Here is a 461373-nt window from a genome sequence, read left to right as displayed (position 1 = left end):
CGGGGCAGACCACCGGTCCCGGCCCCGGGCACGCTTCCCTCGTCGGCACCGCGCACGCGGTTGTCTACCGCGCCATGGCCGACCGCCTGCTGGAGGTCCTGGACGACCCCCGCCGTATCGCCCCCGCCGACCGGGCGGAGTTCTTCCGGGAAGCCGCCCGCAGCCTGCGCCGGCACCGGCCGCCCGGGTATGCCGCCCCGCCAGGCCCGGAGGGCGTACGCCTGCGTACGGCCGTGGCCGGTTCGTACGGCGCCTACCGGGCGCTGGAGCTCGGCGCCAAGGCGGCGCGCACGCTGGGCGGCCGTAAGAACACCGCCGCGCGCAAGGCGTACGCCCAGTACTACCGGACACAGCTGAGGCGGCCGGTTGACGAGAACCTCGTCGTCTATGGGGCGTACTGGAACCGCGGCGTCTCCTGCAATCCGGCCGCCGTCTACCGCAAGGCGCGCGAACTCGCGCCGCACCTGCACGGCGTATGGGTCGTCAATCGCAAGGACCGGGAGGCCGTCCCGGAAGGCGTCGACTGCGTCGAGGTCAACTCGCGGCGCTACTGGGAGGTCCTGGCCCGCGCCAAGTACCTGGTCAACAATGCCAACTTCACCGGCGAGGTGATCAAGCGTCCCGAACAGGTGTACCTCCAGACCCACCACGGCACCCCCCTCAAGCACATGGGCATGGACCTCCGCGCCCACCCCGCCGCCGGCAAAAGCATCAGCTTCACCCGGCTCCTCGGCCACGCCGACCAATGGGACTTCAGCGTCTCCGCCAACCAGCACTCCACCGAGATCTGGGAGCGTGTCTACCCCAGCGACTACGAGACCCTCCCGGCCGGCTACCCGCGCAACGACGCCTTTTTCGCCGCGACCGCCGACGACGTCCGGCGGCTCCGCGCCGCGCTCGGCATCCAGCCCGGCAGCATCGCGATCCTCTACGCCCCCACCCACCGCGACTACCAGCGCGACTTCGTCCCACCACTGGACCTGGCGCGGCTGGCCCGCGAACTCGGCCCCGGCCATGTCATCCTGCTGCGCGCCCACTACTTCTACGGGGCCGCACGCACCGCCGGGCTCCCCGAGGGCGTCCTTGACGTCTCCGCACATCCCTCGGTCGAGGAGCTGTGCCTCGCCTCGGACGCCCTCCTCACCGACTACTCATCGCTGATGTTCGACTACGCCAACCTGGACCGCCCCATCCTCGTCCACGCCGCAGACTGGGACACCTACCGTGCCGCCCGAGGCGTGTACTTCGACCTCACCGCAGAGCCCCCCGGCCTCGTCCTGGAGGACGAGGCCGGTATCGCCGCCGCCTTCCGCTCCGGCGCCTGGGACGCCCCCGCCCCCACCGCGCTCCGGGCTGCCTTCCGCTCCCGCTTCTGCCCCTACGACGACGGCCGCGCCGCCGAGCGGATCGTCCGCCGGGTGCTCCTCGGCGAGCCCGGCCTCCTCCCCGTCCTCCCGCTGCCCGAACGCACGGTCGCGCCGTCGCCGCGCCAGGTGGCTCCGGCCGGTTCGCCACCGCCGGACCACGCCGTCTCCGTCCTGCCGGACGCGGCGGAATAGGGTTGCCCGGCGCCGTGAACCGGTGCCTTCAGGGGGCTGCGGCCTGCCCCGCTGGACGCGGCGGGGTGCGGAGGTGCCCGGCACCGTGGGGCTTGATGGGAGCTGCCCGACTGCGCTTGCTCAGTGCATCGCCGGGCACTGCATCCCGCCGCGACCGGCGTCAGCCGAAGCGGGGCGGCTCGGCGGTGGTCAACCGGCAGTAACCCGGCGCGGCGCCTACCGCCTGCAGGCGGTAGGCGCCGGGACGTCGGGGCCGGCGGCAGCCAGTAGGAGGGCGTGCGTGGGGGCGGGGGCGGGGTGGCGGGATTCAAGGGGGACGAGGGGGACGAGGGCGGGGAGGGGGGAGTGCTGGCCGAGGAAGAGGTGGCGGACGACGCGTTCGGCGGCGTGCCCGTCGTCGAGGGCGCAGAAGCGGGAGCGGAAAGCGGCGCGGAGTTCGGTGGAGCGGGGGCCGCGCCAGGCATCGGTGGCGAGGATGTCGATGAGCTCGTCCTGGGTGCGGGCCACGAGCCCCGGGGGTTCGGCGGGGAGGTCGAAGTAGACGCCACGGGCGGCGCGGTAGGCGGTCCAGTCCTCGGCGTGGATGACGATGGGCCGGTCGAGGTTGGCGTAGTCGAACATGACCGACGAGTAGTCCGTGAGCAGGACGTCCGAGGCGAGGCAGAGCTCCTCCACCGACGGGTGGGCGCAGACGTCGATGACGGACTCGGGCAGCGCCGCCTTGGCGTTGTGCAGATAGTGCGCGCGCACCAGAATCACATACCCGGGGCCCAGCTCACGGGCCAGCCGCTCCAGGTCCACGGGCGGGACGAAGCCGCGCTGGTAGTCGCGGTGGGTCGGGGCGTAGAGGACGGCGGTGGCGCCGTCGGGGATACCGAGCCGGGTGCGGATGCGGAGCACGTCGTCGGCGTCGGCGGTCTGGAAGATGTCGTTGCGCGGGTAGCCGTATTCGAGGCTGGTGAAGCCGGCGGGGTAGGCGCGCTCCCAGACCAGGGTGGAGTGGCGGTTGGCGGAGAGGCTGTAGTCCCAGCGGTCGACGTGGCCGAGCAGGCGGCGGAAGTCCATGTCAAGGGCGGCCGCCGGGTGGTCCTGGAGATCCAGGCCCATGTGCTTGAGGGGGGTGCCGTGGTGGGTGTGGAGATTGGTCTGGCCGGGCCGTTTGCGATAGCGGTGCGGGAAGTTCACGTTGTTGACGAGGTACGTGGCCCGGGCCAGCGCCGTCCAGTAGGCCGACGAGCCCGGGTGCAGCCGCCGGACACCGGACGGCAGGGTGTGCGCGTACTTGGGCGTGGTGATCCAGGCGGTGCGGATGTGCGGGGCGAATTTCCGGACGGCGGCCTCGATGGCGGCCGGATTGCAGGCGTAGCCGCGCTCCCAGTAGGCGGCGAAGACCGCGAGGTTCGGGTCGAGCCGCCGGTGCCGCTGGACGCGGTAGTGGAGCTGGAGCACACCGGCGCGGAGCCTGACATACGCCCGGCGGCCGCACCGCCGCAGCCGGGTGCGGGTCCGCAGGACACGGTCGAGGGCGTCGAAGGTGCGGCGGACTCCGAGCCCGAGCAGCAGATAGCGCAGCCGGGTGCGGCGCGACCCCGTGACGGCTGCGGCTGCGCCGGCGGGCCGGTAGCGGCGGTAGTACGCCCGGCTGCGCCGGAAGAACTCGGCGCGGGTCCGGCGCGGCAGCCGGCCGGGGGTCCGGTAGATGGTGGTGAAGTGGTCGAGCATCCGGCGGAAGATCACCGGCCGCCAGGAGGCGGGCACCGACGGGCCGTCGAGGAAGGCGAAGACCCGGTCGTACTGCTCGAAGACGTCGAAGTGCTTCCGGCTGGTGGTCCCCAGGATGTTGCCCTGGCGGCGCTGCCGGTAGTGCACACAGACCCGGTCCAGCACCGTGAGGGAGCGGGCGGCGATCAGCGTCGGATAGGTCCAGGGGGTGTCTTCGTAGTAGCCGGGCGGGAAGCTGAAGCCGCGCTGCTCGATGAAATCCCGGCGGTAGGCCTTGTTCCAGACGACCTGCAGCAGTCTCAGCAGATCGGGGCGGTCGGCGAGGGTGAAGACCTGCGGGTCGTGCTGGACGAGCAGATCGGCGCGCCGATTGCGGACGGTACGGCCGTTCCAGTGGGCGCGGTCGTAGTCGTAGATGAGGATGTCCGGCTCGGCCGTCTCCTTCAGCCGGTCGGCGATGGCCTGCAGCGAGCCGGGGGCGAGGGTGTCGTCGCTGTCGAGGAACAGCACGTAGTCGCCGGTGGCGCGGGCCATCCCGGCGTTCCGGGCGCGCCCGAGGCCGACGTTCTCCGGCAGGTGGACAGCGCTGACCCGGCTGTCGCGGTCGGCGAACTCGTCGAGGATCTCGCCGCTGCTGTCGGGTGAGCAGTCGTTGACGGCGATCAGTTCGAAGTCGGAGAAGGACTGGGCGAGGACCGACTCCATGCATTCGTACAGGTAGGCCTGCACTTTGTAGGCGGGCACGATGATGCTGAACCGGGGCAAGGCACATCCAGAGGTCGGCGCGGACGGACGCGTGTCATGTCATGTCTCGCGGGCGCGTGACCGGTTATCGGATGAGCTGCTACGTACGCGGCCTGTGCCCGTTATATCCGGGCAACGGCGTGAACGGCCATCTGGTTACGGTGTGGAAGCCGCAGGCCCTTTCCCGCCTACAAAATGAGTCGCCAACGGAGCGGCTGCGCGAGGCTCCGTCGGAGCCGGTCAGCATCGACCGCATCGCACAGATGGCTCGCGAGGCGCGCGCCACCGTGTATGTGGTCTTCGGCTCGCGCGCGGGGCTGTTCGAGGCGGTAGGCGCGGATCTCCTGCAGCGCGGCGGGTTCGAACGCATACTCCAAGCGGCGGCCCACCCGGATGCGTGCGAGGGCCTGCGTGACGAGATCCGGGGCATCGTCGAGATGTACGCGTCCCATCGGGACGTGCTCCGAGTGCTGTCCTCGATGGCACTGCTCGACGCCGCCGCCGTTGGCGGGGCGATCCAGCGGATGGAGCAAGGCCGGTCCAGCGGAATGGCCCACCGTGTGCAGCGAGTGGCCGATCAGGGCATGTTGCGTCCGGACGTCACCGCCGACCAGGCCGCCGACCTGCTCTGGCTGCTGACGAGCTTCGACAGTTTCGACCTGCTGTACACCGGCCGAGCTCTGTCCGTCGACAGGGTCGCCAAGACGCTGATGATGACCGCCGAGCGCAGCCTCTGCCGGTGAGGCAGTGCCGCCCCGGTGCCCAGTGGCCTAAGGCTTGTCACCTACGTGCCCGCGCCCGGCGGAAACCCGGCCGGCCATCGACCCCGGGCCGGCGATAACGGCGTCACTTCACCGCGCCGGCCATCACCCCCGAGACGAACTGTCGTTGGAACGCGAAGAAGACGGCCAGCGGGATCACCATCGAGACGAACGCGCCCGGCGCGAGCACATCGATGTTGTTGCCGAACTGTCGGACCTGTTGTTGCAGGGCAACCGTGATCGGCTGGGAGTCGGCGTTGGCGAAGATCAGGGCCACCAGCATGTCGTTCCACACCCACAGGAACTGGAAGATGCCGAGCGAGGCGATCGCCGGGCCGCCCAGCGGCATGATGACGGTCGCGAACAGCCGTAGCTCGCCCGCGCCGTCGAGACGCGCGGCCTCCAGCAGCTCGCGGGGGATCTCGGCGAAGAAGTTCCGGAGAAGGAAGATCGCGAACGGCAGGCCGAAGGCCGTGTGGAAGAGCACGACACCTGTGATGTCGCCGAAGATCCCGATCTTGCCGAAGAGCCTCGCCACCGGGATCAGCGCGACCTGGATCGGCACCACCAGCAGGCCGACGACGACCAGGAACCACCAGTCGCGGCCCCGGAAGTCCATCCAGGCGAAGGCGTATCCGGCGAGCGAGCCGATGACAACCACCAGAACCGTGGTCGGCACGGTGATCAGCACGGTGTTGAACAGGGAGCTGGTCACCGCGTTATTGCCCAGCAGCTCCCGGTAGTTGGTGAAGGTCAGCTGCGAGGGCGCGCTGAAGACCTTCCACCAGCCGCTGGCCGCGATGTCCGTCGGACTGCGCAGCGAGGAGAACAGCAGGCCGATGGTCGGCACCAGCCAGAACAGCGCGACCAGCAGGAGGAAGACGCGCAGCGCCCCGCCCGCGGCCCGCCCCGCGAGCCGGGTGGCCAAGGACTCCCGGGGCTTGGTGGCCGGGGCGCCGGAGATGCCGGCCGGTTCGGCGGTGGCGCTCGGTGTCAGCGAGGTCATCGTGCCCTCCCGTTGGTCGCGCCGCCCGCGGCAGCGCTGGTGGCGGCAGCGCCGCGCCGGGCGTCGGCGATGGCTCTGGGCGGCCGGGTGCCGGGCAGCCGGGGCACGTTCGAACCGCCTCGGCGGCGAGTACGCGTCATCGGCGGCGCTCCCTTCGCATGCGGCGGATGTTGAAGACCAGGACCGGGAGTACGAGCAGCAGCAGGAGCACGCCGATCGCGCTGCCGACGCCCTGGTCGTTGTTGCCGCCGAAGGACGACAGATACATCTGCAGGGCAAGGACGTTGGCGTCCGACATGGACGGGCCGAGCGCGATGATGTACACGAGATCGAAGATCTTCAGTACGTTGATCATCAGCGTGACGAGCACGACCGCCAGCACGGGTGCCAGCAGCGGCACCGTGACCTTCCGGAACACCTGCCACTCGTTCGCGCCGTCCACCCGCGCCGCTTCGAGGAGTTCGCGCGGCAGCCCCGCCAGCCCGGCCGCGATCAGCACCATCGCGAAGCCGGCCCACATCCAGACGTACGCGCCGATGATGGCCGGGGTGACGAGGCTCGGGCCGAGCCAGTCGATGCCGCCGTACTGTTCCGCGAAGTTCGAGGCGGGCAGCCGCAGCCGGGCGCCGTCGGCTACGGCGGGGAGGGCGAAGGTGCCGTCGGCGGCGGACTTCGCGCTGGCGACGACCCTGCCGTTCTTGACGGCCTCGACCTTCACCCCCTTCAGCGCCTTCTCACCCGGATCGACCACCCCGGTCCGACCGCCCCCGCCCGGCTTGAAGTCCAGCCATACGGTGCCGGTCACCCCAGGGCCGGCGGGCGCGGCCCTGGCGTCCTGGGTGCCCGCCGGCAGCTTGGTCGCCGGGATGCCGATCAGCGGCAGGCCGGCCGCGACGCCCGCCCGGACGCTGGACTTGGCGGTGTACGACCCGCCGGCCGTCGCCGCCAGATCCCCGCCGGGCCGGGGGCGGGCGCCCGGGTAGGCCGATGCCTTGGCGAAGGTGTCATGGACGCCCACGATGACGGCGTTGGCGACACCGCGGCCCGGGTCGTGCTCGTAGACCAGCCGGAAGATGATTCCGGCCGCCAGCATCGAGATCGCCATCGGCATGAAGACGATCAGCTTGAACGCGGTACCCCAGCGGACCCGCTCGGTGAGCACCGCAAAGATCAGCCCGAGGGCGGTGGCCACCGCCGGGGCCACCGCCACCCAGATGGCGTTGTTCTTCACGGCGGTCAGGGTGCTGCGGTCGGTGAACACCGAGCCGTAGTTCTTCAGGCCCACGAAGCCCGAGCCGGCGGCGTCGTACAGGCTGCGCCAGATCGTGAACCCGATCGGGTACACCACGAGCGCGCCCAGCAGGGCCAGCGCGGGCAGCAGGAAGAGCGCGGCCACCCAGGGACGGGTCCGCGTCAGCGTCGAGGCCATCGCGGCCTCAGCTGCCCGCGTACGCCTTGGCGGCGTCCGCTTCGAGCTGGGACTGGGCGCCGGTGATGTCCTTCGGGTTCTTCAGGAAGTCCTGGAGATCCTTCCACTCGCCCTGGCCGTCGGTGCCGCCGAATGCCGCCGGGGCCTGGTCCGACATGTCGAAGCGGAAGTTGTCGCCCGCGGCGACCAACGCCTGCGCGATGTTCCGGGACACCTCGTCCGGATAGGCCGACAGGTCCAGCGACTTGTTCGGGGAGAGATAGCCGCCGGAGGACGCCCACACCTTCGCGGCGTCGGTGGAGGCCAGGAAGGTGAGCAGCGCCTGCGAGGCCTTGCTGTCCTTCAACGCCACGGCCACATCGCCGCCGCTGACGACCGGCGCCTTGCCGCTGCCGACGGCTGGGAAGGGGAAGACCTTCGCGTCGGTGCCGACCTTCGCCTTGGTGTTGGCCGAGATGACGGCGGCCACGAAGTCGCCCTCGTAGACCATCGCGGCGCCCGGGGGGTTGCCGGTGAAAGTCTGGGTGATCGACTTGGGGAACTCCGTCTGCAGCGCGCCGCTCTGGCCGCCGGCGATCAGGTTCTTGTTGCCGAACAGCTGGCCGAGGGTGGTGAGCGCCGCCTTGACCGAGGGGTCGGTCCACTTGATCTTGTGCTGGGCGAGCTGGTCGTACTTGGCCGGCCCGGCTTGACTGAGGTAGACGTTCTCGAACCAGTCAGTGAGGGTCCAGCCGTTCGCGCCGCCGATCGACACCGGCGGCGTACCGGACTCGAAGACGGTCTCCGCCGTCTTCAGGAACTCGGCCCAGGTCTTGGGCTCCGACACTGCCGCGGTAGCGAAGGCAGCGGTGTTGTACCAGATCAGCGATTTGTTGGCAGCCTTCGCATAGACCCCGTACTGCTTGCCCTGGTACGCCCCGAGGTCCTTCCAGCCGGTGGAGTAGTTCTTGTCCAGCTGCGCCTGGGCCGCCGTGCCGAGCGGTTTCAGCCAGCCTTTCGCCGCGAACTGGTGCAACACCCCGACCTGGGGGAGGAACGCGACGTCCGGTGGCGCGCCGCCCTCGATCTTCGTGCCGAGGAAGGTGGAGATGTTGTCGCCGGTCGGCACGAAGGTGACGCTCGCGCCGGTGCGCTTGCCGAACTCGTCCAGCACCTTCTGGAAGTTCTTCTGCTCGGGGCCGGTCCACACGGCCGCCACTTCCAGCTTCTGGCCCTTCAGGCTGGGCAGCGACACCGACCCGGAGCCCTGGCTCGCGCTTGCCTTGTCCCCGCCGCTGTTCTTGCTTCCGCCGCCGCACGCCGTCGCGGTAAGTGCGAGCGTGGCCGCCGCTGTGGCGGCGAGCGCCGCCCGGGCGGTGCGGTGCTGCATGCGCTTGCTGGATGTACGCATATATGTGCCATCCCCTCAGCGCGGATCCGCGCCCATGGCGAGGCCGCCGTGGCAGCTCCGCGCCGGGCGTCCCGTCCCCGCGTCATCCGCTGTTCCGTCGACAAGGTCTACGCCTTGGGCGCGACCTGCCGCAATACCGCGTGCGGGCCGGGGCGGTGGATTGTGACCGGGATGTGACTCCACGTCAATGGCCTTGACCAGGCGGTCCTTTACGTGCTTGTCAGGCCGGGGAGGCCGTCGACCGGGCGAGGCGGCCGGAGGCGGTGCGGATGTACAGCTCGACGGTTCCGCCGGAGGACGCGGCCGTCGCGGCGGCGGCCGAGGAGGCGACAGGGGCGACCGTGGCGACGGACCAGGTGGCGGCGCCGGTGGCCGGGGCCACGGCCTGTGCGAGGCCGCCGTCGGCGGCGGGGGTGAAGGCGTAGAGCTGGTGGCCGACGAGGACCGGCTCCGGGCGGCCGGTGGCGTCGAGGCCGTTCACAAGCTGGGCGGGCCGCCAGGCACCGTTGACGTAGGGGAGCCGGAGGACGGCGCCGTCGGCCTTGCGGACGACGAAGGCGTCGAGGGAGCCGTGGGAACGGGAGAGCAGGCCGGGGGCGGAGGTGATGCGCCCGGCGGTGGGGACGAGGGCCCAGGCGTTCCAGCGGCCGTCCACGAGGGAGGCCGTGACGAGGTCGCTGCTGGTGCGGCCGACGAGGTCGATGCGGCCGGGCTCGGAGGAGGCGGCGGCCGGGGCGGAGGAGAAGTGGGTGCGCTCGTCGACCTGGTACCAGCTGCCCCACTGGCCGGCGGTCATGGTGCGGCGGTAGAGGAGGTGGTCGGTGCCGAGGGCGAAGATGTCCAGCCGGCCGGCACGGGAGGAGACCACAGCGGGGTCGTCAGCGGTGCTTATACCGATGAGGCGCTGCCAGTTGCCGTAGCCGGCCGTGCGGGTGTGGGTGATGTACCAGATGTTCTTGTCGGCGCCGCGCGCGAAGACATACGTGGTGCCGGAGACGGTGATCGCGCGCGGGCCGCCGGTGAGCCCGACGGCCGCGGCGGGGGCGGTCTTGAAGGCCGACCAGTGCGGCAGGGGCACCGGGGACTCGACGGCGCCCTGCGGCGAGGCCGCCCCCGCGGTGGGGGCGGTCGGGGTGGGCGAGGAGGCGGTGGAGGCGGTGGAGTTGTCGGGCTGAGGGTCTTGCTGGGTGGCCCCGCCGTTGTCACTGCCCGAGGTGACCGCCCAGGCGCCGAGCCCGGTGGCGACCAGCGCGGCGGCCGCGGCGGCGCCCAGCTTGACGCGGCGGCGTCTGACGGTGTCGGGCACGGCGCGGTGCTTGGGCCCCCGCCCCCCGCCGCCGGCCGGACGGGGCGAGGAGAGCTCCTCGGCGGTGGGGAGCTTCATGCTCGTGTGCGTGTCACGGGTGGAGTCGGGCGCGGCGCCGCGCACCAGGGGTACGGCGCCACGGCGGCCGACGGGCTCATATGATTCCGCGCCGCCCGTGTTGTAGTCGTAGGGCTCGGCGTCGGCCTCGGGCAGGTCGTCCGCGTCGGGGACGTCCACATCGATCGGGGGCATGCCGGCCAGCTGGGGCAGCTGGGCACGGAGCCGTTCGGCGAGCTCGGTGGCCTTGAGACGGGACGCCGGGCCCTTGGCGAGGCACTGGGAGAGCAGCTGCCAGAGATCGTCGGGGAGGTCCGGCAGCGGGGCGACGGTCTCGGTGACATGCCGGCGGAGTACGGCTCCGGGGTGGCCGCCGCCGAAGGGGGTGAAGCCGGCGAGGAGCTCGTACAGCACGGTCGCGAGGGCGTAGATGTCGACACTGGCCCGTGGCGGCAGGCCCTCGATGATCTCGGGGGCGAGGTAGTCGGGCGTGCCGATGATGCGGGTGGCGCGGGTGCGGCGCGGGGAGTCGACCAGGCGGGCGATGCCGAAGTCGGTCAGCAGGGCGGGCGGCGCGCCGCCGGGTCCGGGCGGGGCGGCGGAGTCCAGGAGTACGTTCTCCGGCTTCACATCGCGGTGGACGACCCCGGCGGCGTGCGCGGCGGCCAGGCCGTCGGCGACATCGGCGGCGATGGAGACGGCCGCCTCGGGCGCCAGCCTGCGCTCGCGTTCGAGGCGCGAGCGCAGGTCCGTACCCCGGACCAGGTCCATGACGAGGGCCAGGTCGGTGCCGTCGACGACCAGGTCACGGATGCCGACGATATGCGGGTGGTCGAGGGAGAGCAGCGCCGTGCGCTCCTGCACGAAGCGGCCCACGAGGTCCTGGTCAGAGGCGAGGTCCTCGCGCAGCAGCTTGATGGCGACCGGGCCCTCGGGCCCTTCACCCAGCCAAACCGTTCCGGCGGAACCTCGCCCCAGCACCTGGTGGGCGGTGTAGCGGCTGCCGATCTTCCGTGCCAAGGCTGCTCCGACTCCTCCGACGTGCCGTCGTGTTGGCGACAAAACTACGCGGGTGGGAGCGGATTGGGGGAACCGGTGAGGGGTGAGTGTGGCTTCTGCGGGAGAAATCACCCTCCAGAAGTCGATAAATTGCCTGAGTGGGTGACAGTTGGAGGCCTCAGGTGCCGAATGTGGACCGGTTGAGGTTCACGAAGTCCGCGCTCTGGCCGCTGGTGAATGTCAGATAGACGGTATGGGTGCCGGTGACGGCGCTGATATTGGCCGGGACGGTCTGCCAGGTCTGCCAGCCGCCGCCTTGGCGAGGGCGAAGCTGCCGACGGGTGTCGCGGTGAGGCTGTCGAGGCGTACCTCCACCAGGCCGCTGGCGCCGCCCGCGATCCGGCGGCGAGGCCGGCGAGGTGTGAACGTCGGCCTCGCCGGCGGGGCCGCTCCGCGCCGTCGCGCCGTCCGGCAGGCGTCCCGCTACCAGGCCGTGTCCGGCCTATCATGGACGCCCGCCGCGCTGGGGGCACCTCCCATCGGTAACTGGGGGAGGCTGCTCGTGACATCGGCTGCTCCGCAGCGGGCACGGCGGTGGCGAAGGGGCCGATCACGATCGGCCGGACAGGGTCTAGCCGCCGACCGAGGAGACCCAATTCTGGATCGAGCCGAACCAGTGGCTCACCGAAAGCCAGGTCGCCCGGCCGGAGTTGTACCAGCTGTGCAACGGCCCGAGGTACCAGGCCGCGACCAGGATGATGGCGAGGACGATGATCATCGTCATGCAGCCCTTGAGGCAGCCCAGGCCGGGGATCTTCATCGGGTTGGCGCCCCGGGATCGCGGCTCGCGGCGCGGCGGGGGCTCGGGGGCGGGCGGCCGCTGGGGCTCGTACCGCTGCGGCTGGGGCTGCTGGTAGCCGGGCTGGGCCTGCTGCTGAGGCTGGCGCTGCGACCGGCGCTGCGGTTGCTGCTGGGGCTGGGCCTGGGGTTGCTGCTGTTGGGGCGCGTACGACTGCGGGGCGGCCCCCGGCCCCGGCGGCTGGCGGCGGGGGCGGTGGCGGAGGGGGTCCTGGTCGGGGCTGAGGTACTGGACCTCGGTCTGCTGGGCGCGGTTGCGGGCCGCGTTGAGCTGGGACTCCCAGGGGTGCGGGCTCTGCGGCGCGCCGTCCGGCAGGGGCGGAAGCGCGCGCGTGCGGTCGGCGGCCGGCCCCGAGCCGTTGGGGAGGACCTGGGTGGGGTCGGCGTTCGCCCCGTTGTTCATCCCGGCCGGCAGCACGCTCGTGACGGAGTTCGGGTCGTACGTCCCACGGTTCTGGAGCACCTGGGTCGGGTCGGCGTCGCCGCCGATGCCCGCGAAGGACGTCGCGCCCGGGACCGTGGCCGGCGACCGGTCGGGCGCGAGCAGCGCGGCGACACCCAGCGCGGCCTCGGCCGCCGCCGCGGAGGAGTGCACACCGATGCCGGCCGCGACCACGCGCAGGGCATGTGCGAGGCTCTGGGCGCTCGGGCGTTCCTCGGGTTCCTTACGAAGGCAGTGCTCTATGACCGTCCATAGCGGCTCCGGCACCGTGCTGGGACGGCGCGGCTCCTCGCTCAGGTGCTGGTGAAGGACTTCGAGCGCGCTCTCACCCCGGAAGGGCGGATGGCCGGTGACCAGCTCGTACAGCAGGATGCCGGCGCCGTAGATGTCGACCGCCGAGGTCTGCGGGCGGCCCCGCGCCGATTCCGGCGCTATATAGGCGGGGGTGCCGACGAACTCATGCGTACGGGTGACGCCGGGCGAATCCGCGAGCCGGGCGATGCCGAAGTCGGTCAACATCGGGTGCATCTGCGCACTGCCGTCCGCGCCGGTGACGGTCGCGAGCAGTACGTTCGCGGGCTTGAGATCGCGATGGACTACGCCGTCGGCGTGGCTGGTGGCGAGCGCGTCCGCGACCGCGGCGGTGAGCAGAGCGGTGGCCACCGGGGAGAACGGCCCGTTCTCGCGCAGATAGCGGTACAGGTCCGGGCCGTCGACCAGATCCATCACCAGGGCCAGCAGATCGCCCTCGACGACCAGATCCCGGACCCGCACGATGTGCTCGTGGCGCAGCCGCAGCAGGACCGAGCGCTCACGCAGGAAACGCATCACCACGTCGGCGTCGTTCGCGAGCTCCTCTTTGAGCACCTTGATCGCGACGATCTCGCCGGTGTCGCGCACCTGGGACCGCCACACGGTGCCCGTGGCGCCGCGCCCGAGCGGCTCCTCGAGGAGGTACTTGCTGCCAACCGGCCGCACGATCTGCGCTCCGCTCCCTGGGTCCGATACCTGTCCGGCCCACTGTAGTGCCGCTGACTGCGAGGCACCCGGGTTCTGCCCGGGTGGGGGTATGGCAGTAGGACGCGGGGTACGGTCGGTTGGTTGCCTTTTCCGGCCGCCGCCGACCGCTCAAGATCGCGGGAGGGGAGACCGGGGTCAGGTTGTCAGTGGGTAGTGGGAGGATGCATCCGAAACGGGTGTGGCGGGGCAACGGGGGCCGCTCGATTCGTGCTTGTCGTTGTTGTCGTTCTTGCTCCGTGTACGTGTTTGCTTGTTACGTGTCGACGCGCCCGAGCCCCGGGCAGAAGGGACCGCGGACGGCGATGCAGATCCGGCTGACCGTGCTGGGGCCGCGCAGCGGTCGCGCGGCGCGCTCCTACGACGTGCTCGTCACCGCCCCGGCGGGCACCTCCCTCGCCGCGGTGGCCGGCGCGCTGGCCACCGGCTCCGGCTCCGGGCAGCCCGCGCGGGCCTCCGGCTCCACCCCGGTCCTCTATGCCGGTGCCGACCGCCTGGACCCACAGACCGCCGTCCTCGGCGTCCCGCCGCTGGTCGACGGCGCAGTCCTGGCCCTGCACGCCCCCGCCGACACCCATGCCGGTCCCCGCCCGGCCGCCTCAGCGGCCGCCCGCCTCCATGTCATCGGCGGCCCGGACGCGGGCGGTGTCCATCTGCTCCAGGGCGGGAAGGTCCGTATCGGCCGTTCGGCGGACGCCGACGTCCCGCTGGACGACCCCGACGTCTCCCGGCTGCACTGCGAGGTCACCGTCGGCGACGACGGCCGGGTCACTGTCGCCGACCTGCGCTCCACCAACGGCACCTCCGTCGACGACCGGCCCGTCGGCGAGCAGGCCGTCCCGCTGCCCGGCGGGGCGCTGCTGCGCCTCGGCGAATCCACCCTCTGCCTGGAACCCCCCACCCCCGGCGCCGTCGTCCCCTCGCCCCCGCCCTCCATCCCGGCCATCCCCGACGGCGACGGGCACCTCCGGGTCAGCCTGCCCCCGGCAGCCTGGCCCGACCGGGTCCCGGGCGCGACGCCCGCCGCAGCCGGCGGCGGCGCTCATACGAGCCGATTTTCGGCACCTGGCGCGACCGGCCGTGCGGACGGCCCGCCACGGCCGGTCGTCGTCGGCGGCCGTGCCGGCGGCCACCCCACCGCCGGACGGCACGATCAGGGCCCCGGTGCCGGCGCGGCCCCCGCAGGCGGCCCGGCAGCCCAGGGCGACAGCCCGGCCCGGCCGTCCGCCACCCGTGGCGAGGACGAGGCCCACCCCCGGCACGACCGGGCGCCCGGAGCGCCCGTCCCGGAGCAGCCCGCAGCGGATCGCGCCCGGCGGGAGTGGCTCCGCCCGGCCCGGGGGGCCGCCGAGGAAGGCCGGCCCGCGCCCGGCGATGCGGCCCCGGGCCGGGCTGCCGCGGAGCCGGACGCCGCCCGGCGGCCCGACGCGGCCGGGACGGCATCGGCGGGTTCCCCGGACCCGGCGTCCCGGAGCGGCCAGGGCGACATGACCATCCAGCATCGCTGGACCGGCGGCGGCCCGGATCCGCGGGCCGGGACCGAAGGGTCCGGGCGGCAGGACACGCCCGGAAGCCGGATGGCCAGTGCCATAGGCGCGTGGGCGCGGCGGCTGACCGCCGGGCGGCCGGAAGCGGCCGGAGCGGAGCCCGTGGCGGACGACGACCGGCTGGGCGCAGAGGCGGCGGCGCTGCGGCAGCGATGGCCGGATCCGGCGGAGGTGCTGCTGACGGCGCTGGGCCCGGGCCCGCGGCTGTGGGAGCGCGGAGCCGGACATCCCGACGCCCTGACCGTGCGGCTCGGCACCGCCGATCTCCTGGCCGAGGACGGCTTCGGCACCCTGCCCGCCGTCCCCTTCACCGTGGACCTGCGGGACCCGCACACATATGCGCTGGGCCTGGCCGGGCCGCGCCCACGGCTGGCCGGGCTGGCCCGGTCGGTCATCGCCCAGCTGGTCGCGCTGCACCCGCCGAGCACCCTCGAAGTGGTCCTGGTCAGCGCCGACCGCGGTCGTCCGGCCGAGCAGCGCGCCGAGGAATGGGCCTGGCTCAACTGGCTGCCCCACCTCCGCCCCGCCCACGGCCAGGACTGCCGCCTGCTGCTCGCCCTCAGCCGCGAGCAGGCCGAGGCGCGCACCGCCGAGCTGGTCCGGCGCTTGGAGGACGGTGCCCTCGGCCCCGCCTGGGCCGCCGCCGGGCCGGACGCCGTCGCGCAGGCCGCGGACCACCGCGAGGGCCCGTACACCCTGCTCGTGTTGGACGGCGACCCCGGCTCGGCCGCGCTGCGCGAGGCCATCGGCCGGATCGCGTCCACCGGGCCGTCCGCCGGCGTGCACGTCCTGTGCCTCGCCGAGCGTCCCGAGTTGCTCGCCGCCGAGTGCGGTGCGCTCGCGCTCCTGGAGGGCGATGTCGCCACGGCGCTGCGGATCGAGCCGTACGGGCCCGAGCGGATGACGCTGGACGCGGTGTCCTCCGCCTGGGCCGAGCGATTCTCCCGCGCCCTCGCACCCCTGCGTGAAGGTGACGCCGCGGGGCCGGCCTCCCGCAGCGCCCTGCCCGAGACCGCCCGCCTCCTCGACGCGCTGGACCTGGCCCTGGCCACCCCGGCCAAGATCACCGCCCGCTGGTCCGACGCCGCCCGCATCCCGGCCGGCTCCGGGTCCGTCCCGGCTGTCCCCGTCGTCCTCGGGGTCGGCCCGGCCGGCCCGGTCGTCGTCGACCTCGTCAGCGAGGGGCCGCATCTGCTGGCCGGCGGCGCGCCCGGCTCCGGCAAGACCGAGCTGCTGCGCTCCGTGGCCGCCGCGGTGGCCGCCGCCGACCGGCCCGACCGGCTGGCCCTCGTACTCATTGACGGCGGTGGCCTGGAGCGCGGAGAAGGCCTGCGGTGCTGCACGGACCTCCCACATGTCTCCACATACCTCTCAGCGACCGACCCGTTGCGCATGCGCGAGTTCGCCCAGGCGCTCAGCGCCGAGCTCAAACGCCGTGAGGCCGTACTGGAGGGTGTGGACTTCGACCGCTGGCGGCGGCCCGCCGTGCCCCGGCAGTCCTCCGCCGCCGTGCGGGCCGACGGCCGCAAGCCGTCCGAGCAGGGCACCCTCAGGCTGCAGATCCGCACCGAACCGCCCGTGCCCAGGCTTGTGGTCCTCGTAGACGACTTCGACGCCCTGGTCGCCCCCGCCCTCGGCAGCACCGGCCGGCCGGCGGCCGGCTCCGTCGTACGCGCCCTGGAAGCCGTCGCCCGCGACGGCGCCCGCCTCGGCGTCCACCTCATCACCGCCACCGGCCGCCCCGAGCGCACCGCGGAGACCGACGCCGACGAGCAGTCCCGGCTCCGTATCGCCCTGCGCACCGAGGAGCCGGAGTCCGCGGCGCTCCTCGTCGCCGTCGACGATCCGGCCGGGATCGAGGACTCCCTGGTCGGCCGCGGCTATCTCCGCCGCCCCGGCGGCGCCGTCCTCCCGTTCCAGACGGGCCGGATCACCGGCCGCATCCCCCGTACCGCCACCCTCCGCCCGACCGTCGTCCCCCTTGAATGGGAACGGATGGGCGACCCCCCGGCCCGCCGCACCCTCCGCGAGCTCGGCAACGGGCCGACCGATCTGGCCCTCCTCGCCAGCGCCCTCCAGCGCGCCGCCGACTCCGCCGGAGCGGAAGCGGCCCCGCCGCTGGTCTGATGGTTTCCGGGTGCCCCCGCCCGACCCATTACCGCAGTGGCAGCCCTTCTGGACCGGCCCGGAACGCGACGCCATGGTGAGCACCGTGCCGCAGCGCGGGCACCGGGTCCGGGCAAGCAGCACTCTCCCAACGCCGGGGCGGCGGCCCATGCTGGCCCAGCCGGTAGGCTGGAGCTGTGGCAGTCGTCGATGTATCCGAAGAGCTGAAGTCCCTCTCCTCGACCATGGGGTCGATCGAGGCCGTCCTGGACCTCGACAAGCTGAGGGCAGACATCGCCGTGCTCGAGGAGCAGGCCGCGGCGCCGTCCCTGTGGGACGACCCGGAGGCCGCCCAGAAGATCACCAGCAAGCTCTCCCACATCCAGGCGGAGGTCCGTAAGACCGAAGCCCTCCGCCACCGGATCGACGACCTCGAAGTGCTCTTCGAGCTCGCCGAGGCCGAGGATGACGCCGACACCCTCGCCGAGGCCGAGAGCGAACTCGTCTCGGTCCGCAAGGCGCTCGACGAGATGGAGGTCCGTACCCTCCTCTCCGGCGAGTACGACGCCCGCGAGGCGCTCGTCAACGTCCGTGCCGAGGCCGGCGGCGTGGATGCCGCCGACTTCGCCGAGCAGCTCCAGCGGATGTATCTGCGCTGGGCCGAGCGCCACGGTTATCCCACCGAGGTCTACGAAACGTCGTACGCCGAAGAGGCGGGCATCAAATCGAGCACCTTTGTGGTCAAGGTCCCGTACGCCTACGGCACCCTCTCCGTCGAGCAGGGCACGCACCGTCTGGTGCGGATCTCGCCGTTCGACAACCAGGGCCGCCGGCAGACCTCGTTCGCGGGGGTCGAGGTGCTCCCGGTCGTCGAGTCGAGTGACCATGTCGAGATCGACGAGACCGAGCTCCGCATCGACGTCTACCGCGCCTCCGGCCCCGGCGGCCAGGGCGTGAACACCACGGACTCCGCCGTCCGGATCACCCACATCCCCACCGGCATCGTTGTGTCCTGCCAGAACGAGCGCTCCCAGATCCAGAACAAGGCCAGCGCCATGAACGTCCTCCAGGCGAAGCTGCTCGAACGCCGCCGTCAGGAGGAGCAGGCCAGGATGGACGCACTCAAGGGCGACGGCGGCAACTCATGGGGCAACCAGATGCGTTCGTACGTCCTGCATCCGTACCAGATGGTCAAGGACCTGCGTACGGACTACGAGGTCGGCAACCCGCAGGGCGTCCTCGACGGCGACATCGACGGCTTCCTGGAGGCCGGTATCCGCTGGCGCAAGCAGGGCCAGAAGTAGCCCAGCAGGCGACCCACTTGGTGTTCTCGGTAACAGCCCGATAAGTAAGTGACTGGCAAGTCAATGTAATTCGGGCATTGCGTGTGTAATGGCCTTGACGTGGCTGTGAAAACTGGGGAGGGTGGGGCGCGGCATGCCCATGACTGGGGCGTGAACGAACGGGGATGAGTGGATCATGCATGCATGGTCCACTGTTCGTGTGCCCCGCGTGACGCTTCCTAGTGCATGGCTGCTCTATAGACGCGAATAGCTACTGGGGGTAGTTGGCAGATGACCAAGAAGAACACTCGGTTGCGTGTGGCCCGTATAGCCGCAGCGGCCGTTATTGCGGCAGGCGCCTCCCTGACCGCGGCGGGGGTCGCCCAGGCGATCGACTTGAACGCCGGTCCCGTGTCCGCCTCCGTCGATTCGAGCGGCGTGTCCGTCGCTGTCGACCTGCCCACGGCGACCGACGTGCCGCCTACGACGGAGCCGCCTACCACTGCGCCGCCCACGACGGAGCCGCCCACGACCGCGCCGCCCACGACGGAGCCGCCTACCACTGCGCCGCCCACGACGGAGCCGCCCACGACCGCGCCGCCCACGACGGAGCCGCCTACCACTGCGCCGCCCACCGGGGGCACGATTTCGGGTGTCGGTGACAGCAACGGCAGCGGCGGCACTCCCACGCCCACCGCGAGCAGCTCGTCCTCCGCGACGAGCGGCCCCTCGTCGAGCAGCGGCACCGACGGCGGCACCACCTGCACCCTCTCCGGTGGCAGCGTGAACTGCGCGAACAACACCGGCACCGACAACACCAGCACTCAGACGGTGACCCAGGGCAGCACCAAGTCGCAGCTCGCCGCGACCGGCGCCGGCGACACCACTTTCCTGCTCCTCGGCGCGGGGACCATGGTTGCCGGTGGCATCGGCTTCCGCCTGATGCCGCGCCTGATCAACCGCAAAACCGCGGCCTGACGCCAGTCGGCTCGCCAAAGGCCCGGAGCGCGCGAGAGCGCATTCCGGGCCTTAGTGGTTCCCCGCTCGGCGGGGGCCTAGACCGCCGCTTCGTGCACCACCCAGACGACCGCTAGCAGGGCCACCAGCAGGGCTATCAGCGCCGCGGGCGTGAGCGCGGCGAAGGGGTTCTCCTGGTGGAGGCGGTTGCGCTCTGCGCGACAGGTGGCGCAGCGGCCCTCACTGACAGGGCCGGCGCAGTTCGCGCATACCAATCGGTCGAAAGTCATGCGATCTCCTCCTCCGTCCGCTCAACGCTCGGGGAGCGTCGCAGGTTCCGGGGTGGCAGGACCCCCGTACTCCACCAGACTCCACTGTGCCAGCTTCGAGCCGCACCCGCAGAGTGAAGTCCTTGGCCAACGCCTGCTTTGTCATGATGTGCCCGGTGAATAACGCACCAACCGCGGTTGCGGACTGCGCGGGCCGTCAGCATTCGCGTAAGGTCGCCTCCGTTCCCCTGTATCCGGAGTGCGAACGTGATCCGATTCGATAACGTCACCAAGACCTACCCAAAACAGAACCGTCCTGCACTTCGGGACGTCTCCCTGGAGATCGAGAAGGGTGAGTTCGTCTTCCTGGTGGGCTCCTCTGGCTCCGGGAAGTCGACCTTCCTGCGGCTGATCCTGCGCGAGGAGCGCACCGACACCGGCATGGTTCATGTGCTGGGCAAGGACCTGGCCCGGCTGTCCAACTGGAAGGTGCCGCAGATGCGGCGCCAACTGGGCACGGTGTTCCAGGACTTCCGGCTGCTGCCGAACAAAACGGTCGCGCAGAATGTGGCCTTCGCGCTCGAAGTGATCGGCAAGCCGCGCGGCACGATCCGCAAGACGGTCCCCGAAGTACTGGACCTGGTCGGTCTGGGCGGCAAGGAGGACCGGATGCCGGGTGAACTGTCCGGCGGCGAGCAGCAGCGGGTGGCGATCGCGCGAGCGTTCGTCAACCGGCCGATGCTGCTGATCGCGGACGAGCCGACCGGAAACCTGGACCCGCAGACCTCGGTCGGCATCATGCGGCTCCTGGACCGTATCAACCGGACCGGGACCACTGTGGTGATGGCCACCCACGACGAGAACATCGTCGACCAGATGCGCAAGCGCGTCATCGAACTCGACAAGGGGCGGCTGGTGCGCGACCAGTCGCGCGGCGTCTACGGCTACCAGCACTGACAGCCGTAGCCGTCAGTCTTCTGAAAGGACATCATGCGCGTCCAGTTCGTGCTGTCGGAGATCGGCGTCGGCCTCCGCCGCAACCTCACCATGACCTTCGCGGTGATTATCTCCGTGGCCCTGTCGCTCGCCCTCGCCGGGGGTGCGTTCCTCGTTCGCGAGCAGGTCAGCTCCATGAAGGGCTACTGGTACGACAGAGTCCAGGTGTCGATCTTCCTGTGCAACAAGAACGACGCCAAGAGCGACCCCAACTGCACCAAGGGGGCGGTCACCGACGCGCAGAAGGCGTCGATAAAGGCGGACCTGCTGAAGCTGCCCGTGGTGCAGAAGGTCTACTACGAGTCCAGCGAACAGGCTTACACGCACTACAAGCAGCAGTTCAAGGACTCGCCGCTGGCTGATTCCCTCACCCCGGACCAGATGCAGGAGTCCTTCCGGGTCAAGCTGAAGGACCCCACCAAGTTCAACGTGGTGGCCAGCGCCTTCTCCGGCCGGCCCGGCATCCAGGAGGTGCAGGACCAGCGAGCACTGCTGGAGAACCTGTTCCGGCTGCTCAACGGCATGGTGTACGTGGCGTACGCGGTGCTTGTCTTCATGCTCGCCGTCGCGATGCTGCTGATCGTCAACACCGTGCGAATCTCGGCGTTCAGCCGTCGGCGTGAGACCGGGATCATGCGTCTGGTGGGCGCGTCCGGGTTCTACATCCAGATGCCGTTCCTCATGGAGGCGGCCTTCGCCGGACTGGTCGGCGGCATCATGGCGTGCGGAATGCTGCTCGTCGGCCGGTACTTCCTCGTCGACCATGGCCTCGCGCTCGCCAAACAGATCACCCTGATCAACTTCCTCAGCTGGAGTGATGTCATCAAGGTGCTCCCGCTGGTGCTCGCGGTCGGCATCCTGATGCCCGCCGTCGCCGCGCTCGTCGCGCTGCGCAAGTACCTCAAGGTGTGATTCCCGCCAAGAGCGCCTTACCGCCATTTTTGGGTGCGGTGCCGCTCTTCTGTCCTAGACTGCCGGTCGTGCCAGGCCCATTGACATTCGGGAGGCCCCGCCGTATTCGCCGCGGGGCCACTCTGACGTTGGTGTTCGGCGCGGTGCTCGCCACCGGTGCGGCGGCCGGTGGTTGGGGCGACTCCCCGACCGGCGGCCGGAAGCCGCAGCGTTCCTCCGCCCGGATCGCCGCCGGGTCCGTCGCCGACACCGATGAGATCGCCGAGGCGATCCACGACGGCAAGGTCGGCTCCCAGGCCGCCGAGGCACTGGTCAGCCGCAGCGGCGACCGCTGGTCGGCCTTCTACACCGCGCAGGAGTACGAGGGCTTCCAGCAGTCGCTCGACGGCCGGTATGTGGGCGTCGGCCTCTGGGTGCGGCGCCTGGACGACGGCCGGATCGAGGTCAGCCGGGTGCAGGGCGGCAGCCCCGCCGCCCGGGGGCATCTCGCCGTCGGCGACTGGCTGAGATCCATCGACGGTACGAAGGTGATCGGCCGCCCCGTCACGGAGGTCGTCTCCCGGCTGCGCGGTACGAACGACGCGGGCACCGCAGTACGGCTCGGCCTCCAGCGGGCCGGACGCACCTGGGAGGCGAATCTGCGCCGCGCGTTGCTGCCGACCGAGGCTGTCACCGTCCAGCATCTCGCCGGCCACATCACCTCCGTGAAGATCGCCGCCTTTACGAAGGGCGTCGGCAGGCAGGTCCGCGCGGCCGTCCATGACAGCAATGACAGCTCCGGCGGCGTCCTCCTCGACCTGCGCGGCAATTCGGGCGGCCTGGTGACGGAGGCCGTTTCCGTCGCCTCCACCTTCCTCAACGGCGGCCTGGTCGCCACGTACGATGTGCACGGCAAGCAGCAGGCCCTCTACGCCGACGACGGCGGCGACACCGAGACGCCGCTGGTCGTGCTGGTCGACGCCGGGACCATGAGCGCCGCCGAGCTGCTGTCCGGCGCCCTCCAGGACCGGGGCCGCGCCGTCGTCGTCGGCTCCCGCACCTTCGGCAAGGGCTCCGTCCAGATGCCCAGCGCGCTCCCCGACGGCTCGGTCGCCGAGCTCACCGTCGGCCACTACCGCCTGCCCGCCGGGCGTAGTGTCGACGGCCGGGGGATCGCGCCCGACCTCGCGGTAAGCGGCGGCGAGAACGCCGAGGCCGAGGCCCGGGAAGTGTTGAGTGGCCTGGGTACCCCTCCGTAGTGCGAGAATGGCGAAGCTATGGCTAAAGAGACGGGTCACAAGCTGATCGCGCAGAACAAGAAGGCGCGGCACGACTATCACATTCTGGACACCTACGAGGCGGGCCTGGTGCTCACCGGCACCGAGGTCAAGTCCCTGCGCCTGGGGCGTGCCTCCCTGGTGGACGGCTTCGGGCAGCTGGACGGTGGTGAGGCGTGGCTGCACAACGTCCACATCCCCGAGTACACCCAGGGGACGTGGACCAATCACTCCGCCCGGCGTAAACGCAAGCTGCTGCTGCACCGGGACGAGATCGAGAAACTGGTGAAGAAGTCGCAGGAGACCGGGCACACCATCGTGCCGCTCCAGCTGTACTTCAAGGACGGGCGGGCCAAGGTCGAGATCGCGCTCGCCAAGGGCAAGAAGGAGTACGACAAGCGGCAGACCCTGCGTGAGAAGCAGGACCGCCGCGAGTCGGACCGCGCGATCTCGGCGGCGAAGCGGCGGGAGCGGGGCCGCTGACCCGCGGGGAATGCGCTGGCCCCGGCGTGCGTTGTTCACGTATGATGGGGGAAGCACCGGCGGTAGGCCGTCGGAGCACCTTGAAAAATCAACATGGGGATGATCGGTTTCGACTGGGGATGTCGAAGCAGGGGAAGCGAGCCGAGGAAGCGGCAATGATCTCGTTAACCATATGTCGCAAAAAAATAATCGCCAAGCCTAACAGCGATCATTTCGCCCTCGCTGCCTAAGTAGCGACCTGCGAAATTGTCAGCCCGGGAGTGTTCCCGACCCGGATCCTGGCATAATCTAGGGAACTAAACCATTGAGCCCGGCCACGGGACTCAATGGGAAATCAAACAGTGGCTGGGCCTGTCGGCGGCTTGTCCGTGTGACTGCCGGGGCCGAGAAAAGCACAGCGGACTGCGCTCGGAGAAGCCCTGATTCCGCACCACAGGACGCGGGTTCGATTCCCGCCATCTCCACTCATCCCATGTACGACGAGGGCCCCCGCCGGTTGGCGGGGGCCCTCGTCGTTTTCGCGCCTGCCTGGCCTGCCTGGCCTGCCTGGCCTGCCTGGCCTGCCTGGATTGAGATTGACCCGTGCGAGTGGTTTTGGAAACTTGTCGGTGTATATCGCCTTATTCCAGCACGAATGCTGCTGGACTGTGTGAGCTCCAGTCCACGTCGACATTCAGGGGACCCGATGGCCGTCTTCTTCCGTACCCGGCGCACCGCACGTACCGCCGCTGCCGTCTCCGCCGCCGCGCTGGTCGCCGCCGGCGCCGCCGTGTCCGCGTTCGTACTCCAGCCGGCCCAGGCCGCGCCCGCGCCCGGGGCGGCCCATGAGCTGACCCTCACAGCGGTCAAGCAGGTCGACACCCAGCCCGCCCGGATCGCCGTCGGCGACAGCTGGGTGACCTATCTGAAGGTGTACGACGACCATGGCGCCAAGGTCGGCGACGGCAGTGCCCGCTGCTCCGCGGTGCTGGTCACCCGGAACGGAGCGATCACCCAGTGCCAGCGGGTGCTGCGCACCGCGGACGGGGACCTGGCGCTGAGCGCCATGATCGACAGATTCGGCTCCGGGCCGTTCAAGGACAAGTCGGCCGTGGTCGGAGGCACCGGCCGGTACGCGGGTGCAAGCGGAGAGGCACAGGTCGTCATGGACGGCCGGAAGGTCTCCTTCCGCATCCGGCTCGCACACTGATCCCTGGCGTGGTGGCACACACCGAACGGGAAGCGCTGGGCTTCTTACAGGATCCGGAAAATCCTTGCGGCGGCGACCGCGAAGCCCGCTGGAAAGCGGTCCGTGGCGAGATCCGCGCCACGGGCACATACCGGCACACGTCCGAAGAGCTGGTCCATGGCTGCAGAATCGCCTGGCGCAACCATGCCCGCTGCGTGGGGAGGCTGCGCTGGAAGGCCCTGCACGTCCTCGACCGCCGCGACGCCGACAGCGCCGAGGCGGTCTTCCAGGCCTGCGTCGAGCACCTGCGGCTGGCCACCAACGGCGGTGACCTCCGGCCGGTCATCACCGTCTTCGCCGCCGGACGGCCGGACGGTTCGGGCATCCGGATCTGGAACCCCCAGCTGGTGCGCTACGCCGGGTACCGGCAACCCGACGGAACCGTACGCGGCGACCCCTGCACGTGGATCTCACCGAAGACGTCCAGGCGCTCGGCTGGCGCGGGGAAGGCGGCGAGTTCGATGTGCTGCCGGTGGTCATCCAGATGCCCGGCGAGGCGCCGCGCTGGTTCGAACTCCCCGCCGACGAGGTGCTTCAGGTCCCGCTGTCCCATCCCGACCTGTGCTGGTTCGCCGGGCTGGGGCTGCGCTGGCACGCGGTGCCGGCGATCTCCGACATATGCCTGGAGATCGGGGGCGTGGAGTACCCGGCCTGCCCGTTCAACGGCTGGTACGTCGGCTACGAGATCGGCGCCCGCAATCTCACCGACCCCGACCGGTACGACGTCCCGCCCCAGGTCGCCACCGCCATGGGGCTCGACACTTCCCGCGACAACACCCTGTGGAAGGACCGGGCCCTGATCGAGACCAACCGTGCGGTCCTGCACTCCTTCGAGCTGGCCGGCGTGCACATCGTCGACCACCACACCGTCACCCGCCAGTTCGTCACCCACGAGGAGCGCGAGCGCCGCCGGGGCCGTACGACACCGGCCGACCGGGACTGGATCGTCCCGCCGCTGTCCGCCTCCACCACTCCGGTCTTCCGCCGCGCCTACGTCAACGCCGCCCCCCGCCCCAACTTCCGCCGGCAGCCGATACCGCTGCCATGACACACGCCGCCGCCCCCGCCGCGACCGGCACCCAGTAGGACAGCACCGCCCCGCCGACCGCCGCACCGGCGGAGATACCGACGATCAGGCCCGTGTAGACGGTGGTCATCCCCTCGTTCAGCCGGTCGTCCGGGACCAGCTCCTGGACCACCGTCATACCGGTGACCATCGTCGGCGCCGTGGCCAGCCCCACGACGAAGAGCAGCGCGGCCAGTGCTCCCAGGCCGTGCGCATGGTCAGCGGCACCAGCAGCGCCGCCATCGCGGCGGTGCACAGCACATAGCGCCGCCGCGCAGGCCCGCTCGGCCGCAGCGTCCCGTACGCGAGCCCCGCCACACAGGAACCGCCCGCCTGTAGCGCCAGGATCAGGCCCGCGGTGCTGCCGTGGCCCAGCCGCTGTACCTCCGCGACCGTAACGACCTCCATGGAGCCGAAGACAGCACCGGTGCAGCAGAACGCCGCCAGCACGCCCGCCATCCCGGGCCTGCGGCGGCGGGCGGGAGACTCCCGCGCCGCCAGCCCTGGTACCGGCCACCGGGCCGGGGTCGAAGGAGTGAGCCGCGCCGGAGGCGGTTCGGTGCGGCGCTGGGCGGCGAAGAGGAACGTACCGGCGGCGAAGAGGACGGTGGAGACGAGCAGCCCGGCCTCGGGGAAGAGGGCGGTGCACAGGACGATGGCCAGCACAGGCCCGGCCATGAAGCAGAGCTCGTCGATGACCTGCTCGACGGAGTTGGCGACATGCCGCGCCGCCGGGTCGTCCCGGTAGAGCTCCGCCCAGCGGGCGCGGGTCATCGCGCCCAGCGACGGGCGTACGGAGGAGAGCGCGCACCCGGCGAACAGTGTCCAGTCGGGGGCGCCGCAGTGGGCGCAGAGCAGCAGGGCGACGGCCCCGGCGGTGGACGCGGCGGCGGCCGGAACCGCCACCTTCGCCTGGCCGTGCCGGTCGACGAGCCGGCCCACGAAGGGCAGGGACACGGCCGCGGAGATCAGCCCGGCGGCGGAGACGGCCCCCGCCAGGGCGTAGGAGCCGCGCAGGGTGGCGACCATGACGACGGTGGCCACCCCGAGCATGGACACCGGAAGCCGCCCCAAGGCGCCGGTGAGGGTGAAGGCGAGGCTGCCGGGCGCGGTGAAGAGCCGCCCGTACGGACCCCGGGGCCGGGGGGTTCGCGGGGTGCGGTCGGCGATGACCAGGGTGCCGCCGGTGACGGTCAGGAGGGGTGGAACGGGTTCGTTGTTCACCCCGCAACCGTCGCGGGCGGGACCGACGCCGGTCCAACACCTGATCGGTGACCATTCACGCGCTTGTGTTGTCAAAATGTGCGCATGCCGTACGACATCGAGCCACGCCTGCTCCGCGCCTTCACCGCCGTCGCGGAGACGCTGCACTTCACACGGGCCGCCGCCCGGCTCTACGTCGCCCAGCAGGCCCTCAGCCGCGATATCGGCCGCCTGGAGCGGGAGCTGGGTGCCCAGCTCTTCGTACGCATGACACGCAGGGTGGAGCTGACCGCCGACGGCGAGCGGCTGCTGCCCTACGCCCGGCGGGCGCTGGAGGCGCACGACGCGCTGACAGCGGCGTTCACGGCCGGGGCGCGCCCCCTGCTGGTGGATGTGGGCGCGCCGGTCAGCACCGGCAATCAGGTGCTCGCCGAGGCCCGCCGGGCGGCCCCGGACACCGAGCTGTTCGCCCGCTTCCAGAGCGGTCTGACCGGTGCGGCGGCCGAGGTCCTCGCGGGGCGGCTGGATGTCTCGTTCGGCCGCGTCGCGGGCCTGGAGCCGGCGGTGCTGGCCGGGCTCGGGCACCGTACGGTCCGCTACGAGCCGATGTCGGTGCTGCTGCCCGAGGACCATCCGCTCGCCGGGCGGGAGGCGGTGCCGCTGGGCGCCCTCGAGGGCGAGACCCTCTACGCCGCCGCGGGGAACGCCGCGACCGCCGAGTGGACCGACCTCGCGGCGCTGCTCTTCGCGGGGCGCGGCATCGCGATCGCGCCGCCGCTGCCGCCGATCCAGGGGGCGGCGGAATTCACCCGGGTGATGCGGAAGCTGGGGTGCGCGGTGCTGGGATCGGTCGAATTCATCGCGATGCCCGGCTTCGTGAGCCGCTCCATCACCGACCCGGTGCCGCTGGCGCCCGTGTCGATGGTGTGGCGGGCGGGCCTGCGCCATCCCGGCCTGGACGCCCTGCACGGTGCCGTGGCGCGGCTGGGCGCCGCCGGGCAGTGGCTCGCCCGTCCGCCGGGCAGCTGGCTCCCGGAGCGCGACGCGGCGCTGGCCGGCGGCTGAGCCGGGGCCGCCCCCGGCAGGTGGCTCCCGGAGTGCCCGGCGCGTCGGCGGACCGTCGCGGAGCGCTCACAGTGCCTCCGCACGACGGGTGAGAGCAAGGTTGCGCCGGCGTCACCTCAGGGCGTCGGGCCGAAACGCGGCGTTCCTACTGTCGTGCCTGTCAGTAGGGCCTGGACTGCCTGGAGGCGTCATGACTGGGACGACCGTCGCACGCGAGGGGGGCCGCTGGATCGAGCGGTGGGACCCGGAGGACGAGCACTTCTGGGAGAGCGGCGGGAAGAAGACCGCCAACCGTAATCTGCTCTTCTCGGTCCTCTCCGAGCACATCGGCTTCTCGATCTGGAGCCTGTGGTCCGTCATGGTGCTCTTCATGGGCCCCGAGTACGGCATCGACCCGGCCGGGAAGTTCTTCCTGGTGTCGATGGCCACCCTGGTCGGCGCGCTCGTCCGGGTCCCGTACACCTTCGCGGTGGCGCGGTTCGGCGGCCGCAACTGGACGGTCTTCAGCGCGGCGATGCTGCTGCTGCCGACGATCGCGGCGGCGGTGATCATGGAGCCGGGCACCTCGTACTCCACCTTCCTGCTGGTGGCGGCGCTCACCGGACTCGGCGGCGGTAACTTCGCTTCGTCCATGACCAACATCAATGCCTTCTTCCCGCTGAGGCAGAAAGGCTGGGCGCTGGGTCTCAACGCGGGCGGCGGCAACATCGGAGTGCCGGTCATCCAGCTCATCGGCCTGCTGGTCATCGGGACGGCGGGTGCCACCCACCCGCGGATTCTGCTCGCCGTCTACATCCCGCTGATCGTCGTCGCGGCCACGCTCGCCGCGCTCCGCATGGACAACCTCGCGCCGGTGAAGAACGACACCGGCGCCGCCAAGGAGGCCGTCCGGGACGGCCACACCTGGATCATGTCCTTCCTCTACATCGGCACTTTCGGGTCCTTTATCGGCTACAGCTTCGCCTTCGGACTCGTTCTGCAGAACCAGTTCGCCCGCACCCCGCTGCAGGCCGCCTCGATCACCTTCATCGGCCCGCTGCTCGGCTCTCTGATCCGCCCGGTCGGCGGGCGGCTCGCGGACCGCTTCGGCGGTGCGCGGATCACGCTCTGGAACTTCCTCGCCATGGCCGTGGCGACGCTCGGTGTCGTCATCGCCTCGGTCCAGAAGTCGCTGCCGCTGTTCACGACGGCCTTCATCGTGCTCTTCGTCCTCACCGGGCTCGGCAACGGCTCCACCTACAAGATGATCCCCGGCATATACCACGCGAAGGCTCTCGCCGGCGGTCTCACCGGCGAGGCCGCAGCCGCCTACGGGCGCCGGCTCTCCGGCGCCGCCATGGGCCTGATCGGCGCAGTCGGCGCACTGGGCGGCCTTGGCATCAACCTCGCGCTGCGACAGTCTTTCCTCACCGAGCACACCGGCACCCCGGCGTTCGTCTCCTTCCTCGTCTTCTACGGGGTGTGCTCGGCACTGACCTGGGCCGTATACCTGCGCAGGCCGGCCACCGCCCCCGCCGCCGGGAAACAGACCGATCCCAAGCCGCAGCTCGGCTACGCCGAGGTCTAGCCGGCGAATCCCCCGCAACTCCGTGTAACACGGGAGAAATCTCCGCGCACCACATCCGTCACCCCGTCTTGGCAGCATCCCTGCTACCGGCGGGGTGTCCGGACGACCATCCCAGCCGTACGGCAAAACACGAGCCTCTACCATCTCCAGCGGAGTGGGACCTCAGCCATGCAACCGCACGACGCAGACCACGGCCGACCCGACCCCGACCGGGTGCTGCCGCTGGCCGGGTTCACCATAGGAGTGACCGCCGCCCGACGGGCTGAGGAACTCGGCACCCTGCTGCAGCGGCGCGGCGCGGTCGTGATGCACGCCCCCGCGCTGCGGATCGTCTCGCTGCCGGACGACACCGAGCTGCTGGCCGCGACCAAACAGCTCGTCGACCACGCCCCCGACGTGGTGATCGCGACCACCGCCATAGGTTTCCGCGGCTGGATCGAGGCCGCCGACGGCTGGGGCATCGGCGAAGCGCTCCTGACCCGGCTGGGCGGCGTCGAACTCCTCGCCCGCGGGCCCAAGGTGCGTGGCGCGATCCGCGCGGCCGGTCTTACGGAGGCGTGGTCGCCCGCTTCCGAATCGATGGCCGAAGTTCTTGACAGGCTCCTGGAGGAGGGTGTGGTAGGACGCCGGATCGGCATCCAGCTGCACGGCGAGCCGCTGCCCGGCTTCATCGAGGCGCTGCGCGAGGCCGGGGCGGAAGTCGTCGCCGTACCGGTGTACCGCTGGATGCCGCCGGAGGACATCGCGCCCGTCGACCGCCTCCTCGACGCGCTGGTCGCGCGGGTGCTGGACGCGGTGAGCTTTACGAGTGCCCCGGCCGCCGCCGCCCTCCTCGACCGCGCCGAGCGCCGCGGGATCCAGGGCGAGGTCCTGGACGCCCTGCGGCACGATGTGCTCCCCGCCTGCGTCGGGCCGGTCACCGCCCTCCCCCTGGAGGCCCGGGACGTCCCGACCTTCCAGCCCGAACGATTCCGGCTCGGCCCGCTCGTACAGGTCCTCGCCCGCGAACTCCCCGGGCGGGTGCGCCCGCTCCCTGTCGCCGGGCACCGCGTCGAGATACGCGGCCACGCCGTCGTGGTGGACGGCGAGTTGCACCATGTCCCCCCGGCCGGCATAGCCCTCCTCCGGGCCCTCGCCCGCCGGCCCGGCTGGGTCGTCTCCCGCGGCGACCTCCTCCGCGTGCTGCCCGGGGCGGGCAAGGACGAGCACGCCGTCGAGACCGCCATGGCCCGGCTCCGAGTGGCGCTCGCGGCGCCCAAGCTCATTCAGACGGTCGTCAAGCGTGGCTACCGGCTCGCGCTGGACCCGGTGACCGACGAGAAGTACGCCGGCTCACCGTAGCGTTCCGGCTGCGCCTGCTTGCCTGTCCGGCTGTTCGCCGGGCGCGGGCCGGTGGCCAGTGGCGCCTGCGGCGGGGTTTCCCACCCACCCACCCACCCACCCACCCACCCACCCACCCACCCGTTCCCCGGCATGGTGGGTGGCCCGGGCCCGTCACTGCCGTCAGGCGGCCGGGGTGTGATGTGTTGGCGTCCGGCGCTTTTGTGCCCCGGCCCTCATGGGTGGGGGTTTGTGCTCGTGCGGGTGGCTGGGCCGGGGGGTGGGTGCCGACGGTCGGCGCGTCTGCTACGGGGGGAGGGCATGTGGTGTGTTGGCGGTCGGCGCGCTTGTTGCCGACGTGGCAGGCTTCTGGCCGGGGGTACCTGCTGCTGCCGGGGCATGGGCGGGCGAAGCGAGATGGGGTCCCCCGGGCCGAAGGCTGGGGGAGGGTGGGCAAGCGCGGCCCGAGGCGGCAAAAGGTGGCGGGTAGCGGATGCGGAGGGTGCCCTCGTTCGCGTACGGTTGCAGGCTGCTCCGCGCGCGTTCCCGTAGCCGCCCGCGCGGATCGCAAAACGCACAGGGAGAAGGGGGTCTTGCGTGGCCGCGCAGACCGCAGTGGGGGTCCGGGACCAGGAGATCGCCGTCGAACAGACGCATCTGGACCGGGTGTACGAACGCCTTGAGGAGAAGATTCACGAGGCGGAGTTCCTGATGGACGACGCGGCGAAGCGCGGCCAGGTCGGGACGCCTGGTGCGCTCGCCGAGCGTGACGCGCAGGTGTTCAGGGCCGGGCTGCACCTGAACCGGCTCAATGCCGAATTCGAGGACTTCCTGTTCGGCCGGATCGACCTGCTGCCCGGCAAGGACGGGAAACGTGGCGCGGACGGCGCGTACACCTCGGTGGAGCCGGCCGATGACGCCGTGCGGAACAACACCGCGAGCATCGCCGAGACGCTGCACATCGGCCGGCTCGGCGTGCTGGACGCGGACTACGCCCCGCTGGTGATCGACTGGCGGGCCCCGGCCGCCGCGCCGTTCTACCAGGCCACCCCGGTCGCCCCGGGCCGGGTGGTACGCCGCCGGGTCATCCGGAGCAAGGGCCGCAAGGTGCTCGGCGTCGAGGACGACCTGCTGCGCCCGGAGCTCAGCACCGGACTGCCGGTGGTCGGCGACGGGGCGCTCATGGCCGCCCTCGGCCAGGCCCGCAGCCACACGATGCGCGACATCGTCGCCAGCATCCAGGCCGAGCAGGACCTTGTCATCCGCGCTCCCGCCGCCTCCGTCACCGAGGTGACCGGCGGGCCCGGCACCGGCAAGACCGCCGTCGCCCTGCACCGCGCCGCCTATCTGCTCTACCAGGACCGGCGCCGCTACGCCGGGGGGATTCTCGTCGTCAGCCCCACACCGCTGCTCGTCGCCTACACCGAGGGTGTCCTGCCCTCCCTCGGTGAGGAGGGCCAGGTCGCGATCCGTGCCGTCGGCTCGCTCGTGGAGGGTGCCGAGGCCGACACGTACGACGATCCGGCGGTCGCCCGCATCAAGGGCAGCCTCCGCATGCTCAAGGTGCTCCACAAGGCCGCCCGTGGCGCCCTCGAATGCCCGCCCCCCGCCCGCCGCTACGGCCAGGCGGGGCTGTTCGACGACGCCGGGCATGGCGGTGCCCAGGGTCCTGTGGGCGCGCCCGCACGGCTGCGGGTCGTGGCCTTCGGGCGGCGCCTGGAGCTGGACGAGGAGGAGCTGTCGGGAATCCGGCACGCCGTGCTGGGCGGCACGGCGCCGGTGAACCTGCTGCTGCCGCGCGCCCGGCGCCTGCTGCTGGACGCGTTGTGGCGCAAGGCACACCGCCGTTACGACGACGCCGCGCTGGAGGCCGAAGCACGCGAGGCGTTCGATGAGGATGTTTCGACCGAGCCGGAGTTCACCGGCTTCCTCCGGGCGTGGTGGCCGGTGCTCACCCCGCGCGGGGTACTGGCGGCACTGGCCGACGAGAAGCGGCTCGGCCGCTGGGCGCGCCGGGTGCTGACGCCGCCGGAAGTGCGCCGCGTGGCGCGGTCCCTGCGCCGGCTGAACCCGGTGACGGGCACCGGACCGCTCTCCGTGCACGATGTGGCGCTCCTGGACGAGCTGGAGGCCCTGCTGGGGCCGCCGCCGCGCCCGAAGCGGGCCGACGCCGATCCGCTGGACCACCTGACGGGCCTGGACGAGGTGACGACGTTCGCCGACCGGATGGGCGGCGGGCGGCGCTCCCGCCAGGACCGCCTGGACCAGGAGCGTTCCGAGTACGCGCATGTCATCGTCGACGAGGCGCAGGATCTCACCCCCATGCAGTGGCGGATGGTGGGCCGCCGTGGCCGCGTGGCGACCTGGACCATCGTCGGCGACCCGGCCCAGAGCTCCTGGACCGACCCCGACGAGGCCGCCCAGGCCCGCGACGAGGCCCTGGGCACCCGCCCGCGCCGCCGCTTCACGCTCACCGTCAACTACCGCAACCCGGCGGAGATCGCCGATCTCGCGGCGAAGGTGCTGGCGCTGGCCATGCCCGGCATGGAGTCGCCGAGCGCGGTGCGTTCGACCGGCGTCGTGCCCGCGTTCGCGGTGGTCGCGGACGGCGACCTCGGCGCGGCCGTACGTGAGCAGGCCCGGCGGCTGCTGGACGAGGTGGACGGCACTGTCGGCGTGGTCGTCGCCATGGGCCGCCGCAAGCAGGCTCGCGACTGGCTCGCCGGGCTCGGCGACCGGGTCGTGGCGCTCGGCAGCCTTGAGGCCAAGGGCCTCGAATACGACGCCACGCTCGTCGTCTCCCCGGCGGAGATCGCCGACGAGTCCCCGGCGGGGCTGCGGGTGCTCTACGTGGCGCTGACGCGCGCCACCCAGCGGCTCACGGTGCTCTCCGGCGAGCGCGACAAACCGGATGCCTCCGGCGTGCCGGACCTCTTGCGAGACTGACGGGGAGCCGGGGCGGCCGGGGCCGGGCGCGTGGCGCGGCGTACCCGTACCGGGTAACGGGCGATGGGCCAGGCCGGCTGCGGGCCGGTGGTCGGCGTTGTGCCCACCCTCCCCCATAGCCTTAAGGGCATGGGAGGTGCCCCCATTGCCCTGCGGCACGCCTGCCCACAACCGGGTCAATCCTGCCAGGGCGCGTAGGGACGCGCCCGCCAACGCCGCAGCGGCGAGCAGCGGAAAAACGTCGATGGGGCGCCCCTCGGAAGAGGGGCGCCCCATCGGACGTAAGCGGCACCGACCCGCCATGCTCGCCTCGCGGCAAGTGGGCGCTCGAAGCGCCTAAGGTTGGGCCCGGGGGCTTGGATCGAGCCGGTGCCTCACCCAGGCTAACAAAGGTTCCTGGATTGTCATTCCGGTCTTGCGGTCTGATGTACCTCGACCCCGACCGTAAGGCACACAATAGGGTCGGGTTTACTCGTACTGACCGGTAGGTGGCAGCATCGATGCGGTACCCCGTACACAGGTGCGGGGGCTGCACGCGCGCAGATGATGCGGCAAATGGAGGCAGGTCGGCATGGCAACGGCGCCCAGCGTCTCGTACTCGATCACCGTGCGGCTGGAGGTCCCGGCGAGTGGGACCGCTGTCAGCCAGCTCACCACCGCGGTGGAGTCGTCAGGCGGGTCAGTGACCGGTCTGGACGTCACCGCATCAGGACATGAGAAGTTGCGGATCGATGTGACCATCGCGGCCACCTCCACCGCTCACGCGGATCAGATCGTCGGAAAGCTGCACCGTATCGAGGGTGTGACGATCGGCAAGGTGTCCGACCGTACGTTCCTGATGCACCTCGGCGGCAAGATCGAGATGGCCTCCAAGCACCCCATCCGCAATCGCGACGATCTGTCCATGGTCTACACCCCGGGCGTGGCGCGGGTCTGCATGGCCATCGCGGAGAACCCCGAGGACGCCCGGCGCCTCACCATCAAGCGCAATTCGGTCGCGGTCGTCACCGACGGCTCGGCCGTGCTCGGCCTGGGCAACATCGGCCCGATGGCGGCGCTGCCGGTCATGGAGGGCAAGGCGGCGCTCTTCAAGACATTCGCGGGCATCGACGCCTGGCCGATCTGCCTCGACACCCAGGACTCCGACGAGATCGTCGCTATCGTCAAGGCCATCGCCCCCGGCTTCGCGGGCATCAACCTGGAGGACATCTCCGCCCCGCGCTGCTTCGAGATCGAGGCGCGGCTTCGGGAGGCCCTGGACATCCCGGTCTTCCATGACGATCAGCACGGCACCGCCATCGTCGTCCTGGCCGCGCTCACCAACGCTCTGCGCGTTGTGAACAAGGAGATCGGCGACGTACGGGTCGTGATGTCCGGTGCGGGCGCGGCGGGCACCGCCATCTTGAACCTGCTGATCGCCGCCGGTGTCAAGCACGCGGTCGTCGCCGACATCCAGGGCGTGGTGCACAGCGCCCGCGAGGACCTGGTCGACGCCGACCCGGAATCGCCGCTGCGCTGGATCGCGGACAACACCAACCCGGAGGAGGTCACCGGCACCCTCAAGGAGGCCGTGGCCGGTGCCGACGTCTTTATCGGGGTCTCTGCCCCGAACGTCCTGAACGGTGCCGATGTCGCGGCGATGGCGGAGGACGCCATCGTCTTCGCGCTCGCCAACCCCGACCCCGAGATCGAGCCCGGCATCGCCCGCGAGACGGCCGCGGTGGTCGCCACCGGCCGCAGCGACTTCCCCAACCAGATCAACAATGTACTGGTCTTCCCAGGTGTCTTCCGCGGCCTCCTGGACGCCCAGTCCCGTACGGTGGATACGGAGATGATGCTGGCGGCGGCAGGGGCCCTCGCGGGGGTTGTCGGCGAGGGTGAACTCAACGCCAACTACATCATTCCCAGCGTCTTCAACGACAAGGTCGCGGGCGCGGTCGCTGGTGCGGTGCGTAAGGCCGCTACGGCTACAACCTGACAACGCAGCGTCATCGCGCTGTGTGCGGCCCGCATTTTCTGTGACTCTCCCGGGTGCCGGATTGGCTTTTCCCCCAGAAATAGGGGCAGGATGCGTACCCGGGCGGTGTGGGCCGCACCGCAGGGGCGCGGCGCACTCGCAGCCGCGGGTCTGCGGGACCCGAGAATGCGTCTTCCCCGACGGTGATCGTTGGGGTTTCCATGCAAGGAGATTTAGATGAACCGCAGTGAGCTGGTGGCTGCTCTGTCCGAGCGCGCCGAGGTGACCCGGAAGGACGCCGACGCCGTTCTGGCCGCTTTCGCCGAGGTTGTCGGCGAGATCGTCTCCAAGGGCGACGAGAAGGTCACCATCCCCGGCTTCCTGACCTTCGAGCGCACCCTTCGTGCCGCTCGTACCGCGCGCAACCCGCAGACCGGCGACCCCATCCAGATCCCCGAGGGTCACAGCGTGAAGGTCTCCGCGGGCTCGAAGCTCAAGGAAGCCGCCAAGGGCAAGTAATTTCCAGGCAACGATAAAGGGCGGCCCCACGACGGGGCCGCCCTTTTGCCTGCGCGACGGGCGGCTCCCGGCTCCGGGCGCCGCCCTCCTCGCAGCCCCCCTCCGCGGCGAGGGGGGCGGTGGGGATCAGACGGTGACGGCGGCCGGGAGCTCCACCTGGGCACCGAGGCCTTCGAGCTTGCGCATGAAGTTCTCGTAGCCGCGGTTGATGAGGTCGATGCCGTGCACCCGGGAGGTGCCCTGGGCGGCCAGGGCGGCGATCAGGTACGAGAAGCCGCCCCGGAGGTCCGGGATGACCAGGTCGGCGCCTTCGAGCTTGGTGGGGCCGCTGACGACCGCGGAGTGCAGGAAGTTGCGCTGCCCGAAGCGGCAGGGAGTGCCCCCGAGGCACTCCCTGTACAGCTGGATGTGGGCGCCCATCTGGTTCAGCGCGGAGGTGAAGCCCAGCCGGGACTCGTAGACCGTCTCGTGGACGATGGAGAGGCCGGCGGCCTGGGTGAGGGCGACGACGAGCGGCTGCTGCCAGTCGGTCTGGAAGCCGGGGTGGACGTCGGTCTCCAGGGCGATGGCGTTGAGCGGCCCGCCGGGGTGCCAGAAGCGGATGCCGTGGTCATCGACCTCGAAGGCGCCGCCGACCTTGCGGAAGACGTTCAGGAAGGTCATCATCTCGCGCTGGCTGGCGCCGCGCACATATACGTTGCCTTCGGTGGCGAGCGCGGCGCAGGCCCAGGAGGCGGCCTCCAGGCGGTCGGGCAGGGCGCGGTGGTTGTAGCCGCCGAGCTTCTCCACACCGGTGATCAGGATCGTGCGGTCCAGCCCCATCGTGATGATCGCGCCCATCTTCTGCAGGACGCAGATGAGGTCCTCGATCTCCGGCTCGACGGCGGCATTGCGCAGCTCGGTGACGCCCTCGGCCAGGACGGCGGTGAGGAGCACCTGCTCCGTCGCGCCGACCGACGGGTAAGGCAGCTCGATCTTGCAGCCGCGCAGCCGCTGCGGGGCCTCCAGATACTGGCCCTCGGGCCGCTTCTCGATGACGGCGCCGAACCGGCGCAGCACGTCGAAGTGGAAGTCGATCGGCCGGCCGCCGATGTCGCAGCCGCCCAGGCCCGGGATGAAGGCGTGGCCGAGGCGGTGCAGCAGCGGGCCGCAGAACAGGATCGGGATCCGCGAGGAGCCGGCGTGCGCGTCGATGTCGGCGACGTTCGCGCTCTCCACCTTCGAGGGATCCAGTACCAGTTCACCGGACTCCTCGCCGGCCTGGACGGTGACGCCGTGCAGCTGCAGCAGCCCCCGCACCACGCGCACGTCGCGGATGGCGGGGACATTGCGGAGCCGGCTCGGTTCGCTGCCGAGCAGGGCGGCCACCATGGCCTTGGGCACGAGATTCTTCGCACCGCGCACACGGATCTCACCCTCGAGAGGGGTGCCACCGTGGACAAGGAGTACATCGTCTGGGCCGGTCATAGCTCTCGCGTTCCTGGAGACGGGCAGAAATCAAGCGGGGTCCCCGGAGGCACCAAGGGGAAATGGTAATGGGCCTGCCAGGTCCTGAGAGCTGGCTGTGCAGTGCCTCACGTGTCATGAGTTCGCTACAGCACGCTGTGCGTTCGTACCGAAGCCGTCTGTTGCCGACACGCAATCGCTCCGGATGCGGGATGATGTTGACCATGACCGAGGTGTCCTCGCTCACCGGACGACTGCTCGTGGCGACGCCCGCTCTGGCGGATCCGAACTTCGACCGGGCGGTGGTGCTCCTTCTCGACCACGACGAGGAGGGGACGCTTGGCGTTGTCCTGAATCGTCCTACCCCGGTCGGCGTCGGCGATGTCCTGGAGCCGTGGGCGAATTTCGCCGGGATGCCGCCGGTGGTCTTCCAGGGCGGTCCGGTGTCCCTGGACTCCGCGCTCGGCCTGGCCGTCGTCCCGGGCGAATGGGATGACCGCGAGAGCGGCGAGGGCGCGGGGCCGCTGGGCTGGCGCCGGGTGCACGGCGCGATCGGGCTGGTCGACCTGGAGGCGCCCCCCGAACTGCTCGCGGCGGAGCTGGGTTCGCTGCGGATTTTCGCCGGCTACGCCGGGTGGGGACCGGGGCAGCTGGAGGATGAGCTGGTCGAGGGCGCCTGGTATGTCGTGGAGTCCGAGCCGGGGGACGTTTCCTCGCCGGACCCGGAGCACCTGTGGCGCTCCGTGTTGCGACGGCAACGCAGCGAACTGGCGATGGTGGCAACGTACCCGGACGACCCATCGCTCAATTAGGCTTGGCCGGTATGAGCACTCTTGAGCCCGAACGCGGAGCGGGCACTGGCACTCTCGTTGAGCCGATCCCGCAGGTGTCGAGCGGCGATGGCGACCACGAGCGCTTCGCCCACTACGTACAGAAGGACAAGATCATGGAGAGCGCGCTCTCCGGATCGCCGGTGGTCGCGCTCTGCGGCAAGGTCTGGGTCCCCGGACGGGACCCGAAGAAGTACCCGGTCTGTCCCATGTGCAAAGAGATCTTCGAGTCGATGCCGCTCGGTGGCGGTGGCGGCGACAAGGACAAGAGCGGTAAGAAGTAGGCCGTCCCGCCCCTGGGAGCGCACCGAGGATCGGTGCCGGGTCTCCGGCGTGGATCCTCAGTGCGCTCCCGGTCCTCGACGGTGGCGCACACCGGCACAGGAAGGCTCCGTTGGGCGGCGACTCATACGACTACCTGGTCCGGGCGCGGGACCTCGCCGCCGGCCGGCGGCCCGCCGAGAGCCGGGAGGCCGTCGACTGGGCGCTGGCGCATGCCCGGCCCGCCGACACCGGGGTGTTGGTGCTGGCGGGCATGGTGCTGCTGATGCTCGGCGACGGGCCTGCCGCCCTGACGGTCGGCCTGCGTGCGGCCGGGGGCGACCCGGACGACTGGGAGGCCCAGGTGGTCGTCGCCGACGCCTGCCGGCTGCTGGTCCGCATCCCCGAGAGCCTCGCCGCCGCCCGCCGCGCCGTGGCCCTGGCCCCGCACGAGCCGGAGGCCCGGGTCGCCCTGTGGCGGGCCCTCGCGGAGTACCGCACATTCACCGGCATACCGAAGGAACACCGCCTCGAACGCGACGCCACCGCCCGGCGGGCCGTCGAACTCGGAGCCGATCCCCGGCAGTTCCGCGCCCCCAGGTGGTGGCTGCCGGTCCTACCGGCGATCGCGGTCGGCGTCATGGTGCCCACCGCCGGCGGGTGGGTCGTCGGGTGCGTACTGGCCCTGATGGCCGCTGTCGCCGCGGCCCTGTGGCTCGTCCAGGCCCGCTCGTCCGGTACGAGCGCCTCCGGCCGCCTTCAGTCGCTCCGCGCCCTGGCCCGCGCCGACTTGGCCGGCGACCCCTCCAGAACCCGTACCGCCGTGATCGGTTCCGGCGCCTTTCTCCCCGTGATCCCCTTCGCCGCCACCGCTTTCGCCTGCGCCGCCGGGGTCGGCGGACACCCCTGGCCCGACTGGCTGGTCGCGGCCGCCGCCGGTGGCGCCCTGGCGGCCCTCTACGCCGCCGCCCGCGCCATCCGGTGGTGGTACGGCGCCGACTTCCTCCGGCGCGACTTCCTGCCCAGCCGGTTCGCCGCCGTCCAACTCTGCGCCGCCGGCGCCCTGATCGGCACCACCCTCGCGCTCTCCGCCGCCGGTGTCCGCTCCGCGGGTTGGTGGGCGCTGCTCTTCTACGCCCACTTCGCCTGGTTCCTGGCGGCGTTGGCCGGCGCGGTCGCCCTGCTGGCCCGAGAGCGGCGGCGCCGCGACGACGCCGCGCGCTGAGCGGTGCCGACGACCGGCGTGGCGCGCTACTTGGGGGCGTGCATCGCTGCGAAGATCATGACGAACGCCACAAGGTGGATGGCGAGGAGGAAGTACGCGACCCGCCACCAGAGATGGCGGGAGGTCTGCTTCTCGTCCGAGGAGTCCATCGGGGCTCACATCCTGTCTGGCCGTTTGATTGGCCTGGGGCTCCTGGGCGAAGCGTACTAGCACGCCTGTGCGGCAGGCGGGCCTGCGGCGGCAGCGTTGCGGTGTGTTCGAGGTCGGAGGAAGTCCTGCCTCAGGAAGAACCCGCCCCGTGCCCAGGTAGCGACGCGGGGTCCCCCGCGCCACGCGGGAGTATCGGCCGCAGGCGCCGCACACGATGAGCACCCCACGCGGCACCCAGTTGCGCGGGCACCGACTCGGGGCAGGGCTCCGAACCCTCGCCCGCGCTCGGTGGCCGTCGGCAGGTCGCGGACCGGCCTCGGCCCGTCCCGAAGCAGCCCCCAGCACCCCGATCCGGACGGCGTGGCCGAGTTCGCGCAGGCCGGCCACGCATGCCAAGTGGTGTAGACCTCTTGCCCGTGCGGGCGCGCACTGGTGGACTTGTCGCATGGACCTCATCCCCGCCCCCCGGCGGTCGACCACAGCCCTGTCGGCCGAGGACTTCGTCCTCGACGAAGCCACAGTGATCGTCGCAGGGCCCGGCACCGAGGGCGCCGCGAGGTGGCTGCGCGCGACGGTCGGCGCCGCGACCGGACTGCCGCTCGCGCCCGGCACCGGGCAGGCCAACAGCCTGACCCTCACCCTCGACGAGACGGACGGCGGCACCGCCGCCCCGGAGGGCTATCTGCTTTCAGTGGGCCCGGAGGGGATCGAACTCCGGGGCGGCAGCGCGGCCGGGGTCTTCTGGGGCTGCCAGACGCTCCGGCAGCTGCTCGGCCCGGCTGCGTACCGGCGGGCGCCGGTACACCCCCGGGCCGGGCAGCTGGGGCACTGGAGGGTGCCGGCCTGCCGGATCGAGGACGCGCCGCGCTTCGCCTGGCGGGGCGCGATGCTGGATGTGGCGCGGCATTTCCTCCCCAAGGACGTGGTCCTGCGCTACGTGGACCTGCTCGCCGTCCACAAGCTGAACGTGCTGCATCTGCACCTGACCGACGACCAGGGCTGGCGGATCGAGATCAAGCGCTATCCGCGCCTCACCGAGGTCGGCGCGTGGCGCACCCGTACGAAGGCCGGCCTGCGTGAGTCCCCCCTCTGGGACGAGCGGCCGCACGGCGGCTACTACACCCAGGACGACATCCGCGAGATCGTCGCGTACGCCGCCGAGCGGCATATCACCGTCGTCCCGGAGATCGACATCCCCGGGCACTCCCAGGCCGCCATCGCCGCGTACCCGGAACTGGGCAATACGGATGTCATCGACACCACCACCCTCCCCGTGCTGACGACTTGGGGTGTCAATCCGAACGTACTAGCTCCCACTGACACCGTGCTGCGGTTCTACGAGAACGTGTTCGCGGAAGTGCTGGAGCTTTTTCCCTCACAGTTTCTCCACATCGGCGGCGACGAGTGCGCCAAGGACCAGTGGCGGGCCTCGGACACCGCCCAGGCCCGCATCAAGGAACTCGGCCTGGACGGTGAGGACGAGCTGCAGAGCTGGATCATCCGCCACTTCGACCGCTGGCTCACGAGCCAGGGCCGCCGCCTCATCGGCTGGGACGAGATCCTGGAGGGCGGGATCGCGGAGGGTGCCGCTGTTTCGTCCTGGCGCGGATACGCGGGCGGGATCGCGGCGGCGCGGGCCGGCCATGACGTGGTGATGTGCCCGAAGAGCCATGTCTACCTGGACTACCGGCAGTCGGCCCGCGCCGACGAGCCCGTGCCGATCGCCTATGTCCGCACGTTGGAGGACGTGTACCGCTTCGAGCCGGTTCCGGAGGACGGGCTCAGCCCGGCGGAGGCGGCGCACATCATCGGCGCCCAGGCGAACATCTGGACCGAGGCGATGGACTCGGTCCGGGCCGTGGACTACATGGCGTTCCCGCGTCTCGCGGCCTTCGCCGAAACCGTTTGGTCCGAGCTCCCCGCACCCGGGGCCCGGGACTACGACGGCTTCACCGGGCGGATGACGTCGCACTACGCACGACTTGACGCACTCGGTGTCGAATACCGCCCGCCCGCCGGGCCGCTGCCATGGCAGACCCGCCCCGGAGTGATCGGACGCCCGATCGACGGGCCGCCCCCGATCGTGTGAGGCGGCCCGGAAAGGCTGCCGTCGGCAAGGGAGAGCCTGGCAGGGTGGCTTGCGCAAACATCACAACACCGGCCAAGGAGGTTATTCGCCGTGTCATGTATCAGACCGGACAATCCCGGATGACCGTAACGACCGGAGAACGACCCCTGCGCGGACCCTCGCACTGATCGCCCCCGAAGATGTGCCAGAGTTGCCACGTCCGGGCTGTCAGCACGTACCGTACGGCTACCGCACCGCGTAACGCCGGGGAAGGGGCAGCTGCGTGAGCACGTTCGCACGGCAGGCGGCACGCAATGTCGTGTTGCCGTCCTCGCTAGACGAGGCGGTGGCCGCGCTGGCCGCCGCGCCCACTGCCGTGCCCGTGGCCGGAGGCACCGACCTGATGGCGGCCGTCAACTCCGGGCTGCTGCGGCCCGCCGGGCTGGTCGGTCTGGGCCGGATCAGTGAGATCCGCGGCTGGCAGTACGCCGACGGGCACGCGCTGCTCGGCGCCGGGCTCACCCACGCCCGGATGGGGCGCCCCGACTTCGCCGCGCTGATCCCGGCGCTGGCCGCCGCCGCGCGGGCCGCGGGGCCGCCGCAGATCCGCAACGCCGGCACCCTGGGCGGCAACATCATCACCGCCGCACCGGGCGGCGACGCACTGCCGGTGCTCGCGGCCCTGGAGGCGACCGTCATCCTGGCCGGGCCGCAGGGCAACCGCGAGCTGCCGGTCAGCCACCTGCTCACCGGCATGGACCCGCTGCGCACCGCCGAGCTCCTGGCCTACGTACGGGTGCCGCTGCTGCACGCGCCGCAGACCTTCCTGAAGGCCACCGGCCGGACCGGGCCCGGCCGCGCCACCGCCTCGGTCTGCGTGGTCCTGGACCCGGCGCGGCGCGGGGTGCGCTGCGCCGTCGGGGCGGTCGCACCGGTGCCGCTGCGGCCGTTGCAGGCCGAGCAGTGGGTCGCCTCGCTGATCGACTGGGACGGCGAACGGGCGCTGGCGCCGGAGGCCTGTACAGCCTTCGGCGAGTACGTCGCCGCCTCCTGCATCCCGGACCCGCTGCCCGCGCCGGACGGCACCCCGGGACCCGAACTGCCTCCCGCCGCGATCCAACTGCGGCGTACGGTGGCCGCACTGGCCCGCCGCGCACTGGGGAGGGCTCTGGCATGACCGACGACGTGACGGGCGGAGGAATGACCGACCAGCCGCAGTCCGGCTACGAACCGTGGTCGCCGGCGGAGTACGACGGCGACCAGACCATGCACGTCTCCTTCGCCGCCCAGCTGCCGCTGCCCGAACCGGGCACCGACCCGCTCGCCGTCCAGGGCAACGGCCAGACCCCGCCCTGGGCCCACGCGCCCGCACCCCCCGACGACCCGCCCACCTGGGCCATCCCCACGGTCCGGGAGGACACCGCCGACGAGTCCGGCGAGTACTCCCTCAGCGCGTACAGCGCGTCCTGGGGCTCGGCGCCGACCGCGCCGGAACAGCAGTGGTCCCCGCCGGACCCGGGTCCGCACACCCCGCCGACCGGCACCTACCTGCCCGGCGGCCCCGCCTTGGCGGACCCGTCACCGGCGGACGGCGCCGCCGGGTCCGGCGACACGACCGGCCAGTGGCGTCTGCCCCCCGGCGAGCCCGCCCGGGACGCGGCGGGCGACGCGGCCGGCCAGTGGGGGGAGCCTCCGGCAGGTCCGGCCGAAGCCGGCAACGGCGCGGGGGAGATCTCCGGCGACCCCTCCGGCGAGTGGGCCGTGCCGTTCGCCGGTGGCGAGGTCCCGGAGGACTCCGGCGACTTCCTCGTCCGCTCCGAGGAGGCCGGACCCCCGGCCGACGACCCCGCCGAGGCCCCCAGCGAGCACCCGCTCGCCTCCTACGTCCTGCGGGTCAACGGCACCGACCGCCCCGTCACCGGCGCGTGGCTCGGCGAGTCCCTGCTCTACGTGCTCCGCGAACGGCTCGGCCTCGCCGGCGCCAAGGACGGCTGCGAAGAGGGCGAGTGCGGCGCCTGCTCGGTCCAGGTCGACGGCCGCCTCGTGGCCTCCTGCCTGGTCCCGGCCGCCACCGCCGCCGGCTGCGAGGTCCGCACGGTGGAGGGCCTGGCCGCCCCCGACGGCCGCCCGTCCGACGTCCAGCAGGCCCTTGCCGACTGCGGCGCCGTCCAGTGCGGCTTCTGCATCCCGGGCATGGCCATGACCGTTCACGACCTGCTGGAGGGCAACCACAGCCCCACCGAGCTGGAGACCCGGCAGGCCCTCTGCGGCAACCTCTGCCGCTGCTCCGGCTACCGCGGCGTCCTCGACGCCGTCCGCGAGGTCGTCGCCTCCCGCGAGGCCGCCGCGGAGACCGCCACCGACGCCGAAACCCCACGCATCCCGCACCAGTCGGGAGGCCCGGCATGACCCAGACGTCCAGGGCGCGGGCAGTCGCCCCGCGCCGTGCCATGGACGGGCACGACCGGGCCGCCTCCGGCGACGGACGCGCCATCCCCCACCCGCGAGCACGCAGCACCGAAAGGCCGGCGTCATGACCGGACCCGACGCGGCCACCGCGACCCCCGCGGCCGGCACCGCGACCCAGCACCCCGGCCCGGCCGACGGCGCCGCACCGCACGGCCTCGGCATGTCCCTCCCGCCGGCCGACGTGCTCGCCAAGGCACAGGGCACCTACCCTTACGCGGCCGACCTCTGGGCCGAGGGCCTGCTCTGGGCGGCCGTGCTGCGCTCTCCGCATCCCCACGCCCGCATCGTCTCCATCGACACCGGCGAGGCCGCCGCGATGCCCGGCGTACGGGCCGTGGTGACCCATGAGGACGTCCCCGGCGACGCCACGCACGGACGCCGTGTCGCCGACCGTCCCGTATTCGCCAAGGACACCGTCCGGCACCACGGCGAGGCGATCGCCGCCATCGCCGCCGACCACCCCGACACGGCCCGCCTCGCCGCCGCCGCGATCCAGGTCGAATACGAGATCCTCGACCCCATCACCGACCCGGAGAAGGCGTTCGAGGCCGAACCGCTGCACCCCGACGGCAATCTCATCCGGCATATCCCGCTGCGCTTCGGCGACCCCGCCGCCGTCGGCGAGGTCATCGTCGAAGGCCTGTACCGCGTCGGCCGCCAGGACCCGGCCCCCATCGGTGCCGAGGCGGGCCTCGCGGTGCCGCGCCCCGATGGCGGCGTCGAGCTCTACGTGGCCTCGACCGACCCGCACACCGACCGCGATCTGGCCGCCGCCTGCTTCGGCCTGGAGGCCGACCGCGTCAAGGTCGTCGTCACCGGCGTACCGGGCGCGATGGGCGACCGCGAGGACTCCGGCGTACAGATCCCGCTCGGGCTGCTCGCGCTCAGGACCGGCTGCCCGGTGAAGTTCGTGGCGACCCGCGAGGAGTCGTTCCTGAGCCACTCCCACCGCCACCCCACCCTGCTGCGCTACCGCCACCACGCCGACGCCGAGGGCCGCCTGGTCAAGATCGAGGCGCAGGTCCTGCTCGACGCGGGCGCCTACGCCGACACCTCCTCCGACGCGCTCGCCGCAGCCGTGGCCTTCGCCGCCGGCCCGTATGTCGTCCCGCACGTCTTCGTCGAGGGCTGGGCCGTACGCACCAACAACCCGCCCTCCGGCCATGTGCGCGGCGAGGGCGCCATGCAGGTCTGCGCGGCCTACGAGGGCCAGATGGACAAGCTCGCGGCCAAGCTGGGCCTGGACCCGGCCGAGATCCGCATGCGCAACGTCATGGCCACCGGCGATCTCCTCCCCACCGGCCAGACGGTGACCTGCCCGGCCCCCGTCGGCGAGCTGCTGAAGGCCGTCCGCGACGCCGACCTCCCGCCTCTGCCCCTGGACGACGACGAGTCGCAGTGGCTGCTCCCCGGCGGCCCGGAGGGCGCCGGCGAGCCGGGCGCGGTGCGGCGCGGCGTCGGCTACGCGCTCGGCATGGTGCACATGCTCGGCGCCGAGGGCACCGACGAGGTCTCCACCGCGACCGTACGGGTCCATGACGGCGGCGCCACCGTGATCTGTGCCGCAGTCGACACCGGCCAGGGCTTCACCACCCTCGCCCGGCAGATCGTCCAGGAAGTGCTCGGCATCGAGGACGTCCGCGTCCTGCCCTCCGACACCGACCAGCCGCCGTCCGGCGCCTCCGCCCGCGGCCGGCACACCTGGGTCTCCGGCGGCGCGGTGGAGCGGGCCGCCAAGATGGTCCGCACCCAGCTGCTGCAGCCCCTGGCGGGCAAATTCGGGATGTCCGTCGAGCTCCTCACCATCGCCGACGGCAAGATCACCTCCTACGACGGTGTGCTGTCCACCACCGTCGAGGAGGAGCTGCTCGGCAAGGAGCTCTGGGCCACCGCCCAGTGCCGCCCCCACCCCACCGACCACCTTGACGACGACGGCCAGGGCGACGCCTTCGTCGGCCTCGCCTACTGCGCGGTGCGGGCCGTGGTGGACGTCGACATCGAGCTCGGCTCGGTCCGCGTCGTGGAGATGGCCGTCGCCCAGGACGTCGGCCGGGTGCTGAATCCGCGCCAGGCCGCCGCCCGGATCGAGGCCGGAGTGATACAGGGTGTCGGCGCCGCCCTCATGGAGGACCTGCGGGCCCCGCGCGGCATCGTCAAACGGCCGAATCTCACCGGCTACGCGCTGCCCACGGCGCTGGACGCGCCGGACGTACGGATCGTGAAGCTGGTCGAGGAGCGCGACGTGGTCGCCCCCTTCGGCGCCAAGGCGATCAGCGCCGCCCCGGTCGTCGTCTCCCCGGCGGCGGTGGCGGCGGCGGTACGCGCCGCGACCGGACGGCCGGTGAGCCGGCTGCCGATCCGGCCGCAGCACGCGGTGGTCAAGCCGGGCGTCTGACGGGCTGCGGCGCGGGGCCCCTGGATAGTGCGGGCCGGTGGGCCCGCTGCCTGAGACGGCGGTTTCCCCCCGTCCCGTGGCCTCGGCCTGGCCAGCGCCCGGGACCTGGCCCGGCGGCCCGGCGGCCCGCTCACGACGACCGCCCGCGAGGGTGGCCGCGGCGCCGTGTTCACCCTTGAACTGCCGCTCCGGCCGGGTCGGATGAGCTCAATCGCGTCGTAGGAACCGCCGGAACCGGGGCCGGAGCCTTGGGAAACGATCTACGCCGGCCGGTCCGTCCTCCCTGATCAGCTCATTCCGTCGGTGCCCCGAAGGGGCGGGTCGGGGGAGAAAAAAACCTGCGCCACGCCCTCGCCGACTACCTGGCCCGCGCCCGGGGCGTGCGTACCGACCCCGAACGGATCGTCATCTGCTCCGGCTTCGCCGGCGGACTGGCCCTGCTCGCCCGCGTCCTCAAGGCCTCCGGCGCCCGCCGGGCCGCCGTCGAGTCCTACGGTCTCGCCCCGCACCGCGACCTGTTCACCGCCGCCGGCCTGCGCACTCTCCCGCTGCCCGTCGACGAGTACGGCGCCCGTACCGACGAGCTCTCCGCCGCCCCCGACGTACGCGCTGCCCTCCTCACCCCCGCCCACCAGTACCCCACCGGCGTCACTCTCCATCCCGACCGCCGAGCCGTCGTCATCGACTGGGCTCGAACCACGACAGGCATCGTCCTGGAGGACGACTACGACGGCGAGTTCCGCTACGACCGTCAGCCGGTAGACCCTACACCCTTGCAGTTTGAGAAAGCAGCAGGTCAGCGGCACGACAGAGCCCCCGCCATGCGCCACGGGTAGGCACACGACGGGGGCAGTCTGAGCGGCCTAGCTCACTCGCTCCTCGTCACCAGCGCGAATGACGTGCAGATGCGCCGGAAACCCTCGTGACCGGTGCGCCCAGTGTGCTCCATGCACGCGATGTCTACGGGTGCTGAATCGTCGCCCTGGACGTCAGTCCAGTTACAGCGCAGGCACTCCGCTTCGTACGTGACATCGGTATTCGGATGCGCCGTGATCGTGTGGCTCACATACCGGTAAGTCTTGCGGTCCATCACAGCCTCCCGTTCCTGCTCCGCGTGTTCGCCTCCGCTACGCGGAAGTGCAGCCTTTCCGCCTCATCAGCGGGCCGAAAGTGCTCCGCCTTCCACTCCTCGCCGCCCGCTGGTGGCTTGAGAGTGACTGTCTCTCCGTCCGATGCGGTAACCCTGCCTACACGGTTCTGCTCGGTATCTACCGCCAGCGTCCCCACGACGAGCACATACGGGGTGCTCACAGTGCTGCTGCCCCTTCCATGCTGGCCGTGATGAGCAACGTTCGGCGGTACTGCTGCCGCTGGCGTTCCCGCTGCTCTTCAAACGCCACGAGATACGGGCGCACAAGTGCTGTTTCCTCGCCGTCGATAGGCGCTAGGTGGACATGCGGGCGGGTTGGTGCCTGTACGGGCCGCTTATGGGCCACGTAGGCGCTTGTGTGCTTGCCGGGCGTGCGCTGAACGAACAGCGCCACCACCCAGCCGAACCAACGGACCGGCTGGCCTGGATGGCCCTCCCCGGCCACCTCCTCGACAAGGTGCTCGACGCCAAGGGCCCCATGGAGCGCCACTGCAGCGCCCTCGACCAGCTCACCCTCGCCGAATTCATCACCTCGGGCGCCTACGACCGCCATGTCCGCGCCATGCGCCTGCGCTACCGCCGCCGACGCGACCTCCTGGTCGCCGCCCTCGCCCCCCTCACCCGCCGTGTCCCCCACATCCGCCTCACCGGCATCGCCGCCGGCCTCCACCTCGTCCTCCGCCTCCCTCCCGGCACCGAACGCCCCCTCGTCCACGCCATGGCCGACGACCCCCAGGGCCGCCATCTCCCCCTGGGCGTCCTCCGCGACTTCCACCACGGCCCCGCCGGCCCCACCCCCGGCCCCGCCGACGGCGCCGTGGTCGTCGGCTACGGCGCCCCGCCCGAGCACGCGTTCACCGCCGCCCTGGACGCTCTCTGCCGCACTCTGGACGCGCTGACCGGAACCGGTCGGGCGTAACCCATGGGGATCCGCCACTCGGCGGCACAGCGGGGGCACTTCTCCGTGCGACCCACCCTCCTTGTCCGGCGTGGGTACTTCCCTCCGACAGCTCGGAGGGTGCCGGCCTGGGGACCACCCCCCGCACCGCCGTGCAGCTCCAGGTCGAGGGTTCTGCGTCGATGGTGCCGTCGGCGTTGCAGGTGCGGGGCCGGTCGCTCGGCGGCTTGGCCGGGCCGGGGCCGGTGAGGTGGGTTTCGGCGGACTTGCGGAAGGCCGCCACGAGGCGGTTGTGGTCGCCGGCGCGGGTCGCCAGCACGACGTGGCTCGGCTCGACGCCGTTCAGGGGGACCGTGGTGAGGTCGGGGCGGAGGCTGTTGGCGCGGAGGCCGGCCGAAATCATCACGGCCTGCCCGGCGGTGATTGAGTTCGAGTTTGTCCTCCGGGGCTCCGACGAGGGGACCGTCGGGTGGTCCGGCTCCAAAGAACCTCAACGCCCCGCCTGACTCACCGCCGCGTGGTGCCACTGCTGTTCGGGGTGCGTGCTGGATGAGACGCGGAAGAATGGAACAGGGGGACTTATACCCGACTAACGGAAAGGTTGCGAGTTATGCGAAGCCGAATCGCACGCGCTCTTGCCACCGGTACTGCCGCGGCAGTGCTGGCCGGTGGAGCAGCCATGGCCTCAACGGGTACCGCCTTCGCGGCGCCGACGGCAAGCACTAGCGTGACCGCGAGCCAGCACGCTCCCACCGCGCAGAAGTGCCACAACGTCAAGGGCTACTACAAGACCGTTCACAAGCACGGCAAGACCTCGAAGGTCTGGGTCAAGCCGCACAAGGTCTGCACCAAGAAGTAACCCGACCGATCCCGGGCGTCGGGCCAATGTCCCCGGCGCCCTTTTGTATGACGATCCCGGGACGCCTGACCTGGCGTTTCTTCACTGCAGCCTCTTGCCGGGGGACACCTGGGGGGATCGCTTCGCTTGTGACACTGCACGGCTTACGGCTTACGGCTTGGGGCCCGGCCGCGGCGGTCGCGCCGTCACGGTGGCCGCAAGGCCGGGTACTGCCCTGATAAGCGCCGGACCAACCCGGCGACCGCCCACACGAAGTCTCGTGCCGGGCGCCGAGCCGTGGGGCTCCCTCCGCAGTTCGGGTACTGCTGCGCGATGCGAAGGTGAGGGACGGACGGCTGCGCGACGCTCGGCACACTGCCGCAACCCTGCTGCTGATCCTCGGGGTGCCGGAGCGAGCCGTGATGGGCCTGATGGCCCACGGTACCCGCCCCGCCGGACGGAGTCCGGCGCAGCCGCCCGACGCCCGCGAAGCGGTGCGAGGGCGGCACGTAGAAATGGGAGGCGGTGACCGGAATCGAACCGGCGTAACTCGCTTTGCAGGTTTGTCTGTGCTGGTCAGAGCATGATCCGAGCGTGTTCACGGGCGTTCATCCCCGTACGGACGCCATGCCCATCGAGGCAGCGCGAACAGCTCCGGACGGTCACGTACGTCGATGAATGAGACGGAAAGTGAGACGGGCGCGGCGGTCGTTGTCAGTACAGCCTCCTACTGGGCCGTATTCGGCTGTTTGGCCAACGAAACGAGATGCCGTGCCGGGCGTCGCGAGCGTCAAAGGTCTTCGACCTGTGATCATGGAGCGTCCATTAAAAGTGATCGATGAGGAGCTCCAGGTCGCGGGGGCCGATGTGCCGCCGCCGTGTGGCGCTCGCGGTAACGCGTTGTAGGTGATGTGGTGAACTGGTTGACCTCGCTGCCAGCGGTGGTGCTGGTTGTGGGCGGGCTCTTACTTGCCTTACTGGTCGCGGCCGTGGCGCGGGTCGGCGTCCGGGCGCTCGTACCGGGCGAGGAACGGGATCGGGTGCCGCAGATCGCCACGCCCCTGATGCCGACACTCGGAGCTGCCTTCGCGATCTTTGCGGCACTCACACTGGCCAGCGAGGCCGGCTACCTGCGCGCAGCCGAGGGGTTGGTGAGCGACGAGGCGGCCGCGGCCTCCCGCCTGGCATGGGCGGCGACAAGTCCGCGAGTCCAGTCGGAGCCGATTCATGCGGCACTGCTGGACTACTTGCAGACCACGCGTGCCAGGGAGTGGGAGGCTACAGCAGCGGCGTCCGGTGACGACCCCGCCACCGCTCGCGCGATCGCACGGCTGGAGCGGAGTGTGCGCGCCGAGGCGGCCCGGCCCGAGGTGGGAACCCCGACTGGCACGGAGCTGGTGGTTTCCGTGGACGGTGTCACCAGTAGTCGTCGCGCCCGCGTTGCGGCCGCCTCGCGCGAGGTTCCCGCGCTCTACGTCGTCACGCTTGTGGTCAGCGGACTGGCCTTGATCGTGAACTCCGGCGCACTGGTCTTCCGCAGCAGCCTGCGTACGTCACTGCTGATCGTAGGTGTTGCGAGTGTGGTCGGGCTGAGCCTGGCGTTGCTCTTCGCACTCAGCGCGCCCTGGAGCGGACCGTTCATCGTCAGTGGGCATCCACTCGACGCCGTCATCGGGGACCTGAAGTCCGGCTTCTTCGACGGCGGGCCGTAGGCGACGGGCGCGATCAGTACGCCGACAACTGCTCACCGGCGGCCGTGACCTGCGGCTGCCTAATCGATCAACACCCTGACCTGCTGTCGACGTTGGTCGCCATTGAGCGCCCTTTCACGGCCCCAGGACGGCCCGGGAGGGCGCTCATGCGTGAGCACCGCATTGGGAGTTCGAGCGCGGCTCTGCTCCGCCTGCCGGAGCGTGCAGTCGTAGGCGGCATCGGATCCTTCGACATCTGCCCGGATCCGCGGTCGTCTGGCAGCGTTGATGTCAGGTGGTGATGTCAGCCGCCGCGGGAGGGGTGGCTTCGCTATATGGGGCGAGTGAGATCCCGTCGCATCACAGCCCAGGGTCTATGAGCCGGCGTACTCGCCGTAGCGGATTGGCCGACCATGCCGCGTATTCTGGCGCCGAATGCGGTCTGCCATATCTGAAATTAAGCTGGGTTAGGGACGCCGCTCTTCATGGAGGTGAGAGGCCGTGCCGACCTACGTCACGCTGCTGAGCTGGACCGACCAGGGGATTCGCGCCTACAAGGACACCGCGGAGCGGGCTGACGCCCTCGCTGCAGCGCTACAGAAGCTCGGGGCGAAGCTCGTGAACATTTATTGGACTGTCGGTCCGTATGACATCGTGGGCATTGTCGAGGCGCCCGACGACGAAACCGCCGCCGCAGCGCTCCTGCAGCTCAGTGGGATGGGCAACGTCCGCACCACGACCCTGCGGGCCTTCGGTCGAGAAGAGGTTGAAGGCATCATCGCCAAGGCCACCGCATGAGGACCTGCGCCCACGTGCCACCAGAGGCGACGCCGGGCTACCTCTGCCCCCTCGATGCGAACTACAGGCGGGACGGTCGCTGAGGTCTGTGCGGCTGGTCGGCCGTCCGGCAGGGGCTGTTGACGGTTGGCTGCGGCCGCGGTGGTTGCTGTACTTCGCTGCTGTACGCCCTAGTCGAGTGGGTAGCCCAGCTCGGCGCGGACGATGGGGCTGTGATCCTTCGCTTCTGCTCTAGCCCTTGATTCGGCATCCGGGTCACCGGCGTCATGAGCTTCCCCCACCCAGCCACACTCGCAGTAGGCGATGAAGTAGGGATCAACACGGTGTCGCTTGCGCCGTGGCTGGCGTTTCAGCCGTACGTGCCATACCTCGACCGAGTGCGTATGCGGATCCGCCCCGTCTCGGGAACGGCGCCAGGGCAACCATCGGTAACGCCCTCGTCAGGCCGCTGATCATGGTGGATCCCAAACCCGGCAAGACACCGGCCAAACCGGCTTCACCGACCTCGATTGCGGTCGACGGATTGATCTGGAAGCCCGAAGCGGACCGGCCGGACGACGATGACGGTGCGGCCGGCGCGCTCGTACCGGCCAACTGAGACGGAAACTGAGACGAACGGCAGTAGGGCGGTCTTCCTGGGGAAGACCGCCCTACTTGTATCCCCTGGTGAGGGGCATGGAGGCGGTGACCGGAATCGAACCGGCGTAACTCGCTTTGCAGGCGAGTCCCTAAACCACTCGGGCACACCGCCGTGGTGAAGCCGTAGGACGACCATAGGGGGTGGGCCCCGGGGATGGTCAACGGTTGGGAGGGGGTGCAATGGGACTGCCACACTCCGTTCATGAACCGCGCCGGATAGGTGTGTAAAAGCCACTAAATCGGGCATTCAGGCTGCGGAGGGATGTGATCCTGATGAGCGTCGTTTGGGACGACATCGGTGGGCTCGCGCACGCTCATGAGCAGTTCGTCGCCGGGGATCCGGTGGAGGCGGACGTGCGGAGTTCGATCCTGACCTCGTGGCAGCGGTGCCGGTCGCTCGGGCTGGTCCCGGACAGCCTGGTGATCCCGTACGAGCAGGATCTGGATGTGGAGGAGCGGCTGCTGCGGGCAGCGGAGCCGGTGCTGGACCGGATGGTGTCGGTGCTGGCGGGCGCACGGGTGAGCGTCATCCTTACCGACAGCCAGGCGAGGGTGCTGCTGAGGCGAGGCGGCGACGCGGGGCTCGACCAGCGTCTGGACGCGGTGCGGCTGGCCCCGGGATTCGGCTTCGCCGAGCAGAGCGCCGGGACCAACGGCATCGGTACGGCGCTGGCGGAGCGGCGGCCGTGCTACGTGTTCGGCCGCGAGCACTTCGCGGATTGCATGCAGCCGTTCGCGTGCGCGGCGGCGCCGGTGCGGAACCCGCTGAGCGGGCAGGTGGAGGGAGTCCTGGACCTGACGTGCTTCCGGGCGGACGCGGATCCGGCGATGCTGACGCTGGTGCGGCAGACCGTGGCCGGGATCGAGCAGCGGCTGCTGGAGCAGACGACAGACCGAGAGCGTGATCTGCTGGCCGCTTTCCAACGGGCCCGCCGCTTCGCGGACCAGCCCGCCCGACCGCCCGACGACGGTGAGGCGACCGGCCTCGTCGCGCCGTCCGACGATGTCATCAGCCGCTTTGACCAGGCGATCCTCCGCGACAAGGCCGAGGAGCTGATCGCTTCCCCGCACCGCACCGCCACGGAGGTCACCCTCTCCGGAGGACGTACCGCGGTGCTGCTCTGCCGCGAGGTGCGGGCGCCCTCCGGCGAGGTGGGCGTCGTGGTGGAGGCGAGCCTGCCCGGCGGCCCGGCGCGGCGCCGGATCGCGGTCACGACACCGCACGGGTCCGCGCCGCACTGGGAGTCGCTGCTGGAGCCGCAGCAGCAGGAGCCAACCCCGGACGCCCCGGCGGTCCCCGCAGCCCAGGCGCCCGGCACCGAGGGCTGGCTGCTGCTCGTCGGCGAACCCGGGGTCGGGCGGCTGGCGCTGCTCGCCCGCCAGCGTCTGGAGCTCCTCCACGACGCGAGCGTCCGCATCGGCACCACCCTCGACGTGACCCGCACCGCCGAGGAGCTGACCGAGGTCGCGGTCCCGCAGTTCGCCGACTACGCCACCGTCGACCTGCCGGAATCCGTGCTGCGGGGCGAGGAGCCGGCCGCGGTGGGGGTCGGGCTGCGCCGGGTGGCGCTGGGCGCCATCAACGATGGCTCGAATCTGTTCGGGGTCGGCGATTCCGTCGGCTTTCTGTCATCGACCCCGCAGGCCAGGTGCCTGGCCTGCGGGCAGCCGGTGCTCGAACCGGAGCTGAACGAGGCCGGCGGATGGATCGCCAACGCCCCGGGGCGCAGTGGCAAGATCATGATGGCCGGCATCCACTCGCTCATCGCGGTGCCGCTGATCGCCCGGGGCGTGATCCTCGGAGTGGTCTGCTTCTACCGTTCGCAGCGTCCCGGCGCCTTCGAGGAGGACGATGTCTCCCTCGCCCACGAGCTGGTCGGCCGCGCCGCGATCTGCATCGACAACGCCCGCCGCTTCACCCGCGAGCGCACCATGGCGCTCGCCCTCCAGCGCAGCCTGCTGCCCCAGGGTCTGCCCGAGCAGAACGCCGTCGAGGTCGCCTACCGCTACCTGCCCGCCCGGGCCGGGGTCGGCGGCGACTGGTTCGACGTCATCCCGCTCTCCGGCGCCCGGGTGGCACTGATCGTCGGCGATGTCGTCGGCCACGGCGTCCACGCCGCCGCCACCATGGGCCGGCTGCGCACCGCCGTCCACAACTTCAGCGCCCTCGACCTGCCCCCCGAGGACCTGCTCGGGCGGCTCGACGAACTCCTCGCCCGCCTCGACACCGCCGACCCGGGCGCCACCTGCCTCTACGCGGTCTACGACCCGGTCACCCGGCACTGCACTCTCGCCCGCGCCGGGCACCTGCTGCCCGTCGTCGTACTGCCCGACGGGACCGCCTACTTCCCCGATGTGCCCGCCGGGCTGCCGCTCGGCCTGGGCGGCCCGCCGTTCGAGGCCGTCGACCTGACCCTCCCCGAGGGCAGCCGGCTCGTCCTCTACACCGACGGCCTCATCGAGCACCGCAGCCGCGACATAGACCTCGGCCTCGAACAACTGCGGACCACCCTCGCCGCCCGCCCCGGCGTCCCGCCCGAGGAGACCTGCGAGGCCGTCCTGGACGCCATGCTGCCCGTCCACCCCGCCGGCTCCTACGACGACGTGGCCCTCCTCGTCGCCCGCACCCGCGCTCTCGACCCCGGCCGCACCGTCCACTGGGACATCCCCGCCGACCCGGCGGCCGTCTCCCGGAGCCGCTCGGCCGTCATCGCCCTGCTCGCCGACTGGGGTCTGGACGAGCTGGCCTTCACCACTGAGCTGATCGTCAGCGAGCTGGTCACCAACGCCATCCGGTACGGCGTCGGCCCCATCGGCCTGCGCCTGCTCCGCGACCGCGCGCTGATCTGCGAGGTCTCCGACTGCAGCAGCACCTCCCCCCGGCTGCGCCGGGCCCGGACGACGGACGAGGGCGGCCGCGGCCTCTTCCTCGTCGCCCAGCTCGCTGACCGCTGGGGCACCCGCTACACCGCGAACGGCAAGGCCATCTGGACCGAGCAGCAGCTGCCGTAGGCGTGCGCTCAGTCCCCGGCCGTCCCCGGGCCCGGCCGGCGGGGGCGGGCCACCGGCTGGGTAAGGCTCTGCTGGCCGCCGCTGGCCAGCATGCGGACCTCGCCCTTGTCGCTGATCTCGGCCATCACTATGCCCGTCTCGTCGGCGTATACGGGGTGCCCTCCGGCGCCCGTGCGCTCAGTACGCAGTACGACGACGGTGTCGGTGTCGGCCTCGTCGCTGAAGGTCAGCTCGTAGCTGGCGGGGTGACTGTTGGGAAATTGCTCGCCCATATGCCAGGTATGCCCAGGATTAAGAAAGGAACTCCTCCACCACCGGCCGAAACAGCTCCGGCTCGTCCACCCACGGATAGTGGCCCACCTCGTGCAGCGGCTGCCACCGCCCCTGCGGGAACGACTCCGCCACCACCTTGCCCGCGCGCATCCCGCTCACCGCGTCCCGGTCCCCGGTGATCGCCAGTACCGGGGACTTCACGCCGCGCAGCCGCTCCAGCAGCGCCTTCCGGGCCGGCTCGCCCACCCCCTGCCAGAACCCCGCCCTCGGGACCGGGTTCAGCTGGGCGGGCTCCGTGGCGGCATGCGTCCGCTGCGGCGCCTCCCAGCGGCCGTACGCCATCGGCGCGATGAGCGGCAGCAGCTCATTGACCCGGTCCATGTCCTGCGCCGCCTCGAGGTCCTGCAGCGCCGCCATCGCCTTTGGCCACCACGGCTCCGCCGACCGCGACTCGAAGATCTCCCGCGCGTCCTCCGGCAGCTCCCCCTGCAACCGCGACCCCGGCGTCACCAGCACCATCCGGCGGAGCCGCTCCCCGTACGAGGCCGCGTACGCCTGCGCTGTCGCCGCCGCCGCGTCGTGCGCCAGCAGATCGAAGCTCTCCAGCCCCAGCTGCTCCCGCAGCGCCTCCAGATCCTCCGCCAGCCGCGGAAACGCGTACGCGGCCGGATCCACCGCCGGCGCGCTCTCCCCCGTCCCCCTGCTGTCCGGGATCACCAGCCGCCGCCCGGCGTCCAGCCCGCCCAGATCCCCCAGGTATGCGGCATCCCGCCCGGGGCCTCCGGCCAGGCAGATGAGGGGCGGGCCTTCGCCCAGTTCCCGGTACGCGATCTCGGTTCCGTCGTACGACGTGTAGTGCGCCATGCGGTCAGCCTGCCCGGTGCCGGGGGTTTCTGCTCACCCGTCGGCTCACGAGCCCGACCGGTGCGGAGTGGTACCGGATGGTACTGTGTGGTTATGCCCGGATTGAATGTGCGGTTCAGCGAAGAAGAACTGGAACTCCTGCGTGAGCGTGCCGAAGCAGAGGGACGCAGCATGCAGGCGATAGCGCACGACGCGGTTGTGCGGGCGATCAGCGAGCGGAGCCGGCTCTTCGAGGAGGCAGCGGCGCACGTCCTCAGTGTGAGCGCCGAGCTCAACCGGAGGCTCGCTTGACGCACTACTTGGCACTTCCCGAACTGCTCAACCTGGCACAGCGTCTCGGAGCGGACGAGGTGCGCGACTACGGCCTGTTGGAGTCTGCCCTGGCCCGGCCGAAGGCCAGCGTATTCGGTCAGGACGCCTACCCGGACCTGTGGCAGAAGGCCGCGGCGCTGATGGAGTCGTTGGCGCGCAACCACGCGCTCGTCGACGGCAACGAACGCATCGCCTGGTACGCCACCTGGGTCTTCCTCCAGATCAACGGGTATGCGTTGCGGGCGGACCTCGATGTGAATGAGGCCGAGACCTTCGTGCTGAGCGTCTGCCAGGGGCAGCTGGACGTGCCCAAGATCGCGGAGATGCTGTCGCACTTCGCTGCCGTGTGAACAGCGGCGGGCCAGCGGCCCGCCGCTCGGCACCGCCAGGTACCCGAGGCGAGCGCCGTTGGCGCCGCGCCGCCGTGTGAGCCGTGTCGCAACGGCGCGGGACGCGCCCGAATTCCGCCCGAGCCGCCCGCAGGGCACCGGTAGGCTGGCCGGGTTTTCGTCCGTACCCGCGTCCTCGCCCTCGACCGACCAGCCCCGGAGACCGTGACTACCACCGCCGCGACCACCGCCTCGTCAGCCTCCCACCACCTCTCTCCGGCGTTCCCCGGCCGTGCCCCCTGGGGGACCGCCGGCAAACTGCGGGCATGGCAGCAGGGGGCGCTGGACGAGTACATCCGGACACAGCCGCGCGACTTCCTGGCCGTGGCGACGCCCGGCGCCGGGAAGACGACGTTCGCGCTGACGCTCGCGTCGTACCTTCTGCACAACCACCTGATCCAGCAGATCACCGTGGTGGCACCGACCGAGCATCTGAAGAAGCAGTGGGCGGAGGCCGCGGCCCGGGTAGGGATCAAGCTGGACCCGGACTACAGCGCGGGCCCGGTGAGCCGGGACTACCACGGCGTCGCCATCACCTACGCGGGCGTCGGCGTACGCCCGATGCTGCACCGCAATCGCTGCGAGCAGCGCAAAACCCTCGTCATCCTGGACGAGATCCACCACGCGGGCGACAGCAAGTCGTGGGGCGAGGCGTGCCTGGAGGCGTTCGACCCGGCGACCCGGCGACTGGCGCTGACCGGCACACCGTTCCGCTCCGACACCAACCCGATCCCGTTCGTGACGTACGAGGAGGGGAACGACGGGATCCGCCGCTCCTCCGCCGACTACACCTACGGCTACGGGAACGCCCTCGCCGACGGCGTCGTACGCCCCGTCATCTTCCTTTCCTACAGCGGCAATATGCGCTGGCGTACGAAGGCGGGCGACGAGGTCGCCGCCCGGCTCGGCGAGCCGATGACCAGGGACGCGATCGGCCAGGCCTGGCGCACCGCGCTGGCGCCGACCGGCGACTGGATCCCGAACGTCCTGAAGGCGGCGGACCAGCGGCTGACGGAGGTCAGGAAGGGCATCCCGGACGCGGGCGGGCTGGTCATCGCGACGGACCAGGACTCGGCCCGCGCGTACGCGAAGCTGGTGAAGGAGATCACCGGCCACAAGGCGACGGTCGTGCTCTCCGACGACCCGGGGTCGTCCAAGCGGATCGACGACTTCGCCGAGTCGGACGCCCGTTGGATGGTCGCCGTCCGCATGGTGTCGGAGGGCGTTGATGTGCCGCGCCTCGCGGTCGGGGTGTACGCGACGACGATCTCGACGCCGCTGTTCTTCGCGCAGGCGGTCGGCCGTTTCGTACGGTCTCGCAGGCGCGGTGAGACGGCGTCGGTCTTCGTGCCGACGATCCCGATGCTGCTGGAGTTCGCAGCCGAGATGGAGGTCGAGCGCGACCACGTCCTCGACAAGCCGAAGAAGAGCGGCGAGGACGACATCTACGCGGAGGAGGACAAGCTCCTCGCGGAGGCCGAGCGCGAGCAGGACGAAGAAGACGCCGGCACCGGCGACGAGCTGCCGTTCGAGGCGCTGGAATCCGACGCGGTCTTCGACCGGGTGCTTTACGACGGCGCCGAGTTCGGCATGCAGGCGCACCCGGGAAGCGCGGAGGAGCAGGACTACCTCGGCATCCCAGGGCTGCTGGAACCCGACCAGGTACAGATGCTGCTGCAGAAGCGGCAGGCCCGGCAGATCGCGCACAGCCGCAAGAAGCCGGATGACGAGGCCGACCTGCTGGAGCTGCCGGCCGAGCGGCGGCCGATCGTCACGCACAAGCAACTGCTGGAGCTGCGCAAGCAGCTCAACACGCTGGTGTCGGCCTACAACCACCAGAGCGGCAAGCCGCACGGCGTGATCCACAACGAGCTGCGCCGCGTGTGCGGCGGGCCGCCGAGCGCGGAGGCGACAGCCGGTCAGCTGGGGGAACGGATCAAGAAAATCCAGGAGTGGGCGACCCGTATGCGGTGATATTTGCGTAGTCGGTCACATACGGAGTGACCGGATTGTGGACGCGCCCTTCCGCTGAGCGGTACGCGCTGGATAGCGTGCCGGTCACGTACGCATCGTGGCATCGGCCTCCGCGAGAGATGAGCCGCCACTCACATGGAGAGGGGGCATCGTGACCGCGGAGACGTCCCAGACCCTCGACCGGGGCCTGCGGGTCCTCAGACTGCTGGCCGACACCGACCACGGGCTGACCGTGACCGAGCTCGCCGCAAAACTGGGTGTCAACCGGACTGTTGTCTACCGGCTGTTGGCCACGCTCGAACAGCACGCGCTCGTACGGCGTGACCTCGGCGGCCGGGCCCGGGTCGGGCTCGGTGTGCTCCGGCTCGCCCACCAGGTGCACCCCCTGCTCCGGGAAGCCGCCCTGCCGGCCCTGCGTGCCCTCGCCGAGGACATCGGCGCCACCGCCCACCTCACCCTCGTCGACGGCACCGAGGCGCTCGCCGTGGCTGTCGTCGAGCCCAGCTGGACGGACTACCACGTCGCCTACCGCACCGGCTTCCGCCACTCCCTCGACCGCGGCGCCGCCGGCCGCGCCATACTCGCCGGCCGCGGCCAGGCGCCGTATCTGCCCGAGCAGGGATCCACGGAGGGCCTGCCCGGCTACGTCCTCATCCAGGGTGACGTCGAGGCGGGGGCCAGCGGCGCCGCCGCACCGCTCCTGGGGGTGACCGGCATCGAGGGCGCCGTCGGCGTGGTCATGCTCGCCGACTCGGTGCCGGAGCGCGTCGGGCCGAGGGTCGTCGAGGCGGCCGTGGAAGTCGCCGACGCGTTGCGCTAGCGCGGTGCCGTCGCGCCCGTGCGCAGGCCGGGGCGGCAGTGGCTCCGCGCGTGAACTAGATTCACTCCATGCCATTCGCCTCCGCCCGGAGCCGGGTCCTCGCGGTCTGCGCCGTGCTCGTCGCCGCCCTGCTGGCGGTCGCCGCGCTCGCACCGCTGCCGCTCTCGATTGCCGTACCCGGTCTGACCGCGGACGTCCTGGGCGCCCGCAACGGCACACCGGTGATCACGATCAGCGGCACCAAGGTGCGGAAGACCTCCGGCCAGCTGCGGATGGTCACCATCGCGGCGACCCAGCCCGACGCGACGATCCGGCTGTCCCAGGCGGTGAAGGCCTGGTTCGCGAAGGACGAGGCGGTGATGCCCCGGGAAGCGGTGTACCCGTCGGGCGGCTCCGTCAAGGAGATCGAGCAGCAGAACCAGCAGGAGATGACCCAGTCGCAGGACGCGGCGACGGTGGCCGCACTGGGGCACCTCGGGCTGTCGTCCTCCAAGGTCAAGGTCACCCTCACACTGGCGGACGTCGGCGGCCCGAGCGCCGGCCTGATGTTCACCCTCGGCATCATCGACAAGATCGACGGCAACGGCAGCGGCGGCGATCTGACCGGCGGCCGCCGTATCGCCGGTACGGGGACGATAAGCGCTGGTGGCGTGGTTGGCGCGGTGGGCGGTGTGCCGCTGAAGGAGCAGGCGGCCAAGCGGGATGGGGCGACGGTTTTTCTGGTGCCGAAGGGTGAGTGCTCGGACGCCACGGCTGAGCTGCCGTCCGGGTTGCGGTTGGTGCCGGTGACGACGCTTGACGGGGCGATCGGGGTGCTGAAGGCGCTGGACGGCGGTGGCAAGGTGCCCAGCTGCTAGGGCGGCGTCGCAGGCGGCCTCCCGCCGGACAGGGCCTGGTTGCCCGGGTTCTTGATGAAGCCCTGCTGGATCAGCCACCGCTTGGCGACCTCATGCGGGTCGTCCCCCTCAACGTCGACCTGCCCGTTGAGCTCCCGCGCGACCTGGGTCGTCAGCTTTTTCGAGATCGGGTTCAGCAGCCCCGCGATGGCGGGCCACTTCGCCAGCGCCTTGCTGTTGATCGCGGGCGCCGCGTCGTAGTTCGGGAAGAACTTCTTGTCGGCCCGAACCCCCGGATCACCCCATTGGCCCGCAACCGGTCAAGACGCGCCTGCACCGTCGTCCGCCGCGGCGCCGGGAGCGCATTCCGAGGTCCCCGACGCCCGCGAGCACGCCGAGTTCGGTACCCGGAGTTCTACGGCGCTCCCGGCGTCCAGCACATCGCCCTCGTGACCAACGACATCGTCGCCACCGTCCGCGCCACGCGGGCGTCCGGCGTCGAATTCCTCGACACCCCGGACTCGTAGTGCGACCCGCTGGGGGAGTGGGCCGGCGAGACCCGGGTCCCCGTCGGCACTCTGCGGACATCATGATCCTCGCGGATCGGGACGAAGACGGCTACCTGCTTCAGACCTTCACGAAGCCTGTCCAGGATCGCCCGACAGTCTTCTTCGAAATGATTGACCGGCACGGTTCGATGGGCTTGGGCAAGGGCAGCTTCAAAGCCCTCTTCGAAGCGATCGAGCGCGGAACAGGAGCGCCGCGGCAACCTCTGATCGCCAAGTGCCGGCGTCGGGCCGCGCCTCCGCGGGGGAGAAGCGCGGCCCGGCGCCTTTCGCCCGCCGGGAGCTCTACGCGGTCGGGCCCGCCCGGAAGGCGGGTGCCTTGTCGGTGAGGTTATGTCGAACTTTGTTCGGGTGTGAGCGGGAAGCCGGTGTCCACGTCTTCCCCGAGGACGGGCACAGTGCGAGGCTGGACACATGGGCGATCTGATCGAGCAGCTGCGTGCCGGGCTCCCCGGCGAGGCCGTAATTACCGACCCGGATGTGACGACCTCGTACGGACACGACATGGCGGGCTTCTGCCCCTCCGGTGCCCCGGCGGTGGTTGTTCTGCCACGCACCGTGGAGCAGGTGCAGCACGTCATGCGCACGGCGACGGCGCTACAGGTGCCCGTGGTGCCGCAGGGGGCGCGGACGGGACTGTCGGGCGCGGCGAACGCCTCGGACGGGTGCATAGTGCTGTCCCTCACCCGGATGGACCGGATCCTGGAGATCGATCCGGTCAACCGGATCGCGGTCGTGGAGCCCGGGGTCGTGAACGCGGTGCTGTCGCGGGCGGTGGGGGAGCTGGGGCTGTGCTATCCGCCGGACCCGTCGAGCTGGGAACAGTGCACGATCGGCGGCAATATCGGCACCGGCTCGGGCGGTCTGTGCTGTGTGAAGTACGGGGTGACCGCCGAGTATGTGCTGGGGCTGGAGGTCGTGCTGGCGGACGGCCGGCTGCTGAAGACCGGGCGGCGCACAGCGAAGGGCGTCGCGGGGTACGACCTGACCCGGCTGTTCGTGGGCTCGGAGGGCAGCCTGGGCATTGTCGTACGGGCGGTGCTGGCGCTGAAACCGGCGCCGCCGGAGCAGCTGGCGCTGGTGGCGGAGTTCCCGTCGGCGGCGGCGGCCTGCGAGGCGGTGTGCGCGATCATGGCGGGAGGTCACGCGCCGTCGCTGCTGGAGCTGATGGACGGCACGACGGTCCGGGCCGTGAACAAGATGGCCCGGATGGGCCTGCCGGAGTCGACGGAGGCCCTGCTGCTGGCGGCCTTCGACAGCCACGACCCGGCCGCGGATCTGGCGGCGCTGGGCAAAGTGTGTACGGCGGCGGGTGCCACGCAGGTGGTCCCGGCCGAGGACACCGCCGAGTCCGAACTGCTCCTCCAGGCGCGCCGGCTGGCGCTGCCCGCGTTGGAACTGGTGTCAACGGCGACGATGATCGACGATGTGTGCGTGCCGCGCAGCGCGCTCGGGGCGATGCTGGAGGGCGTCGCGGCCATCGCGGCGAAGTTCGACCTGACGATCGGGGTGTGCGCGCACGCCGGGGACGGCAACACCCACCCCGTGGTCTGCTTCGACGCCGGCGACCCGGACGAGTCCCGGCGGGCCCGGGAGTCGTTCGACGAGATCATGGCGCTCGGCCTGGCGCTGGGCGGCACGATCACCGGGGAGCACGGCGTCGGCGTACTGAAGAAGGAGTGGCTGGCCAGGGAGCTCGGCCCGGTCGGCGTGGAATTGCAGCGTGGCGTGAAGCAGGTCTTCGACCCGCTGGGGCTGCTCAACCCGGGCAAGCTCTTCTGAGCCTACGCCTCGGGCGATTCGTCCCCCTGCCGCCACGGATCCCGTAGCCATGGCTCGTCGCGGGACGTGGTGGCCAGCAGATCGGCCAGCCCGTCGTCCAGCGACAGCTCATCGCCCTCCGTCCCCGGCGGTACGGCGCGGAGCGTGTGCTCCAGCCACTCCGCCACCGGCGTCGCCGACGCCTCCAGCAGCGCGTTGCCGTCCGGGGAACTCAGGGCCATGCAGATCACGCTCTGCCCGTCGATCTTCGTGGGCCAGATCCGTACATCCCCGTGCCCGCACGGCCGGAACACCCCCTCCACCAGCAGCTCACGCGCGAACGTCCAGTTCACCGGCGAGTCCGACCCCAGGTGAAAGGTGATGTGCACGGCGAACGGATCGTCCGAGCGGTAGATCAGCTTCGCCGGTACGGCGATGCTGCGCTCGGGGGAGACCACGAGATTGAGTTCCAGTTCGCGTTCCACCACGGTGTGCATGAGAGACGTCGTCCCTTCCTCGGCGCGTCGGCCCCTAGCCCCTGCTGCGCGGCGGGTGCTGCATAGGGCCCGCACCGGGAGAGAGCGCATACAGTCCACACCATTACGCGACTTCCGGCGGGCGGGGCGGGTTTTGCCGAAGCCGGTTCAAAGGGGGCGCCGAAGAGGTAGACAGAAAGCTTGCGGCGCGCGGGAAGGTGACGCCTGCCCGCGCCGGGCCCGGCCGGTCCGCGGGTCTGGTAGATGTGGACGTCACACGCGCGTACGCGCACCACAGGCAGGCCGAGCAGATACGGGACCTACGGACGATGAGCATCCCTACCCCGGGCTACTATCCGGACCCGTCCATTCCGGGCTACATCCGGTTCTGGAACGGCTCCGCCTGGGTGCCCGGCACGAGCCGCCCCGCCCCTCCTCCGGGTGAGGAGACCGGCCTCCCGCCCGGCGTGGCCGCCGCCCCCGCGCCGGTCCCCCTGCCCCCGGCGGCCCTGCCCCCGGCCCCGCCGCCGGCCCGGCCCCCGGCGCCGCGGGTCCCGGCTGTCGACGAATCCGGGCCCATGTATCTCGACGAGGACCCGTACGCCCCGGTCGCCGAGCACGGCGTGCCCGTCGCCGAGTCCGGGGTGCCCGCGGCCCCGGCCGCCCCTGCCCCGGGTGCGGGCCCTGCCCCTGCTCCGGACTCCGCGCGGGCCTGGAACGCCGACTCCGGCCGCCAGTCCGGCTTCGGCGCCGACCGGCCCCGGATTTCCTGGGGCGCCCCCGAACTGTCCCCCGCCCCCGCCCCCGCCCCCGCGCCGGGTGCCGCCACCGTCTCCGGCCCCGGTACCGCCTCGCCCGCTGTGCCGACCGCCCGGGCCGCCGCACCGGCGCCCGCACCCGCTTCGGCGCAGGCGGCGGGCGGGCCTCTGCCGTGGCCGCAGCAGGTCCGCGACCTCGCCCGGCAGGACCCCTCCCGCTCCGGGCCCCCCGTCCCGTGGAAGCCCGTCGCGCACGACCCCTTCCTCGCCGCGGCGCAGCAGCAGGCGCGCCCGGCCGCACTGGGCAAGCGCCTCGTGGCGCGGCTGATCGACTCCGTCGTCGTGGCCGCCGTCGTCTCCATCGCCGCGGTGCCGCTGGGCTCGGCGGCGTACAACCACATCCAGGACAAGATGGACCAGGCGCGCCGGACCGGCGAGACGGTCACGGTCTGGCTGGTCGACGGCACGACAGGTGTGCAGTTCGGCATCATCGCGGCCGTTGTCCTCGTCACCGGCCTCCTCTACGAGGTGCTGCCGACGGTCAGGTGGGGCCGCACCCTGGGCAAGAAACTGCTCGGGCTGCGCGTGCTGGACATCGAGTCCCAGTACGAGCCCGACTTCGGCCCCGCCCTGCGCCGCTGGCTGACCCGAACTGTCCTGGACGCTCTGGTGATCGGTGTCGTCGGCCTGGCGTGGTGCGTCGTCGACCGTCCCTGGCGGCAGTGCTGGCACGACAAGGCGGCGAGGACCTTCGTGGCGAAGTCCGGCTGACCTTCCCGCCCCTCCGACCTGCGGCGCCGCTGAGCCGTAGCCGGCCGTAGGGGCCGCCGCAGATGCCTCGTCCCCCGAACGGGTCGCGCCGGAGGCGCACCGACTCCGCCCGGGTTTCACTCGGCCTATGAGCAACGATCAGCCGCCGCCGGCCACCGGCGGGCCCGAGGATCCGTTCGCGAAGCCGCCACCCCACGGTGAGTACGGAGGCAGCCCGTACGGCGCCCCGGCGCCGCCTGTGGCGGATCCGCTGGCGGGGATGCCGCCGTTGGGGAACCGGGGCAAGCGCTTGGTGGCGCGGATCGTGGACGCTCTGATCGTCGGTATCCCGGTGTACGGCCTCACGGGCCTGGCGTGGGGCCGGTACGACATGGCCAACGCGGCTGAGACATACGGTCAGTCGCTGATCTACGCGGTGGTGTATCTGGGATACCAGGTGGTGCTCCTGACCCGGAGCGGCCAGAGCCTCGGCAAGAAGCTGATGCACCTGCGAGTGGCGATGCTCGCGGACGGCTCGACGCCGACCTCGCAGGTGGCGCTGAAGCGGGAGGCGACATATTCGCTGGTGCCGCTCGTGCCGTGCTGTGGCTCGATCTTCTGGCTGGTCAATGTGTTGTGGTGCCTGTGGGACAAGCCGTACCACCAGTGTCTGCACGACAAGGCGGGCCGGACGGTCGTGGTCCGGGCCGTCTGACATCCGGCATCGGCGAAGGCCCCGGGACCCAAGAAGCGACTTGGGTCCCGGGGCCTTCCGTAGTGCCGGCGGTACGAGTCGTACGGTCAGCGGCGCAGTGAGTGCTCGCGTACGCGCGGCCGGGCCCGCGGTGGTGGCATTGGTCCGGGGGCGGCAGGGGGGCTCACGGAGGTGGCGGACGTGCGGGACTTGGGCCGGGCGGTGAGAGGAATCGTTACGCTCACTGCGACCAGCACGCCGAGGAGTAGTCCGGCGGCGGCGATGATGACAACGCCGGCGCCGGAGCGCACCTCGGAGAGCAGCAGCATCGCGAGCGTGGAGAGGACCACGGTCGCAGAACCATAAACGAGTTGGGCGGGGGTAGGACGCGGCATGGCGGGGGTCCGTCCTCGAATATGTCGATTGGGTTCGGACCTGGGGTAGGCCCGTTTTTCATGCGTGGCGCGCCGTCAAAGACTCTATGTTCGGGCATGCCCGAACGGAATGGCCGGTAAGCGTGACCTAACCCTGGGGCCGAGGGCCGCTGAAGCACAGGGGGCGCATGGGGTCGCACGGCGATCACCGACGTCTCAACTGCCGGACGGGACATGCCAAACGGCGTCCGCTGTCCGTAACAGGGTGGCCGCTCACCGTAGTTGCTCGTCATGCCCAAGTCAATATCTGTCTTTTCTTTCGTCACTTCGGTGCAATGGCTTCACCCAAGGGAGGTCAAGACATCGTGAAGAGTCACCGGAGGGCCATCAGACCCGCCGCTCTGGCCGTGGCGATAGCCGCGCTCGGCGCCACCGCGCTACCCGCGTCGACGGCTGCGGCCGCCCAGTCCCACACCGTCGCCGGCGTCGTGCGACAGGACCCCGCCAAAGCGCAAGTGGTCGAACACAACCCGAGGTGTCCGCCGACGGCGGCTCCACCTGGACCCCGCTCGACGGCACCACCGGCGGCAGCCCCGTCCCCCGCGACGGCAGCGGCAAGCCGGCCCTGACCGGCACCGTCGACGCCTACCAAGACCTGGTCTACCCGCTGGACGCCTACGCCGGGCAGCCGGTGAAGCTGCGCTTCCGCTACCAGACCGACGGCGGCGTCGCCCAGAAGGGCTTCACGGCGGACGCGATCACCCTCACCGCCGATGGATCCGCCCTGGTCACCGATGGTGCCGAGGACGGCGACAACGGCTGGACGACGGGCGGCTTCTCGCGCGTCGGAGCGTCGTTCTCCGATGAGTACCCGCAGTACTACATCGCCGAGAACCGGCAGTACGTCTCCTACGACAAGACGCTGGCGGTCGGCCCGTACAACTTCGGGTTCAGCAGCACCAGGCCGAACTGGGTCGAGCACTTCCCGTACCAGAACGGCCTGCTGATCTCGCTCTGGGACACCTCCCGGACGGACAACAACACCAGCGTCCACCCGGGCTCCGGCGAGATCCTGCCGATCGACGCGCACGCCGTGCCGGAGACCTGGTCGGACGGCACAGTGATGCGCAACCGCTACCAGTCGTACGACTCGCCCTTCTCGCTCTCCCGCACCGACGCCGTCACCCTGCACAAGGACGGTGTCGCCGCGAAGATCAAGAGCAAGCCCGGCAACCCGGTCTTCGACGACCACAGGGGTAGGTATTACTACCCTGGGTCGAATCCCACCGGCGGTGTGCAGGTGTCCGACACCAACACCCGCATCAAGATCCTGTGGGAGGCCCGGGACGGCAGCGACATCATCGTCCAGGTCGGCAAGTCCACGAAGTGATCCGAAGTGATCTTAAACACTCCAGAAGTGATCCGAAGCGGTCTGTGCCGCTCTGAATCGGCCCGAAGCGACCGGTTCGGCCCTCGCCCCCTGGCGGGCGGGGGCCGGACACCCGGATCATGTGCTTATGGCAAGCGGTGGATTCATCCGGCTCCCCGGCGGCAATGTCGTCGTCGCACTACGACTGCCCAGCCCCGGCACGGCTCAGGGCCCCGACATCCGCTTCATCATCCACGCCCAGAACCGCCAGCGTGCCCTCACCCGGCTCCGCAATCTCGGCTTCCGCGGCGCCCGCCTCTCCGGCAACTCCGAGCCACCCACCCCGGACGAGATCACCGCTGTCCTCCACCACCCGGACGGCCTGATCTGGCGCCCCGCCGCCGCGACCGACGCCGATCCCTGGCAGCCCATCGCCGCTCTGCTGCGCGAGCAGATGCGGACCTGACAACCCGCAGGGTGACGCCCCTAGCCTCCCGCGACGACCGGCTTGCCGGTGAGCTCGGCGCCGGCCTCGCGCAGCTCCACCAGGGCACGCTCGGTGGTCCCGGCGGCCACGCCCGCCGTCAGATCCAGCAGGACATGGGTGCGAAAGCCCTCCCGGACCGCGTCCAGAGCCGTGGCGCGCACGCAGTGATCGGTGGCTATGCCCACCACGTCCACCTCCGTCACACCACGGGCGCGAAGCCACTGCGCCAGCCCGGTGCCGGTCTCGTCGGCGCCTTCGAAGCCGCTGTACGCCGCCGCGTAGGCGCCCTTGTCGAAGACGGCGTCGACCGCCCCGGAGGCGACGGCGGGCGCGAAGTTCGGATGGAAGCCGGCGCCCGCCGTCCCGGCGACGCAGTGCGCCGGCCAGGAGTGCGCGTAGTCGGGGTGCTCCGCGAAGTGGTCACCGGGAGATATGTGGTGATCCCGGGTGGCGACGACATGGCGGTAGCCGGCAGGAGACTGCCCGACGAGATCGGTGATGGCGGCGGCGACACCGGCGCCGCCGGTGACCGCCAGGCTGCCGCCCTCGCAGAAGTCGTTCTGCACGTCTACGACGATCAGTGCGCGGTGCATCGCGGTTCGCCCTTCCGATAGCTGACGGTCATTGATCGTAGGTCCGGCGGACCGGATGCCTGCGGCGCTTTCCCTACCCCGCCCCTTCCCTGCTGCGTCCGATATGCGGCTGGCGCCGCGTGGGGGGCCGCGCCCCTGGAATCCCCCAGCTACCTCCCCCAGCCTTCGGCCGGGAGGTGCCTCCAGGAGGTGCGCCCATCTCGCTTCGCTCGTCCCTGCGGCACGCCTGCCCACAACGGTGGTATACCCCAGCCCGCCCGGCGTTTGAGGACCTGGGGTCTGGGGCGGAGCCCCAGTTTCGGCGCCGCAGGCACCCTAGTGGTACTCCGTCGGCAGCACCGGCTCCCCCCGCGACAGCTGCGTCGCAGACAACGGCAGCCCCGCGCGAGCGGCGACGTGCCGCTGCCGCGCGGCCTCCATCGGCTCCCTCGCCACGATCTCCCCGCCCCGCACCAGCGGCACCAGCAGCTGCTGCCCCGCCAGCTCCTCCGGCACCTCGCCGCCGGTGCCGATCACCTCGGCCTCGGCGACCCCGTCCGCGTCCAGCCGCCGCGCCGCCCACTTGCGGCCGCCGATGCTGGTCTTGCCGCCCAGGGACTTCTTCGCCACCGGTACGAGCGGCGCGTCCGCGCCATTCGCCGTGGCCCGCGCCACCAGCTTGTAGACCATCGAGCAGGTCGGGTGCCCGCTGCCCGTCACCAGCGACGTACCCACGCCGTACGCGTCCACCGGCGCCGCCGCGAGCGAGGCGATCGCGTACTCGTCCAGATCCGACGTCACCACGATCCTCGTGTTCTTCGCCCCCAGATCGTCCAGCTGCTGCCGCACCCGGTGCGCGAGCAGCAGCAGGTCCCCCGAGTCGATCCGGACCGAGCCCAGCTCCGGCCCGGCGATCTCCACAGCGGTGCGGACCGCCTCCTCGACGTTGTACGTGTCCACCAGCAGCGTCGTGCCCCGCCCCAGCGCCTCCACCTGCGCGGTGAACGCCTCGCGCTCGGTGTCGTGGAGCAGGGTGAAGGCGTGCGCGCTGGTACCGATCGTCGGCAGCCCGTAGCGGAAGCCCGCCGCCAGGTTCGACGTCGACTCGAAACCGCCCACAAACGCCGCCCGCGAGGCCGCCACCGCCGCCAGCTCATGGGTGCGCCGCGCCCCCATCTCCATCAGCGGCCGGCCGCCCGCCGCCACCGCCATCCGGGACGCGGCCGCCGCGATCGCCGAGTCGTGGTTGAGGATCGACAGGACGACCGTCTCCAGCAGCACCGCCTCCGCGAAGGTGCTCTCCACCTGGAGGATCGGCGAGCCGGGGAAGTACACCTCGCCCTCGGGATAGCCGTGGATGTCGCCCCGGAAGCGGTAGCCGGCCAGCCACTCCAGCGTCGGCTCGTCCACCACCCGCTCCCGCGCCAGGAATTCCAGCATGGTGTCGTCGAACCGGAAGTTCTCCACCGCGTCCAGCACCCGGCCGGTCCCGGCGACCACGCCGTACCGGCGGCCCTCCGGCAGCCGTCGGGTGAACACCTCGAACACCGAACGCCGGTGCGCCGCCCCGCTGCGCAGTGCGGCCTGCAGCATCGTCAGCTCGTACCGGTCGGTGAACAGGGCGGTGGACGGGACGGCCACCGGCAGCCCAAGGTCTGCAGCGCTCATGCCGAGGATGCTACCCGAGATGTCGTCACGTTGACGAGATCTCGCTGCCGATGTGCTGTTGTCCTCGATCGCCGCCCCCGCCACCGGTTTCGCCCTGACGCGGGGTAAGTGGGAGCATGGGACCCGTGAGCGTCGCCCCTGTAGAGATCGAACGCACCGAGCAGAGTGAAACGCCCTCGGCGGTACCCGCTCCAGACGTCCCCTGGGTGACGATCGTGCACAACGACCCCGTCAATCTCATGAGCTATGTGGCGTACGTCTTCCAGACGTACTTCGGATATCCGAAGGACAAGGCGACCCGACTCATGATGGACGTCCACCACAAAGGCCGGGCCGTGGTCTCCAGCGGCACCCGCGAGGAGATGGAGCGCGACGTGCAGGCGATGCACGGTTACGGACTGTGGGCCACCCTGCAGCAGGACCGCTGATGACCGGGTACTTCCAGGCCGTGCCCGGCGACGGTGCCGCCATCGCGCTGGACGAGGTCGAGATCTCCATCCTCCGCAGCCTGGCCGTGCAGCTCCTGGAGCTGATCGGCCCGGGCAAGGAGCCGCAGTCCGACGACCCCCTCGCCGAGCTCTTCGCCGAGGGCCCGAGCAAGCCGCCCGCCGACCCGGCGCTGGCGCGACTCTTCCCCGACGCCTACGAGGACGACGCCTACTCCGCCGAATTCCGCCGCTTCACCGAGAACGACCTGCGCACCCGCAAACGCGACGACGCGCTCGCCGTGGTCCGGTCGCTCGACAGCGGCGGCCCGGTGGTCAAGCTGACCGTCGACGAGGCCCAGCGGTGGCTCGGCGCCCTCAACGACCTGCGGCTCACCATAGGAACGCGGCTGGAGGTCACCGAGGACGACAACGAGCTGTACCGGCTCCCGGACTCCGACCCGCGCAAACCGATGGTGATGGCTTACCTGTGGCTGGGCGGGCTCCAGGAGTCGCTCGTCGAGGCCCTCATGAAATGAGCCACCCCGGGGCGGCCCGCCACCACAGGGCCGGCGGGCCGCCCATATCCTGGACCTCATGCTCACGCTCACCCAGGAACTGCACGACGCGATCGTCGCCCACGCCCGCGCCGACCACCCCGACGAAGCATGCGGCGTCATCGCCGGCCCCGCCGGCACCGACCGGCCCGAGCGGCACATCCCGATGCTCAACGCCGCCCGCTCGCCCACCTTTTACGAGTTCGACTCCACGGACCTGCTGAAGCTCTACCGCGAGATGGACGACCACGACGAAGAGCCCGTCGTCATCTACCACTCCCACACCGCCACCGAGGCATACCCCTCGCGCACCGACATCGGCTACGCCAACGAACCCGGCGCCCACTACGTGCTGGTATCCACCGCCGACCACGACGGCGCCGGCCCCTTCCAGTTCCGTTCGTTCCGCATCGTGGACGGCCGGGTGACGGAGGAAGAGGTCCGCACCGTCGCCTCCTACGCCTGACGTCCGCATCATGGGACGGCGGTCTCGGCCTACCGGAGGGAATCGATACGATGACCCCATGGTTTTCCACGACGTAAGCGCGAAGGCGCCGGGCACACTGCTCGTGGCGCGGCTGCACGTCGACCTGTGCCGCCTCGCCGGCGCGGCATGTCCGCGCCCTTGAGCCCGCTGCCGACGCGCATCCTTGTCTGACGTACGACACACTCACTGGAGCCCCCGCATGGCCATCGAGGTCCGCATCCCGACCATCCTCCGCCCCTACACCGATGGCCAGAAGGCCGTCGAAGGCGCCGGAGCCACCCTCGACGAACTCTTCGCCGACCTCGACACCCGCCACACCGGTATCCGCGAGCGCATCGTCGACGGCACCGGGCTCCGCCGCTTCATCAACGTCTACCTCAACGACGAGGACGTCCGCTTCCTCGACGGCATCGCCACCAAGCTCAACGACGGCGACTCCGTCACGATCCTCCCGGCTGTCGCCGGCGGCATGCGCTGATGCGGTACGACAGCCCGCTGGCAGCCGTCGGCAACACACCCCTCGTACGGCTGCCGCGCCTGTCCCCCTCGGACGAGGTCAGCGTCTGGGCCAAGCTCGAGGACCGCAACCCCACCGGCTCCGTCAAGGACCGCCCGGCCCTCCATATGATCGAACAGGCCGAGCGCGACGGCCGGCTCACCCCCGGCTGCACCATCCTCGAACCCACCTCCGGCAACACCGGCATCTCGCTCGCCATGGCCGCCAGGCTCAAGGGCTACCGCATCGTCTGCGTCATGCCCGAGAACACCTCCGTCGAGCGCCGCCAACTCCTCGCCATGTGGGGCGCCGAAATCATCCCCTCCCCGGCCGCCGGAGGCTCCAACACCGCCGTCCGCATGGCAAAAGAGCTCTCCGCCCAGCACCCCGACTGGGTCATGCTCTACCAGTACGGCAACCCCGACAACGCCGGCGCCCACTACGCCACCACCGGCCCCGAGATCCTCGCCGACCTCCCCTCCATCACCCACTTCGTCGCCGGCCTCGGCACCACCGGCACGCTGATGGGCGTCGGCCGTTTCCTGCGGGAGAAACTCCCCGGCATCCAGATCGTCGCCGCCGAGCCCCGCTACGACGACGTCGTCTACGGCCTCCGCAACCTCGACGAAGGCTTCGTCCCCGAGCTCTACGACGAGACCGTCCTCACCACCCGCTTCTCCGTCGGCTCCGAGGACTCCGTCCGCCGCACCCGCGAGCTCCTCCGCGAAGAAGGCATCTTCGCCGGCATCTCCACCGGCGCCGCCCTGCACGCCGCCCTCGGCGTCGCCAACAAAGCCCTCCGGGCCGGCCGATGCGCCGACATCGTCTTCGTCGTGGCCGACGGCGGCTGGAAATACCTCTCCACCGGCATCTACAACGCCGAGTCCACCGAAGCCGCGGTCGCGGCACTGCACGGCCAACTCTGGGCCTAGGGCTCAGAGCCTGTCGGGTGACCTCTGATCGGGCGGCCACGCCCTGGCACGCACGCTTCCCGCGTTGCCGAAATGCCCTAGTAGCTCCTCCCCCAAGCTCTCGGCTTCGCTCGAGCAGGGGGGGACCCCGATCGAGGACATCCCGGCGCCTTGGAATCGCACGCACCAGACCGCGTCCGCTCTCCGATCGAAGGTCACCCGACAGGCTCTTAGGGCCTAAGGCCTAAGCTCTGTCGTCAAACGTGTCGTCAAAGCGGCCGCCCTGCCCGCGACCCCTTTGACGACACGCCTCACGAGCGCCCGGATCCTCACCCGGCGCCGCAGGCAGCGACTCACCGGCCGGCCGTCAGACCGCGACATTGCCCAGCCCGGCCCAGCGCAGCGCCACTTACTGGTGATTCCGCCCACAACGAAGCCCGGGGAAGGAGCAGGCGATCGCGCCGCGCCTTACCCTCGGGCACATGGCGGGCGGTTCCCCGGCCATTCCTCACACTTCACAACAGCCACGCCCGCCGCAAGACCCCCGGACAAAACCACGGAGGTTCCTGCACATGAAGCTGACCGTCGTCGGCTGCTCGGGGTCGTTCCCGTCCGCGGAATCGGCCTGCTCGAGCTACCTCGTAGAGGCCGACGGCTTCCGGCTGCTTCTCGACATGGGCAATGGCGCCCTTGGCGAGTTGCAGCGCCACATCGGCCTGTACGACCTGGATGCCGTACTGCTCAGCCATCTCCACGCCGACCACTGCATCGACATGCTCGCCTACTTCGTCGCCCGCTACTACCGCCACGACGGCGGCATCCCCGCCGCCCTCCCCGTCTACGGTCCCGAAGGCACCGAAGGCCGCCTCGCCCGGGCCTACGGCGACCTGCCCGACGAGAAATGCATGAGCGAGGTGTTCGACTTCCGCACCCTCGTCCCCGGCAGCTTCCGCGTCGGCCCCTTCGCGGTGGCGGCCGGCCTGGTCACCCACCCGGTCGAGGCCTACGGCTTCCGCATCGAACAAGCCGGCAAGGTGCTCACCTACTCCGGCGACACCGGCCCCTGCGACTCGCTCCAGGGCCTGGCGTACGGGGCGGACCTCTTCCTCTGCGAAGCGTCCTTCACGCACGGCAAGGAAGACATCCCCGAGCTGCACCTCAACGGCCGGGAGGCCGGCGAGTACGCCGACCGGGCCGGGGCCGGCCGCCTCGTGCTGACCCACATCCCGCCGTGGACCGACCCCAACACCAACCTCAAAGACGCCCGCGCGGTCTTCGACGGCCTTGTCGAGATCGCCAGGCCAGGCGCGGTCTACGAGCTCTGAACCCTGGTCCTGGCAGGCCGGAGCCGTAAGCGGCTCCGGCCTCTCTCATGTCCAGGCGGCCACCGCAGCGACGGCCCGCCAAATACGGCTAGGCTCGACGCCATGTCTCGCATCGACGGCCGCACCCCCGAACAGCTCCGCCCGGTCACCATCCAGCGCCGCTGGAGCAAGCACGCCGAAGGATCCGTCCTGGTCTCCTTCGGCGACACCCGCGTCCTGGTCACCGCCAGCGCAACGGAAGGCGTCCCCCGCTGGCGCCGCGGCAGCGGCCAGGGATGGGTCACCGCCGAGTACTCCATGCTGCCCCGCGCCACCAACGACCGCACCGACCGTGAATCCGTCCGCGGCAAGATCGGCGGCCGTACGCACGAGATCTCCCGCCTCATCGGCCGCTCGCTCCGCGCCGTCATCGACTACAAGGCCCTCGGCGAGAACACCATCGTCCTGGACTGCGACGTCCTCCAGGCCGACGGCGGCACCCGCACCGCCGCCATCACCGGCGCGTACGTCGCCCTCGCGGACGCCGTCACCTGGATGCAGCGCGAGAAGAAGATCATCCGAGCCAAGGCCGTACCCCTCACCGGCACCGTCGCCGCCGTCAGCGTCGGCATCGTCGACGGCGTCCCCCTCCTCGACCTCGCCTACGAGGAAGACGTACGCGCCGAAACCGACATGAACGTCGTCTGCACCGGCGACGGCCGCTTCGTCGAGGTCCAGGGCACCGCCGAAGGCCAGCCCTTCGACCGCAAGGAGCTCAACTCCCTCCTCGACCTCGCCGTCGCCGGATGCGCCGACCTCGACGCCATCCAACGCACCGCCCTGGCCGACCTCACCCAGGCCTGACTTAGGCCTGGGGCAGCCCTGAGGCAACTCGCCCGACGCGCGGTGCGTGTGTAGAGGCATGTACCCATCACGCACCCGCCTCGGCGTCGCCCTCGCCGCCGCCGGTCTCAGCACCGCAGCGCTCGTCGGCTGCAGCGCCGGCGCCGTCGACAAAGCCCTCGACTGCGCCCAGACCGCCGCCACGGTCGCCAGGGACGTCCAAGACCTGCAGAACGTCGTCGGCAACGCCGGAAACAGCCCCCAGGACGCCGCCACCGCCCTCGACCGGATCTCCCAGGACCTCAAGAACCTCGGCGAGAAGACCAGCGGCGCGGACGTGAGCAAAGCCGTCGACGAGCTCCAGAAAGCCGTCCGGAACGCCCGGACCGCCGCCGACAACGGCACCGTCCCCGATGTGACCCCCGTGGCGTACGCCGCCGGCGCACTCACCAAGGTCTGCGCCCCCGGCTGACCGGGATAATCAGCTCATGACCACCCGCCCCCGCCTTGTGCTCGCCACCCGCAACGCCCACAAGATCACCGAGCTCCACGCCATCCTCGCCTCGGCCGGTCTCGACGTGGACCTCGTCGGCGCCGACGCCTACCCCGACGTCCCCGACGTCAAGGAAACCGGCACCACCTTCGCCGCCAACGCCCTGCTGAAGGCCCACGCCCTGGCCCACGCCACCGGCCTCCCCGCCATCGCTGACGACTCCGGCCTCTGCGTCGACGTCCTCGGCGGCGCCCCCGGCATCTTCTCCGCCCGCTGGTCCGGCACCCACGGCCACGACCGCGCCAACCTGGAACTCCTGCTCGCCCAGCTCTCCGACATCGACGACGCCCACCGCGGTGCCCACTTCGCCTGCGCCGCCGCCCTCGCCCTCCCCGACGGCACCGAACGCGTCGTCGAGGCCCAGCTCCTCGGCACCCTCCGGCACACCCCGGTCGGCGACGGCGGCTTCGGCTACGACCCGATCCTCCAGCCCCTGGGCGACACTCGCACCTGCGCCGAGCTCACTCCGGACGAGAAGAACGCCATCAGCCACCGGGGCAACGCCTTCCGGGCGCTGGTGCCGGTGGTGCGCGAGCTGCTGGGCTGACAACGGTGAAGGGCGTGACACCTTGGAGGTGTCACGCCCTTGGCGTAGGCCCGGTGAGATTCGAACTCACGACAGATTCGCCCTAAACGAATTCCCTCTAGCCGCTGGGGTACGGGCCCGTGCCCGTCAACCTTACCGGGTACCGGAGCGTCGTTGCGAGGGGATAGCCGCTCGTGGGTCGCGACCTGCGAACGTTCCCGTCTGGCTGTGGCACGACGGGCACAGTTACCGCAGGTTCTCGATCCGATTGTCCAACCGGTCCGAGGCGACCGGGTGATGGTTACGCCGGATGGGGGGAGAGGGCGAGGCAGGCCGGTCAGGCCGGGAGCTGGTATGGCGTCATGTGGTCGTCCTCGTCAGGTCCTGGAGGTCGAGCTGGTACTCGACGGTTTTGTGGGTCGGCGCGTAGCCGAGTGCGTCGTTGATGCGTCGCATGTACGGGTTGCTGTCGGCGGTGTCGGTGAGCAGGCCGTCCAGGCCGGGGTGGCGTTGGCGGGCCTGGCGGATCGTCTCGGCTTTCATCCAGTGGCCGAGGCCGTGGCCGCGGTGGTGGGGGAGGACGCCGGTGCCGTAGTGCTGGGCGTCGCCCTTGCTGCTTCCGGGGACGACCAGTTCGGTGAAGCCGGCGATCGAGCCGTCTGAGGTGTCGATGGCGACGACGGTGTGGAGGAGGTCGCCGCGTTTTTCGACGGCCTCGGCCGCGGCCCGGACGCGGTCGACGTCCCAGGTCACGGTGGGGTAGTCGGTGTCGTCCATGGGCATGTCGTCCATGGCGCGGCGGGAGGCGGCGAAGGTCTGGGCGAGGGTGTCGGGGACGGTGCCGTCCCAGGAGGCCAGCTGGTAGCCGGGGTGCGGTTGTTCGGTGATCTTGGTGAGGGTGGCGATGTCCGCCTCGGCCAACGGCAGTCGGGCGTAGGTGAGGGCGAGGACTTCGCGGAAGCCCCGGGTGCGCAGGAACCGGTCGCCGGGGGAGTCGGGCCGGGCCTGGGTGAGGATGGCGCGCCGGTCGTCGTCGCGGGCGGCGGTTATGGCCGCGTCCAGGAGGCGGGAGCTGGCGCCGTGGCGGCGCTCGGCCGGGTGGACGTTGAGTTCCAGCTCGGCGAGGTGGTGCTGCCCGGGCCGGGTGAACAGGCGCAGGAAGGCGGACCCGACGGGGATTCCGTCCGGGTCGGAGGCCAGCCACGCCAGGCGGTGGCCGGCGGATCCGCGTTCGGGGTCGGTCAGTGGGGTGATGCGGATGGACAAGGTGACTCCGTCGTCAGGGGCGGAAAGGTGGCAGGACCCTGGTTCGGCTGCTGGGCATTCGTGCGCATGTGTCGCACACCTCCTTGTCGACGACCCCGAGAACGTAGCCATTCCAATGCCCTGACGACAAGGGGTTATTGGCGGGCCCGGAGGGCGGTTACACAAGGGTCGAGCATGTTGCGGCAGGTGGGCCTGCCGAAGACGGGGAGACGAGGTCGGCGGCCGGGTCACCGCAGAAGGCCCGCTTGTGGTCGATGAGGCCGGTCAGCCGTGGCCGTGCGCTGTCGGACGTGGGGTCCGGGGCGATGAACATGTTGCCGGGCAGGCGGTCCATGAGGCGCCGACGGAGAGGCTGCGCAGCACTGTGAACCGCAAAGACTTCTTCGCGGAGAAGTCTTTGCGGTCCGGGAGCGGCAAGGGATCAGATCTTGAGGTCCTTGATGAGCTTGGCGACATGGCCGGTGGCTTTGACGTTGTACCAGGCCTGCTCGATGTTGCCGTCCTCGCCGACGACGACGGTGGAGCGGATGACGCCGGTGACGGTCTTGCCGTAGAGCTGCTTCTCGCCGAAGGCGCCGTAGGCCGACAGGACTTTTTTCTCCGGGTCGCCCAGGAGGGTGACCTTCAGTGACTCCTTCTCGCGGAACTTGGCGAGCTTCTCCGGCTTGTCGGGTGAGACGCCGATGACGTCGTAACCGGCGCCGGCCAGCAGCTCCAGGCTGTCGGTGAAGTCGCTGGCCTGCTTGGTGCAGCCGGGGGTGAGTGCGGCGGGGAAGAAGTAGACGATGACCTTGCGGCCGGCGTGGTCGGCGAGCGAGACGGGGGTGCCGTCGGCGTCCGGGAGGGTGAATGCGGGGGCCGGGTCGCCGGGCTGGAGGCGGGCGGACATGGGGGGGACTCCTCGTTGCGGTCGTTGGCGGGGTGCCGACGGGCGTGCGGTCGGACGGGCTGACAGACTGTTCGCACGTTACCGGTTGGGATTGAGTGAGGGAGGAACCGCGGTGTCGGAAGGCAGGACGCCCGCTCAGATCGAGGCGGACATCGCCGCCAGGCGGAAGGATCTCGAGGCGACGCTGGACGAGATCGCCGTACGGGTGCACCCGAAGACGGTCGCGCGGGACGCGAAGGCGAAGGTGGCGTCCGCGGTGGACCGCACCGCCGGGCAGGCGTACGTGGCGGTGAACCGGGCGCTGACGGATGTGCGGAACCAGTTCGTGACGGAGGACGGGGCACCGCGGCTGGAGCGGATTGTGCCGGTCGCGGTGGGGGCGGTGGCGCTGGTGGTTGTGGTGGCCGGACTCTCGGTGCGGCGGCGGCGCCGGTAACGTCGTAGTTGTGAGTTCGAATACGCATGACAAGCTGCCCATCCGCATGCTGCACGACCGCGTGCTGGTGCGGTCCGAGACTCCTGAGGGCGAGCGCCGCTCCGGCGGCGGGATTCTCATCCCGGCGACGGCGGCCGTCGGCAGGCGGCTGGCCTGGGCCGAGGTGGTCGCGGTCGGCCAGAACGTGCGGACGGTGGAGGTCGGGGACCGGGTGCTGTACGACCCTGAGGACCGGGCGGAGGTCGAGGTGCGGGCGGTCGCGTATGTGCTGATGCGCGAGAGGGACCTGCACGCGGTCGCGTCGGAGCGGCTGGAGGGGTCGAAGGATTCGACGGGCCTGTACTTGTAGGGCTTTACCTGCAGAGGTGGGCTGTGGCCGAGGTTCTGGCCGCAGCCCACCTCTTATTGCCCTGGTACGCCGGGCGTGTCGCCGCCCGTCGTGGCCCCGCCGGCGCCGGCACCGGCATCCGTGCCGCCGACGGTGCTCTCGGTGGGCGGGACGGTGGTGGCGGGGGGCGCGGTGGTGTCCGGCGGCGGGGCGGTGGTGTCCGGGGCCGTCGTGGTGACGGGCGGGGCGGTGGTGTCCGGGGCGGTGGTGGTGGGCGGGGCGCTGGTCTGGGGGGCGTGGGTGGTGGCCGGGGGAGCGGAGGCGCCCTGTTCGAGGCTGAGGTCGAAGTTCTGGGCGGACTGGCCGCTGAGGGCGTCGGCGGTGTAGGCGGCCCAGATCTGGGTGGGGTAGCCGCCGCCGTTGACGCGGGCGAGGCCGGTGGTGCCGTACAGGGGCTCCTGCTTGCCGGTGTTGGAGTCCTGGCCCATGACGGCGACGACGCTGGCGAGGTTCGGGGTGTAGCCGGCGAACCAGGCGGCTTTGTCCTGCTCCATGGTGCCGGTTTTTCCGGCGGAGGGGACCCCGGAGGCCTGGGCCGCGGTGGCGGTGCCGCCGTTGACGACCGAGCGGAGGATCGAGGTGGTGGTGTCGGCGGCCTCACGCGAGACGACCTGCTTGGCGGTGCGCTGGGGGAGGGTGAGCGCGTGGCCGTTCTTGGTGATCTTCACCACCAGGGTGTACGGGGTGTACCTGCCGTGGTTGGCGAGGGTCGCGTACGCCTGGGCCATGTCGAGGGGGCTGGCGGTGGCGGTGCCGAGGGCCATGGACGGGTTGGTGGTCAGGTCGGGCGTGTCGGAGGGGAGGCCGAGGGCGACAGCGGTCGCCTTGACCTTGGCCGGGCCGACGTCCTGGGCCATCTGGGCGTAGACGGCGTTCACGGACTTGTCCATGGCACTGGTGGCGGTGATGGACCCGTAGGAGACGTCGTCCTCATTGGCCGGTGCGTAGCCGGTGGGGCCGCTCAAGCCGACGACCTCCCGCTTGTTGGTCCCGTTGTAGACCGTGTACGGGGTGATCTTGCGGCCGTCCTGGGTGGTGGAGCCGTTCTGGACGGCGGAGGCGAAGATGAACGGCTTGAAGGTGGAGCCGACCTGGTAGTCACGGCGGGTGGCGTTGTTGACGTACTGCTTGGTGTAGTCGATGCCGCCGTACATGGCGACAACCTGGCCGGTGTTGGGGTCGATGGAGGCGCCGCCGGCCCGGACGTAACTGTCGACCTTGCGGGCCTTGGGGTTCAGCGTGTTCAGGAGCTGGTTCTTGGCGGCGTTGACGAAGTCCTTCTCCTTGTTCTTGTCGATGCTGGTGGTGATGCGGTAGCCGCCGCTGCGCAGGGTCTCCTCGTCGACGATCTTGTTGTCGGAGAGGTAGGTCTTGACGGCCTCGACGAGGTAGCCGCGCTGGCCGGACATGCTGGTGTCGCCCTTGGCCTTGTCGACGGCGGGGAACTTGGTGGCCCGGCGCTCGGTGGCGGTGAGCCAGCGCTCCTTGACCATGCCGTCCATGACGTAGTCCCAGCGGGCCTGGGCGGCGGCCTTGTTCTCCGGGTGGGCGATGACGTCGTACTCGCTGGGGGCGTTGAGAAGGGTGGCGAGGTAGGCGCCCTGCGCGGTGTTCAGCTTGTTGGCGTCCGTGTTGAAGTAAGCCTGGGCGGCGGCCTGGATGCCGTAGGCGTTTCGGCCGTAGTAGCTGGTGTTGAGATAGCCCTCAAGGATCTGGGCCTTGGTCTTGTTGCGGTCCAGTTTGAGAGCGATGAAGAATTCCTTGACCTTGCGGGTCGCTGTCTGGTCCTGGTCGAGGTAGTAGTTCTTCACGTACTGCTGGGTGATGGTGGAGCCGGACTGGGTGCCCTTGCCGGAGGCGGTGTTCCAGGCGGCGCGGAGCATGGCCTTGGGGCTGACTGCGGACTCGTGGTAGAAATTCCGGTCCTCGGCGGCGAACGTGGCGCGCTGGGCGGTCTTGGAGACCTGGCTGAGGGGGACGATCTCGCGGTTGACCTGGCCGTCGCGGGCGAGCTGGGAGCCGTCGGAGTAGAGGTAGACGTTGCTCTGCGCGATGGCACCGGCGTTGGCGCTGGGGATCTTGACCAGCAGGTAGCCGGCGATGAACAGAGCGCTCAGCACCAGGAGGAGCAGCAGGATCCCGCCAGCGGTCATCCGCCAGGTGGGGAACAGTCGGCGAAGGCCGGTGCGCCTGGGATTGCGGCCGCCCGCCGACGGCGACCAGCCGGAAGACGCGTTGCTGCTGCTCATGTCTGTAGGGACTCCTCCGCCGCCGCCGGGCTTGTACCGCGACGGAACATCCTGGGCCAATCGTGCACTGCGACCACTGCGACCCTGACGGATACTTTTCCATCAATCGCCTAAATGGGGTCAACGGCGCGCATCTGTGACAAGTCTGTGACAGGCTGGATGGCCGACTTCCGCACCCTTGAGAGTGAAAAACCGCTGGCAGGGTTCCTGTGGGTGTCGCTAGGCTCGTGCACTTGTGCTCGGGCCAGGGACGGGAAGGGGAGTCGGGGGGATGCGGTTGTACGCGGCCGTGGCGGTGAGCGGCTTCCGGCGTTATGCGACATATCGGGTGGCGACGGTCGCGGGTGTGTTCACCAACACGGTCTTCGGCTTCATCGTGGCGTACACCTACATCGCGCTGTGGAGCCAGCGCCCGCACCTGGGCGGCTACACCGAGTCGCAGGCGCTGACGTTCGTGTGGATCAGCCAGGCGATGCTCATGACGATGGTGATGATGGGCGGCGGGTTCGAGGACGAGATGGTCGAGCGGATCCGCACCGGCGATGTGGCGATCGACCTCTACCGGCCGGCGGATCTCCAGCTGTGGTGGCTGGCCGCGGATCTGGGCCGGGCGGCCTTCCATCTGCTGGGGCGGGGTGTGGTGCCGATGGTGTGCGGCGCGCTCGCTTTTGATCTGACGCTGCCGACCGGGGCGCTGACCTGGCTTTTCTTCCTGGTGTCGGTGGTGCTGGGGGTCGTGGTCAGCTTCGCGATCCGTTTTCTGGTGGCGCTCAGTGCCTTCTGGCTGATGGACGGGGCCGGGGTGGCCCAGATCGCGTTTCTGTCGGGGATGTTCTTCTCCGGGTTGCTGCTGCCGCTGACGGTCTTCCCCGGGTGGCTCGGTGAGCTGGCCCGCGCGCTGCCGTGGTCGGCGTTGCTCCAGGTCCCGGCGGACATTTTTCTCGGGCGGCGCACCGGGGCCGGCCTGGTGACGGCGCTGGTGTTCCAGGCCGGGTGGGCGGTGGTGCTGCTCGGCGCCGGGCGGCTGTTCCAGTCGGCCGCGACCCGGAGGGTGGTGGTGCAGGGTGGTTGAGGGGATCCGGGCCTACGGGCTGATCGCCATGATGTGGGTGCGGTCGACGATGACCTACCGGGCGTCCTTCGTGATGACGGCGCTGGGCAACTTCATGGCGACCGTCTTCGACTTTGTCGTCATCCTGCTGATGTTCTCGCAGGTGCGGACGCTGGGCGGGTACACCCTCGCCGAGGTGGGTTTCCTGTACGGCACGACGAGTGCCGCGTTCGGCATCGCGGACCTGGTGATGGGCAATATGGACCGCCTCGGTCACAGGGTGCGGGACGGCACGCTCGACACGCTGCTGGTACGGCCGGTGCCGGTGCTGGCCCAGGCGGCCGCCGACAAGTTCGCGCTGCGGCGGCTGGGGCGGATCAGCCAGGGGGCGCTGGTGCTGGGGTGGTCGATGGCGCACCTGGAGATCGAGTGGACGCCGGTGAAGGTACTGCTGATGCCGGTGATGCTGCTCAGCGGGGCGGCCATCTTCTCGGCGGTGTTCGTCATCGGGGCCGCCTTCCAGTTCTGGGCCAGTGATGCCTCGGAGCTGCAGAACTCCTTCACGTACGGAGGCAACACGGTGCTCCAGTACCCGCCTTCGGTCTTCGGCAAGGAACTGGTGCGCGGGGTGACTTTCGTGGTCCCGCTGGCCTTTGTGAACTGGATGCCCGCGCTGCGGATCCTGGGCCGCCCGGACCCGCTGGGTCTGCCGGGGTGGGTGGACTTCGCCTCGCCGGTGGTGGCGGCCGGGTGCTGTGCGCTGGCGGGGGTGGCGTGGCGGGTGGGACTGAGGTCGTACCGGAGTACGGGGAGCTGAGCGGGCTGAGAGGGCTGAGAGGGAGTTGGCGTGGGCGACGTGATCATTGAACTGGACGGGGTCGAGAAGGTCTTCGACGTACGGCGCAGGGCGGGGCTGTTCCGGCGCGAGCGGAAGCAGGTGCGGGCGGTGGACGGCATCTCCTTCACCGTGCCGAGGGGCGAGATGGTCGGCTACATCGGGCCGAACGGCGCCGGGAAGTCGACAACGATCAAGATGCTGACCGGCATCCTGACGCCGAGCGGCGGGCGGCTGAGGGTCGCCGGGATCGACCCGTCCAGGGAGCGCACCCGGCTGGCGCGGCGGATCGGGGTGGTGTTCGGACAGCGGACCACCTTGTGGTGGGACCTGCCGCTGCGGGACTCGTACCAGCTGGTGCGGCGGATGTACCGGGTAGAGGACGCCCGGTTCAAGAAGAACCTCGCCCGGTGCGTCGACCTGCTGGATCTCGGGCCGCTGCTGGAGGTCCCGGTACGGCAGCTGTCGCTGGGACAGCGGATGCGCGGGGACATCGCGGCGGCGCTGCTGCACGATCCCGAGGTGCTGTATCTCGACGAGCCGACGATCGGGCTGGACGTGGTGAGCAAGGCGAAGGTGCGCGAGTTCCTGCAGACGGTGAACGCGGAGCAGGGGATGACTGTGCTGCTCACCACGCATGACCTGACGGACATCGAGCAGCTCTGCAAGCGGGTCATGGTCATCGACCACGGCAAGCTGATGTACGACGGCGGGTTGGAGGGCCTGCACGCGGTGGGCGAGAGCGAACGGACGCTGGTGGTCGACTTCGAGCGGGAGCTGCCGCCGGTTGCGGTGGCCGGCGTGCGCTGCGTACGGGTGGACGGGCCGAGGCAGTGGCTGGCGTTTCCGGCGACGGCGAGCGCGGCGCCGGTGGTGGCGGAGGTGGCGGCGCGGTTTCCGCTGGTGGACCTGTCGGTCCGGGAGCCGGCGATCGAGGAGGTGATCGCGCGCATGTACGGCGGCGAGCGTTTGCCGGTAGCCCGGCAGGGGTGACGGACGCCAGGTGCGGGCCGGTGGTCGGCGTTGTGCCCACTCTCCCCCATAGCCTTAAGGGCATGGGAGGTGCCCCCATCGCCCTGTGGCACGCCTGCCCACAACGTCGGCCAAATCCAGCCCGTCCGGCGTTTGGGGACTTGGGGGTCCCTCCCACGCCCGCCAGGGCGTAGAGGGCGGGTCTGGGGACGGAGCCCCCCACGCGGCGCCAGCCGCATATCGGCCGCAGCCAGGAAGGGGCGGGGTGGGGAAAAGCGCCGCAGGCCCGGCACCTGCACCGGGGGCTCAGCGCAGCGAACGTAGGGCCGCGTGCACCCGGTCGACCGCCGCGCGGGTCGTGGAGGCGTGCGCGGACAAGCGGACGGAGTCGGCCCGCACCGATGGGGTGACCCCGTGCTCGTGGAGGGCCTTGGCGACGTGGGCGGGATCGGTGTCCGGAAGGCGGAAGGAGAGGATCCCGGCGCGTTCGTGCCGGGCGAGCGGGGAGAGGATCTCGCCGCCATGAGCGCGGAGGGTGTCGGTGAGCTGGTCGATGCGGGTGGCGACACGGTCCTCGATGGCGGGGACGCCGACCCGCTCGACGAGTTCGAGGGCGGCGGCGAGGGCGGCCGCGGCGACGGGGCTGAGGTTGGTGATGCTCCAGCGTGCCGCGCCGGGCGCGACCGGGTGCTCGCGGTCGTCGAAGAGGGCGACGTCCTCGATGCCGGTCCAGCCGGTGAGGGTGGGCTGCAGGCGTTCGAGCGCACGGTCGGAGAGGGCGGCGAACCCGGTGCCCCAGCTGGCCCGTAGCCATTTCTGGCCGCCGGTGACGATCACGTCGGCCGCGGGCCACGGGAGGTCGGCGATGCCGAAGCCCTGGATGGCGTCGACGATGAGGAGCCGGTCGCCGATGACCTCGCGGATCGCGGCTAGATCGGCGCGGTAGCCCGTACGGAAGTCGACCGCGCTGAGCGATACGGCGCTGACGTCGTCGGTGAGGGCAGCGCGGATCGCTTCGGGGGTGGGCCGGCCGTCCAGCCAGCGGGGGACGGCCCGGCCGAGGGCGGCGGTGCGGCGCCAGGGGTAGTGGTTGGCGGGGAAGTCGCCGGAGGGTACGAGCACGGTGCCCTTGGCGAGCCCGAACGCGGCGTGGAAGAGGCCGGTGGAGGCGTTCGGCAGCAGTACTACGTGTTCACCGTCGGGGGCCGTGCCGGTCAGGCGCGCGGCGGCGGCGCGGGCGGCGGGGTCGGCGCGCATCAGGTCGTTGACAGTGGTGTGGTCGGCGTGGGCGGAGGCGGCCAGGGCCTCGGCGGTGGCGGTCAGGACGTCGCGGGAGGGCGGGCCGTAGCGGGCGAAGTCGAGATAGCCCTCGGGCTCGGTGAAGTGCCCGGCGTAGTCGGGCAGGCCGTGGTTGTTCATGGTCGTCCATGGTGCCGCTGATCCGGCGTGGCGGGGACACTGGGTGGGTGAAGCCGACGCAATCGCCCGTGACGACGCCCGTGACGACCGCGACGCCTGCGAGGGCGGCCATGACCTACAGCCCCGCCGATGAGCTGAAGCAACAGGGCGTACGCCGCATGAAGCTGATCGCGACCGGGTTCCTGCTGGCCGCGACCGTCGTCTACGTGCTGGCGAAGTGGGCGGAATCCTCCGGTGCCGGCGGTGCGTGGGCCGGGTATGTCGCGGCGGCGGCGGAGGCCGGGATGGTCGGCGCGTTGGCCGACTGGTTCGCGGTCACGGCGCTCTTCCGGCGGCCGTTGGGGCTGCCGATCCCGCATACGGCGATCATCCCGACGAAGAAGGATGTGCTGGGGCGCACCCTGGGGGACTTCGTCGGCGAGAACTTTCTCTCCGAGGCCGTGGTGCGGGCCCGGCTGCGGGCAGTGGGGATCGGCGCCCGGCTCGGCGCCTGGCTGGAGGTGCCCGAGCACGTCGACCGGGTCACCGAGCAGGCCGCCGCCGCCCTGCGGGGAACGCTTACGGTGCTGCGTGATTCCGATGTGCAGGCGATTGTCGGTGAGGCGATCTCCCGGCGGGCGGAGGCGCAGGAGATCGCGCCGGGCCTGGGCAGGATGCTGGAGCGGATAGTGGCGGACCAGGGGCATCGCGCGGTGGTGGACCTGGTCTGTGCCCGGGCCCACGACTGGCTCATCGAGCACGGTGCGTCGGTGATGGACGCGGTGCAGGGCGGCGCCCCCGGGTGGACCCCCCGGTTCATCGACCGCCGGGTCGGTGAGCGGGTGTATAAGGAGCTGGTGCGGTTCACGGCTGAGATTCGGGACATGCCGGAGCATCCGGCGCGCGGTGCGGTGGACCGCTTCCTGCGGGACTTCGCGACGGAGCTGCAGTCCGACCCGGATACGAGGGGGCGGGTGGAGCGGCTGAAGAAGGATGTCCTCGCCCGGGGTGAGGTGCAGGAGCTCATAGAGTCCGCGTGGGGCGCGGTGCGCGGCATGGTGGTCGCCGCCGCCGGGGACGAGCGCAGCGAGTTGCGGCTGCGGGCGCGGGCGTCGCTGATGTCGCTGGGGGCGCGGATGGCGGTGGACGCGCGGTTGCAGGAGAAGATGGACGGGTGGCTGGAGGACGCGGCGACGTATGTGGTGACGACGTACCGGGATGAGATCACGTCCTTGATCACGGACACCATCGCGGGGTGGGACGCGGATCAGACCTCGCGGAAGATCGAGGCGAATGTGGGGCGCGATCTGCAGTTCATCCGGATCAACGGCACCGTGGTGGGGGCGCTGGCGGGGCTGGTGATCTACACGGTGTCGCGGCTGGTGTCTTGAGGGCTCAGCGGATGCGGCCTATCGTGACGATATGACGGTTCGTCAGAAACGTCGTCCGGTGGCAGCCGCCCTCTGGGTCACCGCGGAGGCCGCGGTGACCTGTGGGGTCGTACTGCTGCTGCTCGTCGTGTACCAATTGTGGTGGACGAACCTGCGGGCGCATGCGGCGGCGCAGCGGCAGGTTGCCGCGCTGGAGCAGGCCTGGGGTCCTGCCCGGGCCGATACATCGGAGGAATCGCCGGGCTTGTCATCGCCTTCGGCGTCTTCTCCGGCGTCCTCCTCGGCGGCCGTCGCAGCGCCGCGTACCGGGCGGCCCCGCACATCGGCCGCGTACGCCGTGATCCGTATCCCGCGCATAGGGATCACCGCCCCCGTCGCCGAGGGCACCAGCAAGACGAAGATCCTCAACCACGGCTACGTCGGCCACTATCCGCGCACCGCCGAACCCGGCCAGGCCGGGAACTTCGCCCTCGCCGGGCACCGCAACACCCACGGTGAACCATTCCGCCACCTCGACCGGCTGCGGGTCGGCGACACTGTCGTCATCGAGACGGCGGCCGCCCGCTTCACCTACGCGGTGGAACGGATCGTGCCGCGTACGTCGGCGGCGGACGGGACCGTACTCGCGCCGGTGCCGTACAGCAGCGTCCATCCGCGGCAGCGGATGGACGGGCCCGGCTACTACCTCACGCTCACCACCTGTACCCCGGCGTTCACCTCCGAGTACCGGATGGTGGTGTGGGGGCGGCTGAAGGCCGCGTCCGAAAGGTGATCCGGGGTTGCGGGGGCGGGCACCGGCGGCGGAAGATCGGAAAGACGTCCGATGACCTTCCCGATTGATGGAGTGCCTTGTGAAGCTGCTGCGAGTCGGATCCGCCGGTGCCGAGCGCCCTGCCCTGCTGGACGCCGACGGCGTCCTGCGCGACCTGTCCGGCCTGGTGCCCGACATCGACGGTGCGCTGCTCGCCGATGAAGCCGCACTCGCCCGGGTGCGGGACGCCGAGGCCGGCGGCGCGCTGCCACGGCTGGACGGGGAGAGCCTGCGGGTCGGGGCGCCGCTCGGGCGGATCGGCAAGATCGTGTGCATCGGGCTCAACTACCACGACCACGCCACCGAGACCGGCGCGAAGATCCCTGCCGAGCCCATCCTGTTCATGAAGGCGCCGGACACAGTGGTCGGGCCCGATGACACCGTGCTGGTGCCGCGCGGCAGCGAGAAGACGGACTGGGAGGTCGAGCTCGCCGTCGTCATCGGCCGTACGGCTCGCTATCTGGAGTCGGAGGAAGCCGCGCTCGCCGCCGTGGCCGGCTATGCCATCGCCCACGACGTCTCGGAGCGCGCCTTCCAGATCGAGCGCGGCGGGCAATGGGACAAGGGCAAGAACTGCGAGACGTTCAACCCTCTCGGGCCGTGGCTCGTCACTGCCGACGAGGTTCCCGACCCCCAGGCGCTCGGGCTGCGGTTGTGGGTGAACGGCGAGCTGAAGCAGAACGGGACGACGGCCGAGCAGATCTTCCCGGTCGCGGAAGTCGTCCGGTACCTGAGCCAGTTCATGACGCTGTACCCCGGTGACGTCATCAACACCGGCACCCCGGCGGGGGTCGCGATGGGTCAGCCGGACCCCAAGCCGTATCTTCGGGCGGGGGACGTGGTGGAGCTGGAGATCGACGGGCTGGGGCGGCAGCGGCAGGCGTTCAAGTCGGCGTAGCGCTTGCGCCTGCGGCGGCCTTAGCTTAGAGGCCACGCGAATAGGTGGGGCGGCGTCGCGTGCCGATGGGCGGCGCCTGGCGGCGTTGTCGTCGGTCAACGAGTCCAAGCTCTCGGCTCCGCTCGAGCAGGGGGCAGCCCCATCGCGTCGCCTCGCCCCCAGCCTTCGGCCGGGAAGTGCCCCACCCCCAGCTACCTCCCCCAGCCTTCGGCCGGGAGGTGCCCCCACCTTCCTCCACCCCACCTATTCGCGCGGCCCTCTTATGCGGGTTCTTCGTGCCCCGCCCACCTGCGCGGTGGGCGGGCAGGAGCGCGTCTGCTGTGGGCGGCGTGCCGCCTCAGATGGTGGACGTCGGCGATGGCGACTCCGGCACCTGCTCCGGCTTGGCCTCCCGGCGGCTGAGCCAGTAGCTGATAGGGACGCACAGGATCCACCAGTACTTCGCCGCGCTGGGAGAGATCAGGGTTATAGGCAGGGAGGTGCCGAAGACCGCCACGACCACCGCCGTCTCCCGTATCGGCTGCAGGATCTGCCCGCGTGGCACATGGGGATGACACAGTTCGGGCCGCCTGTGGAGGTGGACCGCCATCGCCATGATCAGCAGGGCGGCCAGGGCGATCGTCCCGGCGTACACCGACGTCGCGATCGCACTGCTGCCGTATCCGCTGATGAGCTTGGTCGGGAACGGCAGGGCGGCGACGACGGCCAGCAGAGCGAGGTCGAGGCGCAGAAGCCAGCGATCCAGTTGTCTGACCATGCTGAACAGGCGGTGGTGGGAGATCCACTGCAGACCGATGACGACGAAGCTGAGGAGATACCCGCCGACGGACGGGAGCGCCTCTTTAAGGGCATGGCCGAATTCTCCCGAAGGCAGCCCTTCGGGAACGGTCATGTCAAGGGCGAGCAGGGTGATCGCGATAGCGAAGACGGCGTCCGCGAACGACTGCATGCGCTCGACATTGATCCCGAGGCTGTGGGTAGATCTCACCGTTGAAGTTTGGCCGCTCATGAGTTGTTGTCAATACCGGTGATCAACTGACCGCCGATCAGAGTGCAATCGTGCGGCCCTCGCCGGCGGAAACGCGCGCCGCCTCCAGGACGTCGAGTGCGGCGGCGGCCTCCAGAGCGGTGACCGGGGACGGGGTGCCGTCCCGGAGGGCGCGGGCGATGGCGGCGTAGTAGGCGGGGTAGTCGCCGGGGAGGGTCGGGACGGGCCGGGTGGAGTCGCCGGCGCCGAGGTGGCCCCAGGCAGAGGGGGGCTCGGTGCCCCAGCCGGGGGAGCCGGGGCCGGGGCGCAGACCGTCGCGGAGCGCGGCTTCCTGGGGGTCGAGGCCGTACTTGACGTACCCGGCGGCGCTGCCGAGCGCACGGAAGCGGGGGCCGAGCAGCGCGGTGGTGGCGCTCATCCACAGATGGGACCGCACGCCGCCGGCATGGGTGAGGGCGATGAAGGAGTCGTCGTCGACCTCCGCACCCGGGCGGCGGATGTCGACCTCGGCGTAGACCTGGAGAGCCGGCCCGAAGAGGGTGAGCGCCTGGTCGACGAGGTGGCTGCCGAGGTCGTAGAGCAGTCCGCCGATCTCCTCGGGGTCGCCGGACTCCCGCCAGCCGCCCTTGGGCTGCGGCCGCCACCTTTCGAAGCGGGACTCGAAGCGCTGTACGGTGCCGAGTTCACCGGCGTCGATCAGCGAGCGCAGGGTGCGGAAGTCGTTGTCCCAGCGGCGGTTCTGGAAGACGGAGAGCAGCAGTCCGCGCTCCTGCGCGAGGGCGGCCAGCGCGCGTGCCTCGGCGGCGGTCCCGGCGAGCGGTTTGTCGACGACGACGGGGAGCCCGGCCTCGAGGGCGGCCGTGGCGAGCGGCACATGGGTGCGGTTGGGGGAGGCGATGACGATCAGGTCGAGCTCGGCGGCGCGCGGCCACAGGTCGTCGGGGGAGGCGACGGTGGTGACGTCCGGGAATTCCTTGACGGGGCGGGAAGTGACGACCGTGTCGAGGACCAGGCCCTCGGTCGCGGCGATCAGGGGCGCGTGGAAGACCGAGCCGGCCAGGCCGTATCCGATGAGGCCTACGCGGAGAGGGGTGCGAGGGGTGCTCGGTGTGCCGGGAGTGCTCATGGCTCCCACTTAAGCAACGCTGTTGCCAAAGTGCAAGAATTGTCCACGTGAACCTTCTCGCGCTGCGCAGCCACAACGCCGCCGCCGTGCTGTCCCTGCTCCGAGCGGCACCGGACGGCATGACCCGGCTGGAACTGGCCGAGCGCACCGGCCTCACCCCGCAGGCCGTCAGCAAGATCACCGCCCGGCTGCGCGCCGAGGGCCTGGTCGACGAGGCCGGCCGCACCGCCTCCACCGGCGGCAAGCCCCGCACCCTGCTGCGGCTGGCCCGCCACGCGCGATACGCCGCCGGTGCGTACCTGGACCGCGATGAGCTGACGGTGGTCCTGGCCGACCTCGCGGGCGGGATCGTCGACATCCGTACGTCGCCCCCCGGCGATACCGACGTGCTGGAAGCGTTGGCAGGCGCCGTGCGCGCCGTAGCCACCGGGGCGGTGCTCGGCGTCGGGGTCGCCGCCCCCGGGCCGTTGGGCCACGAGTCGGGCGTGCTGGGCCGGGTCACCGGCTTCCCGCAATGGGAGGGCATGCCGCTGCGCGCCGCGCTCACCGCCGCGCTCGGCCTGCCGGTGGTGCTGGACAAGGACACCAACGCGGCGGCCCTGGCGGTGCGGGGCACCACCCGCGACTCCTTCGCGTACCTCCACCTCGGTACGGGACTGGGCGCGGGCCTCGTCCTGGACGGCGCCCTCCACCGGGGGCGCCGCACCGGCGCCGGTGAATTCGGCCACCAGGCCGTCCGGCTGGACGGTCCGCTCTGCGTCTGCGGCAACCACGGCTGCCTGGAGGCGCTCTGCCTGGAGGCGGTTCGAGCAGGCGACCCAGCGGGCGCTGCCCGGCTGCTCGGAGTCGGCGCCGCGAACCTCGTCGCGCTCCTCGACATCGACCGGGTGGTGCTGGGCGGCCGCACCGTACTGGCCGATCCGGCGCTGTTCGTCCACGAGGTCGCGGCGGTCGTGCGGCAGCGGACCGGGCGGCCACTGCCGGTCTCGGCCGCCCCCGGCGGCTCCCGGACGGTGGCGGAAGGCGCGGCAGCCCTCGTCCTGGGGCGGTTCTTCGGCGGCGGGAAGGATGGCGGGGAAGGCTCCGCGTTGCGCTGATCGGCTGGGATCCCGGCGGCGGGCGGTGATACGCGGCTGTGCCGTACGCGGCGGCGGGGACGTATTCATGGGATCTTCGTATCTTATGAAGGTATACGCCGCTTTTGTTCTCACCGCTGCCGCGCTCGCCGCGAACTGCGCGCCCGCCGCCGGGCAGGATTTCCCCGTGCGTGCCCGGCTGCACGGCGGCCCCGCCGAGTACACCGCCGGAGGCGCGCCGCGCGCCTTCGCCCTCGACCTCGCCAATGCCACCGGGGCCGACCGCCGCGAGGTGCACGCTGTCGTCATGCTCATCGACGACCGGCGCGCCCTCTTCCCGGCGCAGATCGCCATGGAGTACGCGGACGGGGCCGGCGACTGGCACCCAGTGTCCTTCGAGCACACCGACAACGATGAGAACGTCGCCGTCCTCGGCGGCGAGAACGGCCCCGGCACCGTTGTGCCGGCGCGCGCCACCGTGACCGTAAGGCTGCGGCTGCGCTTCGCCCCCGGCACGCCCGCCGGCCGCGTTACGGCCTCCGCTACGGTCATGCAGCGCAAGGGCGATGACGGCGACTGGGTCGGCGAGTCCGACCCGTACGCCTTCCGCACCCTCCCCGCTGCCCCAACGGGGCACGCGCCCTGGGCCCATGCTCCGACGGCGACGACGGCGACGACGGCGACGACGGCTCCGACGGCTTCCACGGCAACGACGGCTTCCATGCCGCCCACGGCTTCGGCAGCGCCCAAGGCTCCCGCGTCGCCCACCACTTCGACGCCGCCCGTGTCGCGCACGGCCCCCGCGCTTGCCGCCACCGGCGCCCACCGTCCCCCGGCCGGCCCCTTGTCCACCGCCGGGGCGCTGCTCCTCGCCGGGGGCGTGCTGCTGCTCGCCGCCCGGCGCCGAAAGCCGCGGCGGTCGCGCAGGCGGGGCGGCCGTCCGGACGACGGACCGCGACGGGGGAGCGGAGCACGCACGGCATAGGCTGGAGATCGCGCCGTACGGCAGACAGGAGACCGGGACCGTGTCGAACCGCAAGCCGATCGAATCGTGGCTCACGGACATGGATGGGGTGTTGATCCATGAAGGCACGCCGATTCCCGGAGCGGACGCCTTCATAAAACGCCTCCGGGAATCCGGGAAGCCGTTCCTCGTCCTCACCAACAACTCGATCTACACCCCCCGGGACCTGCACGCGCGCCTCAACCGCATGGGTTTGGAGGTGCCGGTCGAGTCGATCTGGACCTCGGCGCTGGCGACCGCCCGTTTCCTGGACGAGCAGCGCCCCGGCGGCACGGCCTATGTCATCGGGGAGGCGGGGCTGACGACCGCGCTGCACGACATCGGTTACATCCTGACGGACGTGGAGCCGGATTACGTCGTCCTCGGCGAGACCCGGACGTACAGCTTCGAGGCGCTGACGAAGGCGATCCGGTTGATCAACGGTGGCGCGCGGTTCATCGCCACCAACCCCGACGAGACGGGCCCGTCGCCGGAGGGTGTGCTGCCGGCCACCGGGTCGGTCGCGGCTCTGATCACGAAGGCGACGGGCAAGGATCCGTACTTCGTCGGGAAGCCCAATCCGCTGATGATGCGGGCCGGGCTGAATGTGATCGGGGCGCACTCGGAGACGAGCGCGATGATCGGCGACCGGATGGACACGGATGTCCTGGCCGGCCTGGAGGTCGGCATGACCACGATGCTGGTGCTGACCGGGCTGACGAAGTTGCCGGACATCGACCGGTATCCGTTCCGGCCGTCGCGGGTCGTGAACTCGATCGCGGACCTCGTCGAGGAGATCTGACCCGTCCGGATCGGCACGCTGCGGAGTCGTCCGGTTACGCATCTGACCCGTACGGAGCAACATGGCGTGCGGTGGAGCCGCCGCGAAGGGACCTTCGAAATACCGGGTCGTGAGCCCGGGTGAGTGGAGGTTCACATCATGGGTTCTGTCAGACGACTCCCCCCGGCCGCCGCTTCCGCCGTTGCGGCCACTGCCACGGCCGTGCTGATCGCGCTGGGCGGGACCGCCGGTCCCGCGGCCGCCGCCGCGGCGGGCGCCGGCGGTGAGCCGGTGACGGTCAAGCCGACCCAGATCCGGCCCGGGGGAGACCTGGAAATCCGTACGCGGTCGTGCGGCACGGCCAGGACCGGCACCGTGATCTCGACGGCGTTCGTGACAGAGGTGGCACTGGCGCCGGCGGCGGACGGCGGGCTGCACGGGTCGGCCGTGGTCGGCTCCGGCACCAGGGCCGGGACGTACCCGGTCTCGATCTCGTGCAACGGCAACCCGAGGGCCGCCGAGGGCAAGCTCACCGTCATGGAGCGGGAGCAGGGCCAGCAGGCCGCCGGGCAGCCGCAGGGCGCCGGTCCGCAGCAGGATCCCGGGCAGCCGCAGGGCGCCGCGCCGCAGCAGGATCCCGGGCAGCCGCAGGCCGCCGGTCCGCAGCAGGATCCCGGGCAGCCGCAGGCCGCCGGTCCGCAGCAGGATCCCGGGCAGCCGCAGGGCGCCGGTCCGCAGCAGGACCCTGGGCAGCCGCTGGCGAACGGTCCGCAGCAAGATCCCGGGCAGCCGGCGGTGAAGGGGCAGCCGCAGGATCCTGGGCAGCAGCAGTCCGGCCAGCAGCCCGGCGGCGGCGTCGGCTTCGGCTTCCAGACCCCGGTGGCCCCGGTGCACGCCGGCGGCGGCGGGACGGCGCCGCTGGCCGCGGAGGACGGCGCGACATCGGACAGCGCTCGTGTCCCCGGGCTGGTGGCGGCGGGGGTGCTGATCATGGCGGGCGTGGCCGGGTTGATGCTGCACCGGCGGCGCGGCGGCAGCCAGGACTGACGACGGTGAACAGGCGACAGGGCGCGGCCATCGTGGCCGGGCTGGTGCTCTTCGTGGCATGGCTGCACGGATACGTCGATTTCGGCGCCGGCGCGGCACCGCGCGGTACGCCCGCCCGGAGTGACCGCCCCGCACATGTCTACGGGGCCCATGTGCCGCTGTCGACCGCCCGCCCGCTCCGCGTCGACATTCCGTCGATCGGGGTGCACGCGCCGATCGTGGCCAGAGGCCTGGACAGCGCGGGCGGGGTCGACCCGCCCCCGTACACGACCCCCGAAGTGGCCGGCTGGTGGGGTGCCGGGCCGGCCCCCGGTGCCAAGGGCGCCGCGCTCCTTGTCGGCCACGTCGACACCCCCACCAGGCCCGCCGTCTTCTACGGCCTGAGCAGCGTCGCCCGGGGGGCGCTGGTGGAGGTCACCCGTTCCGACGGCACGGTCGCGGAGTTCATGGTGGAGGGTGTCGAGGTCGTCGACAAGGCGGGTTTCCGCGCAGATCGGGTCTACGGCTCCGACGGTCGTCCGGAGCTCCGGCTCATCACATGTGGTGGCACGTTCGACCGGGTGAAGCGGGAGTACTCGGCGAATGTCGTGGTCTTCGCGGCGCTCACGGGAACGCGCCTGGCGTAGCGCCGGGGCCGGGCCGGGCCGGACGCCTGCGGCGCTTTCCCCTCCCCGCCCCTTCCCGGCTGCGTCCGATTTGCGGCTGGCGCCGCGGGGGGCTCCGCCCCGGACCCGCCCCCTACGCCCTGCGGGCGTGGGGGGACCCCCAGTCCTCAAACGCCGGACGGGCTGGATAGTGCGACCGTTGTGGGCAGGCGTGCCGCAGGGCGATGGGGCACCTCCCATGCATGCCCTTAAGGCTGTGGGGGAGGGCGGGCACAACACCGGCCACCGGCCCGCACATGACAGCGACCCGGACCCGGCGGGCGCCGGTCAGCCCAGCGCGGCCTGCATCATGGACTTGGCGATCGGCGCAGCCAGACCGTTGCCGCTGACCTCGGAGCGGGCGGCGTTGGACTGTTCGACGACGACCGCGACCGCGACCTGCTTGCCGTTGGAGGCCTTGGCGTACGAGACGAACCACGCGTAGGGCGTGCCGCTGTTGTTGACGCCGTTCTGGGCGGTGCCGGTCTTGCCGCCGACCTCGACGCCGTTGATCTGGGCGTTCGTACCGGTGCCGTGCTGGACGACGTTGACCATCGCCTGCTGGAGCTGCTTGGCGGTGGCGGCGCTGACCACACGGGTGGTTTTGCCGTCCGGGTAGCTCTTGACCGTCTTGCCGTTCCCGTCGACGACCTTGGAGACCATGTGCGGGCTCGCCAGCTGGCCGCCGCCTGCGATGGCCGAGGCGACCATGGCCATCTGGAGGGGGGTGGCGGTGTCGTCGAACTGGCCGATGCCGGAGAGCGCGGTCTGCGGCTGGTCCATGCCGGTGGGGTAGTTGCTCGTGGCGGCGCGGACCGGTATGTCGAGGTTGCCGGCGTTGAAGCCGAACTTCTCGGCGGTCTTGCGCACCTTGTCCTGGCCGAGGGTGACGGCGAGCTTCGCGAAGACGGTGTTGCAGCTGTACTGGAGCGCCGTCTGGATGCTGGCGTTCTGGCAGGGCGCGGCGGTGTTCTCGTTGGTGATGGGGGTTGTGGTGCCGGGGGCGGTGTAGGGGCTGGGGCTCTGGGTCTTCTGCGTCACCGAGGTGTAGAGCCCGTTCTCCAGGGCGGACGCGGCGACGACGAGCTTGAAGGCCGAGCCGGGCGGGTACGCCTGGCGCAGTGCCCGGTTGAGCATCGGCTGGGCTGTGGAGCCGCTGAGAGCGGACCATGCCTGGGCGTCGGAGGATGAGCCGCCGGCGATGGTGGAGGGGTCGTACGAGGGGGTCGAGGCCACCGCGAGGATCTGCCCGGTGGCCGGGTCGATGGCGACGGCGGCGCCCTTCTTGGAGCCGAGGCCGGAGTAGGCCGCTTTCTGGACGGCGGGGTTGATGGTGGTGACGACATCGCCGGGCTTGCTGGTCTGCCCGGTCAGGGTGGCGTAAACGCTCTTGAGGCCGGTGTCGGTGCCGTCCAGGACGGACTGGTAGATGCCTTCGAGCTGGGTGGCGCCGTAGACCTGGGAGCTGTACCCGGTGACGGCGGAGTAGAGCGGGCCGTCGGTGTACGTCCGCTGGTACTTCAGGTCGCCGTTGGACGCGCGCTTGGAGCCGGTCACCGCCTTTCCGGCCACGATGATGTCACCGAGCGGGTGCGCGTACAGCGCGATGATGTTCCGCCGGTTGTTCAGGCTTTCTGCGAGTGCCTTGCTGTCCACCGCCTGCACCCAGGTGACCCTTACCAGAAGGGAGATCACCAGGAGAAAGCAGAAGAGAGAGACCCGCCTGATCGTCTTATTCATCCCACCGAGGGAAACGGCGAACAGGTATGTGATGGTTCCTACAGTTGAGCACAGGTTTCCCACCGGCCCGCAATGAGCCGTTATGTTCGTTCAATGACCAAATCCCGTCGTAACCCGGTCGTCAGGGTCCTGAGAGTCCTGGAGACCCAGGTACTGGGCCGACGGGGCATGACACTGCCGCTCGTCGCCATGGCGTTCATCTGCTCCCTCGACGTCATGCTGAGCAGGGACCGCTACATCACCCCGGTCCTGGTCGTCGCCCCGGCGCTGGCGGCGCTCACCACCACCTGGCGGCGCACCCTGGTTGTCGGGGCCATTGGGCTGCTGGCCCGGCTCGCCCTCGCGCCGCACGATGGCGTCCTGGGGGCGGCCGGGCGTCCGCTGTTCGCGGGGCAGATGATCGGCTATGTGCTGGTGTCGCTCTTCAGCGCGTACATTTCCTGGCGGGCCGAGACCGGGCGGCGGGCCTTCGCCGTGGTCACCTCGGTGGCCGAGGCCGCCCAGCTGGCCCTGCTGCGGCCACCGGGACCGCAGGTCGGTGACATACGGCTGGCCATCCGCTACGTGTCGGCCCAGCACGCCGCCCAGATCGGCGGCGATCTCTATGCGGTGCTCGACACTCCGTACGGCGTGCGGGCGCTGGTTGCCGATGTCCGGGGCAAGGGGCTGGACGCGGTGCATACAGCCGGGGTGGCGCTGGGCGCCTTCCGTGAGGCGGCGTATGACGAGGAGCTCCTGACCAGGGTCGCCGAACGGGTGGACGCGAGCGTGACCCGCCATTTGGACGAGGGGGAGTTCGCGACCGCGCTCTTTCTGGAGTTCCGGGAGCCCGGCACTCTCGAGCTGCTCCACTACGGCCATGTGGCCGCTCTGCGGGTCGGCGCCGACGGGAAGGTGGCGGTGCTCGATCCGCCCGACCCGTGGTTGCCACTGGGCCTGTCGTCGTACGCCGAGGGGGCACCGAAGACGTGGACCGAGTCCTTCGGTCCGGATGATGTGCTCGTACTGCATACGGACGGGGTGATCGAGGCGCGGGGCGCGGTCGACGGCTCCTCCTTCTATCCGCTCCTCGAACGGGTCGGGTCGCTGGTCGCGGATTCGGCGCCGGACCTGGAGGCCGCCGTGGGCCAGATCTACGCCGATCTGCTGCTGCACACGGGCGGCACGCTCTGCGACGACGCGCTGCTGCTGCTCCTCGCCCACTCCTGAGAGTGCCCGCACGGCGCCGGAAACCGCCGCAAACCAGACACAAGATCATCGAAAATCTGTATTAATTTGCCCATATGATTAGTTAATAGCTTGTTTCGCATCTTGTGATCAAGGCGAGCATTCGGTGAAGCTTGGGCAGCGGCACACGTATGCGCCGAAGTGCCCGATACCATTTCATCTGGTAACTCTTCGGGTGGAATCAGTGTCTTGAGCACCGGGCCGGGGGCGGTCCCGGTGGGGGTGAGGGGGTCAGATCGAGCGTTACCGTGCGGCGGACTGATCGTTGAGTGAGTCAAAAGCCAGCCTCACTCAGACAATCGGACCGCAACTCATCACGCATGCTCATCCCGGGGGCGGGGGGCCGCAGCTTCCCGGGAACGCCACCGCCGTTAACCACGGCACACATGCTTCGGGGGGAGCATTCTTATGCCGCCGACACCGACCGGCGCCCAGCAGTACGCCCATGACTCAGCCGTGCCCGTCATCCCGCAGCGGACGCCGCGCGCACCGCACAGCCCGCCACTGCAGAAGCCGCGCCCGGCACCGCCCGGATACGACTACGAGCACTACAGCCGGCTCGCCGGCCCGCTCACCCAACCGCCCGCCGACCGCCCGTACCGCGTCCGGTACCGCAGCCTGCTCGCCGACGAGCCGCACCGCATCCGTGCCGCGCTGCTGCTCGGCGCCGCACCCGTGCTCTCCGCGGTGCTGCTGGCCTGGCTGATGCAGCCCGCGCACTGGACCCACCGGAGTTACGCCCCGGGATGGATGCGGGCCTGCGACACGTTCATGCTGGTCTCGATCGGCCTGCTCGAATTCTTCCGGCTGGTCAATGTGACCTCGAACGCGCACGCCACCCTGGTCGCCCGCGACCCGATCCCGGTGGTCCCGCAGCAGGGCACCAGAGTCGCCTTCATCACCACCTTCGTCCCGGGCAAGGAGCCCATGGAGATGGTGCGCGCCACCCTCGAAGGCGCGGTCAGACTCAGGCACCGCGGTGTGCTGCACATCTGGCTGCTCGACGAGGGCGACGACCCCGCCGTCAAGGACCTTTGCGAACACCTCGGGGTGCGCCACTTCTCCCGCAAGGGCATACCCGAGTGGAACCAGCCCAAGGGCTCGTTCCGCGCCAAGACCAAGCACGGCAACTACAACGCATGGCTGGAGGCCTACGGCGAGGACTACGACTTCATGGCCTGCGTGGACACCGACCACATCCCGCTCCCGAACTTCCTGGAGCGGATGCTCGGCTACTTCCGCGACCCCGACATCGCCTTCGTCGTCGGCCCGCAGGTCTACGGCAACTACGACACCGCCGTCACCAAGGCCGCCGAGAGTCAGCAGTTCCTGTTCCACGCCCTCATCCAACGAGCCGGGAACGCCTACGGCGCCCCGATGTTCGTCGGCACCAACAACGCGGTCCGGATCAGCGCACTGAAGGGCATCGGCGGCCTCTACGACTCCATCACCGAGGACATGGCCACCGGCCTCGAACTCCACCGCCACCGCAACCCCGCCACCGGCCGCAAATGGCGCTCGGTCTACACCCCCGACGTCCTCGCCGTCGGCGAAGGCCCCAGCTCCTGGACCGACTTCTTCACCCAGCAGCTCCGCTGGAGCCGCGGCACCTACGAGACGCTGATCAAGCAGTTCTGGAAGGTGCCGTTCACGCTGTCGCCGGGCAAGCTGCTCAACTACACGCTGATGGTCGTCTACTACCCGATGACGGCGGTCAACTGGATCCTGGGCGGGCTGAGCTGCGCCCTGTTCCTCGGGTTCGGCGCCTCCGGCATCCAGATCAACTCCCAGGTGTGGATGATGCTCTACAGCGACGCCGCCGCCCTCCAGATCGGCCTCTACGTCTGGAACCGCCGCCACAACGTCAGCCCGCACGAACCCGAGGGCTCCTCCGGAGCGGCGGGCATGGTGATGTCGGCGCTCTCCGCGCCGATCTACGCCCGGTCCCTGCTGGACGCGGTGCTGCGGCGCAAGAGCAAGTTCGTGGTCACCCCCAAGGGTGACTCGGCCAGCCCCGACCGGCTGCTCTCCACCTTCCGCATCCACCTCTTCTGGATGCTGGTCTTCGGCGGCTCCCTCGCCGCCAGCTTCTTCAACAACCACACCCACGTCGCCATGCGCACCTGGGCCACGCTCGCGCTCGTCCTCACCGTCGCGCCGATAGCCGTATGGTCCCTGTCGCTGCGCCGGCAGAGGAGCTCGGCCTCATGAACCGCCGCTCATTCCGGCCCAGCCGCCGGTTACGGAAAATTGTCCTCGGCACCGCCGTGGTCGGCGTCGTCGGCGGGATGAACGCCCCGGTGATCTACGGCTACACCGCGGAGAAGTACCACGAGTACAAGATCAACCAACCGGTCTACAAGGCGAAGTACGGCCACTGGCAGTTCGTCAGTGTCCCCAAGAAGCTCCAGATCAACGCCATCCACGCGGCCCTGCTGCACACCGGCAAGGTCCTGCTGATCGCCGGATCCGGCAACGACGAGAAGAACTTCAAGGCCAAGACGTTCCAGAGCGTGCTGTGGGACCCGGTGAGGAACACCTTCAAGGAGATCGACACCCCGAAGGACATGTTCTGCTCCGGCCACGTCCAGCTGCCGAACGGCAATCTGCTGGTAGCCGGCGGCACCGCCCGCTACGAGAAGCTCAAGGGCGATGTCACCAGAGCCGGCGGCGAGATGATCATCAAGAACGAGAACCCTGACAAGCCCATGGCCTTCCCCCAGGGAACCATCTTCGTCAACAACGAGAACGGCAAGAAGTTCCACGCCGACTTCCCGATCAACATCAAACGCGCGACGAAGACCATCGACGCCAAGTCCGGCAAGGTCACGGTCACCGCGAGCTCCGCCCGGGTCTTCGTCGAGTCGGAGGTCAAGGGCGACAAGGGCATCGTCAACACCGCCGCCCAGTACGAGATCCAGGGCCTCCAGGGCAAGGACGCGGACAACCTCTACGGCCTCGCGACAAAGCTCGGCATGGACAAGAAGGACTTCCAGGGCCTCAAGAACGCCTACGAATTCGACCCGGTCGCCGAGCGCTACATCACCGTCGACCCGATGAACGAAGCCCGCTGGTACCCGACGCTGGTCACCCTCGCCGACGGCAAGGTGCTCTCCGTCTCCGGCCTCGACGACATCGGCCAGGTCGTCCCCGGCAAGAACGAGATCTTCGACCCGAAGACCAGGAAGTGGACGTACACCGTCCACCGCTACTTCCCCACCTACCCCGCCCTCTTCCTCACCAAGGGCGGCAAGATCTTCTACACCGGCGCCAACGCCGGCTACGGCCCCGCCAACGAGGGCCGCGTCCCCGGCATCTGGGACCTCAAGACCAACTCCTTCCAGCAGGTCCCCGGCCTCACCGACGCCAAGGACCTCGAAACCGCGAGCTCGGTGCTGCTGCCGCCCGCCCAGGACCAGAAGGTCATGGTCCTCGGCGGCGGCGGAGTCGGCGAGTCCCGCTCCTCGACCAAGCGCACTGCCGTGGTGGACCTCACCAAGGCCCACCCCTCCTACGTCCAGGGCCCCGACCTCCCCGAACCCACCCGCTACCTCAACAGCGTCCTCATGCCCGACGACACCGTCTTCACCACCGGCGGCTCCAAGGACTACCGGGGCCGCAGCGCCAGCGACATCCTCAAGGCCCAGATCTACAACCCCGCCACGAACTCCTTCGCGCGGGCGGCCGACCCGGCCGTCGGCCGCAACTACCACTCCGAGGCACTCCTCCTGCCCGACGGACGGGTCGCCGTCTTCGGCTCCAACCCGCTCTACGGCGACAAGGACAACACCCAGCCGGGCTTCTTCGAGAAACGCATCGAGGTCTACACCCCGCCGTACCTCTACCGCGCCTCCAAGCCGAAGCTCGGCAGCGGGCCGTCCACGGTCGCGCGCGGCGCCTCGGCCACGTACCGGACGGCTGACGCCTCGCACATCAGGACGGCCCGGCTCATGCGGCCGAGCGCTGTCACGCACGCCACGGATGTGGAACAGCGGTCCATCGCGCTCGACATCAAGCGCGGCAAGGGATCCATCACGGTGACGATCCCCGAGGACCCGTCGCTCGTCCCGTCGGGCTGGTACATGCTCCACGTCACGAATGAGGACGGCACGCCGTCGACGGGGGTGTGGGTGCAGGTCCCGTAGCGGGCTGACTCCGTCTGCGGTGAGAAACCGGCCCGCTGAGCCCGCGAACCAGGGGCTCGCGGGCCGGTTTCTCAGCTGGACGAGGCGTTGCGGGCCAGGCCCAGGGCGTACTCCGGCCACCATGTGCCGGCCTTCGGGCCGCCCTTGCAGGTGCCGTCGGAGTCGCCGGGGCGCTTGATCCAGAGATAGGCGTCGATAAGCGGATTGCTGGTCTTGGTGGTGGGAACATGGCCCAGGCCGCGGCCGGGCGGGTTGCACCAGGCCTCATCATGGGCGCCGGTGAGAGGGCCGCGGCCGTTGCGGCTGGTGTCTATGACGAAGTGCTTGCCGCCGAGAAGCTCGGAGAGCTTGATGCCGTAGGCGGCGCTGGCCCGGGTGGTCTGGAAGTTGGAGGTGTTGAGGGCGAAGCCGTCCGCCTGCCCGATACCGGCCCGATTGAGGGGAGCGACCATCTTGGCGGGATCCGTGACCCAGCCTGAATTGCCGGCGTCGAGATAGACCTCTGTGTGCGGCTGGGTCTTGAGCTTGCCGATCGCGTACGCCAAAAGGGCGTACCGCTCCTCGTGGAAGGTGTCCGGGGTACAGCCGTCGACCACATGGGTGAGCGCGTCCGGCTCCAGGACGACTGTGGCGGGGCGGTCTCCGATGCCGGCGACGACCTTGTCGAGCCAGTTGCGGTAGGTGTCGCCGTCGGAGGCGCCGCCCTTTGAGTACTGGCCGCAGTCGCGGTGCGGGATGTTGTAGAGGACGATGACCGCGGTGCGCCCGGCGGCGGTCGCGGCCTCGGTGAAGCCGCGGGTCTGGCCCTCGGGGTTGTCGGGGCCGATCCACTCGGCGACCGGCTGTTCGGCGATCCGCTCCAGCAACTTGGCGTCGGTGTCCCGCCCCTCCTTCTCCCACGTGCTCACCTGGCGGGCGGCACTGGTGTCCGGATTGACCCAGTACGGAGCGCCGATCGCGCCGGCTGTACGGGACCTCGCGGACGACCTGCCCGGTCCTGGTGAGGTGAAGCACCCCGTGAGCAACATGGACATGGCAGCCGCAGCGGACACCGAGTAGGCGGCCTTTCGCCGCAAGCCGGTGACGCTTCCGTGCATCCACTCCCCCTTGGATGGCGGGATAAGACCGGTCGTCGCCAATCCTGACATAACCCACCATCGGAACCTGGAATTACGGCCCGGATCCGGATACCTGGCCCGAATCATCGCTTTGAGTGGCGTATATGTGACTGTCGGTCAATCTCACCCTGGTCCGGGTGTGTTCACCTGTCCTAGGCTGAAGGAGCGGCGCCAGGAAGGACCACGCCCCGACGACGCAGGCGGTGTTCTGCGTCTCGGTCACCGACTACGGCTACGACCAGCCCGGCGAGCCGTCTTCCTCTTCCCGGTGCCGGACCACTCGGCTCCGCCGCGCCCTGGCCGGCTGCGGCCTGGCGGCGGACGGCATCCAGGTGCACCACGCCTTGGAAGGCGCCGTCCTGGTCCGCTTCCGCGCCGGGTTGCCCGTCGGCTGTCGCCAGCCGCAGCCTCCCCCGGCCGCGCCGGATCACTCCCGCAGTCCAGGCGGGTCATGGCGCCCTGCCGCCTCCTGAAGAGGCGATCCATCTCGCTTATAGCGAGTAAAGCGAAAGAATCATAAACACCAAGGAGCTTTTGAAGCTCTTGGATGCGAAAAAATACAATACGACGAGTCGGTCCGTGGGTCAGGAGTCCGGCACGACGGGGTGTGGTCAACCGTCCGGCCTAATCGATATGACGATTCATCCGATTGATCATATCGTCTGTGGGTGTCATCCGTATTAATCCGCTTGGAGAGGGTTATCTGCCGTCGGCCAAAGCCACAGCGATGAGCGCCCATGCGGACCACTGAAAGGAAGAGACAAAGATGTCAGCTCGCAGATTGCTCGCCAGTACGATCCTGGGGCTGGGAGCTCTGTTCACGGCCTCGACCGCCGTCCCAGCTGCTGCCGCGCAAGTGCCCCTGGAGTCCGTGGCCCCGGTCCGGGCCGCCGCGGCGCCCGTGCCGGTGACCACCCTCAAGTGTGATGGTGACACCTATAAGTGCACGGCCAATCTGCAGTTCGGCGACGGCAAGTGGATCGCCCAGTGGGATACCAGTGTCCTCCATCAGGCCGCCGCGTCAGTCCCGGCACGGGTCGCTGCCGCGCCTGTGCCGGTGACGGCTCTGAAGTGTGATGGTGACACCTATAAGTGCACGGCCAATCTGCAGTTCGGCGACGGCAAGTGGATCGCCCAGTGGAATGGCGTCAGTCCCGGCACGGGTCGCTGCCGCGCCTGTGCCGGTGACGGCTCTGAAGTGTGATGGTGACACCTATAAGTGCACGGCCAATCTGCAGTTCGGCGACGGCAAGTGGATCGCCCAGTGGAATGTCAGTGTCCTCCATCAGGCCGCCGCGTCAGTCCCGGCACGGGTCGCTGCCGCGCCTGTGCCGGTGACGGCTCTGAAGTGTGATGGTGACACCTATAAGTGCACGGCCAATCTGCAGTTCGGCGACGGCAAGTGGATCGCCCAGTGGAATGCCGCCGTGTCCCACCAGGCCTAGCCCTCCATGGCGGCAGACCCGGCGCGGCCGCGCCGGGTCTGCCGTTCGCGATCGCGGACGCCCCGGCGTGACGGGGGCGTTGCCGTCGGTGAAATTCCTGTGGCGGAGGTGCGCCAAGTCATGGCAGGGGCGGAGAGGGACTCCGTACCGTCGGAGGGTCCGTTCTCCCCCCCCACCTCGCGCTGGAGGAAAACCCTGTGCGCAAAAGAATGATCCCGGTCGTCGCGGGCGCCGCCGCCTTACTGTTGGCGATCCCGGCCTCGGCCGCCGACGCCGGACCGGGCGCGCCCGGCATCGGCGATCCGTACTACCCGACGTACGGAAACGGCGGCTATGACGTCTCCCACTACGACCTCCGGCTGAAGTACCAGCCGGCCACCGACGAACTGGAGGGCACCGCCACCCTCCTGGCCACCCCCACCCAGGGCCTGACCAGGTTCAACCTCGACTTCGCCCTCGACGTCAGCGAAGTGCGGGTCAACGGCCTGAAGGCCGCCTTCGCCTTCACCGGCGAACAGGAACTGGAGATCACCCCGGCCACCCCGCTCGCGAAGGGCAAGCAGGCCACCATCGTCGTCCGGTACTCCGGCATCCCCTCCCAGGTGCAGCGGTACGGCTTCACCTCCTGGCAGCGCACCCCCGACGGCGGTGTCGCCGCCAATGAGCCCGAAGCGGGTGGTGGTGGTTCCCCAGCAACGACCACCCGCTCGACAAGGCCACGTACGACGTCTCGGTGCTCGTCCCCGACGGCGACCAGGCGATCAGCAACGGAGTGCTCGTCTCGTCCAGTTCCCGGGCCGGCTGGACCCGCTACAACTGGCGGGAGAACAAGCCGCAGGCCACCTACCTCGCCACCCTCGCGGTCGGCAAGTTCGACGTCACGACGGGTACCAGCGAGGGCGGCGTCCCCATCGTCAACGCCTACAGCACCGACCTGGGCGACAACGACGGCGCCGCCCGCGCCAGCGTCGAGCGCACCGGTGAGATCGTGGACTGGCTGAGCGGCTACTTCGGGCCGTACCCCTTCAGTTCGGCCGGCGGCTACGTGCCCAATGTGCCGAGCAGCTTCTCGCTGGAGACCCAGACCAGGGTCTTCTACAGCCCCAAGGCGTTCCGGAACGGTTCCAACGTCTCCGTCGTCGTGCACGAGCTGGCCCACCAGTGGTGGGGCGACAGCGTCTCGCTGGAGCGCTGGAGCGACATCTGGCTCAACGAGGGTTTCGCGACCTACGCCCAATGGCTCTGGTCCGAGCACGAGGACGAGGGCACCGCCCAGGAAATCGCCGACTACACCTACGCCTCCCACCCGGCCGACGACCCCTTCTGGACGGTCAAGCCGGGCGACCCCGGTCCGGAGAACCAGTTCGACACCGCCGTCTACAACCGTGGCGCCCTCGCCATCCAGGCCCTGCGGGGCGCCGTCGGCGACGACGCGTTCTTCCGGATCCTCAAGGCCTGGCCGACCGAGCGCCAGTACGGCAACGGGACCATCGCCGACTTCCGCACGCTCGCCGAGCGGATCTCCGGCAAGGACCTGGGCGGCCTCTTCGAGACATGGCTCTACACGGCGTCCAGGCCGAGCACGAACAGCGCCGGGGCGGCGCTGGGGGCGAAGGCGGTCTCCGAACGGGCGGACGCGGCCGCGCGGCCCAAGTCCTGGACCCAGATCCAGCAGACGCTGGAAGGGCTACATGCCGGGTAGGCGGATCCGGCTGCGGTCCGTTCGACACCGCCGGGCCGCGCCGTTGTGGTTGCTCGCCGTCGCGGCGGGATGAAGGGGCCGCACCGTGACTTCTGGACCGTTAGCAGCGCGTCCAAGACCGTTCGGGACGCGCCGGTGAGCCAGGATACCCTCCTGCCCACTGCCCAGGAACGGTTACTGAAGGCATGTCCGAGTCCATCTCCCGTCGGTCCACCCTCCGTCTCGCCGGTGGAGCCGCCGTGGTCGCAGCAGCGGCCACCGGCGGCCTCACCGCCGCCGTCCCCGCTGCCGCCGCAAGACGCGTCGAGACCCTGCTCACCCGACTCACCCTCGACGAGAAGATCACCTTCCTGCACGGCGCCACCGACCCCGCCACCCTTGGCGAGGCCGGCTGCATTCCCGGCGTCCCCCGCCTCGGCATCCCCCCGCTGCGGCTCTCCGACGGCCCGGCCGGGGTCCGGGTCACCGCGCACGCCACCGCGCTGCCCGCACCCGTGGTGCTCGCCTCGACCTTCGACCCGGAGCTGGCCCGCGAATACGGCCGGGTCATCGGCCGGGAGGGCCGGGCACTGGGCCAGGACGTGCTGCTGTCGCCGATGGTCAACCTGATCCGCACCCCGTACGCGGGCCGCAACTTCGAGACGTTCAGCGAGGACCCGCTGCTGGCGAGCGACCTGGTCGCCGCCGAGGTGCACGGCATCCAGAGCGAGGGCCTGATCGCCACCGTCAAACACTTCGCTCTCAACAACCAGGAGTACGAGCGCCAGACGATCAATGTCGTCATCGACGAACAGACCATGCACGAGACCGAGCTGCGGGGCTTCGAATCCGCGGTCGGGGCCGGCGCGGGCGCTGTCATGGCCGCCTACAACAAGGTCAACGGCAACTTCTCCACCGAGAACCGCTATCTCCTCACTGAAGTCCTGCGTGGGCAATGGGATTTCGGCGGCTGGGTGATGTCCGACTGGTCCGCCGCCCACTCCACCGCCGCCGCGATTACCGCGGGCCTCGACATGGAGATGCCCGACAGCATCAACTTCGGTGACGCGCTGAAGGCGGCCGTCACCGCGGGCATCGTCCGAGAGGCGCTCGTCGACCGCTCGGTGCGCCGCATCCTGTCGGTGATGGACCGCTTCGGGCTGCTCGGCGGCGCACTTCCGGCGCGCCCGGTGCGGGACGCCGCCGCCGGGGCCCGTACGGCGCTGAAGATCGCGGTCCAGGGGGCGGTGCTGCTGCGCAACGAGCACGGGGCGCTGCCGCTGGCGGGCGAGGCCGCCCGCAGCGTCGCCGTCATCGGCCCGACCGGAGAGGTGCCGTTCGTCAGCGGCGGCGGCAGCGCCCATGTCGTACCCGATGAGGCGCTCACCCCGCTGGCCGCGATCCGCACCCGCGCCGGGTGCGGCGCGAGGGTCTCCTACACGCTCGGCGAGGACCTCCGCGGCCGGGTCTTCCTGGAACAGACCCTCGCGGCGGGCGCCCCGTACCGCCATGACGAGGACATCAGCCTCGACGCGCCCGACGAGTGGACCTTCCTGATCCACTACACCGGCGCCCACGCCGACCGCCCCAAGGTCCTCCTCGACGGCGCCGAACTCTTCCCGCTCGCCGCGGGCTACGGGGAGTACTTCAGCGGCGGCGTGGTCTCCACCACCCCGGAAGGGCTGAGCGTCCGTCGCAAGAGCGTGGAGCTCTCGGCCGGCCGGCACACTCTGCACATCACCGCCGACGGCGCCGCCGTCGGCAGGACCTTCAAGCTCGCCAGGACGACGAGCGCCTCCCGTGCCGAGGACGTGGCGGCGGCCGTCGCCGCGGCGAGGGAGGCCCGTACGGCCGTCGTCTTCGCCTACGAGGACGCCACCGAGGGCCAGGACCGCACCACGATCGCCCTGCCGGGCCACCAGGACGCCCTGATCGCGGCTGTGAGCGCCGCCAACGCCCGTACGGTGGTCGTTCTCAACACCTCCTCGTCCAGCGCCATGCCGTGGCTGTCGCGGACCGCCGCCGTCCTGCAGATGTACTACCCGGGCCAGGAGGGCGGCTCCGCCACCGCCGCCCTGCTCTTCGGCGACGCCAACCCCGGCGGCCGGCTCACCCAGACCTTCCCCGTGAGCGACGACCGGACCCTGGTCTCCGGCGACCCGCACCGCTACCCCGGTGTCGACGGCGAGGAGTGCTACAGCGAGGGGATCCATGTCGGCTACCGCTGGTACGACGCGGAGGGCGTCACGCCGCTCTTCCCCTTCGGCCACGGCCTGACCTACACGAGCTTCGCCTACTCGGGCCTGTGCGTCTCCCCGGACGGCCACGGCCTGGGCGTCCGCTTCACCGTCCGCAACACCGGCCGCCGCACCGGCCATGACGTCCCCCAGCTCTATGTCGGCCCCTCGCCGGACCTCGCCCTGCCCCAGGCGAAGGCGGCCCTGGCCGGCTACCGGCGTCTGAAGCTGCGCCCCGGCGAGGCCCGGGAGATCACCCTCCGTATCCCGGCCCGGGTGCTCTCCTCCTGGGACCCGGCCCGCCACCGCTGGGTGCTCGGCACCGGCCGCCGCACTGTGTACCTGGGCGCCTCCGCGGCTGATCTGCGGCTGACGGATGCCGCCGTGGTCGGCTGAAGTCCGGTACGACGTCCGGACTACGACGAAGGCCCCCGCCTGAGGCGGGGGCCTTCATCATGTCTGTGCGCCGCCAGGGACTCGAACCCCGGACCCGCTGATTAAGAGTCAGCTGCTCTAACCAACTGAGCTAGCGGCGCCTGCTGACGCAACAATCATACGTGGCCGGCCCGGGCGCTGATGACCACCCCCGGGATCCGGGCGGTCCCCCGGTGCCCCTGGACGGTCCTCGGCTGCCTCGGTTGGCGCAAAATCGCTGGGGCAGGCCCGCCACCGATCTGTATGAGGGCATGCTGAAGGGCCCGGCAAGAGGGGGGAGGATGCCGGGCCCGTCAGCGTGGGGGGAGAGGAAAGGTTTTTGGGGTATCTACCAGACCACGTCGCTAGGTGTGCTCCAGACCACATCGCCGGGCGTGGTGGCCGCGGCGGCGGTGGAGGCGCCGATGAGTCCCACCGAGACAGTGGCGACGATGCTCACCAGGACACGGAGGGCGGTACGACGTATGGCAGTCATGGGTTGACCTGTTCCAGGGGTGTGAGAGCGGGTCGGGGCGCCGTTCGGCTGAGGAACCGTACGGCTGATTGAATTCTGTCGGACGACAAGTCACAGGTCAGCCGTTTCAGCCTTCCGGAAACGGACATGGCCCTATACGGACAGACTGGACGGGATGGGGCCCTAGGGGTCCATCTGCCTGTGTTGCCCCTTAACCTGATCGAGGTCGGGGGCCGCGTTGAGAGGTACTGGGGGTGCAGTTCGTGAGCGATGGAGTCGTGCGCGCTCGGGCGCGGGAACTGTATGCGTTGGCCCTGGTCGACGCCGATTGGGTGCCGGACGAGGTGTGTGCCCGACTGGGCTGGACCTCCGGGGAGCTGGCGGGGGCACTCGATGTGCTGGCCGGCCTCGGCCTCGCCGAGCGGTTCGCCACCGCCGCGAGCGGCTGGTCGGTGCACTCTCCGGCGACCGCCATGGCCCAACTGATGGAGAACAGCCAACAGCACACCCAGGACCTGCTGGCCACGGTCTCGCGTGCACACACCGCCCTCGTCCAGGTAGCCAGCGAATTCCAGCCGGTCCATATCCGGCAGCTCGCCGAGGCGCGGATCGAGGTCGCGGTCCAGCCCGCCCAGGTGTCGGCGATCCTGGACGAGGCGGCCTTCACCTCGACGTCGGAGCTGTTGTCGATGCACCCCGGCCGCCTGCCGGCCGCACGGCTCTCCGGCGGCGACGAGCGCAACAGGATGATCCTGCGGCGCGGTGCGAAGATGCGCTCGATCCATCTGACTTCGGCCGCGGCCATCCCGTATGTCCGTGCTCATCTCAAGGAACTGGTCAATGAGGGAGCGGAGGTGCGGACCGCCACCTCGCTCCCCATGCGACTGATCATCGTGGACCGGACCTTGGCCATCGTCCCGACCTTCGACCCGGACTCGGAGACCGACGACGTCACCACCGATGCCAGCCCGCCGGCGATGGTGCTGCGCAGCCCCGCGATGGTGGGCGTGCTGCGCCAGGTCTTCGAGCACATCTGGGCCTCCTCGTCCGACCTGTTCGCGGAGGACGGCGGCGGCATCCCCGCCTCCGGCGGTCCCCGGGTCCGCGAGATCATCCGGCTGCTGGCCTCCGGCCTCACGGATGAGGCGATCGGCCGCAAGCTCGGCCTCTCGGACCGCACCGTCCGCCGTACCGTCGCGGAGCTGATGCAGCAGATCGGGGCGGAGAGCCGCTTCCAGGCGGGAGTGAAGATGGTCCGGCTGGGCTGGCTGAACGACGAAGAGCCGCTGGTCGCGAGCACCCCCGGCGACCACGTATGATTACTGCGTCAGCAGGCGCCGCTAGCTCAGTTGGTTAGAGCAGCTGACTCTTAATCAGCGGGTCCGGGGTTCGAGTCCCTGGCGGCGCACAGACATGATGAAGGCCCCCGCCTCAGGCGGGGCCTTCATCGTAGGCATCTGTCCCGGTAAGCGCTGCGGCCGTGAGTACCGTGTCCGAAGCACCGGCACCCGTCAGAACGCGTGGGCCAGGAAGACCGGCGCGGCCCGCTCGTTGAGCGCGTCGGCGGCCGGGCGGAGCCGGTGGGCCTGGGCGATCGGCAGGGAGAGGGCGAGACAGCCGACGGTGTTGCCGATCGTGATCGGAATGGCGGCGCAGACGGTGCCGACCGCGTATTCCTGGAGGTCGAGGACCGGGGCGGAGGGCGGCTGGGTCTCCAGCCTGGTCAGCAGTACCTTCTCGCTGATGATGGTGTGCGAGGTGAAGCGCGCGACCTTGTGACGGGACAGGTGCTCCCGGCGGGCCTCGTGGTCGAGCTGGCTGAGCAGGCACTTGCCGATCGCGCTGGCATGGGCGGAGCGCTGGAACTCGATCCACTCATTGACGCGTGGCGCGTTCGGCCCGTCGGCGATGTCCACGACCCGCAGCTCGCCGTCGGAGTAGCGGCTGAAGTAGACCGCGGCACCGACCTCGTCGCGAAGTGTGGCCAGCACCGCTTTGATCTTGTCGCCGAGTGCCTTGTCACGGGTGGCGCTGCCGAGCAGCACCAGTTGCTCGCCCACGGCGTACCCGCCGCCGGGCAGTGCGCTCAGGTAGTGCTCACGCCTGAGCATGGCGAGGAGGTGGGTCAGATAGCCGATCGGGACGCCAATTTCCCGAGCCAGCTGCTCGGCGCCCACACCTTGCGTATGTTTGTTGACGGTCTCCAGTACGCGCAGGGCGTACTGGACCGCGTAGACCGGCGCGATTTGTCGGTGCTCAAGCGCCACGGTAGCCCCCTACAGGTGTGACCGTTTGCGTCCTTGCTGTCGCTGGTGGTTACCGCTGCCGGGCGCGGCTACCCGGGTCCGGCAGCTGGACCGGAATCCACGATAGCCCTAAATAGCTATCGCGGGGGGCCAGTTGGCGAGTTATCTGGAGCCCCTTGGGCGTATATGCAGGAACGCACTACAGTGGCATATGCCTAAGGCATGCACCCGCGAATTTCGGTGACGCATCCGCCGTGCGAGCCTGGAAGGGCACGGTGTGTCCCGGATGTCCCGCCAGGAGCCAGGGAGCTGCCATGACCGGCCACCACGAACGCCTCGCCGTCGAGCGGGTGCCGAAGGGACTGCTCATCGGCGGCAAGTGGCGCGCCGCCGTGGACGGCGGAGAGTACGAGGTCGAGGACCCCTCGACCGCACAGCCGCTGTGCGCCGTCGCCGACGCGGGGGCCGATGACGCGCTCGCCGCGCTGGACACCGCCGCCGCCGCGCAGCCCTGCTGGGCCGCCACCGCCCCGCGTGAACGCGGCGAGATTCTGCGGGCGGCATTCGAGCTGCTACGCGAACGGCAGGACGAACTCGCCGTTCTCATGACCCTCGAAATGGGCAAGCCGGTCGCCGAATCCCGCGGCGAGATCCGCTACGCGGCGGAATTCTTCCGCTGGTTCGCGGAGGAGGCCGTCCGGATCGACGGCGGCTGGCAGACCGCACCCGACGGCGACGGGCGGATCTGGGTCATGCGGCAGCCGGTGGGACCCGCGCTCCTCATCACCCCCTGGAACTTCCCGATGGCCATGGGCACCCGCAAGATCGGCCCCGCCGTCGCCGCCGGCTGCACGATGATCGTCAAGCCCGCCCACCAGACCCCGCTCTCCATGCTCGCCCTCGCCGAGATCCTCGGCCAGGCCGGGCTCCCCGACGGCGTACTCAACGTCCTGACCACGACCCGCCCCGGGGAGGTCTGCGAGCCGCTGCTGCGCGACGGGAGGCTGCGCAAGCTCTCCTTCACCGGCTCCACGGCCGTCGGGCGGCGGCTCATCGAACAGAGCGCCGCCAATGTCCTGCGGACCTCCATGGAACTCGGCGGCAACGCCCCGCTGATCGTCTGCGAGGACGCGGACCTCGGGAAGGCCGTCGACGGCACCGTCATCGCCAAGCTGCGGAACAACGGCGAAGCCTGCACCGCCGCCAACCGCATCTACGTCCACGCCTCGCTCGCCGAGCCCTTCACCTCCCGGCTCGCCGACCGGCTGGGCTCCATGATCGTGGGCCGTGGCACCGATGAGGGCGTCCAGGTCGGCCCGCTCATCGACGCCGCCGGGCGCGACAAGGTCGACTCCCTGGTCCGGGACGCGGTGCGCGCCGGTGCGCGGGTGCTGGTGGGAGGTGAGCCGATGGCCGGGCGGCCCGGGTACTTCTACCCCCCGACGGTGCTGGCGGACGTCCCCGCCGGCGCGCGCGTCCTCCGCGAGGAGATCTTCGGGCCGGTCGCCCCTGTCGTCACCTTCGAGAACGACGACCAGGCGATCCGGCTCGCCAACGACACCGTTTACGGGCTCGTCTCCTACGTCTTCACGGAGAGCCTGCGGCGCGGCGTCCGGTACGCGGAGGCGCTGGAGACCGGCATGGTCGGGCTGAACAAAGGAGTTGTCTCCACGCCCGCCGCGCCCTTCGGGGGCGTAAAGCAGTCCGGCCTGGGCCGGGAGGGCGGCCGGATCGGCATCGACGAGTACCTCGAGACGAAGTACGTGGCAGTCGACGTGTGAAGGGAATAAGCGGAGAAGGACTCCGGTTGCCCTGGTTGACGACCCTGGCAACCGAGGAGGAACCCCCAGTGGGAGACGCAACCGTACCGGTCCCCTTGTCCGTACTGGACCTGGCGACCGTCGGCAGCGGAACGACCGCCGGCGCCGCGCTGCGGACCAGCGTGGAGCTGGCACGGCTGGCGGAAGCCCGCGGGTTCCACCGCTTCTGGGTGGCGGAGCACCACTCGATGCCCGGGGTGGCGAGCTCGTCGCCCGCGGTGATCCTGGCCCACCTCGCGGCGTACACCGAGCGGATCCGGCTCGGATCGGGCGGCGTCATGCTGCCCAACCACGCACCCCTCGCCATCGCGGAGCAGTTCGGCACACTGGAGGCCCTCGCCCCGGGCCGGGTCGACCTGGGCCTCGGCCGGGCCCCCGGTACGGACGGTGCGACGGCCGCCGCGCTCCGCCGCAGCGACCGGCTCCGCGAGACCGCCGACGACTTCCCCCAGCAGCTCGCGGAGCTGACCCGTTTCCTCGACGACGATTTCCCGGACGGCCACCCGTACGCCCGTATCCACGCGGTACCGGGCCCTGTCCAGGGCAGTGTGCCCGGCGGCGTGCAGTCCGCGGACCGCCCCGCCGTCTGGCTGCTGGGCTCCAGCGGCTTCAGCGCGCGCCTGGCGGGCGAGCTCGGCCTGCCGTTCGCCTTCGCGCACCATTTCTCGGCCGTGAACACCGTCCCGGCGCTCGACCTCTACCGCGAGTCCTTCCGCCCTTCCGCCGTGCTCGCCGAGCCGTACGCCCTCATCGGCGTATCCGCTTTCGCGGCCGACGAGGAGAAGGACGCCTACCGCCAGGTGCTCACCGGCGCCCTCGGCATGCTCCGCCTCCGTACCGGCCGACCGGGACTCACTCCCTCGCCCGAGGAAGCCGCCGCCTACGACTTCAGCCCCGTCGAGCGCGACTTCGTCGACTCCTGGCTGGCCAACGTCGCGTACGGCACGCCTGACGCCGTACGCGCTCACCTCGACGGGCTCCTCAAGCGCACCGGCGCCGACGAACTCATGCTTACCGCCAACGCCCACACGCCTGCGGCGCGCCTGCGGTCCTACGAGCTCATCGCCGACGTCTACGGCCTGCCGGCCCGGGCCTGACGGGGCCGCCCTGCGGCCGCTTTCTCCCCTGACCCTTCCCCAGCCGAGGGCTGGGGAAGGGTCAGGGGAGGGTGGGCACAACGCCGACCACCGACCCGCACATGACCCGGGGTCCAGAGGCCGTCAAGGCGCGAGCATCGCGGAGATACGATCCGCCGGGACCGGGCGGGAGTAGAGCCACCCCTGCCCGGTATCGCAGCCGATGCGGCGCAATCGTTCCGCCTGGGCGGCGTTTTCGACGCATTCCGCGGTGACGGTGAGCCCGAGCCGGTGCGCGAGCTGCACCAGCGCTTCGACGATGGTCTCGTCCGCCGGGTTGGGGTGTTCGTCGGCCCGGAAGCCGTGAACAAACGATCCGTCAAGTTTGAGGGTGGAGACGGGGAGCCGGCTCAGGTAGGCCAGGTTGGAGTACCCGGTGCCGAAGTCGTCGATGGCGATGCGTACGCCCATTTCGTGAAGGGCGTGGAGCGCCTGGAGCGGACGCCCGGCGGAGCCCATGACCGCGGATTCGGTCAGCTCCAGCTGAAGCAGCTCCGGGGGGAGCCCGGTGTCGTCGAGGATGGCGGCGACATCGGCCACCAGATCCGAGTCCCAGACCTGCCGGACAGCGACGTTGACGCTGATGAACAACGGATCGTCGGGGTGCTTTTTCTGCCATTCCCGCGCCTGGCGGCACGATTCGGCAAGAACCCACCGTCCGAGCTGGACGATGGCGCCGTTCTCTTCCGCGAGTGAGATAAAACGATTCGGCCCCAGCGTTCCGAAGTTCGGATGGTGCCAGCGTACGAGGGCTTCGACGCCGCGGATGTCGCCGCTGCCGAGCTCGACGAGAGGCTGGTACTCCAGGATGAACTCGCCTCGCTCGACGGCTTGGCGCAGGGTGCTGGAGAGGGCCTGCTTGGTCATCCGGTGGGCGTTTCGCTCGGGGTCGAAGAGGGTCCACCGGGCTTTGCCGTCGGCCTTGGCCCAGTAGAGGGTGGTGTCGGCGGCCTGCATGATGCCGGTGGCGGTCGTGCCAGAGGCCTCGCGTTCGACGACGCCGATGCTGGCGGAGACCGCGATGCGCTGCCCGGCGAGGTCGAACGGGCGCTGGAGGGCGGCGAGTACGCATTCGGCGAGGTCGGTCGCCTGCCCGGTGCCGGTGGAGTCCTCGACCAGCACGGCGAATTCGTCGCCGCCGAGCCGGGCGACGAGGTGTCCGCCGGGGGCCGTCCGGATGGCGCATTCGGTGAGCCGGCCGGCGACGGCGGCGAGCAGCCGGTCGCCGGTACGGTGGCCGAGGGTGTCGTTGATGGCCTTGAAACCGTCGAGGTCGAGGTAGCACAGGCCGATGCGGCCGGTGCGGCTGCCGGCGGCTTCCAGGGCGGTGGAGAGCCGTTCGAAGAAGAGCGCACGGTTGGGGAGCCTGGTGACGGGGTCGTGCATCCGCAGGTGCCGCAGTTCCTCGCGGAGGGCGTACAGCTGTCCGTCGTCGGGGATGGAGAGCAGGGTGCCGCCGCTGGGCAGCGGGGTGCGGGCCATCTCCGAATGCACCTGGCCGACCAGGTCGGTGGCGGGCAGGGCGGTGAGGCAGGCCGGTTCGGCGCCCAGCAGGGAGCCGAGGGCGCCGTTGGCGTCGAGAACCCGGCCTTCGCGGTCGACCAGGGCCATCGGCAGCTGGGCGACGGCGAAGGCGGCACGGTAGTCGCGGACCTCGGCGGGCGTCCGCTCGGGCGCCCGTTCGGAGTTCCGCTCGGGTGTTCGCTCCGCGGCCCGTTCAGGGGCCACGGAATCACTGTGCGTAATCGTCGAGGGCGTCGTTCCAGGGCTGACGCCAGGGCCGCCAAGAGCTCTGCCCATAATCGTCTCCCGCATCTCAGTCGTCTCGCACACATGGTCGTCGAGTTGTCGAATGCCCGCCCGAAGGCGGTAGTCATGCTGGAAATGTGGCGATCATAGAGGTTCTTGGAGTGTCAGGGCCACCGCTGTCGTGGTGATTCTCGGCACGCGAGGGGCGCGAGCAGCGCACGCACGACGTCTGTGCGACGGCGCATGCCTTGTCTTGCGCGTCTGTCGATTTCATTCGCCCGATTGCGACCGATAATTACGCGCCGTAGCGGTCAGACAGTCATCCTGTCGGAGTAATAGAAACGGGCATAAGCCAACAAAGCATAGCAACGTGATGTGGGTGTCCTGACTCCCCCGGGAGGTCCACATGCGGCGACGAGGCGTACCCATACGAGCGCACCGGCGCGCGCTGCGTGCGGCCGTCGCGTGGGTGAGTGTTTTCGCCGCGCTCATCGCCTGCACGCTGGTCGCGGTCCCGGCGCCGTACGTCGCGACCGTTGCGGCGGCCGGCGCGTCCGGCGGACCGTGCGCGCTGCCCCGCACCCGGGCCCACCACTCCGAGGGCACCGACAGCTGGGACTCCGCCTATCCGCGGCCCCGCAAGAGCCTGGACGCGGTGATGGTCTTCCTGTCCTTCCCGGACTCCGGGCCGCTGCTCGGCGCCGGGGAGGTGGCCGCCGACTACAACCCGGCGACCTCGCGGTTCTTCGACCGGGCCTCGTACGGGAGGTTCTCGCTGCGCATCCACGCCGTCCGGCGCTGGTTCCGGATGCCCGCGGCCTCGTCGTCGTACGAGATCCGGCGCGACTGGGACGCCGGGCGCCGCTCCCGCTATCTGCACGACGCCATCGCGGCGGCCGACGGGGGCGTGGACTTCTCCGCGTACGACATGGTCTACCTCGTCGCCGATCCGCACGCCCCCGGCGTGGACTCGGACGCCACCAAGGTCGTCAACCTGGCCGAGCCGATCCACGCCGACGGCACGGTGGTCCGGCGCCTGGTGACGCTCTTCGAGAACCACCCGCCGGACCGGAACGTCCTCGCCCACGAGACCGGCCATGTCTTCGACCTGCCCGACCTCTACTACCGCCCGCCCGCCGGCAGCCACGCCGACTGGGACACCCATGTCGGCGACTGGGACCTCATGGGCAGCCAGTTCGGGCTGGCGCCGGACCCGTTCGCCTGGCACAAATGGCGGCTGGGCTGGCTCACCCAGGGCCAGGTGCGGTGCGTGCCGCGGACCGGCACCAGCTGGCACGAACTCACCCCCCTTGAAGTCCCCGGCGGCACCAAGCTGCTGGTCCTGCGGACCGGACCCGACAGCGCACTGGCCATCGAGGCGCGCGCCGCCCTCGGCAATGACGCCGGCCTGTGCACCCAGGGCGTCCTCCTGTACCGCGTACGCTCCGACCTCCAGTCCGGCGACGGCCCCGTCGAGGTCCTCGACGCCCACCCCAAGACCTCCGCCTGCCTCGGCACCTCCGTCTACCCGCCGCTCGCCAACGCCCCCCTGGGGCTGGGTGATTCGTACGTCTTCGGCCGTACCCATATAACCGTCACGAACCGTACGCGGGACGGCGCCTGGTCGGTCAGGGTCAGCGATGTCTGATTCGCTGAGGGTGGCCGCCCTGGCCGCGGTGCTTCTGCTGACCGCGAGCAGCGGCGCCGCCGTCCCGTACGGCGAGTCCGCCGCCGGGCCGCCCCCGGCCGGACGGCCGTGCGCCCTGCGGGCGGCGCCGGGCGCCGCGATGTCCGAAGGGTTCCCCTCGGGCCGTAGCCGTGAGTTCGCCCGGCCCACAGGCAATGTGCGGGCGCTGACGCTGATGATCGACTTCCCGGACGCGAAGGCGCCGTACTCGGCGCGGGAGCGGTACGCGGAGTTCTTCCCGGCCGTAGAGCGCTGGTTCACGCGCAGCTCGTACGGGCGGCTGCGGTACCGGTCGGTCCCGGTGCCGCGGTATCTGCGGATGCCACGGCCGTTCAGTGCCTACCGGATAGGGCGCGGCTACGGCTGGGGCGCGCACACCGCGATGATGCGCGACCTGGTGAAAGCGGTGGGCAAGTCGGTCGGCTTCCGCGGCTACGACCTGGTGAACGTGCTGGTCACCCCCAATGCCGGCCCGGCCGCCGACCAGTCCGTGCTCTCCGTCACCTGGACCGGCGCCTCCGCCGCCACCACCACCGACGGCACCCGGCTCGACCGGGTCTCACTGATCTACGGCCACGACCACTCCGGCTCCCGTGTCCTCAGCCACGAGAACGGCCACATCTTCGGCCTGCCCGACCTCTACGCCGCCGACGACTTCCAGCGCACCGACAGCCTCGCCGGCCAGTGGGACAGCATGTTCCCTGGACTGGGGCCTCCAGGGCGACCTCCTCGCCTGGCACAAATGGCGCCTCGGCTGGCTGGACGACGCCCAGATCGGCTGTGTACCGGCCACCGCGGCACGCACCTTCACCCTCAGCCCCGTAGAGATACCGGGCGGCCGGAAGGCTGTCGTCATCCCCTACGGCCGCACCAGGGCCTACGTCATCGAGGTGCGCGACGCACTCGGCAACGACGACGGGGCGTGCCGCACCGGCGTGCTCGTCTACCAGGTGCGCACCGACGTCGACTCCGGGCGCGGGCCCGTCACCGTAAGGGACGCGCACCCGGGCAGCAGCGCCTGCGACTACAGCAGCGGTTCCTTCAACTCCCTGAACGACGCCCCCTTCCGCACGGGCGAGCGCTTCCACGACTCGGCGGCCCGCCTGACCGTGCAGGTGCTCGGCCGCGGCCCGGCGGGGGAGTGGGCGGTCCGGGTCACCCGGAGGCCATGACCGCGCACCGCGTACGACAAAGGCCCCCCGCTTCCGCGAGAGGCCCTCATCCGTCTGTGCGCCGCCAGGGACTCGAACCCCGGACCCGCTGATTAAGAGTCAGCTGCTCTAACCAACTGAGCTAGCGGCGCCTGCTGACGTCGTAGACCTTAGCACCCGCTCCCGGAGGAGCAAAAATCGATATCCCCGCCGGTCCGGACCGCCCGGATGCACGCCCAGAGCAGCACATCCGCCCCCGGCAGCCATGGCTGCCGGGTGTCCGGCGCGACCAGCCAGCGCGACGACGAGGACGCCGAGCCGTCACCCTTGCCGCGCAGCGGCGGCACGGTCACGGCGTCCCCCGGGCCATGGCACATCAGCGGCGGCACCGCGCTGCCCCACTCCTCCCAGCCGAGCAGCGCCGGGAGTCTCTGGGCGGTGCCCGTGGCGGCCAGCAGCAGTACCCTGCCCCGGTGCACCGCCACCGGCCCGGAGCCGGGGCCCGCGGACCACAGCTGCTCCAGGACCCGGCGCCCGAAGAGCGCCGGCGCGTTCACCACGTCGAAGGCGGTCCCGCAGGGCAGCACGCTGGGCGCGGTCGGACGGGCTGACCACAGCGCCTGGACGCTGCGCGGGAAGGCGCTGGCCGAGGCGAGCCAGGCTGCTCCCTCGAGAGTGACGAATTGGGTGTCTCCTGGCCAGGCATGCCGTCGCCGATCAGTCATGGCATATACAACTACCGGCGGACGGTGCTCAGATTCCGCACATCGGACGAATTCGGGACACAGGCGGCTCCACCCGGCTATCTTGACCCGAACGCATATGCCAACGGCGTGAGACTGTGGCTGCGGTGACGACTGTGGCTGCGGTGACGACTGTGACTGCGGTCGCTCAGCGCTCGCGGTCCGAGCCGTCCCTCATCAGGCTCACCCCGAACTCGACCATCTTCCTCGCGTAGTCCTCCGTCCAGCCGGCCCGCTCCGCGATCGCCGCGCTCGTCAGCCGGTCGAAACGCTTGGGATCCGCGAGCTGCGCCGCCGCGATGGCCTGGTACTCCGTCGCTCGGTCGGCGGCTGCCCGGAAGGCCAGGGTGAGCTCCGTGGAGCGGGCCAGCAGATGGCGGGGGTCGTCCATCGACTCCAGGTCGAAGAAGTGTTCCTCGTCCTCCAGGACCTGGGCGGGTTCGAAGAGCAACTGTGCGGGTTTCATCCGGCGCTGAGCCGACTGCGGCTCGGACATGTACGTACCTCCAAAGGTGATCGCGCCTTCCATTGTCGCGCCGCCCGCGAGTAGGCACGCGGCACGGGTTTTTTCAAGGCGGTGCGGCGTCCCGTGGTATGCGCGACGCTAAATTTTCCCCTGACCCGCCCCTTCCCGAAACCGGGGCTCTGCCCCGGGCCCCGGCGGTTGCCTGCGGCACGCCTGCCGACAACGTCAGCACAATCCAGCCCGTCCGGCGTTTGAGGACCTGGGGGTCCCCCCACGCCCGCCAGGGCGTAGGGGACGGGTCTGGGGGGCGTAGCCCCCCACGCGGCGCCAGCCGCATATTGGACGCAGTCGGGAAGGGGCGGGGTGGGGAAAGCGCCGCAGGCGCTACGGCCGCCACGGCACGCGGTGCTCCGCCAGATGCGCCAGCACCGCGTGGTTCGCCTCCCACCCGTCCGGGAATTTCACCGTCACCCCCAACCGCACCGGCTCCGTCGAAGGGTGCTCGTCCAACAGCTCCGCCACCCCCGCCCGGCACACCACAACGCACGCGTGCCGGTGCCGCGAGGCAAGCACGCACAGGCGTCCGGTCTCCAGATGGAACGCCGTGGCGTCCGGGCGCCCCGACAGGGGATGGAGTACGACGGTGACGTCGAACTCGCGGCCCTGGAGGCGGTTGGCGGTGTCCACCGCGACCCCGGTGACGCCGAGGGCGGCCAGCGCCGAACGCACCGCGGCGGCCTGGTCCCGGTGGGCCGTCCCCACCGCGACGCGGTCGGCGGTGACGGGCGCGGTGCCGCGCTCCGACCCGGCCACGGCGCCCCGGTCGAGCAGGCGTCGTACGACCTGGGCGACCGCCCGCACAGCCTCGGGGTCCGTGCGGGGCGTGCGGCGGGCCGGCAGCTCCAGCAGCCCCCAGCCGGAGGCGGCGGCCTCGTCCAGGACGCGGTCGGGGCCGGTGCCGTCGGACCGGACACCGAAGGAGAGCCGGCGGTCGCCGTGGTCCGTACCGCTGGTGAACGGCGTGTACGGGTAGAAAGCCTCGGACACCAGCGGTGCCGCCGACGCCGGGAGCCGCCATGAGACCGGCAGCCGGTGCTGGGGCAGCCCCGGATTGTGCGCCAGGAGTGTGACGACGGCGCTCGCCGACGGGTCGTAGCTCAGCCCCGCCCACTGCTCCGCTCCCACCACGCTGAACGGATCCAGCTGCCCGGGGTCCCCGACGAACAGGGCCCGCTCGAACAGACCGGCGACCTGGAGCAGCGCGTCCGACCGCATCTGGTAGGCCTCGTCCACGATGGCGTGCCGCCATGGTTCGACGCCTTTGACGAACGCCCATTTCGCGGCGGTCGCGATCACTACCTTCTGCTGCGCGAGGTCCGCAGCCTTCGCGGACTTGAGGATGCCCGGGTGGCGGTCCAGGACCGGGTCCGGGGGTGAGTCACTGCCGTGCAGCCGCCCGATGGGCAGCTCGGGATCGGCGGTGGCCAGTCGGTCTGCCAAGTCGTCGACCTGCGCGTTCGTCTGTGCGACCACCATCAGGGACTCCCCGGCGGCCACCAGCTCCTGCGCGGCGCGCACCACGAGGGTGGACTTCCCGGCGCCGGGCGGGGAATCCACCACCACGCCTCGGGCGGCGCCGTACAGGGTGTCGTAAAGGATCTTCTCGGTGGCTGCTGCGGCCGCCTCGGCGGGGCTTGTGCGGGCGCCGGTCACAGATAGTCCTCCGGGGTCAGCGGATCGGGGGCGTCGGCCGGGGGGCTCCCGCCCGGCGGCCCGCCGTGGGTCCACGGGGTGTCCTCCGGATCCGGCAGCTCCGCCCCGCCGCGCGGGGCGTGCTCGAAAAGCGTCCAGCAGATCAGGTCGCCCTTCTCCGGCACCGAGCCCTCCTTCGGAACCCGGCCCGAGCCCATTCCGCCCAGCAGCCGCAGCACCACCGTCTCCGGGATGTCCGTGGCGACGATGTCCGTGGCGACCGCCTCAGCGCTCTGCGCGGACTTCGCCTCCGGCAGCGCGCGGTAGACCTTGGTGCCGGCGTCCAGCTGCGGGCGGTCCTCGGTCGTCATGGTCACCAGCGGCCGGGGCATCGGCCGCTTCCCCTCCGAGTACGCCATCTCGACGTCCGTCACCTCGCCCACGAACGCCTGCCCCGCCAGCCGCTGCCCGGCCATCACCAGCGGATCGTCCAGCGCTTCCTGTGCCTCCAACCGCACCTGCGCCGTCTCCCGCCCGGCCAGCTTCTGTGCCGCCGCGATCGCGTCGTCCCGCTTGGGCTGCGGGGGTTCTCCGGCCAGCACCCGGTCCCGGTGGCCGGTGTACGACCACCGGTCCCGTTTCCACCGCTCGGCGACATGCGCGCCCTCCGGCAGCGCCCGCAGCAGGTCCAGGCCACGCCAGACCATGTCCCAGGTGGGCCGCAGCTGGCTCGCCACCAGCTCGCGGATCCCGGCCTCGGCCGTCTCGGCCGCCAGGGACGCGATCGCTGCGTCCTCCGCCTCCCGCGCCGCCGAGCGGGCGGCGTCGTACCGCGCCATCGCCGGGGCCAGCGCCGTGTTGTCGAACACCGGGTCGGTGGCCGGCCCGGCGGGCGGGCACAGCAGCAGCCCGTCCGCCCCGCGCTGCGTCTCCGCCCGCCGGGCGGCCCGCGGACCGTTCATGCCCTCCGGAGGGTCGATCCAGGCCAGCAGGGAGCCCAGGTGCTGGTCCTCCAGATTGCTCTGGCCGGTCGTCCAGTGCCGGGTCAGCAGTTCGGTCATGGCCACGAGCAGCCCGGCCCCCGGGGTGCGGGCCCGCTCGCCGTAGTGCGTCAGCCAGCGCCCGAGCAGCGGGACCCGGGCCGGCACCGGGTACGGCTCGTCCGGGTCGTCCTCGGCGGTGCGGCGGAACCGGGTGGAGCGGCCGAGGAGCCGTACGTAGTCCAGGGCGGCCGGATTGGGCACCACGATCTGTGGGGCGTCGGCGCACACCTCCGACTCTTCCCGGTTCCTGGTGGCGGGTTCGATCTCCACCTCGTCCGCGAATCCCTCCACATACGGCAGCACGGCCTGTGCCAGCTCCGCGAGGAACGCGAACCGCAGATCACGGTCCCTCGGCTGCGGCACCACCAGCAGCCGGGGCGCCTCCGCCACCGTCCCGACCAGTGCCCCCAGCGGGGCGCCGACCTCACCGGCGGTGGTCAGCGGCACGAACACCAGCGGCCGCCCGGACACATGCCGGTGCCGCACGGTCGCGATGGGCCGGGCCCGCCCGGCGGCAGCGGCCTCCGCCCGCGCGAGCGTCGTCATCAGCGACATCAGACCTCCCCGACAGCTGCGGCCCGCAGCCGTGCCGCGCGGCGCAGCGCGTCCACCGCCGGGTCGGCCGGGTCACCGGCGGTGCCGAGGGCGGCGGCGAGCACCTGCTCGACGGTGGTGAGGGAGCCGAGCTCGCCCCGGGTGCCGCGGCCGAGGGATTCGACGGCGCCGCAGGCGCGGGCCCGGTCCCGGCAGTGGAAGGCGAGTTCGCAGGCGGCGAGGCACTCGGGGGCGTAGGCGGCGGGTACGGCCTCGACGGCGGCCAGCATCTCGGGGGCGGGCCGGGTCGGGGTGCTGCCGTCATCGGCGTACCGCAGGTCGAAGGTGGTGCCGTCGGGGAGGGTGGCGGCGATCTCCTCGATCCGGGTGAGCCGGGCCAGCTGGCGCCGGGTGACGGAGAGCTGTTTGCGTACGTCCACAAGTTCGGCGGTGGGGAAGTTGGAGAAATCCTTCGGGCAGACGAGAAGCACGTCGTGCGATACGCGCGCGGTGCCTGCCTGCGCCGCAAGGCGCTCCAGGGCCAGCACATATACGGCCGCCTGCCGGGCGGCGGCGCCGACCTTCACCGAGTCGGCGCTGCCGTCGAGGATGGGGAACGACTTGATCTCCACGACCGTCCAGGAACCGTCCGGCCGGACCGCGACCGCGTCCGGCTCCAGGTAGGCGGGCGAGCTGGCGACCTCGAGGGCGAGCATCGGGTGGTCGAGCAGGGTCCAGCTGCGGGCGGCCGTCGCCTCCTCCAGCGCCAGCCGGGTGCGGGCGACCCGTCCGGCGGGACCGGCGGCGGAGAGCTCGGGGACGAGCACCCGGCCGTCCTCCGGGGTGCCGCCGAGGAGCCGGATCAGCTCGGCGCAGCCGTCCGCCTTGACCCGGGCCTCGAAGGCGTGGCCGCGTACGAAGGCGAACTGGGACTGCCCGAAGGGCGCCGGATCGCCCAGCACCCGGGCTACCGCGCCCTTGTCGATCCCGGCGGCGTCCAGCAGGGCGCGGCGCCGGCATCCCGGGTTGGCGGCCAGTGCGGCCAGCGCTCGCGCGTCAAGGGGGCGAGGTCGCACGGCCGGGCCGCGCAACTCGGCCAGCCGCTCTCGGAGATCGTGGGTAGTGCTCACCCGCGAAAGTGTTGCATCCGCCTATGACAGTCGCCGGACAGGCCGGCTGAACAAGCTGTGGGCAGGGAGGACATGCAGGGCGGCCGGCCAGTTTTTCACGCCGCTTTCGGGGCGCCCCGCTCCTGTTCCTGTTTTTCCTGTTCCTTCTTCTCCTCCGGCACGACTGACGTGGCGACCACGGTCGTGTGTCCGGTGCGGCGTGCGCGAACCCGGTCGATGACCCGCAGTGCACGCGGCGCCAGCAGATAACTGACGCTCAGCACCATCGCGCCGGCGACGGCGTCCAGCAGATAGTGGTTTCCGGTGCCCATCACCACCAGCGTCGTGCCCAGCGGGTAGATCACGCCGAGCGCCCGCAGCACCGGCGACCGCCCGTATCGCCAGAGCATGAACCCGCACCACAGCGACCACCCCACGTGCAGGCTGGGCATGGCCGCGAACTCGTTTGCCATACCGCCGAGGCCGCGCGGGGCGCTCGCGTTGCCGCCCCACCAGCCGTAGGAGCCGTACTGCGCCATGGTGTCGATGAAGCCGTGCCCGGAGGTGAGCAACCGCGGCGGGGCGGTCGGCATCAGGGTGAACCCGACCAGCCCGAGGAGGGTGGTGATCATCAGCCAGGTGCGGGCGAGGCGGTACTGGGACGGGCGTCGGCGCCACAGCCACACCAGGACGGCGGGGGTGACGACGTAGTGCAGTGAGGCGTACCAGAAGTCGGCCGGGATGCCGAAGGACCGGTAGTTGGTGAAGAGCCGGTTGAGCCACCGCTCGGGGTCGATCTTCATGAGCTGTTCGAGGTGGAGGATGTCGATGCCGTGCTCGATGGCGTCATCCACGTCGCCGCGGACCAGAAGCCGCGCGCAGGTGTAAAGACCGTAGACGACGGCTATGAGGGGGAGCTCGGTCCACCAGCGAAGCCGGCCCCTGTATGCCGCGGCCCGAGGCGCAGTAGCGCTGATCGTCATCCGACCGGTACTCCCCGTTCTCCCGATTGGCGGGTGATGAACTCCGACGTAGGCTTCTACCGTACGGCGTACGCCAGCCACCCCCCACACCGCCCCTGATATTCCTGGCCACCACCCGTTGGCCAAGTGTCCAACGGCGTGTCGCCGGGTATGTGCGCGGGAGGACACCCGGGCCGCTTCCCCGGGTTGCCCGCCCGCGCGAGAATTCAGTAAACCGCCCGCACCCTGTCCTCGTACAACCGGAAAAACCGGACTCCCACTCATGACTACCGCTCGACCGGCCCGCTCCCCACGGCGCCGCGTCCCCCGCAACACGCTCAACCCCGATCGGATCCTCGACGCCGCGGTCACCCTGCTCGACCGGGACGGCACCGAGGCCTTCACCATGCGCGCCCTCGCCGAGGAGCTCGGCGTCGGCACCATGGCGGTCTACTCACACTTCCGGGGCAAGGACGAGCTCAGTGACGCCGTCGCCCAACGCCTCCTCGCCGAAGTGGAACTACCCGTCACGGGCGTCGGCGACCCCGGCGACCGCATCACCGAGGTCGTCCGCAGCCTCTACCGGCTGTTCTCCGAGCACCCCTCCGCCCTGCAACTGCTCACCAGCCGCCCGATGCGCGGCGACGAGCAGATCGCGGTCACCGACCAACTGCTGGGGCTGCTCCGCTCGGCAGGCCTCGGCCGGACCGAGGCCGTACGCGCGTACGTCGCGCTCATGCAGTACACCGTCGGCGCGGCCGTCTGGACGACGAGGAGCAGACGGCGCTGTGAGCGCGAGGAGGGCGTCGGCGAGCGCATCAAGAAGCGGCTGACCGCCCTGCCGCCCGACAGCTACCCCTCGCTCACCGACCTCGCACCGGAACTCTCGGCGGTGGGGAACATGGGGCCTGTGCAGTTCGAGTACGGGCTGGGCCGCCTGGTGAGGGGTCTGCTCGGCAGGTGAGCGATCTCGGATGGCCGTATGGCGCTCCGGCCATCGGCTCCGGGGACGATGCCACTCACCTGGGACGACGCCGTTTCGCCATGGTTCGCCAGCAAACGCCACCCCTTGCAGGGCCGGGAGGGCGTAGCCGTCAGCCCTTCCCGGCGTTGAACTGGTTGCGACGTCCGACTACAAGGAGGCTTCCCTTGTTGGACACCAATGGGTCACCCAGGCCGATGTCGGCATCGACCGACCGGCACATTCCCACCGCTGAACCCTGTGACCTGGTCACCGTACCGACCAGGCAGGGCCTCGAAGCGGTGGACCTGCTGCGGCTGCGTACCTGCGTCGGCCCGGTCCTGCACGACAGCTCCGACGACAGTCTCGGCTTCCTCGTCCCGCCCGGCACCGCCGCCGCCTGGGATCTGCCGGGCAGCGCCTGCACCCAGACCAACGGCCGCGGCGTCACCTCCGGCACCGAGCCGCCCATCGCCGGCACCGGCTGGCTCGTCCCCCCGCACACCGCCGTGTCCGTCACCGACCCGGCCGTCCTCCGCGACGCGCTCGGCGAGGCGGCCCGCACCATCGAACTGGCGGCCCGGCGGTTGTAGCGACTGCCCGGGCCATACTTGAGCGCATGGCATCGGGCAAACGGCAGCGCAGGAGCATCCCCGACAGCGTCCGTGCCGCCATCCACGGTGGCGAAGCCGAACTCCTGCCGGACCGGGAGCGCCCCAACGGCTGGTCGCTGCTGATCGACGGAGCGCCGCAGTCCTACGTGGACCTCGACGACCCGGCGCATCTGGACTTTGCCTACCAGCGCAGGCTGGGCCATGTCATCGACCTGGCGGCGCCCCCAGGACGCCCGCTCCAGGTCGTGCACCTCGGCGGCGGCGCGCTGACCCTCGCGCGCTATGTCGCCGCGACCCGCCCCCGCTCGACTCAGCAGGTGATCGAGCTGGACGCCGCGCTCGTCGAACTGGTCCGGCGCGAACTGCCCTGGGACCGTAACTGGCGGATCAAAGTGCGCGGCGGGGACGCCAGAGCCGGGCTGGCCAAAATCCCGGAGGCCTGGGCGGACCTGGTGATCGCGGACGCTTTCAGTGGCGCGCGCACCCCGGCGCATCTCACCAGCACCGAATTCCTGGCCGAAGCCAAGCGCGCGCTGCGCCCGGACGGGCTGTACGCCGCGAACATCACCGACGGCGCACCGCTCGCCTTCCTGCGCTCACAGATCGCCACCGTACGGGCCCAGTTCGCCGAGGCGTGCCTCGCCGCCGACCCGGCGGTGCTGCGGGGGCGGCGCTTCGGCAACGCGATCCTGGTGGCGGCGGACCGGGAGCTGCCCGTCGCCGAGCTCACCCGCCGCGTCGCCTCCGACCCGCACCCCGGCCGGGTCGAACACGGCGGCGGGCTGGCGGACTTCACCGGCGGCGCGGTGCCCGTCACGGACGCGACGGCGGAGGCGTCCCCGTCGCCGCCGGAGTCGGCGTTCCGGTAGGGGCGGGGTGGGGGAGGCCCGCCGCAGGCGACCCGGGGCGCCGGACCTGCTAGGTCGTGACGTAGGTCTGAACGGTCGGCGGGTGCCCGTTCCACGTGCAGAACACCGTCGATGTGCTCTTCCCCGACGGCGCCGTGAAGTCGACCCGGATCCAGCCGTCCTGGTTCCACACCTGCATCTGCCACCCGCCCCCGTCAGGCGTGGCCGACACGAACGTGGCGTAAGTCGTGCCCAAATCCAGCACGACCCGCCCGCCATCCACCGCGTAACTGCGGATGTTGCCTGCGGCCGTCGGCGACGCCGTCGTATGGACCACCGAAGCCGAAGGCGACGCCGATGAGGAGCGCGGCAAAGGCGACGACGGGGACGAAGACCGCCGTGACGCCGTGGCCGATACCGATGCCCGCACCGAAGCGGAGGGCGAAGCCGACGGCGAAGCCCCTACGTCGGATATGGCCAGCGCCCTGGGCGCATCGTACGCAGTACCGGCCAGCGCATGGTGGACGCCGAACCACGACAAAGTAGCGGCGGCGCCCGTAGCGGCCGTCCACGCGCCGGCGTGCACCAGTGCCCTCAACATGCGCCCATGGTGCCCTACACGCGCCGTTCGCGCTCCCTCACTCCCACGATGCGTCAGCATCCCCCTGATGGGCTACCGTGCGGGCCATGGCAAGTGTGCTCGTTGTCGAGGACGACCAGTTCGTGCGCTCCGCCCTCATCCGGCACCTCAGCGAGGCCGCGCACACCGTACGCAGCGTGGGCACGGCACTTGAGGCCCTGCGCGAGGTGACGCAGGTCGGCTTCGACGTGGTGATCCTGGACCTCGGTCTGCCCGACCTCGACGGGGCCGAGGCCCTGAAGATGCTGCGCGGCATCACCGATGTCCCGGTGATCATCGCGACGGCCCGGGACGACGAGTCGGAGGTCGTACGCCTGCTCAACGCGGGCGCCGACGACTACCTCATCAAGCCCTTCTCGGTCGAGCACCTGTCGGCGCGGATGGCGGCCGTGCTGCGCCGCTCGCGTGGCCACGAGAGCAGCCCTGTGCTGCGGGTCGGCGGACTGCAGATCGACATACAGCGGCGGCAGGCGGCCCTGGACGCCGCGCCGCTGGACCTGACCCGCCGGGAGTTCGACCTGCTGTCCTTCCTGGCAGCCCGCCCGGGGGTGGTCGTGACGCGCCGTGAGCTGCTGGCGGAGGTGTGGCAGCAGAGTTACGGCGACGACCAGACCATCGACGTACATTTGTCCTGGCTGCGCAGGAAGTTGGGCGAAACGGCCGCGCGGCCGCGCTATCTGCATACGCTGAGGGGCGTGGGCGTCAAGCTTGAGCCACCAGGGTCGTTCCTATGAGGTGGGCCCTGGTCAAGGTATGTCTGGCCGTGACCGCGATGGTGGTGGTCGCCTTCGCGGTGCCGTTGGGCATGGTCGTACGGGAGATGGCCCGCGACCGGGCCTTCACCGGCGCGGAGCGGCAGGCCGCTGCGATCGGCCCGGCGCTGGCCATCACCACCGACCGCACCGAGCTGGAGCGGGCCGTAGCCTCCACCCAGGCGGGCGCGGCCGGCCGGATGGCGGTCCGGGTACCGGCCACCAAGGGCGTGGCAGCCGTGGGGGTCGGCGATACACACGCCTCCGACGCCGCCATCGGCACCGCCTCCAAGCTGGGCCGGGCCGCGACGGTATCGGTGCCCGGCGGCTACGCGCTGCTTCAGCCGACCGCCGTCAGCTCGGGCTCGGTCGCCGTGGTCGAGGTGTTCGTGTCGGACGCCGATGTGCGGCACGGGGTCACCGCGGCGTGGCTGGTGCTGGCCGGGGTCGGCATCGTCCTGATCATCGGCTCGGTCTCCATCGCCGACCGGCTCGGCACCCGGATGGTCCGCCCCGCCAGGCGTCTCGCGGGCGCCGCGCACGACCTCGGCCAGGGCGATCTGGCCGTACGGATCCCGGAGGAGGGCCCCGCCGAACTGCGGTCCGCCGCCGTCGCCTTCAACGCCATGGCCGACCAGGTCACCCAACTCCTCGCCAACGAGCGGGAACTCGCGGCCGACCTCTCGCACCGTCTGCGCACCCCCCTCACCGTCCTCCGCCTCAACGCCGCCTCCCTCGGCGACGGCCCGGCGGGCGAGCAGACCCGTCAGGCCGTCGCCCAGCTCGAACGCGAGGTCGACCAGATCATCCGCACCGCCCGCGCCCACCAGTCCGCCCCCGTTGCAGTCGGCTGCGACGCCTCCGAAGTCATCCGCGAGCGCATGTCCTTCTGGTCCGCCCTCGCCGAGGACCAGGGTCGCACCGCCCGCACCGCCGGCGTCGATCGGCCGGTACGAGTGCCCGTCGCCCGCGCCGAACTGGTCGCCGCCCTCGACTCCATGCTCGGCAACGTCTTCCGGCACACCCCCGAGGGCAGCCCCTTCGCCCTCGACGTCCACAGCACCCCCGACGCCGTCATCCTGCTCGTCTCTGACGCCGGCCCCGGCATCGCCGACCCCACAGCCGCGCTCCGACGCGGCCAGGGCGACGGCGGCCCCGGCTCCACCGGCCTCGGCCTCGACATCGTCCGCCGCGTTGCCGAATCCACCGGCGGTGACGTCCGCATCGGCCACTCCGTCCTCGGCGGCGCCGAGATCCGCGTCTGGCTGGCCCTCTCCCGGACCCCCGACGGCATCCGCCGCGGCCACAAACTCGCCCGGCGAGGCCGTTCGCGGGCAGTCACAGGCGGTTCCCCGGCCCCGGCCCCGTCTTCGTCTTCGACCCGCCCCCGCCCAGCGACGGTCGACCGGCGAGAATCCCGTAACCCGCCAGGGAGGCGCCATTTCTGATTGGCCGTGTGCGGGTGCGTGTCGCTCCCTTTCGGTCGCAAAGATGAAAGGCGCTTACTGCGGAGGGGGAGGAGGGGGCCTGTGTTGCCGGTTGGCCGCCGGGCCGGTGAGCGGCGGGCGTTAAGGCGGCTTGTGCGGCTCTTGTCCGTCTCGTGTCTGGGGTCTCGTTGCCGGATCCTGGTAGAGATGGCCGGTGGCGACGCCTGTTGTCCGTGGGGGGGCTGGACCGCCGTAACCGGCGACCGACGGGCGCTTGGTGGCTTGGCCCCATATTGAGGAGGCTCCTCTTCCGCCCGGTGGGTGGGGTGCAGAAAGGTTCTGGCGGGGGAGGGGTTCCGGGGGATGGGGGTGTCCGTCGGTCGCCTGCCGCCTTGGTGGTGGCTCCGGTGAGGGCTCGGGGCGTTAGGTCCACGTTCCGGACGGTGGAACGGCCTCCGCTCGGCGTGTCACTGTCCGAAACGTGGACCTATTGGATCCGCTCGCCGCAGAATCGTTTCGGCGGGAGCCAGGAGGGTTTCCCATGTTTGGCATATCAGGCAATTCCTCTCGTGCCTGCGTGCACTCCCACCCATGCCTGCGTGCACTTGCGTGAGGCGGGGGTGTACGCAGGCAGGGGTGGGAGTCCGCGCAGGCGGCCTCATCGCGGCTGAATGACGGGGCCTTATGGCCACCTGAACCGATTCAAGGTGGTCATAGGGCCCCCGTCATTCCCCGTCACGGCGGATTGAGCGGCCTGCGGACCCACCCGCACCCCAGCAGAAACCTTTCCGCGCCCCCGGCCGCCTCGGCGCCCGGCCGGGGCGAACTCCCCCTGCCCCTGACCCGGCGGGAGGCGGCCGTAGAAGGCACAGGCGACATCGCTCGCGTCCAGGCGTGGACCGTCTACGAGTCGCACCCCGTCACGCAGCGCGGGCCCGACCTGTTGCCCCATCAATTCCGGCCCCGAGAACTCCTGGCCGATGCCATGCACAACCACCACTCGCGCCATGTCAGCGATCAACCCCCGTCAGAACCCGTCGCGTCGGTGTCAAACCGCCGTGCAGCGACCTTAGGACAGAGGGCCCGATATCCGGCCGCGTATCGCGTTATCGTGCTGACTGGCAGCCGTGTTCGTCCTCGCCCGCCGGACGGCGCTACCCGGTTACGGCCGCCGTGGCGGCGGGATGACGCCCCGTCATGGCGGGCTGGTTGCAGATTGATTGGTCTAAACCTTTAATCGGGGCCGATGGCTGGCTTAAGCGCGCCTTAAGTTCCCGAATCCCTGCCCTGAACTGGGCGTTTGTCCGTTTCGCGGTCGCTAGCGTGCCGCCCCATGAGGACTTCACACCGCCGCCGTCCCGGCCGCAGAGCCACACTCATCGGCGGCCTCGCCGCTGCCGCCGCCCTCGCCGGCACGACCATCACCCTGGTGGGCACCGCCCAGGCCGCGTCCGTGGGTGCCGCCTACTCCAAGGTCAGCGACTGGAAGACCGGCTACACCGGCCAGTACACGATCACCAACACCACCGGCGCCGCCCTCTCCGGCTGGACTCTCGCTTTCGACCTGCCGGCCGGCACCACGATCAGCTCGCTGTGGAACGGCACCTACACCGCCGACGGCCAGCACGTCACCGTAAAGCCCGAGAGCTGGAACGCGACCCTCGCGGCAGGCGCTTCGGCCACGGTCGGCTTTGTCGCCGATTCGTCCGGCACCGCTGCCGATCCGGTCAACTGCCTCATCAACAAAGTGGCGTGTTCGGCCGACGCCACGCCAAGCAGTTCCCCGACGGCCATCCCCACGCCCACCGCGACCCCGACCGCGACGCCGACCTCCACCTCCGGCTCCGGTTCGACGACGACGGCAGGCTTCGCGCCGTATGTCGACACCTCCCTCTACCCTGCCTTCGATCTCATCGCCGCCGCCAACTCCACCGGCGTCAAGCAGTACAACCTCGCCTTCATCGTCGACGGCGGCAGCTGCACCCCCAAGTGGGGCGGCGTCACCGACCTCGGCAGTGACGCCGTCGCAGCCCAGATCGGCGCCCTGCGCGCGGCCGGCGGCGATGTCCGGGTCTCCTTCGGGGGCGCCGCCGGCTCGGAGCTGGCGACCACCTGCTCCTCGGACTCCGCGCTCGCCGCCGCCTACGGCTCGGCGATCGACAAGTACAACCTCACCAAGGTCGACTTCGACGTCGAGGGCGGTGCGATAGCCAACACCGCCGCCAATACCCGCCGTGCCCAGGCCATCGCGCTGCTGCAGAAGTCCCACGCCGGGCTCGACGTCTCCTACACCCTCCCCGCGATGCCCACCGGCCTCACGCAGGACGGCGTCAACCTCCTCGCCGACGCCAAGGCCAACGGCGCCGCCGTCTCGGCCGTCAACATCATGGCCATGGACTATGGCTCCTCGTTCACCGGCGACATGGGCCAGTACGCCATCGACGCCGCCACGGCCACCCAGGCCCAGGTCAAGAGCGCCTTCGGCCTCACGGACTCGGCCGCCTGGAAGGCCGTCGCCGTCACCCCGATGATTGGCGTCAACGACGTCAGCACCGAGACCTTCGCCGTCGATGACGCGTCCCAGCTGGTCACCTTCGCCAAGTCCAAGGGCCTTGGCTGGCTGTCGATGTGGTCCGCCGCCCGTGACAAGCAGTGCGCCGGCGGCGCCAAGTCCTCCGCCGACGCCACGTGCAGTTCGATCCTCCAGTCCGCCGGGGCCTTCGCCAAGGCGTTCGCCGCGTACACCGGTTGAGTGGCGATGGTATTTGAGTGCTAATTCGAACGCAGAATAACGGTCATTCGGGACATTACTCTTCACTTTCCGCACTCAAGACCGGCGCGGCGGTGGCCTCGGGGAGCCGGCCGGTGCGGGCGACGCCGGAGTACCAGTGGGCGCTGGACTTGGGGGTGCGGGTGAGGGTGTCGTAGTCGATGTAGACGGCGCCGAAGCGCTTGCTGTAGCCGTAGGCCCACTCGAAGTTGTCCATGAGGGACCAGAGGAAGTAGCCGCGGACGTCGGCGCCGTTGTTGATGGCCTTGAGGACGGCGTCCAGGTGGGCGTGGAGGTAGGCGATGCGCTCGGGGTCCTCGACCTGGCCGTCGGGGCCGGGGGCGTCGTCGTAGGCGGCGCCGTTCTCGGTGATCATGAGGGGGAGGCCGGGGAACTGCCGGCTGAAGCTCATCAGCAGGTCGTAGAGGCCGGTGGGGTCGACGCTCCAGCCCATGGCGGTCCGCTCGCCGGGGGGCTGGTGGAAGGCGACGGATTCGGCGGCGGGCCAGGGGGAGTGCTCGCTGTTGCCGTGGCCGTCGGAGCGGGGGCCTGAGGTGCTGGTGGCGGCCGATACCACTGAGGGGGTGTAGTAGTTGACCCCGAGCACGTCCAGGGGATGGCGCCGGATGGCGGCGAGGTCTCCGTCGCGTACGAAGGACCAGTCGGTGAGTTGTTCGGTGTCGGTGATGAGGTCCTGCGGGTAAGCGCCCTTGATGAGCGGCCCGGTGAAGATCCGGTTGCCGACGGCGTCGATCCGTCGCGCCGCGTCCCGGTCCTCGGGGGACCGGGTGAGCGGCCTGACCTGGTGCGGGTTGAGGGTGATGGAGAGCTGCGCGCGGGCCGGAAGGACGGAGCGCAGTGCTGTGGCGCCGAGGCCGTGGGCGAGGTTGAGGTGGTGTGCGGCCCGGAGTGCGGCGGCGGGTTCGGTGCGGCCGGGGGCGTGCACGCCGGAACCGTAGCCGAGGAAGGCGCTGCACCAGGGCTCGTTGAGGGTGGTCCAGAGCCGGACGCGGTCCCCGAGGGCCTCCGCGGTGAGCCGGGCGTAGTCGGCGAAGCGCTCGGCGGTGTCGCGCTGGGGCCAGCCGCCGGCGTCCTCCAGTTCCTGGGGGAGGTCCCAGTGGTAGAGGGTGACGACGGGTTCGATGTCGTGTTCGAGGAGCTCGTCGACGAGCGAGCGGTAGAAGTCCAGGCCGCGCTGGACGGCGGGGCCCCGCCCGGTCGGCTGGACCCGCGACCACGAGACGGAGAAGCGGTAGGCGCTGAGCCCGAGGTCGGACATGAGCCGTACGTCGTCCCGGTACAGGTGGTAGTGGTCGGCGGCGACATCGCCGTTGTCGCCGTTCCAGACCTTGCCGGGGGTGTGGCTGAAGACGTCCCAGATGGAAGGGGTGCGGCCGTCCTCGGCCGCCGCGCCCTCGATCTGGTACGAGGCGGTGGACGAGCCCCACATGAAGCCCATCGGGAATTCATGGCTGCTTGTGGCGGCGGAGAGTCGGGTGTCGGACGCGGGCATGGGGAGCGCTCCCATCAGAGGTGGGCTGGGTTGGACGGAAATCTGGACGGCAATGGAGTACGGGGTACGGCTGGAGCGGTGCCCAGAGTTCGGCCGGCTGGGGCAAGTCGCGCACTGGTCCCGGTAGGAGGCCGCCCCGCCTATTTGCGCGGCCTCCAAGTCGGTCAGCCCTTGACCGCGCCCTGCATCACTCCGCCGACGATCTGCTTGCCGAAGATCGCGAAGACGATGAGCAGCGGGACGGTGGCGATCACGGCACCGGCCATGATGATCGACTCGTTGATGCTGTAGCCGCCGCCGATGCTGGCAAGCGCGACCTGGAGGGTTGGATTGCCGGCCGGAGTCAGGGCGATGAGCGGCCAGAGGAAGTCGTTCCACGCCTGGACGAAGGTAAGCATGCCCAGCACGGCCATCGCGGGCCGGGCGACGGGGAAGACCACATGCCACACGATCTGCCACGAGTTGGCGCCGTCGACCCGTGCGGCCTCCAGCAACTCCGTGGGCAGCGCCTCGCTCAGATACTGCCGCATGAAGAAGACGCCGAACGCGGTGACCAGGCCGGGCAGGATCACGGACTGCAGCTGATCCGTCCAGTGCAGACCCGAGATGATCTGGAAGAGCGGCAGGACACTCAGCTGCGGCGGTACGGCGATGGTCGCGATGACCAGGACGAGCAGCACATTGCGCCCGGTGAAGCGGAGTTTGGCGAAGGCGAACCCGGCGAGTGTGGCGAACAGAACGGTGGACACGGTCACGGCTCCGGCCACGACCACCGAATTGAACATGGCCAGGCCGAGGGTGTGGCCGCCGGGGCCGTTGTAGTTCCAGACCTGGCGCAGGTTGCTGAAGAGGTTGCCGCCCGGCACGAGCGGCGGCGGGGTCTGCGCGATCCGGGTCTGGGACGTCGACGCGGCCACGATCGCGAAGTACAGCGGGAAGAGCGAGGCGATGGCGATGACGGTGAGGATGGCGTAGGCGATCGGCCCGCCGTGCTGCTGGCGGCCCGCGCCGGGCTTGAGGAGGTTTCGGAGCGGGGTGCGGTGCACGGGGTGATCGTCCCGGCTCCCGCCGGCGGGTGTCGCGGTGGAGGCGGTGGAGATGGTCATGGCGGCTCGGCTCCCCGTCACGTGGACTTGCGAAGACGTCGGACGATCAGGGCGTTGACGGCGCCCACGATCACGGCGATGAAGAAGATGACCCAGGCGACGGCGGCGGCCCGTCCCAAGTGCTCGGAGTTGAAGGCAAGCCGGTACACATACAGGGCGAGGGTCGAGTACTGGTTGTCGGCACCGCCATTGATGCCCAGCCGGCTGCCGCCGAAGAGATACGGCTCACCGAAGAGCTGCAGCGAACCGATGGCCGAGATGATGGCGGTGAACAGGATCGTCGGCCGCAGCGCCGGGACCGTCACATTGCGGAACTGCTGCCACCGGTTGGCGCCGTCGAGCCCTGCGGCCTCGTACAACTCGCCCGGGATCGCCTGCATCGCGGCCAGGTAGATGAGGGTGTTGTAGCCGGTCCATCGCCAGAACACGATCATCGACACGGCGATCTGCGACGACCAGTTGCCCGCCTGCCAGTCGATGGGCTTGAACCCGACGATGTGCAGCGCCCAGTTGGCGAACCCGGCGTCGTTCGACTGGAAGATGAACTGGAAGATCAGCGCGGCCGCGGCGACCGAGGTCGCGTACGGCGCCAGCAGCGCGACCCGCAGGAAGCCGCGTCCTCGGAGTTTGTAGTTGAGCAGATGGGCGATGCCCATGGCGGCCAGCAACTGCGGCACAGATGAGAGCAGCCCGATGGTCAGGGTGTTCCGGAGCGACTTCCAGAAGACCTCGTCGTGGTACAGCATCGTGTAGTTCTGGGTGCCGTTCCACGTCATGTGGTTCGGGTCCAGCGTGCTGACGCCGTGCAGCGAGACCCAGCCGGTGTAGATCAGCGGGAAGAGACCGAAAACGGCGAAGAGCAGGAAGAACGGCGCGACGAAGAGATAGGGCGTCCCCTTGACGTCCCATCGGTACAGACGCCTGCGCAGCGCCTGGCGGCGGTCGGCGGTCGCCGCGGAGGATGGCGGGGAGGGGGTGCGGTTCCCCGTGGCGGTGGTGGAGGTGGCCACGTGTGGCGTCCTTCCCGGAAGACGTGCGAAGGCTGCGAAAGGGTGACGGGAGCGTACGGCGCCGGGGCCGTCCCGTGGACGGGACGGCCCCGGCGGGCGGTCACTCTGTGGTGTCGGTCTTGATCTGCTTCATCGTGGCGCTCCACGCGACAGACGGGCTCTTGCCCTTCTGCTCCATCAGCAGCACACCGTTGCCCATGTCATTGCGGATCACGCCGTCGTACTGGCCGATCGGCGCCGCCGGGATGCTCTTGGCCGCCTCGGAGAAGATCTTGCCGGTCGGCGCGTCGGACAGGAAGGAGTTCGTCGCGCCGGAGACGGTCGGGTCGTCGAACGCCTGCACGTTGGACGGGAAGTTGCCGACGGTCGGCGTGGCGAAGATCTTCGCCTCCTGCTTGGCGGCGGTGAGCCAGGCGGCCAGGGCCTTGGCCTCGGCGATGTGCTTGCCCTGCGACGGCACGGTGAGGTACGAACCTCCCCAGTCGGATGCCTGCGGAGCTGTCGCGATGTTCCACACGCCCTTGTTCTTCGGGCCCGCGTTGTTGACGATGTTGGCCATCTGCCAGGCCGGGCAGATGGTGGTCGCGAAGGTGTTGTTCGCGAAGCCCGAGGTCCACTGCGTCGAGAATTGCGCGATGCCTTCGGTCTGGCCGTTCGCGACGGCGTCACCGGCCAGCTTCCAGGCGGCCTTCACCGCCGGGTTGGTTTCGTATATGGCATTGCCGCTGGAGTCGTAGTACTGCTGAGCGCCGCTGCCCACGACGCTGTTGAACAGGCCCTCGCCGCTGTCGAGGAAATGGGTGCCCTTGGGTGCTTTCGCCTGGTACTTCTTGCCCACGGTGTTGACGAACTTGTCCCAGCTGCCTGCCCACAATGCGGCCACGGCCGCCGGCTCGGTCGGCAGCCCCGCCGCCTTGAAGAGCTTGGTGTTGTAGCAGACGGCCTCCGGGCCGAGGTCGGTGCCCACGCCGATGACCTTGCCGTCCTTGGACTTGCCCTGCGCCCACTTCACCGGAGCCCAGTTGGCCTCGGAGACGCCGGAGACCTTGGAGAGATCCTCGAACCGGCTGGCGAGCGTGGTCGTGACCTGGCCCATCCGGGAGACGTCGAACGCCTGGATGTCGTCCGCGCCCGACCCGGCGGCGAGGTGGGCCTGGGTGGTGTTCCAGTAGGCCTGCTCATCGGCGTTGTGGTCTTCGACGATCTTGATGTTGGGATGCAGCTTCATGTAGTCGCCGAACAGGTCCGCGCCCTGGGTGTTGTAGCCGAAGGTGCCGAAGTCCCCGACCTTCAGAGTGACGGTGCCGCCGGACGAGGCGGAGCCGCCCGTTCCGGAACTGCTGCTCGTACACCCGGCGAGCAGGCCTGCCCCCAGTGCGGCCACGGCCGCCAGAGCGACGGCGGAGGTACGGCTGCGTGGTCGGTACGACGTACGAGTGGTCTGCATTCCAGCCTCCGGATACGTGCGGGATGTGTATGCGTTCGCTACTGTGGGAGCGCTCCCATACGTGATGTGTTGAAGGGTTGCGGCTCCCCCGGGGGGTGTCAAGGGAGGCGACGCCTTAAATTGGCGGAGTTACCGCGTCGTTAAAATGACGTGGCGATCAGCTAGGGAGGCCGCAGTGGCGGTGAACGGACGGCACAGCGGCAGGCCGACGCTGGAGGAGGTCGCAGCCCGGGCCGGCGTCGGCCGGGGCACGGTCTCCCGCGTGATCAATGGATCGCCGCAGGTCAGCGATCAGGCGAAGGCGGCGGTACAGCGCGCCATAGCCGAGCTCGGCTATGTGCCGAACCGTGCCGCTCGCGCTCTGGCGGGCAGCCGCACGGACGCGATCGCGCTGGTGATCCCCGAACCGGAGGCCAAGCTCTTCGCGGAGCCCTACTTCTCAGACATCATCCTCGGCGTCAGCGCGGAACTCGCCGAGACCGATATGCAGCTGCTGCTGACGCTCGCCCGTACCGCCAAGGAACGGCAGCGGCTCGCCCAGTACTTCACCGCTCACCGGGTGGACGGCGTCCTGCTCGTCTCCGTCCATGAGGACGACCCGCTCCCCGACCTCCTCCAGGAAATCGACATGCCAACGGTGCTCAGCGGCCGGCGCAGCGACAGCGAGGCGCTCTCCTACGTCGACTCCGACAACGTGGGCGGGGCCAGGTCCGCCGTCGCCCATCTGCTCAGCAGTGGCCGGCATGCGGTCGCGACCATCACCGGCCATCTCGACATGTACGTCGCCCGCTGCCGCCTCGACGGCTACCGTCGCGCGATCGAAACCGCCGGCCTGGCCTCCGACGACTCCCTTGTCGCCCGCTCCGACTTCACCGAGCAGGGCGGTCGCGACGCCATGGGCTCGCTTCTCGCGCGTCGCCCCGACATCGACGCCGTCTTCGCAGCCTCCGACGTCATGGCCTCCGGAGCGCTCCAGGTCCTGCGCGAGGCCGGGCGCCGGGTGCCGGACGATGTCGCGCTCATCGGCTTCGACGACTCCGCCATCGCCCGACATATGGACCCCCCGCTCACCAGCGTCCGGCAGCCCATCCAGGAGATGGGCCGCACCATGGCCCGTGTCCTGCTGGAGGAGATATCCGCACGTCAGCAGGCGCGTCGGCACGTTGTGCTCGCTACGGAGCTGGTGCTGCGCATGTCGGCGTAGGCCGCGTTCCGGGACCAGGCCGGCATAGTCCTCGCCATGGGTTCCTGCGCGCAGCTCTGCGGTGAATAATTCCCCGGAATCACGCAGCGGCGCGTGAGCAGCCTCACTGTGTGACCTTGGGCCCCGGACGCCCCATCCGGGGCTCATTGTCGTACCCCCCTCGTAAGATCTGAACCATGTCTCCGACCCTTTTAGATCCACCGGCGGCCAGAGCCGCCAACGACGCGATCCGGCGCTATGTCGCCGGCCGCCGCTCCTGGTCCCGCGAAGAGCTCGCCGAACTCGACCGTCTTCGCGCCCTCTGGCGTACCGCCCGGGAACGCCGCAACTGATCCCGGCGGCCGCCGTCCACCCGGCTCCTCCTCGACGCCCGGCGCGAACCGGGCCGGCGCCTCCCGTACGACAGCTCCGGTGTGAGTGAGCGCCTCAGCCGGCGGGTTTGAGCGTTGCGGGTGGCGAGTCGAGCCGCCCAGGGGCGTCGGCCGAGGCGGTGTCGTCGCGCAGCACGCTATAGCGCACGACGTCCCGCCACTGTCCGTCCCGGAACGTGAGGCTGCGCAGTACGCCCTCGCTGGTGAAGCCGGACTTCTCCAGTGCGCGCTGCTCGGCGATGTTCCCCGTCTCGGTGGCGGCCTCGATTCTGACCACCGGCGTGTGTGCGAAGAGGTTCTGGACCAGCAGCCGCTGAGCCTGCGTGCCGACACCGCGGCCCCGGGCCTTCGGCAGCAGCTGGATTCCGATGTTCCAGCAATATGAGTTCCGCGAGGTCACGACCTTCCGCCAGGCCACGAAGCCGAGCCGGTCAGGGCCGGTCGCTACCATCAGTTGGCCGCCGTCATCGCTCAGCAGGCCGTTCTCCGCCCAACTGCGCTGCCAGCGCCCTGGATCCGACCAGCCGTGCCATTGGAACTCTCCGGTGGCCTCCGGGTCCATCAGGAACTGCTCGAGCATCGGTAGGTCGTTCTCGAGCACGGGACGCAGCATCACGAGATCGTCGCTCATCGCGGTCACTTTAGTGTCCAACTCTGAGCGCGGGCTTGCCAATTGGGTACCGGCCCTGCGGCTGGTCCGCTCCAGAGGCGGGGGGTGAGCCGACGGAGGGCGTAATTCGTATGAGCGGCTGAATACGTGCGGTAAGGCAGCGTTCCTACGATGGCGCGGAGGTTCTGGAGATCGTTGAGGTCGACCGGTCGGCGCCGGGGCCGGGCGAGGTGCTTGTGCGGGCCCGTGCGGTAGGGGTGAATCCGGCCGATTGGAAGATCCGCTCCGGAATCGCGCGGAGGTTCTGGGACCCGCCGTTCACGTTGGGGCTGGACCTCTGCGGGGTGGTGGAGGCGGTAGGGGGGCGGACGAAGCACTTGCGGCCGGGCGATGAGATGTACGGGTGCGCGTTCCCGCCCCGCGCGCCGGAGGAAGCGCCGGCCGCCATGCCGCCGGGCCTGGACTACGTACGGACGGCAGCGCCGTGCCTGGCCTGGTTCCTGCGTGAGCGTGTCAGGGGAAAGATCGTTCGTACGGTCCAGGTCTCACCCGTTTGAACGTCTCACAGTTCGAACCAGCCGTTGCCGCCGTGCCAGTGGCGACCGGCGCGCAGGTGGTCGACGATGGCGCGTTCCAGGGAGGTGCGGCGGGGCAGCGTGTCCAGAGGCAGGCCGGGATCACCGAAGACGAAGCTGATCGGGCGGGTGTCGCCGTTCTCCGTCACGGGGTAGCCGGGCTGGAAGCGACGCTGGAAGTGGATGATGTTGGAACTCTCCGGCAGATATTCCCCCAGCTGCGGATCGAGCAGCCAGGAGTCGCAGGTGGCGACGGTGTAGCTCTCTGCCGGAAAGTGCCGGGGAAAGAACTCCAGGGCACGGGCGATGGACTCGTCGCAGGCGGTTGGCGACATCGGCCCGGAGAAGTCCGGGATGTGGAGGTTCAGGCTGAGGTCTCCGGGCCCCAGCGGCAGGGCGGCGGCAGCGACGGCCCGTCCGGTGCGGTCGCCGAGGGTCGCGCGCTGGAACTGCAGCCGTCCGAGCTGGTAGATCTCGCCCCGGAAGTGCAGCTTGATCCACCACGGCACGAGCAGCCCGCCGGTGCCACGGCGCCTGCGGTGGACGGCCATGTTGCGGCCGAGGTCGGCGAGGGTCCGGCGGGAGATGTCGTCCGGGATGCCGTGCTGACGGTGGTAGGACCGGATGTGCGGCAGTGCCGCGATGAAGACGTAGACGTAGAAGTAGCGGCACACCGGCCCCAGATCGGCCGGAAGGGGCGGGAGGTCGGGGCCGCCGCCGACCAGGCCCGGGTCTCGCACCAGTGCCCGTACGCAGCGTTCCAGCAGCTGTCGCAGTCCGGGGTCCCCTGTGACGGCGGCCCGGAGCCCGACGAGATCATTGATGTCCTCGTGGGGGACGGCGAGGTCCAGGAGTGCGGCGGGCAGGCCGTCCGCCGTCGGCAGGGAGACATCGACCTCCGGGGCGTCGATGGTTTCCAGTTGCGTGAGCCACCCGGCGAGTTTCTCGTCCGAGCGCAGCAGGTCCAGCGTGTTCTCCAACGGTCAGCCCCTCTTCTCGGCCCTCTTGGTCCCTCATGGCGGATCGAGGTTGTCGCGACCCGGCGGGCCAGGTCGCGGCGCGGCGCGGCGCGGTCGGGGTACGGTCGCGCCGACAACCCCATACAGACGACGGCCCCCGGCCGGGACTGGCATCCCGATCGAGGGCCTGACCTGAGGAATCACATCTTCCCGATGACTGAAGCGCAGCTTAGCGCGGGCATGCTCGGGCTCCACGGGCCGGTGGCGTGATCCATGTCCGGCACCGTGCCCGTACACGAAGGGCGGAACCTGAGGCCGAGGCCGGCCCGCAGCCGGGCTGGATCAGGGCCGATCTCCCGGGCTGACGGTCTGGTCCGGTACCGGCTGACGCGGTGGCCTCCGCCGGTGCTGCCCGCGCCCGCGACGCCGCCCGCGCGGGCCCTGGGTGGCGGCGTGAGGGCCGTTTCACCAGGGGACGGGGCCGTCGTCGTTGAAGAAGCCGCCGGTCGGTCCGTCGCCGGGGAGGGTGGCGAGCCGGAGGGCAATGGCGGCGCCCTGGGCGGGGGTGCGGACGCCTTGGTGCTGGTTGAGGTCGGTGCCGCAGTAGCCGGGGTCGGCGGCGTTGACCTTGATGGCGGACTCCCGGAGTTCCTTGGCGTACGAGACCGTGATCATGTTGAGCGCGGCTTTGGAGGAGTTGTAGGAGAGCAGGTTGGTCTCCCACCACGGGCCCTGGGGGTCGCTCGCCAGGGCCACCGATCCGAGGCCGCTGGAGATGTTGACGACCCGGCCCGCCGGGGCGCGGCGCAGCAGCGGCAGCATGGCGTTGGTGAGGGAGACCACGCCGAACACATTGGTCTCGTATGTGCGCCGCATCACCTCCGGCGAGGTCGCGCTGGGTGCGTCACGCGAGATCGCGATGCCCGCGTTGTTGACGAGGATGTCGAGTCGGCCGTACTCCTCGTCGATCCACTTGGCGGCGGCTTCCGCCGAGCCGCTGTCGGTCACGTCCAGCCGCACCCAGCGGGCGGTGACGCCCTCCGCCGCCAGCGTGTCGGCCGCTGCCCGGCCCCGCTGCTCGTCGCGTGCGCCGATGAGCACGGTGGTCCCGGGCTGTGCGCCGAGCCCGCGGGCGATCTCGTAACCGATTCCCTTGTTCGCTCCTGACACGAAAGCGATCGTTCCGGTGTCTTCTGTGTTCGCGTTCATACAGCCAGGGTCGCGCGGCCCGGCGCCGGGCGGGAGGGACCTGTTGGTCCCGGGACCGGCGGTCCTCCCATTCGGCGCCGCGAAACGACGAAGGCCCGGCCTACGAGGAGGCCGGGCCTTCGTTCTCTTCAGGGTGAATGACGGGGCTCGAACCCGCGACATCCTGGACCACAACCAGGTGCTCTACCAGCTGAGCTACATCCACCAAGACCGGCACCGCTCCTGCTCCGTACCGGCCGAGGAAAAGTGTACAGGGTCCGGGCGGGTGCCCGCTCCCACGTATCGCGCGGTGTGCCGCGCGGCCCGCGTGCGGCGCCGCGGGGCTACTCCGCAGGCAGTACGTGCTTTGCGGCGATGGCGCGAGCCGTTTCGGTGTCCGGGCCGGGCTGGGGGACGAAGACTGCCTCGCGGTAGTAGCGGAGCTCGGCGATGGACTCGCGGATGTCGGCGAGGGCGCGGTGGTTGCCGTTCTTGACGGGGCTGTTGAAGTAGGCGCGGGGGTACCAGCGGCGGGAGAGCTCCTTGATGGAGGAAACGTCCACGATGCGGTAGTGGAGGTGCTGCTCCAGGGCCGGCATGTCCCGGGCGAGGAAGCCGCGGTCGGTGGAGACGGAATTGCCGCAGAGCGGCGCCTTGCGCGGTTCGGCGACGTGTTCGCGTACGTAGGCGAGGACGGCCTTCTCGGCCTCCTCCAGAGTGACGCCGTCGTCGAGCTCGGTGAGGAGCCCTGAGGCGGTGTGCATCTCGCGCACGATGTCGGGCATGGTGCTCAGGGATTCGGCGGGCGGGCGGATGACGATATCCACCCCTTCGCCCAGGATGTTCAGTTCGGAGTCGGTGACAAGGGCGGCTACCTCGATGAGGGCGTCTTGGGCGAGCGAGAGCCCAGTCATCTCGCAGTCGATCCACACCATGCGGTCGTTCATATGTCTCACCCTAAGGGGCGATGCCCCGGAGCCGGCATATACGGGCGAGGACGCGAGTGGTCCGGGACTGCGTACGGCTTGCGGGCCGGCTGCGCGGCCCGCCGGTGCCGCCGGTGGCCGCTACGAACGGATGACGCCGAGGGCGTCCGCGGGGCCGGTGTCGCCACGGCGGCGTACCGGCTGCTTGGGCACGCCGGGGCCGTAGGCGTCGGTGCCGGTCTTGGCGTTGTCGTGTCCCAGGGCCTGGTTGTGGCCGGGGCCTGGGTGCGGGCGGCGCTGGTGCGGGGGGGCGACGGGACGCTGGGATTCGGGGCGGGCGGGCGGCTGGTCGAGGTCGTCCTGGGGGCGTCGGGCGCGGTAGGCGGCCCGGTACGAGGCGGGGGAGGAGCCGAGCTGCCGGCGGAAGTGCCCGCGCAGGGCCACGGGGGAGCGGAAGCCGCAGCGCCCGGCGACCTCGTCGACGGAGTAGTCGGAGGTCTCCAGCAGCCGCTGCGCCTGGAGCACCCGCTGGGTGATCAGCCACTGCAGGGGGGCGCTCCCGGTGAGGGTCCGGAAACGCCGGTCGAAGGTCCGGCGGCTCATATAGGCGCGGGCGGCGAGGGTTTCCACGTCGAACTGCTCGTGGAGGTGCTCCAGTGCCCAGGCGACGACTTCGGCGAGTGGGTCGCCACCGATTTCCTCCGGTAAAGACCTGTCGAGGTGGCGTGGCTGGCTGCTGGCCCAGTCGCTGCGGCGGGGCGGCACGACGAGACGGCGGGCCAGGGCGCTGGCGGCCTCGGCGCCGTGGTCGGTGCGTACGACGTGCAGGCAGAGGTCGATGCCGGCGGCGGTGCCGGCCGAGGTCAGGACGTCGCCGTCATCGACGAAGAGCTCGCGCGGGTCGACGTGGACGGACGGGTAGCGCTTGGCGAGGGTCGGCGCGTACATCCAGTGTGTGGTGGCCGGGCGGCCGTCCAGCAGCCCGGCGGCGGCCAGGACGAAGGCACCGGTGCACAGACCGATGATGCGGGCGCCCTCCTCGTGGGCCCGACGCAGGGCGTCAAGGGCCTCCAGAGGCGGCGGCTGGGAGATGGAGCGCCAGGCGGGCACCACGACCGTGCCGGCCCGGGAGAGCGCTTCCAGGCCGTACGGAGCGGTCAGTTCGAGCCCGCCGGTGGTGCGCAGCGGCCCTTCCTCCCCGGCGCAGACGAGCAGCCGGTAGCGGGGGACGCCGGCGTCCTGGCGGTCGATGCCGAAGACGGAGAGCGGGATGGAGCTCTCGAAGATCGGGCCGCCGCTGAACAGCATGACCGCGACGACCTCTTGGCGGCGCCGCGCGGACAGCTTGCGGGGGACGACGCGGGACGCCGGGAGGGCGCCGGAAGTGGCGGAAATGGTTGAAACTGCAGAAGCGGCAGAAGCCGAAGCGGCAGAAGTGGCGGATGTGACAGCGGACGGTACAGAGGACACCGGGGTGCCCATGGGCGTCACCGCGGTCGTGTCCGTTGTCGCCGTGCTGGTCCTGGACTCCTGGCTCATGGAGCTCAAGCCCCCCTCGGTCGTCTCGTCCTCTCGGTCCTGCACATCTCCCCCGGGTGTTGCTCAAGATCGAATCTACTGTGTCCGGTGGGGCTGTAGGGGCAAGTTCACCACCTGCCGCTATGTCGACATGGCCACATGGCGTGAAGCATTCGATCACGAAGCGTTTCATTCGACGGGCCCGCTGTGAAGTGCGCCTTCCTTTGCTGGTGGGGGCGCACGGGGGGTGCGCGCCCCCTGAGTCGCCATCCTTGCCGGTAACGCGGACAGGTTAGGCACATCCTCCCAACGGGCGTACTGCGGTGAGAAGTTGGCTGAAAAAGGTTGGAAGCCCAGCCTATGGCCCAGGTCAGCGCCCCGTCGCGCACCCCGGCGCATGGAGCATGGGCGCGTGCGCCCCTGCTTGCCCGTAGGGGGTGAGGACGATTCCGGATATGGCCGGAGGCGGACATGGTCCTCAACGGGCGAAGCGAGGTGAATTGTCGGATTTGTGGCAGGTCGTTGCCTTTGCATGGCCAGGCATTGCGTTCCACGCCACGCTCCGGCATCCTCCTGGGAACTTTGGGGTAAGCGGAGGCTGTGAAGCACCAGATGCGTCTGTGCACAGGTGCCTGCGCGCCGTACCCTGGAGCCAGCGGGAAGGGCAGCCCCTTACCGGTCGGAAACGGCTGGTCCCGCGGCCCCCGCTGTCATGTCCGCCCATCGGTCCCAGTGCCGATTTCGCCGAGAAACCCATCATGGCCGGTTACGAGCTTCCCGAGCCCGCCGAAGGCAAGCCGCTCGCCGATCCGGCGGCGGTACCCGAGGCGGCCACTGAGCTGCACGCGTCCTGCGATCCCGCGTTCCGGCACGGGGTCGTTGTCGGTTTCGACGGTTCCGTCTCCAGTGAGCGTGCGCTCGCCTACGCGATCGGCATGGCCCGCAGATCCGGCTCCGCGCTGATCATCGTGCATGTCGCCAACCGGCTGCCGGCCACGGTGTGGGCCGGCTGTGAGCCACCGGTCTTCGTCGATGTGCCGGACCACCGCACCGAGGTGCTGGGCCTTGAGCTGGCATGTGCCGATCATCTGGCCGAGGTGCCGTGGATCCTCGTCGAACGGGGCGGTGACATCTGCCACGAGCTGGAGGAGGTCGGCCGCGAGTACGAGGCCGACGCGATCGTGGTCGGCGGCACCCACGGGATCATCGGCAAGATCTTCGGCTCGGTGGCCGGGCGGCTGGCGCGGCGCGCGCAGCGGCCCGTCATCGTTATCCCCTGACAGGCCGCTGCGCCCCGTTCTGCGGCTACTCCACGGTGACCGACTTGGCGAGGTTGCGCGGCTTGTCGATGTCCCGGCCGAGGACGAGCGCGGTGTGGTAGGCGAGCAGCTGCAGCGGGATGCCCATCAGGATCGGGTCCAGCTCGGGCTCGTTGGCAGGCACAGTGATCGTGTGGTTGGCGGTCTCCTGCTTCTGGTGGGCGATGGCGAGGATCCGGCCGCTGCGGGCCTTGATCTCCTCCAGCGTCGCGCGGTTCTTTTCCAGCAGGTCGTCGTTGGGAATGATCGCGACCGTGGGGACCTCGGGCTCGATGAGCGCGAGCGGGCCGTGCTTCAGTTCCGAGGCCGGATATGCCTCCGCGTGGACGTAGGAGACCTCCTTGAGCTTCTGTGCGGCCTCTCGGGCCACCGGATAGCCGCGCACCCGGCCGACGAACATCATGCTCCTGGCGTTCGCGTACTCGGCGGCGAGCTTGGCGATCTGCTCCTCGTCGCCCAGCACCTCGGCGATCTGGCCGGGCAGCCTGCGCAGGCCCGCGATGATGCGCTTGCCGTCGGCGACCGACAGATCACGGACCCGGCCGAGGTGCAGGGCGAGCAGCGCGAAGGCCACGGCGGTGTTGGTGAAGCACTTGGTGGACACCACGCAGACCTCGGGCCCGGCGTGTACATACATGCCGCCGTCCGTCTCGCGGGCGATCGCGCTGCCGACGACATTGACCACGCCGAGGACCCTGGCGCCCTTGCGCTTGAGCTCCTGGACGGCCGCCAGGGTGTCGTATGTCTCCCCGGACTGGCTGACCGCGATGTAGAGGGTGTGGGGGTCCACGACCGCGTTGCGGTAGCGGAACTCGCTGGCTGGCTCGGCATCGGCGGGGATGCGGGCCAGCTCCTCGATCAGCTGGGCGCCGATCTGGCCCGAGTAGTACGCCGAGCCGCAGCCGAGGATCTTCACCCTGCGCACTCCGCGCGCCTCGCGGGCGTCCAGATTGAGCCCCCCTAGGTGCACGGTGGCGAAGCGGTCGTCGATCCGGCCGCGCAGCACGCGGTCGACCGCGTCCGGCTGCTCGGCGATCTCCTTGTGCATATAGGTGTCATGGCCGCCGAGGTCGTAGTTCTCGGCCTCCCACTCGATGGTGGTGGGGGAGGCCGAGGTGCGGCTGCCCTCGGTGGTGTAGGTGCGGTAGTCCCCGGCGGTGAGGGTGGCCATCTCGCCGTCGTCCAGGGTGATGACCTGGCGCGTGTGGCGGACCAGGGCGGCGACGTCGGATGCCACGAACATCTCGTTCTCCCCGATGCCGAGCACGACCGGGGAGCCGTTGCGGGCCACGACGATCCGGTCCGGGAAGTCGGCGTGCAGCACAGCGATGCCGTAGGTGCCCTCAACGCGGGAGAGGGCCTGCTGGACCATCTCCTCCAACGTGGAGGCCTGGGAGCGGCCGATGAGGTGGGCGAGCACCTCGGAGTCGGTCTCGGAGGTGAAGACGACGCCGTCGGCGGTCAGCTTGGCGCGGATCTCGGAGGCGTTGTCGACGATGCCGTTGTGGACGATCGCGACCTTGCTGTCCCCGTCCAGGTGCGGGTGCGCGTTCTCGTCGCTCGGTGCGCCATGGGTGGCCCAGCGGGTGTGCGCGATGCCGGTGGTGCCGGCGAACCGCTTGGGGATCTGGGCCTCCAGCTCCCGGACCCGGCCCTTGGCCTTGGCGGTCTTCAGGCTCGTGCCGGACTGGGTTTTCCTGATGATGGCGATGCCTGCCGAGTCATAGCCGCGGTACTCCAGCCGCTGCAGCCCTTCCAGCAGCAGCGGGGCGACATCACGCTTCCCGATGTATCCGACGATCCCGCACATGGGGTGTCCCTCCCTGTGGTTCCTATGCTTGAGTGCCCGGCTCAGTGCCGGGTCCCTGTCCGGCTCCCGGCTCAGCCGTAGACGATGCGGCGCAACTGCCGCAGTGAGAGCTCCGGCGGGGCGACCGCGCGGTGCGCCAACTCCTCGGTTATCCGCTCGAAGATCTCCGCGTTCTGCAGTCCCCCGGACTGCAGCTCGCGATGGCGGCGCCGGACATAGTCCTCGGTCGTCTCGTCGAAATACGCCAGGACGTCCAGGACGACCCGGGCGGCCTCGCCGCGTTGCAGCGGCGTGGTCCGCACCAGGTGGTCGATGAGATCGTCATTGGCCGCACGGCGTTCGAGCACCGGTTGATCCTCACGGATGAGGGGAGCACTTTGCAAGGATCCTGCCCGATATCGGGCAGGGGCGTGTCAAAGCTACGCCTCCGCTACGCCCGGAACGTGCTCGGGATCGGTTTCGGAAGGGGCCTTCGCTACGCCGGGAGACCCATTTCCCGAGCGATCAGCATCCGCTGGACCTCGCTGGTGCCCTCACCGATCTCCAGGATCTTGGAGTCCCGCCACATCCGGGCCACCGGGTACTCGTTCATGAAGCCGTAGCCCCCGTGGACCTGGGTGGCTTCCCTGGCATTGGTCACCGCGATCTCGGAGGAGTAGAGCTTGGCGAGCGCCGCTTCCTTTTTGAACGGCTCCCCGCTGATCAGCCTGGCCGCCGCGTCCCGCCAGGCCAGCCGGGCGGTGTACGCCCGCATCTCCATGTCGGCGATCTTGAACTGGATCGCCTGGTTCGCGCCGATCGGCCGCCCGAAGGCGGTGCGGCTCCTGGCATACCCGACCGACTCGTCCACGCATCCCTGGGCCAGGCCCGTGGCCACCGCGGAGATCGCGATCCGGCCCTCGTCCAGGATCCGCAGGAACTGTGCGAACCCGCGCCCCTCCTCGCCGAGCAGATTCACAGCCGGGACCCGGCAGTCGGTGAAGGACAGCTCCCGGGTGTCCGAGGCATTCCATCCGACCTTGCTGTACTTCTTCGACACCGTGAAGCCGGGTGTCCCCGACGGCACGATGACCGACGAGATCTCCGGCCGCCCGTCGGCGGACCGGCCGGTGACCGCCGTGACGGTGACCAGGCCGGTGATGTCCGTGCCCGAATTGGTGATGAAGCATTTGGTGCCGTTGATCACCCACTCGTCGCCCTCCCGGACGGCGGTCGTACGGGTGCCGCCCGCGTCCGATCCGGCCTCCGGCTCGGTCAGGCCGAACGCGCCCAGCAACGCGCCGGAGCAGAGCCGGGGCAGCCACTCGCGCTTCTGCTCCTCCGTCCCGAAGCGGAAGACCGGCATGGCGCCGAGCGACACCCCGGCCTCCAGGGTGATCGCCACGGAGGAGTCGACCCGGGCCAGCTCCTCCAGGGCCAGGCAGAGGGCGAAGTAGTCGCCGCCCATCCCGCCGTACTCCTCCGGGAAGGGCAGACCGAACAGGCCCATCCGGCCCATCTCCCGGACGATCTCGTACGGGAATTCATTCTGCTCGTAGAACTCGCCGATCTTCGGGGCGACGACATCATGCGCGAACTCCTCCACAGTGCGGCGGAGTTCCTCGTATTCGGCGGGCAGCCGGTGGTCGATCGACATGGCAGTCACTCCTCCTGGTGGGAGAGGGCGCGGACAGTACGGGACGGGCTGGGCCGTCCCAGCTGATCAGCCATCCACACGCTTGTGGCGGTGAGGCGGGCGAGGTCGACCCCCGTGTCTATGCCGAGGCCGTCCATCATCCAGACGAGATCTTCGGTGGCCAGATTGCCAGTGGCGCTCTTCGCGTACGGGCAGCCTCCGAGGCCCCCCGCCGACGCGTCGATGGTGCACACGCCGCGCTGCAGGGCGGCCAGGGTGTTGGACAGGGCCTGGCCGTAGGTGTCGTGGAAGTGCACGGCGAGGTGGTCGACCGGGATGTCCAGAGTGTCCAGCAGTGCCCCGACATGGCCCGGTGTCGCCACGCCGATCGTGTCGCCGAGGCTCAGCTCGTCGCACCCGAGATCGAACAGCCGCCGGGCGACTGCGGCCACCCGCGCGACCGGTACCGAGCCCTCCCACGGGTCGCCGAAGCACATCGACAGATACCCGCGCACGCTCGCGCCGGCCGCACGGGCCTTGGCGACCACCGGCTCGAACATGGCGACGGACTCGTCGACAGTGCGATTGAGGTTGGCCTTCGCGAAGGACTCGGTCGCGCTCGCGAACACAGCGATCTCCCGTACCCCGAGCGCGAGTGCCCGCTCCAGACCGCGCTCATTGGGCACCAGAACGGGAAGTCGCGCGTCCACCCCGCCGAGCAGCGGCACCAGTTGCTCCGCGTCGGCCAGTTGGGGCACCCACTTGGGATGCACGAAGCTCGTCGCTTCGATGGTGCGCAGTCCGGCGTCGGCCAGGCGGTGGATGAACTCGGCCTTGACCGCGGTCGGGACCGTCGCTTTCTCGTTCTGCAGCCCGTCGCGCGGCCCGACCTCATGGATCCGGACAGTGGACGGCAGCCCGTCCAGAGGCATCGTCATGGGCAGTCCGGTGATCATGGCTTACCCCTGTCTGTGCTGTCCGTGCTGTCCGTGCCGGCTGTCTGGGCCGCCGCCTCGTCGTGCGGGTCGACCACGGCGAGCACCTGGTCCATGGCCACGGTGGCGCCGGGCGCAACACTGACCTCGGCGACCGTGCCGTCGTGCGGGGCGGTGATGACGTGCTCCATCTTCATTGCCTCGACCACCAGCAGGCTCTGCCCCGCCGTCACGGTGTCGCCCACCGCGACCTTGACGACAGTGACCGTCCCCGGCATCGGTGCGGCCAGGGTGTCAACGCCACCCCGGCCTGTTCCGCCGCGCAGCACAGCTTCGAGGGGGTCGTGGTCGGCGACACGCCAGCTGTCCCCGTCCCGGCCGAGCCAGTCGCCGGCGTGGTGGAGGGCATGGGTGACGCCGTCCCACTCCAACGCCAGCTCGCCCGCCGCGGCGGCCCCCGCACCGCCCGCGATGCGCGCCCGTATCGGGGAGGCGTCATTGACGCGCACATCGCAGCTTTCCGAGCTGTCCGCCGCGCCGCGCACGCGGACGGCCACCGGCTCATGGCCGGGCACCCGCAGATGATGCACCGTCCAGGCGGGCTCGCCGCCGAGACGCCAGCCGGTCGGCACGGAGAACGGATCCACCCAGCCGGCCCCGGCGGGTCCCAGCGCTGCCTGTCGCAGCAGAGCTGCCGCCGCATAGAGCTCGTCCGGCACCCCCGATGGCACGAGGTTCGCCGCTTCGCGGTCGATCAGGCCCGTGTCCAGGTCCCCGGCAGTGACGGAGGGGTGGGCCAGCAGGCGCCGTAGGAAGCCCGTATTGGTGTCGAGACCGAGGACCGTGGTGCCGGCGAGGGCACCGCGCAGCGTGCGGAGGGCGGTGGGCCGGTCCGGGCCATGAGCGATGACTTTGGCGAGCATGGGGTCGTAGGAGGTGCCGACCTCGGTGCCGGCCGACAGGCCGGAGTCGACGCGGATGCCGTCGCCTTCCGGCTCGCGCAGCGCGAGCACCGTCCCGGCGGAGGGCAGGAATCCCCGGGCAGGGACCTCAGCGCAGATACGGGCCTCGATCGCGTGCCCGGTGAAGGTGATGTCGTGCTGTCCGAAGGGCAGCCGCTCGCCGGAAGCGACCCGCAGCTGCCACTCCACCAGATCGAGACCGGTGATGAGCTCGGTCACCGGATGCTCGACCTGGAGACGGGTGTTCATCTCCATGAAGCAGTACGCGGAAGGATCGGAGCCCGGGACGATGAACTCGACGGTGCCCGCGCCGACATAGCCGCAGCTGCGGGCGGCCTGGACGGCGGCTTGGCCCATCGCCTGGCGAGTGGCGGGGTCGAGGAAGGCCGAGGGGGCCTCTTCGATCACCTTCTGGTGCCGCCGTTGCAGTGAGCATTCACGCTCCCCCAGATGGATGACGCCGCCGTGGCCGTCCGCCAGGACCTGGATCTCGATGTGCCGGGGGCGGTCGATCCAGCGCTCGAGGAGGAGCGTGTCATCGCCGAAGGAGCTCCGCGCCTCACGCCGGGCGGCGGCGATCTCCTCGCCGAGGAGCGCCTCGTCGTGCACCAGCCGCATGCCCTTGCCGCCGCCGCCGGCCGACGGTTTGAGCAGCACCGGGGTGCCGATCTCCTGGGCGGCGGCGATGAGCTGGGCGTCGCTCAGACCCCTGCCGGTGCTTCCCGGGACCACGGGGACCCCAGCGGCCCGCACGGTTTCCTTGGCGCGGATCTTGTCGCCCATCAGCTCGATCGCCTGCGCCGGTGGGCCGATGAAGGTTAGCCCTGCCTCCGTACAGGCCCGGGCGAAGGCCGCGTTCTCGGCGAGGAAGCCATAGCCGGGGTGGACGGCCTGAGCGCCGGTGCGGGCGGTCGCCCGCAGCTGTTCGTCGATCGAGAGGTAGCTGTCGATGCGGACGGCGGTGTCGGCTTCCCGGACATGCCTCGCATCGGCATCCGCGTCGGTGAAGACGGCGGCCGCGCGTACGCCGAGCTTTCGCAGGGTGCGGATGACGCGGACGGCGATCTCACCGCGGTTGGCGACGAGGACGGTGTCAAACAGGCTCACTTTTCTGCCCTCACATCCGGAAGACGCCGTAGCCGGGCTCGCCCAGCGGCGCGTTGGCGCAGGCGGTGAGCGCGAGGCCCAGGACTGTGCGGGTCTCCAGCGGGTCGATCACGCCGTCGTCCCAGAGGCGGGCCGTCGCGTAGTAGGCGTTGCCCTGCGTCTCGTACTGGGCGCGGATGGGGGACTTGAACTCTTCCTCCGCCTCCTCGCTCCACTTCTCCCCGGCCGCTGCCAACTGGTCGCGCTTGACTGTCGCCAGCACCGAGGCGGCCTGCTCGCCGCCCATCACGGAGATCTTGGCATTCGGCCACATCCACAAGAAGCGCGGCGAGTACGCCCGGCCGCACATCGAGTAGTTGCCGGCGCCGTAGGAACCGCCGATGACGACGGTCAGCTTGGGCACCCGCGCGCAGGCCACCGCCGTCACCATCTTGGCGCCGTGCTTGGCGATGCCGCCCGCCTCGTACTGGCGGCCGACCATGAAGCCCGAGATGTTCTGGAGGAACAGCAGCGGAATACCACGCTGGTCGCACAACTCGATGAAGTGCGCGCCCTTCTGGGCGGATTCGGAGAAGAGGATGCCGTTGTTGGCGACGATGCCGACCGGGTGGCCGTGCAGCCGGGCGAAGCCGGTGACCAAAGTCGTGCCGTACTCCGCCTTGAATTCGGCGAAGCGGCTGCCGTCGGTGATGCGCGCGATGACCTCGCGTACGTCGTACGGGGTCCGGGAGTCCACCGGGACCGCGCCGTAGAGCCCGGCGGGTGCGACTGCGGGGTCCTCGACCAGCTCGACCGTCCAGGGCAGCGGCCCGCGTGCGGGCAGGGTGGAGACGATCTGCCGGACGATCCGCAGCGCGTGCGTGTCGTCCTCGGCCAGATGGTCGGTGACGCCGGAGGTCCGGGAGTGCACCTCGCCGCCGCCGAGGTCCTCGGCGGTGACGACCTCGCCCGTGGCGGCCTTCACCAGGGGCGGCCCGCCGAGGAAGATTGTCCCCTGGTTCCGGACGATGACCGCCTCGTCGCTCATCGCGGGGACATAGGCGCCGCCGGCTGTGCATGAGCCCATCACGGCCGCGATCTGCGGGATGCCCCGGGCTGACATCGTGGCCTGGTTGTAGAAAATCCGCCCGAAGTGGTCGCGGTCGGGGAAGACCTCGTCCTGCCGGGGGAGGAAGGCGCCGCCGGAGTCGACCAGATAGACGCAGGGGAGACGGTTGTCGAGTGCCACCTCCTGGGCGCGGAGGTGCTTCTTGACGGTGACCGGGTAGTAGGTGCCGCCCTTGACTGTGGCGTCATTGGCGACGATCACCACCTCGCGCCCCGACACCCGGCCGATCCCTGCGATCACACCGGCAGCCGGGGCCTGTCCCTCGTACATCCCGTCGGCGGCCAGCGGCGCGAGCTCCAGGAAGGGAGAGCCGGGGTCGAGCAGCCCGTCCACCCGGTCGCGGGGCAGCAGCTTCCCGCGCGCGGTATGTCGGGCACGGGCCCTCTCGCCGCCGCCGAGTCTGGCCGCGGCGAGCTTCGCGCGCAGTTGGGCCCCGAGTGCGGCATGCGCTTCCGCGTTCGCGCGGAATGTCTCCGACGCGGGATCGGCCGCGCTGGCGAGAACCGGAGCTTCGAGAACTGGAGCTTCCATGAGCGAGACCCCCCGGAAGTTAGCGATCGTTAACGTCTTGTCTCCACGTTAGCGCTCGTTAACTCCTCTGTCTAGAATGGTCTGACAACGATTTTCTCCGAGTGCGGCGCTGTGGCTCGGATCCGGGAAAGGTGTGGTGTGGAGCCCACGAAATCGGCCCCGAGGGCGGCCGGAGCCAGGCGCGAGCAGATCCTCCGGGAAGCCGCGCGGCTCTTCGCCGAGCGTGGTTTCCACGGCGTCGGTGTGGACGAGATAGGGGCTGCAGTGGGCATCAGCGGCCCCGGCCTCTACCGGCACTTCGCGGGGAAGGACGCCATGCTCGCCGAGTTGCTCGTCGGCATCAGTGGCCGGCTCTACGCGGAGGGGAAGCGCCGGACCGAGGGCGCTCCCGCGCAGGCGCTGGACGCGCTGGTCCGCGGTCATATCGACTTCGCCCTCGACGACCGTCCGCTGATCACCGTGCACGATCGCGAGCTCGACCGGCTCAGGGACTCGGACCGCAAGATGGTCCGCCAGCTCCAGCGGCAGTACGTCGAGCTGTGGGTCGACGTCGTCCGGCAGGTCCATCCGGCCACCTCCGAGCAGGACGCCAGGGCCGCCGTGCATGCTGTCCTGGGCCTCCTCAATTCAACACCGCACCTCGGGCCGCAGGGCGGCCTCCCCGGCCGGGCCGCGACTGCGGCACTGCTGCACCGGCTGGCGCTCGGGGCGTTCGCCGCTCTGGACAGTTCCGGCGACCGGCAAGTAACTTACTGAGCGCTTGCTTATCGCTCGAGCCGGCCGCAGTGCCCGGACGATCCAGAGGAGGCGCTCAGTGCGTCGCACAGTATTCAACGAGGACCACGAGGCTTTCCGGGAGACCATCCGGGACTTCATCGCCAACGAGGTCGTGCCGGTCTACCCCGAATGGGAGCAGGACGGATACCCGCCCCGTGACTTCTACCTCCGCCTCGGCGAGCTGGGGATCTTCGGCATCGAGGTCCCGGAGGAGTACGGCGGCGCGGGCGTCACCGGCTGGAAGTTCAGCGCCGTGGTCACCGAGGAGTGCGCCCGGGCCGGCGTCAGCTTCGGCAGCAGCGGAGTGCACACCGGGCTCGTCCTCCCGTACATCCTCGAGTACGCCTCCGAAGAGCAGAAGAAGCGCTGGCTGCCCGGCTTTGTCTCCGGCGAACTCATGACCGCCATCGCCATGACCGAGCCCGGCACCGGCTCCGACCTGGCCGGTATGACCACCAATGCCAAGCTTTCCGCCGATAGCACCCACTACGTCCTCAACGGCGCCAAGACCTTCATCACCGGCGGTGTCGTCGCCGACCGGGTCCTTGTGGTGGCCCGGACCTCCCCGGCCACCCCCGAGGACCGCCGTGGCGGCCTGTCGATACTCGTCGTCGACACCAAGAGCGAGGGCTACGCGGTCGGCCGAAAGCTGGAGAAGATCGGCCTGCGCACCTCTGACACCGCCGAGCTCTCCTTCACCGACGTCAAGGTCCCGGTCGCAGACCTGCTCGGCGAGGAGGGCAAGGCCTTCTCCTACCTCGCCCACAACCTCCCGCAGGAACGTCTCGCCATCGCCGTCGGCTCCTACGCCCAGGCCGAGGCCGCCGTCCGCTTCGCCACCCAGTACGTGCGCGATCGCAAGGTCTTCGGCAAGGCTGTCGCCGAGTTCCAGAACACCAAGTTCGTGCTCGCCGACTGCGTGTCCGACGTCGAGGCGATGCAGGCCGTCGTCGACCGCGCCCTGGAGGCCCACGAAGTCGGCGAGTTCAGCGCCTCCGACGCCGCCAAAACCAAGCTCTTCTGTACCGAGACCGCGGCCAAGGTCATCGACAAGTGCCTCCAGCTGCACGGCGGTTACGGCTACATGCTGGAGTACCCGATCGCCCGTCTCTACGCGGACAACCGTGTGCACCGCATCTACGGCGGCACCAGCGAGGTCATGCGTTCCATCATCGCCAAGTCGATCGGCCTGTGACCGGAGCGTAGTGGCCGACGCGCCGGGCACTGTCCGGCGGCCGCAGGGGTGCCTGCGGCGCTTTCCCCTCCCCCCTTCCCGAAACAACGGCATCACCCCGGCCGGCGTGGGGGGACCCGAGGCCTCGAACGTCGGACGGGCTGGTTGCCGGGCAGGGGCTAGGGTCCCAGCGGCAGCGCCGCCCGCACCAGGAAGCCGCCGTCGGGCTCGGGTGCGGCGTGCAGGGTGCCGCCCAGGCCTGCGGCGCGTTCCCGCAGGCCGGTCAGGCCGTGGCCGCCGGAAGGCAGGGCGGGGCCCGGAGCCGGCCCGCAGGGGCCGTTGCGTACACACACGAGCAGGTAGTCGCCCTGCAGACGCAGGGCGACGTGCGTCTTCGCGCCGGGCGCGTGCCTGCGTATGTTCGTCAGCGCTTCCTGGACCGTGCGGTACGCCGCTTGCTGCACGGGCGGCGGGCAGGCGCGATCCTCCAACGCCGGCAGGTCGCCGTGTACGTCCGGGCCCGCCGAGGCGAGCAGCGCGGGCAGGTCCGCCAGTCCTGGCTCGTCCGACGGTGCCTGAGAGGTGATGGGCAGCCGTAGCAGCCCGACCATCCGCCGCAGCTCGTCCAGCGCCTCTCTGCTGAGCTGCCGCACTGCTTCCGCCGCACTCCGTGCCGCGTCACTCTGCGCCGTCGCCTCCAGAGCGCCCGACTGCACCGAGATCAGGCTGATGTGGTGTGCGACGGTGTCGTGCATTTCCCGGGCCAGCCGGGCCCGCTCCCGTACGACTGCCTGCTCGGCCGCCAGCCGCCGCTCGTGCTCCCGGCTCTCGGCCAGCTCGCCCAGCCGCGCGGCGAGCTCACGCCGCGCCGCCATGAGCAGGCCGAGGGCGATGGGCGCCGTGGCCAGCAGGGCCGACATCAGAGCCGCGAGGACGACGGCGGCCGGTTCCCAGCTGAGGGGGCCGAGCCATGGCCAGGGCGCGAACGACACCGCGGCGACCGTCGCCGCGCAGCCGCCGGTCAGCCAGGCGTGCCAGGCCCTGCGGTGGTCGTCGGCCGCGATCGTATAGAGCGCGCCCATCGGCGCCAGCCATATATAGCCGAGGGAAAGCGCCGGCAATGTCGCGGCGAAGGCCGTCAGCGGCAGTCGTCGGCGGAGCACCAGGGCCCCGGCCGCGCCATATGCGGCGGTCAGGGCGTACGCGCCGCCCAGGGAGCGGGTCGCCCAGGCCTCGACCGCGGCGACGGCCACCAGCGAGGCGTCCAACGCCACGGACCGCCCTCTCACGCCCGCTTCGGAACGAGCCCGGCCCGGTGGGCGAGGACCGCGACGGCGACCCGGTTGGGCGCGCCCAGCTTCCGCAGCACGGCGCGGACATGATCCTTCACAGTTGCCACGGTGATCTCCAGACGTCCGGCGATCTCCGAGTTCGGCAGGCCGTTCGCGACCAGCACGAGTACCTCGCGCTCACGGTCGGTGAGCCGTGCCAGCGCCGCCGCCGTGTCCTCGTCACCGGGTTCCGGGGCGGCGTCCAGGTATCCGTCGACGACGGCGCGGCTGACGGTCGGTGTGAAGACCGTTCCGCCCGAGACCAGCACCCGTACGGCGTCGATCAGCGTGCCCACCGCGGTGTCCTTCAGCAAGAAGCCGGTCGCGCCCGCCCGCATCGCGGCACTGATGTGCCCGCTGGTGTCGAACGCGGTCAGCATCGCCACGGCTGGCGGCGCCGCCAGCGCCCGCACGGCCCGCAGTACTTTCAGGCCGTCCGGCTCCGGCATCACAGCGTCCAACAGCACAAGGTCGGGGGCGGCGGCCTCAATCCGGGCCACCGCTGTACGGCTGTCGCAGTCCGCGACGACCTCGATGTCGCCCGCGGACTCCAGGATCTGCCGCAGTGCCGCCCTGACCAGCGACTCGTCGTCCACCACTACTACCCGTATCACCCGCCGATGGTAACGAGCGATCGCCTGCGGCGGGTTGCTCCGCCCACCCGTCACCCGCCCACCCGTCCGGGTTCGTTGCCTGACCGCTGCCCGGCGTTGTCCCTCCGCCCACGCCGTCGTTCAGCTCTGGGGAGCCAGCCCGGCGGCGTCGAGCAGGTAGGCGGTCAGAGGGTCGTAGAAGCGAGGGTCTGTGACGTGGTCGTCCAGGGGGATGGCGACGGAAAGGGTGTCCTCGGCTTCGGCGAGGAAGAGGGCGGGATCGTTGCAGTCGGCGAAACCGACCGCTTCGAGGCCGCGCTGGGCGGCGTGACCGGCCCAGCCGTGGTCGGCGAAGACGAGGTCCGGCAGGGGCTCGCCCTGGGCTTCGAGGGCGTCGAGGATGGCGGCCATGGGAGCGGGGGAGTGGGTGTGCCACAGGGTCGCGCCGCGCTCCAGCATGGCTACGTCGCAGAACTGGAAGACGCCGCCGTCATCGGCGCTGAGGCCGCCGGGGATGACGACGACCGTGGCTCCAGCGGCGCGGAGCGCGGCCGCGACACGCCGGTGGACGTCGAGCAGCCCGCCAGGGTGGCCGGTTGCGAAAAGCACGCGCTGGCCGCCGTCGGCGGCTTTGCGGAGCTTGGCGGCGGCACGGTCCAGCGCGCCGATGGTGAGCGCGGGGTCGATGGTGTCCTGCCCGGCGCGATGCGCCGGGTCGGCCACGACACCGCAGCGTTCGGCCATGACGCGCAGCACCGCCTCTTCGTCGGTCCACCGATCGCCGAATTCCAGTCCGAACCAGAAGTAGCGGTCGCCGTCGGCGAGCTTGCGGTAGTGGGAGCGGTTGTTCTCGCGGGGGGTGGCGACATCACCCGCTATACGGGTGCGTACGAGATGCTCGGAGAGGGACTTACGGGACGGCACGGGAGCGTAGGACATGGCCTCATTGTCCCGTTACTTCGCATGGGCGTACGTGGGACGCCTGACCGACGCCCATGTGTGACGCGTCACTCGCCGGCAGAAGCAGCGCGCTCAGAGCCAGCGCAGTGCGAACCACAGGTCCATGCGAGTGTCCGGGTTGTCCAGATCCGCCTCCAGCAGAGCGGCGGCGCGCCCGATGCGCTGCCGCACCGTATTGCGGTGCACTTCGAGGGCGACGGCGGTGCGGTCCCAGGAGCCGTGCAGTGCCAGCCAGGTGCGCAGCGTCTCGGCGAGCACCGGCGAGTCCAGGACCGGCGCCAGGGTGCTGCGCGCGTGCGCCCGTGCCTCCTTGGGCGCCACCAGCCCGGTCACGCCCGTCCCGCCGTTGCGGCCCTGGGCCATGGCGGTGCGGTTGGCGACCGCCCTGCGCAGTGCGCGCTCGGCCTCGGCGTCTGCGGTGGCCAGGTCCGCCAGGGATACGGGGCCGCTCACGCCGAGCGTCCAGCCGGCCTGGGCGGTGACCTCGCGGTCGGCGGGCAGCAGCAGCCGTACGGTGGCGCCTGCGGCGCCTCCGGGGTCGACCAGCGCGGTGCCGAGGCCCGCGGCGAGCGCGGAGGCGGCCAGCGCTTGTGCGGGCGCCTCCTGCTCGCCGCCCCGGCCGCCGCCGCGAGGGCTGCCGTGCACCACGGTCCACTGCTGCGGACCTCCGCCGGCCGCGCCGTGGCCGGACAGCACCGGCTCGATGTCCCCTGGGCGGGCGCCCAGCAGCAGCCGGACCAGGGCGGTAGCCCGGTCGGCGTCGGCCGGCCCGCGGTAGCGCCCGGTGAGCAGGGACAACAGCACCACCGCGATGCCGGCGATCGCGTGATCGGCGGGGTCGCGCCGCGCGGTGGCGATCACGAGCGCGAGCCCCGCACCGGGGGTGCCGCCGGCCAGCGCGTACCCGGCCAGACTGGTGGCGCCGACGGTGTCCGTCGCGGACGAGGGTGCGTCGCGTCGTCGCGCCGGGGTCGTTCCGCTCCCGATGCCGCTGGGTCCGGTGGCGTCGGCTGGCCGGACCACTGCTGCCAGCCGTTTCGCCGCCTCACTGGCGCCCTCACCGGGACGGGGCCCCGCCTCGTAAAGCTCCGCGCCGTCCCGGGCGATCAGCGCGGTCCACCCGCCGAGGCGTTGCGCGAGCTGCCGCAGCACCGCGGGGACGGGCGCGGGGCGGGCCGCGGCGGCGGCGAGGGACTGCTGGGCCTCGGTGAGGCGCCGCAGCTCGCGGTGGCGGACCTCGGCCATGGCCTGCCAGACGGCCCGGGTGACAGCGGTGAAGGGGGTTTGTGGCGGCACTTCCACCAAAGGGAGGTCGTAACGGTCGCAGGCGGCGATGAGGGCGCGCGGGGTTTCGTCGTGCACCGGGGCGAGCCCGAAACCCAGCGCCGCCGCACCGGCCTCCGCGGCACGCGCCACATAGCGGTCCAGGTACGCGCCCGAGCCGGACGCGGAGTCGAAGTGGACTCCGGCGCTGAGCAGCAGTTCGCCGCCGAGCAGATAGGGGCCCGGGTCCTCCAGCTCGCTGGTGTGCACCCACAGGATTTCGGTGCCATCGTCGCGCGGCCCGGCCACTTGCCGCAGGCCCAGATCCGCACGGGCCAGCAGGCCGGCGAGGGGCACGGGCGGGGTGGGTGGCGCCAGATGCGGAGCGAGCGGCATGTGCGTTTTATCCATCCAAATCGTCGTGGGTGGATAAAGCGTACGCTTCTGTGTAGCGCCGCAGCAACCTAGAGTCGACTGTGCGGAGCACTGAGCAGCCGATCAGGAAGCAGGTCACCATGAACGCCGCAGAGCCGCGCGGTCCCGTCGACTCCTCCCGCGTCCCGCGCTATGCGGGCCCGGCGACATTCGCCCGGCTGCCCCGCCTGGACGAGGTCGGCACCGCTGATGTCGCCGTCGTCGGCGTGCCCTTCGACACCGGCGTCTCCTACCGCCCGGGGGCGCGCTTCGGCGGCAACGCGATCCGCGAGGCCTCCCGTCTGCTCCGTCCCTACAACCCGGCCCAGGACGCGTCACCGTTCGCGCTCGCCCAGGTCGCCGACGCCGGGGACATCGCGGCCAACCCCTTCAACATCAACGAGGCCGTCGAGACCATCCAGGCTGCCGCCGCGGATCTGCTGGACACCGGCGCTCGCCTCATGACCCTCGGCGGAGATCACACCATCGCCCTGCCGCTGCTGCGCTCCGTCGCCCGCAGGCACGGCCCGGTCGCCCTGCTGCACTTCGACGCCCACCTCGACACCTGGGACACCTACTTCGGCGCCGAGTACACCCATGGCACCCCGTTCCGCCGCGCGGTGGAGGAGGGCATCCTCGACACCGAGGCGCTGTCGCATGTCGGCACGCGCGGCCCGCTCTACGGCAGGAAGGACCTCGACGACGACGAGAAGCTGGGCTTCGGCATCGTGACATCGGCGGATGTCATGCGGCGCGGTGTCGACGAGGTTGCCCAGCAGCTGCGCGAACGCATCGGTGACCGGCCGCTCTACATCTCCGTCGACATCGATGTGCTGGACCCGGCCCACGCGCCCGGCACCGGTACCCCGGAGGCCGGCGGCCTCACCTCGCGCGAACTCCTGGAGATTCTGCGCGGGCTCGCCTCCTGCCATCTGGTCTCGGCGGATCTCGTCGAGGTAGCCCCGGCGTACGACCACGCCGAGATCACGTCGGTCGCGGCCTCCCACACGGCGTACGAGCTGACCACGATCATGTCCCGCCAAGTCGCTGCCGCCAGTCAGAGCGATCGGCACAGCGCGGCGAGCCGTGCCTCCGGCGCAGGGGCGCCCGGCGAGTGAGCTCCCGCCGCCGGCATCCGGGACAAGACGTTCCTGGCTGATCGCCGACGGCGGCGGCCGCCGAAGACGCGGCGGCCCATTCGTTCACCGGGGTATCTCCGGAAGTCAACCGGCCTGGCCGCGTGAGGATCTAACGTGGCGCCCATGCGAATGCGTACCGTACTGGCCACGCTCACGGCCGGCCTCGCCACGATCACCTGCCTGACCGCCGCGGGGCCCACGGCCCAGGCCCAGGGCCATGATGTCGTGCCGCACGCCTGCTCGCCCCTTGTGAACATCGACGGGTTCTCCGACGCGCTCGACAAGACCGTCTTCGACGGCACATATGTGGGTAACCTCTCCGCTCTCGCCGTCGACACCGACGGGCGGATCGCCGCACTTTCCGACAGGTCGTCCCTGTTCACCCTGGACGCTGCCACCAAGACGCCCGCGAGTGTCGTACAGCTCGCCGACGAGAGCGGCGCGGCGTTGGACTCCGAGGCCCTCGTCATCGACCGCGACGGCACCCGGCTCATCACCTCCGAGACCGAGCCATCCATCCGCCGCTACACCCGCGACGGCGTCATCACCGGCCGCCTCCCCGTCCCCGCCGCTCTCCAGGTCGCCCCGGCCGGGCGCGCCACAAAGAATCTGACCTTCGAGGGCCTTGCCCTGCAGCCCGGTGGCCGCACCCTGGTCGCTTCCATGGAGGGCGCGCTTTCCGGCGACAGCAACGATCTCGTGCGCCTGCAGACCTGGCAGCGGCAGGGCCTCAAGCAGGAGTTCCAGCTCTCGCGGCAGTACGGCTACCGCGTCGACACCGGCCTCGGCATCTCCGAGATCACCGCTACTGGCGACGGCCGCCTCCTAGTCCTCGAGCGCGGTTACACCTCCGGCGTCGGCAATACTGTCCGCCTCTACCTCGCCGACCTCCGGGGCGCCACCGACACCAGCGGCATCGACAGTCTCACCGGCCAGGACGGTATCCGGCTCGTGGGCAAGACCCTGCTCGCAGACATCGCCGACTGCCCCTCCCTCGGCGCCACCGCCAAGCAGCCCCAGCCCAACCCGCTGCTCGACAACATAGAAGGCCTCGCGGTAACCGGACACGCCCCCGTCGGCCGGCTGCGCCTGCTGCTGGTCAGCGACGACAACCAGAACGCTGCCCAGATCACCCGGCTGTACTCGCTGACCGCCCGCCTGCCGCGCTGAATGCCGGGTCCCTCCCCGGCCGTCCGTGCCTGGGCCTGGTTTCGTTGCGGCGCTCTGTTGCAGCAGGATGAAATCCGCACGCCAGAGCGTTTCAATCTGCGGTGACACATGGAGAGTGGGAGGTCCCGGGTGGCGGCGACAAGCGCGGAGCAGGGCTGGTTCCGGCGGCTGGCGAGATACAGCTGGCACTATCGCCGCAATGTGCTGCTGGCACTCGGGGCATCGCTCGGCGGGATGGCGGTCACCGCGCTGGTACCGCTGGTGCCGAAAGTCATCATCGACGATGTGATCGTGGCGCACGACCGGCCGCTGCTGCCATGGGCGGTCGTGCTCGTGGCAGCAGCCGTCGCCGTATACGTACTTACGTACATGCGCCGCTTTTACGGCGGGCGGCTGGCACTCGACGTCCAGCACGACCTGCGGAATGAGATGTTCCGGTCGCTGATGCGGCTGGACGGCGCCCGGCAGGACGAGCTCAGCACCGGCCAGGTGGTCGGCCGGGCCACGAGCGACCTGCAATTGGTGCAGGGACTGCTGTGGATGCTGCCGGTGATGCTCGGCAATGTGCTGCTGTTCGTGCTCTCACTGGTCGTGATGCTCTTCCTGTCGCCGCTGCTCACGCTGATCGCCCTCGCCATCGCGCCCGCCCTGTGGTTCCTCGCTGATCGCAGCCGCACCAAGCTCTTCCCCGCCACCTGGTACGCCCAGGGCCAGGCAGCCGCAGTCGCCGGGATCGTCGACGGATCCGTGACCGGCGTACGCGTTGTGAAGGGCTTCGGCCAGGAGCGTCAGGAGATGGCGAAGCTGGAGGGGGTCAGCCGGAAACTCTTCGCCGGGCGGCTGCGCACCATCCGGCTGAACGCGCGGTACAGCCCGGCGATGCAGGCCGTCCCGGCACTGGGCCAGGTCGGAATGCTCGCCCTCGGTGGCTGGATGGCGGTGCGCGGGCAGATCACGCTGGGTACCTTCGTCGCCTTCTCCACATATCTGGCCCAGCTGACCGGGCCGGTCAGGATGCTCACCATGCTGCTGACGATGGGGCAGCAGGCCAGAGCCGGTGTCGAGCGGGTCTTCGAGCTGATCGACACCAAGCCGGTCCTGGAGGAGGGCGCACAGGAGCTCCCGCGCGAGTCTGCCGCGACCGTCGAGTTCGACCGGGTGAGCTTCGGCTACGACCCCCAGCGGCCGGTCCTTCGTGAACTCTCCCTGCGTGTCGACCCCGGCGAGACCGTCGCCGTCGTCGGCGCCTCGGGATCCGGCAAGTCGACGCTCTCGCTGCTGCTGCCGCGCTTCTACGACGTCACCGGCGGCACGGTACGGATCGGCGGGCAGGACGTCCGCGATCTCACCTACGACTCGCTGCGCGCCGCGATCGGGCTGGTGCCCGAGGAGAGCTTTCTCTTCTCCGACACCGTCCGCGCCAACATCGCCTATGGCCACCCGGAGGCCACCGAGGACCAGATCCTCGCCGCTACCCACGCCGCCCAGGCACACGACTTCATCAGTGCCCTGCCGCTGGATTACGACACCGTCGTGGGCGAACAGGGCCTCACCCTCTCCGGCGGCCAGCGCCAGCGCGTCGCCCTCGCCCGCGCCATCCTGACCGACCCGCGGCTGCTGCTCCTCGATGACGCGACCTCTGCGGTCGACGCCCGGGTCGAGGCCGACATCCACGACGCCCTCCGCGAGGTCATGGCGGGCCGTACAACCCTGCTGATCGCCCACCGGCGCTCCACCCTGGCACTGGCCGACCGGATCGCCGTCCTGGACGCCGGGCAGCTCGTCGACATCGGCACCCACGATGAGCTGACCGCGCGCTGCGCCCTCTACCGCAGGCTGTTGACGGACCCGGAAGCGCTCGCCGCCGACGTGGTCAAGGCCGACCCGGCCGGCCTCGCCGCCGGGCTCATATCCGCCGACGTGCCCGGCTTCGCCGACGGCGAGTCGGCGGCCACGGGCCTGGCGGTCGCTGACGACCACCCCGCCACCCTGCCGCTGGTAAGCGGCACGCGCCAGGAGGGCGGGGCTTACCGGACCGTGTTCGAGCGGCCGCACCGCGTGGACGGCATAACACCGGAGTTGTGGCCGAGCGACCGGCGCGAGGCCCGGGACCCCGCCACCGACCGGACCTCCACCACGCCTGCCGCCACAGGGGGCGGCCCCGGTGGCATGGCCGCCGCCATGGCCGGGATGCCGGCCACGCCCGAGTTGCTGGCAAAGGTGGCCGCTCTGCCGCCCGCCATGGACACTCCCGAAGTGGACGAGGGGCGGGCGCGCGAAGCAGACGCGGGCTTCGGGCTGCGTACCCTGCTGCGCGGATTCCGGGCGCCGCTGCTGTTCAGCCTCTTCCTGGTGGCTGCCGACGCCATCGCCGGGCTGCTGCTCCCCATACTGATCCGGCACGGCATCGACTCGGGGGTACGGCTGGCAGCACTCGGCGCGGTGTGGGCGGCGTCCTTCGCCGGGCTGCTGGTCGTGCTGGCCCAGTGGGCCGCCCAGTGGGGCTCCACACGGCTGACCGGCCGCACCGGCGAGCGCGTCCTCTACACACTGCGGGTGAAGATCTTCGCCCATCTGCACCGGCTCGGGCTCGACTACTACGAGCGCGAGTTGAGCGGTCGCATCATGACCCGGATGACCACGGATGTCGACGCCCTGTCGACCTTCCTGCAGACCGGCCTGGTCACCGCCCTGGTCAGCGTACTGACATTCTTCGGCATCCTGGTCGCGCTGCTCGCGATCGACGTTCAGCTGGCCCTGATGGTCTTCGCGCTGCTGCCGCTGCTCGCCGCCGCCACCTGGGTCTTCCGGCGCAAGTCCATCAAGACGTACGAACTTGCCCGCGAACGGGTCAGCGTGGTCAACGCCGAGCTCCAGGAGCACGTCGCCGGCCTGCGCGTCGTGCAGGCCTTCCGCCGGGAGCTGGGCAGCTCGGAACAGTTCGCCGAGCACAGTCACGGATACCGGCAGGCCCGGGTGCGCGGGCAGTTCCTGATCTCTGTGTACTTCCCGTTCGTGCAGTTCCTCTCCAGCGTGGCGGCGGCCCTGGTCCTGATCGTCGGGGCGCACCGGGTCAGCGCCGGCACCCTGACAGCGGGCGCGCTCGTGGCGTATCTGCTCTACATCGACCTGTTCTTCGCGCCAGTGCAGCAGCTCTCCCAGGTCTTCGACGGCTACCAGCAGGCGTCCGTGTCGCTCGGACGGATCCGGGAACTGCTGCGCACCCCGACGGCGACACCGCTCGCGGCCCGCCCGCGCGAAGTGCCGTCGCTGCGGGGCGGGATCAGCTTCGAGGAGGTGCGTTTCCGCTACGGGGCGGACAGCGCGGAGGCCCTCTCCGGGATCGATCTGCACATCCCGGCCGGGCAGACCGTCGCCTTCGTCGGTGAGACGGGTGCGGGCAAGTCCACGCTGGTGAAGCTGGTCGCTCGCTTCTACGACCCGACCGGCGGCGCGGTTCTCGTCGACGGGCACGACATCCGGGTACTGGACCTGACCGCCTTCCGGCAGCGGCTCGGTGTCGTACCGCAGGAGCCGTATCTGTTCGCCGGGACGGTCCGGGACGCGATCGCGTACGGGAAGATGGCGGCGACCGACGCCGAAGTCGAGACGGCGTCCCGCGCGGTCGGCGCGCACGAAATGATCGCGACGCTTGACGGCGGCTATCTGCACACCGTCGCCGAGCGCGGCCGGAATCTCTCCGCCGGGCAGCGGCAGCTGATCGCACTGGCCCGGGCGGAGCTGGTCGACCCGGACATCCTGCTGCTGGACGAGGCGACCGCCGCGCTCGACCTGGCGACCGAGGGGCTGGTCAACCAGGCTGCCGACCGGCTCGCCGTGCGCCGTACGACGCTGGTTGTCGCCCACCGGCTCACCACCGCCGCCCGGGCGGACCGCGTGGTGGTCCTGGACCACGGGAGGATCGTGGAGGACGGTACACACGAGGAACTCCTCGCCCGGGAAGGGCGCTACGCACAGCTGTGGCGCGCCTTCGCGGGGGAGGAGGACACCTCCTTGTCGTCGGTCGCCGGAGGAGTGTGATCCTTCGCGCCGGAGGCGGGTTGAACCCTTCTGGCGGGGCCGGGGTTACTCCCCTGGATTCGCGGGAAACCTGTGAATCCAGGGGGAGGGTGCATGCGCAAGGCGTTCAGATGGCTGCTGTCACTCGTGCTGCTCGTCGGCGCGCTCGGAAGCGGGATCACGGCCTCGGCCGCGACCGCCGACGAGCCCGACATCAAGGACCGGATCCTGGCGGTCGCCGGCATGAGCCTGATCCACGAGAAATCGGTAAGCGGCTACCGGTACTTCGTCCTCGACTACACCCAGCCGGTGGACCACAGGCACCCTTCCGAGGGCACTTTTCAGCAGCGGCTGACGATCCTTCACAAAGCCACCGACCGGCCGACGGTCTTCTTCACCTCCGGTTACGGACTGTCCACCACGGCCAGCCGCAGTGAACCGACCCGCATCATCGACGGCAATCAGGTCTCCATGGAGTACCGGTTCTTCACCCCGTCCCGCCCCTACCCGGCGGACTGGTCCAAGCTCGACATCTGGCAGGCCGCCGGCGACCAACACCGCGTCTTCCAGGCGCTCAAGACCATCTACAGCAAGAAATGGATCGACACGGGCGGCAGCAAGGGCGGGATGACCGCCACCTACTACCGGCGTTTCTATCCGCACGACATGGACGGCACCGTCGCCTATGTGGCGCCCAACGATGTCGTGAACAACGAGGACTCGGCGTACACGCGCTTCTTCAAGCAGGTCGGCACCGCCGACTGCCGCACCAGGCTCAACGCGGCGCAGCGCGAAGCGCTCATCCGCCGCGACGAGATCGTCGCCCGCTACCAGAAGTACGCCGACAGCAATGGCCTGACCTTCACTACCGTCGGCAGCGCAGACAAGGCGTACGAGAATGTCGTCCTCGACCTGGTGTGGGGGTTCTGGCAGTACCACGAGGAGTCCGAGTGCGCGGACGTGCCCGCCACGACCGTCTCCACCGATGACCTGTACACCTTCATCGACACGATCTCCGGCTTTGACTTCTACACCGACCAGGGGCTGGACTACTACACGCCGTACTACTACCAGGCGGGCACCCAGCTCGGCGCGCCGACGTTCGACACCTCATACCTGAAAGGGCTGCTCCGGTACCCGGGCATCTACCAACCGCGCTCATATGTGCCGCGTTCCATCCCGATGAAGTTCCAGCCGTCGGCCATGAGCGACATCGACGGCTGGGTACGTCACCATGCCGACCAGATGCTCTTCGTCTACGGACAGAACGATCCGTGGGGCGCGGAGCCCTTCCGGCTCGGCAAGGGGTCGCGGGACTCGTATGTCTTCTGGGCGCCCGGCGCCAACCATGGCGCGAACATCGCCAAGCTGACCGATGACGACAAGGCCGAGGCCACCGCCGAGGTGTTGGAATGGGCCGGTGTCGCCCCTGCCGCCGTCCAGGCGGACCCCGGCATGGCGAAGCCGCTCACCACGTACAACGCCAAGCTTGACGAGGGCGACAACCAGGTCCTGGACCGGCAGCGGCTCTGACGGACAGGCAGCGCAGCCGGCGTCCGCACGAGCGCGCTCAGAAGCGGCGCGCGCAGCCCTCTGCCGGGAGGCATGCGCCCCTTGGCAAGGGTAGGAGGATTTGACGCTGTACGTCACATCGTGCCGGACACCAGATTCGAGGGGACGCCGACAACCGCCGCATACTGCTGCGGCCGGACGCAGCGGATGTTCTCGTCCCCGGTCGCGATCGCCTCCGGCGCCTTGCCGGGACTGATCAGCAAGGCCGCTCCGGTCGGCTTGCAGCCCGACAACACGTACCCGAAGCGCCGCTCATCGGACCGCTGAGGGTGCGCGGACAGCTGCTTGGTTACGGTCGTGCCGCCATTACCCGGTAGTTTCGCCACGAACGCGTCCAGCCGGGTGGCATCCGTGACTTCGCCGCCCTGCGCCTGCTGCGGTTGTACGCCGGTCTCCGCCAGACGTACGAAGGCGACCGTGGTGCCCGGCCCCGCCGGATCGGGTTCCTTGCCGTCGAACCGCGGAGACTGGGGCATCCGGTCCTTCGGCACCTCGAACACAACCAGGACCTGATTGGACACCAGGCACTCCTGCGGCGGCTCCGGCTGGTCGAGGCCGAGCACCAGCCGGCTGCCGGTGGCGAACAGTGCCGCGTCCGTCGCCGCACTGCATCCTGTTGGCGCGGACCAGCCCACCAGTACATTGCGCGAGAAATCAGTCGTCGCGGCCCTCTGTGCGATCTTCCTTGCCGCCTCGGGCTCCGAGGCGGCGAACCAGCCGGGAAACCGCGCCAGTTCCCGCTCGTCATCCAGCACGGTGTGCACCAGCGGCGCGCCGCGTACCCCGGCGTCGAAGTACACCTGTCTGGCCTCGATTCCACGCTCCGCGGGGGAGCCGGAGCGGGAGCCGGACGGAGAGGGGCCGCCACCGGTGCTGTCGGAAGGAGGCGCACCGGTGGCGGGCTGCTGCTGGCCGCAGGCGGCGGAGAGGTTTGTCAGCGACGCAGCCAGCAGCGCGACCAACACCACCTTGCGGAGATTCTCCAGCAGCATGCGGATGGGACGGGCAGGGCGGCAAAGCGGTTCCCCTGGGAGCGCCGCGAATCCGGACATGTGCCTATCCTGGACGCGTGGCGGTCCGTGCGCCGCGCCCCGTACTCCGTACGGGCGATGGTGAGACCCGCCGGGCGCGTCACCAGGAACGTGGCGGCCAGTGCTCCCGCAACACCCGCACCGTCTCGGTGATCGCCGGGCGCCGCGACGCCCCCGTACGCCACAGCGCGAACAGCCCCCGCACGGGCGTCGGATCGAGCGGCACCGCTGTCACCTCATCCGGCAGCGGCCCGCGGCCCAGCCGGGGCACAAGAGCGATGCCGAGACCGGCCGCAACCAGCGCCAGTTGCGTCTGGTACTCGGCCACGTGGTACGCCACCTCAGGCTCGGCGCCCGACGAGCGCAAAGTCCGCAGCAGCCAGTCGTGGCACACGGTGCCCGGCGGCTGGCAGATCCAGCGGGCATCCAGGAGGTCGTCCCGTACGATCCCCGGGCGTGTCGCAAGCGCGTGCCCGGCCGGCACCAGCACATCGCAGGGGTCCTCCCCGATCGCCGCCCGCTCCAGCCCTTCGGGCGCGGGCAGCGGCGCGATATCCCAGTCGTGTGCGACCGCCAGATCCACCACCCCGCGCGCCACCAGCTCCACCGACCGGTGCGGGTCCTGCTCGACCAGCCGCAGATCCAACGACGGGTGCTCCGCCGTCAACCGTGCCAGCACCCCGGGCAACAGCCCCCGTGCCGCCGTCGGAAACGCCGCCACCGTCAGCCGCCCGGCCGGACGCCCGCGCTGTTCCTCCAGGGCGACCTCGGCCTCTTCCACGATCGACAGCAACTGCTGCGCGGTGGCGACCAGCAGTTGTGCCGCGTCGGTCAGCGCCACACCGCGCCCCTGGCGCTCCAGCAGTGTTGTGCGGGTCTCCCGCTCCAACTTCGTGATCTGCTGCGACACCGCCGACGGTGTGTACCCCAGCGCGGTGGCCGCCGCCCCCACCGAACCATGCGTGTGCACCGCGTGCAGCGCCCGCAGCCGCGCCAGATCGAGCATCGATCCCACCCTTTAGGAACAGTGAAGACAACCATGCAAAAAACATCGCTGGTGCTAAATCCTAGCCAGCCGCGATGCTCACCTCATGCGTCCTGCCCACCTAGCTCTCGCCGTCCTCGTCGCCGCAGTCTGGGGCGTCAATTTCGTTGTCATCGACATCGGCCTCGACCACTTTCCGCCCCTGCTCTTCTCCGCGCTCCGCTTCCTCGTGGCGGCCCTGCCCGCAGTCCTCTTCGTCCCCCGCCCCAAAGTGGCCCTCAAATGGGTGATCTCGGTCGGCCTCGTCCTCGGAGTCGCCAAGTTCGGCCTGCTCTTCATCGGCATTCACCAGGGCATGCCTGCCGGCTTCTCCTCCCTTGTCCTCCAGATCCAGGCCGTCTTCACCGCACTCCTCGCGATCACCCTCCTCGGCGAGCGTCCGAGCCGCATCCGCCTCACCGGCATGGCCATCGCCCTCGCCGGGATCGTCGTCGCCGCCGTCGACGAAGGCTCCTCGGGCCCGCTCGGCGCCTTCGCGCTCGTCATCGCGGCCGCGGCCTTCTGGGGCCTGTCCAACATCCTCACCCGCAAAGCCGCCCCACCCGACGCCCTCAGCTGGATGGTCTGGCTCAGCCTCGTACCGCCGCTGCCCCTGCTCGCACTTTCCCTCCTCTTCGAGGGCCCCGCCGCCGACCTGGCCGCGCTGCGCGCTCTCGACTGGAGCGGCGCCGGCGCGGTCGTCTACGTGGCGTGGATCTCCACCGTCTTCGGCTTCGGGGCCTGGGGCTTCCTGCTGCGCCAGTACGAGGCCTCGGCCGTCGCCCCCTTCTCGCTGCTCGTTCCGGTCTTCGGGATGTCGTCGGCCGGGCTGCTTCTCGGCGAGAGCGTGAGTCCGCTGCGCTGGGCGGCGGCGGTGCTGCTTGTCGGCGGGGTCGCCATCACCTCGACCGGCCGGCGTCCGAGCCGGCGCCCGGACGGAAACCACCTGCCGCCCCGGACACGGGTGCCGTCGCCCCCGGCCGTCCATGGTGCGCGGTCACCGCTTCCATAGCGGCCGCGTAACCGGGTCCGCCTGCGGCGCTTTCCCCACCCCGCGGGCACAACCCGGCCACCGGCCCGCATGTGGCGGGAAATCAGCCCAGGCGTCCAGGGGCCGGCGCCGCGGTGGAGGCCCGGGCCATCAGCTCCGTGCGGATGGTGGCGACACCGCCCGGGGGCGGCGCCTGCCGCCCCATCACCAGGCGCCCGGCACGGGCCCCCGCCTCCTGCAAGGGGATCCGCACCGTCGTCAGTGCGGGCACGGCGTCGACGCTGAACGGAAGGTCGTCGAACCCGGCGACCGATACATCGCCGGGGACGCTCAGCCCTTGGTCGCGCAGAGCCGCACAGACGCCCAGGGCGACGGTGTCGTTCGCGGCGACGACCGCGGTGAGGCGGGGGTCGCGGCGTAGCAGCTCCAGCGCGGCGTCGTACCCGGACGACCGGTCGTAGTACCCGTAGACGGTGAGGTGTTCCGCGCCGGAGTCCAGCCCGGCGGCGGCGAGGGCCGCCCGGTGTCCCTCGAGCCGGTGCCGGGTGGTGGTCCGCTCTGCGGGCCCGGCGACGTAGCCTATGCGGCGGTGGCCGAGGGAGAGCAGGTGCTCGGTGAGCCGCTGCGCTCCGCCCCGGTTGTCGAACGCGACGGTCATGATGAGTGAGTCGTCGACGCCGGGCAGCGCCTTCAGCGGCGGCCGCCCGCACAGCACGATCCGCGTTCCGGAGGCGGCCAGCCGCGCCAGCCGTCCGGCTACCGCATGCGTGTGCCCAGTGCCCTCGACGGCGCCGCCGGTCAGGACGACGCCGGCGGCACGCTGCCGCTCCAGCAGCGTCAGGTAGTTGAGCTCGGCCTCCGGGGAGCCCCCGGTGTTGCAGACCACGGCGAGCTTTCCGCCCCCGGCTCCGGGGGCTTCGCCGGCCCCGCTGATCTCGCTCTGGACAGCGCTGGAAATGAGCCCGAAGAAGGGGTCGGCGACATCGTTCACGAGGACGCCGACCAGATCGGACGTTGCGGCAGCCAGCGCGCGGGCATGCCCGTTGACCACGTAGTCCAGATCATCGACGGCCCGCAGCACCCGCTCTCGTGTGCTGCCGGCGACAGGATAGTTACCATTCAGGACGCGTGAGACGGTCGCGGCGGACACTCCGGCACGCGCCGCGACGTCGGCCAGGGTCACTGCCATCGCTATCTCATCCTCCGGGTTGCCGCCGGGCCCACCGCCCGTAGCGGCACATGTTCTCACCTCCGGGTGGCGCCGGGGAGCGGACCTGCGACGGAGCTGTGGAAGGGGCCTTGTCGCAGAACCTCCACCAGCTTAGTGTCAGCATACGTGCAAGCGCTTTCTGCCGAGGAGTCGCCCGTGTCCGCCCCCCGCATCCGTGCTGCTGTCGTCGGCACCGGCGCCATCGTCACCGACTCGCATCTGCCCGCGCTGCGAGCCCACGCCGACCGCGTCGAACTCGTCGCGGCGGTCGATATCGACCCGGACCGCGTCAAGGTGTTCCGTGAAGCGGCCGGCGAAGATGTGAGCGGCTACTCCGACTTCGACGCCATGCTCGCGACCGAGCGTCCCGACCTGGTTCTCATCGGTACCCCGCCCGCCTTCCACCGAGTCCAGACGGTGGCCGCGCTGCGTGCCGGGGCCTGGGTCCTGTGCGAGAAGCCGCCGTGTCTGTCCCTTGCCGAGTACGACGAAATCGTGGCGGCCGAGGGCGCGGAATCGGGACCGTACGCCGCGATCGTCTTCCAGCACCGCTTCGGGTCGGGTGCGGTGCACGCCCGCGAACTCCTCGCCTCGGGTGAGCTCGGCGAACCGCGTGTGGTGCACTGCCAGACGACCTGGTACCGGAACGCCGCGTACTACTCCGTGCCGTGGCGCGGCACCTGGGCCAGCGAGGGCGGCGGTCCCGCCATGGGCCATGGCATTCATCAGATCGACCTGATGCTGGACCTGCTGGGTGGCTGGTCCGAGATCCGTGCGATGGCCGCCCGCCTCGTGCACGACGTCGAGACCGAGGACGTCTCCGTCGCCACGGTCCGCTTCCCGAACGGCGCGCTGGGCACGGTGGTCAACAGTGTCCATTCACCCGATGAGGTGAGCAGGATCCGTATCGACTGCGCGGACGCGACCGTCGAGCTGACCCACCTCTACGGTCACGCCAACCGAGACTGGCACTACACCCCGGCCCCGCATGTGCGCGCCGACACTGACCGCGTCGCGCGCTGGAGCACCCCGGACCACGACGTGCCGAGCTCCCACGTCGCCCAGATAGGTGAACTTCTCGATGCCATGCAGGCCGGGCGGAGGCCCCGTAGCTCGGGACCGGACGGCCGTACGAGCCTTGAGTTCATCGCCGCGCTCTACAAGTCCGCCTTCACCGGCCGCCCGGTGCTGGCGGGCGAGATCGGCCCCGGCGACCCGTATTACACCGACCTGAACGGCGGCCACCCGCAGTGGGCGCCCCGAGCCAAGGAGGCCCGATGAGCGACCCGATCACCGTCACGCACGTCCACGGCCAGGAGATCTCTGTCCAGTCCTCCGGCACCGAGCTGCTGCGCTATGTCTACCGGCCGGACCCCGAGGCGTTCGAGTCGCGCAAGCCCTACGCCCACCCGCTGCGCACCCTCGCGGGCCGTACGGTCACGGGCTACCGCCCGAACGACCACCGCTGGCACAAAGGCCTGCAGATGACCGCCAGCCATGTGTCGGGCCAGAACTTCTGGGGTGGCAATTCCTACCTCTCGCCCGAGAAGGGCTACCAAGCGGTCCCCGAGCGGGTCGGCTCCATGCGCCATGATTCCTTCGAGGCGATCCAACCGGCGGAAGACCGCCTCGACTTCACCGAACGCCTCAGCTGGCTCGCTCACTCCGGCGACCACTGGGCCGACGAGCGCCGGGAGATAGCGGTTCACTCGGTCGAAGCGGCCGAGGGCGCCTGGGCGCTGGACTGGTCGATCCACCTCACCAACGCGCGCGACATGCCATTGCGCTTCGGTAGTCCCACGACCGCCGGGCGCGAAATGGCCGGCTACACAGGCCTGCACTGGCGCGGCCCGCGCGACTTCAACGGCGGCACGGTGCTCGCGGGCGGCGGCCTGGCGGGCGAGTCGCAGACGATGGGGCAGCAGGCGCCGTGGCTGGCCTTCGGTGCGACCCATGACGAGGTCGACGCGAGTTCGACGCTGGTCTTCGCGCACGCGCCCGAGAACGCCGACGCGATCCACGAATCGCATTGGTTCGTGCGGTCCGAGCCGACCCCGACGGTCGCGTTCTCGTGGGCGTTCCATGAGGAGTTCGAGCTGCCGCGAGGGGAGTCCTTCGCCTACCGCTACCGGGTGGTCGTCGCCGACGGGGAGTGGGACGCGGGCCGCGTCGAGCAGTACCTGAAGGCTCACGCCTGGTGAGGTGAGGTGAGGTGAGGTGAAAGTGAGGGCCCAGTGGTGGCCCCCGCGCGATGACACCACATCCGCCGGACGTCCGAAAAACCGAGGAGGCCGGAATGACTCACGAACCGCACAGGACCGCGTCCCTGAATATGTCCCCGGACGCGTCCCCGCCGCCGACCGGCCAGGGGCCGGTGCCTCCACTGCCCGGCGCGATCGGGCTGTCGAACCTGCGGCCGTACGACTGGGAGGCCGCGGACGGCGTCTGCGGCGGCAGTCCGCACATGCACCTGGCCTGTACGGAGGCCTACGTCGTCACCGGGGGACGCGGCGCAGTCCAGACCCTCACCCCGAACGGCTACCGGGAGACCCCGTTGGAGCCGGGCGCCCTGGTCTGGTTCACCCCGGGGACCGTGCACCGCATGGTGGAGGGCGACGGCCTGAGCGTCACTGTTCTGATGGAGAACGCCGGGCTCCCGGAGGCGGGCGACGCCGTCTTCACCTTCCCCCCGTCCGTACTGGCGGACCCGGCGGCCTACGCCCGCGCCGCCACTCTGCCCTCGCCCGCCACCCCGGGCGCTACCGGGCCCGAGGCGCTGGCGCGGGCCGCGCGGAGGCGCCGTGATCTGGCTGTCGAGGGCTATCTCGTGCTGCGCGAGGCTCTGCGGCGAAGTGACCCCAAGCCCCTGCTGGCCTTCCACCAGGCCGCTGCCCGGCTCGTCGCGCACAAAGCTGCGACATGGCAGGAGCGCTGGCGCACAGGTGCCCTCGCCGCTGCCCAGCGCACGGGCGACCACTTGCGGGCGCTGGCCGCAGCCGACCCCGCGCACCTCGCCGAGGCGCAGGTCGCCACGACGGGCCCCTCCCTCCGCGACGGCTACGGCATGTGCGGTCGCCGCGACGAGTACGCCCTGGAAGGAGCGACTCTGCCGTACGGCTACCGGACGAGTAAGAGGCCGCGCGAATAGGTGGGGCGGCGTCGCGTGCCGAGCTGTGACATCAGCCGACTCCGTCGGCGGGGGCGCCTGGAAGTGTTGCCGTCGGTGTCGGTCGACGACTCTCCCCCAGACTCCGTCCGGGAGGTGCCCCCCACCAAGCTCTCGGCTCCGCTCGAGCAGGGGGCACCCCCATCGCGTCGCCTCGCCCCCAGCCTTCGGCCGGGAGGTGCCCCCAGGAGGTGCCCCCACCTCCGCCTTGCCGGACTTGCCCCTCGCCCCGCTCCTTCCTCCACCCCACCTATTCGCGCGGCCTCTAAGTCCTTTGTCGCTTCGCTTCCTTCGGGCGGATGACGCCCGCCGGGACACGGACCTTCTCCTCCGGTCGCACCCGCCGCCGTCCTCGGTGTCCTCGCCGCTGCCCTCGCCCACGCGTTCGAGTCATCCCTGGGCCGCTGGCGGAAGTCTAGCAAGCGCTTTCCCTCCAGTAAGCAACCCCTTGTCGAAACTCTTCTACTACGGCTACCGTAGCCTGCGGGAAAGCGCTTGCTATCGGCCGGTGGCCGGTCGACCGAGAGGAACCCTCACGTGACACGTAAGACAGTGCGGATCGCCATGAACGGCGTCACCGGCCGCATGGGCTACCACCAGCACCTCGTCCGCTCGATCCTCGCGTTCCAGGAGCAGGGCGGGCTCGACCTCGGCGACGGCACCATGCTGTGGCCGGAGCCGGTCCTCGTCGGCCGCCGCGAACATGCGCTCAGAGCCATCGCCGAGCAGCACGGCCTGGAGCACTGGTCCACCGACCTCGACGCGGTGCTCGCCGACCCGAGCATCGAGATCTACTTCGACGCCCAGGTGACCTCCGCCCGCGAGGAGTCCGTCAAGAAGGCCATTGCCGCCGGTAAGCACATCTACATCGAGAAGCCGACCGCCACGACTTTGGAAGGCGCCCTCGGCCTGGCCCGTCTCGCCACCGCCGCAGGAATCAAGCACGGCGTGGTGCAGGACAAGATCTTCCTCCCCGGCCTGCTGAAGCTGAAGCGGCTGATCGACGGCGGCTTCTTCGGCCGGATCCTCTCCATCCGCGGCGAGTTCGGCTACTGGGTCTTCGAGGGCGACTGGCAGAGGGCCCAGCGCCCCTCCTGGAACTACCGCTCCAAGGACGGCGGCGGCATCGTCGTCGACATGTTCCCGCACTGGGAGTACGTCCTCAACGGGCTGTTCGGCCGGGTGAAGACCGTCCAGGCGCTCGCCGCGACCCACATCCCGCAGCGCTGGGACGAGCAGGACAAGCCGTACGACGCCACCGCCGATGACGCCGCGTACGGCATCTTCGAGCTCGAGGGCGGCGCCATCGCCCAGATCAACTCCTCCTGGGCGGTTCGTGTCAACCGCGATGAACTCGTCGAGTTCCAGGTGGACGGTACGCACGGCTCAGCCGTCGCGGGCCTGCGCAACTGCCGTGTCCAGCACCGCTCGGCGACCCCCAAGCCGGTCTGGAACCCCGACCTGCCGGTCACCGAGTCCTTCCGCGACCAGTGGCAGGAGGTCCCGGACAACAACGAGGACGGTCTGACGAACGGCTTCAAGACCCAGTGGGAGCTCTTCCTGCGCCACGTTTTCCTTGATGAGCCCTACAGCTGGGACCTGCTGGCCGGTGCCCGTGGCTTGCAACTCGCCGAGCTGGGCCTGAAGTCCTCCGCCGAGGGCCGGCGCTACGACGTCCCGGAGCTGACCCTGTGACGATCATCCACCTGCCCGCCGCCGACGGCACGCTGTACGCCTATGAGCCCCGCACCAGCCCCACGGCCCACGCGGCCGCCGGCGGCGAACTGCGCAGCCGTATCGTCTATTCGGCCGCCCATGTGGTCGCCGACCCCTTTCGTTCGGCACCCGACGAGCCCGCCGCCGTCGACTGGGACGCGACCCTCGCCTTCCGCCGCCACCTGTGGTCCCACGGCCTCGGCGTCGCCGAGGTGATGGACACCGCCCAGCGCGGCATGGGCCTGGACTGGGCCGGTGCGGCGGAACTGATCCGGCGCTCCTCCGCCGAGGCCAAGGCGGTCGGTGGCCGGATCGCCTGCGGCGTCGGCACCGATCAGCTGACCGCACCCGCCGCGACCCTCGACGAGGTGCGAGCCGCCTATGAGGAGCAGCTTGCCGTCGTCGAGGACTCGGGCTCCCAGGCCATCCTCATGGCGAGCCGCGCGCTCGCCGCTCTCGCCAAGGGGCCCGAGGACTATCTGGAGGTCTACGGCCACCTGCTGCGCCAGGCCGCAGAGCCGGTCGTGCTGCATTGGCTGGGCCCGATGTTCGATCCGGCTCTGACCGGCTACTGGGGCAGCGAAGACCTCGACGAGGCCACCGAGATCTTCCTCCAGGTGATCGCCGCCCACCCCGACAAGGTCGACGGCATCAAGATGTCGCTTCTCGACGCCCAGCGCGAGATCGATGTCCGCCGCCGTCTTCCCGGGGGAGTGCGCTGCTATACCGGCGACGACTTCAACTACCCCGAGCTGATCGCGGGTGACGACCAGGGCTTCAGCCACGCCCTGCTCGGCATCTTCGACCCGCTCGCGCCCCTGGCCGCTGCGGCCGTCCGCATCCTTGACACCGGCGACAGCGAAGGCTTCCGGGCACTTCTCGGCCCCACCGTCGAGCTCTCCCGGCACCTCTTCGGCGCTCCGACCCGGTACTACAAGACCGGCGTCGTCCTTCTGGCCTGGCTGGCCGGCCACCAGTCGCACTTCACGATGCTCGGTGGTCTGCAATCGGCCCGCTCCCTCCCGCACCTGGCCCGCGCCTACGAACTCGCCGACCGCATCGGCCTCTTCCCGGACCCGGCGCTGGCCGAGTCCCGGATCCGCCAGCTCCTCACGCTCCACGGAGTCTCCCATTGACCACTGACAACCGGGATCCGAGCCTGAACCTGGCCCGCCTCAGCATCAATCAGGAAACGGTCAGGCAGCTCTCCATCCCCGAGCTGGCCGACGGCGTCACCGGCCTCGGCATCACCGGCATCGGGCTCTGGCGCGCGCAGACACAGGAGTACGGCGTGGAAGCCGCCGCCAAGCTGGTGCGTGACGCGGGCCTCACCGTCACATCCCTCTGCCGCGGCGGCTTCTTCACCGCCTCCGACCCCGCCGAGCGTGCCGCCGCCCTGGCCGACAACCGCACCGCCATCGACGAGGCCGCCACTTTGGGCACCGACACCCTCGTCCTGGTCTCCGGCGGGCTCCCGGCCGGAGACCGCGACATCGCCGCCGCCCGCGAGCGCGTCGCCGACGCAATCGCCGAGCTCGCCCCTTACGCGGGCGAGCGCGGCGTACGCCTGGCGATCGAGCCGCTGCACCCGATGTACGCCTCGGACCGGTGTGTGGTCTCCACCATCGGCCAGGCACTCGACATCGCCGAGCGCTTCCCGGCCGAGCAGGTCGGAGTGGTCGTGGACACCTACCACATCTGGTGGGACGACACCGTGGCCGCGGGCATCGCCCGCGCGGGCGCCGGAGGCCGAATCGCGTCCTTCCAGCTCGCCGACTGGATCACACCGCTCCCCGAGGGCGTACTGCTCGGGCGCGGCCAGCTCGGCGACGGCTGTATCGATCTTCGTGGTTTCCGTGAGCAGGTGGACGCGACGGGGTTTTCCGGTGCCATAGAGGTGGAGATCTTCAACCCGTCCCTGTGGGCGCGGGACGGCGCCGAAGTCCTAGCCGAGATCGCCGGCCGGTACCGCCGCCATGTGCTCTGAAGGAGCCCCCGGAACGGTCTCTGACCGGGCCCGGAGCGGGCTCTGAAAAAATCTCCAGGAAATTTCTGCCGGGCGTGCAACCTTCGCCAGGGGTCGCGGGTCGTACTCAGCGTCAGGGCCGACAAGGGGGCTTGGGAGGCCCTGGCAAGGGGGGATGCGGTACCCGGAGGGGGGCTCGGGGTGCCGCAGGGGAGGGAACGCCTAAGGGGTCCGGCTTCGGCCGGACCCCTTTCGCAGTATGCCGCCCCATCGATTCGCCCGGGCTCTAAGTACGGGCGCGGTCGGCGAGGACGGACGCGACGACCGGGATGATCGCGTCGAGCGCTCCGGTGAGCGCCGAGACGGGAAGGCCGCTCTTTTCGGACACGGCGAGGGCTGCCGGTCCGGCCGCCTTGCCGAGCAGCGCGATGAGGGGGCCGTCGCCCGACCGGCCGGCCGTGGCCTGCTCCATGGCCTGGCACAGCTCGGCGGTGCCGCCCGGAGTGATGGATTCATCGGTCAGCACTCCGGTCAGCGAGGCGACGGAATCCCCGACAAAGCGCCGCACGTCGTCGGCGTCGCTGCCGAGCAGCCCGGCGATCTCCTGGAGCCGGTCGTCACCCAGCTGCTCCAGCACCTCGTCCTTCAGCGGTCGGTCGCTCATGTTCCGGACGGTACGCGGGAAGCGGTGGCTCGGCCTGCTGACCGCGCCCGTACGGAGTCAAGCCCCACCGGAGTGGGCTCGTACGGAGTGAGCCGGTCAGGAGGTCAGAACGGGACGCCGCAGCGCAGGATGACATTGGCGTAAGGCTGCGCCTCGCCGGTGCGTACGACGAGCTTGGCGTCGCGGGTGCGGGTCTTGAAGTCCTCGTGCGGGATCAGTTCCAGGGTGTCGGGGAAGGAGCCGTCCAGGAGCGCGGACGTCGCGGCGTTGTGGCCGCGTATTTCCTTGGCGGCGACGGCGCCCTCCACCACGAGTTCGTCGAGCAGTCCCTGGAAGACCTCGGCGAAGGACGGCACTCCGGCCCGGAAGGCCAGGTCCACCACCATGGGGCCGGCCGGTATCGGCAGGCCGGCGTCGCAGATGACGACCAGGTCGGTGTGGCCGAGCATGGCCAGCGCGCCGGCTAGGTGGCGGTTGAGGATTCCGGACTTCTTCATATGGCCGCAGTCACCTCTTCCAGAGTGGGGAAGGACGCCTGGGCCCCGGCCTTGGTGACCGCGGCGGCGCCGACCCGGACCGCGAACCGTACGGCCGTCTCCAGATCGTCGCCGGTGCCCAGCCGCCAGGCCAGGGCCCCGGTGAAGGCGTCCCCGGCCCCGGTGGTGTCGACCGCCTCGACGGAGGGGCTGGGGATCCGGAGAGCGCCGCTCGGGTCGGCCACGAGGGCCCCGGCCGCGCCCATGGTGACGACCACTGAGCGGGGCCCCTGGACCAGCAGGGCGCTGGCCCAGTCCTCCGGGGTGTCCCCGGCGTCCGCGCCCAGCAGGAATCGCGCCTCGTGCTCGTTGACGACCAGCGGGTCGCAGGCTGCGAGCACTTCGGCGGGCAGTGGCGCGGGCGGCGAGGGGTTGAGGACGACCCGGGAACCGGCGGCCGTCGCGGCGCCCACCGCCGCGGTGACTGTGTCGATCGGGATCTCCAGCTGGAGCGACACCACACGGGCGGCGGCCAGCAGTTCCCCGGCGCCACGCACATCCTCGACGGAGAGCCGGGCATTCGCGCCGGGGGAGACCACGATGCTGTTGTCGCCGGAGGGGTCCACCGTGATCAGTGCGACCCCGGTAGGTGCCCCGCCGGCAAGGATGCCGGTGGTGTCGACGCCTGCCGCTCCGAGCGAGTCGGCCAGCAGTCTGCCGTGGGCGTCGTCGCCGACTCTGGCCAGCAGAACCGTATCTGCTCCGAGCCGTGCGGCAGCGACCGCCTGGTTGGCGCCCTTGCCGCCCGGGTGGGTGGCCACATCGGAGCCGAGTACTGTCTCACCGGCCGCGGGGCGGCGGTCGACGCGGATCACCAGGTCGGCGTTGGCCGACCCTACGACCAGCAGGTCGTAGCCGTGCATCTGTGAATTCCCTTCAGAAGGCCGGAGGCCGGGAGGCCCCGGACGTCAGGACGAGAAGCTGGCGACGTTCGCCGAGGTGACCACCTTCACCGGCACCTTGACCGGGTTCGTGACCTTTTCACCCTTGGACGCCTTGACGGCGTTCTGCACGGCCAGCTTGCCGAGCTCCGACGGCTGCTGCGCGACGCTCGCGGAGAGCGTGCCCGCCTTGACCGCGGCCAGGCCGTCCGGGGTGCCGTCGAAACCGACGACCTTCACCGACTTGCCGGCCTTGCTGCCCAGCGCCTTGATCGCGCCGAGCGCCATCTCGTCGTTGGCGGCGAAGATGCCGGTGATCCCGGAGTGCGCCTGGAGCAGGTTGGTGGTGACGTCCAGGCCCTTGGTGCGGTCGAAGTCCGCGGGCTGGGAGGCGACGACCTTGATGCCCGGGTAGGCCTGCAGACCCTCTGTGAAGCCCTGCTCGCGCTCGTTGGCGGCCGAGGTGCCCGCGGTGCCCTGGAGGACCAGGATGGAGCCCTTGCCGCCGAGCTGGTCCGCGATCGTCTTGGCGGCGAGTTTGCCGCCCGCGATGTTGTCGGAGGCGACGGTGGTGGCGACGGTGCCCTTGTTCACGGTGCGGTCGACGGCGACCACCGGGATCTTGGCCTTGTTGGCGGACTTCACCGACGGCGCGGCGGCGTCGGAGTCCACCGGGTTGAGGATGATCGCCTTCACGTTCTGGCTGATGAAGTTCTGGACCAGGTTCGCCTGCTGGGAGGCGTCGTTCTGGGCGTCGGTGACTGTGAGGTCGACACCCTCCTTCTTCGCCTCCGCGGAGGCTCCGGCCTTCAGCTGTACGAAGAAGGGGTTGTTGAGAGTGGAGATCGACAGACCGATCTTGGTGCTGGAGGAGCTGGACGAACCGGAGTTGCACGCGGTCGCGGTGAGGGCCAGCGAGGCTACGACTGCCGCCGTGACAGTGATCTTTTTCGGGCTCATTGCTGCTTCCTTGCAAGTGAAGTGAACATGACGTGTGTGAAACGGATCAAGATTACGAAGATCAGGCGCGGCGGCGCAGGGTATCGAGCAACACGGCCAGTGCGATTACCACGCCGATGACGACCTGCTGCCAGAAGGACGACACGGACAGGAGGTTGAGGCCGTTGCGGAGCACCGCGAGGATCAGCGCTCCGATGAAGGTGCCGGACGCCTTGCCGACCCCGCCGGAGAGGCTGGCACCGCCGATGACGACCGCGGCGATCGCGTCGAGTTCGTAGCCGTCGGCGGCCTGCGGCTGAGCGGAGGCCAGCCGGGAGGCGAGGACGATGCCCGCGACGGCGGCGAACAGCCCGGACAGCCCGTAGATGATCAGCTTCTGGCGCTTGACACGGATACCGGAGAGCCGGGCCGCCTCCTCGTTGCCGCCGATGGCGTACATGGTCCGGCCTACGTACGTACGGCCCAGGATCACGGCGGTGACGACACCCATCGCGATCATCACGAGGACCGGGACCGGCAGCCAGCCGCCGAGGGTGTCGCCCAGGTGGGAGATCGAGTCCGGGAAGGCGATCGGGCTGCCCTGGGAGATTACCAGGGAGAGGCCCCGTCCGATCGAGAGCATCGCCAGAGTGGCGATGAACGGCGGCAGCTTCCCGAAGGAGATGAGCGCGCCGCTGACCAGGCCGCAGGCTATGCCGGTGGCTATGGAGAGCAGCACGGCGATCCATACCGGGACGCCCTCGTTCGTCGCCGTCCAGGCGAGTACGGTCGCGGAGAGCGCGGCCACCGAGCCGACGGACAGGTCGATGCCCGCCGAGACGATCACGAAGGTGACGCCGAACGCCAGGATCGCGGTGACCGCGGCCTGGACGCCGACATTGAGCAGGTTCTGCGTGGTCAGGAAGTCGCCGGAGAGCAGCGACAGGGCCACGACCAGGACTACCAGGGCGCTGAGCGCACCATTGTTGAGCAGCATGCGGCGCAGATGCGCCGCGTTGCCGTCCCCGCCCTTGCCCGGGCCGGTGCTGCTTTTGAGCGTGTCAGTGGCCACGGGAGCCCTCCACATCCTTTACTGCCAGCGCCATGACGGCGTCCTGCGTCGCTTCTTGTGCGGGAAGTTCGCCGGCTATCCGGCCCTTGGCCATCACCAGGATCCGGTCGCTCATGCCCAGCACCTCGGGGAGGTCGCTGGAGATCATGAGGACCGCGTGCCCGGAGGCCGTCAGTTCGTTGATGAGCTGATAGATCTCGACCTTGGCACCGACATCGATGCCCCGGGTCGGTTCGTCGAGGATCAGCACCTTGCTGTCGGCCAGCAGCCACTTGCCGATGACGACCTTCTGCTGATTGCCGCCGGACAGGGTGCGCACCTGCTGGTCGAGCCCGGCCATGCGCACCTTGAGCTGCCCGGAGATCTTGTCGGCTGCGCGCCGCTGGCCGGCCCGGTCCACAAAGCCGGCGCGGGTGGCACCGCGCAGCGTGACCAGGCCGAGGTTCTCCTGGACGGTGGCGTCGAGCACCAGGCCCTGGCCCTTGCGGTCCTCCGGTACGAGGCCTATGCCGGCGTCCATCGCGGCGTTGACATTGTGCCGGGGCAGCGTCCGGCCGAGCACCTCGACGGTGCCGTTGTCGTACGGGTCGGCGCCGAAGACAGCGCGTGCGACCTCGGTGCGGCCGGCGCCGACCAGCCCGGCGAGGCCCACGACCTCGCCGGCCCGGACCTCGAATCCGACATCGTGGAAGGTGCCGTTGCGGGTGAGCCCGCTGACCTTGAGCAGCGGGACCGCTGCTTTCTTCGAGGAACCGCGTTCGCGCGGGTACTGCTGCTCGATGCTGCGCCCCACCATGAGCCGTACAAGCTCGTCCTCGGGCGTGTCGGCGGGGACCTGCTGGACACTGCGGCCGTCGCGGAGCACGGTCACCCGGTCGCCGAGGGCGGCGATCTCCTCAAGATGGTGGGTGATGAAGACGATGCCCACACCGTCGGTGCGCAGCTTGCGGACGATACGGAAGAGCTTGTCGACCTCTCCGGTGGTGAGGACGGCGGTCGGCTCGTCCATGATGAGAATGCGGGCGTCGAGGCTGAGCGCCTTGGCTATCTCCACCATCTGGAGCCGGGCGATGCCCAGCTCGCGCACCTGGGCCCGCGGGTCGATGTCCACCCCGACCCGGGCCAGCAGCTCGACGGCGTCGGCCTGCATCTTCTTGCGGTCGATGAAGCCGTAGCGGCGCGGCTGGCGGCCCAGGAAGATGTTCTCGGCGACGCTGAGGTCGGGGACGAGGTTGAACTCCTGGTAAATGGTGGCGATGCCGAACCGCTCGGCGTCCTGTGCGCTGTGGATGCGGGCTTCGGTGTCGTCGACGAAGATCCGGCCCCCGTCGGGGCGGTAGGCACCGGAGAGCATCTTGATCAGGGTGCTCTTACCGGCGCCGTTCTCGCCCAGCAGGACGTGCACCTCACCGGTACGGAGGTCGAAGTCGACGCCGTCCAGTGCCACTACGCCGGGGAAGGTCTTGCGGACCCCTTCCATACGGAGCAGCTCGGTAGCGCGCGGCGTATTCAACGGGGCTTCCCTTCTGACTCGCCGCAGGAGCGGCGTACGACTAGACGGGCGGAGACGGTCACGGACGGCGCGGGCCGGCCCTCGACGCGGTCGATCAGCGCGCGGACCGCGGCCCGCCCGAGTTCTCCGGTGGGCTGCGCGATGGCGGTGATCGGCGGGTCGGTGTGGACGAACCAGGGAATGTCGTCGAACGCGGCCAGCGCGATGTCGTCGGGCACCTTCAGGCCGCGGGCCCGGATCTCGTCCATCGCACCGAGCGCCATCAGGTTGTCGGCGGCGAAGATCGAGTCCGGGCGGTCCCGCGGATCCGGCATGTCGAGGAAGTGGGCGGTGGCGCGGCGTCCGCTGTCCGCCTGGAAGTCGCCCTGGCCGATGTGCTCCGGGGGGAGGGTGAGGCCGTGTTCCCGGATGGCGTCGCGGAAGGCCTCCACGCGTTCGCTTCCGGTGGTGGTGGCGGCCGGGCCGGTGATGATGGCCAGCCGGCGGTGGCCGAGCCGGTAGAGGTGGGCGACCAGATCTCGGACCGCCTCGCGGCCGTCGGTGCGGACCACGGGGACGTCGACACCCTGGATCCACCGGTCGACGAAGACCATGGGGACACCGGCCTGGGCCGCCTCCAGCATCAGCGGGGAGCCGCCACCGGCCGGGCTGACCAGCAGGCCGTCTATGCGGCGGTCCAGGAGGGTCCGTACGTGGTGGTCCTGCAGATCGGGCTGCTCGTCGGCGTTTCCGATGATGACGCTGTAGCCGAGGGCACGGGCCTCGTCCTCGACGGAGCGGGCCAGTTCGGTGAAGAACGGGTTGAGGACGTCGCTGATGACGAGCCCGAGCGTTCTGGTCTGGTCGGTGCGCAGCGACCGGGCAAGGGCGTTGGGCCGGTAGCCGAGTTCGGCTACGGCGGCCAGCACGCGGTCGCGAGTGTCCTGGCGGACCGACGGGTGGTCGTTCAGCACACGGGAGACCGTAGCGACGGACACTCCGGCCCTGGACGCCACGTCCTTGATGCTCGTCATCGCCCACCTCCTCGTGGAATCGATTACAAGGACGATTGGAAACGATTACAGGCCAGGCTGCAAGAGCCCGCAATCCGATCGTTATATTCGGGTGGGGTTGGCGGGTTATCCACAGGCTCAAAGGCCCCGGCTCCCGCTGTCGGCGGCACGCGGTACCTTCGGATCACTTGGTCGCGACGCGGAGGGAGGCCTGGCCATGGGGGCTCGGGGGTCCGGGGAGAGTCTCCCGGGAGGAGGCGCCGCGCTGGCCGTGGTCGAGGGTGTCCTGGAGCGGATCACCTATGCCAACGAGGACAACGGCTACACGGTCGGGCGGGTCGACACCGGCCGGGGCGCCGGCGATCTGCTGACGGTCGTCGGGTCGCTGCTCGGCGCCCAGCCGGGCGAATCCCTGCGGATGGAGGGCCGCTGGGGATCCCACTCGCAGTACGGCAAGCAGTTCACCGTCGAGAACTACACCACCGTGTTGCCCGCCACGATCCAGGGGATCCGGCGGTATCTCGGATCCGGGCTGATCAAGGGGATCGGGCCGAGGATCGCCGACCGGATCGTGGAGCACTTCGGCACCGACACCCTGGATGTGATCGAGCAGGAGCCGAAGCGGCTGGTCGAAGTGCCGGGCCTCGGTCCGAAGCGGACGAAGCTGATCGGCGCCGCCTGGGAGGAACAGAAGGCCATCAAGGAGGTGATGGTCTTCCTGCAGGGTGTGGGGGTATCCACCTCCATCGCGGTGCGGATCTACAAGAAGTACGGGGACTCCTCGATCTCCGTGGTGAAGAACCAGCCCTACCGGCTGGCCGCCGATGTGTGGGGCATCGGCTTCCTCACCGCCGACCGGATCGCCCAGGCCGTCGGCATACCGCATGACAGTCCCGAACGGGCCAAGGCCGGCCTGCAGTACGCGCTGTCCCAGGCCACGGACAACGGGAACTGCTTCCTGCCGGAGGAGCGCCTGCTCTCGGACGCGGTGAAGCTCCTGCAGGTCGACGCCGGGCTGGTGATCGACTGCCTGGGGGAGCTGGTCGAGGAGGAGGGCGTGGTCCGCGAGGCCGTGCCCGACCCGGAGGGTGGTGAGCCGATCCGGGCCGTCTATCTGGTGCCCTTCCACCGGGCGGAGGTCTCCCTCTCCGGTTCTCTGCTGAGGCTGTTGCGCGGCCCTGAGGACCGTATGGCCGCCTTTCAGGACGTGGAGTGGCCCACGGCCCTGTCCTGGCTGGCGGGGCGTACGGGGGCCGATCTGGCGCCCGAGCAGCAGCAGGCGGTCCGGCTCGCGTTGACGGAGAAGGTGGCGGTGCTGACCGGCGGCCCGGGGTGCGGTAAATCGTTCACCGTACGGTCGGTGGTAGCGCTTGCTCAGGCGAAAAAGGCGAAGGTGGTGCTGGCCGCACCCACCGGGCGGGCGGCGAAACGGCTGGCGGAGCTGACCGGAGCCGAGGCGTCCACCGTGCACCGGCTGCTGGAGCTGAAGCCGGGCGGGGACGCGGCGTACGACCGGGACCGGCCGCTGGACGCCGATCTCGTCGTGGTGGACGAGGCGTCGATGCTGGATTTGCTGCTGGCGAACAAGCTGGTGAAGGCGGTGCCGCCCGGCGCGCACCTGCTGTTCGTCGGGGATGTGGACCAGCTGCCGAGCGTGGGAGCGGGGGAGGTGCTGCGGGACCTGCTGGCCGAGGGCAGTCCGGTGCCGGCGGTGCGGCTGACGCGGATCTTCCGGCAGGCCCAGCAGTCCGGCGTGGTCACCAACGCGCACCGGATCAATACCGGACTCGCCCCGATCACCCAGGGCCTCCCCGACTTCTTCCTCTTCGCCGAGGAGGACACCGAAGAGGCCGGGCGGCTCACCGTCGATGTGGTCGCCCGCCGCATCCCGCAGAAGTTCGGCCTGGACCCCCGCCGGGACATCCAGGTCCTCGCGCCCATGCACCGCGGCCCGGCCGGGGCCGGCGTGCTGAACGGGCTGCTCCAACAGGCCGTCACCCCTGCCCGCCCGGACCTCCCCGAGCGGCGCTTCGGGGGCCGCACCTTCCGAGTCGGTGACAAAGTGACGCAGATACGCAACAACTACGAAAAGGGTGCGAACGGCGTCTTCAACGGGACGGTCGGCGTCGTCACCTCGCTCGACACCGTGGAGCAGCGGCTCACCGTGCTGACCGACGAGGACGAGGAGATTCCGTATGACTTCGATGAACTCGACGAGCTGGCCCACGCCTATGCGGTGACGATCCACCGCTCCCAGGGCAGCGAGTACCCGGCCGTGGTGATCCCGGTCACTACCGGGGCCTGGATGATGTTGCAGCGAAATCTGCTCTACACCGCTGTGACCAGGGCGAAGAAGCTCGTTGTACTGGTCGGCTCGCGTCGTGCGCTGGGCCAGGCGGTCCGTACGGTTTCAGCGGGACGCCGCTTCACGGCCCTCGACCACCGGTTGTCCGGACATGCAAGATAGGCACTGGGTGCCAGCTTTCGGCTCCATGGCCGACCCCGAGTGCACCCGGCAACGCCAAATGGGGGACAGTAGACGTATGTCAGGGCACCTCGAAGAAGAGGCACGACGTCGGTGAGGGAATGACGTGAGCGACAACTCTGTAGTACTGCGGTACGGGGACAACGAGCACCGCTACCCGGTGATCGAGGGAACCGTCGGCGACAACGGCTTCGACATCGGCAAGCTGCGTGCGGACACCGGTCTGGTAACCCTGGACAGCGGCTACGGCAACACCGCGGCCTATAAGTCCGCGATCACCTACCTCGACGGCGAGCAGGGCATCCTGCGCTACCGGGGCTACCCGATCGAGCAGATCGCGGAGCGCGGCAGCTTCCTCGAGACCGCCTATTTGTTGATCAACGGCGAGCTTCCGACCGTCGACGAGCTTTCGGCGTTCCGTGGCGAGATCACCCAGCACACGCTGCTGCATGAGGACGTCAAACGGTTCTTCCAGGGCTTCCCGCGCGACGCCCACCCGATGGCGATGCTGTCGTCCGTGGTCAGCGCGCTGTCGACGTTCTACCAGGACAGCCACAACCCGTTCGACGAGAAGCAGCGCAACCTCTCTACGATCCGGCTGCTCGCCAAGCTTCCGACGATCGCCGCGTATGCGTACAAGAAATCGATCGGTCACCCGATCGTCTACCCGCGCAATGACCTCGGCTATGTCGAGAACTTCCTGCGCATGACCTTCGCCGTGCCCGCCGAGGAGTACGAGCTCAACCCGGTCGTCGTCGACGCCCTGGACAAGCTGTTCATCCTGCACGCGGACCACGAGCAGAACTGTTCCACCTCCACCGTGCGCCTGGTGGGATCCTCGCAGGCGAACCTGTTCGCCTCCATTTCGGCGGGTATCAACGCCCTGTGGGGTCCGCTGCACGGCGGCGCCAACCAGAGCGTGCTGGAGATGCTGGAGATCATCCAGGCCGACGGCGGCGATGTGGACGCCTTCATCCGCAAGGTGAAGAACAAGGAGGACGGCGTCCGGCTGATGGGCTTCGGGCACCGGGTCTACAAGAGCTTCGACCCCCGGGCGAAGATCATCAAGTCCGCGGCCCACGATGTGCTCTCCGCGCTCGGCAAGTCCGACGAGCTGCTGGACATCGCCCTCAAGCTGGAGGAGCACGCGCTCAGCGACGACTATTTCGTCTCGCGCAACCTCTACCCCAACGTGGACTTCTACACCGGCCTGATCTACCGGGCCATGGGCTTCCCGACCACGATGTTCACGGTGCTCTTCGCGCTCGGCCGGCTCCCCGGCTGGATCGCCCAGTGGCACGAGATGATCAAGGAGCCGGGCTCCCGCATCGGCCGTCCGCGGCAGATCTACACGGGAGTCGAGATCCGCGACTACCTGCCGGTGGAAGGCCGCTGACACTCTCGACCGTCGCTGCCCCGACGGCTTCCGGCGTCCTGGGATACATCCTTCCGGGCCGGCGAGTGAGCCGAAGGGGAGCGGCCGCTGTCGAAAGGGGGAGCGCGCGGAGATCGTGAGGAACGAACGATCGAGCACGGTCGACCGTCGACAGTGGCTGAGCGCACCGGAGGCGAACTCGCCTCAAAAAATACTGAGAAGCGCCCCGCGCCGAATCCCCCCACGGGTCCGACACGGGGCGCTCTCGTTCCCCGGTGCGAATCCCCCCACGGGTCCGTACCGGGCGTTCTTTGGGTCGCGATGGGCTGCTACGCCGGGACGACGCTGGTCCGGGAGGGCCGCTCAAGCTCTCCGGGCCTTCGTCCCGCCGCTGAGACCGGTCCGTCCCCCAAAGACAACTCGCACATCATCCCACCGAGTCCGCCAGGAGCCCGATGTTCGAGTGGTTAGACCTGGAACTGAGCCAAAAAGTTACGTTCCAGCCAGTGTGATCTACGTCTCTTTTGGCTGTTAGCCACCCCCCTGTGACTGGTTGCGACCCTGTCCCGTAGCGTGCTGTCCCTCCTCGAGGGGCGGAGCGTCATGTCGGAGAACGCGAGTGTGGGCCGGAACGTCGTTGTCACCGGTGGCGGCACGGGTATCGGCCGGGCCGTGGCAACCAGGTTCGCAGAGTCGGGCGACTGTGTCACCATTGTCGGCCGACGCCGTGAGGTATTGCGCACCACAGCCGAGGAATTGCGCTCCGAGCGCGGTCTTGACGTCACCCCGGTTGTCTGTGATCTCGCCGACCCCGATGACGTCGAAGCGGCGCTCGCCCGGCTTCCGTCCCGGATCGATGTCCTGGTGAACAACGCCGGAAGCCGCGAGCTCGCTGTCGGGGCGGGTCCGCACGGCGTGCTCGCCCGCTGGCGCGGCGATTTCGAGCGCAATGTGCTCACCGCGGTCCTGGTCACCGAATCCGTCCGTGACCGGTTTCCCGAAGGCGGCCGGGTGATCACCGTGACCTCGCTGGCCGCCCTGCGCGGCGGCGGCTCGTACGGGGCCTCCAAGGCGGCCCTGCACGCCTGGAACCACTCCCTGGCAGCCCAGCTGGGGCCGCTCGGCGTGACCTGCAATGTGGTCGCCCCGGGCACGGTGGCCGGAACCGAGTTCTTCGGCGTCCGGCTCAATGACGCGGAGCTCACCCGGCGGGCGGGCCGTACCCTCATCGGCCGGGTCGGCCGCCCCGCCGATGTCGCGGCGTCGGTGGTCTTCCTGGCCTCGGCCGAGGCGGGGTTCATCACCGGCGAGATCCTGCAGTGCAACGGCGGCGAGCTGCTCGGCCGGTAACCCCGGCCGGACGGGTTCCCGGACAGGGTTGACGCTGTTCTACTCCTCCCGGATGACCTGCGGGCCGGGCCTGCGCCCTGGGGATGACGGTTCTTTGCGAATTCCCTGGGAAAGCCCTGATCCACCGTAAAACGCGTTGCCGCGCCCGACGCGTCCCTGCCAGTTTTGGCGCAAGGGGACATCCGGATGTGTTCCGGGAAGAGGGTCAGCGGCGTGGAGGTTTCAAGGATTGTGTCGTCACTGGACTTCACCGCCGGCCTTGAGGCCTACCTCCGGGGCGGCCACGTGATCTGGGCGTACGCGGTGCTCGCGGCGACCACCGCGCCGCCTCTGGTGCCCAATGCCGCGCTCCTGGTAGCCGGCGGTGTGCTGGCTGCCCAGGGGAGGCTGAGCGTAGCTCTGGTGCTGCTGGTCGTCGCCGGCAGCGCCCTCGCCGGTGACCTGCTGATCCACCGCTCCGGCCGGGCCGTCAGCGGCCGCGTCCTGGCCCGCCTCTACCGGCGCCCCAAGCGCCGGGCACTGCTGGAATGGGCCGCCCTGCGCATCCAGCGGTACGGCGTGCCCTTTGTGATCGGCGTCCGCTTCCTGCCCAGCGGCCGGCTTGTCGGCGGAATCGCGGCAGGGATCGTACGGTATCCGGCGCGCCGCTATATGGCCGGAGCCGGAATCGCCGAGGCCGTCTGGGCCACCTATTCGGTGGGGCTGGGCTACTTCGGCGGTCGCGCCACCTCCAATTCGGTGTACGCGGTCGGTATCGGGCTCGGCGTGTCGCTGCTGGTGGCGGCAGTGGGCGGCGGTATCCAGCTGATCGCCGGCCGTCGTGCCCGGCAGCACGGCCAGGTCGCCCGGTCCCCTGAGCTCGTGGTCGCCGCGGGCGGCGGGGCGACAGCCACGGTTCCGCCCTCGGAAGGCGCGAAGGCGGGGCGTGCGGACCGGGCGGCGCCCGAGCCGAGATGCGGGGCGAGATAGCCGTCCGTAGCGCCTTCAGCCCGGCCGTGCGCGCGGCCTGTAAGCCTGGGCGGTCAGGGGCGGCTGCGGTTCCCGGGCCGCCGGGAGTGCCAGGTCCGGATGGTGTCGGCGTACCAGAAAGGCTTGCCTCCCTCGACGATATCGGGATGGGGCAGGTGTCCGTGCTTGCGGTACGACCGCACGGTGTCGACCTGCACCCGGATGTGCGCGGCGATCTCCGCATATGACCATAGCGTCCGATCAGTCAATTTACGTACCTCCTCCGGGTGAGCCGTTGGACGGCCAGCCTCACCCGGTGAACGACACGCATTGGTGGCCGAAAGGGTCTGTTGGTCACCTGTTACGTGAAGTCTGCATAATAGTGACAAATGTTGCAGAAGAGTGAGCCCGGGACCCGGGGTCCAGCCCGGCGTAGGGTCGCCACTGTGACCACGAAGCCGACGAACCCCTTCTTCAGGCCGTCCACGCTGCCGTACGAGCTACCGCCCTTCGCGGACATACGCGAGGAGCACTATCTCCCCGCGTTCGAGCGGGGAATGGCCGAGCAGCTCGCCGAAGCGGAGGCGATCGCACAGAGCGCCGAGCCGCCGACGTACCGGAACACCATCGTGGCCCTGGAACGGTCCGGGGCGCTCTTGCGGCGAGTAGCGAATGTCTTCTTCAACCAGGCGTCCTCGGACACCAATGAGGCCGTCCAGGCCGTCGAGGCGGAGATCAGCCCCCGGCTCGCCGCGCACGAGGACGCGATCCATCTCAACGCCGCGCTGTACGGCCGGGTCAGTGCGCTGTACGAAAGCCGGGAAGGGCTCGGCCTGGACGCCGAGTCGTTGCGGCTCCTGGAGCGCTACCACACCCGGTTCGAGCGGGCCGGCGCCCGGCTCCCGATCGAGGGCCAGCGGCGGCTGCGCGAGCTGAACGCGGAGATCGCCACCGCGTCAACCGCTTTCGAGCAGAACCTCTTCGCCGACACCAACGCGGCCGCTCTGGTCCTCGACAGCGCGGACGAACTGGCCGGGCTCTCCGCCGACGCGATCGCGGCGGCGGCCGAGAACGGCCGGGTGCTCGGCCACGACGGCAAATACGTTCTCAGCCTGAACAACTTCTCCAACCAGTTCGAACTCGGCTCGCTCGACAACCGGGAGGTACGAAAGCGGCTCCTCGACGCCTCCCTCGGCCGGGGCCTGGCCGGCAACGGCGAGCTCGCCGGCCGACTCGCCCGGCTGCGTGCCGAACGCGCCGCCTTGCTCGGCTACGACAGCCACGCCGCGTACGTCGTCGCCGACCAGACGGCGAAGACCACCGAAGCCGTGACCGCCATGCTCAGCCGCCTGGTCCCGCCGGCCGTCGCCAACGCCGAGCGCGAGGCCGCCGCGCTGAAAGCCGTCAGCGGCACCGGGGAGATCGCCGCGCACGACTGGGCGTACTACTCCGAAAAGGTCCGCAAGGCCGAGTACGACATCGACGCCGCCGTCATGCGCCCCTACTTCGAGCTGGACCGGGTGCTGAAGGACGGCGTCTTCTTCGCGGCCGGGCAGGTGTACGGCCTGAGCTTCACCGAGCGCCCCGACCTGACGGCGTATCACCCCGACGTCAGGGTCTTCGAGGTCGGCAACGCCGACGGCTCGCCGCTCGGCCTCTTCCTCGGCGACTTCTACGCCCGCGCGTCCAAGCGCCGCGGCGCCTGGATGGACTCCCTGGTCGACCAGTCCGCGCTGCTCGGCCAGCGCCCGGTCGTCGTCAACAATCTCAACATCGCCAAGCCGGCTTCCGGAGAGCCGACGTTGCTGACCTTCACCGAGGTCAACACCCTCTTCCACGAGTTCGGCCACGCGTTGCACGGCCTCTTCTCCGAGGTGACCCACCCCTTCTTCTCGGGCACGAAAGTGCCGCGCGACTTCGTCGAATATCCCTCCCAGGTCAATGAGATGTGGGCGGTCTGGCCGGACGTCCTCGCCAATTACGCGAAGCACCACGAGACCGGCGAGCCGATGCCCGCCGATCTTGTCGCGCGGATGGAGGCGGCCGACCGCTTCGGCCAGGGCTTCCGTACGGTGGAGTACCTCGCCGCCGCCCTGCTCGACTGGGCCTGGCACACCATCCCGGCCGGCACCGACCCCGGCGACGCGGAGGCGTTCGAGGCCGCGGCCCTCAAGAGGGCGGGGCTGGCGGTGCCCGCGATTCCGCCGCGCTACCGCAGCACGTATTTCGCGCATGTCTTCGCCCATGGCTACAGCGCGGGCTACTACTCCTACATCTGGAGCGAGGTGCTGGACGCCGACACGGTGGAGTGGTTCAAGGAGCGTGGCGGTATGCGCCGGGAGAACGGCGACGTCTTCCGCCGTGAGCTGCTTTCCAAGGGCGGCAGTACGGACTCGCTGGCGGCGTTCGCGGCTTTCCGCGGGCGGGCGCCGGAGATTGGGCCGCTGCTGGCGCGGCGCGGCCTCGGCTGAGCCCGGTGGGGTTTCCCTGACCCTCCCCCAGCTACCTCCCCCAGCCTTCGGCCGGGAGGGGCCCCAGGAGGTGCCCCCACCTTCCCGGAACCGGGGGCCTACGTCCTCAAGCCCCGACTGGGTCTGTCGCTGGGGCCGCCGCCCGCGGGGCCGTGAGTCGTCGAGGTGGCCGGCGAGCAGCGCTTCGGAGGCGACGGTCCCGCCGGCCAGCAGGCAGGACCAGGGCTCGTGGAGGCCGTGCGGATTGTCGATCGCGTGGAAGGCCGGCCGCAGTTCGGCCAGGACGCTGCGCATCAGCTCGTCGGTGCGGGGGCTCCCGGTGGCCGCCGGTGCCGCCGGCCTGGAGACCACCGTGAACGGCTGCGCCGTCCGCCCGCGTTGCCCGGTCACGGTCGCCGTCACCGGCGCGCCCTGCCGTGTCACCCTCGACGGGCGGCCCGCAGCCTGGGGCGCCGCTGTCCGGGTGCCGGCGGGTTCGGTCCTGGAGCTGGGTCCGGCCGTCCGGGGGGTGCGCAGTTACCTTGCCGTCGGCGGTGGCGTCGCGGCCGCGCCGGTGCTGGGCAGCCGCTCCACCGACCTGCTCTCCGGCCTCGGCCCCGCCCCGCTCACCGACGGCGCCGTCCTCCCGCTGGGCACCCCCGGGAGCACCGCTGCCCCGGCCCACCCCGACGTCGTCCCGTGCCGGAGCCCCCCGGCCGAGCTGGTGCTCCCCGTGCTCCTGGGCCCCCGGGACGACTGGTTCACCCCCGCGTCCCTGCGCACCCTCGCCACCGGCCACTACCGCGTCGCCTCCGCCGGCAACCGCATCGGCCTGCGCACCGAAGGCCCGCCTCTCCAGCGCTCCCGTCCCGGCGAGCTCCCCAGCGAGGGCATGCCGCTCGGCGCTGTACAGGTCCCGCCCGACGGCCGCCCGGTCGTCTTCCTCGCCGATCACCCCACCACCGGCGGCTACCCGGTTGTGGGCGTCGTCCCCGAGGTGCACCTCCCGGCCGCCGCCCAGGCTGTCCCCGGGGCACCGCTGCGCTTCGCGCCGGTGTGCCGGGGGAGTGGTCGGGGCGGCGGGGGCCGTGGGGGCGGTCGGGACGATCCAGGCCGTCCGGAGCGCCCGTAGCGGCTCACCCTCCAGGGGTGGGCCGCCGTTTCGGCAGGGGGCGTCCGCTGTCAGCCGCCCTTGACCTGGATGTGCCGGGTCTGGGGGCCCCCGGTCTTGGTGAGGCGCAGTGTCAGTACGCCGTCGGAGAGAGTCGCCTCGACCTTGTCGGGGTCCACCTCGCCGGGCAGCGCGATGAGGTGTTCGAACCGGCCGACCGGGCGGGTCTGGCGGCGCAGCACGCCGGTGCGTTCCTTTTCCTTGATCTCGCCGGTGATGCGCACCTGATTCTCGCGGAGTTCGACGTCGATGTCCTCGGGCTTCACCCCGGGCACGTCGAGCTGGACGATGAAGGCGTCATCGGTTTCCTCGATGTCCGCCGGTGCGGCCCACCGGGTGCCGGCCAGGCTCTCGGGTACCTGCTGGCCGAAGAAGCCCTGCAGCAGCTGGTCCATCTGGCTGTAGACGTTCTCGATCTGCTGTACGGGGTCGCTTCGGCGTGCCATCCCCGACGGCTGCCGCGGACGACTGGCGGGAAGAGTCATGAGGCTTCAGTCCCTTCTCTGAACGGAGGAACGCAGGGCCGCCCGGCCGGGTTCGGCCCGGGACGTCCCGTGGGTGCCCCTCCAACTGTCTGCCTTGGGAGCGGGCCGGGATCTGCGCCCGGCCTGGATCTACCAGTGCGCTCCCGGGCCAGCATGCCCACCCCGGGCGCGCCGGGGGACCACCCGGAAGGGGTGAAGCCGCACCGGCTCTTCCCGGCCGCCGCCGGACCGGGGGCGATCCGGTCCGTACGCCCTCCGGCGCCTGCCGCGGGCTCTCCGTCGCACTTCTGGAGGTCCTGGGCCTTGTCCGGTCGATCTCCGCGGCGTCGCGTGCCCTGGTGCTGGGGGCACCTCCCGGCCGAAGGCTGGGGGAGGTAGCTGGGGGAGGCGGATCGGCTGCCGCGACCGGACAGGCCCTAGCCGATATCGCCCGATTCGGGGGATCCGCCCGGCCCCGCGCCCGGGGAGGGTGGACCGTACGACGGGTGACGAGCCCTGCGGCGACGTGAGGAGTCCATGATGGCGAAGGCTGTGGGCATCGACCTCGGCACCACCAACTCGGTGATCGCGGCGGTCGAGGACGGTGAACCGAAGGTCATCCCCAACGCGGAGGGGGCGCGGACCACTCCCTCGGTGGTGGCGTTCACGGAGCAGGGCGAGCGTTTGGTGGGCCAGCTGGCTCGCCGCCAGGCGATCCTCAACCCCAAGGGCACGATCTACTCGGCCAAGCGGTTCATAGGCCGTAAGTACGACGAGGTCGAGAGCGAGCTGCACGCGGTGTCGTACGACGTCGTGGCCGGTCCCGACGGCGCTGCCCGGTTCCTGATCCACGGCAAGCAGTACGCGCCGGAGGAGATCTCCGCGCTCATCCTGCGCAAGCTCGCCGAGGACGCCGGGAAGTTCCTCGGCGAGCGGGTCACGGAGGCGGTCATCACCGTTCCGGCGTACTTCAACGACGCCCAGCGCCAGGCGACAAAGGACGCCGGGCGGATCGCCGGTCTCGAAGTGCTGCGGATCATCAACGAGCCGACGGCGGCGGCCCTCGCCTACGGCATGGACAAGCTGGAGAACGAGACGGTGCTCGTCTTCGACCTCGGCGGCGGGACCTTCGACGTCAGCATCCTCGACGTCGGCGAGGGCGTGGTGGAGGTCCGCTCGACCTCGGGCGACACCCACCTGGGCGGCGACGACTTCGACCGGCGCCTGGTGGACCACCTGGCCGACGAGTTCCAGCGGGAGCAGGGGATCGACCTGCGCCAGGACCCCCAGGCGCTCCAGCGGCTGTTCGAGGCCGCGGAGAAGGCCAAGGTGGAGCTGTCCTCGGTCACCCGGACGACGGTCAGCCTGCCGTTCATCACGGCGGACGCCTCCGGCCCCAAGCACCTGAACACCACGATCATGCGCTCCACGTTCGAGGAGCTCACCGCCGACCTCATCGATCGGTGCAACGGCCCGATCCGCCAGGCGATGGCCGACGCCAAGCTCACCAAGGACGACATCGACGAGGTCATCCTCGTCGGGGGTTCCACCCGACTGCCCGCCGTACAGGAGCTCGTGCGCCGGATGACCGGTAAGGATCCGAACATGACGGTGAACCCGGACGAGGTGGTCGCCGTCGGTGCCGCGGTCCAGGCCGCGATCATCAAGGGCGAGGTGAAGGACGTCCTGCTGCTGGATGTCACACCGCTGTCTCTGGGCCTTGAGACCCAGGGCGGGGTGATGACCAAGGTCATCGAGCGCAATACGACGATCCCGGCCCGCCGCACCGAGGTCTTCACCACCGCGGAGGACAACCAGTCCGCCGTCGATGTGGTGGTGCTCCAGGGCGAGCGCGAGCGGGCGGCCGACAACCGGGTGCTGGGCAGGTTCCGGCTGGAGAACATCCGCCCCGCGCCGCGCGGCGTCCCGCAGGTCGAGGTCACCTTCGACGAAGACGCCAACGGGATCCTCAATGTCTCGGCCAAGGACAAGGACACCGGCGCCGAGCAGCGCATCACCATCAGCGAGACCTCCAACCTCGACAAGTCGGAGATCGAGCGCATGGTGAAGGACGCCGAGGCGCACCGCAGTGAGGACGCCAAGCTGCGCGAGGTGATCGACGCCCGGAATGCCCTGGATTCGGCCGCCTACCAGGTGGAACGCCGGCTGGCGGAGCTGGGGGAGGCCGTTCCCGTGCACGAGAAGGCGCGGGCCGACATGCTCGTGGCGGACGCCCGCCAGGCGGTCAAGGAAGAAGCTCCGCTGGACCGGGTGCGGTCCCTGACCGGCGAGCTCCAGCAGGTGTACCAGAGCCTGAGCACCTCCTCGGCGGGCGGCGGAGGCGGGCAGGACGATGCCGGTGGAGCCGGCGCGGCCCAGGGCGCCCCGGGCGGTCCGGCTCCGGGCCAGGCCTCCGGCCAGGGCTCCGACGAGGACGTCATCGACGCCGAGTTCACGACCCCCGACAGCAATGAGTGACGAGCGACTCCCCGGCCAGGACGCCACCGCCGGCACCCCGCCCCCGCCGGCTCCCGCGGCGCAGCCGGACCGGACCCAGGAGCCAGGGGAGACAGGGGAGACAGGGGAGGCCGGGGAGCCCGAGGCCCAGGTGACTGAGGAGCTGCGGGCCAGGGTCGATGAGCTGGAGGACCTGTGGCGCCGGGCGCTGGCCGACCTCGACAACCTCCGCAAGCGGACCGCCAGGGACATCGCGCGGCAGCAGGCAGAGGAGCGAGCCAGGGTCGCGGCCGAGTGGCTGCCCGTCGTGGACAACCTCGACCTCGCCCTGGAGCACTCGACGGCGGACGCCGGAGCCATCGTCGAGGGCGTACGGGCAGTGCGCGACCAGGCCGTCGCCCTGCTCGCCCGGCTCGGCTTCCCCCGGCAGGAGGATGTGGGCGCCCCCTTCGATCCCACCCGCCACGAGGCGGTCGGAGTGGTCCCGGCCCCGGAGGTGCCGGAGTCGACGGTTGTCCGCGTGGTGCGGCCCGGCTACGGCGACGACGAACGCCAACTGCGCCCCGCTGCCGTCCTGGTGGCTTCGAAGGGGGCATGATCCGATGGCGAAGCGGGACTTCTACGAGATCCTCGGGGTCCCAAGGACCGCCGACCAGCAGGAGATCCAGCGGGCCTACCGCAAGCTGGCCCGCACCCTGCACCCCGATGTGAACAAGGCCCCGGAGGCCGAGGAGCGGTTCAAGGACGTCGCCGAGGCGTACGACGTCCTGTCCGACCCCGAAATGCGGCGGCGCTACGACGCGTTCGGCCCCGATTTCCGCCAGGTCCCGGAGGACGTGGACCCGGAGACCTGGGCCCGCGCACGGGCCGGCCGGGCCCGGGCAGGCGCCGGAGCGAGGGCGGGAGCCGGTGCCGGTGCCGGCCCCGGCGGAGACTTCGGCGACGGCTTCCGGTTCACCTCCGGCTTCGGCGAAGACGTCGACATCGAGGACCTTCTCGGCGGGATCTTCGGCGGACGGGCCGGACGGGCCGGACGGGCCGGCCGCGGCCGGGGCCCGATCCCGGGCGCCGACCAGGAGGCCGAGCTGGAGCTCACCGTCGAGGAGGCCTACCGGGGCGGCAAACGCAAGATCACCCTCGCCGGGCCCGGCGGCCCGCGCAGCTTCGACGTCACCATCCCACCGGGGGTGACCGACGGCCGGCGGATCCGGCTGGCGGGCCAGGGCGGGCGCGGCAGCGACGGGGCGCGGGCCGGGGACCTCTACCTCGTCGTACGGATCGCGCCGCACCCGCGCTACCGGGTGGAGGGCCGTGACATCTACGCCGAGCTGCCGCTGGCCCCCTGGGAGGCGGCCCTGGGCGCGTCCGTCGCCATGGACACCCCGGGCGGCGAGGCGAAGGTGAAGGTCCCGCCCGGCACGTCGAGCGGGCGCCGGCTGCGGCTGCGCGGGCGCGGCATGCCCAATCCGCGCGGCACCCCCGGGGACTTCTACGCGGAAGTCCGGATCATGGTGCCGGAGTCCCTGACCCCGGAGGAGCGGCGGCTGTTCGAAGAACTCGCCGCGAAGTCCAGGTTCGACCCCAGGAGGCAGTGATGCCCCAGCAGGCGACGTCCCGGAAGACCGTGCGGCGCTACGCCCTCGTCCAGGGCCCGGTCCGGCTGGACCTCGGCTCCTTCGCGCGGGCCAGCGGGCTCCATCCCGATCTGGTGCGCCGCCTGGTGGCCCTCGGGCTGATCGAGGCCACCCGGGGCGCGGGCGGCGAACTGCGGTTCTCGCCCGACCAACTGGCCACGGTGGCCCGTATCCAGCGGCTGCGCGCCTCCTTCTCCCTCAACTACGCCGCCCTCGACCTCGTACTCGAACTGCTGGACCGAATCGACGCGCTGGAAGCGGCGTCGCGTACCCGTACTCGCCCGCGCCGCCCAGGAGGCTGACACAGTCATGGATCTGAACCGTCTGACGCAGAAGTCCCAGGAAGCACTGCACGACGCGCAGACCAAGGCACTGCGCTTTGGCCACACCGAGGTGGACGGGGAGCACCTCCTGCTGGCCCTGCTCGAACAGCCGGAGGGCCTCGCGCCGCGTCTGCTCGCCCAGGCGGGTGCCGATCCCGAGGCCCTGCGGGCCGACCTGGAGGTGGAACTCGGCCGCCGGCCGAGTGTCAGCGGTCCGGGGGCGGCGCCCGGCCAGGTGTTCGTCACCCAGCGCCTGTCCCGGCTGCTGGACGCGGCCGAGCAGGAGGCCAAGCGCCTCAAGGACGAGTATGTCTCCGTCGAGCACCTCCTGATCGCGCTTCTCGACGAGGGCCCCGGGACCGCCTCCGGCCGCCTGCTGCGCGAACACGGAGTGACCCGGGACGCATTCCTCCAGGCCCTCACCTCCATCCGGGGCAGCCAGCGCGTCACCTCCGCGATGCCCGAGGTCTCCTACGAGGCGCTGGAGAAGTACGGCCGGGACCTCGTCGCCGAGGCCCGGGCCGACAAGCTGGACCCGGTCATCGGCCGCGACAGCGAGATCCGCCGGGTCATCCAGATCCTCTCCCGCAAGACCAAGAACAACCCGGTGCTTGTCGGGGACCCCGGGGTCGGCAAGACCGCCGTGGTGGAAGGCCTGGCCCAGCGCATTATGCGCGGGGACGTCCCCGAAGGGCTGAAGGACAAGACTGTCTTCGCCCTGGACATGGGGTCGCTGGTGGCCGGCGCCAAGTACCGGGGTGAGTTCGAGGAGCGGTTCAAGGCGGTACTGAACGAGGTGAAGGCCGCCGAGGGCCGGATCTTGCTGTTCGTGGACGAGATGCACACGGTCGTCGGCGCGGGCGCCGCCGAGGGCTCGATGGACGCCGGCAACATGCTCAAGCCGATGCTGGCCCGTGGCGAACTGCACATGATCGGGGCGACGACCCTGGAGGAGTACCGCAAGCACGTCGAGAAGGACGCCGCTCTGGAGCGCCGGTTCCAGCCCGTGATGATCGAGGAGCCGTCCGTCGAGGACACCATCTCGATCCTGCGCGGCTTGCGGGAGCGCCTGGAGGTGTTCCACGGCGTACGGATCCAGGACAGCGCCCTGGTGGCCGCCGCGACCCTCAGCCACCGCTACATCTCCGACCGCTTCCTGCCGGACAAGGCGATCGACCTGGTCGACGAGGCCTGCGCGATGCTGCGCACCGAGATCGACTCGATGCCGGCCGAGCTGGACGAGCTCACCCGCCGGGTGACCCGCCTGGAGATCGAGGAGGCCGCGCTGGCGAAGGAGACCGACCCGACCAGCCGGGCGCGCCTGGACGAGCTGCGCAAGGAGCTGGTCGGCCTGCGGGCCGAGGCCGACGCGATGCGGGCCCAGTGGGAGGCCGAGCGCCAGGCGCTGCGCAAGGTGCAGTCGCTGCGCGGGGAACTGGAGCACATCCGCCACGAGGCCGAGCAGGCCGAGCGGGCCTACGACCTCAACCGGGCCGCCCAGCTGCGGCACGGGCAGCTGCCGGAGCTGGAGCGGCGGCTGCGCGCGGAGGAGGAGCTGCTCCAGTCCAAGCAGGGCGGTCACCGGCTGCTGCGGGAGACCGTCACGGAAGAGGAGATCGCCGCCATCGTCTCCCGGTGGACCGGCATCCCGGTCAGCCGTCTCAAGGAGGGCGAGCGGGAGAAGCTGCTGCGCCTGGAGGAGATCCTGCATGAGCGGGTCATCGGCCAGGACGAGGCGGTGCGGCTGGTCTCCGACGCCATCATCCGCGCCCGGTCCGGCATCAAGGACCCCCGCCGGCCGATCGGCTCGTTCATCTTCCTCGGGCCCACCGGAGTGGGAAAGACGGAGCTCGCCAAGACACTCGCCGAGGCACTGTTCGACACCGACGAGAACATGGTCCGCATCGACATGAGCGAGTACCAGGAACGCCACACCGTCAGCCGCCTGGTCGGCGCCCCTCCCGGCTACGTCGGCTACGAGGAGGGCGGCCAGCTGACCGAGGCCGTGCGGCGCAAGCCGTACTCGGTGGTGCTCTTCGACGAGATCGAGAAGGCGCACGCGGATGTCTTCAACACCTTGCTGCAGGTTCTCGACGACGGGCGGCTCACCGACGCGCAGGGCCGCACGGTCGACTTCCGCAACTGCGTGCTCATCATGACCTCGAACATCGGTTCGGACTATCTCCTGGAGGGGCTGACGCCCGACGGGGAGATCAAACCCGAGGCGACCGAAGCGGTCATGGGGGCGCTCCAGCGGCACTTCCGCCCCGAGTTCCTCAACCGCGTGGATGACATCGTGGTGTTCAAGCCGCTCACCCAGACCGAGATCGAACGCATCGTCGAGCTGATGTTCAACGATCTGCGAACCCGGCTCGCCGACCGGCGAATGACTCTCGAGGTCAGCGAGGACGCCCGCCGGTTCATCGCCCAGCAGGGCTTCGACCCCGTCTACGGCGCCCGGCCGCTGCGCCGGTTCATCGCCCGTGAGGTGGAGACCCGTATCGGGCGCGCCCTGCTCAGCGGTGACATACGGGACGGGGCGACGATCCACGTAGAGCTGTCGAACGGCGAACTCACGGTCCGGTACGAGAACACCGAGCCCGAGCCCGACCGCGCCGCCGCATGACCGCCGGGCCCCCCCACCTGTTCGCCCGGCTTCTAAATGTTGAGCGGCTCTCCCGGAGCCCGTAGCGTCGAGGTGTGACCCAAGCACACGCTCCGGGCGCCCGCGCGGTCGCGAAGTATCCGGTACCGGTGGTTCCGGCCGGGAAGATCGCGGTGCCCGAGCTGTCCGACTCCGCCATCGACCGCCCGCGGCTGCGGGCGGCCCTGGAAGTCGCGGCCGGCCGCCCGGTGACGGCCGTATGTGCGCCCGCCGGCTATGGCAAGACCTTCCTGCTCGCCACGTGGGCACAGTTCTCCACCCTGCCGGTCGCGTGGGTGAGCCTGGACCGCGACGACAATGACCCCAGCCGCTTGTGGTCCGCCCTGCTCGCTTCGCTGCGAGCGGCCGGGGCCGTACGACCGGGACAGCCGCTGTGGTCGCTGACCGCTCCACGCGCGATGGCGGTCGGCCCGGACTTCGTCACCGCTGTGATCAACGGACTGTCCGAGCCGGGTCCGCCCGTGCGGCTGGTGCTCGACAACGCCGACGAACCGGCCGACCCGGCGGCGCTGTGCGGCCTGGAGAGACTGCTGCGCAACCAGCCGCCCCGGCTCCGGCTCGTGCTCGCCTTTCGCCGGGAACCGCCGCTGTCCCTGTACCGGCTGCGGGTGGCCGGCCGGCTGAGTGAGTTGCGCACGGACGCGTTGCGGTTCACCACCGGCGAGGCGAGGGGGCTGCTGGCCCGGCACGCGACAACGCTGGGCGCGGACGAGCTGGCCCTGCTCATGGAGCGGACGGAGGGCTGGCCGGCCGGCCTGCGACTGGCCGCCATGGCGGTGCGGGGCGCACCGGACCCGGGGGCCGTGATCTCAGACTTCGGCGGAGACGACCGGGCGGTCGCCGACTACCTGGCCGGCGAAGTGCTGTCGCGGCAGACCTCCCAGTTGCGCGAATTCCTGGAGACGACCTCCGTGTGCGAGCTGCTGTGCGGTGACCTGGCCGCCGCGCTGAGCGGAAGGGACGACGCGGCCGTGATGCTCGACGGGCTGCACCGCGCCAACGCGCTCATCGACAGGCCGGCTCCGCACTCCCTCTGGTACCGCTGCCACGGGCTGCTGCGCGGACATCTGCGGGCCGAACTCGGCCGCCACCGTCCGGGCGCGGTCGCGCCGCTGCACCTGAGGGCCGCGCAGTGGTTCGCCGAACACAACCAGCCGCTGGAGGCGTTGGACCACGCGGTGGCGGCCAGGGACTTCTCCTGCGTGGCGGCCCTGCTGGAGCGGCACGCCGTGACACTCGTGGCGTCCGGCCAGGGGGCGGCCGTGCGCCGTGTCCTGGACGCCCTGCCCGCCACCGCCGCCCGCGTGGACCCGCGGCTCGCGCTGGTGTCCGCCTACGCCTCACTGGACGCGGGCGACGCCGAGACCTGCGATCACCACCTGACCCACTGCGCCGCCGCGCCGCTGGGCCCGGTACCCGGTGCCCGGTCCGGCCCGGACGGCCCGCCCCGCGCGCTGGGCCTCGCCGTACGGCTGGACAGGGCCAGGCTCAGGGGCGACCCGTCCGAGGCGCTGGCGGCGGCGGACGAGCTGTCCGATCCGGTCGGAGAACAGCCCGGCGCGACCGCGCTGATGCTGGCCAGCAGGGGCTCGGCGCGGCTGGAGGCCGGACGCCGCAAAGAGGGCGGAGCCGATCTGGAGAGCGCCCTGGCGATCGCCCGGCGGTACGGTCTGGACGGGCTCGTCCTGTCCTGCCTGAGCGGCCTGGCCACCGTCGCCACCGCCGAGTGCGACTTCACCCGCGCGCAGGACATCGGCCGGGGCGCGGTGGACTTCGCAGCCTCGCACGGCTGGGCCTCCACCTCCCGGTGCGCTCCCGCCTACACCGCCCAGGCCTGGGCCGCCTGCCAGGCGCTCGAGTGCGGGGCCGCCCGGCGGCTGTCCGAACTCGCCCTGAACACCGCGCCGCCGGGCGGCCCCGCCGATCTCTTCTGGGCCCGGACCGTGCACGCCGTCACCCTCTTCGACCGCGGTGAGCGCCGCGAGGGGCTCGACCTCGCGCTCCTTGCGAAGCGAAGCTGCGAGGCCTGCCCCGTCCCCCCCGAACTGCGGGCCCTGGCGGCGGGCGCCGAACTGGGACTCGCGCTGGCACTGGCCCAACACGCATGCGCCGCCGGGGCCCTGGAGGCGGTCCGCGTCCAGCTGGGCGACCTGGCCGAGGTGGCCCTCATGGAAGCCCGGCTGCTCGCCGCCCGCCATCGCGACGAGGCCGCCCTTCGCGCCCTGCGACCGGTCCTGGGCGGCACCGCCGCCGCCCTGCTGACCACGACACTGGTGGACGCCTGGTTGCTGGAAGCAGACCTCGCGGCCTCGCACGGCGAGGAACTCCGCGCCGAACAGGGGCTTCGCGAGGCCCTGGCCGCCGCCACGCCCTCCCGCGTCATCCGCCCGTTCCACACCGCCGGCCCACGCCTGCGGGCGCTCATGAACGTGGCGCTTCCCCGGCTCGGCAGCCAGGAGCCGTTCGCCCGCGAAGTGCTCCGCGCACTGGAACCCGTACGGCGGGCCGACTTGGCCGACCCCCTCACCCCCAGGGAAGCCGACCTGCTGCGCCTGCTGCCCAGCCTGCAGACACTTGATGAGATCGCGTCAGAGACGTTCATCTCGGTGAACACGGTCAAGACCCATCTGCGCAGCATCTACCGGAAGCTCGGCGTCTCACGCCGCAGGCAGGCCGTCGCGGCCGGCCGGGACCAGGGCCTGTTGTAGGCACGACGTCTCTCAGAACCCCGCCGCCTCCGGCGCGACGTCGCTCCCCCGAGTGGCCAGGACATGGACCGCGAAGGCGGTGCTCAGCAGGTTCAGGCCCGGGGTGCTCAGGGGCGAGTGCCCGGTGAAGACCTCGATGCGCCGCAACCGGTAGTCGATCGTGCTGTAGTGGACGGCCAGCTGTTTGGCGGCCCGGCTCCGGTTGCCGCCCGCGCCGATCAGTGCCTCCAGCGTCAGAAGAAGAAGCGGTCTGGAGACGACCGGTTCGATCAGATTCAGCAGGAGTTCGGCGACCGCGGGCGTACGGATCGCGGCGTACTCCACCGGGAAGTCGTCCAGCCAGTAGACGGCGGGCTCCGAGTGCAGCGCGAGCGCCAGCGCCAGGATGTCGTCGACATGGCGCTTGGCATCGGCCAGCTCTGTCGTCCGTCGCCATCCGGCTGCCAGCCATACGGATCCGTCGAGTTCGGCGTGGAGCCGCTCACAGAGGGTACGCGAGGCGGCGTCGTCGTGCGCGGGGAGCAGCGCGTATCCGCCGTCGGCGGAGAGCATGGTGACGGTGCCCGGTCCGCCGAGCCGGTCCAACGCCGCCACGGCGGCCTCCTTGTCCCAGCCGTCGGACCGGACGGCGACCACGCAGTAGCCGGATTGCGGGGTGCTGGGCGATCCGGCGTCGACCGGACGAGACGTCGGAGTACCGGTCAGGAAGGCCGACAACAGAGCGGCGGGACGGGCCCCCGGACCGGTTCCGGGCCGGGCGGGGCGGACGAGACGGCTGTTCTCGAACCCCAGGCACAGCTCCAGCGAGATCCTGCTGCTGATTTCATGTGTCCGGATCAGGAACCAGTGCTCGTCGTTTGTCTCCTGCTCCGGGGTGGTCGAGGCGAGCAGGTCCGCCAGCCGCCCGCGCAGCGCCTCAATCAAAGGAAAGACGGATTCGTGCCGAGCGGACCAGGATTTCCCTATCCGGCGAATGCGATGGGCGATACCTGGATTCCACTGGTTGCGGGGATCGATGAGTTCGAGATAGATGGCGTACAGCTCATCGAGTGGCTGGTGGCGCTCTTCAGCGGTGCGAGGTGCGCGGATCGCCGCGTAGGAGAGAGTCGACTGGCACTTCGCTCGGCTGCTGACAGTTGTGACCCTGGAAAGACGGGTGTCCATTGTGGCTCCCGGATGGTTTCGGCGACGCCGGATTCACCCTGAAAGCCGAAGCTCCGGGCGTGGCTTCACCCCTTCATCGATGAGGAATCAGCTACCGGAACTGTAGGTGGCCGTCTGCCGTCACCGGAACGAATTTGAGGAAGACCTGAGGTGCGATCACAACGGCCGGGCGGGCGGCAACGCGACCGGGTGTCCCCGTGTGTGGTCAACCGACGGTCGTCGGGGCACCGGCCGGACGGCCCCGGTGAGGGGGCGGGCGACCGCCCTGCCGTCCAAGCAGCAGACACGGCGTCAATGCGGGCCCCGGTTGAGTTAATTGGCCCGTGCCGAGTAGAGGAGGGCGGCGCGTGTCACGCCAGGTACTGACGGTCGGCCCGGCAGGATCCGACGGCTTTCGGACGATCGGTGAGGCTCTGGCGAGGGCGCGCAGCGGCGCCGTGATCAGTGTGCGGCCCGGGACGTACGCGGAGAGCCTCGTGACCCTGGTGACGATCACGAGGCTCTCCTCGTAGTGGCCGGAGTCAGACGTGGGCGCCCACGGCTGGATACGCCCCGACCCTGGTCATCGGCGACGGCCTGCAAGGACACCAAGAAGGAGCCGAGTCCGACGCCATCGTCGCCACCTGCGCGGTACGGCATATCCCCGTCCCCTGGCTGTGGCAGCTCCGCGACGGCGGTACCATCACCACCACCCTCAGTGGCTGGATGCTCGCCTCCGGCTTGATCCGCCTCACCCTGGCTGACGACGGCACCGCAACCGGCCGCTTCACCGGGGACACGATCTCCTACATGCTCGCCCGCCCCCAAGAGCGCCCGCCCACTCCACCTTCTTCCGCCACCCGGGCAACATCCGCACCAGCCGTGTAAACCCGGACCTTCTCCAGGACTGGACCGGGCACTTCGTCGCGCAGCTCGCCGCGCCATCCGCCGAGCTCATGTACTCCGGTGACAGCGTGATCCTCCTGGATGTAGCCACCGGTTCACAGGCATGGACCGAGCCCGCCGATGACGGCTGGACGGTCCACCAGCACGGTCCTCTGTGTCTGTGGAACCAGGTGGAGGACGCCCTCACGACATGGCAGACGGCCGGTTCGCCCGAGCAGTCCCACTTCGGCATGACGGTCACCGACGACACACAGACCGTCTGGCTCGCAGACCCGGACGGACCGAGCTGGCAGCTCCCGGTCTGACCAGAGCCGGCGGGCGAGGTCCAGGGCGGTCTCACACACGCTCATCCTGCCCTCGTCCAGGACGCTTTTGAAGCCCGCGTGCGCCCTCGCTCAAACTGCCCTGGCCTCGTCCAGCAGCAAGTACAGCAGCTCAATGAGTGATCCGCTGCTGACGATCTCCCGCCGGTCAATCATGCCCCGGATGTCGGCCAGTGGGGCACGTCGAGGCGGAGCGTGGAGGGTTTCCCGCACAACGTGCCGCATACCGACCGGATCACGGTGAGCGCGTACGGCGATCGGTGGCGCGAGGTCGACGACCCGGCGCACGACGGTAGGCCGCGCGGTCAATGACGCCGAGGAGCGGGGGAGCACACGATGATTCCCGCAGGCCCGGTGTCCGGGCACACCGGTTTCAGGTGAGCCGCCGCGGGGTGCGGCGCCGGCGGCCGCGCCACCACGTGAGCAGCCACATGAGCTGTGCCCCGCCGAGCACGGCGAGGACGACAGCGGCATCGAGACGGTCGAGCGCCGGGTGTCCCGGGCCGAGCCGTGCCGCCGCCCGGACCAGCATGGTGACGTCGGTGGGCACGGTGACGGTCGCCAGGGTCGCAAGGCACAGCGCGGTGCCGACGACGAGGACCGCGCTGTAGATCCGTACCGCCTGCCGTTCGCGGGCGGGCAGTTCCAGGCTCGGATCGGCCGGCCGGGGCCGGCGGCGCGTGATCGTACGGGCGGCGTACCGGGCGTAGGCACGGCCGTCGCCGTGCAGGTCGCGGCAGCCCGTGAGGTCCTGCAGGACGAAGTAGACGTCGGTGCGCATGAACACCATGAACTGGAAGGGCAGCGGTAGGACCGCGAGCAGCACGAGAGCGGCGAGGACCCGGTGGGCGGTCGTTCCCGCCCCTGTCCGGGCGAGGAGGAGAACCGCGGTCGCGGACACCGCCACGTTGACCGCCATGCCGGCGAGATAGGCCGTCATACGGTGGCGTCGGGAGGCCAGTTCTATACCGCTGATGTCGGTCTGCATGACCAGGAACTGCAGCCGCGTACCGAGCCGGATCCGCGCGGGCACCCCCGTGGCCCGGGCGACCGCGAGATGCGCGCATTCATGGATCAGGAGCAGCAGCCAGCCCGCGAGGAAGCCCAGACCGAGGACCAGGCTGCCGTGCGGGTTCCACAGCAGGCTCCGGTAGCCGGGGAGGAGGCCGGGGCGGCGCAGGAGGACGAGGACGGCCGCCAGCACGAGTGCACCGAGCAAGGGGGGCAGAACCGGGCTCAGCGTCCACCTCACGTGGCGCGGCAGCAGCCGGGGGAAGGTCGGGGGCGGCGGTTCGGGGGAGGGGACCGGCTGTCCGCCGACCTCGGCGACGAACCCGAGGCCGATCAGGTCGCGGACGAAGCCGAGCGTATCCAGCTCCTCGCCGGTCTCGGCCGTGAGGCGGGCGCTCGTTTCCGCGACGCTGAGCCCGTCGCGCAACATCTCGACGGCCCGGACCCCGACCGGCGGCAGGGCCACGAAATCCCCGGTCGCGACGCGGCCGACGATCCACTCGTCACCGTCCCTGCGGGCGGCCAGCGGGTGCAGCCGGACCCGGGCCGACGGAGCCACCCCCTCGGTCATGCCCTGTCCCCGCAGGCGGGGCAGTCGCGGCGGCGTGGGAAGCGGTCCAGGACCGGGTCGCCCGGCGCCATCAGGTTGACCCCGAAACGGAAACCGGGGGCGATGGGCGGTGCTCCGGTGAGCAGTGTGAGCGCCGCATGCGCCATGAGCATGCCCGAGAGGCCGGCGGACACGGCGTTCACCGGATTCCACGGCATCCGGGGCGAGGCCCGTTCCTCCTCCTCACCGGGTGCCAGGCGCAGGTCCCTGCGCGCCACCTCCCCGGCGCGCATGCATTCCCAGCACGGCCCGTTCCCGGGAACGTGGACCCCCACGGTGGCAAGCGGCCCGTGGTAGCCGCCGTCGAGCCACGGAACCTCCGCGGCGAGGCAGGCGCGGTTGGCCCACCTCCGGATCGCGGTGGGCCGGTCCGCGGCCAGTACGAGGAGGTCACAGCCGCGTCCGTCGGCGAGCAGCTCCGCCAGGTCGCCCTCGCCCCGCACTTCGCGGCGCTCAGCGGTGACCACGATGTCCGAGTTCATCGACCGGAGCCGCTCCACAGCCACGTCCGCCTTCGGCCGCCCGATGTCGTTCTCGCCGTACAACGGCTGCCGGTTGAGATTGGACAGCTCCACCACATCCGGATCCACGCAGTGCAGCCGCCCGACTCCGGAGGCGACCAGCGCCTGTGCCACCGCCCCTCCGGTGCCGCCCAGGCCGATCAGCAGCACCCGGGACCGGCGAAGCCGCAGCTGCGCGTCCCACGGGCTGGTCCGGGGAGTGAGGTCGATCCAGCGGAAGAAGGCCATGCTCCGGCCGTAACGTTCCTGCTCCCGGAGGGACAGCTCGGGCGGGACCGGCGCCCCGGCATCCTCGACGAAGCCGCCGTCCAGGATCTGCTCGTACGCCGTGACCACATCGGCGGCCGCCACCCCGGGGTGGCGGCGGGTCACCTCCGCGATGACCGCCTCCGGGGCGCGCATGCCGTCCAGCGACTCGGTCAGGGTCCACACCCAGCCGCCGGGGTCCTCGATCTCCGCTCCGGCCCCGTATATGACGCTCCCGATCCGGATGTTCCCGTCCACCGTCCGGTAGGGCCGGTGCTCCGGCTTGATCCGAGGCCGCCGCATTGGCCCGACCGTCACTCGAGACCCCCCTTGGTGTCCGGATCGCGCTGTTGACACCCTCACCTCACGCATGTGGTATTGGCAAGACGTCATCACGCCGTAGAGGGAGGGCCCATGGCCAGTTCCACAGGGGAGTCCGGCAGCTCGACGAACGCCAAGCCGAAGGTGATCAGGATCCGGCGGTTGGACAAGAAGGAGACAACGGGAGACAGCAACGCGAACGGCTCCTGAGCGGAGGAGAGGCGTGGCGGTGACGGGAGACCGGTACCCGACAACGAGCGAAGTCGCCTCGGCGGCGTCGGCACTGACCGAATCCCATCCCGGGCTGTGCGGACTCCGGACCGTCGGCAGATCACGGGAGGGCCGCCCGCTTCTCCTGCTGTCCGTGGGCCACGGCCGGCGCAATGTGCTGGTCGTGGCCGGGGCCCATGCCAATGAGGCCGGGGTCGGCGGCGCGACCGTCCTGAGGCTGGCCGACCGGGTCGCGCACGACCGGCGGCTGCGCGAGGCCGCCGACGCCGCGTGGCACTTCCTGCTCTGCGTCGACCCCGACGGCGCGCACCGCAACGAGACCGAGTTGGTGCTCTCCCCGACCGTGGGCGACCACTTCCGCCACCTCTTCCGGCCGCACTCCAGCGAGCAGCCGGAGTGGCTCGTGCTCGATGACCCGCTGCGTGAGGTGCTGCCCGAGACGCGCTGTCTGGTCGGCCTGATCGACGAGCTCCGGCCGGTGCTGCAGTGCTCGCTGCACGGGATCGATGTGGGAGGCGTCCATCTTCTGCTGACCGACGATCTCCCGGGGCTCTCGGGCCGGCTCGGCAAGTCGGCCGCGGAGCTGGACATTCCGCTGGAGCTCGGCTCGGCCGACGCCTTCTACTGGGCCGACTCCGGGCCGGGCGTGTATCTGATGCCGCCCCCCGGCGAACCCGAGGGATGGGACGCCGTCCCCTCGGACGCGGAGCACTCCACATGGGCCTACGCCCGGCGATACGGTGGCGTCACCGCGATCATCGAGGCGCCGATGTGGGGCTGTGAGCGCTCGGCGGACATCTCACCGGCTCCGGACGCCGACCGTGCCCTGAGAGCGGCGGGTGCGGCCCTGCGCCGCGACACCAGCCGGGTGGCCCGGGAGCTAGAAGCGGCCAGGCCCTTTCTGCCCGGCGACGGCGGCCCGCTGCTCCGCGCGGTGGAGGAAACGATCGCCGTCGGTCCGCGGCTCGCCGAGGACTGGGATCCGGCCGTACGCAGCAGCGACGCGGCACCGCTCCCGCCGATGACCACCGCGCGGCTGACCAGCGTCCAGGTCTACGCCCAGCGGCTCCCGCTGCGTGCCGCGGCGATGTTGCGGCGGCTGCGTCCGACGCCGGAACTGGACGGCCTCGTCGCCGACTGGTCCGCCGCGTTCGAGGCGGCGTTCGACGTCCGCTGGATCCCGGTCGCGGATCAGTCGGAGCAACAGGCGCGTACCGCCATCGCGGCCTTCGAATCCTTGCGTACCTGAATACGCCCGGCGCGATTCGCGCGCCGGTTTCTCACCGCGACCGGTCCGCCGACCCGCGGTCGCGGATGCTGCCGTCGGGCCTGGCTGCGCTGGCGGCGCTGGCGGCCAGGGCGAGCAGCAGCGCGACGGCGCCGACGACGACGTTGCTGATGACGGTGCGGGTGGTGTTGACATTCCCGACGACGACCCAGGGCGCGATGATCGTCCATACTCCGATGACCGCGGCGGCCCAGGCCATGGCGTGGGTGCGCTCGTAAGCGTGTCCGAAGCCGCCCATCAGCGTGGCATAGGCGATACCCGTGATGAGGTTGTTGACGGCCAGCGTGGTGAGGCCGTTGAAACCGGTGATCCAGGGCGAGGCCGCCAGATAGACGCCAGTGATCAGCGCCAAGGCTTCGGTCGCCTGGGCCCGGGGCGTGGTCGTCGCGCGCTCCGAACGCAGCCGCATTTCGAGGAGGTCGGGGTGTTGGTCGATGCTCGAGGGGGTGTAGGTCACAGGGACCATCTCCTAAGGATGAGTCGGTCTGCCTGAAGAGCCGCCTACCCCGATTGTCGGGAAAACACTAAATGTCACATAAGGAATGTGGCAGGATGCGTGGCCCGCGCTCCCGTTCATCTACCAGCTCACCCGGGCCGGCGAGGCCGCTGAGGAGGCACTGGCGCTCGGGGACGCGCTCGCAAGCTGGCGGCCCGGGACCCGCAAAACCGTCGCGATCAGCAACGACGGCTCCATGGTGTCCGCCGCCGCCGACGCATACGGGGCCGCCTGCCCACCTCTTGTCCGCCTCCAGGGCCAGCCTTCCGCCGCTGCCGTCACCCTGCTGCGCCACCTCCACGAGCAGGGTGCCACCCTGCATTACCACGGCGACTTCGACTGGGGCGGCCTGCGCATCGCCACCACCCTGCTCCGCCATGGCCCCTGGAGCCCCTGTCGCTACACGGCCGCCGGCTACCGCGCCGCGGCCACCGCGACACCCCTCGCCGCGCCGCTCACCGCACCCCGGCCGAGTCCCCCTGGGACCCCGCGCTGGCCTCGGCTCTGGCCGAACTCGGCGTGCGGGTGGAGGAGGAGGCGGTGCTGGGCGACCTGCTGTCCGACCTCGCCGGGTAGGAATGCCGGGGCGGGGGTCCGGCCGTCGTGCGCCGGACCCCCGTCCCGCCCCCGTTCCATGGGCCTCCACGGCTCCCCCGCCGCTTCAGCAGGTCAGGTTGCTGCCCGCGGTCGTCCCCAGGATCTGGACGAAGGCGTTGTACTTGTTGACCCGGTCTTGCATCTCCGCCGTGTTGAGACCGTTGCACTCCAGCGAGCCGTTGATGCTGCGGATGGTCTCGCCGAAGCCGGCGCCGTTGACCATGGCGTTGTGGGGGGTCATCGTGCCGGGCCCGGACTGGGTCATCCAGTACCAGAGGCCGGTCTTCCACGCCACGGCGGCGTCGGTCTGCACCAGGTAGGGGTTGTCGAGCAGGTCGATGCCGAGCGCGTCACCGGCCGCCTTGTAGTTGAAGTTCCAGCTGAGCTGGATCGGGCCGCGGCCGTAGTAGGCCGACTGGCCGGCCGGGCAGCCGTACCACTGGCTCCAGTCGCAGTAGGTGGAGTAGTTGGCGGTGTTCTGCTCCACGATGTAGACCAGACCGCCCGTCTCGTGGCTGACGTTGGCCAGGAACGCGGCCGCCTCCTGCTTCTTGACGGTGTCGCTGCCGGTGGTGGCGAAGGCCGGATAGGCGCTCAGGGCCGCGGTCAGACCGCTGTAGGTGTAGAAGGAGTTCCGGCTCGGGAACATCTGGTTGAACTGGGCCTCGCTGACGACGAATCCCGAGGGGCTCGGTGTCGTCGAGCCGCCGCAGGCGCCTTGGTCGGCCCAGACGTCGGCGCTGCCGGGAATCTCGTTCTGAGTCCACCACTTCGCGGACCAGTTGTGGCCGCTGTACGAGGCCATCATTCCGCCGGTGTAGACGGCCGACGAACTCCACGACGCGGCGCAGTCGGCCGCCGAGGCGGAGGACGCGGGCAGGAACAGAACGATGCCGAGGATCGTGGCGACAGTGGTGAGCAGCGCCGCGATACGTCGAGGCATGTGATCACTCCTTTGCGCGGCCGCGCCGGAAGGCGGGCGGCCACTGTGTGGGGGGTGACAAGCACTGAACCTCAATGGTCTGAACCTGTCAAGGTCTAGACCATCACCCCCCACGCGATGCCAGCCGCTGCGAACGGGACGACCTGGGTGCGGACTTCGAAGACCGCCGCGACCCCGCGGACCGCCTGATCCCAGCCATCGGGAGTATCTCTTGGCCGGTGGAACCCCGCCCCCTGACCACTTCGGCGAGGACCGCGATGAGAAAGATCGTCTTGATGATGTCGGTGTCCCTTGACGGGTTCATTGAGGGACCGGACCGCCAGATCGACTGGCACCGGGTCGACGACGAGCTGCACAGCCACTTCAACGAGCACCTCAGGGCGATGGGCGCTCTCCTGAACGGACGTGTCACCCATGAGCTCATGGCCGAGTTCTGGCCAACCGCCGACTCCGACCTTTCAAGTACCGGTCCCATGGCGGAGTTCGCCGGGATCTGGCGGGACATGCCCAAGATCGTGTATTCCAGAACCCTGGAGCGCGCCGACTGGAACACCACCATCGTGCGGGAGGCCGTCGTCGAGGAGATCGCGGCGCTCAAGGCGCAGCCCGGCGGGGATCTGTCGCTCGGCGGTGCCGACCTCGCCGCAACCTTCATGCGGCACGACCTGATCGATGAATACCGCCTCTACGTCCATCCGGTCCTTGTCGGGCGGGGCAAACCGCTGTTCCGGGCATCGGATGCCATGGTCGGTCTCCGGCTCGCCGAGACCCGGGCCTTCGGCAACGGGGTCGTACTCCTCCGCTACCAGCGCACCGATGCCTCCTCGCCGGGATGATCCTCGCTAGGGGCGGCGCAACGTGGCGGCGGCGGTCATGGCAGCATCCAGGACAGCGCGGCCGTCGACTGGAGCCACACCAGCAGGCACAGGAGCGCGAGCAGGCCGACGCTGTAGCCGACCACCCGCCGGAAGATCGTGCCCTCCTGGCCGTGCAGATGGGCCGCCGCGGCGACGATCGCCAGATTCTGCGGGGACACCATCTTGCCCAGGACACCGCCCGAGCTGTTCGCCGCCGCCAGCAGTGTGGGGGACAGGCCCGCGTCCTTGGCGGCCGTCACCTGGAGGGTGCCGAACAGAGCGTTCGACGAGGTGTCGGACCCGGTGATGGCGGTGCCGATCCAGCCGAGCACGGGGGAGAGCACTGCCAGGATCGCCGTCGCGCTCGCGAGGGCGTGGCCGATAGTGGCTGTCTGCCCGGACAGGTTCATCACATACGCGAGCCCCAGCACGCACACCACGGTCGCCACGGCGGGGGCGAGCTGCCGCAGATTCGCGCCGTACGCCCGCACGGCCCGGCCCGCGCCGGTGCCCAGGACGATCGCCGAGATCACTCCTGCCAGCAGGAGCAGAGTGCCTCCGGCGGGCAGCCAGTTGAAGTTGTACGTGCTGAAACTGACCGGCTTGCCCGCCGAGCTGACCACATGGAGCCCCGGCCAGGTAACCGCGTGCACACCCTTGGCCAGCAGTTCTTTGACCGCCGGGATCTGGGCGACCGAGAAGACGGCGATGATCGCGGCGTACGGGGCGTAGGCGCGTACGACCTCCGCGGGGGCGTCGTCGGTCACCTGCGTCCCGGTCCGGACCGTGGTGAGCGTACCGGCGGTGTCCGTACCGCCGTTCGCATCCGGCGGCTCTTCGGCGGCCACCTCGCGGGCGCGCCGTACCCGCGGCAGGCGGGTCCAGCCGACCAGCACCGCCGCCGAGGCGAGAGCCGCCACGATGTCCGTGAGCTCCACGGGACCGTATGAGGCACACGTGAACTGCGCGATGCCGAAGACGACCCCGCCCAGCAGCGCGGGCTGCCAGGTCTCCCGCAGCCCGCGCCGCCCGTCCACGAGGTAGACCAGCACCAGGGGCACGATGACCGCGAGCACGGGTGTCTGCCGCCCGATGGTGGCGCCGAGTTCGCGCACCGGGTAGCCGGTGACGTTGGAGAGCGTGATGACGGGGATGGCGATGGCCCCGTACGCGACCGGCGCGGTGTTGGCGACCAGCGCCACCACCGCGGCGCGCAGCGGGGTGAAGCCGACCGCGATGAGCATGACCGAGGTGACGGCGACCGGGGTGCCGAAACCGGCCAGCGCCTCCAGGAGGGCGCCGAAGCAGAAGGCGATGACGACGGCTTGCAGCCGCTGGTCGTCGGAGACCTTGCCGAAGGAGCGGCGGAGCACGTCGAAGTGGCCGCTGTCGACGGTCATCCGGTAGATCCAGAGGGCGTTGACCACGATCCACATGATGGGGAAGAGGCCGAAGGCGGCGCCCTCCAGGGCCGCCGACAGCGCCTGCCCGGCAGGCATGTCGTAGACCAGGACGGCCAGCACGACGGCGACCGCCAGCCCGGCGAGCGCGGTCCAGTGAGCCCGCAGCCGCCCGCTGCCGAGCAGGACGAACACCGCCAGCAGGGGCAGTGCGGCGACCAGCGACGACCAGAGCGCGGAGCCGCCGACAGGGTTGAGCATTTGCTCGTACACGCCAACCATCCCTCTTCTTTGAGGAAGTTACGACAGATGATCGTCGCGAAGGCTCTCGACGTCCCGCACCCGTCCCGGAATGTTGCTTCCGCATGTCGAGAACGTCAAGAGGCCGGGGCCGGCCGCCGGTGGCCGAGAGCGTGCGGTTTGCGGCCGTTCTCCCGTGGGGCGTGGGCAGGGCCAATGCGGAGGAGTAACGTCCGGAAACGCAATTAGGTGCCGTGGGCAACTACTTCGGTGCTGACGGACTGACCGCGAACATGATCGCGCTGGGCACGCTGGCCGTGCTCGAGCACCCCGGCCAACTGGCCGAACTGCGTGCTGCGGAGGACCCGAAGCCGGCGGCCGGTGCGGTTGAGGAGCTGCTGCGGTACCTCCACATCGTCCACTCCGGACGGCGGAGGGTCGCCCCGGAAGACATCGAGGTCGCGGACCGCACGATCCGTGCGGGCGAGGACATCGTGCTGGCGAATGACGTCGGCAACCGGGACGGGGACGTCTTCCCCGATCCCGACCAGCTGGACATCCACCGCGACGCGCGGAAGCACGTGGCATTCGGCATCGGCCCGCACCAGTGCCTCGGCCAGCCGCTGGCCCGCGTGGAACTACAGGTCGTCTACGGCACGCTCTACCGCCGCATCCCCACGCTGCGCCTGGCCGTCGACGTCGACGAAGTGCGGTTCAAGCACGACGGGCTGATCTATGGCGTGTACGAGCTGCCGGTGGCCAGGTGACTCCGGGCCGCTGCCGCTCCGTACCGGCGCCGGCGGCGGCCCGGGGGATGACGGCCGGTCCCGGCTGCAGCGGGACAAGGACACAAAGGAGCGAGGAGAACCCATGCGAGTAGCGGTCGACCAGGACAAGTGCGTCGGCTCCGGACAGTGTGTGCTGGCCGCGGAGCGGGTCTTCGACCAGCGCGACGAAGACGGCGTCGTCGTGCTGCTGGATGTCCAACCGCCGAAGGAGCTGGACGAGGACGCCGGGCAGGCCGCCGCCGTCTGCCCGGCTCTGGCCATCGCACTGTCCGAATAGCACGGAGACGTCCCCGCCCCGGGCACAAACTCATGGCGCGGTTGGCGTCCCGCCATGAGGGGGCTGGTCAGATGGCGCCGGTTCGCATGGCGTAGGCGACGGCGTGCGCGCGGTTGCGAAGGTTGAGCCGCGCCATCACTGCGTGCAAAACGTTATTGACGGCCGTCATGGGCTCACCGCTACGCCGTATGGACTGGTGCCGACGGCGATGGTGGTGACGGTCTTGAAGGACTTCGGCTCGATGACTGCGAGGGTGGCCGCTCCTTGGTTGGTGACATAGACCGCACCGGGGGCGACCGCGATATTGAAGGGGTCGGTGCCCGCAGGACCCACGGAGAGGGTCGCCCTGACGCGGTGGCTGCGGGTATCGATCGCGGATACGTTGCCCGGGCCGAGAGCGACGGCGTAGGCCGACCGGCCGTCCGGTGCGACCGCCACACCGAAGGCGCCCTCGCCGACCGGCACGGTGGCGTCAACCGCGCCCGTGCGGGTTGCGAGCACCGAGACCCTGCCTATCGCCTCGTTGGCGACGTACGCAGATTTGCTGTCCGGGGTGATGGCGACGCCCACCGGGGAGCGGCCTGCGGGCAGGACCCGGACGGCCCGATGGGTGTGGGTGTCGATGACCGACACGCTGCTCGACCCGGCGTTGGCGACATAGGCCGATCCGCCGTCCCGGCTGACGGCCACGCTCACGGGGGAGGTGCCGACCGGGACGGACATGGTCACCCGGTTCGTCCGGGTGTCGAGCAGCGAGACGCTGTTCGAACCGCCGTTGGCGACGTAGAGCGTCCTGCCGTCCGGGGCCAGGCCGACACCGCTGGGGTCCTTACCGACCGGTACGGTCGCGACGATCTTGCCGGTCCGGGTGTCGAGGACCGAGATCCTGGCCGATCCGTTGTCGGCGATGTACGCGTGCCTGCCGTCCGGCGTGATCGCGATCCCTTCGGGGGCCGACCCGGCCGGGACGGTCGAGACGACCTTGTTCGTTCGGGCATCGATCACGGAGACGGTGTCGTCGAGTTGATTGGTGACGTACACGTGGCCGCTGCCGGCCGGAAGGGCGGCCGCGGCAGGCGCGGGCGCCGAGCCCGGACCGAGGGCCGTCGCCGCGAGGAGACCGGACGCCGCCAGCAGTCCGATACCGACTCCCGTTACCGGCCCGAGTGTTTTCCTGTGTCGTCGGCCGACGGTGCCGGCCCGGTTCTGTCGGGAGGAGCGCATCCCGCCTCCTGTGAGAGTGAGCTTCGCGCGGGTTGGGGACAGGCGGCGGGACGGTATCCCGCCGCAGCCCGACTGGGGGCTGTGGTCAGGTCAGGAGTGCACGGGCGTAGTAGTCGTGGCTGTCGCGCACGCCCGGAAGGGCGAAGAAGTAGCCTCCGCCCCGCGGGCTGATGAACGGCACCAGCGCTTCGCCCTCCAACCGGTTCTGCATGGTGATGTAGGTATTGAGTTCGCGTTGGAAACAGCAGAACAAATGACCCAGGTCAAGGTCGCCCTGCACGTTGGGAATCCGGTCGTAGTCGTAGCTGCGACGCAGGATGGTGCTGGTCGCCGCGGTCTGCGGGGTCTGGGGATTGGCGAGACGGATATGGGAGTCCAGCGCAGTGATCAGTCCCTGCGGGTCATTGGTGTAGATGGGATCGAGAAGGTCCGAGGCGTTCTCGGACTGGGCGTACATCGGCGCGCCGCTGGCCTTGCGACGGCCGAAGATCCGCTCCTGCCGGTCAACGGGTATCTTCTGCCACGCTTCGACGAAGAAATGGACGATACGCGCGGCCTGGTAGGTGCCGCCCGCCGCCCAGGCGGGTTCGGCGGTGTGCGGCTGCACCCAGACCAGCTGGTTCATCTGGCTGGTGCTCGTGGTGTCGGGCTGGGTGATGCCGTCCTTGAAGCCGAACCAGTCGCGCGGCACGCCGGTGGGACGCGGCGGATTGCGCTGGCAGTCCATGCGCCAGCGTGGCTTCATCGCGCCGTTTGTGTGGGCCAGGATGTCGAGCAGCGCGTGCACCGTCGTGTCGCGGTGATCGGCGCACAACTGCACCAGGATGTCGCCATGGGAGAGTGCGGGGTCCAGGTCGTCATGATGGAAGGGCTCCATGGTGACGAGTTGGACCGGCTTGCGCGCGCCCAGCCCGTAGCGGCCGTCGAACAGGGACGCGCCGACGCCGATGGTGACGGTGAGATTGTCCGGTACGACCTCGGGTCCCAGGATCTCGCTGTCCGACGGCGGTGAACTCCCGGCCGTTTTCGGCGGCGTGCCGCCCGCGGTGAGGAAGCGGGCCCGCGCGGTCAGCGTGCGGAACAAGTCAGTGAGCTCACCGCGGTTCTTGGCGGTCACGTCGAAGGAGACGAAGGACCCGATCGACTGCGGAGGAGTCAGAATGCCCGCCTGATGGACGCCGTGGAACGGTACCGAATGTTTGCCCGCGGTCCCGCCGTTCTGCGTGGCAGCGTGGGCCGTATCGCTCTCCAACAAGCTGCCGGCCGCCGCTCCGGCGACACCGGCGGCGGCCGCGCCCTGCAGGAACGACCGCCGGGCCAAGAACCTCGCCGGGCATCCGCCGCCACTCCAGCCATCCTCCGGTATGGAAGGCCGTTCGTCCGCCATGGTTAGTCCTCCTCAGACCAATCCGATCGGTGTTGTGTGCTGTGGATTCCGCTCAGGTTGAATCCGCCCATGTGTGGGGGGGAGACGTCTTTGGGCTGTGTCGCCCGGCGGACCGCTCGCGGCAGTGTGCCCTGGCGAACCACTGCCGGAGGCCGTACGTGGGCCGTGAGATCTGTCCCCACACAGGATAGGTGCTACTTTCTGGAATAGATCGCCGTATAAGGTAAAAAGCTCTTAATTAATACTTTTCATGCTTTATCTGGGCATATAGGACAGATCGGGCAGGGTTCATTGCTCTGCCCGCACCGCAGTGAGGTGTATCCGGGCACCCGCCGAGGAGTGCGAGTGCCCGGATACGGTATTCAGGTAGTGCGGCCTACTCGGTGAGTGTGCCGCTCCACCGCGATTGATCAGCGGCCGTGCCCGTAGCCGCCGTAGCCGCCGTGGCCGCCGTAGTTGTAGCTGCTGTAGCCGTAGCCGCCATAGCCGCCGTAGCCACCGCGGTGGCCGTAGCCGCCGCCGCCGTGACCGCCGCCACCGCCGTACTGGTAGGCGGTAGGCATGACCGACTTGGCGGCGACATGGGTTGACGCGGAGTGGGGGGTCGCCTCGGCAACACCGGCGCCGACCAGTGCCAGCAGGGGAGCTGCGATCGCAGCGACGGCCAGACGGCGAATCCTAGGGGTCTTCGCGAACATGTTGGTTATCCCTTCAAGGACTTGAGTGGTGATCAGCGGCGCTCAAGTGTGCCGCCCGGTTAAACCCTGACTAATACGACATTACGCCTAGATTGGAGTAAGTCAAGTAATGGATGCAAAATATTTTTAGAATCAATCCATGTTTGCGGGGCTTGATCGCGGGGGATGCCGCCCGCTCGCGTGTGGGCGGGAGTTGACCAACCGTCATCCGCTCGCCGCACCGTCGGCACGGCGGTGCTACGTCGGCACCGAACCTTCCGGCGCGCGAGGGACGTCGCCGGCACGTCCTGCAGGACCGGCGGCCCCGGCGCGCGCGCCGCGAGAACATCGGAGCATGTCTCCATATAGAGGACCAAGAGGTCACTTGCGTCCTTTATGCCCGTCTTCAAGTATTTTTTTCGCAACCTGGAGCAGGATCGCGGCGCCGCACCCGCGTCGGCTCTGCCTCTGGGCGGGCGGAAAATGGTTCGCCAACTGACTCGTCGTCCGGACATCCTTGGTGCATGTTCCGGTATGCCTTCCTCAACGCCTCCGCGGTCGCGGAGGCGTTGAGGGCTGCCGTTGATTCCTCTCCGGCCCTGCCCGCCGGATCGGCGGATGCCGCCGCTCCGGCAGCACCGCACCTCGGCGGAGCCCGAGTCTGACCCTTCCCGGACATTTCCGCGGACCTCGCAGGGGGAGGGTCGGTCGGGCTCGAGGGGTTCGCCGTTCCCGCACACGTCCAGGGAACGATCCACGCTGTCATCGGGATAGGAATCATGCCCAAGCAGGCATATGTGCGGACCAAGCCGCACCTGAACATCGGGACCATGGGGCACGTTGACCATGGCAAGACCACGCTGACCGCGGCGATCACCAAGGTCCTCAGCGCGCGCGGCACCGGCACGTACGTTCCGTTCGACCGCATCGACCGGGCTCCCGAGGAGTCCGCCCGCGGTATCACCATCAACATCGCGCACGTGGAGTACGAGACGGAGACCCGCCACTATGCGCATGTCGACATGCCCGGCCACGCGGACTACGTGAAGAACATGATCACCGGGGCTGCGCAGCTGGACGGAGCGCTGCTGGTGGTCTCCGCCCTCGACGGGGTCATGCCGCAGACCGCCGAGCATGTGCTGCTCGCCCGGCAGGTCGGTGTCGAGCACATCGTCGTCGCCTTGAACAAGGCCGACGCCGGTGACCCGGAGCTGACCGATCTGGTGGAGCTGGAGGTGCGGGAGCTGCTGTCCGCGCACGGCTACCCGGGCGACACGCTGCCGGTCGTGCGCGTCTCCGGGCTGCGCGCGCTGGAGGGCGAGCAGCGGTGGGCGGACGCGATCGAGGCGCTGCTGGACGCGGTGGACACCTATATACCCGTGCCGACCCGCTACACCGGCGTGCCTTTCCTGCTCCCGGTGGAGAACGTGCTCACCATCACCGGGCGCGGCACGGTCGTCACCGGGGCTGTGGAGCGCGGCACGGTACGGGTCGGCGACCGCATCGAGGTGCTGGGAGCGGGCCTGGACGCGGTCGTGACCGGCCTGGAGACTTTCGGCAAGCCGATGGAGTCCGCCGAAGCGGGGGACAACGTCGCGTTGTTGCTGCGCGGAGTGCAGCGGGACGCCGTGCGGCGCGGGCATGTCGTGGCCGCGCCCGGCAGCGTCGTGCCGAGCCGCCGGTTCACCGCGCGGGTGTATGTGATCCCCACCGGGCAGGGCGGACGGCGCACCCCGATCAGCACCGGCTACCGCCCGCAGTTCTACATTCGGACCGCGGATGTGGTCGGTGACGTGGACCTCGGCGACACGGCGGTGGCCGCGCCCGGCGACACCGTCGAGATGACGGTCGAGCTGGGCCGGCCGGTGCCGCTCGAGGCCGGGCTGGGCTTCGCAGTCCGCGAGGGCGGCCGCACGGTGGGCGCCGGAACGGTCACAGCCCTCCATATCTGACGATTGCCCGCGCTGCGAACGCTTCGCGGGGCGGGCGACCGGAACGGCCGGGGGGAGTGTCTGGTCAGCGATGTATCCCGTCTGACAGGGCGGATCGCTGACCTGCCCTTCCACGTCCAGCGGTGTCGTATCGCCGTCACGATGGATGTCGGCCCGGCGATCGGCGCCCAGGGGGTCGGCGTCGCGCCGACGAACCGGGGCGGCGGCATCCGGGCCGACCGTGCGGCAGCGTTCGATCAGCGCCATGCGGTCGGCCTGGTCCTGCGGTTCCCAGCACCGTGGCGGGCCGTAGCGGCTGGCCATCGCGTCCTCCGCGATGCGCAGCGCCCTCTCGCGTCGGTTCACCGGAGCTCACCGCCGTCGGGCGTCGGCTTGCCCGCCTCGGAGAAGTGCCGCTCCTGGATGAGCGGCGCCCTACGCCGGCCGGCCCGGCGGTGGCCCGACGATGCGGGCAGTGACGGTGCGGGCTGCCGGAGCAGACGCTGAACCCGGCACGCTCGGCATCGGCGGGCGAGGTCCGTCGTGCGCGGCCGTTGTTGGCGTTGGCGGCCGTTCGACCGCGGGAGGTCATTCATGGCATGCGCTAGCTGGTCGGCCGTGCGGGCAGCTCGAACCAGACGATCTTTCCCGCGGGTGAGCGGCCGCTGCCCCAGGAGCCGGACAGCAGGTCGACGAGTTGCAGTCCGCGACCTGTTTCCTCGTCCTCGCCACGGCTATGGGCTGGGGATGCGGGAGGCAGGGCGGGATTCGCGTCCTCGATCTCGCAGTGCAACATGCCGTCCTGGATGGAGAGGGTCAGGGTCGGTCCTCCCCACGCGTGCCGCAGCGCGTTGGTCACCAGCTCGCTGATCAGCAGTACGGTGACGTCGCTTTGCTCGTCGAGTCCCCAATTGGCCAGCTGGGCACAGGCGAGATGCCGTGCCCCGGATACCGAGGAGGTATCGCAGGAGAACGTCCACGAGGCCCGATGGGCAGCCGCTTCGCGCTCTGCGTCCACGTCGTCCGCCTCCGGGTCCGGAAGGGCCGCACCGCCGAATTCATCCGTTGCCCGTACGCGAGATCGTTCCTTGAGCATCCTCCGCCTCCGAACTGTGACCACCCTTCGGAATTTGAGGGCGATGTCACTAATGGAGCTGGCTTTCGATACCCACGATCCCGCTCTTGAAGCTCGCGGTCTGCGCTGGCAGCCCCCATTTCCGGCCCCCGCCAACGTGACTCCCGGTATGCCTGCTAGCTGCAACGCCAGGCGGGGCTCGCGCTGCGATCCTTGGGAGCGTGCCCCTTCAATGTGTCGTCGTGGACGACAACAACCACTTCCTCGAGGCCGCCCGTGACCTGCTGGAGCGAGAGGGAATCGTCGTCGTCGGCGTCGCATCGACGAGCGCCGAAGCGCTCCGGCGGGTCGACGAGCTCCGCCCGGATGTCACGCTCGTCGACATCGACCTCGGCGAGGAGTGCGGCTTCGATCTCGCGCAGCAACTCGCCACAGCGAGTGGTGGGCCGTCACCGAACGTGATCCTGATCTCGGCATACGCCGAGACGGACTTCGCGGACATGATCGCGGCCAGCGCCGCCGTCGCGTTTCTGCCCAAGTACCGCCTCTCGGGGCGAGCGATCCGCGAAATTCTCGGAAGCACGGGCGATCAATTCGAGGCCGGGGACTGAGCGGCCTCTCCGTGAGCAGCAGCGCACTGCATACGTCTAACGAGCTTCCAGAAAGGTGAGGACTGCGCGGACCCGCCGGTGATCGTCTCCCTCCTCCGCCAGCTGCATTCGGGACAGGATGCTCCGCACGTGCTTTTCGACGGTGCCCTCGGTAATCCAGAGCCGGTGGGCGATTCCCGCGTTCGAGCGCCCCTCCGCCATCAGAGCGAGCACTTCGTGCTCACGCCGCGTGAGGTGCTCCAGTGGGTCATTCCTGTGGCGGGCAGCGATGAGCTCTTGCACCAGACCGGGGTCGACGATCGAGCCGCCCTGGGAGATCTGCTCGATCGTGTCGAGGAAGTCGGCCACGTCCGTCACCCTGCTCTTGAGCAGGTAGCCGACGCGGTGCCCGGTGGCGAGCAACTCCATCGCCTGCTCGACCTCGACGTGCGCCGAAAGGAGGAGGATCCCGGTCCTGGGGAATTCCGCGCGGATGACACGGGCCGCGTCGAGACCCTCAGTCGTGTGGGTGGGGGGCATCCGGATGTCGATGATGACGAACTCGGGCTGCCGCTCACGGACGAGGGCGAGGAGTTCCGACGCCTCTCCGGCCTGGCCGACGATCTCGACTCCGGACCGCTCGAGCAGGCTCGCGAGCCCCTCGCGGAGCAGGACGTCATCATCCGCCAGCACCATCCGGATCCGGCTTCCGTCCACCGCTCTCCATCACCGTAAACTGAGATTATGGGGCTTTTACCCATTATCGTCCAATTCTTGCCAGTCGACAGGGCGGACCATGAGGGCACGGGTGTCGGGCCGGACCCGACCGGAGACGGGAGCGAGAGGGGGACTGACGCGACGTACGGCCATCGCGAGCGGCCTCCTCGCGCTGTTGATCGGCCTCGCCTTCGCCCTGCTGCTGTGGTCGATCACCGACGTGCGCGAGTCGCTGGACGCGGGGAGGCGTTCCGAGACGCAGCTCGTCGAGGCGGACAGGCTCAGGAAGCTCCTCAGCAACCTCGAGACGGACCAGCGGGGCTTCGTCATGGCCCGGCAGAAGTCCTTCCTCCAGCCGTGGGAAACCGCCCGGGCCGCCTTTCCCGGGCAGGCAGGGAAGTTCGTCCGTGCCACCGACAGCCCCGGGCAGCGGAGCCTGGCGCTTCGGATCACCCAGGCCGGCACGTCGTACATCCGGGATTATTCGGTTCCGCTGGTCCAGGCGGCACAGCGAGGCGATCCCCACGCGCGGAGCATGGCGGTGTCGCAAGCGGGGCAGCGGCGTATCGACGCGCTGAGGAACCAGTTCGACCAGTTCTACAAAACCGAGCGTGTCATCATCGCGGCGCGCCAGGAGGTGGCCGACGCCAACGCTCACCGGGCGGTCATCGGCGCCTCGGTCGGGCTCGCGGGATCGATGCTTCTCATCGTTGCCTCCGCGGGGTATCAGAGGCGGGCGATCGTCCGGCCGGTTCGTACGGCGGCAGCCGTGGCGACCCGGCTCGCCGGCGGCGACCTCGCCGCGCGCATTCCCGAGACCGGTGCGGGGGAGATCGGCGAGCTCGAAGTCGCCTTCAACACCATGGGGAGATCGCTGGAGGAGAGCCGCGACGAACTCCGCCGGATCGCGCAGGAACAGGCGGCGCTGCGGCGCGTCGCGACGCTCGTCGCGCGCGGAGTCTCGCCGCCCGAGGTCTTCAGCGCGGTCGCCGGCGAGATGGGCCGCATCCTGCAGACGCAGCACACGACGATAGGCCGCTACGAGCCCGACGGCACCATGGCCGTGGTGGGCTCCTGGAGCAGTCACCGCGGCCCTGCGATCCCCCTCGGCTCGCGCTGGCCGCTCGAGGACCGGAGCGTCGCGGCGCTGGTGATGCGGACCGGGCGGCCGACCCGGGTGAGCTGCGACGATTGCGCCGGAGTCGAGGCTGCCGGCTGTGCGGGGGAGCCCGGGATCACCTCTTCGGTCGGCTGTCCCGTCGTGGTCGAGGGGCGTCTGTGGGGTGTGGTGGTCACTGCCTCGGTCGCGCCCGAGCAGCAGCCGGAACGCACGCAGGAGCGCATGCGGGACTTCACCGAACTGGTCGCGACCGCGATCGCCAATGCCGAGAGCCGCGCCGAGCTCACTGCCTCCCGTGCCCGTCTTGTCGCCGCCGCCGACGAGACCCGCCATCGCATCGAGCGCGATCTGCACGACGGAACGCAACAGCGTCTCGTCTCGCTCGCACTCGAGCTGCGTGCCGCTGAAGCCGCCGCGCCGCCCGAGCTCAACGAGCTCAAAGGACAGTTGTCCCGTACGGCTCAAGGTATGGCAGGCGTCGTCGAGGACCTGCAGGAGCTCTCGCGGGGTCTTCATCCTGCGGTCCTGTCCAAGGGCGGGCTCGTGCCTGCCCTGAAGATGCTGGCGCGCCGCTCCGCCGTTCCGGTCGTGCTCGAGGCATGCACCGCCCGCCGCCACGAGGAGCGCGTCGAGGTTGCCGCCTACTACATCGTGTCGGAGGCGTTGACAAACGCGACCAAGCACGCGCACGCCTCCGTCGTGCATGTCGACCTCGCGCAGGAGGATGCGATCCTGCGGATCGCAATCCGCGACGACGGGGTCGGAGGAGCCGATCCTGGCCAGGGGTCCGGACTGATCGGTCTCAGGGACCGCGTCGAGGTACTCGGCGGCAAGATCGAGATCGTCAGCCCCCTGGGAGGCGGTACCTCCCTGCTCGCCATGATCCCCATTGATAACGGCTGACCCTGGCGGCATCCGCATTCCCCGTGCTTCCGACAATGCACCGCCTCGCGGATACGCCGGCGGGGCGGTGCGCGGGTTCGAACCCCCGGCGCGGCGGCGCCCGTGAACGGCTGATGCCGCCGTGTTTTTGCTGACGCGAATTCTCATAAGGATTTCCCCGGGGTGGTTTCAAGGGGAGATTATGTCGCTCCGTGGCGATTTGCGGGGAGGGTGTGAATCGGGTGCGGTGAATTCCGCGGTCGTTTTGCGTGATGCGTGGAATCAAGCCAATCTCTTCCGGTCGCGCCCTTCTGTGACATGCCTGGACTCGTGGCACATGGCCAGGTCAAGTGGTGTATGAGCCATCCTGCCGCACATACCTTTGGCATGATCTAGACAGCAGGCGGCGCTAGGGTGTTCGCTTTTGCCGCCTACCTACAGCGTGCCGCGCCGGTGAAAGCCATGCGCGGTGTGCGCGATTTGCAAGGAGTCAGCTTTGCTCCATTGCACCAGACCTTTCGCCGGATTCTGCGCGATTGCCGCAGCGGCAGCCCTGGCCCTCATTCCCTCATCGGCACCCGCGGCACCCATAAACCTGATAACCAGTCAGGCCGATCAGGCGGCCCCCTGCGAGATCACACTGCCCGGTGGCTCGAAGGCAGTCGTGACCGAGTCCGGCGGGCGGGAGACCGCCCGGCCCGCCGACGCGAGCGACGCGTCGGCGGCCGGCGGCATGTTCAGCGTCAACGCGGGCGGACATCAGCTGCTGCTGCCCGCAACCGCGATGGCCTCGCTGCGCAGCGGCGCCGCCGATCCGTCCGAGTACGAAACGACCGCGCTCGCCGAGAGCCAGTGCGGGCTGGCCGCGCCGGCGGCCGTCAAGAAGCAGCCGGGCCAGAGCGATTACCAGCTGGGCCGGTTGACGATCAACACCCTGGGCGACGACCGGAATCCGACCCCCCAGTTTGTGCTGCTCACCAACCTGGACAACCAGAGCCTCGCACGGCCGTTCCTGGTGACCTGGGGCGGCTCCGGCAGGACAGCGGTGCCCGAGGGGCACTACGCGGCGATACTCTGGCGCTACGACAGTGCGACCAAGTACCGCTTCGTGATCGACCCGGACTTCACCGTCACCGACGGCACCGCCATCACGCTGGACCTGCGCACCGCGACGGTGACCGCGCAGCCGCCGACGACCCCGCGCCCCTCGGTGCTGGAGTCGACCAGCCTGGGCATCGCCGCCGGGGACGGCGGCGGGACCAGGGCGAGCGCCGGTGACTGGCTGGACTACTTCAACCTCACCTCCACGCCGGCGACGTTCGGCTTCAACCCCACGGAGCCGGTCAAGCACGGGAAGTTCGCGGTCAGCCCGGCGTACGAGTTCACCTCGCCGGCCGACGCGGCCGACCCGTACCAGTACCACGTCGTCGAGCCCTTCGACCACGTCCCGGCCGCCTTCCCGGCCACCGTGGTGGGCAGCGACGGCGCCGCGGTGATCTGCGCGGCATGCTCGACACTGCCGGGTTCTGATCGGCCCGCCCCGCCGCTCGCCAGGATCGCGCCGAGGTGGCCCGGTACGGCCCCAAGCCCCTCCACGTCCGGGGATGGACGTGTCAGGGCTGCGGGACCGTCCACGACCGCGACGAGAACGCAGCACACAACACTCTGGCCGCCGGACGGGCGGACAGGCTAAACGCCTCGCAGAGCGCAGGTAAGACCAGGGCGAAAATCCCGGCACAGCGCGTTGAAGCAGGAAGCCACCCAGGCGGTCACAAGACCGTGGCAGGAATCCCCGGTCCTTAGGCCGGGGAGCACGTCAATTGCCTATGGACCTGACACCCGCAGGCCACGACTGCGCGGTGGGGGTCTCGAGCTGGTCGCGCAGCATCCACGCGTGCTCCTCGAGCTCCTGCAGGGCGACGTTGAACAGGTCTCCGGTCGCGGCGTCCTCGTTGGCGACGTCCGGCGACGCTTCGCGGATGACACCGGCCACGGTGTGCAGGCGCCCCAGCATCAGGGACACCGCCGCCGAGGTCTCCAGGTGTCCGGACGACAGCTCCGGGAGTGTCGTCGTCCGGGCCACGGTGTCCGACCTGCCGTCCGGATCGGCTCCGAGGGCACGCATGCGTTCCGCGACGGTGTCGGCGGACGCCCGGGCCGTGCTCGCGATCTCGTCCAGCTGCAGGTGCACGCTGTGGAAGGTAGGTCCCACGATGTTCCAGTGCGCCTGCTTGGCCTGGGACTGCAACTCCAAGAGGTCTGCCAGGACGTCCTGCAGTGTGCCGGCCAGCTCTTTGGATGCGACGAACGGTGCACTGTCAGCGGTCCGTCGACGGCTGGCGGCGCGTGTTTGGCGGGTGGTCGAAGTCATGGGAGATCTCCACTTCTGTGACTCATTGTCCCAGTCAATCCACAAGCAACCTAATTCCTAGATTGGACAGAGTCAAGTCTTGTCGAGTGGTCTGGATCTCCCGGTCGAGGAGCGACGGCGTTTGCGCTGAAGGAGCGCGAGGGCCCGTGGGAGGCGTGAGGAAAAGCCACAACTCATCGGGCGGCTGTCACGCGCGCGCCGGGAACGGGACGCGGGGCGCGGGCGGGCCGGATCGCGAACACGTACATCCCGGGGTTGCGGCCGCCTGGGCGACTACTTACCGGCGGACGATGCCTGGCAGGCGCTGCACACTCCCCACCAGGTGACCTCGGCCCCGTCTACGGCGAAGCCCTTGCTCTCCACCGGATCGAGGCAGGGGGCCGCTCCCACGGCACAGTCGATGTCCTCGATGACGCCGCAGCTCCGGCAGACGAGGTGGTGGTGATTGTCGCCGACGCGCAATTCGTATCGCGTGGGCGATCCCGCGGGCTCGATGCAGCGAATGAGCTGAGCGCGGGAGAGATCCTCAAGAACGTTGTAGAGACCCTGCCGTGAGAGGCCGGCCGCCGACGAACCGGCCGCCTTGCCGATCCCGATCCGGGCCTCCAGGTCGGAGGCGGTGGAATGCGGGTGCCCCTGCAACGCGCCCAGGACAGCTCGACGCTGGGCTGTGTTGCGCAAACCCTTGAGTCTGAGCAGATCGGCCGCCACCTGCTCCATGGTTGCGGTCACACTCCTTGCTCTCTCGCCACTACTGGACCTGGGTGCCACACACAATACCGCACAGAATTGACATAGTCAATTCTTTTCCTTGTGTGCACTCCGCATCCGCCCCATCCGTATCGGCCACTACCGGCCGATACGGGTCAGAACGGATACACGGCCTCCGCAGCCCGGACCGTGATCCACCGGGTCTCGGTGAAGGCGTCGATGTTGGCCTCACCGCCGAAGCGTGAGCCGGTTCCGGACGCGGCGACTCCGCCGAAGGGCGCGAGAGCTTCGTCGTTCACCGTCTGGTCGTTGATGTGCACCAGACCGGTCGGGATCCGCTCAGCCAGTTCCAGACCCTTCATCACATCGCGGGTGAGGATGCCCAGCGACAGCCCGTACTCGCTGTCGGCCGCGAGAGCGGCGGCCTCGTCCAGAGAGGAGAACGTCCGTACGGGGGCGACCGGGCCGAACACTTCCTGAGCGTAAGCGGGAGAGGAGTCGGTGACGTCGGCGAGCACCGTCGGCCGGTAGAACAGCCCGTCGTAGGTGCCGCCCGCGACGATTCGGGCTCCGCCTGCGACGCTTGCGGTGACGAGGCCGTGGATCTTGTCGCGCTGCCCGGCGTCGATCACGGGGCCGAGCGCCACCTGACCGGTCGCGGGGTCGCCGACCGGCAGGTGTTCGGCCTTTTCCGCCAGCCGGGCGGTGTACTCCTCGGCGATCGACTCGTGGACGAGATGGCGCCCGGTGGACATGCACACCTGTCCCTGGTGGAAGAAGGAACCCCATGCCGCCGTGGACGCGGCCCGCTCCAGGTCGGCGTCCGGCAGGACGATCATCGCCGAATTGCCGCCGAGTTCGAGGTGGGCCCGCTTCAGGTGGCGGGCGGCGGCCTCGCCGACCCTGCGGCCGGCAGCGGTCGAGCCGGTGAAGGAGATCACCCGCACATGCGGATCGGTGACCAGCGCCTCGCCCGCGCCGGCCGCGCCGGGCAGCATCGACAGCACGCCCTCCGGGAGTCCCGCTTCCTCGAACACCCGCATGATCGAGACGCCGCCGGATACCGCTGTGCGTAGGTCCGGCTTGAGCACGACCGCGTTGCCCAGCGCGAGAGCCGGGGCCACGGAACGGATCGCCAGCACCAGCGGCACGTTGAAGGGCGCTATGACGCCGACGACACCGGCGGGTATCCGGCGCACCATGCTGAGGCGGGGTTCGGCGGACGGCAGGACCTGCCCGATCGCACGCGAGGCGAGTGCCGCCGCCTCGTAGCACTCCTGGGCCGCGGTGGAGGGCTCGAACGCCGCTTTGCCCGGGATGCTCCCGGCCTCCCGGACGATCCAGTCCTGGATCTCTTCGGCGGCCTGGACGAACAGGTCGCCCGCCCGGCGCAGGACGGCCGCCCGTTCGTTGTAGGGGACCGTGGCCCAGGAGCGCTGGGCCGCTGCTGCGGCGGCGCAGGCGCGCTTGACGTCCTCGGCGTCGGCCAGGCCGATGCGTTCCAGGGTCGCGCCGGTCGCGGGTTCGATCACGGGCGCGTCACCGCCGGACGCGCCGGTCCAGCCGTCGATGTTGACCTTGCCGGACCAGATCTGCGGGTCGAGAAGGGTCATGATGTGCGTACTCCTTGCGAGGTGGGTCAGGGGACGAAGATCGGGTCGGGTTCGACGGCCACTTCCAGAAGCAGCGGCTCCGTACGGTCCCTGAGGGTGGGCACCACCGCGTCGAGTTCGCGCAGCAGCTCTGCGTGGTCGGTGACGCGGCGGGCGGGGCAGCCGAGGGCGCCGGCCATGGCGGAGACGCTGACCTCCTCGAAGGCCGGCCAGGGCGGTTTGCCGCCCTGGAGTTCGGCGAGCCGGTCCATCACCGCGTAGCGCCCGTTGGCCAGGACGACGAAGATCACACCCACGTGGTAGTGGGCCGCGGTCCACAGCGACTGGATCTGGTAGAGCGATGATCCGTCGCCGAGCATCGCGACCACCGGCCGCTCGGGCACGGCCATGCGCACACCGACCGCGGCGGGCATGGCGAACCCGAGCCCGCCCATCGCGGCGCTCAGGAAGCCGAGCGGCCGGCGCGCGGGGAGCAGCGCGTGCAGGTCGGGGCGGCTGGAGGGGGTCTCCTCGACCACCACGGTGTCGGCCGGAAGCCGCCCTGCGAACGCGGCGAAGACATGCGCGGCGCGCAACGGTTCGCCCTCGCGCGGCGGTTCGACCGCGGCGGCCCGGCGGCGGAAGTCCGGACGCACTGCGGCGGGGCGGGGCGGTACGGCGCCGGCCAGCTCGGCGCAGAAGGCCGGCAGCGGGGTGAGCACCGCCAGGTCGACGGGGGCGCGGTGCGCTTCGCCGGGGTCGTCGGTCACCAGCACCAGACGCGTTCCCTCGTGCACCAGGGGGCCGGTCGCGTACGGGTACTGGCGCAGCGCCGGCGCCCCTACGACCAGTACGAAGTCATGGGGAGCGAGGGTCTCGCGCAGCCGGGTGCGGTCGCCGGGCAGGTGCCCGGCGAAGCTCGGATGGTCCTGGGGGAATCCGGCTCGCGCCCCGAACGACTCCTGCCACACCGGGCAGCCGAGCGTCTCGGCGAGCTCGGTCAGCGCTTCCCAGGTCGCCGCGTCGTCCGCCCCGGCACCGACGACGAGGGCAGGGGAGACGGCGGCACCGAGCAGGCCGGCGACCTTTGCGACGGACCGGGCGTCGGTGCCACTCGACTGCAGCAGCACCGCGGGTGCGGGAACGGGCAGTTCCTCCATCGGCTCGGCCCAGTCGCTCATAGGCACGATGACCAGCGCAGGGCCTCGTGCGGTACGTGCCGCGTGCGCCGCGCGGCCGATCGCCCCGGGCACGTCCTGGGCACGCGGAGGTGTCTCCACCCGTACGGGATAGTCGCCGGCCAGACCCTCCAAGCGCCCGGCCAGGAACGGCTCCTGGGCGAGATGCCGGCGGTCCTGCTGCCCGACCAGCACCACCAGCGGGGCCCGGTTCTCCCGCGCGGTGGCGAGCGCGCCGACCGCGTTGCCGAGTCCGGCGGTGGTGTGCAGCAGGGCCAGCGCGGGCGCCTGGCGTGCGATGGCCCAGCCGGTGGCAGCGCCGACGACGGACCCCTCGTGCAGGGCGAGGACGAATTCCAGGTCGTCGGGCAGGTCGGAGAGCAGGGACACCTCGGTCGAGCCGGGGTTGGCGAACACGGTGGTCAGACCGTGCGCACGCAGGACGTCGAAGGCGGCGTCTCGCACGGAGCGCATGGCGAGGGGTTCCTTTCAGAAGTCCGCCGTCGGATCTTGACTGCGGGACGGATGTCACCCGCAACCGGGTGTCGTCCTGAGTTCCTCATGGCGGGATCGCTCAGACTATAAACAGCGGGCATCACTAGGCGGAACGCCACGAGATAGAGTTTCTGCTATGTCGAACGAATCAGCTGACATCTATGGTGCGAACTCCGTCGCCAACGCCCTGCGCACTCTGCTCTACCTGCGCGGACGCGAGTACGTACGTCTCACCGAGGTCAGCGGCCACCTCGGCGTCGCCCGCTCCACCGCCCACCGCGTCCTGACGACGCTGCGCACCCACGGCTTCGTCGAGCAGGAACCGGACGGCCGGCGCTACCGGCTCGGACCCGCGCTCACCAGCCTGGCCCGCGGGATCGCCGACGAACGCACCCTGATCCGGATCGCCCGGCCGCACCTTCAGACCTTGCGCGATGCCGCGCGGGAGACGTCGAACCTCCTGGTCCTCGACGGACCGGACTGCTTCTTCCTCAACGGCGTCGAAGGCCCGCGCACCCTGCGGGTGGCGCCGCGCACCGGTGACCATCTGCCCGCCTACACGACCGCCGGAGGGAAGGCGCTGCTGGCCGAACTCACTCCCGAGCAATTGCGCGAGCGCTACCCGCGCGGCATCACCCCCCTCACCCCGAATACCGTGCCCGACCTGGACTTGCTGGTCGCGGACCTCGCCGAGTGCCGGGCACGGGGCTACGCGCTCAACCTCGCCGAGAGCGTCCGCGATGTGCACGCCGTCGGTGTACCCGTACGTGACCGCTACGGGATCTGCGTGGCGGCAGTGACCGTCTCGGCCCCCAGCACCCGGCTCGACCGCACGCGGGCCGCGGAGCTCTTTCGTCTGCTCGAGCAGGCCGCCTCGGGCATCGCGAAGGAACTGTGATGGGTTGGAGGGCGTGACGACGAGTACTTCGCCGGCCCGGCCCGCCCGAACACCTACGAGCCAGCCGTGCGCTGGTTTCCGGGAGTAATCGTCTCGCCCCCGGCAGGCTGACCATCCGGCCACCGGATCCGGACACGTGCGCACCTCCTCGGTCAACCCCCTGGACGCCAATATTTCCAGCGGGCGGGCGAGGCGCTACAAGGAGTACGTCTTCCCGGCGATCCTCGGGAGTGACTCCGCCGGCGTCGTGGTGGAGACCGGGCCGGGCGTCACGAGGCTGTCCCCAGGGGACCGGGTTTTCGCGAAGGCGGATCGTGGCAGGAGCCTGCCAAGGGACTCTCTGACGGCCAGGGCCCCGGGGGAACGAAGCCCGACTCGAGCTGACCCTCACCGCTTGACCAATGCAATGACCACCAGGATCCGCTCTATGATCTGCCGTCGCCGGCCCCGCTTGGGTCGGGGTCGCCCGCCGTTCTCTGCCGTACCGGGTCCCCGCCGCCGGCCGCCGGCTGGGTGGTGTTGAGGCGGCCGAGGCCGCTGCGGGTGGCTGCGACGACGATCCGGTCACCGATGGCGAGCCGCCGGGCTCGGTCAGCGTAGTTCCACATGTAGGTCCCCGGTTGGTGGGCGAGCCGAACGGCGATGACCCGGATACCGCCCAGGTCCTCGACGTCATGCTGATTCATGCCGACCAGGCCGGAGCCCTCGGTCGCGGTGAGTTCGGCGATGAGGAGCACATGGCGGAAGACGGACAGGGTCCCCAAAACCTCACGGCTCATCAGCGCGGCGGCGAACGCGGGTGCGGACAGGTAGGAGACCGAGCGGGAGGCGACGTTGCCGAGAGTGGCGTAGACGTGGTGCGCGAAGTCGTCGTCGAAGAGGCGGATCACGATGCGTACGCCGGGCTGTATCGCGCGGGCTTCCAACGCGGCTTCCAGGTTCGCGGCGTCGTCCCTGGTCACTGCAATCAGTGCGCGGCTGCGGTGGATGCGGGCGCGCCGCAGGAGGTCGTCCATGGGCCCGTCGCCGACGACCACGGGAATGTTGAGGGCGCACGCGGTGGCGATGCCCCGGGATTCCGGGTTGCGCTCGACGCACACCAAGGGCACGCCCAGCTCGTGGATCAGGGTCGCCACCCGGGTGCCGATATTGCCGAGGCCGACGACCACGATGTGATCGCTGGTCCCGGAGCCGGGGTCCTTGGGCTGGCCGCGCCGTCCGGAGGCGAGGACGTCCACCAGGATCGCGGTGGCCAGCGGGACACACGTCACTCCGCAGAAAGTGATGATCACCTGGGCGACGCGTTGCCACCACCCGCCGGTACCCGCGCCGGGCTGGTCGGGCTGGGCCGCTCCGGCCATGTCCAACAGCGTCGTGTAGACGGTCCAGATGAAGCTGTGGTTGAAGGCCCAGATCGTCAGGAAGGAGGCCAGGGCCGCGGCCGACGCGAAGGCCGTCACGACTCTGAGACGGGCGCCGGTGAAGTACCGAAATGTGTCCACCAGCCGCCAGCGCAGCCGCGCGAACCAGGGGATCGAGATCCGCAGCTCGTTGGAGAGCGTCTGCAGGGCGGCGATTCCGTTACCGGCCCCGTCCGGATTGTTGCTGTGCTGGGTCGTCGCGTCGGCCGCGTCGGCCGCGTCGGCCGCGTTCGGCGCGTGTGCCGTGTCTGGCGACGTCGGTGTGCGGCTCGATGGGATCGTCGCGTCGGGACTGTACCGCGTCGCCAGCGCGATGAAGTCCGCGGCCCTGCTGGCGGTCCCGGGCATCAGCCGTATCCGGCTCAGATCCTGCCGGTCAATCCGGTCCGCGACCACGCACAGGCGGTTCGACTGAATGTCGTCATCGTAGGCGACGTAGACGAACCGTTCGCCGACCTGCACCGAGTTGGGCCGTTGCAGCGCGCCATTGACAAAAGCCGGCGCCGCCGTCGCGGAACCGGACAGCGATGCGCAGTTGGTGAGCAACTTCTCGATCTGCTGGCCCAGCCGCTCGTTGAACATCCGCAGCACAACGCGGATCTGCGGGTTGTGGCCCTGGACGCTGAGCGCGGCATGGATCTTGTCCTGGTCCTCGCCGCTGACGAGTGCGATGCCACGCGCGGTGCTCGCGGACACCTCCCGCAACGCCTCATCGGTGACCGTCCGGGACTCGACGACCTTGACCAGGCCGGGAATCTGCGCGATCCGCGGAGCGTGATCCTCGGTACGGTCCTGAACGATGGCCATCACCGGGACTTCGTAGTGTTCGGTGAGTTCCAGGATCAGCCGGAGGGCGAGCGCATTGCTGCCGACGACGATGAAGTGGTCGGCGATCTGCTGCGCAGGTTCGGACTGACCAGCTGACTGTGGTCCCCCGTCGCGGGTCATACCACCGGATCCTACCTGTGGTTCGCTGACGCGTGGTTGGTGGTACCGCGGTGTCCTGCGGGGCAGGGATACGCGCCACGCTCCGGTCGCGCCTGGGAACATGGGGGAGCTGAGATTGCTCCCCGGTTGTGGACACCGGGTTTCATGCAGCGAGGCCGAGGTTATCCGAGTTGATCAGCCGCTGTTCGAACTCGATGGGTGTGAGGTACGGCAGCGCCGAGCCGCGGTCGCCCACCTGCGCTGATGCGTCAACTCCCGCTTCAGGCCCTGGAAGAACGGCTCGACCAGGGCATTGTCGCAGCTCGAGCCGACACGCCCCATCGACCGGCGGATCCCGTGCCGGCGGCAGACGGCCGCGAACGCACCGCTGGTGTGCTGCGTGCCGTGATCGGTGTGAAAGATGACGTCCGCGACATCGCCGCCGTGAGCGGCCACGGCCGCCTCCAGGGCGCCGACGACCAGGTCGGCGCGCATGGGATCGGCGATTGACCTGCCACCAGAACCTGGGCAGCAGGAGGACTTCACCGCCTACCTCACCACTCTGCGCGCCGGCCAGAAGCGCGAACGCAACCTGATGAAGATCCCCGACCGGCACGGCCTGTGAAACCCGGGCCGTCAGGTGCCGTGGCCGCTGGAGCCGGGGTGAGCGGTGTCGTACACGCGGTCGCACGACATCTCCGTACTTCGTCGGCGTCGCGCCACGGCGGGCCCGCGGCGGAAGAAGGCTGCGATGCGGACCAGGCGCATCTACGGTTCGCCGCCACAGGCGACGGACCTGGTCGGTTCCGCGGTCCGTCCGCTGCGCTCACAAGTGCCGTCGGCAAGGGCCGTCCCACCATCGGGTGACTGCGCTACCGAGTGCGGTGGAGCAATGTGGACGCCATGGATGAAGCGCGGAGCGACGAACAGCAAGGGAACCCGGGCGACGGCGAGCACCGGCGGAAGCGGGGACCCGTCGCGGTCACGGTTCAGTATGTGGTCATCGATGGGCCGGAAGGCGACGTCGGCGTGCCCTCACAGGACTCGAACCTGCGGCTCGGGCGGTTTGCGTCTGCCCAGAGGATTCGGGCCTGTGGCCTGCGGTTCCGAGGGCCCAAGCGGCTTCGGTGGGCGTGGCGCCGCGTTCGGTCAGGAGGGGGACGAGTCCCATGACGACGGAGTACATCGCGAACCCGGACAGGGTGAGTGCTGCGGCGAGGAGGATGAAGGGGCGGCTGCGGGTCACCGGCGGTGCGGTGGTGAGGGTTGCCCGGGGGCTGCGGGGGGCGGCGGCCATGGCGCACGCAGTGCCAGCGCGTGCGCGGGGATGGTCACGAGGGCGAGGATGGCCGCCAGGATGAGGTAGGTGGTCCTCCAGCTGAAGTGTTCGGCGAGGGCTGCGGTCAGCGGTGCGAAGACGGTGGAGGCGAGTCCGCCGGCCAGCGTGACGATGGTGAGGGCCCGGACGCGGTCGTTGCCCCACCAGCGGGTGAGTGCGGCGAAGGCTGGGGGGTAGAAGGTGGCGGCCATGGCGGTGCCGGCCAGCAGCCACCCGGCGGCAAAGGCCGTCAGGTTGGGCGCGCGGGCGATGGCGAGCAGGGAGAGCACTGCCAGGACGGAGCCGGTGGTCATCACGGCGCGTGGGCCTCGCCGGTCGAGGATCCGGCCGATGGGGATGCCCGCCACGGCGGAGACGAGCAGGGCGGCGGAAAAGGCCGCGGTGGTGGCGGCGGGGGACCAGCCTGTGTCGGCGGTGATGCGGGCGTTGAGCACGGGGAAGGCGTAGTAGATAACGCCCCAGCTGGTGATCTGCGTGGCGCACAGGGCCGGCAGTACGGCGCGTGGCCGCGACCGGATGCCCGCTCCGGTCGCGGCCAGGCCGCTGTGGACATCGGTCACCGGGTCAGCAGCCGCCGGAGGGGGCGGGGGCTCCGATGGTGAGCGTGGCCGGAGCGGCGCAGCAGCCGCCGCCGCTGTTGTCCTGGGCGGCCTCGGGCTGGTCGAAGAGGCCGGCGCCGCCGCACACTCCGGTGTCGGGGAGGGTGAGTTCGACGCGGTCGGCGGATTCCAGGTCGCCGGCGAGGGCTGCGGTGACGGAGCGGACCTGCTCGTAGCCGGTCATGGCCAGGAAGGTCGGGGCGCGGCCGTAGGACTTCATGCCGACCAGGTAGACGCCCTGTTCTGGGTGGGACAGTTCGCGGTGGCCGTGCGGGTAGACGGTGCCGCAGGAGTGCTGGTTGGGGTCGATCAGCGGCGCCAGCTCGACGGGTGCCTGGAGGCGCTCGTCCAGACCGAGGCGGAGTTCGGACAGGAACGACAGGTCCGGGCGCAGGCCGGTGAGCACGATGACCTCGTCCACCGGGTCCAGGCGGCGGCCATCCTCACCGGCCAGGACCAGGCGGCCTTCCGCGTCGCGCTCGATCGCTTCGGTACGGAAGCCGGTGACCGCGTCCGCGTAGCTGCCTTCGACGGCGGCCTTCGCCGCGAGGCCGAGGGCGCCGCGGGCGGGCAGCTGGTCGGCTTCGCCGCCGCCGAACGTGGAGCCGCTGATGCCCCGGCGCAGGATCCACACCGCGTGCGTGCCGGGCTCCTCCTTGGCGAGGTCGGCGAGGCTGGCCAGCGCGGTGAACGCGGAGGCGCCGGAGCCGATGACAGCGGTGCGCTTACCGGCGTAGCGGGCGCGTACGGCTGGGTCCTTCAGGTCGGGGACGCGGTAGGTGATGCGGTCGGCCGCGGTCTTCTCGCCGAGGGCGGGAAGGCCGCTGGCTCCGGCCGGGCCGGGCGTGGTCCAGGTGCCGGAGGCGTCGATGACCGCGCGGGCGAAGACGCGCTCCTCACCGCTGCCGGCGGTGTTGAGGTGCACGACGAAGGGCTGGCTCTCGCGGTCGGCGTCGACGATCCGGTCGCGGCCGGTGCGCGAGACCCCGGTGACGGTGGCGTGGTAGCGGACGCGCCCGCCCAGGACGTCGGCGAGCGGCTGGAGGTACTGCTCGGCCCAGTCCCCGCCGGACGGGTACGCGGCGGCATCGGGCTTGGTCCAGCCGGTGGGCGCCAGGAGCTTTTCTGCGGCCGGGTCAGTGAGCTCGCCCCAGGTGGAGAACAGCCGTACGTGTGACCACTCCCGCACGGCCGCGCCGGCGGCCGGACCGGTCTCCAGGACCAGGGGCTCGATGCCGTGGTCGAGAAGGTGGGCTGCGGCGGCGAGCCCGGCCGGGCCGGCTCCGATGACGACGACGGGCAGTTCGCTGGTGGCAGGCGCGTTCACAACGACTCCTCATTTTCTGCTTCGACATCCGTCGATGGCTTGCAGCGCCAGCATTACACTTGATTCGATAAGCGTCAACATAGACACACGTCGAAACCAGGAGGTCGTTGTGATGGAGCAGGTCGACGTCGCGGTGATCGGGGGCGGCCAGTCCGGGCTCGCAGCAGCGCATGCCCTGCTGCGGCACGGGCTGACGCCGGTGGTGCTGAAGGCGTCCGCGCGGCCGGCCGGGTCGTGGCCGCGCTACTAAGACAGCCTCACCCTGTTCTCCCCGGCGCGGTACAGCTCCCTGCCGGGCATGCCGTTCGGCGGCGACGGCGACCGCTGTCCACGCCGGGATGAGGTCGTCGCCTATCTCGCCTCCTACGCCGCGCGCCTGGATGCCGAGATCCGCACCCGCACCCGCGTGGTGGAGGTCCGCCCCGACGGGAAGGGGTTCGCCGTCGCCCTGGAGGGCGGACAGCAGCTGGCGGCGCGGGCGGTGGTCGCGGCGAGCGGGACCTTCGGCCGCCCCTACCGGCCCGATCTGCCGGGCCTGGCGCACTTCGCGGGCTCGGTGCTGCACGCGGCGGACTACCGGACTTCCGAGCCGTTCGCCGGTCAGCGGGTCATCGTGGTCGGGGCCGGGGACTCCGCGGTGCAGATCGCGGCAGAACTGGCCACTGCCGCGCGGGTGACGCTGGCCAGCCGCACGCCGGCGCGGTTCGCCCGTCAGCACATCCTGGGCCGGGGCCTGCGCTTCTGGCTCGCCCGGACCGGCATCGACACCGCGCCGGTCGACCGCTTCCTGCGGACCCCGCCGACGCAGCTGGTCATCGACGACAGCCGGTACCGTGCCGCACTGGACGTCGGCATTCCGGACTGCCGGTCTTCACCGGCGGCGACGGCGGCAAGGGTCACCTGGCCGGACGGGACGGTCGAAGCGATCGACGCGGTTCTGCTGGCCACCGGCTACCGGCCTGACCTGCCCTACTTCGACGGGTTTGGCGCTCTGGACGGGCAGGGGCATCCGCTGCACCGCGACGGCGCCTCCCTCACCCATCCAGGGCTGGTCTATGTGGGGCCGGAATGGCAGCGCAGCCTGTCGTCGAACTCCCTGCGCGGGGTCGGCCGGGACGCCGTCCGCGCCGCCCGCCGCCTGGCCGCTCACCTCGCGCGGTCATGACGCCGTACGGCCTCACCGTTCTGGTTCGACATGTGTCAACATAGACGCATGTCGAATGTGCAGGTGTTGCCGCTGCTGGAGCCGGAGAGCGCGGCGCCGTGCTGCCCGCCGCTGACCGAACGCCCGCTCACGGCCGTGGAGGCCGAGCGGACCGCCGTGATGTTCAAGGCACTCGGTGACCCGGTGCGCCTGCGGTTGTTCTCCCTGATCGCCTCCCACGAGGGCGGCGAGGCGTGCGTGTGCGACATCTCCGACGTCGGCGTCTCCCAGCCCACCGTCTCCCACCACCTCAAGAAGCTCCGCGAGGCAGGACTGCTGACCTCCCAGCGGCGCGGCACCTGGGTCTACTACCGCGTCGCCCCGGCCGTACTGGCCGCCATGGGGCAACTGCTCACCTCCGCAGCCGGAGCCTGACCGACCTGTACGTTGCGCGGAGCGTCGCCGCCAAGGCCACGGGCGGTACTGCCGCCGGCCCGGACCCCGACTCTGGACCTCCTGCCGCCGGGCCGACCCGCATGCTCCTCACGCGTCGCGGCGCCGCGAGCTGTACGGATCAGACGTCGTCGGCCGTCCGGCTGCCGGGACGGCCGAAGACCACGGCTACCAGCGCCAGCCCCACGACGGCTCCGATCAGCTGCATGCCGATGAAGCCGAGGACGGAACCCGGGGCGATCCCGGCGAGGGTGTCGGAGAAGGCCCGGCCGATCGTGACCGCGGGGTTGGCGAAGGAGGTGGAGGAGGTGAACCAGTAGGCCGCGCCGATGTAGGAGGCCACCGCGACCGGCGCGAAGTGCAGCCGGTCGGCGCGGGCGAGCCCGAAGATCAGCAGGATCAACCCGGCGGTGGCGACGACCTCGCCAAGCAGCAGGTGCCCGGCGGAGCGGTCGTGGGTGGACCACCGCACCACCGGTTCGGCGAACATGGCGTTCGCCAGCACGGCGCCGCCGATCGCCCCGGCGATGGACTGGCCCGTCGCCGACCCCGACGGCGCCCCGATCGAGGCGGTCCGCGCGATCCGCGACGCCATCGACGCGCACGTCACCGACCTGCTCGCCACCCTGCCCACGGCCTGATCCCGGCCGCGAGCCCACCGTTCCACTGGAAAAGGAAGAACTGATGTCCACCACCGCCCCTGCCGCGTCCGTGCTGTTCGTCTGCGTCCACAACGCCGGGCGCTCGCAGATGGCCGCCGGATTCCTCAACCACCTCGCCGGCGACCGGATCGAGGTCCGCTCCGCCGGGTCCATCCCGGGCGACCAGGTCAACCCGGCCGCGGTCGAGGCGATGAAGGAAGTCGGCATCGACATCTCCGACAGGAAGCCGAAGATTCTGACCACCGAAGCCGTCCAGGCGTCGGACTACGTCATCACCATGGGCTGCGGCGACGCCTGCCCCATCTTCCCCGGCAAGAAGTACCTCGACTGGGCCCTGGAAGACCCCGCGGGCAAGGGCGTGGAGTCCGTCCGCCCGATCCGCGACGAGATCAAGACCCGTATCGAGGCCCTGATTGCCGAGATCGACGCCAAGCAGGAGGCGTGAGCACGGTGACGCCGGGAGACGACGTGCGCGAGGTCATCGTCATCGGCTCCGGCCCCGCCGGATACACCGCCGCCCTCTGCGCCGCCCGCGCCTCCCTCAAGCCCCTGGTCTTCGAAGGCGCGGTCACCGCGGGCGGCGCGCTGATGAACACCACCGAGGTGGAGAACTTCCCCGGCTTCCGCGACGGCATCATGGGCCCCGACCTCATGGACAAATGCGCGCCCAGGCTGAGCGCTTCGGCGCCGAGCTGGTGGCGACATCGTTGCTGCCGACCTGACCGAGGACATCAAGACCGTCACCGACTCCGCCGGCACCGTGCACCGCGCGAAGGCCGTCATCGTCGGCACTGGATCCCAGCACCGCAAGCTCAACCTGCCAGGCGAGGACGAGCTCTCCGGCCGTGGCGTTTCCTACTGCGTGACCTGTGACGGCTTCTTCTTCCGCGAGCACGACATCGCCGTCATCGGCGGTGGCGACACCGCGATGGAAGAGGCGACCTTCCTCTCCCGCTTCGCCAAGTCCGTCACCATCGTGCACCGCCGTGACACCCTGCGCGCCTCCAAGGCGATGCAGGAACGTGCCTACGCTGACTCGAAGATCTCCTTCGCCTGGGAGCGAGGTCGCAACCATCCACGGCGAGGGCGGCAAGCTCTCCGGACTCACCCTGCGCAACACCAGCACCGGTGAGACCTCCGAGCTCCCCGTCACCGGACTGTTCGTCGCGATCGGCCATGACCCGCGCACCGAACTGTTCAAGGGCCAGCTCGACCTGGACGACGAGAACTACCTCATGGTCGCCGCACCCGGCACCCGCACCAGCGCCACCGGCGTCTTCGCCGCCGGCGACGTCGTCGACCACACCCACCGCCAGGCCATCACCGCCGCCGGCACTGGCTGCTCCGCCGCGCTGGACGCCGAGCGCTACCTGGCCGCACTCGCCGACGTCACCGCGTGACACCGGGCCGGAGTGTGCCTGACCGCCCTTCGGGGCGCCGGGCACACCCCAGCCTTCAAAAACGGGAAGGCCTGGATGCCGGGGCGGGGGCGATTTCGAGGTGGTCCCCCTCAGGCGCTTGCCCCCGAACGGGCCGTCGTAGCATGGCACATGCCGGCGGCGAGGGTGGTGCCACTGGCCGGGTCGATGAGGATGAAGGAACCGGTGAGCCGGGAGTCGGCGTAGGCATCCAGCGGCAGCGGCTGGGAAGTCCGCAGGACGACCGTGCCGATGTCGTTGACGGCAAGCTCATGGGGGAGGTCCCGGCGGGTCAGGCCCTGTGTGAGGTCGACCTTGTAAGGCAGTTGCTTGACGATCGCGTTCACCGTGCGGGTGCCGTGCTTGAGCAACACCCGGGCGCCGACCGTCAGCGGCCGATCGTGGAGGTGGCAGACGGTGGCCTCGACGTCCTGGGTGATCGTGGGGGCGTCGAGGGCCGGCGCGATGACGTCGCCCCGCGAGATGTCGAGGTCGTCGGCGAGCAGCACGGTCACCGACTGCGGGGCCCAGGCCGTGGCCACGCTCTCACCGAGCGTGTCGATCCCGGTGATGGTGCTGGCCAGGCCCGACGGCTGGACGGTGACCTCGTCGCCGACCCGCAGTACGCCAGACGCGATCCGGCCCGCGTAGCCCCGGTAGTCGAGGTGCTCGGCGGTCTGGGGCCGGATGACATACTGGACGGGAAGACGGGCCGGGGCGGTGGTTGGGTTGTCGCCGACCGGCACGGTCTCCAGGTGCTCCAGGATCGTCGGGCCGCTGTACCAGTCCATGTGCGCGGAAGGGGTCACCACGTTGTCCCCGGCGAGTGCCGAGATCGGTATCGCCGTGATGTCGCGGACGCCGAGCGAAGCGGCGTACGCGGTGAACTCCTCGGCGATCCCGGTGAAGGACGACTTGGCGTAGTCGACCAGATCCATCTTGTTGACGGCCAGCACTACGTGCGGCACCCGCAGCAGGGCGGCCAGAGCCGCGTGGCGGCGGGTCTGCTCGACGACGCCGTTGCGGGCGTCGACCAGGACCACGGCCAACTCGGCGGTGGAGGCACCCGTCACCATATTGCGCGTGTACTGCACATGTCCGGGCGTGTCGGCGAGGATGAACCGTCGCCGGGGGGTGGCGAAGTAGCGGTAGGCGACGTCGATGGTGATGCCCTGATCCCGCTCCGCGCGCAGGCCGTCGGTGAGCAGCGCCAGGTCCGGTGTCTCCTGGCCGCGCCGCATGGAGGCCGCCTCGACGGCCCCCAGCTGGTCGGCGAGGACCGACTTGGAGTCGTACAGCAGCCGCCCGACCAGGGTGGACTTGCCGTCGTCCACGGAACCGGCGGTCGCGAAGCGCAGCAGCGCGGTGGTGGTCGGGAGCCGTTCGGTGCCGGTGCTCGTGCTCGTGCTCGTGCCCGTATCCATATCCGTATCGGTGCCGCTATCAGTGTCCGTATCAGTGGTCATTAGAAGTACCCCTCGCGTTTGCGGTCCTCCATCGCGGCCTCGGACAGTTTGTCGTCGGCGCGTGTGGCTCCCCGCTCGGTGATCCGGGACGTGGTGATCTCGGCGATGACCTGCTCGACCGTGCCGGCGTCGGAGTCCACCGCGCCGGTGCAGGACATGTCGCCGACCGTGCGGTAGCGGATCTGCCGGCGTTCGGTGGTCTCGTCGTCCTTCGGGCCGCCCCATTCGCCGGGCGCGAGCCACATGCCGTCCCGGGCGAAGACGTCGCGCTTGTGGGCGTAGTAGATCTGCGGCAGCTCGATGCCCTCGCGCGCGATGTACTGCCACACGTCCAGCTCGGTCCAATTGGAGAGCGGGAAGACGCGGACGTGCTCGCCGGGTGCGTGCCGGCCGTTGTACAGCGCCCACAGTTCCGGGCGTTGGCGGCGCGGGTCCCACGCCCCGAACTCGTCCCGCAGCGAGAAGACCCGCTCCTTGGCGCGCGCCTTCTCCTCGTCCCGGCGCCCGCCCCCGAACACCGCGTCGTGCTTGCCCTCGGCGATCGCGTCCAGCAGCGGCACGGTCTGGAGCGGGTTGCGGGTGCCGTCGGGGCGTTCGCGCAGCCGTCCGTCGTCGATGTAGTCCTGCACCGAGGCGATACGCAGCCGCAGCCCGTGCCCGGCCGCGGTCCGGTCCCGGTAGGCGAGCACCTCGGGGAAGTTGTGCCCGGTGTCCACGTGCAGCAGCGAGAAGGGCACCGCCGCCGGGGCGAACGCCTTCAGCGCCAGGTGCAGCATGACGATCGAGTCCTTGCCGCCGGAGAAGAGGATCACTGGCCGCTCGAACTCGCCCGCCACTTCACGGAAAATGTGCACCGCCTCCGACTCCAACGTCTCCAGATGCGACAGTGCGTAAGGGTAGGGATTCGCCGTCCTCCCGGCGGAACTCCCGGTGGAACCCCCTGCTGATTGGTGGTGAACGACCGTCATGCCAACTCCCTTTCCACAAGCAGCGTGTACAAGGCGTCGACGGACTCCGAGACGCCTTCGGCATGGGTGCCCAGCCGCAGATCCGGCGTCTCGGGCACCTCGTACGGGTCGTCGACACCGGTCAGCCCGGATATCCCGCCCGCGGCCTGCCGCGCGTACAGGCCCTTCACGTCCCGCACCGAGCAGACCTCGAGCGGTGTCGCGACATGCACCTCCAGATAGGTCGTCGCGGACTTCTCGTGATGTTTGCGGACCATTTCCCGGCTGTCCGCGTACGGCGCGATCACCGGCACCAGGACGGCTGTGCCGTTGCGTGCCAGAACCTCCGCGACCATGCCGATCCGCTGGACGTTGGTGTCCCGGTCCGCACGGCTGAAGCCCAGCCCGGCGGACAGGAATCGCCGGACCTCGTCGCCGTCGAGGACCTCCACCCGTCGTCCGTGATGTCGCAACCGCTCGGCGACCCCGTAGGCGATGGTGGTCTTGCCCGCGCTCGGCAGGCCGGTCAGCCATACGGTCGCGCCGGGCCGGCACGTGCAGAACGAGTGGGTCGTCATGCCCGGCTCCTCACAGCGGGCTCGGATGCCGCTCGGGCCGCGGTCACGGGCAGCGTTGTCAGTTCGCGCAGCGCGGCCGAGAGGACGGCGATGCCGCGTAGGTAGTCGTCGGTCAGGATGTGCTCCTCGTCCGAGTGGTCCAGAGCGCTGTCCCCCGGGCCGTACGTGGCCATCGGTATGTCCCAGAACTCCGCCAGCGTGTTCATGTCGGAGGTGGCGGTTTTGACCGTCGGACGCGGGACGCCTCCAACTCGCCGGATCCCCGCGGACAGGGCGTGGACCACGGGACTGCGACGTTCCACGCGCACCGCGGCGACCCCGTTGAGGACATCCACCGTGCCGCCGCGGGCGCGGTTCCTGAGGGCGGTGACGAATCCCTCCTGGTCGAAACCGACCGGGGTGCGGACGCTGATCTCGAGTTCGGCGTCCGCTATGTCGCCCCGCATCGCGACCAGGGTCGCGCCGGGGGTTCCGAACGAACCGTGGCCCTGGTCCGGGCCGAGCAGTTCGAGGGCATCGTGCCAGAACGCGGCAGCCGATTCCGTCGCCTTCTCCACGGGGTTGCTCGGATGGGTGGCAGGACAGGTGACCCGGTAGGAGAGGTCGAGTTTCCCCTTGTACCCGAGGACTACTCCCGACCATCCGCTCGGTTCGCCCACCACCAGCGCGTCCGGTCGGGCCAGTGTGCGTCCGATGTGTACCGCGCCACGGGATTGGGGGGTTTCCTCCTCGACCACTCCCACGACCGTCAACTGGCCGGGGAAGCCGGGGTTCGCCGCGACGGCCTGCACCATGGCCGCGAGCGGGCCCTTGGCGTCCACCGAGCCGCGTCCGTGGACACGGCCGTCCGAACACCGCACCGGCAACTGGCCGGGGACCGTGTCCATGTGACCGAGGAGCATGATCTTCGGGCCGGGCCGGGCGGGCGTCTCGCCGATCACGTTTCCGGCCCGGTCGATCCGGGCGGCAAGGCCGAGTCCCTTCATGACGCCGACCAGATGCTCGGCCAGCCGGCTCTCCTCCCCCGACGGTGAAGGGATCGCCACCATGGCTTCCAGCATGTTCGCCGCCGAGACCGGGTCCACGCCCACGAGGGCTCGGGCCACATCCTCGGACGGGACGGTCACGGTGCCCATCACCTGCTCCTCCTTCTGTTCCGGATTCCTCTTCTGTTCCGGATTCTGTTCCGGATTCCGTTCCGGACCGGGCGTCAGCAAGATCTGCGTTCCCGCTCCGTGCAGGACGTCGGTGACCGCCTTCTCATGGCGGCCGTCCGAGACGGTCACCCGCGGGACCCCGCCCTGGAGGGCTTCGCGCGCCGCGACGAGCTTGAGCGCCATGCCGCCACGGGCGAACTCCCCCGGGGCGGAAGTCCCGGACACCTCGTACTCGGCCAGCACGCTGCCTTCGTCGTCCGCGTCGGTCAGTACGCCCGGAGCCCCGGTCAGCAGCACCAGGCGGTCCGCGTTCAGGGCCGTGGCCAGTGCCGCCGCGGCGCGGTCCGCGTCCGCGTTGACCGGGAATCCCCGCTCGTCCGCCGCCGGCGGCGAGATCACGGGAACGTACCCCTCGGACAGCAGCGTGGTGAGGAGTTCGTTACGGACCTCGCCGATCCGCCCGCTGTGGTCGTCGCGCACGACCACCGTGCGTCCGCCGATCAGCGCTCGATGCGCGGTCTTGCGGCTCGCTTGCAGCATCCCGCCGTCCATCCCGGTCATGCCGACGGCCGGCACGCCCCTGCGCTGCAATTCGGCCACCAGCCTCGGCTTTACCGCCCCGGCCAGGGCCAGCGTCACCACCTCCATGGTCGCCTCATCGGTGTAGCGGGCCGATACGCCGTCGGGCGAGACCATCCGGCGCTGCGGGACGTCCAGCCGCTGCGCCAGGCTGTCGATGTCGGCGGATCCGCCGTGCACCACGACGACGTGATGGCCGTACCGTGTCAGGTCCGCGATATCGGCGCAGATTTCAGTCGCGTTGACGTCGTGGTTGCCGCCGCATTTGACTACGAGTAATTGGTTCGGGTTCAACCTTGCCTCCAGTCATGTCAATTCATGTTCAGAGGTGTCCGACCGGGCAGGCCCTACATCGGATGCAGCCCCGGGAACGAGAGTCCGTACGACTCGGGCCACCCCATGCGGACGTTGAGGCATTGCACCGCGTTGCCCGCGCCGCCCTTCACGAGGTTGTCCAGGGCGGCGATGACGACCAGGCGGTCGGAGCCCTCGTCGGCGGCGTGGCCGATGTCGCAGAAGTTGGAACCGAGCAGGATCTTGGGTTCCGGATAGCGGTAGACGCCTCGCTTGTGGGAGACCATGCGGATGAAGGGCTCGTCCGAGTACGCCTCGCGGTAGGCCGCGCGCACCGCCCGGTGGTCCGCGCCCGGCGCCAGTTCGGTGTGGCAGACGACCTGGACGCCGCGCACTGCCTCGACACCTGTCGCGGTCATCCGTACGTCGAGGCCGGTGTGCTGGGCGATCTCGGCCTCGTGACGGTGGGCCACGGGGGCGAAGACGCGCATGGCGCCGCTGCGTTCGGCGTGCAGGTTGCCCTCGCCGGCCGTCGCTCCGGAGCCGCTGGATCCGGTACGCCCGTCCACCAGGACCCGCGAAGCGATCAGTCTGCGGGCGGCCGGCGGACGCAGCGCGAGCAGTCCGGCCGTCGCCATGCAGCCGGGGACGCTGATCAGCCGTGCGGTGCGCAGCTCGTCGCGGTGCAGTTCCGGAATGCCGGGGACGAACGAGTCCAGTAGTTCCGGAGCTTCGTGGGCGACGCCGTAGTAGCGCTTGTACGCGTCGGCGTCCCTGAGCCTGAAGTCCCCCGAGAGGTCTATCAGGAGTTCCGTACGGCTCGCCCATTGCCGTACCAGGGCCATGGCCGACCGGTGCGGCGTCGCCAGGAGGACGACATCGCACTCCGTCACCTGCTCGGCGTCGCAGAACGTGAGGTCCGTGGCCGAGCGCAGATTGGGATGGACGCTGTCGACGCGCTTGCCAGGGAAGCGCGACGACACCGCGGCGGTCACCTCCGTCTCGGGGTGGCCGAGGAGCAGCCTGAGCACTTCGCCACCGATGTAGCCGGCGGCACCGAACACCGCGACCCTGATCACTTCCACACCTCGGAGACCAGTCGGTCGGCGATCTCCTCGGCGACGTCGACCCGGCCATCCAGGGCCTCCTGGAAGCCCTTGAACTCGACTCCGTGGTTCACCTCCAGGACGTACAGGCCGCCGTCCACGTCCTCGGCCAGATCCACGCCCGCGATGGCCGCCCCGGTCTGTGCCGCGGCGGCCACCGCGAGCCCGGCGATGTCGTCGGTAAGGGCGCACGGCTTGGTCCGGCTGCCCCTCGCCACATTGGTGCGCCATTCGTCGGACATCCGGTAGACGGCACCGATCGGCACCCCGCCCACGACGATCACCCTGATGTCGCGGCCGGGCTTGTCCACGTAACTCTGGAGATAGATGATCTGTGCCTGCGGCGAGGGAATGGCGTCGCAGTGCTCCAGTACGGTCCGGGTCGCGTCGGCGTCCGGCAGCAGTGCCACCCGCCTGCCCCAGGAACCGACCAGGGGCTTGATGACGACCGGGTACCCGATCTCCTCGGCCGCCTGCTGGGCGGCCTCGGTCGTCAGGGCGAGGGAAGCGCGCGGCGTGGGGATGCCGGCCCGGTGAAGGGCGAGCGACGTCCGCCATTTGTCACCGCAGATCTCGATCGCGGCCGAGGAGTTGACGACGGTGACGCCGCTCGCCTCGAACGTCAGTGCCGCGTAGAGGGCCTTGGTCGCCGAGATCTCCCGGTTGAGCACCAGGTCCCAGGCCGGCGGCAGGCCGTCCATGTGGTGTCGTACGGTCCGGGTGTCGATTTGCGTGCACGGGACTCCCCGCCGCTCCAGGGCCTCCAGGATCCGCTTCTCCTCGAAGCGGATCCTGGAGGCCAGCAGGGCTGTCCGCGGTGCCGTGGAAGGCTTTCCCAATGTCATTCGCCCCAGTCCTCTTCGACCTCGGGTGCCAGCGCGAGCAGCAGCGGGGCAGTGGCCACCACTTCCAACTCGCTGCGGCAGCCGGGACATTCGAGCACTTCGCTCATCCGGACGGAGTCGTTGATCGTCAGTGCTCCGTCGCATTCGGGGCACGTCTGGGTCGCGGTCGTCATGACAGTTCCCTCTGTTTCTCGTCGGTTCATGGGGTGTTGGGCGCGTCCGCGTCGAGTGCCGCGCAGACCGTGGCAGCCGTACGGGCGGCGCTGATGCCGTAGTGGTCCAGCAGGTATTCGTGGCCGCCGGCGATGTCCGCGAACTTCTCCGGCATGGCGATCCGCACCACGCGGGTCGGCCGCTCCTCGCAGAGGGCCTCGCAGACCGCGCCGCCGAGCCCGCCGCTGCGCCAGTGCTCCTCCACCGTGACCACCAGGGAGGCCTGTGCGGTGGCCGCGAGGAGCGTCTCGGTGTCGAGCGGTCGCAGGGTGTGCATGTTGAGCACGGTCGCGGAGATACCGCATTCGGAGAGAAGCTGTGCCGCCTCCGCGCAGGCCGCCACGGGATACGGTCCGCAGCCGACCAGTACCACGTCCGTGCCCCGGCGCAGCAGCTGGGCCCGGCCGATGATCATGGGCTCGCCGGTATCGATCGCCGGCGTGGCCTTGCGGCCCAGCCGTACGTACAACGGGCCCGGCAGGTCCAGGCTCTGTTCGACGACGGCTTCGGTGGCGGCGGCGTCGGCCGGTACGACCACGGTCATCGTCGGCAGTGTGCGCATCGCCGACAGATCCGCCAACGCGTGGTGCGTGGGGCCGAGGTGACCGGCGGCCAGGCCGCCGTGCGTCGCCATGATGCGTACCGGCAGGGCCGGGTAGGCGATGTCGAGTTCTACGGCTTCGAGCGCCCGCGCACTGGCGAAGGCGGCCATGGTGTTGACGAACGGCATCCGCCCGCAGGCCGCGAGCCCGGCCGCCATGCCCATCAGATTGTGTTCGGCGATCCCCAGATTGACGTACTGGTCGCCGGCGGCGGCGATGTCGTCCGGGCTGAACAGGCCGGTGTCGGTGTCCAGGCAGATCAGCCTGGGGTCCTGTTGAAGCAGCGGCATCAGCCGGTCGCGGTACGCGTGGCGGGTCGCCGCTGGGGCTGGGGTTGTTGTCAACGGGCTTCATCCTTCCCTGTGTTGTGCGATACGGGCGCGTTGCGCAGTACGGACCGGACCCGGGTGTGTTTGCGTTCGGAGAGGGTGACGTAGTGGCTTGCGACCTGGCCCGCCAGGAACGGAACGCCGTGGCCCTTCACGGTTCGCGCGATCAGGAGGCTGGGGCGGCCGGGTTCCCACGGGGTGCTGCCCAGGTTCCGTACGAGTTCTCCGACGTCGTGTCCGTCGGCCTCCCGGACGGCCCACCCGAAGCTTCGCCACCGCTCCGCCAGCGGTTCCATGGCGGCGATCTCGTTGGTGGGGCCGGTCAGTTGGAGGGAGTTGCGGTCCACCACGGCGACCAGGTTCTCCAGTCCCAGCGAGGCGGCGCCGATGGCCGCCTCCCACACGGAACCTTCCTGGAGTTCGCCGTCCCCCATGAGGACGAAGGCCTTCGAACTCCTGCCGTCCAGGCGCGCGGCCAGGGCGAAACCGCATCCCAGGGCGAGTCCGTGGCCGAGTGAGCCGGTCGCGGCCTCGACCCCGGGCACCGCCCGGACCGGATGGCCCATCAGCCTGCTGCCGGGTTGGCCGTATTCACGCAGTTCCTCGACGGGCAGGAAGCCGCTTTCCGCGAGGATCGCGTACAGGCCCACTGCGGCGTGCCCCTTGCTGAGCACGAACCGGTCCCGCTCAGGGGCTGTTGGCCGCGCCGGGTCCACGGTCATGACGTCGCCGTAGAGCGCGGTCAGTACTTCGGTGGCCGAGTACGCGCCGCCGAGGTGCCCTCCTTCGGGGCCCGCGCACATGTCAGCGACGTGTTCGCGCACCCGCATGGCGGTGGCGCGCAGGGACGAGAGGCCGGCCGGGGTGAGGCTCGTCGCGGTCATGATCGCGCCCCGGCGAGCTTGGCGACCGTGTCGAGGTTCTCCCACACTTTCTCGAATGCCTCCGCGTAACGTTCCAGCAGCTCACCGCTCGTGGGGCTCAGGTGCCGCTTCTGGATGGTGAGGGAATCACGGATCACCGCGTGGGCGACCGGATACTCCGCCCGGGAATCCGCCGGTACGTGCTCCGGTACGTGCTCTGCCGAGGGCTCCAGCGCCGCCCACGGGTAGCCCCGGCCGAAGCCGAGGCGATCGCGGAACGCGGTCTGGTCGGGCAGCGGCATCAGTTGGTACTGGGACATCGGAACTCCCTCGGCCCGCAGTGCGCGGCGCAGTGCCTTCCGGAAAGCCGTGTCGGTGATCCCGGGCAGTCCGGCCGCGGCCGGGTCGAACCGGAACCGGAGGATGTGCCATACGTGTGTGGTGCCGGGCAGCGGCTTGGGCACGGTGAGGCCGGGCAGTCCGTCCAGGCGCGCCAGGAAGCGGGTGATGTTCGTCTGCCGGGCCTGCTCGTAGTGGTCGAAGCGACCGAGCTGCGCGCTGGCGAAGGCCGCCTGCAGGCCGTTCATCTTGTGGTTCCAGCCGAGTTGGTGGGAGACGTAGTCCCGGTCCTTGCCGCTTTCGATCACCTCGCCGAACTGGCGGCCCCTGCGGGCGGTTTCGGCGAGACCGGCATCGCCGGTCACCAGCAGACCGCCCTCGCCGCAGGTCGGGATGTTCTTGGTGACCTGAAGGCTGAACGCGCCCATGTCACCGATGCTGCCCACCGGACGCCCCCGATGGGTCGCACCCGGTGCCTGGGCGGCGTCCTCCACCACGGCCAGGCCGTGGCGGCGGGCCACATCGGTGATCCCGTCCATGTCCGCCGGCGCGCCGTGCAGGTGGACGGGGATGATCGCGGCCGTCCTCGGTGTGATGCGCCGTTCCACGTCCTTCGGGTCGAGGTTGAAGGTGACCGGGTCGATGTCGGCGAAGACCGGTACCGCCATGTTGTGCAGCGGAGCCAGCCCCGTCGCGATGAAACTCAGCGCGGGAACGATGACCTCGGCCCCCGGCCCGACGCCCAGCGAAGCCAGGGCGAGTTGCAGGGCCGCCGTGCCGTTGGTGACGGCCACGCAGTGGGCGTGGCCGAACCGCTCCGCCCACTGGCGCTCCAGCGTGGTCACCGGCGTTTCCCCGTCGGTGTCGGAGACAAGCCGCCCTCCGTCGAGCGCGTCGAGTACGGCCTTGCGGTCCTCGTCCTGGATCACCGGCCACTCGACACCGCGTTGCGTTCGTGGCACCGCGGGGGTTCCGCCGAGGACTGCGAGTTTGCTCATGTGATCCTCCTTCATGGTTCGGTGAGCGCGAGCTTCCGATGCGGGGTCCGGGGGGCGTCCGGGGGTTCGGTCACAGCTCGCCCACCGCCCGTTCGACGGATGCGAGCGCCTCGGCGTAGCGGCCCCGCAGTACTCCCGCGTGCCACCGCAGGTCGTCCGCGACCTCGGCGGGGGCGCCGAATCCGTGTGCTCCGGTCATCCGCAGCGCGGTCCACGCGTGGGCGACGCTTTCCACCGCCCGTCCCGCCTCCGCGAGCCCCGGGCAGTTCCAGGCGGCCCCGCGGTCCCGGAGCAACTCGCCGTGCAGCGCCGCCTGCGCTTGCATCCCCCAGCCGAATGTGTAGAGGCTCCGCAGCGCACTGGTCTCTCCCGCCCGTGCCCGGGAGGTCAGTTCACGGGTATAGCGGTCGAGTCCGGCCGTGCCGCCCCAGCCGACCGGTGTGTCCGGCTGCTCGAAGCCCGCCAGGTTGGCCCGCAGCCAGCCGGCGAGCCGTTCGCGGGTCAGGTCCGGGTAGGGCGCGTCCACCGTCACCGAGAGGCACCGCTGCTGGATCCGGGATTCGCTGAAGAACGCGTCCTGCTCATCCTCCGGATTGACCGATCCCCAGCTACGGAGGAAGTCCTCGACCGGGATGGGTCCCTGGAAGGCGGGCGGCATGGCGTCGGACACATGGACCAGGCCCAGCTCCTCGTCCAGCCCGTGGACGACCAGCAGGTGCGCGGCGTGGACATCGCCGAACGCCGGCCGGAAGGGCAGGTGGAAATTGTCCACGGCGGCGATGACGAGTCGCTGCTCGGACAGCGCCCGCCGCAGTTCGCGCAGTGGATCGTCCTGGTCCGAGGGGCGCCACCAGGACGAGTTGAGCGAGTGGTGGGGGGCCAGGCCGCGACCGAGGTCACCGTCGTACCGGCACGGGTAGTAGAACTCCTCTGGCCTGACGTCGTCGGGGATGTACAGGAATTCCCAGCCGGCTCCGAGCACGAACAGCGGGTTCTCGCCGTGATGCGCCAGGACCGTCCCGAACGTGGCCTGGAGACAGCTGATCGGATCCCGGTACCACAACGGGGGTGCCGCGATGGCCGGTTGAGTCGCGAGTTCACTGGGCATGACTGTGCTCCGATGCGACGGCCGCCGTCTGTTGCAGGGTGGCGGCGAAGATGTGGAGTGCGACATTGCGCGGCAGGCGAAAGCCCCTGAGATCGGCTCTACGCGTCACCGGGACCCGCTGGGCCCACAGCAGGGCGCTCACGCCTTGCTGGACGTGATGCGGGTAGTGCATCACAGGGGTCTCGAACGCCTTCGTCTCGCCGAACCGCGCGGGTGCCGCCCAGAAGTCGGAGACGCGTATCCATTCGGGGTCGACGGTTCCGTCCTCGAAGTGCATGTTCATCGTGTCCTCGGTGCGTCGCTCCGACGCGGCGAGCAGATGCAGCCAGTCGAAGCGCCCGGTTTCCACCGGGACGAACTGTCCGTCGCAGCGCACATTGTCATTTCCCTGGCCGACCGGGGGGAACCGGAACGGGACGCCGTCGACCGTGACCGGTGCCCGGCCGAGGGGCAGGAATTCGGCGGGAAACGAGTTGCCCCAGACATTGAATGATCCGCGCCCGGTGTCCGAGGCCGGGGAGATACCGGTGTTGTTGAAACAAGGTGTCAGGTCGACGGGATCGTACTGTGACTCTTCGGCGGGTGGTCCGGGCACCGCAGTCAAATTCTCTCTCCTTTCACGTCCTTCACGGTAAGGGAATTCCACTGCTACGATCCAATCGTCTGGGGGCACCTCGCGTCTTCCCCCCAGGCGATTACTTCGCGCCCCCAGATTTCGCTACGGGATCCACGCCCGGACCAACGGACCGCTGACGGCCGTGTACGTGTACTTATTACATTTGGGGACGCCCGACGGCCGCTGAACCGGTAGTTGGGCAAGAAGCCCAGTTCAGGCCGTGAGCACGGTAATTACCCTAGCTGCGACAGGGGAGGGAATCCGGTACTCCGCGACGGCGGAGCCGGGCACCCGGATGTTAACGTCAATTGGCCCAAGAAAACGTGGAGGAAACATGATCGAGACGAATGTCGCGACGAATTTCGAGACGAGCGAGGCCGGCGGACGGCGTGTCATCGCACTCTGGAGTGCGCCGCGATCGCGTTCCACCGCCTTCCTGCGAATGATGATGGAGCGTGACGATATCGTCACACTCCATGAACCCTTCTCCCATCTCTCGGACTTCGGATCGACCGAGGTGGGGGACCGCAGGATCGAGACGGAAAAGGACCTGATCGAGGCCATACGCGAGTTTTCGCCGGGGCGGCGGGTCTTTTTCAAGGACACCACGGACTTCCATTACCCCGGCGTACTCGCGGACCAGCACTTCCTGAAGGAGGTCCAGCACACGTTCATCATCCGGAAGCCGGCCGAGGTCATCGCCTCGCACTTCGCACTCAATCCCGACGTCACGGTCGATGAGATCGGCTTCGGGCGGCTGTATGAATTGTTCGAGACGGTCCGCGCCGCGACTGGAACCGTTCCGGTGGTGGTCGACTCCGACGGACTGCTCGACCGGCCCGCAGAAACCGTCGAGGCGTACTGCGCGCGAGTCGGACTCACCTTCCTGCCCGACACGCTGAACTGGTCGAACGGGACGCGGGAGGAGTGGCTCAAGGCGGCCAAGTGGCACAAGGACGCCGGTGAGAGCGCGGGGTTCGAGCGCGCGGCGCGTCAGTACGAGTTCACCGTGGACAATCACCCGCCGCTTGCCGAGCTCCACCGCCAACAGGTGTCGTACTACGAGGAGTTGCTCCGGCACCGCTTGCCGGTCCGCGCCACGGCGGCCGGGTCACCGACGGATTGACTATAATGCATGAGTCATGCATTATAGATTCATGGTCCACCGTACCGAAAACCTGCTGGGCGCCCTCGTGACGGCACTCGGCGACGCGCAACGCTCGGCCGCCGAGGAGTTCGCCGGGTACGCAGGAGCCACGTCGGCGGCCATGACGTACCTGCTTCAGGAACCGGGAACCGGTATCGACCAGCTCGCCGCGCCCCTGGGCCTGACGCAGTCCGCGACGGTCCGACTGGTGGACCGCCTTGAGCGCGACGGCCACGCGCGCCGCGAGCCGGGTGCGAACGGGCGCAAGGTACGCGTAGTCCTCACCCGGCAGGGAACACGTGACGCCAAGCGCCTGCTGGAACTGCGCAGCGATCTGCTGCGGGACGCGCTGTCCGTGCTCGGCCCCGGCGACAGGAAGACGCTGACCGGATTCCTGGAGCAGATGCTCGCGCGTCTCACCACGGACGTCCCGCACGGGCAGCGCATCTGTCGGATGTGTGCCCTCGACGATTGCCCACGGCAGTCGTGCCCGGTCGATGCGGTGGCCGGCACGCGGACCCACTGACCTGTACCCGGTTCCCGTCCTGCCCCCGCGAGGATCCGCAAGCGGAAGGAACCGTCTTGTCTGCGAACCCACCGAATCTGCCGAACCCGCCGAATCTGCCGAACTCGCCGCACCCGTCCAACTCGCCGCCCCTGCCCGTGAATTCTGCCGCCCGGTCCCGCTTGAACCGGTCGCAGACGGGCGCCATCGCCGGACTGCTGATCGTCACGGCGATCTGGGGGGCCACCTTCGTGGTCGTCAAGGACGCGACAGCGCGGTTGCCCGTGTTCGACTTCCTGATGTGGCGGTTCGGGATCGCCGGGGTGCTGATGGCCATCCTCCGGCCGCAGGCCCTTCGCCGAATGGATCGCGGAGTCGCGGGGCGGGGCGCGGCGATCGGTTTGCTGCTGGGCCTCGCGTACATCACGCAGACCATGGGACTTCAGACCACGTCGGCCGCCGTCTCGGGATTCCTGACCGGCCTGTTCGTCGTGTTCACCCCCCTCCTGACGTGTCTTCTGTTCCGAACCCGGCTGCGCCCGCTGGTCTGGGTGGCGGTGGTGATCGCCGCCTCGGGTCTGGCGCTCATGACCCTGAACGGCGTCGCCTTCGGCTCGGGCGAGCTGCTCACCCTGCTGTGCGCGGTCTGCTTCGCCCTGCACATCGTGGCGCTTGGGCGCTGGTCCCCGGGCCGGGATCCCTACGCGCTGACGGTGATCCAGATGGCCACCGTCTCCGCGATGTGCTTCGTGGGCGCCCTTCTCCAGGGCCCGGGACTGCGGTCCCCCGGGGGCGGGAGCGAGTGGACGGCGGTCCTCATCACCGCGGTCCTGGCGTCGGCCTTCGCCTACATGGTGCAGACCTGGGCGCAGGCGCACGTGACTCCCACCCAGGCGGCGGTGGTTCTGACCATGGAACCCGTCTTCGCCGGTATATCCGCGGTGGTCTTCGGCGGGGAGTCCCTGACCATGTCCACGGTCGCCGGCGGCGGCCTCGTTGTGGCCGCGATGTATCTGATCGAACTCTCGGGTACCTCGTCGGGGGAGGCGACACCGGAAGAGGCGTCCGTCGGCACCGCCACAACGGTGCCCGATGCCGAGGCGCGCGGCCCCACGGCCGGCGTCCAGTGAACGTCACATGGCGGTCAGCTGCCGCATGAGCCCCGACGTATGGGCGAACGAGACCATCTGGGCACGATCTCGCACATTGAGTTTGTGCCGCAGCCGAAATATGTGGGTTCGAACCGTGGTAACGGCGATGAAAAGCTTGACAGACATTTCGTTGACGGACAGGCCCTCGCCCACCAACAGCAGTATTTCCCTCTCGCGCTGGGTGAGTGATTTCACCTGGGGGTCGGGTTCCGGTTTCTGATTGAAATCGTAATCCTTGAGCCACCCGACCACCCGGTGAATCACATTCGGCGCGAGCATCAGCTCACCCCGCGCCGCGGCTCTGATCGAGGCGAGGAGTTTCTCCTTTCCGGTTTCCTTTTCAAGGAGGCCATACACGCCCAGCCGTAATAATTCCCTTATGGCCAGATCGGTCATCTCGTTCGTGAATACGACCACCCCCGGGTTTTCCTTCGTTTCATTCAGGGCCAATTTGCGGACGAAACTGATCCCGTCCATCCCTTTTAGGTTCAGATCGGTTATCACGACATCGGGACTGAGTTCTCGAGCGACCATGAGGCCTTCGACGGCGCTTCCGGTCGCGGCAACACAGGCCATATCCGCTGCCGAAACAAGAGCCGACCTGAGTCCGTCCCGCACAACGGGGACCGAGTCGCAGACCAGGACTTGGATCTTCATCTTTTCTTCTTCCGCCGTCATTCGCTGCTCGGCCTCCGCGAGCACGAGCGGAAGACTCGGCTTCCCCGTCATACCCGTGCAAGAGCGCATAAATCATGACTAGAACGCTGAACCGGGGGGCACCGGTGTCTTCGAAGTCCTCGTCGACATGAAGGAAATTTTTCGGGGTACGTGAGTTTCAGAAATTCTCGACAGGTATTTCTGTGAGTGCGCATCAGTGGCTCGACTGCCCATATTTTCGTGCCACACACTCTTCAAAGTCCCGGTCAAGGTCGCGGTCAAGGCGACCCGCTGTCGCGGGTCGCGCGCGGCCGGGCCCGGGGCCGGCCGCTTTCGGCTTCGCAACCGCTTTCCGACCCCGGCCTTGCCGCGCAGGAAGCATGGCGGAAAAACTGGCGGCGCGGCAACGACTTTGACGCAGGATCATCCGCAGCGCAGATGGTGGCCGTGACGCCTCCGGCAGGGCCGCTATTGCCTGCTCGCTTCCGAGGTCGGCGGGCGGCTCGCCCTGGCTGAGATGCCAGGCAGCGGCGCGAGTGGAGACGGGTCCGCGGTGGCTGGGGCGGGGGCTGACGGCATCTTGAGCCACCTGCCCGCACTGGGATCCGCGTCGAGCAAGACCAGGAGGCCACTCGATCACCTTGCGGTCAGGCCAGAAGCCTGACCGAGTTGCCGACCAGCGCACGGCCTCCTGATCATGCCCGACCCCAGCACGGACAGGACACCGGCCCAACATCCCGCCCACCCCCGCGCCGAACCGTGCACGCCCCGGGCGGTCAGGGCGAAGGGCCTACGGCAGCAGGGTGAAGGCGGGCACGTGGCTGGGGCGCACCACGCTGAAGTGGCGGCGGTCCAGGGTGGCGACGTTGACCGCTCGGTACTTCTCGGCAACTGCGACGACGAAGGCGTCAGCGGTGCCCAGCGGAAGGTCGGAGTACTGCTCGACGAGGTCGGCAGCCCGGCTGACCTCGGACGGGGTGACCGAGACCAGCTCATATACGCCGTCCGCCACGTCGCGCGGGAAGTCGGCCTCGGCCTTGGCCCCGGCGCGACTGAAGAGCATGTAACCGATCTCGGCAAGGAGTGGGGAGGGCAGCAGGAGCGGGCCGGGGAAGTTCTGGAGCAGGTCGACGCTCTGCAGGTGGTAGTCGTCCTTGCGGTTGGCAGTCGCCACTACAGGGCCGGTGTCGATGACGATCACGCGCTCCGAGGCCCCTCGCTCGCCCAGGCATCGCGCACGATCTCCTTCGAGCGCACCGCAAGGTCGGGTTCGCCATCGAAGACGCCAGTCGTGCGGAACCGGCGGCGGGGGCGCTCGCCGCGCTCCACCTCGGCCCATTGGCGCAGCAGCTCTATGGCGTCAGGCAGCCTGTCCTCCGGCAGCGCGTCCAGCAGCCGGTGTGCTTCCTCGCGTACGGTCATGCGCTCAGTGTAAGGTCCGGGACCGCTCTCATCCCAGGAGTCGCCGGGACGCTCCAGCGGCAAGGGAGTGGTCTATACCTCTGACGGCAACGTCGTGTCCACGGGCAGTGGAAACTGGGCGGTCGCCGCCGGATAACTCTCCGGGGCGAGCCTGATGTCGCGTACATGACATAGGCGGCGAGTTCGCTGGGGTCGACGGGTCGGATGGGCAGTGGTTCTGCGTGGTGGCCGTGTTGCTGGAGCAGGGGCCGGACCTGCCTGCCATCCGGGGTTGGCGCGGGCACGGGCCAGCCGCTCCTCGTGGCGGCTGACGGTAACGGTGCGGCCGCCGGCGGCGGTGGTGCACTGGGCGGCCGGCGGGCAGGAGGCACACGCCGCGCCGAAGCGCGCGGCCCCGTCGCCGCGGGCTGCGGGACTCTGTCGCCCGATCCGCGGTGAGAGCCGATTCGATCAGCCTCACCAGCACGTTCACCGTTAGCCGCCGGTCGGTTTCGGCAGGTCGGCCGAATCGGGCGACAGAGTCCCACAGGGCGCTGTGAGCCGGCATGTGGCGTGCCGGACGGGGGCCTGGGCTGGGGCGAGCTCCGTGAGTGGCGCGGGTTCAGGACCGGCGAGGGGCCCGCTGGGCCGGGAGGGGCTGCACCACTCCCACATCATCGACTGGCGGGCCGCCCGCTGGTCGGCGGCCGCCCGGCGGCGTACGTCTGCCGTCACTTCGTCTGTGACGGCCCCACCGCCGAGGCGAAGGTCCTGGCGGAGAGCTTGGTGGTGGCGGTCGGCAGACCGGTCCGGCACCCCCGGGCGGCCCTCAGCTGCCGAGGGCCGGATCCGCCGACCGCTTGAGGTAGAGCAGCCGGTCGACGATCAGGTATCGCAGGGCGAAGACGAGGACAAGGCTGATCGCGGTAGCGGTGACGGGGCCGATCCCCAGCGTCGTCACCAGGAGTGCCAGCAGCGGGATGCGGGCCACCAGGTCCACGTTGCCGAGGACGGCGAAGTTCAGGAAGCGCAGGGGCCGGGAGCGGTGGCGGCGGTGGTTCTGGTAGACGAGGGAGTCCATGAGCAGGAAGTTCCAGAACAACCCGGCCTGATTGGCGATCACTTCCGCCGGTACGTAGTGCATCCCCGTGCCATGGATGAGCAGCCACAGCAATGCGAGGTTGGGCAGGAAGCCCGAGGCGCCGATCAGCCCGAAGACGACCATCCGCGCGCGGGCGTCGCTGCAGCGCAGCAGTACCAGGTGGCGCAGGAAGCGCAGGCCCTCTCTGAGGGTGGACTTGGACTCGCCGGCGAAGCGCTCACTGAATTCGTAGGGCAGTTCGGCGATACCGTTGGGGCGGCAGCGCACCGCCAGCTCGAGCAGGATCTTGTAGCCGAGGGGGCGGAGGCCTTCGCCCCGCAGACCGCGATCGACGGCCGTACGGCGGATGGCGAAGAAGCCGCTCATGGGGTCGGAGATGCCGCGCAGCACCCTTGGGAAGACGGCCTTGGCCAGGGCGGTGGAGGAGCCTGACACCAGCCGGCGATACGTGCCGGCGAGGCCGCCCCGGCTGCCCCCGTCGGCGTAGCGACTGGCGACGACGAGTTCCGCGCCGCTCTGCTCGCCGCAGCCGATCAGCTCGGGCACCAGTTGCGGCGGGTGCTGGAGGTCGGCGTCCATGACGACGACCCAGGGGGCGGTGGTGCGGGCGATGCCTTCGACCACGGCTCCGCCGAGACCGCCCTTGGCCTCCGCCCTGTGGTGCACCGCGACGGGCACCGCGCAGCGCAGCGCCGCGTCGGCGATGACTTCGGGCGTGTTGTCGGTCGAGTCGTCGACGAAGAGCACTTCGACGGGCAGGTCCTTCGGCAGCGCGGCGCAGATACGTGACAGCAACTCGTCGATGTTCGCTGCCTCGTTGAAGGTCGGTACGACCAGCGAGAGCGCCGGCGGCGCGGAGACGGCGTCCGGTACGGAAACGTGGAGCGGTGAGCCAGTGGTGGTCACAATGCCTCCTGGGCGGCGTTGAACAAGACGCGGACTTGCGGCTCCGTGATTCCTGGCACATGGTTCCCCACCGGCTGTATTCACGATTTTTACCGCGCCGGGGAATCCAGTTGTTTGTGAGAGACAAAGGGGAAATAAAGGCTCTTGGAAATAATGTCTGGCAGGGCTCGTATTTCTTCGTGCGCTCCGATGGCGCGCCTACGAACGCTGCCAGATCGAGTAATACGACGTTCCGTGGCCGGTCTGCCCCGGCACCTTGTCGATCAGCCGGTAGCCACTGCCCGGTGCCTTGAGCATCTTGGTCAGCTGCGCGTCCAGCGGGGCGGTCGGCCCGAAGTCCAGGACGACGAGGTCGAAGTAGTGCTCCGTGATCGCCGCCCGGTACGCGGGCAAGCCGGTCAGCACCTTCCCGGTCTTGTCGGAGTGCTGGAAGAAGTACGTGGTCAGCCATTCGTACGGCTCGGTCCGGTCGCGCAGGTAATAGCGCGGTACCTCGTTCTCCTCCACGAGGTAGTGCTCGTGGCCGTTGTGGACGAGCGGGCGCAGCGCGGCGACCATCGGGGTCGAGTTCGGCCAGCCGTACATGGGCCGCACTGCGTGGTCCGCGTAGAACGCGAGCAGCGTGCAGATGCCGAGGACGAGACCGGGGAGCGCCCCCGACGCCGTACGGAGCCGGTCGAGGCGGGCGAAGCCCGCTACGCCCGCTCCGGCGACCGGAGCCGCAAAGAGCAGCCCGAAGCCGATGTGCTTGTGCAGGGACACGCTGGTGCCCAGGTGCGTCTGGTAGATGGTCGCGAGCAGCGCCGTCGCGGCCAGAGAGGCCGCCAGCAGGGCCGGGGCGCTGCCTCGTGAGGCGGCCGAGCGGACGGCGACATAGCCGATGCCGACGACGGCGAGCACGAACACCCAGCCGCCCCACACCGCCGAGATCCGCAGGATGTTGGAGACTGGTTCGGTGCCCGTGGCGCGGTTGAGGGTGGTTTGCGAGAGCCCGGAGCGAAGCCCCGGCCCGGCGGCGGCGAGACCGGCGGCGATGAGGCCGCTCACCGCCCCGAGGAGCAGCAGTCCCCGCAGCGCGCCGCGCAGCCACACCCGGCCCCGCACGGCGGCCGTCGTCGGCACGCTGAGCACTGCTACGGCGATCACGGTGGGCAGGTACAGCGCGGACGCGTACTTCACCCCTGCCGCGAGGGCTAGGGGCGGCGCGGCGAGCAATACCAGGAACACCGGGGCCCTGGCCGTGCGGACGACGATCCACAGCGCGAGGGCCAGCAGGAACACCGCCGGGGCATCGTAAGTGGCGAGCCTGCTGAGGAACAGGGTCGGGGCCGAGACGGCGAATAGAGCGGCGCCGACGATGGCGGCCGGCCGGTCGTAGAGACGGCGGGCGGTCGTCCAGATCAGCGCGGTGGTGCCGAGCATGAGGATGAGGCTGAAAGCACGGACGCCCTCGAGCCCCAGAGCGGTGTCTATGACAGCGGCCGCCACCGGGTAGAGGAAGGGCGCGCCGGAGAAGTAGCTGGCATAGGTGTCATAGGTGGGAGTCCCGTGCAGGAGCAGGCCCAGTTCCCGGTGACCGGCGAAGACGTAGAGCGCCTCGTCCTGGAAGGCCGTGTTGGTGAGCCGGTAGGCCAGGATGATCTGCAGCATCAGGATCGCGACGAGCGGCAGCCGTCCGACGAGGCCGTGCGGCAGCCGAGCGGCGCGGGGCGGCGTTAGCGTCTCTGTGCGAGTGCCGACTGCTGTGGTCACTTGCCACCCCCGTTGCCGTTGACCCGCAGGATCTGGACCGACTGGTCGCCGCTGCCGAAGGTGGCGACGGCGGTGGAATGCGCCATGGCGGCGCGTACGGTGGGCAGGCCGTTGGGGTCCTGCCGGATGATCGAGGTGGAGACGACGTAGTTGATGTCACGCCAGCCGTGCGGGAGCGTCTTGGTGACGGCGGGGTCGAGGTCGACCTTGTAGAACCAGATGGCTCCCAGCCCGGGTTGGAATCCGGCGCCGACCATGTCGGGCCAGAGTGCGTCGTCGACCACGATTCGCGTGTGCCCCGGGTCCTTGATGTGCGTTCGGATCCAGGCGGATGCCGCGAAGTAGTTGTTGTTGGACAGCGCCGTGTCGGCGGTCGCGTCCCCGGTCGCCCATTGCGGGGCGACCAGGCCGGCAAGGATGACGGCGGTGAAGGCGACGATATTGGGGCGGCCTATCCGCAGTCGGGGCAGCCGGCGGGGGAGCGGAACCGTGCGTATGCCCTTGACCGCGGTGTCGGCGATCCCCGCGATGGCCAGGGCGAAGAAGGGGATCGCCTGGATGACGTACATCGCGGGCAGGTAGCCGTTGGGGCGCATGGCCACCGCCATCAGGATGACCGCGGCGACGCCGATCTCGCGCAGGCGCTTGACGAACAGCGCGGCAGACGACGCGGCGATCCCGGCGTAGACGAGGATCGGGTCGCGCACAAGCCACCAGTGCATGGTCATGTTGGAGACCGAACCGGTCCGCAGGATGTTGCCGGAGCCGCCGCGCTGGAGCTGGTACTGGATCGCTCCGATCAGCGAGTTGTGGTTGGCGCCCGGCAGCAACTCGCCCTTCAGCACCGCGTACAGCACGTACTGCAGGCCGATCAGCGAGAACGCCGCCAGGAAGCCGACTATGGCGAATTTGCGGGTGGACCGGTCGGTACCGCGCCACATCGCCATGATCAGGGCGGGTATCACCGCGATGATCGTCTCTTTGGACAGCACAGCGGTCGCGGCGCACAGGCCTGCGGCGACGTGGTGCCACAGGTGGCGGCGTGGTGACAACGCGAGGACGAAGGCGGCGAGGATCCAGACGACGGCGAAGTTGTCCAGGTAGATCTCGCGCTGCATCGTGACCGACAGCGGGGAGAGCCCGAAGATGACCGTGGCCAACGCCGCTGCCCAGCGCGGCAGGTCGATGCGGCGGGCCACCACGTACACCAGGGCGGCGGCGACGGCAGTGACCGGGAGCATGATCACCCGCGCGTGTGTGACGACCTGTGTGCCGTGGTCGAACAGTGCCGGGATCCAGGAGAGCATCGCGATCTGGAGCCAGCCGAGCGGCGGATGGTCGTACCAGTAGCTGTAGTGGGCGAGCCCGCGACCGTGCTGGACGGCCCAGGCCTGCGCGAGATACGTCCCCTCGTCGTCGCTGACGGTGGGGAAGTTGCCTATGTTCACCGCCTGGACGACGACGATGGCGACGACCAGTACGGCGACGATCACGCCGTCGCGATGGGCGCGGATGAATCGGCCGAGCCGACCGGGTTCTGGTGCGGACGGTGGTCCTACTCTGCTCGGATCTGGCTCGACAAGCTGTTCGATGACAATCGTCATCGCGTCCTCCCCCTCGGAGTCCTGGGTGTGGCGGGTGCTGGCGTGGCGTGGGCCGCTACGACGTGGCCTCGGCATCGCGCAGCAGGTGTGCGCCGACGTGCTTGGTCAGCTCCCAGTCCTTGCGTCCGCGCAGTTCGCGCCAGACCGCGCGCAGCGCGGCGCCCGCGAGGATGAGCTGGTAGAAGGGGCCGCCGATGATCAGCTTTACGTAGTGCGTGAAGCGGATCCGCAACTCGTACTGCTTGCCGAAGTCGTGCAGACCCACCACCTCGAAAGCGGAGGTGGCCGCCATCGGGATCACCGGGGAGAACGAGACCATCGCCCACACGACGTTCACCTGCGCAAGGAAGGCGATCGCGATCCCGCTGAGGATCATCACCCCGGACAGTGCCTGGATGAACGGGGTGACCAGTGTGTAGCGGGCCAGCATGCGCTGCCTCAGGTCGGGCAGGCGCTTCCAGTCCTGCTTGCGGTACACCTGCAGGAAGCCTTGATTCCACCGGGTGCGCTGCTTGAACAGGGAGACGATGGAGTCCGGGGTCTCCTCCCTGGTCACCAGCACGGAGTCGTACGCGACCACGATCTTCGCGCCCTGACTCGAGAGCCGTACGCCCAGGTCGCAGTCCTCGGCCAGGCAGTTCTGGTCCCAACCGTCATTGACGCGCAGCAGCGCGGTGCGGACGAACACGGTGTTCCCGCCGAGCGGGATGAAGCCCTTGGCGGCGTGCAGGTGCAGCCTGCTGCGGAACCAGAAGAAGTACTCGAGGCAGTTGCGCAGGCTATACCAGCTGGAGTGGAAGTTGATCAGCTGGACGCCACCCTGGACGACGCTCGCGTCAGCCCCGCGAAAGGCGCTGTCCACGTGGGAGAGCAACTCCGGATGGACCTGGTCCTCGGCGTCGAAGACTCCGACGACGTCGCCTCGGCAGTGCGGCAGCGCGGAGTTGAGCGCCTTGGGCTTGTTCTTCTTCTCGTGGGTGTCCGTGACGACGGAGACCAGCCCCGGGTTCGCGTTCGCGAGGCGGTGCGCGACGGCAGCGGTATCCGGGTCGTCGTGGCCGACGATGACGATGACCTCGTAGTCGGGATGTGTGGACTCCAGCAGGCGCAGCACCGTGTGCTCCAGCACTTCCTGCTCGTGCCGGGCCGGCACCAGCAGCGAGAAGGACAGCACGCCGGCGCCGTCGGGGTCGCCGAAACGCGTGGAGGCGAGGGTCTCCGGCGTCCGCCAGGCGTGGAGCATCCACCAGAGCGTGACGGCGGCCATGCCGAAGAGCGTGATGGAACACAGGGCTATGAAAATGTCAATCATGAAATTCCCCCCTAAGCGGCCCGACTGGGCTGCTTCCCGATCTCATTGTTTCGGCCGCTTGGCCCACTTTGGGGCAACTTCACGCCTATTTGTTCAGGAATTAACATGCGTGACCATTCCCACGGGTGCACATTTCTTACGCAAGGACGGCCCCCGGTCATGAGGTAAAGCTGATAGCGGGAGACGAGACCGCGAAGGTGTCCGTGGAGGCTCCCGTCCCCGCGGTGAAGGCCACCAGGACCTTGTTCGGCAGGGTCACCGCGACGTCCAGCACCTGGGTGCTGTCGATCAGCACCACGAGGTGGCTCGCCGTGGTGACGGTGACGTCGACCTGATGCGTGGCCCCTTGCAGGGCGGGGATCGCCGTCGTTCTGCCCAGCGTGGTGAACGTGCTGGTGCCGCTGGTCGCGGTGGCGACCCCGACCACCGGCGCGGAGCTGGACCCGAAGTTGGAGAAGACGCACAGCCCGGTGACGATGGCATTGAGCCCGGACGCGCCCAGTCCGCTGCCGTTGTTGCCGAGGGCACTCGTCGCGTTGGTCGAGGCGTCCAGCAGTGAGAAGGTCAGGCCGTCACCGAGCGTGGCGCTCGTCCCGCTGATCTGCTCAGTGAACACCGCGTGCAGGCCCAGCGGCGACACTGCCATGCTGTTGACGATCGAGCCCTTGGCCGACTTCATCCCGTCCGTGGTCAACGAGACCACCCCGGCGTTGTTCGCGGCCACCCCGTTCAGGTGCCAGGACGCATCGGTGAAGCCGGGCAGGTTCCCGCCTGCCGACGCCGGCTGGCCCGTGCCGGAGAGCGAGACGGTCACCGTCCCGCTGGTGGTGGCGACGGCGAAGGTGCTGTTCTGCGCCCCGGTCAGGGTGGGCGCGAAGGTGACCGGGACGGTGATCGTGCCGCCGACGGGCACGGTCGTGCCGACGGTGGGAAGCGTGGCGCCGAACGGCGCGCTGGGCGACGTGACGGCCGTGACGGTCTCGGCAGCGGTGCCGTTGTTGGCCAGGGCCACGGACTGGTTGGCGGTGCTGCCCAGGGTCGCCGAGCCGAAGGCCACAGCGGTCGGAGTCGGCGTGAGCGGCTGCGGGCCGGTCTTGGCGGCGGGCGGGGTGATCGTGATCCCGCTGACCGCGTGGACGTCGGTGCTCGCACCGGTCGATCCGGTGAAGCCGACGTAGGCGTTGGTCGGAATCACTCCGATGGCAGGGACGTAGTCGAGCAGTTGCCCCCCGTCGACGGACACCTTGACGTGCCCACCGGCGACGGAGACCGTGACCGGGTGGGTGCCCGTACGCAGCGAGGTGGGGACGGCGGCCCAGGCGAGGTACGTCAGGTTGTCCTTCCCACTGCCGGGGCCTGCCGCGATGCCGACGAAGTTGCCCATCCCCGTCTGTCCGCTCCACGTGGAGGACAGGACGACGGCAAGACCTGGCAGCCCGGAGAAGCCCAGCCCACCGCCGTTGACGCCGACGCCGTTGGCGCTGCTCTTGGTCGAGTCGACCAGGGCGTAGGTCATGCCGTCGCCGCCGGTGCCGCCGTTCTGCTGCGCGGTGAACGAGGCGGTCAGGCCGTCGGTGGCAACCGCGGTGCCGTAGAAGGCGGATCCGGCCTGGCCGGCCGTGGCCGCGGTGAGCTGGATAGCCCCGGCGGTCTGCGTGGCCGACCCGTTGGCCTGCCAGCCGGTCGGCGGGGCCGGCAGCGTGGTCAGCCCGGTACCGGTCAGCTGCACGTACAGGGCGCCCTGGCCGGTGTTTCCGGTGATCTCGTAGCTGTCCGAGGCTGCTCCGGCCGTCGAGGGCGTGAAGACGATCGGGACGGACACGGACTGGTCCGGGCCGAGCACGGTGCCCTCCGCCACGGCGTTGGGGCTGCTGAAGACGCCGACGGGGGCCTTTGCCTTGTTCAGAGTCACCGGGATGTTGCCGTCATTGGTGATGGTGAAGCTGAGTTGCGGCGAGGCGGTACCCACGGGAACGGATCCGAAGGCGAGGGTGGACGGAGTGACGGTCAGATGGCCCTGTCCGGTGACTGCCGAGCCGCTCAGCGGCACCGTGACGGTGCCCGAGGTGGAGGTGACGGTCAGTGTGTCAGTGGCGGAGCCCGCGGTGGTCGGGCTGTAGGTCACGGACTCGATGAAGGAGCCACCGGGCGCGATCACCGTACCCGCGGCGGGCGCACCGGTGACGCTGAACGGCGCTGCAGGTGTGGTGGTGGCGGTGACGGTCTCGTTGGTGGTGCCGGTGTTGGTGAACTGGACGCTGGACGAGTTGGGCACCCCGGTCGGCTGGTCGGTGAAGGTCACCGAGGAGGGCGCGGCGGACAGGCCGGGTTTGACCCCCGTGCCGGTGACGGAGAAGCCGACCGTGCCGACGTCGGTGACGATGTTGACGATGCCGCTGGCGGTGCCCGCCGTGGTCGGTGAGAACGTGACGGGGATCGACAGAGTGTCCCCGGCCGCCATGGCGTGCGGCAGCGTCGGCACGGTGGCCGCGAACGGCGCGGCCGAAGTGACGCCAGTGACGTTCAGCGCCTTGGTGGCGGTCACGGTCATGGTCCCGCTGCCGCTCGCGCCCACGTTCACGTTGCCGATGGCGACCGGCGAACTGGTGAGGGCGGAGGTGGCGGGCCGGCCGAAGGCCAGCAGGTGGCCGTCCCGGGTGCCGATGTAGACCCGGCCGTTGTTGGTTGCGGGGGTGACGAACTTGGGCGCGATACCGATCGGCCCCGACCACAGCAGGGTCAGCGAACCGTCCGGGTTGGGAGTGCCGTTGTACGCGAGCAGCGTGCCGCCGTTGCCGTACATGTCCGCCGCGCGCTCCACCCAGACGACCGCGCTGCCGGCGGAGGTACCGGTGGAGGTGACTACGGGCGAGCCCTCGGTGAGGTAGCCGAAGTTGATGGCGCCCTGCCCGACGAGGGCGAGCGCGGGGTTCCCGGAGCCGTCGGCGCCCAGCTTGAACGCCTGCAGCGGGCCGCCGTTGCTGGAGTAGTAGACGTAGCCACCGCCACCGCCCCAGAACGCGGGATGACAGTAGCAGCCGTGGTACGGGCCGAGGGTCTGCACGACCGCGTCGGTGCCGCTGGCGCCCTGGGAGTGGCCGCCGAGGTTGTCCCGGTTGAGCAGGAAGATCCGTCCGTCCTTGCCCTCGGTCACGGCGAGGTGCGACACCAGCGAAGTGCCGTAAGCGTCCGGCAGCGCCATCACGCCGCCGGAGCCCAGGTCGCGGTCGTTCTGGTCGAGGAAGGCCGCGTCGGAGGGGCTGAAGAAGTCGGTCGTGGACAGCGATCCGTTGGCGTTGACGCGCAGGCTGATCACCGACTCCGACATGGTGGCGGGCGGGCTGGAACCGGGCCCGACGGGCGGGGCGACACCATTGCCTGTGACGAACATGATGTGGCCGGAGCTGTCTCCGACCAGGCCGCCACCGCTGTTCCAGATGCCGCCTCCGTTGTTGGTCGAACCGGTCTCGGAGGCCCAAAGGGCGGTCTGGACACCGGCGGTGGAGACGCCCGCGACATAGCCGCGGAAGTTGCCGTGGTCGCATACCGAGCCGAATCCGGCGTAGACGACTCCGTTCTGCAGCAGCAGGCCGGGCCGCTGGCCCTCGTCCACCGGGTTGAAGACCAGGGAGGGGTCGTTGGAGGGCGACCCGCCGATGGTTACCGGGAAACCAGCCCTCTCCGCGCCGGTCGCCGGGTCCACCGCGTGCATCTGCCAGGTCGGCGCCTCGTGGTACTGACCGCCGTCCACCTTGGAGGTCATGTACACATAGCCGGAGGCCGGGTCGTAGACGGGGGTGGAGGTGATCCCGATGTAGGGCGAGAGGTCGGCGCAGGACCAGGTCGCGCCGGGCTTGGTGACGCCGGATGCGGGCCACGGGGCGCCGTAGGTGTTCGTCCACTTGATCGCGCCGGTCGCCGGGTCGAGGCCGTAGACGTGGTTGGTCTCGGTCGCGACGACCACCGTGTTGCCGACTACGACGGGCTGCGCATAGACCTGCCCGTCGACCGCGGTTGAGAACTGCTGGCCGAAGTCCGAAGAGCTGACCTGTGCGGGTGCCAGCCCCGGCTCGTTCTGGTCCCACCCGGTGCGGTACGTGTCCTGGGAGACCGTCGTCACGTCCGCGTGAGCGGGTTGTATCGACGCGACGAGCATCGCGAGCATGGCGAGCACGGTGCAGAACACCACGGTTATCGGACGTCTGGCGGCTGTGGACATGCTTGGTAGACCCCCTGGATCGGCCTGGGTTCAGGGATGTGCGGAGTAGGTGATGCCCAGCCAAGGCGTGATCCGGCGGTGCTGGGGCCGGCCGGACGAACCGTCAGTTCCGTGACCTCGTGACCTCGTGTCCCTGAGCATGGCGCGGCTGATCGCCTGCCATCGTGCGTCAACGGTGAGAGCTCATCTCCGTGATGGAGACCACCGCGGCGAAGTGATTGTCGTCCAGGCTTCCCCGGCCCGCAGTCTGCGAGCGCACACGTATCGCCATGCCCTACCCCCAAGCCCCGCCCGGCCATGCCGAGCACCCCCGTAGGCCCACCGCGCCTGTCACACAGAACAGCCGCACCCTGCCGGGTTCACATGAAGAGAGGAAATCATCCCCACTCTCTTCACATAAGCCAATCGCGCAGTTTTTACCTGCATGTCATCATTCGTAAATGTCCGACGGGTTACCCCCGGTCCGGAGCCAATAACTTGCCAGGACACAGGTTTACGATAGGCAAGTACTCGAACAGGACAGCGAGTTGGTTGGCTGACCGCAGCAGCGGCCGGGGCGACAGGTCGGTTCCGTACGGGGAGAGCTTCGAACCGAACCAGCCGTCGACGACGGTCCGCGTCCACTCCGCGCCCGTACAGTTCGGCAGCCGCAGCCAGCCCGGCCGCGTGCTCCCGCACGAGCAGCTCCACTCGGAACGGTTCCAGCAGCATCGCGGCCATCCCCGCGGAATCCAGGCCCACTCCCACATCCAGGGCCGCTGGGAGCATCGTTTCGGTGAGCTGCATCTTTCAGTTGCGCGACAAATCGCAGCGCTGAGGTCATGCTGGCCTTGCCGCACCGCAGCACGGCGTGATCCGGCGCCGTACCGGCCCTGGCCTTGGGAGACAAGCACGTGGCCCATCACGTTCCGCTGGACGTCGACGACGTGATTGAGGGCGTGGTCGATCACCTGCTGCAAGTCAGTTACGACGAGCGCACGGTGCTTCGGCTGACGTCCACGGGGGACGGTGGGGAGAGCGTCACCGCGGTCGGCAAGGCGCTCTTCGGGGTCAAGCCGGGAGAGAGCCTGCGCTTGTGCGGTTCGTGGGCCCACCATCCGTGCTACGGACGACAGTTCAGAGCCGAGCGCTGTGAGCGTACGGTGCCGGCCGACGAGCGGGCGATCCGCCTAGCTGGCTGGGCGAGCGTGGGGCAAGGGCGCGTTTGAGATGTGTCGCTGGCCCGGATGACCTCCCGCGAAAGCCGGGGAGTGCGGCTCACATCTGGACGACGACCTTGCCCTTGGCGCGGCCCTGCTCGAGGTAGGCGAAGCCCTCGGCGATCTGCTCGAACGGGAAGACTCGGTCGGTCACCGCCTTCAGCGTGCCCTTGTCGACCAAGCCGGCCAGCAGGTTGAGGTCCTCTCCGCTGGGATGCATGAACATGTACCGGTAGCCGACTCCCCTTTGCCGGGCCTGGCGGCGGATCCTGGCGCTCGCTACCCGCAGCGCGGCGGCCACCACCGGGCCCGCGTCCAGGTCCACGCGAGCGTTGGCCGGCACGGGAACTCCTCCGATGGAGACCGTTTTGGCTCCCCGCTTGAGGATGGCGAAGCTGTCCGGCAGGTCCTGCCCGCCGGTCAGGTCGAACGCACCGTCGTAATCGCTCAAGACGTCTTTGAACTTCTGCTTCTGGTAGTTGATGACCGTCGTGGCCCCGAGAGACCGCACCAGTTCCTCGCCGCGGGGTGACGCGGTGGTAGCCACCTCCGCCCCCATCCAGACAGCCAGCTGGATGGCGAGGGTGCCGACGCCCCCGGCTCCGCCGGAAATGAACACCCGGTCGCCCGTAGCGACGCCCAGCTCGTCGCGCAGCGCCTGCAGTGCGGTCAACCCGGCCAGCGGCAGCCCGGCCGCATCGGCGAAGTCCAGCGACTCCGGCATCTTCGCCACCATGGTCTCGTGAACGACAGCGTAGGCGGCATAGGCGCCCAGCTTCTTCTTGTCCACCCTGGCGAACACCCGGTCTCCGACCGCGAAACGGGTGACGCCGGCGCCGACCCCCTCGACCACACCGGACAGCTCACTGCCCGCCACCTGGGGCAGGTCGAGGCGGTTCACCAACCGCATCTTGCCTTCACGAATCTTGTAGTCAATCGGGTTCAGCCCCGCAGCCCGTACCCGGATGAGTACCTCGCCGTCGCGTGCCACCGGCTCAGGGACATCCCGCACTTCCATCGCGCCCGCGTCCCCGTATCGGGTCATCACGTATGCCTGCATGTCAGGTTCCTACCTTCACCGTCGATGTTTGATATGGGTAAAAACATTCATAATTCAGACAACGCGTGTCGCGGGTTGTCGTCCGCTGTGAATCCGCTTCGCGGAATCGTCCGAGAGTCGCTGCCCGCTACTGCCGGGGCTTGTGCGACGGAGTGCCCGCCCTCTGTGATGTCACCCCGGAAACAGCGTGGACGGCGGCGCGGACCCGGTCGGCGACCGCCTCCTGGGTCGAGGCGTCGAGTTTGCCGTCGAGGTACAGGAATGCAAGGCCGTGAACCAGGGCCCAGACCGCGGTGGACAGTGCCTCGACATCGGTGCCGGTGTCCGGGAAGGCGCGCCGGACGAGGGCGTCGACGTACGCGGAGACGGCGGCGGTCGCGGCAACCCGTCCGTCGTCACCTGGGTCGCAGGGCTCCGAGAACATCACTCGGAACAGGGCCGGGTGCGCGAGTGCGAACTGCACGTAGGCCACGGCGACGGTGGCGAGGTCGGCGGGCGTCAGGGGTGCGGGGTGAGCCTCGGCCAGGCGCCCGGCAAGCTCGCGGTACCCCTCCGCCGCGACCGCGGAGACCAGCGTCTCGCGGCTGGCGAAATGACGATACGGAGCCGTGGGCGAGACCCCGGCGCGCCGGGCCACGGCGCGCAGCGAAAGCCCGGCGCCGCCGTCCTGCTCCAGTAGCTCCCGTGCTGCCCGCAGGCACGCGACGCGGAGATCGCCGTGGTGGTACGGGCCGCTCGACTTCGACATGAGACACCTTGCAAAAGATGACGCCGCTTACATCGCTCATCCGATGTTAGCCACGACAGACTCGCACCCCGGTACCACCCGCCGGCCCCGATGACGGGCTGCGGACGGCCATGGAGGAGTAAAAAACAAGCTGTCGGCGGCGAACACCGGGAGGTGCTGCGGCCGCGACCTGCGGCGGAAACATCCTGGTCAGCGACCTCCATTAGCCTAAACGAGGGACCGCGATGGACACATCGCACCGGCACCTGGCAGGCGGCACTCAATTGCTACACTGGTGAGGAGGATCGCGGTGGCATCGAATCGCAGCAGTTCAACGAGGTGCACAGCCGCCTCGCCGTCGAAGTCCCAGAGCTTCCGCCCGCGAATTCACCGCCCGATTCGGGTTCGGATGTACGCGCAGAAAAGCGGATTCGGGCTGGTCGTAACGCACAGTCTCGTCCTTCGCCATCACCGGTCCCGCTGCCGCCGCCGGCCCATTTCCCCGCCTGTTCAGCCGGGTGCGGGGGCGGGGTCGAACAGGAAAGGAAGGTCTGTCATGGATTATGAGACGTTCATCGACACCGTGTCCCAGCGCGCCGGTGTCCCCCGCGAGAAGGGGAAGGACCTGACCCGCGCGACCTTGGAAACCCTGGCAGAACGGCTGACCAAGGGTGAGGTCGAGGATCTCGCATCCGAGCTGCCCAAGCCGCTGAAGCGGCACCTCATCTCACCGACTCCGGAAGCCCGACGATTCGGGCTCGAAGAGTTCATCAACAGGGTGAGCGCACGCGCCGACGTCAGCCCGGAGGAAGCACGGAAAGGCCTGCAGGCGGAGCTGACCACCCTCCGGGACGCTGTCAGCAGCGGTGAGTTCCGGGATGTCATGTCGCAACTGCCGCAGGAGATCAGGGAACTCGCCGGGTCCTCGTCCTGACCTGGCCAACCCGCGCTCGCCGCGCTCGCCCAGGCGTCGGCTCACCCATGATCAATGCGACCACCACTCCGGGGGACGAATCTCGACCTCGCCGGGCCGCTGCAGAAGTGGGCCGAACAGCTGCGCAAGCGGTAGCCCCGGCGAGCACCATGCTGCGACCGGCTGGCACACGCGTACGATCCCGGTCATGGCCGACACCCAGGACGCTCCCGCCTTCCCTCTGCCATGACCCGGGTACACGCCGACCCGTTCTGGACCGCGCACACCGGCACGCAGCGCCTGGCGGCGGAGATGGCCTTGAAGCAAGCCGCGGGCGCACCCACTCGGCTTCACCGAGTGGGTGCGCCCGCGCCCACTGAGCAGCACCGTGGATTGAGCCGTCACACGGTCTCCGGCGATGGGCCGGTCACCGGCGTGGCGGCAGCCATGATCTTGTCGATCTCGGCCAGGTCCGTCTCGCTGAGCGAGATGTCCGCGGCAGCGAGACTTTCGTCGACATGGCGGGTTTGCCGGGCGCCGACGATGGCCACGTGCACGGCCGGGTTCGCCAGTGTCCATGCGATGGCCAACTGGCTGACCGTGATCCCCCGGCCCTCGGCGAATTCCTCCAACTCGCGGACGACGGCGAGGTTGCGGCGGAACGTCTCACCGCGGAAAAGGGGGCTCTTGCTGCGCCAGTCGCCGGGCGGGAACGTGGTGTCCTCGGTGAGCGCTCCGGTCAGAAGGCCGTGCGCGAGTGGCCCGTAGACCAGCACGCCGATGTTGTGCCGGCGCGTGTACGGGAGGATGTCCTCCTCGATCTCGCGGCGGAACAGGTGGTACGGCGGCTGAAGTGTCTCCACCGGCAGGGTCTTGGAGAACTCCTCCATCTGCTCGACGTCGAAGTTGGACACACCGACATGGCGGATCTTGCCCGCCTCGACCAGTTCCCGCAACGCACCCGCGGTCTCGGCCATGGGGACCTTCGGGTCCGGCCAGTGCACCTGGTACAGGTCGATGTAGTCGACTCCCAGCGCCCGCAGGCTGGAGTCCACGCCGCTGCGCAGCCATTCGGGGCTGGCATCTCGTGCGACCCCTGAGTCGGTCTTGCGCAGCCCGCCCTTGGTGGCGATCACCAGCGCCTCCCGGTGCCTGTCGAGCTCCTCGCGCAGGGCCTGACCGAGCAGCCGCTCCGCCTTGCCGAAACCATAGGCCTGCGCCGTGTCGAAGAGGTTGACCTCCCGCTCACGTGCCCGGCGGATCGCCGCGACGGCCTGCTGTTCGTCGAAGGTGCCCCAATCCCCGCCAAGCTGCCAGGTACCGAAGGCGATGCGGGAGACTCGCAGGCCGGTCATGCCCAAAGTGGTGGTCCGCATGTGCCTCAATCCTTTCGTTGGCCATTTCAGACGTGCTTCTCTTCCGGCCGCAAGGGGGAGCCTACGACCGATCAGAGGATGAGCGCGCCGAGGGCGATCGGCGAACGGGCCGCCTCCCGGCCTCGATCCCGCACGACGAATCGGGCGCATAGGCACCCTGCTACGGCAGAAGCTTCTGCAAGTCCTTGGGTAGCACAGACCTGATGTCCCGCCATTCCCCCTCGGTGACATGGCCTTTGAGTATCTCGAGGGTGGTGCGGACCAGCTTCTCCACGCCGTCTTCGAGTGGCTGCGGGAATTCCGACCGCACCCGGGAGAGGAACTCGTCCCTGCCCATCTTCACGGGAACTCGGCTCGGGTCCCAGCCGTCGTAGTAGATCCCACGCACGAGCATGGGTAGCTGTGCGCCGAAATGAGCGGCTTCCTCGACCGTGAGGCGGTCACGGAGGGCGTGCAGAGTGGTGCGCAGGGCGCCGTAGGACAAGTTGCGCCGTTCCTTGGGCCAACCAAAGGCATCTTCGATCTCGTGGAGAATCCTGTTGGTCTTGTCCACGGTGGTGCTGAAGGATGAGAAGCCGGTTTCAACCATCGGATCACTCCTTTCCAGGCTCACACAGCAAAAGGGATAGGTCTCCGGCAATTCGCCCCGTTCCCGTTCCCAGTCGGCCCCACGCTCACGGCTCGACGGCCCGCGTCTCAATCAATGTGGATGACAGCGTCGAACTGATCCGCCACTCGCGCACCGACGTAGTGGTTCCGCCGTCCGGTCTGGGCCGGTAGATGACGCCGATCGCCCGCTCCAGGCGCACCGAGCGCGACGCCTCCGCAGCCTGGGGAGCGAGACCGAACGAGACACCAGGTATTTTTCGCCCAGTCGCTCGGGGCTTCGCTGTGTTGGTTCGGCTACTACTTTACGCAGCGGTGGTGCTTCGCATCCCAGTGGTAGTGGTGGCTGCAGCGTGGCTTCTTGCGAACGTTCCGAAGATGCTCATGGCCGACCTTCCTCTGGTGGGACGCCACCGAATGCGCGCCCCTACGGCTTCAGTTTGCGGCGTCGGCGCCACGGTCGCACGCTGGAAGGACAAACCCCGCCCACCGGCGACGCGAAGCAGGCACTGGAAGAAGACTCATAGGGGGGCGCTGCGAGACTTCGAACTTTTTGCGGCGCCGCACCTCGGCTACCGCCGCTTCGAGGTCCACCTCGGGCACCACCTCGCCCGCCGGCGGAAACTTCAAGCCAGCAATGAGCTTGGCGCCGACCGACCGCATCGCCGCGTCCGCTCGGAGCCTGGCGCGGACGCCCGCCTGGCATCCGGCCCAGCTCATCGAAGGCAGGTCGCCGTGAATGTGACAGACGTCGTCCGGAGGGCACTCGCAGGGAACCTCGCGGGCCGTGGCCGGTAACCCCCCGCGAGGGTCCGGCCAGGAGCACCTCGTCACGCCGTTCCGCCGAATGACGGCTCGCAGCCGGGAAGAGGAGTTCCGGGTGTCCACACCCCTGGAACTTCTCTTCGACCTCTGTTTCGTCGTGGCGGTGGCCCAGGCTGGTAACCGCCTGGTGAACGCCGAGGCGGAGGGGCACCCGGGCTACGGGCTGACCAGCTATGCGTTCGTCTTCTTCGTCATCTGGTGGGCCTGGGTGAACTTCACCTGGTTCGCCTCCGCCTACGACACCGACGACGTCGCCTACCGGCTCGCGACGCTCGTACAGATGTCCGGGGTGCTGGTCCTCGCGGCCGGGGTCCCCAGGGCATTCGACCACCACGACTTCACCGTCGCTGTCGTCGGCTACCTCATCATGCGCGCGGCGCTCACCCTTCAGTGGCTGAGGGTAGCCCGCAGCGAGACGGGACCCGTCCGCCAGACCGCCGTGCGCTACGCCACCGGACTCGCCCTCGTCCAACTGGGCTGGCTGATAATGGTGTTGCTTCCCCGATCGGTCTGGACCTGGGGCTTCGTGACCCTGGCCATCTGCGAAGTCTCCGTCCCGGTGATCGCCGAGCGGCACCAGGCGACATCCTGGCACCCGCACCACATCGCGGAACGTTACGGGCTGTTCACCATGATCATCCTGGGTGAGACCATCTCGGCCTCCACCGTCGCCGTGCAGGTGGCACTCGACGAGAAGAACGTGTTGTTCGACCTTCTGCCCATCGCGGGCGGCGGCCTCCTGCTGGTCTTCGCCGCCTACTGGATCTACTTCGACGTACCCATCCACGAGCACCTGGCCCAGGACGAGACCCCACCCTTCGCGTGGGGGTACGGCCACTACTTCGTCTTCGCCTCCGGCGCCGCCGTGGGCGCGGGCCTGGAGGTCGCCGTGTACAAGGTCATCGGCAAGACGCACATCTCGCAGCTCGCGGCGGCCGCCGCCGTGACGGTGCCGATCGCCGTGTTCCTGGTCGCGACCTGGGCGGTGCACGCCCGGCACGACAAGCGCGAGACCGCTCAGTGGATGGTGCTCCCGGTCTCCGCCGTACTCGTGCTGGCGTGCACCTTCGCCGGACACTGGGCGGTTCTGCTGTCCGGGCTGGTCAGCGTAGCCATGATCGCCAGCGCCGTCATCCTGGCGGCACGAGCGGCGGCCGCCTCCCCACCAGGCCCGGCGTGAGCACTCCAGGAGGCGACCTCGCAAGAGCGCGGAAGAGGGGGCGGGAGCGTGCCGGTGACCGGCGCCGAAGGGGCGCGCGCAGCGCAGCCGCCCGTAAGCCGGGATGACCGTCTTCCCGGCCAGTGGCGCGGCGGGCAAGCTAGGGAAGGCATTGACCGGCACCGTGACCACGACGATGTCACCGGCCGCCGCGGCCTCCCCGCGGACGCCCGCGGCCCCAGTTCCGCGGCAGTGTCCGCGAGCGTTTCCGGACCGCGCGAGTTGCTGAGCACGACCTGGTGCCCGGCCTCGACGGCGAGCCGCGCGACGGTACTGCCGATGTTGCCGCTTCCGATGAATCCCACAGTCGTCATATTCCGTCCCTCCAGAAGAGCCGTACCCTTGTCATTTGCCGGACTCGTTGCGATTCGGGTTCCTGCCGTCAGTTGGCCGAGAAGTAATGGCCGTTGTCCAAATCGGCGAGCAGGCTGGGCTGAGCGGGTTCCCAGCCGAGGGTCCGGCGGGTGATGAGGTTGGACGCCGGGTAGTTCTGCGTGACTATGTTCGCGAGGAACCCGAAGTATCCCGGCACCATCAGTACGTCCGCGGGAACGCTCACGGCGGGCAGGCCCAGACGGCTGCCAATGGCCTCGGCGATCTCGCGGAGCGGGATGGCCCCGTCCCCAACCGCGTGCCAATATTTGCCAGCCGGCCCCTTCTCCAGCGCCAAGCGGAACAAGGAGGCGACATCGCGGACGTGCACGGCGTTCCACACGTTCGCGCCGTCTCCGGGGTAGCCGACGAAGCCCTTCTCCTTCGCGAGCGCGATCAGCTGCACGAGGAAGCCGGCACGATCGGTCGTGCTGTGCGCGATGTTGGCAATCCGCACGACCGAAGACCGCACTCCCCGCTCGGCGAGGCCGACTACGGCGGTTTCCACGACGTTACGAACCCGCAGGGTGCCCCTGTACTCATCGCCACCGGGAAGGGCCGGGTCCTCCTCGGTGGCCGGCCGGCCCAGGTTCCCGGGCGAGCCAATGCTCCCTGCCGCGACCAGCGGCTTTCCTGTTTCCGCGAGTGCCTCGCCGTACGCGAGCATGATCGGGAGCTCCGCGGCGGCCACGGCGTCGATCCCGCCGGACGGAAGCAGGTCTTGCCTGTGCGCGACGTGGATGACGCCGTCGGAATCCGCGGCCGCCTCCTTGAGCCCGTCGAGATCCTCGAGGTCGCCGCGACGCACCTTCGCGCCGAGCGCGGACACCGCCGCCGCAGCCGTGTCCGACCGGGCCAGGCCGGTGACCTCGTGCCCGGCGGCGATGAGCTCGGGGATGATGTACGAACCGGAATGGCCGGTCCCGCCTGTGACGAAAACGCGCACGCTACTGCTCCTTGTGAATGATGTGGCGCGAAAATTGATGGTGCGGGTGCGCTCAGCTGAGAATGCTGACGCCGAGGGAGAAGTTGGTGTGCCTGACGGAGTTGGCGACGAGGCCCAGCTCCAGCAGGCCGGCGTTCTCCAGTGTCCGCGCCATTGGCAGCTGCCCGGTGTCCATCGGGCGCAGTCTTAGGCTCTCGATGAACGCTGACACGCGTGCCTTTGCCTGTGGGTCGTCGCCGGCGATGAACACGTCCAATGGGCGGCCCTCGGCTGGGCCGGCGGCCAGCACATTGGAGAACAGGGTGTTGAACGCCTTGACGACATGCGCGCCGGCGGGGGCGGCCTTGGCGATCTCCTGTGCGCCGGAACTGCCGTCGGGGGTGACAAGGCCCTTGAAATCGGGGGTGACGGGGTTGGTGATGTCGATGATGATCTTGCCGCGTAGTGCGTCCCCGTACTCGCTAACCACCGCTGCGGCGCGCCACCTACCTCGGCTCCCGGTTCAAGCGGATCGCTGCCCGGCGCGGCAAGAAACGTGCCCTGGTCGCCGTCGGCCACTCCATCCTCGTCTCCACCTGGCACATGATCAGCAACGACGTCGAATACCAGGACCTCGGCCCCGACTACTTCCTCGAACGCCTCGGCACCGACGGCAAGGCACGCAAGACCCGCCGTCTCGTCGGCCAGCTCAACCAGCTCGGCTATCAAGTCGCCCTCCAATCCGTCGACGCGGCTTGACCTGCAGGAACGGTTGATTTTCGTATCAGTCTGGATGGGCGAGACAGGAGTAGACCCGGTATGGCCAGCACCACCAACTCTGAGCAGGACCCGGCACCGCGCCCGAAGCGGCGGTCGTTCTCCGCGGAGTACAAGCTGCGGATCGTCGCGGAGTACGACGCGGCCCCGAACGGGGAGAAGGGCGCGATCCTGCGCCGTGAGCGGCTGTACCACTCGCACATCATCGAGTGGCGGGAGGCCCGGGACGCGGGCGCGATGGCGGCAGGACACCTGCCCCGGCAACCGCCCGCGGCCCAGCAAGCTGGACCCGTACAAGCCCTACCTGGAACAACGGTTCACCGCGGGCTGCACCAGCGCCACCCAGCTACACAGGGAACTGCTCGCCCAGCACGCTCCCGTCACCTACCCCATGGTCCGCGCCCACATCGCCACCCTGCGCACCGTCCCCTCCAGTACCCCGCCCCGACCACCGACAGTGCGGCAGGTGACCGGTTGGCTCACCCGCCACCCCGCAGCCCTGAGCGAAGAAGACCGCGCCGGCCTGAAAGAAGTCCAGGCCCGCTGCCCGGAACTGGACACGGCCGCCGGGCACATCCGCGACTTCTGCGAAATACTCAGCGGACGCCTCGGAGCCAAGCTCCCTGCCTGGATAGATGCCCTAGAAGCCAGCCAGCTACCCGGCCTGACCGGCTTCGCCCTCCACATGCTCCGAGACCTCGACGCCGTGACCGCCGGCCTCACCCTGGAGTGGAGCTCCGGCAGCGTTGAAGGAGCCGTGAACCGCATCAAGAAGATCAAGAGGCAGCTCTACGGGCGCGCCGGCTTCGACTTGCTTCGGAAGATGATCCTGCTTCAGTAACACGGCGACGCCTTCGGCGACCGGTCTACCGTTGAGCCGTGACATGGGAAGAAGCCGAGTATCTCGACTACCTGCAGTCCGAGCGGCATGGCTACGCATGGGTAATGCAGCATCACGGCGGCCTGTCGCCGCAGGAGGCCAGAGAAGCCGCATTGGCGCGATACCCATACGAGCCGGCTGATGCGCCATACCGCGGACTGATCTTTCACGACGAAGCTTGGCACTGGGCGATGCTGGCGATCCACGGCGATCGATACACAGCAGAGCACCCCGAGCTGGTAGATCCGTCACCTGACTACCGAGCCCTTGAATAGTCGAACAGCGAGCGGATTCGAACGGCGCGTCGCGCTCCGCGACCGCTCCCCAAGATCTGTGCCAGAACCGACAATTGACTCCAGTGGTAGGTCAGTTCTGACTTCGCTCAGTGCGATCAGGAGCAAGATCTGAAGGTGACAAGTGACTCCATCGTGAGGTCTGCAGACGCTGTCTGAGGTTGGCACCACGGGCGAGGGTGCCCCGACACACCGCAGCGGCTCCGGGTCGGTCCCAGGGGTGGGCCCTGGGACCGACCCCCAGGAGTGCCTGGTGGTCTAGCGTTCCCGGCGCTCGGTGCCGGCGGGAGCGGTGAGGATGGCCAGGCCCAGGGCGAGGACGGCCAGGCCGCACCAGGAGGCGGCTGGCAGGCGTTCACCGAGGACGGTGACGCCCAGGAGCGCTGCGACAGCGGGTTCGGCCAGGGTCAGCGTCGTGGCCACCGATGCGGGGGTGTGGCGCAGTCCGCGTCCGAAGAGCCGATAGGCCAGGTAGACGGTGAACAGGGCGAGGTGCAGGGCCACCGCCATGCCACGGGTGGTGGCGAGCCAGTGCGTGCTGGTGGACAGCACGAGCGGCAGGACCAGCAGCCCTGCGGCGCCGAACATCAAGCCCATCACCGCATTGGACGGGTGTCCGCTCGTGATGAGCTTGCCGCCGATCAGCGAGTAGGCGGCGTAGGACAGTCCGGCGCAGGCGGCGAGCGCGATGCCCGTCAGGTCCATGGGCGTGGCGTGTCCGGTGAGCTCGGGGCCCAGCACCAGCAGGGTGCAGCCCAGCACGGCGGCTGCGGTGGCGCCGGTCCAGCGTGCGGTCGGCCGGGCCCCGCCGGTGGTCCAGGACAGCAGTCCGGTGAAGACCGGCGCGCTGCCCAGCGCGGTCACGGTGGCCACGGCCACGCCGCTGCGGGCCACGGCCGGGTAGAAGGTGACAGGATATCCGGCCACCGCCAGCGCACCCAGAACGAGCAGCCACCGCTCGGAGCGTGTGCAGGCGGCGGGCAGGGCGCTGGCGTCGCGGGAGGTGAGGAACAGCAGAACGCCGCCGAGGGCGAGACCGGCACAGCCGACGGCCGCTGCCGGTGCACCGGCAGGGGCCAGGGAGCCGGCGGTCCCGGTTGTGCCCCACAGCACGGCCGCGGTGAGGATGGGCACGGGGCCGCCCATGAGGCCAGCGCGGGAGAGTTGCGGGCGGGCGGGAGCCAGGGAGGAAGTGTGGTTCGGCACAGTCGTGGATCTTCCGTCGTCGAATGCCTCAGGGGACTGGGTTCGAAACGGGCGTACGACATGAGACCCCTGACCGCCCTGCGGGCCGGCCGGGGTCCGGGGTCAAACCGTCAGTGTCTGCGCCCGGTCAGGCGCAGAGCGGCGGCAGAACGACGTGCCAGTAGGTGTTCACCCAGCGATCGTACCTGGCGGAATACGACGGCCGAGCTCCTGGACCGGACGGGTCACCGGCGGCTGTGACCGGGGGCGAGCAGGCGGTGACCTCGGCGATGGCCTCTGGGGGCGGATTGAAGCAGCGGCGGACATTCACCGGCTTCTTGTGCCTCGACCACGCCCCGCGCCGTGGGTGCGGGGGCAGGGTTCAACGCCGAAGCTGTGCTGGACGTCAAAACGCTGCCGATGAGGAGAATCCTGTGGGTGCAGTACGTCTGGGGGCGGCCGGCTGGTGTCGACCGCCGGGAGCCGTCTGATGGGCAGTCGGGGAGGGGTTACGGGCGGCGTCCCCACGCGGAGATCATCGGGGCGGTGGCCAGGTCGAGCCGTCCGGTGGCGACGTTCGCCAGGTGACGGTCGATCTCCTCGTCGGTGGCAAGCCCTTCCCCTACCAGATGGTGGCGGATCTGCCGCACCGTCGCGTCTTCGAGCACGGCACATGCCGGCGAGGTGATCGGGAAGTACGCGTCGGCCTGCACATCGTCCAGACCGGCTTCGCGTAGCACTCTGGGCAGGGTCCGGCCGTACGTGAGGTCCGCGCCGCGCGCCGCCATCAGGGTGCGGAAGCCGGACCGCAACCGGTTGGCGAGCCGCTGTTCGGGACCTGACTCGTCCGGGCACAGCAGCGGCTGCAACGTGGGGTCGGCGTCCTCCAGGAGCAGCCAGCCGCCGGGCCGCAGCGCCTGGACCATCCGGCGCAGTGCCTCGGTGCGGTCGGTGACGTGCACCAGGACCAGCCGGGCGTGCACGAGGTCGAAGCCGCCGGGCGGTGGCGGGTCGGCCGCCACGTCGTGGGACAGCACCTCGATCACGCCGCCGGCGATGTCCCGGGTCCAGGACACGTCGATGTCGGTGGCGATCACCGTACCTTTCGGGGCGACTCGTTCGGCCAGCCCGAGGGGTACGGAGGGACCGCCGGCGCCGACCTCCCAGCACCGCATGCCGGCACCGATCCCGAGCCGGTCGACGTGCCGGAACGTCACCGGGTCGAACAGCTCGGCGAGGGCACCGAAACGGATACCCGCCTCCGACTGCCGGTTGTCCAGCAGGTAGCCGCGGTCGGTGTCGTGCTCAGCCATGCGGCGATTCTGGCAGACGGCCGCAGGGCGGGCTCGATCCGGCCACCGGGCGTTGTCAACTTGTCGGGCTCGCGGGTTGGTTGAGGTGTGTGAGTCGTGGTGGGGCCGGGTGACTGGCCCTGGTTCAGGCCGTGGGGGGCAGGGTGGTGACGCCGGTGATGCGGTCCCAGATGGCGAAGCGGAGGGTCATCTCGGCCCGGTACTCGGATGCGGCCATCAGATGACGTCGGGGCCGGAAATGGGGCGAGATCTGACTGAATGCGGCGAGGAACTTCTGGGCTGACCGGGGTGAGCGGAAGTACTTCATCGCGCGTTCGCGCTGGCGGGTGGGCTGATGCGAGTTCTCCGCCCGGTTGTTCAGTCCCTTGTGTGACCGGTGTTCCACCGAGCCCATCAGTTCCCGGTGAGCCGGCCCGTAGGAGCGGCACTTGTCGGTGACCAGCACCCGGGGTACCCGGCGCTGCTTCTTCATGAGCTTGGCCATGAACCGCTTCGCGGCCTTCGCGTCCCGCCGGGACTGGACCAGGATGTCCAGCACGTTGCCGTCCTGGTCCACCGCGCGCCACAGGTACTGCCGCACCCCGTTGACCTTGATGAACACCTCATCGAGGTGCCATTTATCGCCGGCCTGCGGCCGGCGGCGGCGCAGTGCGGCCGCGTACTGCGGGCCGAACCTCTCGCACCACTGCCGGATGGTCTCGTGGGAGACGATGACCCCGCGGGCGAGCAGCAGCTCCTCGACCTCGCGGAAGGACAGCGGGAAGCGGTGGTACAGCCACACCGCATGGGAGATGATCTCCGCCGGGAACCGGAACCCCCTGTACGACGGCGACCCCGACTCCACCACAACCCCTCCCCGGGAAGATCAGCAAACCCGGCGATCATCCCAGGCCCGAGACGCCCTACTCAACTTGACGACGCCCGTCATCCTGCTGTTCGGCGACGCCGTCGAGGCGCTCCCCCAACTCCCCGCCGGCAGCGCCGACTGTGTCGTCACCTCACCGCCGTACTACCGACCCTGCGGCTACGGCCACGACGACCAAGACGTTGTGAACGAGCAAGGGTCTGTATGACCGGTCAGCCCGCCCCCGGCCCGGAAAGGTGTTGCCGGGACGCCCGAAGCCGATCTGGGCGGCAGGGTCGTCGGCCTCCTCTGTCGGTTTCCAAGATCGAGACCGTACCGCTGAGTCCCCAGCAGGAGAGACGAGCGATTGCCGCGTTGAGCTTTCTGCTGGCGGACTGGTGGGAGAAACGACGTGGGTCGACCAGCGGCGGGAGTGCCAGTGGCGACCGGTAGCGGACGGCTTGACACCCGCCCCGCTTCGAGCGTCCATCGTTGACACGGCGACGGGGATTCTGCTCGCCGAGGTTGCTGTGCCCGCAGGAGGTCCACGATGTACCCCATTTGTTCCAGGATCCCGAGGGCGTCTGCCCGCGCCGCAGCGTGGTCGCCGTCCCCATGGGGTTCCCCCACCCGCGAGCGTGGACTGGGAGTACGTTGATGGCCCGACGCACCCGGGCCGTTAGGCCGCAAGATCAGACCACGGAACGGACGCTGCGGGTTGCGATGTACATCCGCATCTCCACCGACGAGGAGCACCAGCCCTTCAGCCTGGAGGCGCAGGAGACAAAACTCCGCGCCTACATCGCCTCCCAACCCGGCTGGGAACTGGCGGGCACGCCCTATCGAGATGAGGCATCCGGGGCGACAACAGAACGGCCCGGCCTGCAGCGAGCTCTGACCGCAGCACAAGCCAAGCGCTTCGATGTGCTCCTCGTCTACCGGGTCGACCGACTGTCCCGGTCACTGCGCGGCCTCGTAGACATCCTGGACCAGCTGGACGAGTCAGGGACTGCCTTCCGGTCGGCCACAGAACCCTTCGACACCTCGACGCCGGTCGGCCGGATGCTGGTGCAGATGCTCGGCGTCTTCGCCCAGTTCGAGCGAGAGACCATTATCGACCGCGTCATCAACGGCATGGAACGAAAGGCCGCACGCGGCCAATGGTGCGGCGGCTACCGGCCCTACGGCTACGAACTGGACTCCGCCACCAGCATGCTCACCCCGGTGGACCGTGAGGCACCACTCATCCCGGTCATCTTCGACCTGTACGTCAACGCCCGCATGGGGACGCGAGCTCTGGCCAAGGAACTCAACGAGCGCGGACACCGAACCAAGAACGGCAAGTGCTGGAGCGGCGCCAGCGTCATGGTAGTCCTGCGCAACCGCTCCTACCTCGGCGAGGTCTACTTCCGCGGCACCTGGCACCGGGCCGACGACCCGCACCCCACCCTCATCCACCCGGAGATCTTCGAACAAGCACAACAAATCATCGCCTCCCGCGGCGACGACTACTCCCGCAGAGCCTCCAACAGCAGCGCCTACCTGCTCGCCGGACGGGTCACCTGCAACCGCTGCGGGAAGCGGTACGTGGGGACATCGGCGACAGGGAACAAATACCGGTACCGGTACTACACCTGCTTCTCCCTCGGGCGCTACGGCAAGGGCCGCTGCGCCGCCGACCGCCTCCCCGCCGAACAGCTCGAACAGGCCGTCCTGGAGGCGCTGCTCGACACCTACGCGGACGCCGACATGATCGCCCAAGCCGTCGCCGCCACAGCCGAACGGCGTGCGGACGGACAGCAGCACGTCAAGGACGAGCTCGACGCCGTGAACAAGGAGCTGGCCGCAGCAGAGGCAGGGATCGACCGGTACCTGACCGCGTTCGAATCCGGTGACCTGACCCACGCAATTTGCGGCCCGCGCGTACAGGCCCTCGGGGAGAAGGCAGCGCAGCTGCGCGGGCGACGTCGAGACCTGGAGGAGACGCTCACCCTCGCAGACCTCACCGCGCCGGGCGAGGAGGACCTGGCAGTGCTCCGCGCCGGGATCCGCGAACCGATCGACACCGGTACACCCGCAGTGGTGAAGTCACTGCTCGAGACCTTGATCCACGAGATCCGTGTGGAGAGCCGCAACAGTATCGTGCCGGTCTTCAGACTGCCCGAGCTTGCGCGAAGCGTCGGCCAAGAGCCGAGTTTTCGCGCAACGCTCGGTTTGGTGCCCCCGGCAGGACTCGAACCTGCGGCCAAGCGCTTAGAAGGCGCCTGCTCTATCCACTGAGCTACGGGGGCCGGACAACGGCGGCGATTGTCACCGCCCCTTGGTGCCCACGGTTTCGTGACCTTGCCGGGGACAAGGATAGGGCGGTGCGGAGGTGCTGCCGGGCGCTTCACCTGCATGGCACGTTGTGTGGATTCGGTGAAGCGGGTCTGATAATCGCAGGCAGGTCCGAATAGTGCACCGGTTTTGGCGCCCCAAAGGGCGGCTGTTGTGCACTCGTTATGCCCGCGTCCCCTCCGGCCCGATTGTCCCTTTGGTGCGTCCTTGCGGGCCGAAAGGCGTGAACTGGACGGAATACGCTTCAAAAATCCACCAAAATGGGGCATTCTGCGGCTGTGGCGATCTTGGACGTACGGCCCGAGCTGCTTGACGCGCTGGCGGCGCTGCGCGACCGCGTCGATGCCGCGCGCTTTCCCTTCCCCCTTCCCGGCGCCGCCCGGGCGCGCCGTACGCGCCGGGAGCTCCTGGCACAGCTCGACGACTACCTGGTGCCCCGACTGAGCGCCCCTGAAGCGCCGTTGCTCGCGGTGGTCGGGGGATCGACGGGGGCGGGGAAGTCGACGCTGGTGAATTCCCTGGTGGGACGGCGGGTGAGCGAGGCGGGGGTGCTGCGGCCGACGACGCGTACGCCGGTGCTCGTGTGCCATCCGGGGGACCGGGCGTGGTTCGCGGACCCGAGGATCCTGCCGGGGCTGGGGCGGGTGTGCGCGCCGAGGACGGCGGAGGGGGAGCGGCGGCGGGAGGATGAGGAGACGGACGGCGGGCGGTTGCGGCTGGAGACGGATGACGGGCTGCCACGTGGGCTGGCGCTGCTGGACGCGCCGGACATCGATTCGCTGGTGGAACGGAACCGGGACCTCGCCGCGGAGCTGATCTGCGCCGCCGACATCTGGATCCTGGTCACGACCGCCTCGCGGTACGCGGACGCGCTGCCGTGGCATCTGCTGCGTACGGCGAAGGAGTACGACGTCACCTTGGCGACGGTGCTGGACCGGGTGCCGCACCAGATCGCGGAGGACGTGTCGGAGCATTACGGGGCGCTGCTGGCGAAGGCCGGGCTCGGGGATGTGCCGCGCTTCACGGTGCCCGAGCTGCCGGAGTCGGCGGGTGGCGGTGGGCTGCTGCCGCACACGGCGGTGGCGGCGCTGAGCGGGTGGCTCACGCACTGCGCGGAGGATGCCGCCGCCCGGCACCAGGCGGCGCGGCGTACCGCGGCCGGGGCGATGGAGTCACTGGGCTCGCGGCTGTCGGCGCTGGCGAGTGCGTCGGCAGTGCAGCATGCGGCGGCGGCGCGGCTGGCGCGGTGCGCGGAGCAGGCGTACGAGGGCGCGGCGGAGCGGATCGCGGCCGCGGTGGCGGAGGGGGAGCCGCTGGCGGGGGAGGCGCTGGTGTGCTGGCGAGGGTATCCGGGGTGCGGGCCGGAGGCCTTGCAGTTCGCGCTGGGGGAGGGGCTGGCGGCGCTGTTGCGTACGGAGGTGGCGGCGGCCGATGAACGAACCGTGGACAAATGGCACCGGGAGCGTGCGGGGGTCGCCCTGATCGAGGCGGGGGGCGGTACGGACGACGGGGTGGCGCACCGGGTCGACGCCGCGGTGCGGGGGTGGCGGCGCGGGATTACCCGGATGGCGTACGAGGGCCCGCGGGCGCAGGTCGACCCGGAGACGGTGGCCGCGTTGCTGGCGGCTGCGCTGCTGGGCGGCCAGCGCGGCGCCGGGGCGGGCGGGCGGCTCGCCGGGGCCGTTGGGGCGGAGGCGGTGCGGCGGCTGCTGGAGCAGGGCCGGGCGGAGCTGGAGACGGCAGTCGGGGCGCTGTTGAAGGGTGAGCGGGAACGGCGGTTGGGTCCGCTGGACGCACTGGATGTGACAGCGCGGCAGCAGGCGGCGCTGATCGCGGCACTGTCCGTACTGCAGAGGGAGAGGTGACCGGAATGCTCACAGAGCGGGTGGACGCGCTGGGCGAATTGCTCGGGCTGTCGCGGACCAGGGTCAGCCCGGACGCGCTCGCGGAGAGCGGACGCTTCCTGGACCGGGTGGGGGAGCGGCGGCGGCTGTCGCCGGACCATACGGTGGTGGCGCTGGCCGGGGCCACGGGGAGCGGGAAATCGACGCTGTTCAACGCGCTGGTGGGGTGGGAGCTGTCGGAGGCGGGGGTGCGCCGGCCCACGACGTCCGCACCGGTGGCGTGCGTCTGGGATGCGACTGGCGAAGCGGCGGGGGCGGACGGTGCTCAGGGCGCTGGTGGGGCTGAGGGCGCGGACGGGCTGCTGGACCGGCTGGGCGTGGCTTCGCGCGGCCGGCACACGCGGTACGGGGACGGGGAGCTGGCGGGGCTCGTACTGCTGGACCTGCCCGACCACGACTCGGCTGCGCCCGGCCACCGCGACCAGGTGGACCGGCTGCTGGCGCTCGTGGACGTGGTGGTGTGGGTGCTCGACCCGGAGAAGTACGCGGACGCGGTGCTGCACGAGCGCTATCTGCGACCGCTCGCCGGGCACGCGGATGTGACGCTGCTCGTCCTCAACCAGGTGGACCGGCTGCCGTCGGAAGCCGCCGACCAGATCCTGGACGACCTGCGGCGGCTGCTCGACGAGGACGGGCTGGCGGTGGGCGAGCACGGCGAGGCGGGGGCGCTGGTGCTCGCCGCGTCGGCGAGGACGGGGGAGGGTATGCCGGAGTTGCGTGCGGCGCTGGGCCGGCTGGTCGCGGAGCGCGGCGCCGCGCTCCGGCGGCTGGCGGCGGACATGGACCGTACGGCGGCGCGGCTGAAGCCGTTCTACGTCGGCGAGGGCGTGGCCGGGCTCACGGATGCCGCACGGGAGGCGTTCGCCGGGCGGCTCGCGGAGTCGGTGGGCGCGGAGGCAATTGGGGAAGCGGCGGAGCGGGAGTGGGCGCGAGCGGCGGCCGAGGCGTGCGGGGCGCCGTGGGAGCGGCTGGTGAGGGCGCCTCAGGAACCCCGGGGCCTGGGACCCGAACTCGTTCTCGCCGCTTCCCGTCCGGTGGTCGACGAGGCGGTGCGCGCGCTTGCCCGGGCGGCCACGGCCGGGCTTCCCGGGCCCTGGGCGCTGGCGGTGCGTGAGGCCGCCCGGCGCGGGGGTGAGACGCTGCCGGCCGCGTTGGAGGCGGCGGTGGTACGGGCGGGCCCGGGGGCGCCCGAGCGGCCGCGGTGGTGGTCGGCGGTCGGCACTGCGCAGTGGCTGCTGGCGGTGCTAGCGGTGGCGGGGGTCGTCTGCGCGGCGGCTTTCGCGGGGGGCACCGCGGGTCCGGTGGCGGCACCGTGGTGGCTGGCCGCCGCGCTGCTCGGCACGGGGGCGCTCGGCGGGCCCGTACTGGCCTGGGCGGCCCGGCTCGCGGCTCGGGGGCCGGCCCAGCGGTACGGGCAGGCGGCGGAGCGACGGTTGCGGGACGCGGCGGCGGACTGCGGGCGGGCGCGGGTGCTGGAACCGGTCGCGTCGGAGCTGTTGCGCTACCGCGAGGTGCGGGAGCAGTACGGGCTCATGGCGGGTCCATGGCGAGACTCCACTTTCGGGTGACGGAGTTGTCCACAACCCGCCAGTAATCCACAGAATGAAGATGGTTTCACCGCAACCGGGCTTTTCCGTGCACGATGTTCCCGTAAGGACAAAGGGCAACGGGGGAGAGCAGACGGATGAACGAGACGTTGGTGACCGTCGTGGGAAATGTCGCGACGCAGCCGGAAATCAGGAATACCCCGGCGGGCGTGAATGTCGCCCGGTTCCGGCTGGCGACCACGGCGCGCCGCTGGGACCAGAAGAACGGAGGCTGGTCGGACGGGCCCACCAGCTTCTTCACGGTGTGGGCCTGGCGCGGCCTGGGGCAGAACGTGATGGCCTCGGTGGGGATCGGCGAACCGCTCGTGATCCAGGGGCGGCTGCGGGTCCGGGAGGAGGAGCGGAACGGCCAGCGGTACATCTCGGCGGACATCGACGCGGTCGCGGTGGGCCACGATCTCACGCGCGGGACCTCGGCGTTCCGCCGGGTTTCGGTGGCGCGGCCGGAACTTGTGGCTCCGGTCTCGGTGGTCGCGGCGGCTGCGCCGGAAGCCGTGCCGGAAGCCGTCTCCGAACGGGTGCCTGAACGGGTGCCCGAACATGCGCCTGGGCATGCATCCGAGCTGGCGGCGATGGCGGTTTCCGGATAATCCGGACAGGAGACTTCAGTGAGGTTCGCTGTCATTTGGGGTCGGCTATTTATCGACAATCACACTTTCATTCACGCTTTCGGGTAACGATTGCGATTCGGATTCGACCGCCGGTGCGAATCGTGATGGCTCGAGCACCCCTCGTTCCTAGGATGCTCCGGTAACCACACGGGGGATCGAAACTGCAGGCGGGGCACCCCCACGACCGGCCCCGTCCGGAGGGGATTTCCATGTTCACGCTTCAAAGGTCTCATAGGCGCGGCGTCGCCCGTCTTGCCGCTGTCGTCCTGGCCTCGGGCCTGGTCGCCGCAGGCGCGATAACCGGCGCCGGGTCCGCTGCCGCGGACGGCGTGACCCCCACGGCGGGAGGCGCCACCGCCACGCTCGGAGGTCTGAAGACCTTCGACCAGGCAGTCATCCACGAGAACGGCAACGACCGCCCGGAGCCCGCGGGCCTGTTTGAGATGTCCGTCACCGGCGGCGGAACGATCCAGACGTACTGCATCGACATCCACAACCCCACGCAGGACAAGGCGAAGTACCAGGAAGTCTCCTGGGACCAGACGAGCCTGCACGCCAACGCCAACGCCAAGAAGATCAACTGGATCCTGCAGAACTCCTACCCGCAGGTGAACGACCTCGCGGCGCTGGCGAAGACCGCGGGCATCGATGGCACCCTCACTCCCCAGCTGGCCGCGGCCGGCACCCAGGTCGCCATCTGGCGCTTCTCGGACAACGCCAAGGTCGACGCGGTGAACAAGGACGCCGAGGCACTGGCGAACTTCCTTGAGAAGAACGCCAAGGACCTCGCCGAGCCCGAGGCGTCCCTCACCCTCGAGCCGACCGCGGTCTCCGGCAAGGTCGGCGACAAGCTCGGTCCGGTCACCGTGCGCACCAACGCGGGCACCGCCCAGGTGAGCCTCGCCCCGGGCGCCCCCTCCGGCGTCACCATCGTCGGCAAGGACGGCAAGCCGGTCACCACCGTGTCCGACGGCTCGGAGCTCTACTTCGACGTGCCCGCCGGCACCGCCGCGGGCACCACCTCGCTGAGCGTCACCGCGACCACCAAGCTCCCGGTCGGCCGGGCGTTCACCGGCATCGACAGCACCAGCCAGGTGCAGATCCTCGCCGGCTCCAGCGACAGCACCGTCTCCGCCACCGCGAGCGGCACCTGGGCGAACAAGGGCGCGATACCCGCCGTCACCGCCGAGGTGGACTGCGCCAAGAGCGGTGTGGACGTCACCGCGACCAATGAGGGCGACGAGGACTTCACCTTCACGCTCGCGGGCAAGGAGCACACCGTCGCCCCCGGCAAGTCCGAGACCATCACCGTCCCGGTCGCCGAGGACCAGTCGTACAAGATCACCATCTCTGGGCCGAACGGCTTCGAGAAGACCTTCGAGGGCGTCCTCGACTGCAAGACCGCCGGCAGCGGCAGCGGCGGTAGCAGCGCCACCCCGTCCTCCGCGCCCAGCGCGGCCTCGGTCGGCGGCGGCAGCAGCAGCTCCACCACCGGCGGCAACCTCGCCGAGACCGGCAGCAGCAGCGCCACTCCGGTCATCGCCGGTGTCGCGATCGCACTGGTCGTGGTCGGCGGCGGCGCGGTGTTCCTGCTCCGTAAGAAGAAGCCGGCGACTCCCGCCGAGTAACGGCCAGGCGGTCGTCCCCGCGTTCCGGACCGCCTCGTTGATCACCGGCTCGATCCTCGCCGGGTGACCAACGAGGCGGTCCGCCGTCTCCGCCCCAGCAGTCGCCCATTTCCGTGCCCGGGATGGCGTACGGCAAGATGGGGTGTATCTCTGCCCACTCATCTAATGCCGGACGGTTTCTCTTGGCTGAGTTCATCTACACCATGCGCAAGACGCGCAAGGCGCACGGCGACAAGGTGATCCTGGACGACGTCACCCTGAACTTCATGCCCGGCGCCAAGATCGGCGTCGTGGGACCGAACGGCGCCGGTAAGTCCACCGTCCTGAAGATCATGGCCGGTCTGGAGCACCCGTCCAACGGTGAGGCGTACCTCTCACCCGGCTACAGCGTCGGCATGCTGCTCCAGGAGCCGCCGCTGGACGAGTCCAAGACCGTGCTGGAGAACGTCCAGGACGGCGTGGCCGAGATCAAGGGCAAGCTCGACCGGTTCAACGAGATCGCCGAGCTGATGGCGACCGACTACTCCGACGCGCTCCTGGACGAGATGGGCCAATTGCAGGAGCAGCTCGACCACGCAGGCGCCTGGGACCTCGACGCCCAGCTGGAGCAGGCCATGGACGCGCTGGGCTGCCCGCCCGGCGACTGGGCGGTCACCACCCTCTCCGGTGGCGAGAAGCGCCGCGTCGCGCTCTGCAAGCTGCTGCTCGAAGCCCCCGACCTGCTGCTGCTCGACGAGCCCACCAACCACCTGGACGCCGAGTCCGTCCAGTGGCTGGAGCAGCACCTCGCCAAGTACGCCGGCACCGTCGTCGCCGTCACTCACGACCGGTACTTCCTCGACAACGTCGCCGAGTGGATCCTGGAGCTGGACCGCGGCCGCGCCCACCCCTACGAGGGCAACTACTCCACCTACCTGGAGAAGAAGGCCTCCCGCCTCAAGGTCGAGGGCCAGAAGGACGCGAAGCGCGCCAAGCGCCTCAAGGAAGAGCTGGAGTGGGTCCGCTCCAACGCCAAGGGCCGCCAGGTCAAGTCCAAGGCCCGGCTCGCCCGGTACGAGGAGATGGCCGCCGAGGCGGACAAGATGCGGAAGCTGGACTTCGACGAGATTCAGATCCCGCCGGGCCCGCGCCTGGGCTCGATCGTCGTCGAGGTGCAGAACCTCACCAAGGGCTTCGGCGAGAAGCTGCTCATCGATGACCTCTCCTTCACCCTGCCCCGCAACGGCATCGTCGGAGTCATCGGCCCCAACGGTGCCGGCAAGACCACGCTCTTCAAGATGATCCAGGGACTGGAAGAGCCCGACACCGGTTCGATCAAGGTCGGCGAGACCGTCAAGATCTCCTACGTCGACCAGAGCCGTGCCAACATCGACCCCAAGAAGACGCTGTGGGCCGTTGTCTCGGACGAGCTCGACTACATCAACGTCGGCCAGGTCGAGATGCCGTCCCGGGCGTATGTCTCCGCGTTCGGCTTCAAGGGCCCGGACCAGCAGAAGCCGGCCGGTGTGCTCTCCGGCGGTGAGCGCAACCGCCTCAACCTGGCGCTCACCCTGAAGGAGGGCGGCAACTTGCTGCTCCTCGACGAGCCGACCAACGACCTGGATGTCGAGACCCTGTCCTCGCTCGAGAACGCGCTGCTGGAGTTCCCCGGTGCGGCCGTGGTCATCTCTCACGATCGCTGGTTCCTGGACCGGGTCGCGACGCACATCCTCGCCTACGAGGGCGACTCCAAGTGGTACTGGTTCGAGGGCAACTTCGAGTCGTACGAGAAGAACAAGGTCGAGCGGCTCGGTGCCGACGCCGCCCGCCCGCACCGCGCCACCTACAAGAAGCTGACCCGCGGCTGATGGGCCGCCGCCACATCTACCGCTGCCCGCTGCGCTGGTCGGACATGGACGCGTACGGCCACGTCAACAATGTGGTCTTCCTCCGCTATCTGGAGGAGGCGCGGATCGACTTCATGTTCCGGCTGGCGCCGGGCGAGGGCAGCGCGTCGTTCCAGGGCGGGTCCGTCGTGGCCCGCCACGAGATCGACTACCTGCGGCCGTTGGTCCATCGGCATGAGCCGGTGACCATCGAGACCTGGGTGACGAAGATCAACGCGGCGGCGCTCACCCTCTCCTACGAGATCAAGGACGAGGAGACCGTCTACGTCCGGGCCTCCACCGTCATTGTCCCGTACGTCCTCGCCGAGGCCCGGCCGCGCCGGATCACCCCGGAGGAGCGGCTCTTCCTCGCCGAGTACCACGAGCAAGCCGTCGCCGTATGACGGCGCCGCACCTCGCCGACGTCAGGGAGGCTGCCGACATCGCCGCCTTCCTGGCCCGGCTGCTCCGCTGGGACAAGGCCGCGGTCGTGCGGATACAGGCGGCGGCCGGCGTCCTCGCCGTCTTCGGCCACCCGCCCTTCGGGGGCGTACTCGCCGTCCGTACGGCGGAGCTGGCCGCCCCGGTGGCGTTGGACGCCACCGTCTCCGCCGGCCAGCTCCTCGACGCGGTCGACTCCGTCACCGAGACGGCCGGCCCGCTGGTCGTCCCGGCGTCGGTGACCGGCCCGGCCTGGGCGGGGCTGCTCCCGCCGCGCGGCGGCTGGCGGCAGGTCGAAGGCCTGCCGTCCCCCGGCGACATCCGGGCGGTCGCCGTCGCCGCCGTCGCCGAATTCCGCACCCGCACCGAGCAGTTGCCCTCGGACGGCCGCACCCGTGCCGCTCTCGACTCCCTCGCCGACGCCATCTGGTCCCGGCAGCTCGGCACCACAGGCCTCCCCCTCCGAGCCGTCCACGCCGCGCACGCGCTGGGCTTCCTCCGGCCCGCCCGCATCCCGGTCCCGGCCGTCCCGGCCCCGCGCGGCCAGGACCGGCCCCCCGAAGAGCCGCTGACCCTCCTCGCCTCGGGCCCCTGGCTCCGGCTCCGTACGCCCTACGGCTCGGTCGCCGTCCGACGGGCTTCGGCGCCCGGCAGCGGGCTCGGTCTGACGCCGCTGGGCTGATCCGGCCGGGCGGCAGCCCTACCGGATCAGCCCAGCGGCGTCAGCGGCACGAACACCGCAGTCGCACCCGCCCCACGCGCCCCCCCGCACCCGCCCTCGGCTCAAGCGTCCCGTGGGCGGTGGTCTCCGTACGCTGCTCCCTGCTTCGCTCGCCGACGGGCCGGTCATGCCGTATCTCGTCACCGTCAACCCGTGCATCACGACGATGATGATCGGTGAGAAGTGCGTCGACCTGATCAAGGCGAACGCGTAGGGCGCGTAGCGGGAAAGCGCCGCAGGGCGGCGCTGCGCCTCAGCCCGCCGTGTTCACCATGGAGGCGGCGGCGTACACCATGTAGTCCCACAGCTGGCGCTCGTACTCCGGCGCGAGCGCCAGCTCATCCACCGCGTCCCTCATGTGCCGCAGCCATGCGTCATGCGCCGCCCGGTCCACCGCGAACGGCGCATGACGCATCCGCAGCCGCGGGTGCCCCCGGTTGTCGCTGTACGTGCGCGGGCCGCCCCAGTACTGGATCAGGAACAGTCGCAGCCGCTCCTCCGCCGGGCCCAGATCCTCCTCCGGATACAGCGCCCGCAGCGCGCGGTCCTCCGCGACGCCCTCGTAGAAACGCCGCACCAGACGGCGGAAGATCTCCTCGCCGCCGACCGCCTCGTAGAAGGTCTGCTGCTCCACCGGGTCCACCGTGCCGTGCGGGATCTCGTTCACACCCCCATGCTCTCAGACGTCCCGGCCGAGGACCCGGGTCCTACGACCTCCGCGCTCGCGGAGGCCTTCTTGCGCAGGGTGCTCTTCTTGGCGCGGTTGCCGCACGCGTCCATCGAGCACCAGCGCCGGGTGCCGGGGCGGGAGCTGTCGAGGAAGAGGGCGGAGCAGCCCGGGTCGGCGCACTCGCGGACGCGGGTGATGGCGGGGGAGGTGGCGAGGTCGAGCGCGTCGCGGGCGACGAGGGCGAGGGTGGCCGATACGGGGTCTGCCGCATGCCAGCGCAGCCGGCCCGACGCATCCAGGCTCGGCGCCGGTACGGGATGCGCCGCCGCCCGGTTGATCCGCTCCGTCACCTCGGCCCCGCAGGATCCGGACCCGGTCCGGAGCAGCTCGGAGACCGCCTCCCGGAGCCTGCGGGCCTCGCTGGGCAGGTCTTCCGGGAGTTCCTTCCGTACCTTCGGGTCCTTCGGCAGGTCGGTTTCACACAGGCCGCCCGGGCCGCACTGGCGGACCCAGGCGGCCAGGGCGGCGGCGTCGGGCAGCTCCTCCGTGGCCTCCGCCGTGCCCCGGTGGCGCAGGGTGCGGATGAAGTCCAGGCACAGCCGCCCGGCCCCCTGCCGGAAGTGAAGGGTCTCCATGGAGCTCAGTTTACTAGCGGCACCGGTTTGACCGGTACTGGCGCGCACCGATTAAACTGGTTCTGCGCACCGATTTAACTGGTTCCCCGATGTCTGTGAGGTGCCCATGGCCACGCCCAGCGACTCCGATATACGAGCCGCCGTTCCGACCGAGGAAGCGGCGTCCGCCCCTCCGGGCTGGCTCGTCCTGCTCCTGGCCGTCTCCTGCGGGCTGACCGTCGCCAACCTCTACTACGCGCAGCCGCTACTGGCCGCCCTGGGCCAGTCCTTCCACATCGACGAGGTGGCCGCCGGTGCGCTGATCACCGTCACCCAGCTCGGCTACGCCGCCGGCATGCTGCTCCTTGTCCCCCTCGGTGACCGCACCGAGAACCGGCGCCTGATAGCGATACTCCTCACAGTCACCACCGCCGGGCTCATCCTGGTCGGCACCGCGCCCGACTTCCCCGTGCTCCTCGCCGCCGCCCTGATCGTCGGAGTGACCTCCGTCGTCGCCCAGATCCTCGTCCCCTTCGCTGCCGATCTTGCCCCCGATCACATACGGGGCCGCATCGTCGGCCGCGTCATGAGCGGCCTCCTCGTCGGTGTCCTTCTTTCCCGTACCCTCAGCAGCTTCCTCGCCGAGGCCACCAGCTGGCGCGTTGTCTACCTCATATCCGCCGCCCTCATGGCGGCCCTTGCCCTCGCCCTGTTCTTGGCCCTCCCACGCCGCGCCCCCACTACCCGGATCCCCTACGGCAGCCTGCTGCGCTCCACGGCCGGCCTGGTCCGAACCCATGCCCAGCTGCGCCGCCGGGCCCTGTACCAGGCGGCCATGTTCGGCGTTTTCAGTGCGTTCTGGACCACCATTTCGTACGTTCTCACCGGCCCCTCGTTCCACTACTCCCAACTGGGGGTCGGCCTGTTCGCCCTCGTCGGAGCAGGTGGTGCCGGCATCGCCCCGCTGGCCGGACGCTGGGCCGACCGTGGCCTCGGCCGCCCGATGACGGCCGCCGCCTTCGCCGCCGCAGCCCTCGCCTTCACCCTGGCCGGGCTGGGCCGGCACAGCGTCGTCCTTCTCGCCCTCGCCGGTGTCCTCATCGACATGGCCGTCCAGACCACCATGATCCTGGGCCAGCACGCCATCTACCGCCTCGACTCCAGCGCCCGTGCCCGCCTCAACAGCGCCTACATCGCCACCTTCTTCGTCGGCGGCGCCCTGGGCTCCCAATTCGGCTCCGTCGCCTACCACGCCGGCGGCTGGACTGCCCTGACCTCCTTCGGCGCCGCGTTCCCGGTGCTCGCACTGCTGTTCTGGGCGACGGAGCGGCGCGGGGGGCGGGTAGGGGTCGCTGCAGCGTGACCGGGTGGGGGCGCCGCCGCTTCGGTGGGGCCATCTCGGCGTGGGTGGCGTGCGGGAGCGCTGGCTCCCTTCGGTCGCAAAGATAAAGGCGCTAACTGCGGAGGGGATGGAGGGGCGCTCGTCTTGTCGGTTGGCTCCCGGGCCGGTGGGTTGCGGGTGTCAAGGCGGCTTGTGCGGCTCTTGTTCGGTGGGTGTCCGGGGTCTCGTTGCCGGATCCTGGTAGAGATGGTCGGTGGCGACGCCTGTTGTTCGTGGGGGCTGGACTGCCGTAACCGGCGGCTGACGGGTGGTTGGGGGCTGGGCTCCGGGGCGGGGGGGCCGACGGGCGCCCGGGGGGTCCCGTTCCGCCCAGTGGGCGGCGGGCGTCCAGGGGGGTGCAGAAACGTTCCGGCAGGGCGAGGGTGGCTCCTGCCGGGTTCGGGGTGGTGGATGGTTGGGGTCCGCACGGCCAGGGTGCGGTCTCCGTTCACGAAAGGGGCCACCGCCATCCACGGGTGGCGGGTGCCCCACTTCGTGCCCAACTTGTCAGGTCCATGTAGGCCATCAGCGCTAAAAGTGAAGAGATATGCCCTAATTGTTCACTTCTGGACTTCATTAACTGCACTCAAATCCATCCAAGGGGCCGCCCGGGGCCCGTCGGGCTGCGGTGGCTCACCAACGGCCTCGCAACCCGCCCGCCTGCGCGCACTCCCACTCATGCCTGCGTACACTCCCGTCTCACGCGAGTGCGCGCAGGCGTGGGGTGGAGTGCGCGCAGGCAGGAGAGGAATTGTCTGATATGTCGCATACGGGAAGGGCTCCCGGCTCCCGCTGAAACGATTCTTCGGCGAGCGGATCCACTCGGCTCGCGAATGGGACGGCGACACGCCGAGCGGGGGCCGTGAGGGTGTCTTATTCGTGGACCTAATGCCCTGAACTACCGCAAAAATGTTCCTGCCCCAGCCCCCCACCGGAGCCACCACCCCCCGCCTCCGCTGGGGCGGCAGGCGACCGACGGACATGGCCCGGACGCCTGCCGCTCACCGGGCAGGAGAGCAGCCCCCCGACCCGGGGCCAAGCCACCAAGCGCCTGTCAGCCGCCGGTTACGGCAGTTCAGCCATCCACGGGCAACAGGGCGTCGCCACCGACCATCTCTACCAGGATCCGGCAACGAGACCCCAGGCACCCACCGGACCGATGCCGCGCAAGCCGCCCTGACGCCCGCCGCCCACCGGCCCGAGGGTCGAACGGCGGGACAAGCCGCCCCCCATCCCCTCCGCAGTTAGCGTCTTTGATCTTTGCGACCGCAGGGAGCCAATCGCACTCACGCCCGGCCAATCAGAAATGGCGAGGCCGTGTCCGGGCCGCCCGGGAGCGCCCCGGGTGGGGTGGGCGAGTGAGGGGGCGGTGGGGGCGGCGGCTGGTCGCGCGTGCAGAGGGTGGGGATGGCGTAGGTCGGCGCGGCGAGGCCGAAGGCGAGGGCGCCGGGTGGGGCGAGGGTCACGCGGCGGTGCGAGTGGTGTCGAGTTCGAACCAGACGCCCTTGGCGAGGGCGCCGATTTGGTCGGGGGTGACGCCGTATTCGTCGGACAGGCGGCGGATGAGGTGCAGGCCCCGGCCGGTCTCCTCGGTCGGGGCGGGCCGGCTGGGGGTGGGGAGGGTGGGGTTGTTGTCGTAGACGCAGATGCGGACGCGGTGGGGTTCGGCGGCGACGAGGAGGTGGATCGGCCCCTCGGCGTGCAGGCAGGCGTTCGTGACGAGTTCGGAGGTGCAGAGCGTTGCGGTGTCGGCCAGGTGGCCGAGATTGAGGAGGCGGAGCACGTTGCCGACGAAGTCGCGGCACAGCTTCGGGGCGATGGGAGTGGTGGCGAAGTACAGGGTCCACGCGTGCGGGAACTTGGCGGGGTCCGGTGGCAGGGGGTAGGCGTTGCAGGCGTCCATGGGCATGGCGGTACCTCCGGGTGGGTGCTTGGGTGTTCGGGCCGTCCTCCGGTGGCGTTGCCGGTGTCCAGCCGTTGAGCACGGCGGGGCCGGTGCACTTCCGCGTGACGGATATTGCGCTCTGTGAGTGATGCGATACTGAACGTAGACCGCAAGTTAGTTACGCCGCAAGCTTGTTACTACTACTCACCCGAACGTGTGTGGATCGGCTCCTAGCTGCGCGGCACACTCTGGAGAGCGCATAGGAAGGGATCCATGCCACCGAGAAGCACCCCCACCGCACGTCAGCAGCGACTGGGCGCAGAACTCCGAAAGTTACGTGAACACGCTGGCCTGACTGCCCGCGTCGCTGCCGGTCTACTGGGCACGGACCAGCAGCAGATCTCGCATATCGAGGCGGGCCGCGTTGGTGTCAGCGAGGAGCGCATCCGCCGCCTTGCGGTTCACTACGCGTGCGACGACGCAGCGCTGGTCAGCGCTCTCGTAGCCATGGCTACTGAGCGTATGCGGGGTTGGTGGGAGGACTTCCGAGGGGTGCTGTCCCCTGGGTTCCTCGATCTGTCCGAGTTCGAATTCCATGCATCTTGCATGCGCACGATCCAGATCACGAACATCCCAGGGATCATGCAGACCGAGGCGCACGCGAGGGCTGTCTTCGCCTACGCTGTTCCCGAGCTGACTCCGCACCAATTGGAAGCCAGGGTTGCGCACCGCATCCAGCGCCGGGTGGTGTTCGAACGGGACTCCCCGCCCGAGTTCGATGCGCTGATCCACGAAGCGGCGCTCCGAATCAGGGTCGGTGACGAGAAGATCGCTCGCGAGCAGTTCGACCACATCCTGGAATCAGCGGATCGGCCGGAAGTGAGCATTCGCGTGATTCCCTTCAACGCAAGCTGGTTCGGGGGTGCCGGGTACTCGATGCTCTACATGGGTGGCCCTGTGCCTGAACTCGATACGGTGCAACTGGACGCCGCTCATGATAGGACCTTGCTAGACGCGGAAGCGCAGATCAGGCGGCACCGTACCCTCTTCCGCAAGGTGGCGAACTCCTCACTCGGGATGGCCGCGTCCCGAGATTTCATCTACCGCATTGCACGAGAATTGTGAGAGGCTCAATGACGCACTCGCCGATAAATTGGCAGAAGTCCTCCTACTCCAGCGGCGGGGACGGCAACGACTGCCTAGAACTCGCCGCGACCAGCGGCATCATCCACCTTCGCGAGAGCGACGCCCCCGATGCCGTCCTCATAATGTCCGCCAAAGAGTTGAGGGCATTCATGCGAAGCCTCAAAGCAGGGGAATTTGACCCGGGCATCGCCCACGACGTCTGAGAGGCTCAGCCATGCCCGCACCGATCCACTGGCAGAATTCCTCCTTCTCCGGAGGGACTGACGACGGCAGCAACTGCGTCGAGCTTGCCGCCGTCGGCGGCACCATACGCCTCCGCGAGAGCGACGCGCCTGACTCAGTCGTGACCGCCTCCCAGCAGCAGCTTGCTGCGTTCATACGCGCCCTTAAAGCGGGGGAGTTCGAACCGGGCATCGCCCACGACGTCTGACAGGCCCAGCCGTGTCCGAACCGATCGAGTGGCGCAAGTCCTCCTACTCCGGCAACGGGTAACTGCATCGAGCTCGCCGCCTTCAGCGGCGCCATTCGCCTCCGCGAAAGCACCGCCCCCGACGTCGTCATCACCGCGTCCCCGCGCCAACTCGCCGCGTTCATACGCGCCGTCAAAGCAGGCGCAGGCGCAGACGCGGATGCGGACGTGTTCAGTCCCGGCGGATCGTGATCGTCGTCCAGGCGCCCACGTGCACGCGGTCGCCGTCCTGCAACGGCACCGGGACGAAGGGGTCGATGGGGTCTTCGGCGCCGTTGACTGTGGTGCCGTTGGTGGAGTCCTGGTCGATGAGGGACCAGGTGGAGTCGGGTTGCTGGACGAGGATGGCGTGTTTGTGGGAGACGCCGGGGTCTTCGGGGGCGCGGGCGAGGTCGATGTCGGGGGCTTCGCCGGTGGAGTTGCGGCGGCGGCCGATGGTGATCTGGGTGCCGGTGAGGGGGACCTGGAGCTCGGGGGAGTAGGTGGGGAAGTAGAGGCCTTGGCCCTCGGGGCCGCTGCGGGCCATCATCTCGGTGAAGTAGTCGCGGTCGGCGCCGACGGTGGCGGTCCAGGTCGGCGGGGCGGCGGGGGCTTCGGGCGGGAAGAGGAGGAAGTCACCGGAGCCGGTGGTGACGGATTCGGGGGCGATGGGCTCGGCGGGGCGGTTCATCTGGGAGGGGCGGGAGCGCTGGGACTCATAGCGCTGGTAGGGCGGAAATTCCGGCACAGGGGGAGACGGTGCCGGCGGCGACTGGGGGACGAAGACGGTGCCGGCGTGGGTGACGAAGTTGTAGCGGCACTCCTCGCAGAACTGGGCGAGGCCCTCGCGGTGCGTGCCGCAGTTGGGGCAGGGCTCGGCGAGGGGTAGGGGCACCGGGTGGTAGACCGGAGCCGGGGCGGGGGAGGGCGCCGGGGCGGAGGATATGCGGTGGCCGCACACCTCGCACCAGTCGTCGGTTCCGGACTGGTGACCGTTCGGGCAAGTCGACATGTCGCTTTTCTCCCTCCGCTCCGCTAAGTGTCGCATGCGCTATTTCTTCACCCGTACGGTTTTCGTCGAGCGCGTTTCCAGCGTCATTTCGTCCGCGTCGGCCACCCTGGCCTTCAGTCGCACAGTACCGGTCACGGCGTCGACGACGTCCACCACCTTGGCCAGCAGCTTCGCGGTGTCGTCGTTGCCGGAGGCGCTGGCGAGTTGGACGGCGCGGCCCAGCTTGGCGGTCGCGGAGTCGAGATCGCCCTGTTTACGGGCCTCCAGGCCCTGCTGGATGACCTGGGCGAGTTCGGCCTGCCCGGTGTAATGGGCGACCTGGGGGTTCATGCGGGTGGAGGCGGCCATGTCATCCGTCCACAGGGCCCGTACGAGGCCCTGGGAGAGAACGTGGGTGGTGCCGCCCGGCTGGGGGAGTACGAGGGAGACCCGGGCGGCGAGCATTTCCTGGCCGACGCCGGCGTAGGGGACCTGGACGCAGACGTGGTAGTCGCGGGACTCGTCGCCCCAGGAGCCGGTGGGGTAGTCACCGGCCCGGGGGCCGGCCTGGGTGCGGCGGGAGGTCAGGTCCTCGACGGTCGGGGCGACCTGTTTGACGAACTTGATCTCGGAGCCCTGCGGGGTCCACAGGCGCAGCGCCACATCGGCGACGCCCTTGCCCATGGCGGTCTCCATCATCTGCCGGAAGTCGTCGGCCAGGCCGGAGGGGTCGGCGACGATGTCGACGGAGCCGAGCAGCGCCGAGGCGATCGCGGTGAGCTCCTTGACCTCCCAGTCGGTGCCGACGCCACGGGCGTCACAGGTGAAGCTTCCGGCACAGGCGGCGAGCGCGGCCTGCAGCGCTTCAGGCGTCTCGTGCTCATTGCGGCCGTCGGTGAGCAGGATGCCGTGGCGTATCGCGACGTCGGCGGTGGCGAGCAGCTGGTCGGCGAGCTTCAGCCAGGTGCCGATCGCGGTGCCACCGCCCGCGCTGAGCTTGCGCAGGGCCTGCTTGGCCTGGTGGCGGGTGGCGGAGTCGGCCACGGCCAGGCCGCCGCCGGCCGGATAGACCTCGCGGGCCAGGTGGGTACCGGCGATCACGGCGAAGGCCACGCCGTCGCGGATGGTGTCGATCGCGGCGGCGGTCGCGTCCCGGGCGTTGCGCATCTTGGTCGGCGGGTAGTCCATCGAACCGGAGCAGTCGACCATGATGACCACGGCGGCGTCGGGAGCGGTCCCGGGGATCTGGGAGGGGGAGCGGGTGGCCAGCGGCAGGGCACCGGTGGTGCCGCCGCCGGTCGAGGTCACGGTGACGATCGCATTGACTTCCCGGCCACCCTCCGGGAGGTACTCGTTCTGATAGACATCGACGGCGAACCGCGGAACGTTCGACTTGGAGAAGATAGCCATGGCTTACACTCCTTAGCCTGCTTTGCGCAGGTTACGCAGGTTCGTTTTCTGCCCGCCCGGAAGGCGCCGGGAACGGCAGAACGGCGACCGTTACGTTGTCGTGGCCGCCCCCGTCGAGCGCCACCCCCACCAGGACCTGCGCGCAGCGCAGCGGATTCGTACGTGCGTCCGCCGGTACCACCGAGGCCAACTCGGCGGCGGACTCCGCGTAGTTCCACAGTCCGTCGGTGCACACCACCAGCACACCCGGCCCGTCGGGCTCGAAGGAAGCGGTGTGCGGCTCCAGTTCGGCCGCGTCCGCCCCGAGCCAGCCGGTAATGGCATGGGCACGAGGGTCCGCGTATGCCTCATGCTCGGACATCAGGCCGGCCAAGACCATCCGGGCCGCCCAGGAGTCGTCCTCGGTGAGGCGGGCGGCGGGGTTGTCGCGATCGTCCGGGATCCAGTACGCGCGGCTGTCGCCGATCCAGCCGACGGTGAAGCCCTTGCCGGAGGCGATGGCGCTCACGCAGGTGCAGGCCGGGGCGTTGTGATGCGGGGCCGGGCCCCGGCCGGGATCCTCGGCAGCGAGGTCGGTGACGGCCTGACCGGCGGTGAGCAGGGCGTCGTGCATGGCGTCCGCGAACGCGGCGCCGTGCTGGAGTGCTTCGAGCAGGGACTCGTTGGCGGCCTCGGCAGCCGCTGCCGACGCGTCGTCCGGGCGGTACGCGGACGACACCCCGTCGCACACCACGGCGACCACGGCGGGGGTGCCGTCGGGGAGGGCTGTCGCGGACACGGTGAAGGCGTCCTCGTTGCGGTGGTGCCGCAGCCCCCGGTCGCTGACCGCCGCCACGCCCTCCAGCTCCTGCTCCTGGTGGTCGCGCGGGCGCGGCTGGGCGTGCCCGCAGTGCTCGCAGTATCCGTCGGCGTCGACCCCGCCGACGCCGCACGCCACGCACAGCGCCTGCGGCGGGCCCGGCGCCTCCATGGCGGGGGGCTTCGCACGGGGGTCGGTGGCCGTCGGCTGCGGTGGCGGCTGCACGGCGGGGCCCTCGGCGGGCGGGGCGAGGTGGTACGCGTCCGGGGTGCCGGACGCGGGTCCGGCTGGGGGTCCGGACCCGGGGGGTTTGCTCGGCGCCGTGCTCCCGGTAGTGCTCCCGGCCGGGAGGGAGTCCGGGGAGGGCAGCTCCGCGCCGCACAGGCCGCAGAACTTGTCGTCGGGCTCCAGGGGTTCCGCGCAGGAGGGGCAGGCGGTCAGTTGCGGCATGTGTTACACCCACGTCCGGGGGCGGAAGCGGTTGGCGCGTTCCACCAGTTCGATCCTTGAGCTGCCCTGCTGGGCGAGCCGGGCCAGTACGCGGTAGGAGCGCTCCAGGCCGAAGCGCAGCCCTCGTTCGTTCAGGCCGCAGTCCAGCAGTCTGGTCCCGGTGGCGTCCGGGCCGGCGCCGGGGCTGCCGGAGAGTACCCAGTCGAGTGCGCTGCCCAGCACTTCGGTGGAGAGCTGTTCGCGCCGGTCGGCGTCGATGCCGAGCCGCTGTAGCGCCTCCACCTGGGCTGCTGCCTCCCGCAGGTCTTCCAGCAGCGGTTCCCGCGGTGATCGCTCGCGCAGCCGGGCGCGTATCGCGGCGACCCGGGCCGCCGTGAAGTGGATCGAGGCCCCCGGCACCGACTCCAGCGCGGCCACGGCCCCGCCCCGGTCGCCCGATGCCAGCAGCACGCGGGCGAGGCCGAACGCGGCGCTGACGTAGCTCTGGTCGGTGGTCCACACCAGCCGGTAGTACTCGGCGGCGTTGTCCAGTTGGTCCAGCACCTCGGCGCAGATGCCGAGCGCCAGCTTGGGCGCGGACTCGCCCGGGAAGGCGTCGTACACGGCGTCGAAGGACAGCGCCGCCATCTCGTTGTCGCCTGCGGCCAGTGCGGCCAGCCCGCGGTGCCAGACCACGCGCCAGTCGTCGAGGTCGTCGTCGGCCAGCGCCCGCAGCACGCGCCAGGCCGCGGCCGGGTCGTCCATCTCCAGCCGCGCCCTGAGGTCCCGCAGCCGCTTCTCCACGGAGTCGACCGGCGCCGCCCGCAAGGCTGCGGCCAGCTCCGCCGGTGCCACGGCCGCCAGGCCCGCCAGGAAACCGGCGTTGGGGTCGGCCGGGTCCACATGCGGCACGGGCAGCGCGAGGGCCGCGACCCGTGCGTTGAGCCGCGCGACGGCAGGCACGGGGCCCGCGGCACCGCCGTTGGCCGGTTGCCCGGCGACGGCCGCGCCGGACGCGCGGTCCGGCACCGTGTACGGCCTGCTCGGCGCGGTCGGGATGTACGTGGCCGCCACGGCGTGCGGGCCCGGCACCCCCGCGCCGCCGCCGGCCTGCATCGGCAGGGCGACGCTGCCGCCCGTGCCCGGTGCGCCGACGCTGCCGAAAGCCGCCGGCCTTCCCGACGAGGTACGGGACGCGGCTCCCCCGTTCGCCTGGCCACCCCGGAACGGCTTCCGGCCCAGCCGTGCCGCAGGCTTGTTCGCGCCGAGGACGGAGGCGTCGCCTGTCAGGGGGCCGACCAACTGGGTGTCGACGACTCGCAGTTCCGGCCCGAAGAGGGTGGAGAGGGCTGGGCGGGGCTTGCCGCTCTGGAGGGCCACGACCTCGCGGAGGACGCCGAGGAGCTGGTCGGTCATTTCCTCGGCGGACCCGAAGCGCTTGCCGGGATCGGGGTCGGTGGCCCGGACGAGGAGGCGGTAGAAGGACTCGTACCGCGAGAAGACGGGGATGTTGCCGGGGTCGGGGAGGCTGTCGACGAAGTAGTTCGTATAGCCCTGGAAGTCGAAGGTGAGGACGGCGAGGGTGCGGGCGACGGTGTAGAGGTCGGAGGCGACGGAGGGGCCGAGCTCGGCGACCTCCGGCGCCTGGTAGCCGATCGTGCCGTAGATCGCGGAGTCCTGGTCGTCCATCCTCCGGACCGCGCCCATGTCGATGAGTTCGAGCCGGTCCTCCTGCTGGATGGCGTTGTCGACCTTGAAGTCGCAGTACAGCAGATTGCGGCTGTGGAGGTGGCCGAGGGCTTCCAACGCCTCGATGGCGTAAGCGATGGCCTGCTCCACCGGCAGCGGCCGGCGCTTGCCGTCGGGGCCGCGCCGCTCGTTGGCGATCTCCTTCAGGGACTTGCCGCCGACGTACGCCATGACGATGTAGCCGTCGAGGGTGCCGCTGCGCTGGTCGAGGTGCTCGACGAAGTTGTAGATGCGGACGATGTTGGGATGCTCGATCTCGGCGAGGAACCGCCGCTCCGAGACGGCGGCGGCCAGCGCGTCCTCGTCTCCGGTGTCGAGCAGGCCTTTCAGGACGACCCAGCGGTCGCTGACCGCGCGGTCGACGGCGAGATAGATCCAGCCGAGCCCGCCGTGCGCCAGGCAGCCCACGACCTCGTACTGGCCGTGGACGACATCTCCCGCCCGCAGCTTGGGCGTAAAGGAGTACGGCTGGCCGCACTTGGTGCAGAAGCCCTCCGTGCGGCCCGGGCGGTCACCGCGGCTGCGTCCGACGGGCGCGCCGCAGCCGCTCTTGCTGCAGTACCGCTTCCGCTCGGGGACCTCGGGGTTCTCCAGGACGGCGGCGGCCGGGTCGGGCCGCGGGATGGTCGGTACGGACACCAGTCCGGCGCCGAGCCGGCTGCGGGTCGGGCCGGTGCCGCCGGAACGGGAGCTGCGCACGGACACCGAGGGGCCGATGGTACTGCCGCTGAGCGCGTGGGACAGCCGCCCGGAGACGGAGCGGCGCGAGGCGCCCGAGGGGGAGCCGGAGGAGCGGGAGGCCCGGGAGGAGACGCCCGAACTCCCCTTGCCGCCGGAACTGTTACGGCCGCCGGTCCCGCTCCCGCGCCCGGGCGATGACCCGGCGCCGGCGGGCTGCGGCACCGGGGCGAGTCCGCAGGTGTCGCAGTAAAGGTCGCCGCTGCCGACGTCCTCGATGGTCCCGGTGCAGTCCGGGCGTTGGCACTTGCTCATGGTGTTCCCCTTGTCCCCCATATCCCCCATGGAACGTTCATACGCCGGTCACGGCCGCCGGCTGCCCGTCACGGCCTATCACGGCCCCTCACGGCGGTCCGCGGGTGCCGGCGGCCCGGGGACCAGCACCTCGGCCACCGCCTGCTGGTACCGGAGTACGGCGTGCTCCGCGGCCCGCAGATCGCAGGGGGCGCTCCACAGCAGGCGGCGGGCCTGGTCGTACCGCTCGATGAGCAGCAGGTCCTCGCCGGCGCCGTGCCGCGAGACCTTGGCGCGGTAGGCGTCGAGCCGTCCGCGCAGCTCGGCGCGGACGGCGAGCGGGGCGGTGACGGCGGTCAGGGAGTCGCGGGCGCGGAGCAGTTCGTCGTCGGCGTGCTCCTCGAGGCTGTCCAGGAGCGGCGAGAGGCGGTGCCACTGGGCGGATCTTCGGTACTCGACGGCGGCGTTCAGCTGCTCGTGGAGGGCGGCGGACGGGGTGCTCACGGCGGGTACCTCGGAGGCGGCGATCTTGGCGAGGACCTCGCCCCGGGCGCTGCGGGCCTCGGTGAGGGTGCGGTCGGCGCGGGAGATGACGTCGCGGAGCCGGTGTAGCCGCTCGTCGACGTCGTCGCGTACGTGGAGCACCGCGTCGACCTCGCGGCGGATGTCCTCCAGGGTGCGGCCGGCCTCGTCGTAGCGGGCGGTGTCGGGGCGGCGGCCGGCGGTCCAGAAGGCCAGCGGGTCGGAGATGACCTGTTCACGCAGCGCGGCCAGGCCGGTGATCAGCTCTTCCAGGTCGTCGCCGGAGGGGTGGGCGCCGGGGCGGACCCCGATGGAGTGGGCGAGTGAGCGCACCCGCTGGACCTCGGCGGAGAGGAGGTCTATCCGGGCCGGGAGCGCGGACCAGACGGCGTCGGCGGCCGAGACCATCTCGATGGCCTGGGCGTACCAGCCGTTCATCCGTTCCAGGAGCTCATCGAGGCTGAGCTGCTCGCTGAGGCGGGCGGGGCCGGTGAGACCAGTGAGACTGGTGACGGTGTCGGGTAGGACGGAGCCCGCCACGGTGACGCCGGAGCCGCGCAGCAGGTCGGTGAGCTCGTTGAGCTCGCTCTGGGTGGGCCAGCGCCGTCGGCGGCGCAGCGCACGGGCGCTGGCGAGGGCGTCGGTGTACGCGTCGAAGTGGGCCCACAGCAGGGAGATGGCCTGCTCGGTGGCGGCCCAGCGCTCCTTCGTGGTGCCGGTGAGGCCGGCGCCTTCCAGGAGCCTGCGGCCGGAGTGGTCCTGGAGCGCCAGCAGGGACGACTCGATGGCCTCGTGTTCCGCGCCGAGCCGTGCCAGCGCACGGTCCACGTCCTCTCGGCTCATCGCCGGTCCGGATGGTCCCGCGACCGCCATCGCACCTACTTTCCTGTCGTCTCAGTTGCCGGAGTAGAGCGGCTGGGGTGGGACCTGGCCGGGCAGATCGGCCTGGAGCCACTTACGGTACGCCTGCATCCAGGGGCTGCTGGAGCCGCCAGCGGTGTATTGCTGGAGCACTTGGTTGACGCGGCGGACCAGGTCCTTGTCGTTTTTGTTCATGGCCACGCCGTAGTACTCGGTGGTGACCCGTTTGCCCACCAGGTGTGTCGTCGGGTCCTGGGCGGCCTGGCCGGCTGCGAGAGCATTGTCGGTGAACACCGCGTCGACCTGGCCGAGCTGCATCCTGACCAGGCAGTCCAGCTGGTTCGGTACGAGCACGACGCGCGCTCCGTGGCCGTCCTCCTCGAGCTTGGTCTGGCCGGTCGATCCCTCCGCCGTGCAGACCTTCTTACCCTTCAGCGAGCCGTCGAACGCCGTGATGGACGACCCCTGTTTGGGGACGAGGAGTTGCTGCCCCGCCTCGAAGTAGGCGGCGGAGAAGAGCACCTGCTCCTGCTGGAGTCGCTGGCAGTTGATGGTCACGGTGCGCACCACCATGTCCACGTCACCCTTCCGGATCGCTTCAAAACGTTTCGCCGTCGGGACCGTCTTGTACGTGACCGCGTTGGCGTCCCCCAGGATGTCCTGGGCTATGGCCTTGACCAGGTCGATGTCGAAGCCGACGATGTTCCCGCTGGTCGGATCGCGGTAGCCCCACAGATAGCTGTTCTGGTCGACGCCGACGACCAGCTTGCCGCGCCTGATGATCCGCTGGACCGACGTGCCGCTCGCGCCGGACGGCGGGAGGCTCGCCTCGGGGTGGTCGCAGGTGTTCTGCGCCGACGCCTGCTGGACACTCGCCGTACTCTGGGCCTGCCGCACCGCGTCGTCGGCGGTGTCGTGCAGCGGCGCGGCCGTGGCGGCCACCGCCACCGCGCACGCGGCCGCCATCGCGGCCACTCCGCCCCAGCCGCGCCGGCGCCGTCCCCAGCCGTGAATGCGCGCCCAGCCGCGCCGATCGGCCCCGTCCATCGTCCGCCACCTTCCGCCGTTCACCGGTACTCCGACAGTCGTCGCCCGATGCCGAGCACCGCTCCCGTCGCGCCGAGCACGGCGAGCAGCGCGGCGCCCGCGCCGAGGCCGGTCAGCGCACCGCGCCCGGCGTTCGCGGCGTGCTGGAACTCCTGCTGCTCGTGGGCGACGGCCGCCTCGATGCTGGCGTCGACCCCGTCGAAGCAGATGCCGGTGTACTCCTTGGCCTGTTTGCCGCTCTTGAGATCGCCGCCGATTGTCTGCGCGACCGCGTCCTGATAGTTGCCCGAGTCGTCACTGGCGCGGGCCTTGCCGTTCAGAGCCCACCACGCCTGGGCGTCCTTCATCGCCGTCTTGATCGAATCGCGGCCTTTCGCGTCATTGGCGAGGGCGAGTGCCTGTGCCAGCAGGCCGGTACGGCCGTCCGCGTTCTTGCCCGCGAGTGACTGCATCCCGGAGCGGAACTCGTTGTCGTACTCCGCGCCGGCACCGCGGGCCACCAGCGTCAGGTTCTCGTCGCCGCGTGACTGCAATGACTCGATCCGCGCCTTGTTGAGCAGCGAGAGGGACTTGGCGCCCTGGTTATAGGAGGTGTCGAGCTGGAGGCGGGCCACACTGTGCCCGGCCACCAGCCACAACAGCACCACCGCGGTCGCCGCGGAGCCGGCCAGCAGCCCCTGGTTGAAGACCCGGTTCGTACGGTGGTAGCTGCGGCGCTGCGCCCAGACCAGGCCGCCGAGCGCCAGGACACCCAGTCCCCACGCGGCCCAGGGCAGGGCCTTGGCACGCCGGTAGTCGTCGTTGAGCCGGGCCGTCTCGAGGTCCCAGAGCTTCTTGGCCGCGGGCAGGATCGTGTTGCTCATCTGCCCGTTGGCGTATCGCAGATAGGCGCCGCCCAGCGGCAGTCCCTGCTTGTTGTTGGCGCGGGCCGTCTCGACCAGCCCGGTATAGACCGGCAGTTGCCTGTTCAGCAGCTCTATCTCGGCGCGGGCCTCTTCGGAACCGGAGGTCTTGGCGGCGGCGTCCGCGATGTTCCTGGACGCGAGGGCGATGTCGTTCTCGTACCGCTGCCGCACCGCGCGCGGCTCCAGGCCGCCCGCGAGGAAGCCATCGGCGGCGGTGGTGTCCGCGTCGGCGAGGGAGCGGTAGATGTCGGCGGCCTGTGCGCTCAGCGGCTCGCTGCGGTTGACCACATCGTCCGCCGCGGCGGACCGGTCGGCGACCTGCCAGGCGGTGACCGTGCCGAAGGCGACCAGCAGCAGCGCGAGCAGCGAGCCGATGATCCGCAGCCGCCCCGGCTCGGTCATCCCCGCCGTCCGCAGCCGGCCGGGCACTTCGGCCCATGCCCGCTGCCGTTGATGCGGCCGGTGCGGATCCGGCGCGGGTGGCACCGCGACCGGTGTAGGTGTGTGCGTCAACTGAGCCTCCCCCCAGGTCTATCCCCTGGCCAGCAGTATGGCGGCAGGCACTGACATCCAACCAGGGATCACGCGCAGCGCGGGTGTTCGGTTCCGGGAAGGTTGTCCTCAATCGTCGGACAGGCAGGATCTGACCGGTACCGGACGCCTCAGCTACCCGCGTAGTGCGCCCGCAGACGGGCATGAGCCTCGGCCGGGGCGCCGGTGCGGTCCAGGCCGAGCAGAGCCGCGCCCAGCACCGGAGGGGCGGTGACGACCCGGATCACGGCCTTGGGCGCCCTTACGGCGAGGCGTTCGGCGATGCCGTTGAGCAGGAGCGGGCGGCGGGCGGCGAGGACCCCGCCGCCGAGGACCACCTCGGCTTCGTCGTGGAGCAGATCGAGGCGGGTCAGGGCGACGGTGGCCATGGCGACGATCTCGTCGGCCTGGCGGTCGACGATGGCGCGCGCGACGGGGTCGCCGGATTCGGCGGTGCTGAAGAGGACGGAGGTGAGCTCGTGCTTGCGGGAGGGCGGCACCTGCCCCAGATGCAGGGCCCCGATGAGGGCGTACATGGAGGTCAGGCCGAAGTGCTCGGGGAGGGCGGTGGCGAGGGCGGTCGGGCCGCCGCGGCCGTCCTCGGCGCGGGCGGCCCACCACAGGGCCTCCTCGGCGAGGAAGGCGCCGCCGCCCCAGTCGCCGGAGATCCGGCCGATCGCGGGAAAGCGGGCGGTACGGCCGTCGGGGAGCATGCCGACGCAGTTGATGCCGGCGCCGCACACCACCGCGACGCCGCGGGGTTCGTCGACGCCGGCCCGGAGGACGGCGAAGGTGTCGTTGGCGACATGGGTGCTCAGGCCCCAGCCACGGTCGTGGACGGCGATTTCCAGTTGCTGTTCCTCCACCGGCAGATCGCAGTTGGCGAGACAGGCCGACACATGTCCGGCCAGCGGGGAGCCGTCCAGCGGCAGCCCCGCCTCGGCCGCCGCCCGTTCGACGATCCGGGCGAGGCCCGCTACGGCGGTCTCCGTACCGACCACCGGGGGGTTGAATCCGCCGCCGCGGGCGGCGCCGAGCACCGACCCGTCGGCGGCGACGATCGCCACGTCCGTCTTGCTGTTGCCCGCGTCGATGGCGAGGACCAGCGGACTGGTCAGGCGGTTCACCAAGGCCTGCCCTGTGGAGTCGTGGCGGGGGCCCGGGGCCGGTCCCGCGGGGGATTTCAGCGGGCCCACGCCAGATGCTCCCGGTTGTGTGCGATCAGACGGTCGGTCAGGGCGTCGGCGTACTCGTACTGGCCGATGAGGGGGTGGGAGAGGAGGGCCTTGAACACACGGTCGCGACCGCCGTGGAGGGCGGCTTCGAGGGCGAGGTCCTCGTAAGCGGTGACATTGGCGACCAGGCCGGCGTAGAGGGGATCCAGGGGAGGGACCGGCAGGGGTGCGGTGCCGGAGGCGCCGACGGTCGCCGGGACCTCGATCACGGCGTTGTCGGGGAGGAAGGGCAGGGTGCCGTTGTTGTAGGTGTTGACGACCTGTACGTCGCCTGTGTCGCGGAGCAGGGAGGAGGCCAGGGCGACCGCCGCCTCGGAGTAGAAGGCCCCGCCGCGCTTGGCGAGCAGCTCCGGCTTCTCCGCCAGTGCCGGATCGGCGTACATGTCCAGCAACTGGGCCTCGATGGCGGCGACCTCGGCCGCGCGGGAGGGCTTTGTCCTCAGCTCCCGCACGACCTCGTCATGGGCGTAGAAGTAGCGCAGATAGTACGAGGGGACGACGCCGAGCCGGTCAAGGATCGTACGTGGCAGATGCAGGTCGGCGGCGATCGCGTCGCCGTGCCCGGCGAGCAGCCGGGGCAGGACGTTCTCGCCGCCGGGGCCGCCGATCCGTACCGCGCGTTCCCAGGTGAGGTGGTTCAGGCCCACATGGTCCAGGTGGACCTCTCCAGGAGTGACGTCGAGCAGTGCGGCGAACTTCCGCTGGAAGCCGATCGCCACATTGCAGAGCCCGACCGCCTTGTGCCCGGCCTGGAGCAGGGCGCGGGTCATGATGCCGACCGGATTGGTGAAGTCGATGATCCAGGCGTCCGGCGCGGCTTCACGCACGCGCTCGGCGATGTCCAGGACGACCGGGACGGTACGGAGGGCCTTGGCCAGCCCGCCCGCGCCGGTGGTCTCCTGGCCGACGCAGCCGCACTCCAGCGGCCAGGTCTCGTCCTCGTTGCGTGCGGCCTGGCCGCCGACCCGCAGCTGGAGCAGTACGGCGCCGGCGTCCCGGACGCCGGCGTCCAGGTCGGAGGTGACGGTGATGGTGCCGGGATGGCCCTGCCGGGCGAAGATCCGCTTGGCCAGGCCCCCGACCAGATCCAGCCGCTGCGCGGCGGGATCGATGAGTACGAGTTCGTTCACCGGCAGGGTGTCACGCAACCGGGCGAAGCCGTCGATGAGTTCCGGCGTATAGGTGGATCCGCCACCCACTACGGCGAGCTTCACCATGGGTTTCCTTTCGGTGAGGTGATGCGTTGTTCCGGGCATCGGCCCGGACGTTCGGCCGGGGCGCGCGGAGTGCCCGCGCGCCCCGGTGGCTCAGCCCTTGACCCCCGTCAGGGTGACCCCCTCGATGAAGGCCCTCTGGGCGAAGAAGAAGACGACGATGACGGGCGCCATGACCAGCACGGTCGCGGCCATCGTCAGATTCCAGTCGGTGTGGTGGGTGCCCTTGAACTGCTCCAGACCGTACGAGAGAGTCCACGCCGCCGGGTTGTCGCTCGCGTAGATCTGCGGCCCGAAGTAGTCGTTCCAGCAGTAGAAGAACTGGAAGAGGGCCACCGCGGCGATCGCCGGCTTCGCCATCGGCACCACGACCCGGAGCATGGTGCGAAAGTCGCCGCACCCGTCGACCTTCGCCGCGTCCGTGTATTCCTTGGGGATCGTCAGCAGGAACTGCCGCAACAGGAAGATGGTGAACGCGTCGCCGAAGGCGAGCGGGATGATCAGCGGCCACAAGGTGCCGGACAATTGCAGCTGCTTGGCCCAGAACAGATACATCGGGACGATGGTGACCTGCGGGGGCAGCATCATCATCGAGATGACCAGCATCATCGCCACATTGCGGCCCCGGAAGCGGAACTTGGCGAGCGCGTACGCCACCGGCAGGCTGGAGAGGACCGACAGGACAGTCCCGAGCCCGGCGTAGATCAGCGTATTGCGCCACCACGTCAGAAACCCGGGCGTGTTCCATACGGTGCCGAAATTGCCCCACTCCCAGGTCTTCGGCCACAGGTCGCGGGTGAGCGCCTGGTTGTCGCTCATCACCCCGGTGAGGAAGACGAAGACGAACGGCAGGACGAAGAAGAGCGCGGCGGCGATGCCGAGCGAGTGGACCGCGATCCAGTTGAGCGCGGCCTTGCGGTCGTGGGCCCGCTTGGCGCGGGTGGAGGTGGCGGCCGCTGCGGGAGCGGCCTCAGGGGCGAGGGTCGCGTGGGTCATGGGGATCAGTCCTCCGCCGACAGGAAGCCGTTGCGGCGGCGCATCAGGAGTGCGGTGAAGGCCATGGACAGGGCGAAGAGGACGAGAGCGATCACGCACGCGGAGCCGGTGTCGAAGCGCTGGAAGCCCAGGTTGTAGACGAGCTGGGGGAGGGTGAGGGTGGACTGCCCGGGGTAGCCGGGCTCGAACTGCTGGCCGGAGCCGCCGATGACGCCGCTGGCGACCTTTCCGGCGACCAGAGGCTCCGTGTAGTACTGCATGGTCTGGATCACTCCGGTGACGACCGCGAACATCACTATCGGCGAGATGTTCGGGAGCGTCACATACCGGAAACGGGACCAGCGTCCGGTGCCGTCGAGCTCGGCGGCCTCGTACTGCTCCTTGGGGACGTCGAGGAGCGCGGCCATGAAGATGACCATGAGGTCGCCGATGCCCCAGAGCGCCAGCAGGGTGAGCCCGGGCTTTGACCAGTTCGGGTCGTTGAACCAGCCGGGCTGGGGCAGGCCGAGTTTGCCCAGAAGGCTGTTGACCGGGCCGGTGCCCGGGTTGAGGAGGAAGGCGAAGGCCATGGTGGCGGCGACGGGCGGGGCCAGGTAGGGCAGATAGAAGGCGGTGCGGAAGAAGCCCGCGCCCGTCTTGATCTTGGTGATGAGCAGGCCGATGCCGAGGCCGAAGGCGACCCGCAGGGTCACCATCACCACGACCAGCCAAAGGGTGTTGCGCAGGGCGGGCCAGAAGAAGGGGTAGTCGTTGAAGACGTACGACCAGTTCCTGGTGCCGTTCCAGGTGGGGGAGGAGAAGCCGTCGTACTTCATGAAGGAGAAGTAGACGGTCGAGATCAGCGGGTAGGCGAAGAAGACGCCGAAGCCGATCAACCAGGGGGAGAGGAAGGCGAGATTGCGCAGTGCCTCGCGGCGCTTCTTCGCCCTCAGCAGGGGGTGGACGGTCATTGTCGCGCTCATCACTTGGCCTGCGCGATGTCCTTGTCGACCTGTGTGTCGACACCCTTGAGTCCGGCCGCGAGATCGGGCTGCTTACCGGATTCGTTGGCGTATCCGAAGTCCTGCAAAGTCAGCTGATATGCGCCGCCATTGACACTGGCAGGAGTGGTGGTGCTATTGGCGTTCTGCGCGATCGCGACGAAGGTCCGGAAGTTCGGGTCCTTGTCGAGCTGCGGGGACTTCAGGGCGGCGAAGGTGGACGGAACATTGTGGATGGCGTTGGCGAAGCTGACGACCGCGTCGGTGTCCGTGGTCATGAATTTCACCAGTTCCCAGGCGGCGTTCTTCTTCGCGCTGGTGTTGGCGACGCCGATGATCGTGCCGGTGGTGTAGCCCTTGCCGTAGGTGCCGGCCTGGTCATCGGGGACCGGGAAGGGCGCGACGCCGATCCCGAACTTGACGCCCGCGTCCTTGGTCATGCTCGCCCGCCACTCGCCATCGATGGCCATGGCCACCTGGCCGGTCTGGAAGGGGTTCTTGGCGCCGAACTCGTCACCGAAGGTCGTCCGGTACTTCTCCAGCTTCGTGAAGCCGCCGAGCGACTTCACCATGTCCTGTTGCCACTTGAACATCGCGGTGAAGCCGGGGTCCTTGGCGACGTCGGACTTGCCGTCGGCGTCGAAGTACTTGTTGCTCCACTGGGCGCCGAGGTGGGTGACGGTGGACTCGTAGCCGTGCCAGTCGGGCATGTAGCCCAGCTGGGAGTACGAGTCGCCCTTGGACTTCGTCAGCCTGACCGCGTCGGCCTTGAACTCCGACAGCGTTCTGGGCGGGGAGGTGATCCCGGCGTCCTTGAAGGCGGCCTTGTTGTAGTAGAGGCCGTAGGCGTCGCCGAGCAGCGGCAGGGCGCAGCGCGTGCCCTGGAACTGCGTGTAATCCAGCATCGGCTTGGGGAAGGTCTTCGCGGCGTCGATGCCGGACTTCTTCAGGTAGGGGGTGAGGTCCGCGAAGGCATGCGAGGAGCAGAACTTGCCGACGTTGTCGGTCGTGAAGGACGACACGACATCCGGGGCGTTGGCCCCGCCGGCCCGCAGCGCCTGGTTGATCTTGTCGTCGGTGATGTTGCCCTGCACCTTGACATGGATGTTGGGGTGCACCTTTTCGAACGCCTTGACGTTGGCGTTGATCGCCTGCACCTCGTTGGCCGCGGTCCAGCCGTGCCAGAAGGTGATCGTCACGTCCTTGTTGGGGTTGTCGGTGGCTGTGTTGTTGCTGGAGCCCGTACACGCGCTCGCCAGCAGGGATATCGCTGCGGTGGCCGCTATGGCGGCTGCCGCCTTCTGGAGACGGGACACTGCGCTTCCTCCGGGGGGACGGTTGAAGGGTGTGCGAGGCCTGCGGGCGGGCCGGATGGCCCGTCCGTTGCGGGTGTGTGCGGGTGTCTGTCAGCGGGAGGTGTCGAACACCTCGTCGCGGGTGGTGGCGAGGGCGCTCTGCAGCGCCCCGCACAGGACGGGGTGTTCCCGGACCGCGCCGAGCAGCAGCCGGGGCCGGGGCACCGCCAGCTCGGCCAGCTCGGCCTGGACCAGGGAGCGCAGCGGTTCTCCTCCGGCGGCGATCACTCCGCCGGACAGGACGATCAGTTCGGGGTCCAGCACGGTCACGAGCGAGGCGAGCCCGACGGCGAGGCCGGTCGCGAAGCGGTGCAGCAGCTCCGCGTGCGGCCCGGTCTCGGCCCCGGCCGCTTCGGTGAGCAGCGCGGAGGCCGCGTCGGCGAGCGGTCCCGGCGCGGGTTCGAGGCCCAGTTCGCGGGCGACGCGCAGCACCGCGTTACAGCCGGCCAGCTCCTGGAAGCCGCCCCCGTTGGCCTTGGCGACCTGCCGGACGAGGGGGGTGCCCGGCACCGGCATGAAGCCGACCTCGCCGGCGCCGCCGGTCCAGCCGCGGTGGAGGCGGCCCCCGATGACGATGGCGGCGCCGATGCCCTCCTCGTTCCAGAGGAGTACGAAGTCCTCGTGCGAGCGGGCGGCGCCCAGCCGCTGCTCGGCGATCGCGACGAGGTTCACGTCGTTGTCGTACTCCAGGGGGACGGGGATCGCGGCGGCCAGCTCTTCCAGGAGGGTGGGGGAGTGCCAGCCGGGGAGGTGCCGGGCATAGCGCAGCCGGCCGGTGGCGGGGTCGAAGGCGCCGGGCGTGCCGATGACGGCCCGGTGCAGGTCGGTGCGGTGCAGTCCGGCTGCTTTGGCCGCGCCGTCGAGCGCCTGGACGATCTGCTCCACGGTGTCCTGGGTGCGGCGGCGGCCCGGGGTGGACAGTTCGTACTCGCCGACGGTCGCACCGGTGATGTCGGCGACGGCGGCCCGGATCCGCCCGGTGGTCGCGTCCAGCCCGGCGACGTGCGCGGCGGCGGGATTGACCCCGTACAGCTGGGCGTTGGGCCCCGGGCGCCCGGCGGTGGTGCCGGTGGCGACGACGAGTCCGGCCGCTTCGAGCCGGGAGAGCAGCTGGGAGGCGGTCGGTTTGGAGAGCCCGGTGAGTTTGCCGATCCGGGTCCGGGACAGCGGGCCGTGCTCCAGCAGGAGGTCGAGCGCGGCCCGGTCGTTCATGGCGCGCAGCACGCGCGGTGTTCCTGGGGTACCGGCCATGCGCGTCATCCTCCCGCACGAGTGCGGCTGCGCCGCGCGCTTCCTCTAACTATTAGGAAAGGTTCCTATCCGTTCAGGGGAAAATAAGGCCCGCTCAGCCGTCCGTCAAGGGATTCCGGCCATGAGGCGGCCGAAATGTTATTGGCGCCCACGCAGGGGCCGCCGGCAGCCGCTCACGGGTGCGCGTTACTTATTACGGGCGTTCGAGCCGCCGGAGGACGGCTGCTGGACCGGCTGCGCGGCCTCCGCCTGCGGCGACGAGGGGCCTGAATGCGCCGCCGGGGCGGCCACCTCGGCGGGCCCCTCTTCCGCCTCGGCGATGGGCATTCCGCCGACGATCGTGATCCCGGCTGCGTCGAAGGCCTTCTTGATCCGCCAGCGCAGCTCACGTGCCACCGGCGCCGCCTTGCCCGGCATGGTCTTGGCCTGCGCCTGGATGACGACCGAGTCCGCGGCAACCGATTCCAGGCCCAGCACCTCGACCGGCTCCCACAGCGCCTCGTCCCACGGCTGGCTCTTCATCATCTCCTCCGCCGCCGAGATGATCACCGCACGGGCCCGCTCCACGTCCTCGCGATAGCCGACCTGCACATCCACGATCGCCGTCGCCCAGCCTTGGCTGAGGTTGCCGATCCGCTTGACCTCGCCGTTCCGGACGTACCAGATCTCGCCATTGTCACCGCGCAGCTTGGTCACCCGCAGCCCGACCTCGATCACGGTGCCGCTGGCCACCCCGGCGTCGATCACATCGCCGACGCCGTACTGGTCCTCAAGGATCATGAAGACGCCGGACAGGAAATCCGTCACCAGGTTGCGCGCCCCGAAACCGATCGCGACGCCGGCGACTCCCGCGCTGGCCAGCAACGGAGCCAGATTGATCTGCAGCACCGACAGCACCGTCAGTGCCGCCGTGCCAAGGATCACAAAAGACGCGACGCTCCGCAGCACCGAGCCGATCGCCTCACTGCGCTGCCGCCGCCGCTCCGCGTTGACCAGCAGCCCGCTCAGGGCGGTGGAGGTGGCCGTCGCGGCCTCCACACCCCGGTTCATCCGCTCGATCAGCTTGCTGATCGTCCGCCGGACCACACTGCGCACCACCAGCGCGATCACCACGATCAGCAGGATTCGCAGGCCCGCCTCAAGCCATCCGGCCCAGTTCTGCCCTATGTAGTCCGCCGCATTGGTGGCGGACTTCTGGGCGTCGCCGACAGTGGCGGGTGTGGATGGGCCGGGCGCGGTGGACGCGGACACAGGGAAACCTCCGGTAGGGCAGGTCAACCACACTAACGGGCGACGACGGGTGCCTCGTTGTCATGTTCGAGGGAGAAGCGGCCTCAACAGGGGGATGAAAGAGCTGTGGTCAAAAACACTTCATCTCCGTTACCCGGACGTGGTGGCGCTTCGGCCAGCCTTCCGGGGACACTGTGGGGAGATCGTCCCGGCGCGAGCCACGCGCCGCCGGCGTATAAGGAGGCACCCGTGCCGCATGTCCTGGTACTCAACGCGTCGTACGAGCCCCTCGGCGTCGTACCGCTCCGCCGTGCGCTCATCCTCGTACTTAACAAGAAGGCTGTGTGCCTCGAGGAATCCGGCGCCTATATGCACAGCGCGACCCGGGCGCTCCCCGCGCCCAGTGTTGTAAAACTCACGAAGTTCGTGCGAGTTCCCTTTCGCGGCCCTGTGCCACTGACCCGGCGGGCCCTGTTCGCCCGGGACGGCGGCAAGTGCGCGTACTGCGGAGGCGCCGCAACCAGCGTCGACCACGTGATCCCGCGCAGCCGCGGAGGCCAGCACACGTGGGACAACGTGGTCGCCGCGTGTCGTAGGTGCAACCACGTCAAGGCCGACCGCCATATCGCCGAGCTCGGCTGGGGGATGCGCCATCAACCGGCGCCGCCCTCCGGTCTGGCCTGGCGGATCATCGGGACCGGGCATAGGGACCCGCGCTGGCTGCCATACCTGCAGCCATTCGGCGCGGACGACGCGATGGCCCGGATAGACGGCATATCTGCCTGATATCCGGGCCTTCATGTTGTGACGTGGGCACAGAGACGTGGGCACAGAGGGGCCCCGAACCGCTCCCCCGCGGTGGTTCGGGGCCCCGTCCTGCCCGGCGTGGCCGGGCCTATCCTGGTCCGATGGCCGAACCACATGAGCTGTCCATGGTGCGGCAGGCGGCCGCCATCCGGAGCCGGGAGCTCTCGCCGGTCGAGCTGACCGCGCACTACCTGGAGCGGATCGACCGGATCGACGGCACCCTCGGCGCGTACCTCACCGTGACGCCAGAGCGGGCTCTCGACGACGCGAAACGCGCGGAGCGCCTCGTGCTGGACGGCGGTGAGCTCCCGCCGCTGCTCGGTGTGTCCGTACCGGTGAAGGATCTGACCCCTGTCGCGGGCATCCGGTTCACCTCCGGATCCGCCGCCTTCGCGGACCGTGTCGCGGACAGCGGCACCCCGCTCACCGACCTCCTGCGGGCCGCCGGCACGGTGCTTCTCGGCAAGACCAACACGCCCGAGTTCGGCCTCCCCGCCTACACAGAGGGCCGGGTCGGCCCGCCCGCCCGTACCCCGTACGACCTGACGCGCGGCGCCGGCGGCAGCAGCGGTGGCGCGGCCGTGGCGGTGGCCGCCGGGCTGGCCTCGGCCGCGCACGGCAGCGACGGCGGCGGCTCGATCCGGATCCCCGCGAGCTGCTGCGGAGTCGTCGGCCTCAAGCCCAGCCAGGGCGTGGTGGTCGCCGGGCCCGGCCGGGACGTCAGCGACCTGGTCAGCGACGGTCCGATCGCCCGCACTGTGCGCGACGCGGCGGCGCTGCTCGATGTCATGGCCGTCCCCGACCCCGGGCGCCGGTCCTTCCTCGACTGGTGCGACCACGAGCCCGTCCGGCTCCGTATCGCCCGCTGGGCCGCACCCGACGTGCCGGGCGTGCACGTGGACCCGCAAGTACTCGAGGCCTACGAGAAGGCCTCCGCCCTGCTCGCCGGACTCGGCCACGACATCATCGACATCCCCCAGCCGCTCGCCCCCGGCGACCGCCAGGCCTTCGACCCCGTATGGGCCGTCCTCGCCGCGCTGCCCCCCGTCCCGCCCGAGCGCGAGAGTGAACTCATGCCGCTCACCCGGTGGCTCCGCGAGCGCGGACGGGCCGTGACCGGCCTCGACTACGCGGGCTCTCTCGGGGCGCTCCGGGCCGTGGGCCGCAAGCTCGCGGACGCCGTCGCGCCCTACGACGCAGTCCTCACCCCCACCCTCGCCCAGCTCCCGGCTCCCCTCGGGGCCCTCCGCGATGACTCCGACCCGGCCGCCGACTTCGCCGCCCAACTCGCGTTCACCCCCTTCACCGCGCCGTTCAACATCGCCGGGCTCCCCGCCATCTCCCTCCCTCTCCACCACACCCCCGCCGGCCTCCCCATCGGCACCATGCTCGCCGCCCCTCACCGCGCCGACGGCCCCCTCCTCGCCCTCGCCGCCCAGGCGGAGGCTGCAGGGCCTCCGGCGCGTTTTCCGCCGCTCACTCACCTGTTTCCCGGTAACGCGCCGTGACCGACGGCTGAAGCCGCGCATCCCTGGCCTGCGCCCCCCGGGCAGGGATGGCGCCGCACGCAGTGGGTATGGCTGACGTGTCCGATGCCGCCGACCCCCGGAGGGCCAAGTGGAGCGGGAGCACGAGTGCGGGCGGACCGAGCCGCCGTTGACGAGTGAGCCGCCGCTGTTGACGAGCGAGCCGGCGGCCGGCGCGGGGGCGGCGGACATCTGATGCAAGGCGAAGCACAGGCACAGGGGAAGGCGCAGCCGCAGCCGTTGGACCGGCTGGCGGGGGTGCATGGGGTGGCGACGACGTACCGGCCGTCGCCGCGGGCGGTGGTGGCGGTGCCGGAGGAGACGGTGGTCGCGGTGCTGGCGGCCCTGGGGGTGGACGCGTCGACGCCCAGCGCCGTACGGGAGGCGCTGGCGGCGCATGAACAGCGGCAGCGGAATCAGCTGCTGCCGCGCAATGTGGTCGTCAGGGCGGGGCGGCGGACCCGGCCGGAGGGGCTGGAGGGGTTGCCGGAGGGGACGGTGCTGAGAGTCGGGGAGCGGGGGTGGGATCCGACACGCCCGGACGGGCTGGAAGTCGGCAGATATGTGCTGCGTGCCCAGGCACCGGATGGCCGCACGGCGAACGCGCAGCTGATTGTGGCGCCGGAGCGGCTCGCGGGCCCGAGCGCACGGAGTTTCGGATTCATGGCGCAGCTCTACTCCGTGCTCTCGGAACGCTCCTGGGGGATGGGCGACCTCGGCGATCTCGCCGACCTCGCGGCCTGGGCGGGCCGCGGGCTGCACGCGGGGTTCCTGCAGGTCAATCCGCTGCACGTGGCGGTGCCTGGCGGCCCGGGGCAGCCGACGGATCCGTCGCCGTACCGGCCGTCGTCGCGCCACTTCCCGGACCCGGTGTATCTGCGGGTGGAGGAGGTGCCGGAGTACGCGTACCTGGAGCCGGCGGACCGGGAGCGGGCCGCGGAGCTCCTGGTCAAGGCGGCTACGCTGCGCGACTCGGTGCTGCAGAAGGACGCGCTGATCGACCGGGACGCGGTGTGGGAGCTGAAGCGTGAGGCGCTGACGCTGGTACGGAAGGTGCCGCTGAGCCCCGGCAGGAGGGCGGCGTACTGCGATTTTCTGGCGGAGCAGGGCCAGCCGCTGGACGACCACGCCACCTGGTCGGCGCTCGCGGAGATTCACGGCCCGGACTGGCACGGCTGGCCGGCCGGGCTGCGCGATCCGCGGTCGCCGCAGGTGGCGAGGGCCCGCAGCGGCCATCTGGGCCAGGTGGACTTCCACTGCTGGCTGGCATGGCTGACCGACAGCCAGCTGGGAGCGGCGCAGCAAGCGGCGCGGGACGCCGGGATGGCGGTCGGGATCGTGCACGACCTGGCGGTGGGGGTGCATCCTTCGGGGTCCGACGCCTGGGCGATGCAGGACGCGCTGGCGAAGGGCATGTCGGTCGGTGCGCCGCCGGACGCGTTCAATTCGCGGGGCCAGGACTGGGGTCTGCCGCCATGGCGGCCGGACGCGCTGGACGCGACGGGGTACGCCCCGTTCCGGGAGTTGCTGCGGGGTGTGCTGCGGCATGCCGGGGGACTGCGGATCGACCATGTGATGGGGCTGTTCCGGCTGTGGTGGGTGCCGGAGGGGCGGCCGCCGACGGAGGGGTGTTACGTCCGTTACGACGCGGAGGCGATGCTCGGCGTGCTGGCGCTGGAGGCGCACCGGGCGGGGGCGGTGGTGATAGGCGAGGACCTGGGCACGGTCGAGCCGGGCGTACGGGAGCGGTTGGCGGACCGGGGTGTGCTCGGGACGTCGGTGCTGTGGTTCGAGCGGAACTATGAAGGAGAGGGCGCGGACGGCCGTCCGTTGCGGCCGGAGGCGTGGCGTGCCGGGAGCCTGGCCACCGTGACGACGCATGACCTGCCGAGCACGGCGGCCAGGCTGACCGGTGAGCATGTGGAGCTGCGGCACCGGCTGGGGCTGCTGAACCGTCCGCTGGCGGAGGAGCAGGCCGAGGACGCGGTCGAGGTCGCCGAGTGGCTGGCGCTGCTGGGGCGGCTGGGACTGCTGCCGGAGGGGGCGGGCGACGAGGAGGCGGCGGTCAAGGCCGTCCACCGCTTCCTGGCCAGGACCCCGGCGCGGATGCTGGGCATCTGGCTGCCGGACGCGGTCGGCGACCGCCGTCCGCAGAATCTGCCGGGCACCTCGGACCAGTACCCCAACTGGCGGCTGCCGATCGCGGACGCGCAGGGCCGTCCCGTCACGATCGAGCAGCTCGCCGCGTCACCGCGGCTGCATGCCCTGGTGGAGGATGTACGGGCCGCGCTGGTGGCGAACGCCCCCCAGCAGCCATAAGGCCACCCCGGACGCGCGGTCCTGGAGGGCGCCGGGTACGTTGTTTCCGTGAGCAAAATGGTCAACAAGAACGCCCTGCGCGCCGGAGCCATCACCGCTGGTACGACGCTGATGCTGCTGATGTCGTCCCCCGCGTTCGCTCTCACCAGGGGCGACGACCCGGGCCCCGGTCTGAACGTCTTCCAGACCCTGGGCCTCTTCGTGGCGACCCCGATCGCGCTTTTCGCGATCATCGCGGGCCTGGTCATCGTGACCGACAAGTCCCGCAAGAACCAGCAGGGCTGACCGCTCCGCCGCATACTCCCTCCGAGGGCGCCCCGAGGCCGTGGAAACGGGCCGAGGGCGTCCTCGTCGTACGTTCAGCGGGCGGTACCCCCGCGCCGTGGGCGCGGGGGTACCGGTGTCAGCCGGCGGCCGCGTCCGCTGCCTGGGCCTTCAGGGCGCGCTCGACGCCCGCGCGGGATTCGACGACGAGGCGGCGCAGAGCCGGCACCAGGTCGGTGTCCGCGAGCCAGGCGTCGGTGGCGTCGAGGGTGCCCTGGGACACCTGGAGGGCCGGGTACAGGCCGAGGACGATCTGCTGGGCGATCTCGTGGCTGCGGGACTTCCAGATGTCCTTGACCGCCGCGAAGTACTTGGCGGTGTAGGGGGCGAGCAGCTCACGCTGGTCGGTCTGGACGAAGCCGTCGATGACGGCCTCCTGGACCGCGTTCGCCAGCTTGTCGTCCTCGACGACGGAGGCCCAGACCTCGGCCTTGGCCTCAGGGGTCGGGCGGGCGGCGCGGGCGGTCGCGGCGTGGCGCTCGCCGGCGGAGGTCGGGTCGAGGGCCAGCTCGGCGTCGATCGCCTGGTCGTGGGCGCGCCCGGTGGCGGCGAGCCGTTGCAGGAGCGACCAGCGCAGCTCGGTGTCGACGGCGAGGCCGTCGATCGTCTCCGTACCGTCCAACAGCCCTGCCAGCAGGTCCAGCTGCTCGGGGGTGCGGGCGGTGGCGGCGAACGCCCGGGTCCAGGCCAGCTGGTGGTCGCTGCCGGGGGCGGCGGCGCGGAGCTGTTCGAGGGCGGCGGAGGTCCAGCGGGCCAGGCCCGTCTCGCGCCACGCCGGGTCGGCGTAGAGGTCGATCGCTAGCTTCACCTGCCGGTGCAGCGACTGCACGACGCCGATGTCGGACTCCTTGGTGATGCCGGAGAGCACCAGCTCCAGGTAGTCGCGGGCGGCCAGTTCGCCGTCGCGCGTCATGTCCCAGGCCGAAGCCCAGACCAGCGCGCGCGGCAGCGACTCGGTGAAGTCGCCGAGGTGGTCGCGGACGGTTGCCAGCGAGGCATCGTCGAGGCGGACCTTGGCGTACGACAGGTCGTCGTCGTTGAGCAGTACGACGTCCGGGCGGGTGGCGCCGACCAGCTGCGGCACCTCGGTGAGGCCGCCGTCGACATCCAGCTCGACCCGGTTCGTACGGACCAGCTTGGCCCCTCCGCCCCCGTCAGGGGAAAGCTCGTAGGTGCCGATCGCGATCCGGTGCGGCCGCAGTACGGCTTCGCCCTTGGCGCCGGGCGGGAGCGCGGGGGCCTCCTGGCGTACGGCGAAGGAGGTGATGACGCCCGAGTCGTCCACGGAGATCTCCGGGCGGAGGATGTTGATGCCGGCGGTCTCCAGCCATGCCTTCGACCAGGCCTTGAGGTCGCGCCCGCTGGTCTCCTCCAACGCGCCGAGCAGATCGGCCAGCCGGGTGTTGCCCCACGCGTGGCGCCTGAAGTACGCCTGTACGCCGGCGAAGAACTCATCGACCCCGACATACGCGACAAGCTGCTTCAGCACCGACGCGCCCTTGGCGTACGTGATGCCGTCGAAGTTGACCAGGACGTCGTCCAGGTCATTGATCTCCGCCATGATCGGGTGGGTGGACGGCAGCTGGTCCTGCCGGTAGGCCCAGGTCTTCATGGAGTTGGCGAAGCTGGTCCACGAGTGCGGCCAGCGGCTGTCCGGCGCGTCGGCCTGACAGGCGATGGAGGTGTAGGTGGCGAACGACTCGTTCAGCCACAGGTCGTTCCACCACTCCATGGTGACCAGGTCGCCGAACCACATGTGCGCCAGCTCGTGCAGGAGGGTCTCGGCCCGCATCTCGTACGCCGCGTCGGTGACCTTCGACCGGAAGACGTACTGGTCGCGGATGGTCACCGCGCCCGCGTTCTCCATCGCGCCGGCGTTGAACTCGGGCACGAAGAGCTGGTCGTACTTCTCGAATGGGTACGCGAAGTCGAACTTCTCCTGGAACCAGTCGAAGCCCTGCCGGGTCACCTCGAAGATCGCGTCAGCGTCCAGGTGCTCGGCCAGCGACGGCCGGCAGTAGATGCCGAGCGGCACGGAACGACCGTCGGGGCCGCCCTGCCAGCTGCTGTGCACCGCGTGGTACGGGCCCGCGATGAGCGCGGTGATGTACGTGGAGATACGGGGCGTGGGCTGGAACCGCCAGACGTTGTCCTGCGGCTCGGGGGTGGGCGAGTTGGAGATGACCGTCCAGCCTGCCGGGGCCTTCACCGTGAACTGGAAGGTGCCCTTCAGGTCCGGCTGCTCGAAGCTGGCGAAGACCCGGCGCGCGTCCGGCACCTCGAACTGCGTGTAGAGGTACGCCTGCTTGTCGACCGGGTCGACGAAGCGGTGCAGCCCCTCGCCGGAGTTCGTGTACGCCGCGTCCGCTACGACCCGCAGCTCGTTCGGGCCCGCCTCCAGCGACGGAAGAGCGATCCGCGAGTCCGCGAAGACCTCCGCCGGATCCAGCGCCGTCCCGTTCAGCACCACCTCGTGCACAGTCGGCGCCACCAGGTCGATGAATGTCGACGCACCTGCCTCCGCGGAGTCGAAGCGCACCGTGGTCACGGACCGGAAGGTGCCCCCGTCCTGCGCTCCGCCCAGGTCGAGGTCGATCTCGTAAGAGTCCACGGTGAGGAGGCGCGCGCGCTGCCGCGCCTCCTCACGGGTGAGGTTCGTGCCAGGCACGTGTCCGTCTCCTTCGTCGGGTTTTTCGCCATCCTCGCACGCTGTGGAGGCGCACCGGTCGAGGGATTTCCCTGCGATCAGGGCGGGTGTGGGGCACGGGTCGGGCAATCCGGCGGTTTCGCCGTGGCGTCGGGGTTTCTTGATCAGGATGGTCGCAGGGACCGCCCGGGGACGGTCCCGCCCGTGCGGGGACCCGGGAACCGGCCCCGAAGAAGATCCGGAAGGAGATCCAGAGGTCTCCGCGATCCTGCCCATAGGGTGGCTGCCGGCAGTCATGACCCTCGACGACCCGCGACCGCCGGCGTGGGCGAAAGCACCCAATGGTGTGGGCACGCGGGTGGTCAGCGACACCAGTTGCCGGCCGGGCGCAGCCGGACGCGCCGAAACTCCGCGTCTCCAATCCCGCGCCCGACTCCATCATCAATGTCGACGGCACGGAGCACGCCCGGCTGCGCAGGCTCGGGTGCCCCGGGTCAAGCGGGTGGATGTCACCGTCCCGCGGCTGGGCCGTGGTCTGGACGGGACGCGGGTCGTCGTTCTGGCCGACACCCACTACGGGCCGATCGACCGGGCCGGATGAGCGCCGGATCGCGGACGGCCCGGTACGAGACCACCACCGACCAGATCGCACTGAGCGTCCTCAGCCTGCTGTACGACCCCGCGTGCTCTTCCTCCTCGCCGCCAACCCTTCGGCCATGGCATTCACCGCTGCGTCGGGGCCCCGCTCGCCCGGCTCCGGCAGGTTACCGTCCTCCCGGCCCTGCTCCGCGCGGTGCGGGGGCTGAAGGAGCCGCGCGTTACCTGGTGTCGCCTGACACCTGACGTGCAGCGGGGCGGTGCTCCGGAGAGCACCGCCCCGCTGCTGCGCCGCCGGTCCGGCGGCCGTCAGGTCAGCCGATGACCTTGGCGATGGCCACGCTTCCTGCACCGGCGGCGGTGCCGTTGGCGTTGAGCAGGCTGACCTCGCCGAAGAACTCCCGCCCTGCCGGGGCGGGGGCCTTGGCCAGGACCTCGGCGGAGATGTTCGCGGAGGCGCCGCCGGCGAGGGAGACGGGCGTGTCGTCGACGTTCACCGAGCCGAGGGCGGGGGAGTAGAAGATGTCCTGGTAGTCGTACGCGGTGGTGCCCGCCGGGACGGAGTAGCCGTCGACCTGGATGGTGTAAGTACCGGCGGCAGGGGAGGCGAGGCTTACCGATTCCTCCGAGTCGCCGTCCGCGGACTGGCCGACGACAGTGCCGTTGAGCAGCACGTACAGGTCGAGGTCGGCGGAGGCGTCGCCGGGGTTGCCGATGGCGACGTCGAGGCGTGAAGCACCCGCGGGGACGTCGACCGTGGTGGTGACGGTCTGACCCTGCGTGATGGTCGGGCGCGAGGTCGCGGTTGACCCGAGGGGGCCGCCCTGGAGCTTGCCCGTGATGGGGGCGAAGCCGTTGGTGACCTTCCAGGTGACCGGGGCGGGGGTGCCGGCCTTGGCCTCGTCGAGGGTCTGGACCGCCGGGTCGAAGGTGGCGCCGAGCGCGGTGGCCGTCACGGCGTACGGGTTGTCGAGCAGCGGCGACGTGCGGCGGGACTCGACCTCGATCTCCCAGACGCCCGGGGTCGGGTCGGCGTAGGAACGCAGTTCGGGGCGGCAGCCGTTGGTGGTTGAGTAGTTCGGGTAGCAGCTGGTCGTGGTGGTCGGGTCCGCCGGGACGCCCTCAGGGGGGATGGCGATGAACCGGGTCTGACTGCCGGTGGCCAGGCCGTTCATGGCGACCTCAAGGGTCTTGGCGCCCTCGGGGACGGTGACGAAGTACGACTTGGTGCTGTTGCGCTGCACCGAGCCGGACGCGTTCACCGCGTACGACGGGGCGGCTTGCGGCTTGGAGACGACGACGGTGGCGAGGATCTGGGTGTCGGTGCCGCCGGTGCTCCTGTCGTCGACCTCCAGGATGGCGGTGTGGACGCCGGTGGAGTACGTCTTGGCGGCCACCTTGACGGTGACCGGCTTGTTCAGCGGGAGCAATACGCTGCTCGGGCCGTCGAGACGGAAGGTGCCGTCGTTGTTCGCCCACTCCAGCGTGTGCCTGACCGGGCGGTCCGGGCCGGTGGTGCGGGTGATGGTGACCTCGTACGTACGGCGCTCGCCGGTCTTGAGGCCACCCTCGCGGTCGTAGATGCCGGTGCCGAAGCCGGGGGTCGCCAGGGCCGAGGAGTAGACGGTGTTCACCGGCGCCTTGACGGTGTAGTCGTGCGCCTCGACGCCCTTCTTGATCAGGTGCCAGGCACTGACGATGTTGATCAGGCCGGAGCCCTCTTCGTAGGCCTGCGCGCCCTTGATGTGAGTGGCGGTGCTGGTGAGCGCGGTGCGGAGCTTCGCCGGGGTGAGGCCGATGCGGCTCTGCTTGGCGGCGGAGAGCAGCAGCGCCGCCGCGCCGGTGGCCTGCGGGGAGGCCATCGAGGTGCCCTGGAGCATGGCGTAGCCCGGCGGGAGGGTGTAGCCGGCCTCGGCGACCGGGCCGCCCGGCTCCCAGGTCGGGATGGTGTTGATGGAGGCGCCGGGGGCGGAGATGGTCGGGGTGAAGCCGCCGTCCTCACGCGGGCCGCGCGAGGAGAAGGGGAGGAGGGCGTACCTCTTGGTCACGACGGAGCCGTAGTTGGCCGCCCAGGTCTCCTTGGAGATCGTCGCACCCACGCTGATGACCTTGTCGGCGAGACCGGGGTCGCCGATGGTGTTGGCGCCGGGGCCGCTGTTGCCGGCCGAGATGACCAACTGGACACCGTAGGTGTCGATCAGGCGGGTGTAGAGCTGGGCGCGGGCGTTGTTGCCGTCGTTGAGACCGGGCAGGCCGCCGATGGACATGTTGACGATGTCCACGCCGCGGTTGACGACGAGGTCGATCATGCCCTCGGTGAGCGCGACATTGGTGCAGCCACCGGACCATGTGCAGGCGCGGGACGACACGATTTTCGCACCGGGGGCGGCGCCGTTCGCCTTGGAGCCGCCGTACAGGCCGTTGGCGGCGGTGATGCCGGCGACGTGGGTGCCGTGTTCGGACTCGATGACGCCGATGTTGACGAAGTCGGCCGTCTTGCCGACCCAGGTGCCGCCGTACGGGTCCATGGGTACGTCCTTGCGGATCTGCACCACGAAGGGGATCCGCTCGGAGATGGCGGTGTCCGGATTGTCGGTGCCGAAGTACCCGATCTGGTAGCCGTCCTTGTACGGCTTCATCGCCACGTCGTCGGTGAAGTCGCCGTTGTCATTGAGGTCGACCCGGACGGTGCCCGCGGCTGCGTCGTAGAGCACGGCCCAGGAATCGGTGGTGTCACCGTCCCGGTTGAGGTCACCGGCCATGTCGCCGCCGCTGGTGTAGCTCTCCTTGAACAGGCTGATCTGGTACGAGCCCGCGGCCGCGGTGTACGTCCGCTTGTTGAAGGTGAAGCTGGGGCCGGAGACGTTGGTGACCATCGGGCGCCAGGTGGCGTCGCCGTCCGTGATCGGGTCGGTGGAGGTGACCCAGTCGACGATCTTGCGCTCACCGGTGGTGGTCTTCTGCAGGGCCGGGTGGCCGAGGTCCACACCGGAGTCCAGAATGCCGATGGTGACGCCGCGGCCGTCGGCCTTGGGATTGGCCTTGACGAAGTCAACGGCGCCGGTCTCGAAGGCCGGCTGGTACGGGTTCTTGGCCGGGGTCGTGGCGTCCGGGCCGCTGTAGGTGGTGGTGGCTGTGGTGGCGGCCGACTGGTTGGACTTGGACTCAGCCGACGGCTTCGGGTTGTCGAGCGCTATCTCCTGCTTGATGTCGATCGCCTGAACCGACGACAGCTTCTGCGCTTTCTCGATCGCCGCCTCCGCGCTGCCGGTCGGCACGGTCGCGCGGACGTAGCCGAGCTTGTCGTAGGTCTGGCCCACGGAAGCGCCCTTGACGGCGTTGAGCTGTCCGGCGACCTGCTCGGTGGCACCCGGCTTTGTGGCGATCATGAAGGTGACGTTCTTGTCGCCCTCGGCCTTGGCTTTGGCGAGGAGTCCGGCGTCGGCCGGCCCGAGCTTGTCATCGGCCGTCTTCACGACAGGATCCGCGGGGCCGGCGGACGGGTCGGCGGACGCGGTGGTCGCGGGGCCGGTCGCGGAGAGCGCGGCGACGAGGCCCGCTGCCAGCGCGACGCGCATCACGCGTCTCTTCGCGCGTATGTGATCGAGGGACATGGCCATCCTTGTCCAAGATTTGGGCGCCAGTTGACGCACACATTGGTACAAGCGACCCCGCTTGTGGAGGCTTGTCCGTGGCGGAAGTTGGACATGACGCGAATGCGACAAGTTACAAGTCGCGCAAAGGGATCAGTCCATGACGAACCGCCTTCATTCGCGCGTAGATGAACACCGCATGAGCAGCGGATCGCCATGCGGCGGGGCGCGGATGTCCGTGCCACAGACGGCTGATCGATGTCCGGAGATCGGCGTCCACTGTTCCGTTTTCGTTAGAGCCCGGGCCATCCCCGCTGCCAACCATCCCCGTGGACGACGTTCCGTCGTAACGCCGCGACCCGCCCGGGGGAACTCGTATGCTCACGCCTGCTTCCGTCATCAACCGCCGCAACCTTCTGATCGCCTCCGGCGTGGCCGCCGCGGGCACCGGCCTGGGCCTGGCGTCCGGGTCCGGCACGGGCGAGGCCACCGCCTCCCCGGTCGCACAGGCCCGTACGGTCCTCGGGGCCGCCCCCGCTGCTGCGGCAGTCCCCGCCGCGGCGCCCTCGAAGGCCGGCACCACTCTGCAGAGCGTCGCCGCCCCGCACGGCACCGCCGGCTACCGGCGGCTGGCCGACGGACCCGGCTGGAAGCGCGTGCTGCGGACCGACCTCGCCGCAGCCAAGAGCGGCCGCGATACCCGCCGCACTGCGCTCGCCTGCTTCGTGCAACTCACCGACCTGCACCTCAGCGATGTGCAGTCGCCGCTGCGCACCGAATTCCTGCGCGCGGCCCAGCTGAGCGGCTGGCGGCCGCAGGAGACTCTGACGGTCGCCGGCGTCGCGTCACTGATCGAGCGGATCAACGGGCTGCGGGGCGGTTCGGCGACGGGCGCGCCCATCGGGTTCGTCATGACCACCGGAGACAACACGGACAACAACTCGCAGCTCGAACTGGACTGGTTCCTGACCGCCATGTCCGGCGGCCGGATCACTCCCAACTCCGGTGACCCGAAAGGCTACGAGGGCGTCCAGGACTCCGGGCTGAAACTCTTCTGGCAGCCGGACGCCGCGCTGCGCGACGCAGACAAGCAGCTCGGCTTCCCGCGGCTGCCCGGCTTCCTGGACGCCGCGATTCGCGAGGTCACCAGCCCGGGGCTCACCGTCCCCTGGTATTCCACGGTCGGCAATCACGACATGCTGTCCAGCGGTGCCTACGCCGCCGGTTCGTTCTGGACGGATCTCGCGACCGGCTCCCGCAAGCTCCAGACGGTCTCCGCCACCGAGGCCGCGAAACTCCTGAAGACCATCAGGAGCGGGAAGGACCCGAAGGGCACCGCAGTCCAGGACGCCATCCGCGCACACCTTCCGAAAGCGCGGACCGTCACCGCCGACGAACGGCGCGCCCCCTTCAGCCCGCACCAGTACCTCGCCGCGCACCTCGCCCCCAAGTACAAGGGCGCCGGTCCGGTGGGCCACGGCTACACCGCTGCCAATCTCGCGGACAACCAGCTCTACTACGCCTTCACCGTCGCCAAGGGCGTCATCGGCGTCAGCCTCGACACCACCGACCGCGGCGGTCACTACAACGGCTCGCTCGGCACGGCACAACTGCGCTGGCTGGAAAAAACATTGAACGCGCACAAGGACCGACACGTCCTGGTCTTCAGCCACCACACCAGCACCTCGATGGCCAATCTCAACCCGGACCCGGCCAAGCCGCACGAGAAGCGGCACAGTGGCGCCGAGCTGCTCGCCCTGCTCAACAAGCACCGCAACGTCCTGGCCTGGATCAACGGCCACAGCCACCAGAACCGGATCACCCCGCACGGCGGCTTCTGGGAGATCACCACCGCCTCGCACATCGACTTCCCCCAGCTGGCCCGGGTGATCGAGCTGGCCGACAACCACGACGGCACGCTCTCCCTGATCACGACCCTTGTCGAATCCGCGGCCCCGCACACCACCGACTTCGGCGACCTGTCCCAGACCGGACTCGCCTCGCTCTACCGCGAGCTGGCCTTCAACAAGCCGGGTGCCAGCACCGCCCTCGCGGGTAAGCCGGCCGACCGGAACACGGAGCTGCTACTCAAGAAGCGCTGATCTCATCGCGGCAGCGCCACGACATATGCGGCCGGGGTGTGGTCGGTCGACGCCATCAGCGCCGTCCGCACCACGGTCGCCTGCTGCTCCAGCGACTCCCGCAGCTTCTTCGGTGTTACGTGTACGACAGTGATCCCGAGCCGCTCCAGGTGCTCGCGCTTGCGGGCGTACTCCGACCACATCTCGTCGTCGTCCTGGCGCTGGCCTTGGCGTGACGCCCGCGCGTCGATCTCGAGCGCCACCGAGTGCTCCGGCCAGAACGCGTCCACGTCGCCGAGACGCGGGCCGCCCGGCACCCGCAGATCCACATTCCACAGCGGGTCCGGCAGGCCGTGGCACCGCACCATCTGGTACAGCCGGCCCTCCGCGATCGCCCTTCCCTCAGCCAGGAGAGCGTCCACCGCCTCCACCACGTGGGGCCGCGAAAGCAGCTGCGCCTGCCGCAACTCCCGTACGACCGCCGCCGCCTCGCAATGCCCGCCGATCACCGCCTCCGTCAGCAGCCGGCGCACCGTCTCGGGGTCGTCCAGCTCGGCTACCGCGTCCGCCAGCGCCCGTGGCACCGGGGCGCACGCGACTCCGGACACCTCCTCGGCCTCCGGCATCACATGTGCCCGCCTGATCGTCACCTCCCCGGCATCCCGCAACCGCCGCTGCCGCGGCACCAGTACGTCGATCCGCTCCAGCCCCAGCAGCGGCGGCACCGAGGAGAACCGGTGCAGCGCCAATGCCGCCAGCCCGGTCACCATCGCCTCCGCCCCGGAGCCCGCGTACAGCAGCGCGGCCTGCAACCGCTCGTCGCTGGTGGGCGGTCCCGAGTGCAGCAGATACACCTGTGGCAGCAACTGCTGCCACGGTCCGCCGGGCCGGCACCGCTCGGCGACCGCGCCGGCTGTCACTCCGTGTTCCCTTAGCTGACGGGCCGTCATGATCCTTCGCTGGTTACGCGAGAGGTGATCGAGAGGGCGGGGAGTCAGGGGGGTGTTGTGGTTCATGCTCGGACAATTCCCGCTGTCCGAGTCGTCTCTAACCGCTGTTACAAGCCCGTCGACAAATCGGGACATCACCGGACTAAAGTTCAGGCGTTCGGATGCCGAGCGTCGGGTTTCACCTATCAGGGTGACAATAGCCCGGGGCGCGGCTTCGGGCCAGAAGCCCGCACCCCGGGCATCCCTCACCCGGCGGCAGCGTCACATCGCTGCGCCCGCAACGCCCGCGCCAGATCGTCCCGGGCCTCGGAGACGAGCCGCCGCAACGCGGGCGGTGCTTCTGTGTGCGCGTTGAGCCACCCGTCCGCCGCGTCGACCGTCTCCTGACGGTCCTGGTAGCGGGGGAAGAGCCCCTGGACGATCGCCATGCCGATCTCGATGGAACGCTCGGCCCACACCCGTTCGATCGCGGCGAAGTACTTCGCGGAGTAGGGCGCCAGCAGATCCCGGTGCCCGGGCTGGTCGAATCCGGAGATCGTCGCTTCCACGAGCGCATTGGAGAGGGCGTTCGACTCCACCACTGCCACCCACGCCTGCGCCTTGACCGACGGCGACGGACGCGCCGCGAGGCACCGCACCTGATGCCGCTTGCCGGAAGCGGTGTCGTCGCGGGCCAGCTCGGCGGAGATGACGGCCTCGGGGGCAGCCCCCTCGGCGGCCAGCGACTCCAGCAGCGTCCAGCGGAGCTCCTGGTCGATGTCGAGGCCGTCGATACCGGCGGTGCCGTCCAGCAGCTCCCGCAGCAGTTCCAGGTCGGAAGGTGAGGATGCCACGGCCGCGAAGAACCGTGCCCAGGCGAGCTGGTGGCCGCTGCCGGGCTCGGCGCTCCGCAGCTCGCGCAGGGCGCCTTCGGCGAGTGCGCGACCGCCCTCTTGCCGCCACTGCGGCGCGGCATAGTCCAGGGCGGTACGGGCCTGCTGGTGCAGAGACTGCAGGACGCCGATGTCCGTCTCGGCCCCGGCGAAGCGGAGCACGAGCCCCACGTACTCACGGGCCGGCATCAGCCCGTCGCGAGTGAGATTCCAGAGCGCGGACCAGCACAGTGCCCGCGCCAGCGGATCGGCGATATCGCCCAGGCGGTCCCGCAGAGTGGCCAGCGACGCCTCGTCGAAGCGGATCTTGCAGTAGGTCAGGTCCTCGTCGTTGACGAGAATCAGCTCGGGGGGTTCCGCCCCGGCCAGTTGCGCCACCGTCGTACGAGCCCCGGCGACATCCGCCTCGGCGCGCGCGTACCGCTCCAGAGCGCCCCCGGCGCCCCGGCGGTACAGGCCCACCGCGACGCGGTGCGGCCGCAGCTCCGGATGGGACGCGGCGGCCTCCTGCACGACCGACAGCTCCGCGATGCGCCCCTCCGCGTCGTACCGGACCTCGGGGGCCAGCGAATTGACCCCGGCTGTCTGCAACCAGGCTCGCGACCACTCCGCCATGTCCCGCCCGGAAGTCTCCTCCAGCACCGACAGCAGGTCGGCCAGCACGGTGTTCCCGTACGCGTGGCGTTTGAAGTACCGCCGGGCGCCCTCCAGGAAGGCCTCCTGCCCGACATACGCGACGAGCTGCTTCAGTACGGACGCGCCCTTGGCGTAGGTGATGCCGTCGAAGTTGAGCTTGGCGTCCTGCAGATCGCGGATGTCGGCGGTGACCGGATGTGTCGACGGCAGCTGGTCGGCACGGTAGGCCCAGGCCTTGCGCCGGTTGGCGAAGGTGATCCAGCCGTCCCGGTACCGGGTGGCTTCGACCAGCACGAAGGCGCCCATGAAGTCGGCGAAGGACTCCTTCAGCCACAGGTCGTCCCACCACCGCATGGTGACCAGGTCGCCGAACCACATGTGCGTCATCTCGTGCAGGATCACATTGGCCCGGCTCTCGTACGACGCCTGCGTGACCTTGCCCCGGAAGATAGCCTCCTCCCGGAAGGTCACCAGGCCCGGGTTCTCCATCGCGCCGATGTTGTACTCCGGCACGAATGCCTGGTCGTACTTCCCGAAGGGGTACGGGTAGTCGAAGTGGTCGTGGAAGAAGTCCAGGCCCTGCTTGGTGACGGTGAAGATCTCGTCCGTGTCGAAGTGCTTGGCCAGCCCCTTGCGGCACAGCGCGCCCAGCGGGATCTCCAGTACCGAGCCGTCGGGGAGGGTGCGGCTGTAGACGTCATTCACCATGTGGTAGGGCCCGGCGGCGATCGCGGTGATGTACGTCGAGATCGGTTTGGTCGGCGCGAACCGCCATGTCCCTCCCGTGCCGCTGTCCGGCTCGGCACGCTCATTGCTCAGCACGGTCCACGGCTCGGGTGCGGTCACCGAGAAGGTGAACGGCGCCTTCAGATCGGGCTGCTCGAAGTTGGCGAAGACCCGCCTGGCGTCGGCCGGCTCGTACTGCGTATAGAGATAGACCTCGCCGTCCTCCGGGTCGGCGAAGCGGTGCAGGCCCTCTCCCGTGTGGCTGTAGGCGCACCGCGCGTCCACGACGAGCTCATTTGACGCGGCCAGGCCGTCCAGTGCGATGCGGGTGCCGTCGAAGACGGCCGCCGGCTCCAGCACACGGCCGTTGAGCACCACGGAGCTCACCGAGGGCGCCACCAGGTCGACAAAGGTGGCAGCCCCCGGCTCAGAACAGCGGAACCGGATCGTGGTCACCGAGCGGAATGTGCTCTCCTCGGGCCTGACCGCCGACCGGACGTCCAGGGCGACGTCATAGCCGTCCACGGCCAGCAGCCGCGCCCGCTCACGGGCCTCGTCACGGGTGAGGTTCTCGCCGGGCACGGGGGCTCCTTCGTCTCGTCTTGTGGACGGATGGAATCTTCGCACGCGGCACTGACAGCGGGTAGCGGGGAATGGTCCGGGCTACCGTGCACGTTGCCGTTGTGAACCTTTGTCTTTTCGAGCCGTGCCCGGAGGAGACCTGCTGTGACCGAAACAGCCGAGAACACCGCCAAGACCCCAGCCGATTTCTGGTTCGACCCGCTCTGTCCGTGGGCCTGGATGACCTCGCGCTGGATGCTGGAGGTCGAGAAGGTCCGCCCGGTGGAGGTCCGCTGGCATGTCATGAGCCTTGCCGTCCTCAACGAGCCCAGGCTCGACGAGATGCCCGAGGAGTACCGCGGGCTGATGAAGCAGGCCTGGGGCCCGGTCCGGGTCTGCATCGCCGCCGAACAGAAGCACGGCAGCGAGGTCCTCGGCGCCCTCTACACCGCGCTGGGCACCCGCTTCCACAACCAGGGGCTCCCCAAGGACCACGACACCATCGTCGCCGCCCTGGAAGAGGCCGGTCTCCCCGCCGAACTCGCCGACGCAGCCGAGTCCGACGCCTACGACACCCAGCTCCGTGCCTCGCACCAGGAGGGCATCGACAAGGTCGGCCAGGACGTCGGCACCCCCGTCATCGCCGTCCCCGGCTCCGACGGCGAGCAGATCGCCTTCTTCGGCCCGGTCGTCACCCCGGCCCCCAAGGGCGAGGAGGCTGCCAAGCTCTGGGACGGCACGCTCCTCGTCGCCTCGATCCCGGGCTTCTACGAGATCAAGCGGACCCGCACCCAGGGCCCCGTTTTCGACTGACGCCCCATGTAAGGGATTGGTGGTTTTCCACAGAGGCTCGGGAGTTGCGGCTTGCGGTCCACCGGTCTTCCGCCGGGCACCGCCTGCCGCGCCGACCGTGATAAGCATCACTTGACCTGCTTGAACGCAGGTCGTAGGTGATGGCTGAAGTTGTCCGGAAGCCACCAAGGCGCTGATCACCCCTTTGTAGGTACTTGATGATGATCCGGGCGGGGTCCCTCGGTTAACGTCACGATGTCCCCGCCCGCCCTCACCCTCGCGGAGTCCCGATGAGTACCGCCGCTTCTGCCGCCCGCCCCGGCACCGTCCTCGCCGATCTGCTTCCCGCCTCGCGCGTCCGTGACGTCGCCCTCGTGCTCGGCGGTGCGGCGCTGACCGGTGTGGCCGCCCAGCTCTCGGTGCCGGTGCCCGGGTCACCGGTGCCGGTCACGGGACAGACGTTCGCCGCGCTGCTGGTGGGCACCGCGCTCGGCGCGCGGCGCGGGTTCGCGGCGCTGGCGGTGTACGCGGTGGCGGGGGTCGCGGGGATGCCGTGGTTCGCGGACGGGTCGTCCGGTGCGTCCATGCCGAGCTTCGGCTACATCATCGGCATGATGCTCGCGGCGGCGGCCGTCGGTGCGCTCGCCCGGCGCGGCGCCGACCGCGCGGTGTGGCGGATGGCCGGGGTGATGGTTGCCGGAAGCGCGATCACCTACGCGGTGGGTGTGCCGTACCTGGCCGCGTCGGCGCACCTCCCGCTCGGCGCGGCGGTCTCCCTCGGGCTGACGCCGTATCTTCTCGGTGACGCGCTGAAGGCGGCTCTCGCGATGGGTGTGCTGCCCGCTGCCTGGAAGCTGGTGGGGCGCCGCGGCTGAGCGCCGCATATATGTACGGGCCGGGGCCCGCACCCATGCACTGGGTGCGGGCCCCGGCCCGTACATATATGCGTACGACGCGGTGTTCAGTGCCGGGCTATCGCAAGATCACGCTCCAACGCAGCACGTTCCGTGGCTACCCGGCGGTGGTCTGGGAGTACGCCTTCACCCACAACGGCCTGCCGTGCCACGGGCGGCAGCTCGGCTTCCAGATCGGGGACCGGACGTTCCAGCTGAACACCTGGTACCTCGACTCCACCGCGGCTGCCGCCGGGCGCACCTACGAACGGGTCAAGGAGTCCTTCAAGCCGCTCTGAGCGTCTCTGATCGGCTTGGTGAAGCTAGGCCGGACAGAGTGTCCCTGCGACAGCATCGACGAGCGCCCTCAAGCAAAACCCGCAACAGTCAGGGACGCCGTTCGCGCCGGATCCGACGAAGAGCCCGGCGCCGGTCGCACCGCCGATGGCGATCATCGGCGGATGGCTACACTCGTGCCTATGCGCGTGTACCTCGGCTCCGACCATGCCGGCTTCGAACTCAAGAATCACCTCGTCGAGTGGCTCAGGGCCCAGGGCCATGACGCCGTCGACTGCGGCCCGCACATCTACGACGCCCAGGACGACTACCCGTCGTTCTGCCTCCGAGCGGCCGAGGGGACGGCCGCCGACGGCGAAAGCCTCGGTATCGTCATCGGCGGCTCCGGCAACGGTGAGGCCATCGCCGCCAACAAGGTCAAGGGCGTACGGGCCGCGCTGGCCTGGAGCGAGGAGACCGCCTCGCTCGGCCGGCAGCACAACAACGCGAACGTGATCAGCATCGGCGCCCGGATGCACACGGCCGAGGAGGCCACCAAGTTCGTCGAGGTGTTCCTCAACACGCCGTACTCCGGCGAGGAACGCCACACCCGCCGTATCGAGATGCTCAGCCTCTACGAGATGACGGGCGAGCTGCCTCCGATCCCGCCGCACCACCCGAACACCTAGGTCCTGTGCAGGCGCTGCGGCTGATATGCGGCTGTCGCAGCGTCGCCTGCCCTGGCACTGGGGGCGCCTCCGCCGCTCGATCACAGGAGCCAGACCCCGCGCCTTCTCCCACGGCCACGCCGCGCTGAAGGCACCTCCTGGGGGCGTCTCTCAGCCGCAGCGCCCAGACAGGACTCAGCACGGTGCCCGAGGGTCACACGATCCACCGCCTGGCGGCCGACCACGCCGAACGTTTCGCCGGCCGCCCGGTCCGGGCCGGCAGCCCGCAGGGCAAGTTCTCGGCCGGGGCCGCGCTGGTCGATGGCCAGGTGCTGGACGCCGCCGATGCGCACGGCAAGCACCTCTTCCTCGGCTTCGCCGGGACGGGGTGGATCCATATCCACCTCGGCCTCTTCGGCAAGGTCGGCTTCGGCACCGCCCCCGTGCCGCCGCCGGCCGACACCGTGCGGCTCCGGCTCGCCAACGCGGATTCCTACGTCGACCTGCGCGGCCCCACCACCTGCGAACTGATCACCGACGGCGAAAAGCACGCCATACACGACCGGCTCGGCCCGGACCCGCTCCGCGGGAGCGACGATCCCGAGCGGGCCTGGGAGCGGATCTCCCGCAGCCGTGTCACCATCGCCGCGCTCCTCATGGACCAGAAGATCATCGCCGGCGTCGGCAATGTCTACCGCGCCGAAGTCCTCTTCCGGCACGGCATCGACCCCTACCGCCCCGGCCGCGACCTCACCCGGCCGCAGTGGGACGCGATCTGGGCCGACCTCGCCGCCCTCATGCGCGAGGGCGTACGCAACAACCGCATCGACACCGTCCGTCCCGAGCACACCCCCGAAGCCATGGGCCGCCCACCCCGCGTCGACGACCACGGAGGCGAGGTCTATGTCTACCGGCGTGCGAATCTGCCCTGTCTGGTCTGCGAGGGCGAGGTCCGCACGGCCGGCCTCGCCGCCCGCAATCTCTTCTGGTGCGAGCGCTGCCAGCGCGGCTGAGCAGTCCGGTCCGTCCCCGTCAGAAGCCGTGCGCCACCCACGGCGCGACATCGCTCCGGAAGGCCACCGACGCCTCCGTCAGCGCACCGCCCCGCAGCTCGCGCACCCGCCCGGCCCGCGCCAGAGAGCTCAGCGAGAACCCGCCCAGATACGCCGAGCCCAGCTCCCGTACCGACAGCGCCAGGTCCGCCGGATCGGCCGTCCGCCCGCAGACGGCGCCCTTGGAGTCACCGCTGAGCCGCCAGCGCCCCTCGTTCCAGGGGCAGAACGGGTCCGTGACCTCCAGCACCACATCCACCGGAGCGGTGTACTTCCGTGCCTCCAGCGCCGCGCTCACATCCAACGGGCGCACGAACAGCCCGTCCCGGGTGCTCGGCCGGCACCGCCGGGCGTCCGAGACCAGATGCAGAAGTGCCTCGTCGGCCGGCCGGTTGCGGGCCACCAGTTTCGAGGTCAGGTCGAGGCCGAACAGATAGCGCCACAGAGCCGCGTAGACCACCGGGTCGAGTGCTTCCAGGTCACGTAGCACCACGGTGCCGTCCGGTCCCTGGGGACCCCACTGCGCCTTCATCGCGTATCGCGTATACCCCCGCACCTCCCCCTCGGCCTCCGCCAGCACGCACAGCAGCGCGCCACTGCCCTCCCGCGCCTCCTCCGGATGCAGCGTCGGCAGCCGCTCCCACCCCGGCCGCCGCTCCAGCATCCCCGGCCGGCCCGCGACCAGCCGCGCGTACACCTCCTCACACGCGTCCCGGCCCTCCTCCTGCGTGACAAACCTCAGCCGTACGCCGTCCACGCCCTCCGGGAGCGCCAACCGCACCCGGGCGGTGTCGATCTCCAGCCGCAACTGCTCCGAAGCGACTCCGTACCCGAACCGCCCATAGATCCCCGGCTCGGACGCCGTCAGCACCGCCAACGGCTCCCCCCTCTGCCTTACATCGTCCAACTGCCGTCGCATCATCGAGGTCAGCACCCCGCGCCGCCGGTGGGTAGACGCGACGCTCACCATCGTCACCCCGGCCGCTGGTACCACTGGACCACCCGGCACTGACAATCCGAACGAGAAGGCCCCCGCGGTCCCCACGACCTCGTCCTCGTCCCAGGCCGCTATCGACCGCTCGAACTCGGTCAGGCCCTGCCACAGCGCCCGTTCCTCCGCAGGCTCGCGGGCGGACCCGAAGGCCCGCTCCAGCTTCCCGTACCAGTTGTCCCACTGCCCGGGCTCGAGGGCTCGCAATTCCACCGTCATATCCCCCTGACTACCAGCCGCTCTTCGCGCACGCGACCGAAATTACGACGCAACGCCGGAGGCACCCCCATGCGAAGCATGGGTAAGGGTAGGTAGGGTCGCCGGAACATGGCACAACGTCCCGCAGGAGACAGCCTGTGGGCCCGGTGGCGCAGAGCGCTGCACCGGGCCCGCGTCAGAGTGCGCAAATCCGGCGTGGACTACTTCCGCGGCGACGGTTCCGACTGGCTCGCCCTCTGCGTCCTGGTGCTGAGCGTGCCCGCCCTCGCCTGGACCACGGTCCTGCTGCCGGAGTGGTGCCCGCCCACCGCGCTCGTCCTGCCTGTCCTGGCCGGGGGGTTGTTGTTGCGCCCCTCCAGCCTGTTGCTGCTTTACGCGACCTCCGCCGCCGCCATCGTCGTGGAGTCCGCCGCTCTCGGCCCGTACCAGGTCGGCCCCGACCGGGTCAGCCCCGGCAGCGTCCTGGTGATCTCGGCGGTCGCGTTCTCCGGGATGCTGATCGCGCAATTCCGCAGCAGGGTAGGCGTCCCCTGGCGCGGCGGCGGCACCATGCTGTTCGACTTGCGTGAACGCATCCGTATGCAGAGCCGCATACCGAAGCTCCCGGCGGGCTGGCACGCCGAGATGGCGCTCCGCCCGGCCGGTGGCCAGTCCTTCTCCGGTGACTTCGTCGTCGCCACCCGAACCTCCGGCGGCCGGGTCCTGGAGGCCGTACTCACCGACGTGTCGGGCAAGGGCATGGACGCCGGATCCCGGGCCCTGCTGCTCTCCGGCGCCTTCGGCGGACTGCTCGGCTCGCTCCCGCCGCCCGCCTTCCTCCCGGCTGCCAACGGTTATCTGCTCCGGCAGAACTGGGACGAGGGCTTCGCCACCTCCGTCCACCTCGTCCTCGACCTGGAGTCCGGTGACTACGAGCTCCTTTCGGCCGGCCACCTGCCCGGTGTGCAGCTGAGCGCGGGCACCGGCCGCTGGGAGGAGAAGGCGGCCGAGGGCCCGCTGCTCGGTGTCTACGACGGTGCCGAATTCCACGCAGTCAAGGGCACCCTGCGCGCCGGTGACGTCTTGATGCTCTTCACCGACGGCCTGGTCGAGACGGCCGAGCGCGACATCGCCGAGGGCACCGACCGCCTCATCGGCGAAGCCGACCGCTTCGTGGCCACCGGCTTCCGCGGCGCCGCCTGGCGGCTGATCGAGGCGGTCGCCAAGGACGTCAACGACGACCGCGCGCTGCTCATAGTCTGCCGGGACTAGGCCTGTCCGGCCGATCTCCGTGGGAGAAGGAGCGGGGTCTGGCGCCTGTGATCGCAAGGCGGAGGAGGGAGGCGACGCGATGGGGGTCCCCCCTGCTCGAGCGGAGCCGAGAGCTTGGGGGAGTCGTCGACTGACGACAGCGCCGCGAGCGCTGGTGCCAGGGCACGCGACGCCGCGGAGATCGGCCGGACAGGCCCTAGTACCCCCGTCAGGCTGCCAGGCGGCCTGACAGCCCGGCAGACCGGAGCCGACTGGTGGGCTCGCCTTCGCCGACCGGACCGGCGAGAGCGAGCCCGTACTTGACGAGTGCTACGAGGAGCGCGCTGAAGACTTGGCCCATCGTCCGGGTGGGCTGGAACATTCGGGGCACCGCACCGACGAAACGCTGCGCTCGGAAATTCTTCCTAGGATCTTCCCAACGATTGGAGCTGACCGCTTGGTTGGTATATGTCCGTTAATATAACGGTTGAATAGGGCATATCGCTCGGTCTGCTGGTAACTGATGGAGTAAAAGGTGTGCCGGGCATTGACGATGGGAATTCCCTATTCGAACGCGTCCGTCGAGCGCCACCCCCTCGGCGTCGGAGGTCGGCCGCAATGCCGTAGGTCCGGCGCGTACGCTCCCTTGTGTCAGTGGGTGGTGGCACGATGGACGTCGCAGGGGCGCGGCGTCGGTGGCGGCGCCCCGGAGGGGTGAGGAAGTTCCTACCGAGGATGTGAACCACTGTGGCCATCTCCCTGTCCGTAGTACTCCTGTTGGCGATCGTCCTGGCGGTCCTGATAAGGGGCAAATCGCTCAAGGCCGGCCCGGCGATCGTCGCCGTACTCTTCGGCTTCTTTCTCGCGTCCACGGGCATGGCGCCCTCGATCAACCGGTTCCTGACCTCGCTGGCCAACACCATCAATCAGATAAACTTCTGACGAGTGGTCATGTCGGGTCGGATCAGAGGGCGGCGGTCTCGAGGGCCGGGGCCGCCGCGACGATCCGGCGCAGCTGGGCGGTCTGTTCGGCCGGGCCGGTTGCCGACAACAGCCCGGCCAGCACCGCGATCCGGGCCTGACCCGCGCGGAGAGTACCGGTGAGCACCGCGCCCGCCTCGGCGAGGTCCACGGCGCCTCCGCCGGTATAGAGGGGGGCGACCGGTCCTGCCGCCACCCGGGTGGAGAGCGCCACCAGGACCCCGGCCTCCACGGCCCGGGCGACTGCCCTCACGAATTGCGGGGTGGCATTGCCGGCGCCGGTGCCGACCAGCACCACGCCCTGGGCACCCGCGCCCACCGCGGCCTCGAACAGCACCGGGTCGGCGTCGACATGGTGCGTCACTATGTCCACTCGCGGGATGCTGGTGACGGCGTCCGGCAGCGGCAGCGGCTCCGGTCGCGCCGGTAGCCGGGACGCCCATGCCACTTCTCCGAATTTCACTCGTCCGAGTGGCTTTCCGGACGGGTCGGCGAACGCCTGCGCATCCAGCGTGTGCTTCTTCAAGGTTCCCCGGGCGGCGTGCACAAGGCCGCCGAAGACGATCAGCACTCCGGTGTCCCGGCCCGTCGCCGCCGCCAGCAGTGCGTCGTAGAGATTGCCCGCCGCGTCCCCGTCGACCGTGTCCAGCGGCATCTGGGCCCCGGTGAACACCACCGGCCTTTGGTCGGCGTGGTAGAGGTCCAGGAAGAACGCGGACTCCTCCATGGTGTCGGTGCCGTGCGTGACGACCACGCCGTCGACGGCGGGATCGCCGAGCACCTCGTGCACCGTACGGAGCAACCGGAGCTGGTGCGCCGTGGTCAGCTGGGAGCTGTTGACCGTGAACAGGTCGACGACCCGCACCTCGACCCCCTCGGGGATCGCAGCCAGGGCCAGGACCTCGCTGCCCGCCGCCTCCGCCGCGTAGCCGGAGCCCTGCCAGCGGCTGGCTATGGTGCCGCCGGTGCCGATCACGACGATGTGCTTCACGATTCCTCGCTCTCCGGGTGCTGTCGCGGTCCTTCCCCAAGTCGTTTCGCAATTATATTCGCAGATGCCCAGCAGGTGATTGCTGATCAGAGCGCGTAGAGTTGTAACTTGTGGTAGGAACCACCCTCATGGACGCAATTGACAGAAGAATCTTGCGTGAGCTGCAGGCGGACGGCCGACTCACCAACCAGGAGCTCGCCGCCCGGGTCGGTCTGACCCCGTCCCCTTGTCTGCGCCGGGTCCGCCAGCTGGAGGACGACGGGGTGATCCGCGGCTACCGGGCCGTCATCGACCCGGTAGCCGTCGGCCGTGGCTTCGAGGTCTTCGCCTCCGTCGAGGTGCACCGTGACCGTGCCGCGGTCGAAGCATTCGAGACGGAAGTACAAGCGATTCCGGACATTGTCGAGGCGTACCGGCTCTATGGCGCCCCCGGCTGCCTGCTGCGTATCGCCGTCAGTGACAGCGACGCGTACGAGCGTTTCTGGACCGAGAAGCTGATCGCTCTACCGGGGGTCAGTGACGTCAACTCACAGATGATCATGAAGCGGATCAAGGCCCCTCAGGGCGTCCCCGTCGAATGAGCGCCGGCGCCCGGGCCTGCGACCTGCGGGAACCCGGAACGGGACCGGCCCGGCCGGAGGAGTTGGTAGCTCCTCCGGCCGGGCCGGATCCGTACAGAGCGGGCGACGGGAATCGAACCCGCGTAGCTAGTTTGGAAGACTAGGGCTCTACCATTGAGCTACGCCCGCAACAGCCAGTCATTCTGGCACATCGAATCGTAGCCGGTCGATCCGGCCCCTGCCGACTCGTATTTGGCGGCCGCGGTGTGCGGAGCCATGTACTCTACGTGTCGCACCGGCGGGGTGTGGCGCAGCTTGGTAGCGCGTCCGCTTTGGGAGCGGAAGGTCGTCGGTTCGAATCCGGCCACCCCGACCAGATGTACGGCAAGTGTGCGGCGCAGCGCGACGGCTGCGCCCCTCGTACAGGTACTATGCAAGCTGCGCCTGTATACGGGGCGACGTAGGGGCGAGCATCCCCGAGCGGTACGTCTCGTCGGCCGGCCAGACAGGCCACCCCAAGCCCCAGATGTCAGCCCAATAGGAGACCCAACCGTGAAGAGCGCCGTCGAGACTCTGAACCCGACCCGGGTTCGACTCACTGTCGAGGTGCCCTTCGAGGAGCTCAAGCCCAGCCTCGACGCGGCGTACAAAAAGATCAACCAGCAGGTCACGGTGCCGGGCTTCCGCAAGGGCAAGATCCCTGCGCGCGTCATCGACCAGCGGTTCGGCCGTGGTGCGGTCCTCGAAGAGGCCATCAATGACGCGCTGCCGAAGTTCTATACGGAGGCGGTCAACGGGGTCGAGCTGAATGTCCTCGGTCAGCCCGACGTCGACATCACCGAGTTCAACGACGGCGACGAACTCAAGTTCACCGCCGAGGTCGACATCCGTCCGACGATCGAGATCCCGGACTACTCCGGCATCGAGGTCACCGTCGACGCGATCGAGATCTCCGACGAGGACGTGGACAAGTCCCTGGAGCAGCTCCGTGAGCGCTTCGCTTCCACCTCCCCGGTCGAGCGTGCCGCAGCCGAGGGCGATGTTGTGATCCTCGACCTCGAGGCGGCCGTCGACGGCGAGGTGCTGGAGGACGGCGTCGCCAAGGGCGTCAGCTACACCATCGGCTCCGGCCAGCTCCTGGAGGGCATCGACGAGGCCGTCACCGGCCTGGAGGCCGGCGCCACTGCCAGCTTCGAGTCCGAGCTCAAGGGTGGCTCCGCCACTGGGCAGACCGCCACCGTCAAGGTTGAGGTCACGGCCGTCCAGGCCCGCGAACTCCCCGCGCTCGACGACGACTTCGCCCAGCTGGCGAGCGAGTTCGACACGCTTGAGGAGCTGCGCGCGGACAGCGTCAAGCGCCTGGAGCGCATCAAGCAGTACGACCAGGCCACGCAGGCCCAGGAGAAGGTCCTGGACGCCCTGCTGGAGCTCACCGAGGTCCCGCTGCCGGAGAAGCTCCTCAAGGACGAGATCGAGACCCGCACCCACAACCTGGAGCACCACCAGTTCGAGGCCCAGGGCCTGGACTGGGACAGCTTCCTGGCGGCGGAGGGCAAGACCCGCGAGGAGTTCGACGCGGAGATCGAGTCCCAGGCCAGGAAGGGCATCAAGACCCAGTTCGTCCTTGACGAGCTGGTCTCCAAGGAGAAGCTCTCGGTCAACCAGGAGGAGCTCACCGAGCACCTCATGCGCCGCGCCGCCGGCTCCGGCATGAGCCCCGACCAGTTCGCCCAGGCCGTCGTCGAGGGTGGCCAGGTGCCGCTGCTCGTCGGCGAGGTGGCCCGCGGCAAGGCACTGGCCGTCGTGGTCGAGGCCGTGAAGGTCCTCGACACCAACGGTGAGGTCGTCGACCTGGAGGACGAGGACGAGGACGCCGAGACGGTCGAGGCCACCGCCGCGACCGCCGACGAGACCGCGGACAAGGCCCCTGCCGAGGTTGAGGCCGCAGCCGAGGAGAAGACCGAGGCCTGAGCCTCGACCCTGTCCACCCGACGGGCCCGTACGCGATGACCGCGTGCGGGCCCGTCGGCGTACCGGGCCGGTGATGTCAGGGGCCCCGGAAGCGGAGAGCAGGATGGTGGTTGAGTTTGCCATCGGCCGGCAGAAATTCGGGTCAGCGATAATCCGCTCGTCCCGGTTTGCTGTGGACAGTCGTGCGACGACGGGCTCTTCCTGGGAATGGATTGGCCACAGCTGGAGAATTCCTCGGTTTCCACAATGCGCCGACGAACCGTGCCCGTCAGGGTCCCCCCGTTGCCGTCGGCGGGGAAGTTGTCATAGTTAATTAGTACATAGTCGGTGCCTGCTGGCCCGTCGGTCAGGAGCGCTGCCCGCGAAGGGCGGCGGCCGGAGCGGAACCGTCCCAGGAACCGCCTGAATTGGCATTTCCGATGACGCGATCCGTGCGGTCAGCAAATCGGGCCGTCAATTCCCCGTGCCCGCTCCCGAATCCGAGTTCGGGGTCTGTCTCAGCGGTGCGAGGGCCGGCGCTCACCGCCGGCCCTGGCACCGCCCGCCCGAGCGGTGCGTCCGGGTCCGCTCATACCGCTCGCGGCCTGCGCTGACAGCGAACAGCTCTCGGAACAGGAGGGTCTGGGCGGGCCTGCGCGTTAGGGTCCGTAGAAATGGACCCTGAGACGGCTTGTGTCGTCCGACAACGAGCGGGTGGATACGTGTTGAACACTCCGATGACCGCCGCCGCTGAAGGCTTCGGTGGCCTTGGCGATCAGGTCTACAACCGACTGCTCGGAGAGCGGATCATCTTCCTCGGCCAGCAGGTCGACGACGAGATCGCCAACAAGATCTGCGCGCAGATGCTGTTGCTGGCCGCGGACCCGGACAAGGACATCTACCTCTACATCAACTCGCCGGGCGGTTCGGTGACCGCGGGCTTTGCCATCTACGACACGATGCGTTACATCAAGAACGACATTGTGACGATCGCGATGGGCATGGCCGCCTCCATGGGGCAGTTCCTGCTGACAGCGGGCACGCCGGGCAAGCGTTTCGCGCTCCCCAACGCGGATATTCTCATGCACCAGGGATCCGCCGGACTGGGCGGCACCGCCTCGGACATCAAGATCCAGGCGGAGTACCTGCTGCGTACCAAGAAGCGCATGGCGGAGATCACCGCCTTCCACACCGGCCAGACTGTGGAAACGATCATCCGGGACGGGGACCGCGACCGCTGGTTCACCGCCCAGGAGGCCAAGGATTACGGGATCATCGACGAGGTCATGGACTCCGCCGCAGATGTTCCCGGCGGCGGTGGCACCGGGGCCTGATCCCGGGCAGCAGCCTTGTCTCCGAGTCTCCGACTCACGCCCATCGATCGTCATCAGGACGGTGAACACCATCATGAACAGCTTCCCCGGTAGTGACCTGCGGCAGGGCGGCGCTGACGCACTGCGCTCCCTCGGAGTGGAGTCACGCTATGTCGTGCCCCGCTTCGTGGAGCGGACCTCCCAGGGCGTCCGTGAGTACGACCCCTATGCCAAGCTCTTCGAGGAGCGGGTCATCTTCCTCGGCGTCCAGGTCGATGACGCCTCGGCGAACGACGTCATGGCCCAGCTGCTGTGCCTGGAGTCGATGGACCCGGACCGCGACATCTCGATCTACATCAACTCGCCTGGCGGCTCGTTCACCGCGCTCACCGCGATCTACGACACGATGCAGTTCGTGAAGCCGGACATCCAGACGGTCTGCATGGGCCAGGCGGCCTCCGCCGCCGCCGTGCTCCTCGCCGCCGGTACTCCCGGCAAGCGGATGGCGCTGCCCAACGCCCGGGTGCTGATCCACCAGCCGTCCAGCGAGACGGGCCGGGCCCAGCTCTCCGACCTGGAGATCGCGGCCAACGAGATCCTCCGGATGCGCTCGCAGCTCGAGGAGCTGCTGGCCAAGCACTCCAATACCCCGATCGAACAGGTTCGGGACGACATCGAGCGGGACAAGATCCTCACAGCCGAGGAAGCCCTCTCGTACGGCCTCGTAGACCAGATCATCTCGACCCGCAAGAGTTCCGCCGCAGTCTGACGTACGATTTCGGGCTATGCCCTCCTTGGACGGCCAGTACGTTCAAGGGGGGCCCGTACGGGGGGCCCGGCAAGGTACCGTCAAAGGGGGCCTGGGGGATCGTCCCCCGGAGAAGCTCCAGCGCAAGCTCCAGGATCCGTCGAACTGGCGGGACCCAGGCGAAGGGGAAGCACCTCGTGGCACGCATCGGTGATGGCGGCGACCTGCTCAAGTGCTCGTTCTGCGGAAAGAGCCAGAAGCAGGTGAAGAAGCTCATCGCAGGGCCCGGTGTGTACATCTGCGACGAGTGCATCGATCTCTGCAACGAGATCATCGAGGAGGAGCTCGCCGAGTCCTCCGAAGTACGCTGGGAGGACCTTCCCAAGCCGCGCGAGATCTATGAGTTCCTCGAGAGCTATGTCGTCGGCCAGGAGCCGGCGAAGAAGTCGCTCTCGGTCGCGGTGTACAACCACTACAAGCGCGTCCAAGCCGGCGAGAACACCGGCCGGGGCCATGAGGACTCCATCGAGCTGGCCAAGTCCAACATCCTCCTCCTCGGCCCCACCGGCTCCGGCAAGACCCTGCTGGCCCAGACTCTGGCCCGGATGCTCAATGTGCCGTTCGCCATCGCGGACGCCACCGCGCTGACCGAGGCGGGCTATGTCGGCGAGGACGTCGAGAACATCCTGCTCAAGCTGATCCAGGCGGCCGACTACGACGTCAAGAAGGCCGAGACCGGGATCATCTACATCGACGAGATCGACAAGGTCGCCCGCAAGAGCGAGAATCCGTCGATCACCCGCGATGTCTCCGGCGAAGGCGTTCAGCAGGCGCTGCTCAAGATCCTTGAGGGCACCACGGCCTCCGTGCCGCCGCAGGGCGGGCGCAAGCACCCGCACCAGGAGTTCATCCAGATCGACACGACGAACGTCCTGTTCATCGTGGGCGGCGCCTTCTCCGGCCTGGAGAAGATCGTCGAGTCCCGCGCCGGTGCCAAGGGCATCGGCTTCGGCGCCACCATCCGCTCCAAGCGCGAGATCGAGGCCGCCGACAAGTTCTCCGACGTCATGCCCGAGGATCTGGTGAAGTTCGGGATGATCCCCGAGTTCATCGGCCGCCTCCCGGTCATCACCTCCGTGCACAACCTCGACCGCGAGGCGCTGCTCCAGATCCTGGTGGAGCCGCGCAACGCGATCGTCAAGCAGTACCAGCGGCTCTTCGAACTCGACGGTGTGGAGCTGGAGTTCGAGCGCCCCGCGCTGGAAGCCATCGCCGACCAGGCCATCCTCCGCCAGACCGGGGCGCGCGGGCTGCGCGCCATCATCGAGGAGGTGCTGATGTCCGCGATGTACGAGGTACCGTCCCGCAAGGATGTCGCCCGGGTCGTCATCACCGACGAGGTCGTGCGCTCCAACGTGAACCCGACACTGGTGCCGCGCGAGCCGCGCATCGTCGGCAAGGGCGAGCAGAAGAGCGCGTAGCGCTCGTAGGACGAACGCGGAGGTGGCGCCCGGCAGCTGCCGGGCGCCCCCTCCGCATAGAGCGGACCCGCGGTGCCGCCTATCCGATCTCCACCCGGGCGTCCAAGCGCACTTTGGCGGTCGTCTCCGCCGCGCCGTTGATGTTGGTGGTGCCGGACAGGGCCGTCAGCGGGTCGGCGGCGATGACGAAGCCGACGGTGCTGGAGTCGGCCCAGGCACAGGCCGGGAGGGTCAGGGTGGAGGCGGCGGCGGTGGCCGAGGCCGCTTTGGTGATATTGAAGGCCTGGCACTGCATGAGCGCGCCGTTGTCGAGACCGACCGGCGCGACCTGCTGGGGGCTGCCGACGGCTTGGATGTTCTGGTTGTCCAGGTCTTCCTTCTGCATCAGCACAAAGACCGCGGCCACAGCCGCCGCCGGGTTGGCGATCTGGCCGTAGAGGCCGGTGAACTGCAGCGGACTCTTCGCGGTGGACTCGTAGTTCGCCGAGACGAAGTGCGCGTTGGTGATGCTCGGCAACTGTTTGAGGTCCGCCTGCTGGGCCGCCGTAAGGGCGCTGTCGTCCTTGCCCGCGCCCTGGCGCTGGAAAACACTGGCGACCGTGGCCGGGGTGGTGAGCGTGAACTGCCCGCTGCCACCGAATCCGCCGCCCAGGAGCGCGAAGACGCCGCCGCCGATGGCCGCGACCGCAGCGACCGTGCCTATGACGATGCCGGCCGTCCGGCCGCCCCGCGCCCGGGAAGGGGAGCCGTAGCCGGCGTCCGGCGGGGCGTAGGCTTGCCGCGGCTGGTCGTATGCGACCGGCTGCTGCTGCCCGTATCCGTACGTGTTCCCGTACGTGTCCGCGTAGCCGGGCTGCGGCTGGGTGTCGTACGGCCCCGGCTGCTGCTCCTGCGGCGGGTAGGCGTAGCCGCCGGGCTGCTGCAGGTAGGAGGCGGACGGCCCGGGCTCCGCCGGACCGTAGCCGTAAGGGTCGGGCGCGGGCTGCGCCGGACCGTAACCGTAAGGGTCGGGCCTCGGCTGCGGCGGGCCGTAGCCGTAAGGGTCGGGCTTGGGCTGCGCCGGACCGTAACCGTAGGGGTCAGGTCGCGGCTGGCCGCCGTAACCGGGCTGTGGCGGCGGCTGGTTGTAGCTCATACGAGCATCCTCCCCGATCCGCCGCCCCGGGGAGGGCATGACCGCGTCACCATGGGGGAACCATTAAGCAGTTCGTAAGCCGGGTAGCTCCCCCCTTACACTGACCGTCGTGACCGACAACACTCAGCAGCGCCCCGCGAGCGGGCCGAACAGCACCCCCGAACTGCCGACCCAATACGCGCCGGCCGAGGTAGAGGGGCAGCTGTACGAGCGCTGGGTAGAGCGCGGTTACTTCGGGGCCGACGCGAAGAGCGACCGGCCGCCGTACACCATCGTCATCCCACCGCCGAATGTCACCGGCAGCCTTCACCTGGGCCATGCCTTCGAGCACACGCTGATCGATGCCCTCACCCGCCGCAAGCGCATGCAGGGCTACGAGACGCTGTGGCAGCCCGGTATGGACCACGCCGGTATCGCCACCCAGAACGTCGTGGAGCGCGAGCTCGCCAAGGAGGGCGTTTCCCGCCACGACCTGGGGCGGGAGGCGTTCGTCGAGCGTGTGTGGCGGTGGAAGACGGAGTCCGGGGGCCAGATCTCCGGGCAGATGCGCCGCCTCGGCGACGGCGTGGACTGGTCGCGTGAGCGCTTCACCATGGACGAGGGGCTGTCCCAGGCCGTCCAGACGATCTTCAAGAAGCTGTACGACGATGAGCTGATCTACCGCGCCGAGCGCATCATCAACTGGTGCCCGCGCTGCCTCACCGCCATCTCCGACATCGAGGTGGAGTACCAGGAGGATGACGGCGAGCTGGTCTCCATCCGCTACGGCGAGGGGGACGCGTCCATCGTCGTCGCGACGACCCGTGCGGAGACGATGCTCGGTGACACCGCCGTCGCAGTCCACCCCGAGGACGAGCGGTACGCGCACCTCGTCGGCACCGAGATCGAGCTGCCGCTCACCGGCCGCCGTATTCCGGTCGTCGCCGACAAGCATGTCGACCCGGCGTTCGGCACCGGCGCGGTCAAGGTCACCCCGGCGCACGACCCGAACGACTTCGAGATCGGCCAGCGCCACAACCTGTCAAATCTCACCGTCATGGACGAGCACGCGGTCATTACCGCTCACGGCCCCTTCCAGGGCCTGGACCGGCTGGAGGCCCGGTCCGCGATCGTCGCCGCACTGCGTGCCGACGGCCGGATCGTCGCCGAGAAGCGCCCGTACCCCCACTCGGTCGGCCACTGCTCGCGGTGCAAGACCACCATCGAGCCGCGGCTGTCGCTGCAGTGGTGGGTCAAGGTCGGCCCGCTGGCGAAGGCGGCCGGCGACGCGGTCCGCGACGGCCGGGTGAGGATCCACCCGAAGGAGATGGAGTCCCGCTACTTCGGCTGGGTCGACAACCTCCACGACTGGTGCATCTCACGTCAGCTGTGGTGGGGCCACCGCATCCCGGTCTGGTACGGCCCGAATGGCGAGGTCGTCTGCGTCGGCCCCGACGAGCAGCCGCCGGGCGGCGAGAGCGACGGGTGGACGCAGGACACCGATGTCCTGGACACCTGGTTCTCCTCCGGCCTGTGGCCGTTCTCGACCCTCGGCTGGCCCGAGCAGACCGAGAGCCTCGCGAAGTTCTACCCGAACTCCGTCCTGCTCACCGGCTACGACATCCTCTTCTTCTGGGTCGCCCGGATGATGATGTTCGGCCTCTACGCGATGGACGGCACCCCGCCGTTCCACACCATCGCCCTGCACGGCATGGTCCGCGACCAGTTCGGCAAGAAGATGTCGAAGTCGTTCGGCAACGCGGTCAACCCGCTGGACTGGATGGACACCTACGGCTCCGACGCCGTCCGCTTCACCCTCGCCCGCGGCGCCAACCCGGGCGTGGACGTCCCCATCGGCGAGGACTGGGTCCAGGGCTCGCGCAACTTCGCAAACAAGCTCTGGAACGCGACGCGCTTCGCCCTCATGAACGGCGCCACGGTGGAGGGCGCCCTTCCGCCCGCCGGGCAGCTGTCGTCCACCGACCGGTGGATCCTCTCGCGGCTGAACAGCGTGCTCGCCGAGGTCGACGCGTACTACGAGGACTACCAGTTCGCCAAGCTCAGCGACGCCCTCTTCCACTTCGCCTGGGACGAGGTCTTCGACTGGTACGTCGAGCTCTCCAAGACCACGTTCGCCGCGGGCGGCGAGGCGGCGGACGTCTCGCGCCGGGTCCTCGGTGAGGTCCTGGACGTCACGCTGCGGCTGCTGCACCCGATCGTCCCCTTCGTCACCGAGACGCTGTGGACGACCCTCACCGGTCGCGAGTCCGTCGTCATCGCCGACTGGCCGGCCGACAGCGGCTTCCGTGACGCGGCCGCCGAGCGGGAGATCGCCGCGGTGCAGCAGCTGGTCACCGAGGTGCGCCGGTTCCGCGCCGATCAGGGCCTCCAGCCCGGCCAGAAGGTCCCGGCCCGGCTCGACCTCATGGGCACCCGGCTCGCCGCCCATGAGCCCGCGATCCGGCAGCTACTGCGGCTCCAGCCGGAGGGCGAGAGCTTCGCCGCCACCGCCACCCTCCCGGTGGCCGGGGCGACGGTCGCCCTCGACCTCTCGGGCGTGATCGACGTCGAGGCGGAGCGCAAGCGCCTGGCGAAGGATCTGGCAGCCGCCGAGAAGGAGAAGGCCCAGGCCATGGTCAAGCTGGGCAACGAGGCGTTCCTGGCCAAGGCCCCGGAGCCGGTGGTGGAGAAGATCCGCATCCGGCTGTCGGCCGCCGAGGCCGACATCGAGCGCATCACCGCGCAACTGGCGGCCCTTCCGCAGGGCTGACCCCGCGCGGTTCGGGGGGTACGGGGACGACCCCGTACCCCCTGAGCTTTTCCGCCGCGGCGGCGTGAGGTGCGATGCCGCAGCCCGGCGGTGTCCGAACGGGCCCGGCCCGGGCGTGGGCGCGGCTGGGGTGCGGAGACGGCGTTGCCGTCATCCTTTTCCGCCGCGGCGGTGCGAGGCGCGGTGGCGCAGTCCGGCGCCGTTGCGGACCGCGACCCGGCGTCGGGCCGGTGGTGCCCGCACGGCTGGATACGGGGTATCCGGACCCCGGTGATCGCCCCGCGCAGGGACGCCGTGGCGTCCGTCGCCCCGAGACGTTCGTAGACTGTGTGCGTGAGCAATCGCCCCGATAACGACGACCACAACGCCGAGCCCGTCCGGGAGGCCGACCTGGCGGTGATCGAGGCGGGCAGCCGCACTCTGCGGGCGACCGCCGCCGTCCCGCAGGACGACGCGCTCCCCACCCGTCCCAAGGACCCCGAGGTCGACAAGGCGCTGCGCGAGGTCGAGGCCGAGCTGGCCGGGCGGTGGCAGGAGACGAAGCTCGAGCCGTCACTCGACCGGATGAATGCGCTGATGGACATCCTCGGCGATCCACAGCGCTCGTACCCGTCCATCCACATCACCGGCACCAACGGCAAGACCAGCACCGCCCGCATGATCGAGCAGCTGCTGCTCGGGTTCGAGCTGCGCACCGGCCGGTACACCAGCCCACATGTGCAGTCGGTGACCGAGCGGATCAGCCTGGACGGGGCGCCGATCGACCCCGAGAAGTTCATTGAGACGTACCGGGACCTCCAGCCGTACATCGAGATGGTCGACGGTTCCCAGCCCCACCGGATGTCATTCTTCGAGGTGCTCACCGGCATGGCCTACGCCGCCTTCGCGGATGCGCCGGTCGATGTGGCGGTCGTCGAGGTCGGCATGGGCGGCGGCTGGGACGCGACGAATGTCGTGGACGGCTCCGTCGCCGTCGTCACCCCGATCGCGCTGGACCACACCGACCGGCTGGGCTCGACGCCCGGCGAGATCGCGGTGGAGAAGGCCGGCATCGTCAAGAAGGACGCGACCGCCGTCCTCGCCCAGCAGCCGGGGGAGGCCGCGCAGGTGCTGCTCAAGCGCGCGGTCGAGGTCGACGCCACCGTCGCCCGCGAGGGCATGGAGTTCGGCGTCGCGCACCGCGAGGTCGCCGTCGGCGGCCAGCTGCTGACGCTGCGGGGGCTGGGCGGCGAGTACGAGCAGATCTTCCTGCCGCTGCACGGCGAGCACCAGGCGCACAATGCGGCGGTGGCACTGGCGGCGGTGGAGGCATTCTTCGGGATCGGAAGTACGCAGGTTCGACCCCTGGACATCGACACCGTCCGCGGTGCCTTCGCGAATGTCACCTCGCCGGGCCGGCTGGAGATCGTGCGCCGTGGCCCGACCGTTGTCCTGGACGCGGCGCACAATCCGGCGGGCGCGCGGGCCGCAGCGGCGGCGGTGGAGGAGTCGTTCGGCTTCACCCATCTGGTCGGGGTGGTCGGCGCGAGCGCGGACAAGGATGTGAAGGGCCTCCTGGAAGCCCTTGAGCCGGTCTGCGCCGAGATCGTGGTGACCCAGAATTCGTCGTTCCGGGCCATGGACGTGGATGAGCTCGCGGGCATCGCGGTCGAGGTTTTCGGCGACGACCGGGTTCAGGTCGAGTCGCAGCTGGATGACGCGATCGAGGCGGCGATCACGCTTGCCGAGGAGCAGGGCGAGTTCGCGGGGGCCGGTGTGCTGATCACCGGCTCGGTAATCACCGTAGGAGAGGCCCGGCTGCTGCTGGGCCGGAAGTGAAGTGAGCGGCGATGCGGACCCTGTGCGCGAGCACTTTGATCGGTGAATTCTTTGTGATCGGTTTCGCCGGTCTGGTCGCGATGAAACAGCCCGGCCTCTCGGTCGGCACTGTGTGGATGGTGAGTGGCATCGCCATGGTGCTGTGTGTGCTGCTGTGCGGCGTCATCACCCGTCCCGGCGGCCTGACGGCCGGCTGGGTGCTCCAAGCCGGTCTGGTCGCGAGCGGTTTCGTCCTGCCCACGATGTTCTTCCTCGGCGCCGTCTTCGCGGCGCTGTGGTGGGCGTCGATCCGCTACGGCCGGAAGATTGACGAGGCCAAGGCCCGGCACGCGGCGCAAGCGGCTTGACGGCCGTTGCCGGTGCCGAATGGTTGACTTGCCGTACATGGCGCCCGTATCCGTGTTGTCCCCGCCGACGCGCGGTTGATCCCGAGGCGATTAGCCGCGGCCTGATCGGAGAAAGCGGATCCCGGTGCCGGGCTCTTATATGCGCCCGGTATCGTGCGGCGTAACCCGCCGTGATCGTCAGAAATTTTGGAGTCCCCACCGTGAGCCAGCGCACCCTGGTCCTGCTGAAGCCTGATGCCGTCCGGCGCGGCCTGATCGGCGAGATCATCGGCCGTATCGAACGCAAGGCCGACTGGACGATCACCGCGTTGGAGTTGCGCAAGCTGGACCGGGCCACCCTGGAGGCCCATTACGCCGAACATGTGGGCCGGCCCTTCTATGAGCCGCTGATGGAGTTCATGCTCTCCGGCCCGGTGGCCGTGCTCGTCGTCGAGGGCGAGAGCGTCATCGCGGGCGTACGCGCCCTGGCCGGGCCGACCGACCCGATCGCGGCTGCCCCTGGCTCCATCCGGGGGGACTTCGGGACGATCGTGCGGGAGAATCTCATCCACGCCTCGGACTCCGAGGAGTCCGCCGAGCGTGAGATCAAGATTTTCTACCCGGGCCTTGCCTGACGGGCTGACGCCCGATCAGCTCAATGGGCGGCCGGAAATTTTTCGTCCGCCCATTCGCATAACGCGAAGCCGTTGGGGAACCAATTCTGCCGACACGACGTCACCATTACTGGGGACAGCTGTGTGTTCTGATGACAATGGCGACGGAACCCTGAGACCCCGTGCCCCGGCGGGCGCGACTACGATGGAGTCCTCCGCTTCATCTCTCCGCACGCAGCGCATCCGCCGTGCCCTCACTCCCCCCATCGCTCCTGCTCGGGAAGGCCAGACGTATCCTCATGGCGAACAACATGTCGTTCATCGGCCGTGATATGGCTGTCGACCTCGGGACCGCCAATACGCTGGTGTACGTCAGGGGTCGCGGGATCGTCCTCAACGAGCCCTCTGTCGTCGCCATCAACACCAACACCGGCGGCATCCTGGCGGTCGGCGCCGAGGCCAAGAAGATGATCGGCCGGACCCCCGGCAATATCGTCGCGGTGCGCCCGCTCAAGGACGGCGTGATCGCGGACTTCGAGATCACCGAGCGCATGCTGCGCTACTTCATCCTGAAGATTCACAAGAGGCGCTGGATGGCCCGCCCCCGGGTGGTCGTCTGCGTCCCGTCCGGCATCACCGGAGTCGAGCGCCGCGCCGTCATCGAGGCGTCCACCCAGGCCGGCGCCCGCACCGTGCACATCATTGAGGAACCGATGGCCGCCGCGATCGGCTCCGGGCTCCCGGTCCACGAGGCCACCGGCAACATGGTGGTGGACATCGGCGGCGGCACCACCGAGGTGGCTGTGATCTCCCTCGGGGGAATCGTCACGGCACAGTCGATCCGGGTCGCCGGGGACGAGCTGGACAACGCGATCATCCAGCACATCAAGAAGGAGTACAGCCTGCTGCTCGGTGAGCGTACGGCCGAGCAGATCAAGCTGACCGTCGGCTCCGCCTTCGACCTGAAGGAGGAGGAGCACACCGAGATCCGCGGCCGCGACCTGGTCAGCGGGCTCCCCAAGACCGTCGTGATCTCGGCCACCGAGGTCCGCAAGGCGATCGAGGAACCGGTCAACGCGATCGTCGACGCGGTCAAGACCACGCTCGACAAGTGCCCTCCCGAGCTGTCCGGCGACATCATGGACCGCGGCATCGTCCTGGCCGGCGGTGGTGCACTGCTGCGCGGCCTGGACGAGCGGCTGCGCTTCGAGACGGGCATGCCGATCCACATCGCCGAGAATCCGCTCGACTGCGTCGCGCTCGGCGCGGGCAAGTGTGTCGAGGAGTTCGACGCGCTTCAGCAGGTACTGGACGCATCGCCGCGCAGATGAGTTCGTACCACCCCCTGTACGGGTGACGGCGGTCCCTCCGGGACTGCCCGTCCGTACGCCGGATCGTTCTATCTCCGGCACACAAGTGCACACATGCGCACACAGGCTCTGACGAGGAAGGCACGGACCCGCCCCCGTGAGGGACACACGAGAGAGCCGGCTTCTGCTGGTGCTGCTGGTGGCGATCGCGTTCGCGCTGATCACCGTGGACATCCGCGGTGGCGAGCAGTCGCCGCTCGACGGCGCCCGCCAGGTCGCGGCCACCGTTTTCGGACCGGTCGAAAACGGGGTGGCCGGTGTGGTCGACCCGGTCGGCAACGCCATAGCGGCGGTACGCGACTCCGGCGGCCGCAACAGCCGGATCAGTGAGCTGGAGCGGCAGAACGCGCAGCTCAAGCAGGAGCTCGGCAGCAAGGACATCAACCGCAACAAGGCGCGCGAGCTCGACAGCCTGCTGAAGACGGCGGCCGCCGGCCAGTACAAGGTCAAGGGCGCCCAGGTGATCGCCATAGGAGCCGCCCAGGGCTTCTCCTGGACGGTCACCATCGACGCCGGCAGCAACGACGGCATCCAGCGCGACATGACCGTCCTCAATGGCGACGGACTCGTCGGCCGGGTCACCACCGTCGGACCGTCCACCGCCACCGTGCTGCTCGCCTGCGACCCCGATTTCACCGTGGGCACCCGCCTGGAGAAGACCTCCGAGCTGGGCTTCGCCACCGGCCAGGGCAACCGCGCCATGCGCGTGCAGCTGCTCAACGGCAAGGCGAAGGTCAAGAAGGGCGACCGGCTGGTCACCTTCGGCTCACAGGCCGGCAAGCCGTTCGTGCCCGGCGTACCGGTCGGCCGGATCATCGAGGTCGACCCGGCCGGCGGCAGCCTCACCCGCACCGTGCAGGTCCAGCCGTTCGTCGGCTTCACCAGCCTGGACATCGTCGGTGTCGTCGTCGAGGCTCCGCGCACCGACCCGCGCGACGCGGTGCTCCCCGCCAAGCCCACCCCCGCCCCGACGGTGACGGTCACCGTCACCCAGAGCCCTGGAGCCGGTCCTTCCGCCTCCAGCACCGCGAGGAACTGACCATGCGATCGCTGCGCATCCCCGCACCGGCGGACCCCACGCCCCATCGCTCCCCGACCCCGGCCCCAGGGGGGACCCGGTGAAACGTGTCGTGCTCTCCGCCGTCCTCGTCGTGGTCGCCCTCGTGGTCCAGGTCAGCGTGCTGGCCCGGCTCCACCTGCCCGGCGCCGTCCCCGACCTGCTGCTGCTCACCGTCCTCGGGCTGGCCCTCGCCTACGGCCCCGTCGGCGGCTGCCTCGTCGGCTTTGCCGCCGGCCTGCTCGCCGACCTCGCCCCACCCGCCGACCACGCCGCCGGGCGCTATGCCCTCGTGCTGTGCGTCATCGGCTACCTCGCGGGCCTGGCCAGACCGGAGAACGGCCGGCTGCGCTCCGCCGCCGGCCCGATGCTCGTCGTCGTGGCCGCCGCGATCGGCACCACAGTGCTCTACTCGGTTGTCGGGGCCATGGTCGGCGACACCGCGGCCCAGCATGTCGGCGTGGGCAAGCTGCTGTTCACTGCGGCCCTCTACGACCTGCTGCTCGCGCCCTTCACCGTCCCTTGGATCATGGCCCTGGCCCGCAGATTCGACAACGACCCGCTCGGCGAGGACACGGCCGGCGGCTACGGACCGAGCCCGGGCCGGATCAGCGGCGCGCGTTCAGGTCTGCTCGGCAAGGTTGGCCCGTTGGCCAAGGGAGGACGGCGACTGTGAGCAACATTCCCGAGACCGGACGCACCTCCAGGGTCACCATCCGGCTGATCATTCTGCAGGTCCTGGTCCTCTCCCTCCTCGGTACCCTCGGCGGGCGCCTGTGGTATCTGCAGATCCGCAACGGCAACCAGTACGCGACCGAAGCCGCCAGCAACAACGTCCAGGATGTCGTCACCCCCGCGGTGCGCGGCTCGATCCTCGACGACAAGGGCATTCCGCTCGCCGACAACGAGACCCGTCTCGTCGTCTCCGCCAGCCGCACCGATCTGCTCAAGCAGAGCGACGGCGGCAAGGCCGTCCTCACCCGGCTCGCCGCAGTCCTCGGCATGAAGCCCCAGGACGCGATGAACAAGGTCCGGCTCTGCGACGCCAAGACCCCCAAGCCGTGCTGGAACGGCTCCCCGTACCAGCCCATCCCGGTCACCGACAAAGCCACCACCCAGCAGGCGCTGCAGATCATGGAGCGCCGCGAGGACTTCCCCGGCATAACCGCTGAGCCCACCGCCGTACGGCGCTACCCCTCACCCAGCGGCGCCAACGCCTCCCAGGTGCTCGGCTACCTCTCACCCGTCACCGACACCGAGCTCACCGCGTCGGAGAAGACGAGCACCCCGCTGCTCCGCTCCGACCAGATCGGCCGCTCCGGCCTGGAGCGTACGTACGACTCCCAGCTGCGCGGCAAGGCCGGCGTCACCCGCTACCAGGTGGACAATCTCGGCCGCATCATCGGCAAGGCCGGTGACACCGCCGCCACGCCCGGCAGCAGCGTCGTCACCAGCATCGACTCGCGCGTCCAGGCCGTCGCCGAGAAGGAGCTGAACCAGGCGATGACGGACGCCCGCAAGACCTATGACAAGGTCACCAACAGCTACTACAAGGCCGATTCCGGCGCCGTCGTGGTGATGGACGTGCACACCGGCCATGTCGTCGCGATGGCCAGCGCGCCCACGTACGACCCCAACGTCTGGGTCGGCGGCATCTCCGCCAAGAACTACAAGCAGTTGACCGGCAAGTCCTCCAACTACCCGCTGCTGAACCGGGCCATACAGGGTCAGTCGGCCCCCGGCTCCACCTTCAAGGTGGTCTCGACCTCCGCCGCGGTCCAGGCGGGCTACCCGCTGAACGGCAGCTATCCCTGCACCTCCTCGATGACCATCGGCGGCCGGGTCTTCAAGAACTTCGAGGGCGAGAGCTTCGGCGGCATCAACCTCGGCAAGGCGCTGGAGATCTCCTGCGACACCGTCTTCTACGGCCTGGCCTACAAGGAGTGGCTCAAGGACGGCGGCACCAAGCCGGTCAAGCACCCCAAGGACTGGTTCTACAAGACGGCCAAGGAATTCGGCCTTGGCGCCACGACCGGCATCGACCTGCCGGGCGAGGTCACCGGCCGGGTCCCCGACCGCCAGTGGAAGCAGGCGTACTACGACGCCAACAAGACCTACTGGTGCAAGGTCGCCAAAAGCAAGGACCAGTCCTACGCCGCCCAGATCGCCCGCGAGAACTGCGTGGACGGCTATGTGATGCGCGCCGGTGACTCGGTCAACTACGCGATCGGGCAGGGCGACACGCTGCTCACCCCGATCCAGGAAGCCATGATCTACTCCGCCATCAGCAACGGCGGCACCCTCTACCAGCCGAGCATCGGCAAGGCGGTCATCAGCGCCGACGGCAAAACCGTGCAGCAGATCAAGCCCCAGGTGAAGGGCAAGCTGCCGGACAACAAGGAGACCCTGAAGTACATAAACCAGGCGCTGGCCGGCGTGGTCACCGGCGGTACCGCCGCCTGGAAGTTCGGCGGCTGGCCGCAGAACAAGATCACCCTGCACGCCAAGACCGGTACCGCTGAGGTCCAGGGCAAGCAGACCACCTCGTGGTTCGCCACGTACACCAAGGACTACGCGGTCGTCATGACGATCTCGCAGGGCGGCACCGGCTCCGGCGGTTCCGGCAACGCCGTCCGCAAGATCTACGAAGCGATGTACGGAATCCAGAGCGACGGCTCGATCGACAGCAAGAAGGCGCTGCTCCCGCAGGCCACGACCAAGCTCCCCAAGATCACCGCCGACGGCACGGTCGCCCAGGTGTCCTTCGCGATCCCCTCGGCGCCTGTTTCCCAGGGCACCGGCCAGGGCACCGTACTCGCCGCCCTCACCCCCGACCGCAACGAGAAGCTACTGCTCGGAAGGCGGTACTGGTCATGACCACCGCCAGCGGTTACGCCATCCGGCGGTTCAGCCCCGAGCGCGGTACCTTCGGCAGGCTTCTGGCCCGCGACTCGATAGCGCGCCGGATGGACTGGATGCTGCTGGCCGCCGCCGTCGCCCTCTCCCTCATCGGCAGCCTGCTCGTCTACTCCGCGACCCGCGGCCGTACCTCGCTCACCCATGGCGACCAGTACTACTTCCTGGTCAGGCACCTGTTGAACGCCGCGATCGGGATGGGCCTGGCGGTCGGTACGGTGGCGCTCGGCCACCGCCGGCTGCGGGTGGCCGTGCCCTTCCTGTACGGGTTCGTGCTGCTCCTGCTGCTGGCGGTCCTGTCACCGCTGGGTGCCACGATCAACGGCAACCGCAACTGGATCGTGCTGGGCGGCGGCTTCTCTCTCCAGCCGTCCGAGTTCGCCAAGATCACCATAATTCTGGCGATGGCCAGCCTGTTGTCCGCCCAGGTCGACGCGGGCGACCGGCTGCACCCGGATCACCGCACCGTCGCGCAGTCCCTCTGCTGGGCGGCCGTCCCCATGGCGATCATCATGGGGATGCCCGACCTCGGCTCGGTGATGGTGATGACGGTGACCGTGCTCGGGGTGCTGCTCGCCTCCGGCGCCTCCAACCGCTGGGTCCTCGGTCTGATCGGCGCCGGCTGCTCCGGCGCGGTGGTGGTCTGGAAGCTGCATATCCTCGGCCAGTACCAGATCGACCGCTTCGCCGCCTTCGCCAACCCCGCCCTCGACCCATCAGGTGTCGGCTACAACACCAACCAGGCCCGCATCGCCATCGGTTCCGGCGGCCTCCTCGGCAAGGGCCTCTTCCACGGCACCCAGACCACCGGCCAGTTCGTCCCCGAGCAGCAGACCGACTTCGTCTTCACCGTGGCGGGGGAGGAGCTCGGCTTCGTCGGCGCCGCGATCATCATCGTCCTTCTCGGCATCGTCCTGTGGCGTGCCTGCAAGATCGCCCGGGACGCCACCGACCTCTACGGCACCATCGTCGCCGCCGGCATCATCGCCTGGTTCGCCTTCCAGGCCTTCGAGAACATCGGCATGACCCTGGGCATCATGCCCGTCGCCGGCCTCCCGCTGCCCTTCGTCTCCTACGGCGGCTCCTCCATGTTCGCTGTCTGGGTCGCCATCGGTTTGCTCCAGGCGGTACGTATGCAGCGGCCCATATCGGCGTAGGGCCCGGGGCAGGCCCGGGTGCCGCCTCCCCGGCGTGGGCGGGGCGGCCCGGGCCTGGGCTAACGCGCTATTGCGGGAGGCTGAACGCGCGATTACGTTTTCAGACATGGGCAAGCGCATGCAGGAAATCGAACGTAAGTATGAATCGGAGGGTCGGGTAGAGGCGCCCGATCTCGCCGGACTGCCCGGGGTCGCGGGAGTACGGGAGCTGGAGCCCGCGAAGCTGGACGCGGTCTACTTCGACACGGCAGACCTGCGGCTGGCCGTACGCCGGATCACGCTGCGCCGCCGCACCGGCGGTGATGACGCCGGGTGGCATCTGAAACTGCCCGCGGACGGAGCCGACACCCGCACCGAAGTGCACGCCCCGCTCGGCAAGGGCGCAAGGGCCGTGCCCGCGGAACTGGCCGACGAGGTCGCGGTGTTCACCCGGGGACATGCCCTGATCCCCGTCGTACGGATCAAGAACGACCGGCGCCGCGTCCATCTGGTCGACGACGACGGCAGCCCCCTCGCGGAGATCGCCTACGACCATGTCACCGCGCAGGTCCTGCTCGTCCGGGGAAGTGTCACCGCCACCGCATGGAACGAGACCGAGGTCGAACTCCTGGGCGGCAGGCCGAAGCTCCTCGACGCGATCGAGGAACGCCTCGCCCACGCAGGGCTGCACCGCTCCACCTCGCCCTCCAAATTGGCCCGCGCCCTCGGCGACCGCCTCGCCGGCGCCGTCCGCCCGCCCGAGCCGCCCGGCGTGCTGCACAGCGCCGGCGACACCGCACTCGCCTACCTCCACGCGCAGGTCAGGGCCATCGCCGTCTACGATCCGCAGGTGCGACGTGACGAGGAGGACGCCGTCCACCAGATGCGGGTCTCCACCCGGCGGCTGCGCAGCGCGCTCAAGAGCTTCGGCCGCCAGTTGGACCGCGCCGTCACCGACCCGGTCGGCGATGAGCTGAAGTGGCTCGCCGGGGTCCTCGGCGTGGAACGCGACCGCGAGGTACTCGCCGAACGGATCGCCGCCCGCCTCGCCGGGCTGCCCCCGGAACTCGCCACCGACGCCGTCCGCCGCCGCCTGCTCGGCACGCTCGCCGCCGCCCACCCGGAAGCCCGCGGAGAGCTGCTGCGCGAGCTGAACGGCACCCGCTACTTCACTCTCCTGGACCGGCTCGACGCCCTCCTCGCCGAGCCGCCCCTGCGGGGCGCCGCCAAGGCCCCGGCCCGGAAGGCGGTCGCCAAGGTGGTCCGGCGCGACCACCGTCGCCTGGGCCGCCGCATCGCGACCGCCCTCGCCATCGACCCGGGCAGGGAACGCGACGTGGCGCTCCATGACGCCCGTAAGGCCGCCAAGCGCGCCCGCTACAGCTCGGAGGCGGCCCGGCCGGTACTCGGTAAGCCCGCACAGAAACACACCCGGCGGATGAAATCCATCGCGCAACTGCTCGGCGAGCACCAGGACAGCGTGATCTGCCGCCAGGCCATCGTCGGCGTCGCCGTACAGGCCGCCGCGGCGGGCGAGAGCCAGCAGGCGTACGAGGCGCTGGTCCAAGCGGAGCGGAAGATCGCCGCCGATGTCGAGGCGCGGCTCCCCAAGGCCTGGAGCAAGGCGAACCGCGGCAAGCTCGCCGGGTAGCGGCCCCGGCGTCTCGGTGCCGGTCCGGGTGGGCAGCCGGACACGTTAGGCTGGATGGTCACCCGCCCCCCCGCTTTCGACCGGGGGATCCCCCCAGCCAGCACACGAAAGACACTCCACATGCCTGTCGAGTCCGTCTTCCCCCGCCTGGAAGCGCTTCTTCCGCACGTCCAGAAGCCCATCCAGTACGTCGGTGGCGAGCTGAACTCCACCGTCAAGGACTGGGATTCCTGCGATGTGCGCTGGTCGCTGATGTATCCGGACGCGTACGAGGTCGGGCTGCCCAACCAGGGCGTCATGATCCTCTACGAAGTGCTGAACGAGCGGGAGGGCGTCCTCGCCGAGCGCACGTACAGCGTCTGGCCGGACCTGGAAGCGCTGATGCGCGAGCACAACGTGCCCCAGTTCACGGTCGACGCGCACCGCCCGGTGAAGGCCTTCGACGTGTTCGGGCTGAGCTTCTCCACCGAGCTCGGCTACACCAACATGCTCACCGCTCTCGACCTCGCCGGCATCCCGCTGGAGGCGAAGGACCGCACCGCCGACGACCCGATCGTGCTCGCCGGCGGCCATGCCGCGTTCAACCCCGAGCCCATCGCGGACTTCCTCGACGCCGCTGTCATCGGCGACGGCGAGCAGGCCGTCCTGGAGATCACCGGCCTCATCCGGGCCTGGAAGACCGAGGGACGCCCCGGCGGCCGTGACGAGCTGCTGTTCCGGCTCGCCCGGACCGGCGGGGTGTACGTCCCGAAGTTCTACGACGTCGAGTACCTGGCCGACGGCCGGATCGCCCGTGTTGTTCCCAACCGCTCCGGCGTGCCGTGGCGGGTGTCCAAGCACACCGTGATGGACCTCGACGAGTGGCCGTACCCCAAGCAGCCGCTGGTGCCGCTCGCCGAGACCGTCCATGAGCGGATGTCGGTGGAGATCTTCCGTGGCTGCACCCGGGGCTGCCGTTTCTGCCAGGCCGGCATGATCACGCGCCCCGTGCGGGAGCGAAGCATCACCGGCATCGGCGAGATGGTGGAGAAGGGCCTCAAGGCGACCGGCTTCGAAGAGGTCGGCCTACTCTCCCTCTCCTCGGCCGACCACAGCGAGATCGCCGAGGTGGCCAAGGGCCTCGCGGACCGCTACACGCAGGACAAGATCGGGCTCTCCCTCCCCTCCACCCGCGTGGACGCCTTCAATATCGACCTCGCCAACGAGCTCACCCGCAACGGCCGGCGCTCCGGCCTCACCTTCGCCCCCGAGGGCGGCAGCGAGCGGATCCGCAAGGTCATCAACAAGATGGTCTCCGAAGAGGATCTGATCCGGACCGTCGCCACCGCGTACGGCAACGGCTGGCGCCAGGTGAAGCTCTACTTCATGGCCGGCCTCCCGACCGAGACCGACGAGGACGTCCTCCAGATCGCCGACATGGCGAAGGCCGTCATCCAGAAGGGCCGCGAGGTCACCGGCCAGAACGACATCCGCTGCACTGTCTCCATCGGCGGCTTCGTCCCCAAGCCGCACACCCCCTTCCAGTGGGCCCCGCAGTTGGGTGTCGAGGAGACCGACGCCCGGCTTCTCAAGCTGCGCGACGCCATCCGAAGCGACCGCAAGTACGGCAAGAACATCGGCTACCGCTACCACGACGGCAAGCCCGGCATCATCGAGGGCCTGCTCTCCCGGGGTGACCGCCGGGTCGGCGCCGTTATCCGCGCCGTGTACGAGGACGGTGGCCGTTTCGACGGCTGGCGCGAGCACTTCAGCTACGACCGCTGGATCCGCTCCGTCGAGAAGGCGCTCCCCGGGCAGGGCGTTGACCTCGCCTGGTACACGACCCGCGAGCGCACCTACGAAGAGGTCCTGCCCTGGGACCACTTGGACTCGGGCCTCGACAAGGACTGGCTCTGGGCGGACTGGCAGGACGCCCTCGACGAGACCGAGGTCGAGGACTGCCGCTGGACCCCGTGCTTCGACTGCGGTGTCTGCCCCTCCATGCAGACCGAGATCCAGGTCGGGCCGACGGGCAAGAAACTGCTGCCGCTCACAGTGGTGAAGTAAGTGGTGAAGTAAGCGGCCGCGCGCCGCTCACTCGAACGAAGTACGGGCCCCGGCCCTTGGCCGACGCGTGACCGGTTGGCCGGACCGGGGCCTCTTCCGTCACCATGGCGGGGTGCCGCAGCTGATCGCCCCCCACATCCGGGTCCACGCCTCCTACGTCGCCGCGCTGGCGGAGTTCCGCGGCGAAGGGCGCGGCGGACCCGACGACGACTCGACGATCGGGCGCGCGCTGCGCACATACGGCGACACCTGGCACGACCCGGAGGTCTTCGCGCAGTACATCGCCCGGCTGAACGCCCTCGCCCCGGACCCCGCGGTCCCGCGCACCTCCCTCTGGTACGCGGACGGCGACACCTACCTCGGCCGCCTCGTCATCCGGCACACCCTCGGCAGCCGTTTCCTGCGCGAGTACGGCGGCCACCTCGGGTACGACGTACGCCCCTCCGCCCGGCGCAGGGGCCATGCGACCGCGATGCTCCGCGAGGCGCTGCCGATCGTCCGGGGCCTGGGCATCGACCGGGCCCTGGTCACCTGCGAGCCGGGGAACATCGCGTCCCGCAGGGTCATCGAGGCGTGCGGCGGCGTACTGGAGGACGAGCTGCACGGCATGCTGCGATTCTGGGTACCGACCGGGGACGCGTAACCTGGAGCGTGACACAGAAGCCCCGCACGGGGCGCCGCAACCACGAGGGACTGAACGACACTGGGCAAGCGACAGCCCGAAGGCCCACCACCAGCACCCACGGTGCAGCGCGTTCGTCTGCGCTACACCAAGCGTGGCCGCCTCCGGTTCACCAGCCACCGCGATTTTCAGCGCGCCTTCGAGCGGGCGCTGCGCCGGGCCGAAGTGCCGATGGCGTACTCGGCGGGCTTCACCCCGCACCCGAAGGTGTCGTACGCCAATGCCGCACCGACCGGCGTCGGCAGCGAGGCGGAATACCTCGAGATCGCGCTGGCGGAGGCCCGGGACCCGGAGAAGTTGCGGATACTGCTCGATGAGTCGCTCCCGGCCGGCCTGGACATCACGGACGCGGTGGAGGCCCGTACTCCGGGCCTGGCCGAGCGGTTGCAGGCGTCGGTGTGGCAGCTGCGGCTGGACGGCGTCGAACCGGCCGAGGCCGGGCGCGCGATCGCCGCGTTCCTGGCGGCGGAGGCCGTCGAGGTGGAGCGGATGACGAAGAACGGCGTCCGCGTCTTCGACTCGCGCGGAGCTGTGGCACGACTTGAAATGGTGGATGAGCAGGTCGCCGGTACCGGCTGGGATGCATTCGAACAGGGTGCCGATAGGCCCCGGGCCGGTGCTTGTGCGATACTGCGGCTGGTTGTTCGGCATTTGACACCTGCCGTGCGACCCGACGACGTCCTGTCCGGCCTCCGTGTGATGGCCGACCTCGCGCCGCCGGTCCCCGTAGCGGTGACCAGGCTGGCGCAGGGGCCGCTCGACGAGGAGACCGGCACGGTCACCGATCCGCTCGCGCCTGATCGCGATGCCGAGACGGTGCCGGAAGGTTCCGCGCAGACACGTCGTCTCAACTGACGAGACTTTCGTCGGCCCGTCAGGACGGTGCCGACGAGCTATACGACAGCTCCCGTGCGGCGCCGATACGGCGCCCGGGAGCGTGACGGGAGAACTGCCCGCATGCTCGAGCACAATGAGCCCAACGAGGCGCCCCAGACCGGCGCCACCGATGCCGCCTCAGGCGGCCCTGACAACGAGACGGCGGCCGCACCGCGCCGTCGCCGCCGAGCGGCTTCCCGCCCGGCGGGCCCGCCCGTAGACGGCGCCGAGACCCAGTCCGACGCCCCCACGGCCGCCCCGGCCATACCGGTACCGCCAGGCGACCCGGCCACCATCGCGTCGGACGGCCTTACGGCTGACATCGCCGCGTCCGGTGACATCGCCGGGCCAGGCGCGCCGAGCGGTATGGCTTCGACCCCGTTCGGTACGGCCGAGGCCATCGGCTCGCCCGCGTCGCTGGAGGCCGAGGCCGCCGCACCTGCTCCGCGTACCCGCCGCCGCGCCACCCGCAAGGTGGCCGCTCCGGCCACTGAAGCGTCCGGTGTGATGGCCGAGGCAGCCGAGGCAGAGGTCCCCTCCGCCGACGAGGTCCCCTCCGCCCCCGTCGAGGTACCGGACTCCGCCGAGGCCGCCGCCCCGCCCCGTGCCCGGCGCCGTGCGACCCGCAAGGTGGCCGCCCCGGCAGCCGCACCCGAGGCGCCCGGCACCGTGGACGCGGAACCCGGCGAGGCTGCTGCGCAGCAGCCCGCCGACGCCACTGGCGCCGCCGAGCCCGCCGACACCGCCGAGGCCGCTGCCCCGCCCCGTGCCCGGCGCCGTGCGACCCGCAAAGTGGCCGCCCCCGCAGCCGCGCCCGAGGCCGACAAGGCCGAGTTCCGGCCTGCCGAGGCGGCCGCTCCGGCGGAGGCCGTGAGCGATGCCGCTCCCGCCTCGCCGAGGGCGCGCAGGACCCGGAAGCGGGCAGTGCCCGCGGCGTCCTTCCTGGCGGAGGACGACGGTTCGCGTCGGCTGAAGCCCGGCGCGCTGGCGCCCAAGGACGCAGAGGACTCCACGGACTCCACCGACTCCGCGAGTTCCAAGAACGACGAGCAGGCCGCGCAGGCGCCCGCCGAGGCGCCGGCGCAGGAGCCGGTCCGCGCGTCCCGCAGGGCGGCCAGGAAGGCGGCGGCCGTGAAGCCGGTCACGTACATCGCGAAGGCGGTGCGGGACGGCAGTGGCTGGGCCGTGGAGGTCGAGGACGCGTTCGACATCCGCGGTTACGGCGCGACCGTCGAGGAGGCGCGGGCGAAGGCCGTGGAGGCCGTCGCCGAGGCCTTCGACGTGCCGGCCGGGTCCGTCGTCATCGACGTGCGGGAGGAGCCGGTGGCAGAGGAGCCGCAGGCATCCGGACGGCGTCGTGCCGTGCGCCCGCCGACCGCGCTGTTCCAGCCGCCGGTCTTCGTGGCGCCGCCGATCGAGCCGCAGGCTCCCCCCGTCGCGGATGAGCCCGAGGCGGAGCCCGCGATCGCACACGCCACCGAGTCCGAGCCCGCGGCCGAGGACTTCGGCCCGCGGCGCCGTCGGCGCCGTCGAGGCGCTCCGGCCGCGGAGAGCGTGACCGTGACCGAGACCGCGCCGCAGCAGGCCGCCGCCGTCGAGGCGCCGGAGACGGCCGCGGAGGCCGAGGACGAGTCGTCCGAGGAGGACGGATACGCCGACGAGGCGCACGACGGCGACGGCGACCGCCCGTCCCGCCGCCGTCGCAGGGGCGGCCGTCGCCGTCGCCGTGGCGAGGAGGCGTCCGCAGGCGAGGACGAGGACACCGAGACCGAGGCGTTCGAGGACGACGAGGCCGCCGGTGAGGCGCCGGAGCACGGCGCCGAGGACGATGACGACCACGGCTCGAGCAGCAGCCGCCGTCGCAGGCGCCGTCGTCGCCGCGGTGGCGAGAGCGCCGAGGCGGTCGAGGCCGGTGCCGACGACCCGGAGCGTACGGTCGTAAAGGTCCGTGAGCCCCGCGAGGTGCGAGCGAAGACCGCGGAGCTCGGCACCGGGTTCGACGAGGTGACGTCCATCAAGGGCTCCACCCGTATGGAGGCCAAGAAGCAGCGCCGCCGCGAGGGCCGTGAGCAGGGCCGCCGCCGCGTGCCGATCATCACCGAGGCCGAGTTCCTGGCCCGCCGTGAGGCGGTCGAGCGCGTGATGATCGTCCGTGAGAACGGCGACCGCACCCAGATCGGTGTGCTGGAGGACAACGTCCTCGTCGAGCACTACGTCAACAAGGAGCAGGCCACTTCGTACGTCGGCAACGTCTACCTGGGCAAGGTGCAGAACGTACTGCCGTCCATGGAGGCCGCCTTCGTCGACATCGGCAAGGGCCGCAACGCCGTCCTCTACGCCGGTGAGGTCAACTTCGAGGCGCTCGGCATGGGCCACGGCCCGCGCCGGATCGAGACCGCGCTCAAGTCCGGTCAGCCGGTGCTCGTCCAGGTCACCAAGGACCCGATCGGCCACAAGGGCGCCCGCCTGACCAGTCAGGTCTCGCTCCCCGGCCGCTATCTGGTCTACGTGCCCGAGGGCTCGATGACCGGCATCAGCCGCAAGCTGCCCGACACCGAGCGGGCGCGGCTGAAGCAGATCCTCAAGCGGATCGTCCCCGAGGACGCGGGCGTCATCGTGCGTACCGCCGCCGAGGGCGCGAGCGAGGACGAGCTGGCCCGCGACGTCGAGCGGCTCCAGGCGCAGTGGGAGAGCATCCAGCAGAAGGCGAAGGCCGGCAACGCCCCCGCGCTGCTCTACGGCGAGCCGGACATGACCGTCCGGGTCGTCCGCGACATCTTCAACGAGGACTTCACCAAGGTCATCGTCAGCGGTGACACCGCCTGGGAGACGATTCACGGATACGTCTCGCACGTCGCGCCCGACCTGACCGACCGGCTGTCGATGTGGACCTCAGAGGTCGACGTCTTCGCCACGTACCGGATCGACGAGCAGCTGCTCAAGGCGCTGGACCGTAAGGTCTGGCTGCCGTCCGGCGGATCGCTGGTCATCGACAAGACCGAAGCGATGATCGTCGTCGACGTCAACACCGGCAAGTTCACCGGCCAGGGCGGCAACCTCGAGGAGACCGTCACCAGGAACAACCTGGAGGCGGCCGAGGAGATCGTCCGCCAGCTGCGGCTGCGCGACCTCGGCGGGATCGTCGTCATCGACTTCATCGACATGGTCCTGGAGTCCAACCGGGACCTCGTGATGCGGCGGCTGCTCGAATGCCTGGGCCGCGACCGCACCAAGCACCAGGTGGCGGAGGTCACCTCGCTGGGCCTGGTGCAGATGACCCGCAAGCGGGTCGGCCAGGGCCTGCTGGAGTCCTTCTCCGAGACCTGTGTCCACTGCAACGGGCGCGGCGTCATCGTCCACATGGACCAGGCGACGACCACCGGCGGTGGCGGCAAGCGCAAGCGGCGCCGCGGCGCCGCCGACGACGAGTCGGTGCCGGCGCTTGAGGCCGAGATTGATGAAAACGAGGCCGAGACTGAGGCCGACGAGACCTTTGAGGCTGTAGAGATCCTGGAGACTCAGGAGATCCCCGAGGCCGCTGAGGCTCCGCAGGTTGAAGCCGAGGAGGAGTGGTTCAGCAGCCCCGCCGAGGCTGAGGCAGCGGTACGCGGCCGTGGCCGCCGCCGCGCCTCGCGGCGGGTGACCGCACCGGTGAGCTCGCCGGAGGCCCCGGCCGAGATCGTCATCGCCGCACCTGCGGGCCCCGCGACCGAGCCGCAGGTCGCGGAGGCCGCCGTCGAGGTTGCCCCCGAGCCCGTCCCGGCGCCCGAGCCCGCCGCCCCGGCCCGTACCCGGCGCCGTGCGACCCGCAAGGTGACCGCCCCGGCGGGTGCGCCCAAGGCCGCCGAGGCCGAGGTGGTGGTCGTCCCGTCCGCTCCCGTCGCCCCTGCCGCCGAGGAGGCCCCCACGGCCCCTGAGCCGGCCGCGGAGCAGCCCGTCGCGGAACCGGCCCCGGCCCGTCCGCGCCGGCGTGTGACGCGTAGCGCGACCGTCTCCACGGCGCCCGACGAGGCCGCGGTGGTCGTCGTCAGTACTCCGGCGGCCGACGCCGACGCCGAGCCGGAGCCGAAGAAGCGGGCGCCGCGCAAGGCCGCTGTCAAGAAGACGACGGCGAAGAAGACCGTCGCCAAGAAGACCACGGCCGCTGCCAAGAAGACGGTGGCCAAGAAGGCGACGGCCAAGAAAGCGAGCACCAAGAAGGCCGCCGCCGCCGAGCAGACCCCCGGCCCCGGGGTCTCCGCCGACGCGTCCGCCGACGCGTCCTGACGCCGGATCCCTCCGTAGGCCGTCCCCGCCCCGGGGACGGCCTACGGCCGTTCCCGACCCGTTCCCCGTACCGTTCCAGAGCCGGTTTGACCCGAACGGCAACCGCCGCGTAGCCTTGACCTTCGGCGTTTCTGCGCCCACTCCTGAGCAAATCCCTCTCGGTTTCACCGGGAGAGGCCCCCCAATGTTCCACCGGGACGGCTGGCATCAGGGGTACCGATTCGAGCTAGAGAGTGAGTCCCGCGTGTACGCAGTCGTGCGCAGTGGCGGTCGCCAGCACAAGGTGGCCGTCGGCGATGTCGTCGAGGTTGACAAGATTCCCACCGGCAAGGTGGGCGACGCGGTCGAGCTCTCGACCTTGCTCGTTGTCGACGGCGAAGCGGTCACCAGTGACCCGTGGGTGCTGGCCGGCATCAAGGTCCTGGCGGAGATCGTGGACCACCACAAGGGCCAGAAGATCGACATTCTTCGGTACAAGAACAAGACCGGCTACCGTCGTCGTCAGGGTCACCGTCAGCAGTACACGGCGATCAAGATCACCGGTATCCCCGCGGCTGCGAAGTAAGGGACTGAGAAGAGATGGCACACAAGAAGGGCGCATCGTCCACCCGTAACGGACGTGACTCCAACGCCCAGTTTCTCGGCGTAAAGCGTTTCGGCGGCCAGGTCGTCAACGCCGGTGAGATCATCGTCCGTCAGCGTGGCACCCACTTCCACCCCGGCGCGAGCGTCGGCCGTGGCAAGGACGACACGCTGTTCGCCCTGGCCGCCGGTGCGGTCCAGTTCGGCAACAGCCGTGGTCGCAGGGTCGTGAACATCATTCCGGTCGCTGAGTAATCAGCCCGTAGAGCGATCACCGAGGGCGGACCGCTTCTCCCATGGGGGAAGGGGATCCGCCCTCGGTGCGTTAACCCGAGAACAACCCTGTATGTATCTGGAGGAACCTGCCATGACCACCTTCGTGGACCGCGTCGAACTGCATGTCGCCGCGGGTAACGGAGGCCACGGCTGCGCCTCCGTACACCGGGAGAAGTTCAAGCCGCTCGGCGGCCCCGACGGCGGCAACGGCGGCCGTGGCGGCGATGTGACCCTGGTCGTGGACCAGGCCGTCACCACGCTCCTCGACTACCACCACAGCCCGCACCGCAAGGCCACCAACGGCAAGCCGGGCGAGGGCGGCAACCGCTCCGGCAAGGACGGTACGGACCTGGTCCTGCCGGTGCCGGACGGCACCGTCGTCCTGGACGGCAACGGCGAGGTGCTGGCCGACCTGGTGGGCCAGGGCACCACCTTCGTCGCGGGGCAGGGCGGCCGCGGCGGCCTCGGCAACGCGGCGCTCGCCTCCGCCCGCCGCAAGGCGCCCGGCTTCGCGCTGCTCGGCGAGCCGGGCAAGGCGCGGGACATCGTGCTGGAGCTGAAGACCGTCGCGGATGTCGCGCTGGTCGGCTACCCGAGCGCGGGCAAGTCCTCGCTCATCTCCGTACTCTCCGCTGCCAAGCCGAAGATCGCGGACTACCCGTTCACCACCCTCGTCCCCAACCTCGGCGTCGTGACGGCCGGTTCGACCGTCTACACGATCGCCGACGTCCCCGGCCTGATCCCCGGCGCCAGCGAGGGCAGGGGACTGGGCCTGGAGTTCCTGCGGCACGTCGAGCGCTGCGAGGTGCTCGTCCACGTACTGGACACCGCGACCCTGGAAGCCGACCGCGACCCGGCCACCGACCTCGACATCATCGAGGCCGAACTGCGCGCCTACGGCGCCGGTCTGGAGAACCGGCCCAGGATCGTCGTCCTCAACAAGGTCGACATCCCCGACGGGCAGGACCTCGCCGACATCATCCGCCCCGATCTGGAAGCCCGCGGCTACCAGGTCTTCGAGGCCTCGGCCGTCTCCCGGCACGGGCTGAAGGAGCTCTCCTTCGCCCTCGCGGAGATCGTCGCCCAGGCCCGCGCCGCCAAGCCGGTCGACGAAACCACCCGCATCGTCATCCGGCCCAAGGCCGTGGACGACGCCGGCTTCACCGTCACCGAGGAGGACGGCGTCTACCGGGTGCGCGGCGAGAAGCCCGAACGCTGGGTCCGCCAGACCGAGTTCTCCAACGACGAGGCCGTCGGCTACCTCGCCGACCGCCTCAACCGCCTCGGCGTGGAGGCGGCCCTCGCCAAGGCCGGTGCCCGCGCCGGTGACGAGGTCGCCATCGGCGAGGAGGACAACGCGGTCGTCTTCGACTGGGAGCCCTCCCTCGCCGCCGGCGCCGAGATGCTCGGCCGCCGAGGCGAGGATCACCGCTTTGACGCGCCGCGTCCGGCGGCTCAGCGTCGTCGTGAGCGTGATGTGGAGCGGGTTGACCCGCAGAAGGAGTACGACGCGTTCAAGGCGTTCTGACGGCCGGGCGTCGCGGGGGCGTGGAGGCACGGGCATGGCGGCGTTCCGTGCCCGTCCTGACTGTGTTCCTCGCCACCCCGCCGGCAACGGGTAGGTGAATACGCCACAGGTTTTCGGGCGGGTCGTGGCCCCTGCGGGCCGCGGCCCGCCCAGCTGCCTTGCGACGGCGTGTCGCGGAGTGAGACGATCCCACGACCCTGTTTGTTTTCCACAAGGACTCCTGGCGTTTCCTCAAGGTAGGTCGACCGTGTCACAGAGCGCAGCCAAGCCCCGCACAACAGCAGTCGTCCTGGCCGGTGGCACCGGTCAGCGCGTCGGCCTGGCGATTCCCAAGCAGCTCCTGAAGATCGCCGGCAAGGCGGTGATCGAGCACACTCTCGCCACCTTCGAGCAGGCCAAGAGCATCGACGATGTCATCGTGCTCATGGCGCCGGGTTATGTCGGGGACATAGAGAAGATCGTCGCCAAGGCGGGAATGACCAAGGTGACCAAGGTCATCGAGGGCGGCTCGACCCGCAACGAAACCACCGAGCGCGCCATCGCGGCACTGGGGGAGGGACTCGCCGAGGGCGAGGACCGCAATGTCCTGTTCCACGACGCCGTACGCCCGCTGCTCTCGCAGCGTGTGATCAGCGACTGCGTCGCGGCGCTCGATCGTTACCAGGCCGTTGACGTCGCCATCCCGTCCGCGGACACCATCATCGTGACCCGGACGCACGGCAAGGACGGCGAGTTCATTACCGACGTGCCGGACCGTTCCCGGTTGCGCCGCGGCCAGACCCCGCAGGCATTCAAGCTGTCCACCATTCGCCGGGCGTACGAGGTCGCCGCGGGCGACCCGAACTTCCAGGCCACCGACGACTGCTCGGTCGTACTCAAGTACCTGCCGGACGTGCCGATCTATGTGGTGCCCGGCGACGAGTACAACATGAAGGTCACCCAGCCGGTCGACGTCTTCATCGCGGACAAGCTCTTCCAGCTCGCCTCGCACGCGGCTCCGCAGCCGGCCGACGCCGCCGCGTACCGCGAGCTTCTGGAGGGCAAGACCCTCGTCGTCTTCGGCGGCTCCTACGGCATAGGCGCCGACATAGCCGACCTCGCCGTGAAGTACGGCGCCAACGCCTATGCGCTCGGCCGCTCCACCACCGGCACCCACGTCGACAACCCGGAGCATGTGGACGACGCGCTGTCGAAGGCGTACGCGGAGACAGGTCGCATCGACTATGTCGTCAACACCGCAGGCGTCCTGCGCATAGGGAAGCTGTCCGAGACGGACAACGCGACCATCGAGGAGGCGTTGAGAATCAATTATCTCGCGCCGGTCCAGATCGCCCGCGCCTCGCACAAATACCTCGCCGAGACTCAGGGCCAGTTGCTCCTCTACACATCCAGCAGCTACACCCGGGGCCGGGCCGAGTACAGCCTGTACTCCTCCACCAAGGCGGCCATGGTCAACCTCACCCAGGCGCTCGCCGACGAGTGGGCGCCGGACGGCATCCGCGTCAACTGCGTCAACCCGGAGCGCACGGCCACGCCGATGCGGACCATGGCCTTCGGCAAGGAGCCGGAGGGCTCGCTGCTCTCCTCCGAGGCGGTCGCCCGCAGCTCCCTCGATGTGCTGGTGTCCGGACTGACCGGCCATGTGATCGATGTGCGGCAGCAGGACCCGACCAAGGGCGCCGCCGCCACCGCGAACGGGTTCGAGCACGCTCTGGCCGCTGTTTTGGCCCAAGGCGAAGGCGCCTAGTATTGTTCTTGACTCAGGATTTATGGGTCTCTGGTTGTGCTTTGCCGGCCGCAACCAGGGGCCCGATCTGTTAGTGGCAGTTTCTGCAATCCCTCGCACCGGACCATGTTCGCCATTTCCCCAGGAGTAGGCCCCTCGTGATATCGACCGCCGTCCGCCTGGCCCGGGTGGAAACCCGCGCTGAGCTGGCCGCCGCGCTGCTGATGCTGCTGAGCTATCCGTGCGTCATGGCCGCTGCCCTGATTCCGAATCTGTGGCTCTTCATCGCCGCCGGGGCGGTGAGTTATGTCAGTGACTGGTATCTGCACCAGCGTGGCACCTACCTGATCAACAGGCTGAGCAAGGCACGGGCGGGCCTGTCCATCCGTTTTCTTGCCCGCGAACTGATGGTCGTTCTCTTCCTGGCCCGGTCGAACAACACGGACGCCTCGGTCTATTACGCGGCTATTATCTGCTTCCTGGTGTTCTATGCCCTGCTGGCCCCGCAAAGCGCGGTGCTCACGCTGATCCGGAACCGCCGCAAGCTGCCGTTCGCCACGCGCAACATCGACCTGGCGGGGCTGCACATCCCGGACGCTCCCTCGCAGTTGCTCACCAACCGCGCCGCGGAGAAGATGCTCCACCTGGATTTGGCGGCCGTGGTCGGCCTGCTGATCGACGCCCAGACCGGCAGGGCCGGATACGGATTCGTCGGTGTGGGCATCACCCTCGTGCTCGGCGCCACCTACACCGCGGCGCTCGTCCCGTATCTGCGCAGGGAGAAGCTGCCCGCTGGCACCGACAAGGCGCTCGCCTACATGGACAAGTGGCTGCTCAGCTACAAGCCCACCACGGTGCTCTACTTCTCCGGCTCCAAGGACTCGGCCTACCAGGCCAATATGTGGCTGGAGACGATGGCCGAGCTGGACGGCCGGCCGCTGGTGATCCTTCGCGAGCGCTTCATCCTGCCGCAGCTCGCGGACACCGCTGTGCCGGTGCTGTGCGTGCCCGGCGCCGTCCACCTGATGAACCTGGACTTCTCCACGGTCCGGGTCGCGCTCTACCCGGCGAACGTCGGCAAGAACATCCACCTGCTGCGCGTGCCCACGATGCAGCATGTCTTCGTCGGCCACGGTGACAGCGACAAGCTCGCGAGCGTCAACCCCTTCAGCAAGGTCTACGACGAGGTGTGGACGGCCGGCAAGGCCGGTCGCGACCGCTACGCGCTCGCTGACGTCGGTGTGCGCGACGAGGACATCGTCGAGGTGGGCCGCCCGCAACTGGCGGGCATCGAGCCGTGGACCGGCGCCCCGATGGGCCGTATCCCCACGGTGCTCTACGCACCCACCTGGGAAGGCTGGACGGATGAGCCGGGCAACACCTCGGTGATCCTGGCCGGCGAGAACATCATCAGACGACTGGTCACCGCGAAGAACCCGGTCCGCGTGCTGTACAAGCCCCATCCCTTCACCGGCACCGTCAGCTCGAAGGCCAAGAAGGCCAACGACCGCGTCATCGCCCTCCTGGCGAAGGCCGCGGCCGAGCGCTCCGCCGACCCTTGGTTCGCCTCGCGTTCGGCGGCCGGAGCTGCCGAGCGGGCCGAAGCGGGCGCCGAGCTCGTGCGAATCGAAGCCGAACTGGCGAAGCTCGTCGACGCCGAAGGCAAGATCGGCGACGACGCCGAGGCTTCGCGCGACGCCGTGGCCAACCCCGCGCGGGTCGCCGAGACGGCTCGGCTGCGTGCGGAGTGGAACGCCGCGTACTGGCGCTCCTTCGGCAGCTGGGAGCACAAGCTCGTCGACGGCCCGATGCCGCATCTCTACGACTGCTTCAATGTCGCGGACGCGATGGTCTCCGACATCTCCAGCGTCGTCTCGGACTTCATCGCCAGCGGCAAGCCCTACGCCATCACCGATTCGGCGGGGCTGGGCGAGGTGGAGTTCAAGCGGCAGAACACCGCCGCCCGTGCCGCCCTGGTCCTCGACAACGACGCCTCGCAGATCGAGGAACTCCTCGTGGCGACCGCGGGGGAGGACGAGGACCCGCTGCTCTTCGCCCGCAAGGAGCTCAAGGCCTATCTGCTCGGCCCCGACGAGCCCACCTCAATGGTGCGCTTCAACGCCGCCGTACACGCACTCGCCGCCAAGGCGGAGACCCGCAACGCCGGCCAGCCGCTCGGCGACGGCAGCGAGGCCGACGACGAATTCGGAGCGGCCGTCGCCGGACAGCAGCCCGAGGCCGAGATCGTGGTAGAAGGCTGATATCACGAGCAGTAAGCACGAAAAGGGTGCCCTGTCCTGTCGTATGGGAGGACAGGGCCCTTTGTACCCCGGTAGAAAGGGGGTGCGAAGGTTTCGCACACGTGATGCGCGGGTACCCGCCGCGCTAATTACCGTGGACCCGGATGAGGAGCCCCCCAATGGACCGTCATGACTTCCTGCGCCAACTGCACAAAGTGTACAAACCCCGGAACTATCTGGAGGTAGGGGTCAATGACGGACGGAGCCTCGCCCTCTCCCGCGTGGCGTCGGTCGCCGTCGACCCGGCCTTCAAGCTGGTGACGCAGATCAGCTGTGATGTCCACCTGGTCAAGGCCACCAGCGACGACTTCTTCGCCCGCAAGGACCCGCTGCTCCACCTGCGCCCCGGCCGCAATCCGTTCCGGGCGCTCGCCCGCAAGGATCCCCTGAGCTGGTTCGGCGACCCCAAGCTGGAGCTGTCGTTCATCGACGGCATGCACATCTTCGAGTACGCGCTGCGCGACTTCATGAATGTCGAGCGGCACTCCCGCTGGTCCAGCGTGATCGTCCTCGACGACATGCTGCCCCGCAGCGTCGACGAAGCAGCTCGCGACCGGCACACCAAGTTCTGGACAGGCGACGTCTACAAGGTGGCCACCGTCCTGCGGCTGCTCCGCCCCGACCTCGTTATCGTCGCGGTGGACACCGAGCCGACCGGAGTGCTCCTGATATTCGGCGCGGATCCGGACAGCACAGTACTCAGAGAGCAGTACGACCGCATCCTTGAGGAGCATGTGACTCCCGACCCGCAGGACGTTCCCGAAGAGATCCTTGCTCGCAAGGCCGCAATCGCGCCGGAGCGGCTGTTGCACGCCGACTTCTGGCCCTCCCTGGTGCGGGCCCGCAACCTGGGCCGCTCCCGTTCCGCGTTCGGTGCGCTGCGCGGGCGGATCGAGTCGCTGATGGAGTGATCGTCGGACGACGACCTTGCTGTCTGCCCGGGTGACATCTGGAGTAAACCGTGTGATTGCCGCCCGTTCATGAGATATGCAAAGATCTGGCCTGGGGGAAGAGGGCAATTGCCCGATCAAGCGGACTCGGCGTTGGGATATTCATCGTGAAGGCACTGGTTCTCTCGGGAGGAGCAGGCACCCGGCTGCGGCCGATCACCCACACCTCGGCGAAACAGCTCGTTCCCGTGGCCAACAAACCGGTGCTCTTCTATGGGCTCGAGGCGATCGCGGAAGCGGGCATCACCGAGGTCGGGATCATCGTCGGTGACACAGCCGACGAAATCCGCGAAGCGGTGGGTGATGGCTCCGAGTTCGGGATCAAGGTCACGTACATCCCGCAGGAAGCCCCGCTCGGTCTCGCCCACGCGGTACTGATCGCGCGGGGTTTCCTCGCTGACGACGACTTCGTGATGTACCTCGGCGACAACTTCATCGTCGGCGGTATCACCGGCCTCGTCGACGGATTCCGCGCTGAGCGGCCCGCTGCCCAGATCCTCCTGACCCACGTCCCCAACCCCACATCCTTCGGCGTTGCCGAGCTGGACGCCGAAGGCCGGGTCAGGAGCCTTGAGGAGAAGCCGGAGCGGCCCCAAAGCGACCTTGCACTGGTCGGCGTTTACCTCTTCTCCCCGGCCATACACGAGGCGGTGCGCTCCATCAAGCCGTCCTGGCGCGGCGAGCTGGAGATCACCCACGCCATTCAGTGGCTGATCGACCAGCAGCGGGACGTGCACTCCACGACGATCTCCGGTTATTGGAAGGACACCGGTAATGTCGTCGACATGCTGGAGGTGAACCGCTCCGTGCTGGAGACGATCGAGCCCCGTATCGAGGGCACTGTCGACGAGTTCAGCGAGATCATCGGCCGGGTGCAGATCGACGCCGGCGCAGAGGTACGGGGCTCGCGCATCGTCGGTCCCGCGATCATCGGCCCCCGCACCGTGGTCGCCGACTCTTACATCGGCCCGTTCACCTCGGTTTCCGAGAACTGCCGGATTGAGGACAGCGAAATCGAGTACTCCATCGTTCTGCGTGACTCCTCGATCACCGGTGTCCGCCGGGTCGAGGCCTCGCTCATCGGCCGCAGCGTCGAAGTCACCCCCGCTCCGCGCAACCCCGCAGCCCACCGCCTCGTCCTCGGCGACCACAGCAAGGTACAGATATCTTCATGACCACCACCAAGATCATCGTTACCGGTGGGGCGGGTTTCATCGGCTCCCACTACGTCCGTACCCTGCTCGGCCCCGACGGGCCCGGAGACGTCCAGGTCACCGTGCTGGACAAGCTGACCTACGCGGGCAACCCGGCCAACCTCGACGTGATACGCGAGCACTCCGGCTTCGCTTTCGTCCAGGGCGACATCTGCGACGCCGAACTGGTGAACAAGCTCATCGCCGAGCACGACCAAGTGGTCCACTTCGCCGCCGAGTCCCACGTGGACCGCTCGATCCTCGGTGCCACCGAGTTCATCCAGACCAATGTGGTCGGCACCCAGACACTGCTGGACGCTGCGCTCCGCAACGGCCTCAAGACCTTTGTGCACATCTCCACCGACGAGGTCTACGGTTCCATCGCCGAGGGCTGCTGGCCGGAGACAGACCCGTTGCAGCCCAACTCCCCGTACTCGGCGGCCAAGGCGTCCAGCGACCTGATCGCCCTCGCCTACCACCGCACTCACGGCCTGGACGTGCGGGTGACCCGCTGTTCCAACAATTACGGTCACCACCACTTCCCCGAGAAGGTCATCCCGCTCTTCATCACCAATCTGCTGGACGGCAAGAAGGTCCCGCTGTACGGGGACGGCGGCAATGTGCGTGACTGGCTGCACATCGACGACCACGTTCAGGGCATCGACCTGGTACGCACCCAGGGCCGGGCCGGCGAGGTCTACAACATCGGTGGCGGCACCGAGCTGTCCAACAAGGAACTCACCGACCTGCTGCTGAAGGCGTGCGGCGCGGACTGGGACAGCGTCGAGTACGTCGAGGACCGCAAAGGCCACGACCGCCGCTACTCGGTGGACTGCACCAAGATCGGCACCGAACTCGGCTACACGCCGCGCAAGGACTTCGCGACCGGCCTCGCCGAGACTGTCGCCTGGTACCGCGACAACCGCCCCTGGTGGGAGCCGCTGAAGGAACGTGCTGCGCTGTGACCGCGACTGCTACGTGGCTGGTCACCGGGGCCGGCGGCATGCTGGCCCAGGACCTGCTGGCCCGGCTCCGGGACGAGTCCGTCATTGCCTTGGACCGCAAGGCCCTCGACATCACCGATGCGGACGCCGCCCACGCGGCGATCGCCGAGCACCGACCGGATGTCGTGGTCAACTGCGCCGCTTGGACCGCCGTTGACGACGCCGAGACCCGCGAGGCCGACGCCTTGCGTATCAACGGCGACGGGCCGCGCAACCTCGCCGAGGCATGCGCCAAGACCGGCGCCAGGCTGCTGCAGGTCTCCACGGACTACGTCTTCGCCGGGGACGGCACGAAGCCCTATGCAGAGGACGCCTCCACCGGGCCGCGCAGCGCGTACGGCCGGACCAAGTTCGCGGGTGAGCAGGCTGTGCTCTCCGGCATCCCCGACGCGGGCTACGTGGTCCGTACGGCATGGCTGTACGGCGCGGGCGGTGGCAACTTCGTCCGCACCATGATCAAGTTGGCGAGGGTCAAGGACACCCTCGATGTGGTCGACGACCAGCGGGGCCAGCCCACCTGGACAGCGGATCTCGCGGACCGGCTGGTCCGGCTCGGCCGGGCGGCGCTCGCGGGCAACGCCCCGGCCGGTGTCTACCACGGCACCAGCGGTGGCGAGACTACCTGGTTCGGCTTCACCCGGGAGATCTTCCGGCTCCTCGGCGCCGACCCGGAGCGGGTCCGCCCGACCAGCAGCGGCGCCTTCGTCCGCCCAGCACCCCGCCCGGCTTACAGCGTCCTCGGCCACGACCGCTGGCAGGCGGCCGGCATCGAGCCGATTCGCGACTGGCGGGAGGCGCTGCAGAGCGCTTTCCCCGCACTGCTGGCGGCTGAGCGCGCTATGCCAGTGACTTAGGGCTTGTAAATAATCAACTCGCTGATTTGATCTCTGTCGCAGGGGCGATGCCGTGCGTATCGGCATAGACGCGGAGGCCTGCGAGAGTGCTCAGGTGTGCGGCGGGAGGGCCGGGTGGTGTCCGTGCTGGTCCATCAGCTTCGTTGTCTCGGTGGTGGCTTGACGGATGGTGTCCTTGCTGACGGTGAACAGGTGGGCCAGTACGGAGGGCGGCAGGGCGAGGTGCTGTTGCAGCACGGTGGCCAGGACCCGACCGCCCGCGCCACCAAACGAATCCCGCCATGCCCTAACGACCGGGCCTCGGCCCCCATCAACAGCCGCCGCTGACGCTCATCCAGATGTGGGAAACCAGCTGGAACTTCGCCGCCAACCCCGCCTCGACCAGCCCTAAGCGGGCTGTTCGAGGCTCTGACGTGTGGAAACGCTGTCGATCAGGGTTTCCGGCAGCCATTAGGCCGCTGATATTGGACTGAGGGGGGTGAACTCAAGAGACCAGTGCAGCGTGAGATCGTGATGGTTCCCGGGACAGGCCGAGTGGATTCGGTCCGTCCCACCGCCTGGCTTGGCAGATGCCGCTCTGTCAGTCGCTCCCGTATGTGGACAGCAGCGAGGCGTAGGCGCCCTCGGCCGCCCGGCCTGAGGCGGTGCCGGGCGGGGTGTGGGCGAGGAACGCGTCGGCGACCCCGGTGTGCACGATCCGTCCCCCGTACAGCACGGTGACGTGGTCGGCTTCCTCGGCGAGATCCGCGATGTCGTGGGTGGACAGCAGTATCTGGACATCTTGGGCGAGGCTGTTCAGGATGTCGCGGAAGACGCGCCGCTGACGCGGGTCCATGCCCGCGGTGGGCTCGTCCAGAAGGAGGACTTCGGCGCGATGTACCAGCGCCCCGGCCACGCCCACGCGGCGCAGCTGGCCGCCGGAGAGCTGTGAGGTCCTGACACCGGCTTTGTCCGCCAACTCGACCCGGGCCAGCGCGCGCTCGGCCTCGGACCAGGCGTCTGGCCGGTTCAGACCTTTCAGCCAACCGATGTAGGCGACATACTCACGGGCTGTCAGGGAGGGCATTGGAGTGATGTTCTGCGGCATCCAGGCCACCCGGCTGCGGTACTCCTTGCTGTGGGCATCGAGTGGTCCGAGGCGCACAACCGTCCGTGGCTGACGCCAACAGTTCGTGAGGTTCTGTGAGCGCCTCGCGTCGTGTGGCCTTGACCTGGTGGAACAGAGCGAGCGGGTTGGTAGCGACGTCGCTGATCTGCTGCGGCACTAGGTGCCGCAAGGGCGTCCTTCCCCGCCTGTGGCCGCTGTCAGTTGTCGAGCGAGCTGTCGATCGACGAGAGCGGGACCGAGTACAGCACGCGCTCCGGTATCGCCGTCGGTTCCCACGCCGCGTCAGCGTTGGCCGCCCATTCGGTGAGCGTCCACACCCGGCCCGTACTCCACCAGTAGGACATGCTCTCAGTGTGCTTGCCCCAACAGGCGTACGCGGTGTCCGTCCCGCAATTCGCCGCCGCCATCGCGCCGCTGCTGTTCTGGCGCCACAGGATGCCGTGCTGGCCTACGCCCCCACGGGCGTCGTCGACATACCAGTTCGCCTCGCTCGCGCCACTCGGTTTGTGCGAGAGCACCCCTTGTACCCCGACGGCACTCGTCTCGTACGCCTCCGTCGCGTTGGCGTCGTTGCTGCTGTCCGTGCTCAGCCAGCCGGCGTCCGAGGTGCTGAAGTTGTAGCGCCACACACGGGCGGGGCCACCGCTGCCGCTGGAGGAGAACCACTCCGTGGCGACCAGACTGTCCGGCGTGCTGCTCCGGTCCAGCGATATGGAGGCGAAGCACGGGAGATTGTTGTCACTGGCGGTGCTGCAGCCCCCGCCGGCGAGGCTGTAGGAGCCGATGGCCGGCATCACATACTGGTAGCCGTCCGCCGACCAGCCGCCGTCCACTTTGCCGACGGCGGAGCTGTTGACCGTCGCCTGCAGGATGCGGCCCATGTCGAACACATACATGACGTTGTGGTCCGCGTCGGTGTCGTACGAGGTGACGTACAGCTTGTCCTGGTACCAGGACATTCCGCCCATATGGGACTTGAGCGCTTTGTAGTCGGTGCCGCCATTGAGCGGGACGGTGAGCAGGACCCAGCGATACTTGAAGGCGCTTGGGTCGTTGGCGTCGATGAAGGCGACGCGGGCCATCTCCCCGTTGGCTGTGGTCCGGTTCGTCCATCCGGCAAGGATGACCTTGTTGTCGCCCCAGCTGCCGTCGTTGTCCGCATCACCGGAAGAGGTGACGGACTGTGGCAGCCAGTCCTGGGTGGTCGCGTCGCCGGAGTCCCAGCAGTACGCGGACTCGGCCTGTGGATCCACTGGCAGGGCGGCGGATTCGGTGCTGTCGCAGCTTGCCGCATTGCGCATGGGGTGGTTGGCGCTGGCGAGCACCTGGGAGACCCCTCGCGACGTGCCCATCAGGCTGGCGAGGTTGTCGAGCGACGCCGTGGGCACCCGGTGCTCCACGAGTTGGAGCTTCGCCAGTTCGGACGACGAGGTCAGCGGACGCAACGCTCCCGGATTGTCGCCCGCCGCGGCCTGCGAGGGCGTAGCCGGCAGGAGTGTTGCAGTCGCCATCAGGGTAGCGGTGACGACTATCTGGAATATTCTTCGGGGTGCCCTCACGGGATCCTCTCTGGCCGCCCCGAGGCCCCGGCAAGCAGGGGCATTGAGGCTGATGATGTGAAAGGTGAGGGAGCGCTCTGCGTGAACTCCCTGCCAGCACAGACTACTTACAACGAATGACTGTTCGGTACCCCGCCGGGTGAGAGCCGGGTCGCGGAACGGGGACCCGTCAACGGTGGCTCAGGGCGGCACCGAACTGGGCCGTGTCCGCTGGAGCGCCCACCCCGCTCGGGCCGAAGGCGATGGCGCCGGTGGTGGTCGGGCCTGTTTTGACGCCGTGCAGGACCCACGCCGCTCCGTCGCCCGCGTTCTCGTCCGGGTCGCCGACGGCGAGCTGCGCCCGCTCGTTCGCGGTGCTGCCCACAATGGTCACGGCCTCCCCGAAACGGTCGCCTCTCTCCAGGATGCCCGGGACGCCAGGGGACTCCTGGCTGAACACGGTGGCGCCGGTGCCGGTGAGAGCCTGGGCGCTGCCTTTGAGGATGAGCACGCTGCCCGCGTCCTTGACCCGGCCGATGTCCTCGCCCGGGACGCCGGTCACGACATCGGCGTAGCCGTCGTTGTCGATATCCGCGACCGACAGGCTGCTCCCCATCCCGTCATCGGCTTCGGCGGCGCCGGGGGACGCCTGCGGTGGCCTGGCTGGTCCAGACGCTCTTGAGGCTGGTGTTCTGCCCCGTCGGGCCGCCGTAGACGACACCGATGGCGCCGCCCTTGGTCGGCTGTGGCTGTGCGTGGTCGCTGTCGTAGTTCTCGGCGGCGTGTCCTACGACGATGTCCCCGTAGCCGTCCTTGTTTAGGTCGCCGATGGCGATGTGCTCCCCATTCATGAAGTCGACCCACTGCTGCTGGTTCCGGTCGTCCGCTGACGACCGGGGCGTCGCGTGGACCGCGGGCGGGGTGCCGGCGCCGATGACCGCGACTGCGGCCGCCAGGGCCACGCTGTGTCCGATCCTGCGCTTGGACAATGCTGCTCCCGATATTCATAAGTCGCACCGGGCAACGGAGTCCACGGGGTGAACTCCTCGGGAACACTGACCACCCGCAGAGGTGAACGGTTGTACGTTCCGGCCTTCAGGACCGGGTCTTGCGCAGCTCCGCGTAGAAGGCCCGGCAGTCCTCGTAGGAGGGGAGCAGCCCCTGAGCCTCGGCCTCCGCCAGGGTAGGTGCCGCCTCGTCCTTCTCGGAGAGCAGCAACTCGACGCCCTCGGGCCACTGGATGGCCAGAGTGGGGTCGAGCGGGTGGATGCCGTGCTCCCGCTGCGGGGCGTAGCCCTCGGAGCAGAGGTAGACCACGGTGGCGTCGTCGGTGAGCGCCAGGAAGGCGTGCCCCAGGCCCTCGGAGAGGTAGACGGCGTGGTGAGTCTGGTCATCGAGGCGGACGGCCTCCCACCGGCCGAAGGTGGGCGAACCGGTGCGGATGTCCGCAATGACATCGAGGACCGCACCGCGCACGCACTTGACGTACTTGGCTTGGCTCGGCGGTACGTCGGCGAAGTGGATGCCCCGGAGGGTGCCCCGGGAGGAAACGGAGCAGTTGGCCTGGGAGAGCTGCAGGCGGTGGCCGGTGGAGTCCAGGAAGTCGTCCGCCTTGAACCATTCGTGGAAGCTGCCACGACTGTCCGGGAAGACCTTCGGCTCATGTACCCAGGCGCCGGAGATTCCGAGCTGCCGCATGTGATCACGTCCTTGTTCCGTACGAAGTGGGGCCCCTCGGCCGAGGGGCCCCACGATCTGCTGGTGGATGGCGCCCGCTACGAGTGCCATGTCCTGTGCACCCAGTCCTATGCGCCCAGTTTGGCGGCCAGACGCCGCAGCCTCTTGCGCGCGGCGGGATTGACCCGCTGCATAACCGGGGCACCGATCCGCTGCAGTATGCCGCGCTTGGCGGCCCGGCGGCGCTCCGCCGAGGCCGCCTGCGCGGTGGCGGGGTCGACGGTGTCAAAGCCGTCGGCGAGCCGGAGGCGGCCCTTGTCGTCCACGCTCACCTGCCCGATCTTCAGCTCCGGGCCGGCACCGTGCCCGTCGAGACGGGCGGAGAGCTGCCAGGTGCCCGGACGCAGGCCGGTGAAAGGGGCGGAGCTGTCGAGCCGCTCCTTGGCCAGCAGATGAACCCTGCCGCCCACCTGCAGGAGATCGGCGGGCAGTGCCACGGATCCGGCGTCCGCGCCCTTGCCGCGCAGGACCAGCCAGGCCGGAGACCGGTCCGTACCCGGGAAGGAGACGGCGGCAAGCTCCAGCTCCAGAGGACCGCTGTCGCCCGGCATCCGCAGGATCTCGCGCTTGGCGAGGGCGTCACCGAGCTTCTTTCCACGACGGCCGACGTCCAGGGTGAGGTTGTTGTGCGGCTGGGTGAAGTACGGCACCGTGAGCTGGGCGGGTTTGCCGAGCAGCGCGGGGAGGCAGCGCTCGTCCACATGGGGGGCCCGGTCGGCGCCGAGACGTGCCTTGCGGACCAGGCCCAGGCCGCGGACCGGGACCCAGACGTCCCACATGCCACGGGTCAAGGCCGCACGGCCCTTCACCGCCTTGGGGTCGAGGTACCCGGTGCCGCGCAGCACCACCTGGCAGCGGACTCCGTCCGCGCCGCCATCGCCGGCGATGTCCAGTTCCTCTATCTGCGCCTCGAACTCGGCCGGGCATGACCATTCCACAGCGGTTTCGCGGTCGCGCAGACTGAGCTCGGCCTTGAAACCGTCCAGCTCGTCGGTTACCTCTACCAGCTCACCGTCGTCGAGCAGTCCCTGGTGGAAATCCGGGTGCAGGTAGTAGCGGTCGCCACGCTTCAGGAGGGCGAGCGGCGCCTTGTCGTCGCCGTGCACCAGCCGAGCGCTGATGGTGACAGCGATCCTGCCGCCTTCCCAGGCCAGGTCTTCGATACGGGCGGCGCCCTTGGCCGAGGCGGCCCGGCGGGCCAGCTCGACGAGTTCCTGTCGCTTGTTGCGGCGCAGCAGTGTGGAGCGCACGCGCAGAATCGCGCCGAGCCCGTTGTGGACATTGTCGTTGATGTGGTCGGCGGCCAGCTCCTGGACGGCGTCGACCATCTCGTCAAGGTACTCGGGGGAGTACTTCACGACCGAGGGCTCGCTGAGCCGGCCGATCATTTCCACCCGGTAGAAGCGGCGCAGCAGACCGTCGCGGAACTCGCCCGGCTCAGTATTGGCGACGACGACGTCGAGGACTTCCCGGAGGTTGCCGTAATAGCCGGAGGGGATGATCTTGGCGGAGCCGGCGTTCTTGCCGTCGTCGCGCTTGGAGTAGTGGTAGCAGGTGTAGTCGCCGAGGATGGAGACGACCTTGGCCGGGAAATAGGTCTCCATCATGTACAGCTGGTCCTCAAGGCGCCGCTTGCCCTCCGGGTACGCGATCTTGTTGTCGCGCAGGAAGGCGGTACGGAACATCTTGTGCGGTGTGAGGCTGTCGACCAGCGGGGCGTTGTTGATGGTGCACTTCTCGCGGTTGACCCGGAAGACGCCGTGCGGGACACCGCGGAAGTTGCTGGCCACCTTGCCGATGACGATGTCGGAGCGGTTGCGGTGGCCCATCTCGTACAGGCGCCGCAGTGCGTCCGGCGCCAGGTAGTCGTCCTGGTCGACGAAGTGCACGTACTCCCCCCGGGCCTCCGCGACGCCAATGTTACGCGGCTTGCCGGGCCAGCCCGAGTTGGGGATGTGGATGACGCGGACCTGAGAGTGCTCGGCGGCGAGTTTGTCCAGGCGCTCAGGGGTGTCGTCCGTTGATCCGTCGTCGACGAAGAGCAGCTCCAGTTCCTCAGCGGGCAACGACTGGCCCAGCAGAGATTCTATGCAGGGATTGATGTATTTGTCCGGGTTGTAGACCGGGACGATAACGCTCACCTTGACCGACATCTGAGAACCGCCTCACTGCACGCGACCCCCTCCGGGTCTCACCTGCACCGACAGCCTGGTGTACGGCGAGTCGGCATCGGTTGGTTTGCGCGCTAGATAATTGAATACGTCATATTCTCCGGCATGCCCGAGCGCTGCCGCGACCGGCCTGCCGGAGTCAAGGCTGGGCCGGCCGGAAGAACGCACGTTCCCCGCAACAACCATCCACCGTGTAGTGGGATGCCCCAGCAGAACCTGGATCATATCGAGCTCGCACTGATCGTTCGAGGGTTCGATGTATCGATCACACCCTACGTTCATTCGCGCGCCGGGTTCGGTGGCCTGCGGGCTGCCGTCCGGCCGACAGGCAGGCCGCCGGGTTCGGTGGCCTGCGGGCTGCCGTCCGGCCGACAGGCAGGCAGGCAGGCAAGCGACCTGTTCAGACAGAGAAGACCCCTGGGACAACCTTCCGATGCCATCGCTTGTTGTAGCACGCGTCCGAATCCCGGCAGACAGGAAACCACCACGGTGTCTCGTCGTCCGTTGCGCCGCTGGGCCGCCGCTCTGGCAGCCTGCGCGGCCGCACTTCTGGGCGGCACCGTGGCCGCCGTGCCCGCGCATGCGGGAAGTACCAAGGACGGGCCGGTCCTCACGGTCACGGTCGCCGGTGACGACCTGGGGCTTCCTGTGCCGGGTTCCGCCTCGGATCCCGGAGAGGACGCCGCAGCCACCACTATCGGGAAGGTCCGGGCCACTACGGTTTACGACTCCGGGCTGCCGTTCGACCACCAGCATGCCAACGACACCGCCGCATTCACCGTCAACCGGCCGGGTACCTTCCTTGATGGCCTCCACGACATTGCCCAGGTGGCCGTAGCAATCGTCCGGAGTGATCGCACTGCTGCTGCTGTTGTTGCCGCCGTCCTCGCGCCGGTTCCACTGATAGCAGGGGTAGTCGCCGAGGACGGAGACGGTTTTGGCGCGCACGTAGGCACGGGCCATGAAGAGCTGGTCCTCCAGCCGGACCCGTCCCTCCGGGAAGCGGATGCCATGGTCGAGGAGGAAGTCCCGGCGGAACATCTTGTGCGGGGTCAGGCTCTCGAAGAGCGGGGCGTCCGCGGCGGTGCAGCGTTCGACGGTGCGCTTGAAGACATTGCTGGGCCCTTGCATGGTGCCGCGCACCTTGCCCAGGACGATGTCTGAGCCGTTGCGAGCGGCCAGGGCGCAGAGCCGTTCGAGCGCTTCGGGTGCCAACTCGTCGTCCTGGTCGACGAGTTGGACGTACTCACCGCGGGCCAGGTCCACCCCGACGTTGCGAGGTTTGCCGGGCCACACGGAATTCTCCTGGTGGTGCACGCGGACATGCGGGTGCGCTGCCTTCAGGCGGTTGAGGCGTTCGGCGGAGTCGTCGGTCGAACCGTCGTCGACATACACGACTTCATACGCGTTCGGGCCGAGGCTCTGGTTGACGAGTGATGGTGGACAACTGTCGATGTATGAACCGGCGTTGTAGATGGGCACAACGACACTGACTTTGATCATGGATATCCCCCCTGGGGCATGGAACTTCGTAAATCAGAAACCTGTGCATGACCTGGGGTTGTACGTGGCTTGGGACAACCTTTGCGTCAGGGTGGCGGCCAGGTGTGGCCGTGGGGGGACATCCGATGCCCGCGTGACTCGTTATGGAACGCGGAAGGCTTTGGTGCCCTCCTCCTGAGTGAAGCGAACGGCGCTACGGCAGACCCGCCAGCCGGACAGCCGACAGCCGACAGCCGGGCGCGGGGCCAAGGGCAACAGGGACTGAATGCATATGGGTTTGACCAGCCAAACGACGGTGTACGTGATGGCGGCGTGGGCCGCAGGCTGTGTGGGGCTGATGGTGTGGCTGTGGCCCCGGCTCGCCAAGCCGGGGTTACGGTCGGTGCTCGGGCGGCTGGCCGTGATCGGGGTCACGCAAGTCGCGATCGTCGCCGCGTTCTCGGCGGCGGTGAACTCGTCGTACGAGTTCTTCGGTTCGTGGAGCGAGCTGTTCGGTAACGCCGACACGGCTCCCGTCGCTCTGACGAACCCCCAGGAGCAGAACGGCGGCGTCACCGGTATCAGCAGCGTCTCCGGCTCGCTGATACAGCCGGGAGGCAACCAGCAGCTGAGCCGGGTCTCCGGGCTCCCCAGCGGCCCCGCGGCGCAGAACGGCCGGGTCGAGTCGGTACGGGTCATCGGCCGTCGTACGGGTGTGGTGGACCAGGCGTTCGTGTATCTGCCGGCGCAGTACTTCCAGAAGGCGTACGCACGGCAGCGCTTCCCGGTGATCGTCGCGCTCAGCGGCTACCCGGGCAGCGTCTACAACCTGGCGCAGTATCTGCGCGTGTCGCAGACGGCCGGCGAACTGCAGAGCAGGGGCGAGATGCAGCCAACGATCATGGTCATGATCCGGCCCACCATCGCCCCACCGCGCGATACCGAGTGTGTCGATGTCCCCGGCGGCCCGCAGACCGAGACCTTCCTGGCCAAGGATCTTCCGGATGCCCTGAAGTCGGTCTACCGGGTCGGCCACGACGCCAGTGCCTGGGGAGTGATGGGCTACTCCTCCGGCGGCAGCTGCTCGCTTCAGCTGACCATGCGGAATCCGAACGTCTACACCACGGCGGCCGCACTCTCGCCCGACTACAGGGTCAAGGACGACCCCACCACCGGCAACCTTTTCGGCAGCGGCCCGAAACGCCAGGCCCGGATCAACGGGCACGATCTGATGTGGCGGCTGAAGCATCTGCCCGCCCCCCAGGTCTCGGTGCTCGTCGCCAACAGCAAGCACGGTGAGCGCGGTTACGGGCAGACCCTGGCCTTCGTCAGGGCGGTCCGGGCGCCGATGCGCGTTGTCTCGATCCTGCCGAACAGCGGCAGCCACAACTTCCCTACCTGGGTGCGGGAAATGCCGGCCGCCCTGAAGTGGATGAACCAGCAGTTGACCTTCCCCCAGGACGTCGTTCCGCGCCACCACCCCAATGCCGTCACCACGGCCCACCCCAAGGGTGGCCGCTCCAGGGTGCGGGCCGGGGCATCGGTCCCGGCCCGCACGAGCGGCGGCAGGTGAGTTCCGGCCTCAGAGGCCGCGCGAATGGGTGGGGCGGTGTCGCGTGCCGAGCTGTGGCATCAGCCGACTCCGTCGGCGGGGGCGCCTGGAGGTGTTGTCGTCGGTCTCGGTCGACGACTCGCCCCCAGCCTCCGTCCGGGAGGTGCCCCCACCAAGCTCTCGGCTCCGCTCGAGCAGGGGGCACCCCCATCGCGTCGCCTCGCCCCCAGCCTCCGTCCGGGAGGTGCCCCCAGGAGGTGCCCCCACCTTCACCCGCTCCACCTATTCGCGCGGCCTCTTATCCCAGGCCGGTCTTCGCGGCGGTCTTCGCGCCGGTCTTCGGCAGCGGGAGGTCCGCGCTGCTGACCGTCATCGGCGCGTCGGTGAAGACCCGCAACCGGATCCGCAGATGGGCGTGGCTCTTGGGCAGCTTGAAGACCCGGCTGTTCGGCGTCAGGTCGTAGTGCGCGGAATGGTGCGGCCCCAGGACGGTGGGGCCGGTGCGGATGATCCAGTAGCCGGTGGCGCCCACGCCGTTGCTGACGGCGAAGTTCGGGGTGAGGGTGGTGCCGGTGGTGTTGGCCGCCTCCAGGGTGACGGAGGTGATGCCTTGGGCATTGGTCTGTACGCGCTCGATCGTCAGGTGGAGCGGCGGGGAGCTGGCAGCCGCCACCGCGCTACATACGGCGGCGGGGGCGAGCATGGCGGTTGCCAGCGTGGCGTTGACCGTGCGCCGGCGGGGGAAGGGCAGCCGGGGCTGCCAGGCGGAGGCGAAGACAGATGAGGGGACCGTGGCGGCGGCCGCGAGCCACAGCGGCGTCATCATCAGGTAGTAGCCGTCCTGGGAACGCGTGGCCAGGTAGAAGGCGCACCAAGGCAGGACCGTTGCGGCGGGGCCGAGCCGGCGGACGAAGACGACGAAGACGGCGAGCAGGCCGATGGCGAGCAACGTGCTGCCGTAGGAGTAGAAGTCCAGCCGACTGCTGCCCTCGGTGAAGTAGTACGAGATGCCCATGAGCCCCTGACCGTGCAGGACCGCGTGCTGGGTGAGCGGCAGGAGGATGCCCGAGAGCCAGTCGCGGGGGCTCTGCACGATGAAGTACGCGTTGATCGCGAACCAGGTGAGGACGGCTATGCCAGTGAAGCGGGCGAGGATGACCAGCGCGGCGCGTGCCGGGAGTTCGCCGCGTCGTACGGCGTAGATCCCGGCCACCAGGAACGGCGCGAGGAACCAGGGCAGCTGCTGGGCGGCGCAGGCTGCGCCCAGGCAGACCGCCCGCAGGATGTCGGGGCGGCTGAGCCGTCCGCCGGAACCGACGCCGGTCCAGCGGACCACGACGGGGATGAGCAGGACGAGGGAGATGATGGCTGGGTAGCCCAGACCGGCGTACGACGGGAGCATCTGAAAGCCCAGGCAGACCATGGTGGCCGCGGATCGCCAGGGGGTGGGCAGCAGGGCCCAGAGGGCGACCGTGCCGATGAGCAGCGCGGTGGTGGTGACGAGGGTGACCGCATTGGTGCCGATGACGGCGTAGACGGGCGCCGTCAGCAGGATCGCCAGCGGCGGGTAGCCGAAGGAGTAGTCGGTGCCGCCGGCCATCGTGTGCGTCGTCCCGACATGCATCTGCTGGAAGATCCAAGGCCAGGACTGGCCGTAGACCAGGTGGCCGTGCAGCAGCTCATGGGTGGCCTGCGCGGCGAGCACCGACTCGTCGCCGTTGCCGTGGTCGAGGATGTACCTGCAGGTGGTGAGGGTGAGCGCGACCAGCAGCACCGCGAGGTCGGCCCGTACGAGCGCCTTGCGGCGGCGTACAACCAGCGCGGAGATGCCGAGGATCAGGATGGCGGCGTAGCAGAGCGAGATGACGCCGCCGAGCACCGGGTGGATCACTATGGCCTTGGTCCACAGGGACCGGGTACCGATGAACATGCTGATGACGGCCAGCAGCGTCATTCCGCGATGCCATTGCGATGGGGCGGGCTCGGACGCGCCGGGACCGGAGGTTCCGCGCCGCAGCCCCAGGGGCTGGAGAGTGGTGGATGCGCCGGTGGCAGTGGCTGCCGGGACCGTCTCGCTCATGAAGGGACTTCTCTTTTCCAAGCAATAGCCGTCAACTACATGGATGTAGATGCACGATCCCGGCATGGCGTTGCCTTGAATATGAGCCAAATATGCGATGAACGTCTGCGGTGCCCGTCCGCCGGAAGGCGGAGGGCTGAGATCCACGAGGTCTTCACCCGCCCCTGAGCGGGCGTCCGTGGGATGAAACGCCAGGGCAGCCGCACAGCCCGCTCGCGTAGATTGCGAAGAAGGCAGTGACGCACAAGGTGAGGAAGCGCGTGGCAGCGGCTAGGCAGGACGTGGTGGAGGCCCGCAGGGTTGTGGTGAAGGTGGGGTCGTCGTCGCTGACCACGGCGGCCGGGGGGCTGGACGCGGACCGGGTGGACGCGCTGGTGGACGTACTCGCGAAGGCCAAGGACAGCGGGGCCAAGGAGATCGTGCTGGTGTCGTCCGGCGCGATCGCGGCCGGGCTGGCACCGCTGGGGCTGACGAAGCGGCCGCGGGACCTGGCACGGCAGCAGGCGGCGGCCAGTGTGGGACAGGGGCTGCTGATGACGCGGTACACGGCGTCGTTCGCGCGGTACGGCGTACGGGTCGGGCAGGTACTGCTGACGTCGGACGATGTGAGCAGGCGGGCGCACTACCGGAACGCGTACCGGACGCTGGACCAGTTGCTCGCCATGGGCGCGCTGCCGGTCGTCAACGAGAACGACACCGTGGCCACGGACGAGATCCGGTTCGGGGACAACGACCGGCTGGCGGCGCTTGTGGCGCACCTCGTACGGGCCGACTTGCTGGTACTGCTGTCGGATGTGGACGGGCTGTACGACGGAGACCCACGCACCCCGGGCACCACACGGATCGGCGAGGTCGCCGGGCCGGAGGATCTGGCCGGGGTCTCGATCGGCAGCGCCGGCAAGGCCGGGGTCGGCACCGGCGGCATGGTGACCAAGGTCGAGGCGGCCCGGATCGCGGCCGCAGCCGGGATTCCGGTGGTGCTGACCGCGACGGTCCACGCCGCCGACGCCCTGGCTGGCGGCCCCACCGGCACCCTCTTCCACCGCACCGGCAAGCGCTCCGCCGACCGGCTGCTCTGGCTCGCCCACGCCTCCACCCCGCTCGGGGCGCTGATCCTGGACGACGGGGCCGTGGCGGCCGTCGTCGAGCGGCACAAGTCGCTGCTCCCGGCAGGGGTGTCCGGGGTCGAGGGACACTTCGCCGCCGGGGACCCGGTCGAGCTGCGCGACGTCTCCGGGCGGGCGGTCGCCCGGGGGCTGGTGAACTTCGACGCCAGGGAGCTGCCCCGGCTGCTCGGCCGCTCCACGCGCGAGCTGGCGCGCGAACTCGGCCCCGCGTACGAGCGGGAGGTCGTGCACCGGGACGATCTCGTACTGTTGCACCCCGGCGGCTGAAGCGACAAGGGCGAACGACGGTACGAGCCTGCGGTCCCGCAAGTGGCTGATTGGTGAAAACGCCCCCGCGACCCCTCCGGGGCTGGTCAACTTTGAGACGTAGTACGAAACGCCGACAGGGAGGCCGCCGGTGAGACGAGGGCGCCCAGGGGTATCGCCCCGAGGGACGGCGGAACGGACGCTGGTCAGCGTCGACAGCGGCATGACGGCCACTGCGACCGGCACGGCCGGCACGACCAGTGCGACCAGTAGGACGGATTCCGATCAGCAGGCCGACGAGCACAATGGCTCAAGGCTGTGGCATATCACGCTCTGCGTCTCGGGGCCCCAGGTCCCGCTGGCGGAGGTGCGACGAGGGCTGGAGCAGCTGGCGCACGACCATCCCTTCTTCCTGACCAGCCGGTACGCGGTGGATCACGCCGAGATCCGGTACTGGGAGGAGGCGCGGGACCTGCACGACGCGGCGGCGATCGCGCTGCGGCTGTGGGGCGAGCACCGGTCCACGGCGAAGCTGCCGCCGTGGGAGACGGTGGGTCTTGAGGTCATCGACCGCGCGACCTACCACCAGCGCATCGCGGAGGGATACGGGCCGGCACCGGCGGCGCCGGTCGGGGTGCACCCGTTCTAGGGGGAAGGCTGCGGGTCACACGGCCCGCAGCCTTACCCTGTGCGGTATGAGCAGCAGCCAGTCCCCCCAAGAAGCACCCGCGTCCCTGCCCTCCCCGTGGCCTGAGTCCCCGGTCCTGCGGGCCGCGTACCGCGCCCGTGCCGCGGCGGAGGAGCTGGCCCCGCTGCCGCGCGCGGTGAAGGACGACGCGCTGCTGGCGATCGCCGACGCGCTGGTCGTCCGTACGAAGGAAATCGTCGAGGCGAACGCCGAGGACGTCGAGCGGGCCAGGGCCGCCGGGACCAGCGAGACGGTCATCGACCGGCTCACCCTCACCCGGGAGCGGGTGGCGGCCATCGCCGCCGACGTACGGGACGTCGCTGGGCTGCCGGACCCGGTCGGGGAAGTGGTGCGCGGCTCCACGCTGCCGAACGGGCTGGACCTGCGCCAGGTACGGGTGCCGCTGGGCGTGGTAGGGATCATCTACGAGGCCCGGCCCAATGTGACCGTCGACGCGGCGGCGCTCTGCCTGAAGTCCGGCAACGCGGTCCTGCTGCGCGGCTCGTCCTCGGCGTACTCCTCCAACCTGGCGCTGGTGAGCGTGCTGCGCGACGCCGTCGGTGGCGCGGGGCTGCCGGCCGACGCCGTCCAGCTGGTCCCGGGGGAGAGCCGGGAGTCGGTGCGGGAGCTGATGCGGGCCCGGGGCATGGTGGATGTGCTGATCCCGCGCGGCGGGGCGTCGCTCATCAGGACCGTGGTGGAGGAGTCGACGGTGCCGGTGATCGAGACCGGCACCGGGAACTGCCATGTGTACGTCGACGCACAGGCCGACCTCGCCATGGCGGTGGAGGTGCTGATCAACTCCAAGGCCCAGCGGCCGAGCGTCTGCAACTCCGCCGAGACGCTCCTCGTACATCAGGACATCGCACAGGAGTTCCTGCCGCTTGCTCTGGACGCCCTGGCGGAGGCCGGGGTGACCGTGCACGGCGACGAGCGGGTGCTGGCACTGGCCGAACAGGCCGGGACGAAGGCGACCGTCGTGCCGGCCACGATGGAGGACTGGGAGACCGAGTATCTGAGCTACGACATCGCGGCGGCGGTCGTGGATTCGCTGGACGCGGCGGTGCGGCACATCAGGATGTGGTCCTCCGGCCACACCGAGGCGATCGTGACCTCCTCACAGCCGTCGGCTCGCAGGTTCACCCAGTTGGTGGATTCGGCGGCGGTCGCGGTGAACGCGTCGACGCGGTTCACGGACGGCGGCCAGTTCGGGTTCGGCGCGGAGATCGGCATCTCGACGCAGAAGCTGCACGCCCGTGGCCCGATGGGCCTGCCGGAGCTGACGTCGACGAAGTATGTGGTGACCGGAGACGGGCACGTACGGGGCTGACGCTCCGCGGAAGCGGCCCCCGTAGCTGCCCTCGGAGACCAGCGGAGGAATTTTGCCGCCAATCGCCGGATGGGTTTGTTTTGTCCGCACCGTCAGGGCGGCCCGTCCGGCGAATGAGGGTAAGGCCACTCGTGACCGGTTCGCAGGCGGCCTGCCAAAACGGCCCTCGCAGTCGTATTCTGGTCTGGTGCCGGACGATGTGGGGGGCAGGCCGTTCCCGGACGGCGATGACCACGGTGACGCGGACGAGGAGTTCGCATCCGTGGTCTTCGACGAGGACTTCGTCAGGGCCGCGCTCTTCCACGAACCCAGTGCCCATGAGCGCATGCTCGCCGCCACCCGCACCGAGGCGCGCCTGGTCCGGTTCAACGAACCCTCGGACCCCCCGGCGGAGCTGCTGGGCGCGGAGGACACCGGGCAAAGGGACGCGGAGTACGACGAGCTCTACGCCCAGCGCCGTCCGTACCGGGGCCATCACACTCGCTGGCACCGCTCGGTGGCGTGGCTGCTGGCCGTGGTCATGGGCATAGGCGTGGTGGCGCTGGCCTTCGCGGCCGTCTACCGGGGCGCGGGCGGCGCACGGCAGCCGTCGGTGCCGCCGGCCTCCCCGGCAGGCCGGGTAGGAGCGCCTTCGGTGGCCCCGTCAGCCACTTCGATACCCCCGGTGGCGGCCTCGCCCGCGCGCCGATGACGCGCGGCTGAGCAGGGGGCATAACCTGCTGTTGTGCGGCCTCGCCACTGACCTCCGATCAAAGTTGTCTCGTGCCAGGGCGTTTATAAGTGGCCCTGGAGACCTACTCTTGCTATATGGCCGGGCCTGGAGACCCTCCTGAGGGGACACCCGAGGGCGTCCCAGGAGGTGGTGAGGACGAATACCGATCCGTCGTCTTCGACGAATCGTTCGTCAGGGCTGCCCGCATACAGGAGTACTCGGCCCAGGAGCGCCTGGACGGCACCTCGCGGGCCGTGCGGACCCGCAGGCCCTGGTCCCGGAGCGGCGCCTCCAGACAGGCGCTGGTCCTGGTCACGCTGATCGCCCTCGCCTTCGGCACCGCGATCTACCTCGGGATCCGCAATCCTTACCAGCAGCCCCCCACCCCCGTCGCCCAGCCTCTGCGGATCGCCCTGATTCCGCTCACCCCCTCGCAGCCGGTCCCGGCCGCGGATCTCAAGCAGCCCTTCGAGGGGCACCCGGCAGCCGACTACCGGTCTGGGGCCGCAGGCATCACCCTCCCGCTGGCAACCCGGACCGCGCATTTCTCCGAGAGCCAGGTGATAGAGGCGCTCAGCACCGTCAAGGAGTACCTGGTCGCCTCGTCCATCGACCCCGAGACGCTGACCGGCGGCGACGTCCGGGCCGTACGGAATCTGCTGGCTCCCGGCCAGCTGGAGCAGTTCGACGCCAGCCTGGAGAAGCCGGCCGATGACGGGCGGCACGCGGCGACCGGATGGATGGTGCGTTTCGATCCGGCGAGGGTGCGGCTCGCCAACGACCAGGTGCGGGTGCGCGGCACGATGACGCTGACCGAGGTGGGCGGCGATGTCCTGGAGGTCGTCACCGACCACACCCTGGTCTACGCGGTGCGGGACGCCGCCACGGCCGACGGCGCGGCCTCGCTCTTCACGGTCCGCCGCGAGCTGCGGTTCCGTATCGACCGCGACGATCTGGACGGGCACCAGGTGGAGGTCGTACAGGCCGCCGTGGAGGCCGGGCCGCTGTCCTGCGGCAGCGCTTCGGTGCAGTACTTCCGGCCGCTGCTGGCCGGACAGCTCCCGCAGGCCATGGCCGGGATCGACCCGTACGACCACGACCACGAGATCACCTCGGTCTGCGGAGTGCTCACCCCCGAGGTGTCCGCGTCCGTCACTCCGACGGTGGCTCCGACGACGGCGGGTCTTCCGACGGCGGTGCAGGCCTCTCCTGCGTCTGAGAGCCCGTGAACCTGCCGCGCAGCTTGCCGCCGAGGTCGCCCGCGCCCGTGGAGATGTCGCGTATCAGCCCCATCAGCGGATCCTTGCTGGTCTTCACCGTGTCGGCGTAGTGGTTCGCCGAGTCGCGGAAGGAGTCGTAGACCGAGGTGTCCTTGTCCTCGCTGCGCCGCGCGTAGTGGCCGTCCATAAGGCGCTGGAAGTCTCGGCTGGCGGCCCACTTCTTCAGCTCGGCGGCCCGCACGGTGGTGAAGGGATGGCTGCGGGGCAGCACATTAAGGATCTTGAGCACGGAGTCGCGCAGGTCACCGGCCTCCTCGTACTCCTCGGCCTGCGCCAGGAACGCGTCCACATTCATCTCGTGCAGATGATTGCCGCCGGCGATCTTCATCAGGCCGCGCATCGACGCCTGGAGGTCCTGCCCGACGAGGAGCCCGGCCCGGTCAGCCGACAGCTCCGACTTGCGGAACCATTCGCGCAGCGCGGTGACGATCGCCAGGACCGCCAGATTGCCCAGCGGGATCCATGCGACCCGCACCGCCAGGTTGGTCAGGAAGAGCAGGATCGTGCGGTACACCGAGTGCCCGGACAGTGCGTGGCCCACCTCATGGCCGACCACGGCCCGCATCTCCTCCTCGTCGAGCAGCTCGACGAGCCCGGTGGTGACGACGATGATCGGCTGGTCCATGCCGATACACATCGCATTCGGCTGCGGGTCCTGGGTGACGTAGAACGACGGGATCTTCTCCACGTCCAGGATGTAGCAGGCGTCGCGGAGCATCGCATCGAGATGAGGGAACTGCTGCTCGCTCACCCGCACGGAGTCCGACAGGAAGAGCAGCCGCAGTGAACGCTCCGGCAGCAGACCGCTGAGCGCCTTGAAAATGGTGTCGAAGCCGCTCAGCTTGCGCAGCGCGACCAGGGCGGAGCGGTCGGCGGGGTGCTCGTACGCCCGGGAGGAGATCCCCGGGAAGCGGACGCGGTTGCGGCCCGGCAGCCGCTCTCCGGAACCGTCGGCGCCGCCGGAACCATTGGAATCGTTCGGCACGGACATATTGGCCCAACCCCCATTGTTGCCGATCGTTACGTTAGAGGGACGCACGGAGCCAGCGAGAAGTTCCTTCCGGACCGCCCGTACGATGTGGCCCTAAGTCTTCCGGCTTGCCGTCCTCACCGCAAAGGGTTCTGCATACCATGACCGCTCACGCAGTAGTCCCCGCACTGACCCCGCTCGCCGAAGGCGGCGGAAACCACCCGAGTCTCAGCCCGTACCTGACCGGCGGCGGCGCGCTGGTCGCGCTGCTGCTCCTGCTGTTCGTCGTCACCCGCTTCAATCGGGACCGCTGATCCAGGGCCCCGTCACTCATAGAGTGCCGCTAGGGTCTTTCGCATGAAGAAGCGAATCGGTGTGATGGGTGGGACGTTCGACCCGATCCACCACGGTCACCTCGTGGCCGCCAGCGAGGTGGCCAGCCTCTTTCAGCTGGACGAGGTCGTCTTCGTACCGACCGGTCGTCCCTGGCAGAAGAGCGACCAGAAGGTGTCGGCTGCCGAGGACCGTTATCTGATGACGGTCATCGCCACCGCCTCCAATCCCCAGTTCTCCGTGAGCCGCAGCGACATCGACCGTGGCGGCAAGACGTACACCATCGACACTCTGCGCGATCTGAAGACCGATCACGGTGATGCCGACCTGTTCTTCATCACCGGTGCCGACGCCCTCTCCCAGATCTTCGACTGGCGCGACGCGCAGGAGCTCTTCGAGCTCGCACACTTCATCGGGGTGACCCGGCCCGGGCACATACTCGCCGACCCCGGATTCCCCGAGGGCGGTGTCTCGCTCGTCGAGGTCCCCGCGCTGGCGATCTCCTCGACCGACTGCCGCCAGCGGGTGGCCAAGGGGGACCCCGTCTGGTACTTGGTGCCGGACGGGGTGGTGCGTTACATCGACAAGCGCAGGCTGTACCGGTAACAGGAGGGGTTCATGTGAACGACGCAAACCCCCGTTGGCAATACGCCGAGGGTGGTCCCGACCGGCAGGGTCAGGACCCGTACGCCCAGGACCCCGACCAGCAGGATTCCTACCCCCAGGACCCGCAGGCCCAGCAGCAGGGTGACTACGGTTACGACCCGTATGCCGAGCCCCAGCAATACCCGCAGCAGTACGGTCAGCAGGAACAGCAGTACCCGCAGTACCAGCAGCAGGGCTACGCCGAGCCGTACTACCCGGACCAGCCGCAACAGCAGCAGGAGTACCAGCAGCAGGAGTACCAGCAGTACCCGGGCTTCATCCCACAGCAGCCCCAGTACGCCGCGCAGCAGCCGTACTACGAGGAGCCGCCCGCCGCCCCCGAACCGGAGTCCCGGCGACAGCCGCCGCACCCCGAGGCACAGCGCAGTGGTGGCGGCCGTGACGGTGATGAGGGATTCGCGTTCGTCGACGAGGACGACGCGGAGTCCGACGAGGTCATCGACTGGCTGAAGTTCTCGGAGTCCCGCACCGAACGCCGTGAAGAGGCCAGGCGGCGCGGTCGCAGCCGTGTCATCGCCCTTGTGGTGGTCATGGCGCTCGCCGTGGTCGGTGGCCTCGGCTACCTCTGGCAGACGGGCAGACTCCCCGGCTTTGGCTCCACCAGTACGGCCGTGCAGACCACCACCGCCCAGAGACGTGACGTGATAGTGCTGCATCTGCGCCCCGTGGACTCCAACCAGAGCTCCACTGCCCTGCTGGTCACTAATTCCACCACCAAGAAGGCCACCACCGTTCTGCTGCCGAACTCGCTGGCCGTCAGCACCGACGACGGCGGCAGCACCACTCTGGGCGCGTCGGTCGTGTCCGGCTCGACTCCGACCCGTGATGCGCTGGACACTCTGCTCGGCACCAAGATCGCTGGCACCTGGCGGCTGGACACCCCGTATCTGGAGCTGCTCGTCCAGTCGCTCGGCGACATCACCGTGGACACCGATGCCACCGTGATCTCCAGCAAGAAGGACGGCGCCAAGACCCTCGTCAACGCCGGCAAGGCGCAGGACCTCAACGGCCAGGCGGCCGTCGCGTACGCCACCTACCGAGGGCCCGGCGAGGCGCAGAGCAAGCAGCTCGACCGCTTCGGCCAGGTGATGGAGGCGGTGCTGAAGAAGTTCCCGAGCAGCACCGACCTGGCGACCAAGACCATTCAGTCGCTGAACGCCATTATCGAACCGCCGCTGACGGAGAAGGACCTGGGCGCGACCCTGGCCGTCCTCGCCGAGGAGGCCAAGACGAGCTCCTACACGACCACGACCCTGCCGGTGCAGTCGGACGGCACGCTCAGTGAGACGGCCACCAACGGCGTGGTCAAGGATGTGCTCGGCGGCACTGTGAAGAACGCCAGTTCGAACGGTGTGCCCACCGTCAGCGTCAAGAACGCCACCGGCGTCAAGGACATGACGATCAAGGCGCAGGCGGCCGTAGTGAACTCCGGGTACACCTATGTGTCGGCCGGAACGGCGGCAACCCAGGCGTTGTCGCAGGTCACCTATGCCGACGCCGCACAGAAGGCGAACGCGACCGAGCTCGCGAAGACCCTGGGGTTGTCGGCCAAGGTAGTCAAGAAGGCCGCAGGTGCGGCAAACGCGGATATAACGGTCGTTATCGGTACGGACTACAAGGGCTGACCAGGAGCGGCCGACGTACGAGGGGCAGCCGCCCCAGCTATTCGCGCGGCCTCTTGACCGGTCGGGGCATGTCACAGGGTCGTGAGACCCTGGATGCACCATCGCCCCGACCGGAAAGCTTCTCCTGTGACCGCGACAGACCGCTCCATCGAGCTGATCCAGACCGCCGCCCAGGCGGCCGCCGACAAGCTCGCGCACGACATCATCGCCTACGACGTGAGCGACGTCCTTTCCATCACCGACGCTTTCCTGGTGGCCTCCGCGCCCAATGACCGCCAGGTCAAGGCCATCGTCGACGAGATCGAGGAGCGGCTGCTCGCGGAGCTCGGCACCAAGCCGGTGCGGCGCGAGGGCGACCGGGACGCTCGCTGGGTGCTGCTCGACTACGTCGACATCGTCGTGCATGTGCAGCACTCCGAGGAGCGGGTCTTCTACGCCCTGGAGCGGCTTTGGAAGGACTGCCCGGAGATCGAGCTGCCCAAGGACGCCGTCGCCACCCGTGGCAAGGGTCGGGAGCACGCCCGCTCCATTGAGGAGGGCGAGGAGTGAATGGCAAGCCGGGCGGCCGTGGGCGCCGTCTTGTCCTGTGGCGGCACGGGCAGACCGCCTGGAACCTGGAGGGCCGCTTCCAGGGCACCACGGACATACCCCTGACCGAGATCGGCGTCGCCCAGGCGCGCCGCGCCGCCCGCCTGCTCGCCGGCCTCCAGCCGTACGCGATCGTCTCCTCGGACCTGCAGCGCGCCGCCGCCACCGCCGCCGAGCTGGCCGCGATAACCGGCCTCGACATCAGCTACGACGAGGGGCTGCGCGAGACCTTCGCGGGCGTCTGGCAGGGCCTGACGCACCAGGAGATCAACGAGCGCTTCGGTGACGAGTACGCCGCCTGGAAGCGCGGTGAGCCCATCCGGCGTGGCGGTGGCGAGCTCGAGACCGAGGTCGCCGACCGGGTAGCCCCGGTGGTGCTGCGCGCCGCCGAAAAGCTCCCGGACAGCGGCACCCTGGTCGTGGTCAGCCATGGCGGGGCGATCCGCACCGCCATCGGGCGGCTGCTCGGCCTGGACCCGTACACCTGGGAGTCGCTAGGCGGCCTGTCGAACTGCTGTTGGTCGGTGCTGGGCGAGGGCGCGCGCGGGTGGCGGCTGCTGGAGCACAACGCGGGCTCCCTCCCCGAGCCGGTGCTCGGCGACGACAACTGACGGCGGCAGCCGATCGGATTTCGTATCCGCGCCGGTCACAAGCTAAGCTTCTTCTCGTTCACCGGGCGGAATGCCTGGGAACGATGGGGCTATAGCTCAGTTGGTAGAGCGCTTGCATGGCATGCAAGAGGTCCGGGGTTCGAATCCCCGTAGCTCCACAAGTACGGGACCTGGAGCACCTGCCCCGTAAAAAGCGCAGGCAGGTGCTCCAGGTCCCGCGTTCTCCTGGAGGACGCGGGATGCCTGTTTTCCGCTCTTTCTGTTTTGCCGCGATGATTTCCGACAACGGTCGGCCGTGCACGGGGCCGCCGATCACCGGGTCCGCCATACCGCGAAGCTCTTCGATTCGGGCCTGGCTCTCCTCGTCGTTCGGCTGTAGCCCACGATCCGTGCTGCCGCCCTCACCGCCACCGCGGCGGGGTCCCTGGCAGCCGCTCTGCGCCGCCCCCGCCCGACACATGACCCGGGACGCGCCGCCCGGGCCTGGGAGCGTCGTCCAAGGGGGTGTCCGGCCGATAACGCCGACTCGGCGTGGCGGACGGCCCTAACGGCCCCGTAGGGCGCGTACGGACACCGCGCCGGCGACCGCCAGGAAAGCCGCGCCGAGCGCCGGGTACACGGCGGAGAGCAGCATCTCGCCGCCGCTCTGGTGGAGTTCGGGCCGGAGCCCGCCGTGCGGGACCAGCCAGGGGAGGTAGGAGGAGAAGAGCACCCCGCTGAGGACGGCTCCGGCCGCCCAGCGGGCGTCGCGGCGGCGGGTTGCCTCGGCCGCCAGCAGCAGCACCATGGGCACGCCCCACACCCAGTGGTGGGACCACGAGACGGGGCTGATCAGGAGGGCGGTGACCGCGCAGGCGACCGCAGCCCAGGCGGAGGCGTGCGGCAGCCGGTCCCCGGCGAGCTGCGCCGCGACCGCCACGGCGAGGCCCGCGCAGCCCGCCACGGCCGCGCTGATCAGCCAGGGGTTACCGGGGGCGGCGTCGTGCAGCGCCCGGGCGAGGAAGCCGCGCAGGGACTGGTTGCCGGTCTCCTCGCCGTGGCCGACGCGGTCGGCGGCGAAGACGACCTGGGTCCAGAAGCGGCGCGAGTCATGGGGGAGGACCAGTGCGGTGAGCACCACCGTTCCCGCGAAGGTGGCGGCCGCGACGGCCGACCGGCGCAAGTGTACGTTCCAGGCGCTGCCGTCCCGGCGCAGGCGCTGCCAGCCGAGCGCGATCCCGGCCAGCGCGAGGAAGACGGCGAAGAGCGCGGGCGTCAGCTTGATCCCGGCCGCGAGGCCGGTGCCGAAGCCGGCCCAGCGGTGGCCGTTCCGGCGGGTGAGGTCCCACAGGACGAGGACCGCGAGGAGCAGATTGATCTGTCCGTAGCGCAGGGTGGTCCACACCGGTTCACACCAGACCGCAACCGCCGCCACGGCGAGTGACACTGCCACGCGCGGCAGCCGGCACGGGCGGCCCAGCAGGCGCAGCGAAAGATGCACCAGTGTGACGAGAAGTACGAGATTCCCTACGACCGCCAGATCGCGCATCTGGCCGACCTCCAGCCAGGTCAGCGGCATGAACAGCAGTGCAGCGAACGGCGGGTAGGTGGCCGGGAGCCGCGCATATGTGACGCGCATGTCGTAGAGCCCCTCGCCGTTGCGGGCGGCCCAGCCCTCGGCCCGGTAGACGAGGAGGTCGAGCATCGAGACGTGGGCGGCGCGCTGGGCCAGCCAGAAGCCGGTGAAGGACATCAGGCAGACGGCAGCCGCGATCAGGTTGGGGCGTTGCAGTACGAAGGCGCGGGTCCGGGCTGTCAGGAGAGGGCTGTCGGCGATGGGTTGTGCCGCGGTCACGGGGGCCCTCCAAGGGGGTGGCAGACGGCCCGCACAGAGCTGTGGGACACACGGTGGAGGGGGCATCGGTTTGCCCGGTCGGGTGTCCCGAATCGATTTGGCGAACCGCCCCTGCGGCCGTGTAAAGTATGCCGAGTCGCCAGGGAGACCTGGGAGAAACGACACGCGGGGCTGTAGCTCAGTTGGTAGAGCGCTTGCATGGCATGCAAGAGGTCCGGGGTTCGAATCCCCGTAGCTCCACCATAGAAGGCTTAGTAGAACACGGGGCCGAATAAGCGCCTCCTAGCAGGTCTTCAATGGTTACCAGCGCAGCAAGGTCCTTCCCCTTCGGGGGAAGGACCTTGCTGGTGTTTTGAGGCTGTGCACTGAGGTCAGGGAGCTGCTTGGCGTTCCAGGCGTCCTGGACGGCATGGAGCTGGGCGAAGGGCTCGTTGAGGTCGTGGTCGGTGACCTGGTCGTCTTCGATGCAGAGGGCGTGGAAGATCGCCTGGCTGAGCAGACGGCGCTGGTCATCGTCGCAGCGGCGGTAGAGCTCCTGTGGGTTCTCCAGCAGGGTCAGGCATGTTTCGATGAGGCGGGCGGCGTCGGAGAGGTCGTCGGTGGCTTCGTTGAGACGCGCTGAGAGGTGTTGGCGCTGGCGCTCGATGTCGTGGAGTTTGGCCTTGATCTTGGCTTGTGGCAGCGCACCGTCGGCGGCGAGGTCGATCAGGTTCTCTTCTCGCCCGTCGAGGGATCGGAGCTCAGTGGTCAGTTGGTGATGCAGGAGTCGGGCGGAGGCTTCTTCGGTGCCTATGGCCTCTTCGAGGTGTGCACGCACGTCGGCGATGAAGCCGGCGCTGAAGCGGACGCGGGCGTAGTGCTGCTCGACGGCCTCCTCGATGTAGGCGATGCCGATGTGCGGAGCATCGCAGGTGCCCTCTTGGCGGTTGCGGCAGAAGAAGTAGAAGTACTCGGTGCCACGCGGATTGTTGACCGTGCGCTGGATGATCATCCGCTGGGTGATGTCTGCTGCTCGTTTGCAACGTCCGCAGAACAGGGAGCCCTTGAGGTAGTGGTGGTGGGTGCGGCGGCGCTCGCCTGCGACACCACGGGACTCGATGGCGTCCTGGACGCGCTCGAAGAGGGCGTCGTCGATGAGTGCTTCGTGGCGTCCCTTGATCTCTTCACCCTTGTACGTGACGTCCCCGACGTAGTACCGGTCGCGGAGCATGTCCGACAGCTTGCTGATCGATATCTTTTTGGCGGGGAACTTCGTGGTCGGCCGGGTACGCAGGCCACGGTCGTAGAGCTCGTCCGACAGATCGGCCAGCGTGTAGTTTCCTGTTACGTACAGCTCGAAGGCCAGCCGGACGAGGGGCGCGCGTTCCTGGCGCTACCCGCCCCAGACCGGCAACTGTGATCGACGCACCAGGGAGCGTCGGCACCGTCGTCCCTTCCGCCAGGTCTGTAGCCTCCTCACGGCTCACTACTTTCTCCAGGTTGATCCCGATGTTCTGGAAGCCGTCGGTCAGCAGGTAGACGTGCAGACGGAAGTCACCACCGCCCTGGTTGATCCACTCACCGGCCAGCCGGTACTCCGACGTGATGTCACTGCCACGACCCTTGAGACCGGCGACCGCAGACGCGTACGCCGCCTGTATCTGCGTCATGGCGCTGCCCACCACACGCGGCACTCGTCGCAGCCGAGCGTTGTCCGTCGCACCGTCCAGATGCAGGGAACCGTCGAAGATCGTCGCCGTGCCAGCACTGGAGGCGGTGAACACGCGATGACTAAATGAGGGTGGAACAGAGACAATGGCTTGCTGGTCGGTGACCGGGGTGGCACGGAAACCGACTCGGTTCCCGTGCCACCCCCGTTGTCATTAGTGCCGCCGGTCGGTTCCCATGGCCGACCGCGCGTCACGAACGAACTGCCATATGCGCCCGACGTAGTAGGCCGCCATGACGAGGTTGATCTTTACTAGTACCTGCATCTGTGCCTCTTCCGTTTGATCTAGCTAGGCGATTGCCTCGCTGAAATCAAAGCTACGGATCGTCCTCAACGAGGGATACGACTTGCCGCTTGACTTGCCGCTCGTACAGGCGCTTATAAGCGAGCGGCAAGTCAAGCGACAAGTTCTTGACCTCGAACACGGCCACGGCACATGCGCGCGGTAGAGATGTTGAAAAGCTAGAAAGAATATTCCATAGTTGATCTTGTAAATAAGGAAATCAATTATGGAGCGTGAGCCAAGGCCATCAGCAGAGACGCCAGAGTGGAAAACCAAACTACCCACGGACTACAGACCATCGCCGGAGCGAATACATGACTTGCCGCCTCCGGCCTTCAATCTTGAATTTTTGGAACCGAATCAAGTGGCGAGCCCAGTGCTTGCTCTCAACATCGCAAGCAGCAGAAACGGTCGTAGTCCTGAGGTCACTGTCGCTAAGCACGATGAGCAGAATATGAACCTGTTTACGGGCCTCATGCAGCGCGATCGACATGTCTACCTGCTCGCGATTTAGCCAAGGCGCGCGACGTTTATGCTACGCTCGCCACTCATTCAGACCCCAGTGTTCGCGCCCTTGTTAGCGATATCATGGATTCACTGTTGCAATTTGAACTGGACGACTACGCTGTCCGGCAACCGGTTGTCGATCTCTGGACGACGCTCTTGCAGGACGTGGACCCCAACGTCCGAGAAGGTGTCCACTGGTCCATGTCCCGTGCCGTCCATTCCGACTGGCTCGACGAACCCGCGGCCCGCTACCTCGACAGCAAGCTCCCGGAAGGCTGGCAGCGAGAGGACTGGTGGTAGACTATGCTGACCGTCGCTGATTTGGTGCGCCACTAGGGGAGCAAGTCGCTAGCCCCTGGCCTCCTGTCACTACATACTGGGACAGTGATGGTCGACGGGGAACTTGTGCGCGCCATGGCTGAGGAGCTCGACGACTTGGCTCAGCGGCTGATTGATTGCCTTCAGGCAAGTAGGGAAGACGAGGGCGTTGAAACTCGACCAGCTCTCCAAGCTAGCTAGGCGTCACTATGCTGACGAATGGCAGCAGGATCGGGTCAATGCGCTGAAGGTCCTCATTCGGACAGCAATTCTCTGCCTTCCTAAGGCTGATGTCGTCGAGCCGTCGACAACTGAACCAAAGATGCCGCTTCGCCAGGCTGCTTGCATGATGTTTAACATCACTGCGCCTGAGTATGGATTCGAAGCGATACCGATAGGGCAGCTCCAAGGGAAGAAGTACAGTGACCTTCTGGAACGCCTGAAAGAATCTGCTGGTGTGTATGGGTCCGTAGCCTGGGTCAGGGCTGAAATGCTCACACCTCTGCGTCGGTTACTAGCGGAGACACTGCTCCATCCAGATTTCCCATTCGCTGTGGAGCCTGAGCCTGTGCAGACGGGCGGAATGCTGGTCGTCGGGTCGACACCTGCGAATGACTACGATACCGGCGGCCGCGAGCTGCTCGCGGCCTCTGCTGTCTACGCGCGTGATATCCGCATCGACGACGAGCTGCACGTAGTGCGCACTCTCGAACCCGATCTGCTTGAACAGCTCATGGATATAAATCATCCGTGGCCGCAGGTGATCGTAGGAGAAGCCGGATCTGGCAAGAGCACATTGCTATGGTCACTCCACCAAAGCCTGGCCGCCCAGCCAGATATACAGCCGGTGCTGCTGCCCGCGACGTGGTTACTACGGGACCGGAGTAACGAACCTGCTGAAAAACTCGCTGGATTGTTTCAAAAGATCGCCCAGGCGGGTAGCAGGCCGGTCTTGCTTCTCGACACTGCTGATCTGATGCTCCACGATGAGGAAGCACGGCAGACACTATTGCGTCTTCTCGATACCGTTTATGCGGCTGGCTTTACCGGCTTGTACTCCACCAGGCCGCAGGAGGCCGCGCTCCTGTCGCACGACAACCTGCGTCGTCATGACCTTCAGCCCTACGACGACACCGAGCTTGACCACGCGGTCGCCGCCTTGGTGGCATGCTACTGCTCGGATGTTCCTTATGCCGAGGTTGCCAAGCGTGTCCGCCAGGCAACAGCCCGCGGCTTGCCGGTCGCCGATGTATGCCGAAGCCCGCTGCTCCTGCGCATGCTGTTCGACCTCTCCGCGCCTGCCGAGCCTGAACTCAACGACGTAGACGTCACGCGGCTTTTTGACGCCTACTGGCAGCGACGAGTGATTCGCGACGCGCGTACCGATATCGAGATCAGCCTGCGTGCTCGTGCCGCGGACAATCTGAGCGCCACTGCCGGCCACGCTGCGATCGGGTTGCTCGGGTCAGGCCTGCCTGAACTACCTGGCGCCATGTTGTGCGACACAACTGCCGTAGTGGCTGGATCACCTGGTGACCTTGCATCTGTCGAGGAAGAACTCGCGATTCTCACTGAACGCGGTGTGCTCGTCCCCAGCGGAGAGCTTCTCAGCTTTTTCCACCAGACCATGTTCGAGTTTGCCGCCGCCAAGGGGCTGCTCGCTCGATCAGACCCAGCGACGATCGGCACGCTGGCGATCAGAGCAATCAGTCACGGCGGCGACCTGTTCGTCGGCGCCGTTCTTGAGCAGGTCCTGATTCTCGCGGGTAGCAACCCGCTTCTCCAGGCCGCAGCCCAAGACGCCGTTAAAGGCCTGGTCACCTCGGACAGCGAGGCGGTGCAGGCGATTGGACTTGTGGCCTGGGGCCACTATCCAGCGCTCCTTGATAGCGCCACCGACACCCTGCAAATGGCCGGAACATCGGCGCTGGAACGCGCGACAAGAATCCTGCCCACCATCGCGGCCAAGCCGACCGGGCAGACCATCAGCCAGCTCATGCTCATCTGGCAGTCCACGAGCGAGCCGCATGTCCGTACTGTGGTGCTCGATGCGTTCGCCCGGCTCGCCCTGCACGCACCGCGAGACGTAGCCGAGGCATTGAACTACCTAGAGCCGCTCCAAACCTTCGCCGGCACCACAGCCACCCATGCAATGCGGCGTAGTTTCCTCGGTGTCCTCCATGCGATCTCCTCGGAGGCGCGCCTCCTCGTACGGTCCACGCTCGTTGCCATGCTCATGAGTAGCGACGACCGGGAATCTATCGAGCTGGACTACCTGGCAAGTCAGTGGTCCTACATTGGCGACGATCATCTGCTGGCCGAGGTCGTCCGGACACTTGACGCTGAGGGACCGCCGAACCACACCGTCGCGGCGGATCCAGCACGCCTGCGCCCCCGGTGATCACAGGCTAATCGAGTCCCTCGTCACCACCTGTCGCGCTATCGATGACAGCATCGCCGAGGTCATCGCAACTGCCATCGCCGAGCGCCACTACTCCGTCGCTCGCGAGCACCTCCAAACGCTCAGCCGCGCCGACATCACGGCCACCCTCCGGAGCTTCCTTCTCGACCTCATCCGCACCCATGACCGCAGCTTCGGCACCCGGGCTTTCCCAGAGATTTTTACGGCTGCCAAAAGTAATTAAACATGGATCGAAACCCGCTTCGGCCTATCAGTTCAATCGCGGGACGCTATCAGAAATCCGACACACGCCGGAGGCGGTGTTCGGGCTCTTGTCGCGTCCGGAGGGCGCTCCCGCGCGGTGGCGCCGCGCCCGCGCCGGGGGCCGGAGCCCTCGGCGCGGGCATGACAGCCGGTTATGGCTCAGCGCCGGGTGGCGTCCTCGACACGCAGCGCGAGGGCGGGGCAGCGCCGGACGGCGACCTGGGCCTGGGCGTTGAGGTGTTCGGGAATGCGGGTGCCGGCGATGTCGGGGTAGCCGTTGCGGTCCAGCCGCACGATCTCGGGGAGCAGACCGGCGCAGAGGCCGTGCCCCTTGCAGAGGGTCCAGTCGACCACGAGTTTTTCGTTGCTGGCCTTGCCGCCGCTCTTGCCACCCTTGCCGCCGGGGCCTTCGGAGCCGAGCAGCGGGAGCACGCCCTTGGTGGGCCGGCCGCAGCCGCCGCCGAGGACGTGCGCGGCCAGGTCGTCGGTGAAGGCGCTGATGGACGAGAGCAGGAACCGCATCGAGCCGTCCGGGTGACTGCACACCCCGCGGCCCTTGACGCCGAGCGCCGCCTGCCGGAGGGCCTCAAGGGCGCCCTGCCCGCCCCCGTTGAGGACGTCGCGGAGCAGTGCGGCCATCGAGGGCAGCCCGAGCCGGCACGGGCCGCACTGCCCGGCCGTCTCGCCCGCCAGCCATTCCACGACCTTCAGCGACTCGCCGAGCGGGCACAGACCCGGGTCCAGCGGCAGCAGCGCGCCCGCGCCGAGCGTGGCCTTGTGGGCCTCCAGGCTCTCGCGCGCGATCGTCACCATGGACGCGATCTGCGGGTCGATCCACGCGCCGTGGTAGCCGCCGACGAGCACTCCCTGGCCGACGCCCGCGCCGCACATCTGCAGGATGTACGACATCGGCACGCCGGTCGGGGTCTCGACGACGGTCTGCCGGGGCACCGAACCGGAGATGGTCAGCATGGCGGTACCGGGCTCTCCGGCCACGCCGGTGGAGCCGAAGCGCAGCGCGCCGAGCCGGGCGCCGACAGCGAGCTGGGCGAAGGTCTCGGTGTTGGAGAAGAGGGTGGGCAGTCCGTCGACGCCCGCGACACTGGCGCTGACCTTCCGGCCGGGCGGCAGCGGGAGGCCGCCGTTGGCGGCCGAGATGATGCCCGAGGACTCACCGGAAACGAATCGCTCCGGCATCCGTACGATCCGGGCTTTCAGGTTCCGTCCGCGCTTTTCACCGAGGCCGCGCTCGGCCAGCGCGTCACGTATCGACGCCTCGTTGGTGTCGCGGGTCACGCTGATGACCAGCGTCTGGGCGCCGAGGATCTCGGCCGCCAGCACGGCGCCGTCTATGACCAGGTGCGGGGCGCGCCGGAGGATTGTCGCGTCCTTGCGACAGGCGGGCTCGCCCTCGCAGCCGTTGACCACGACCGCGGTCCGGGTTCCCTTGCGCCGCGCGGACTCGCCGACTGCCTTGAGCTTCCGGTAGAACGGGAAGCCCGCGCCGCCCCGGCCGCGCAGCCCCATCAGCTCGGCCAGGTCTATGACTTCGCTCTCGGTGAGCGTGGGCATCGAGCCGTGCACGGACAGGTGGGTGACCCGGTCGAGTCGCTCGGCCATGTCGAAGCCGGCGGTGATGCGTGGCAGTCCGACTGCACGGACCTCCGGCAGTACGTCGCCTGCGGTCGCGCCAGGGGATGCCGATGCACCGGGAAGGGCCGGACGGGGACTCATCGCTGTTGTTCTCCGAAGTACGGGGCGGAGCCTGGCTGCTGCCAGGCGACGGGCTGGAGGCGGGTGGCTCCTGTGTCGGTCGGTACCTCGGGAGGAACGGCGTTGTCATAGGCAGGTGTGCCGTAGGCAGGTGTGCCGTAGGCGGGCGTGCCGTCGTAGGCGCGTTGGCCGGGAATCGGCGGCATCATCTGGGTCGCGTCGGGTTGAGCGTAGCCGGGCGGCAGTTGGCCGGACGGCTGCTGCTGAGCATAGACCGACGGCGGCATCTGGTCCGTGCGCTGCGACTGGGCGTAGATCGGTCCGGCCGACGGGAGCTGCCCGGTGTCGTAGCCGGGGGCGACCTGCGGCATGGCCGGGGCGGTCAGCGGGAAGTTGGGGAGCGGCGGCAGCGGGTCGTCGATGTAGGCGAGCGGGATGCCGTCGGACCGGCCGGCCGGTGCGGCCCGGCGCCTGCCGCTGCCGGCGCCGATGCCGCCGAGGCCCTTGTCCTCCGAGGCGGCCCCGACCTCGGGACCGCTCTTGAAGAGCGACTGGCCGCGCACCGAGCGGAGCCGTACGAGCAGGGCGATACCGACGCCACCCAGACTGATCAGGTACATCGCGACGAAGATGAACTTGGCGGACCGGCCGGCTTCCAGGCCGTGGACCAGCGCCATGCACCACGAGATGTACGCCATCGAATGCAGGATCCGCCACCGTACGGGGTGCCGCTTGGAGGCGAAGGCGCTCCGCATGGCGCCGGTCACGGCGGCCAGGATCATCAGGTACGCGGCGATCACGCCGAGGGCGATGAGAAGGCCCTGGCCCGTGGTGCCGAAGGGTATGAAGGCCGAGACCAGCGACACATGCCCTTCAACGACCTTCGTGGTGATGTGCAGGATCAGGAAGACCACCGCGGCGACCCCCAGCCCCCGATGCACCGCCTGGGTCATGATCCGGTGACGCGGGCCGAGGAAGCGGGTGTCGGTGCAGACCAGTCCCCAGATGCAGGCGCTGGAGAGCGAGACCAGGGAGAGGACGCCGACACCGAAGTCGAGGAACGCGCGCAACTGCGGTCCGGCGGCGGCCGCGATGGCGATGAGCAGGACCACAACGCCGCCGGTCGCCGCGACCCGCGTGAACCGGGAGGAACGGAGGCCCTCGAGCGAGGTGGTGTTCTCGGCAAAAGGGCGGTTCCTGCGGCGTGAGTCGGAGTCTGGAGCTTGAGGGTTGATGCGCATGCGCATGACGCTAAACATGTTCGTACCGATGGAGGTACAACTTTCGACAACTGACCCGCGGGACCCTTCCCACTGCTAGCGTTAGTATGTTCGAGATCCTGCTAACTGCGTTGGCCCATAGTGGTTTTGGGGCGTGGTTCTGAGGTGTTTCGGCGGTCTGCGCCTCCTTGTGTCGTATGTCGGGATTTCGGTGCAGGGTTTTCCCTCAAATCTGCCCGCCCGGACCCCACTTGGTGATTTCTTGGCAAAGCCATGCCCCTCGCATTAACCGTTCGGCGCGAGAGTGACGATCTCCGGAGCGCGTTGACCATGCACGTGCCCGCAACACGCGAAGATTCGTAACGCTGGGGGTTACATGAGTTCTCATCGCTCCAGAGGGCGCGCCGGTGTAGCCATGGCAGCAACACTGCCATTGGTCGCCGGTGCGCTCGCTCTGGGCATACCCGCCGCCCAGGCCAACGCCACGCCGCAGTCGGGGCGTGACACCCTGAGTGGCACCAAGCCGGCCTGGGCGACAGCCAAGGCCGACAAGGGCAGCACCTCCGACGCGGGCAAGGTCACCGCCCGCGTCTATCTGGCCGGCAACGCCTCGGCCCTGGCCGCCTACGCCAAGGCCGTCTCGGACCCGAGTTCGGCTCTGTACGGCAAGTATCTGACGGCGAAGCAGGTCCAGGCCCGGTTCGGCGCCACTACGCAGCAGATCGCCGAGGTCACCAGCTGGCTCAAGGCTTCCGGCCTCTCGGTCACCAGCCACAACCAGCACTATCTGACGGTCACCGGCCAGGTCGCCGACACCGAGAAGGCCTTCGCCACCCAGCTGCACAACTTCACCAAGGGCGGCAAGACCTACCGTGCACCCACGACGACGGCCTCCGTGCCGGCCTCGCTGGGCGGCGCGGTCCTCACCGTGGTCGGCCTGGACAACGCGCCGCATGTCGTCAAGCACGACACCGCCACGCTCCCGGCGCCCCCGGCCGTCTTCAAGAACTCCGGGCCGTTCTCGACGTACTACGGCTCGAACGTCGCCAAGTCCCTGCCGTCCGCGTACGGCGCCAAGCAGCCGTACGCGGTCAAGGGCTACACCGGCACGCAGCTGCGTGCCGCGTACGGCGCGAAGGAGCAGAACACCGGCAAGGGCGTCACTGTCGCGATCACCGACGCGTTCGCCTCGCCGACGATCGCCAAGGACGCCGCCACGTACGCCAAGGGCAACGGCGACGCGGCGTACAAGAAGGGCCAGCTCACCCAGGTCCTGCCGAGCGACTACCAGTACATCTCCGAGTGCGACGCGTCCGGCTGGTACGGCGAGGAGACCCTCGACGTCGAGGCGGTGCACTCGGTCGCCCCGGCGTCCGACGTCACCTATGTCGGTGCGGCCTCCTGCTCCGACAACGACCTGCTCGACGCGCTGAGCAAGGTCGTCGACAACCATCTGGCCGACATCGTCTCCAACTCCTGGGGCGAGGCCGAGCAGTACAACACCCCGGACCTGGCCGCCGCCTACGACCAGATCTTCCAGCAGGGCGCGGTCGAGGGCATCGGCTTCTACTTCTCCTCCGGTGACAGCGGCGACGAGGTCGCCAACACCAAGACAAAGCAGGTCGACGCCCCCGCCGACTCCCCGTGGGCAACGGCGGTCGGCGGCACCTCGCTGGCGGTCGGCAAGGACAACACGTACAAGTGGGAGACCGGTTGGGGCACGACGAAGTCGCTGCTCTCGTCGGACGGCACGAGCTGGGCCTCGCTGCCCGGCACGTACTCCTACGGCGCCGGCGGCGGTACCAGCCAGATCTACAGCCAGCCGTTCTACCAGCGCGGTGTGGTCCCGGACTCGCTGGCCCTGGCGAACGGTGGTACGGCCAAGGAGCGTGTTGTCCCGGACGTCTCGGCCGTGGCCGACCCGCAGACCGGCTTCCTGGTCGGCCAGAGCCAGACCTTCCCCGACGGGTCGGTCCAGTACAGCGAGTACCGGATCGGCGGCACCTCGCTCGCCTCACCGGTCTTCGCGGCCATCCAGGCGCTGGCCCAGCAGGCGCAGGGCGGCGTGCCGCTCGGCTTCGCCAACCCGGCGATCTACAACAAGTACGGCACCTCCGCCTACCACGACGTGACCGACCACCCGCTGGGTGCCGGTGTCTCGCTCGCCGTGGTCCGGGTGGACTACGCCAACGGCATCGACGCGAGTAAGGGAACCATCACCTCGCTGCGTAGCCTCGGCCGCGACAGCTCGCTGTCCGCGACTGTCGGCTACGACGATGTGACCGGCGTCGGCAGCCCAGCCGCCGGTTACCTGAAGTCGTTCGCGCGGTCCGGACACGGCCACCGCTGACGCGGTAGCGGGCCATGGGGCCCGCACCGGGGACATCCCCGGTGCGGGCCCTTCGGGTACTGCGGTAACCTGGCCACATGCATGCCGTACGCCTTCTGCTTAGCGAGCCGTGCTGACGAGGATCCAGGTCAGTGCGGCGCCCCTCCTGTGCGAGGGGCTTTTTCATTTCGGCAGGTAGAGCGCACGGCCGGGCCGCAGGCCGTCATGACATCGATGGAGTACCGAGGACGATGAGCGACACCACTCCCGCCGCCGAGGCGGTCGCGCCCCACCGCTATACGGCTGCCCTGGCCGCGCGGATCGAGGACCGCTGGCAGGACTTCTGGGACGACCACCAGACCTTCGCCGCCGAGGTCACCGACCGGCCCAAGAAGTTCATCATGGACATGTTCCCGTACCCCTCGGGTGCGGGACTGCACGTCGGCCACCCGCTGGGCTACATCGCCACCGACGTCTACGCCCGCTTCCAGCGCATGACCGGCCACAATGTGCTGCACACCCTCGGCTTCGACGCCTTCGGCCTGCCCGCCGAGCAGTACGCGGTGCAGACCGGCACCCACCCCCGGGTGTCCACCGAAGCCAACATCGAGAACATGACGCGGCAGCTGCGCCGCCTGGGCCTGGGCCACGACAAACGGCGGTCGATCGCGACGATCGACCCGGAGTACTACAAGTGGACCCAGTGGATCTTCCTGCAGATCTTCAACTCCTGGTACGACCCCGAGGCCGGCAAGGCCCGCCCCATCGACACCCTGGTCGAGCAGTTCGCCACCGGTGCCCGCCCGACCCCGGACGGGCGGCCCTGGGCCGGGCTGTCCGGCGCTGAGCGCGAGGACGTTCTGGCGGGCTACCGGCTGGCGTACTCCTCCCAGTCGCCGGTCAACTGGTGCCCGGGCCTGGGCACCGTACTGGCCAATGAGGAGGTCACCGCGGACGGCCGCTCCGAGCGCGGCAACTTCCCGGTGTTCAAGGCCAATCTGCGCCAGTGGATGATGCGGATCACCGCCTACGCGGACCGGCTGCTGTCGGACCTGGACGCGCTGGACTGGCCCGAGGCGATCAAGCTGCAGCAGCGCAACTGGATCGGTCGGAGCGAGGGTGCCCGTGTCGACTTCAGGGTCGGCAGCGATGGCAACGGCGGCGACGGCGCGAAGATCACGGTCTTCACGACACGCCCGGACACCCTGTTCGGCGCCACATATATGGTGCTGGCCCCCGAGCACGGCCTGGTGGACGACCTCGTCCCCGCCGAGTGGCCCGAGGGCACGAAGGAAGCCTGGACCGGTGGCGCCTCCACCCCTGCCGACGCCGTGGCCGCGTACCGCAAGCAGGCGCAGTCCAAGTCGGACGTGGAGCGCCAGACCGAGGGCAAGGACAAGACCGGCGTCTTCACCGGCGCGTACGCGGTGAACCCGGTCACCGGCCTGAGGATCCCGGTCTTCATCGCCGACTACGTCCTGATGGGTTACGGCACTGGCGCGATCATGGCCGTACCCGGCCAGGACGAGCGTGACTGGGAGTTCGCCAAGGTCTTCGACCTGCCCGTCATCCGTACCGTCCAGCCGCCCGAGGGCTGGGAGGGCGAGGCCTTCACCGGCCAGGGCCCGGCGATCAACTCCGCCAATGACGAGATCGACCTGAACGGCCTGCCCGTCACCGAGGCCAAGTCGAAGATCATCGAATGGCTGGCCGCCCGCGGCATCGGCGAGGGCACCATCAACTACCGGCTGCGCGACTGGCTGTTCAGCCGTCAGCGCTACTGGGGCGAGCCCTTCCCCATCGTCTATGACGAGGACGGCGTCGTCCACGCGCTGCCCGACTCCATGCTGCCGGTCGAACTGCCCGAGGTCGACGACTACAGCCCCCGCACCTTCGACCCCGACGACGCCGACACCTCCCCGGAGACCCCGCTGTCCCGGAACCCGGACTGGGTGACCGTCACCCTGGACCTGGGCGACGGCGCCGGTCCGCGCAGCTACCGCCGCGAGACCAACACCATGCCCAACTGGGCCGGTTCCTGCTGGTACGAGCTGCGTTACCTGGACCCGCACAACAGCGAGCGGCTGGTCGACCCCGCCATCGAGCAGTACTGGATGGGTCCCCGCGAGGGCCAGCCCGCCGGCGGCGTCGACCTGTACGTCGGCGGCGCCGAGCACGCCGTACTGCACCTGCTGTACGCCCGCTTCTGGCACAAGGTGCTGTTCGACCTGGGCCACATCTCCTCGTTCGAGCCCTTCCACAAGCTGTACAACCAGGGCATGATCCAGGCCTACGTCTACCGCGACAGCCGGGGCATCCCCGTCCCGGCCGCCGAGGTCGAGGAGCGCGACGGCAAGTACTTCTACAACGGCGAGCAGGTCAGCCGGCTGCTGGGCAAGATGGGCAAGTCCCTGAAGAACGCCGTCACCCCGGACGAGATCTGCGCCGAGTACGGGGCCGACACCCTGCGCCTGTACGAGATGGCGATGGGCCCCCTGGACGTGTCACGGCCGTGGGACACCCGGGCGGTCGTCGGCCAGTACCGGCTGCTGCAGCGGGTGTGGCGCAACGTCATCGACGAGTCGACCGGCGAGGTGACGGTCTCCGACACCGAACCGGACGAGGCGACGCTGCGCGCCCTGCACAAGGCGATCGACGGCGTCACCCAGGACATGGCCGGTCTGCGCTTCAACACGGCCATCGCCAAGGTCACCGAGCTGAACAACCACCTGACCAAGGCGGCCGGCCCGGTACCGCGCTCCGTCGCCGAGCCCCTGGTGCTGCTGATCGCCCCGCTGGCCCCGCACATCGCCGAGGAACTGTGGTCCCGGCTGGGCCACAGCGAGTCGCTGACCCACGCGGACTTCCCGGTCGCCGACCCCGCGCTGGCCCAGGACGAGGCCGTGACCTGCGTCGTCCAGATCAAGGGCAAGGTCAAGGCCCGCCTGGACGTGCCGCCGACGATCTCCGACGCCGACCTGGAGGCTCAGGCGCTGGCCGACCCGGCGGTTGTCGCGGCTCTGGACGGCGCGGGCATCCGCAAGGTGATCGTCCGGGCGCCGAAGCTGGTCAACATCGTTCCTTCCTGATCGGGGCGGCCACCAGGGGGCGGTTGGGGTTCATCCGGAACCCGTGACCGCCCCTGTGGGTTTACCTTTGACCTGGAACACGACGTGAGCCGAGCCTTGGAGCCGCTGTGAATTTCGCCCTGGCACTGTTCTCGCTGCTTATGGTCTCCTTCGTGGCCCTCGGCGTCGTGGCGGCGGTCAGGACCGTACGAGCTGTGCAGCGCGGCGTGGAACGGACGGGCCTGCAGGCTCGCCGGGTGGTCGAGGAGACGACCCTCAAGGCCCGCAAGTACACCCAGCCCGGCCCGGTCGGCGACCTCGCCGGGCTACGGCTCTCCTTGCGTACGTCCATCACCGGCACCCGCGAGACGCTGGAGCCCCACGTGGCCTCCGACGCCTCGCTCGGCGAGGCGCTGGCTCTGCTCGCCCGGCTCCGCGAACATGCCAAGGACCTCGACGCCGAGCTGCGCATCCTGGAACGCGAGCCCGACAAGTCCCGGATCGCTGCGCGCCTCCCCGAACTCCGCGAACGTACCCACCGCATCACCCACTCCGCCGACTCCCTGCGCTGGGCCGCCCAGGACCGCGCCCGCCAGTTCGCCGATGACGACCTCGCGGCACTGGGCCGCCAGATCGAGGTCGAGGCCGGGGCGTTGCGGCACTGGGCACCCGTCACGCCGCCCGAGGACGAGCCGGTGGACAAGCCGCACAAGCCGCTGGACAAGCCAATGGGCAATCCACTGGGCAATCCACTGGGCAATCCACTGGGCAATCCACTGGGCAAGCGGCTGGGCAAGCCCAAGCGCACCGCCTGATCCCCCTACCTGATCTTGACCAGGGCCGTACTGTCCTCTCGCTCCCCACGCGGGTAACCTCCCGCACATGTCGTCCCATATCGCGATCGTCACCGATTCAACGGCCTACCTGCCTCAGGAGGCCCTGACCCGGCACCACATCACGGTCGTGCGGCTCGCGGTGGTGATCGGCGACGAAGCGCTGGAAGAAGGCACCGAGGTCTCCGCCCCCGCCGTCGCCCGCGCGCTGCAGCGCCGCAAACCCGTGACGACATCCCGGCCCAGCCCCGAGGAGTTCGCCGCCGCCTACCGCGCCGCCGCTGAAGCGGGCGCGACCGCCATCGTGTCGCTGCACCTGTCCGCCGAGTTCTCCGGCACATATGACGCCGCCCTCCTCGCCGCCGCGGCGGCTCCGGTCCCGGTACACGTCGTGGACACCGCCATGGTCGCGATGGCGCTCGGCTTCTCCGTGCTCAGCGCCGCCGAAGCGGCGGAAGCGGGCGGCTCGGCGGACGAGATCGTCGCGGCAGCGGAGAAACGCGCCTCGGACACCTCCGCCTACTTCTACGTCGACACCCTCGACTACCTGCGGCGCGGCGGCCGCATTGGCGCGGCCCAGGCGCTGCTGGGCTCGGCGCTCGCCGTCAAGCCCCTTCTCCAGCTCGCCGAAGGCCGGATCCAGCTCATGGAGAAAGTGCGCACCGCGTCCAAGGCTGTCGCCCGACTGGAGGAAATCGTCGTCGAACGGGCCGGTGCCCGGCGCGTGGACATCGCCGTCCACCACCTCGCCACCGCCGACCGCGCGGCCCTGCTCGCCGAGCGGCTACGGGCTCGTGTGCCCGGCCTGGACGACCTGATGGTCAGCGAGGTCGGCGCCGTCATCGGCGCGCACACCGGGCCGGGGCTTCTCGGCGCCGTGGTCTCGCCGCGATGAGCCGGCGCGCGGGGGCGCGGGGCGGGCTGCCTAGTTATCCACAGGCGGGAAGCAAGATCATCTCACCGTGGCGATGGGCGCTACTGTCAGTCGCATGGGAACACTCACTGTAACCAATCGTCGCAAGGACCTTCACGCCGTCGTACGGCAGCGTGCCGCAACGCTCTTCGATGCGCCGCTCCACAGCCCGCCGGTCCTTCATCCGCCGGTCCTTCATCCGCCGGTCCGCGATCCGACTCCGCCGACCGGATCACCGGCGCCGGCACCTGCGCCGGAAGCGGCAGCGCAGGAGCCGCCGTCCCCCGTTCCGCGTCCTTCGGCCGTCTCACGCCTCGCGACGTGGCTGTTTGTGCGTTGCGGCGTCGAGTTGAAGACCGTCGCCGCGCTCGGGGTAGTGCTTCTGGCCGCCGCAGGCTTCGCGGTGCACCATTTCTGGACCGGCCGCCCGCACACGGTCGCCGTGCCGCCGGCCACCCGCGCGGCGGTACCGCGTCCTTCACCGGGGCCGCCGCCCGCCGTTGCGGCGAAGGCCCGGCTGGTCGTCGACATCGCGGGCAAGGTGCGCAATCCCGGTCTGCGGAAGCTGCCTTCCGGCTCCCGCGTCGCTGACGCCCTCAGGGCGGCCGGCGGTGCGGTGCCCGGCGCGGACACCAGTGCTCTCAACCTGGCCAGGCTCCTGGCCGACGGCGAACAGATCCTGGTCGGGGCCCCAGCGCCCCTGCCTTCCGGCACATCGCCGTCCGGCCCCTCAGCCCCGGTCAGCCTCGGCACCGCCACCCTCGACCAGTTGGAGACCCTCCCCGGCGTCGGCCCCGTCCTGGCCCAGCACATCCTCGACTACCGCGCCCGGCATGGCGGCTTCGCCTCCATCGACCAGCTCAACGATGTCACCGGCATCGGCGATCCGATATCCATAGCGTAACCTAAAGCCATGACACCGACAAGGGCCGTACTCCTGCTGCGCATCAGCTACCGCACCCGCGAGGATGAGACCGACGAGCCGGACGGAGAATCCGAGCGTTGGTCCGACCGCTGGCGCGCCGAATTCTCCAAAGGGATCGGTAGGCAGGAGGAGGACGGCCGGGCGCACGCCAAGCGCCTCGGGTGGACCATCACCAAGGTGATCCCCGAGGACGACACCAGCGCCTTCAAGCGCCGCAAGATCGCCCTTCCTGACGGCACGACAGGCCTGCGCACCGTCCGGCCCGGCTTCCGCGCCGCCCTGGACCTGCTCGCGTCCGGCGAGTGTGACGGCCTGATCGCGGACGACCTGGACCGCGTCGCCCGGGACCCCCGCGACCTCGAAGACCTCATCGACGTCGTCGAGTCCCGGCGCCCCCGCATCCCGGTCGAGAGCGTCACGGGATCCCTGCGGCTCGCCAACGACGCGGACATCACCATGGCGCGCATCATGTGCGCCGTCGCCAACAAGTCCAGCCGCGACACTTCCCGGCGCGTCTCCCGCAAGCACGAGGAGCTCGCAGCCGAGGGCAAGCCCGGCGGGGGAGGGTTCCGCGGCTACGGCTACGACCGGCGGAACCTCGAAGTCGTACCCGAGGAAGCCAAGATCGTGCGAGAGATCGCAGCTCGCGTCCTCGGCACCTGGCACGACTGGACGCCGGAGCAGTGGACCGCCTACGAGACGCACGGCGAGAGCCTCAACTCCATCGCTGACGACCTCCAAGCCCGCGAGGTACCCACCGTCACGGGTGCCGCATGGAACGCCCGCTCCGTCCGATCGGTCGTCACCAAGCCGCGTATCGCCGGTCTCCGCGCACACCGAGGTGAGATCGCGGGGACAGCCGTGTGGCCGGCCATCCTTGATACGGAGACGTGGGAACAGGTCTGCGTGCGCCTCTCCGAGCGGGGCCGTCACATCGACATCACCCTAAAACGATGGCTGACCGACGTCCTGCACTGCTCGCAATGCGGCCACGGACTCACGGGCAAGCATGGCAACGCGGGGGAGCAGTACTGGTGTGCCCGGAACAGGGGTGGCTGCGGAAAGATCAGCATCAAGGCCGTGCCCGCGGAGGAGGAGGTTGAGCGCCAGATGCTCGACCTGCTATCGCTGCCGGACGTGCTCGGGCGGCTGCGGTCCATCGCCACCCATGAGGCAACCGATGCCGCACGTGCAGAGCTGGTCGAGGATGAGGCGCAGCTGAAGCAGCTTGCCGGCATGTGGGCCCGCAAAGAGATCAGCTTCGCCGAGTATGGCGAGGCGCGCAGGATCATCGAGAGGCGCGTGAAGGAGTCGCGGGCCCTGCTCACTTCTGCGGCGCCGCGCGTGCTGCGGAAGCTGCTTGCCGGTGATGTACGCGAGGGCTGGGCCCGGCTGACGCCGGCCGACAAGCGCGAGGTCGTGCTCACGGTGACGGCTGGCTACGAGGTTGTCCCGTTCATCGTGGGCAAGCCCCGCCGATTCGACCCCGACAGGCTGCGCCCGCTGGACCCTCAAGCCTGACGCGCCAAAACGAAGGGCCCGCGCTCTCCCGAGCCTGGGCCCTTCGTTGTTGGACTCAAGAGCCTGCGACGTCTGGGTCTTCCGTCGCGGAGGGGTCGGCCAAGCCGTCGTGCTGCAAGTCGGAGGTGAGGATGCCAAGCGCCATCTTGAGTCGCCGGGCAATCTCGTCCAGCTCGGCCGGCGCGGATTCGATGTTGGCCGCCTTGAAGGCGCTGAAGATCATGGACTGCAGCGCAGAGTTTCGGCGGTTCACGTATTCGAGATAGGCCGACGTCTGGCCGCTGCCTGCCTTCGCCGCCAGTTGACTGAAGAGTGTCGCAGTGCGGTTCTCCAGATCCGTCTGCATCTCGCCTTCGGCAGGGAACAGCAGCGACAGCAGGTCATCGGTAGTGATCGCCTCGTCTGCGGACCTGGGCTTGATCCTGGTGTCCGGCCCCGGCGGAACCAACCACCACGTGAGCGGCAGACGGAAGGCTCGTGAGAGCGCGACCAGTTCGTCCGCGCTGAACTCCTTCACCCTCGCTGACCGGTGCGCCCGCTCGGCGGCGGCGTAGACCGGGATTGACCACGTCTTGCCAAGGCAGGTGGAGATGCGCTCCGCCGCCTCAAGCTGCGTCCACCCGCGGAGTTCACGGGCTCTCAGCAGGTTGTAGGACACAACCCCGTCCGCCGTCAGGCTCGGGAGTTCGGCTGCCTCATGGGCGGCCGTGAGCTCGTTGCCGAGCTTATTGGCGAGGTCGTCCTCGGATTCAGATCCCACGCCGGGAACGTACCACTCACTACCCCCAGGGCGACACTGGTGTTGGCCTCCCAACGCTCTTGCATGCCATGCCAAAGAAGACTAGTCTCGGGGCATGGCCAACACCAGTGTTGGCCAGCGAGCATGTATGTTCGGCACGGGTCAAACCCTACGCACCCTTCGGAGGGCGCGTGGGTGGACGCTCAGCCAGGCAGCGGCGAAGGCCGGCATGGACGAGTCCCACCTGTCGAAGGTGGAGCGCGGACTTGCCGGACTCAGCGTCGACACCCTGTCTCGGCTTGCGGGTGTCTACGACCTGACCGAACTACAGGCACAGCTGGCCCCTTACGCCCGGGATGCGGCGTGAACGCCGAGCAGACGGCTGCAGCGCAGCCCGCACGAGTGAAGACGGCGCGAGCCAAGGTGACGCTCTCCGACATCTACGCGGACCGCGAACTCACTGACGCCCAGGTCCGCCGTCTCGTGACCATTCTCGGGCTCACACAGCCGAGCAGGCGCAAGGCCGACGCCGAGCCCCGCGACACGGCAGCCTAGAGCCCCAAAAACGGCAGCGGCCCCGAGGTCGCTACAACCCCGGAGCCAACGCCACCCATCCAGCGCCCGCCCAGGACCGACAAGCCAACGGCGGACGCGCAAGTGAAAGCAGATCCCATGATGTCAGACAACCGGGTAATCGGCCACGAGACGCAGGCCACCGTCAACGGCACCGCCGTTCGCGCCGTCCCGTTCACCCAGGCCGGCGAGCAGCTGCCCCGCACCTGGACGTTCACCAACCGGAACACCGGCAAGCCGACCACGTTCACCTGCATGACCGGCTGCATCATCGACCACAGCGACAACATCGCGCGGCCGACGTTCGCCGAAGATGTTTGGTGCCAGACGCCCCGCGAGAACGTGACGCTGCCGCTCAACACCAACGGGCACCCCGAGGAGTTCCGGGTCCTGGGCTCGGAGATCCGGGTCATGCCGTTCTCGGCGACCATCGCTGAGCGACTGCCGCACGTCACGATCGAGATGATCGACGACCACTACATCGAGGGCCTCGACCCGGACGGCCTGGCCACGGTCATCCGCACGCTGGCCGAGCGCCTCGACTCGCTCAAGGACCGGCACGCCCAGCTCGTCCAGGTCCGCGCCGACTACCAGCGGCGGCAGGCGTGACCGACAGGCACATAACCGACGCGGCCGAGGACGACATCCTCGGCCGCCCGGCCGCCGATCGGTCTTACGGTGCTAGCACCGTAAAGCGGAAGCGGCGGACCGTCGCCGAGTTGGACGTCATCGACGACGCCATCCTCGCGGCCGTAGCTCAGGAAAGCCCGGTCACCCTTCGGGGCGTCTACTACCGCGTCGTAAGTTCCGGGGCAGTCGACAAGACCGAAGACGGCTACCGCCTGGTCGGCCGGCAGGTTCTCAAGCTGCGCAGGTCCGGCCGTCTCCCGTACCACCACATCACCGACGGCACCCGTTGGGTCGTCAAGCCCACCACGTGGAACACCGCCGACGCGATGCTGGACGCTGCCGCAGCTTCCTACCGGCGCGCCCTCTGGCTCGACCAGGGTGTTGAGGTCCACGTCTTCACCGAGAAGGACGCCATATCCGGTGTCCTCACCCCGGTGACGGACGCGTGGGACGTTCCTCTCGGGGTCCTGCGCGGCTACGCCTCTGAGACGTTCTGCTACTCGATGGCGCAGGCGATCCTGGCCGCGAACAAGCCGGTGTTCGTCTACCAGCTCGGCGACCACGACCCTTCCGGTATCGGCGCCTGGAAGGACTTCCAGGGCAAGGTCACCGCCTTCATCAAGGACAGCCACCGGTTCAGTCACGCCATCTTCGAGCGGATCGCCGTTACGCCAGCGCAGATCGATGAGTACGAGTTGCCGACCAGGCCGACGAAGAAGTCCGACTCCCGGTCGAAGAGCTTCGAGGGCGAGTCGGTTGAGGTCGACGCGATCCCGCCGACCATTCTCCGTCGGCTCACCAAAGCGGCGATCACGCAGCACATCAACCCGGAGGCGTACCGGCTCCATCAGGTAGCCGAGCAGTCCGAACGCGAAGGTCTTTACCGCCTGATTGGGGGCCGCTCATGAACGAGCCGAACACCTGGGTGGAGCGCGCCACCTTCCTCGCTATGGCCAAGGAGACGGGGATGGACAACGGCGATGAGATTGCCGCCGCCACCGTCGAGCTGATGATCGAGATCGAGACCCGCACCCCCGCCCCGTGGGCAGACAGCGACCCGTTCGCCGCCGAGCGGTACCTCGCCTCTCGCGGTGCCAGCCCCGCCGCCGCAACCGCCAACGCCGCCGAATTCGAGGTCTCCATGCGGGCCCTCACTGCCCTCGGTACCGGCAAGCCGGCTGAGACCTTCGACGACATCGTCCGCTGGATCGCTGAGCACGTGGACGGTGATGACCAGTGAGCTGGCAGACCACCCTCGTACAGCCGGTGAACGCCGCCCGGCCCGCCGTCGTACAGGTCACCTGCACGTGGTGCCCCTGGCGGTCCGTCACCATCGACGCCTCCACCGACACCGGGCTCGCCCAGGTCCGCTCCCTCCGCGACGGCCACGTGTGCGCTCTGAAGGACCCCGAGAAGGCGTTCGCGGACATCACGTCCGAGTACGAGAGCGACAGCCCCCTGTACGCGGCCGTGCTGGAAATGCAGCAGCAGAACCCCGACAGCCTGCCCGTGATCATCGGCCTCAAGGCGTGGGCGCAGCTCGATGAGTACCAGCAGAGCAAGCACCTCAGCGACCTCCTGCAGGCCTACGTCGAACTGGTCGACATCCAGCGCGCCGAAGACCTGGAGGGCCGATGACCACCCGGGAGCGGCTCATAGCCGCCTGCGCCGAGATCACGCGGGACGCGATCGGCGAGTTCTGCGCCGAGACCGGCCTGACGTACCTCGGTCCCGACGGGCCGCTGCACGTACTCGGAGGGATCCGCGTGCGCGGCACCTTCCGAAGCCCGGACGGACGCCACTGGGCCGATGCCCACCTGGTGGCGGAGTCCATGACCGTCGGCACCGGGCTGACCGCCCACATGCGCGACTACTGGACCGACCGGGCCGGCGACTCCATCGAAGGCCACGGCCTATGGGTCGCTACCGCTGAGCGCGGTCTCCACGACGCCACCATCAGCCCCCTGGCGGCTATCGCCGGGCAGCTGGAGCTACCGGCGCCGGAACGGTTCCCGGACGGCTGGGCCCGGTCCTGGCACGACTACCCGTGGCAGTCCGACGAGACCGAGCTGCAGCTCATCGCGCACGGCCTTCCGGGCACCGACGGCCGCCGCAACCAGGGCCAGCTGTGATGGCGCGCCGCCCCGTCCGGGGTTCCCGCTCAGGCGGGGCGGCGCGCCCCAACCCGTACACGACAGCCAAGACCTCGCGGGGGGCGGCTCCGGCCGCCACGCCCTTCCCCTCGCTCGCGAGCAAGGACGACACGTTGAGCACGACAGCGACACTTTCGGCGGTGATCCGATGACCAGCGACGCCACCGTCCGCATTGTCGTCAGCACCATCACCGCGCAGGTGTTCAGCCCCTTTGAGGCCCTCGGGTGCATCCGCACCCTGCCCTCACGGCTCCGGAATTGGGATGCCGCCGAGAAGTGCTGGGTGATCTCGCTGACCCTCGTCCCGGAGCTGAAGGCCGCTCTGGCGGCCGAGGGCTTCAAGGTCGTCGTCCGCGACGCCAAGGCCGGCCGGGCCGAGAGCCCGCGCCGCGGACGCGCCGCAGACACCTGGGCTGACGCCATGTACGCGGCGATGGACAAGGCGCTCGCCGACCGCGCGTACAAGGCTCTGCTGCCTGTCCTGCATCCCGACCGGGGCGGCGACACCGAGGCCATGCAGGCACTCAACGCGGCCCGCGACCGGGCGGTGAGCCGCTAATGGGCTACCCGCTGTACCGCGACGTGAAGCTCTGGTCTCCCGACGGCCTCACCAAGGGCGAGAAGCTCGCCGCTCTGGTGCTCGCCGACGACGCCAACGACAAGACGCGCCTCACCTTCAGCAGCACCGAAGACCCCGAGATCATGCGACAGGCGCTCGTGCCGGACGACCGGGCCATGCGGCGCATCCTCGCCGCGCTCCTGACACAGAAGGTCATCGAGCGCGCTGCCAGCGGCCACAACGGCAAGGTCGCCAAGTTCCGGTTCCTGCACCTATCGCCGGAGGGATGCCCCGGCGCACCGGAGTGCATGTGTCCGCTTGCGAAGCCGGTTCAAGACGAACCCGCGACAGGCGACACCTCGGAGGACGTAGGCGGGTCAAAATCACCCGCCTACTCAGACAAGCAGGCTGCGAGCAAGGCGGGCGAAAACCACCCGGCTACTAACGGAGTAGGCGGGCGATTTTCTGCCGGTAGGCGGGTGAAAACCACCCGCCCTACTCCTTCTACTTCCTCAACTACTTCCTCTACTGCTCCGGCGGGCAAGCCCGCCAGCGGCCAGCGGAAGCCCGGCAAGCACCAGGTCGCCGACGCCCTCACCGCCGCTTTCTGGGAGCACCACGGCAAAGGCCGTGCCCAGCCCTTCATCGCCGTCCGCTCCGTGATCCGTGCCGCCATTGGCAACGGCGTCGAGCGCGACGACCTCGCCCGAGCTCTCGACCGCTGCGCCCGCGAAGGCCGCTCGATCTCCGGCGCCACCCTCGACATCGCCCTTGGCGCTCTCAAACGCGCGGGCAGCCCGCAGCAGCGCACCGGCGCCCGCTCCGACCTCCCCGACGACGACGACATCCACAACGCAACCCCTGAGGACATCGTGTGAACCACTACGACCCCTACGACGACGCCGCCCTGCTCGCCGAAGCCCAGCAAGGCGCCCGCCGCGAGCAGATCGAGCGCCGCCTCCACCTGCTCCTCGACAAACGGCCCCCGGTCTTCGACGAGGAAGGCGAACTCCACCCGGACATTCAGGGCTGGATCGAACGGTTCCTTCAGGGCGAGCCCGGCGCGCTGATCCTCATCGGCAAGGTGGGCACCGGGAAGACCTGGTCCCTGTGGAAGGCCGCTGAGACTCTGGTCCGTCAGGGCTGGCGCGGCCGTATGGAGATCGCCGCGTCCTACGAGGTGAAGGAAGCCACCGACCGGCCCGTCGACACTGAGCGGCTGCGCATCTGGCGCGAGGCGGACCTGTTCGCCATCGACGATCTCGGAGCCCAGCGCGTCAACGACTGGGACGCAGACGCCCTGCTCGCCATCATCGACCGCCGCTGGCAGCGCCGGCGGCCAACGATCGTCGCGTCGAACGAGGTTGGCCTGAAGGAATTCATCGGAGACCGTGCCGCCTCCCGCCTCGCCGACGGCGCAACCATCGTGAAGTTCACCGGAGCCGACCGCCGGAGGGCCCGATGACCGACGCCGGATTCGAGCGGACCCCTCCGCAGGACTTCCACGCCGAGCAGGCCGTCCTGGGCGGCATGATGATGTCCAAGGAAGCCCTCACGGACGTCGTCGAGATCCTCAACGGCACCGAGTTTTACCGCCCCGCCCACGCCACGATCTTCCGGGCGATCACCGACATGTTCGCCAAGGGCGAGACGGTCGACCCGATCACCGTGTCGGGGTACCTCGCGAAGTCCGGCGATCTGGTCAAGGTCGGCGACCGCCCGTACCTCCACACCCTCGTCAGCGCCGTGCCGACCGCCGCCAACGCCGAGTACTACGCGGGCATCATCCGCGAATACGCCCAGCTGCGCAGCGTCATCCAGGTCGGTACCCATCTCGTCCAGATGGGATATGCGGCCGAGGGTGACGCCGCCGAGATCTTCGACGCCGCCAACACGGAGTTGGGCGCCGCCGCCGCTGCTCGCGATGACTCCCGCGCCACCGCTATCGGCGAGGACTTCGAGCAGTATCTCGACGACCTTGAGGCGTTCCAGCGCGAAGGCCGCAGCAAGGGCGTACCCACCGGCTTCACGGACCTCGACAGCCTCACGGGCGGCCTGCTGCCCGGCCAGATGGTCATCGTCGCCGGGCGTCCGGCCATGGGCAAGAGCACGCTGGCGCTCGACTTCGCGCGGAGCTGCGCTATCAAGCATGGACGCCCGGCCGCGTTCTTCTCCCTGGAGATGTCCCGCCGCGAGGTGCAGAACCGGGTGATGTCGGCTCAGGCCCGCATCGCTCTGCACCACCTCCGCATGCAAGACGGCATGACCGACGAGGACTGGTACCGGTTCGCCGAGACCACACCTCGGGTAACTGCGGCGCCGCTGCACATCTACGAGACCGAGCAGACCCTGATGAGCATCAAGGCAAAGTGCCGGCGCCTCAAGCAGGGCGAAGGCCTCGACCTGGTCGTCATCGACTACCTGCAACTACTCACCGCCGGCCTGTCTCACAGGGTCGAGAACCGTCAGGTTGAGGTGGCCACTATGAGCCGCGGCATCAAGGTCATGGCGAAGGAGCTCGGCGTACCCGTAGTCGTCCTGTCCCAGCTCAACCGCGGCCCGGAGCAGCGCACGGACAAGAAGCCGACGAAGAGCGACCTCCGCGAATCCGGAGCGCTCGAGCAGGACGCCGACATCGTGATCCTGCTCCACCGCGAGGACGCCTACGAGAAGGAGTCCCCGCGCGCCGGCGAGGCCGACCTCATCGTCGACAAGCACCGCAACGGCTCGGAGGCGACGATCACCGTCGCCTTCCAGGGCCACTATTCCCGGTTCGTCGACATGGCCCAGAGCTGACCCCTGACCCCCGCCCGGCCGGGCCCGCCGTCAACAGGCCCGGCCGGTAATCCCAGCATCACACCGAAAGGAGAAGACCGTGCCCGAGACCAACCCCGAGCAGGTCGAGTGCCTGCACGAGATCTATGACCCCAACTGGGACGAGCCCTTCGAGGGCTACGCGATCCGCCGCCACCGGATCACCAAGAAGACCCCCAAGCGGATCTTCTACACCGACGACTGGGGCCGCACCTACTCCCTCGATCGGCAGAGGCTCGAGGCCGACGGCGAGATCTGGGACCGGGTTCACAACCGGCGCCTGTACCTCCGCGAGCCGGAGCTGCCCCAGCCGCCCAAGCGGCCGTCAGTGGCCGAACTGAAGCAGCGCATGGCCGACGCCCACCCCGACCGCGGCGGCAACGACGCCGAGTTCATCGCCGCCCGCCAGAAGTACGAGCGGGCCCGCCGGATGGCCGCCCGATGACCAACGTCAACGACGTCGTCGCCGAGCGCATCGAGGCCGCGCGTCGCCGCATAGCCGCCGACAAGACCCGCCGGGCTGACCTGCAGGCCGCCCGTAACGCCGGGCTCGTGCAGCGGCACCGGACGAAGCTCGCGCGCCTCAATGCGGCGGAAATAGCTTCCGCCCGCCCGAGCGAAAGCTATGCCCTCAGCACCGCTGAGCCCGCCAGACGTGCCGCCGAGCGCGCACCCGAAGGCCGCGATTTTTCGACCCCCACAACCCCCGGAGGAACCACCGTGCCACCGACCGCCCGCATGGTCGTCTGCCCGAGCTGCCGTACCGAGCGGATGGCCCGCCGGGTCGCCAGCGTCGTCATCGCCGGCCGCCCGCACGACGCCTTGCGCTGCCTCGACCCCGCGTGCGAGCTTCTGTGGCTCGTCCGCGCCGACCGGCCCCGCGTACCCGCCGCCGCGGCCTGATGCCGTCCCCCGAGAGCCGCCGCCCGGACCGACCCCACCAACCACAAGGAAAAACAGAGCCCCCCATGAACCAGACCGCCCAGTACACCGCCCTCACCCGCGAGCTGCCCAGCGTCGCAGCCGTCGACCTGGTGACCGCCGGCACCTTGCAGCTGGTCGTCACCTGCCCCAACTGCGGCGCCCAGCACCGGCACCTCGGCCTCGGCCTTCGCCGCTCCCCGTGCGGCGTCTTCTATCTCGTCAGCCGTACCGAGCCCATAGCCAAGCTCAGCGCAGCCTGAACCACCCCTGTACGAACGGAAACGCCATGGAATCCCAGTTGAAAGCCCCGCTGCAGGCAGCGATTGCGATCGTCACCGCCGCATCCCTCGACCCGCCCTCGGTGTCGGTCGAGGAGCTCCTCGCCGACACCAACGCGCTCGATGTCCTTGCCGTCCTCGCCCGCGCGCTGCATCTGACGCTGGGTTTCGCGGTCGGTGACGTCGGCCGTGATGCCGTCCTCGCCACCCTCGGCATCGACGCCGCCGGGGATGAGTCGTGAGCGGAGAGCAGCGGCCGGTGAGCCGCCGGTACGAGGGCGTACAGCCACCCCGGGACGACCGGCCGGCGCCGTCGGAGCTGTGGGACGGCATAGCGGTGCCCGGGCCGTTGTGTGCCGAACTGTCGGCCTTTCTCGATGCGGCCCACCGGAACGGCGGGGGGCTGTCCAGGGCTCTGCTGGGGGTGCTGAAGGCTTCACGGAGCGCGGCGGCCCGGTACCAAGCCAGGCAGCACGCGGCACGCGCTTTGGCAGCCCCAACGCCTGTGGCCCGTGAGGTTCTTGGTGTCGCCCAACTGGCGTCAGTCTCGGTCGTGGAAGAGATCACGACCGCGCAAGCAGCGGACCTCGGAGGGTTCACCTCCGAATGGTGGCGACGGCTCGCCGTCACCGGCAGGGTCCGCGCCCGGCAGGCCGAAAGGCACGTCTGGCTGCTGCACCGGGCGGACGTGATCGCATACACGAATCGCCGACTGATGGAGACCCCCGATGACAACCGCGACCAGGACGGCCCCGGACCTCAACGGCAAGCTTGTTGAAGCCCGCAGCGAAGCCGAGACGATCCGCGGCGAGCTGAGCCAGGCCGAGGCCGACCTCGCCGCGGCGCTCGAGGTCCAGGACTTCAGGTCCGCCGAGGAGGCCAAGGGCCGGGCGGATGCCGTCCGCCCTCACCTGGCCCTCGCCGAAGCGACCGAGCGGGCCCTCGGGGAGGCCGTGCACGCCCTTGGGGCGCACCAGCGGGCCGAGGCTGAGACCGCAGCGCGACAGGCGCGCGAGGAGGCGTCCAGGGCGACGCTGGCCGCGGCGATGGCGGCCGAGCGTGAGGCCGAGGAGACCGCCCGGCGATGCCTCGCGGAAGCCCTCGCCGGTGTCGACGCGGTACGCGACAGCCTGACCGCCGCGAAGGCCGCCGAGGTGGCCGGCGGCGATGCCCGGCAGGCCGCGAACGAGGCCCGTGCCGAGCTTGAGGGGACCGCCCCGTCCCCGCACCGGGTCATGCCGAGCTGGGCGTCGTCCCGCATCGAGCGCTCCGAGCTCCTCACCGCGATCTACCACCGCCGCGAGCTCTGACCCCAATGACCAGGGGCGTGCCGCGTTCGGGCGTCAACGTCACGCTCTGCGCCGTCAGGGCGCGAGCGAGCGAAGGCGGGGAGCAGCGGTGACCTCGGTCTCCTCCATCTGCCTTGATCCGACCTGCGCCCCGGTGGCGCGCCCCTTCCCCCGTAAGTCCGCACCATCTGGAGATGCCATGACGAACCCAGTCCGTACCCCGATCCATGAGGGGCCGCCGGCCACCGATGCGGAGTTCGACCGCCTCAGGTACATGGCCCTCGCCCAGCTTGCCGGAGCGCCGCCGAAGACGGTGACGGAGAAGGTCAAGAAGAAGGGCAACAAGGTGCCGAAGATGAAGGTCGCGAAGCGGAAGACGGTGGGCGCCAAGGAGACCGCGCCCAAGGCCAAGAAGGCGAAGCGGCTCGCCGAGAACGTCGACTCGCCCGCCGCCCCGGTAGCTGACCCCTGGACTCAGCGGGCCGTCGACCTCTGGCCCACCGACAGCCTCCGCACGTGGGAACCCAGTGCGCCGATGTCGCTGTCGGACTACCTGAAGGACGGCATCTAAGTGCCCACCAGCCCTGTGTTCACGCCGGTCGACAGCAACGGATTCTCGATGTCGGCCGGCGGGGACCAGCTGGCGTCGATCGCCGCAGGCGCGACCGGCCCGCAGGTCGTGAAGACCAGCCCGGGGCGGCTGGGCAGGATCGTCCTCGCCGCCGCGAACGGTGCCGCGGCCATCGTCGTGTACGACAACGCGACCGCGGCGTCCGGCACGGTCATCGGCGTCATCGCCGCGTCGGCAGCGGCCGGCGTCTACGACTTCCAGCTCCCCGCGCGCTCCGGCATCACGATCGGCGGAGCAGCGACCAATCCGGCCCTGGCCGTCGGCTACGCGTGACAAGGAGCTGCCAGCGATGCTCACATGCGACTACTGCGGCGAGCAGTTCGAACGGCCCGCCCGGGGACCGGTGCCGCGGCTGTGCAGTCCCCCGTGTCGCCGCGCATGGTCCAACCGGCAGCAGCGGCGGCGCACCAGGGCCGACCGGCTCGCCAAGGAGCTGCCGCAGATGACCGGGGCGCAGCGCCGCCACTTCGAGCAGGTCGAGCAGCTGCTCCGGATGGCCCTGGCCGTCAAGGGCCCGCGGCGAAAGGGTGATGCCTGATGGCCGCAGAGATCCGGATGCGCCGTACACCGCCGGCCGGGCTCGGTCCGATGCTGGGCGCGGCTCGGATGCGCCGGGGCTGGCGGATGCGCGAGGCTGCCCGACTGCTCGAGCTGTCCCCGTCGTACCTGTTCGACCTCGAGGCCGGGCGGCGCTGCCCGTCGGTGACGGTCGCCAGGCAACTGGCCGACGGGCTCGGGCTCGACGAGACGGAGCGGGCGCAACTGCTCGCTGCCACAGTCGACGACGCGGGAAGGGATCACCCCGCGCGGCATTCCGTGTAGGTCGGGGCACCGATTCCGGGTGATCGCCTAGGCGGACACTCTGATTAGAGATAACATGGCTTCTCATGAACCAGGAACTGGAGTTGAGCGGCCGTCACCACGGGGCCGTCGCCGCCGTCGAACCCGCACGTCTGTCCGAAGCCGCGCGGGCCGCACTCGCCGCCGGTACCGCCGACTCCACCCGACGCGCTTACGCCTCGGACTGGGAGCAGTTCGCCGGGTGGTGCGCCGCCACTGGGAGCGCCCCGATGCCGGCCGCGCCTGAGACGGTCATCGAGTACGTGACGCATCTGAAGACCGCCGTGCGGCCGAAGACCGGGCGCCCGTTCTCGCCGTCCAGCATCGAGCGGGCTATCGCCGCTATCCGCACCGCGCACCGGGCCGTGAACGTCCAGCCGCCGGAGACAAAGGGTGCCCGCATGGTGCTGGCCGGCTACCGCGACGAGCTCGCCCGCGCCAAGGATCCCGCCGCCCGTGCCCGCAAGGCGCAGCCTGCCGTCCCGGCCCGGCTCCGCGACATGCTCGCCACCCTCGACCGCGACACCCTCATCGGCAAGCGCGACGCCGCGCTGCTGCTCCTCGGCTTCGCCTCCGCGGCGCGTGTCTCCGAGCTGGTGGCCCTCGACCTGGCGGACCTGGTCGAGACCGAGCAGGGCATCGAGGCGGCCGTGTACCGCAAGAAGATCAAGGCGTTCTCCGACGTCGCTATCCCCTACGGCTCCAAGCTCGCCACCTGCCCCGTGCGGACGCTCAGGGCGCTACGTGAGGCCATGGCCGAGGCGGGGCGCACCGACGGCCCGATGTTCGTGCGGATCGACAGGCACGGCCGTGTGGCGCCGCCGCTGTACCGCCACGGTGTGGCGATCGGCGACCCGTCCGGCCGACTCACCGCCCAGGCCGCCGCGCTGATCGTCGAGCGCGCCGCCGACGCCGCCGGACTGAAAGGCCAGTGGACCGGGCACTCGCTGCGCCGCGGCTTCGCCACCGCTGCCCGCAAGGCCGGCCACGACATCGTCACCATCGGCCGCCACGGCGGGTGGGCCGACGGCTCGAAAGCATTGCTTGGCTACTTTGAGGACGTCGACAAGTGGGAGGACAACCCGGTCACAGGAACGGGACTCTGACCGGCGCGCAAGGCAGACTGGCCCGCAGCATCGACAACCGACGGAGCAGCCACACATGATCGAGCTCATCAGCACCAACGTCGGCGACACGGGATACACCTCGCCGGCGTTTGTCTGTGACACCTGCCGCGAGCAGGCGTTCGCCGACGGCATGGCCCTGGTGCTGTGGATGGAACGGTCCGTCGACGGCCTTACCGAGCGGAGCCCGATGTTCGTGGTCCACAAACGGACTTGCGGCCAGGCCGCGACGCACAGCCTCGGCGGGCCGTACCCCCGCGTGGACGACTGGCACGACATGACGATGGAGCTGTCTGTCTTCATCGAGCACCTGGCGACCAACGCCGAGCGGCCAGTGAAGGGCCGGAAGCGCCCGCACTCACTGGTTCTTCGCTCGCCTGCGGGCGGGGCGCACGCGGTCTAGGCGCATCCCGACGATGACCGAAGGCCGGCCCCACGCCACGGGGTCGGCCTTCGTGCTGTCCGGGTTGACGCAGCGGAATCTAACTTCGTACCGGCGAACGAAGTTAGCGCCGAGCAAAGGGGTTCGTGCCGGCGAACGAACCTTTGCCGAGATAGCTTCCGTTCGCCCCGGGGGCTGGGGCGGGCGTGGGCTGCCCCGTATGTCACGGTCGGGCAACCATGCGTACCTCGGCGTATCGCGTCCCGTCGTGTCCTGTAATGCTCCGCTGCACGCATTCAGATCGCCTTTGGGGGGCAATCATGTCTGATCAGTGGGGACAGCAGCCGCCGAGACCGGGCCAGCCGGGCCAGCAGCAGTGGGGCGGGGGCTGGGGGCAGCCACCAGCCGGGCCCGGCGCGCCAGTACCGGGCGGGCCGCAGCCGAAGAAGGGCAGGGGTAAGACCGTCGCCATCTTCGCCGGTTCGTTCTTCGTCGTGCTCATTGTGGTCGTGTCGGCCAGAGGCGGCGGGACGGACACGAAGACCGCCAGCCCCGCTGCATCGCCTGCATCCAGCGCGCCGGCGGAGACGACAGCGTCGGCTGCGGAGGCGGCTACGAAGGCGGCGAAGCCCGCGGCGACGAACCCGAAGCCGAAGCCGAACACGATCGCCTACGTGGTCACCGGGAGCAGCGGCGCGGATGTGATGTATGGCCCGTCGGGGTCGTCGTTCACTGGGCACTCGCCGATGAGCGTCACGAAGCCGCTGGGGCATCCGCAGTACTACTCGATCACGGCGCAGTTGCAGGGCAGCGGGAAGGTTACCTGCGAGCTGTTGGTGAACGGCAAGGTCATGTCGAAGGGGACAGCGTCGGGGGGTTACAACATCGCGACGTGCGAGATCGTCGACGACTTCAGCGGCAACTGGGTGGACGCCAACAGCAACTGATCGCTGGCCCGCTTCGGCGCCTCGCCCCTCACCGGGCGGGGCGCTTTCACGTCCAGCCCGCTGACCAGGCTTTTTGTGCGACCGCGCAAAGACCGCCCTAACCATGCTTAGGGCGGTCTGACCAGGCTTTTCCGGCGGTCACCGAAGAAGGGTTTCGGTTGGGGCGAAACCCTTCCCCGGGCATGGGCCCCGGCCGCTGGAAATCTGGCCGACCAAGCGGCCGGGGCCGTGCGGCCCGCCGAGCAACCGGAGTAGGAGGGATGGGCTCGGCGGGCGGCTTGTGGGAGCTATTCAGTTGGACCCGCAGCGCGGCCCGAGGCGATCGGATTTCCCCGAGCAGCGCCTGCTTCAAGCCTGGCACGCCTCGGAGTCTGCGGCACCTTCAAGGAAGGCGCGGTAGGCCGTCTGGCGGACCTGCGCCCGGACGTAGGTGAGCCCCGACCGCGAGTGCTCAGCGGCCGGGGCTCTCACCGCCCCCACGGGGGTTCCGCGTCGGCGGCAGGGGGCGGCGGTCTAGTTACCTCCGTTGCCGGAGCTCGGCGTCGAGCAGCCGCCCTTGCGGCAGCCAGGGATGTCACAGGACATGACCGTCACCTCCTCTCTGGAACCGTGCGCGAGTAGTACTGCGGGCGTCCGTCGCCGATGTGCTTCCAGTCCTTCATCGGCATGAGGCGCCGGGCTTTCCGGCAGGCCGCACAGGCGTAGAGGGTGCCCCCGCCGCTGTTGTCCTGGCCGATGATGCCGACCGCGATGAGCTCGCCGGCGGTGCCCCTGCACTGGTAGCAGATGGCGGTCACCGGGCGCTCACCGCCTCGCGGTGGGCCTGCCACAGGGCCTCGGCGGTCTCGCAGTGGACGCGCGGGTTCGGGCAGGCCCGGCACGTCTCGCCGTGCTTGAGGATGTCCGCGTAGGCCCGCTGGATCCTCGCGCCGATGCGCTCGTCCCACGTGGGCGCGGCCCTCACCGGGGTGCTCACGGTGTGACCTGGGCATCGCGATAGTCCTGCCACAGCCTGGTGCCATCCTGGCAGCGGACGGGCTCACCGTCGCTGGTCGGGTCCGCGCCGTTCCTGCAGGTGCTGCATTCGTCGCAGTGGTCGAGCCATGCGCGGTACGCGGTCTGTGACGCGCCTTCGCCCGTCACTATGCGGGTGGGAATCACCGCGCCTGGTCCACTTCCGGTGTCGAGCCAGCGGTGCGTAGCATCGGTCATGTCGTCGCTCCTCCAAGCGTCGTCCATCCCCCCGGGCCGTCCCATCGGTCGCGGGGGTTTCTCATTGCCAGCGTAGTGCGATAGGCGAGCTAGGTGCGATAGACCCGACAGGATCACTCGTCTCGCCAGGTGATCAGGGCACACCTAGCGTCGGACTATGGAGTGGAGGCCGGACGTGCCCAGGTGGCGCCAGATGTACGAGGTGCTGGAAGAGCGGATCGCGGACGGGGTGTACCCGCCCGGCAGTCGGCTGCCGTCCGTCGTCGACCTGTGCGCCCAGTTTGGAGTCGCTCAGATGACGGCCCGGCGGGTGCTCAAGGAGTTGCGGGACGCTGGGCTGGCGTACATGGAGCCGGGCATCGGCACATCGGTGGCGCCGCTACCCAAGCCGCCCGCCGACCTCGAGCCCTGACGGGGTCCGGACGCACGAAGCCCCCGCCCGAGCGATCCGGGCAGGGGGGCTTCATTGTGCGTGTCAGCGAAAACGTGGTGGGCTGAGGCGATGAGCCGCGGATCCGCTCAGGCAAAGAGGCGGCCTACTGCCGAGCCGGGGTGGTCGCTCAGAGGAATCTGGTCTTGATCTCGGCCAGCGGCGTGTTACCGGTCCAGCAGGTACCGGTGTTGTCAGTGTCGAGCCGGAGCGTGCCCGTACCTCCCATGCCGCCGTCGCAGTACATGGAGCCGACACTCGAATTGAGAAAGGCACCGTTGGGGTCGACATCGGTTCCGACAAACGGCGCCCCTGGAAACGTCTGGATCCCGACGTTGAGGGCGTCGTAGGGGCAGCCGGGGGCTGAGGTGACGCAGGGAGCGGCACCGATCGGGTGATACCCAGCGGTAGTGGTGTTGTAGGCGATGGTCCAGATGATCTGCCGGGGCAGCTTCACCATTCCGGGGACGTCGAAGGTGACGGTCTGGGCGATGCTGGCGTTGCAGGTCCTTGTGAGCGAGTCGTACCACCTGCCGGCGTTGGCACCGGTGCAGCGGGTGGAGTCGGCCGAGGGCCGGTACGCGATTCTGGTTGTCTGTGTGCGGGTGGCGAGCAGGGCGCCGGGCTTGGGCGTGCTAGTCGAGTTGTCCACCGCGTAGACGTTCACGGTCAGGGGGTGTGTGAAGGATGAGCCGCGGGCCGACACGCAGTTACTGGTATTCCAGCGTCCGCTCTGGCAGGCCAAGCTGGACATCACCACCCGTACCGAGTCCAAGACGCGGGGGCGGATGATGAGGCCGGGGGCCAGTTCCACCTCGTCGCCCACCTCACTGGTCGAGGTCACTTGGAAGCCCCAACTGAGGACGCTCGCGGGCAGGTTCCGCGGGATCGAGGAGTACGCGGGCAGACCGAGGGGGCTGTCCGACTTGGCTGCGGCCGATCCTGTCGACAGGGCCGCCAGGGGAAGCAAGAGGCTGAGCGCCGCGAGGGCTATCCTGCGGCCCGTCCGCCGTCTCGCGGCTGTGCCAGTTTGCGGGTGGCTGCGTATACGGCCGGTACTTCCACCCTCGCGTCGAATTCGGAACATGACTCTCCTACAGTAGTTTTCGGATGGGGAGTCGAGCGCTCTCGTGCGCCGCTGCGTACCTCCTTACGCGTTCGATGCTGAGTGCGCGCGTAAGCCGCAGCCGGCCAGCCTGACGCCAACGGAACGGAACAGGTGGAATTCGGCAGACGATCACGACGCCGGAAGCGCTCTTCTAGATCGTCAATCACTCACTTTTGCCCGGCAACCCGTGTAAGCCATTCGCGGCTGCTGATGGCGACAGGTGGCGCCGCTGGTAGCTGCTCGGTGGGAAGCCCCGCAGCCACGGCCGCGCGCACGTCACGCGCGCGTTGGACCGTCCGGATAGTCCGGATAAGAAGCTGCTCCGGACATGCAGCAGCCCCCGGCCGGTGTGGCGCGGGGGCTGCTTGCCAGGGTCAGGCGGCGAGCGCTTCGCCGGAGCTGCAGGGCCAGCAGCAGCCGAGGCTGGTGGGGATGACGTATCCGGCGTCGCGCCTGCAGTCGGGGCAGGTGCGGCGGGCGAGCATGGCGGCGGCTAGGGCGCGGGCCCGGCCGGGGGTCATGGGACGGACCGGGGCAGCGAGGGCGACGTCGTACAGGTAGGCGGTCCGCCGGCCGCGGCGCCATCGGATCTCGCCGACGGGGTCATGTCCTCCGGGTCGAAGGCCGACGGCCCGCAGTTGGCGGCGGGTCATCAGCCCGGCCGGGGCGGCGCGGTAGCGGTGGATCGGGAGAGTGGAGGCACGCATCTCGGTTCCCGTCGGAGTAGTTGGGCTCTGCCCATCAGGGCCCTGAGTGGGGCTGGCACGGGGGCGTACACCCCCCTCTACCGGCTCTACCTCGCAGGTCGGGGGCCTCTACCACCCCCATTACCGGGGTAGAGGGCCCCCGCTACCCGGGGCCCCTGCAGAAACCAGCTGAGGGCACCCCGGGCGGGGCCGGTTTGTGGGGGTTGGTAGAGGGACCCCCCTCTACCCCCGGAGCAGGATCTCGGCGGGGACGGCGCCCTCGATGTCGCGGCGCTGGTACCCGGCGGCGTTCGCACCGCCGATCTTCACCTGCTTGCTCGTGCGCTTCACGCCGGCCGTCTCCAGCTCGCCGGCCAGCCGCTCGGCGTTCCAGTCGCCGTAGGTGTCCTCGTCGAGGTTGACGAGACCGGCGAGCAGGTCGGTCGTGAACATCCGGACCGAGTGCCGCATGACCTCCAGCACGTCGGAGACGACGGCCGGGACGGTGATGCCGGCAGCGTCGGCGGCCGCGGTGACGTCGCCGGCCGCGTCGCCGGTGAGCTGCCCGGCAGCGTGCCGCAGGGTGCGGCCCTTCTGGCAGAGCGCGGCGAAGCCGGGGCCGTCGAGGTAGTCGGCGCGCACGGTCACGTAGGACGCGGGCCCGGTGACCAGCACACCGACACCCTTGTGCTCCTCGGACAGCACGGACGCATCCGCACCCTGGGCGGCCTTGCCCTTGCCCAACACCATGTCGGACGACGCGCGGTCGACGACCTGAGTGGAGTACCGCAGGGTGATGATCTCGCGCAGCTTGGTCGGTACCGAGTCCGCGTCGGGGCGCTGGCTGGCGAAGTTGCTGATGAAGCCGGCGGCCGGGCCGCGCCGGGCGATCCGGCACAGGTTGTTGATGACCTCTTCCCGGTCATCGCGCTCCATGGCGGTGAAGTACTCCTGCAGTTCGTCGATCGTCACGAAGATGACGGGCAAGTTGTACTTCGCGACTATGGCGGGCGTGAGTTTCCCCTCCGGGCAGACGGACGTCGGCAGCTCCCTGAGCAGCGCGAACCGGCGCTCCATCTCCACCAGCAGCTCCTGCAGCATCGCCTTCAGGGCCTCCACCGCGTCATCCTCGGCGCCCATGACCAGCCGGTGAGCAACGGCCTTCATCGGCATCCAGTCCGCGCCGCCCTTGCCGTCGGCGACGTAGTGGCGGACGTGGGTGTCGAGCAGGCCGGCGGCGGTGAGCAGCCGCTGCGTGAACGTCTTACCGCGGCGCGGCAGTCCGCCAAAGAAGAGGGACTGCCACATCACGGGCACGGAGATGCGGTTGCCGCGGGCGTCCTGCCCGAACGGGATCGGCTCCCAGATGCTGAAGCTGTCCAGCTTCTCCAGCGGGCTCGGGTTCGGCGTACCGAGGTACGGGTCGTCATCGGCGACCCACATCGACACCCGGCCGGCGTTGCCGCCCTTGGCCGCGCGCACCCGGGACATGATGACCTGGATCTCATCCACGCCGAGCTCCTGCGCGATGACCTCCCGCTTGGCGAGCACGTCAGAGGCGGTCTTGCCGCCACCGCGCGGCAGGTCGAAAATCACTGCCCAGCCGCGCCCGTCACGGACCGGGCCCATCGTGCAAGAGACCTTCGGCCCTTCCTCTTCCCCCCGGCCGCTTTTCAGGAGGCCGGCGGCGCGCAGCGCCTCGTTGAGCTGCTGCGCGGACATGTCCACCCGCAGCGGCGGCGTGCCCTGGTCGAGCAGGTGGGTCTCCTTGCCGCGCCCGAGGTAGGACAGCGGCGTCACGATGGCCGCGGCCATGGTGGTCTGCAGCAGCGGGTCGGCCAGGGCGAAGCCGAGGGCGGCGGCGGCGACACCGACGGCCGCGGCACCGAACCGCCAACGGCGCGTCTCGGTACGGGCGGCGTGCGCGGCCTGCAGACGCGCGGCCAGCTCGACATCCTCGGGCTTCACCTTGACCTGCGCGCGAAGGGCCCGGACGGCTGCGCTGTGGTCGTGCGCGGACAGAGTCGGCCACAGTCCCACGGTGGCCCGGAAGAACCCGCGAGCGGCGAGCAGCACGGTCTTCACCAGGTACTTCGGGACACGGAAGGCGTGGAAGCGGGCGTGCCACCAGGTGAGCCGCGCGAGCGCCTGGGCGTTGGCGACGACCGAGGCACGGGAGCGGGCCCACGCCGGGAGCAGCGGCGCATCGGGGACGCTGAGCCAGTCAGCGAGCGGGTTGTCGGGGCGGTCGACGGCCTCGACGCCGGCGGGGAGGACCAGGTCCTCGAGCGGCTGCTTGATGAGCTGTACCGGGGCGGCGCGGTGGTCATCGAGGCTGTGAACGGTGCCCACGGGGGGTGCCTCCGAGATCGTGTCGGTCATGATGGGGTCTCCTGCTTCTCTGCTGAGTGGCGGGTGACCCGGGGCGGCCGGACGGTTCCTAGGCCAGTGACGGCCGTCCCGGGGCGTTACTTCTTCTTGGCTGCCTGTTCCGCCCGCTTCCGGGCGCCTTCCTTGATGCGGGCGATACGGCGCTCGAGGTCGGCCTGATGGACGTCAGGCCCGGCGATCGAGCGTTTGCACATACGGCCGACCAGCAGGGCGATCCGGGCTACCTCGCCAGCGGTGAGCTGCGGTTCGGCGGCCATCAGCGGCTGCTCGGGTTGTCGGGGTTGGCCCGGTTGTAGTCCTTCCAGAACTGCTCCGAGCGCTCCCGGGACTCCGTCTCCAGCTCGTCGAAGGTGTTCTGCAGGTTCACGGCGAGGCTGGTCCGCCACGCCTGGTGCTTGGCCTCGCGGCGGCTCACCTTTTTCGGCGGCTCGGCACCGGACGGGTACTTCGGGGCGAAGATTCCCATGACGGGTCCTCTCGGTTGGTGGGCCGGGCTGTCCGGTCCTCTGCCGACCCCGGCGGGGTGCCGGGGACGACAGGGGGCCGTCAGTCAGCCTCGGAAGTTGTTGCGCTTGAAGACGGCCTTGCGGATGTTCACCGTCGTGCCGGGCTTCGACTTGCCGCTCGTACCGAGGACCTGCACGGCGATGAAGCCGCCGAAGATGACCGCGGCGAGGATGACCAGCTGCGCCACGAGTGCGGCCAGGGCGGCAATGAACGAGGTCAGCAACAGCAGGCCACCGCACACCGCGGCGAACCCGACACCGCCCAACGCGATGTTCACCGCGACCGGGCTGACCGCCGACCGGGCGGGCTCGGCGACGGCCGCCGGCTGCTGCTGCGCCATGGCGTACCCGGTGACGACCCGCCCGTCTGGGAGCAGCACGGACTGGACGGTGGGCACGGCCACCGGGGCGGCGTACTGCTGGACGGCGATCGGCTCGGCGGCCGGGTAAACGGCGGTCGGGACGATCGGCTTCGGGGTGTGGACGTCGTAGCGCTTCGGGGTGCTCATCGGGTCGGCTCCAGGTCGTTGCGGGCGGCGGCCAGAACGCGGTCGGCGTAGGGGGCGCCGTAGTAGGGCTGTTCGCCGCCGAGGAGTAGGGCCAGCTCGCCGCCGGTCAGCCCGGGGGTGGAGCGGAGGGCGGCGCGGGCGATGTCGATGTGGTGGACGAAGCCGGGCGGCGCGGTGTTCTCCAGCTCGCTGCGGATCCGTTCGGCGCGGGGCTGGCCGATGGCGAACCGGTTCTTGAGGGCGCGGATGGACGGGGCCCGGCCGGCGGCGAGGCCGTCGTGATACTCGGCGCGGGCGGTGGCGGTGTAGGTGTCTTCGCCCGGGGGCGGGGGACTGTCGTCCTCTTCGGGCTCGGGCGCGTACTCGGGGGTGTACTCGGCGCGTACCTCGACCCGGGTGCGCGGCGACTCGGCAGCGAGTACTGCGCCCGGAAACGGTGGCAGATCTGCCGGAGTTTTCTCACCCTCGGTCACGGCCGGGTACGCCTCGGGTACGGCCGCCAGAAGCTGCGGGTACACCTCGACGGCCTGTACCTCGGGGGCGGGCACGCGCTCAACGTCGACCACCGCGACTGGCATCTGCCACGGCGACGGCAGCTCCACCGACGCCAGCCCGGAGGCGTGCCGGTAGGCGGCGATGCGCTCGAGGAGTACGGCCCGCTGCTCGACGAGTACACCCGCGTCGGTGCGGTCGACGGCGGCGGCCAGGCGGCGGCGGGCACGGCGTACCCGGCGGGTACGGGCGCCTGCTGCTTCGAGGTCGGCGAGGTGCGCGGCGCGACGGGTGGCGATGCCGGTCCAGCGGTCCCGGGTGATCTGCGCAGCGTCCCGGCCGCGCACCGCCAGACCGAACCGCGACAGGAGGCGTTCGCGCAGCTCACGGGCCAGGACAGCGGGCAGCGACTGCGAGTCGTCGCCAGTGGCGTGCCGCAGCTCGATGCCCATCGCGAGGTGCCAGAGCAGCGCGGCCATGATGGGGCCGACGAACGCCCGCACGGTGCCCGCGATGAACCCGGACTCGGAGTACGCGGGGATCACCATGATGCCGGTGACGACCCAGACGAGTACGCCCGGCGTACCCGGCGCACCCTGAGTACGGAGATTCTGGCGGGCCATGAGCGCCATGCTGAAGAGGCCGATTTCGGCAGCGGCGAACATCACGCCACGCTCGGAGGCACTGGTCATGTGGAGGTGGTCGCGGGCGAAATTCCAGCTGGTGTCAGCCGAGTACGCCGTCGACACCATGGCGCCGATCGCGGCCATGACGACCGCCCCGGGGACGTGTCCGAGGGAGCGGCGTACCCGGCGTGCGGCGTAGGCGAGTACACCGGCGAGTACACCGAGTACAGCGGTCGGGTACGGGTGAGTACGCGCCCAGTCGGCGAGTACGGCGAGGTTCATCGGAGGCTCCGGGGGAGACGGCGGTCGATGCGCGGGCGGAGGATCAGGCCGGCGACGAAGCCGAGGACGACGGGCTGCGCGGCGGCGGTGACGGCGAGAGTGCCGACCACGGCGAGCAGCGCGGCGGCGATGGCGGGATGCGTGACGAGCACGGCGGCGAGGGCGCCGAGCAGGAACCAGCGCTTCATCAGATTCCCTTCACGGGATAGGGGCCCCGCCCGGCGTGCGGGCGGGGCACGGGACGGTTAGCGGAGCGGGCCGCCGGAGCTGCGGACGATGGCGAGGCCGAAGCGCTGCAGGCCCCGCCGGTCACGAAGCGCGTAGGCGGTGACGAGGCGGTCGAACAGCACGTCGACGGGCGGCAGCGGCGCGGTGGTGCGGGCCGCCGACGTGACAGCGGCGTCCTCGGTCGGGCGGGGGATCGGGAAGCGGCTCACAGCTCGCCCTCCTCGGCCTGCAGGGCGGCGAGCTGGCGGGCCTGCTCGCGGATCCGGTCGGGGAGGGCGGCGATCTGGTCGGCGAGGCGCTCGAGGCCGGCGACGTCGTGCGGATAGTTGTCGCCGCCGATCTCGACGTTGACGAACACCCCGGTGCCGGGCGGCCGTTCGGTGAACGGGCGGGATTCCAGGGACAGGCCGAGCAGCAGCACGGGGCCGCGGTCGGTGTCGACGGTGAGCTCGGTGTCGTCGGAGGTGTGCGTGATGTCGGTCCGGTAGCCGCCGACCTGGTGGAACTCGCCGTTGCACCAGTCGGGGCAGCGGACGCTGACGAGATCCGCGTCGAGGGTGTCGATGTGGACGATGCGGCGGGCGGTCATCGGGGCTCACCGCCCTCGGACTGCTCGGGTACCCAGACGGCGTAGGTGACGGGCCGGTCGGCGGTCCAGCCGCGCAGCTGCTCGACCGCGACGTGGTCGCCCCTGATGGCGGCGGCGAGGATGATCCGGGCGTCGCTGGCGCGGGCGTCGAGGATTTCGGCGCGGGCGTGGTGGTCTTCGGTGGTGTCGGCCATCGGAATGCCCAGGGCCTCGACGACGGCGGCGAGCAGGGCGATCACGTCGGGGGTGAGGTCGCTCATCACGCCACCTCCGCCAGCACCAGGGCCTCGACGCGCTCGACATTGAGGGACGGGCTGCAGGGGCGCATCGGGACCTTGCCGAGGCCATTCGCCTTGAAGATGCGGGTGATCTCCGCCAGATCCGGGGTGCTCCGCGACGACGGGGTACGGAAGACTTTCCAGCCGTTGTAGGTGCCGGACGGCAGCTTGTCGAGGACCTTCTTCGCGGCGCGCTTGCCGCGGTCCGCACGGCGGGCCTGGTCAGCGGACCGCTCGAACTCAGCCGCAGCGGCGGCGATGGTCTCGACAGCCGGCATGTCGTCGGCGGCGTACACGTCCGTCGGGTCCGGGGCGGTGGTGGGCGCCTGCTCGCGGACCAGGGCGGCCGGGGAGACGACCGAGCGGACCGCAGCGGTAAGGATGGAGAAGACGCGGCGCGGGGCGGTCTGGCGTGCACCCCGGTGACGCATGAGAAGCTGAAGCACAGCTGGACTCCTGGTTTCGTCAGGTGTTCCGGTCAGGCCCTGGGACCGGCGTTGGTAGCGCCGACCTGGGGCCGCTTGCGTTGTCGCTGATCACCTTTGGGGCTTAACTGCCCCTTGGGCGACCGCCGCTTCGCCGACCTCAAGCCACTGGTCCGGCCATGACGGCCACGACGCAGACGCCAGACCAAGGAGGTCCGGCCCGCCTCGCGGTGCACGCGGCAGCCGCCTCACGGCTCGGTGCCTCCGACCCCCACCAGGACGGGCCACCCGACTACCGGCTCGTGCCGCCCGCCATCGCCGCGTGGATCGCAGCGGCGCTGACCCTTGGGGCACCCGGCAAGGCGGCAGCCGTCTGCGCCGGTGCCGCCGTCCTCGTGGCGTTGCTTCTGCTCATGCCGCGCCGCCTGGACGCCCCTGGCTCCAGGCCCGCCGCCTGGTGCGTTCCGACCACAGGAACGCGGTCCGAGCGAGCGGCACAGTCGGCACCAGGCCGCGTCGCAGGCATACGGACCGCAGCCGCCGGACAAGCCCTGGGCTTACCCGCCGCCATGACCCTGCTCTGTGCCGCCACCGCCACCGCCGCGGCGGCCCTGCACACAGCCGATCTGCATCGCGGCCCCGTCCCCCGGCTCGCCGCCCAACATGGGCATGCGCGCGTCGAGCTGCTCCTCACCGGCGACCCACGCACCCTCCGCCCCCAAGTCCGGGGCGCGGCCCGGGCGCCGGCGGCGGTCGTTGTGCAAGCGGACGCGGTGCGGGTCACGGCCGAGGGCAGGACGACAGCCGTCCGTACCCCCGTCCTCGTCATCGCCGGTCAACCGGTCGCCGCCTGGCTGCGGTTGCTACCGACGACCCGGATCGCCGTGCAGGCCCGGCTGGCACCATCCACGCGCCCCGGTGACCGTATCGCAGCCGTACTCTCCGTCCACGGGGCGCCCAGGATCACCGGCGCGCCCACCTCGACCCAGCGCGAAGCCGGCCGCCTCCGCGCGGGGCTCCGCACCGCCACCGATCATCTGCCGCCCGACGCCCGCGCACTGCTCCCGGGCCTGGTCACCGGCGACACGTCCCGCATCACCCCAGAGCTCCAGGAGGCATTCCAGACAACCGACCTCACACACCTCACGGCTGTAAGCGGCTCAAATCTGGCTATTTTGTTGATGCTGCTCATCGGCCCGCCGGGGATCGCCATCCGTGCCGAACGCCGTGGCCTCGCACCGCGCATCGGCATCCCGCTCCGTGTCACCGCAGTCCTCGGCGGGGTGCTCACCATCGGCTTCGTCGTCGTCTGCCGCCCCGACCCGAGCGTGCTGCGGGCCGCCGCGTGCGGCCTCATCACCCTCCTCGCCATCGGCACCGGCCGCCGCCGCACCCTCATCCCCGCTCTCGCCACGGCCGTACTCCTGCTCCTCCTCTACGACCCCTGGCTGGCCCGCTCCTACGGCTTCCTGCTCTCCGTCCTCGCCACCGCCGCCCTCCTCACCATCGCGCCGCGTTGGAGTGCCGCCCTCCAGCGTCGTCGGGTCCCGCCCCGCCTCGCGGAAGTCCTCGCCGCCGCCGCTGCCGCCCAAGCGGTCTGCGCGCCGGTCGTGGCCGTGCTCGCCGCGCATGTCAGCCTGGTCGCCATCCCCTGCAACCTCCTCGCCGAACTCGCCGTCGCCCCCGCCACAGTGCTCGGCTTCGCCGCGCTGGCGGCCGCCCCGCTCGCCATACCCGTCGCCAAAGCCCTGGCCTGGCTGGCGGGCTGGCCCACCGGCTGGATCGTCATCGTGGCCCGGCGGGGTGCCGCCCTCCCCGGCGCCTCGGTCGACTGGCCGGGCAGCTGGCCCGGCGCCCTCGCCCTGGCGACGGTGACAGTGCTGGTCGTCGCCTTCGCGCGCCGCCTCCTGCGCCACCCCTGGCTGTGCACGGCCGCCGTGCTCATCCTGCTCCTGGCGGTGCTCCGTCCCGTCCCCATCCCGAGAGCCATCACCGGCTGGCCGCCACCCGGCTGGCGACTGGTCGTCTGCGACGTGGGCCAGGGCGACGCCCTGGTGCTCTCCGCAGGCGACGGCACCGCCGTGGTCATCGACACCGGCCCCGAACCCGCCCTCGCCGACCGCTGCCTGCGCACCCTCGGCGTAAGAACCATCCCGCTGCTACTTCTGACGCATTTTCACGCCGATCACGTTGACGGCCTCCCCGGCGTTCTGCGGGGCCGCGCAGTCGGGGCCATCGAGACCACGACCCTCGACGAACCGCCCGGTCAGGTCGCATTCGTCCGCCGCCTGGCAGCCGCCGCCCACATCCCCCTCCTCCGGGCGGCCGCCGGGGAGCGCCGCCGTCTCGGCCCCCTGGACTGGCAGGTCCTCTGGCCCCCAGCCGCCCCCGGCGTCCTTCCCGACGACGGGCCCAACGATGCCTCCGTCACCCTCCTGGTCCGCACCGCCGGCCTCACCCTGCTCCTCCTCGGCGACCTCGAACCCGCCGCCCAGCAGCGCCTCCTCGCCACCACCCCCGGCCTCGTCCGTATCGACGTTTTGAAAGTCGCCCATCATGGCTCCGCCTACCAGGACCCGGCGCTTCTCGCCCGCCTCCGCCCCCGCCTCGCCGTCATTTCCTGCGGAGCCGACAACCCGTACGCTCCCAACTTGTAGTTCTAGGAGCGTGCCACGATGGCACCAAAACCGCAGGTCAGCACGGGTAGGCCGCTCACTCACCATATAAAGGGTATGGCCACCACACAGCTCAGGGGCGTGTCAGCGCTCCGTCTCAGCGTCCTAACCGACGAGACCACGTCACCCGACCGGCAGCGGGAAGCCAACGGCGGAGCCGCCGCAGCACTCGGTATCGACCTTGCCGACAGGGAAGCCGTAGACCTGGGCGTGTCAGCGAGCAAGACAACGCCATTCGAGCGGCCGGAATTGGGCGCCTGGCTACGTCGGCCGGATGATTTTGACGCGCTGTGCTTCTGGCGTTTCGATCGTGCCGTTCGCTCGATGGACGACATGCAGAAACTGAGCACTTGGGCGCGCGATAACCGCAAAATGATCGTGTTCGCGGAAGGCCCGGGCGGAAGGCTTGTGCTGGACTTCCGCAACCCGCTCGACCCCATGGCGCAACTCATGGTCACACTGTTTGCGTTCGCCGCCCAAATGGAAGCCCAATCGATCCGTGAACGCGTCATCAGCGCACAGGCAGCCATGCGCACGATGTCTCTCCGCTGGCGTGGCTCGCGTCCGCCGTACGGCTACATGCCCGCCCCGCTGGAAGGTGGCGGATGGACGCTTGTGCAAGACCCTGAAACCGTCCCCGTGATTGAGCGCATCATGAAGGAACTCATCGACGGCAAGACAGCCGCCGCAATCGCAACGGGCCTCAACACAGACGACATCCCCTCGCCCCGGGATTACTGGTCTCTCAAGAAAGGCCGTGAGACCGGCGGGAAGACCGGCGGCAAGGCAGGCGAGACAGTCACCCGCGAGCGTTTCGCGTGGCGACACGGGACCGTTAAGAGCGTCCTTACGTCGGAACGCATGCTCGGCTGGAAGACGCACGGCGATAAGCCCGTACGGGACAGCGAGGGACGTCCGGTCATGGCAACCGCCGAACCGATCGTGACGCGTGAGGAATTCGACGCTATCGGCGCGCTGTTCGCTGCCCGGTCGGTTGACAACAAGCACACGGACCGCGCGGACACCGTGGCGCTACTCCTGCGGGTCATCGAGTGTGCGGGATGCGGTGGACGGATGTACCTGCACCGGCCGTCAAGCAAATCGACCACAACGACGGAGACCTACAAATGCGGCTCGTACACGCGGGGGAAGCCGTGCGACAGTCGGGCGACTCTCAAGCGGGATTGGGCAGACGAGTACGCGGAGCGCGAATTTCTGCGGCTCGCCGGCCAAGTGGAGTACACAGAAACGCGCGAGATACCCGGATACGATCCCGCGCCGGAAATTGAAGCCACGTTGGCGGAGTATGAGGCGCACCAGGAACAGCAAGGGCAACAGAAGTCCAGCGCCGGAAAGCAGGCATGGCAGCGCCGTGCGGATGCGCTGGACGCTCGGCTAGCTGAACTTGAGACACGGCCGAAGGTCGAGCCAAGCCGAGAAATCATTAAGACCGGCCGTAAGGTCGCTGACAAGTGGCGTGATGCCGACCCAGCGGGAAAACGCGCAATGCTCGTGAACACAGGCGCGCACCTATCGGTAAAGCGCGGAACGCGCGGAGGATGGCGCACGCTGGACGAATCGCGCGTACGATTCACCATGCGGGGCGAACTGGACGACGTGATAGCTGAGTTGCTCGCGCTGTCTGAGTCGCTGACTGACAGGCCTGACGTACGTGTTATCGGGGCTCGGCTGAACATCCGTGAGGGGGCGACATCATGAGCGCTCAGCGTGCGGAGCAAGCGCGAGAGGAATGGCGTGCGGCACAGGAGGAGGAGTGGCAGCGATTCGCCGCGCTGGCAGAACAGCGAATCGCATTGCGCGCGGGCGAGTTGAGCGCAATGCCGGCGCGGGAAGCCACGGACCCGATACCGGAAATCTCCGAGCAACACCGCGCGGAAGCACGAGAGCGATTCGTGGGCCTAGGAGATCAGCGGTTCGATGACCACATGGCGGAGTGGGACGCAGAGTGCGCGGGGGAGTCGGTATCGGAGATGTACGGCCGTCAAGAACAGCTCGTCTGGCTGCACAAGTCTGACGCTCTGTGGGCACGCGTAAGCGCCGGCGAGGACAGCCATGAACTCCGGGCGCGGATACGGCGCGTGGAAGCGCTACAGATGGCATACGCGGGCTTCCCGGCGGTCATAGCGGAGTAGGCGAGACACAAGCGGCCCCGGTGGGAATCCCCGCCGGGGCCCTTTGCATGCCCGCTGGCTGCCCACTGGGCGTCCGTAGGCCCGTAGTCGGTACATCCGGACGTCTGGGCGCTGCCAGGCCCGCACAGAGGCGTACGTGGATTCCGCAGTGTCACATGGCATGTACGCGCTATCCGTCTCACATACTGGACACATAGCAAAGGGACAGTAAAGCCTATAAGGCAATTCTTTTCGCTTTCCCGCTGCCAGCGATGCTATTGCCCTATTGTGCCCGTATTGCGCTCCCAATTGCAGGCCGCTCACTCGCGAAACCATAAGTAGAGGGGCAAGCGGCAGGCCGCTGGCTCGTCACAAAGTAACTGAGGGCGCCGCCACGCGATGAGCCCTCCCGCAAGATGTCCGCCGCGCGAACGGCTGATATTCGCGTACCGAGAAGGCCGTACCTAGGTAGATCCCCCAAACAGGCTGTGGCGGCCCGGTTTGGCGGTTTCCCTAGGTGCGGTCTTTTTGCGTTTCCCAAACTTCGCCGCCACACACAAAGGACTTCCCCATGAACGGCCATGAGCACTACCAACGCGCCGAAGAACTAGCCGAAAAGGTTTCGAGCGGACGCGCGTACGCCGACGCCATCGAAACGGCAATGCTGGCACAGGTACACGCGACGCTCGCGCTTGCCGCAGCTACAGCGGATGCCACGAACTTCCGGCGAGACCTGTACGCCGGCAACGGTGATGAACTCCCGGCCACGACAGCGCGCAAAAAGAACTTTGCAGCCAAGAGCGCTGACGCTGCTAACGACTTCATCTAACCGGGGATCCGAAAATGAAAACTTTCGATGACGCCTACTGGGCGCAGACAGCCAAGAGCCTAAACGTCAGCATGGACGTGCGGCATGCCAAGTTCGCCGAATTCGTGGCCGACCATTGCGCGGACAAGCTCCGCTACGTCACAGGACTCGGCGCTCTCAACTGGTCAGTGCATCGTGAGATCATGATCACTTTGCGCTGAACCGGAGGTTGCGGCAGTTGAGTCAAGGGAACCCGCTGTGCGTGCAGGAACGCGAGTCCATATTGCG

407 protein-coding genes, 11 tRNA genes, 1 other RNA gene and 25 pseudogenes (1 of these 444 only partly in view) are annotated in these 461373 nt (G+C 69.8%); 257 read left to right on the top strand and 187 right to left on the bottom strand.

The window, feature by feature from the left end; genetic code table 11:
- Nucleotides 1–1559 carry the 3' portion of a bifunctional glycosyltransferase/CDP-glycerol:glycerophosphate glycerophosphotransferase gene (locus FCI23_RS02140; protein WP_136721665.1) on the top strand. It extends 745 nt beyond the left edge of the window, so only the last 1559 of its 2304 coding nucleotides appear in the window; its start codon lies beyond the left edge, outside the window; its stop codon occupies nt 1557–1559.
- Between the two features lie 216 nt (nt 1560–1775).
- Here the strand turns inward: FCI23_RS02140 and FCI23_RS02135 are convergent, their stop codons facing one another.
- Nucleotides 1776–4046 (bottom strand): bifunctional glycosyltransferase/CDP-glycerol:glycerophosphate glycerophosphotransferase, encoded by a 2271-nt coding sequence (locus tag FCI23_RS02135; RefSeq protein ID WP_136721664.1) that lies wholly within the window; start codon nt 4044–4046, stop codon nt 1776–1778.
- A 71-nt stretch (nt 4047–4117) separates the two neighbouring features.
- On the opposite strand from FCI23_RS02135, the gene FCI23_RS02130 reads away from it, so the two are divergent.
- Nucleotides 4118–4768 carry a TetR/AcrR family transcriptional regulator gene (locus FCI23_RS02130; RefSeq protein ID WP_246143211.1) on the top strand — a complete coding sequence of 217 codons (651 nt, stop codon included), beginning with the start codon at nt 4118–4120 and terminating at the stop codon, nt 4766–4768.
- A gap of 103 nt (nt 4769–4871) precedes the next feature.
- Here FCI23_RS02130 and FCI23_RS02125 read toward each other — a convergent pair whose 3' ends face one another.
- The 7 genes and pseudogenes from FCI23_RS02125 to FCI23_RS02100 form a co-directional block, all read right to left on the bottom strand.
- The gene (locus FCI23_RS02125) at nt 4872–5792 is read right to left on the bottom strand and encodes a carbohydrate ABC transporter permease (protein ID WP_136721663.1); all 921 of its coding nucleotides are present in this window, start codon (nt 5790–5792) and stop codon (nt 4872–4874) included.
- Nucleotides 5789–5932 carry a hypothetical protein gene (locus FCI23_RS56110; protein ID WP_169316660.1) on the bottom strand — a complete coding sequence of 48 codons (144 nt, stop codon included), beginning with the start codon at nt 5930–5932 and terminating at the stop codon, nt 5789–5791. Before FCI23_RS56110 ends, FCI23_RS02125 begins: the two co-directional genes overlap by 4 nt.
- Nucleotides 5929–7221 carry a carbohydrate ABC transporter permease gene (locus FCI23_RS02120; protein ID WP_136721662.1) on the bottom strand — a complete coding sequence of 431 codons (1293 nt, stop codon included), beginning with the start codon at nt 7219–7221 and terminating at the stop codon, nt 5929–5931. Before FCI23_RS02120 ends, FCI23_RS56110 begins: the two co-directional genes overlap by 4 nt.
- A gap of 7 nt (nt 7222–7228) precedes the next feature.
- Nucleotides 7229–8611 carry an ABC transporter substrate-binding protein gene (locus FCI23_RS02115; RefSeq protein WP_136721661.1) on the bottom strand — a complete coding sequence of 461 codons (1383 nt, stop codon included), beginning with the start codon at nt 8609–8611 and terminating at the stop codon, nt 7229–7231.
- A 1135-nt stretch (nt 8612–9746) separates the two neighbouring features.
- Nucleotides 9747–10994, bottom strand: a pseudogene (locus FCI23_RS59205) (serine/threonine-protein kinase); the annotation flags it as partial.
- 157 nt (nt 10995–11151) lie between these two features.
- Nucleotides 11152–11369, bottom strand: a pseudogene (locus tag FCI23_RS02105) (carbohydrate-binding protein); the annotation flags it as partial.
- Between the two features lie 235 nt (nt 11370–11604).
- Nucleotides 11605–13251: a serine/threonine-protein kinase gene (locus FCI23_RS02100; RefSeq protein WP_136721659.1), complete on the bottom strand. Its 1647-nt coding sequence runs from the start codon at nt 13249–13251 to the stop codon at nt 11605–11607.
- A 344-nt stretch (nt 13252–13595) separates the two neighbouring features.
- On the opposite strand from FCI23_RS02100, the gene FCI23_RS02095 reads away from it, so the two are divergent.
- Both FCI23_RS02095 and prfB read left to right on the top strand, forming a co-directional pair.
- Complete coding sequence (locus FCI23_RS02095) at nt 13596–16964, top strand: FtsK/SpoIIIE domain-containing protein (protein WP_136721658.1); 3369 nt, start codon at nt 13596–13598, stop codon at nt 16962–16964.
- A 176-nt stretch (nt 16965–17140) separates the two neighbouring features.
- Complete coding sequence (gene prfB / locus FCI23_RS02090; RefSeq protein WP_136721657.1) at nt 17141–18247, top strand: peptide chain release factor 2; 1107 nt, start codon at nt 17141–17143, stop codon at nt 18245–18247.
- Between the two features lie 218 nt (nt 18248–18465).
- Here the strand turns inward: prfB and FCI23_RS62990 are convergent, their stop codons facing one another.
- Nucleotides 18466–18984, bottom strand: coding sequence for a hypothetical protein (locus tag FCI23_RS62990; RefSeq protein WP_322973782.1), 519 nt, complete (start codon nt 18982–18984; stop codon nt 18466–18468).
- A gap of 25 nt (nt 18985–19009) precedes the next feature.
- Here FCI23_RS62990 and FCI23_RS62985 point away from each other — a divergent pair, with 25 nt between their 5' ends.
- Nucleotides 19010–19204, top strand: coding sequence for a hypothetical protein (locus tag FCI23_RS62985; protein WP_322973781.1), 195 nt, complete (start codon nt 19010–19012; stop codon nt 19202–19204).
- Between the two features lie 77 nt (nt 19205–19281).
- Here FCI23_RS62985 and FCI23_RS02080 read toward each other — a convergent pair whose 3' ends face one another.
- The gene (locus FCI23_RS02080) at nt 19282–19473 is read right to left on the bottom strand and encodes a hypothetical protein (protein WP_136721655.1); all 192 of its coding nucleotides are present in this window, start codon (nt 19471–19473) and stop codon (nt 19282–19284) included.
- Between the two features lie 246 nt (nt 19474–19719).
- On the opposite strand from FCI23_RS02080, the gene ftsE reads away from it, so the two are divergent.
- From ftsE to FCI23_RS63550, 7 genes and pseudogenes are all read left to right on the top strand, one after another.
- Nucleotides 19720–20409, top strand: a complete 690-nt coding sequence (ftsE, locus tag FCI23_RS02075; protein WP_136721654.1) for a cell division ATP-binding protein FtsE — start codon at nt 19720–19722, stop codon at nt 20407–20409.
- 33 nt (nt 20410–20442) lie between these two features.
- Nucleotides 20443–21360 (top strand): permease-like cell division protein FtsX, encoded by a 918-nt coding sequence (gene ftsX, locus FCI23_RS02070; RefSeq protein WP_136721653.1) that lies wholly within the window; start codon nt 20443–20445, stop codon nt 21358–21360.
- A gap of 68 nt (nt 21361–21428) precedes the next feature.
- Nucleotides 21429–22598, top strand: a complete 1170-nt coding sequence (locus tag FCI23_RS02065) for a S41 family peptidase (RefSeq protein ID WP_136721652.1) — start codon at nt 21429–21431, stop codon at nt 22596–22598.
- An 18-nt stretch (nt 22599–22616) separates the two neighbouring features.
- Nucleotides 22617–23099: an SsrA-binding protein SmpB gene (smpB, locus tag FCI23_RS02060; RefSeq protein ID WP_136721651.1), complete on the top strand. Its 483-nt coding sequence runs from the start codon at nt 22617–22619 to the stop codon at nt 23097–23099.
- Between the two features lie 95 nt (nt 23100–23194).
- Nucleotides 23195–23566: a transfer-messenger RNA gene (ssrA, locus tag FCI23_RS02055) on the top strand.
- A 218-nt stretch (nt 23567–23784) separates the two neighbouring features.
- Nucleotides 23785–24288, top strand: a complete 504-nt coding sequence (locus FCI23_RS02050) for an allene oxide cyclase barrel-like domain-containing protein (RefSeq protein ID WP_136721650.1) — start codon at nt 23785–23787, stop codon at nt 24286–24288.
- Between the two features lie 8 nt (nt 24289–24296).
- A pseudogene (locus tag FCI23_RS63550) lies at nt 24297–25375 on the top strand (nitric oxide synthase oxygenase).
- On the opposite strand, the gene FCI23_RS62980 reads toward FCI23_RS63550, so the two are convergent.
- Complete coding sequence (locus FCI23_RS62980) at nt 25323–25532, bottom strand: hypothetical protein (RefSeq protein WP_322973780.1); 210 nt, start codon at nt 25530–25532, stop codon at nt 25323–25325. The pseudogene FCI23_RS63550 and the gene FCI23_RS62980 sit on opposite strands and share 53 nt — an antisense overlap.
- Nucleotides 25529–26617: an MFS transporter gene (locus tag FCI23_RS02040; protein ID WP_322973779.1), complete on the bottom strand. Its 1089-nt coding sequence runs from the start codon at nt 26615–26617 to the stop codon at nt 25529–25531. The genes FCI23_RS62980 and FCI23_RS02040 overlap by 4 nt, the downstream gene beginning before the upstream one ends.
- Nucleotides 26618–26701: 84 nt before the next feature.
- Between FCI23_RS02040 and FCI23_RS02035 the strand changes: the two genes are divergently transcribed.
- The 6 genes from FCI23_RS02035 (at nt 26702) to FCI23_RS02010 (ending at nt 35970) form a co-directional block, all read left to right on the top strand.
- Nucleotides 26702–27661 carry a LysR family transcriptional regulator gene (locus FCI23_RS02035; RefSeq protein WP_136721649.1) on the top strand — a complete coding sequence of 320 codons (960 nt, stop codon included), beginning with the start codon at nt 26702–26704 and terminating at the stop codon, nt 27659–27661.
- A gap of 190 nt (nt 27662–27851) precedes the next feature.
- Nucleotides 27852–29228, top strand: a complete 1377-nt coding sequence (locus tag FCI23_RS02030; RefSeq protein ID WP_136721648.1) for a nitrate/nitrite transporter — start codon at nt 27852–27854, stop codon at nt 29226–29228.
- A gap of 168 nt (nt 29229–29396) precedes the next feature.
- The gene (locus tag FCI23_RS02025; RefSeq protein ID WP_136721647.1) at nt 29397–30569 is read left to right on the top strand and encodes a uroporphyrinogen-III synthase; all 1173 of its coding nucleotides are present in this window, start codon (nt 29397–29399) and stop codon (nt 30567–30569) included.
- Between the two features lie 576 nt (nt 30570–31145).
- Entirely contained in the window at nt 31146–33494 is a 2349-nt protein-coding gene (locus FCI23_RS02020; RefSeq protein ID WP_136721646.1) for a HelD family protein, read from the top strand.
- A gap of 571 nt (nt 33495–34065) precedes the next feature.
- A complete protein-coding gene (locus tag FCI23_RS02015) occupies nt 34066–35472 on the top strand; it encodes an NAD-dependent malic enzyme (protein WP_136721645.1) in 1407 nt (468 codons plus the stop codon).
- A 216-nt stretch (nt 35473–35688) separates the two neighbouring features.
- Nucleotides 35689–35970 carry an HU family DNA-binding protein gene (locus tag FCI23_RS02010; protein WP_136721644.1) on the top strand — a complete coding sequence of 94 codons (282 nt, stop codon included), beginning with the start codon at nt 35689–35691 and terminating at the stop codon, nt 35968–35970.
- Between the two features lie 126 nt (nt 35971–36096).
- On the opposite strand, the gene murA is transcribed toward FCI23_RS02010, so the two are convergent.
- On the bottom strand, nt 36097–37437 hold the full coding sequence (gene murA / locus FCI23_RS02005) for a UDP-N-acetylglucosamine 1-carboxyvinyltransferase (RefSeq protein WP_136721643.1): 1341 nt from the start codon (nt 37435–37437) through the stop codon (nt 36097–36099).
- Between the two features lie 203 nt (nt 37438–37640).
- Here murA and FCI23_RS02000 point away from each other — a divergent pair, with 203 nt between their 5' ends.
- From FCI23_RS02000 to FCI23_RS01990, 3 genes are all read left to right on the top strand, one after another.
- A complete protein-coding gene (locus FCI23_RS02000) occupies nt 37641–38228 on the top strand; it encodes a YqgE/AlgH family protein (protein ID WP_136721642.1) in 588 nt (195 codons plus the stop codon).
- A gap of 11 nt (nt 38229–38239) precedes the next feature.
- Nucleotides 38240–38530: a DUF3039 domain-containing protein gene (locus tag FCI23_RS01995; protein WP_136721641.1), complete on the top strand. Its 291-nt coding sequence runs from the start codon at nt 38240–38242 to the stop codon at nt 38528–38530.
- 110 nt (nt 38531–38640) lie between these two features.
- Nucleotides 38641–39732: a hypothetical protein gene (locus tag FCI23_RS01990; protein ID WP_136721640.1), complete on the top strand. Its 1092-nt coding sequence runs from the start codon at nt 38641–38643 to the stop codon at nt 39730–39732.
- A 26-nt stretch (nt 39733–39758) separates the two neighbouring features.
- Here FCI23_RS01990 and FCI23_RS62250 read toward each other — a convergent pair whose 3' ends face one another.
- Complete coding sequence (locus tag FCI23_RS62250; RefSeq protein WP_265737712.1) at nt 39759–39881, bottom strand: hypothetical protein; 123 nt, start codon at nt 39879–39881, stop codon at nt 39759–39761.
- 446 nt (nt 39882–40327) lie between these two features.
- On the opposite strand from FCI23_RS62250, the gene FCI23_RS01985 reads away from it, so the two are divergent.
- The 5 genes and pseudogenes from FCI23_RS01985 to FCI23_RS01965 form a co-directional block, all read left to right on the top strand.
- On the top strand, nt 40328–41971 hold the full coding sequence (locus FCI23_RS01985; protein ID WP_136721639.1) for a beta-N-acetylhexosaminidase: 1644 nt from the start codon (nt 40328–40330) through the stop codon (nt 41969–41971).
- A gap of 262 nt (nt 41972–42233) precedes the next feature.
- Nucleotides 42234–43127 carry an FAD binding domain-containing protein gene (locus FCI23_RS01980; RefSeq protein ID WP_136721638.1) on the top strand — a complete coding sequence of 298 codons (894 nt, stop codon included), beginning with the start codon at nt 42234–42236 and terminating at the stop codon, nt 43125–43127.
- Nucleotides 43124–44359, top strand: coding sequence for a (2Fe-2S)-binding protein (locus FCI23_RS63545; RefSeq protein ID WP_246143209.1), 1236 nt, complete (start codon nt 43124–43126; stop codon nt 44357–44359). Before FCI23_RS01980 ends, FCI23_RS63545 begins: the two co-directional genes overlap by 4 nt.
- A gap of 124 nt (nt 44360–44483) precedes the next feature.
- Nucleotides 44484–46814: a xanthine dehydrogenase family protein molybdopterin-binding subunit gene (locus FCI23_RS01970; RefSeq protein ID WP_136721637.1), complete on the top strand. Its 2331-nt coding sequence runs from the start codon at nt 44484–44486 to the stop codon at nt 46812–46814.
- Between the two features lie 290 nt (nt 46815–47104).
- A pseudogene (locus FCI23_RS01965) lies at nt 47105–47647 on the top strand (aminotransferase class I/II-fold pyridoxal phosphate-dependent enzyme); the annotation flags it as partial.
- A 35-nt stretch (nt 47648–47682) separates the two neighbouring features.
- On the opposite strand, the gene FCI23_RS01960 reads toward FCI23_RS01965, so the two are convergent.
- On the bottom strand, nt 47683–47904 hold the full coding sequence (locus FCI23_RS01960; RefSeq protein WP_136721635.1) for a DUF7848 domain-containing protein: 222 nt from the start codon (nt 47902–47904) through the stop codon (nt 47683–47685).
- Nucleotides 47905–48370: 466 nt separating this feature from the next.
- On the opposite strand from FCI23_RS01960, the pseudogene FCI23_RS01950 reads away from it, so the two are divergent.
- The 6 genes and pseudogenes from FCI23_RS01950 to FCI23_RS56105 form a co-directional block, all read left to right on the top strand.
- Nucleotides 48371–48883, top strand: a pseudogene (locus FCI23_RS01950) (PLP-dependent aminotransferase family protein); the annotation flags it as partial.
- A 658-nt stretch (nt 48884–49541) separates the two neighbouring features.
- A complete protein-coding gene (locus FCI23_RS01940) occupies nt 49542–49721 on the top strand; it encodes a hypothetical protein (RefSeq protein WP_136721632.1) in 180 nt (59 codons plus the stop codon).
- A gap of 171 nt (nt 49722–49892) precedes the next feature.
- Nucleotides 49893–50287 (top strand): annotated as a pseudogene (locus tag FCI23_RS63540) (hypothetical protein); the annotation flags it as partial.
- Between the two features lie 327 nt (nt 50288–50614).
- Nucleotides 50615–51412, top strand: coding sequence for a bestrophin-like domain (locus tag FCI23_RS01930; protein WP_211265173.1), 798 nt, complete (start codon nt 50615–50617; stop codon nt 51410–51412).
- 480 nt (nt 51413–51892) lie between these two features.
- Nucleotides 51893–52189: a GYD domain-containing protein gene (locus FCI23_RS01925; protein ID WP_127360212.1), complete on the top strand. Its 297-nt coding sequence runs from the start codon at nt 51893–51895 to the stop codon at nt 52187–52189.
- A gap of 454 nt (nt 52190–52643) precedes the next feature.
- Complete coding sequence (locus FCI23_RS56105; protein WP_169316636.1) at nt 52644–52787, top strand: hypothetical protein; 144 nt, start codon at nt 52644–52646, stop codon at nt 52785–52787.
- 78 nt (nt 52788–52865) lie between these two features.
- On the opposite strand, the gene FCI23_RS01920 is transcribed toward FCI23_RS56105, so the two are convergent.
- A tRNA-Cys gene (locus tag FCI23_RS01920) sits at nt 52866–52940 on the bottom strand.
- Between the two features lie 161 nt (nt 52941–53101).
- Here FCI23_RS01920 and FCI23_RS01915 point away from each other — a divergent pair.
- Nucleotides 53102–55840: a SpoIIE family protein phosphatase gene (locus FCI23_RS01915; RefSeq protein WP_136721631.1), complete on the top strand. Its 2739-nt coding sequence runs from the start codon at nt 53102–53104 to the stop codon at nt 55838–55840.
- A gap of 8 nt (nt 55841–55848) precedes the next feature.
- On the opposite strand, the gene FCI23_RS01910 is transcribed toward FCI23_RS01915, so the two are convergent.
- Together FCI23_RS01910 and FCI23_RS01905 are read right to left on the bottom strand one after the other, a co-directional pair.
- Nucleotides 55849–56112 (bottom strand): DUF6296 family protein, encoded by a 264-nt coding sequence (locus tag FCI23_RS01910; RefSeq protein WP_136721630.1) that lies wholly within the window; start codon nt 56110–56112, stop codon nt 55849–55851.
- Between the two features lie 19 nt (nt 56113–56131).
- On the bottom strand, nt 56132–56977 hold the full coding sequence (locus FCI23_RS01905) for an alpha/beta fold hydrolase (protein ID WP_136721629.1): 846 nt from the start codon (nt 56975–56977) through the stop codon (nt 56132–56134).
- Nucleotides 56978–57070: 93 nt separating this feature from the next.
- Between FCI23_RS01905 and FCI23_RS01900 the strand changes: the two genes are divergently transcribed.
- The 5 genes from FCI23_RS01900 (at nt 57071) to FCI23_RS01880 (ending at nt 61329) form a co-directional block, all read left to right on the top strand.
- On the top strand, nt 57071–57268 hold the full coding sequence (locus FCI23_RS01900; protein ID WP_136721628.1) for an Arc family DNA-binding protein: 198 nt from the start codon (nt 57071–57073) through the stop codon (nt 57266–57268).
- Nucleotides 57265–57639 (top strand): type II toxin-antitoxin system death-on-curing family toxin, encoded by a 375-nt coding sequence (locus FCI23_RS01895; RefSeq protein WP_136721627.1) that lies wholly within the window; start codon nt 57265–57267, stop codon nt 57637–57639. Before FCI23_RS01900 ends, FCI23_RS01895 begins: the two co-directional genes overlap by 4 nt.
- A gap of 204 nt (nt 57640–57843) precedes the next feature.
- Nucleotides 57844–59652 (top strand): DEAD/DEAH box helicase, encoded by a 1809-nt coding sequence (locus FCI23_RS01890; RefSeq protein WP_136721626.1) that lies wholly within the window; start codon nt 57844–57846, stop codon nt 59650–59652.
- A 151-nt stretch (nt 59653–59803) separates the two neighbouring features.
- Complete coding sequence (locus FCI23_RS01885; RefSeq protein ID WP_136721625.1) at nt 59804–60472, top strand: IclR family transcriptional regulator; 669 nt, start codon at nt 59804–59806, stop codon at nt 60470–60472.
- A gap of 68 nt (nt 60473–60540) precedes the next feature.
- Nucleotides 60541–61329 carry a S16 family serine protease gene (locus FCI23_RS01880; RefSeq protein WP_136721624.1) on the top strand — a complete coding sequence of 263 codons (789 nt, stop codon included), beginning with the start codon at nt 60541–60543 and terminating at the stop codon, nt 61327–61329.
- Here FCI23_RS01880 and FCI23_RS01875 read toward each other — a convergent pair.
- Nucleotides 61326–61589, bottom strand: a pseudogene (locus FCI23_RS01875) (glycine betaine ABC transporter substrate-binding protein); the annotation flags it as partial. The gene FCI23_RS01880 and the pseudogene FCI23_RS01875 sit on opposite strands and share 4 nt — an antisense overlap.
- Before the next feature lie 123 nt (nt 61590–61712).
- Here FCI23_RS01875 and FCI23_RS01870 point away from each other — a divergent pair.
- Together FCI23_RS01870 and FCI23_RS01865 are read left to right on the top strand one after the other, a co-directional pair.
- Nucleotides 61713–62084 (top strand): annotated as a pseudogene (locus tag FCI23_RS01870) (VOC family protein); the annotation flags it as partial.
- A 204-nt stretch (nt 62085–62288) separates the two neighbouring features.
- Nucleotides 62289–63656, top strand: coding sequence for an FAD-binding oxidoreductase (locus FCI23_RS01865; protein WP_136721623.1), 1368 nt, complete (start codon nt 62289–62291; stop codon nt 63654–63656).
- Between the two features lie 2 nt (nt 63657–63658).
- Here the strand turns inward: FCI23_RS01865 and FCI23_RS01860 are convergent, their stop codons facing one another.
- Nucleotides 63659–64132, bottom strand: coding sequence for an SsgA family sporulation/cell division regulator (locus tag FCI23_RS01860; protein WP_136721622.1), 474 nt, complete (start codon nt 64130–64132; stop codon nt 63659–63661).
- A 308-nt stretch (nt 64133–64440) separates the two neighbouring features.
- Between FCI23_RS01860 and FCI23_RS01855 the strand changes: the two genes are divergently transcribed.
- Nucleotides 64441–65640 carry an RDD family protein gene (locus FCI23_RS01855; RefSeq protein WP_136721621.1) on the top strand — a complete coding sequence of 400 codons (1200 nt, stop codon included), beginning with the start codon at nt 64441–64443 and terminating at the stop codon, nt 65638–65640.
- Nucleotides 65641–65767: 127 nt separating this feature from the next.
- Complete coding sequence (locus FCI23_RS01850; protein WP_136721620.1) at nt 65768–66334, top strand: RDD family protein; 567 nt, start codon at nt 65768–65770, stop codon at nt 66332–66334.
- Between the two features lie 86 nt (nt 66335–66420).
- Here FCI23_RS01850 and FCI23_RS01845 read toward each other — a convergent pair whose 3' ends face one another.
- Complete coding sequence (locus FCI23_RS01845; protein ID WP_136721619.1) at nt 66421–66708, bottom strand: hypothetical protein; 288 nt, start codon at nt 66706–66708, stop codon at nt 66421–66423.
- Between the two features lie 511 nt (nt 66709–67219).
- Here FCI23_RS01845 and FCI23_RS01840 point away from each other — a divergent pair.
- Together FCI23_RS01840 and FCI23_RS01835 are read left to right on the top strand one after the other, a co-directional pair.
- Nucleotides 67220–68077 (top strand): annotated as a pseudogene (locus tag FCI23_RS01840) (immune inhibitor A domain-containing protein); the annotation flags it as partial.
- Between the two features lie 127 nt (nt 68078–68204).
- A complete protein-coding gene (locus FCI23_RS01835; protein WP_136721617.1) occupies nt 68205–68522 on the top strand; it encodes a hypothetical protein in 318 nt (105 codons plus the stop codon).
- 20 nt (nt 68523–68542) lie between these two features.
- Here the strand turns inward: FCI23_RS01835 and FCI23_RS01830 are convergent, their stop codons facing one another.
- Nucleotides 68543–69136: a nicotinamidase gene (locus tag FCI23_RS01830; RefSeq protein WP_136721616.1), complete on the bottom strand. Its 594-nt coding sequence runs from the start codon at nt 69134–69136 to the stop codon at nt 68543–68545.
- A 315-nt stretch (nt 69137–69451) separates the two neighbouring features.
- On the bottom strand, nt 69452–70783 hold the full coding sequence (locus FCI23_RS01825; protein ID WP_136721615.1) for a nicotinate phosphoribosyltransferase: 1332 nt from the start codon (nt 70781–70783) through the stop codon (nt 69452–69454).
- A 116-nt stretch (nt 70784–70899) separates the two neighbouring features.
- On the opposite strand from FCI23_RS01825, the gene clpS reads away from it, so the two are divergent.
- The 10 genes from clpS (at nt 70900) to rdgB (ending at nt 76906) form a co-directional block, all read left to right on the top strand.
- A complete protein-coding gene (clpS, locus tag FCI23_RS01820) occupies nt 70900–71211 on the top strand; it encodes an ATP-dependent Clp protease adapter ClpS (RefSeq protein WP_136721614.1) in 312 nt (103 codons plus the stop codon).
- Nucleotides 71211–71747: a DUF2017 domain-containing protein gene (locus tag FCI23_RS01815; protein ID WP_136721613.1), complete on the top strand. Its 537-nt coding sequence runs from the start codon at nt 71211–71213 to the stop codon at nt 71745–71747. The genes clpS and FCI23_RS01815 overlap by 1 nt, the downstream gene beginning before the upstream one ends.
- Nucleotides 71748–71805: 58 nt before the next feature.
- On the top strand, nt 71806–72231 hold the full coding sequence (locus tag FCI23_RS01810; RefSeq protein ID WP_136721612.1) for a Mov34/MPN/PAD-1 family protein: 426 nt from the start codon (nt 71806–71808) through the stop codon (nt 72229–72231).
- A gap of 58 nt (nt 72232–72289) precedes the next feature.
- Nucleotides 72290–72394, top strand: coding sequence for a putative leader peptide (locus FCI23_RS62970; protein ID WP_322973778.1), 105 nt, complete (start codon nt 72290–72292; stop codon nt 72392–72394).
- Nucleotides 72395–72451: 57 nt separating this feature from the next.
- The gene (locus tag FCI23_RS01805) at nt 72452–72730 is read left to right on the top strand and encodes a MoaD/ThiS family protein (RefSeq protein ID WP_136721611.1); all 279 of its coding nucleotides are present in this window, start codon (nt 72452–72454) and stop codon (nt 72728–72730) included.
- Complete coding sequence (locus FCI23_RS01800) at nt 72730–73680, top strand: PLP-dependent cysteine synthase family protein (protein ID WP_136721610.1); 951 nt, start codon at nt 72730–72732, stop codon at nt 73678–73680. The genes FCI23_RS01805 and FCI23_RS01800 overlap by 1 nt, the downstream gene beginning before the upstream one ends.
- Nucleotides 73681–74231: 551 nt before the next feature.
- Nucleotides 74232–74984 carry an MBL fold metallo-hydrolase gene (locus tag FCI23_RS01795; protein ID WP_136721609.1) on the top strand — a complete coding sequence of 251 codons (753 nt, stop codon included), beginning with the start codon at nt 74232–74234 and terminating at the stop codon, nt 74982–74984.
- Nucleotides 74985–75086: 102 nt separating this feature from the next.
- Nucleotides 75087–75827, top strand: a complete 741-nt coding sequence (rph, locus tag FCI23_RS01790; protein ID WP_136721608.1) for a ribonuclease PH — start codon at nt 75087–75089, stop codon at nt 75825–75827.
- Nucleotides 75828–75885: 58 nt separating this feature from the next.
- Nucleotides 75886–76278 carry a hypothetical protein gene (locus tag FCI23_RS01785; RefSeq protein ID WP_136721607.1) on the top strand — a complete coding sequence of 131 codons (393 nt, stop codon included), beginning with the start codon at nt 75886–75888 and terminating at the stop codon, nt 76276–76278.
- 16 nt (nt 76279–76294) lie between these two features.
- Nucleotides 76295–76906: an RdgB/HAM1 family non-canonical purine NTP pyrophosphatase gene (rdgB, locus tag FCI23_RS01780; RefSeq protein WP_136721606.1), complete on the top strand. Its 612-nt coding sequence runs from the start codon at nt 76295–76297 to the stop codon at nt 76904–76906.
- A 45-nt stretch (nt 76907–76951) separates the two neighbouring features.
- Here the strand turns inward: rdgB and FCI23_RS01775 are convergent.
- The 3 genes from FCI23_RS01775 to bcp all read right to left on the bottom strand — a co-directional run bounded on the left by FCI23_RS01775 (nt 76952) and on the right by bcp (nt 79040).
- Nucleotides 76952–77025: transfer RNA gene (locus FCI23_RS01775), tRNA-Leu, on the bottom strand.
- Nucleotides 77026–77245: 220 nt separating this feature from the next.
- Nucleotides 77246–78151, bottom strand: a complete 906-nt coding sequence (locus FCI23_RS01770; RefSeq protein ID WP_136721605.1) for a GNAT family N-acetyltransferase — start codon at nt 78149–78151, stop codon at nt 77246–77248.
- Nucleotides 78152–78572: 421 nt separating this feature from the next.
- Nucleotides 78573–79040, bottom strand: coding sequence for a thioredoxin-dependent thiol peroxidase (bcp, locus tag FCI23_RS01765; protein ID WP_136721604.1), 468 nt, complete (start codon nt 79038–79040; stop codon nt 78573–78575).
- A 112-nt stretch (nt 79041–79152) separates the two neighbouring features.
- On the opposite strand from bcp, the gene FCI23_RS01760 reads away from it, so the two are divergent.
- On the top strand, nt 79153–79476 hold the full coding sequence (locus FCI23_RS01760) for a DUF3618 domain-containing protein (RefSeq protein WP_136721603.1): 324 nt from the start codon (nt 79153–79155) through the stop codon (nt 79474–79476).
- 10 nt (nt 79477–79486) lie between these two features.
- Nucleotides 79487–79825, top strand: coding sequence for a GroES family chaperonin (locus tag FCI23_RS01755; RefSeq protein WP_136721602.1), 339 nt, complete (start codon nt 79487–79489; stop codon nt 79823–79825).
- A gap of 53 nt (nt 79826–79878) precedes the next feature.
- On the opposite strand, the gene FCI23_RS01750 is transcribed toward FCI23_RS01755, so the two are convergent.
- Nucleotides 79879–82113, bottom strand: coding sequence for a transglycosylase domain-containing protein (locus FCI23_RS01750; protein ID WP_136721601.1), 2235 nt, complete (start codon nt 82111–82113; stop codon nt 79879–79881).
- A 271-nt stretch (nt 82114–82384) separates the two neighbouring features.
- Here FCI23_RS01750 and FCI23_RS01745 point away from each other — a divergent pair, with 271 nt between their 5' ends.
- The 3 genes from FCI23_RS01745 to FCI23_RS01735 are packed head-to-tail and all read left to right on the top strand — an operon-like array spanning nt 82385 to nt 84992.
- The gene (locus FCI23_RS01745; RefSeq protein WP_136721600.1) at nt 82385–83185 is read left to right on the top strand and encodes an ABC transporter permease; all 801 of its coding nucleotides are present in this window, start codon (nt 82385–82387) and stop codon (nt 83183–83185) included.
- Nucleotides 83186–83213: 28 nt separating this feature from the next.
- Entirely contained in the window at nt 83214–83981 is a 768-nt protein-coding gene (locus FCI23_RS01740) for an ABC transporter permease (protein ID WP_136721723.1), read from the top strand.
- Nucleotides 83982–84011: 30 nt separating this feature from the next.
- Nucleotides 84012–84992 carry an ABC transporter ATP-binding protein gene (locus tag FCI23_RS01735; RefSeq protein WP_136721599.1) on the top strand — a complete coding sequence of 327 codons (981 nt, stop codon included), beginning with the start codon at nt 84012–84014 and terminating at the stop codon, nt 84990–84992.
- A 285-nt stretch (nt 84993–85277) separates the two neighbouring features.
- Here the strand turns inward: FCI23_RS01735 and FCI23_RS01730 are convergent, their stop codons facing one another.
- Nucleotides 85278–86390 carry an aminotransferase class V-fold PLP-dependent enzyme gene (locus FCI23_RS01730; RefSeq protein WP_136721598.1) on the bottom strand — a complete coding sequence of 371 codons (1113 nt, stop codon included), beginning with the start codon at nt 86388–86390 and terminating at the stop codon, nt 85278–85280.
- A 110-nt stretch (nt 86391–86500) separates the two neighbouring features.
- On the opposite strand from FCI23_RS01730, the gene FCI23_RS01725 reads away from it, so the two are divergent.
- The 3 genes from FCI23_RS01725 (at nt 86501) to FCI23_RS01715 (ending at nt 89469) form a co-directional block, all read left to right on the top strand.
- A complete protein-coding gene (locus tag FCI23_RS01725) occupies nt 86501–87760 on the top strand; it encodes a DUF445 domain-containing protein (protein WP_136721597.1) in 1260 nt (419 codons plus the stop codon).
- Nucleotides 87761–87791: 31 nt separating this feature from the next.
- On the top strand, nt 87792–88532 hold the full coding sequence (locus FCI23_RS01720) for a class E sortase (protein ID WP_136721596.1): 741 nt from the start codon (nt 87792–87794) through the stop codon (nt 88530–88532).
- 79 nt (nt 88533–88611) lie between these two features.
- A complete protein-coding gene (locus tag FCI23_RS01715) occupies nt 88612–89469 on the top strand; it encodes a fumarylacetoacetate hydrolase family protein (protein WP_136721595.1) in 858 nt (285 codons plus the stop codon).
- 337 nt (nt 89470–89806) lie between these two features.
- Here FCI23_RS01715 and FCI23_RS01710 read toward each other — a convergent pair whose 3' ends face one another.
- Both FCI23_RS01710 and FCI23_RS01705 read right to left on the bottom strand, forming a co-directional pair.
- The gene (locus FCI23_RS01710) at nt 89807–90457 is read right to left on the bottom strand and encodes a TMEM175 family protein (RefSeq protein WP_136721594.1); all 651 of its coding nucleotides are present in this window, start codon (nt 90455–90457) and stop codon (nt 89807–89809) included.
- 58 nt (nt 90458–90515) lie between these two features.
- Nucleotides 90516–91583 (bottom strand): Gfo/Idh/MocA family protein, encoded by a 1068-nt coding sequence (locus FCI23_RS01705; RefSeq protein WP_136721593.1) that lies wholly within the window; start codon nt 91581–91583, stop codon nt 90516–90518.
- A gap of 47 nt (nt 91584–91630) precedes the next feature.
- Between FCI23_RS01705 and FCI23_RS01700 the strand changes: the two genes are divergently transcribed.
- The 5 genes from FCI23_RS01700 (at nt 91631) to FCI23_RS01680 (ending at nt 96116) form a co-directional block, all read left to right on the top strand.
- Nucleotides 91631–92680, top strand: coding sequence for an ROK family protein (locus tag FCI23_RS01700; protein WP_136721592.1), 1050 nt, complete (start codon nt 91631–91633; stop codon nt 92678–92680).
- A gap of 85 nt (nt 92681–92765) precedes the next feature.
- Nucleotides 92766–93644: a hypothetical protein gene (locus tag FCI23_RS01695; RefSeq protein WP_136721591.1), complete on the top strand. Its 879-nt coding sequence runs from the start codon at nt 92766–92768 to the stop codon at nt 93642–93644.
- A gap of 40 nt (nt 93645–93684) precedes the next feature.
- Nucleotides 93685–94464 (top strand): HAD-IIA family hydrolase, encoded by a 780-nt coding sequence (locus tag FCI23_RS01690; RefSeq protein ID WP_136721590.1) that lies wholly within the window; start codon nt 93685–93687, stop codon nt 94462–94464.
- A 138-nt stretch (nt 94465–94602) separates the two neighbouring features.
- Nucleotides 94603–95490 (top strand): hypothetical protein, encoded by an 888-nt coding sequence (locus tag FCI23_RS56100; protein ID WP_169316635.1) that lies wholly within the window; start codon nt 94603–94605, stop codon nt 95488–95490.
- Between the two features lie 5 nt (nt 95491–95495).
- Nucleotides 95496–96116, top strand: a complete 621-nt coding sequence (locus FCI23_RS01680; RefSeq protein ID WP_246143208.1) for a class F sortase — start codon at nt 95496–95498, stop codon at nt 96114–96116.
- Between the two features lie 306 nt (nt 96117–96422).
- On the opposite strand, the gene FCI23_RS01675 is transcribed toward FCI23_RS01680, so the two are convergent.
- Entirely contained in the window at nt 96423–97874 is a 1452-nt protein-coding gene (locus tag FCI23_RS01675; protein ID WP_136721588.1) for a penicillin-binding transpeptidase domain-containing protein, read from the bottom strand.
- Nucleotides 97875–97967: 93 nt separating this feature from the next.
- Here FCI23_RS01675 and FCI23_RS01670 point away from each other — a divergent pair, with 93 nt between their 5' ends.
- The 3 genes from FCI23_RS01670 (at nt 97968) to glxA (ending at nt 103246) form a co-directional block, all read left to right on the top strand.
- Nucleotides 97968–99083 (top strand): PP2C family protein-serine/threonine phosphatase, encoded by a 1116-nt coding sequence (locus FCI23_RS01670; protein WP_136721587.1) that lies wholly within the window; start codon nt 97968–97970, stop codon nt 99081–99083.
- Between the two features lie 426 nt (nt 99084–99509).
- Nucleotides 99510–101312 carry a glycosyltransferase family 2 protein gene (locus FCI23_RS01665; RefSeq protein WP_136721586.1) on the top strand — a complete coding sequence of 601 codons (1803 nt, stop codon included), beginning with the start codon at nt 99510–99512 and terminating at the stop codon, nt 101310–101312.
- Nucleotides 101309–103246: a radical copper oxidase GlxA gene (gene glxA, locus FCI23_RS01660; protein ID WP_136721585.1), complete on the top strand. Its 1938-nt coding sequence runs from the start codon at nt 101309–101311 to the stop codon at nt 103244–103246. Before FCI23_RS01665 ends, glxA begins: the two co-directional genes overlap by 4 nt.
- A 71-nt stretch (nt 103247–103317) precedes the next feature.
- Here the strand turns inward: glxA and FCI23_RS01655 are convergent, their stop codons facing one another.
- Nucleotides 103318–104343: a glycoside hydrolase family 6 protein gene (locus FCI23_RS01655; protein WP_136721584.1), complete on the bottom strand. Its 1026-nt coding sequence runs from the start codon at nt 104341–104343 to the stop codon at nt 103318–103320.
- 224 nt (nt 104344–104567) lie between these two features.
- Between FCI23_RS01655 and FCI23_RS01650 the strand changes: the two genes are divergently transcribed.
- The 5 genes and pseudogenes from FCI23_RS01650 (at nt 104568) to FCI23_RS01630 (ending at nt 110123) form a co-directional block, all read left to right on the top strand.
- Nucleotides 104568–104837 carry a hypothetical protein gene (locus tag FCI23_RS01650; protein ID WP_136721583.1) on the top strand — a complete coding sequence of 90 codons (270 nt, stop codon included), beginning with the start codon at nt 104568–104570 and terminating at the stop codon, nt 104835–104837.
- Nucleotides 104838–105130: 293 nt separating this feature from the next.
- Nucleotides 105131–105568 (top strand): hypothetical protein, encoded by a 438-nt coding sequence (locus FCI23_RS01645; RefSeq protein WP_136721582.1) that lies wholly within the window; start codon nt 105131–105133, stop codon nt 105566–105568.
- Complete coding sequence (locus tag FCI23_RS01640; RefSeq protein ID WP_136721581.1) at nt 105549–105809, top strand: hypothetical protein; 261 nt, start codon at nt 105549–105551, stop codon at nt 105807–105809. Before FCI23_RS01645 ends, FCI23_RS01640 begins: the two co-directional genes overlap by 20 nt.
- Before the next feature lie 209 nt (nt 105810–106018).
- Nucleotides 106019–107511, top strand: a pseudogene (locus FCI23_RS01635) (M1 family metallopeptidase).
- 185 nt (nt 107512–107696) lie between these two features.
- Complete coding sequence (locus FCI23_RS01630; RefSeq protein WP_136721580.1) at nt 107697–110123, top strand: beta-glucosidase family protein; 2427 nt, start codon at nt 107697–107699, stop codon at nt 110121–110123.
- A gap of 66 nt (nt 110124–110189) precedes the next feature.
- Here the strand turns inward: FCI23_RS01630 and FCI23_RS01625 are convergent.
- Nucleotides 110190–110263: transfer RNA gene (locus FCI23_RS01625), tRNA-Lys, on the bottom strand.
- 227 nt (nt 110264–110490) lie between these two features.
- Entirely contained in the window at nt 110491–110637 is a 147-nt protein-coding gene (locus tag FCI23_RS56095; RefSeq protein ID WP_169316656.1) for a hypothetical protein, read from the bottom strand.
- Nucleotides 110638–110879: 242 nt separating this feature from the next.
- On the opposite strand from FCI23_RS56095, the gene FCI23_RS01620 reads away from it, so the two are divergent.
- Together FCI23_RS01620 and FCI23_RS01615 are read left to right on the top strand one after the other, a co-directional pair.
- A complete protein-coding gene (locus FCI23_RS01620) occupies nt 110880–111935 on the top strand; it encodes a helix-turn-helix domain-containing protein (protein WP_136721579.1) in 1056 nt (351 codons plus the stop codon).
- Between the two features lie 15 nt (nt 111936–111950).
- A tRNA-Lys gene (locus FCI23_RS01615) sits at nt 111951–112024 on the top strand.
- Nucleotides 112025–112127: 103 nt separating this feature from the next.
- Here FCI23_RS01615 and FCI23_RS01610 read toward each other — a convergent pair.
- Complete coding sequence (locus tag FCI23_RS01610) at nt 112128–112883, bottom strand: IclR family transcriptional regulator (RefSeq protein ID WP_136721578.1); 756 nt, start codon at nt 112881–112883, stop codon at nt 112128–112130.
- Nucleotides 112884–113176: 293 nt separating this feature from the next.
- Between FCI23_RS01610 and FCI23_RS01605 the strand changes: the two genes are divergently transcribed.
- Nucleotides 113177–114643 (top strand): NAD-dependent succinate-semialdehyde dehydrogenase, encoded by a 1467-nt coding sequence (locus FCI23_RS01605; RefSeq protein WP_136721577.1) that lies wholly within the window; start codon nt 113177–113179, stop codon nt 114641–114643.
- Between the two features lie 26 nt (nt 114644–114669).
- Nucleotides 114670–115779, top strand: a complete 1110-nt coding sequence (locus tag FCI23_RS01600; protein WP_136721576.1) for an LLM class flavin-dependent oxidoreductase — start codon at nt 114670–114672, stop codon at nt 115777–115779.
- Nucleotides 115780–115902: 123 nt separating this feature from the next.
- Here FCI23_RS01600 and FCI23_RS01595 read toward each other — a convergent pair whose 3' ends face one another.
- Nucleotides 115903–117633 carry an EAL domain-containing protein gene (locus FCI23_RS01595; RefSeq protein ID WP_407645899.1) on the bottom strand — a complete coding sequence of 577 codons (1731 nt, stop codon included), beginning with the start codon at nt 117631–117633 and terminating at the stop codon, nt 115903–115905.
- Nucleotides 117634–117973: 340 nt separating this feature from the next.
- On the opposite strand from FCI23_RS01595, the gene FCI23_RS01590 reads away from it, so the two are divergent.
- Complete coding sequence (locus FCI23_RS01590; protein ID WP_136721574.1) at nt 117974–119215, top strand: M6 family metalloprotease domain-containing protein; 1242 nt, start codon at nt 117974–117976, stop codon at nt 119213–119215.
- A gap of 632 nt (nt 119216–119847) precedes the next feature.
- Nucleotides 119848–120426 carry a metallopeptidase domain-containing protein gene (locus FCI23_RS59175; RefSeq protein ID WP_246143206.1) on the top strand — a complete coding sequence of 193 codons (579 nt, stop codon included), beginning with the start codon at nt 119848–119850 and terminating at the stop codon, nt 120424–120426.
- A gap of 57 nt (nt 120427–120483) precedes the next feature.
- On the opposite strand, the gene FCI23_RS01580 is transcribed toward FCI23_RS59175, so the two are convergent.
- The 7 genes from FCI23_RS01580 to FCI23_RS01550 all read right to left on the bottom strand — a co-directional run bounded on the left by FCI23_RS01580 (nt 120484) and on the right by FCI23_RS01550 (nt 126975).
- Nucleotides 120484–120557 (bottom strand) — tRNA-Lys (locus FCI23_RS01580).
- Nucleotides 120558–120575: 18 nt separating this feature from the next.
- Nucleotides 120576–121130: a bifunctional DNA primase/polymerase gene (locus tag FCI23_RS01575; protein ID WP_136721573.1), complete on the bottom strand. Its 555-nt coding sequence runs from the start codon at nt 121128–121130 to the stop codon at nt 120576–120578.
- Between the two features lie 166 nt (nt 121131–121296).
- A complete protein-coding gene (locus tag FCI23_RS01570) occupies nt 121297–121644 on the bottom strand; it encodes a hypothetical protein (protein ID WP_136721572.1) in 348 nt (115 codons plus the stop codon).
- A 354-nt stretch (nt 121645–121998) separates the two neighbouring features.
- A complete protein-coding gene (locus FCI23_RS01565; RefSeq protein WP_136721571.1) occupies nt 121999–123327 on the bottom strand; it encodes an AAA domain-containing protein in 1329 nt (442 codons plus the stop codon).
- Complete coding sequence (locus FCI23_RS01560) at nt 123324–124904, bottom strand: hypothetical protein (protein ID WP_136721570.1); 1581 nt, start codon at nt 124902–124904, stop codon at nt 123324–123326. The genes FCI23_RS01565 and FCI23_RS01560 overlap by 4 nt, the downstream gene beginning before the upstream one ends.
- Nucleotides 124904–126013: a hypothetical protein gene (locus FCI23_RS01555; protein WP_136721569.1), complete on the bottom strand. Its 1110-nt coding sequence runs from the start codon at nt 126011–126013 to the stop codon at nt 124904–124906. The genes FCI23_RS01560 and FCI23_RS01555 overlap by 1 nt, the downstream gene beginning before the upstream one ends.
- A gap of 95 nt (nt 126014–126108) precedes the next feature.
- The gene (locus FCI23_RS01550; protein ID WP_136721568.1) at nt 126109–126975 is read right to left on the bottom strand and encodes a phosphatase PAP2 family protein; all 867 of its coding nucleotides are present in this window, start codon (nt 126973–126975) and stop codon (nt 126109–126111) included.
- Between the two features lie 262 nt (nt 126976–127237).
- On the opposite strand from FCI23_RS01550, the gene FCI23_RS01545 reads away from it, so the two are divergent.
- The 3 genes from FCI23_RS01545 to FCI23_RS01535 all read left to right on the top strand — a co-directional run bounded on the left by FCI23_RS01545 (nt 127238) and on the right by FCI23_RS01535 (nt 129398).
- Nucleotides 127238–127918, top strand: a complete 681-nt coding sequence (locus FCI23_RS01545; protein WP_136721567.1) for a TetR/AcrR family transcriptional regulator — start codon at nt 127238–127240, stop codon at nt 127916–127918.
- A gap of 215 nt (nt 127919–128133) precedes the next feature.
- Nucleotides 128134–128508, top strand: coding sequence for a hypothetical protein (locus FCI23_RS01540; RefSeq protein WP_136721721.1), 375 nt, complete (start codon nt 128134–128136; stop codon nt 128506–128508).
- A 26-nt stretch (nt 128509–128534) separates the two neighbouring features.
- The gene (locus FCI23_RS01535) at nt 128535–129398 is read left to right on the top strand and encodes a spermidine synthase (protein ID WP_136721566.1); all 864 of its coding nucleotides are present in this window, start codon (nt 128535–128537) and stop codon (nt 129396–129398) included.
- Nucleotides 129399–129447: 49 nt separating this feature from the next.
- Here the strand turns inward: FCI23_RS01535 and FCI23_RS01530 are convergent, their stop codons facing one another.
- Entirely contained in the window at nt 129448–129978 is a 531-nt protein-coding gene (locus FCI23_RS01530; RefSeq protein ID WP_136721565.1) for a hypothetical protein, read from the bottom strand.
- Between the two features lie 86 nt (nt 129979–130064).
- Between FCI23_RS01530 and FCI23_RS01525 the strand changes: the two genes are divergently transcribed.
- The 3 genes from FCI23_RS01525 (at nt 130065) to FCI23_RS01515 (ending at nt 134948) form a co-directional block, all read left to right on the top strand.
- Complete coding sequence (locus FCI23_RS01525; protein WP_136721564.1) at nt 130065–130751, top strand: response regulator transcription factor; 687 nt, start codon at nt 130065–130067, stop codon at nt 130749–130751.
- Nucleotides 130748–132217 (top strand): sensor histidine kinase, encoded by a 1470-nt coding sequence (locus tag FCI23_RS01520; RefSeq protein WP_136721563.1) that lies wholly within the window; start codon nt 130748–130750, stop codon nt 132215–132217. The genes FCI23_RS01525 and FCI23_RS01520 overlap by 4 nt, the downstream gene beginning before the upstream one ends.
- Nucleotides 132218–133529: 1312 nt before the next feature.
- Complete coding sequence (locus FCI23_RS01515; protein ID WP_136721562.1) at nt 133530–134948, top strand: cellulose binding domain-containing protein; 1419 nt, start codon at nt 133530–133532, stop codon at nt 134946–134948.
- 55 nt (nt 134949–135003) lie between these two features.
- Here FCI23_RS01515 and FCI23_RS01510 read toward each other — a convergent pair whose 3' ends face one another.
- The 4 genes from FCI23_RS01510 to FCI23_RS01495 all read right to left on the bottom strand — a co-directional run bounded on the left by FCI23_RS01510 (nt 135004) and on the right by FCI23_RS01495 (nt 140042).
- Nucleotides 135004–136479 carry a GH1 family beta-glucosidase gene (locus FCI23_RS01510; RefSeq protein WP_136721561.1) on the bottom strand — a complete coding sequence of 492 codons (1476 nt, stop codon included), beginning with the start codon at nt 136477–136479 and terminating at the stop codon, nt 135004–135006.
- Between the two features lie 164 nt (nt 136480–136643).
- Nucleotides 136644–137585: a carbohydrate ABC transporter permease gene (locus tag FCI23_RS01505; protein ID WP_136721560.1), complete on the bottom strand. Its 942-nt coding sequence runs from the start codon at nt 137583–137585 to the stop codon at nt 136644–136646.
- A 17-nt stretch (nt 137586–137602) separates the two neighbouring features.
- Entirely contained in the window at nt 137603–138595 is a 993-nt protein-coding gene (locus FCI23_RS01500; RefSeq protein ID WP_136721559.1) for a carbohydrate ABC transporter permease, read from the bottom strand.
- Between the two features lie 100 nt (nt 138596–138695).
- Complete coding sequence (locus FCI23_RS01495) at nt 138696–140042, bottom strand: ABC transporter substrate-binding protein (protein ID WP_136721558.1); 1347 nt, start codon at nt 140040–140042, stop codon at nt 138696–138698.
- Nucleotides 140043–140187: 145 nt separating this feature from the next.
- Between FCI23_RS01495 and FCI23_RS01490 the strand changes: the two genes are divergently transcribed.
- Both FCI23_RS01490 and FCI23_RS56090 read left to right on the top strand, forming a co-directional pair.
- Nucleotides 140188–141246 carry a LacI family DNA-binding transcriptional regulator gene (locus FCI23_RS01490; protein WP_136721557.1) on the top strand — a complete coding sequence of 353 codons (1059 nt, stop codon included), beginning with the start codon at nt 140188–140190 and terminating at the stop codon, nt 141244–141246.
- A 176-nt stretch (nt 141247–141422) separates the two neighbouring features.
- Nucleotides 141423–141578 carry a hypothetical protein gene (locus tag FCI23_RS56090; protein ID WP_169316655.1) on the top strand — a complete coding sequence of 52 codons (156 nt, stop codon included), beginning with the start codon at nt 141423–141425 and terminating at the stop codon, nt 141576–141578.
- A gap of 94 nt (nt 141579–141672) precedes the next feature.
- On the opposite strand, the gene FCI23_RS01485 is transcribed toward FCI23_RS56090, so the two are convergent.
- A complete protein-coding gene (locus FCI23_RS01485) occupies nt 141673–142248 on the bottom strand; it encodes a GNAT family N-acetyltransferase (RefSeq protein WP_136721556.1) in 576 nt (191 codons plus the stop codon).
- 209 nt (nt 142249–142457) lie between these two features.
- On the opposite strand from FCI23_RS01485, the gene FCI23_RS01480 reads away from it, so the two are divergent.
- Nucleotides 142458–142784 (top strand): alcohol dehydrogenase catalytic domain-containing protein, encoded by a 327-nt coding sequence (locus tag FCI23_RS01480; protein ID WP_265737711.1) that lies wholly within the window; start codon nt 142458–142460, stop codon nt 142782–142784.
- A gap of 5 nt (nt 142785–142789) precedes the next feature.
- On the opposite strand, the gene FCI23_RS01475 is transcribed toward FCI23_RS01480, so the two are convergent.
- The 5 genes from FCI23_RS01475 to FCI23_RS01455 form a co-directional block, all read right to left on the bottom strand.
- Complete coding sequence (locus tag FCI23_RS01475; RefSeq protein ID WP_169316654.1) at nt 142790–143782, bottom strand: acyltransferase domain-containing protein; 993 nt, start codon at nt 143780–143782, stop codon at nt 142790–142792.
- 444 nt (nt 143783–144226) lie between these two features.
- Nucleotides 144227–144970, bottom strand: a complete 744-nt coding sequence (locus FCI23_RS01470; RefSeq protein WP_136721555.1) for an SDR family oxidoreductase — start codon at nt 144968–144970, stop codon at nt 144227–144229.
- 132 nt (nt 144971–145102) lie between these two features.
- Nucleotides 145103–145175, bottom strand: a tRNA-His gene (locus tag FCI23_RS01465).
- Nucleotides 145176–145293: 118 nt separating this feature from the next.
- Nucleotides 145294–145896: an oligoribonuclease gene (gene orn / locus FCI23_RS01460; RefSeq protein ID WP_136721554.1), complete on the bottom strand. Its 603-nt coding sequence runs from the start codon at nt 145894–145896 to the stop codon at nt 145294–145296.
- Nucleotides 145897–146016: 120 nt separating this feature from the next.
- Complete coding sequence (locus tag FCI23_RS01455; protein WP_246143217.1) at nt 146017–147219, bottom strand: helix-turn-helix domain-containing protein; 1203 nt, start codon at nt 147217–147219, stop codon at nt 146017–146019.
- Here FCI23_RS01455 and FCI23_RS59170 point away from each other — a divergent pair.
- Nucleotides 147146–147604 carry a hypothetical protein gene (locus FCI23_RS59170; protein ID WP_246143221.1) on the top strand — a complete coding sequence of 153 codons (459 nt, stop codon included), beginning with the start codon at nt 147146–147148 and terminating at the stop codon, nt 147602–147604. The two genes, FCI23_RS01455 and FCI23_RS59170, sit on opposite strands and share 74 nt — an antisense overlap.
- A 547-nt stretch (nt 147605–148151) precedes the next feature.
- A complete protein-coding gene (locus FCI23_RS01450; protein ID WP_136721553.1) occupies nt 148152–148673 on the top strand; it encodes a universal stress protein in 522 nt (173 codons plus the stop codon).
- A gap of 25 nt (nt 148674–148698) precedes the next feature.
- Here FCI23_RS01450 and glmS read toward each other — a convergent pair whose 3' ends face one another.
- The 6 genes from glmS to FCI23_RS01420 form a co-directional block, all read right to left on the bottom strand.
- Nucleotides 148699–150522 (bottom strand): glutamine--fructose-6-phosphate transaminase (isomerizing), encoded by a 1824-nt coding sequence (gene glmS, locus FCI23_RS01445; RefSeq protein WP_136721552.1) that lies wholly within the window; start codon nt 150520–150522, stop codon nt 148699–148701.
- A 71-nt stretch (nt 150523–150593) separates the two neighbouring features.
- Complete coding sequence (locus FCI23_RS01440) at nt 150594–150869, bottom strand: hypothetical protein (protein WP_136721551.1); 276 nt, start codon at nt 150867–150869, stop codon at nt 150594–150596.
- A 128-nt stretch (nt 150870–150997) separates the two neighbouring features.
- Complete coding sequence (locus tag FCI23_RS01435; protein ID WP_136721550.1) at nt 150998–152158, bottom strand: acyl-CoA dehydrogenase family protein; 1161 nt, start codon at nt 152156–152158, stop codon at nt 150998–151000.
- 5 nt (nt 152159–152163) lie between these two features.
- Nucleotides 152164–153093 (bottom strand): hydroxymethylglutaryl-CoA lyase, encoded by a 930-nt coding sequence (locus tag FCI23_RS01430; RefSeq protein ID WP_136721549.1) that lies wholly within the window; start codon nt 153091–153093, stop codon nt 152164–152166.
- Nucleotides 153090–155135: an acetyl/propionyl/methylcrotonyl-CoA carboxylase subunit alpha gene (locus FCI23_RS01425; RefSeq protein ID WP_136721717.1), complete on the bottom strand. Its 2046-nt coding sequence runs from the start codon at nt 155133–155135 to the stop codon at nt 153090–153092. Before FCI23_RS01425 ends, FCI23_RS01430 begins: the two co-directional genes overlap by 4 nt.
- A gap of 16 nt (nt 155136–155151) precedes the next feature.
- A complete protein-coding gene (locus FCI23_RS01420) occupies nt 155152–156780 on the bottom strand; it encodes a carboxyl transferase domain-containing protein (protein ID WP_136721548.1) in 1629 nt (542 codons plus the stop codon).
- A gap of 138 nt (nt 156781–156918) precedes the next feature.
- Here FCI23_RS01420 and FCI23_RS01415 point away from each other — a divergent pair, with 138 nt between their 5' ends.
- Together FCI23_RS01415 and FCI23_RS01410 are read left to right on the top strand one after the other, a co-directional pair.
- Nucleotides 156919–157536, top strand: coding sequence for an SACE_7040 family transcriptional regulator (locus tag FCI23_RS01415; protein ID WP_136721547.1), 618 nt, complete (start codon nt 156919–156921; stop codon nt 157534–157536).
- Nucleotides 157537–157594: 58 nt separating this feature from the next.
- The gene (locus FCI23_RS01410) at nt 157595–158752 is read left to right on the top strand and encodes an acyl-CoA dehydrogenase family protein (RefSeq protein WP_136721546.1); all 1158 of its coding nucleotides are present in this window, start codon (nt 157595–157597) and stop codon (nt 158750–158752) included.
- A gap of 158 nt (nt 158753–158910) precedes the next feature.
- Here FCI23_RS01410 and FCI23_RS01405 read toward each other — a convergent pair whose 3' ends face one another.
- From FCI23_RS01405 to FCI23_RS01390, 4 genes are all read right to left on the bottom strand, one after another.
- On the bottom strand, nt 158911–160005 hold the full coding sequence (locus FCI23_RS01405) for a sensor histidine kinase (RefSeq protein WP_136721545.1): 1095 nt from the start codon (nt 160003–160005) through the stop codon (nt 158911–158913).
- Between the two features lie 11 nt (nt 160006–160016).
- Nucleotides 160017–160676, bottom strand: a complete 660-nt coding sequence (locus FCI23_RS01400) for a response regulator (RefSeq protein WP_136721544.1) — start codon at nt 160674–160676, stop codon at nt 160017–160019.
- A 120-nt stretch (nt 160677–160796) separates the two neighbouring features.
- Complete coding sequence (locus tag FCI23_RS01395; RefSeq protein ID WP_136721543.1) at nt 160797–161594, bottom strand: phosphatase; 798 nt, start codon at nt 161592–161594, stop codon at nt 160797–160799.
- A gap of 93 nt (nt 161595–161687) precedes the next feature.
- Complete coding sequence (locus FCI23_RS01390; protein WP_136721542.1) at nt 161688–163289, bottom strand: PucR family transcriptional regulator; 1602 nt, start codon at nt 163287–163289, stop codon at nt 161688–161690.
- Nucleotides 163290–163393: 104 nt separating this feature from the next.
- Here FCI23_RS01390 and speB point away from each other — a divergent pair, with 104 nt between their 5' ends.
- The 4 genes from speB to FCI23_RS01370 all read left to right on the top strand — a co-directional run bounded on the left by speB (nt 163394) and on the right by FCI23_RS01370 (nt 171154).
- Nucleotides 163394–164410, top strand: a complete 1017-nt coding sequence (speB, locus tag FCI23_RS01385; protein ID WP_136721541.1) for an agmatinase — start codon at nt 163394–163396, stop codon at nt 164408–164410.
- Nucleotides 164411–164554: 144 nt separating this feature from the next.
- Nucleotides 164555–165601 carry an esterase-like activity of phytase family protein gene (locus FCI23_RS01380; RefSeq protein WP_136721540.1) on the top strand — a complete coding sequence of 349 codons (1047 nt, stop codon included), beginning with the start codon at nt 164555–164557 and terminating at the stop codon, nt 165599–165601.
- A 129-nt stretch (nt 165602–165730) separates the two neighbouring features.
- The gene (locus tag FCI23_RS01375; protein WP_246143204.1) at nt 165731–169642 is read left to right on the top strand and encodes an ABC transporter ATP-binding protein; all 3912 of its coding nucleotides are present in this window, start codon (nt 165731–165733) and stop codon (nt 169640–169642) included.
- 93 nt (nt 169643–169735) lie between these two features.
- On the top strand, nt 169736–171154 hold the full coding sequence (locus FCI23_RS01370; RefSeq protein WP_136721538.1) for a S28 family serine protease: 1419 nt from the start codon (nt 169736–169738) through the stop codon (nt 171152–171154).
- Nucleotides 171155–171267: 113 nt separating this feature from the next.
- Here FCI23_RS01370 and FCI23_RS01365 read toward each other — a convergent pair whose 3' ends face one another.
- Nucleotides 171268–172185, bottom strand: a complete 918-nt coding sequence (locus FCI23_RS01365; RefSeq protein ID WP_136721537.1) for a hypothetical protein — start codon at nt 172183–172185, stop codon at nt 171268–171270.
- Nucleotides 172186–172324: 139 nt separating this feature from the next.
- Nucleotides 172325–173230 (bottom strand): LysR family transcriptional regulator, encoded by a 906-nt coding sequence (locus tag FCI23_RS01360; RefSeq protein ID WP_136721536.1) that lies wholly within the window; start codon nt 173228–173230, stop codon nt 172325–172327.
- A gap of 85 nt (nt 173231–173315) precedes the next feature.
- Here FCI23_RS01360 and FCI23_RS01355 point away from each other — a divergent pair, with 85 nt between their 5' ends.
- Nucleotides 173316–174260 (top strand): EamA family transporter, encoded by a 945-nt coding sequence (locus FCI23_RS01355; protein ID WP_136721535.1) that lies wholly within the window; start codon nt 173316–173318, stop codon nt 174258–174260.
- A gap of 82 nt (nt 174261–174342) precedes the next feature.
- On the opposite strand, the gene FCI23_RS01350 is transcribed toward FCI23_RS01355, so the two are convergent.
- Nucleotides 174343–175428: a LacI family DNA-binding transcriptional regulator gene (locus FCI23_RS01350; RefSeq protein WP_136721534.1), complete on the bottom strand. Its 1086-nt coding sequence runs from the start codon at nt 175426–175428 to the stop codon at nt 174343–174345.
- Nucleotides 175429–175605: 177 nt separating this feature from the next.
- Here FCI23_RS01350 and FCI23_RS01345 point away from each other — a divergent pair, with 177 nt between their 5' ends.
- The 6 genes from FCI23_RS01345 (at nt 175606) to FCI23_RS01320 (ending at nt 182318) form a co-directional block, all read left to right on the top strand.
- A complete protein-coding gene (locus FCI23_RS01345) occupies nt 175606–176730 on the top strand; it encodes a Gfo/Idh/MocA family protein (protein ID WP_246143203.1) in 1125 nt (374 codons plus the stop codon).
- Complete coding sequence (locus FCI23_RS01340; protein ID WP_136721532.1) at nt 176727–177650, top strand: DUF6807 domain-containing protein; 924 nt, start codon at nt 176727–176729, stop codon at nt 177648–177650. Before FCI23_RS01345 ends, FCI23_RS01340 begins: the two co-directional genes overlap by 4 nt.
- A gap of 131 nt (nt 177651–177781) precedes the next feature.
- Nucleotides 177782–178597, top strand: a complete 816-nt coding sequence (locus FCI23_RS01335) for a cupin domain-containing protein (protein WP_136721716.1) — start codon at nt 177782–177784, stop codon at nt 178595–178597.
- 555 nt (nt 178598–179152) lie between these two features.
- Nucleotides 179153–180310 (top strand): Gfo/Idh/MocA family protein, encoded by a 1158-nt coding sequence (locus tag FCI23_RS01330; RefSeq protein WP_136721531.1) that lies wholly within the window; start codon nt 179153–179155, stop codon nt 180308–180310.
- Nucleotides 180307–181467, top strand: coding sequence for a dihydrodipicolinate synthase family protein (locus tag FCI23_RS01325; RefSeq protein ID WP_246143202.1), 1161 nt, complete (start codon nt 180307–180309; stop codon nt 181465–181467). The genes FCI23_RS01330 and FCI23_RS01325 overlap by 4 nt, the downstream gene beginning before the upstream one ends.
- Nucleotides 181464–182318, top strand: a complete 855-nt coding sequence (locus FCI23_RS01320) for a sugar phosphate isomerase/epimerase family protein (protein ID WP_246143201.1) — start codon at nt 181464–181466, stop codon at nt 182316–182318. The genes FCI23_RS01325 and FCI23_RS01320 overlap by 4 nt, the downstream gene beginning before the upstream one ends.
- 265 nt (nt 182319–182583) lie before the next feature.
- Here FCI23_RS01320 and FCI23_RS01315 read toward each other — a convergent pair whose 3' ends face one another.
- The 7 genes and pseudogenes from FCI23_RS01315 to FCI23_RS01290 form a co-directional block, all read right to left on the bottom strand.
- Nucleotides 182584–182961, bottom strand: a complete 378-nt coding sequence (locus FCI23_RS01315; protein ID WP_136721530.1) for a DUF937 domain-containing protein — start codon at nt 182959–182961, stop codon at nt 182584–182586.
- A gap of 104 nt (nt 182962–183065) precedes the next feature.
- Nucleotides 183066–183458 (bottom strand): D-ribose pyranase, encoded by a 393-nt coding sequence (rbsD, locus tag FCI23_RS01310; RefSeq protein ID WP_136721529.1) that lies wholly within the window; start codon nt 183456–183458, stop codon nt 183066–183068.
- The gene (rbsK, locus tag FCI23_RS01305) at nt 183455–184360 is read right to left on the bottom strand and encodes a ribokinase (RefSeq protein ID WP_136721528.1); all 906 of its coding nucleotides are present in this window, start codon (nt 184358–184360) and stop codon (nt 183455–183457) included. The genes rbsD and rbsK overlap by 4 nt, the downstream gene beginning before the upstream one ends.
- 45 nt (nt 184361–184405) lie before the next feature.
- Nucleotides 184406–185272 (bottom strand): annotated as a pseudogene (locus FCI23_RS63535) (substrate-binding domain-containing protein); the annotation flags it as partial.
- Nucleotides 185273–185402: 130 nt separating this feature from the next.
- A pseudogene (locus tag FCI23_RS63530) lies at nt 185403–186389 on the bottom strand (ABC transporter permease); the annotation flags it as partial.
- Nucleotides 186379–187869 carry a sugar ABC transporter ATP-binding protein gene (locus tag FCI23_RS01295; protein WP_136721713.1) on the bottom strand — a complete coding sequence of 497 codons (1491 nt, stop codon included), beginning with the start codon at nt 187867–187869 and terminating at the stop codon, nt 186379–186381. The pseudogene FCI23_RS63530 and the gene FCI23_RS01295, both read right to left, overlap by 11 nt.
- A 29-nt stretch (nt 187870–187898) precedes the next feature.
- A complete protein-coding gene (locus FCI23_RS01290; protein ID WP_136721527.1) occupies nt 187899–188915 on the bottom strand; it encodes a LacI family DNA-binding transcriptional regulator in 1017 nt (338 codons plus the stop codon).
- Between the two features lie 196 nt (nt 188916–189111).
- Here FCI23_RS01290 and recD2 point away from each other — a divergent pair, with 196 nt between their 5' ends.
- The 4 genes from recD2 to FCI23_RS01270 all read left to right on the top strand — a co-directional run bounded on the left by recD2 (nt 189112) and on the right by FCI23_RS01270 (nt 195073).
- On the top strand, nt 189112–191361 hold the full coding sequence (gene recD2, locus FCI23_RS01285; protein ID WP_136721526.1) for an SF1B family DNA helicase RecD2: 2250 nt from the start codon (nt 189112–189114) through the stop codon (nt 191359–191361).
- 124 nt (nt 191362–191485) lie between these two features.
- Nucleotides 191486–192775, top strand: a complete 1290-nt coding sequence (locus FCI23_RS01280; RefSeq protein ID WP_136721525.1) for a citrate synthase — start codon at nt 191486–191488, stop codon at nt 192773–192775.
- 582 nt (nt 192776–193357) lie between these two features.
- Nucleotides 193358–194104: an SDR family NAD(P)-dependent oxidoreductase gene (locus FCI23_RS01275; RefSeq protein ID WP_136721524.1), complete on the top strand. Its 747-nt coding sequence runs from the start codon at nt 193358–193360 to the stop codon at nt 194102–194104.
- A gap of 213 nt (nt 194105–194317) precedes the next feature.
- The gene (locus tag FCI23_RS01270) at nt 194318–195073 is read left to right on the top strand and encodes a DedA family protein (protein WP_246143200.1); all 756 of its coding nucleotides are present in this window, start codon (nt 194318–194320) and stop codon (nt 195071–195073) included.
- A 53-nt stretch (nt 195074–195126) separates the two neighbouring features.
- Here FCI23_RS01270 and FCI23_RS01265 read toward each other — a convergent pair whose 3' ends face one another.
- Nucleotides 195127–195321 (bottom strand): MarR family transcriptional regulator, encoded by a 195-nt coding sequence (locus FCI23_RS01265; RefSeq protein WP_136721523.1) that lies wholly within the window; start codon nt 195319–195321, stop codon nt 195127–195129.
- 177 nt (nt 195322–195498) lie between these two features.
- Here FCI23_RS01265 and FCI23_RS01260 point away from each other — a divergent pair, with 177 nt between their 5' ends.
- Complete coding sequence (locus FCI23_RS01260) at nt 195499–197523, top strand: M3 family metallopeptidase (protein WP_246143199.1); 2025 nt, start codon at nt 195499–195501, stop codon at nt 197521–197523.
- Between the two features lie 286 nt (nt 197524–197809).
- The gene (locus FCI23_RS01255) at nt 197810–198634 is read left to right on the top strand and encodes a 5-oxoprolinase subunit C family protein (protein WP_246143216.1); all 825 of its coding nucleotides are present in this window, start codon (nt 197810–197812) and stop codon (nt 198632–198634) included.
- A gap of 50 nt (nt 198635–198684) precedes the next feature.
- On the opposite strand, the gene FCI23_RS01250 is transcribed toward FCI23_RS01255, so the two are convergent.
- On the bottom strand, nt 198685–199119 hold the full coding sequence (locus FCI23_RS01250) for an Hsp20/alpha crystallin family protein (RefSeq protein WP_211265170.1): 435 nt from the start codon (nt 199117–199119) through the stop codon (nt 198685–198687).
- A 558-nt stretch (nt 199120–199677) separates the two neighbouring features.
- Here FCI23_RS01250 and dnaK point away from each other — a divergent pair.
- The 6 genes from dnaK (at nt 199678) to FCI23_RS01220 (ending at nt 208924) form a co-directional block, all read left to right on the top strand.
- A complete protein-coding gene (gene dnaK, locus FCI23_RS01245; protein ID WP_136721519.1) occupies nt 199678–201615 on the top strand; it encodes a molecular chaperone DnaK in 1938 nt (645 codons plus the stop codon).
- Entirely contained in the window at nt 201608–202192 is a 585-nt protein-coding gene (locus FCI23_RS01240) for a nucleotide exchange factor GrpE (RefSeq protein ID WP_136721518.1), read from the top strand. The genes dnaK and FCI23_RS01240 overlap by 8 nt, the downstream gene beginning before the upstream one ends.
- Nucleotides 202193–202196: 4 nt before the next feature.
- Nucleotides 202197–203189, top strand: a complete 993-nt coding sequence (locus FCI23_RS01235; RefSeq protein ID WP_136721517.1) for a DnaJ C-terminal domain-containing protein — start codon at nt 202197–202199, stop codon at nt 203187–203189.
- A complete protein-coding gene (locus FCI23_RS01230; RefSeq protein WP_136721516.1) occupies nt 203189–203530 on the top strand; it encodes a chaperone modulator CbpM in 342 nt (113 codons plus the stop codon). Before FCI23_RS01235 ends, FCI23_RS01230 begins: the two co-directional genes overlap by 1 nt.
- A 7-nt stretch (nt 203531–203537) precedes the next feature.
- Entirely contained in the window at nt 203538–206177 is a 2640-nt protein-coding gene (clpB, locus tag FCI23_RS01225) for an ATP-dependent chaperone ClpB (RefSeq protein ID WP_136721515.1), read from the top strand.
- A gap of 74 nt (nt 206178–206251) precedes the next feature.
- A complete protein-coding gene (locus FCI23_RS01220) occupies nt 206252–208924 on the top strand; it encodes a LuxR C-terminal-related transcriptional regulator (RefSeq protein WP_136721514.1) in 2673 nt (890 codons plus the stop codon).
- 12 nt (nt 208925–208936) lie between these two features.
- Here FCI23_RS01220 and FCI23_RS01215 read toward each other — a convergent pair whose 3' ends face one another.
- Nucleotides 208937–210088 (bottom strand): helix-turn-helix domain-containing protein, encoded by a 1152-nt coding sequence (locus FCI23_RS01215; RefSeq protein ID WP_136721513.1) that lies wholly within the window; start codon nt 210086–210088, stop codon nt 208937–208939.
- Between the two features lie 347 nt (nt 210089–210435).
- On the opposite strand from FCI23_RS01215, the gene FCI23_RS56085 reads away from it, so the two are divergent.
- From FCI23_RS56085 to FCI23_RS62960, 3 genes are all read left to right on the top strand, one after another.
- Nucleotides 210436–210600 carry a hypothetical protein gene (locus FCI23_RS56085; RefSeq protein WP_169316653.1) on the top strand — a complete coding sequence of 55 codons (165 nt, stop codon included), beginning with the start codon at nt 210436–210438 and terminating at the stop codon, nt 210598–210600.
- Between the two features lie 46 nt (nt 210601–210646).
- Nucleotides 210647–210955, top strand: a complete 309-nt coding sequence (locus FCI23_RS62965) for a hypothetical protein (RefSeq protein WP_322973787.1) — start codon at nt 210647–210649, stop codon at nt 210953–210955.
- A gap of 86 nt (nt 210956–211041) precedes the next feature.
- A complete protein-coding gene (locus tag FCI23_RS62960) occupies nt 211042–211278 on the top strand; it encodes a hypothetical protein (RefSeq protein ID WP_322973773.1) in 237 nt (78 codons plus the stop codon).
- 90 nt (nt 211279–211368) lie between these two features.
- On the opposite strand, the pseudogene FCI23_RS01205 reads toward FCI23_RS62960, so the two are convergent.
- From FCI23_RS01205 to FCI23_RS01195, 3 genes and pseudogenes are all read right to left on the bottom strand, one after another.
- Nucleotides 211369–211473, bottom strand: a pseudogene (locus tag FCI23_RS01205) (NUDIX hydrolase); the annotation flags it as partial.
- Nucleotides 211474–211669: 196 nt separating this feature from the next.
- A complete protein-coding gene (locus FCI23_RS01200; RefSeq protein ID WP_136721512.1) occupies nt 211670–212878 on the bottom strand; it encodes a hypothetical protein in 1209 nt (402 codons plus the stop codon).
- On the bottom strand, nt 212875–213987 hold the full coding sequence (locus tag FCI23_RS01195; protein WP_211265169.1) for a HesA/MoeB/ThiF family protein: 1113 nt from the start codon (nt 213985–213987) through the stop codon (nt 212875–212877). Before FCI23_RS01195 ends, FCI23_RS01200 begins: the two co-directional genes overlap by 4 nt.
- 247 nt (nt 213988–214234) lie before the next feature.
- Here FCI23_RS01195 and FCI23_RS01190 point away from each other — a divergent pair, with 247 nt between their 5' ends.
- Entirely contained in the window at nt 214235–215485 is a 1251-nt protein-coding gene (locus FCI23_RS01190; RefSeq protein ID WP_246143198.1) for a M14 family zinc carboxypeptidase, read from the top strand.
- Between the two features lie 31 nt (nt 215486–215516).
- Here the strand turns inward: FCI23_RS01190 and FCI23_RS01185 are convergent, their stop codons facing one another.
- Nucleotides 215517–215990 (bottom strand): SPW repeat protein, encoded by a 474-nt coding sequence (locus FCI23_RS01185; RefSeq protein WP_211265168.1) that lies wholly within the window; start codon nt 215988–215990, stop codon nt 215517–215519.
- A 76-nt stretch (nt 215991–216066) separates the two neighbouring features.
- On the opposite strand from FCI23_RS01185, the pseudogene FCI23_RS62955 reads away from it, so the two are divergent.
- A pseudogene (locus FCI23_RS62955) lies at nt 216067–216438 on the top strand (DUF2399 domain-containing protein); the annotation flags it as partial.
- 101 nt (nt 216439–216539) lie between these two features.
- Nucleotides 216540–216596: a hypothetical protein gene (locus tag FCI23_RS63525; protein WP_407645904.1), complete on the top strand. Its 57-nt coding sequence runs from the start codon at nt 216540–216542 to the stop codon at nt 216594–216596.
- An 85-nt stretch (nt 216597–216681) separates the two neighbouring features.
- Here the strand turns inward: FCI23_RS63525 and FCI23_RS01175 are convergent, their stop codons facing one another.
- Nucleotides 216682–217560 (bottom strand): glycoside hydrolase family 19 protein, encoded by an 879-nt coding sequence (locus FCI23_RS01175; RefSeq protein WP_136721510.1) that lies wholly within the window; start codon nt 217558–217560, stop codon nt 216682–216684.
- Nucleotides 217561–217817: 257 nt separating this feature from the next.
- On the opposite strand from FCI23_RS01175, the gene FCI23_RS01170 reads away from it, so the two are divergent.
- On the top strand, nt 217818–218396 hold the full coding sequence (locus FCI23_RS01170; RefSeq protein WP_136721509.1) for a dihydrofolate reductase family protein: 579 nt from the start codon (nt 217818–217820) through the stop codon (nt 218394–218396).
- A 35-nt stretch (nt 218397–218431) separates the two neighbouring features.
- Here FCI23_RS01170 and FCI23_RS01165 read toward each other — a convergent pair whose 3' ends face one another.
- Complete coding sequence (locus FCI23_RS01165; protein ID WP_136721508.1) at nt 218432–220090, bottom strand: L-lactate permease; 1659 nt, start codon at nt 220088–220090, stop codon at nt 218432–218434.
- A gap of 251 nt (nt 220091–220341) precedes the next feature.
- Here FCI23_RS01165 and FCI23_RS01160 point away from each other — a divergent pair.
- Both FCI23_RS01160 and FCI23_RS01155 read left to right on the top strand, forming a co-directional pair.
- Nucleotides 220342–220824 (top strand): annotated as a pseudogene (locus FCI23_RS01160) (cytochrome P450); the annotation flags it as partial.
- A gap of 103 nt (nt 220825–220927) precedes the next feature.
- Nucleotides 220928–221122, top strand: a complete 195-nt coding sequence (locus FCI23_RS01155) for a ferredoxin (RefSeq protein ID WP_136721507.1) — start codon at nt 220928–220930, stop codon at nt 221120–221122.
- Nucleotides 221123–221189: 67 nt separating this feature from the next.
- Here the strand turns inward: FCI23_RS01155 and FCI23_RS01150 are convergent.
- The 4 genes and pseudogenes from FCI23_RS01150 to FCI23_RS01135 form a co-directional block, all read right to left on the bottom strand.
- Nucleotides 221190–221282: pseudogene (locus tag FCI23_RS01150) on the bottom strand (DNA-binding response regulator); the annotation flags it as partial.
- Nucleotides 221283–221287: 5 nt separating this feature from the next.
- Nucleotides 221288–222346 carry a YVTN family beta-propeller repeat protein gene (locus tag FCI23_RS01145; protein ID WP_136721506.1) on the bottom strand — a complete coding sequence of 353 codons (1059 nt, stop codon included), beginning with the start codon at nt 222344–222346 and terminating at the stop codon, nt 221288–221290.
- An 85-nt stretch (nt 222347–222431) separates the two neighbouring features.
- Nucleotides 222432–223733: a Dyp-type peroxidase gene (locus FCI23_RS01140; protein WP_136721505.1), complete on the bottom strand. Its 1302-nt coding sequence runs from the start codon at nt 223731–223733 to the stop codon at nt 222432–222434.
- Nucleotides 223734–224143: 410 nt separating this feature from the next.
- Nucleotides 224144–224431: a hypothetical protein gene (locus FCI23_RS01135; RefSeq protein WP_136721504.1), complete on the bottom strand. Its 288-nt coding sequence runs from the start codon at nt 224429–224431 to the stop codon at nt 224144–224146.
- A 503-nt stretch (nt 224432–224934) separates the two neighbouring features.
- On the opposite strand from FCI23_RS01135, the gene FCI23_RS56080 reads away from it, so the two are divergent.
- A complete protein-coding gene (locus FCI23_RS56080; protein WP_169316652.1) occupies nt 224935–225075 on the top strand; it encodes a hypothetical protein in 141 nt (46 codons plus the stop codon).
- Between the two features lie 114 nt (nt 225076–225189).
- Nucleotides 225190–226362: an elongation factor Tu gene (gene tuf, locus FCI23_RS01130; RefSeq protein WP_136721503.1), complete on the top strand. Its 1173-nt coding sequence runs from the start codon at nt 225190–225192 to the stop codon at nt 226360–226362.
- A 583-nt stretch (nt 226363–226945) separates the two neighbouring features.
- Here the strand turns inward: tuf and FCI23_RS56075 are convergent.
- Nucleotides 226946–227437, bottom strand: a complete 492-nt coding sequence (locus FCI23_RS56075) for an ATP-binding protein (protein ID WP_169316651.1) — start codon at nt 227435–227437, stop codon at nt 226946–226948.
- 200 nt (nt 227438–227637) lie between these two features.
- On the opposite strand from FCI23_RS56075, the gene FCI23_RS01120 reads away from it, so the two are divergent.
- Complete coding sequence (locus FCI23_RS01120) at nt 227638–228027, top strand: LytR/AlgR family response regulator transcription factor (RefSeq protein WP_136721501.1); 390 nt, start codon at nt 227638–227640, stop codon at nt 228025–228027.
- Between the two features lie 36 nt (nt 228028–228063).
- Here the strand turns inward: FCI23_RS01120 and FCI23_RS01115 are convergent, their stop codons facing one another.
- Nucleotides 228064–228702, bottom strand: a complete 639-nt coding sequence (locus FCI23_RS01115; protein WP_136721708.1) for a response regulator transcription factor — start codon at nt 228700–228702, stop codon at nt 228064–228066.
- 196 nt (nt 228703–228898) lie between these two features.
- Between FCI23_RS01115 and FCI23_RS01110 the strand changes: the two genes are divergently transcribed.
- Both FCI23_RS01110 and FCI23_RS01105 read left to right on the top strand, forming a co-directional pair.
- The gene (locus FCI23_RS01110) at nt 228899–230746 is read left to right on the top strand and encodes a CHASE3 domain-containing protein (protein WP_169316650.1); all 1848 of its coding nucleotides are present in this window, start codon (nt 228899–228901) and stop codon (nt 230744–230746) included.
- A 1545-nt stretch (nt 230747–232291) separates the two neighbouring features.
- Complete coding sequence (locus FCI23_RS01105; protein WP_407645897.1) at nt 232292–232528, top strand: zinc ribbon domain-containing protein; 237 nt, start codon at nt 232292–232294, stop codon at nt 232526–232528.
- 13 nt (nt 232529–232541) lie between these two features.
- Here FCI23_RS01105 and FCI23_RS01100 read toward each other — a convergent pair whose 3' ends face one another.
- The 4 genes from FCI23_RS01100 to FCI23_RS01085 form a co-directional block, all read right to left on the bottom strand.
- Nucleotides 232542–233096, bottom strand: coding sequence for a Dps family protein (locus FCI23_RS01100; protein WP_136721499.1), 555 nt, complete (start codon nt 233094–233096; stop codon nt 232542–232544).
- A gap of 273 nt (nt 233097–233369) precedes the next feature.
- Nucleotides 233370–233816 carry a Fur family transcriptional regulator gene (locus FCI23_RS01095; RefSeq protein WP_136721707.1) on the bottom strand — a complete coding sequence of 149 codons (447 nt, stop codon included), beginning with the start codon at nt 233814–233816 and terminating at the stop codon, nt 233370–233372.
- A 146-nt stretch (nt 233817–233962) separates the two neighbouring features.
- Nucleotides 233963–235420 carry a benzaldehyde dehydrogenase gene (locus FCI23_RS01090; RefSeq protein WP_136721498.1) on the bottom strand — a complete coding sequence of 486 codons (1458 nt, stop codon included), beginning with the start codon at nt 235418–235420 and terminating at the stop codon, nt 233963–233965.
- A gap of 26 nt (nt 235421–235446) precedes the next feature.
- Nucleotides 235447–237051 carry a thiamine pyrophosphate-dependent enzyme gene (locus tag FCI23_RS01085; protein ID WP_136721497.1) on the bottom strand — a complete coding sequence of 535 codons (1605 nt, stop codon included), beginning with the start codon at nt 237049–237051 and terminating at the stop codon, nt 235447–235449.
- A 157-nt stretch (nt 237052–237208) separates the two neighbouring features.
- Between FCI23_RS01085 and FCI23_RS01080 the strand changes: the two genes are divergently transcribed.
- Together FCI23_RS01080 and FCI23_RS62945 are read left to right on the top strand one after the other, a co-directional pair.
- A complete protein-coding gene (locus tag FCI23_RS01080) occupies nt 237209–237970 on the top strand; it encodes an IclR family transcriptional regulator (protein WP_136721496.1) in 762 nt (253 codons plus the stop codon).
- Nucleotides 237971–238106: 136 nt separating this feature from the next.
- A complete protein-coding gene (locus tag FCI23_RS62945) occupies nt 238107–238493 on the top strand; it encodes an alcohol dehydrogenase catalytic domain-containing protein (protein ID WP_136721495.1) in 387 nt (128 codons plus the stop codon).
- Here the strand turns inward: FCI23_RS62945 and FCI23_RS01070 are convergent.
- A complete protein-coding gene (locus tag FCI23_RS01070; RefSeq protein WP_169316649.1) occupies nt 238396–240339 on the bottom strand; it encodes an NAD-binding protein in 1944 nt (647 codons plus the stop codon). The two genes, FCI23_RS62945 and FCI23_RS01070, sit on opposite strands and share 98 nt — an antisense overlap.
- A gap of 142 nt (nt 240340–240481) precedes the next feature.
- A pseudogene (locus FCI23_RS01065) lies at nt 240482–240834 on the bottom strand (transposase); the annotation flags it as partial.
- Between FCI23_RS01065 and FCI23_RS62245 the strand changes: the two are divergent.
- Nucleotides 240812–240943: a hypothetical protein gene (locus tag FCI23_RS62245; RefSeq protein ID WP_265737713.1), complete on the top strand. Its 132-nt coding sequence runs from the start codon at nt 240812–240814 to the stop codon at nt 240941–240943. The pseudogene FCI23_RS01065 and the gene FCI23_RS62245 sit on opposite strands and share 23 nt — an antisense overlap.
- 471 nt (nt 240944–241414) lie before the next feature.
- Here the strand turns inward: FCI23_RS62245 and FCI23_RS01060 are convergent.
- A pseudogene (locus FCI23_RS01060) lies at nt 241415–242217 on the bottom strand (MFS transporter); the annotation flags it as partial.
- Between the two features lie 4 nt (nt 242218–242221).
- Complete coding sequence (locus FCI23_RS01055) at nt 242222–243583, bottom strand: NAD(P)-binding domain-containing protein (RefSeq protein WP_136721492.1); 1362 nt, start codon at nt 243581–243583, stop codon at nt 242222–242224.
- A 112-nt stretch (nt 243584–243695) separates the two neighbouring features.
- Between FCI23_RS01055 and FCI23_RS62940 the strand changes: the two genes are divergently transcribed.
- From FCI23_RS62940 to FCI23_RS01045, 3 genes are read left to right on the top strand one after another with little or no spacing between them, the layout of a single operon-like run.
- Nucleotides 243696–243833, top strand: coding sequence for an FAD-dependent oxidoreductase (locus FCI23_RS62940; protein ID WP_322973772.1), 138 nt, complete (start codon nt 243696–243698; stop codon nt 243831–243833).
- Between the two features lie 48 nt (nt 243834–243881).
- Nucleotides 243882–244748, top strand: a complete 867-nt coding sequence (locus FCI23_RS01050) for a flavin-containing monooxygenase (protein ID WP_322973771.1) — start codon at nt 243882–243884, stop codon at nt 244746–244748.
- Nucleotides 244749–244796: 48 nt separating this feature from the next.
- The gene (locus FCI23_RS01045) at nt 244797–245162 is read left to right on the top strand and encodes an ArsR/SmtB family transcription factor (protein WP_136721491.1); all 366 of its coding nucleotides are present in this window, start codon (nt 244797–244799) and stop codon (nt 245160–245162) included.
- A 139-nt stretch (nt 245163–245301) separates the two neighbouring features.
- On the opposite strand, the pseudogene FCI23_RS01040 reads toward FCI23_RS01045, so the two are convergent.
- Nucleotides 245302–245709: pseudogene (locus tag FCI23_RS01040) on the bottom strand (aquaporin family protein); the annotation flags it as partial.
- Here FCI23_RS01040 and FCI23_RS01035 point away from each other — a divergent pair.
- The 3 genes and pseudogenes from FCI23_RS01035 to trxB all read left to right on the top strand — a co-directional run bounded on the left by FCI23_RS01035 (nt 245669) and on the right by trxB (nt 247242).
- Nucleotides 245669–245821, top strand: a complete 153-nt coding sequence (locus tag FCI23_RS01035; protein ID WP_211265179.1) for a low molecular weight phosphatase family protein — start codon at nt 245669–245671, stop codon at nt 245819–245821. The pseudogene FCI23_RS01040 and the gene FCI23_RS01035 sit on opposite strands and share 41 nt — an antisense overlap.
- A 43-nt stretch (nt 245822–245864) precedes the next feature.
- Nucleotides 245865–246287, top strand: a complete 423-nt coding sequence (locus FCI23_RS01030) for an arsenate reductase ArsC (protein WP_136721490.1) — start codon at nt 245865–245867, stop codon at nt 246285–246287.
- A 5-nt stretch (nt 246288–246292) separates the two neighbouring features.
- Nucleotides 246293–247242, top strand: a pseudogene (trxB, locus tag FCI23_RS01025) (thioredoxin-disulfide reductase).
- 110 nt (nt 247243–247352) lie between these two features.
- On the opposite strand, the gene FCI23_RS01020 reads toward trxB, so the two are convergent.
- The 12 genes from FCI23_RS01020 to FCI23_RS00960 all read right to left on the bottom strand — a co-directional run bounded on the left by FCI23_RS01020 (nt 247353) and on the right by FCI23_RS00960 (nt 259279).
- The gene (locus FCI23_RS01020) at nt 247353–248684 is read right to left on the bottom strand and encodes a sulfate adenylyltransferase subunit 1 (protein WP_136721489.1); all 1332 of its coding nucleotides are present in this window, start codon (nt 248682–248684) and stop codon (nt 247353–247355) included.
- Nucleotides 248685–248725: 41 nt separating this feature from the next.
- Nucleotides 248726–249694: a sulfate adenylyltransferase subunit CysD gene (gene cysD / locus FCI23_RS01015; RefSeq protein ID WP_136721488.1), complete on the bottom strand. Its 969-nt coding sequence runs from the start codon at nt 249692–249694 to the stop codon at nt 248726–248728.
- Nucleotides 249691–250251: an adenylyl-sulfate kinase gene (gene cysC / locus FCI23_RS01010; RefSeq protein WP_136721487.1), complete on the bottom strand. Its 561-nt coding sequence runs from the start codon at nt 250249–250251 to the stop codon at nt 249691–249693. Before cysC ends, cysD begins: the two co-directional genes overlap by 4 nt.
- Nucleotides 250248–252281, bottom strand: a complete 2034-nt coding sequence (locus tag FCI23_RS59145) for a [LysW]-aminoadipate kinase (protein ID WP_246143196.1) — start codon at nt 252279–252281, stop codon at nt 250248–250250. Before FCI23_RS59145 ends, cysC begins: the two co-directional genes overlap by 4 nt.
- Nucleotides 252282–252334: 53 nt before the next feature.
- Entirely contained in the window at nt 252335–253360 is a 1026-nt protein-coding gene (gene argC, locus FCI23_RS00995) for an N-acetyl-gamma-glutamyl-phosphate reductase (protein ID WP_136721486.1), read from the bottom strand.
- Complete coding sequence (lysX, locus tag FCI23_RS00990) at nt 253357–254232, bottom strand: lysine biosynthesis protein LysX (protein ID WP_136721485.1); 876 nt, start codon at nt 254230–254232, stop codon at nt 253357–253359. Before lysX ends, argC begins: the two co-directional genes overlap by 4 nt.
- Complete coding sequence (locus FCI23_RS00985; RefSeq protein WP_136721484.1) at nt 254229–254405, bottom strand: lysine biosynthesis protein LysW; 177 nt, start codon at nt 254403–254405, stop codon at nt 254229–254231. The genes lysX and FCI23_RS00985 overlap by 4 nt, the downstream gene beginning before the upstream one ends.
- A gap of 26 nt (nt 254406–254431) precedes the next feature.
- Complete coding sequence (locus FCI23_RS00980; protein WP_136721483.1) at nt 254432–255391, bottom strand: transketolase family protein; 960 nt, start codon at nt 255389–255391, stop codon at nt 254432–254434.
- Nucleotides 255388–256260: a transketolase gene (locus tag FCI23_RS00975; protein ID WP_211265167.1), complete on the bottom strand. Its 873-nt coding sequence runs from the start codon at nt 256258–256260 to the stop codon at nt 255388–255390. Before FCI23_RS00975 ends, FCI23_RS00980 begins: the two co-directional genes overlap by 4 nt.
- Complete coding sequence (locus FCI23_RS00970) at nt 256257–257576, bottom strand: DegT/DnrJ/EryC1/StrS family aminotransferase (RefSeq protein WP_136721482.1); 1320 nt, start codon at nt 257574–257576, stop codon at nt 256257–256259. Before FCI23_RS00970 ends, FCI23_RS00975 begins: the two co-directional genes overlap by 4 nt.
- 70 nt (nt 257577–257646) lie before the next feature.
- The gene (locus FCI23_RS00965) at nt 257647–258684 is read right to left on the bottom strand and encodes a BtrH N-terminal domain-containing protein (protein WP_136721481.1); all 1038 of its coding nucleotides are present in this window, start codon (nt 258682–258684) and stop codon (nt 257647–257649) included.
- The gene (locus tag FCI23_RS00960; protein WP_136721704.1) at nt 258674–259279 is read right to left on the bottom strand and encodes a hypothetical protein; all 606 of its coding nucleotides are present in this window, start codon (nt 259277–259279) and stop codon (nt 258674–258676) included. The genes FCI23_RS00965 and FCI23_RS00960 overlap by 11 nt, the downstream gene beginning before the upstream one ends.
- A gap of 355 nt (nt 259280–259634) precedes the next feature.
- Between FCI23_RS00960 and FCI23_RS00955 the strand changes: the two genes are divergently transcribed.
- The 3 genes from FCI23_RS00955 to FCI23_RS00945 are packed head-to-tail and all read left to right on the top strand — an operon-like array spanning nt 259635 to nt 262082.
- Nucleotides 259635–260426, top strand: coding sequence for a sulfotransferase-like domain-containing protein (locus FCI23_RS00955; protein ID WP_136721703.1), 792 nt, complete (start codon nt 259635–259637; stop codon nt 260424–260426).
- A gap of 31 nt (nt 260427–260457) precedes the next feature.
- Entirely contained in the window at nt 260458–260973 is a 516-nt protein-coding gene (locus FCI23_RS00950) for a MarR family winged helix-turn-helix transcriptional regulator (protein WP_136721480.1), read from the top strand.
- 56 nt (nt 260974–261029) lie between these two features.
- Entirely contained in the window at nt 261030–262082 is a 1053-nt protein-coding gene (locus tag FCI23_RS00945) for a DMT family transporter (protein WP_246143195.1), read from the top strand.
- Nucleotides 262083–262085: 3 nt separating this feature from the next.
- Here FCI23_RS00945 and FCI23_RS00940 read toward each other — a convergent pair whose 3' ends face one another.
- From FCI23_RS00940 to FCI23_RS00900, 8 genes are all read right to left on the bottom strand, one after another.
- On the bottom strand, nt 262086–262805 hold the full coding sequence (locus tag FCI23_RS00940; RefSeq protein ID WP_169316648.1) for a response regulator: 720 nt from the start codon (nt 262803–262805) through the stop codon (nt 262086–262088).
- A 745-nt stretch (nt 262806–263550) separates the two neighbouring features.
- On the bottom strand, nt 263551–263961 hold the full coding sequence (locus FCI23_RS00935; protein WP_136721478.1) for a type II toxin-antitoxin system VapC family toxin: 411 nt from the start codon (nt 263959–263961) through the stop codon (nt 263551–263553).
- Nucleotides 263958–264182, bottom strand: coding sequence for a hypothetical protein (locus FCI23_RS00930; RefSeq protein WP_136721477.1), 225 nt, complete (start codon nt 264180–264182; stop codon nt 263958–263960). The genes FCI23_RS00935 and FCI23_RS00930 overlap by 4 nt, the downstream gene beginning before the upstream one ends.
- 808 nt (nt 264183–264990) lie before the next feature.
- Nucleotides 264991–266169 carry a glycosyltransferase gene (locus tag FCI23_RS00920; protein ID WP_246143194.1) on the bottom strand — a complete coding sequence of 393 codons (1179 nt, stop codon included), beginning with the start codon at nt 266167–266169 and terminating at the stop codon, nt 264991–264993.
- 198 nt (nt 266170–266367) lie between these two features.
- Nucleotides 266368–267921 carry an ArnT family glycosyltransferase gene (locus tag FCI23_RS00915; protein WP_136721475.1) on the bottom strand — a complete coding sequence of 518 codons (1554 nt, stop codon included), beginning with the start codon at nt 267919–267921 and terminating at the stop codon, nt 266368–266370.
- On the bottom strand, nt 267918–269525 hold the full coding sequence (locus tag FCI23_RS00910) for an ArnT family glycosyltransferase (RefSeq protein ID WP_136721474.1): 1608 nt from the start codon (nt 269523–269525) through the stop codon (nt 267918–267920). Before FCI23_RS00910 ends, FCI23_RS00915 begins: the two co-directional genes overlap by 4 nt.
- A 55-nt stretch (nt 269526–269580) precedes the next feature.
- Nucleotides 269581–270837 (bottom strand): glycosyltransferase, encoded by a 1257-nt coding sequence (locus tag FCI23_RS00905; protein WP_136721473.1) that lies wholly within the window; start codon nt 270835–270837, stop codon nt 269581–269583.
- A gap of 157 nt (nt 270838–270994) precedes the next feature.
- Nucleotides 270995–275056, bottom strand: coding sequence for a beta strand repeat-containing protein (locus FCI23_RS00900; protein WP_136721472.1), 4062 nt, complete (start codon nt 275054–275056; stop codon nt 270995–270997).
- Between the two features lie 893 nt (nt 275057–275949).
- Here FCI23_RS00900 and FCI23_RS00895 point away from each other — a divergent pair.
- Nucleotides 275950–276264: a YrrC family ATP-dependent DNA helicase gene (locus FCI23_RS00895; protein WP_136721471.1), complete on the top strand. Its 315-nt coding sequence runs from the start codon at nt 275950–275952 to the stop codon at nt 276262–276264.
- 49 nt (nt 276265–276313) lie between these two features.
- Here the strand turns inward: FCI23_RS00895 and FCI23_RS00890 are convergent, their stop codons facing one another.
- Nucleotides 276314–277315, bottom strand: coding sequence for an NADP-dependent oxidoreductase (locus FCI23_RS00890; protein WP_136721470.1), 1002 nt, complete (start codon nt 277313–277315; stop codon nt 276314–276316).
- Nucleotides 277316–277442: 127 nt separating this feature from the next.
- Nucleotides 277443–278063 (bottom strand): TetR/AcrR family transcriptional regulator, encoded by a 621-nt coding sequence (locus tag FCI23_RS00885; protein ID WP_136721469.1) that lies wholly within the window; start codon nt 278061–278063, stop codon nt 277443–277445.
- A gap of 535 nt (nt 278064–278598) precedes the next feature.
- Between FCI23_RS00885 and FCI23_RS00880 the strand changes: the two genes are divergently transcribed.
- On the top strand, nt 278599–278976 hold the full coding sequence (locus tag FCI23_RS00880; protein ID WP_136721468.1) for a DUF2267 domain-containing protein: 378 nt from the start codon (nt 278599–278601) through the stop codon (nt 278974–278976).
- A gap of 380 nt (nt 278977–279356) precedes the next feature.
- On the opposite strand, the gene FCI23_RS00875 is transcribed toward FCI23_RS00880, so the two are convergent.
- Together FCI23_RS00875 and FCI23_RS00870 are read right to left on the bottom strand one after the other, a co-directional pair.
- A complete protein-coding gene (locus FCI23_RS00875; protein WP_136721467.1) occupies nt 279357–280331 on the bottom strand; it encodes an aldo/keto reductase in 975 nt (324 codons plus the stop codon).
- 160 nt (nt 280332–280491) lie between these two features.
- On the bottom strand, nt 280492–280920 hold the full coding sequence (locus tag FCI23_RS00870) for a DUF2267 domain-containing protein (protein WP_136721700.1): 429 nt from the start codon (nt 280918–280920) through the stop codon (nt 280492–280494).
- A gap of 864 nt (nt 280921–281784) precedes the next feature.
- Between FCI23_RS00870 and FCI23_RS00860 the strand changes: the two genes are divergently transcribed.
- The gene (locus tag FCI23_RS00860) at nt 281785–282942 is read left to right on the top strand and encodes a low temperature requirement protein A (protein WP_136721466.1); all 1158 of its coding nucleotides are present in this window, start codon (nt 281785–281787) and stop codon (nt 282940–282942) included.
- 102 nt (nt 282943–283044) lie between these two features.
- On the opposite strand, the pseudogene FCI23_RS00855 reads toward FCI23_RS00860, so the two are convergent.
- From FCI23_RS00855 to FCI23_RS00845, 3 genes and pseudogenes are all read right to left on the bottom strand, one after another.
- Nucleotides 283045–283295 (bottom strand): annotated as a pseudogene (locus FCI23_RS00855) (NAD(P)-binding domain-containing protein); the annotation flags it as partial.
- 68 nt (nt 283296–283363) lie between these two features.
- On the bottom strand, nt 283364–284299 hold the full coding sequence (locus tag FCI23_RS00850; protein WP_136721465.1) for an SDR family oxidoreductase: 936 nt from the start codon (nt 284297–284299) through the stop codon (nt 283364–283366).
- Between the two features lie 52 nt (nt 284300–284351).
- The gene (locus FCI23_RS00845) at nt 284352–284768 is read right to left on the bottom strand and encodes an NADPH-dependent F420 reductase (protein WP_211265166.1); all 417 of its coding nucleotides are present in this window, start codon (nt 284766–284768) and stop codon (nt 284352–284354) included.
- 113 nt (nt 284769–284881) lie between these two features.
- On the opposite strand from FCI23_RS00845, the gene FCI23_RS58110 reads away from it, so the two are divergent.
- The 3 genes from FCI23_RS58110 to FCI23_RS00830 all read left to right on the top strand — a co-directional run bounded on the left by FCI23_RS58110 (nt 284882) and on the right by FCI23_RS00830 (nt 286210).
- On the top strand, nt 284882–285037 hold the full coding sequence (locus FCI23_RS58110) for a hypothetical protein (RefSeq protein ID WP_211265165.1): 156 nt from the start codon (nt 284882–284884) through the stop codon (nt 285035–285037).
- 196 nt (nt 285038–285233) lie between these two features.
- Entirely contained in the window at nt 285234–285896 is a 663-nt protein-coding gene (locus FCI23_RS00835; protein WP_246143193.1) for a transposase, read from the top strand.
- Between the two features lie 38 nt (nt 285897–285934).
- On the top strand, nt 285935–286210 hold the full coding sequence (locus tag FCI23_RS00830; RefSeq protein ID WP_136721464.1) for a hypothetical protein: 276 nt from the start codon (nt 285935–285937) through the stop codon (nt 286208–286210).
- Between the two features lie 276 nt (nt 286211–286486).
- Here the strand turns inward: FCI23_RS00830 and FCI23_RS00825 are convergent, their stop codons facing one another.
- From FCI23_RS00825 to FCI23_RS00815, 3 genes are all read right to left on the bottom strand, one after another.
- Entirely contained in the window at nt 286487–287434 is a 948-nt protein-coding gene (locus FCI23_RS00825; RefSeq protein ID WP_211265164.1) for a DMT family transporter, read from the bottom strand.
- A gap of 488 nt (nt 287435–287922) precedes the next feature.
- Entirely contained in the window at nt 287923–288726 is an 804-nt protein-coding gene (locus FCI23_RS00820; RefSeq protein ID WP_136721463.1) for a class I SAM-dependent methyltransferase, read from the bottom strand.
- A 124-nt stretch (nt 288727–288850) separates the two neighbouring features.
- Nucleotides 288851–289573, bottom strand: coding sequence for an IS6 family transposase (locus FCI23_RS00815; RefSeq protein ID WP_246143192.1), 723 nt, complete (start codon nt 289571–289573; stop codon nt 288851–288853).
- 64 nt (nt 289574–289637) lie between these two features.
- Between FCI23_RS00815 and FCI23_RS00810 the strand changes: the two genes are divergently transcribed.
- The gene (locus tag FCI23_RS00810; RefSeq protein WP_136721461.1) at nt 289638–289799 is read left to right on the top strand and encodes a site-specific DNA-methyltransferase; all 162 of its coding nucleotides are present in this window, start codon (nt 289638–289640) and stop codon (nt 289797–289799) included.
- 386 nt (nt 289800–290185) lie between these two features.
- A pseudogene (locus FCI23_RS63520) lies at nt 290186–291235 on the top strand (recombinase family protein); the annotation flags it as partial.
- Nucleotides 291236–291785: 550 nt separating this feature from the next.
- Here the strand turns inward: FCI23_RS63520 and FCI23_RS00800 are convergent.
- Nucleotides 291786–291861, bottom strand: a tRNA-Arg gene (locus FCI23_RS00800).
- A gap of 333 nt (nt 291862–292194) precedes the next feature.
- Here FCI23_RS00800 and FCI23_RS00795 point away from each other — a divergent pair.
- The 8 genes from FCI23_RS00795 (at nt 292195) to FCI23_RS56070 (ending at nt 300898) form a co-directional block, all read left to right on the top strand.
- Entirely contained in the window at nt 292195–293772 is a 1578-nt protein-coding gene (locus tag FCI23_RS00795; RefSeq protein WP_211265178.1) for a dynamin family protein, read from the top strand.
- 5 nt (nt 293773–293777) lie between these two features.
- Complete coding sequence (locus tag FCI23_RS00790; protein ID WP_136721459.1) at nt 293778–295379, top strand: GTPase; 1602 nt, start codon at nt 293778–293780, stop codon at nt 295377–295379.
- A gap of 116 nt (nt 295380–295495) precedes the next feature.
- Nucleotides 295496–296008 (top strand): single-stranded DNA-binding protein, encoded by a 513-nt coding sequence (locus FCI23_RS00785; RefSeq protein WP_136721458.1) that lies wholly within the window; start codon nt 295496–295498, stop codon nt 296006–296008.
- Between the two features lie 230 nt (nt 296009–296238).
- A complete protein-coding gene (locus FCI23_RS00780) occupies nt 296239–297657 on the top strand; it encodes an LAETG motif-containing sortase-dependent surface protein (RefSeq protein WP_136721457.1) in 1419 nt (472 codons plus the stop codon).
- Between the two features lie 182 nt (nt 297658–297839).
- A complete protein-coding gene (ettA, locus tag FCI23_RS00775) occupies nt 297840–299504 on the top strand; it encodes an energy-dependent translational throttle protein EttA (RefSeq protein ID WP_136721456.1) in 1665 nt (554 codons plus the stop codon).
- The gene (locus FCI23_RS00770) at nt 299504–299926 is read left to right on the top strand and encodes an acyl-CoA thioesterase (RefSeq protein WP_136721455.1); all 423 of its coding nucleotides are present in this window, start codon (nt 299504–299506) and stop codon (nt 299924–299926) included. The genes ettA and FCI23_RS00770 overlap by 1 nt, the downstream gene beginning before the upstream one ends.
- Nucleotides 299923–300645: a serine/threonine-protein kinase gene (locus tag FCI23_RS00765; protein ID WP_136721454.1), complete on the top strand. Its 723-nt coding sequence runs from the start codon at nt 299923–299925 to the stop codon at nt 300643–300645. The genes FCI23_RS00770 and FCI23_RS00765 overlap by 4 nt, the downstream gene beginning before the upstream one ends.
- A 112-nt stretch (nt 300646–300757) precedes the next feature.
- On the top strand, nt 300758–300898 hold the full coding sequence (locus tag FCI23_RS56070) for a hypothetical protein (RefSeq protein WP_169316634.1): 141 nt from the start codon (nt 300758–300760) through the stop codon (nt 300896–300898).
- A gap of 39 nt (nt 300899–300937) precedes the next feature.
- On the opposite strand, the gene FCI23_RS00760 is transcribed toward FCI23_RS56070, so the two are convergent.
- Both FCI23_RS00760 and FCI23_RS00755 read right to left on the bottom strand, forming a co-directional pair.
- Nucleotides 300938–301351 (bottom strand): globin, encoded by a 414-nt coding sequence (locus FCI23_RS00760; RefSeq protein WP_136721453.1) that lies wholly within the window; start codon nt 301349–301351, stop codon nt 300938–300940.
- Entirely contained in the window at nt 301348–301989 is a 642-nt protein-coding gene (locus FCI23_RS00755; protein ID WP_136721452.1) for a CGNR zinc finger domain-containing protein, read from the bottom strand. Before FCI23_RS00755 ends, FCI23_RS00760 begins: the two co-directional genes overlap by 4 nt.
- 106 nt (nt 301990–302095) lie before the next feature.
- Between FCI23_RS00755 and FCI23_RS00750 the strand changes: the two genes are divergently transcribed.
- Entirely contained in the window at nt 302096–303331 is a 1236-nt protein-coding gene (locus FCI23_RS00750) for an MFS transporter (RefSeq protein WP_136721451.1), read from the top strand.
- Nucleotides 303332–304811: 1480 nt separating this feature from the next.
- Here the strand turns inward: FCI23_RS00750 and FCI23_RS00745 are convergent.
- A complete protein-coding gene (locus FCI23_RS00745; RefSeq protein WP_246143190.1) occupies nt 304812–305258 on the bottom strand; it encodes an ATP-binding protein in 447 nt (148 codons plus the stop codon).
- A gap of 249 nt (nt 305259–305507) precedes the next feature.
- Between FCI23_RS00745 and FCI23_RS00740 the strand changes: the two genes are divergently transcribed.
- The 4 genes from FCI23_RS00740 (at nt 305508) to FCI23_RS00725 (ending at nt 307041) form a co-directional block, all read left to right on the top strand.
- Nucleotides 305508–306359: a helix-turn-helix domain-containing protein gene (locus FCI23_RS00740; protein ID WP_136721450.1), complete on the top strand. Its 852-nt coding sequence runs from the start codon at nt 305508–305510 to the stop codon at nt 306357–306359.
- 8 nt (nt 306360–306367) lie between these two features.
- Nucleotides 306368–306583: a DUF397 domain-containing protein gene (locus FCI23_RS00735; RefSeq protein ID WP_136721449.1), complete on the top strand. Its 216-nt coding sequence runs from the start codon at nt 306368–306370 to the stop codon at nt 306581–306583.
- 11 nt (nt 306584–306594) lie between these two features.
- Nucleotides 306595–306810 (top strand): DUF397 domain-containing protein, encoded by a 216-nt coding sequence (locus FCI23_RS00730; RefSeq protein ID WP_136721448.1) that lies wholly within the window; start codon nt 306595–306597, stop codon nt 306808–306810.
- 66 nt (nt 306811–306876) lie between these two features.
- The gene (locus FCI23_RS00725) at nt 306877–307041 is read left to right on the top strand and encodes a hypothetical protein (RefSeq protein WP_322973785.1); all 165 of its coding nucleotides are present in this window, start codon (nt 306877–306879) and stop codon (nt 307039–307041) included.
- Here FCI23_RS00725 and FCI23_RS00720 read toward each other — a convergent pair.
- From FCI23_RS00720 to FCI23_RS00650, 14 genes are all read right to left on the bottom strand, one after another.
- On the bottom strand, nt 307022–307840 hold the full coding sequence (locus FCI23_RS00720) for an FHA domain-containing protein (protein WP_136721447.1): 819 nt from the start codon (nt 307838–307840) through the stop codon (nt 307022–307024). The genes FCI23_RS00725 and FCI23_RS00720 overlap by 20 nt on opposite strands.
- Nucleotides 307841–307879: 39 nt before the next feature.
- Nucleotides 307880–309229 (bottom strand): VWA domain-containing protein, encoded by a 1350-nt coding sequence (locus FCI23_RS00715; RefSeq protein ID WP_136721446.1) that lies wholly within the window; start codon nt 309227–309229, stop codon nt 307880–307882.
- Nucleotides 309230–309260: 31 nt separating this feature from the next.
- On the bottom strand, nt 309261–310478 hold the full coding sequence (locus tag FCI23_RS00710; protein ID WP_136721445.1) for a protein phosphatase 2C domain-containing protein: 1218 nt from the start codon (nt 310476–310478) through the stop codon (nt 309261–309263).
- A 3-nt stretch (nt 310479–310481) separates the two neighbouring features.
- Entirely contained in the window at nt 310482–313199 is a 2718-nt protein-coding gene (locus FCI23_RS00705) for a serine/threonine-protein kinase (protein WP_246143189.1), read from the bottom strand.
- Between the two features lie 78 nt (nt 313200–313277).
- Complete coding sequence (locus FCI23_RS00700) at nt 313278–314573, bottom strand: hypothetical protein (RefSeq protein WP_136721444.1); 1296 nt, start codon at nt 314571–314573, stop codon at nt 313278–313280.
- A gap of 21 nt (nt 314574–314594) precedes the next feature.
- The gene (locus tag FCI23_RS00695; protein ID WP_136721443.1) at nt 314595–315608 is read right to left on the bottom strand and encodes a glutamate ABC transporter substrate-binding protein; all 1014 of its coding nucleotides are present in this window, start codon (nt 315606–315608) and stop codon (nt 314595–314597) included.
- 20 nt (nt 315609–315628) lie between these two features.
- Nucleotides 315629–317026 (bottom strand): hypothetical protein, encoded by a 1398-nt coding sequence (locus FCI23_RS56065; protein ID WP_169316647.1) that lies wholly within the window; start codon nt 317024–317026, stop codon nt 315629–315631.
- Nucleotides 317027–317175: 149 nt separating this feature from the next.
- Entirely contained in the window at nt 317176–318171 is a 996-nt protein-coding gene (locus tag FCI23_RS00680) for an N-acetylglucosamine kinase (protein WP_246143188.1), read from the bottom strand.
- A 56-nt stretch (nt 318172–318227) separates the two neighbouring features.
- Nucleotides 318228–319493 (bottom strand): 6-phospho-beta-glucosidase, encoded by a 1266-nt coding sequence (locus FCI23_RS00675; protein ID WP_136721696.1) that lies wholly within the window; start codon nt 319491–319493, stop codon nt 318228–318230.
- Nucleotides 319494–319586: 93 nt separating this feature from the next.
- Nucleotides 319587–320489, bottom strand: a complete 903-nt coding sequence (locus FCI23_RS00670) for a carbohydrate ABC transporter permease (RefSeq protein ID WP_136721440.1) — start codon at nt 320487–320489, stop codon at nt 319587–319589.
- 5 nt (nt 320490–320494) lie between these two features.
- A complete protein-coding gene (locus FCI23_RS00665; protein WP_246143187.1) occupies nt 320495–321439 on the bottom strand; it encodes a carbohydrate ABC transporter permease in 945 nt (314 codons plus the stop codon).
- Between the two features lie 11 nt (nt 321440–321450).
- Complete coding sequence (locus tag FCI23_RS00660) at nt 321451–322785, bottom strand: ABC transporter substrate-binding protein (RefSeq protein ID WP_136721438.1); 1335 nt, start codon at nt 322783–322785, stop codon at nt 321451–321453.
- A gap of 90 nt (nt 322786–322875) precedes the next feature.
- Nucleotides 322876–324084: an ROK family transcriptional regulator gene (locus FCI23_RS00655; RefSeq protein WP_136721437.1), complete on the bottom strand. Its 1209-nt coding sequence runs from the start codon at nt 324082–324084 to the stop codon at nt 322876–322878.
- A 177-nt stretch (nt 324085–324261) separates the two neighbouring features.
- Entirely contained in the window at nt 324262–325326 is a 1065-nt protein-coding gene (locus FCI23_RS00650; protein ID WP_136721436.1) for a mechanosensitive ion channel family protein, read from the bottom strand.
- Nucleotides 325327–325554: 228 nt separating this feature from the next.
- Between FCI23_RS00650 and FCI23_RS00645 the strand changes: the two genes are divergently transcribed.
- The 4 genes from FCI23_RS00645 to FCI23_RS00630 all read left to right on the top strand — a co-directional run bounded on the left by FCI23_RS00645 (nt 325555) and on the right by FCI23_RS00630 (nt 330242).
- On the top strand, nt 325555–326091 hold the full coding sequence (locus tag FCI23_RS00645) for an HNH endonuclease (RefSeq protein ID WP_136721435.1): 537 nt from the start codon (nt 325555–325557) through the stop codon (nt 326089–326091).
- A 122-nt stretch (nt 326092–326213) separates the two neighbouring features.
- Nucleotides 326214–327620 (top strand): amidase, encoded by a 1407-nt coding sequence (locus FCI23_RS00640; RefSeq protein WP_169316646.1) that lies wholly within the window; start codon nt 326214–326216, stop codon nt 327618–327620.
- 213 nt (nt 327621–327833) lie between these two features.
- On the top strand, nt 327834–329957 hold the full coding sequence (malQ, locus tag FCI23_RS00635; protein ID WP_136721434.1) for a 4-alpha-glucanotransferase: 2124 nt from the start codon (nt 327834–327836) through the stop codon (nt 329955–329957).
- Nucleotides 329958–330014: 57 nt separating this feature from the next.
- On the top strand, nt 330015–330242 hold the full coding sequence (locus FCI23_RS00630) for a hypothetical protein (RefSeq protein ID WP_136721694.1): 228 nt from the start codon (nt 330015–330017) through the stop codon (nt 330240–330242).
- Nucleotides 330243–330360: 118 nt separating this feature from the next.
- Here the strand turns inward: FCI23_RS00630 and pepN (FCI23_RS00625) are convergent, their stop codons facing one another.
- Nucleotides 330361–332949, bottom strand: coding sequence for an aminopeptidase N (pepN, locus tag FCI23_RS00625; protein WP_136721433.1), 2589 nt, complete (start codon nt 332947–332949; stop codon nt 330361–330363).
- Between the two features lie 890 nt (nt 332950–333839).
- Nucleotides 333840–337139: a S8 family serine peptidase gene (locus tag FCI23_RS00615; RefSeq protein WP_136721431.1), complete on the bottom strand. Its 3300-nt coding sequence runs from the start codon at nt 337137–337139 to the stop codon at nt 333840–333842.
- Nucleotides 337140–337495: 356 nt separating this feature from the next.
- On the opposite strand from FCI23_RS00615, the gene FCI23_RS00610 reads away from it, so the two are divergent.
- A complete protein-coding gene (locus tag FCI23_RS00610; RefSeq protein ID WP_136721430.1) occupies nt 337496–339220 on the top strand; it encodes a TIGR03767 family metallophosphoesterase in 1725 nt (574 codons plus the stop codon).
- A 2-nt stretch (nt 339221–339222) separates the two neighbouring features.
- Here FCI23_RS00610 and FCI23_RS00605 read toward each other — a convergent pair whose 3' ends face one another.
- Together FCI23_RS00605 and pepN (FCI23_RS00600) are read right to left on the bottom strand one after the other, a co-directional pair.
- On the bottom strand, nt 339223–340215 hold the full coding sequence (locus FCI23_RS00605; RefSeq protein ID WP_136721429.1) for a hypothetical protein: 993 nt from the start codon (nt 340213–340215) through the stop codon (nt 339223–339225).
- Nucleotides 340216–340394: 179 nt separating this feature from the next.
- Nucleotides 340395–342965 (bottom strand): aminopeptidase N, encoded by a 2571-nt coding sequence (pepN, locus tag FCI23_RS00600; protein ID WP_136721428.1) that lies wholly within the window; start codon nt 342963–342965, stop codon nt 340395–340397.
- Between the two features lie 144 nt (nt 342966–343109).
- Between pepN (FCI23_RS00600) and FCI23_RS00595 the strand changes: the two genes are divergently transcribed.
- The 5 genes from FCI23_RS00595 (at nt 343110) to FCI23_RS00575 (ending at nt 346586) form a co-directional block, all read left to right on the top strand.
- A complete protein-coding gene (locus FCI23_RS00595; RefSeq protein ID WP_136721427.1) occupies nt 343110–343757 on the top strand; it encodes a DsbA family oxidoreductase in 648 nt (215 codons plus the stop codon).
- A gap of 269 nt (nt 343758–344026) precedes the next feature.
- A complete protein-coding gene (locus tag FCI23_RS00590; protein WP_136721426.1) occupies nt 344027–344611 on the top strand; it encodes a biotin transporter BioY in 585 nt (194 codons plus the stop codon).
- 68 nt (nt 344612–344679) lie between these two features.
- Nucleotides 344680–344928, top strand: coding sequence for a hypothetical protein (locus FCI23_RS00585; RefSeq protein ID WP_136721425.1), 249 nt, complete (start codon nt 344680–344682; stop codon nt 344926–344928).
- 180 nt (nt 344929–345108) lie between these two features.
- On the top strand, nt 345109–345594 hold the full coding sequence (locus FCI23_RS00580) for a ribose-5-phosphate isomerase (protein ID WP_136721424.1): 486 nt from the start codon (nt 345109–345111) through the stop codon (nt 345592–345594).
- 182 nt (nt 345595–345776) lie between these two features.
- Nucleotides 345777–346586 carry an Fpg/Nei family DNA glycosylase gene (locus FCI23_RS00575; RefSeq protein ID WP_136721423.1) on the top strand — a complete coding sequence of 270 codons (810 nt, stop codon included), beginning with the start codon at nt 345777–345779 and terminating at the stop codon, nt 346584–346586.
- 19 nt (nt 346587–346605) lie between these two features.
- Here FCI23_RS00575 and FCI23_RS00570 read toward each other — a convergent pair whose 3' ends face one another.
- The gene (locus FCI23_RS00570) at nt 346606–347835 is read right to left on the bottom strand and encodes a GNAT family N-acetyltransferase (RefSeq protein WP_136721422.1); all 1230 of its coding nucleotides are present in this window, start codon (nt 347833–347835) and stop codon (nt 346606–346608) included.
- Nucleotides 347836–347943: 108 nt separating this feature from the next.
- Here FCI23_RS00570 and FCI23_RS00565 point away from each other — a divergent pair, with 108 nt between their 5' ends.
- Nucleotides 347944–349086 carry a PP2C family protein-serine/threonine phosphatase gene (locus tag FCI23_RS00565; protein WP_136721421.1) on the top strand — a complete coding sequence of 381 codons (1143 nt, stop codon included), beginning with the start codon at nt 347944–347946 and terminating at the stop codon, nt 349084–349086.
- Nucleotides 349087–349294: 208 nt separating this feature from the next.
- On the opposite strand, the gene FCI23_RS56060 is transcribed toward FCI23_RS00565, so the two are convergent.
- Nucleotides 349295–349447: a hypothetical protein gene (locus FCI23_RS56060; protein ID WP_169316645.1), complete on the bottom strand. Its 153-nt coding sequence runs from the start codon at nt 349445–349447 to the stop codon at nt 349295–349297.
- 365 nt (nt 349448–349812) lie between these two features.
- On the opposite strand from FCI23_RS56060, the gene FCI23_RS00560 reads away from it, so the two are divergent.
- Nucleotides 349813–350007 (top strand): hypothetical protein, encoded by a 195-nt coding sequence (locus tag FCI23_RS00560; protein ID WP_136721420.1) that lies wholly within the window; start codon nt 349813–349815, stop codon nt 350005–350007.
- Between the two features lie 22 nt (nt 350008–350029).
- Here FCI23_RS00560 and FCI23_RS00555 read toward each other — a convergent pair whose 3' ends face one another.
- Complete coding sequence (locus FCI23_RS00555) at nt 350030–351037, bottom strand: asparaginase (RefSeq protein ID WP_136721419.1); 1008 nt, start codon at nt 351035–351037, stop codon at nt 350030–350032.
- Between the two features lie 128 nt (nt 351038–351165).
- Between FCI23_RS00555 and FCI23_RS00550 the strand changes: the two genes are divergently transcribed.
- On the top strand, nt 351166–351618 hold the full coding sequence (locus FCI23_RS00550) for an Lrp/AsnC family transcriptional regulator (RefSeq protein ID WP_136721418.1): 453 nt from the start codon (nt 351166–351168) through the stop codon (nt 351616–351618).
- Nucleotides 351619–351715: 97 nt separating this feature from the next.
- Here the strand turns inward: FCI23_RS00550 and FCI23_RS00545 are convergent.
- Nucleotides 351716–351786: transfer RNA gene (locus tag FCI23_RS00545), tRNA-Gly, on the bottom strand.
- A 110-nt stretch (nt 351787–351896) separates the two neighbouring features.
- On the opposite strand from FCI23_RS00545, the gene FCI23_RS00540 reads away from it, so the two are divergent.
- From FCI23_RS00540 to clpX, 5 genes are all read left to right on the top strand, one after another.
- Nucleotides 351897–351973, top strand: a tRNA-Pro gene (locus FCI23_RS00540).
- A gap of 176 nt (nt 351974–352149) precedes the next feature.
- A complete protein-coding gene (gene tig / locus FCI23_RS00535; RefSeq protein ID WP_169316644.1) occupies nt 352150–353568 on the top strand; it encodes a trigger factor in 1419 nt (472 codons plus the stop codon).
- 716 nt (nt 353569–354284) lie between these two features.
- Complete coding sequence (locus FCI23_RS00530; RefSeq protein WP_136721692.1) at nt 354285–354881, top strand: ATP-dependent Clp protease proteolytic subunit; 597 nt, start codon at nt 354285–354287, stop codon at nt 354879–354881.
- Nucleotides 354882–354954: 73 nt separating this feature from the next.
- Nucleotides 354955–355629, top strand: coding sequence for an ATP-dependent Clp protease proteolytic subunit (locus FCI23_RS00525; RefSeq protein ID WP_136721693.1), 675 nt, complete (start codon nt 354955–354957; stop codon nt 355627–355629).
- Nucleotides 355630–355805: 176 nt separating this feature from the next.
- Nucleotides 355806–357089: an ATP-dependent Clp protease ATP-binding subunit ClpX gene (gene clpX, locus FCI23_RS00520; protein ID WP_136721416.1), complete on the top strand. Its 1284-nt coding sequence runs from the start codon at nt 355806–355808 to the stop codon at nt 357087–357089.
- A gap of 79 nt (nt 357090–357168) precedes the next feature.
- Here clpX and FCI23_RS00515 read toward each other — a convergent pair whose 3' ends face one another.
- Nucleotides 357169–358224 (bottom strand): hypothetical protein, encoded by a 1056-nt coding sequence (locus tag FCI23_RS00515; RefSeq protein ID WP_136721415.1) that lies wholly within the window; start codon nt 358222–358224, stop codon nt 357169–357171.
- 109 nt (nt 358225–358333) lie between these two features.
- On the opposite strand from FCI23_RS00515, the gene FCI23_RS00510 reads away from it, so the two are divergent.
- The 23 genes from FCI23_RS00510 (at nt 358334) to rfbD (ending at nt 390144) form a co-directional block, all read left to right on the top strand.
- On the top strand, nt 358334–360973 hold the full coding sequence (locus tag FCI23_RS00510; RefSeq protein WP_136721414.1) for a valine--tRNA ligase: 2640 nt from the start codon (nt 358334–358336) through the stop codon (nt 360971–360973).
- A gap of 333 nt (nt 360974–361306) precedes the next feature.
- Nucleotides 361307–362791 carry a bifunctional tetrahydrofolate synthase/dihydrofolate synthase gene (gene folC / locus FCI23_RS00505; protein ID WP_407645896.1) on the top strand — a complete coding sequence of 495 codons (1485 nt, stop codon included), beginning with the start codon at nt 361307–361309 and terminating at the stop codon, nt 362789–362791.
- Nucleotides 362792–362802: 11 nt separating this feature from the next.
- Nucleotides 362803–363138 (top strand): DUF4233 domain-containing protein, encoded by a 336-nt coding sequence (locus FCI23_RS00500; protein ID WP_136721412.1) that lies wholly within the window; start codon nt 362803–362805, stop codon nt 363136–363138.
- Nucleotides 363139–363338: 200 nt separating this feature from the next.
- Nucleotides 363339–363752: a nucleoside-diphosphate kinase gene (gene ndk, locus FCI23_RS00495; RefSeq protein WP_136721411.1), complete on the top strand. Its 414-nt coding sequence runs from the start codon at nt 363339–363341 to the stop codon at nt 363750–363752.
- Nucleotides 363753–364042: 290 nt separating this feature from the next.
- A complete protein-coding gene (locus tag FCI23_RS00490) occupies nt 364043–365062 on the top strand; it encodes a rod shape-determining protein (RefSeq protein ID WP_136721691.1) in 1020 nt (339 codons plus the stop codon).
- 136 nt (nt 365063–365198) lie between these two features.
- Nucleotides 365199–366140 carry a rod shape-determining protein MreC gene (mreC, locus tag FCI23_RS00485; protein WP_136721410.1) on the top strand — a complete coding sequence of 314 codons (942 nt, stop codon included), beginning with the start codon at nt 365199–365201 and terminating at the stop codon, nt 366138–366140.
- Nucleotides 366141–366219: 79 nt separating this feature from the next.
- Nucleotides 366220–366834: a rod shape-determining protein MreD gene (gene mreD, locus FCI23_RS00480; protein WP_136721409.1), complete on the top strand. Its 615-nt coding sequence runs from the start codon at nt 366220–366222 to the stop codon at nt 366832–366834.
- The gene (gene mrdA / locus FCI23_RS00475) at nt 366831–369035 is read left to right on the top strand and encodes a penicillin-binding protein 2 (RefSeq protein ID WP_136721408.1); all 2205 of its coding nucleotides are present in this window, start codon (nt 366831–366833) and stop codon (nt 369033–369035) included. Before mreD ends, mrdA begins: the two co-directional genes overlap by 4 nt.
- A complete protein-coding gene (gene rodA / locus FCI23_RS00470; RefSeq protein WP_136721407.1) occupies nt 369032–370231 on the top strand; it encodes a rod shape-determining protein RodA in 1200 nt (399 codons plus the stop codon). Before mrdA ends, rodA begins: the two co-directional genes overlap by 4 nt.
- A 106-nt stretch (nt 370232–370337) precedes the next feature.
- Nucleotides 370338–371861 carry a CYTH and CHAD domain-containing protein gene (locus FCI23_RS00465; RefSeq protein WP_136721406.1) on the top strand — a complete coding sequence of 508 codons (1524 nt, stop codon included), beginning with the start codon at nt 370338–370340 and terminating at the stop codon, nt 371859–371861.
- Between the two features lie 120 nt (nt 371862–371981).
- Nucleotides 371982–373907, top strand: a complete 1926-nt coding sequence (locus tag FCI23_RS00460) for a TIGR03960 family B12-binding radical SAM protein (protein ID WP_136721405.1) — start codon at nt 371982–371984, stop codon at nt 373905–373907.
- Nucleotides 373908–374019: 112 nt separating this feature from the next.
- The gene (locus tag FCI23_RS00455) at nt 374020–374550 is read left to right on the top strand and encodes a GNAT family N-acetyltransferase (protein WP_169316643.1); all 531 of its coding nucleotides are present in this window, start codon (nt 374020–374022) and stop codon (nt 374548–374550) included.
- A gap of 102 nt (nt 374551–374652) precedes the next feature.
- Nucleotides 374653–375444 carry a TIGR03936 family radical SAM-associated protein gene (locus FCI23_RS00450; protein ID WP_136721404.1) on the top strand — a complete coding sequence of 264 codons (792 nt, stop codon included), beginning with the start codon at nt 374653–374655 and terminating at the stop codon, nt 375442–375444.
- Nucleotides 375445–375546: 102 nt separating this feature from the next.
- Complete coding sequence (locus tag FCI23_RS00445; RefSeq protein WP_136721403.1) at nt 375547–379731, top strand: ribonuclease E/G; 4185 nt, start codon at nt 375547–375549, stop codon at nt 379729–379731.
- A 244-nt stretch (nt 379732–379975) separates the two neighbouring features.
- Nucleotides 379976–380296, top strand: coding sequence for a 50S ribosomal protein L21 (rplU, locus tag FCI23_RS00440; protein WP_136721402.1), 321 nt, complete (start codon nt 379976–379978; stop codon nt 380294–380296).
- Between the two features lie 14 nt (nt 380297–380310).
- Nucleotides 380311–380568, top strand: coding sequence for a 50S ribosomal protein L27 (rpmA, locus tag FCI23_RS00435; protein ID WP_136721401.1), 258 nt, complete (start codon nt 380311–380313; stop codon nt 380566–380568).
- A gap of 112 nt (nt 380569–380680) precedes the next feature.
- Entirely contained in the window at nt 380681–382117 is a 1437-nt protein-coding gene (gene obgE, locus FCI23_RS00430; RefSeq protein WP_136721400.1) for a GTPase ObgE, read from the top strand.
- Nucleotides 382118–382364: 247 nt separating this feature from the next.
- The gene (locus FCI23_RS00425) at nt 382365–383864 is read left to right on the top strand and encodes a bifunctional cytidylyltransferase/SDR family oxidoreductase (protein WP_136721399.1); all 1500 of its coding nucleotides are present in this window, start codon (nt 382365–382367) and stop codon (nt 383862–383864) included.
- Between the two features lie 137 nt (nt 383865–384001).
- Nucleotides 384002–386104: a CDP-glycerol glycerophosphotransferase family protein gene (locus FCI23_RS00420; protein ID WP_246143186.1), complete on the top strand. Its 2103-nt coding sequence runs from the start codon at nt 384002–384004 to the stop codon at nt 386102–386104.
- A 158-nt stretch (nt 386105–386262) separates the two neighbouring features.
- Complete coding sequence (locus FCI23_RS00415; protein ID WP_136721398.1) at nt 386263–387054, top strand: O-methyltransferase; 792 nt, start codon at nt 386263–386265, stop codon at nt 387052–387054.
- Between the two features lie 146 nt (nt 387055–387200).
- Nucleotides 387201–388268, top strand: coding sequence for a glucose-1-phosphate thymidylyltransferase (locus tag FCI23_RS00410; protein ID WP_136721397.1), 1068 nt, complete (start codon nt 387201–387203; stop codon nt 388266–388268).
- Nucleotides 388265–389251: a dTDP-glucose 4,6-dehydratase gene (gene rfbB, locus FCI23_RS00405; protein ID WP_136721396.1), complete on the top strand. Its 987-nt coding sequence runs from the start codon at nt 388265–388267 to the stop codon at nt 389249–389251. The genes FCI23_RS00410 and rfbB overlap by 4 nt, the downstream gene beginning before the upstream one ends.
- Complete coding sequence (rfbD, locus tag FCI23_RS00400; RefSeq protein WP_136721395.1) at nt 389248–390144, top strand: dTDP-4-dehydrorhamnose reductase; 897 nt, start codon at nt 389248–389250, stop codon at nt 390142–390144. Before rfbB ends, rfbD begins: the two co-directional genes overlap by 4 nt.
- Before the next feature lie 13 nt (nt 390145–390157).
- On the opposite strand, the pseudogene FCI23_RS59135 reads toward rfbD, so the two are convergent.
- The 9 genes and pseudogenes from FCI23_RS59135 to FCI23_RS00365 all read right to left on the bottom strand — a co-directional run.
- A pseudogene (locus FCI23_RS59135) lies at nt 390158–390396 on the bottom strand (ISAzo13 family transposase); the annotation flags it as partial.
- Nucleotides 390393–390529, bottom strand: a pseudogene (locus FCI23_RS64595) (ISAzo13 family transposase); the annotation flags it as partial. The pseudogenes FCI23_RS59135 and FCI23_RS64595, both read right to left, overlap by 4 nt.
- Nucleotides 390530–390724: 195 nt before the next feature.
- Entirely contained in the window at nt 390725–391288 is a 564-nt protein-coding gene (locus FCI23_RS00395; RefSeq protein ID WP_322973770.1) for an ATP-binding cassette domain-containing protein, read from the bottom strand.
- A 161-nt stretch (nt 391289–391449) separates the two neighbouring features.
- The gene (locus FCI23_RS00390; RefSeq protein WP_136721394.1) at nt 391450–392763 is read right to left on the bottom strand and encodes a hypothetical protein; all 1314 of its coding nucleotides are present in this window, start codon (nt 392761–392763) and stop codon (nt 391450–391452) included.
- Between the two features lie 217 nt (nt 392764–392980).
- Complete coding sequence (locus FCI23_RS00385; protein ID WP_136721393.1) at nt 392981–393406, bottom strand: FG-GAP repeat protein; 426 nt, start codon at nt 393404–393406, stop codon at nt 392981–392983.
- 4 nt (nt 393407–393410) lie between these two features.
- Complete coding sequence (locus FCI23_RS00380; protein ID WP_136721392.1) at nt 393411–393779, bottom strand: FG-GAP repeat protein; 369 nt, start codon at nt 393777–393779, stop codon at nt 393411–393413.
- Between the two features lie 106 nt (nt 393780–393885).
- Nucleotides 393886–394488: a dTDP-4-dehydrorhamnose 3,5-epimerase gene (rfbC, locus tag FCI23_RS00375; protein ID WP_136721391.1), complete on the bottom strand. Its 603-nt coding sequence runs from the start codon at nt 394486–394488 to the stop codon at nt 393886–393888.
- Nucleotides 394489–394595: 107 nt separating this feature from the next.
- On the bottom strand, nt 394596–396680 hold the full coding sequence (locus FCI23_RS00370) for a glycosyltransferase family 2 protein (RefSeq protein WP_136721390.1): 2085 nt from the start codon (nt 396678–396680) through the stop codon (nt 394596–394598).
- Nucleotides 396681–396692: 12 nt separating this feature from the next.
- Nucleotides 396693–398201, bottom strand: coding sequence for a glycosyltransferase family 2 protein (locus tag FCI23_RS00365; RefSeq protein WP_246143185.1), 1509 nt, complete (start codon nt 398199–398201; stop codon nt 396693–396695).
- 271 nt (nt 398202–398472) lie between these two features.
- Here FCI23_RS00365 and FCI23_RS00360 point away from each other — a divergent pair, with 271 nt between their 5' ends.
- On the top strand, nt 398473–399753 hold the full coding sequence (locus FCI23_RS00360; protein WP_136721389.1) for an alpha/beta hydrolase: 1281 nt from the start codon (nt 398473–398475) through the stop codon (nt 399751–399753).
- Between the two features lie 277 nt (nt 399754–400030).
- Here FCI23_RS00360 and FCI23_RS00355 read toward each other — a convergent pair whose 3' ends face one another.
- Nucleotides 400031–401812, bottom strand: coding sequence for a hypothetical protein (locus FCI23_RS00355; protein ID WP_246143184.1), 1782 nt, complete (start codon nt 401810–401812; stop codon nt 400031–400033).
- 260 nt (nt 401813–402072) lie between these two features.
- Between FCI23_RS00355 and proB the strand changes: the two genes are divergently transcribed.
- From proB to FCI23_RS00330, 5 genes are all read left to right on the top strand, one after another.
- A complete protein-coding gene (gene proB / locus FCI23_RS00350; protein WP_136721388.1) occupies nt 402073–403206 on the top strand; it encodes a glutamate 5-kinase in 1134 nt (377 codons plus the stop codon).
- Between the two features lie 202 nt (nt 403207–403408).
- A complete protein-coding gene (locus FCI23_RS00345; RefSeq protein WP_407645892.1) occupies nt 403409–403834 on the top strand; it encodes a hypothetical protein in 426 nt (141 codons plus the stop codon).
- Nucleotides 403835–403880: 46 nt separating this feature from the next.
- The gene (locus FCI23_RS00340) at nt 403881–405203 is read left to right on the top strand and encodes a glutamate-5-semialdehyde dehydrogenase (protein WP_136721386.1); all 1323 of its coding nucleotides are present in this window, start codon (nt 403881–403883) and stop codon (nt 405201–405203) included.
- A gap of 187 nt (nt 405204–405390) precedes the next feature.
- Nucleotides 405391–405894 (top strand): SCO2584 family spore wall biosynthesis protein, encoded by a 504-nt coding sequence (locus FCI23_RS00335; RefSeq protein ID WP_136721385.1) that lies wholly within the window; start codon nt 405391–405393, stop codon nt 405892–405894.
- A 116-nt stretch (nt 405895–406010) separates the two neighbouring features.
- A complete protein-coding gene (locus FCI23_RS00330; RefSeq protein WP_136721384.1) occupies nt 406011–407144 on the top strand; it encodes an SCO2583 family membrane protein in 1134 nt (377 codons plus the stop codon).
- On the opposite strand, the gene FCI23_RS00325 is transcribed toward FCI23_RS00330, so the two are convergent.
- Nucleotides 407068–408186 (bottom strand): M48 family metallopeptidase, encoded by a 1119-nt coding sequence (locus FCI23_RS00325; protein ID WP_136721383.1) that lies wholly within the window; start codon nt 408184–408186, stop codon nt 407068–407070. The two genes, FCI23_RS00330 and FCI23_RS00325, sit on opposite strands and share 77 nt — an antisense overlap.
- A gap of 140 nt (nt 408187–408326) precedes the next feature.
- On the opposite strand from FCI23_RS00325, the gene FCI23_RS56050 reads away from it, so the two are divergent.
- The 6 genes from FCI23_RS56050 (at nt 408327) to FCI23_RS00300 (ending at nt 412146) form a co-directional block, all read left to right on the top strand.
- Nucleotides 408327–408479 carry a hypothetical protein gene (locus FCI23_RS56050; protein ID WP_169316641.1) on the top strand — a complete coding sequence of 51 codons (153 nt, stop codon included), beginning with the start codon at nt 408327–408329 and terminating at the stop codon, nt 408477–408479.
- A gap of 43 nt (nt 408480–408522) precedes the next feature.
- Nucleotides 408523–409104, top strand: a complete 582-nt coding sequence (nadD, locus tag FCI23_RS00320) for a nicotinate-nucleotide adenylyltransferase (RefSeq protein WP_136721382.1) — start codon at nt 408523–408525, stop codon at nt 409102–409104.
- Nucleotides 409105–409118: 14 nt separating this feature from the next.
- On the top strand, nt 409119–410789 hold the full coding sequence (locus FCI23_RS00315) for an LCP family protein (RefSeq protein ID WP_211265162.1): 1671 nt from the start codon (nt 409119–409121) through the stop codon (nt 410787–410789).
- 126 nt (nt 410790–410915) lie between these two features.
- Complete coding sequence (rsfS, locus tag FCI23_RS00310; protein ID WP_136721380.1) at nt 410916–411338, top strand: ribosome silencing factor; 423 nt, start codon at nt 410916–410918, stop codon at nt 411336–411338.
- Nucleotides 411335–411988: a histidine phosphatase family protein gene (locus FCI23_RS00305; RefSeq protein ID WP_136721379.1), complete on the top strand. Its 654-nt coding sequence runs from the start codon at nt 411335–411337 to the stop codon at nt 411986–411988. The genes rsfS and FCI23_RS00305 overlap by 4 nt, the downstream gene beginning before the upstream one ends.
- An 85-nt stretch (nt 411989–412073) precedes the next feature.
- Nucleotides 412074–412146 (top strand) — tRNA-Ala (locus FCI23_RS00300).
- A 386-nt stretch (nt 412147–412532) separates the two neighbouring features.
- On the opposite strand, the gene FCI23_RS00295 is transcribed toward FCI23_RS00300, so the two are convergent.
- Complete coding sequence (locus tag FCI23_RS00295; protein ID WP_169316640.1) at nt 412533–413822, bottom strand: glycosyltransferase 87 family protein; 1290 nt, start codon at nt 413820–413822, stop codon at nt 412533–412535.
- A 167-nt stretch (nt 413823–413989) separates the two neighbouring features.
- On the opposite strand from FCI23_RS00295, the gene FCI23_RS00290 reads away from it, so the two are divergent.
- Together FCI23_RS00290 and FCI23_RS58100 are read left to right on the top strand one after the other, a co-directional pair.
- Nucleotides 413990–414065: transfer RNA gene (locus tag FCI23_RS00290), tRNA-Ala, on the top strand.
- Between the two features lie 166 nt (nt 414066–414231).
- The gene (locus FCI23_RS58100) at nt 414232–414444 is read left to right on the top strand and encodes a hypothetical protein (RefSeq protein ID WP_211265161.1); all 213 of its coding nucleotides are present in this window, start codon (nt 414232–414234) and stop codon (nt 414442–414444) included.
- A gap of 294 nt (nt 414445–414738) precedes the next feature.
- On the opposite strand, the pseudogene FCI23_RS63515 reads toward FCI23_RS58100, so the two are convergent.
- Nucleotides 414739–415131: pseudogene (locus FCI23_RS63515) on the bottom strand (recombinase family protein); the annotation flags it as partial.
- Nucleotides 415132–416401: 1270 nt separating this feature from the next.
- Between FCI23_RS63515 and FCI23_RS00280 the strand changes: the two are divergent.
- Nucleotides 416402–416620 carry a hypothetical protein gene (locus tag FCI23_RS00280; RefSeq protein WP_169316639.1) on the top strand — a complete coding sequence of 73 codons (219 nt, stop codon included), beginning with the start codon at nt 416402–416404 and terminating at the stop codon, nt 416618–416620.
- Nucleotides 416621–416807: 187 nt separating this feature from the next.
- Complete coding sequence (locus FCI23_RS00275) at nt 416808–419039, top strand: NACHT domain-containing protein (protein ID WP_136721376.1); 2232 nt, start codon at nt 416808–416810, stop codon at nt 419037–419039.
- A gap of 7 nt (nt 419040–419046) precedes the next feature.
- Here FCI23_RS00275 and FCI23_RS56045 read toward each other — a convergent pair whose 3' ends face one another.
- The 3 genes from FCI23_RS56045 to FCI23_RS00265 all read right to left on the bottom strand — a co-directional run bounded on the left by FCI23_RS56045 (nt 419047) and on the right by FCI23_RS00265 (nt 422257).
- Nucleotides 419047–419223 (bottom strand): hypothetical protein, encoded by a 177-nt coding sequence (locus FCI23_RS56045; RefSeq protein ID WP_169316638.1) that lies wholly within the window; start codon nt 419221–419223, stop codon nt 419047–419049.
- A 239-nt stretch (nt 419224–419462) separates the two neighbouring features.
- Entirely contained in the window at nt 419463–420923 is a 1461-nt protein-coding gene (locus FCI23_RS00270; protein ID WP_407645903.1) for an NADH-ubiquinone oxidoreductase-F iron-sulfur binding region domain-containing protein, read from the bottom strand.
- Nucleotides 420924–421033: 110 nt separating this feature from the next.
- Entirely contained in the window at nt 421034–422257 is a 1224-nt protein-coding gene (locus FCI23_RS00265; protein WP_136721374.1) for a hypothetical protein, read from the bottom strand.
- Nucleotides 422258–422651: 394 nt separating this feature from the next.
- Here FCI23_RS00265 and FCI23_RS00260 point away from each other — a divergent pair, with 394 nt between their 5' ends.
- The 6 genes from FCI23_RS00260 (at nt 422652) to FCI23_RS00235 (ending at nt 431825) form a co-directional block, all read left to right on the top strand.
- Nucleotides 422652–424586: a S53 family peptidase gene (locus FCI23_RS00260; RefSeq protein ID WP_246143182.1), complete on the top strand. Its 1935-nt coding sequence runs from the start codon at nt 422652–422654 to the stop codon at nt 424584–424586.
- 230 nt (nt 424587–424816) lie between these two features.
- On the top strand, nt 424817–427654 hold the full coding sequence (leuS, locus tag FCI23_RS00255) for a leucine--tRNA ligase (RefSeq protein WP_136721372.1): 2838 nt from the start codon (nt 424817–424819) through the stop codon (nt 427652–427654).
- A gap of 107 nt (nt 427655–427761) precedes the next feature.
- A complete protein-coding gene (locus tag FCI23_RS00250) occupies nt 427762–428448 on the top strand; it encodes a hypothetical protein (protein ID WP_246143181.1) in 687 nt (228 codons plus the stop codon).
- 67 nt (nt 428449–428515) lie between these two features.
- Complete coding sequence (locus tag FCI23_RS00245; RefSeq protein WP_136721371.1) at nt 428516–429361, top strand: DegV family protein; 846 nt, start codon at nt 428516–428518, stop codon at nt 429359–429361.
- Between the two features lie 367 nt (nt 429362–429728).
- The gene (locus FCI23_RS00240; protein ID WP_322973769.1) at nt 429729–430283 is read left to right on the top strand and encodes a ComEA family DNA-binding protein; all 555 of its coding nucleotides are present in this window, start codon (nt 429729–429731) and stop codon (nt 430281–430283) included.
- Between the two features lie 9 nt (nt 430284–430292).
- The gene (locus FCI23_RS00235; RefSeq protein WP_136721370.1) at nt 430293–431825 is read left to right on the top strand and encodes a recombinase family protein; all 1533 of its coding nucleotides are present in this window, start codon (nt 430293–430295) and stop codon (nt 431823–431825) included.
- Between the two features lie 55 nt (nt 431826–431880).
- Here the strand turns inward: FCI23_RS00235 and FCI23_RS00230 are convergent, their stop codons facing one another.
- Nucleotides 431881–432483 carry a helix-turn-helix domain-containing protein gene (locus FCI23_RS00230; RefSeq protein ID WP_136721369.1) on the bottom strand — a complete coding sequence of 201 codons (603 nt, stop codon included), beginning with the start codon at nt 432481–432483 and terminating at the stop codon, nt 431881–431883.
- 196 nt (nt 432484–432679) lie between these two features.
- Between FCI23_RS00230 and FCI23_RS00225 the strand changes: the two genes are divergently transcribed.
- From FCI23_RS00225 to FCI23_RS00110, 24 genes are all read left to right on the top strand, one after another.
- A complete protein-coding gene (locus tag FCI23_RS00225) occupies nt 432680–432931 on the top strand; it encodes a helix-turn-helix domain-containing protein (protein ID WP_136721368.1) in 252 nt (83 codons plus the stop codon).
- Nucleotides 432928–433119 (top strand): hypothetical protein, encoded by a 192-nt coding sequence (locus FCI23_RS00220; protein ID WP_136721367.1) that lies wholly within the window; start codon nt 432928–432930, stop codon nt 433117–433119. The genes FCI23_RS00225 and FCI23_RS00220 overlap by 4 nt, the downstream gene beginning before the upstream one ends.
- Nucleotides 433120–433236: 117 nt before the next feature.
- Nucleotides 433237–433746 (top strand): DUF6907 domain-containing protein, encoded by a 510-nt coding sequence (locus FCI23_RS00215; protein WP_136721366.1) that lies wholly within the window; start codon nt 433237–433239, stop codon nt 433744–433746.
- Nucleotides 433743–434675, top strand: coding sequence for a hypothetical protein (locus FCI23_RS00210; RefSeq protein WP_136721365.1), 933 nt, complete (start codon nt 433743–433745; stop codon nt 434673–434675). Before FCI23_RS00215 ends, FCI23_RS00210 begins: the two co-directional genes overlap by 4 nt.
- Complete coding sequence (locus FCI23_RS00205) at nt 434672–435007, top strand: hypothetical protein (protein WP_136721364.1); 336 nt, start codon at nt 434672–434674, stop codon at nt 435005–435007. Before FCI23_RS00210 ends, FCI23_RS00205 begins: the two co-directional genes overlap by 4 nt.
- The gene (locus FCI23_RS00200; protein WP_136721363.1) at nt 435004–435405 is read left to right on the top strand and encodes a hypothetical protein; all 402 of its coding nucleotides are present in this window, start codon (nt 435004–435006) and stop codon (nt 435403–435405) included. The genes FCI23_RS00205 and FCI23_RS00200 overlap by 4 nt, the downstream gene beginning before the upstream one ends.
- A complete protein-coding gene (locus FCI23_RS00195; RefSeq protein ID WP_136721362.1) occupies nt 435402–435899 on the top strand; it encodes a hypothetical protein in 498 nt (165 codons plus the stop codon). Before FCI23_RS00200 ends, FCI23_RS00195 begins: the two co-directional genes overlap by 4 nt.
- 169 nt (nt 435900–436068) lie before the next feature.
- Nucleotides 436069–436479, top strand: a complete 411-nt coding sequence (locus tag FCI23_RS00190; protein ID WP_136721361.1) for a hypothetical protein — start codon at nt 436069–436071, stop codon at nt 436477–436479.
- On the top strand, nt 436479–437357 hold the full coding sequence (locus FCI23_RS00185) for a hypothetical protein (RefSeq protein ID WP_136721360.1): 879 nt from the start codon (nt 436479–436481) through the stop codon (nt 437355–437357). Before FCI23_RS00190 ends, FCI23_RS00185 begins: the two co-directional genes overlap by 1 nt.
- Nucleotides 437354–437944 (top strand): ATP-binding protein, encoded by a 591-nt coding sequence (locus FCI23_RS00180; protein WP_136721359.1) that lies wholly within the window; start codon nt 437354–437356, stop codon nt 437942–437944. The genes FCI23_RS00185 and FCI23_RS00180 overlap by 4 nt, the downstream gene beginning before the upstream one ends.
- Complete coding sequence (dnaB, locus tag FCI23_RS00175) at nt 437857–439275, top strand: replicative DNA helicase (protein WP_407645902.1); 1419 nt, start codon at nt 437857–437859, stop codon at nt 439273–439275. Before FCI23_RS00180 ends, dnaB begins: the two co-directional genes overlap by 88 nt.
- A gap of 79 nt (nt 439276–439354) precedes the next feature.
- On the top strand, nt 439355–439738 hold the full coding sequence (locus FCI23_RS00170) for a hypothetical protein (protein WP_136721357.1): 384 nt from the start codon (nt 439355–439357) through the stop codon (nt 439736–439738).
- Entirely contained in the window at nt 439735–440196 is a 462-nt protein-coding gene (locus tag FCI23_RS58090) for a hypothetical protein (RefSeq protein WP_211265159.1), read from the top strand. The genes FCI23_RS00170 and FCI23_RS58090 overlap by 4 nt, the downstream gene beginning before the upstream one ends.
- A 65-nt stretch (nt 440197–440261) precedes the next feature.
- Nucleotides 440262–440477, top strand: a complete 216-nt coding sequence (locus FCI23_RS00160; RefSeq protein WP_136721356.1) for a hypothetical protein — start codon at nt 440262–440264, stop codon at nt 440475–440477.
- Nucleotides 440478–440503: 26 nt separating this feature from the next.
- On the top strand, nt 440504–440737 hold the full coding sequence (locus tag FCI23_RS00155) for a hypothetical protein (protein WP_136721355.1): 234 nt from the start codon (nt 440504–440506) through the stop codon (nt 440735–440737).
- Nucleotides 440734–441273 (top strand): hypothetical protein, encoded by a 540-nt coding sequence (locus FCI23_RS00150; protein ID WP_136721354.1) that lies wholly within the window; start codon nt 440734–440736, stop codon nt 441271–441273. The genes FCI23_RS00155 and FCI23_RS00150 overlap by 4 nt, the downstream gene beginning before the upstream one ends.
- On the top strand, nt 441224–441805 hold the full coding sequence (locus FCI23_RS00145) for a hypothetical protein (protein WP_136721353.1): 582 nt from the start codon (nt 441224–441226) through the stop codon (nt 441803–441805). The genes FCI23_RS00150 and FCI23_RS00145 overlap by 50 nt, the downstream gene beginning before the upstream one ends.
- A 178-nt stretch (nt 441806–441983) precedes the next feature.
- A complete protein-coding gene (locus FCI23_RS00140) occupies nt 441984–442355 on the top strand; it encodes a hypothetical protein (RefSeq protein WP_136721352.1) in 372 nt (123 codons plus the stop codon).
- A complete protein-coding gene (locus FCI23_RS00135; RefSeq protein ID WP_136721351.1) occupies nt 442356–442688 on the top strand; it encodes a hypothetical protein in 333 nt (110 codons plus the stop codon).
- A gap of 16 nt (nt 442689–442704) precedes the next feature.
- Nucleotides 442705–442953, top strand: a complete 249-nt coding sequence (locus tag FCI23_RS00130) for a hypothetical protein (RefSeq protein WP_136721350.1) — start codon at nt 442705–442707, stop codon at nt 442951–442953.
- Nucleotides 442953–443237, top strand: a complete 285-nt coding sequence (locus FCI23_RS00125; protein WP_136721349.1) for a helix-turn-helix domain-containing protein — start codon at nt 442953–442955, stop codon at nt 443235–443237. The genes FCI23_RS00130 and FCI23_RS00125 overlap by 1 nt, the downstream gene beginning before the upstream one ends.
- Before the next feature lie 65 nt (nt 443238–443302).
- Nucleotides 443303–444361 carry a site-specific integrase gene (locus FCI23_RS00120; protein ID WP_136721348.1) on the top strand — a complete coding sequence of 353 codons (1059 nt, stop codon included), beginning with the start codon at nt 443303–443305 and terminating at the stop codon, nt 444359–444361.
- 55 nt (nt 444362–444416) lie between these two features.
- Entirely contained in the window at nt 444417–444782 is a 366-nt protein-coding gene (locus FCI23_RS00115) for a hypothetical protein (protein ID WP_136721347.1), read from the top strand.
- 299 nt (nt 444783–445081) lie between these two features.
- Nucleotides 445082–445708, top strand: a complete 627-nt coding sequence (locus FCI23_RS00110) for a hypothetical protein (RefSeq protein ID WP_136721346.1) — start codon at nt 445082–445084, stop codon at nt 445706–445708.
- A gap of 590 nt (nt 445709–446298) precedes the next feature.
- On the opposite strand, the gene FCI23_RS00105 is transcribed toward FCI23_RS00110, so the two are convergent.
- Genes FCI23_RS00105 through FCI23_RS00095 form a run of 3 tightly spaced genes read right to left on the bottom strand, consistent with a single transcriptional unit; the run spans nt 446299 to nt 446920 of the window.
- On the bottom strand, nt 446299–446505 hold the full coding sequence (locus FCI23_RS00105) for a hypothetical protein (RefSeq protein ID WP_136721344.1): 207 nt from the start codon (nt 446503–446505) through the stop codon (nt 446299–446301).
- Nucleotides 446502–446684, bottom strand: coding sequence for a hypothetical protein (locus FCI23_RS00100; RefSeq protein WP_136721342.1), 183 nt, complete (start codon nt 446682–446684; stop codon nt 446502–446504). Before FCI23_RS00100 ends, FCI23_RS00105 begins: the two co-directional genes overlap by 4 nt.
- The gene (locus FCI23_RS00095) at nt 446681–446920 is read right to left on the bottom strand and encodes a hypothetical protein (protein WP_136721340.1); all 240 of its coding nucleotides are present in this window, start codon (nt 446918–446920) and stop codon (nt 446681–446683) included. Before FCI23_RS00095 ends, FCI23_RS00100 begins: the two co-directional genes overlap by 4 nt.
- Before the next feature lie 175 nt (nt 446921–447095).
- On the opposite strand from FCI23_RS00095, the gene FCI23_RS00090 reads away from it, so the two are divergent.
- Complete coding sequence (locus FCI23_RS00090; protein WP_246143180.1) at nt 447096–447332, top strand: GntR family transcriptional regulator; 237 nt, start codon at nt 447096–447098, stop codon at nt 447330–447332.
- Between the two features lie 148 nt (nt 447333–447480).
- On the opposite strand, the gene FCI23_RS00085 is transcribed toward FCI23_RS00090, so the two are convergent.
- The 12 genes from FCI23_RS00085 to FCI23_RS00030 form a co-directional block, all read right to left on the bottom strand.
- Entirely contained in the window at nt 447481–448320 is an 840-nt protein-coding gene (locus FCI23_RS00085) for a hypothetical protein (RefSeq protein WP_136721336.1), read from the bottom strand.
- A gap of 512 nt (nt 448321–448832) precedes the next feature.
- Entirely contained in the window at nt 448833–449165 is a 333-nt protein-coding gene (locus FCI23_RS00080; protein WP_136721335.1) for an RRQRL motif-containing zinc-binding protein, read from the bottom strand.
- A gap of 222 nt (nt 449166–449387) precedes the next feature.
- Complete coding sequence (locus tag FCI23_RS00075) at nt 449388–451526, bottom strand: FtsK/SpoIIIE domain-containing protein (protein WP_136721333.1); 2139 nt, start codon at nt 451524–451526, stop codon at nt 449388–449390.
- Between the two features lie 86 nt (nt 451527–451612).
- Nucleotides 451613–451792 carry a DUF6257 family protein gene (locus FCI23_RS00070; RefSeq protein ID WP_136721331.1) on the bottom strand — a complete coding sequence of 60 codons (180 nt, stop codon included), beginning with the start codon at nt 451790–451792 and terminating at the stop codon, nt 451613–451615.
- Nucleotides 451792–452001 (bottom strand): hypothetical protein, encoded by a 210-nt coding sequence (locus tag FCI23_RS00065; protein WP_136721330.1) that lies wholly within the window; start codon nt 451999–452001, stop codon nt 451792–451794. The genes FCI23_RS00070 and FCI23_RS00065 overlap by 1 nt, the downstream gene beginning before the upstream one ends.
- Nucleotides 452002–452085: 84 nt before the next feature.
- A complete protein-coding gene (locus FCI23_RS00060; protein WP_136721328.1) occupies nt 452086–452550 on the bottom strand; it encodes a hypothetical protein in 465 nt (154 codons plus the stop codon).
- On the bottom strand, nt 452547–453950 hold the full coding sequence (locus FCI23_RS00055) for a hypothetical protein (RefSeq protein WP_136721326.1): 1404 nt from the start codon (nt 453948–453950) through the stop codon (nt 452547–452549). Before FCI23_RS00055 ends, FCI23_RS00060 begins: the two co-directional genes overlap by 4 nt.
- The gene (locus tag FCI23_RS00050) at nt 453947–454138 is read right to left on the bottom strand and encodes a hypothetical protein (protein WP_136721323.1); all 192 of its coding nucleotides are present in this window, start codon (nt 454136–454138) and stop codon (nt 453947–453949) included. Before FCI23_RS00050 ends, FCI23_RS00055 begins: the two co-directional genes overlap by 4 nt.
- Before the next feature lie 57 nt (nt 454139–454195).
- Complete coding sequence (locus FCI23_RS00045) at nt 454196–454387, bottom strand: hypothetical protein (protein ID WP_136721322.1); 192 nt, start codon at nt 454385–454387, stop codon at nt 454196–454198.
- A complete protein-coding gene (locus tag FCI23_RS00040) occupies nt 454384–454767 on the bottom strand; it encodes a DUF6907 domain-containing protein (protein ID WP_136721320.1) in 384 nt (127 codons plus the stop codon). Before FCI23_RS00040 ends, FCI23_RS00045 begins: the two co-directional genes overlap by 4 nt.
- Nucleotides 454764–455027, bottom strand: coding sequence for a hypothetical protein (locus tag FCI23_RS00035; RefSeq protein WP_136721318.1), 264 nt, complete (start codon nt 455025–455027; stop codon nt 454764–454766). The genes FCI23_RS00040 and FCI23_RS00035 overlap by 4 nt, the downstream gene beginning before the upstream one ends.
- The gene (locus FCI23_RS00030; protein ID WP_246143179.1) at nt 455027–455491 is read right to left on the bottom strand and encodes a hypothetical protein; all 465 of its coding nucleotides are present in this window, start codon (nt 455489–455491) and stop codon (nt 455027–455029) included. The genes FCI23_RS00035 and FCI23_RS00030 overlap by 1 nt, the downstream gene beginning before the upstream one ends.
- Nucleotides 455492–455649: 158 nt before the next feature.
- On the opposite strand from FCI23_RS00030, the gene FCI23_RS00025 reads away from it, so the two are divergent.
- From FCI23_RS00025 to FCI23_RS00005, 5 genes are all read left to right on the top strand, one after another.
- A complete protein-coding gene (locus FCI23_RS00025) occupies nt 455650–458127 on the top strand; it encodes a ComEC/Rec2 family competence protein (RefSeq protein ID WP_136721316.1) in 2478 nt (825 codons plus the stop codon).
- A 75-nt stretch (nt 458128–458202) separates the two neighbouring features.
- On the top strand, nt 458203–459864 hold the full coding sequence (locus tag FCI23_RS00020; protein ID WP_169316637.1) for a recombinase family protein: 1662 nt from the start codon (nt 458203–458205) through the stop codon (nt 459862–459864).
- Entirely contained in the window at nt 459861–460298 is a 438-nt protein-coding gene (locus FCI23_RS00015; RefSeq protein WP_136721315.1) for a hypothetical protein, read from the top strand. Before FCI23_RS00020 ends, FCI23_RS00015 begins: the two co-directional genes overlap by 4 nt.
- 550 nt (nt 460299–460848) lie before the next feature.
- Nucleotides 460849–461106, top strand: coding sequence for a hypothetical protein (locus FCI23_RS00010; RefSeq protein ID WP_136721313.1), 258 nt, complete (start codon nt 460849–460851; stop codon nt 461104–461106).
- 14 nt (nt 461107–461120) lie between these two features.
- Nucleotides 461121–461306: a hypothetical protein gene (locus tag FCI23_RS00005; protein WP_136721311.1), complete on the top strand. Its 186-nt coding sequence runs from the start codon at nt 461121–461123 to the stop codon at nt 461304–461306.
- The last annotated feature ends 67 nt before the right edge of the window (nt 461307–461373 follow it).

This window comes from Actinacidiphila oryziradicis (assembly GCF_005047355.1).
Taxonomy (GTDB): Bacteria; Actinomycetota; Actinomycetes; order Streptomycetales; family Streptomycetaceae; genus Actinacidiphila; species Actinacidiphila oryziradicis.
Note: the sequence above shows the minus strand (reverse complement) of the source record. Positions and strands in the feature narration are given on the sequence as shown.

Excerpts from the sequence above, each read along its gene's own strand:
- FCI23_RS00095 (WP_136721340.1), bottom strand. The coding sequence starts at position 446,920 with ATGACCGATGCTACGCACCGCTGGCTCGACACCGGAAGTGGACCAGGC.
- FCI23_RS00330 (WP_136721384.1), top strand. The coding sequence starts at position 406,011 with ATGGCCGGGCCTGGAGACCCTCCTGAGGGGACACCCGAGGGCGTCCCA.
- FCI23_RS01740 (WP_136721723.1), top strand. The coding sequence starts at position 83,214 with ATGATGTGGGTGCGGTCGACGATGACCTACCGGGCGTCCTTCGTGATG.
- FCI23_RS00780 (WP_136721457.1), top strand. The coding sequence starts at position 296,239 with ATGTTCACGCTTCAAAGGTCTCATAGGCGCGGCGTCGCCCGTCTTGCC.
- leuS (WP_136721372.1), top strand. The coding sequence starts at position 424,817 with ATGAGCGACACCACTCCCGCCGCCGAGGCGGTCGCGCCCCACCGCTAT.
- FCI23_RS56110 (WP_169316660.1), bottom strand. The coding sequence starts at position 5,932 with ATGACGCGTACTCGCCGCCGAGGCGGTTCGAACGTGCCCCGGCTGCCC.
- FCI23_RS01705 (WP_136721593.1), bottom strand. The coding sequence starts at position 91,583 with ATGAGCACTCCCGGCACACCGAGCACCCCTCGCACCCCTCTCCGCGTA.
- FCI23_RS01985 (WP_136721639.1), top strand. The coding sequence starts at position 40,328 with ATGGACCTCATCCCCGCCCCCCGGCGGTCGACCACAGCCCTGTCGGCC.
- FCI23_RS01470 (WP_136721555.1), bottom strand. The coding sequence starts at position 144,970 with ATGAACGCGAACACAGAAGACACCGGAACGATCGCTTTCGTGTCAGGA.
- FCI23_RS00160 (WP_136721356.1), top strand. The coding sequence starts at position 440,262 with ATGAACCAGACCGCCCAGTACACCGCCCTCACCCGCGAGCTGCCCAGC.
- malQ (WP_136721434.1), top strand. The coding sequence starts at position 327,834 with ATGCAAGGCGAAGCACAGGCACAGGGGAAGGCGCAGCCGCAGCCGTTG.
- FCI23_RS01850 (WP_136721620.1), top strand. The coding sequence starts at position 65,768 with ATGAGCAACGATCAGCCGCCGCCGGCCACCGGCGGGCCCGAGGATCCG.
- FCI23_RS56090 (WP_169316655.1), top strand. The coding sequence starts at position 141,423 with ATGTCTCCGACCCTTTTAGATCCACCGGCGGCCAGAGCCGCCAACGAC.
- clpS (WP_136721614.1), top strand. The coding sequence starts at position 70,900 with ATGGGACCCGTGAGCGTCGCCCCTGTAGAGATCGAACGCACCGAGCAG.
- FCI23_RS00460 (WP_136721405.1), top strand. The coding sequence starts at position 371,982 with ATGCCTGTCGAGTCCGTCTTCCCCCGCCTGGAAGCGCTTCTTCCGCAC.
- FCI23_RS00190 (WP_136721361.1), top strand. The coding sequence starts at position 436,069 with ATGACCAGCGACGCCACCGTCCGCATTGTCGTCAGCACCATCACCGCG.
- FCI23_RS00515 (WP_136721415.1), bottom strand. The coding sequence starts at position 358,224 with ATGAGCTACAACCAGCCGCCGCCACAGCCCGGTTACGGCGGCCAGCCG.
- FCI23_RS00205 (WP_136721364.1), top strand. The coding sequence starts at position 434,672 with ATGAACGAGCCGAACACCTGGGTGGAGCGCGCCACCTTCCTCGCTATG.
- FCI23_RS01655 (WP_136721584.1), bottom strand. The coding sequence starts at position 104,343 with ATGCACGGAAGCGTCACCGGCTTGCGGCGAAAGGCCGCCTACTCGGTG.
- FCI23_RS01545 (WP_136721567.1), top strand. The coding sequence starts at position 127,238 with ATGACTACCGCTCGACCGGCCCGCTCCCCACGGCGCCGCGTCCCCCGC.
- FCI23_RS59170 (WP_246143221.1), top strand. The coding sequence starts at position 147,146 with ATGGAGCTCTCGAAGATCGGGCCGCCGCTGAACAGCATGACCGCGACG.
- FCI23_RS00360 (WP_136721389.1), top strand. The coding sequence starts at position 398,473 with ATGGGTTTGACCAGCCAAACGACGGTGTACGTGATGGCGGCGTGGGCC.
- FCI23_RS00115 (WP_136721347.1), top strand. The coding sequence starts at position 444,417 with ATGATCGAGCTCATCAGCACCAACGTCGGCGACACGGGATACACCTCG.
- FCI23_RS01645 (WP_136721582.1), top strand. The coding sequence starts at position 105,131 with ATGTCAGCTCGCAGATTGCTCGCCAGTACGATCCTGGGGCTGGGAGCT.
- FCI23_RS00060 (WP_136721328.1), bottom strand. The coding sequence starts at position 452,550 with ATGAGCACCCCGAAGCGCTACGACGTCCACACCCCGAAGCCGATCGTC.
- FCI23_RS01570 (WP_136721572.1), bottom strand. The coding sequence starts at position 121,644 with ATGTCCGAGCCGCAGTCGGCTCAGCGCCGGATGAAACCCGCACAGTTG.
- FCI23_RS01970 (WP_136721637.1), top strand. The coding sequence starts at position 44,484 with ATGACCGGACCCGACGCGGCCACCGCGACCCCCGCGGCCGGCACCGCG.
- FCI23_RS00385 (WP_136721393.1), bottom strand. The coding sequence starts at position 393,406 with ATGGGGAGCAGCCTGTCGGTCGCGGATATCGACAACGACGGCTACGCC.
- FCI23_RS01085 (WP_136721497.1), bottom strand. The coding sequence starts at position 237,051 with ATGCGCTCCGTGCGAGACGCCGCCTTCGACGTCCTGCGTGCGCACGGT.
- obgE (WP_136721400.1), top strand. The coding sequence starts at position 380,681 with ATGACCACCTTCGTGGACCGCGTCGAACTGCATGTCGCCGCGGGTAAC.
- FCI23_RS00525 (WP_136721693.1), top strand. The coding sequence starts at position 354,955 with ATGAACAGCTTCCCCGGTAGTGACCTGCGGCAGGGCGGCGCTGACGCA.
- FCI23_RS62245 (WP_265737713.1), top strand. The coding sequence starts at position 240,812 with ATGGGATCGGCGATTGACCTGCCACCAGAACCTGGGCAGCAGGAGGAC.
- FCI23_RS00730 (WP_136721448.1), top strand. The coding sequence starts at position 306,595 with ATGCCCGCACCGATCCACTGGCAGAATTCCTCCTTCTCCGGAGGGACT.
- FCI23_RS01350 (WP_136721534.1), bottom strand. The coding sequence starts at position 175,428 with ATGGCAGTGACCCTGGCCGACGTCGCGGCGCGTGCCGGAGTGTCCGCC.
- FCI23_RS02120 (WP_136721662.1), bottom strand. The coding sequence starts at position 7,221 with ATGGCCTCGACGCTGACGCGGACCCGTCCCTGGGTGGCCGCGCTCTTC.
- FCI23_RS01365 (WP_136721537.1), bottom strand. The coding sequence starts at position 172,185 with ATGCTGCTGGAGAATCTCCGCAAGGTGGTGTTGGTCGCGCTGCTGGCT.
- FCI23_RS00950 (WP_136721480.1), top strand. The coding sequence starts at position 260,458 with ATGGTCCACCGTACCGAAAACCTGCTGGGCGCCCTCGTGACGGCACTC.
- FCI23_RS00890 (WP_136721470.1), bottom strand. The coding sequence starts at position 277,315 with ATGCAGGCATACGTGATGACCCGATACGGGGACGCGGGCGCGATGGAA.
- FCI23_RS00125 (WP_136721349.1), top strand. The coding sequence starts at position 442,953 with ATGGCCGCAGAGATCCGGATGCGCCGTACACCGCCGGCCGGGCTCGGT.
- dnaK (WP_136721519.1), top strand. The coding sequence starts at position 199,678 with ATGGCGAAGGCTGTGGGCATCGACCTCGGCACCACCAACTCGGTGATC.
- FCI23_RS00345 (WP_407645892.1), top strand. The coding sequence starts at position 403,409 with ATGACGGCCACTGCGACCGGCACGGCCGGCACGACCAGTGCGACCAGT.
- nadD (WP_136721382.1), top strand. The coding sequence starts at position 408,523 with ATGAAGAAGCGAATCGGTGTGATGGGTGGGACGTTCGACCCGATCCAC.
- FCI23_RS01785 (WP_136721607.1), top strand. The coding sequence starts at position 75,886 with ATGTACCCATCACGCACCCGCCTCGGCGTCGCCCTCGCCGCCGCCGGT.
- FCI23_RS01665 (WP_136721586.1), top strand. The coding sequence starts at position 99,510 with ATGCCGCCGACACCGACCGGCGCCCAGCAGTACGCCCATGACTCAGCC.
- FCI23_RS00875 (WP_136721467.1), bottom strand. The coding sequence starts at position 280,331 with ATGCGGACCACCACTTTGGGCATGACCGGCCTGCGAGTCTCCCGCATC.
- FCI23_RS00195 (WP_136721362.1), top strand. The coding sequence starts at position 435,402 with ATGACCACCCGGGAGCGGCTCATAGCCGCCTGCGCCGAGATCACGCGG.
- FCI23_RS00465 (WP_136721406.1), top strand. The coding sequence starts at position 370,338 with ATGGGCAAGCGCATGCAGGAAATCGAACGTAAGTATGAATCGGAGGGT.
- FCI23_RS58110 (WP_211265165.1), top strand. The coding sequence starts at position 284,882 with ATGATCAGCAACGACGTCGAATACCAGGACCTCGGCCCCGACTACTTC.
- FCI23_RS02000 (WP_136721642.1), top strand. The coding sequence starts at position 37,641 with ATGACCGAGGTGTCCTCGCTCACCGGACGACTGCTCGTGGCGACGCCC.
- bcp (WP_136721604.1), bottom strand. The coding sequence starts at position 79,040 with ATGTCCGCCCGCCTCCAGCCCGGCGACCCGGCCCCCGCATTCACCCTC.
- FCI23_RS01335 (WP_136721716.1), top strand. The coding sequence starts at position 177,782 with ATGTCCCCGGACGCGTCCCCGCCGCCGACCGGCCAGGGGCCGGTGCCT.
- rbsK (WP_136721528.1), bottom strand. The coding sequence starts at position 184,360 with ATGCACGGCTACGACCTGCTGGTCGTAGGGTCGGCCAACGCCGACCTG.
- FCI23_RS01250 (WP_211265170.1), bottom strand. The coding sequence starts at position 199,119 with ATGGCACGCCGAAGCGACCCCGTACAGCAGATCGAGAACGTCTACAGC.
- FCI23_RS01860 (WP_136721622.1), bottom strand. The coding sequence starts at position 64,132 with ATGCACACCGTGGTGGAACGCGAACTGGAACTCAATCTCGTGGTCTCC.
- FCI23_RS00365 (WP_246143185.1), bottom strand. The coding sequence starts at position 398,201 with ATGATCAAAGTCAGTGTCGTTGTGCCCATCTACAACGCCGGTTCATAC.
- FCI23_RS56105 (WP_169316636.1), top strand. The coding sequence starts at position 52,644 with ATGGTGGATCCCAAACCCGGCAAGACACCGGCCAAACCGGCTTCACCG.
- FCI23_RS01170 (WP_136721509.1), top strand. The coding sequence starts at position 217,818 with ATGAGAAAGATCGTCTTGATGATGTCGGTGTCCCTTGACGGGTTCATT.
- FCI23_RS00985 (WP_136721484.1), bottom strand. The coding sequence starts at position 254,405 with ATGACGACCGCGACCCAGACGTGCCCCGAATGCGACGGAGCACTGACG.
- smpB (WP_136721651.1), top strand. The coding sequence starts at position 22,617 with ATGGCTAAAGAGACGGGTCACAAGCTGATCGCGCAGAACAAGAAGGCG.
- FCI23_RS01560 (WP_136721570.1), bottom strand. The coding sequence starts at position 124,904 with ATGTCGCTGATGACGACGCTCGCGCGGGCGGAGGCCGCTGCCGCCGGG.
- FCI23_RS00750 (WP_136721451.1), top strand. The coding sequence starts at position 302,096 with ATGGCCACGCCCAGCGACTCCGATATACGAGCCGCCGTTCCGACCGAG.
- FCI23_RS01035 (WP_211265179.1), top strand. The coding sequence starts at position 245,669 with ATGGCGTTCGCCAGCACGGCGCCGCCGATCGCCCCGGCGATGGACTGG.
- FCI23_RS00050 (WP_136721323.1), bottom strand. The coding sequence starts at position 454,138 with ATGAAGCGCTGGTTCCTGCTCGGCGCCCTCGCCGCCGTGCTCGTCACG.
- FCI23_RS00930 (WP_136721477.1), bottom strand. The coding sequence starts at position 264,182 with ATGACCGTACGCGAGGAAGCACACCGGCTGCTGGACGCGCTGCCGGAG.
- FCI23_RS00270 (WP_407645903.1), bottom strand. The coding sequence starts at position 420,923 with ATGGCCGAGCGACTCGACCGGGTCACCCACCTGTCCGTGCACGGCTCG.
- FCI23_RS00005 (WP_136721311.1), top strand. The coding sequence starts at position 461,121 with ATGAAAACTTTCGATGACGCCTACTGGGCGCAGACAGCCAAGAGCCTA.
- cysD (WP_136721488.1), bottom strand. The coding sequence starts at position 249,694 with ATGACGGTCGTTCACCACCAATCAGCAGGGGGTTCCACCGGGAGTTCC.
- FCI23_RS00910 (WP_136721474.1), bottom strand. The coding sequence starts at position 269,525 with ATGACGATTGTCATCGAACAGCTTGTCGAGCCAGATCCGAGCAGAGTA.
- FCI23_RS01195 (WP_211265169.1), bottom strand. The coding sequence starts at position 213,987 with ATGCGGCGGCCTCGGATCAAGCCGGAGCACCGGCCCTACCGGACGGTG.
- FCI23_RS01800 (WP_136721610.1), top strand. The coding sequence starts at position 72,730 with ATGCGGTACGACAGCCCGCTGGCAGCCGTCGGCAACACACCCCTCGTA.
- FCI23_RS00235 (WP_136721370.1), top strand. The coding sequence starts at position 430,293 with ATGACACCGACAAGGGCCGTACTCCTGCTGCGCATCAGCTACCGCACC.
- FCI23_RS00260 (WP_246143182.1), top strand. The coding sequence starts at position 422,652 with ATGGCAGCAACACTGCCATTGGTCGCCGGTGCGCTCGCTCTGGGCATA.
- FCI23_RS00755 (WP_136721452.1), bottom strand. The coding sequence starts at position 301,989 with ATGGAGACCCTTCACTTCCGGCAGGGGGCCGGGCGGCTGTGCCTGGAC.
- FCI23_RS00665 (WP_246143187.1), bottom strand. The coding sequence starts at position 321,439 with ATGACCGTCCACCCCCTGCTGAGGGCGAAGAAGCGCCGCGAGGCACTG.
- FCI23_RS01630 (WP_136721580.1), top strand. The coding sequence starts at position 107,697 with ATGTCCGAGTCCATCTCCCGTCGGTCCACCCTCCGTCTCGCCGGTGGA.
- FCI23_RS01185 (WP_211265168.1), bottom strand. The coding sequence starts at position 215,990 with ATGGTCCCTGTGACCTACACCCCCTCGAGCATCGACCAACACCCCGAC.
- FCI23_RS56100 (WP_169316635.1), top strand. The coding sequence starts at position 94,603 with ATGGGTTCTGTCAGACGACTCCCCCCGGCCGCCGCTTCCGCCGTTGCG.
- FCI23_RS02010 (WP_136721644.1), top strand. The coding sequence starts at position 35,689 with ATGAACCGCAGTGAGCTGGTGGCTGCTCTGTCCGAGCGCGCCGAGGTG.
- FCI23_RS00355 (WP_246143184.1), bottom strand. The coding sequence starts at position 401,812 with ATGAGCGAGACGGTCCCGGCAGCCACTGCCACCGGCGCATCCACCACT.
- FCI23_RS00215 (WP_136721366.1), top strand. The coding sequence starts at position 433,237 with ATGATGTCAGACAACCGGGTAATCGGCCACGAGACGCAGGCCACCGTC.
- FCI23_RS62940 (WP_322973772.1), top strand. The coding sequence starts at position 243,696 with ATGGAGCAGGTCGACGTCGCGGTGATCGGGGGCGGCCAGTCCGGGCTC.
- FCI23_RS01675 (WP_136721588.1), bottom strand. The coding sequence starts at position 97,874 with ATGAATAAGACGATCAGGCGGGTCTCTCTCTTCTGCTTTCTCCTGGTG.
- FCI23_RS00075 (WP_136721333.1), bottom strand. The coding sequence starts at position 451,526 with ATGACCGACACGATCTCGGAGGCACCCCCCGTGGGCACCGTTCACAGC.
- FCI23_RS01450 (WP_136721553.1), top strand. The coding sequence starts at position 148,152 with ATGGCCGGTTACGAGCTTCCCGAGCCCGCCGAAGGCAAGCCGCTCGCC.
- FCI23_RS00530 (WP_136721692.1), top strand. The coding sequence starts at position 354,285 with ATGACCGCCGCCGCTGAAGGCTTCGGTGGCCTTGGCGATCAGGTCTAC.
- FCI23_RS00055 (WP_136721326.1), bottom strand. The coding sequence starts at position 453,950 with ATGAACCTCGCCGTACTCGCCGACTGGGCGCGTACTCACCCGTACCCG.
- FCI23_RS00580 (WP_136721424.1), top strand. The coding sequence starts at position 345,109 with ATGCGCGTGTACCTCGGCTCCGACCATGCCGGCTTCGAACTCAAGAAT.
- tuf (WP_136721503.1), top strand. The coding sequence starts at position 225,190 with ATGCCCAAGCAGGCATATGTGCGGACCAAGCCGCACCTGAACATCGGG.
- FCI23_RS01915 (WP_136721631.1), top strand. The coding sequence starts at position 53,102 with ATGAGCGTCGTTTGGGACGACATCGGTGGGCTCGCGCACGCTCATGAG.
- speB (WP_136721541.1), top strand. The coding sequence starts at position 163,394 with ATGAACGCCGCAGAGCCGCGCGGTCCCGTCGACTCCTCCCGCGTCCCG.
- FCI23_RS01340 (WP_136721532.1), top strand. The coding sequence starts at position 176,727 with ATGAGCGACCCGATCACCGTCACGCACGTCCACGGCCAGGAGATCTCT.
- FCI23_RS00340 (WP_136721386.1), top strand. The coding sequence starts at position 403,881 with ATGAGCAGCAGCCAGTCCCCCCAAGAAGCACCCGCGTCCCTGCCCTCC.
- FCI23_RS01835 (WP_136721617.1), top strand. The coding sequence starts at position 68,205 with ATGGCAAGCGGTGGATTCATCCGGCTCCCCGGCGGCAATGTCGTCGTC.
- FCI23_RS01155 (WP_136721507.1), top strand. The coding sequence starts at position 220,928 with ATGCGAGTAGCGGTCGACCAGGACAAGTGCGTCGGCTCCGGACAGTGT.
- FCI23_RS56080 (WP_169316652.1), top strand. The coding sequence starts at position 224,935 with ATGTTCCGGTATGCCTTCCTCAACGCCTCCGCGGTCGCGGAGGCGTTG.
- FCI23_RS01745 (WP_136721600.1), top strand. The coding sequence starts at position 82,385 with ATGCGGTTGTACGCGGCCGTGGCGGTGAGCGGCTTCCGGCGTTATGCG.
- orn (WP_136721554.1), bottom strand. The coding sequence starts at position 145,896 with ATGAACGACCGCATGGTGTGGATCGACTGCGAGATGACTGGGCTCTCG.
- FCI23_RS00605 (WP_136721429.1), bottom strand. The coding sequence starts at position 340,215 with ATGAACCACAACACCCCCCTGACTCCCCGCCCTCTCGATCACCTCTCG.
- FCI23_RS00140 (WP_136721352.1), top strand. The coding sequence starts at position 441,984 with ATGACGAACCCAGTCCGTACCCCGATCCATGAGGGGCCGCCGGCCACC.
- FCI23_RS00900 (WP_136721472.1), bottom strand. The coding sequence starts at position 275,056 with ATGTCCACAGCCGCCAGACGTCCGATAACCGTGGTGTTCTGCACCGTG.
- FCI23_RS58100 (WP_211265161.1), top strand. The coding sequence starts at position 414,232 with ATGGAGCTGGGCGAAGGGCTCGTTGAGGTCGTGGTCGGTGACCTGGTC.
- FCI23_RS01505 (WP_136721560.1), bottom strand. The coding sequence starts at position 137,585 with ATGACCATCTCCACCGCCTCCACCGCGACACCCGCCGGCGGGAGCCGG.
- FCI23_RS02115 (WP_136721661.1), bottom strand. The coding sequence starts at position 8,611 with ATGCGTACATCCAGCAAGCGCATGCAGCACCGCACCGCCCGGGCGGCG.
- FCI23_RS01030 (WP_136721490.1), top strand. The coding sequence starts at position 245,865 with ATGTCCACCACCGCCCCTGCCGCGTCCGTGCTGTTCGTCTGCGTCCAC.
- FCI23_RS00370 (WP_136721390.1), bottom strand. The coding sequence starts at position 396,680 with ATGTCGGTCAAGGTGAGCGTTATCGTCCCGGTCTACAACCCGGACAAA.
- FCI23_RS01815 (WP_136721613.1), top strand. The coding sequence starts at position 71,211 with ATGACCGGGTACTTCCAGGCCGTGCCCGGCGACGGTGCCGCCATCGCG.
- cysC (WP_136721487.1), bottom strand. The coding sequence starts at position 250,251 with ATGACGACCCACTCGTTCTGCACGTGCCGGCCCGGCGCGACCGTATGG.
- FCI23_RS00615 (WP_136721431.1), bottom strand. The coding sequence starts at position 337,139 with ATGTCCCTCGATCACATACGCGCGAAGAGACGCGTGATGCGCGTCGCG.
- FCI23_RS00710 (WP_136721445.1), bottom strand. The coding sequence starts at position 310,478 with ATGCCGCAACTGACCGCCTGCCCCTCCTGCGCGGAACCCCTGGAGCCC.
- FCI23_RS00965 (WP_136721481.1), bottom strand. The coding sequence starts at position 258,684 with ATGCCCAGTGAACTCGCGACTCAACCGGCCATCGCGGCACCCCCGTTG.
- FCI23_RS01360 (WP_136721536.1), bottom strand. The coding sequence starts at position 173,230 with ATGCTCGATCTGGCGCGGCTGCGGGCGCTGCACGCGGTGCACACGCAT.
- FCI23_RS00770 (WP_136721455.1), top strand. The coding sequence starts at position 299,504 with ATGGGCCGCCGCCACATCTACCGCTGCCCGCTGCGCTGGTCGGACATG.
- FCI23_RS00655 (WP_136721437.1), bottom strand. The coding sequence starts at position 324,084 with ATGACGCGCATGGCCGGTACCCCAGGAACACCGCGCGTGCTGCGCGCC.
- FCI23_RS01960 (WP_136721635.1), bottom strand. The coding sequence starts at position 47,904 with ATGGACCGCAAGACTTACCGGTATGTGAGCCACACGATCACGGCGCAT.
- FCI23_RS01070 (WP_169316649.1), bottom strand. The coding sequence starts at position 240,339 with ATGACCCGCGACGGGGGACCACAGTCAGCTGGTCAGTCCGAACCTGCG.
- FCI23_RS00445 (WP_136721403.1), top strand. The coding sequence starts at position 375,547 with ATGCTCGAGCACAATGAGCCCAACGAGGCGCCCCAGACCGGCGCCACC.
- FCI23_RS01750 (WP_136721601.1), bottom strand. The coding sequence starts at position 82,113 with ATGAGCAGCAGCAACGCGTCTTCCGGCTGGTCGCCGTCGGCGGGCGGC.
- FCI23_RS00820 (WP_136721463.1), bottom strand. The coding sequence starts at position 288,726 with ATGGCTGAGCACGACACCGACCGCGGCTACCTGCTGGACAACCGGCAG.
- FCI23_RS01370 (WP_136721538.1), top strand. The coding sequence starts at position 169,736 with ATGCGCAAGGCGTTCAGATGGCTGCTGTCACTCGTGCTGCTCGTCGGC.
- FCI23_RS00870 (WP_136721700.1), bottom strand. The coding sequence starts at position 280,920 with ATGGTTGAAACCGGCTTCTCATCCTTCAGCACCACCGTGGACAAGACC.
- FCI23_RS01295 (WP_136721713.1), bottom strand. The coding sequence starts at position 187,869 with ATGGAAGGGGTCCGCAAGACCTTCCCCGGCGTAGTGGCACTGGACGGC.
- FCI23_RS00245 (WP_136721371.1), top strand. The coding sequence starts at position 428,516 with ATGTCGTCCCATATCGCGATCGTCACCGATTCAACGGCCTACCTGCCT.
- FCI23_RS02080 (WP_136721655.1), bottom strand. The coding sequence starts at position 19,473 with ATGACTTTCGACCGATTGGTATGCGCGAACTGCGCCGGCCCTGTCAGT.
- FCI23_RS01910 (WP_136721630.1), bottom strand. The coding sequence starts at position 56,112 with ATGGGCGAGCAATTTCCCAACAGTCACCCCGCCAGCTACGAGCTGACC.
- FCI23_RS01390 (WP_136721542.1), bottom strand. The coding sequence starts at position 163,289 with ATGGATAAAACGCACATGCCGCTCGCTCCGCATCTGGCGCCACCCACC.
- FCI23_RS01845 (WP_136721619.1), bottom strand. The coding sequence starts at position 66,708 with ATGCCGCGTCCTACCCCCGCCCAACTCGTTTATGGTTCTGCGACCGTG.
- FCI23_RS00080 (WP_136721335.1), bottom strand. The coding sequence starts at position 449,165 with ATGCGTGCCTCCACTCTCCCGATCCACCGCTACCGCGCCGCCCCGGCC.
- FCI23_RS01435 (WP_136721550.1), bottom strand. The coding sequence starts at position 152,158 with ATGTCGATCGACCACCGGCTGCCCGCCGAATACGAGGAACTCCGCCGC.
- FCI23_RS00010 (WP_136721313.1), top strand. The coding sequence starts at position 460,849 with ATGAACGGCCATGAGCACTACCAACGCGCCGAAGAACTAGCCGAAAAG.
- FCI23_RS01290 (WP_136721527.1), bottom strand. The coding sequence starts at position 188,915 with ATGACGAGCATCAAGGACGTGGCGTCCAGGGCCGGAGTGTCCGTCGCT.
- recD2 (WP_136721526.1), top strand. The coding sequence starts at position 189,112 with ATGGGGGCTCGGGGGTCCGGGGAGAGTCTCCCGGGAGGAGGCGCCGCG.
- FCI23_RS56095 (WP_169316656.1), bottom strand. The coding sequence starts at position 110,637 with ATGACTGCCATACGTCGTACCGCCCTCCGTGTCCTGGTGAGCATCGTC.
- FCI23_RS00070 (WP_136721331.1), bottom strand. The coding sequence starts at position 451,792 with ATGGCCGCCGAACCGCAGCTCACCGCTGGCGAGGTAGCCCGGATCGCC.
- FCI23_RS01855 (WP_136721621.1), top strand. The coding sequence starts at position 64,441 with ATGAGCATCCCTACCCCGGGCTACTATCCGGACCCGTCCATTCCGGGC.
- FCI23_RS01795 (WP_136721609.1), top strand. The coding sequence starts at position 74,232 with ATGAAGCTGACCGTCGTCGGCTGCTCGGGGTCGTTCCCGTCCGCGGAA.
- FCI23_RS01420 (WP_136721548.1), bottom strand. The coding sequence starts at position 156,780 with ATGGAAGCTCCAGTTCTCGAAGCTCCGGTTCTCGCCAGCGCGGCCGAT.
- FCI23_RS00325 (WP_136721383.1), bottom strand. The coding sequence starts at position 408,186 with ATGTCCGTGCCGAACGATTCCAATGGTTCCGGCGGCGCCGACGGTTCC.
- FCI23_RS01595 (WP_407645899.1), bottom strand. The coding sequence starts at position 117,633 with ATGCGGGAGACGATTATGGGCAGAGCTCTTGGCGGCCCTGGCGTCAGC.
- FCI23_RS01485 (WP_136721556.1), bottom strand. The coding sequence starts at position 142,248 with ATGAGCGACGATCTCGTGATGCTGCGTCCCGTGCTCGAGAACGACCTA.
- FCI23_RS01510 (WP_136721561.1), bottom strand. The coding sequence starts at position 136,479 with ATGCCCGCGTCCGACACCCGACTCTCCGCCGCCACAAGCAGCCATGAA.
- FCI23_RS01995 (WP_136721641.1), top strand. The coding sequence starts at position 38,240 with ATGAGCACTCTTGAGCCCGAACGCGGAGCGGGCACTGGCACTCTCGTT.
- FCI23_RS00585 (WP_136721425.1), top strand. The coding sequence starts at position 344,680 with ATGCGTACGACGCGGTGTTCAGTGCCGGGCTATCGCAAGATCACGCTC.
- FCI23_RS01100 (WP_136721499.1), bottom strand. The coding sequence starts at position 233,096 with ATGACTTCGACCACCCGCCAAACACGCGCCGCCAGCCGTCGACGGACC.
- FCI23_RS00020 (WP_169316637.1), top strand. The coding sequence starts at position 458,203 with ATGGCCACCACACAGCTCAGGGGCGTGTCAGCGCTCCGTCTCAGCGTC.
- FCI23_RS56045 (WP_169316638.1), bottom strand. The coding sequence starts at position 419,223 with ATGGGTGCGGATGAGGTCGAGAAGGAAGCTCCGGAGGGTGGCCGTGAT.
- FCI23_RS02035 (WP_136721649.1), top strand. The coding sequence starts at position 26,702 with ATGCCGTACGACATCGAGCCACGCCTGCTCCGCGCCTTCACCGCCGTC.
- FCI23_RS01805 (WP_136721611.1), top strand. The coding sequence starts at position 72,452 with ATGGCCATCGAGGTCCGCATCCCGACCATCCTCCGCCCCTACACCGAT.
- FCI23_RS00705 (WP_246143189.1), bottom strand. The coding sequence starts at position 313,199 with ATGAGCAAGTGCCAACGCCCGGACTGCACCGGGACCATCGAGGACGTC.
- FCI23_RS01020 (WP_136721489.1), bottom strand. The coding sequence starts at position 248,684 with ATGGATACGGGCACGAGCACGAGCACGAGCACCGGCACCGAACGGCTC.
- FCI23_RS00490 (WP_136721691.1), top strand. The coding sequence starts at position 364,043 with ATGTCGTTCATCGGCCGTGATATGGCTGTCGACCTCGGGACCGCCAAT.
- FCI23_RS01725 (WP_136721597.1), top strand. The coding sequence starts at position 86,501 with ATGACCTACAGCCCCGCCGATGAGCTGAAGCAACAGGGCGTACGCCGC.
- FCI23_RS00225 (WP_136721368.1), top strand. The coding sequence starts at position 432,680 with ATGGCCAACACCAGTGTTGGCCAGCGAGCATGTATGTTCGGCACGGGT.
- FCI23_RS01235 (WP_136721517.1), top strand. The coding sequence starts at position 202,197 with ATGGCGAAGCGGGACTTCTACGAGATCCTCGGGGTCCCAAGGACCGCC.
- lysX (WP_136721485.1), bottom strand. The coding sequence starts at position 254,232 with ATGACATTGGGAAAGCCTTCCACGGCACCGCGGACAGCCCTGCTGGCC.
- clpB (WP_136721515.1), top strand. The coding sequence starts at position 203,538 with ATGGATCTGAACCGTCTGACGCAGAAGTCCCAGGAAGCACTGCACGAC.
- FCI23_RS00765 (WP_136721454.1), top strand. The coding sequence starts at position 299,923 with ATGACGGCGCCGCACCTCGCCGACGTCAGGGAGGCTGCCGACATCGCC.
- FCI23_RS00975 (WP_211265167.1), bottom strand. The coding sequence starts at position 256,260 with ATGACCGCGACGAGCCTCACCCCGGCCGGCCTCTCGTCCCTGCGCGCC.
- rfbC (WP_136721391.1), bottom strand. The coding sequence starts at position 394,488 with ATGCGGCAGCTCGGAATCTCCGGCGCCTGGGTACATGAGCCGAAGGTC.
- FCI23_RS00390 (WP_136721394.1), bottom strand. The coding sequence starts at position 392,763 with ATGGCGACTGCAACACTCCTGCCGGCTACGCCCTCGCAGGCCGCGGCG.
- FCI23_RS01515 (WP_136721562.1), top strand. The coding sequence starts at position 133,530 with ATGAGGACTTCACACCGCCGCCGTCCCGGCCGCAGAGCCACACTCATC.
- FCI23_RS00110 (WP_136721346.1), top strand. The coding sequence starts at position 445,082 with ATGTCTGATCAGTGGGGACAGCAGCCGCCGAGACCGGGCCAGCCGGGC.
- FCI23_RS62970 (WP_322973778.1), top strand. The coding sequence starts at position 72,290 with ATGGTTTTCCACGACGTAAGCGCGAAGGCGCCGGGCACACTGCTCGTG.
- FCI23_RS58090 (WP_211265159.1), top strand. The coding sequence starts at position 439,735 with ATGACCAACGTCAACGACGTCGTCGCCGAGCGCATCGAGGCCGCGCGT.
- FCI23_RS02050 (WP_136721650.1), top strand. The coding sequence starts at position 23,785 with ATGGCCGTCTTCTTCCGTACCCGGCGCACCGCACGTACCGCCGCTGCC.
- rpmA (WP_136721401.1), top strand. The coding sequence starts at position 380,311 with ATGGCACACAAGAAGGGCGCATCGTCCACCCGTAACGGACGTGACTCC.
- FCI23_RS02030 (WP_136721648.1), top strand. The coding sequence starts at position 27,852 with ATGACTGGGACGACCGTCGCACGCGAGGGGGGCCGCTGGATCGAGCGG.
- FCI23_RS01865 (WP_136721623.1), top strand. The coding sequence starts at position 62,289 with ATGGGCGATCTGATCGAGCAGCTGCGTGCCGGGCTCCCCGGCGAGGCC.
- FCI23_RS00120 (WP_136721348.1), top strand. The coding sequence starts at position 443,303 with ATGAACCAGGAACTGGAGTTGAGCGGCCGTCACCACGGGGCCGTCGCC.
- FCI23_RS00025 (WP_136721316.1), top strand. The coding sequence starts at position 455,650 with ATGACGGCCACGACGCAGACGCCAGACCAAGGAGGTCCGGCCCGCCTC.
- FCI23_RS01525 (WP_136721564.1), top strand. The coding sequence starts at position 130,065 with ATGGCAAGTGTGCTCGTTGTCGAGGACGACCAGTTCGTGCGCTCCGCC.
- FCI23_RS00670 (WP_136721440.1), bottom strand. The coding sequence starts at position 320,489 with ATGACCCACGCGACCCTCGCCCCTGAGGCCGCTCCCGCAGCGGCCGCC.
- FCI23_RS01730 (WP_136721598.1), bottom strand. The coding sequence starts at position 86,390 with ATGAACAACCACGGCCTGCCCGACTACGCCGGGCACTTCACCGAGCCC.
- FCI23_RS01355 (WP_136721535.1), top strand. The coding sequence starts at position 173,316 with ATGCGTCCTGCCCACCTAGCTCTCGCCGTCCTCGTCGCCGCAGTCTGG.
- FCI23_RS62980 (WP_322973780.1), bottom strand. The coding sequence starts at position 25,532 with ATGACGGTGGTCCAGGAGCTGGTCCCGGACGACCGGCTGAACGAGGGG.
- FCI23_RS01825 (WP_136721615.1), bottom strand. The coding sequence starts at position 70,783 with ATGAGCGCTGCAGACCTTGGGCTGCCGGTGGCCGTCCCGTCCACCGCC.
- FCI23_RS01135 (WP_136721504.1), bottom strand. The coding sequence starts at position 224,431 with ATGTTCGCGAAGACCCCTAGGATTCGCCGTCTGGCCGTCGCTGCGATC.
- FCI23_RS00145 (WP_136721353.1), top strand. The coding sequence starts at position 441,224 with ATGACAACCGCGACCAGGACGGCCCCGGACCTCAACGGCAAGCTTGTT.
- FCI23_RS00610 (WP_136721430.1), top strand. The coding sequence starts at position 337,496 with ATGCTCACGCCTGCTTCCGTCATCAACCGCCGCAACCTTCTGATCGCC.
- FCI23_RS01605 (WP_136721577.1), top strand. The coding sequence starts at position 113,177 with ATGACCGGCCACCACGAACGCCTCGCCGTCGAGCGGGTGCCGAAGGGA.
- FCI23_RS01140 (WP_136721505.1), bottom strand. The coding sequence starts at position 223,733 with ATGGCGGACGAACGGCCTTCCATACCGGAGGATGGCTGGAGTGGCGGC.
- FCI23_RS01145 (WP_136721506.1), bottom strand. The coding sequence starts at position 222,346 with ATGCGCTCCTCCCGACAGAACCGGGCCGGCACCGTCGGCCGACGACAC.
- FCI23_RS01215 (WP_136721513.1), bottom strand. The coding sequence starts at position 210,088 with ATGGACACCCGTCTTTCCAGGGTCACAACTGTCAGCAGCCGAGCGAAG.
- FCI23_RS00880 (WP_136721468.1), top strand. The coding sequence starts at position 278,599 with ATGGATTATGAGACGTTCATCGACACCGTGTCCCAGCGCGCCGGTGTC.
- FCI23_RS01940 (WP_136721632.1), top strand. The coding sequence starts at position 49,542 with ATGGCCTCAACGGGTACCGCCTTCGCGGCGCCGACGGCAAGCACTAGC.
- FCI23_RS01230 (WP_136721516.1), top strand. The coding sequence starts at position 203,189 with ATGCCCCAGCAGGCGACGTCCCGGAAGACCGTGCGGCGCTACGCCCTC.
- FCI23_RS00040 (WP_136721320.1), bottom strand. The coding sequence starts at position 454,767 with ATGACCGCCCGCCGCATCGTCCACATCGACACCCTCGACGCGGATCTC.
- FCI23_RS56075 (WP_169316651.1), bottom strand. The coding sequence starts at position 227,437 with ATGCTCAAGGAACGATCTCGCGTACGGGCAACGGATGAATTCGGCGGT.
- FCI23_RS00745 (WP_246143190.1), bottom strand. The coding sequence starts at position 305,258 with ATGCCCATGGACGCCTGCAACGCCTACCCCCTGCCACCGGACCCCGCC.
- FCI23_RS01530 (WP_136721565.1), bottom strand. The coding sequence starts at position 129,978 with ATGTTGAGGGCACTGGTGCACGCCGGCGCGTGGACGGCCGCTACGGGC.
- FCI23_RS01520 (WP_136721563.1), top strand. The coding sequence starts at position 130,748 with ATGAGGTGGGCCCTGGTCAAGGTATGTCTGGCCGTGACCGCGATGGTG.
- FCI23_RS01045 (WP_136721491.1), top strand. The coding sequence starts at position 244,797 with ATGTCGAATGTGCAGGTGTTGCCGCTGCTGGAGCCGGAGAGCGCGGCG.
- FCI23_RS56060 (WP_169316645.1), bottom strand. The coding sequence starts at position 349,447 with ATGTTCCAGCCCACCCGGACGATGGGCCAAGTCTTCAGCGCGCTCCTC.
- FCI23_RS01900 (WP_136721628.1), top strand. The coding sequence starts at position 57,071 with ATGCCCGGATTGAATGTGCGGTTCAGCGAAGAAGAACTGGAACTCCTG.
- FCI23_RS01905 (WP_136721629.1), bottom strand. The coding sequence starts at position 56,977 with ATGGCGCACTACACGTCGTACGACGGAACCGAGATCGCGTACCGGGAA.
- FCI23_RS00550 (WP_136721418.1), top strand. The coding sequence starts at position 351,166 with ATGGACGCAATTGACAGAAGAATCTTGCGTGAGCTGCAGGCGGACGGC.
- murA (WP_136721643.1), bottom strand. The coding sequence starts at position 37,437 with ATGACCGGCCCAGACGATGTACTCCTTGTCCACGGTGGCACCCCTCTC.
- FCI23_RS00640 (WP_169316646.1), top strand. The coding sequence starts at position 326,214 with ATGGCCGAACCACATGAGCTGTCCATGGTGCGGCAGGCGGCCGCCATC.
- FCI23_RS01495 (WP_136721558.1), bottom strand. The coding sequence starts at position 140,042 with ATGCAGACCACTCGTACGTCGTACCGACCACGCAGCCGTACCTCCGCC.
- FCI23_RS62250 (WP_265737712.1), bottom strand. The coding sequence starts at position 39,881 with ATGGACTCCTCGGACGAGAAGCAGACCTCCCGCCATCTCTGGTGGCGG.
- rodA (WP_136721407.1), top strand. The coding sequence starts at position 369,032 with ATGACCACCGCCAGCGGTTACGCCATCCGGCGGTTCAGCCCCGAGCGC.
- FCI23_RS01430 (WP_136721549.1), bottom strand. The coding sequence starts at position 153,093 with ATGATCACCGGACTGCCCATGACGATGCCTCTGGACGGGCTGCCGTCC.
- glmS (WP_136721552.1), bottom strand. The coding sequence starts at position 150,522 with ATGTGCGGGATCGTCGGATACATCGGGAAGCGTGATGTCGCCCCGCTG.
- FCI23_RS01540 (WP_136721721.1), top strand. The coding sequence starts at position 128,134 with ATGTCGGCATCGACCGACCGGCACATTCCCACCGCTGAACCCTGTGAC.
- FCI23_RS01590 (WP_136721574.1), top strand. The coding sequence starts at position 117,974 with ATGCGGCGACGAGGCGTACCCATACGAGCGCACCGGCGCGCGCTGCGT.
- FCI23_RS00185 (WP_136721360.1), top strand. The coding sequence starts at position 436,479 with ATGGGCTACCCGCTGTACCGCGACGTGAAGCTCTGGTCTCCCGACGGC.
- rfbB (WP_136721396.1), top strand. The coding sequence starts at position 388,265 with ATGACCACCACCAAGATCATCGTTACCGGTGGGGCGGGTTTCATCGGC.
- FCI23_RS01395 (WP_136721543.1), bottom strand. The coding sequence starts at position 161,594 with ATGTCCTACGCTCCCGTGCCGTCCCGTAAGTCCCTCTCCGAGCATCTC.
- FCI23_RS00415 (WP_136721398.1), top strand. The coding sequence starts at position 386,263 with ATGGACCGTCATGACTTCCTGCGCCAACTGCACAAAGTGTACAAACCC.
- FCI23_RS00885 (WP_136721469.1), bottom strand. The coding sequence starts at position 278,063 with ATGTCGAAGTCGAGCGGCCCGTACCACCACGGCGATCTCCGCGTCGCG.
- glxA (WP_136721585.1), top strand. The coding sequence starts at position 101,309 with ATGAACCGCCGCTCATTCCGGCCCAGCCGCCGGTTACGGAAAATTGTC.
- FCI23_RS00130 (WP_136721350.1), top strand. The coding sequence starts at position 442,705 with ATGCTCACATGCGACTACTGCGGCGAGCAGTTCGAACGGCCCGCCCGG.
- FCI23_RS00155 (WP_136721355.1), top strand. The coding sequence starts at position 440,504 with ATGGAATCCCAGTTGAAAGCCCCGCTGCAGGCAGCGATTGCGATCGTC.
- FCI23_RS01880 (WP_136721624.1), top strand. The coding sequence starts at position 60,541 with ATGCCATTCGCCTCCGCCCGGAGCCGGGTCCTCGCGGTCTGCGCCGTG.
- FCI23_RS00785 (WP_136721458.1), top strand. The coding sequence starts at position 295,496 with ATGAACGAGACGTTGGTGACCGTCGTGGGAAATGTCGCGACGCAGCCG.
- FCI23_RS01550 (WP_136721568.1), bottom strand. The coding sequence starts at position 126,975 with ATGACGATCAGCGCTACTGCGCCTCGGGCCGCGGCATACAGGGGCCGG.
- FCI23_RS00740 (WP_136721450.1), top strand. The coding sequence starts at position 305,508 with ATGCCACCGAGAAGCACCCCCACCGCACGTCAGCAGCGACTGGGCGCA.
- FCI23_RS00500 (WP_136721412.1), top strand. The coding sequence starts at position 362,803 with ATGCGGACCCTGTGCGCGAGCACTTTGATCGGTGAATTCTTTGTGATC.
- FCI23_RS01830 (WP_136721616.1), bottom strand. The coding sequence starts at position 69,136 with ATGCACCGCGCACTGATCGTCGTAGACGTGCAGAACGACTTCTGCGAG.
- FCI23_RS02015 (WP_136721645.1), top strand. The coding sequence starts at position 34,066 with ATGGCAACGGCGCCCAGCGTCTCGTACTCGATCACCGTGCGGCTGGAG.
- FCI23_RS01490 (WP_136721557.1), top strand. The coding sequence starts at position 140,188 with ATGACGTGGCGATCAGCTAGGGAGGCCGCAGTGGCGGTGAACGGACGG.
- FCI23_RS63545 (WP_246143209.1), top strand. The coding sequence starts at position 43,124 with ATGACCGACGACGTGACGGGCGGAGGAATGACCGACCAGCCGCAGTCC.
- FCI23_RS00565 (WP_136721421.1), top strand. The coding sequence starts at position 347,944 with ATGGCACAACGTCCCGCAGGAGACAGCCTGTGGGCCCGGTGGCGCAGA.
- FCI23_RS01090 (WP_136721498.1), bottom strand. The coding sequence starts at position 235,420 with ATGACCCTTCTCGACCCGCAGATCTGGTCCGGCAAGGTCAACATCGAC.
- FCI23_RS01810 (WP_136721612.1), top strand. The coding sequence starts at position 71,806 with ATGCTCACGCTCACCCAGGAACTGCACGACGCGATCGTCGCCCACGCC.
- FCI23_RS00695 (WP_136721443.1), bottom strand. The coding sequence starts at position 315,608 with ATGGACGGGGCCGATCGGCGCGGCTGGGCGCGCATTCACGGCTGGGGA.
- FCI23_RS01080 (WP_136721496.1), top strand. The coding sequence starts at position 237,209 with ATGTCGAACGAATCAGCTGACATCTATGGTGCGAACTCCGTCGCCAAC.
- FCI23_RS01240 (WP_136721518.1), top strand. The coding sequence starts at position 201,608 with ATGAGTGACGAGCGACTCCCCGGCCAGGACGCCACCGCCGGCACCCCG.
- FCI23_RS02095 (WP_136721658.1), top strand. The coding sequence starts at position 13,596 with ATGCAGATCCGGCTGACCGTGCTGGGGCCGCGCAGCGGTCGCGCGGCG.
- FCI23_RS01095 (WP_136721707.1), bottom strand. The coding sequence starts at position 233,816 with ATGGAGCAGGTGGCGGCCGATCTGCTCAGACTCAAGGGTTTGCGCAAC.
- FCI23_RS00015 (WP_136721315.1), top strand. The coding sequence starts at position 459,861 with ATGAGCGCTCAGCGTGCGGAGCAAGCGCGAGAGGAATGGCGTGCGGCA.
- FCI23_RS01380 (WP_136721540.1), top strand. The coding sequence starts at position 164,555 with ATGCGAATGCGTACCGTACTGGCCACGCTCACGGCCGGCCTCGCCACG.
- FCI23_RS01575 (WP_136721573.1), bottom strand. The coding sequence starts at position 121,130 with ATGACTGATCGGCGACGGCATGCCTGGCCAGGAGACACCCAATTCGTC.
- rdgB (WP_136721606.1), top strand. The coding sequence starts at position 76,295 with ATGACCACCCGCCCCCGCCTTGTGCTCGCCACCCGCAACGCCCACAAG.
- FCI23_RS01670 (WP_136721587.1), top strand. The coding sequence starts at position 97,968 with ATGACCAAATCCCGTCGTAACCCGGTCGTCAGGGTCCTGAGAGTCCTG.
- FCI23_RS00970 (WP_136721482.1), bottom strand. The coding sequence starts at position 257,576 with ATGAGCAAACTCGCAGTCCTCGGCGGAACCCCCGCGGTGCCACGAACG.
- rbsD (WP_136721529.1), bottom strand. The coding sequence starts at position 183,458 with ATGAAGAAGTCCGGAATCCTCAACCGCCACCTAGCCGGCGCGCTGGCC.
- FCI23_RS00905 (WP_136721473.1), bottom strand. The coding sequence starts at position 270,837 with ATGATTGACATTTTCATAGCCCTGTGTTCCATCACGCTCTTCGGCATG.
- FCI23_RS01115 (WP_136721708.1), bottom strand. The coding sequence starts at position 228,702 with ATGGTGCTGGCGGATGATGACGTCCTGCTCCGCGAGGGGCTCGCGAGC.
- FCI23_RS01175 (WP_136721510.1), bottom strand. The coding sequence starts at position 217,560 with ATGCCTCGACGTATCGCGGCGCTGCTCACCACTGTCGCCACGATCCTC.
- FCI23_RS00035 (WP_136721318.1), bottom strand. The coding sequence starts at position 455,027 with ATGAGCGACCTCACCCCCGACGTGATCGCCCTGCTCGCCGCCGTCGTC.
- ftsX (WP_136721653.1), top strand. The coding sequence starts at position 20,443 with ATGCGCGTCCAGTTCGTGCTGTCGGAGATCGGCGTCGGCCTCCGCCGC.
- FCI23_RS01275 (WP_136721524.1), top strand. The coding sequence starts at position 193,358 with ATGTCGGAGAACGCGAGTGTGGGCCGGAACGTCGTTGTCACCGGTGGC.
- FCI23_RS00700 (WP_136721444.1), bottom strand. The coding sequence starts at position 314,573 with ATGGCGGTCGCGGGACCATCCGGACCGGCGATGAGCCGAGAGGACGTG.
- FCI23_RS00720 (WP_136721447.1), bottom strand. The coding sequence starts at position 307,840 with ATGTCGACTTGCCCGAACGGTCACCAGTCCGGAACCGACGACTGGTGC.
- FCI23_RS01050 (WP_322973771.1), top strand. The coding sequence starts at position 243,882 with ATGCCGTTCGGCGGCGACGGCGACCGCTGTCCACGCCGGGATGAGGTC.
- FCI23_RS00790 (WP_136721459.1), top strand. The coding sequence starts at position 293,778 with ATGCTCACAGAGCGGGTGGACGCGCTGGGCGAATTGCTCGGGCTGTCG.
- FCI23_RS01695 (WP_136721591.1), top strand. The coding sequence starts at position 92,766 with ATGAAGGTATACGCCGCTTTTGTTCTCACCGCTGCCGCGCTCGCCGCG.
- FCI23_RS01200 (WP_136721512.1), bottom strand. The coding sequence starts at position 212,878 with ATGACCGAGGGGGTGGCTCCGTCGGCCCGGGTCCGGCTGCACCCGCTG.
- FCI23_RS00955 (WP_136721703.1), top strand. The coding sequence starts at position 259,635 with ATGATCGAGACGAATGTCGCGACGAATTTCGAGACGAGCGAGGCCGGC.
- FCI23_RS02130 (WP_246143211.1), top strand. The coding sequence starts at position 4,118 with ATGAGCTGCTACGTACGCGGCCTGTGCCCGTTATATCCGGGCAACGGC.
- FCI23_RS02125 (WP_136721663.1), bottom strand. The coding sequence starts at position 5,792 with ATGACCTCGCTGACACCGAGCGCCACCGCCGAACCGGCCGGCATCTCC.
- FCI23_RS00860 (WP_136721466.1), top strand. The coding sequence starts at position 281,785 with ATGACGGCTCGCAGCCGGGAAGAGGAGTTCCGGGTGTCCACACCCCTG.
- FCI23_RS00735 (WP_136721449.1), top strand. The coding sequence starts at position 306,368 with ATGACGCACTCGCCGATAAATTGGCAGAAGTCCTCCTACTCCAGCGGC.
- FCI23_RS01535 (WP_136721566.1), top strand. The coding sequence starts at position 128,535 with ATGGCATCGGGCAAACGGCAGCGCAGGAGCATCCCCGACAGCGTCCGT.
- FCI23_RS00265 (WP_136721374.1), bottom strand. The coding sequence starts at position 422,257 with ATGCGCATCAACCCTCAAGCTCCAGACTCCGACTCACGCCGCAGGAAC.
- FCI23_RS01720 (WP_136721596.1), top strand. The coding sequence starts at position 87,792 with ATGACGGTTCGTCAGAAACGTCGTCCGGTGGCAGCCGCCCTCTGGGTC.
- FCI23_RS02025 (WP_136721647.1), top strand. The coding sequence starts at position 29,397 with ATGCAACCGCACGACGCAGACCACGGCCGACCCGACCCCGACCGGGTG.
- FCI23_RS00570 (WP_136721422.1), bottom strand. The coding sequence starts at position 347,835 with ATGACGGTGGAATTGCGAGCCCTCGAGCCCGGGCAGTGGGACAACTGG.
- FCI23_RS00590 (WP_136721426.1), top strand. The coding sequence starts at position 344,027 with ATGAGTACCGCCGCTTCTGCCGCCCGCCCCGGCACCGTCCTCGCCGAT.
- rph (WP_136721608.1), top strand. The coding sequence starts at position 75,087 with ATGTCTCGCATCGACGGCCGCACCCCCGAACAGCTCCGCCCGGTCACC.
- FCI23_RS00630 (WP_136721694.1), top strand. The coding sequence starts at position 330,015 with ATGGTCAACAAGAACGCCCTGCGCGCCGGAGCCATCACCGCTGGTACG.
- FCI23_RS00715 (WP_136721446.1), bottom strand. The coding sequence starts at position 309,229 with ATGGCTATCTTCTCCAAGTCGAACGTTCCGCGGTTCGCCGTCGATGTC.
- FCI23_RS00065 (WP_136721330.1), bottom strand. The coding sequence starts at position 452,001 with ATGGGAATCTTCGCCCCGAAGTACCCGTCCGGTGCCGAGCCGCCGAAA.
- FCI23_RS00280 (WP_169316639.1), top strand. The coding sequence starts at position 416,402 with ATGGATTCACTGTTGCAATTTGAACTGGACGACTACGCTGTCCGGCAA.
- FCI23_RS01315 (WP_136721530.1), bottom strand. The coding sequence starts at position 182,961 with ATGAGCGACCGACCGCTGAAGGACGAGGTGCTGGAGCAGCTGGGTGAC.
- FCI23_RS56050 (WP_169316641.1), top strand. The coding sequence starts at position 408,327 with ATGACCGCTCACGCAGTAGTCCCCGCACTGACCCCGCTCGCCGAAGGC.